Origin of the sequence: Lysobacter sp. Root494 (assembly GCF_001427225.1) — a bacterium.
Classification (GTDB): domain Bacteria; phylum Pseudomonadota; class Gammaproteobacteria; order Xanthomonadales; family Xanthomonadaceae; genus Agrilutibacter.
Genome location: NZ_LMFH01000001.1, coordinates 345,409 through 744,337 on the forward strand (window position 1 = coordinate 345,409; position 398,929 = coordinate 744,337).

At 65.8% G+C, this 398,929-nt stretch carries 349 protein-coding genes, 6 tRNA genes, 6 pseudogenes and 2 riboswitches (1 of these 363 cut by a window edge); of the genes and pseudogenes, 197 read left to right on the forward strand and 164 right to left on the reverse strand.

Annotation, left to right across the window (positions count from 1 at the left end; genetic code table 11):
• The 7 genes from ASD14_RS01405 to ASD14_RS01435 all read right to left on the reverse strand — a co-directional run.
• Nucleotides 1-467, reverse strand: the 5' portion of a protein-coding gene (locus ASD14_RS01405) for a DNA topoisomerase I (RefSeq protein WP_056127798.1). The gene continues 2,050 nt to the left of window position 1, outside the view; 467 of the gene's 2,517 nt are visible here — the first part of the coding sequence; it begins with the start codon at nucleotides 465-467; its stop codon lies beyond the left edge, outside the window.
• Nucleotides 468-672: 205 nt separating this feature from the next.
• The gene (locus ASD14_RS01410; RefSeq protein WP_056127803.1) at nucleotides 673-1,701 is read right to left on the reverse strand and encodes an RDD family protein; all 1,029 of its coding nucleotides are present in this window, start codon (nucleotides 1,699-1,701) and stop codon (nucleotides 673-675) included.
• Between the two features lie 24 nt (nucleotides 1,702-1,725).
• On the reverse strand, nucleotides 1,726-2,454 hold the full coding sequence (locus ASD14_RS16595) for a GYF domain-containing protein (protein ID WP_056127806.1): 729 nt from the start codon (nucleotides 2,452-2,454) through the stop codon (nucleotides 1,726-1,728).
• A complete protein-coding gene (locus ASD14_RS01420) occupies nucleotides 2,451-3,233 on the reverse strand; it encodes a GYF domain-containing protein (protein ID WP_056127808.1) in 783 nt (260 codons plus the stop codon). The genes ASD14_RS16595 and ASD14_RS01420 overlap by 4 nt, the downstream gene beginning before the upstream one ends.
• A gap of 77 nt (nucleotides 3,234-3,310) precedes the next feature.
• A complete protein-coding gene (locus tag ASD14_RS01425; RefSeq protein ID WP_056127810.1) occupies nucleotides 3,311-3,799 on the reverse strand; it encodes a DUF494 family protein in 489 nt (162 codons plus the stop codon).
• A 97-nt stretch (nucleotides 3,800-3,896) separates the two neighbouring features.
• Nucleotides 3,897-5,072: a DNA-processing protein DprA gene (dprA, locus tag ASD14_RS01430; protein WP_056128839.1), complete on the reverse strand. Its 1,176-nt coding sequence runs from the start codon at nucleotides 5,070-5,072 to the stop codon at nucleotides 3,897-3,899.
• Nucleotides 5,073-5,285: 213 nt separating this feature from the next.
• On the reverse strand, nucleotides 5,286-6,434 hold the full coding sequence (locus tag ASD14_RS01435) for a LysM peptidoglycan-binding domain-containing protein (RefSeq protein WP_056128841.1): 1,149 nt from the start codon (nucleotides 6,432-6,434) through the stop codon (nucleotides 5,286-5,288).
• A gap of 285 nt (nucleotides 6,435-6,719) precedes the next feature.
• Here ASD14_RS01435 and def point away from each other — a divergent pair, with 285 nt between their 5' ends.
• From def to ASD14_RS01455, 4 genes are all read left to right on the forward strand, one after another.
• Nucleotides 6,720-7,241 (forward strand): peptide deformylase, encoded by a 522-nt coding sequence (gene def / locus ASD14_RS01440; RefSeq protein WP_056127815.1) that lies wholly within the window; start codon nucleotides 6,720-6,722, stop codon nucleotides 7,239-7,241.
• A gap of 111 nt (nucleotides 7,242-7,352) precedes the next feature.
• Nucleotides 7,353-8,273, forward strand: a complete 921-nt coding sequence (gene fmt, locus ASD14_RS01445) for a methionyl-tRNA formyltransferase (RefSeq protein ID WP_056127818.1) — start codon at nucleotides 7,353-7,355, stop codon at nucleotides 8,271-8,273.
• Nucleotides 8,270-9,562: a 16S rRNA (cytosine(967)-C(5))-methyltransferase RsmB gene (gene rsmB, locus ASD14_RS01450; protein WP_056127820.1), complete on the forward strand. Its 1,293-nt coding sequence runs from the start codon at nucleotides 8,270-8,272 to the stop codon at nucleotides 9,560-9,562. The genes fmt and rsmB overlap by 4 nt, the downstream gene beginning before the upstream one ends.
• 139 nt (nucleotides 9,563-9,701) lie before the next feature.
• Nucleotides 9,702-11,372 (forward strand): glycosyltransferase family 39 protein, encoded by a 1,671-nt coding sequence (locus ASD14_RS01455; RefSeq protein WP_082538658.1) that lies wholly within the window; start codon nucleotides 9,702-9,704, stop codon nucleotides 11,370-11,372.
• A gap of 12 nt (nucleotides 11,373-11,384) precedes the next feature.
• Here ASD14_RS01455 and ASD14_RS01460 read toward each other — a convergent pair whose 3' ends face one another.
• Nucleotides 11,385-12,146, reverse strand: coding sequence for a glycosyltransferase family 2 protein (locus tag ASD14_RS01460; RefSeq protein WP_056127823.1), 762 nt, complete (start codon nucleotides 12,144-12,146; stop codon nucleotides 11,385-11,387).
• Between the two features lie 22 nt (nucleotides 12,147-12,168).
• Between ASD14_RS01460 and ASD14_RS01465 the strand changes: the two genes are divergently transcribed.
• Entirely contained in the window at nucleotides 12,169-13,221 is a 1,053-nt protein-coding gene (locus ASD14_RS01465; RefSeq protein WP_200947007.1) for a CDP-glycerol glycerophosphotransferase family protein, read from the forward strand.
• Nucleotide 13,222: 1 nt separating this feature from the next.
• Here ASD14_RS01465 and ASD14_RS01470 read toward each other — a convergent pair whose 3' ends face one another.
• The 3 genes from ASD14_RS01470 to ASD14_RS01480 are packed head-to-tail and all read right to left on the reverse strand — an operon-like array spanning nucleotide 13,223 to nucleotide 16,141.
• Nucleotides 13,223-14,731, reverse strand: a complete 1,509-nt coding sequence (locus ASD14_RS01470) for a PH domain-containing protein (RefSeq protein WP_082538659.1) — start codon at nucleotides 14,729-14,731, stop codon at nucleotides 13,223-13,225.
• Nucleotides 14,718-15,215 carry a PH domain-containing protein gene (locus ASD14_RS01475; protein ID WP_235565274.1) on the reverse strand — a complete coding sequence of 166 codons (498 nt, stop codon included), beginning with the start codon at nucleotides 15,213-15,215 and terminating at the stop codon, nucleotides 14,718-14,720. The genes ASD14_RS01470 and ASD14_RS01475 overlap by 14 nt, the downstream gene beginning before the upstream one ends.
• The gene (locus ASD14_RS01480; RefSeq protein ID WP_056127828.1) at nucleotides 15,212-16,141 is read right to left on the reverse strand and encodes a lauroyl acyltransferase; all 930 of its coding nucleotides are present in this window, start codon (nucleotides 16,139-16,141) and stop codon (nucleotides 15,212-15,214) included. The genes ASD14_RS01475 and ASD14_RS01480 overlap by 4 nt, the downstream gene beginning before the upstream one ends.
• Nucleotides 16,142-16,351: 210 nt before the next feature.
• On the opposite strand from ASD14_RS01480, the gene dtd reads away from it, so the two are divergent.
• From dtd to ASD14_RS01515, 7 genes are all read left to right on the forward strand, one after another.
• Nucleotides 16,352-16,792: a D-aminoacyl-tRNA deacylase gene (gene dtd / locus ASD14_RS01485; protein ID WP_056127831.1), complete on the forward strand. Its 441-nt coding sequence runs from the start codon at nucleotides 16,352-16,354 to the stop codon at nucleotides 16,790-16,792.
• 142 nt (nucleotides 16,793-16,934) lie between these two features.
• Complete coding sequence (gene rpoD, locus ASD14_RS01490) at nucleotides 16,935-18,791, forward strand: RNA polymerase sigma factor RpoD (protein WP_056127834.1); 1,857 nt, start codon at nucleotides 16,935-16,937, stop codon at nucleotides 18,789-18,791.
• Between the two features lie 114 nt (nucleotides 18,792-18,905).
• Nucleotides 18,906-19,286: a hypothetical protein gene (locus tag ASD14_RS01495; protein ID WP_056127837.1), complete on the forward strand. Its 381-nt coding sequence runs from the start codon at nucleotides 18,906-18,908 to the stop codon at nucleotides 19,284-19,286.
• Between the two features lies 1 nt (nucleotide 19,287).
• A complete protein-coding gene (locus ASD14_RS01500) occupies nucleotides 19,288-19,539 on the forward strand; it encodes a DUF5985 family protein (protein WP_056127840.1) in 252 nt (83 codons plus the stop codon).
• Nucleotide 19,540: 1 nt separating this feature from the next.
• Entirely contained in the window at nucleotides 19,541-19,807 is a 267-nt protein-coding gene (locus ASD14_RS01505; protein ID WP_056127841.1) for a DUF5985 family protein, read from the forward strand.
• Nucleotides 19,808-19,890: 83 nt separating this feature from the next.
• Entirely contained in the window at nucleotides 19,891-22,227 is a 2,337-nt protein-coding gene (locus ASD14_RS01510) for a GH92 family glycosyl hydrolase (RefSeq protein WP_056127844.1), read from the forward strand.
• Between the two features lie 51 nt (nucleotides 22,228-22,278).
• Nucleotides 22,279-22,354 (forward strand) — tRNA-Ile (locus tag ASD14_RS01515).
• A 222-nt stretch (nucleotides 22,355-22,576) separates the two neighbouring features.
• On the opposite strand, the gene ASD14_RS01520 is transcribed toward ASD14_RS01515, so the two are convergent.
• The 4 genes from ASD14_RS01520 to ASD14_RS01535 form a co-directional block, all read right to left on the reverse strand.
• Nucleotides 22,577-23,353, reverse strand: a complete 777-nt coding sequence (locus tag ASD14_RS01520; RefSeq protein ID WP_056127847.1) for a DeoR family transcriptional regulator — start codon at nucleotides 23,351-23,353, stop codon at nucleotides 22,577-22,579.
• A 38-nt stretch (nucleotides 23,354-23,391) separates the two neighbouring features.
• Nucleotides 23,392-24,729: a D-tagatose-bisphosphate aldolase, class II, non-catalytic subunit gene (locus tag ASD14_RS01525; protein ID WP_056127850.1), complete on the reverse strand. Its 1,338-nt coding sequence runs from the start codon at nucleotides 24,727-24,729 to the stop codon at nucleotides 23,392-23,394.
• A gap of 161 nt (nucleotides 24,730-24,890) precedes the next feature.
• A complete protein-coding gene (locus tag ASD14_RS01530) occupies nucleotides 24,891-25,850 on the reverse strand; it encodes an ROK family protein (RefSeq protein WP_056127853.1) in 960 nt (319 codons plus the stop codon).
• A 7-nt stretch (nucleotides 25,851-25,857) separates the two neighbouring features.
• Complete coding sequence (locus ASD14_RS01535; RefSeq protein WP_056127856.1) at nucleotides 25,858-27,024, reverse strand: SIS domain-containing protein; 1,167 nt, start codon at nucleotides 27,022-27,024, stop codon at nucleotides 25,858-25,860.
• A 276-nt stretch (nucleotides 27,025-27,300) separates the two neighbouring features.
• On the opposite strand from ASD14_RS01535, the gene ASD14_RS01540 reads away from it, so the two are divergent.
• Both ASD14_RS01540 and ASD14_RS01545 read left to right on the forward strand, forming a co-directional pair.
• Complete coding sequence (locus tag ASD14_RS01540; RefSeq protein WP_056127859.1) at nucleotides 27,301-30,666, forward strand: TIM-barrel domain-containing protein; 3,366 nt, start codon at nucleotides 27,301-27,303, stop codon at nucleotides 30,664-30,666.
• A gap of 124 nt (nucleotides 30,667-30,790) precedes the next feature.
• Complete coding sequence (locus ASD14_RS01545; RefSeq protein ID WP_056127861.1) at nucleotides 30,791-33,793, forward strand: TonB-dependent receptor; 3,003 nt, start codon at nucleotides 30,791-30,793, stop codon at nucleotides 33,791-33,793.
• A gap of 111 nt (nucleotides 33,794-33,904) precedes the next feature.
• Here the strand turns inward: ASD14_RS01545 and ASD14_RS01550 are convergent, their stop codons facing one another.
• From ASD14_RS01550 to ASD14_RS01575, 6 genes are all read right to left on the reverse strand, one after another.
• The gene (locus tag ASD14_RS01550) at nucleotides 33,905-35,182 is read right to left on the reverse strand and encodes a dicarboxylate/amino acid:cation symporter (protein ID WP_056127863.1); all 1,278 of its coding nucleotides are present in this window, start codon (nucleotides 35,180-35,182) and stop codon (nucleotides 33,905-33,907) included.
• Between the two features lie 355 nt (nucleotides 35,183-35,537).
• Nucleotides 35,538-36,254, reverse strand: a complete 717-nt coding sequence (locus tag ASD14_RS01555; protein ID WP_235565275.1) for a hypothetical protein — start codon at nucleotides 36,252-36,254, stop codon at nucleotides 35,538-35,540.
• A 102-nt stretch (nucleotides 36,255-36,356) separates the two neighbouring features.
• The gene (locus ASD14_RS01560) at nucleotides 36,357-37,205 is read right to left on the reverse strand and encodes a MurR/RpiR family transcriptional regulator (RefSeq protein ID WP_056127868.1); all 849 of its coding nucleotides are present in this window, start codon (nucleotides 37,203-37,205) and stop codon (nucleotides 36,357-36,359) included.
• 34 nt (nucleotides 37,206-37,239) lie between these two features.
• Complete coding sequence (locus ASD14_RS01565; RefSeq protein ID WP_056127871.1) at nucleotides 37,240-38,337, reverse strand: dipeptide epimerase; 1,098 nt, start codon at nucleotides 38,335-38,337, stop codon at nucleotides 37,240-37,242.
• 37 nt (nucleotides 38,338-38,374) lie between these two features.
• On the reverse strand, nucleotides 38,375-39,766 hold the full coding sequence (locus ASD14_RS01570; protein WP_056128852.1) for an SH3 domain-containing protein: 1,392 nt from the start codon (nucleotides 39,764-39,766) through the stop codon (nucleotides 38,375-38,377).
• Between the two features lie 10 nt (nucleotides 39,767-39,776).
• Complete coding sequence (locus ASD14_RS01575) at nucleotides 39,777-40,934, reverse strand: DUF819 family protein (protein WP_056127873.1); 1,158 nt, start codon at nucleotides 40,932-40,934, stop codon at nucleotides 39,777-39,779.
• 276 nt (nucleotides 40,935-41,210) lie between these two features.
• Here ASD14_RS01575 and ASD14_RS01580 point away from each other — a divergent pair, with 276 nt between their 5' ends.
• From ASD14_RS01580 to ASD14_RS01600, 5 genes are all read left to right on the forward strand, one after another.
• Entirely contained in the window at nucleotides 41,211-42,614 is a 1,404-nt protein-coding gene (locus tag ASD14_RS01580) for a transglutaminase-like domain-containing protein (protein ID WP_235565293.1), read from the forward strand.
• A gap of 42 nt (nucleotides 42,615-42,656) precedes the next feature.
• Nucleotides 42,657-45,650, forward strand: coding sequence for a TonB-dependent receptor (locus tag ASD14_RS01585; RefSeq protein ID WP_056127879.1), 2,994 nt, complete (start codon nucleotides 42,657-42,659; stop codon nucleotides 45,648-45,650).
• Nucleotides 45,651-45,745: 95 nt separating this feature from the next.
• The gene (lysA, locus tag ASD14_RS01590) at nucleotides 45,746-46,993 is read left to right on the forward strand and encodes a diaminopimelate decarboxylase (protein WP_235565276.1); all 1,248 of its coding nucleotides are present in this window, start codon (nucleotides 45,746-45,748) and stop codon (nucleotides 46,991-46,993) included.
• Nucleotides 46,978-48,534 (forward strand): serine hydrolase, encoded by a 1,557-nt coding sequence (locus ASD14_RS01595; RefSeq protein WP_235565277.1) that lies wholly within the window; start codon nucleotides 46,978-46,980, stop codon nucleotides 48,532-48,534. Before lysA ends, ASD14_RS01595 begins: the two co-directional genes overlap by 16 nt.
• A 227-nt stretch (nucleotides 48,535-48,761) precedes the next feature.
• Nucleotides 48,762-49,715, forward strand: coding sequence for a serine hydrolase domain-containing protein (locus ASD14_RS01600; protein WP_235565294.1), 954 nt, complete (start codon nucleotides 48,762-48,764; stop codon nucleotides 49,713-49,715).
• 111 nt (nucleotides 49,716-49,826) lie between these two features.
• Here ASD14_RS01600 and ASD14_RS01605 read toward each other — a convergent pair whose 3' ends face one another.
• The 9 genes from ASD14_RS01605 to ASD14_RS01645 form a co-directional block, all read right to left on the reverse strand.
• Nucleotides 49,827-50,567: a M15 family metallopeptidase gene (locus ASD14_RS01605; RefSeq protein ID WP_056127889.1), complete on the reverse strand. Its 741-nt coding sequence runs from the start codon at nucleotides 50,565-50,567 to the stop codon at nucleotides 49,827-49,829.
• Nucleotides 50,568-50,577: 10 nt separating this feature from the next.
• On the reverse strand, nucleotides 50,578-51,765 hold the full coding sequence (prpF, locus tag ASD14_RS01610; protein ID WP_056128858.1) for a 2-methylaconitate cis-trans isomerase PrpF: 1,188 nt from the start codon (nucleotides 51,763-51,765) through the stop codon (nucleotides 50,578-50,580).
• Nucleotides 51,766-51,809: 44 nt separating this feature from the next.
• Complete coding sequence (locus ASD14_RS01615) at nucleotides 51,810-52,256, reverse strand: VOC family protein (RefSeq protein ID WP_056127892.1); 447 nt, start codon at nucleotides 52,254-52,256, stop codon at nucleotides 51,810-51,812.
• A 19-nt stretch (nucleotides 52,257-52,275) separates the two neighbouring features.
• Nucleotides 52,276-52,737 carry an SRPBCC family protein gene (locus tag ASD14_RS01620; protein ID WP_056127896.1) on the reverse strand — a complete coding sequence of 154 codons (462 nt, stop codon included), beginning with the start codon at nucleotides 52,735-52,737 and terminating at the stop codon, nucleotides 52,276-52,278.
• A gap of 43 nt (nucleotides 52,738-52,780) precedes the next feature.
• Nucleotides 52,781-55,393, reverse strand: a complete 2,613-nt coding sequence (gene acnD / locus ASD14_RS01625) for a Fe/S-dependent 2-methylisocitrate dehydratase AcnD (protein ID WP_056128865.1) — start codon at nucleotides 55,391-55,393, stop codon at nucleotides 52,781-52,783.
• 207 nt (nucleotides 55,394-55,600) lie between these two features.
• Nucleotides 55,601-56,263, reverse strand: coding sequence for an ATP-binding cassette domain-containing protein (locus tag ASD14_RS01630; protein WP_056127898.1), 663 nt, complete (start codon nucleotides 56,261-56,263; stop codon nucleotides 55,601-55,603).
• Nucleotides 56,250-56,969, reverse strand: a complete 720-nt coding sequence (gene modB, locus ASD14_RS01635) for a molybdate ABC transporter permease subunit (protein ID WP_056127903.1) — start codon at nucleotides 56,967-56,969, stop codon at nucleotides 56,250-56,252. Before modB ends, ASD14_RS01630 begins: the two co-directional genes overlap by 14 nt.
• A gap of 4 nt (nucleotides 56,970-56,973) precedes the next feature.
• The gene (modA, locus tag ASD14_RS01640) at nucleotides 56,974-57,744 is read right to left on the reverse strand and encodes a molybdate ABC transporter substrate-binding protein (RefSeq protein WP_056127906.1); all 771 of its coding nucleotides are present in this window, start codon (nucleotides 57,742-57,744) and stop codon (nucleotides 56,974-56,976) included.
• 684 nt (nucleotides 57,745-58,428) lie between these two features.
• On the reverse strand, nucleotides 58,429-63,144 hold the full coding sequence (locus ASD14_RS01645; protein WP_235565278.1) for a DEAD/DEAH box helicase: 4,716 nt from the start codon (nucleotides 63,142-63,144) through the stop codon (nucleotides 58,429-58,431).
• 536 nt (nucleotides 63,145-63,680) lie between these two features.
• Between ASD14_RS01645 and ASD14_RS01650 the strand changes: the two genes are divergently transcribed.
• From ASD14_RS01650 to hemC, 4 genes are all read left to right on the forward strand, one after another.
• Nucleotides 63,681-64,379, forward strand: coding sequence for an alpha/beta hydrolase fold domain-containing protein (locus ASD14_RS01650; protein ID WP_056128868.1), 699 nt, complete (start codon nucleotides 63,681-63,683; stop codon nucleotides 64,377-64,379).
• A gap of 10 nt (nucleotides 64,380-64,389) precedes the next feature.
• Nucleotides 64,390-65,496, forward strand: coding sequence for a histidine kinase (locus ASD14_RS01655; RefSeq protein WP_056127910.1), 1,107 nt, complete (start codon nucleotides 64,390-64,392; stop codon nucleotides 65,494-65,496).
• A gap of 60 nt (nucleotides 65,497-65,556) precedes the next feature.
• A complete protein-coding gene (locus ASD14_RS01660) occupies nucleotides 65,557-66,294 on the forward strand; it encodes a LytTR family DNA-binding domain-containing protein (protein ID WP_056127913.1) in 738 nt (245 codons plus the stop codon).
• Between the two features lie 208 nt (nucleotides 66,295-66,502).
• A complete protein-coding gene (hemC, locus tag ASD14_RS01665) occupies nucleotides 66,503-67,426 on the forward strand; it encodes a hydroxymethylbilane synthase (protein WP_056127916.1) in 924 nt (307 codons plus the stop codon).
• A 74-nt stretch (nucleotides 67,427-67,500) separates the two neighbouring features.
• Here the strand turns inward: hemC and ASD14_RS01670 are convergent, their stop codons facing one another.
• The 7 genes from ASD14_RS01670 to ASD14_RS01700 all read right to left on the reverse strand — a co-directional run bounded on the left by ASD14_RS01670 (nucleotide 67,501) and on the right by ASD14_RS01700 (nucleotide 76,121).
• Nucleotides 67,501-68,139, reverse strand: a complete 639-nt coding sequence (locus tag ASD14_RS01670; RefSeq protein WP_056127919.1) for a DUF481 domain-containing protein — start codon at nucleotides 68,137-68,139, stop codon at nucleotides 67,501-67,503.
• A gap of 86 nt (nucleotides 68,140-68,225) precedes the next feature.
• Complete coding sequence (locus tag ASD14_RS01675; protein ID WP_056127921.1) at nucleotides 68,226-70,028, reverse strand: tetratricopeptide repeat protein; 1,803 nt, start codon at nucleotides 70,026-70,028, stop codon at nucleotides 68,226-68,228.
• A gap of 119 nt (nucleotides 70,029-70,147) precedes the next feature.
• Nucleotides 70,148-71,101, reverse strand: coding sequence for a DmsC/YnfH family molybdoenzyme membrane anchor subunit (locus ASD14_RS01680; RefSeq protein WP_056127924.1), 954 nt, complete (start codon nucleotides 71,099-71,101; stop codon nucleotides 70,148-70,150).
• 142 nt (nucleotides 71,102-71,243) lie between these two features.
• Complete coding sequence (locus ASD14_RS16390) at nucleotides 71,244-72,107, reverse strand: 4Fe-4S dicluster domain-containing protein (protein WP_056127926.1); 864 nt, start codon at nucleotides 72,105-72,107, stop codon at nucleotides 71,244-71,246.
• On the reverse strand, nucleotides 72,104-72,334 hold the full coding sequence (locus ASD14_RS16395) for a hypothetical protein (RefSeq protein WP_056127929.1): 231 nt from the start codon (nucleotides 72,332-72,334) through the stop codon (nucleotides 72,104-72,106). Before ASD14_RS16395 ends, ASD14_RS16390 begins: the two co-directional genes overlap by 4 nt.
• Nucleotides 72,331-75,225, reverse strand: a complete 2,895-nt coding sequence (locus ASD14_RS01695) for a molybdopterin oxidoreductase family protein (RefSeq protein WP_082538663.1) — start codon at nucleotides 75,223-75,225, stop codon at nucleotides 72,331-72,333. The genes ASD14_RS16395 and ASD14_RS01695 overlap by 4 nt, the downstream gene beginning before the upstream one ends.
• Nucleotides 75,226-75,440: 215 nt before the next feature.
• Nucleotides 75,441-76,121: a hypothetical protein gene (locus tag ASD14_RS01700; RefSeq protein WP_056127932.1), complete on the reverse strand. Its 681-nt coding sequence runs from the start codon at nucleotides 76,119-76,121 to the stop codon at nucleotides 75,441-75,443.
• 169 nt (nucleotides 76,122-76,290) lie between these two features.
• Between ASD14_RS01700 and ASD14_RS01705 the strand changes: the two genes are divergently transcribed.
• The 10 genes from ASD14_RS01705 (at nucleotide 76,291) to hslU (ending at nucleotide 88,410) form a co-directional block, all read left to right on the forward strand.
• Entirely contained in the window at nucleotides 76,291-77,259 is a 969-nt protein-coding gene (locus tag ASD14_RS01705; RefSeq protein ID WP_056127935.1) for a YafY family protein, read from the forward strand.
• A 278-nt stretch (nucleotides 77,260-77,537) separates the two neighbouring features.
• Entirely contained in the window at nucleotides 77,538-77,867 is a 330-nt protein-coding gene (locus ASD14_RS01710) for a hypothetical protein (protein ID WP_235565301.1), read from the forward strand.
• A 186-nt stretch (nucleotides 77,868-78,053) separates the two neighbouring features.
• A complete protein-coding gene (locus ASD14_RS01715) occupies nucleotides 78,054-80,126 on the forward strand; it encodes a prolyl oligopeptidase family serine peptidase (RefSeq protein WP_056127939.1) in 2,073 nt (690 codons plus the stop codon).
• A gap of 283 nt (nucleotides 80,127-80,409) precedes the next feature.
• On the forward strand, nucleotides 80,410-82,512 hold the full coding sequence (locus tag ASD14_RS01720; RefSeq protein ID WP_056128874.1) for a S9 family peptidase: 2,103 nt from the start codon (nucleotides 80,410-80,412) through the stop codon (nucleotides 82,510-82,512).
• A gap of 324 nt (nucleotides 82,513-82,836) precedes the next feature.
• Complete coding sequence (locus ASD14_RS16600; protein WP_056127942.1) at nucleotides 82,837-83,103, forward strand: lipoprotein; 267 nt, start codon at nucleotides 82,837-82,839, stop codon at nucleotides 83,101-83,103.
• On the forward strand, nucleotides 83,096-83,992 hold the full coding sequence (gene dapF, locus ASD14_RS01730) for a diaminopimelate epimerase (protein ID WP_056127945.1): 897 nt from the start codon (nucleotides 83,096-83,098) through the stop codon (nucleotides 83,990-83,992). The genes ASD14_RS16600 and dapF overlap by 8 nt, the downstream gene beginning before the upstream one ends.
• A complete protein-coding gene (locus ASD14_RS01735) occupies nucleotides 83,989-84,663 on the forward strand; it encodes a DUF484 family protein (protein ID WP_056127948.1) in 675 nt (224 codons plus the stop codon). The genes dapF and ASD14_RS01735 overlap by 4 nt, the downstream gene beginning before the upstream one ends.
• A gap of 271 nt (nucleotides 84,664-84,934) precedes the next feature.
• The gene (xerC, locus tag ASD14_RS01740) at nucleotides 84,935-85,810 is read left to right on the forward strand and encodes a tyrosine recombinase XerC (protein ID WP_056127951.1); all 876 of its coding nucleotides are present in this window, start codon (nucleotides 84,935-84,937) and stop codon (nucleotides 85,808-85,810) included.
• Nucleotides 85,811-86,269: 459 nt separating this feature from the next.
• Nucleotides 86,270-86,821 carry an ATP-dependent protease subunit HslV gene (gene hslV, locus ASD14_RS01745; RefSeq protein ID WP_056127955.1) on the forward strand — a complete coding sequence of 184 codons (552 nt, stop codon included), beginning with the start codon at nucleotides 86,270-86,272 and terminating at the stop codon, nucleotides 86,819-86,821.
• 191 nt (nucleotides 86,822-87,012) lie between these two features.
• Nucleotides 87,013-88,410 carry an ATP-dependent protease ATPase subunit HslU gene (hslU, locus tag ASD14_RS01750; protein ID WP_082538665.1) on the forward strand — a complete coding sequence of 466 codons (1,398 nt, stop codon included), beginning with the start codon at nucleotides 87,013-87,015 and terminating at the stop codon, nucleotides 88,408-88,410.
• Nucleotides 88,411-88,566: 156 nt separating this feature from the next.
• Here the strand turns inward: hslU and ASD14_RS01755 are convergent, their stop codons facing one another.
• Nucleotides 88,567-91,179 (reverse strand): DEAD/DEAH box helicase family protein, encoded by a 2,613-nt coding sequence (locus tag ASD14_RS01755; RefSeq protein WP_056127960.1) that lies wholly within the window; start codon nucleotides 91,177-91,179, stop codon nucleotides 88,567-88,569.
• Nucleotides 91,176-92,918, reverse strand: a complete 1,743-nt coding sequence (locus tag ASD14_RS01760) for a site-specific DNA-methyltransferase (RefSeq protein WP_082538666.1) — start codon at nucleotides 92,916-92,918, stop codon at nucleotides 91,176-91,178. The genes ASD14_RS01755 and ASD14_RS01760 overlap by 4 nt, the downstream gene beginning before the upstream one ends.
• Before the next feature lie 182 nt (nucleotides 92,919-93,100).
• Between ASD14_RS01760 and ASD14_RS16185 the strand changes: the two genes are divergently transcribed.
• From ASD14_RS16185 to ASD14_RS01810, 10 genes are all read left to right on the forward strand, one after another.
• Complete coding sequence (locus tag ASD14_RS16185; RefSeq protein ID WP_056127963.1) at nucleotides 93,101-93,496, forward strand: transcriptional regulator; 396 nt, start codon at nucleotides 93,101-93,103, stop codon at nucleotides 93,494-93,496.
• A gap of 167 nt (nucleotides 93,497-93,663) precedes the next feature.
• Entirely contained in the window at nucleotides 93,664-93,939 is a 276-nt protein-coding gene (locus tag ASD14_RS16190) for a DUF1778 domain-containing protein (RefSeq protein ID WP_162247659.1), read from the forward strand.
• A 3-nt stretch (nucleotides 93,940-93,942) separates the two neighbouring features.
• Complete coding sequence (locus tag ASD14_RS01775; protein ID WP_056127968.1) at nucleotides 93,943-94,455, forward strand: GNAT family N-acetyltransferase; 513 nt, start codon at nucleotides 93,943-93,945, stop codon at nucleotides 94,453-94,455.
• A gap of 391 nt (nucleotides 94,456-94,846) precedes the next feature.
• A complete protein-coding gene (locus ASD14_RS01780; RefSeq protein ID WP_056127971.1) occupies nucleotides 94,847-95,509 on the forward strand; it encodes a penicillin-binding protein activator LpoB in 663 nt (220 codons plus the stop codon).
• Between the two features lie 183 nt (nucleotides 95,510-95,692).
• The gene (locus ASD14_RS01785; RefSeq protein WP_056127973.1) at nucleotides 95,693-96,181 is read left to right on the forward strand and encodes a hypothetical protein; all 489 of its coding nucleotides are present in this window, start codon (nucleotides 95,693-95,695) and stop codon (nucleotides 96,179-96,181) included.
• A gap of 14 nt (nucleotides 96,182-96,195) precedes the next feature.
• Nucleotides 96,196-97,026 carry a hypothetical protein gene (locus ASD14_RS01790; RefSeq protein WP_056127976.1) on the forward strand — a complete coding sequence of 277 codons (831 nt, stop codon included), beginning with the start codon at nucleotides 96,196-96,198 and terminating at the stop codon, nucleotides 97,024-97,026.
• Nucleotides 97,023-98,312 carry a hypothetical protein gene (locus ASD14_RS01795; RefSeq protein WP_056127978.1) on the forward strand — a complete coding sequence of 430 codons (1,290 nt, stop codon included), beginning with the start codon at nucleotides 97,023-97,025 and terminating at the stop codon, nucleotides 98,310-98,312. The genes ASD14_RS01790 and ASD14_RS01795 overlap by 4 nt, the downstream gene beginning before the upstream one ends.
• A gap of 2 nt (nucleotides 98,313-98,314) precedes the next feature.
• On the forward strand, nucleotides 98,315-99,322 hold the full coding sequence (locus ASD14_RS01800; protein WP_056127981.1) for a hypothetical protein: 1,008 nt from the start codon (nucleotides 98,315-98,317) through the stop codon (nucleotides 99,320-99,322).
• Nucleotides 99,323-99,455: 133 nt separating this feature from the next.
• Nucleotides 99,456-101,201 carry a ShlB/FhaC/HecB family hemolysin secretion/activation protein gene (locus tag ASD14_RS01805; RefSeq protein WP_056127984.1) on the forward strand — a complete coding sequence of 582 codons (1,746 nt, stop codon included), beginning with the start codon at nucleotides 99,456-99,458 and terminating at the stop codon, nucleotides 101,199-101,201.
• A 10-nt stretch (nucleotides 101,202-101,211) separates the two neighbouring features.
• Nucleotides 101,212-107,121, forward strand: coding sequence for a YDG domain-containing protein (locus ASD14_RS01810; RefSeq protein WP_162247660.1), 5,910 nt, complete (start codon nucleotides 101,212-101,214; stop codon nucleotides 107,119-107,121).
• Nucleotides 107,122-107,345: 224 nt separating this feature from the next.
• On the opposite strand, the gene ASD14_RS01815 is transcribed toward ASD14_RS01810, so the two are convergent.
• The gene (locus tag ASD14_RS01815; RefSeq protein ID WP_056127990.1) at nucleotides 107,346-107,597 is read right to left on the reverse strand and encodes a hypothetical protein; all 252 of its coding nucleotides are present in this window, start codon (nucleotides 107,595-107,597) and stop codon (nucleotides 107,346-107,348) included.
• A 148-nt stretch (nucleotides 107,598-107,745) separates the two neighbouring features.
• Nucleotides 107,746-108,615, reverse strand: coding sequence for an NmrA/HSCARG family protein (locus ASD14_RS01820; RefSeq protein WP_056127992.1), 870 nt, complete (start codon nucleotides 108,613-108,615; stop codon nucleotides 107,746-107,748).
• Nucleotides 108,616-108,711: 96 nt separating this feature from the next.
• Between ASD14_RS01820 and ASD14_RS01825 the strand changes: the two genes are divergently transcribed.
• From ASD14_RS01825 to hxsC, 4 genes are all read left to right on the forward strand, one after another.
• Nucleotides 108,712-109,605 carry a LysR family transcriptional regulator gene (locus ASD14_RS01825; RefSeq protein WP_056127995.1) on the forward strand — a complete coding sequence of 298 codons (894 nt, stop codon included), beginning with the start codon at nucleotides 108,712-108,714 and terminating at the stop codon, nucleotides 109,603-109,605.
• Between the two features lie 421 nt (nucleotides 109,606-110,026).
• Nucleotides 110,027-110,329, forward strand: coding sequence for a hypothetical protein (locus ASD14_RS01830; protein ID WP_157474954.1), 303 nt, complete (start codon nucleotides 110,027-110,029; stop codon nucleotides 110,327-110,329).
• Nucleotides 110,326-111,831 (forward strand): His-Xaa-Ser system radical SAM maturase HxsB, encoded by a 1,506-nt coding sequence (hxsB, locus tag ASD14_RS01835; protein WP_056128001.1) that lies wholly within the window; start codon nucleotides 110,326-110,328, stop codon nucleotides 111,829-111,831. Before ASD14_RS01830 ends, hxsB begins: the two co-directional genes overlap by 4 nt.
• Nucleotides 111,818-112,996, forward strand: a complete 1,179-nt coding sequence (gene hxsC / locus ASD14_RS01840; protein WP_056128003.1) for a His-Xaa-Ser system radical SAM maturase HxsC — start codon at nucleotides 111,818-111,820, stop codon at nucleotides 112,994-112,996. The genes hxsB and hxsC overlap by 14 nt, the downstream gene beginning before the upstream one ends.
• Nucleotides 112,997-113,879: 883 nt before the next feature.
• On the opposite strand, the gene ASD14_RS01845 is transcribed toward hxsC, so the two are convergent.
• The 3 genes from ASD14_RS01845 to ASD14_RS01855 are packed head-to-tail and all read right to left on the reverse strand — an operon-like array spanning nucleotide 113,880 to nucleotide 115,150.
• The gene (locus tag ASD14_RS01845; protein WP_056128004.1) at nucleotides 113,880-114,377 is read right to left on the reverse strand and encodes a M48 family metallopeptidase; all 498 of its coding nucleotides are present in this window, start codon (nucleotides 114,375-114,377) and stop codon (nucleotides 113,880-113,882) included.
• 27 nt (nucleotides 114,378-114,404) lie between these two features.
• A complete protein-coding gene (locus ASD14_RS01850) occupies nucleotides 114,405-114,767 on the reverse strand; it encodes a transcriptional regulator (protein WP_056128880.1) in 363 nt (120 codons plus the stop codon).
• A gap of 20 nt (nucleotides 114,768-114,787) precedes the next feature.
• On the reverse strand, nucleotides 114,788-115,150 hold the full coding sequence (locus ASD14_RS01855; RefSeq protein WP_056128008.1) for a DUF6516 family protein: 363 nt from the start codon (nucleotides 115,148-115,150) through the stop codon (nucleotides 114,788-114,790).
• A gap of 114 nt (nucleotides 115,151-115,264) precedes the next feature.
• Between ASD14_RS01855 and ASD14_RS16405 the strand changes: the two genes are divergently transcribed.
• Complete coding sequence (locus ASD14_RS16405) at nucleotides 115,265-115,891, forward strand: cold shock and DUF1294 domain-containing protein (protein WP_056128011.1); 627 nt, start codon at nucleotides 115,265-115,267, stop codon at nucleotides 115,889-115,891.
• Between the two features lie 88 nt (nucleotides 115,892-115,979).
• On the opposite strand, the gene ASD14_RS01865 is transcribed toward ASD14_RS16405, so the two are convergent.
• The 3 genes from ASD14_RS01865 to ASD14_RS01875 all read right to left on the reverse strand — a co-directional run bounded on the left by ASD14_RS01865 (nucleotide 115,980) and on the right by ASD14_RS01875 (nucleotide 117,956).
• Nucleotides 115,980-116,780, reverse strand: coding sequence for an isocitrate lyase/phosphoenolpyruvate mutase family protein (locus ASD14_RS01865; protein WP_056128014.1), 801 nt, complete (start codon nucleotides 116,778-116,780; stop codon nucleotides 115,980-115,982).
• Between the two features lie 132 nt (nucleotides 116,781-116,912).
• Entirely contained in the window at nucleotides 116,913-117,356 is a 444-nt protein-coding gene (locus tag ASD14_RS01870; protein WP_056128017.1) for an FHA domain-containing protein, read from the reverse strand.
• A gap of 156 nt (nucleotides 117,357-117,512) precedes the next feature.
• On the reverse strand, nucleotides 117,513-117,956 hold the full coding sequence (locus ASD14_RS01875; protein ID WP_056128020.1) for a fasciclin domain-containing protein: 444 nt from the start codon (nucleotides 117,954-117,956) through the stop codon (nucleotides 117,513-117,515).
• A gap of 277 nt (nucleotides 117,957-118,233) precedes the next feature.
• On the opposite strand from ASD14_RS01875, the gene ASD14_RS01880 reads away from it, so the two are divergent.
• Nucleotides 118,234-118,446 (forward strand): hypothetical protein, encoded by a 213-nt coding sequence (locus ASD14_RS01880; protein WP_056128024.1) that lies wholly within the window; start codon nucleotides 118,234-118,236, stop codon nucleotides 118,444-118,446.
• A 328-nt stretch (nucleotides 118,447-118,774) separates the two neighbouring features.
• On the opposite strand, the gene ASD14_RS01890 is transcribed toward ASD14_RS01880, so the two are convergent.
• The 5 genes from ASD14_RS01890 to ASD14_RS01910 all read right to left on the reverse strand — a co-directional run bounded on the left by ASD14_RS01890 (nucleotide 118,775) and on the right by ASD14_RS01910 (nucleotide 123,289).
• On the reverse strand, nucleotides 118,775-119,272 hold the full coding sequence (locus tag ASD14_RS01890) for a cupin domain-containing protein (RefSeq protein WP_056128028.1): 498 nt from the start codon (nucleotides 119,270-119,272) through the stop codon (nucleotides 118,775-118,777).
• 440 nt (nucleotides 119,273-119,712) lie between these two features.
• Complete coding sequence (locus ASD14_RS01895) at nucleotides 119,713-120,801, reverse strand: hypothetical protein (protein WP_056128031.1); 1,089 nt, start codon at nucleotides 120,799-120,801, stop codon at nucleotides 119,713-119,715.
• Nucleotides 120,802-120,830: 29 nt separating this feature from the next.
• Nucleotides 120,831-121,541 (reverse strand): helix-turn-helix domain-containing protein, encoded by a 711-nt coding sequence (locus ASD14_RS01900; protein ID WP_056128034.1) that lies wholly within the window; start codon nucleotides 121,539-121,541, stop codon nucleotides 120,831-120,833.
• A 152-nt stretch (nucleotides 121,542-121,693) separates the two neighbouring features.
• Nucleotides 121,694-122,521 carry a D-hexose-6-phosphate mutarotase gene (locus ASD14_RS01905; RefSeq protein ID WP_056128036.1) on the reverse strand — a complete coding sequence of 276 codons (828 nt, stop codon included), beginning with the start codon at nucleotides 122,519-122,521 and terminating at the stop codon, nucleotides 121,694-121,696.
• Between the two features lie 312 nt (nucleotides 122,522-122,833).
• On the reverse strand, nucleotides 122,834-123,289 hold the full coding sequence (locus tag ASD14_RS01910) for a nucleoside deaminase (protein WP_056128039.1): 456 nt from the start codon (nucleotides 123,287-123,289) through the stop codon (nucleotides 122,834-122,836).
• Nucleotides 123,290-123,766: 477 nt separating this feature from the next.
• Here ASD14_RS01910 and ubiE point away from each other — a divergent pair, with 477 nt between their 5' ends.
• Nucleotides 123,767-124,528, forward strand: coding sequence for a bifunctional demethylmenaquinone methyltransferase/2-methoxy-6-polyprenyl-1,4-benzoquinol methylase UbiE (gene ubiE / locus ASD14_RS01915; RefSeq protein ID WP_056128041.1), 762 nt, complete (start codon nucleotides 123,767-123,769; stop codon nucleotides 124,526-124,528).
• Nucleotides 124,529-124,691: 163 nt separating this feature from the next.
• Nucleotides 124,692-125,567, forward strand: a complete 876-nt coding sequence (locus ASD14_RS01920; protein WP_162247661.1) for a GGDEF domain-containing protein — start codon at nucleotides 124,692-124,694, stop codon at nucleotides 125,565-125,567.
• Here ASD14_RS01920 and ASD14_RS01925 read toward each other — a convergent pair.
• Nucleotides 125,545-127,794 (reverse strand): carbohydrate binding family 9 domain-containing protein, encoded by a 2,250-nt coding sequence (locus tag ASD14_RS01925; RefSeq protein WP_082538672.1) that lies wholly within the window; start codon nucleotides 127,792-127,794, stop codon nucleotides 125,545-125,547. The genes ASD14_RS01920 and ASD14_RS01925 overlap by 23 nt on opposite strands.
• A 280-nt stretch (nucleotides 127,795-128,074) precedes the next feature.
• On the opposite strand from ASD14_RS01925, the gene ASD14_RS01930 reads away from it, so the two are divergent.
• The 5 genes from ASD14_RS01930 to ASD14_RS01950 all read left to right on the forward strand — a co-directional run bounded on the left by ASD14_RS01930 (nucleotide 128,075) and on the right by ASD14_RS01950 (nucleotide 133,377).
• The gene (locus tag ASD14_RS01930) at nucleotides 128,075-130,042 is read left to right on the forward strand and encodes a M1 family metallopeptidase (RefSeq protein WP_056128050.1); all 1,968 of its coding nucleotides are present in this window, start codon (nucleotides 128,075-128,077) and stop codon (nucleotides 130,040-130,042) included.
• A 25-nt stretch (nucleotides 130,043-130,067) separates the two neighbouring features.
• Nucleotides 130,068-131,024 carry an alpha/beta fold hydrolase gene (locus tag ASD14_RS01935; RefSeq protein ID WP_235565279.1) on the forward strand — a complete coding sequence of 319 codons (957 nt, stop codon included), beginning with the start codon at nucleotides 130,068-130,070 and terminating at the stop codon, nucleotides 131,022-131,024.
• 87 nt (nucleotides 131,025-131,111) lie between these two features.
• Complete coding sequence (locus ASD14_RS01940) at nucleotides 131,112-131,843, forward strand: hypothetical protein (protein WP_056128056.1); 732 nt, start codon at nucleotides 131,112-131,114, stop codon at nucleotides 131,841-131,843.
• A gap of 219 nt (nucleotides 131,844-132,062) precedes the next feature.
• Nucleotides 132,063-132,530, forward strand: a complete 468-nt coding sequence (locus ASD14_RS01945; RefSeq protein WP_056128059.1) for a YbaK/EbsC family protein — start codon at nucleotides 132,063-132,065, stop codon at nucleotides 132,528-132,530.
• A 112-nt stretch (nucleotides 132,531-132,642) separates the two neighbouring features.
• The gene (locus ASD14_RS01950; RefSeq protein WP_056128062.1) at nucleotides 132,643-133,377 is read left to right on the forward strand and encodes a glycoside hydrolase family 16 protein; all 735 of its coding nucleotides are present in this window, start codon (nucleotides 132,643-132,645) and stop codon (nucleotides 133,375-133,377) included.
• Nucleotides 133,378-133,702: 325 nt separating this feature from the next.
• On the opposite strand, the gene ASD14_RS01955 is transcribed toward ASD14_RS01950, so the two are convergent.
• Nucleotides 133,703-134,635 (reverse strand): carbohydrate kinase family protein, encoded by a 933-nt coding sequence (locus ASD14_RS01955; RefSeq protein ID WP_056128065.1) that lies wholly within the window; start codon nucleotides 134,633-134,635, stop codon nucleotides 133,703-133,705.
• Between the two features lie 243 nt (nucleotides 134,636-134,878).
• Between ASD14_RS01955 and ASD14_RS01960 the strand changes: the two genes are divergently transcribed.
• The 9 genes from ASD14_RS01960 (at nucleotide 134,879) to ASD14_RS02000 (ending at nucleotide 146,092) form a co-directional block, all read left to right on the forward strand.
• Entirely contained in the window at nucleotides 134,879-135,925 is a 1,047-nt protein-coding gene (locus ASD14_RS01960) for a rod shape-determining protein (RefSeq protein ID WP_056128068.1), read from the forward strand.
• A 134-nt stretch (nucleotides 135,926-136,059) separates the two neighbouring features.
• Nucleotides 136,060-137,205, forward strand: a complete 1,146-nt coding sequence (mreC, locus tag ASD14_RS01965) for a rod shape-determining protein MreC (RefSeq protein WP_056128072.1) — start codon at nucleotides 136,060-136,062, stop codon at nucleotides 137,203-137,205.
• Nucleotides 137,202-137,687: a rod shape-determining protein MreD gene (gene mreD, locus ASD14_RS01970; protein WP_056128075.1), complete on the forward strand. Its 486-nt coding sequence runs from the start codon at nucleotides 137,202-137,204 to the stop codon at nucleotides 137,685-137,687. The genes mreC and mreD overlap by 4 nt, the downstream gene beginning before the upstream one ends.
• A gap of 6 nt (nucleotides 137,688-137,693) precedes the next feature.
• The gene (gene mrdA / locus ASD14_RS01975) at nucleotides 137,694-139,895 is read left to right on the forward strand and encodes a penicillin-binding protein 2 (RefSeq protein ID WP_056128078.1); all 2,202 of its coding nucleotides are present in this window, start codon (nucleotides 137,694-137,696) and stop codon (nucleotides 139,893-139,895) included.
• Nucleotides 139,892-141,010: a rod shape-determining protein RodA gene (rodA, locus tag ASD14_RS01980; RefSeq protein ID WP_056128081.1), complete on the forward strand. Its 1,119-nt coding sequence runs from the start codon at nucleotides 139,892-139,894 to the stop codon at nucleotides 141,008-141,010. Before mrdA ends, rodA begins: the two co-directional genes overlap by 4 nt.
• 165 nt (nucleotides 141,011-141,175) lie before the next feature.
• A complete protein-coding gene (gene mltB / locus ASD14_RS01985) occupies nucleotides 141,176-142,342 on the forward strand; it encodes a lytic murein transglycosylase B (protein WP_343123452.1) in 1,167 nt (388 codons plus the stop codon).
• Nucleotides 142,339-143,598, forward strand: coding sequence for a septal ring lytic transglycosylase RlpA family protein (locus tag ASD14_RS01990; RefSeq protein ID WP_056128083.1), 1,260 nt, complete (start codon nucleotides 142,339-142,341; stop codon nucleotides 143,596-143,598). Before mltB ends, ASD14_RS01990 begins: the two co-directional genes overlap by 4 nt.
• 166 nt (nucleotides 143,599-143,764) lie before the next feature.
• Nucleotides 143,765-144,967, forward strand: coding sequence for a D-alanyl-D-alanine carboxypeptidase family protein (locus ASD14_RS01995; protein ID WP_056128085.1), 1,203 nt, complete (start codon nucleotides 143,765-143,767; stop codon nucleotides 144,965-144,967).
• Nucleotides 144,968-145,120: 153 nt separating this feature from the next.
• Nucleotides 145,121-146,092 (forward strand): CsgG/HfaB family protein, encoded by a 972-nt coding sequence (locus ASD14_RS02000; protein ID WP_056128882.1) that lies wholly within the window; start codon nucleotides 145,121-145,123, stop codon nucleotides 146,090-146,092.
• Between the two features lie 68 nt (nucleotides 146,093-146,160).
• On the opposite strand, the gene ASD14_RS02005 is transcribed toward ASD14_RS02000, so the two are convergent.
• Nucleotides 146,161-146,364 (reverse strand): hypothetical protein, encoded by a 204-nt coding sequence (locus ASD14_RS02005; protein ID WP_056128086.1) that lies wholly within the window; start codon nucleotides 146,362-146,364, stop codon nucleotides 146,161-146,163.
• Between the two features lie 76 nt (nucleotides 146,365-146,440).
• Between ASD14_RS02005 and ASD14_RS02010 the strand changes: the two genes are divergently transcribed.
• The 6 genes from ASD14_RS02010 (at nucleotide 146,441) to ASD14_RS02035 (ending at nucleotide 152,508) form a co-directional block, all read left to right on the forward strand.
• On the forward strand, nucleotides 146,441-146,719 hold the full coding sequence (locus ASD14_RS02010; RefSeq protein WP_056128089.1) for a DUF493 family protein: 279 nt from the start codon (nucleotides 146,441-146,443) through the stop codon (nucleotides 146,717-146,719).
• Between the two features lie 59 nt (nucleotides 146,720-146,778).
• Nucleotides 146,779-147,420, forward strand: coding sequence for a lipoyl(octanoyl) transferase LipB (gene lipB, locus ASD14_RS02015; protein ID WP_235565295.1), 642 nt, complete (start codon nucleotides 146,779-146,781; stop codon nucleotides 147,418-147,420).
• 25 nt (nucleotides 147,421-147,445) lie between these two features.
• Nucleotides 147,446-148,456 (forward strand): lipoyl synthase, encoded by a 1,011-nt coding sequence (gene lipA, locus ASD14_RS02020; RefSeq protein WP_056128093.1) that lies wholly within the window; start codon nucleotides 147,446-147,448, stop codon nucleotides 148,454-148,456.
• 285 nt (nucleotides 148,457-148,741) lie between these two features.
• Nucleotides 148,742-150,985 (forward strand): carboxy terminal-processing peptidase, encoded by a 2,244-nt coding sequence (locus ASD14_RS02025; RefSeq protein ID WP_082538708.1) that lies wholly within the window; start codon nucleotides 148,742-148,744, stop codon nucleotides 150,983-150,985.
• Nucleotides 150,986-151,182: 197 nt separating this feature from the next.
• Entirely contained in the window at nucleotides 151,183-152,037 is an 855-nt protein-coding gene (locus ASD14_RS02030; protein ID WP_235565281.1) for a methylated-DNA--[protein]-cysteine S-methyltransferase, read from the forward strand.
• A 123-nt stretch (nucleotides 152,038-152,160) separates the two neighbouring features.
• Nucleotides 152,161-152,508 carry a hypothetical protein gene (locus ASD14_RS02035; protein WP_056128095.1) on the forward strand — a complete coding sequence of 116 codons (348 nt, stop codon included), beginning with the start codon at nucleotides 152,161-152,163 and terminating at the stop codon, nucleotides 152,506-152,508.
• A gap of 94 nt (nucleotides 152,509-152,602) precedes the next feature.
• Here ASD14_RS02035 and ASD14_RS02040 read toward each other — a convergent pair whose 3' ends face one another.
• On the reverse strand, nucleotides 152,603-153,112 hold the full coding sequence (locus ASD14_RS02040) for an Lrp/AsnC family transcriptional regulator (protein ID WP_056128098.1): 510 nt from the start codon (nucleotides 153,110-153,112) through the stop codon (nucleotides 152,603-152,605).
• Nucleotides 153,113-153,185: 73 nt separating this feature from the next.
• On the opposite strand from ASD14_RS02040, the gene ASD14_RS02045 reads away from it, so the two are divergent.
• From ASD14_RS02045 to rarD, 4 genes are read left to right on the forward strand one after another with little or no spacing between them, the layout of a single operon-like run.
• Nucleotides 153,186-153,824: a LysE family translocator gene (locus ASD14_RS02045; RefSeq protein WP_056128100.1), complete on the forward strand. Its 639-nt coding sequence runs from the start codon at nucleotides 153,186-153,188 to the stop codon at nucleotides 153,822-153,824.
• Nucleotides 153,825-153,835: 11 nt separating this feature from the next.
• Nucleotides 153,836-154,339 carry a DinB family protein gene (locus tag ASD14_RS02050; RefSeq protein WP_056128892.1) on the forward strand — a complete coding sequence of 168 codons (504 nt, stop codon included), beginning with the start codon at nucleotides 153,836-153,838 and terminating at the stop codon, nucleotides 154,337-154,339.
• 37 nt (nucleotides 154,340-154,376) lie between these two features.
• Nucleotides 154,377-155,309 carry a drug/metabolite exporter YedA gene (yedA, locus tag ASD14_RS02055; RefSeq protein WP_056128103.1) on the forward strand — a complete coding sequence of 311 codons (933 nt, stop codon included), beginning with the start codon at nucleotides 154,377-154,379 and terminating at the stop codon, nucleotides 155,307-155,309.
• Complete coding sequence (rarD, locus tag ASD14_RS02060) at nucleotides 155,306-156,232, forward strand: EamA family transporter RarD (protein WP_056128104.1); 927 nt, start codon at nucleotides 155,306-155,308, stop codon at nucleotides 156,230-156,232. The genes yedA and rarD overlap by 4 nt, the downstream gene beginning before the upstream one ends.
• Before the next feature lie 66 nt (nucleotides 156,233-156,298).
• Here the strand turns inward: rarD and ASD14_RS02065 are convergent, their stop codons facing one another.
• From ASD14_RS02065 to ASD14_RS15870, 15 genes and pseudogenes are all read right to left on the reverse strand, one after another.
• Nucleotides 156,299-157,615 (reverse strand): ABC transporter permease, encoded by a 1,317-nt coding sequence (locus ASD14_RS02065; protein WP_056128107.1) that lies wholly within the window; start codon nucleotides 157,613-157,615, stop codon nucleotides 156,299-156,301.
• A gap of 13 nt (nucleotides 157,616-157,628) precedes the next feature.
• A complete protein-coding gene (locus ASD14_RS02070; RefSeq protein WP_056128110.1) occupies nucleotides 157,629-158,789 on the reverse strand; it encodes an ABC transporter permease in 1,161 nt (386 codons plus the stop codon).
• Nucleotides 158,790-158,807: 18 nt separating this feature from the next.
• Complete coding sequence (locus ASD14_RS02075; protein WP_056128895.1) at nucleotides 158,808-159,497, reverse strand: ABC transporter ATP-binding protein; 690 nt, start codon at nucleotides 159,495-159,497, stop codon at nucleotides 158,808-158,810.
• 226 nt (nucleotides 159,498-159,723) lie between these two features.
• Nucleotides 159,724-160,992 (reverse strand): efflux RND transporter periplasmic adaptor subunit, encoded by a 1,269-nt coding sequence (locus ASD14_RS02080; protein WP_056128111.1) that lies wholly within the window; start codon nucleotides 160,990-160,992, stop codon nucleotides 159,724-159,726.
• 292 nt (nucleotides 160,993-161,284) lie between these two features.
• Nucleotides 161,285-162,658 (reverse strand): leucyl aminopeptidase family protein, encoded by a 1,374-nt coding sequence (locus ASD14_RS02085; protein ID WP_056128113.1) that lies wholly within the window; start codon nucleotides 162,656-162,658, stop codon nucleotides 161,285-161,287.
• A complete protein-coding gene (locus ASD14_RS02090) occupies nucleotides 162,655-163,377 on the reverse strand; it encodes an HAD-IA family hydrolase (protein WP_056128896.1) in 723 nt (240 codons plus the stop codon). The genes ASD14_RS02085 and ASD14_RS02090 overlap by 4 nt, the downstream gene beginning before the upstream one ends.
• 149 nt (nucleotides 163,378-163,526) lie before the next feature.
• Nucleotides 163,527-164,537: an AI-2E family transporter gene (locus tag ASD14_RS02095; protein WP_157475011.1), complete on the reverse strand. Its 1,011-nt coding sequence runs from the start codon at nucleotides 164,535-164,537 to the stop codon at nucleotides 163,527-163,529.
• A 126-nt stretch (nucleotides 164,538-164,663) separates the two neighbouring features.
• The gene (locus tag ASD14_RS02100) at nucleotides 164,664-165,050 is read right to left on the reverse strand and encodes a hypothetical protein (protein WP_056128119.1); all 387 of its coding nucleotides are present in this window, start codon (nucleotides 165,048-165,050) and stop codon (nucleotides 164,664-164,666) included.
• A 5-nt stretch (nucleotides 165,051-165,055) separates the two neighbouring features.
• Nucleotides 165,056-165,409 (reverse strand): hypothetical protein, encoded by a 354-nt coding sequence (locus ASD14_RS02105; protein WP_157474957.1) that lies wholly within the window; start codon nucleotides 165,407-165,409, stop codon nucleotides 165,056-165,058.
• Nucleotides 165,410-165,559: 150 nt separating this feature from the next.
• Nucleotides 165,560-165,994 (reverse strand): annotated as a pseudogene (locus ASD14_RS02110) (phage holin family protein); the annotation flags it as partial.
• 140 nt (nucleotides 165,995-166,134) lie between these two features.
• A complete protein-coding gene (locus ASD14_RS02115; RefSeq protein ID WP_056128125.1) occupies nucleotides 166,135-166,497 on the reverse strand; it encodes a hypothetical protein in 363 nt (120 codons plus the stop codon).
• A gap of 38 nt (nucleotides 166,498-166,535) precedes the next feature.
• On the reverse strand, nucleotides 166,536-167,966 hold the full coding sequence (locus tag ASD14_RS02120) for a Do family serine endopeptidase (RefSeq protein WP_056128127.1): 1,431 nt from the start codon (nucleotides 167,964-167,966) through the stop codon (nucleotides 166,536-166,538).
• A gap of 177 nt (nucleotides 167,967-168,143) precedes the next feature.
• The gene (locus tag ASD14_RS02125; RefSeq protein ID WP_056128129.1) at nucleotides 168,144-168,686 is read right to left on the reverse strand and encodes a hypothetical protein; all 543 of its coding nucleotides are present in this window, start codon (nucleotides 168,684-168,686) and stop codon (nucleotides 168,144-168,146) included.
• A gap of 63 nt (nucleotides 168,687-168,749) precedes the next feature.
• Nucleotides 168,750-170,684 carry an autotransporter outer membrane beta-barrel domain-containing protein gene (locus ASD14_RS02130; protein WP_056128130.1) on the reverse strand — a complete coding sequence of 645 codons (1,935 nt, stop codon included), beginning with the start codon at nucleotides 170,682-170,684 and terminating at the stop codon, nucleotides 168,750-168,752.
• A 59-nt stretch (nucleotides 170,685-170,743) separates the two neighbouring features.
• Nucleotides 170,744-171,229, reverse strand: a complete 486-nt coding sequence (locus ASD14_RS15870) for a hypothetical protein (protein ID WP_056128132.1) — start codon at nucleotides 171,227-171,229, stop codon at nucleotides 170,744-170,746.
• Nucleotides 171,230-171,344: 115 nt separating this feature from the next.
• On the opposite strand from ASD14_RS15870, the gene ASD14_RS02140 reads away from it, so the two are divergent.
• Nucleotides 171,345-173,228: a winged helix-turn-helix domain-containing protein gene (locus tag ASD14_RS02140; RefSeq protein ID WP_056128133.1), complete on the forward strand. Its 1,884-nt coding sequence runs from the start codon at nucleotides 171,345-171,347 to the stop codon at nucleotides 173,226-173,228.
• Nucleotides 173,229-173,260: 32 nt separating this feature from the next.
• Here ASD14_RS02140 and ASD14_RS02145 read toward each other — a convergent pair whose 3' ends face one another.
• Nucleotides 173,261-175,459, reverse strand: coding sequence for a TonB-dependent receptor (locus ASD14_RS02145; protein ID WP_162247662.1), 2,199 nt, complete (start codon nucleotides 175,457-175,459; stop codon nucleotides 173,261-173,263).
• Nucleotides 175,460-176,060: 601 nt separating this feature from the next.
• On the opposite strand from ASD14_RS02145, the gene ASD14_RS02150 reads away from it, so the two are divergent.
• From ASD14_RS02150 to ASD14_RS02205, 12 genes are all read left to right on the forward strand, one after another.
• Nucleotides 176,061-178,214 (forward strand): adenosylcobalamin-dependent ribonucleoside-diphosphate reductase, encoded by a 2,154-nt coding sequence (locus tag ASD14_RS02150; RefSeq protein WP_056128141.1) that lies wholly within the window; start codon nucleotides 176,061-176,063, stop codon nucleotides 178,212-178,214.
• A gap of 281 nt (nucleotides 178,215-178,495) precedes the next feature.
• Entirely contained in the window at nucleotides 178,496-179,050 is a 555-nt protein-coding gene (locus ASD14_RS02155) for a hypothetical protein (RefSeq protein ID WP_056128143.1), read from the forward strand.
• 281 nt (nucleotides 179,051-179,331) lie between these two features.
• On the forward strand, nucleotides 179,332-180,132 hold the full coding sequence (locus ASD14_RS02160; RefSeq protein ID WP_056128146.1) for an NrdJb: 801 nt from the start codon (nucleotides 179,332-179,334) through the stop codon (nucleotides 180,130-180,132).
• A 34-nt stretch (nucleotides 180,133-180,166) separates the two neighbouring features.
• The gene (locus ASD14_RS02165; RefSeq protein WP_056128149.1) at nucleotides 180,167-180,961 is read left to right on the forward strand and encodes a hypothetical protein; all 795 of its coding nucleotides are present in this window, start codon (nucleotides 180,167-180,169) and stop codon (nucleotides 180,959-180,961) included.
• 478 nt (nucleotides 180,962-181,439) lie between these two features.
• A complete protein-coding gene (locus ASD14_RS02170) occupies nucleotides 181,440-182,189 on the forward strand; it encodes a ubiquinone/menaquinone biosynthesis methyltransferase (RefSeq protein ID WP_056128151.1) in 750 nt (249 codons plus the stop codon).
• Between the two features lie 85 nt (nucleotides 182,190-182,274).
• A complete protein-coding gene (locus tag ASD14_RS02175) occupies nucleotides 182,275-182,565 on the forward strand; it encodes a hypothetical protein (protein ID WP_157474960.1) in 291 nt (96 codons plus the stop codon).
• Between the two features lie 33 nt (nucleotides 182,566-182,598).
• Entirely contained in the window at nucleotides 182,599-183,192 is a 594-nt protein-coding gene (locus tag ASD14_RS02180) for a DUF2846 domain-containing protein (RefSeq protein ID WP_082538677.1), read from the forward strand.
• Nucleotides 183,193-183,261: 69 nt separating this feature from the next.
• Nucleotides 183,262-183,711: a DMT family transporter gene (locus tag ASD14_RS02185; RefSeq protein WP_056128161.1), complete on the forward strand. Its 450-nt coding sequence runs from the start codon at nucleotides 183,262-183,264 to the stop codon at nucleotides 183,709-183,711.
• 58 nt (nucleotides 183,712-183,769) lie between these two features.
• Nucleotides 183,770-184,465: a TonB family protein gene (locus ASD14_RS02190; protein ID WP_157474963.1), complete on the forward strand. Its 696-nt coding sequence runs from the start codon at nucleotides 183,770-183,772 to the stop codon at nucleotides 184,463-184,465.
• A 260-nt stretch (nucleotides 184,466-184,725) separates the two neighbouring features.
• Nucleotides 184,726-185,637 carry a cyclase family protein gene (locus ASD14_RS02195; RefSeq protein WP_056128900.1) on the forward strand — a complete coding sequence of 304 codons (912 nt, stop codon included), beginning with the start codon at nucleotides 184,726-184,728 and terminating at the stop codon, nucleotides 185,635-185,637.
• A gap of 180 nt (nucleotides 185,638-185,817) precedes the next feature.
• Nucleotides 185,818-186,555, forward strand: coding sequence for an energy transducer TonB (locus tag ASD14_RS02200; RefSeq protein ID WP_235565283.1), 738 nt, complete (start codon nucleotides 185,818-185,820; stop codon nucleotides 186,553-186,555).
• Nucleotides 186,556-186,858: 303 nt separating this feature from the next.
• On the forward strand, nucleotides 186,859-187,623 hold the full coding sequence (locus ASD14_RS02205) for a TerC family protein (protein WP_056128170.1): 765 nt from the start codon (nucleotides 186,859-186,861) through the stop codon (nucleotides 187,621-187,623).
• 216 nt (nucleotides 187,624-187,839) lie between these two features.
• Here the strand turns inward: ASD14_RS02205 and ASD14_RS02210 are convergent, their stop codons facing one another.
• A complete protein-coding gene (locus ASD14_RS02210) occupies nucleotides 187,840-188,223 on the reverse strand; it encodes a hypothetical protein (protein WP_056128173.1) in 384 nt (127 codons plus the stop codon).
• 267 nt (nucleotides 188,224-188,490) lie between these two features.
• Between ASD14_RS02210 and ASD14_RS02215 the strand changes: the two genes are divergently transcribed.
• Nucleotides 188,491-188,889: a hypothetical protein gene (locus ASD14_RS02215; protein WP_056128176.1), complete on the forward strand. Its 399-nt coding sequence runs from the start codon at nucleotides 188,491-188,493 to the stop codon at nucleotides 188,887-188,889.
• A gap of 5 nt (nucleotides 188,890-188,894) precedes the next feature.
• On the opposite strand, the gene ASD14_RS02220 is transcribed toward ASD14_RS02215, so the two are convergent.
• Nucleotides 188,895-189,221, reverse strand: coding sequence for a thioredoxin family protein (locus ASD14_RS02220; protein WP_056128178.1), 327 nt, complete (start codon nucleotides 189,219-189,221; stop codon nucleotides 188,895-188,897).
• 161 nt (nucleotides 189,222-189,382) lie between these two features.
• On the opposite strand from ASD14_RS02220, the gene ASD14_RS02225 reads away from it, so the two are divergent.
• The 3 genes from ASD14_RS02225 to ASD14_RS02240 all read left to right on the forward strand — a co-directional run bounded on the left by ASD14_RS02225 (nucleotide 189,383) and on the right by ASD14_RS02240 (nucleotide 193,994).
• Nucleotides 189,383-189,967: a TMEM175 family protein gene (locus ASD14_RS02225; RefSeq protein ID WP_056128181.1), complete on the forward strand. Its 585-nt coding sequence runs from the start codon at nucleotides 189,383-189,385 to the stop codon at nucleotides 189,965-189,967.
• Nucleotides 189,968-190,631: 664 nt separating this feature from the next.
• The gene (locus ASD14_RS02230) at nucleotides 190,632-192,011 is read left to right on the forward strand and encodes a S8 family serine peptidase (RefSeq protein WP_056128183.1); all 1,380 of its coding nucleotides are present in this window, start codon (nucleotides 190,632-190,634) and stop codon (nucleotides 192,009-192,011) included.
• 420 nt (nucleotides 192,012-192,431) lie between these two features.
• The gene (locus ASD14_RS02240; protein WP_056128187.1) at nucleotides 192,432-193,994 is read left to right on the forward strand and encodes a sodium/solute symporter; all 1,563 of its coding nucleotides are present in this window, start codon (nucleotides 192,432-192,434) and stop codon (nucleotides 193,992-193,994) included.
• Between the two features lie 216 nt (nucleotides 193,995-194,210).
• Here ASD14_RS02240 and ASD14_RS02245 read toward each other — a convergent pair whose 3' ends face one another.
• Nucleotides 194,211-194,855, reverse strand: coding sequence for a DNA-3-methyladenine glycosylase (locus ASD14_RS02245; RefSeq protein WP_056128189.1), 645 nt, complete (start codon nucleotides 194,853-194,855; stop codon nucleotides 194,211-194,213).
• 240 nt (nucleotides 194,856-195,095) lie between these two features.
• Here ASD14_RS02245 and ASD14_RS16195 point away from each other — a divergent pair, with 240 nt between their 5' ends.
• Entirely contained in the window at nucleotides 195,096-195,341 is a 246-nt protein-coding gene (locus ASD14_RS16195; protein ID WP_056128193.1) for a DUF2798 domain-containing protein, read from the forward strand.
• A 43-nt stretch (nucleotides 195,342-195,384) separates the two neighbouring features.
• Nucleotides 195,385-195,936 carry a nuclear transport factor 2 family protein gene (locus tag ASD14_RS02255; RefSeq protein ID WP_056128195.1) on the forward strand — a complete coding sequence of 184 codons (552 nt, stop codon included), beginning with the start codon at nucleotides 195,385-195,387 and terminating at the stop codon, nucleotides 195,934-195,936.
• 60 nt (nucleotides 195,937-195,996) lie between these two features.
• Here the strand turns inward: ASD14_RS02255 and ASD14_RS02260 are convergent, their stop codons facing one another.
• Nucleotides 195,997-196,338 (reverse strand): hypothetical protein, encoded by a 342-nt coding sequence (locus tag ASD14_RS02260; protein WP_157474969.1) that lies wholly within the window; start codon nucleotides 196,336-196,338, stop codon nucleotides 195,997-195,999.
• Nucleotides 196,339-196,556: 218 nt separating this feature from the next.
• Between ASD14_RS02260 and ASD14_RS02265 the strand changes: the two genes are divergently transcribed.
• The 4 genes from ASD14_RS02265 to ASD14_RS02280 all read left to right on the forward strand — a co-directional run bounded on the left by ASD14_RS02265 (nucleotide 196,557) and on the right by ASD14_RS02280 (nucleotide 201,887).
• The gene (locus ASD14_RS02265) at nucleotides 196,557-197,936 is read left to right on the forward strand and encodes a DUF763 domain-containing protein (protein ID WP_056128200.1); all 1,380 of its coding nucleotides are present in this window, start codon (nucleotides 196,557-196,559) and stop codon (nucleotides 197,934-197,936) included.
• A gap of 409 nt (nucleotides 197,937-198,345) precedes the next feature.
• The gene (locus ASD14_RS02270) at nucleotides 198,346-199,821 is read left to right on the forward strand and encodes a tyrosinase family protein (RefSeq protein ID WP_056128203.1); all 1,476 of its coding nucleotides are present in this window, start codon (nucleotides 198,346-198,348) and stop codon (nucleotides 199,819-199,821) included.
• A gap of 11 nt (nucleotides 199,822-199,832) precedes the next feature.
• Nucleotides 199,833-201,356, forward strand: a complete 1,524-nt coding sequence (locus tag ASD14_RS02275) for an asparagine synthase C-terminal domain-containing protein (protein WP_056128207.1) — start codon at nucleotides 199,833-199,835, stop codon at nucleotides 201,354-201,356.
• A 51-nt stretch (nucleotides 201,357-201,407) separates the two neighbouring features.
• Complete coding sequence (locus tag ASD14_RS02280; RefSeq protein WP_056128210.1) at nucleotides 201,408-201,887, forward strand: DUF305 domain-containing protein; 480 nt, start codon at nucleotides 201,408-201,410, stop codon at nucleotides 201,885-201,887.
• A 118-nt stretch (nucleotides 201,888-202,005) separates the two neighbouring features.
• Here the strand turns inward: ASD14_RS02280 and ald are convergent, their stop codons facing one another.
• Entirely contained in the window at nucleotides 202,006-203,124 is a 1,119-nt protein-coding gene (ald, locus tag ASD14_RS02285) for an alanine dehydrogenase (RefSeq protein ID WP_056128213.1), read from the reverse strand.
• A 153-nt stretch (nucleotides 203,125-203,277) separates the two neighbouring features.
• Between ald and ASD14_RS02290 the strand changes: the two genes are divergently transcribed.
• A complete protein-coding gene (locus ASD14_RS02290; RefSeq protein WP_056128217.1) occupies nucleotides 203,278-203,751 on the forward strand; it encodes an Lrp/AsnC family transcriptional regulator in 474 nt (157 codons plus the stop codon).
• A gap of 95 nt (nucleotides 203,752-203,846) precedes the next feature.
• On the opposite strand, the gene ASD14_RS02295 is transcribed toward ASD14_RS02290, so the two are convergent.
• Nucleotides 203,847-204,374, reverse strand: coding sequence for a tetratricopeptide repeat protein (locus tag ASD14_RS02295; RefSeq protein ID WP_056128220.1), 528 nt, complete (start codon nucleotides 204,372-204,374; stop codon nucleotides 203,847-203,849).
• A 189-nt stretch (nucleotides 204,375-204,563) separates the two neighbouring features.
• Here ASD14_RS02295 and ASD14_RS02300 point away from each other — a divergent pair, with 189 nt between their 5' ends.
• Together ASD14_RS02300 and ASD14_RS02305 are read left to right on the forward strand one after the other, a co-directional pair.
• Nucleotides 204,564-205,055, forward strand: a complete 492-nt coding sequence (locus ASD14_RS02300) for a hypothetical protein (RefSeq protein ID WP_056128223.1) — start codon at nucleotides 204,564-204,566, stop codon at nucleotides 205,053-205,055.
• Between the two features lie 514 nt (nucleotides 205,056-205,569).
• Nucleotides 205,570-206,196 carry a LuxR C-terminal-related transcriptional regulator gene (locus ASD14_RS02305; protein ID WP_056128228.1) on the forward strand — a complete coding sequence of 209 codons (627 nt, stop codon included), beginning with the start codon at nucleotides 205,570-205,572 and terminating at the stop codon, nucleotides 206,194-206,196.
• Between the two features lie 21 nt (nucleotides 206,197-206,217).
• Here ASD14_RS02305 and ASD14_RS02310 read toward each other — a convergent pair whose 3' ends face one another.
• The 4 genes from ASD14_RS02310 to ASD14_RS02330 form a co-directional block, all read right to left on the reverse strand.
• A complete protein-coding gene (locus ASD14_RS02310) occupies nucleotides 206,218-206,427 on the reverse strand; it encodes a dodecin (RefSeq protein ID WP_056128901.1) in 210 nt (69 codons plus the stop codon).
• A 160-nt stretch (nucleotides 206,428-206,587) separates the two neighbouring features.
• The gene (locus tag ASD14_RS02315; RefSeq protein WP_056128230.1) at nucleotides 206,588-207,409 is read right to left on the reverse strand and encodes a thiol:disulfide interchange protein DsbA/DsbL; all 822 of its coding nucleotides are present in this window, start codon (nucleotides 207,407-207,409) and stop codon (nucleotides 206,588-206,590) included.
• Between the two features lie 179 nt (nucleotides 207,410-207,588).
• A complete protein-coding gene (locus ASD14_RS15875) occupies nucleotides 207,589-208,911 on the reverse strand; it encodes a hypothetical protein (RefSeq protein WP_157474972.1) in 1,323 nt (440 codons plus the stop codon).
• Between the two features lie 167 nt (nucleotides 208,912-209,078).
• Nucleotides 209,079-209,654 (reverse strand): manganese efflux pump MntP family protein, encoded by a 576-nt coding sequence (locus ASD14_RS02330; RefSeq protein WP_056128239.1) that lies wholly within the window; start codon nucleotides 209,652-209,654, stop codon nucleotides 209,079-209,081.
• Between the two features lie 129 nt (nucleotides 209,655-209,783).
• On the opposite strand from ASD14_RS02330, the gene ASD14_RS02335 reads away from it, so the two are divergent.
• A complete protein-coding gene (locus tag ASD14_RS02335; protein WP_056128243.1) occupies nucleotides 209,784-210,233 on the forward strand; it encodes a hypothetical protein in 450 nt (149 codons plus the stop codon).
• A gap of 70 nt (nucleotides 210,234-210,303) precedes the next feature.
• Here the strand turns inward: ASD14_RS02335 and pepQ are convergent, their stop codons facing one another.
• The 8 genes from pepQ to rph form a co-directional block, all read right to left on the reverse strand.
• On the reverse strand, nucleotides 210,304-211,638 hold the full coding sequence (pepQ, locus tag ASD14_RS02340; protein ID WP_056128245.1) for a Xaa-Pro dipeptidase: 1,335 nt from the start codon (nucleotides 211,636-211,638) through the stop codon (nucleotides 210,304-210,306).
• Nucleotides 211,639-211,750: 112 nt separating this feature from the next.
• Nucleotides 211,751-212,095: a PilZ domain-containing protein gene (locus ASD14_RS02345; RefSeq protein ID WP_056128248.1), complete on the reverse strand. Its 345-nt coding sequence runs from the start codon at nucleotides 212,093-212,095 to the stop codon at nucleotides 211,751-211,753.
• Nucleotides 212,092-214,353, reverse strand: a complete 2,262-nt coding sequence (locus tag ASD14_RS02350; RefSeq protein ID WP_056128251.1) for a DUF1631 family protein — start codon at nucleotides 214,351-214,353, stop codon at nucleotides 212,092-212,094. The genes ASD14_RS02345 and ASD14_RS02350 overlap by 4 nt, the downstream gene beginning before the upstream one ends.
• Nucleotides 214,354-214,481: 128 nt before the next feature.
• The gene (gene hemW / locus ASD14_RS02355; protein ID WP_056128254.1) at nucleotides 214,482-215,636 is read right to left on the reverse strand and encodes a radical SAM family heme chaperone HemW; all 1,155 of its coding nucleotides are present in this window, start codon (nucleotides 215,634-215,636) and stop codon (nucleotides 214,482-214,484) included.
• Nucleotides 215,633-215,932 carry an antibiotic biosynthesis monooxygenase gene (locus ASD14_RS02360; protein ID WP_056128257.1) on the reverse strand — a complete coding sequence of 100 codons (300 nt, stop codon included), beginning with the start codon at nucleotides 215,930-215,932 and terminating at the stop codon, nucleotides 215,633-215,635. The genes hemW and ASD14_RS02360 overlap by 4 nt, the downstream gene beginning before the upstream one ends.
• A 3-nt stretch (nucleotides 215,933-215,935) precedes the next feature.
• Nucleotides 215,936-216,532: an RdgB/HAM1 family non-canonical purine NTP pyrophosphatase gene (gene rdgB, locus ASD14_RS02365; RefSeq protein WP_056128259.1), complete on the reverse strand. Its 597-nt coding sequence runs from the start codon at nucleotides 216,530-216,532 to the stop codon at nucleotides 215,936-215,938.
• Nucleotides 216,529-216,921: a VOC family protein gene (locus ASD14_RS02370; protein ID WP_056128262.1), complete on the reverse strand. Its 393-nt coding sequence runs from the start codon at nucleotides 216,919-216,921 to the stop codon at nucleotides 216,529-216,531. Before ASD14_RS02370 ends, rdgB begins: the two co-directional genes overlap by 4 nt.
• A gap of 132 nt (nucleotides 216,922-217,053) precedes the next feature.
• Nucleotides 217,054-217,785, reverse strand: a complete 732-nt coding sequence (gene rph / locus ASD14_RS02375) for a ribonuclease PH (RefSeq protein ID WP_056128264.1) — start codon at nucleotides 217,783-217,785, stop codon at nucleotides 217,054-217,056.
• Between the two features lie 99 nt (nucleotides 217,786-217,884).
• On the opposite strand from rph, the gene ASD14_RS02380 reads away from it, so the two are divergent.
• The 5 genes from ASD14_RS02380 to ASD14_RS02400 all read left to right on the forward strand — a co-directional run bounded on the left by ASD14_RS02380 (nucleotide 217,885) and on the right by ASD14_RS02400 (nucleotide 222,683).
• Complete coding sequence (locus tag ASD14_RS02380) at nucleotides 217,885-218,745, forward strand: YicC/YloC family endoribonuclease (RefSeq protein WP_056128267.1); 861 nt, start codon at nucleotides 217,885-217,887, stop codon at nucleotides 218,743-218,745.
• Between the two features lie 14 nt (nucleotides 218,746-218,759).
• Nucleotides 218,760-219,374, forward strand: a complete 615-nt coding sequence (gmk, locus tag ASD14_RS02385; protein WP_056128270.1) for a guanylate kinase — start codon at nucleotides 218,760-218,762, stop codon at nucleotides 219,372-219,374.
• 213 nt (nucleotides 219,375-219,587) lie between these two features.
• Entirely contained in the window at nucleotides 219,588-219,887 is a 300-nt protein-coding gene (gene rpoZ, locus ASD14_RS02390) for a DNA-directed RNA polymerase subunit omega (RefSeq protein ID WP_056128273.1), read from the forward strand.
• A 164-nt stretch (nucleotides 219,888-220,051) separates the two neighbouring features.
• Nucleotides 220,052-222,238 (forward strand): bifunctional (p)ppGpp synthetase/guanosine-3',5'-bis(diphosphate) 3'-pyrophosphohydrolase, encoded by a 2,187-nt coding sequence (locus tag ASD14_RS02395; RefSeq protein ID WP_056128275.1) that lies wholly within the window; start codon nucleotides 220,052-220,054, stop codon nucleotides 222,236-222,238.
• A gap of 61 nt (nucleotides 222,239-222,299) precedes the next feature.
• The gene (locus ASD14_RS02400; protein ID WP_056128278.1) at nucleotides 222,300-222,683 is read left to right on the forward strand and encodes a RidA family protein; all 384 of its coding nucleotides are present in this window, start codon (nucleotides 222,300-222,302) and stop codon (nucleotides 222,681-222,683) included.
• A 25-nt stretch (nucleotides 222,684-222,708) separates the two neighbouring features.
• On the opposite strand, the gene ASD14_RS02405 is transcribed toward ASD14_RS02400, so the two are convergent.
• Nucleotides 222,709-223,755, reverse strand: coding sequence for an AraC family transcriptional regulator (locus ASD14_RS02405; RefSeq protein ID WP_056128282.1), 1,047 nt, complete (start codon nucleotides 223,753-223,755; stop codon nucleotides 222,709-222,711).
• A gap of 107 nt (nucleotides 223,756-223,862) precedes the next feature.
• Between ASD14_RS02405 and ASD14_RS02410 the strand changes: the two genes are divergently transcribed.
• The 7 genes from ASD14_RS02410 (at nucleotide 223,863) to ASD14_RS02440 (ending at nucleotide 233,950) form a co-directional block, all read left to right on the forward strand.
• Complete coding sequence (locus ASD14_RS02410) at nucleotides 223,863-225,101, forward strand: parallel beta-helix domain-containing protein (RefSeq protein WP_056128285.1); 1,239 nt, start codon at nucleotides 223,863-223,865, stop codon at nucleotides 225,099-225,101.
• On the forward strand, nucleotides 225,098-226,258 hold the full coding sequence (locus tag ASD14_RS02415; RefSeq protein ID WP_056128288.1) for an SO2930 family diheme c-type cytochrome: 1,161 nt from the start codon (nucleotides 225,098-225,100) through the stop codon (nucleotides 226,256-226,258). Before ASD14_RS02410 ends, ASD14_RS02415 begins: the two co-directional genes overlap by 4 nt.
• A gap of 73 nt (nucleotides 226,259-226,331) precedes the next feature.
• Nucleotides 226,332-228,758 carry a TonB-dependent receptor gene (locus tag ASD14_RS02420; RefSeq protein WP_056128292.1) on the forward strand — a complete coding sequence of 809 codons (2,427 nt, stop codon included), beginning with the start codon at nucleotides 226,332-226,334 and terminating at the stop codon, nucleotides 228,756-228,758.
• Between the two features lie 81 nt (nucleotides 228,759-228,839).
• Nucleotides 228,840-230,957 carry an ATP-dependent DNA helicase RecG gene (gene recG, locus ASD14_RS02425; RefSeq protein WP_056128295.1) on the forward strand — a complete coding sequence of 706 codons (2,118 nt, stop codon included), beginning with the start codon at nucleotides 228,840-228,842 and terminating at the stop codon, nucleotides 230,955-230,957.
• A gap of 36 nt (nucleotides 230,958-230,993) precedes the next feature.
• The gene (locus ASD14_RS02430; RefSeq protein WP_056128299.1) at nucleotides 230,994-231,929 is read left to right on the forward strand and encodes a nucleoside hydrolase; all 936 of its coding nucleotides are present in this window, start codon (nucleotides 230,994-230,996) and stop codon (nucleotides 231,927-231,929) included.
• 80 nt (nucleotides 231,930-232,009) lie between these two features.
• Nucleotides 232,010-232,255: a type B 50S ribosomal protein L31 gene (locus ASD14_RS02435; protein ID WP_056128302.1), complete on the forward strand. Its 246-nt coding sequence runs from the start codon at nucleotides 232,010-232,012 to the stop codon at nucleotides 232,253-232,255.
• Between the two features lie 390 nt (nucleotides 232,256-232,645).
• Nucleotides 232,646-233,950, forward strand: a complete 1,305-nt coding sequence (locus ASD14_RS02440) for a citrate synthase (protein WP_056128304.1) — start codon at nucleotides 232,646-232,648, stop codon at nucleotides 233,948-233,950.
• Between the two features lie 74 nt (nucleotides 233,951-234,024).
• Here ASD14_RS02440 and ASD14_RS02445 read toward each other — a convergent pair whose 3' ends face one another.
• The 3 genes from ASD14_RS02445 to ASD14_RS02455 form a co-directional block, all read right to left on the reverse strand.
• Nucleotides 234,025-235,542 (reverse strand): M20/M25/M40 family metallo-hydrolase, encoded by a 1,518-nt coding sequence (locus ASD14_RS02445; RefSeq protein WP_200947000.1) that lies wholly within the window; start codon nucleotides 235,540-235,542, stop codon nucleotides 234,025-234,027.
• Nucleotides 235,543-235,619: 77 nt separating this feature from the next.
• On the reverse strand, nucleotides 235,620-236,279 hold the full coding sequence (locus ASD14_RS02450; protein ID WP_056128310.1) for a hypothetical protein: 660 nt from the start codon (nucleotides 236,277-236,279) through the stop codon (nucleotides 235,620-235,622).
• Nucleotides 236,280-236,471: 192 nt separating this feature from the next.
• Complete coding sequence (locus ASD14_RS02455) at nucleotides 236,472-239,006, reverse strand: penicillin-binding protein 1A (RefSeq protein ID WP_056128315.1); 2,535 nt, start codon at nucleotides 239,004-239,006, stop codon at nucleotides 236,472-236,474.
• Nucleotides 239,007-239,446: 440 nt separating this feature from the next.
• Here ASD14_RS02455 and ASD14_RS02460 point away from each other — a divergent pair, with 440 nt between their 5' ends.
• The 17 genes from ASD14_RS02460 (at nucleotide 239,447) to ASD14_RS02540 (ending at nucleotide 261,405) form a co-directional block, all read left to right on the forward strand.
• Nucleotides 239,447-240,505 (forward strand): pilus assembly protein PilM, encoded by a 1,059-nt coding sequence (locus tag ASD14_RS02460; protein ID WP_056128318.1) that lies wholly within the window; start codon nucleotides 239,447-239,449, stop codon nucleotides 240,503-240,505.
• Nucleotides 240,505-241,203: a PilN domain-containing protein gene (locus tag ASD14_RS02465; protein WP_056128320.1), complete on the forward strand. Its 699-nt coding sequence runs from the start codon at nucleotides 240,505-240,507 to the stop codon at nucleotides 241,201-241,203. The genes ASD14_RS02460 and ASD14_RS02465 overlap by 1 nt, the downstream gene beginning before the upstream one ends.
• The gene (locus ASD14_RS02470) at nucleotides 241,200-241,898 is read left to right on the forward strand and encodes a type 4a pilus biogenesis protein PilO (protein WP_056128324.1); all 699 of its coding nucleotides are present in this window, start codon (nucleotides 241,200-241,202) and stop codon (nucleotides 241,896-241,898) included. The genes ASD14_RS02465 and ASD14_RS02470 overlap by 4 nt, the downstream gene beginning before the upstream one ends.
• A 22-nt stretch (nucleotides 241,899-241,920) precedes the next feature.
• Nucleotides 241,921-242,454: a pilus assembly protein PilP gene (locus ASD14_RS02475; protein ID WP_056128326.1), complete on the forward strand. Its 534-nt coding sequence runs from the start codon at nucleotides 241,921-241,923 to the stop codon at nucleotides 242,452-242,454.
• Nucleotides 242,455-242,469: 15 nt separating this feature from the next.
• On the forward strand, nucleotides 242,470-244,413 hold the full coding sequence (locus tag ASD14_RS02480) for a type IV pilus secretin PilQ family protein (RefSeq protein WP_056128329.1): 1,944 nt from the start codon (nucleotides 242,470-242,472) through the stop codon (nucleotides 244,411-244,413).
• A 158-nt stretch (nucleotides 244,414-244,571) separates the two neighbouring features.
• On the forward strand, nucleotides 244,572-245,591 hold the full coding sequence (locus tag ASD14_RS02485; protein WP_056128333.1) for a MoxR family ATPase: 1,020 nt from the start codon (nucleotides 244,572-244,574) through the stop codon (nucleotides 245,589-245,591).
• 2 nt (nucleotides 245,592-245,593) lie between these two features.
• Complete coding sequence (locus ASD14_RS02490) at nucleotides 245,594-246,529, forward strand: DUF58 domain-containing protein (RefSeq protein WP_056128336.1); 936 nt, start codon at nucleotides 245,594-245,596, stop codon at nucleotides 246,527-246,529.
• A complete protein-coding gene (locus tag ASD14_RS02495) occupies nucleotides 246,529-246,981 on the forward strand; it encodes a DUF4381 domain-containing protein (protein ID WP_056128340.1) in 453 nt (150 codons plus the stop codon). Before ASD14_RS02490 ends, ASD14_RS02495 begins: the two co-directional genes overlap by 1 nt.
• Nucleotides 246,982-246,983: 2 nt before the next feature.
• Nucleotides 246,984-247,994: a VWA domain-containing protein gene (locus tag ASD14_RS02500; protein WP_056128904.1), complete on the forward strand. Its 1,011-nt coding sequence runs from the start codon at nucleotides 246,984-246,986 to the stop codon at nucleotides 247,992-247,994.
• The gene (locus ASD14_RS02505; RefSeq protein ID WP_056128907.1) at nucleotides 247,991-249,751 is read left to right on the forward strand and encodes a VWA domain-containing protein; all 1,761 of its coding nucleotides are present in this window, start codon (nucleotides 247,991-247,993) and stop codon (nucleotides 249,749-249,751) included. Before ASD14_RS02500 ends, ASD14_RS02505 begins: the two co-directional genes overlap by 4 nt.
• On the forward strand, nucleotides 249,748-251,424 hold the full coding sequence (locus ASD14_RS02510) for a BatD family protein (RefSeq protein WP_056128344.1): 1,677 nt from the start codon (nucleotides 249,748-249,750) through the stop codon (nucleotides 251,422-251,424). The genes ASD14_RS02505 and ASD14_RS02510 overlap by 4 nt, the downstream gene beginning before the upstream one ends.
• Nucleotides 251,425-251,494: 70 nt before the next feature.
• Nucleotides 251,495-252,826 carry a dicarboxylate/amino acid:cation symporter gene (locus ASD14_RS02515; RefSeq protein WP_056128346.1) on the forward strand — a complete coding sequence of 444 codons (1,332 nt, stop codon included), beginning with the start codon at nucleotides 251,495-251,497 and terminating at the stop codon, nucleotides 252,824-252,826.
• Nucleotides 252,827-253,061: 235 nt separating this feature from the next.
• Nucleotides 253,062-254,375: a dicarboxylate/amino acid:cation symporter gene (locus ASD14_RS02520; RefSeq protein ID WP_056128349.1), complete on the forward strand. Its 1,314-nt coding sequence runs from the start codon at nucleotides 253,062-253,064 to the stop codon at nucleotides 254,373-254,375.
• Between the two features lie 495 nt (nucleotides 254,376-254,870).
• A complete protein-coding gene (gene tkt, locus ASD14_RS02525; protein WP_056128352.1) occupies nucleotides 254,871-256,862 on the forward strand; it encodes a transketolase in 1,992 nt (663 codons plus the stop codon).
• A 348-nt stretch (nucleotides 256,863-257,210) separates the two neighbouring features.
• Entirely contained in the window at nucleotides 257,211-257,705 is a 495-nt protein-coding gene (locus ASD14_RS02530; protein ID WP_056128356.1) for a hypothetical protein, read from the forward strand.
• A gap of 311 nt (nucleotides 257,706-258,016) precedes the next feature.
• Nucleotides 258,017-259,177, forward strand: a complete 1,161-nt coding sequence (locus ASD14_RS02535; RefSeq protein ID WP_056128359.1) for a right-handed parallel beta-helix repeat-containing protein — start codon at nucleotides 258,017-258,019, stop codon at nucleotides 259,175-259,177.
• A 149-nt stretch (nucleotides 259,178-259,326) separates the two neighbouring features.
• Nucleotides 259,327-261,405, forward strand: coding sequence for an NADPH-dependent 2,4-dienoyl-CoA reductase (locus tag ASD14_RS02540; RefSeq protein WP_056128362.1), 2,079 nt, complete (start codon nucleotides 259,327-259,329; stop codon nucleotides 261,403-261,405).
• 54 nt (nucleotides 261,406-261,459) lie between these two features.
• Here the strand turns inward: ASD14_RS02540 and ASD14_RS02545 are convergent, their stop codons facing one another.
• The 4 genes from ASD14_RS02545 to ASD14_RS02560 form a co-directional block, all read right to left on the reverse strand.
• On the reverse strand, nucleotides 261,460-262,152 hold the full coding sequence (locus tag ASD14_RS02545) for a hypothetical protein (protein ID WP_056128364.1): 693 nt from the start codon (nucleotides 262,150-262,152) through the stop codon (nucleotides 261,460-261,462).
• A 190-nt stretch (nucleotides 262,153-262,342) separates the two neighbouring features.
• Nucleotides 262,343-264,274, reverse strand: coding sequence for an acetyl-CoA hydrolase/transferase C-terminal domain-containing protein (locus tag ASD14_RS02550; protein ID WP_056128367.1), 1,932 nt, complete (start codon nucleotides 264,272-264,274; stop codon nucleotides 262,343-262,345).
• A gap of 36 nt (nucleotides 264,275-264,310) precedes the next feature.
• Nucleotides 264,311-265,198: an MBL fold metallo-hydrolase gene (locus tag ASD14_RS02555; RefSeq protein ID WP_056128370.1), complete on the reverse strand. Its 888-nt coding sequence runs from the start codon at nucleotides 265,196-265,198 to the stop codon at nucleotides 264,311-264,313.
• On the reverse strand, nucleotides 265,195-266,091 hold the full coding sequence (locus ASD14_RS02560) for a S1/P1 nuclease (protein ID WP_056128375.1): 897 nt from the start codon (nucleotides 266,089-266,091) through the stop codon (nucleotides 265,195-265,197). The genes ASD14_RS02555 and ASD14_RS02560 overlap by 4 nt, the downstream gene beginning before the upstream one ends.
• A gap of 200 nt (nucleotides 266,092-266,291) precedes the next feature.
• Between ASD14_RS02560 and gap the strand changes: the two genes are divergently transcribed.
• Nucleotides 266,292-267,296, forward strand: a complete 1,005-nt coding sequence (gap, locus tag ASD14_RS02565; RefSeq protein ID WP_056128378.1) for a type I glyceraldehyde-3-phosphate dehydrogenase — start codon at nucleotides 266,292-266,294, stop codon at nucleotides 267,294-267,296.
• Between the two features lie 67 nt (nucleotides 267,297-267,363).
• Here the strand turns inward: gap and ASD14_RS02570 are convergent, their stop codons facing one another.
• Nucleotides 267,364-268,098: an FKBP-type peptidyl-prolyl cis-trans isomerase gene (locus tag ASD14_RS02570; RefSeq protein ID WP_162247663.1), complete on the reverse strand. Its 735-nt coding sequence runs from the start codon at nucleotides 268,096-268,098 to the stop codon at nucleotides 267,364-267,366.
• A gap of 312 nt (nucleotides 268,099-268,410) precedes the next feature.
• On the opposite strand from ASD14_RS02570, the gene ASD14_RS02575 reads away from it, so the two are divergent.
• The 5 genes from ASD14_RS02575 to ASD14_RS02595 all read left to right on the forward strand — a co-directional run bounded on the left by ASD14_RS02575 (nucleotide 268,411) and on the right by ASD14_RS02595 (nucleotide 275,009).
• Nucleotides 268,411-270,327, forward strand: a complete 1,917-nt coding sequence (locus tag ASD14_RS02575) for a PKD domain-containing protein (RefSeq protein ID WP_235565284.1) — start codon at nucleotides 268,411-268,413, stop codon at nucleotides 270,325-270,327.
• A 92-nt stretch (nucleotides 270,328-270,419) separates the two neighbouring features.
• Entirely contained in the window at nucleotides 270,420-271,595 is a 1,176-nt protein-coding gene (locus ASD14_RS02580) for a phosphoglycerate kinase (protein ID WP_056128387.1), read from the forward strand.
• Nucleotides 271,596-271,599: 4 nt separating this feature from the next.
• Nucleotides 271,600-272,238, forward strand: a complete 639-nt coding sequence (locus tag ASD14_RS02585; protein WP_056128389.1) for an HAD hydrolase-like protein — start codon at nucleotides 271,600-271,602, stop codon at nucleotides 272,236-272,238.
• A gap of 140 nt (nucleotides 272,239-272,378) precedes the next feature.
• A complete protein-coding gene (gene pyk, locus ASD14_RS02590) occupies nucleotides 272,379-273,845 on the forward strand; it encodes a pyruvate kinase (protein ID WP_056128392.1) in 1,467 nt (488 codons plus the stop codon).
• 153 nt (nucleotides 273,846-273,998) lie between these two features.
• On the forward strand, nucleotides 273,999-275,009 hold the full coding sequence (locus ASD14_RS02595; protein ID WP_056128393.1) for a class I fructose-bisphosphate aldolase: 1,011 nt from the start codon (nucleotides 273,999-274,001) through the stop codon (nucleotides 275,007-275,009).
• Between the two features lie 59 nt (nucleotides 275,010-275,068).
• On the opposite strand, the gene ASD14_RS02600 is transcribed toward ASD14_RS02595, so the two are convergent.
• Nucleotides 275,069-275,593, reverse strand: coding sequence for an O-acetyl-ADP-ribose deacetylase (locus ASD14_RS02600; RefSeq protein ID WP_056128397.1), 525 nt, complete (start codon nucleotides 275,591-275,593; stop codon nucleotides 275,069-275,071).
• A 222-nt stretch (nucleotides 275,594-275,815) separates the two neighbouring features.
• Between ASD14_RS02600 and ASD14_RS02605 the strand changes: the two genes are divergently transcribed.
• The 3 genes from ASD14_RS02605 (at nucleotide 275,816) to ASD14_RS02615 (ending at nucleotide 281,158) form a co-directional block, all read left to right on the forward strand.
• A complete protein-coding gene (locus ASD14_RS02605; protein WP_235565296.1) occupies nucleotides 275,816-276,829 on the forward strand; it encodes an efflux RND transporter periplasmic adaptor subunit in 1,014 nt (337 codons plus the stop codon).
• A gap of 78 nt (nucleotides 276,830-276,907) precedes the next feature.
• Nucleotides 276,908-280,033, forward strand: a complete 3,126-nt coding sequence (locus ASD14_RS02610) for an efflux RND transporter permease subunit (protein WP_056128403.1) — start codon at nucleotides 276,908-276,910, stop codon at nucleotides 280,031-280,033.
• A 147-nt stretch (nucleotides 280,034-280,180) separates the two neighbouring features.
• On the forward strand, nucleotides 280,181-281,158 hold the full coding sequence (locus ASD14_RS02615; protein WP_082538686.1) for a TrmH family RNA methyltransferase: 978 nt from the start codon (nucleotides 280,181-280,183) through the stop codon (nucleotides 281,156-281,158).
• Between the two features lie 118 nt (nucleotides 281,159-281,276).
• Here ASD14_RS02615 and ASD14_RS02620 read toward each other — a convergent pair whose 3' ends face one another.
• From ASD14_RS02620 to ASD14_RS02635, 4 genes are all read right to left on the reverse strand, one after another.
• Nucleotides 281,277-282,689 carry a M28 family peptidase gene (locus ASD14_RS02620; RefSeq protein ID WP_056128406.1) on the reverse strand — a complete coding sequence of 471 codons (1,413 nt, stop codon included), beginning with the start codon at nucleotides 282,687-282,689 and terminating at the stop codon, nucleotides 281,277-281,279.
• A gap of 142 nt (nucleotides 282,690-282,831) precedes the next feature.
• Nucleotides 282,832-283,233, reverse strand: coding sequence for a large-conductance mechanosensitive channel protein MscL (gene mscL / locus ASD14_RS02625; protein WP_056128408.1), 402 nt, complete (start codon nucleotides 283,231-283,233; stop codon nucleotides 282,832-282,834).
• 98 nt (nucleotides 283,234-283,331) lie between these two features.
• Entirely contained in the window at nucleotides 283,332-284,057 is a 726-nt protein-coding gene (locus tag ASD14_RS02630) for a fumarylacetoacetate hydrolase family protein (protein ID WP_056128411.1), read from the reverse strand.
• Nucleotides 284,058-284,060: 3 nt separating this feature from the next.
• Nucleotides 284,061-284,357 (reverse strand): hypothetical protein, encoded by a 297-nt coding sequence (locus ASD14_RS02635; protein WP_056128414.1) that lies wholly within the window; start codon nucleotides 284,355-284,357, stop codon nucleotides 284,061-284,063.
• Nucleotides 284,358-284,564: 207 nt separating this feature from the next.
• On the opposite strand from ASD14_RS02635, the gene ASD14_RS02640 reads away from it, so the two are divergent.
• Complete coding sequence (locus tag ASD14_RS02640) at nucleotides 284,565-284,903, forward strand: Rieske 2Fe-2S domain-containing protein (protein ID WP_056128912.1); 339 nt, start codon at nucleotides 284,565-284,567, stop codon at nucleotides 284,901-284,903.
• Between the two features lie 11 nt (nucleotides 284,904-284,914).
• Here the strand turns inward: ASD14_RS02640 and ASD14_RS02645 are convergent, their stop codons facing one another.
• From ASD14_RS02645 to thiS, 4 genes are all read right to left on the reverse strand, one after another.
• Nucleotides 284,915-286,759, reverse strand: coding sequence for an SLC13 family permease (locus tag ASD14_RS02645; RefSeq protein ID WP_056128418.1), 1,845 nt, complete (start codon nucleotides 286,757-286,759; stop codon nucleotides 284,915-284,917).
• 111 nt (nucleotides 286,760-286,870) lie between these two features.
• The gene (trmB, locus tag ASD14_RS02650; protein ID WP_056128422.1) at nucleotides 286,871-287,596 is read right to left on the reverse strand and encodes a tRNA (guanosine(46)-N7)-methyltransferase TrmB; all 726 of its coding nucleotides are present in this window, start codon (nucleotides 287,594-287,596) and stop codon (nucleotides 286,871-286,873) included.
• Nucleotides 287,596-288,402, reverse strand: a complete 807-nt coding sequence (locus ASD14_RS02655) for a thiazole synthase (RefSeq protein ID WP_056128424.1) — start codon at nucleotides 288,400-288,402, stop codon at nucleotides 287,596-287,598. The genes trmB and ASD14_RS02655 overlap by 1 nt, the downstream gene beginning before the upstream one ends.
• Before the next feature lie 225 nt (nucleotides 288,403-288,627).
• Nucleotides 288,628-288,716, forward strand: a riboswitch (cyclic di-GMP riboswitch).
• A gap of 435 nt (nucleotides 288,717-289,151) precedes the next feature.
• On the reverse strand, nucleotides 289,152-289,352 hold the full coding sequence (thiS, locus tag ASD14_RS02660) for a sulfur carrier protein ThiS (protein WP_056128427.1): 201 nt from the start codon (nucleotides 289,350-289,352) through the stop codon (nucleotides 289,152-289,154).
• 169 nt (nucleotides 289,353-289,521) lie between these two features.
• Here thiS and ASD14_RS02665 point away from each other — a divergent pair, with 169 nt between their 5' ends.
• From ASD14_RS02665 to ASD14_RS02690, 6 genes are all read left to right on the forward strand, one after another.
• The gene (locus ASD14_RS02665; protein ID WP_056128430.1) at nucleotides 289,522-291,348 is read left to right on the forward strand and encodes an autotransporter domain-containing protein; all 1,827 of its coding nucleotides are present in this window, start codon (nucleotides 289,522-289,524) and stop codon (nucleotides 291,346-291,348) included.
• A gap of 108 nt (nucleotides 291,349-291,456) precedes the next feature.
• Nucleotides 291,457-291,530, forward strand: a tRNA-Gly gene (locus ASD14_RS02670).
• Nucleotides 291,531-291,707: 177 nt separating this feature from the next.
• Nucleotides 291,708-292,184 (forward strand): RimK/LysX family protein, encoded by a 477-nt coding sequence (locus ASD14_RS02675; RefSeq protein WP_235565285.1) that lies wholly within the window; start codon nucleotides 291,708-291,710, stop codon nucleotides 292,182-292,184.
• Nucleotides 292,185-292,232: 48 nt separating this feature from the next.
• The gene (rimK, locus tag ASD14_RS02680; protein ID WP_056128435.1) at nucleotides 292,233-293,177 is read left to right on the forward strand and encodes a 30S ribosomal protein S6--L-glutamate ligase; all 945 of its coding nucleotides are present in this window, start codon (nucleotides 292,233-292,235) and stop codon (nucleotides 293,175-293,177) included.
• A 416-nt stretch (nucleotides 293,178-293,593) separates the two neighbouring features.
• A complete protein-coding gene (locus ASD14_RS02685; protein WP_056128437.1) occupies nucleotides 293,594-294,274 on the forward strand; it encodes a response regulator transcription factor in 681 nt (226 codons plus the stop codon).
• 104 nt (nucleotides 294,275-294,378) lie between these two features.
• Entirely contained in the window at nucleotides 294,379-295,725 is a 1,347-nt protein-coding gene (locus ASD14_RS02690) for a HAMP domain-containing sensor histidine kinase (RefSeq protein ID WP_056128439.1), read from the forward strand.
• Between the two features lie 66 nt (nucleotides 295,726-295,791).
• Here ASD14_RS02690 and ASD14_RS02695 read toward each other — a convergent pair whose 3' ends face one another.
• The 5 genes from ASD14_RS02695 to metF form a co-directional block, all read right to left on the reverse strand.
• Complete coding sequence (locus tag ASD14_RS02695) at nucleotides 295,792-296,709, reverse strand: branched-chain amino acid transaminase (protein WP_056128441.1); 918 nt, start codon at nucleotides 296,707-296,709, stop codon at nucleotides 295,792-295,794.
• A gap of 126 nt (nucleotides 296,710-296,835) precedes the next feature.
• Nucleotides 296,836-298,110: a M12 family metallo-peptidase gene (locus ASD14_RS02700; protein WP_056128443.1), complete on the reverse strand. Its 1,275-nt coding sequence runs from the start codon at nucleotides 298,108-298,110 to the stop codon at nucleotides 296,836-296,838.
• 125 nt (nucleotides 298,111-298,235) lie between these two features.
• Nucleotides 298,236-298,811: a DUF4124 domain-containing protein gene (locus tag ASD14_RS16200; protein ID WP_235565286.1), complete on the reverse strand. Its 576-nt coding sequence runs from the start codon at nucleotides 298,809-298,811 to the stop codon at nucleotides 298,236-298,238.
• 119 nt (nucleotides 298,812-298,930) lie between these two features.
• A complete protein-coding gene (locus tag ASD14_RS16205) occupies nucleotides 298,931-299,605 on the reverse strand; it encodes a hypothetical protein (protein ID WP_162247665.1) in 675 nt (224 codons plus the stop codon).
• A 118-nt stretch (nucleotides 299,606-299,723) separates the two neighbouring features.
• Nucleotides 299,724-300,548, reverse strand: coding sequence for a methylenetetrahydrofolate reductase [NAD(P)H] (gene metF, locus ASD14_RS02715; RefSeq protein WP_056128916.1), 825 nt, complete (start codon nucleotides 300,546-300,548; stop codon nucleotides 299,724-299,726).
• A 203-nt stretch (nucleotides 300,549-300,751) separates the two neighbouring features.
• Between metF and ASD14_RS02720 the strand changes: the two genes are divergently transcribed.
• From ASD14_RS02720 to ASD14_RS02735, 4 genes are all read left to right on the forward strand, one after another.
• Nucleotides 300,752-301,693: an alpha/beta hydrolase gene (locus ASD14_RS02720; protein ID WP_056128452.1), complete on the forward strand. Its 942-nt coding sequence runs from the start codon at nucleotides 300,752-300,754 to the stop codon at nucleotides 301,691-301,693.
• A 77-nt stretch (nucleotides 301,694-301,770) separates the two neighbouring features.
• Nucleotides 301,771-302,808: a histidine kinase gene (locus ASD14_RS02725; protein ID WP_235565287.1), complete on the forward strand. Its 1,038-nt coding sequence runs from the start codon at nucleotides 301,771-301,773 to the stop codon at nucleotides 302,806-302,808.
• Nucleotides 302,805-303,524: a LytTR family DNA-binding domain-containing protein gene (locus ASD14_RS02730; protein WP_056128454.1), complete on the forward strand. Its 720-nt coding sequence runs from the start codon at nucleotides 302,805-302,807 to the stop codon at nucleotides 303,522-303,524. The genes ASD14_RS02725 and ASD14_RS02730 overlap by 4 nt, the downstream gene beginning before the upstream one ends.
• Nucleotides 303,525-303,752: 228 nt before the next feature.
• On the forward strand, nucleotides 303,753-304,883 hold the full coding sequence (locus ASD14_RS02735) for a GGDEF domain-containing protein (protein WP_157474977.1): 1,131 nt from the start codon (nucleotides 303,753-303,755) through the stop codon (nucleotides 304,881-304,883).
• Nucleotides 304,884-304,942: 59 nt separating this feature from the next.
• On the opposite strand, the gene ahcY is transcribed toward ASD14_RS02735, so the two are convergent.
• Nucleotides 304,943-306,373, reverse strand: coding sequence for an adenosylhomocysteinase (ahcY, locus tag ASD14_RS02740; RefSeq protein WP_056128460.1), 1,431 nt, complete (start codon nucleotides 306,371-306,373; stop codon nucleotides 304,943-304,945).
• Nucleotides 306,374-306,411: 38 nt separating this feature from the next.
• Nucleotides 306,412-306,494, reverse strand: a riboswitch (S-adenosyl-L-homocysteine riboswitch).
• 167 nt (nucleotides 306,495-306,661) lie between these two features.
• A complete protein-coding gene (metK, locus tag ASD14_RS02745) occupies nucleotides 306,662-307,879 on the reverse strand; it encodes a methionine adenosyltransferase (RefSeq protein ID WP_056128463.1) in 1,218 nt (405 codons plus the stop codon).
• Nucleotides 307,880-308,116: 237 nt separating this feature from the next.
• Between metK and ASD14_RS02750 the strand changes: the two genes are divergently transcribed.
• From ASD14_RS02750 to ASD14_RS02760, 3 genes are all read left to right on the forward strand, one after another.
• On the forward strand, nucleotides 308,117-309,856 hold the full coding sequence (locus ASD14_RS02750) for a lysophospholipid acyltransferase family protein (protein WP_200947002.1): 1,740 nt from the start codon (nucleotides 308,117-308,119) through the stop codon (nucleotides 309,854-309,856).
• Nucleotides 309,853-310,692: a UDP-2,3-diacylglucosamine diphosphatase gene (locus ASD14_RS02755; protein ID WP_056128466.1), complete on the forward strand. Its 840-nt coding sequence runs from the start codon at nucleotides 309,853-309,855 to the stop codon at nucleotides 310,690-310,692. Before ASD14_RS02750 ends, ASD14_RS02755 begins: the two co-directional genes overlap by 4 nt.
• A 70-nt stretch (nucleotides 310,693-310,762) precedes the next feature.
• A complete protein-coding gene (locus ASD14_RS02760) occupies nucleotides 310,763-311,833 on the forward strand; it encodes a metal-dependent hydrolase (protein WP_082538688.1) in 1,071 nt (356 codons plus the stop codon).
• Here the strand turns inward: ASD14_RS02760 and ASD14_RS02765 are convergent, their stop codons facing one another.
• Nucleotides 311,834-312,160 carry a hypothetical protein gene (locus ASD14_RS02765; protein ID WP_157474979.1) on the reverse strand — a complete coding sequence of 109 codons (327 nt, stop codon included), beginning with the start codon at nucleotides 312,158-312,160 and terminating at the stop codon, nucleotides 311,834-311,836.
• Nucleotides 312,161-312,433: 273 nt separating this feature from the next.
• The gene (gene dusB, locus ASD14_RS02770; RefSeq protein WP_056128475.1) at nucleotides 312,434-313,432 is read right to left on the reverse strand and encodes a tRNA dihydrouridine synthase DusB; all 999 of its coding nucleotides are present in this window, start codon (nucleotides 313,430-313,432) and stop codon (nucleotides 312,434-312,436) included.
• A gap of 44 nt (nucleotides 313,433-313,476) precedes the next feature.
• On the opposite strand from dusB, the gene ASD14_RS02775 reads away from it, so the two are divergent.
• Nucleotides 313,477-314,784, forward strand: coding sequence for an amidohydrolase family protein (locus tag ASD14_RS02775; RefSeq protein ID WP_056128478.1), 1,308 nt, complete (start codon nucleotides 313,477-313,479; stop codon nucleotides 314,782-314,784).
• A gap of 3 nt (nucleotides 314,785-314,787) precedes the next feature.
• Here the strand turns inward: ASD14_RS02775 and ASD14_RS02780 are convergent, their stop codons facing one another.
• The 3 genes from ASD14_RS02780 to ASD14_RS02790 form a co-directional block, all read right to left on the reverse strand.
• Nucleotides 314,788-317,412 (reverse strand): N-acetylmuramidase domain-containing protein, encoded by a 2,625-nt coding sequence (locus tag ASD14_RS02780; protein ID WP_056128481.1) that lies wholly within the window; start codon nucleotides 317,410-317,412, stop codon nucleotides 314,788-314,790.
• 211 nt (nucleotides 317,413-317,623) lie between these two features.
• Entirely contained in the window at nucleotides 317,624-318,922 is a 1,299-nt protein-coding gene (locus ASD14_RS02785) for a nucleoside transporter C-terminal domain-containing protein (protein ID WP_056128484.1), read from the reverse strand.
• Nucleotides 318,923-319,059: 137 nt separating this feature from the next.
• Entirely contained in the window at nucleotides 319,060-320,196 is a 1,137-nt protein-coding gene (locus ASD14_RS02790) for a GGDEF domain-containing protein (protein WP_162247666.1), read from the reverse strand.
• Between the two features lie 254 nt (nucleotides 320,197-320,450).
• Here ASD14_RS02790 and ASD14_RS02795 point away from each other — a divergent pair, with 254 nt between their 5' ends.
• Together ASD14_RS02795 and ASD14_RS02800 are read left to right on the forward strand one after the other, a co-directional pair.
• A complete protein-coding gene (locus ASD14_RS02795) occupies nucleotides 320,451-321,422 on the forward strand; it encodes an aldo/keto reductase (RefSeq protein ID WP_056128489.1) in 972 nt (323 codons plus the stop codon).
• Between the two features lie 72 nt (nucleotides 321,423-321,494).
• The gene (locus ASD14_RS02800) at nucleotides 321,495-321,686 is read left to right on the forward strand and encodes a hemin uptake protein HemP (RefSeq protein ID WP_056128493.1); all 192 of its coding nucleotides are present in this window, start codon (nucleotides 321,495-321,497) and stop codon (nucleotides 321,684-321,686) included.
• Nucleotides 321,687-321,757: 71 nt separating this feature from the next.
• Here ASD14_RS02800 and ASD14_RS02805 read toward each other — a convergent pair whose 3' ends face one another.
• From ASD14_RS02805 to ASD14_RS02815, 3 genes are read right to left on the reverse strand one after another with little or no spacing between them, the layout of a single operon-like run.
• Nucleotides 321,758-322,927: a PDZ domain-containing protein gene (locus ASD14_RS02805; RefSeq protein WP_056128497.1), complete on the reverse strand. Its 1,170-nt coding sequence runs from the start codon at nucleotides 322,925-322,927 to the stop codon at nucleotides 321,758-321,760.
• A 41-nt stretch (nucleotides 322,928-322,968) separates the two neighbouring features.
• Complete coding sequence (locus ASD14_RS02810) at nucleotides 322,969-323,823, reverse strand: hypothetical protein (RefSeq protein ID WP_056128499.1); 855 nt, start codon at nucleotides 323,821-323,823, stop codon at nucleotides 322,969-322,971.
• The gene (locus tag ASD14_RS02815; protein ID WP_235565288.1) at nucleotides 323,816-324,463 is read right to left on the reverse strand and encodes a sigma-70 family RNA polymerase sigma factor; all 648 of its coding nucleotides are present in this window, start codon (nucleotides 324,461-324,463) and stop codon (nucleotides 323,816-323,818) included. The genes ASD14_RS02810 and ASD14_RS02815 overlap by 8 nt, the downstream gene beginning before the upstream one ends.
• A 189-nt stretch (nucleotides 324,464-324,652) precedes the next feature.
• Here ASD14_RS02815 and ASD14_RS02820 point away from each other — a divergent pair, with 189 nt between their 5' ends.
• The 6 genes from ASD14_RS02820 to ASD14_RS02840 all read left to right on the forward strand — a co-directional run bounded on the left by ASD14_RS02820 (nucleotide 324,653) and on the right by ASD14_RS02840 (nucleotide 329,345).
• Nucleotides 324,653-325,597: an SPFH domain-containing protein gene (locus ASD14_RS02820; protein WP_056128503.1), complete on the forward strand. Its 945-nt coding sequence runs from the start codon at nucleotides 324,653-324,655 to the stop codon at nucleotides 325,595-325,597.
• A gap of 3 nt (nucleotides 325,598-325,600) precedes the next feature.
• The gene (locus ASD14_RS02825; RefSeq protein ID WP_056128505.1) at nucleotides 325,601-326,035 is read left to right on the forward strand and encodes an NfeD family protein; all 435 of its coding nucleotides are present in this window, start codon (nucleotides 325,601-325,603) and stop codon (nucleotides 326,033-326,035) included.
• Nucleotides 326,036-326,200: 165 nt separating this feature from the next.
• On the forward strand, nucleotides 326,201-327,316 hold the full coding sequence (gcvT, locus tag ASD14_RS02830; RefSeq protein ID WP_056128508.1) for a glycine cleavage system aminomethyltransferase GcvT: 1,116 nt from the start codon (nucleotides 326,201-326,203) through the stop codon (nucleotides 327,314-327,316).
• A 119-nt stretch (nucleotides 327,317-327,435) separates the two neighbouring features.
• Nucleotides 327,436-327,831, forward strand: a complete 396-nt coding sequence (gene gcvH, locus ASD14_RS02835) for a glycine cleavage system protein GcvH (RefSeq protein ID WP_056128510.1) — start codon at nucleotides 327,436-327,438, stop codon at nucleotides 327,829-327,831.
• 88 nt (nucleotides 327,832-327,919) lie between these two features.
• Entirely contained in the window at nucleotides 327,920-328,321 is a 402-nt protein-coding gene (locus tag ASD14_RS15885) for a hypothetical protein (protein WP_157474984.1), read from the forward strand.
• A 592-nt stretch (nucleotides 328,322-328,913) separates the two neighbouring features.
• The gene (locus ASD14_RS02840; protein ID WP_056128512.1) at nucleotides 328,914-329,345 is read left to right on the forward strand and encodes a hypothetical protein; all 432 of its coding nucleotides are present in this window, start codon (nucleotides 328,914-328,916) and stop codon (nucleotides 329,343-329,345) included.
• A gap of 194 nt (nucleotides 329,346-329,539) precedes the next feature.
• Here the strand turns inward: ASD14_RS02840 and ASD14_RS02845 are convergent, their stop codons facing one another.
• From ASD14_RS02845 to ASD14_RS02855, 3 genes are all read right to left on the reverse strand, one after another.
• Complete coding sequence (locus ASD14_RS02845) at nucleotides 329,540-330,466, reverse strand: histone deacetylase family protein (protein WP_056128516.1); 927 nt, start codon at nucleotides 330,464-330,466, stop codon at nucleotides 329,540-329,542.
• Between the two features lie 231 nt (nucleotides 330,467-330,697).
• A complete protein-coding gene (locus ASD14_RS02850; protein ID WP_056128519.1) occupies nucleotides 330,698-331,252 on the reverse strand; it encodes a cob(I)yrinic acid a,c-diamide adenosyltransferase in 555 nt (184 codons plus the stop codon).
• A 79-nt stretch (nucleotides 331,253-331,331) separates the two neighbouring features.
• Nucleotides 331,332-331,901, reverse strand: coding sequence for a DUF6580 family putative transport protein (locus ASD14_RS02855; RefSeq protein WP_056128523.1), 570 nt, complete (start codon nucleotides 331,899-331,901; stop codon nucleotides 331,332-331,334).
• 57 nt (nucleotides 331,902-331,958) lie between these two features.
• Here ASD14_RS02855 and ubiH point away from each other — a divergent pair, with 57 nt between their 5' ends.
• Together ubiH and ASD14_RS02865 are read left to right on the forward strand one after the other, a co-directional pair.
• Nucleotides 331,959-333,242, forward strand: coding sequence for a 2-octaprenyl-6-methoxyphenyl hydroxylase (gene ubiH / locus ASD14_RS02860; RefSeq protein ID WP_056128525.1), 1,284 nt, complete (start codon nucleotides 331,959-331,961; stop codon nucleotides 333,240-333,242).
• Entirely contained in the window at nucleotides 333,239-334,441 is a 1,203-nt protein-coding gene (locus ASD14_RS02865) for an FAD-dependent oxidoreductase (protein ID WP_056128930.1), read from the forward strand. The genes ubiH and ASD14_RS02865 overlap by 4 nt, the downstream gene beginning before the upstream one ends.
• 252 nt (nucleotides 334,442-334,693) lie before the next feature.
• Here the strand turns inward: ASD14_RS02865 and ASD14_RS02870 are convergent, their stop codons facing one another.
• The 5 genes from ASD14_RS02870 to ASD14_RS02890 all read right to left on the reverse strand — a co-directional run bounded on the left by ASD14_RS02870 (nucleotide 334,694) and on the right by ASD14_RS02890 (nucleotide 339,869).
• Entirely contained in the window at nucleotides 334,694-335,554 is an 861-nt protein-coding gene (locus ASD14_RS02870) for an EF-hand domain-containing protein (protein ID WP_056128526.1), read from the reverse strand.
• Nucleotides 335,555-335,688: 134 nt separating this feature from the next.
• Nucleotides 335,689-336,762 carry a 23S rRNA (cytidine(2498)-2'-O)-methyltransferase RlmM gene (rlmM, locus tag ASD14_RS02875; RefSeq protein ID WP_056128529.1) on the reverse strand — a complete coding sequence of 358 codons (1,074 nt, stop codon included), beginning with the start codon at nucleotides 336,760-336,762 and terminating at the stop codon, nucleotides 335,689-335,691.
• A 79-nt stretch (nucleotides 336,763-336,841) separates the two neighbouring features.
• Complete coding sequence (locus ASD14_RS02880) at nucleotides 336,842-337,417, reverse strand: nucleoside deaminase (RefSeq protein WP_056128931.1); 576 nt, start codon at nucleotides 337,415-337,417, stop codon at nucleotides 336,842-336,844.
• Complete coding sequence (locus ASD14_RS02885; protein WP_056128531.1) at nucleotides 337,417-337,845, reverse strand: hypothetical protein; 429 nt, start codon at nucleotides 337,843-337,845, stop codon at nucleotides 337,417-337,419. Before ASD14_RS02885 ends, ASD14_RS02880 begins: the two co-directional genes overlap by 1 nt.
• A gap of 278 nt (nucleotides 337,846-338,123) precedes the next feature.
• Nucleotides 338,124-339,869: a glutamine--tRNA ligase/YqeY domain fusion protein gene (locus tag ASD14_RS02890; protein ID WP_056128534.1), complete on the reverse strand. Its 1,746-nt coding sequence runs from the start codon at nucleotides 339,867-339,869 to the stop codon at nucleotides 338,124-338,126.
• 441 nt (nucleotides 339,870-340,310) lie between these two features.
• On the opposite strand from ASD14_RS02890, the gene ASD14_RS02895 reads away from it, so the two are divergent.
• The 4 genes from ASD14_RS02895 to ASD14_RS02910 all read left to right on the forward strand — a co-directional run bounded on the left by ASD14_RS02895 (nucleotide 340,311) and on the right by ASD14_RS02910 (nucleotide 343,190).
• Nucleotides 340,311-340,829, forward strand: a complete 519-nt coding sequence (locus ASD14_RS02895; RefSeq protein ID WP_056128538.1) for an adenine phosphoribosyltransferase — start codon at nucleotides 340,311-340,313, stop codon at nucleotides 340,827-340,829.
• A gap of 75 nt (nucleotides 340,830-340,904) precedes the next feature.
• Nucleotides 340,905-341,168, forward strand: a complete 264-nt coding sequence (locus tag ASD14_RS02900) for a DUF2007 domain-containing protein (protein WP_056128540.1) — start codon at nucleotides 340,905-340,907, stop codon at nucleotides 341,166-341,168.
• 439 nt (nucleotides 341,169-341,607) lie between these two features.
• Nucleotides 341,608-342,282 carry a glutathione S-transferase family protein gene (locus ASD14_RS02905; protein WP_056128541.1) on the forward strand — a complete coding sequence of 225 codons (675 nt, stop codon included), beginning with the start codon at nucleotides 341,608-341,610 and terminating at the stop codon, nucleotides 342,280-342,282.
• The gene (locus ASD14_RS02910; RefSeq protein WP_056128543.1) at nucleotides 342,279-343,190 is read left to right on the forward strand and encodes a DMT family transporter; all 912 of its coding nucleotides are present in this window, start codon (nucleotides 342,279-342,281) and stop codon (nucleotides 343,188-343,190) included. The genes ASD14_RS02905 and ASD14_RS02910 overlap by 4 nt, the downstream gene beginning before the upstream one ends.
• A gap of 96 nt (nucleotides 343,191-343,286) precedes the next feature.
• On the opposite strand, the gene ASD14_RS02915 is transcribed toward ASD14_RS02910, so the two are convergent.
• The 4 genes from ASD14_RS02915 to ahpC form a co-directional block, all read right to left on the reverse strand.
• Nucleotides 343,287-343,988 carry a hypothetical protein gene (locus ASD14_RS02915; protein WP_056128545.1) on the reverse strand — a complete coding sequence of 234 codons (702 nt, stop codon included), beginning with the start codon at nucleotides 343,986-343,988 and terminating at the stop codon, nucleotides 343,287-343,289.
• The gene (locus ASD14_RS02920; protein ID WP_056128546.1) at nucleotides 343,985-344,935 is read right to left on the reverse strand and encodes a LysR substrate-binding domain-containing protein; all 951 of its coding nucleotides are present in this window, start codon (nucleotides 344,933-344,935) and stop codon (nucleotides 343,985-343,987) included. Before ASD14_RS02920 ends, ASD14_RS02915 begins: the two co-directional genes overlap by 4 nt.
• A gap of 245 nt (nucleotides 344,936-345,180) precedes the next feature.
• The gene (gene ahpF, locus ASD14_RS02925) at nucleotides 345,181-346,764 is read right to left on the reverse strand and encodes an alkyl hydroperoxide reductase subunit F (protein ID WP_056128549.1); all 1,584 of its coding nucleotides are present in this window, start codon (nucleotides 346,762-346,764) and stop codon (nucleotides 345,181-345,183) included.
• Between the two features lie 292 nt (nucleotides 346,765-347,056).
• Complete coding sequence (gene ahpC, locus ASD14_RS02930; protein WP_056128552.1) at nucleotides 347,057-347,620, reverse strand: alkyl hydroperoxide reductase subunit C; 564 nt, start codon at nucleotides 347,618-347,620, stop codon at nucleotides 347,057-347,059.
• Nucleotides 347,621-347,834: 214 nt separating this feature from the next.
• Here ahpC and prmC point away from each other — a divergent pair, with 214 nt between their 5' ends.
• Both prmC and pip read left to right on the forward strand, forming a co-directional pair.
• Nucleotides 347,835-348,680 (forward strand): peptide chain release factor N(5)-glutamine methyltransferase, encoded by an 846-nt coding sequence (gene prmC, locus ASD14_RS02935; protein ID WP_056128938.1) that lies wholly within the window; start codon nucleotides 347,835-347,837, stop codon nucleotides 348,678-348,680.
• Between the two features lie 113 nt (nucleotides 348,681-348,793).
• Entirely contained in the window at nucleotides 348,794-349,735 is a 942-nt protein-coding gene (pip, locus tag ASD14_RS02940) for a prolyl aminopeptidase (RefSeq protein WP_056128555.1), read from the forward strand.
• 240 nt (nucleotides 349,736-349,975) lie between these two features.
• Here the strand turns inward: pip and ASD14_RS02945 are convergent, their stop codons facing one another.
• From ASD14_RS02945 to ASD14_RS02955, 3 genes are all read right to left on the reverse strand, one after another.
• Entirely contained in the window at nucleotides 349,976-350,545 is a 570-nt protein-coding gene (locus ASD14_RS02945) for an NUDIX hydrolase (RefSeq protein WP_056128558.1), read from the reverse strand.
• A gap of 129 nt (nucleotides 350,546-350,674) precedes the next feature.
• Nucleotides 350,675-351,598 (reverse strand): 5'-3' exonuclease H3TH domain-containing protein, encoded by a 924-nt coding sequence (locus tag ASD14_RS02950; RefSeq protein WP_200947003.1) that lies wholly within the window; start codon nucleotides 351,596-351,598, stop codon nucleotides 350,675-350,677.
• Nucleotides 351,586-352,176, reverse strand: a complete 591-nt coding sequence (locus tag ASD14_RS02955) for a nitroreductase (RefSeq protein WP_056128561.1) — start codon at nucleotides 352,174-352,176, stop codon at nucleotides 351,586-351,588. The genes ASD14_RS02950 and ASD14_RS02955 overlap by 13 nt, the downstream gene beginning before the upstream one ends.
• 124 nt (nucleotides 352,177-352,300) lie before the next feature.
• On the opposite strand from ASD14_RS02955, the gene ASD14_RS02960 reads away from it, so the two are divergent.
• Nucleotides 352,301-354,487, forward strand: a complete 2,187-nt coding sequence (locus tag ASD14_RS02960; RefSeq protein ID WP_157474986.1) for a DUF1631 family protein — start codon at nucleotides 352,301-352,303, stop codon at nucleotides 354,485-354,487.
• A gap of 174 nt (nucleotides 354,488-354,661) precedes the next feature.
• On the forward strand, nucleotides 354,662-355,786 hold the full coding sequence (locus tag ASD14_RS02965; protein WP_056128567.1) for an NAD(P) transhydrogenase subunit alpha: 1,125 nt from the start codon (nucleotides 354,662-354,664) through the stop codon (nucleotides 355,784-355,786).
• 67 nt (nucleotides 355,787-355,853) lie between these two features.
• On the opposite strand, the gene ASD14_RS02970 is transcribed toward ASD14_RS02965, so the two are convergent.
• The 4 genes from ASD14_RS02970 to ASD14_RS02985 are packed head-to-tail and all read right to left on the reverse strand — an operon-like array spanning nucleotide 355,854 to nucleotide 357,604.
• The gene (locus ASD14_RS02970; RefSeq protein WP_056128570.1) at nucleotides 355,854-356,303 is read right to left on the reverse strand and encodes a DUF3106 domain-containing protein; all 450 of its coding nucleotides are present in this window, start codon (nucleotides 356,301-356,303) and stop codon (nucleotides 355,854-355,856) included.
• Nucleotides 356,304-356,306: 3 nt separating this feature from the next.
• Nucleotides 356,307-356,669: a hypothetical protein gene (locus ASD14_RS02975; RefSeq protein WP_056128573.1), complete on the reverse strand. Its 363-nt coding sequence runs from the start codon at nucleotides 356,667-356,669 to the stop codon at nucleotides 356,307-356,309.
• A complete protein-coding gene (locus ASD14_RS02980; protein ID WP_056128945.1) occupies nucleotides 356,666-357,220 on the reverse strand; it encodes an RNA polymerase sigma factor in 555 nt (184 codons plus the stop codon). Before ASD14_RS02980 ends, ASD14_RS02975 begins: the two co-directional genes overlap by 4 nt.
• Before the next feature lie 21 nt (nucleotides 357,221-357,241).
• On the reverse strand, nucleotides 357,242-357,604 hold the full coding sequence (locus tag ASD14_RS02985; protein WP_056128576.1) for a hypothetical protein: 363 nt from the start codon (nucleotides 357,602-357,604) through the stop codon (nucleotides 357,242-357,244).
• Between the two features lie 151 nt (nucleotides 357,605-357,755).
• Between ASD14_RS02985 and ASD14_RS02990 the strand changes: the two genes are divergently transcribed.
• From ASD14_RS02990 to ASD14_RS03000, 3 genes are read left to right on the forward strand one after another with little or no spacing between them, the layout of a single operon-like run.
• On the forward strand, nucleotides 357,756-358,058 hold the full coding sequence (locus tag ASD14_RS02990; RefSeq protein ID WP_056128955.1) for an NAD(P) transhydrogenase subunit alpha: 303 nt from the start codon (nucleotides 357,756-357,758) through the stop codon (nucleotides 358,056-358,058).
• Nucleotides 358,055-359,458, forward strand: coding sequence for an NAD(P)(+) transhydrogenase (Re/Si-specific) subunit beta (locus ASD14_RS02995; protein WP_056128579.1), 1,404 nt, complete (start codon nucleotides 358,055-358,057; stop codon nucleotides 359,456-359,458). Before ASD14_RS02990 ends, ASD14_RS02995 begins: the two co-directional genes overlap by 4 nt.
• A gap of 31 nt (nucleotides 359,459-359,489) precedes the next feature.
• Nucleotides 359,490-359,906 carry a hypothetical protein gene (locus tag ASD14_RS03000; protein ID WP_056128582.1) on the forward strand — a complete coding sequence of 139 codons (417 nt, stop codon included), beginning with the start codon at nucleotides 359,490-359,492 and terminating at the stop codon, nucleotides 359,904-359,906.
• Here the strand turns inward: ASD14_RS03000 and ASD14_RS03005 are convergent.
• The 5 genes from ASD14_RS03005 to ASD14_RS03025 form a co-directional block, all read right to left on the reverse strand.
• Nucleotides 359,833-360,768, reverse strand: coding sequence for an AraC family transcriptional regulator (locus ASD14_RS03005; protein WP_157474988.1), 936 nt, complete (start codon nucleotides 360,766-360,768; stop codon nucleotides 359,833-359,835). The genes ASD14_RS03000 and ASD14_RS03005 overlap by 74 nt on opposite strands.
• A gap of 103 nt (nucleotides 360,769-360,871) precedes the next feature.
• A complete protein-coding gene (locus ASD14_RS03010; RefSeq protein WP_056128587.1) occupies nucleotides 360,872-361,339 on the reverse strand; it encodes a hypothetical protein in 468 nt (155 codons plus the stop codon).
• A 49-nt stretch (nucleotides 361,340-361,388) separates the two neighbouring features.
• Nucleotides 361,389-361,871 carry a hypothetical protein gene (locus ASD14_RS03015; RefSeq protein ID WP_056128590.1) on the reverse strand — a complete coding sequence of 161 codons (483 nt, stop codon included), beginning with the start codon at nucleotides 361,869-361,871 and terminating at the stop codon, nucleotides 361,389-361,391.
• A gap of 155 nt (nucleotides 361,872-362,026) precedes the next feature.
• Nucleotides 362,027-362,530 (reverse strand): hypothetical protein, encoded by a 504-nt coding sequence (locus ASD14_RS03020; protein ID WP_056128592.1) that lies wholly within the window; start codon nucleotides 362,528-362,530, stop codon nucleotides 362,027-362,029.
• A 365-nt stretch (nucleotides 362,531-362,895) separates the two neighbouring features.
• The gene (locus ASD14_RS03025) at nucleotides 362,896-363,336 is read right to left on the reverse strand and encodes a hypothetical protein (RefSeq protein ID WP_157474991.1); all 441 of its coding nucleotides are present in this window, start codon (nucleotides 363,334-363,336) and stop codon (nucleotides 362,896-362,898) included.
• Between the two features lie 189 nt (nucleotides 363,337-363,525).
• Here ASD14_RS03025 and sufT point away from each other — a divergent pair, with 189 nt between their 5' ends.
• Nucleotides 363,526-364,083, forward strand: a complete 558-nt coding sequence (sufT, locus tag ASD14_RS03030) for a putative Fe-S cluster assembly protein SufT (RefSeq protein WP_056128597.1) — start codon at nucleotides 363,526-363,528, stop codon at nucleotides 364,081-364,083.
• A 241-nt stretch (nucleotides 364,084-364,324) separates the two neighbouring features.
• Here sufT and ASD14_RS03035 read toward each other — a convergent pair whose 3' ends face one another.
• Complete coding sequence (locus ASD14_RS03035; protein WP_157474993.1) at nucleotides 364,325-367,195, reverse strand: winged helix-turn-helix domain-containing protein; 2,871 nt, start codon at nucleotides 367,193-367,195, stop codon at nucleotides 364,325-364,327.
• An 801-nt stretch (nucleotides 367,196-367,996) separates the two neighbouring features.
• Between ASD14_RS03035 and ASD14_RS03040 the strand changes: the two are divergent.
• From ASD14_RS03040 to ASD14_RS16415, 4 pseudogenes are all read left to right on the forward strand, one after another.
• Nucleotides 367,997-369,724: pseudogene (locus tag ASD14_RS03040) on the forward strand (S8 family peptidase); the annotation flags it as partial.
• Nucleotides 369,725-369,856: 132 nt separating this feature from the next.
• A pseudogene (locus ASD14_RS16410) lies at nucleotides 369,857-370,087 on the forward strand (proprotein convertase P-domain-containing protein); the annotation flags it as partial.
• A gap of 541 nt (nucleotides 370,088-370,628) precedes the next feature.
• Nucleotides 370,629-372,554: pseudogene (locus ASD14_RS03045) on the forward strand (S8 family serine peptidase); the annotation flags it as partial.
• Between the two features lie 132 nt (nucleotides 372,555-372,686).
• A pseudogene (locus tag ASD14_RS16415) lies at nucleotides 372,687-372,911 on the forward strand (proprotein convertase P-domain-containing protein); the annotation flags it as partial.
• Nucleotides 372,912-373,006: 95 nt separating this feature from the next.
• Here the strand turns inward: ASD14_RS16415 and ASD14_RS15890 are convergent.
• From ASD14_RS15890 to wrbA, 4 genes are all read right to left on the reverse strand, one after another.
• Nucleotides 373,007-373,165 carry a hypothetical protein gene (locus ASD14_RS15890; protein ID WP_157474995.1) on the reverse strand — a complete coding sequence of 53 codons (159 nt, stop codon included), beginning with the start codon at nucleotides 373,163-373,165 and terminating at the stop codon, nucleotides 373,007-373,009.
• Between the two features lie 95 nt (nucleotides 373,166-373,260).
• Nucleotides 373,261-373,755: an asparaginase domain-containing protein gene (locus tag ASD14_RS03050; RefSeq protein WP_056128605.1), complete on the reverse strand. Its 495-nt coding sequence runs from the start codon at nucleotides 373,753-373,755 to the stop codon at nucleotides 373,261-373,263.
• Nucleotides 373,756-373,927: 172 nt separating this feature from the next.
• Nucleotides 373,928-374,290, reverse strand: coding sequence for a DUF2069 domain-containing protein (locus tag ASD14_RS03055; protein ID WP_056128608.1), 363 nt, complete (start codon nucleotides 374,288-374,290; stop codon nucleotides 373,928-373,930).
• On the reverse strand, nucleotides 374,287-374,877 hold the full coding sequence (wrbA, locus tag ASD14_RS03060) for an NAD(P)H:quinone oxidoreductase (protein WP_056128611.1): 591 nt from the start codon (nucleotides 374,875-374,877) through the stop codon (nucleotides 374,287-374,289). The genes ASD14_RS03055 and wrbA overlap by 4 nt, the downstream gene beginning before the upstream one ends.
• 162 nt (nucleotides 374,878-375,039) lie before the next feature.
• On the opposite strand from wrbA, the gene ASD14_RS03065 reads away from it, so the two are divergent.
• The 4 genes from ASD14_RS03065 (at nucleotide 375,040) to ASD14_RS03080 (ending at nucleotide 377,693) form a co-directional block, all read left to right on the forward strand.
• Nucleotides 375,040-376,308, forward strand: coding sequence for a YihY family inner membrane protein (locus tag ASD14_RS03065; RefSeq protein WP_056128615.1), 1,269 nt, complete (start codon nucleotides 375,040-375,042; stop codon nucleotides 376,306-376,308).
• A 4-nt stretch (nucleotides 376,309-376,312) separates the two neighbouring features.
• Nucleotides 376,313-376,939: a TlpA disulfide reductase family protein gene (locus tag ASD14_RS03070; RefSeq protein ID WP_056128617.1), complete on the forward strand. Its 627-nt coding sequence runs from the start codon at nucleotides 376,313-376,315 to the stop codon at nucleotides 376,937-376,939.
• Nucleotides 376,940-377,024: 85 nt separating this feature from the next.
• Nucleotides 377,025-377,294 carry an acylphosphatase gene (locus ASD14_RS03075; RefSeq protein ID WP_056128620.1) on the forward strand — a complete coding sequence of 90 codons (270 nt, stop codon included), beginning with the start codon at nucleotides 377,025-377,027 and terminating at the stop codon, nucleotides 377,292-377,294.
• Between the two features lie 12 nt (nucleotides 377,295-377,306).
• Nucleotides 377,307-377,693: a DUF488 family protein gene (locus ASD14_RS03080; RefSeq protein ID WP_056128623.1), complete on the forward strand. Its 387-nt coding sequence runs from the start codon at nucleotides 377,307-377,309 to the stop codon at nucleotides 377,691-377,693.
• On the opposite strand, the gene ASD14_RS03085 is transcribed toward ASD14_RS03080, so the two are convergent.
• The 12 genes and pseudogenes from ASD14_RS03085 to hemA form a co-directional block, all read right to left on the reverse strand.
• Complete coding sequence (locus ASD14_RS03085) at nucleotides 377,690-378,628, reverse strand: lysylphosphatidylglycerol synthase domain-containing protein (RefSeq protein ID WP_056128627.1); 939 nt, start codon at nucleotides 378,626-378,628, stop codon at nucleotides 377,690-377,692. The genes ASD14_RS03080 and ASD14_RS03085 overlap by 4 nt on opposite strands.
• 10 nt (nucleotides 378,629-378,638) lie before the next feature.
• Complete coding sequence (gene clsB, locus ASD14_RS03090) at nucleotides 378,639-379,865, reverse strand: cardiolipin synthase ClsB (RefSeq protein WP_056128958.1); 1,227 nt, start codon at nucleotides 379,863-379,865, stop codon at nucleotides 378,639-378,641.
• Nucleotides 379,862-380,605 (reverse strand): endonuclease/exonuclease/phosphatase family protein, encoded by a 744-nt coding sequence (locus ASD14_RS03095; RefSeq protein ID WP_056128630.1) that lies wholly within the window; start codon nucleotides 380,603-380,605, stop codon nucleotides 379,862-379,864. Before ASD14_RS03095 ends, clsB begins: the two co-directional genes overlap by 4 nt.
• A 303-nt stretch (nucleotides 380,606-380,908) precedes the next feature.
• Nucleotides 380,909-381,319, reverse strand: a complete 411-nt coding sequence (locus tag ASD14_RS16420) for a response regulator (protein ID WP_343123453.1) — start codon at nucleotides 381,317-381,319, stop codon at nucleotides 380,909-380,911.
• Nucleotides 381,296-382,399: pseudogene (locus ASD14_RS03100) on the reverse strand (PAS domain S-box protein); the annotation flags it as partial. The pseudogene ASD14_RS03100 and the gene ASD14_RS16420, both read right to left, overlap by 24 nt.
• 103 nt (nucleotides 382,400-382,502) lie before the next feature.
• Nucleotides 382,503-383,309 (reverse strand): polyphosphate kinase 2, encoded by an 807-nt coding sequence (gene ppk2, locus ASD14_RS03105; RefSeq protein WP_056128635.1) that lies wholly within the window; start codon nucleotides 383,307-383,309, stop codon nucleotides 382,503-382,505.
• Complete coding sequence (locus ASD14_RS03110) at nucleotides 383,309-383,659, reverse strand: helix-turn-helix domain-containing protein (protein WP_056128960.1); 351 nt, start codon at nucleotides 383,657-383,659, stop codon at nucleotides 383,309-383,311. Before ASD14_RS03110 ends, ppk2 begins: the two co-directional genes overlap by 1 nt.
• A gap of 13 nt (nucleotides 383,660-383,672) precedes the next feature.
• Nucleotides 383,673-384,191 carry a molybdenum cofactor biosynthesis protein B gene (gene moaB / locus ASD14_RS03115; RefSeq protein ID WP_056128639.1) on the reverse strand — a complete coding sequence of 173 codons (519 nt, stop codon included), beginning with the start codon at nucleotides 384,189-384,191 and terminating at the stop codon, nucleotides 383,673-383,675.
• Nucleotides 384,192-384,474: 283 nt separating this feature from the next.
• Nucleotides 384,475-386,157 (reverse strand): UDP-N-acetylglucosamine-peptide N-acetylglucosaminyltransferase, encoded by a 1,683-nt coding sequence (locus ASD14_RS03120; RefSeq protein ID WP_056128643.1) that lies wholly within the window; start codon nucleotides 386,155-386,157, stop codon nucleotides 384,475-384,477.
• Nucleotides 386,154-386,615 carry a GNAT family N-acetyltransferase gene (locus ASD14_RS03125; protein WP_056128646.1) on the reverse strand — a complete coding sequence of 154 codons (462 nt, stop codon included), beginning with the start codon at nucleotides 386,613-386,615 and terminating at the stop codon, nucleotides 386,154-386,156. Before ASD14_RS03125 ends, ASD14_RS03120 begins: the two co-directional genes overlap by 4 nt.
• A gap of 543 nt (nucleotides 386,616-387,158) precedes the next feature.
• Nucleotides 387,159-388,244, reverse strand: a complete 1,086-nt coding sequence (prfA, locus tag ASD14_RS03130; protein WP_056128649.1) for a peptide chain release factor 1 — start codon at nucleotides 388,242-388,244, stop codon at nucleotides 387,159-387,161.
• Nucleotides 388,245-388,401: 157 nt separating this feature from the next.
• The gene (gene hemA / locus ASD14_RS03135; RefSeq protein WP_056128652.1) at nucleotides 388,402-389,706 is read right to left on the reverse strand and encodes a glutamyl-tRNA reductase; all 1,305 of its coding nucleotides are present in this window, start codon (nucleotides 389,704-389,706) and stop codon (nucleotides 388,402-388,404) included.
• A 189-nt stretch (nucleotides 389,707-389,895) separates the two neighbouring features.
• Here hemA and ASD14_RS03140 point away from each other — a divergent pair, with 189 nt between their 5' ends.
• The 12 genes from ASD14_RS03140 to tuf all read left to right on the forward strand — a co-directional run bounded on the left by ASD14_RS03140 (nucleotide 389,896) and on the right by tuf (nucleotide 398,857).
• The gene (locus ASD14_RS03140) at nucleotides 389,896-391,518 is read left to right on the forward strand and encodes a tetratricopeptide repeat protein (protein ID WP_235565300.1); all 1,623 of its coding nucleotides are present in this window, start codon (nucleotides 389,896-389,898) and stop codon (nucleotides 391,516-391,518) included.
• Complete coding sequence (gene lolB / locus ASD14_RS03145; protein WP_056128658.1) at nucleotides 391,515-392,159, forward strand: lipoprotein insertase outer membrane protein LolB; 645 nt, start codon at nucleotides 391,515-391,517, stop codon at nucleotides 392,157-392,159. The genes ASD14_RS03140 and lolB overlap by 4 nt, the downstream gene beginning before the upstream one ends.
• A 190-nt stretch (nucleotides 392,160-392,349) precedes the next feature.
• On the forward strand, nucleotides 392,350-393,240 hold the full coding sequence (gene ispE, locus ASD14_RS03150; protein WP_056128661.1) for a 4-(cytidine 5'-diphospho)-2-C-methyl-D-erythritol kinase: 891 nt from the start codon (nucleotides 392,350-392,352) through the stop codon (nucleotides 393,238-393,240).
• A 15-nt stretch (nucleotides 393,241-393,255) separates the two neighbouring features.
• Nucleotides 393,256-393,331, forward strand: a tRNA-Gln gene (locus tag ASD14_RS03155).
• Between the two features lie 59 nt (nucleotides 393,332-393,390).
• Complete coding sequence (locus tag ASD14_RS03160) at nucleotides 393,391-394,350, forward strand: ribose-phosphate diphosphokinase (RefSeq protein ID WP_056128663.1); 960 nt, start codon at nucleotides 393,391-393,393, stop codon at nucleotides 394,348-394,350.
• 96 nt (nucleotides 394,351-394,446) lie between these two features.
• Nucleotides 394,447-395,103: a 50S ribosomal protein L25/general stress protein Ctc gene (locus ASD14_RS03165; RefSeq protein ID WP_056128962.1), complete on the forward strand. Its 657-nt coding sequence runs from the start codon at nucleotides 394,447-394,449 to the stop codon at nucleotides 395,101-395,103.
• Between the two features lie 60 nt (nucleotides 395,104-395,163).
• Entirely contained in the window at nucleotides 395,164-395,745 is a 582-nt protein-coding gene (pth, locus tag ASD14_RS03170; protein WP_056128664.1) for an aminoacyl-tRNA hydrolase, read from the forward strand.
• Between the two features lie 64 nt (nucleotides 395,746-395,809).
• Entirely contained in the window at nucleotides 395,810-396,901 is a 1,092-nt protein-coding gene (gene ychF, locus ASD14_RS03175; RefSeq protein ID WP_056128666.1) for a redox-regulated ATPase YchF, read from the forward strand.
• A 179-nt stretch (nucleotides 396,902-397,080) separates the two neighbouring features.
• A tRNA-Tyr gene (locus ASD14_RS03180) sits at nucleotides 397,081-397,166 on the forward strand.
• A 116-nt stretch (nucleotides 397,167-397,282) separates the two neighbouring features.
• Nucleotides 397,283-397,356: transfer RNA gene (locus ASD14_RS03185), tRNA-Gly, on the forward strand.
• Between the two features lie 35 nt (nucleotides 397,357-397,391).
• Nucleotides 397,392-397,467 (forward strand) — tRNA-Thr (locus tag ASD14_RS03190).
• A gap of 100 nt (nucleotides 397,468-397,567) precedes the next feature.
• Nucleotides 397,568-398,857 (forward strand): elongation factor Tu, encoded by a 1,290-nt coding sequence (gene tuf, locus ASD14_RS03195; protein ID WP_082538694.1) that lies wholly within the window; start codon nucleotides 397,568-397,570, stop codon nucleotides 398,855-398,857.
• Nucleotides 398,858-398,929 lie beyond the last annotated feature (72 nt).

Sequence of the window (398,929 nt, forward strand, 5' to 3'; positions counted from 1 at the left end):
GGCGACAGGTTGAAGCCGACGAGGTAGTCGAGAGCGCGCCGCGCCTGCTGCGCATCGACCAGGTCACTGGCGATCTTGCGCGGCTGGGTCATTGCTTCCTTGATCGCGCGCGGCGTGATCTCGGTGAAGACGACGCGGTGCAGTTCCTTGCCCTTGAGCAGGCCGCGCTCCTTCAGGATCTCGGCGATGTGCCAGCTGATGGCTTCACCCTCGCGGTCCGGGTCGGTCGCGAGGAAGAGGTTGTCGGCGGACTTGGCGGCCTTGGCGATGGCGTCGACGTGCTTCTCGTTCTTCTCGATCAGGTCGTAACGCATGGCGAAGCCGTTGTCGGGATCGACCGCGCCCTCCTTCGGCACCAGGTCGCGCACATGGCCGTACGAGGCCAGGACGGTGAAGTCCTTGCCGAGGTACTTGTTGATCGTCTTGGCCTTGGCGGGCGACTCGACGATGAGGAGGTTCTTGGCCATGGGGGTCCAGTTCCGGGCGTCCCGGGATCACGGGGGAGGAACGCCAAACGACGGCAGAGAAGGCAACGCCCGGGGCAGGGCCACGGGCGTCGAGGGCTGTTTTTCTTTTTTTAGTGGAATCACGGCGGGGCCGGGGCTGTCAAGCCGGGGCGTCCGGGGCTGCGACGGGCGGCCGGTCAGGCCGGACCTGACCGGTAGCTTGTGCTTATTGGGCGCCCGCGGCCAGACCCAGGCCGATCAGGGCGAAAATCAGCAGGAAGTAGCCGACTACCAGCACGCAGGCGATCACCGAGATCACGACTGTGAGTGTTCCGAGCTCGTGCCGCTGGCGTTCCGGATGCCCGGTGAAGGCCCACCGATCCACAACCAGTGTGCTGGCGACCATGTCGTGGAGGGCGCGCTTGCGTTCGGTGAAGCCGGCCATGATGTAGCCGATGCACAGGATCAGGCTGCTGAGGATCGTGGCGAAGAAGCGGCCGAAGCCGCGCCAGAAGGTGATGGGTTCACCATCGTCGTCGGTGACCTTGATGCCTACGGCCATCTTGCCCAGCGTGGCCTGGTGGCTGGACGAATGCATCCAGGCGAAATACGCCGCCATGCCGACGATCTCGACGATGTAGAACAGCACGAACGTGAGGCCCATGCCGCTCATGGCGGCGGCCGGGTCACGCGTGCCCGAGGCGCTTACCGCGAGGCCGACGCCCATGATCGCGCCGAGGATGCCGAACACGATGCCGAGCACGAACGTGTCGATGGTGTAGGCGGCAAACCGCTTCCAGAATCCCGCGTAGACGACTTCGCCACCGGCGACATAGTCGCTGCCGCCATGGACGGCGGCGCGCGGTGGTGCGTAAGGCGAGTGCGGTTCCGCCATCGCATACGGATTGGTGCCTGCGGACAACGTGCTCGTTGACGAGAGCGTGCCCAGAGAAGACACAGTGCTTTGGTTTGACGACGCTTGCGCCGGTGCTGCCGACTGCAAGCGTTCCGCCATCGCGTACGGGTTCACGCCAGCCGACAACGGCACGGCTTCCATCGCCGGTGATGCGACCCCCGCGGCTTCGTTCAGCGCCTGCGTCATCACTTCGCGCCACGCGCGCCACTGCGGCATGCCTTCGCGCCACACCAGCGTGTCGGGCTGCAGCTGTCCGGCGTGGTGCAGGTCGGCGAGGTCGCGCGCGGCGACGGGGCCGAGGCGGTTGCGTTCGTAATCGCTGTAGTACCAGTCGCTCATGTGGGCATGCTCGTATCGGCGTGGTCAGGTGGGTGTCGCGTTCGGGGTGGTGCGGCATTGCCGCGGCCGGTAACGGTCGGGCAGGTTGCCACCGTTGCAGGCCCAGGATTCCGCCGCTTCGTCACTGGCTTCAAACAACAGCGTGGTGCCGTTGGTTTGCGTGCCTATCGCCCGCAGCGTGATCTCGAAGGCGCAACGGCCACCCTCGAGCGTGCCGACGCGCACCGCAGCCACGCGCGGGTTCTGGCGGAGTTGCTGGAGCGGGGTGGCGATGCCCGCGCTGTCGTCGTCGGGACACGTGCTTTCGCTGGCCACGTGCGTGGCGATCGCATGCTCGAGCGACGTGGCGCCGGCAATGACTTCCATCACCTTCGCCCGCTGCACGTAATCGTTGTAGGCCGGTATCGCGATCGCGGCGAGGATGCCGACGACCGGCACCGCCAGCGCCGCACAGATGATCAGCGCGATCAGGCAGCCGGACATGCGCGGTTTCTTCGGCATCGCGCGTACCGGGGTGAATCCGGGTGGCGGCTCGTTGCCGGGAAGCGGTGGCGGTTGGCTCGGATCGGGGGCGATCGCATCGAGCCCCAGTTCGCCGGCCATGTTCGCCAGTGGTTGCCACTGCGCCATGCCGTCGCGCCAGGCCAGGCTGTCGTACCGCACTCTGCGCTGGCGGTAATGGTCGCGCAGCTCGTCCGCGGACAAGGGCCCGATGCGGTTGCGGGTGTCGTCGGCGTAGTACCACGAGGTCATGTGCGTATCCGTGCTCGGCCGCGGGAGCGGCATTCGTGGGGGCGGTCTTCTTCGGCAAGCGTTCCGCCACTGCATTCCCAGGCGAATTCGTTGCCGTCCCGATAGCCTTCGTAGCGGAGCGTCCTGCCGTCGAGCGGCGTGCCGCCTCCTGGCTTGCGGGCGTTGATGGCGACTTCGAAAGCGCAGCCGCCATCGATCGTCGCGAACCTGACGTCGGCAGAAAAGCGTTGGCGGATTTCGTTGCGCAGGTTGACCACGCGCGGATCATCGTTGCGCAGGCAGCGGCCGGTGCGCAGCGCGTAATCGCCAGCAACCTGCTTGAGCCCGTTCGCAAGCCCGTCCATCGACCCGAGCCGCGTCGCGCGCTGTGCGTAGTCGCGATAGCCCGACAGCGTCATCGAACCGAGCACGAGCAGCGCGGGTATGCCGAGCACGCCGGCGACGATCAGCACGATCGCGGTGGTCGGAAGCGTTCTTTTATCGCGCAAGGGCGCGCGTGAATACTTGCTGCGCGGGGTCGTGATCGACGCATGCGTCGGAATCGGCGCAGGTGCAGGAGTGTTCGCAGGCAGTGGCGGCGGACGCGTAGTGTCGATTTGCAGTGTTTCAAGGCCGATGTCCGGCGCCATGCGTTCGAGCGGCTGCCATTCGCGCAGGCCGTGGTGCCACACCAGCGTGTCGCGCTGGATGCGGCGGTCCTGGAAGCGTTTGCGGAGTTCTTCGGCGGACAGCGGCCCGATGCGACCCTCGCCAGGGTCATGGTAATACCAGTCGATCATCGCCTCCCCCCGAGGCTCGTCCCTGAAACCGGATCGCATCGCATCCGCCCGCAATTCCCCGGGCAGTGATGCCGCGGCTAATGTACCGGTTCGGGTTCGTCCGCGAACATCTGAGTCTCCATCCAGGCGTACGCAGCTTCGCTGCCGGGCTGGTTGAACAGCACCATCAGCACGACCCACTTGAGGTCGTCGAGGTCGAGCTGGTCCTGGTCCAGTGCCATGGCGCGGTCGAGGACGAGCTCGCGCTGGTCTGCGTCGAGAATGCCGTGTTGCTCGAGGAACAGCAGGAAGCCGCGGCATTCGACGTCGAGCTTGTCGAGCTCGGGGCCGAAGTAGACGCGGGTGGGGCCGTTGGCGCGCGGACTAGTCGTGCTGGGGCGCTGCGAAGCCAGCGCATCCAGCCACTCGAAGGCCTTGTTGATTTCGGCTGGACTGAAGCCGGCCTGGCCGAGCTCCTCGAAGAGCGGGCCGCTGCGGAGCGAATCGTGGTCGCGGACGAGGTCGGCGTCTTCGGTGAAATAGTGTTCGAACAGGTACAGCAGGACGTCCAGAATGCTCTCTTTCATTTCCCTCGGCCTGCGCCGCTGGCGGCGCGATGGGCGGGTTGGGGCTTACTTGGCTGCCGCACGAACCGTGCCCCTGCGTGGTGATCTCGGGGCGGACTCATCGACTCCGGTGGTACCGGCCGTGTTGCGTTGTCACCCGGCCGTCAAGCTCCATGAGCAGGAGCATGGAGGACAGTTCGGCAGGCGTCAATCCGGTTCGTTCCACCAATTGGTCCATACCTGTGGGGTCATGTCCAAGCGCCTTCCACAACTTCTGGTAGTCGGCATCCTGACTTGGCCCACCCGGGCCTGAAGCCCGGAAGCGATCGTCGTTGCCGCTGGTGGCAGTGGCCTGACAGGTCATACGGATCATCGAAGTGGGGTCGCCCAGCCGTCGCCGCAAGTCGCCGGCCAGTTCCCGCGCGGTCGGTGCCAGCGCCGCGATCACTTCGTCAGCGGTCTCCACCAGCGCTGCACCGTCGCGGATCAGGCGATGGCAGCCGCGCGCGAGTGGGTTGTGGATCGAGCCGGGAACCGCGAACACTTCGCGTCCGGCTTCGGCGGCCTGCCGGGCGGTGATCAGTGCGCCGGAACGCTCGGCGGCTTCGATCACCAGCGTGCCCAGCGACAGTCCGGCGAGGATGCGGTTGCGGCTGGGGAAGTGCTCAGCCCGCGCGCCCGTAGCCGGCAGGTGTTCGCTGACGACGGCGCCAGCTTCAGCGACGCGTGCATGCAGCGCGGCGTGGCCGCGCGGATAAGCCACGTCGGTGCCAGTGCCCAGCACGGCGATCGTCGACCCATTTGCGTTGAGCGCGGCTTCGTGCGCGGCGGCATCGACTCCTGCCGCGAGACCGCTGGCAACGACGAATCCGGCATTCGCGATGGCGCGTGCGAATACCGCGGCGTTGTCTCGGCCGCCGGGTGTTGCGGCGCGGCTACCCACGACCGCCACGCCCGGATGCCAGAGCAGCGCCGGATCGCCCGCGACGAAGAGCGCGAACGGCGCGTTCGGACTGCGCCGGAGCAGTGGTGGGTAGTCGGGATCGGACCAGTCGACCAGATGGTGATTGGGCTGCGCCAGCCACTGTTTGGCGTTTTCGAGCGTCACCTCATCCGGTTTGAGCAGCGCGCTGATCTGCGCATCCGAAAGCCGGCATGCGCGCCAGAGCGCGGAGCCCTCGCGCAGGGCGGAGGACGGTGAGCGTTCGTGATCGAGCAGGGCCTTGCGTGGCGCGGCGGCTCCGCCGGCCGCGACCAACCGCAGCAGCGCATCGATGTCGTCGTCGGTATGCATCTGCACAGGCTACGCAGCGCGAAATTCGCGCGCAGCCGGATTCGTCTGCGTGTCTGTGTGGGAGTTTTCCGAAATGATTGACGAGCCGCGATGTGCGCCAGCAGTCGGCAGCAGCCCGCGATAGCTATAAGTGAGGGGCTAACGGCGCGCGAGGAACCACAAAAAACAACGGCGCCCAAGGGCGCCGTTGCGGATCGCGAACCGACAGAAGGATCAGTACGGCGCGTCGGGATGCTTCAACTCGTAGCCGACGCGGGTCGGGCGGATGCTGTCCATCACCAGCGCGTAGCTGACCTTGTCGAAGGTGCGGAACACCATCATGTGGCCGGCGAATTCATCCGGCAGGCGCACCTTGTTGCCCGCGCCCACGGTGTCATAGCTGCGGTCGTCGCCGACTGCCACGCGGTCGACGGCATTGCTGCCCACGCGCCAGCTCGAGAAGACGGTGCCGTTGTCGACGCCGTCGCGCGAACCCACCGACAGCGCCACCACGTCACGCGGTCCACCGGTGCTGATCATGTCGGCGACGGCAAGCACCTTGGCCTGACCGTAGGCGAACTCCTGCTTCGGCGGATGCGGGAAAAACTGCAGGTCATACGGTTGGGCTTCGACCGGGATCAGGCGATCCCCGACGCGGACTTCGCGGCCGGTGTCGTCGACGACGAGCGTGCTGGCTTCGGCCTGGCCGACTTCGCCGCGGCTGACTGTGGCGGTGGTGACCTGCATCAGTTCGTAGCCGAGGAATTCGCCGCGGGTCGCCGGAATCTGGTGGTTCCAGAGCTGCTCGGTGCCCTTGGTCATGCGGCCGCGGAAATCGAGATCGTCCGGCTTCTGCGTGGTGACGTCGCAGCAGCGCTTCGGATTGATGCCGGTGTAGCGCATCGTCGGACGCACGATCGCGTAGCGCTGGCCGGCCTGGGCGCCGGCGAGACCGCGGACGTAGGCGACCTGGTCGAGCGAGGCGCGCAGCCGGTCTTCTTCCAGGCCGACCACGTAGGGCAGGTCTTCGAATTCGTCGACGACGCGCAGGTTCTTCAGGAACGGTTCGACCTGCGACAGCGGCACGCCGGTGACCGGGGCTTCCTCACGCGGGCCCGGAGCCACGGCCACGCGGTCGAGGTAGGCGAGCGAGATCACGTCGCCCGGATAGATGAGATGGGGATTCTTGATCTGTGGGTTGGCCTGCCAGATCTCCGGCCACAGCCACGGACGCTTCAGGAACTTGCCCGCGATGTCCCACAGGGTGTCGCCACGGCGCACGGTGTAGGTGTCGGGGTGGTCGCCCCGCATTTCCTGGGCCACACCGACGGTGGCGATGGTCAGGAGCGCAGCGGTAAGAACCGTGCGGATAGGTTTAAGCATGGCGGCCATGTATCTGATTCCCCTTGCCAGTTTTCCCCAACGGCTCGGGCACTATAGCCCAGAAGATGCGCGTGTTTGCAAGCTTTCAGCGGGCTTGCCGGGGTTACAATCCGACCTGTGTTTGACGATGTGACCGCGGCCCCCGTTTTCCCGGAAGCCGCCCTGCCGGAGCGCACAGCGCTTCAGTGACCGGTTGCTTGTTTCCCCAATCAACGCGTTACGACCGCGTCGCCCGCGCCGGCGATCCGGTTTCCCTCCGGACAGGAGGGTATAGAGATACGAATCATGGCCCTGCTCCCCATCCTTGAATTCCCCGACCCGCGACTGCGCACCAAGGCCGTCCCGGTCGATCCCGCGAAGATCGCCGATCCCGCGTTCCAGCGCCTGCTCGATGACATGTTCGAGACCATGTACGACGCGCCGGGCATCGGCCTGGCCGCGAGCCAGGTCGACGTGCACCAGACCTTCATGGTGATAGACGTGACCGAGGACAAAACCCGGCCGCTGGTCTTCATCAACCCGGTGATCACTGCGCGCGACGGCGACCAGGTGTACCAGGAAGGTTGCCTGTCGGTGCCGGGCATCTTCGCCGACGTCACCCGTTCCAACCAGATCACGGTGCAGGCGCTGGATCGCAACGGCCAGCCCTTCGAACTCGAAGCCGACGGCCTGCTCGCGGTCTGCGTGCAGCACGAGATGGATCACCTCGTCGGCAAGCTCTTCGTCGACTACCTTTCGCCGCTCAAGCGCGAGATGGTGCGCAAGAAGCTGGCGAAGCAGCGCCGTCTGGCGGACGACGCGGCGTAAACCTTCGAAGGACGCGTGCTCCGCGTTCTTCCGTCTCGTGCCCATCCGTGAAGCGCTGGCAGTGATGTCGGCGCTTCGCTTCTTTCCGCTTCCGGATAATGGTTTCGCCTGATGAGAATCGTTTTTGCCGGCACTCCCGACTTCGCCGTGCCCAGCCTGCGTGCTGCCGCGCAGCGCAACGAAGTCGTCGCGGTCTACACCCAGCCCGACCGCCCCGCCGGCCGCGGCCGCGAGCTCACGCCGTCGCCGGTGAAGCGCGAGGCGCTGCTGCGCGGAATCGAAGTCGTGCAGCCGGAGAATTTCAAGTCGGTGGTGTCGAAGGACGCACTGCGCGCATTCAAGCCGGACCTGATGATCGTCGTCGCCTACGGCTTGATCCTGCCGCAGTCGGTGCTCGACATTCCCACTTATGGTTGCTGGAACGTGCATGCCTCGCTGCTGCCGCGCTGGCGCGGAGCCGCGCCGATCCAGCGTGCGATCGAAGCAGGCGACACGCAGTCCGGCGTGTGCCTGATGCAGATGGAGAAGGGGCTCGACACCGGTCCGGTCCTGCTTTCGCAGGCGCTCGATATCGGTGAGAACGAAACCGGCGGCCAACTGCACGATCGCCTGGCCGCGCTCGGCGCGCAGGTGCTGGTCGACGGGCTCGGCCTGCTGCGCGCCGGCATCCGTCCGGTGCCGAAGGCACAACCCGGGATCGGCGTGACCTACGCGCACAAGCTCGACAAGGCCGAAGCCAAGCTCGACTGGTCGCAGCCGGCCATCGTGCTCGCCAACAAGGTGCGCGCCTTCAATCCGTGGCCGATGGCCGAAGCCGTCGTCGCGGGCGAACGCCTGCGCCTGCATGGCGCGGTGGCCGTCGATGAAGCGCACAACGTCGCGCCGGGCACCTTGCTGCGCGCCGCCCGCGATGGCCTCGACGTAGCTTGTGGCGAGGGCGTGCTGCGCATCCGCGTCCTGCAGCGCGAAGGCGGCAAGGCGATTACCGTCGCCGACTATCTCAACGGCCGTCCCGACCTGAGGATGGCGTGAGCAACGGCGCCGCATCGCGCGCCGCGGCGGCACGCGTGCTCGATGCGGTGCTGCATCGCGGCCGTTCGCTCAAAGCCGAACTCGCCGCGCAATTGCCCAGGCTCGACGACGTACGCGATCGCGCGCTGGTCGAAGCGATCTGCTTCGCGGTGCTGCGCCAGCCGTCGCGATTTGAATCCGCATTGAAGTCGTGGATTCCGCGGCCGCTCGGCCGTCGCGACGACGAATTGCGCGCGCTGCTTTATGCCGGCTTAGCCCAGCTCGATCCACTCGCGCTTCCCGCCCACGCCGCCGTCGCCGCAACGGTGGAAGCGGCGCGCTCGCTAGGGCGCGCGCACCAGGCCGGCATGGTCAACGCCTTGCTCCGTCGCGCCCAGCGCGAAGGCCTGCCGCCGGGCGATCCCGCAGCACACTGGCCGCAATGGCTGCGCGCGCGCCTCGAGCGCGACTGGCCACAGGACCATGCGCGCATTCTCGAAGCCAGCGCGCAGACGCCGCCGCTGTGGCTACGAGTGAACCGCCTGCGCCACTCGCGTGACGCCTATCTCCAGCGCCTTCGGGACGCAGGCATTGAAGCGCAGCCCGATCCCGCGGCCGCCGATGCGCTGCGCCTCGAATCCGGTATCGCCGTTGCGCAGCTTCCGGGCTTCGCCGAAGGCGACGTCTCGATACAGGACGTATCCGCACAGCGTGTCGCCGATGCACTGGCGTTGCCTTCGGGTGCGCGCGTGCTCGATGCCTGCGCGGCGCCAGGCGGAAAGTCCGCGCACCTGCTTGAGCGCGACCCCGCGTTGCGGCTGATCGCGCTCGACGTGGATGCGACGCGCGTGCAACGCGTACGCAGCACCTTCGAACGCCTGCGTGTGGGCGCAAACGCCCGCGTGCTGGCGGCCGATGCGATCCGCCTCGAACAATGGTGGGACGGCACGCTGCTCGACGCCGTGCTGATCGACGCACCGTGTTCGGCCACCGGCATCGTGCGCCGCCAGCCCGACGTGCTGATGCATCGCCGTGAATCCGATCTCGCTCCATTGCTCGCGACGCAGGCGCAGCTGCTCGATGCGCTCTGGAAGACGCTCGCGTCGGGCGGTGCGCTGGTGTACGCGACCTGCTCGGTGCTGAAGACGGAGAACGAAGCGCAGGTCGATGCCTTTCTCGCACGGACGCCGGATGCCAGTCCCGAAACGCTCGATGACAGTTTTGGCCGCGCCAGTGGCGCCGGCCGGCAGCGTTTCCCCGGCGAGCAGGGTGGCGACGGCTTCTTCTACGCGCGCTTGCGCAAGGGCTAGCGTGCGCTGTGCGCACGTAGCAACGCCATCGTGCGCTCAACGCACGTTACCGGGCGCCTTTCTCGCCCTCCCAGGCGGGAGTCGCGAGGAATAGGCGGCTCCGACACGAACGCGGCAGCGCACGGCTATCATCCGCGCCATGCTGAAGACGCCGCGCACCTTCCCGCTTAGCTCCCGCGACACTTGGCTGTTCTGGCTCATCGCCCTGCTCGTGCTCGGTGCGGGCCTCGGACTGCGCGATCCGTGGCCCGCGGACGAGCCGCGTTTCGCCCTCGTCGCGAAGCAGATGATCGAAAGCGGCGACTGGCTGTTCCCGCATCGCGGCGCGGAACTGTATTCGGACAAGCCGCCGTTGTTCATGTGGCTGCAGGCCGCGATGTACTCGGTCTTCCACAACTGGCGTGTCGCCTTCCTGCTGCCTTCGCTCCTGGCGTCGCTCGGTACCTTGTGGTGCGTGCTCGACCTGGGCAGGCGCCTGTGGACGCGCCGCGTCGGCGTATACGCGGGATATGCAGTGCTGTTCGCGCTGCAGTTCACCTGGCAGGCAAAGAAGGCGCAGATCGACCCGGTTGTGGTGTTCTGGATCACGCTGGCCAATTACGGCTTGCTGCGGCATCTGTTGCGCGGACCGGACTGGCGCATGTGGATGTTGGGCTGGTTCGCGGCAGGCCTGGGCGTGATTACCAAGGGCGTGGGCATCATCGCGCTGCTGATGCTGATTCCCGCAGGCATCGCGTCGCTGCGCGGCTGGCCGGTGCGCGTGCATGCGGATCGCGCGAAGTTCTGGCTCGGCCCGCTCGCATTCTTCGCCGCGATCGCCGTGTGGGCGGTGCCGATGATCGTCGCCGCGCTCGGCCACGGCTCGGACGATTACCGCGCCTACATGAACGACATCCTGTTGCGGCAGACGGCGAAGCGGTACGCCGCCTCGTTCGATCACGCGCAGCCCGTGTGGTACTTCCTCGAAGTCGTCGCCACGATGTGGCTGCCGACCATGCTCGCGCTGTTCTGGGCCGTGCCCGCATGGAAACGTCGATTGCAGCGCCGCGATCCGCGCTACTTGCTGCCGCTCGCGTGGTGGGGCCTGGTGCTGGTTTTCTTCTCGATTCCAGGCGGCAAGCGCGACATGTACATCCTGCCTGCGCTGCCGATGGCCTGCCTCGCGCTCGCGCCCTTGCTGCCGGGCATCCTGCGCAAGCTGTGGGCGCGCCGCGTGGTCATCGGCTTCACTGCAATCCTCGCCGGCGTAGTGCTGCTGGCGGGACTGGCAATGTGGTTCGGCGATCCCGGCTTCGAACGCCGTTTCGTCGCCGAACGCAGTCTCGAAGCTGTTGCGCAATCCCTCGCCGGTGCATTCGTGGCCATTGGTGCATGGGGTGTGGCGAGCGTGCTGTGGTTCGGGCGTCGCCGTCCGGCAGCAGCCATGGTGTCGACGTTGACGGGGTTGTGGGTGCTCGTGGGTCTCGTGGTCATGCCATTGCTCAACGATTCGTCCTCCGCACGCGGGCTGATGCGCGAAGTCGGCGAACGGATCGGACCTCGAGCCGAACTTGGCCTCGTTGCCTGGCGCGAACAGAACCTGTTGATGGCCGATCGCAAGCCCGCCGAGTTTGGCTTCAAGGTCGCCTTCGACGAGCAGATGCGGCGTGGCCTCGCATGGCAGGCGCAGCAGCCGCAATCGCGCTGGCTGCTGGTGCAGGACGAGGCGCTGGCGAAGTGTGTCGACCAAGGCCAGTCGCAGTTCCTTGGCAATGCGAACCGGCGTGGATGGTGGCTCGTGCCGGGGAGTGCGTCTATCGCGTGCAGGTGAAACCTTGCGTGCTTACGCCACCCGCTGGCCGTTCTGTAGCATCCATAGCATGATGGTCTTCTGCCGCACGTAGTTGGCGCGCACGTAGGCGTAGACGAGGCCATGCCAGCCGTCGAGGAAGCCGCCGCGCAGCACATAGCCGCGCCAGAAGCGCCACGCCGGCGACACGATCAGCTTGCCCAGCGTGGCGCGCTTGCCACGGGCAAAATCGTGCTCGGCCATCATGCGGGCGTAACGCTGCGTCTTCAGCAGTTGCTGTTCGAGCGAGCGATACGGGTAATGGATGAGGTCGCCACGCAACGTGCGCACTTCACCGTCGACGCTCGCCGCCTCATGCACTTCGCGAGTGCCACGCCAGCCGCCACGCCGCCGGTCGAACAGCCGCAGAACACGATCCGGGTAGGCATTGCCATGGCGCAGGAACTTGCCGAAGTATTCGCTCAGCCGCGCGAATCGATAGCCCGCCGCGCCCGCAAAACCGCCAGCGCGCTCGGCTTCAATCGCGGCTCGCAGCGCATCGCTGACACGCTCGTCCGCATCCAGGCACAGCACCCAGTCGTGCGTGGCCTGCTCGATCGCGAACTGCTTCTGGCTGCGGAAGCCGTCGAATGGCCGCTGCAGCACGCGCGCGCCCATCCGCTGCGCGATCTCCACGGTCGCATCGGTCGAATGCGAGTCGACGACCACGATCTCATCGCAGAACGCGAGCGAGGCGATGCAGTCGCCGATGCGGTCGGCCTCGTTGAACGTGATAATGCAAGCCGAAACCGGCACGGCCGTGGTGGGCGGGGAAGCGTTGATGGCGGATTACCTGTTGTTCGCGACCGAGCGTTACGCGCTGCCCATCCTGCAACCGCTGGCGCATGCGCTGCAAGCCGCGGGTCATGGCGTGCATGCATGGTTCGCCGATGGGGCCGCGTCCGCCGCGTTGCCTTCACCGGTACGCATGGTCGGTTTGCGTGAAGCGGTGGCGCTGAAACCGCGCGCGGTATTCAGCGCGGCGAACTGGGTGCCGACGTTCGTCTCAGGTGCGAAAGTGCAGCTGTTCCACGGCTTCAACGTCGAGAAGCGCTCCGACGAGCGTGGTCATTTCCGGGTGCGCGGCCTGTTCGACCTGTACTGCACGCAGGGGCCGGCGACGACGGCGCCGTTCCAGGCGCTCGCGCAACGCGAGCGGCACTTCGCCGTAGTCGAAACCGGCTGGCCCAAGCTGGATCCCTTGTTCAGCGCGGACGACAGCGACGCGCAGATCCTGCGCGCACCGGCGATGGGGCGGCCGGTGGTCATGTTCGCTTCGACCTTCACGGAGCGGCTCAGCGCCGCGCCGCATCTGCTCGACGCTATCGCTGCCGAAGTAGCGAGCGGCGAGCGCTACTGGCTGCTGACCCTGCATCCGAAGTGTGCGCCGGAACTATTCGCGCGCTACCGCGCACTGACGGGTCCGAACGCGGCGTTCGTAGAAACCGAGCAGCTGGTGACCGCGCAGCGCGCGGCCGATGTGCTGCTTGCGGATACGACATCGGTGGTCTCGGAATTTGTCGTGCAGCGCAAGCCGGTCGTGACGTTCCGCAATCGCGCGCCGAAGCCGCACATGATCGACTTCACCGATCCAGCGCATCTCCCCGCGATGCTGGCGCGGGCGTTCGCGCCCGACGAGCAGCTGCTTCATGCGCTCGCCGCGTATGCGGATGCCATCCATCCGTATCGCGACGGACGTTCTTCCGAGCGCGTGATCGCGGCGACGCATTCATTGCTCGCCGGCGAGCTGGGCGAGCTGTCTCGCAAGCCGCTGTCGTCCGTGTGGCGGCGCCTGCAGATCCGTCGCGACCTGGGTTACTGGGGCCGCTGAGTCACCAGCGCAACGCGCGTCGTGCCAGCGTCTCGGAGAGCCGGTCGCAGAGAGCGCGTGCTTCGGTTTCCGGCAGGAAACGAATGCGCAGCGGAGGCGCCATCGCGCTTGCGCCCGCGGTGTCGAGCCACAGCGTGGCGGTGCCGCACCGTCGGTCCAGCGGATTGCGCGTGAGATGCAGTGCTTGCAGCTTGTCGATTTCGGCGAACCGCCAGTGTCGGCGCCACCAGCCTTCGCGTACCGCGATGAGTTCGCCGTCGGCCGCATAGCCAGCGGTGCGAGCGTGGCGGCGCGCGACGTACGCATTGCATGGAACCAGTAGCAGCGCCAACAATCCCCACATGCCCAGCCACCACGTTGCGATGCTCGACATGAGCAACGAAGCGAACACGGCAGGCAGCATCAGCCGCCACCACGCGCGCGCGGATAGCGGCTTCCATTCGAGTTGAGGCCACCCGGAGCGCGGCAGTACATGCGCGATCAGCGCGTCGCAGGCATCCGGCGTGGCGACCGGCGCGAGTTCGCGCAATGCGCGTTCCTGGTTGTGTTGTTCCGCAACGGCGGTGTCGATGTCGAGACTGCGGCGCCGGAGCAGGCGATGCATCACGCCTTCGCGCAGCGTCCACGCCTGGATGCGGCGGCGCGACGCGCTCGTGCGCCAGCGTGCGAGCAGCCCGCGTTCCACCGTCAGCCGGCGCCCGGTTTCGCTCAGGCGGAAGCCGTAGTACTGCAGCAGCGCGAGCAGGATCGAGAACAGGCGCAACAAGCCGATGACCAGCAACACCAGGGTCACGCCCGCGATCGCGTAGTGCCCGGGCTGCTGCGCGCCGTTGTGCGATGCCCACCCGAGCAACCATTCGCCCCAGCGATCGACGAGATTAGGCAGGAGGCGTGGGCTCATCTGCGACAGGCCGCCGATCGCCGCACCGGCGACGATCAGCCCGCGATTGGAAACCAGCCCCAGGCGCACGATTTCGCCGGTGGCTAGAAACAACAGCTCTGAAGGCTGGTTTGCGGCCGATGTTGCTTCGGCGCTCGCGCCACGGCGGCGCACCAGTGCTTCCAGCGCGAGGGCATCGCTTAGCTTGAGCACGCGCATTTCCGCCTCGGGCTTCTGTCCGCCAGCGGACTCCAGGCGCACTTCTGCGACATCGAAGACGCGGTGCAGCAGCGACTGCTGCAATGCGACGTTGTGGATGCGCGCGAACGGAATCACCCGCACGCTGCGCTCGAGCAGGCCGCTGCGCACCACCAGCGCCTCGCCGGTGAAGCCGTAGCGATAAGTGAAGTAGCGCCACACGGCGACGACCGCGAGCACGCCGACACCAATCAGTGGCCACAGCTCATTGCGGTCACCGCCGAAGAAGAACGCTGCGATCAAGGGCACCACGAACTGGCGCAGTTGCTGCAGTAGCACGAACAGCCACGACATCGGGTGCAGCCGATGATCGGCCTGCGTTGTGTCCACGTTGCCGGGAGCGTCCGGCGGTACCGGTTCAGTCGTCGTCATCGCGATCGATCTGCCGCCCGAGCACGTCGCGCAGGCGCTCCGCGTCGTCCGCATCGAGATGCGCCAGCGTCACGGCGCTGTGGCGCGTTCCGGCGGTGTGCACGATCAACGTCGCCAGGTTGCGGCGGCGCTGCCACGGTCCTCGCTTGAGATCGAGGTGCTGCACGCGCGTGACCGGCACGCGCGTTTCGCGCTGGTACAGCCGGCCGCGGCGGATCGCGAGCCCATCGGCGTCGAGCCGCCATGCCACGTGGCGGAACTGGCGGAATCCCAGCCACAGACCGAAGCCACCGGCGAGAACGATGCCGCCGAGCAGGCCCGCAAATGCTGGCAGCCCGAAAACCCGGAACAACACGAAACCGGCGACGCCCAGGGGAATCGCCAGTCCCGTGCGCGAGATCGCAAACAACAGCCGCGCACGTTCCGGCAATGGTTGCCAATCCGGGACGCCCGCGGCATCCGGCATGGTTTCGTCGATGTTCAACGGATGCCCCGGTAGGGATTGTCGTAGCCGCTGCCGGAGGGCCGCAGCGTGAAGCGCTTGTACGTCCACTGATACTGCGAGGGGTCGCGACGCGCGATGCGTTCGACGCCCGCGTTGAGCGCGGTGACCGCGACCATCGGATCGGGGTCGGCGACGGCTTCGGGCGCGGCTTCGATGTGCAACGCGAAGGCGGGCTGCCCCTCGTGGCCGCTGTCGATGCGCTCGCACCAGGCGAACACGACCGCGGCGCCGGTGCGGTGCGCGAGCCGCCCCAGCAACGTCATCGTCAACGCGGGCACGCCGAAGAACGGGGCGAATTCGCCATCTCCCTGCTTGGGCTGCTGGTCGGGGAGGATGCCGACCACGCCGCCGTCCTTGAGGATCTTGAACAGCTGGCGCACGCCAGGCCCTTCCGCGCGGACCTGCGTGACGCGCGACGAGTTGGCGTCATCGGCGCGCACGCGGCGCAGGAAGGCGTCGCCGATGTCCGATTCCGGGGGTGCGTACAGGATCGCCAGTGGCGTGTGCGACGCGAGCCACTGGTTGAGCAATTCCCAATTGCCGTAATGCGGCGCAGCCACTATCACGCCGCGGCCGGCGGCGATGGCGGCGTCGAACAGCTCGACGCCGTGCCGTTCGCGGATCAACGCGAGGTTGTCGGTGTGCGGATGGGTCCACAGCCGCAGCGTTTCGAGCGCCTGCCGCGCAGTGGTGTGGACGATGCGCTGCTGCAGTTCGTCGCGCTGCGCGGGCAGCAGGTCCGGTTGGATCAGTTCGAGGTTGCGGCGCGCGACCCTCGCTTCGCGCGTGTTCCGGCGCAGCATCAACATTGCGATCCCGTCGGCCATTCGCAGCAGCCAGGGCCAGCGCAGGCGCGTGAGCAGGGTGGCGAGGAAGAAGAGGATGCGGGCGAGGAGGTCGGCCATCGCGGCGAGTTTAGCCGGTAGGCAGCGGATGCTTTTTGCTCCTCATTCCCGTGGGGACGAGGATCCGCGGACTTTGCTTCGTTTTTTGGCATGCCCGGCAAGGCAAATCAACGTCAGGATGACCAGCCTTCGACTGCAATGAAGTGTTTCCCGCTTTCGCGGAAATGATGCGCGAAGCAGAATCCCTCCATTCCGATTGCCGGCCTCCGCATGCTCGCCCTCATCCAACGCGTCACCGAAGCCCGTGTCACCGTCGATGGCGAAACCCTGGGCGCGATCGGTCCCGGGCTGCTCGCCCTGGTTGGCGTCGAACCCGGCGACGGCGAACCGCAGGTCGCGCGCATGAGCGAACGCCTGCTTGGCTACCGTGTCTTCGACGACGGGCAGGGCCGCATGAACCTCAGCGTCGCCGACACCGGCGGCGGGCTGCTTTTGGTCAGCCAGTTCACCCTGGCCGCGGACACGCGCAGCGGCATGCGCCCTGGCTTCTCCACCGCGGCGGCGCCGGAACTGGCTGAACCCGTCTTCAACCGGTTGCTGGCAACGTGCCGGCAAAAGCACTCGACAGGGGTGGAAACCGGGCGCTTCGGTGCCCATATGGTGGTCAGCCTGGTCAACGACGGTCCGGTGACGTTCCTGCTGAAAGCCTAGCCGGACCGCCCGCGAACCCACGGCCCGCCACGGCGCCTCTGGTTCCCGGCGCGCGGCTGCGCGTTGAACAATTCCGCAAGCCAAGCATCCCGCGGAGCGGTATAATGCTTGGTTCCCTTAGTACCCCTCTGGTGTCCACTCCATGGCCAACGAACGTCCGGCGCCCCAGTCCGACATCAAGCAGCTGATCAGCAAGGGCCTGGAACAGGGCTACCTGACCTACGCCGAAGTCAACGACCACCTGCCCGACGACATGGTCGACGCGGAGCAGATCGAAGACATCATCGGCATGATCAACGGCATGGGCATCGCGGTGCACGAAGTCGCGCCCGACGCCGAAACCCTGCTGCTCGCCGGCGAAGCCAGCCCGGGCCGCGAAGTCGATGAAACCGCTGCCGAAGAAGCCGCCGCCGCGCTGACCGCGCTCGATGGCGAAGGTGGCCGTACCACCGACCCCGTGCGCATGTACATGCGCGAGATGGGCACGGTCGAACTGCTGACCCGCGAAGGCGAAATCGCCATCGCCAAGCGCATCGAGGAAGGCCTGAACCAGATGCAGGCCGCGCTGGCCTCGTTCCCGGCCACGATCGCGCACATCCTCACCGATTACGAAACCCACAAGACCGGCAAGAAGCGCCTGGCCGAGATCGTCGTCGGTTTTCTCGACGCCGAGCCCGAACCCGAGCCGGTGCCGGTCGCGGCCGCCGAAGTGGACGCCGACGAGGAAGACGAAGACGTCGAAGTCGCCGGTGCCGACGAGGAAGCCGAGGAGGCCGGCCCGACCGGTCCGGATCCGGCCGAAGTCGCCGAGCGCCTGGGCAAGATCGCCGATGCCTACGGTCGCTTCGAGAAGGCCTACGCCAAGCACGGCCCGACGCACAAGAGCACGCTCAAGGCACGCGAGGAAATGGCGGAAGTCTTCGTCACGCTCAAGCTTCCTTTGGGCCTGACCGACACGTTGGTGAAGAACCTGCGCGACGTCGTCAACTCGGTGAAGGACCACGAGCGCCGGATCCTCGACCTGTCCACGCGCGTGGCCAAGATGCCGCGCAAGGATTTCATCCGCGCGTGGGAAGGCAACCAGACCAACCTCGGCTGGGTCGACGACGTGCTCAAGCGCAAGCAGAAGTGGTCCTCGGGCCTGCGCGACGTCAAGGACCAGATCGTCGGCGAGCAGGAAGCCACGATCGCCATCGAACAGGCGAACAGGCTGACCCTGGCCGACCTCAAGGAAATCAGCCGCGCGATGGCCTATGGCGAAGCCAAGGCGCGCAAGGCGAAGAAGGAAATGGTCGAGGCCAACCTGCGCCTCGTCATCTCCATCGCCAAGAAGTACACCAACCGCGGCCTGCAGTTCCTCGACCTCATCCAGGAAGGCAACATCGGCCTGATGAAGGCGGTCGACAAGTTCGAATATCGCCGCGGCTACAAGTTCTCGACGTATGCGACGTGGTGGATCCGCCAGGCGATCACCCGCTCGATCGCCGACCAGGCGCGCACCATCCGCATCCCGGTGCACATGATCGAGACGATCAACAAGCTCAACCGCATTTCCCGCCAGATGCTCCAGCAGTACGGCCGCGAGGCCACGCCGGAGGAGCTGGCCAAGGAAATGGACATGCCGGAAGACAAGATCCGCAAGGTCATGAAGATCGCGAAGGAACCGATCTCCATGGAGACGCCGATCGGCGACGACGAGGACTCGCATCTGGGCGACTTCATCGAGGACACCAATGTGGAGTCCCCGGTGGATGCGACGACCAACATCAACCTCTCGGAAACCGTGCGCGACGTACTCGCCGGCCTGACCCCGCGGGAAGCCAAGGTGCTGCGCATGCGCTTCGGCATCGACATGAACACCGACCACACGCTGGAAGAAGTCGGCAAGCAGTTCGACGTCACCCGCGAGCGCATTCGCCAGATAGAAGCAAAGGCGCTGCGCAAGCTACGTCATCCGTCGCGTTCGGAACAGCTGCGTTCGTTCCTCGACATCGACTGATCGCATCGCCCGGGCGCACCGCGTCCGCATTGAAAGGGCCCGCTTCGGCGGGCTTTTTCATTTTGCTTACATTTGCCATGCCAGCATGCGTGCGGGGTTCCCTTCGCCTGTGTGATGAGCGCATCCAACGTCCCCGCCGATGTCCGGCGATTCCTGTTGGCCGTAATCGAGTCCGTGCCGCATCTCGAGGCGCTGCTGTTGCTGCACTCCGATCCATTGGCGTCATGGAGTTCCGATGCCATGGCGGCGCGTTTGTATATCGACGAATCCTCTGCGTCGCGCCTGCTCGCCGACCTGCAAGGACACCATCTGGCGCGGCACGAAGCCGGCGATTGGCGTTTCGATGCGCGCGATGCGGAGATCGCCCGCATCGTGGACCGGCTGGCGGGCGTGTACGCGCGCCACGTGGTCGAAGTCGCTGAACTCATTCATTCCACCTCGGACCGGAAGGCGCAGCGCTTCGCCGATGCCTTCCGCTGGCGCAAGGAGACGTGACATGGTGGCCCTGACCTATGCCCTTTGTGCGATTACCGCCCTCGCGTGCGCAATCATGCTGTTCGTCGGTGCGCGCAGGACCGGCTCGCGAATGCTGTTCTGGAGCGGCCTGTGCTTCGCGGGGCTGTCGATCAGCAATGCGCTGATCGCAGTCGATGCCGTGACAGTGCCGGACCTGGGCCTGTTGCGGCTCGGCGTCTCGCTGGTGTCGGTCGCGCTGCTGCTGTACGGCCTGGTATTCGAGGAGAAGTGAGATGGAAACCTTCCTGCTGGGCGCCATCGCCATGGCCTGCGCGGTTGCTGCGCTGTACTTTTTCCGTTTCTGGCGCAACACCGGCGACCGCTTCTTCCTCTACTTCGGCCTCTCGTTCCTGATCGAAGCGATCAACCGCACGATCTTCGCGTTGGGCGGCGTCTACGACGAGGAAGCGGGGCTGTACTACCTCATCCGCCTCGGCTCGTACCTGCTGATCCTGTGGGCGATCTTTGCCAAGAACTTCCCGCGGCGGAAAGGCCAGTAGCCCGCGAACCGCCGAACCGCGCACTGGCAGCCGTTGCATTCAGCAGCGAACATTGCCGCGGGGCAAACCATTTGGAGTCACAGATGCGCAAGCGCACGTGGGGATTGATCGGCGGCTCCGTTTTGTGGGCCGCGCTGGCATTGCCTGCGACGGCGATCGCTTCAGACCAGGCCTATCGATCGGTGGATCCGTTCATCGGCACCGGCGGCGAAGGCCACACGTTTCCCGGCGCGACCGTGCCCTTCGGCATGATCCAGCTCAGCCCGGACACGCAGATCAAACCGCGCAGGGAAGCCTACGGTTGGGCCGCCGGCTACCGTTACGACGACAACACGATCGTAGGTTTCTCGCACACGCATTTCTCCGGGACCGGCCACTCCGATCTCGGCGACGTGCTGCTGATGCCGGTGACCGGCGAAGTGAAGCTCGAGCGCGGTGATGCCGCGCAACCCGGCAGCGGCTACACCTCGCGCTTCCAGCACGCGAATGAAACCGCCGAGCCCGGCTATTACGCGGTGACCCTCGATGACTACAGCGTCCGCGCCGAACTCACGGCCAGCGCGCGCGTAGGCGTGCATCGCTACTCGTTTCCGAAGAACAAACCGGCACACGTGCTCGTCGACCTGCGCACAAGCATGTACGACTACCCCGGCAAGGTGCTGTGGTCGCGACTGCGACTGCGTCCGGATGGCACCGTCACCGGCTTCCGCGAAACGCGCGGCTGGGCGCCGGGACGGCAGCTGTACTTCGCGATGCGCTTCTCGAAGCCGCTTACCGGCCACCAGTTCCACGACACCGAGCAGGACGTCGTCTACAAGGGTTTCCCGCCGCCGGGCGAAAAAGATCCAACGCAGCGCGCGCAGATCGAAGGACGCCAACTGGTAGCCGCGTTCGACTTCGGGGGTGCCGCCGGCAAGCAGCTGGTCGTGAAAGTGGCGATCTCGCCGGTGAGCGAAGACAACGCGATTGCCAATCTCGATGCAGAAATGCCGGGCTGGGACTTCGATCGGGTGCGCGCCGACGCGCGTGCGCAATGGACGCAGGCACTGTCCGCGGTCGAAGTGGATGCGCCGGAGGCGCAGCGCCGCAGTTTCTATACCGCGCTGTACCACACGTTCATGGGGCCGAGCCTCTTCATGGACAGCGACGGCCGCTATCGCGGTCCCGACAACGCCGTGCACCAGGCGAAGGGCTACACGAACTACTCGACGTTCTCGCTGTGGGACACCTATCGCGCGCTGCACCCGTTGCTGACGCTGGTGCAGCCCGAGCAACGCACGAACGACATCGTCAATTCGTTACTGGCCGCGCGTCGCGAGAGCCCGTATGGCGTGCTGCCGATATGGGCGTTCCACGGCCAGGAAACGTGGTGCATGATCGGGTACCACGCCGTGCCGGTAATCGCCGATGCCTACATGAAGGGCATTCGTGGCTACGACGCCGATGAAGCGCTGCAGGCGATGACCGCGAGCGCGACTTACGGTCCCTACGACGGCATCGCGCAGTACATGCAACTGGGCTACGTGCCCATCGACGAGGAAGGCGAGGCCGCCTCGAAAACGCTCGAATACGCCTTCGATGACTGGACGATCGCGCGCGTAGCGCAAACGATGGGACGCAAGGACGTTGCCGACACGTTCTTCAGGCGCGCTGCCAATTGGCGCAACGCATTCGATCCCGCCTCCGGCTTCATGCGCGCGCGCAAGCGCGATGGCAGCTTCCGCGAGCCGTTCGATCCGACCACCAGTGGTTACGGCAGTGATTACACCGAAGGCAACGCGTGGCAGTACTCGTGGTACGTGCCGCAGGACATCGCCGGCCTCGCGCAGGTGCACGGTGGCGAAGACAAACTGCTGGCGCGCCTGGATCAGGTCTTCGATGCGAAGGTCGACCCGAAGATCTTCGCGCACATGGAAGACATCACCGGCCTGATCGGCTGGTACGCGCACGGCAACGAACCCAGCCACCACGTTGCCTACCTCTACGCCGCTGCGGGCCAGCCGTGGCGCACGCAACAGCGGCTGGGCGGAATCATGAAAAGCCAGTACGCGCCGCGTCCGGACGGCCTCGCCGGCAATGATGATCTCGGTCAGATGTCTGCGTGGTATGTGTTCACGGCGCTCGGCTTCTACCCGATCACGCCGGGCAGCAACGAGTACATCATCGGCCGCCCGTTCCTGGCGCGTGCTGCGCTGAACCTGCCGAATGGCAAGCACTTCACGGTGATCGCCGAAGACCTCGACGACGCGCATCCGTACATCGGCCGCGCGCTGCTCAATGGCAAGCCACTGCAGCGCGCCTTCCTGCGCCACGACGAGATCATGGCCGGTGGCGAACTGCGCTTCACCATGCAGGCCGAACCGAACCGCGAGTGGCCGGGTCCCACAGCGGTCCGCCCCTATTCGATGTCGGTGCAGTGAGCGCCGTATCGCCGGGTGCGCGCGGCGGAGCCTGATAAAATGCCCGCGCACGGGCCTATAGCTCAATGGTTAGAGCAGAGGACTCATAATCCTTTGGTTCCAGGTTCGAGTCCTGGTGGGCCCACCACACATGTGTTCAAGGCCGGCTTTCCGCGGTAACCGGAAAGCGGCGCGAAGCCCCGTTATTTGCGGCGCTGTTTGAACGGCTGTATCCAGTCTCTTCATCGGTTGCTTCACGCTGCGCTCTGCGCAATCAACGGCTTCTGCATCTGATTGCGCTGACGGAATGGACAGTGTTGTCGCGATGCGACCGGGATGCGCGCGGCCGCAGGAACCCGCGCCGCCCGGCTTACGCCGAGGCTCCGACGACGATCGTTTCGATGTTCAACCGCTGCAGTCCATCGCGGTAATCGTCGCTGATGCCAGCGTCGGTGATCACCGCGTGGACCTGGTCGAGCCGCGCGATGCGATGCAGGCTCACACGGCCGAACTTCGAGGCATCGGTCAGCACCACGACCTTGCGTGCGCGCTCGACCATGCGATGGTTGAGGCTGGCTTCGGCTTCGTTGTGCGTAGTGAGGCCGAACTGCAGGTCGAGTCCGTCCACGCCGAGGAACAGCGTGTCGAAGCTGTAGGTGGTCAGGCTTGCTTCGGCCTGGCTGCCGTGTAGAGAGAGCGACTCCTTGCGCAGCTGGCCACCGGTCAGCAGCAGGTTCACGCCGGGCGCGTTCGCCAGTTCCCAGGCGATGTTGAGGCCATTCGTCATCACCGTGACGTCGCGATGGCCGCGCAGGTGCCGTGCGAGCGTCATCGTGGTCGAGCCCGAGTCGATGATGATGTTGTCGCCGGGCTTCACCAGTCGCGCCGCGTGCGCGCCGATCGATTCCTTCAGCGGCAGGTTGAGCGTGTCTTTCTCGTGGATGTCCTGTTCCAGCGGCGGCGTGCGCAGCAGGCTGGCGCCGCCGTGCGTGCGCGTGGCCAGGCCTTGCGATTCGATCTGCGACAGGTCGGCACGGATGGTCACCGACGACACGCCGAAACGCTCGACCAGATCGGCCACCTGCACACTGCCGTGCTGGACCAGCAGTTGCAGGATCTGTTGCCGGCGTTGGCGGGTGTTGCGCATGCGTGTCGGTCGTGGGAATGGGAAGGGCGAGCTTACCGTCACGGAAGCGTCGTGGCTGGGGCAGTGCGGTTTGCGCGCATACGGTCGCGCACGCCGGCCTGGTTGCGCGCGCAGGCGCGGGCGTATTCGGCCAGGCGGGCGGCAACCTTGTGCCGGATCAGCGCAAGCGGTTCGGGTTCGAGGCGTCCGGCGAGCACGTCGCTGTGTTGTTCTGGCAGGAACTGGCTGAGCAGGATCAGTGGTGGCGCATGTCGCCGCAGGTTTTCGACCAGCGCGCCGATGGCGGCCTGCACGTCCGGTTCACCCCAGTAGTAGCGGGAGCGATCGCTCAGAGAGTAACGGCGCAGCAGGTGCAGCTGGTGCTCGTTGCCGTGATAGTGGTTCTGCCAGTGACCTGGCCGTTCAACCATGCAGCGATCCAGCGTTGCCACGAGCTGCGAGCGCTGCAGCAGCGGAAGCAGTTCGTCCTCGATCGCCGCGAGCGCGAACAGTGCCTCGCGGAAGGCGAACGTCGCTGCCGGACCGACCTTGAGGATCGCGAAGTGGTCGCGCACCAGTGCGTGCAGCGCGCCTTCGGTCTGGTAATCGGTGGAATGCGCCTCGAACACGATGCGTGGCTGCGTTTCGACGAAATCCGACAACGCAATCGCGGCCTGCGGATCGTAGTGCTGCACATCGCTGTGGTCGAAGTCGACGCCGGGCTGCACCACCATCGCGATCACGCGCTCCCATGCGGACGCGAGGTCCGGTGCCGCGAAGGCTTCGCGGTGGATGTCCAGGGTTCTGGCCGCGGCCTGCGGGGCCGTCACCTGCACACCGCCGCCGAGCGAGCTTTCACCGCCCGGCACCGGCACCTCGGTGCCGATGACGTAGACCGGCGGAGGCAATCCCGCTTCGGCTGCGGTGTACTCGGCGATGCGCGCCAGTTCGGCCGAACGCGCCGCCACGATTTCATCCGGCAGCGGCACGGGGTCGCCCGCGCATGACATGCTGCAGTCGAGATGGATCTTGTGGAAGCCGGCGGCGACGTAGGCGCGGATGAGCTCGCGCGCATTCGCCATCGCTTCGGCGACGGGACGCTTCTGCCATGCATTCGGGCCGAGGTGGTCGCCGCCAAGGATCAGGCGTTCGACCGGGAACTGCTGCGTGCGCGCCAACTGCAACACGTAATCACGGAACTGTGTCGGGTTCATGCCGGTATAACCGCCGAACTGATCGACCTGGTTGGAAGTCGCTTCAATCAGCAGCACGGTGTCGTATTGCCGCGCGACCTGCATCGCCGCCAGCAGCACCTGTTCATTGCTGCAGCACACGCTGTACAGACCGACGTTTTCGCCACGACGATGGGCGGCAATGAGGGACTGGATGGTGGACATGCGTTGTCGTCTCTGCGCTGGCTGTGTTGGTGTTGGTGTTGGTGTTGGTGTTGAAGTTGAAGTTGAAGTTGAAGTTGGTTTTTGATTCTGGGTCGTCATTCCCGCGAAGCGCTTCATCACAGTCGAAGGCTGGTCAGCGGGAATCCAGTGTCTCGAGTCCTTCAAGGCGCGGTATCCCCGCCTTCGCGGGAATGAAGCCGATACAGGCTGCGCTGCCGCGCCAGCAACGCCGCGCCACGGGCGCCGCCGGCATCACCGAATTTCGGTGGCAGGAGCGGCGGCACGCGTACGCCCCTGAACAGATAGGGCGCGATCGCGGCGGGCAGTTCGCGATAGAGCGCCTCGCATTTCGACAGGCCGCCGCCGAGCACGATGACGTGCGGATCGAGCGCCATCACCACGCTCGCCAGTGCATGGCCGAGCAGATCGCGATGGATGACGAGCGCCCGCGATGCGACGTCGTCGCCCCGCTGCGCGAGTGCGATCACCGTCGCCGCATCGCTGACTTCGCCGCCGAGATGCCGGTGAAGAAAGGCGAGTCCGCTGCCGGATACGTAGCGCTCCACGCAGCCGCGCAGGCCGCAGGCGCAGTCGAAGATGGGCAGCGAATGCTTCGCCAGCAACGTGGCCGGCACGGTCCAGTGGCCCCATTCGCCGGCGATGCCGTTGGCCCCGGAGATCAGGCGGCCTTCGACGCAATATCCGCCGCCCGCGCCGGTGCCGAGGATGACGCCGAACATGCTTGGGTAGCCTTCCGCCGCACCGCCATGTGCTTCGGACAGGGCGAAGCACTGCAGGTCGTTGCCGATGTGCAGTGGACGCTGCAGGCGTTGCTGCAGATCGTGTCCGACGCGCTGCCCGGTCAGCGCCGGAACGTTCGCACTGAGCTGGCATCCGCTGGCCCGGTCGACCACGCCCGGCAGGCCGATGCCGATCGCATGAGCCGCGATACCCAACTCGACATCGACGGCTTCGACCAGCGCAGCCACCGCCTGCACGAACGCGGCGTAATCCTGCGTGGGCGTGTCGACGCGGCGGCGATGGCAAACCGCCAGCGTTTCATCGCAGGCGACCAGTTCGATCTTGGTGCCGCCGATATCGAGGCCGTAGCAGAGTTGCATGGCGCGCCTAGCGATGGATGGTCACGCCCTGGACGACACGGTTGACCGTGCCGTCCGGGAATGGATTGTCGGGAGTGAAGCCGAGCGCGGCCGAGCGCTGCAGCGCATAGCGTTGCGCCATGGTCAGCCACAGCGGGGCGAGCCACGGATCGGGCAGGTCAAGCGCAGCGATGGTGAAGTCGCGGGTTTCGTCCTCCTCCGGCCCTCGAAGCCCAGACAACGGTCCCACCGAGAGCACGCGTCCGGCGACGCCGTCGCGCCGGAGTTCGTCGAGCAGGTCGTGCTCGTACCGGCGCGCCAGCGGCTGCGCACTGCGCACCATCACGACCAGCGTCTCGCGATCCAGCGTGGACTTGGGACCGTGGCGGAAACCCAGCGGCGTATTCGCCAGTGCCAGGACCCGGCCTGCGGTGAGTTCGAGCAGCTTCAGCGCGCATTCGCGGGCGAGTGCTTCAAGCGGGCCGCTGCCGAGATAGATCACCCGCGCGTACGGCGCCTGGGCAAGCGTGGCAATGCGTTCATCCCATGCCGTCAGCGCCTCCTGGCCATGCATGGCGAGCGTGCGCAAACGTTGCGTGCGCTGCGGCCACGGGGCGGTTTCGAAGACGCACAGTGCCGCGAGCATCATGCAGCTCAGGCTGCTGGTCATCGCGAAGGCGCGATCACAGCTGGCTTCAGGCATCAGCAATGTGAACGTATCCGCGCGGTCGCGGCCGCGCCGCGCGAGTTCGCCGTCCGCATTGCAGGTGACGTCCAGGAAGCGCGTTGTCGTTACCTGTTCGCGCACCACGTCTACCGCGGCCGTGCTTTCCGGGCTGGAGCCGCTGCGGGCGAACGACACCAGCAGGGTGGGGCGATCGCGGTCCAGATACAGCCCGGGGTGGGTAAGCAGGCTCGTGGTATGCACCGCGCGCACTTCGGCCGGCCACTGCGCGTTGATCTGGTCGGCGACCATCTCGGCGATGAAGCCGGAACTGCCGGCGCCGGTGAGGATCACCCGGTGGGCAGGCTGCCGCAGCCAGTCGCCAAGGAATGCGTCGATCCGAGGGTGTGCCTGGTCCAGCGCTGCGGCCAACTGCTTCCAGATGACGGGCTGCTGGGCGATTTCCCTGGCGGTGTATTGCCCGCCCAGGCGCTGCCAGGCGGACGAATCGGGGAGCAGGTTGGCGGCCATTCGTGGGTTCCGTGAGTCGCCGTGCAAGATCGGCATTTTCTTTCGAAATGTCAAACTTCGAAAGATTATTGAAAGAATTCGCTTGGCTTCACGTGCACTGGATTTGCCAGATGGAATTGCTGGATTGGAGCTTTTTGGTAGGTTTACGAAAGTTGTGCTTTGCACAATCTTTCGTTTAGCATTAAATTACTTACTATTTTCTTTCAATTTCGTTGACTTTTTTCGACGCGCTGCCCTAGAGTCGGCCGGAAGTTCGGCATTCCGGGGTTGAGGCAGATGAAAACGCGCACTTGGGTCAACGCGGTGCCGCTCGTGCTGATGGGCATCGCCAGCCCGGCATGGGCCGAGCCAATCGGCAACCTGCGCGGCATCGCCGCGACGTCCACCAGCGAACATGCGCCGGCGTGGGAGCTGACCACCGATACCGGCGTCCGCATCCGCGTCGACCTGTTGCGGGACGACGTACTGCACGTGCAGGCCGGTCGCGCCGGCAAGCTGCTGCCCGCGGGCGACAAGGCCGCGCCGATCGTGGTGCCGCAAACGGCCATGCCGGTTCGTTCCAGCCTGGAAGAGGACGCCGGCGAAGTGCGCATCCGCACCGATGCCCTGGTGCTGCACGTCCAGCGCCGGCCACTGCGCTTCGCGCTCGATCGCCTCGACGCCGGCAAGGCGGTGCCGCTATGGCACGAACTGCAGTCGCTGGACATCGCGCCGGCGCAAAGCGTGCAGGTGCTTTCCAGCGAAGCCGGCGAGCGCTTCTTTGGTGGCGGCCAGCAGAACGGCCGTTTCGAGTTCAAGGGCCGCGAACTGGAAATCTCCTATTCCGGCGGCTGGGAAGAAGGCGATCGCCCGAGTCCCGCGCCGATGCTGCTCAGTTCGCGCGGCTGGGGGATGCTGCGCAACACCTGGAGCGACGGCAGCTACGACCTGCGCGAACCCGAAGCAGCAACTCTCCTGCATCGCGAAGATCGTTTCGACGCGTACTACTTCGTCGGCGCCAGCCTGCACGAGCTGCTCGACCGCTACACCGCGCTGACCGGGCGCGCTGGAATGCTGCCGCGCTGGGCGCTCTCCTACGGCGATGCCGACTGCTACAACGATGGCGACAACAGGAAGAAGCCCGGTACTGTCCCCGCAGGCTGGAGCGACGGTCCCACCGGCACCACGCCGGACGTGATCGACAGCGTCGCGAAGCAATACCGCGAACACGACATGCCCGGCGGCTGGATCCTGCCCAACGACGGTTATGGCTGCGGCTACACCGACCTGCCGAAAGTCGTGCAGGGCCTGGCGAAATACGGCTTCCGCACCGGGCTGTGGACCGAGAACGGCGTCGACAAGATCGCGTGGGAAGTCGGCACTGCCGGCACGCGGGTGCAGAAGCTCGACGTCGCCTGGACTGGCAAGGGCTACCAGTTCGCGATGGACGCGAACCAGTCCGCCTACAACGGCATCCTCAAGAATTCCGATTCGCGCCCGTTCCTGTGGACGGTGATGGGCTGGGCCGGCATCCAGCGTTACGCGGTGGCGTGGACTGGCGACCAGAGCGGCAGCTGGGACTACATCCGCTGGCACATTCCGACGCTGATCGGTTCGGGCCTGTCTGGTTATGCGTACGCGACCGGCGACGTCGACGGCATCTTCGGTGGCAGCGCGGAAACCTTCACCCGCGACCTGCAGTGGAAGAGCTTCACGCCGGTGCTGATGGGCATGTCGGGCTGGTCCGCGAATTCGCGCAAGCATCCGTGGGCGTTCGACGAACCGTACCGCAGCATCAACCGCGACTACCTCAAGCTGAAGATGCGGTTGACGCCGTACATGTACGGGCTGACGCGCGAAGCGGAGCGCACCGGCGCGCCGATCGTGCGCGGTTTGATGTGGGATTACCCGCAGGATCCGCAGGCACTCACCGAGGCGCACAAGTACCAGTTCCTGCTCGGACGCGATCTCCTCGTCGCACCGGTGTACCGCAGCCAGGCCGCGAGCCGCGGCTGGCGTCGCGACATCCACCTGCCGCCGGGCCGCTGGATCGATTACTGGGATGGCCGCGTCGTGCAGGCCGGCGCGCAGGGCCGCGATCTCGATCGCCAGGTCGAACTCGCGACGCTGCCGCTGTTCGTGCGCGCCGGTGCGATCGTGCCGATGTATCCGGCGGTGCTGTTCGACGGCGAGAAGCCGCTCGACGAAATCACCTTCGACCTGTATCCGCAGGGCGAATCGCAATACACGCTGTACGAGGACGATGGCAACACGCGCCGTTATGCGCAGGGCGAAGCGAGCGAACAGCTCGTCACGATGCGCGCGCCGGACATGCTGTCAAAGGCAGGGGGCAGTGGCGAAGTGCGCGTGCGCATCGATGCAGTAAAGGGCGAGTACAAGGGCCAACTGCCGCAACGCCGCTATGCATTGCGCGTGCTGAGCCGCAAGGCACCGCAGGCGCTGGAACTCGATGGCCGCGCGTTGCCGAAGCAGGCTGATCGCGCCGCATACGACGCCGCAACCGAAGGCTGGTATTTCGATCCGAACGAACGCCGCGGCACGCTGCACGTGCGCACCGCGCCGGTCGACATCCGCCGCGCGCTCGAATTCCGCTTCGCAATCCCCGTTTCCGCCGCTGCAGCCGACGACGCCTATCCCGCCGCGCCCGAACTGGGCCGCGCGCTGCCCGCCGACAGCCTGCTGGTCGTGAACCGTCCCGCGGAAGAACCGGGTCACCCGCTCGAAAACGCCTTCGATGACGATCCCACGACGTGGTTCCGCACCGTGCGCAACCAGGCCGTGCGCACCGGCGCGCACGAGTGGGTGATCGGTTTCGCCGAACGCAAGCTGCTCGATGGCATCGAACTGGCGCCGCGCAACGACAAGAACTGGAAGCACGGCCAGGTCCGCGACTACGAGATCTACCTGGCCGACAGCAACGGCGAATGGGGCGAACCCATCGTGCGCGGCCAGCTCAAGTTGCAGGAGACGCCGCAGCGTATCGACTTCGCGCCGCATGCCGGTCGCCTGCTTCGCTTCCGTGTGTTGAGTGCACAGAATCCGGACGGCGATGCGGCCAGCGGAACCGATCCGATGGTGGAAGCCGCAAAGGCCGGAGGCGCGCGCGCCTTCGATGTCCAGCGTCCGCGCGATGTCGGACCGATCACGTTGTCGACCTTCCGCGTACTCGAACACGTGTCCGCCGAGCGTCCCGCGCAGCAGCGTTACCTGTCGGAGCTGACGCTGCCTGCCGCACTCGGCAACGAAGTCGCGCGCGATCGCGGCTTCGGCGGCGCCAGCGACATGCGCATGAACGGCCTGCACTTCCGTCGCGGGCTCGGCGTCGATGCGGACAGCCGCATCGACTTGCGCTTGCAGGGCAACTGGCAGCTGCTGCGTGCCGACCTCGGCATCGACGATCGCTGCCGCGACGCGGGCGGCATGCAGTTCCAGGTCTGGGGCGACGACCGCCTGCTCTACGACAGCGGGCTGGTGCGTGCGCCCGCGGTGGTCAAACCCGAACTCGACATTCGCGGCCTGCAACGCCTGAGCCTGCGCACCCTCGGTGCGCAGGGCGCGAAACCCCCGCAGGTCTGCGGCAATTGGGCCAATGCGGTCCTGATCGGACAGGAGGGCGACGCGGCCACCATCGTTTCGCCCTGACGTCCCAGCTTCATTCCATACGCCGACTTCCCACTGCGGCCTGCGGGCCGCGGCACGGGCCGTGTTTTGTCCAAAAAACCTGAGCGCAGCGCCCGACGCTGCCGATCGATCGAGGAGAGAGAAGATGTCGTCCGCACGCCGCACACGCTCCATCCGCTTCACCACGCTGTCCCTCGCGCTCGGCGCCGCGCTCGCCGCCGGCCCGCTCGCCGCGCAGACCAGCGCGACGCCGGACGAAACATCCGGTGAAACGCCGGCAACTTCGGAGAGCACCAAGCCCACCGAGCTGGAGCGGGTGGAGGTCACCGGCTCCAACATCAGGCGCACCGATGTCGAAACCGCTTCGCCGCTGCAGATCATCAGCCGGCAGGACATCGAGAACATGGGCGCGCGCACGCTGCTGCAGGTGCTCGACAACCTGCCGGCCGCGCGCCCGGCGCAGCAGGATTACAAGTCGCTGTTCACCGGTTCCGACGGCGCGTCGCAGGCCAACCTGCGTGGCCTCGGCGCGCAGGGCACGCTGGTGCTGTTGAATGGCCGCCGCCTGTCGTATTACGGCGCGCCGGCGGGTTTCCAGACGCAGTTCGTCAACATCGACGCGATTCCCGCTGCCGCAATCGAGCGCATGGAAGTGCTGACCGACGGTGCGTCGGCTGTATACGGCACCGATGCGGTGGCTGGCGTGATCAACGTCATCACCAAGAAGTCGTTTGAAGGCCTCGAGCTCAGCTTCACCACCGACAAGTCGTCGCGCATCGATACCTACGGCGAGCACCAGGCCAGCATCACCGGCGGCTTTGGCGACCTCGACACGGACCGCTTCAACGTCTACGCCTCGATCAACCTGTACCGGCGCGATCCGATTCCGCTGAGCGACTGGTACGACAAGAAACCCGCGCAGTTCTACGTCAACCGCCCCAGCTACATTCCCAACTTCCGCCTCGACACGGGCAGTGCTCCCGGCGTGTTCAACCCGGGCAGCTATTTCGCTTTCGATCCGGTCACCGGCGCGCGCGTGCAGGAAGCCGCGCCCGGCTGCCAGAACGTGATCAACGAGGCTGCCGGCCCGCGCTGCGTGTGGCAGACCTGGTTGAATAACGAAATCGACGCCGGCGCGCAGTCCGATCGCTTCACCCTTTACCTCAATGGTCATTTCCTGGTCGGCGAGAACACCGAAGCGTTCGGCGAGGTGACGTACACCGACATCGACCTGCGCGCCAACGGCGGCACGCCGCGCGCGTACGGCACGACGACGGGCAACCCGACCAGCTGGTTCTCGCGCAACACCGGCACCAACGTCAACCAGTTCTTCTATCCGTACCTGGGCCCGAACAACGAGTACAACCACGCCAGTCCCGAACTGAAGGCGCTGATGGGCGGCGTGGTCGGCCTGCAATACCTGCTGCAGGACGTGGGCGACAACTATTTCGGCCAGCGCAACACCGATGAGAGTTATCGCGTCCTGGGTGGGCTGCGCGGCAGCCTCGGCGACTGGAACTGGGAAACCGCATTCGCCAGCGCCGGCACGCATTCGGTCACCTACCAGACCGTCAACGTCAACCTGGAAGGCTTCGAAAAGGCGTTCGGTCCGTTCACCGTCGATCCGGGCACCGGCCGCGTGATCATCTCCGACCATCCGGCCTACCAGTTCGGCGTGATCAACGAAGCCAACGCAGCGTTGCTGCGCGAGGCGTATCCGACCTTCGACATCCAGTCATGGACGCGGCTGCACACGCTGGACGGCAAGGTCGAAGGACCGCTGTTCACGCTGCCGGCCGGCGAAGTGCGCGCGGCCTTCGGCTTCAACCTGAGCCGCGAATCGTTCTACACGCCGGGCAACGAAGACGCCGCCAACGGCCTGATCACGCAGCAGGGCGGTTCGTGGTTCGACGGCAAGCGCACCACCTACGCGCTGTTCGCCGAAGCGGTAGCGCCGATCACGGAGAAGCTCGAACTCGACGCCGCGTTGCGCGTGGACAAGTATCCGAACTTCGGCGCCAACATCGCACCGAAGATCGGTCTCAAGTACCAGGCGCTGCCGCAACTGATGCTCCGCGGCACGTATTCCGAAGGTTTCCGCGCGCCGAGTCTGGCCGAGTCCGGTACCGGTGGCGTCTTTGCCCAGCTCGGCGGGTATCGCGACGAAACACGTTGCAACGAAACCAATGCGATCGCCGGATTGCTGCAGCAGTCCGCGCGTCCGGGCGACGTGGACCTCGGCAATTCGCTGCTCAACTCCGACTGCGGCCGTACCGTGGCGCGCATGACCCAGCCCAACCCGGACCTGGAGCCGGAGAAGGCGAAGATCGCCACGCTGGGCTTCGTCGTCGAGCCGGCCGAGTGGCTGTCGATATCGGCCGACTACTGGTTCATCTACCGCCGCAACCAGATCGTCGCGCCGGACTTCAACCGCCCGGAAGACATCGAGTCGCTGACGCGCTTCCCGATCACCGACACCGACCGCGCGAACCTCGCGGCGCTCGCGGCGATGTGCGCCGATCCGGCCAGCGGCGTCGCCTGCCCGAATCCGCTGCCGGGCTATTCGCTGGGCAACGTGGCCAGCGTCGTCGGCCAGTACAAGAACCAGGGCCGCACCCTGGTCGACGGTTTCGACATCGACGCGCGCAGCCGGTTTTCGCTCGGCGCATACGGCAACTTGAACGTGGGACTGGCCGCGACCATTGCCGGCCGCTACAAGGCCTATTACGACGACGAGACGCGCTGGTCCTACGGCGATTACATCGGCTATTACGGCAACCCGAAACTGCGCGCCACGTTGAATGCCGACTGGAGCTATCGTGAAGTGACCACCAGCTTCTTCGTCAACTATGTCGGCAAGAACAAGTGGGCGTGGGACCGCTTCGACGAGGCCGACAACAATCCGGAAACCTGCACGGCCAGTTTCGTGGCGGTGTCGCCCGGCCAATGCGGCGGCGTGCCGGCGTGGTGGACCGCCAACCTGGGCGTGGGCTGGAAGCCGAACGAACATTGGAACGTCGGCCTCACCGTCAAGAACCTGTTCAACCGGCTGCCGTTCTATGACCCGAACAGCTTCCTGGGCGACGCCAGCGATTACACCAACAACTTCGGTCGCAGCTACAGCTTCACGGTTGGCTACAGGTTCTGATCAGGGCTCGGGCCGGCCGCAGTGGCTGGTCGCGAAACACGGGAACGATCCAGTGCGCCGGTGTCGCCGGCGCACTGCGTCCGGAAGACGATCAATCTTTCGCAAGGCGGATCAATCTTCCGTTGCCAGCCGTGGCGCGACTTCGACCGCATCGTCACGTTCGGCGACATGCCGGTGAGCCACCACGCTGGTCGCGGTGAGGTCCGCGGTGACGTTGCCCACGGTCGCGAACACATCGGGAATCGTATCGAGTGCGAGCAGCACGCCGAGCGGTTCCACCGGCAGTCCCATCGCCTGCACGACCGGCATGTTCGTGGCCATGAAACTGACCTGGCCGGGCAAGCCAACCGAGCCCATGCTGATCACCACCGCAAGCGCGGCGCCGGCGACGAGTTGCGCGGCGCTCAGGTCGATGCCGTGCGCCCAGGCGATGAAGGCCGCGACCCCGACGTACTGCATCGGACTGGTGATGCGGAACAGCGACACCGCCATCGGCAGCACCAGCGAGGTCACCGGCAGCGGATAACCCAGGCGCGTGCCCGCGCTTTCGATCATCGCCGGCAATGATGCGAGCGACGACTGCGTGCTCGCCGCGATGGTCTGTGCCGGCAGGATGGCCGATGCGAAACGGCGCAGCCGCTCGCCGCCGGCGAACACCGCAACCGGATACAGCAGCAGCGTCATCGCGAGATACAGCGCGATCTGCAGGCCGATGTAGGTGCCGAACACGCCCAGCATGCCGCCGCCGACGCGCGCGCACACCGCCAACACCAGCGCAAACACGCCCAATGGCGCCACCCACAGCACCCAGCGCACGATCACGATCATCACGTCGGCGATGGCCTGCACGAGTTCGAGCAGGCGCTGGCGACGTACTGCTTCAATGCGTGCCACCGCGAAACCGAAGAACAGCGCGAACACCACGAGCGGCAGCATCGCACTCTGCGCCGCCGCAGCCAGCGCATTGCTGGGAATGATCGCGGTGAACCATTCGCCCAGCGAAGCGGGCACGCTCAGGCCTGCGGAAGCCGCATTCGCCGAATGCAGCGATGCGGCCAGGCCTTCCGGGCGCGGCAGCAGTGACAGCAGCAGCGGTGCGGCGAAGGCGGCCAGTGCCGCGCCGATCGACAGCAGCACCAGGAAGCAGACGATCGCATGGCGCGCCGTGCGGCCCGAAGCGGCGGCGTCGCGCGCGGTGTTCACGCCGAGGATCACCAGTGCCGCGACCAACGGCACCACGGTCATCTGCAGTGCGTTGAGCCAGAGCCGGCCGATTGGTTGCACCGCATCGGCGACACGCGTCGCGACGCTGGCATCCCACCACGCGAGCAGCAGGCCAATAAGGGCGCCGAGAAGAAGTCCGAGCAGTACGCGGGCGGTGGTCGACATGTTTTGGCTCTGTTTTGTTTCTTGATGAAATGTGCGGTGGATCGGTTTGCGTGGCTTCGACTTCGCCTTCGCCTTTGCTCGTCATTCCCGCGAAGGCGGGAATCCAGCGACTTTGCTTTCACCAATGCCGAAATCGCAGCAGGGGCTAGTACCGGGAAAGCACGATCTATCATCCCCGCGAAAGCGGGATCTCCGTCTGTTCCGTGGAACAGGATGAAAGAGGGTAAGGTCAAAAACAAAGTCGCTGGATGACCAGCCTTCGGCTGTGATGAAGCTCTTCCTGCTTTCGCGGGAATGACGAGCAAAAGCAAGAGCCGCGGTGCCAAGTTTCTGTGCCATCCCGGTGGGCCGATATTCACGGTCTCCGCGGCGGTATCGGCAAGTTCCAGTCCGGCGCGAGCCGCTGGTACTCCGTCACCGGCAACAATACGAACACCGGCTTTCGCCGCGGATCCAGCCAGCCCACCAGCTGTTCCATCGTCTCGTCCGCCATCGCCGTGCAGCCCGCCGTCGGCTCGCCCGGCGCCTTCCACAGGTGCGCAAAGATGCAGCTTCCCGCGCCGGGCTGGGCGTTCGGATTGTGTTCGATGACGAAGCCGAGACGGTAACGCTGGTCGCCGTTGGCGTGCAGGTCGCGGCGCATCGGTTCGGTGGAACCGGCGACGGCCTTCTCGCCGACTTCGCGCGCATCGACGATGCGGTTGTAGAGCGGCGAAGCGGGCACGTCGATGCAGTAATCGGTGCCGCTCATCGCACGATAGGGCAGTACGGTTGCGGCGCTATTCGCGTAACCAAAGGCAGTGCCCAGCGCGAACACTCCCGCCGGCGCGCGGCCATCGCCTTCACGCTTCTGCGGCCCCGAGGGCTGCGCGGGATGCAGGCCGATGCCCCATGCGCTGCCCGCGCGCCCGACCGTGACCGGTGCCGGGTCGCCTACTTCACGCCACGCTGCACCGTCGGCAACGCGTTCATAACGGCGCAGCTCGCCGCTGGGCGCATCCCAATCCGCAGTGACGACCACGATCAGCTGCTCCGCATCCGCCCACGCACGGGATTCGCCGGTCGATTGCATGTTCGCGCATCCGGCAAGCACCGACATGCAAGCAGCCACCAGCAACGGCCCGAGCGAACGAAAAAGGAAATGCGGCGTGGACATGGCAGGCGCCTCTGCGGATCAGCTGTCGAGCAGATCCTGCATGTGTTCAAGGTTGCGGTCGAGCTGGCCGCGGCGCTCGTCGCTGGATTCGCACAACAGCACGAAGATCAGGTCGAGCAGGTGCAGCAGCGCGGACTGGTACAGCAGCGGCTCGATGTGGCTGCGCTCGTCGTGCGCAGACACCAGCAGCGGCAACTCGGCGTGCGCGCGCAGCGGATTGGGCGTATGCCGGGTGACGGTGACCACATGCCCGCCGCGTTCGCGTACGCGATGGCTGATCTGGCATAGCGTGGGCTGGCGCCCATGTTCGGAGAACACCAGCAGCACGTCGCCGGCCGCCGTCGTGGAAACACCGGCCTGCATCAGCGCGGCGTCGACGTAATGCACGGTGAGCACGCCCAGCATCGACAGTCGCGTCGCGAACGCGCGAGCCGGTATGCCGTCCTCGCCGAGCCCGATGATGTAGACCTTGCCCGCGCGCTGGATGAGCCGCGCTACCGCATCGATCTGCTCGGGTGGATTGATCAGCCGCGTTGCTGCTTCCGCCTGCGCTTTCAGTTGCCACAGTGCATCGGCCAGTGCGCTGTGCGGATGGCCGTTCGCCGGCGCGGCGCTCGCGACTTCGTCGGCGCCATCACCGCGTGCGACCGCCTGCACGATCGAATACTTGAGGTCGGGATAGCCCTTGAACCCGAATTTCTGGCTGAACTTGACCACGCTCGACTGGCTGATGCCGAGCGCGCTGGCCAGCTGCTGCGAGGAATAGTCGCGCAGCAGGTGCGCGTTCTCGAGCAGGAAGTCGGCAACGCGGCGTTCGATCGCCGACATCTGGTCGCGTTCCGCGCGGATTTTCAGCAGCGGCGACATGCGCTACCCGCGAGCTGCACGGTCGTGGGCACGATCATGCCGCGATGGGCTCCAGGCCCTGGATGCTGCGGATCCCCAGCCCCGGCGCATCGGTGATCGAAATCTCCGATTCGTTGAAGATCACCCCGCCGTCGACCGGGTTGTAGGCCGACAGCGAGGGACCGTCGAGGTCGACCTTGGTGATCGCATTGGATTTCGCCACCGCGAGGTGCACCGCGGCGGCGACGCTGATGCTGGATTCGAGCATGCAGCCGATCATGCACTCCACGCCGTACAGCGCGGAGATGTCGGCGATGCGGATCGCGTTGGAGAGGCCACCGGTCTTCATCAGTTTGATGTTGATGATGTCGGCGGCGCGCATGCGGATCAGGTCGATCACTTCGGTCGGGCCGAATACGCTTTCGTCCGCCATGATCGGCGTATGCACGCGCTCGGTGACGTACTTCATGCCGTCGAGGTCCTGCGCCTTCACCGGTTGCTCGACCAGTTCCAGGCGCACGCCGGCGTCTTCGAGCATGCTGATCGCGTAGACGGCCTGCTTCGCTGTCCAGCCCTGGTTGGCGTCGAGGCGGAGCAGGGCGCGGCCTTCCACGGCGGCGTAGATCGCCTTGACCCGCTCGATGTCGACGCCGATGTCCTTGCCGACCTTGATCTTCAGCGACTCGAAGCCGCGATCCACCGCGCTGATCGAATCGGCCACCATCTTGTCGATGTAGTCGACGCTGATGGTGATGTCGGTGGTGATCACCGGGTCGCCGCCGCCGAGCATCTTGTACAGCGGCACGCCGTAGAGCTGGCCGAACAGGTCGTATACCGCGATTTCCACCGCGGCCTTGGCGCTGGTGTTTTTTTCCAGCGCGCCCTGGATGAGCTGGGTGATGTGGTTGAGGTTGGCGATTTCCTGGCCGACCACGCGCGGCGCGATGAACTTGCGGATCGCTTCGAGGATCGAGCCGTGCGTGTCGCCGGTGATCACCGCGGTCGCCGGCGCTTCGCCGTAACCGACATGGCCGGTGTCGGTATGCACTTCGACGACGATGTCTTCGATCGCTTCGACCGTGCGCAACGCGGTCTTGAAGGGTGTCTTCAGCGGGACCTTCAGCAGGCCGAAGCGGATGTCGGTGATTTTCATGCAGCCCTTGCGTGCGAAGTGGAGGCGACGGCAGCCGTCATGGACGGATGCGCTGGATGTTGGTGATGCGGTCGACGTAGCTCTGGGTGCGATTGGCCATGAGCGGCGTAAGCGGCGAGACAGTGACGCCATTGGTCTTCGCACGGTGTTCGGTGCCATCGCGGTCGTACCAGCTCAGGCCGGTGGTGTCGTGGATGACGTAGGGTTCGCCGTCGAGCTGCCCGATCACCATCATCACGTGGCCGGGAATGTAGACGAGATCGCCGACCTGGAGTTCCCGCACGAGCGCAAGGCGTTTGGCGCGATCGTCCTTTTCGCTCAGTGCAATGCGGTTGAGCGCCGGGCTGACGGCCTGGTCGCGCGTGTTGCGCGGCAGCTCCACGCCCATGCTGCGATACACCTCGGAAACGAAACCGCTGCAGTCGCGTCCGTTATAGCTGTGGCCCCAGCCGTAGCGCTCGCCGAGGAACAGGAACGCCTGGCGGATGATGTTCGCCTTCGTCAGCGGCAGGTAATCGGCGCTGCTAGATTCACGGCGCGGCAGCAGCGCGGGAGCGAAGCGCAGCGAACCATCTTCGTTGCGCACCGGCAGTTCGATCACGTGCGATGCGTAGTGGTGCTGCCCGTTGACGGCGTCCGTGGACGGCCAGTTCGCCAGCACCGGGACGCGCACGCCCATGTCGAGCTGGAGTTCGGAAACCGCGGGCTCTTCCGGCGTGAACACCGTATGCACCTCGGCGCCGGTGACGACGCGGTAGGGCGTCTTGCGCGTGTAGGCGAGTACGGCGTCTTTTTCGCCGAGGGCGACGAAGCGCTTTTCGATCCACGCCGCGTAACGCGGGCTCACCACGAACGACCACGCGCCATCGCGACTCTCGTGGGCGATCGCCACCGGATCGCCGGGGAACAGGGCGCTTTCCTGGAAACGGTCGATGTCGTGGTCGTCGGACGAGGTGAAGACGCGCTGCATCGTCGGGAAGGCGCGTAGCGCCGCGCGGTGCACGACCAGGCCGTAACGGGTGTCGCGCGCAGCCGTGATCGCATCGATATTGGCGTTGTCGACGATCGCGCCGACTGTCGCCGCCGGCACCGGCTGGCCGCGTTCGTCGAACAGCGGCTTTTTCGGCGGCACCGACAGCGAGCGGATCCATTCGGCGACCTGTTCGCGCGGCAGCGAAGCCGGCAGCGCATCGAGGTCATACAGGCTCTTGTCGAGCGCATGCAGGCGGGCGTTCTGCTTCGCGACCATCGCGGTATCGAGCACGACCTTGTCGGCATCGGCCTGGCGCGCGATCCAGTACTGCGGATCGAGTTGCGCGGTTTCGACGCCGATGACCCCGGTGGCCGCCGGTACCTGCCACTCGCGCGCCTGCAGCGGCGCGAACGCAGCCAGTACCAGCATCGCGGCAAAAATTCTTGTGAGCTTCACGACACGCACCTCAGATTCCGTACGGAGACAGCGACGACAGCAAGCCCGCCATCGATAAGCCCACGCCGGTGCCCAGTACCAGGCCGAGCGTGGCAAGCAACACCGCCGCGGGTACCAGTGCACGCGAATACGTAGCGGCGAGCACCGGCGCCGTCGCCACGCCACCGATCTGCGCGAGCGACGCGATGCCGCACAGGTAAAGATCGAAGCGGAACAGCTTCGCCAGCAGCGCGAGCAGCGCGATGTGCAGCAGCAGCACACAGAAACCGGCGGCGACGAACAACGGCGCGGTGGCGAGACCGGCGAAATTGCTTTGCGAAGCGAGCACCGCCACCAGCAACGCAAGCATCGCGCTGGCGAGCGGCGCCGGCACCGGCGAACGCGCCGCCGTCGTGCGCGCAAGCACCAGTCCGACCACCGTGGCGATCAGCACCGTCCATGCGGTCGTGGTCAGCAATCCGCTGACCGGCAACAAGACGGCGATCGCGCTTGCCGCATTGCCAACGACCAGCGCAATGCCGAGCCATAGCAACACGTTGCCGGCGCCCGCCGTTCCGACCGGATGCTCCTCCACCGAAGGCAGCGGCGGACGCGTATCCGCACGCGTCCAACGGTCGAACGCAGGCGCGAAGCGCGCCGCCGAGAACAGCACCACCACCCACACCGAATAGCACAGCGCATCGGCGAGCAGCACCGAAGGCAGCAGGTTGTCGGGCAGCCCGATCGACTGCTTCACCGCGACGAGATTGGCCGAGCCGCCGGTCCATGTCGCGCTCAGCGTGGACAGCATCATCCAGCCTTCGGCCGGCAACGCGTGGCGGAACAGCAGGAAGACGATGACGATCGCCGCGAGGATGCTCGCCATCGCGCAGGCGAAGACCGCGAGCATGCGCGGGCCCAGTTTGAGGATCGCGCGCAGGTCGCAACCGATCATCAGCAGGAACAGCAGGGCGGGCAGCAGCTGCGTGGTCAGCGTGCGCTGCGCAGTAGTGATGTCCTCGCTCGCCTGCCACGTGCCAGACACCGCCAGCGCGGTGACGAACAGGTAGGTCAGCACGATCGGCGGCAATACGGAGAACAACCGCCAGCCGTAGCGCCGTTCCAACGTGGGGAACAGGCCGGCCGCGAGCAGGAGGATGGCGACGTAGGGCCAAACCGTGTCGATCATTACGTTGCAGCTTCCCCGGGACCCGCCGTCCGACGGAGAGAATAAAAACTTCTTAATTGCGGATAGTCAAGAATAAATTATTGACCGGCCCGTCCAGCCATGTTACACAGCCGTTACTTGCACGACCCGGGCCGGCGCAACGTGGATCGTTTTTCCCTTCCTACCGAATCGACGGCACACAGCGCTCGCACCCCCATGGCGGGATGGCGCTGGTACCTGGCGACCGGCGCGATCGCCATCGCGCTGCTGTCTGCGCAGGCTGGAGCGGAGTCCTCGATGCCCCTGGACACGGTGACCGCGCAGATCGAAGCAGGCGACTTCAGGGATGCCGAAGCCGGCATCGACACTGCACTGTGCAAGCCCGCGCTCGACGCCGAAACGCGCAGCGCACTGGAATTCCAGCGCGAGCGCATGCGCCGCATCCGCCTCGATTTCCCGATCACCGAAGCACAGGTGAAGCAGCGCCTGCGCGAACGCATTCCCGATTTGCGCGACGACGAATTCGCGGCGTGGAAGGCGAGCAACCAGCTCGAACACATGGTGATCGATGGCGTGCCGTTCTATTTCACGCGCTCGGTGTCGAACCTGTTCCTGTTGAACCCGCAGGCCGCCGCGCGCCGCGCGCCGCCGATCAAGCCGCCGGTCAACGGTCCGATGGAAAGCGCCAACGCCTATCACGCCGAAGCCGTGCGCGAAGCGCGCGCGAACGGCAAGCACAGCGTCGCCCCGCGCCACGTGCGCGTGACCCAATCGTTGATCGTCAATGCTGATGCGGTGCCGGCCGGTGAAACCGTGCGCGCGTGGATCCCTCTCCCACGCGCGTTGCCGGGACAGCAGGAGGGCCTCCGTTTCCTGGTCTCGCAACCGGCCGCGCACCGCATCGCACCCGAATCCACGCTGCAACGCACCGTCTATCTCGAGCAGCCCGCGAACGCCGGCACGCCGACAAAGTTCTCGATCTCTTATGAAGTCACTGTTTTCGGGCAGGTGAATCTGCTCGATCCCGAAAAAGTGCAGCCGCTACTGGGCGACGAACTCGTCGCCAAACACCCTGAGCTTGCCGCGCACCTCGGCGAACGCGCACCGCACATCGCCTTCACCGACGACATCCGCGCGTTTTCGAAGCAGGTCGTCGGCGACGAGAAGAATCCGTATTTCATCGCGCGCAAGCTCTTCGAAGCCGTCGACCGCATCCCCTGGGCCGGCGCCCGCGAGTATTCGACGATCACCAACATCAGCGATTACGCCCTGCACGCCGGCCACGCCGACTGCGGCCAGCAGACGCTGCTGCTGATGACGCTGCTGCGCCTCAACGGCATCCCGGCGCGCTGGCAGTCGGGCATGGTTTTCTCCGACGGCGACTACGACAACCTGCACGACTGGGGCTGGTTCTACCTCGCCCCGTACGGCTGGGTGCCGATGGACGTCACCACCGGCCGGTTCAAGGACGCGCAGGACCCTGGCGTCGAGTGGTTCTACTTCGGCGGACTCGACGCCTATCGCCTGGCTTTCAACGACGACTACGGAACGCAGTTCGTTCCGCCGAAGCAGCATTTCCGATCGGAAACCGTGGATTCCCAGCGCGGCGAAGTGGAGTGGAAAGGGGGAAACCTCTACTTCGACCAGTGGGATTACACATTCGAAGCTCACGTACTGCCGGAGTCGAAGCCGGGCACCTGACGGTTGCGATTTGCGGTTCACACATCACGCGGTGGAGGGGACATGAAAGCCAAGCGGTTGTTGACGAAGCGAGTGAGGAAGTCGGCGCTGTGCGTCGCGATGGGTCTGTGTCTGTCGTCGGGCTTGTTTTGGCAGCCCGCGTTTGCGGCGAACACGGATGGTTCGCTGGTGGGCCAGACGACGCCCGGTGCGCAGGTCACGGTGCGAAATCCGCAGACGGGATTCACGCGCACCGTCAAGGCGGATGCCGAAGGTAACTACCGCTTCCCGTTCCTGCCGGTGGGTGATTACTCGGTGGAGGTGAATAAGGACGGCGCGGCTGTCGGGACGCCGAAGCAGGTTACGGTTGGACTGGGCACTGCAACGAATGCGGATATCGGTTCCGGCGACGCCACGAATCTTGCGGCGGTGCAAGTAACCGGTACGGGCGTCGTGCCGATGGTGGATGTCACGTCGACCGAATCGGCGACCAACATCACGCGCGAGCAACTGCAGCGCTTGCCAGTTGAACGCGACCCGCTGGCGGTGGCCCTGCTCGCGCCAGGGCTGGTTAAAGGCGAATTCGGCGGCGTCTCTTTCGGTGGATCTTCGGTTGCCGAAAACACGGTGTATATCAATGGGTTGAACGTCACCGACTTTTATAACCGTGTCGGCTTCTCTTCCGTGCCCTTCGCGTTCTACAAGGAATTCCAGGTCAAGACGGGCGGCTACTCCGTGGAATTCGGGCGTACTACCGGCGGTGTGTTGAATGCGGTCACCCGCTCGGGAACCAACAAATTCGAATACGGTGCCGAATTCGCATGGGAGCCGAGCTTCCTGCAGGAGGAAGGCACCGACCGCTTCGATGCAGACGGCAACCCAACTTACATCGTCAGTCATGACGAATACGATCGCAGCAGCCTGAACCTGTATGCGTCCGGCCCAATCGTGCGCGACCGCTTGTTCTTCTTCGCGATGTACGAGGCGCGTGACTACCAGCCGACCAATACGAGCAGCTCGGGTAACCTCATCAACGAGGGAGATTCCGATGATGGATTCTGGGGTGGAAAGCTGGACTGGCAGATCAACGACAGCAACCTGTTGGAGCTGCTTGCCTTCTCAGACAAGAACGAGACGGCCACCGACATCTATGACTTCGACCTCGAAGGAGGACGCGGCGAGTTTGGGAACACCCAGTTCCTGAAGAATGGCGGCAAGAACTGGTCACTGACGTATACCAGCTACCTGACCGATACCCTTTCGGCCAAAGTGCTTTACGGCGAGAACGAACGCGAGTTCTCGCAGACCAGTTTGAATGATCTCAATTGCAATCGCATCCGTGACCGTCGCGATGTGGGAGAAGGTGACATCGGCTGCACATCGAGCTCGACGGTGGCGGAACGTCTCGACAACCGCGAAGCAGCGAGAGTGGACTTTGAGTGGTCGTTGGGTGACCACCTGCTCCGCTTCGGACTGGACCACGAGGTCAACACCTCCAACCACGCTCAGTACTATCCCGGAGCCAATCGGCTCCTGTATGAAATCCAGGATACGGATCCAGGCACCACGCTCGAGAACGGCGGCGTCGTCCCGGATGGGGTCACCGCTTACGTACGTACCCGCACCAACGAAGTCGATGGCGAGTTCGAGAGCGTCAACTCGGCGTACTACATCGAGGACAACTGGTCGATCACGCCCAACTTGATCCTGAACGCGGGGTTGCGCCTGGAAGCGTTCGACAACAAGAACTCCGATGGTGACAGCTACATCAAGATCGACGACATGCTGGCTCCGCGGTTCGGGTTCTCATGGGACATGAAGGGCGATGGACGGACCAAACTGTTCGGAAACATTGGCCGCTACTTCCTGCCGGTCGCGAATGTCATCAACATCAAGCAGGCCGGTGGCTTCCGCGACGAGCGCACGTATTACGTTTTCAACGGACTCGAGGATTTCGAATACAACGGCGTCATTTACCAGCGCCCGATCCTGGGTCCGCAGATCGGTCCGGTGGACAATTCTCAGGGTGACGGAACCGTTGGCGACCTGCGCGGCGAAGTCGATGGAGACATCGATCCGGTGTACCAGGACGAGCTCATCCTCGGGTTCCAGTCGATGATCGACGAAAAGTGGTCCTGGGGCGTACGCGGCATCTATCGCAAGCTCACCAACGCGATCGACGACATGGAGCTGACCTCGAACGGCATCCTCTGTGATGGCGAGCCGGGCTATATCGGCTACATCATGGGTAATCCGGGTGAAAACGCGACGGTCTACACAGATACGAATTGTGACGGCGAAAACGACGGTTACGTCACGATCGATACCTCGAAGGCAGGGTGGGCGCTCTACGATGATGATGGCAATTACATCGGTGAGAGGGGCTATTCCAAGCCCAAGCGCCGGTACACCGCGTTGGAATTCGTGCTGGATCGCGCCTGGGACGACAAGTGGATGGTGAATGCGTCCTACACCCTGGCATGGAGCAAGGGCAACGCAGAAGGCCCGGTCAACTCCGATACGGATTTCGCCGACACTGGTCGTACCGAAAATTTCGACGATCCCTGGGTGAATTTTGGCGGTAGCGGTTACCTGCCGAACGACCGTCGCCATCAGTTGAAGCTGCGTGGCGCCTACGCGATCACGGACAACTGGGAAGTCGGCGCAACCATGGGCGCGCAATCGGGCCGTCCGGTGAATGCATTCGGCGTCGGCAATCCGTTCGACGGGACGAACTACCACAGCAACTTCATCTGCGTTGCCAACTGCACAGCTGACAATCCGTCTGAGCGCGTTTACGAGCACAGCCCGCGAGGCGCGGGTGGACGTTTGCCCTGGACTTATGACCTTGGCGCCAGCCTTACGTACCAGCGCTCGTTCGGCGAGACGGATCTGCGAGTGAAACTAGCGCTCTACAACCTGCTGAACCAGGAGCGCGTCATCGAAGTAGACGATGAGCTGGAGACCGACATTGGCTTCCGCAATCCCAGCTATCGGGAAGGCACTGGTTACCAGCGGCCACGTTATGGACAGCTGACGATCTCCCTCAACTTCTGATGCTCTTGGCGGCCCGAGAAATCGGGCCGCCTTCTTCAGGCCATAGCCGCCTTGCGGGCCATGAGGCGAATTTAGTGACGGTGCACAGCTCTTTCGTGCCATTTGGCACACTCGACGGCGTTGACCTGCATGCGCTCGCCACGCACCTGCCCACGCCCTTCTATGCGTACTCCTCGAGCGCCATCCGCGAGCGGGTCACCGTATTGCAGGCCGCGCTGAAGGACCTCGATACACGGGTGTGTTTCGCAGTTAAGGCGAATCCGAACATTGGCGTGCTGCACCTGATGGCCGGTCTCGGTGTGGGCGCGGACATCGTGTCGCTCGGTGAACTGCGGCGAGCGCTGCGCGCGCGGATTTCGCCTGCGCGCATCGTCTTTTCCGGGGTCGGCAAGTCCGACGAGGAAATCGCGGCGGCGCTGTCGGCCGGCGTATGGAAGTTCAATCTCGAATCCGCCGACGAGCTCGCGCTGCTGCAGGGCGTGGCGCACCGGCAAGGCGTGGTCGCACGCGCGGCCGTGCGCATCAATCCGGACGTGGACGCGCGCACGCACGCGAAGATTTCCACGGGCAAGGCCGAGAACAAGTTCGGCGTGAGCATCGAAGAGGCGCGAGATTGGTTCGGAGACGCGGCGAAATATCCGAACGTCCACCTCGACGGCCTGCATGCGCATATCGGTTCGCAGATACTCGAGCTGGCGCCGTTCGAGCAGGCGCTGCAGAGAATGGCGGCGTTCTGGCGCGAGCTTGAGCAGGCCGGACACCAACTCGACAGCATCGATGTCGGTGGCGGGCTTGGTGTCTGCTACCGACCGGGCGAGGACGCTCCGATTGCGGCGACCGACTATGCCGATGCGATCCGCCGTGCATTCGACGGATTCCGCGGCCGCATCGTGCTTGAGCCCGGACGCTATCTTGTGGCTGAGGCCGGTGTGCTGGTGACGCGCGTACTCCGCGTCAAGCGCGGACAGGAACGCGAGTTCCTCGTGCTCGATGCGGCGATGAACGATCTGCAGCGCCCTGCGCTGTACGACGCATGGCATGACATCGTGCCGCTGCATTCCGAACCGCGGCCGCTGCAGCCCTACGACGTGGTCGGTCCGGTATGCGAAACCGGCGACACCTTTGCGCGCGGCCGCCAGTTGCCGCGTTGCGAAGCCGGCGACCTGTTGCTCATCGCCGGCGCGGGTGCCTATGGTGCGTCCATGAGCTCGAACTACAACTCACGTCCGCTGCTCGCCGAAGTGCTGCTCGACCAGGGTCGCTACGCCATCGTGCGCCGCCGGCAGAGTTTCGAGCAGATGATCGCGACCGAACAATTGCCGCAGGCATGGCACGCCGCATGAAGAAGAACGCCTGGACAGTGTTGCTGGCGCTCTTTCTGTCGCCGTTCACGCACGCCGCCGATCCCGTTATCGATGCCGCCTTCGACGACGCGATGGCGCGCTATCGCCTGCCCGGTCTGGCGGTCGGCATCATCGAGGACGGCAGGATCGTCTACACGCGCACCTCTGGCGAACTCATAGCGGGCGAAGGCCAGAAGATCGATTCGCAGACGCTGTTCAAGATCGCGTCCAACACCAAGGCGATGACCACGGCGACGCTGGCGCGGCTGGTCGATGCCGGCAAGCTGCAGTGGAACGACCCGGTGGCGAAGTACCTGCCGCAGTTCCGCATGCACGATCCGTGGGTCGGGCGCGAGATGCAGGTGCGTGACCTGCTCATCCACAACAGCGGCCTGCGCGCGGGTGCGGGCGACCTGATGCTGTGGCCGGAGCCGAACACGTTCACCCGTGCCGACATCATCAGCGGCCTCGCGTACCTGAAGCCGCAGCACAGCTTCCGCTCGCGTTACGACTACGACAACCTGATGTACATCGTTGCGGGCGAAGTTGCCGCCGTGGCGGGCGGTGCACCGTACGAAACACTGGTGCGACGCGAAGTCTTCGAGCCGCTCGGGATGAAGCGCTGTCAGGTCGGCGACTGGCGGCCCGTTGAAGTCGGTAACGTCGCGCAACCGCACATGCGCCAGGACGGCGGCAATGTCCCGGTGCGCAGCGACGGCAACGTGATCCGTTCGAGCACGATGGAAGCGGCAGGCGGCATCCGTTGCAGCCTCGACGACATGCTCGCGTGGGTTCGCACGTGGCTGGCGCCGCAAGGTCCTTCGCAGGCATGGCTGTCTCCAGCGCAACGCGAAGCCGTGTGGACGCCGCAGATGACGATGCCGTTGTCCAAGCGCATGCGCGAATGGGACAACAGCCACTTCTCCGCCTACGGTTATGGCTGGCGTCTCGCCGACGTCGATGGCGTGTTCAAGGTCGCGCACACCGGCACGCTGATGGGCATGTATTCGGCGGTGACGATGCTGCCGGACAAGGGTGTCGGCTTCGTCATCCTCATCAACGGCGAAGGCGACGAGGCGCGCACGGTGCTGACGCAAGTGCTGGTCAAGCACTACACCAAACGCGATCCCGGCCTGACGGTTGCCCATTACGCCGGTCTGATCGCTGCGGAGGAGGCGGTACGCCCCAGTGAGCAGAAAGCGCCTGACACTTCGAAGCGGAACGTGGCCACCGTAACCGAGCTGCAGTCGCGCCTTGGCGTCTACCGCGATCCGTGGTTCGGCGAGGTGTCGTTGTGCCGCGATGGCGCAGCCGTGCGCCTGCGCGCCGCGAAGTCGCCCCTGCTGAACGGCATCGTTCAGCGCGTCGGCGATCGCTGGCTCGTGGACTGGGACGATGTCAGCGTAGACGCCGAAGCGTGGCTGAATTTCGCGAGCGGCAAGACGGAACCCGATCTGCGCATGAGCAAGGTCGATCCGCAGGCGGATTTCAGTTACGACTACGAGGATCTGGCGTTTGCACGGGTACGTGGGTGTCCGTGACTGGCACCTCACGGAAATTTTCAGGACGTCATCCCTGCGAAAGCAGGGATCCAGCGTCTTTGCTTTTGACTGCCTTAAAGACACTGGATTCCTGCTTTCGCAGGAATGACGAGCAAAAGCGTAGGCACTTTCGCCACGTCGTGATGATGGCCATTGCTGCCGCCGCACTCACGCTCGCTGCGTGCGCCACGACAGGAGCAGCATTGAACCAGCAGATCGACACCCTGATGCACGACTACACCGGCAACGTTCCCGGTGCATCGGTGCTGGTGCTTCGCGACGGCGCACTACTGGTGCATCGCAGCTACGGCATGGCCGACATGGAAGCGCATGTCGCCGCAACGCCGCTGACCAACTACCGACTCGCCTCGGTCAGCAAGCAGTTCACCGCAGCCTCGATCCTGCTGTTGGCCGAAGACGGCCGCCTGCATCTCGACGACAAGGTACGTGACTGGTTGCCCACGCTGCCGCACGTCGCCGATCCGATCACGATCCGGCACTTGCTGACCCATACCTCCGGCCTGATCGACTACGAAGACGTGATGGATCCAGCGGACGCGCGGCAGGTCCACGACGCCGACGTGCTCAAGCTGCTCGAATCGCAGGACCGCACCTACTTCGTACCGGGCACGGGTTATCGCTACAGCAACAGCGGCTACGCCTTGCTGGCGCTCATCGTGGAGCGCGCCTCGAAGCAGCGCTACGCCGACTTCCTGCGCGAACGCATCTTCCGTCCGCTCGGCATGGCGAACACCGTCGCGTATGAGGCCGGCATCTCGGAGGTCGCACGTCGCGCGTACGGCTACAGCTTCGAAAACGGTGCATGGATGCGTACCGACCAGAGCACCACCAGCGCAGTGCTGGGCGACGGTGGCATCTACTCGTCGATCGACGATCTCGCCCGCTGGGATGCCGCGCTGTACGACGAACGACTGTTGAAATCGACGTCGCTGCAACAGGCGTTTACGCCTTTCACCGCGACAGATGACCCGGATGTGCGCTACGGCTACGGCTGGCGCATCACCGGCGAGACGCTGTGGCATTCCGGCGAAACGATCGGCTTCCGCAACGTGATCGTGCGTTACCCGAAACGCCACATGACGGTGATCGTGCTGACCAACCGAGACGACCCGGAGCCGTATGTGCTCGCAAAGAAGATCGCGGAGGCCGCTTCTCCTTAGGGTCATCCTGCGAACGGGATGCAACGCAACGCGCGGAAAGCAACCAATGCCTCACGCACGCCAATTTTTCTCCCGCGCTGCGGCGCGTTGGAATGAGCCGTTACCCGCGCCTTATCGCGGCGCGATCACGAAATCGTAGAACCGCTTCGGTTCCGGCTCGGGATTAAGCGTGAAGTGCCACCACTCCATCGGATAGTTGCGGAAGCCCCCACGTTCCATCGCCGCGCGCAGCAACAAGCGGTTGGCGCGCTGTTCCGTCGTGGCCTGCGGCGAATCAGTATTCGCCAACGGATCGAAGAAATCGAAGCTCGTCCCCATGTCGAGCGGCACGCAGGCGGCGTCGTTGCCATCGCACTGCATCAGGGTGAGATCGAGCGTGGCGCCGCGACTGTGGCCGGAAGTCGGCGAGATGTAGTCGCCGAGCAGTTCGCGCTTGTCCAGGTTCGGGTAATAGCGCGGTTTGGTGCGCTGGTCGGCGGGATCGCCGGCCCACGCGACGAAGTGGCGAACGGCGCGCGCAGGCCGGTAGCAGTCATAGATCCGAAGGCGCCGGTGTTCGCGGCGTAGCGCGCTTTCGACGCGGGCGAGCGCCCTGGCCGCAGGGACCTGCAGGAAGCAGCGCGCGGCTTCGTAACCGTCCACGCGCGTGCCGACGAAGTTGTTGTCGCTCGCATAGCGCATCTCCAGATCGATGTCCGGCACCAGTGTGCGGATATCGACCATGCCGGCGGCTTCGGGAGTGGCCGCGTCGGCAACCTGCATTTCGGGGGCTGGTTGTTTCGCCAGTTGCGCCGGAGCGCAGGCGGCAAGCAGCAACGCGAGTGCAGGGGTGCCGAGCCACCGCGCCGTCATGTCCGCGTGCTCAGAACGAATCGGCCGGCACACGCACCGCGCCTTCCATCAGGACGCGCGCACTCCGGCTCATCACCGCTTTCGTGACCGTCCATTGGCCATCGACCTGCTGCGCCTGCGCGCCGACGCGCAGCGTGCCCGAGGGATGGCCGAAGCGCACTGCTTCGCGCTCGCCACCACCCGCAGCAATATTCACCAGCGTGCCGGGAATCGACGCCGCCGTGCCGATCGCAACCGCCGCGGTGCCCATCATCGCGTGGTGCAGCTTGCCCATCGACAGTGCGCGTACGAGCAGGTCGACATCGCCGGCGCCGATGCGCTTGCCGCTGGAGGCGACGTAATCCTGCGCCGATGCGACGAAGGCGACCTTCGGCGTGTGCTGGCGCGTGGCCGCCTGCCCGACCGAATCGATCAGGCCCATGCGCACAGCGCCGTGCGCGCGGATGGCTTCGAACCTGGCCAGTGCTTTCGGATCGTCGTTGATCGCGCCCTGCAGCTCGGCGCCGGTGTAACCCAGGTCCGCGGCGTTGAGGAAGATGGTCGGAATGCCGGCATTGATCAGTGTCGCCTTGAAGGTGCCGACGCCCGGCACGTCGAGGTCGTCGACGAGGTTGCCGGTCGGGAACATCGCGCCGCCGCCTTCGCCTTCGTCGGACGGATCGAGGAATTCCAGCTGGATTTCCGCCGCGGGAAACGTCACGCCATCGAGCTCGAAGTCGCCGGTTTCCTGCACCTCGCCGTTGGTGACCGGTACGTGCGCGACGATGGTCTTGCCGATGTTCGCCTGCCATATGCGCACGGTGCAGGTGCCGTTGCGAGGAATTCGCGCGGGATCGATCAGGCCATTGGCGATCGCGAAGGGACCGACCGCGGAGGAAAGATTGCCGCAGTTGCCACTCCAATCGACGAAGGCGGTTTCGATGGAGACCTGGCCGTAGAGATAGTCGACGTCGTGGTCGGGTTCGCTCGACTTCGCGATGATCACGCACTTGCTCGTGCTCGACGTAGCGCCGCCCATGCCGTCGGTGTGTTTGCCGTAGGGATCGGGCGAACCGATCACGCGCATCAGCAGCGCATCGCGCGCCTTGCCGGGGACCTGCGCGGCTTCGGGCAGGTCTTCCAGGCGGAAGAACACACCCTTGGACGTGCCGCCGCGCATGTAGGTGGCGGGAATGCGTAGTTGCGGCGCGTGGGTCATGTGTCTGCTCGGGTTGGAGTTGTTGCCGTCATCCTGCAACCAGGTCAATCTGCTGCCCGCAGATCCTGGGCGAGCCCGATGAGAATTCCTTCGGGGCCGCGGATGTAACAGAGGCGGTAGATGTTTTCGTAGTCGACGACTTCATCGACCACCGACGCACCGAGCTTCCGCAGCCGGGCGAGGGTGTCGTCGATGTCCCCGACGGCGAACATGACGCGCAGGTATCCCAGCGAATTCACCGGGGCCGTACGGTGGTCGGATGCAATGGCCGGAGCGTCGAAGCGAGAAAGCTCGAGGCGGCTGTGGCCGTCCGGGGTGCGCATCATGGCGACCTCGACGCGCTGGCCGCGCACTCCGGTGACGCGGCCCGCCCACTCCCCTTCGATGGGCATACGGCCCTCGAGGATGAGGCCGAGTTCCAGGAAGAACGCGATCGCGGCATCGAGGTCCTCGACCACGATGCCGACGTTGTCCATGCGCACGACGGTCATGATGCGTTCCCGGTGGCCATCACACGTTGTCGGGAATGTTTGGCTCAACCAGTTGCGCGAGCAATTGCAACGACTCCTGCCAGCCCAGATAACAGAACTCGACCGGAATCGCGGCGGGAATCCCGCTCTGCTCGATATGCACCTCGGTACCGGTCATCACCGGCTTCAGCGTGACCGTGGTTTCCATCACGCCGGGCAGGTTCGGGTCGTCGAAGCGGTCGTTGTAGCGGAGTTTTTCGTTCGGAATGAGTTCGAGGAAGGTGCCGCCGAACGCATGGCTGCTGCCGGTACCGAAGTTGGTGAACGACATGCGATAGACGCCGCCGACGCGTGCATCCATTTCATGCACCTTGCCGGTGAAGCCGTGCGGGGGCAGCCACTTCGCCATCGCATCGCCATCGAGGAAGGCGCGGTAGATGCGTTCGGCGGGTGCGCGCAGGACGCGGTGCAGGCGGACGGTGCCAGGGGAAGAAGCAGTCATGGTCGGTTCCTTTTTGGTGGGTTGTACCGATACGACGAACGAGTCAGGCCGCTTTCGACGTCGCCAGGAAATCCTGTGCGAACCGCTGCAGCACGCCGCCGGCTTCGTAGATCGACACTTCCTCGGCGGTGTCCAGGCGGCAGGTCACCGGCACTTCGCTGCAGCTGCCGTCCTTGCGCCGGATCACCAGCGTGAGCGTCGCGCGCGGAGTGCGTTCGCCGACCACGTCGAAGGTTTCGGTGCCGTCGATGCCCAGCGACTTGCGGTCGGTGCCGGCCTCGAACTCCAGCGGCAGCACGCCCATGCCGATCAGGTTGGTGCGATGGATGCGCTCGAAGCCTTCCGCGGCGATCGCTTCCACGCCAGCCAGGCGCACGCCCTTGGCGGCCCAGTCGCGCGAGGAACCCTGGCCGTAGTCGGCGCCGGCGATGATGATCAGCGGCTGGCGGCGCTCCATGTAGGTCTCGATCGCTTCCCACATGCGCGTGACCTTGCCTTCCGGCTCGATACGCGCGAGCGATCCCTGTACGACATTGCCCGCTTCATCGCGCACCATCTCGTTGAGCAGCTTCGGATTGGCGAAGGTCGCGCGCTGCGCGGTGAGGTGGTCGCCGCGATGGGTCGCGTAGGAATTGAAGTCTTCTTCAGGCACGCCCATCTTCGCGAGGTATTCGCCGGCGGCGCTGTCGAGCAGGATCGCGTTCGACGGCGACAGGTGGTCGGTGGTGATGTTGTCGCCGAGCACCGCGAGCGGACGCATGCCGCGCAGCGTCCGTTCGCCGGCGAGCGCGCCTTCCCAGTACGGCGGACGGCGGATGTAGGTCGACATCGGACGCCAGTCGTACAGCGGACTGACCTTGGTGCCGTGCTCGACGCGGACGTTGAACATCGGCTCGTACACGCGGCGGAAGTGTTCCGGCTTCACGAACTGCGACACGATCGCGTCGATCTCTTCATCGCTCGGCCAGATGTCCTTGAGCGTGACCGGGTTGCCCTGCGCATCGGTGCCAAGCACGTCCTTCTCGATATCGAAGCGGATCGTGCCGGCGATCGCGTACGCCACCACCAGCGGCGGCGAGGCGAGAAACGCCTGCTTCGCATACGGATGGATGCGGCCGTCGAAGTTGCGGTTGCCCGACAACACGGCAGTGGCATACAGGTCGCGTTCGATCACTTCCTTCTGGATCGCCGGATCGAGCGCGCCGCTCATGCCGTTGCAGGTGGTGCAGGCGAAGCCGACGATGCCGAAGCCGAGCTGTTCGAGTTCCGGCAGCAGCGCGGACTCTTCCAGATACAGCTGCACGGCCTTGGAACCCGGCGCGAGCGAGGTCTTCACCCACGGCTTGCGCACCAGGCCGCGCGCATTGGCATTGCGTGCGAGCAGGCCGGCGGCGACGACGTTGCGCGGGTTCGACGTATTCGTGCACGACGTGATCGCAGCGATGATCACCGCGCCGTCGGGCAACAGCCCCTGCGCTTCCTGCGCACGCGCGGCGTCGAGGTTGCCGGCGATGCCGCGCTCGGCCAGGGCCGAAGTCGGCAGGCGCTTGTGCGGATTCGAGGGGCCGGCCATGTTGCGCCCGACGCTCGACAGGTCGAACGACAGCGTGCGTTCGTACTGCGCGTTCGCCAGCGCATCGGCCCACAGGCCGGCCTGCTTCGCGTAGGTTTCGACGAGCTTCACCTGTGCATCATCGCGGCCGGTGAGGCGCAGGTAGTCGAGCGTGTTGTCGTCGATGAAGAACATCGCGGCGGTCGCGCCGTATTCGGGCGCCATGTTCGAAATCGTCGCGCGGTCGCCAACCGTCAGCGCGGCTGCGCCTTCGCCACGGAATTCGAGGTACGCCCCGACGACCTTCGATTGGCGCAGGAACTCGGTCAGCGCGAGCACGATGTCGGTCGCGGTAATGTCGGGCTGCGGCTTGCCGGTCAGCTCGACGCCGACAATCTCCGGCAGGCGCATCCACGACGCGCGGCCGAGCATCACGCTCTCGGCTTCGAGGCCGCCCACGCCTACCGCGATCACGCCCAGCGCATCGACGTGCGGCGTGTGGCTGTCGGTGCCGATGCAGGTATCGGGATAGGCAATGCCGTGATCATCGTGCACGACCGGCGACATCTTCTCCAGGTTGATCTGGTGCATGATCCCGTTGCCCGGCGGAATCACGTCGACGTTGCGGAATGCGTGCTTGGTCCACTCGATGAAGTGGAAGCGGTCCTCGTTGCGGCGCTCCTCGACGGCACGGTTTTTGGTGAATGCATCGGGGTCGTAACCACCGCATTCGACCGCGAGCGAGTGGTCGACGATCAGCTGTGTCGGCACCACCGGATTGATCTGCGCCGGATCGCCGCCCATGTCCGCGATCGCATCGCGCAGGCCGGCGAGGTCGACCAATGCGGTCTGGCCGAGGATGTCGTGGCAGACCACGCGCGCCGGGAACCACGGGAAGTCGAGATCGCGGCGGCATTCGATCAGCTGCGCGAGGTACGCATCGAGCATGGCCGGATCGGCGCGACGCACGAGGTTCTCCGCATGCACGCGCGAGGTATAGGGCAGCGCGTCCCATGCGCCCGGCCGGATCGCTTCCACGGCGGCGCGCGCATCGAAGTAGTCGAGCGAGGTGCCGGGGAGGGGTTTGCGGTATTTGCTGTTCATGGGCGGGCCTGGAGTGGCGGGCGGCGCGGGGCGCGCGGCGGGCATGAGGGAAGAACGTGATTATCCCGCAATCTGCTGCAGGGCATCAGTCCTTGAAATGGTTGCGGATATGGCGTGAGTCAAGGCCGTTCGGGCGCTTCACATGCGGAAATGCCGCTTCCTTTGCTCGTCATTCCTGCTTGAACAGCCTTCGGCTGTGGTGAAGCACTAGCTGGACGCGGTAATCCGCTCAACATCAACCAACTTGCCGCGATCCATCATCAACACCCGATCCGCAAGGAACTCCACTTCCGCCTGCGCATGGCTGACATACAGCATCGGAATCCGCGTCTCGTCCTTCACGCGCTTCAGGAACGGCAGGATCTGCTGCTTCAACCGCTCGTCCAGCGACGACAGCGGCTCATCGAGCAACAGCAATCGCGGCGAATAGAGCAGGGCGCGACCCAGCGCGACGCGCTGGCGCTCACCGCCCGACAACAATGCAGGGCGACGCTCGAGCAGATGGCCGATCTCCAGCAGTTGCAGCACGGTATCGAGCGTGAACAACCGCGACGCGGGTGCAAGGCGCTCGAAGCCGTAGAGCAGGTTGTCGCGCACGCTCAGGTGCGGAAACAGCTGCCCGTCCTGGAAGACGAGGCCGAAATGCCGCCGCCATGCCGGAACGAAGATCTTCCGTGCACGATCCACGAGCACGTCGTCGCGCATGCGCAGCTGCCCGGATTGCGGCTTCAACAGGCCCGCGAGCAACAACAGCAACGTGCTCTTGCCAGAACCCGACGGCCCGCAGATGCCGGTGACACCATTCGCGACATCGGCGCGTGCGTCCAGCTGGAAGCCGCCACGCGCATAACTGAAGTCAAAGCTCAGCATGCGCGCTCCGGTGATCTGTGAAACCGAGACGGCGCTCGGTGCGCGCACTGATCCAGTGGCTCGCCAGCAACGCCGCGACCGCGAGCGCGATCGACAGCAGCGCAAGCCGCATCGCGCCGGCTTCGCCATCGGGCGTGTGCGTGAGCGAATAGATCGCCAGCGGCAACGTGCGGGTTTCGCCGGGAATGTTGCCGACGAAGGCCATCGTCGCGCCAAACTCGCCGAGGCTGCGCGAGAAGCACAGCACGCAACCGGCGATCAGGCCGGGCGCCGCCAGCGGCAGCGTGATCGTGGAAAACACGCGCCAGGGCCGTGCGCCGAGCGTTGCCGCCGCGTGTTCGAGGCGCGCATCGATTAGGCGGAACGCGAGGCGGATCGGCTGCACCATCAGCGGGAACGCCATTACCGCGGAGGCGAGCACTGCGCCCTTCCAGTTGAAAGCCACGACGATTCCGAAACTGCGTTCCAGCCACCCGCCGAGTGGTCCCTGCGTGCCGAGCAGCAACAGCAGCAGATAGCCCGGCACCACCGGCGGCAACACCATCGGCAACTGCACCAGTGCATCGATGAGGAAGCGGCCTGGAAAGCGGCGTCGTTCCAGCCACCATGCGAGCGCGATTGCCGGCGGCAGGCAGGCCAGTGTCGCGAACAGCGCCACCTTGGCCGATAGCCAGAGCGCCTGCGCTTCTTCGGGCGAAAGCCACATGCCGTCAGTCCTCCAGCACGGTGAAGCCGTGGCGGCGGAACACCGCGGCGGCCTGTGGCGTGTGCAGATGATTCAGGAAGGCCGCCGCTTCCGGGCGTGCGTTCTTCACCAGCGCGAAGGGATACACGATCGGCGCATGGGTGTGGGCGGGGAACGCCGCAAGCACTTCGACCTTGCGGCTGATGCGCGCATCGCTCGCGTAGACGATGCCCGCACCGCATTCGCCGCGTTCGACGAACGCCAATGCGGTGCGCACGTCGTCGGCGCCGACGATGCGCGGCTGCAGCGATTGCCACCAGCCGAGTTTCTCAAGGGCTTGTTTCGCGTAGATGCCCACCGGCACGACATCGGGCTCGCCGGTGCACAACTTCCCCTTGAAGGCATCGGCGATGCGGAAGCCGGCTTGCATCTTCGCGTCGAAGCGGTGGCCCTTCGGCGCGATCAGCACCAGCGTATTGCCGAGCATCTCGACGCGTGAGTTGCGGTCGATGCGATTGCGCGCGTCGAGGTAATCCATCCACTTGCGATCGGCGGACGCGAACAGGTCTGCGGGCGCGCCGGCTTCGATCTGCTTCGCGAGCGTCGATGACGCGCCGAAGGCGAGGACGGGCCGCGGATGGCCGGCGCGTTGCCACTGCGTCGCGATCTCCTCGAGCGCGTTGGTCAGGCTGGCGGCGGCGAAGACGCGCGCCGGTGTTTCGGCCACGCGGCCGGCGGCTTGCGGCGAACCGCAGAGCAGCAGGGCGAGGAGCAGGACGAGGCGGAAGGGGGACATGAAGAAACCGCGCGGAGGTCGGTGGATTCTGCCGCAGTGCAGGGCATTGAACCCCGGGAGCGAGGCCAGGTGTGTCGTGAATGCCGTAACCCGGGGAAGCAAAGCGCACCCGGGATGCCTTTCTCTCCGGAGGGAGACGCCCCGGGTGCGCGCGATGCGCTTGTTCGGGTTACCTCGCTACCGGCAGGCTCCGCGGCCGTGCTGGGGGATGCCGACCGCATGGGGTGTGTGACCCCATCGTTAGGGTCTGAAGGTCGATCACATGGGCTCCGCGACCCCATCGTTGGGGTCCGAAAGTCGATCACATGGGCTCTGCGACCCCATCGCTGGGGTCGGAAGGTCGATCACATGGGTTCCGCGACCCCATCGTTGGGGTCCGAAGGTCGATCACATGGGTTCCGCGACCCCATCGTTGGGGTCGGAAGGTCGATCACATGGGCTCTGCGACCCCATCGTTTGGGGTCCGAAGATCGATCACATGGGCTCCGCGACCCATCGTTGGGGTCCGAAAGTCGATCACATGGGGTGCGCGACCCCATCGCTGGGGTGCGACGGTCGATCACATGGGCTCCGCGACCCCATCGTTGGGGTCGGAAAGTCGATCACATGGGGTCCGCGACCCCATCGCAGGGGTCGGAAGGTCGATCACAGGGTTCGCAATCCCGTCGTCGGACCCCGGAATGGCTACGGAAGGGGCGGATCCCGCAGCGCCGACGGCTCGGTGTCCGCCGCGACCGCCTCGGCATCCAGCCAAGCCCGCAGTTCCGCAGGGAAATCGAAGCTGGTGGCATGCAGCTCCGGTTCGCGCATCAGCACCTTGTGCGCGGCGCGCTGTTCGGTGGCGGGCAATACCACCAGCCACGCGACTTCGCCGGCGGCCAGCGTGGCGACGGGCACTCCGTCGCGCCACAGCACGCGCGCGCCGAACTGGCGCGGCACCTTGGTGCCGGCGATGACGGTGCCGACGAGATTCAATGGATCCAGTGCGGAGAGCGCGAGCCACTCGCCGTCCGGCGTGCGCTTACGCATCTGCCGCAGTGCGGCGATCGCTTCGGGCAAGGCGAACTGTTCGCCGGACAGTCCCGCGATGAAGCGGCCGCCGCGGATCTCGCCGCGGGCTTCGAGGCGGTGGTAGACGCGCAGCAGGTCGCGCCACGGCGGCAGCCACGGCGCCTCGCGTTCGAGGATGCGCCAGCACACCACGCCGTAGCGGCGCAGCAAGGTGCGGGCGATGTGGTCGAGGGTATCGGCATCGGGCTTTTGCTTTTGCCCGTCATCCCCGCGAAGGCGGGGATCCAGCGACTTTTGCGCTTTGGCCGCGGAAGCCAAAGGCACTGGATCCCCGCCTTCGCGGGGATGACGAGCTTGAGAGCGGCGCGTCAGCGTCCAGCGCCCCGCATCCTCGATGCCCATCAGCGCCGCGCGCCGGCCGCGCCGTCCGCGGCCTTCGAACGCACTGGGCCGCTTCGATTGCGGCACCAGCAACGCGCGCAGGCCCGCGTAGCTGTCGCAGGTCACGCGGCCGCGCGCGACGAGTTCGGCCAAGGCATCTTCCAGTTCGGTGTGCAACAGGTGCGCGCCCGCGACCAGCTCGTCGAAGAACGAGGCGCCGTGGTCCTTGAGGTAATCGGCGACGCGCTGCGCGCGCGACGACAGCGCAGGGCCGTCGTCGAGCGCGCCGGCGGTGAGCGGCGTCCACAACGGCAGGTGGCGGCGCGGCAGCAGCACGATGGGCGTGGCGCGCACCGGCGCGGTGCGGCCGTTGCCGGCGGCTTCGGACGATGCGCCGCGCAGGCGCGTCCAGGCGATGCGGCCTGCGGTGCACAGGTCGTCGAGCCAGGAGATCGAATAGTCGTTGACGCGCGCCGGCAGCAGTTCGCCTTCCCACGCCGCGGCGGGCGCCTCGAAGCCTTCCAGTTGCGCGAGCACGCCGGCCAGCGCTTCGGGTCCGCTTACGCGCGCCGACTTCGACACGCGCTGCCACTCGAACAGGAAGCGCATGAAGTCGCGGGGTTCGACCGGTTCGATCTCGCGGCGCAGCTTGCCGATGGTGTAGCGGTGGATGCGCGCGAGCAGGTGGCGTTCGCACCATTCCTCTTCGATGGCGTGCGGCGAAAAGCGGCCGCGCATCACGTAGCCCTCGGTTTCGAGCTTCACCAGGGCGAAATCGATGTCCGATTGCGGCAGTGCGAGCGAAGTGGCGAGTGTTGCCGCGGGCGTGGGGCCCAGACCGGTGAGCCGCGAACGCAACAGTTCGACCAGCGCGTCTTCGCGCGTCCAGGTTTCCTGCGCGAATTCGGCGGGCGCTTCGATGGCGGGCTCGCGCCTTACCTGCGGATGCACGGCGTCGGCCTGCGGCAGGCGCTCGGCGGCGAACCACAATTCCTGTAGGAGCGGCCCCGGCCGCGACTCCGCGTCGTCCAGCTGCAGCGGATTCCCTCTGTCGGCGGTCGCGTCCGAGGCCGCTCCTACGATAAGGCGCGTGGCGCGATGGTCTTTTGCCAGCCGCTGGAGCCAGTCCGTCCACGCGTGCGCCTCCGCATCCTCCTGCGTGATGCAGCCCAGACCCATGAGCGCGTCGTGCATCTCGTCGGCGTTGCGCACCTGCGGCCAGGCCTGTTCGCGCACTTCCTCGATCGCAGCCGAGTCGAGGCGGCCGAGATCGTCCGCGCTGTCGGCATCGGCGTAACGACGCGCCATCACTGCCTGCGTGCGGCGTTCTTCCAGCGGTGCGTCGTCGAGGAACGCGTACGGCCGTGCATTCAGCGCTTCCGCGGCGAACGGCGACGGCGCGGTGAGATCGCGCGCGACGACGTCGACTTCGCCGCTCTCCATCTTCCGCAACAGTTCCAGCCAGCCTTCGGTGTCCATCGCCTCGTGCAGGCAGTCGTCCAGCGTCTGCGCGACGAGCGGATGGTCGGGCACCTCGCGTTCGCCGACGATGTTTTCCTGGCACGCGACCTGATCGGGGAACACCGTCGCCAGCAGGTCCTCCGACTTCATGCGCTGCAGCTGCGGGGCGACCTTCTTGCCGCCGATGAAGCGCGGCAGCGCGAGCGCGGTGGTGGCGTTCCATCGCCAGCGCACGCCGAACAGCGGCGCGTCGAGCAGCGCCTGGATGAGGATGTCTTCAGCCGACGAGGAATGCAGGTATTTCGATACTTCGATCAGCGGGAAGCTGTGGCTGGTCGAGAGCGACAGCACGATCGCGTCTTCGGTCGCCGCGGCCTGCAATTCGAAATTGAACTTGCGGCAGAAGCGCTTGCGCAGCGCGAGGCCCCAGGCGCGATTGAGGCGGCTGCCGTAGGGCGAGTGGATGATCAGCTGGGTGCCGCCGGATTCGTCGAAGAAGCGCTCCAGGACGATGGTCTGCTGGGTGGGCATGACGCCGGTCGAGGCCTGCTGGCGGCCGAGATAGTCGGCGAGCTGCAGGGCGGCGGGGGGCGTGAGGCCGACCTCGTCCACCAGCCAGCGCGCGGCTTTTGCAATCGCCCCTTCGTTGAACAGCACGTTGGCGACCTGTGCGGCGGAAGCGGCTTCCTCCGCTTGCGCGGGCGCGCCTGTGTCGTTGTGCGAAGACGGGAGTACAGCGCTTTGCGCGGGAGCCGGGGTCACGCGCGAAGCGACTTCCTCGCGCAGGCGCGACACGCCCCGCGACAACTCATTGCTGCGTCCGGGAGCCTCGCCCAGCCAGAACGGAATACTCGGCGGCATGCCCTGTGCGTCTTCCACGCGCACGCGGCCGGGCTCCACGCGCAGGATGCGGTAGCTGGCGTTGCCGAGCTGGAAGATGTCGCCGGCGATGCTCTCGATGGCGAAGTCTTCGTTGATCGTGCCGATGTTCTGCGACTGCGGTTCGAGCACGACGCTGTAGTCGGCCATGTCGGGAATCGTGCCGCCCGACATCACCGCGGTCATGCGCCCGCCCGCGCGGCCGCGCAGGCGCTTGTGCACGGCATCGCGGTGCAGGTAACCGGCGCGCGTGCCGCGGCGCGTGGTGAAGCCATCCGCCAGCATCTTCACGACCGCATCGAAATCCTTGCGTTCGAGCTTCGCGTACGGCCAGGCGCGGCGGAACCACTCGTAGAGCGCGTCCTCTTCCCATTCGCGCGCGGCGCATTCGGCGACGATCTGCTGTGCGAGCACGTCGAGCGGCGCGGGCGGGATGATCACCGCGTCGAGTTCGCCACGGCGCACGCAGTCGAGCAGCGCGGCGCATTCGGCCAGGTCGTCGCGCGAGGACGGGAACAGCCGTCCCTTCGGCACGCCACCGACATGGTGGCCGGAACGGCCGACGCGCTGCAGGAAGGCGGCGATCGCGCGCGGCGAACCGAGCTGGCAGACGAGGTCGACGTCGCCGATGTCGATGCCCAGTTCGAGCGATGCGGTCGCGACCAGCACCTTGAGCTGGCCGCTCTTCAGGCGTTGCTCGGCGTCGAGGCGCAGCTCCTTGGCGAGGCTGCCATGGTGCGCGGCGACGTGTTCCTTGCCGAGGCGCTCGCCGAGGTGGCGCGCGGCGCGTTCGGCCATGCGCCGTGTGTTGACGAAGACGAGGGTGGTCGAGTGCTGTTCGACCAGCTCGGCCAAGCGCGTGTAGACCTGCTCCCACTGGTCGTTCGACATCACCGCTTGCAGCGGCGTCGGTGGTACTTCCAGCGCGAGGTCGCGCTGTTTCGCGTAGCCGATGTCGATGATTTCGCAGTCGGGTTGATTGTCGTTGTCGACATAGGCGCTGCCGACAAGGAAACGTGCGACTTCGTCGATCGGTTTCTGCGTCGCGGACAGGCCGACGCGCGTGAGACGGCGCCCGCACAGCGCTTCCAGACGCTCCAGCGACAATGAAAGATGGCTGCCGCGCTTGCTCGCGGCCACCGCGTGGATTTCGTCGACGATCACCGTGCGCGCCGTCGCCAGCATCGCGCGGCCGGAGTCGGAACCCAGCAGCACGTACAGCGATTCGGGCGTGGTGACCAGGATGTGCGGCGGCTTCTTGCGCAGCTGCGCGCGTTCGCCCTGCGGCGTGTCGCCGGTGCGCACGGCGGTGCGGATCTCGACGTCGGGCAGGCCCTGGCGCGCGAGTTCTTCGCGGATGCCTTCGAGCGGCGCTTCGAGGTTGAGGTGGATGTCGTTCGACAGCGCCTTCAAGGGCGAGATGTAGACGACGTGGGTTTCGTCCGACAGGCCCTGCGCCAGGCCCTCGCGTACCAGCGCGTCGATCGCGGACATGAAGGCGGTGAGCGTCTTGCCCGAGCCGGTCGGCGCGGCCACCAGGGTGTGGCGGCCGGAACGGATCGCCGGCCAGGCCAGTGCCTGCGCTTCGGTCGGGCCGGGGAAGGCGCGCTCGAACCATGCGGCGACGGCAGGATGAAAACCAGCAAGGGGGGAAGCGGACTGCGACACCTGGTCATTATCCCGCCGCCGCGCGGGCGGGGCCTGAATGGTGGGGGCGCCGCCGTCAAAGGTGAAGTTCAGGCGGATTTGGCCGTGCATCGGGTGAGGATGCGGGGGCGGTGTCTCATGTTGTGAGACGGGGTGTGTTGCAGTTGATTGGCGAACAGCCAGAGCTTCCGCGCCTGAAGGCGCGGGTCACTTTCTCTTGCTTGCCCAAGAGAAAGTAACCAAAGAGAAGGCACCCCGCATGCTCGCGCCCTCCGCTTCGCTCCGGGTCCGCGGACGGGCCGGGGTTTTTCGACAGGACATCCGTGTCCTGTCGAAAAACGCGCGGCATCCATGCCGCGCGCCCTGCGGGCCTGATCCGTCCCGCCCGCCGCTGCGCCACGGGGCCCGTGACGAACAAAGGCAAGGACAAAGGCGCTCTTGCCGCTTCGCAGTTCTTCGTGATCATTGCCGCAAAGCGTGCCGGCAAGCCCGGCACCTACGACAGATTGTCTGCCCACGCTGGCAAGCGCCGGCGTCTGGCCCCCACAATGCCTCGCATGAACGATTCCGCGACCGCCCTGCTCGAAACCGTCGAACACGCAACCGGCCCCGCGCCCGAATGGAGCGTGCTGTGGTTGCACGGCCTGGGCGCCGACGGCAACGACTTCGCCCCGATCGTGCCCGAACTGGTGCGCAATGGTTGGCCCGCGCTGCGTTTCGTCTTCCCCCACGCCCCGGTGCGCGCGGTGACGATCAACAACGGGGTGCGCATGCGCGCCTGGTACGACATCCGCGACATGAATCTCGCCAATCGCGCCGACGAAGCCGGTGTCGACGAATCCGTCGCGCAGACCGAAGCCTTGATCGTGCGCGAAGTCGAACGCGGCATTCCTGCTTCGCGCCTGCTGCTGGCCGGCTTCTCGCAGGGTGGCGCCATCGCACTGGCGACCGCGTTGCGCCGTACCGAACCGCTCGCCGGCGTGATCGCGCTGTCGACGTATCTGCCGATGGCCGAGCGCCTGGTGAAGGAGACGACGCCGGCGGCACCCACGCAGCCGCTGTTCATGGCGCACGGCCAGTTCGATCCGGTGGTGCCGTATGCCGGCGGCGACCTCAGTGCGCGCAAGTTGCGCGAACTCGGCTTCACCGTCGACTGGCACGCGTATCCGATGGCGCACCAGGTGTGCGCGGAGGAGATCCGCGATCTCGGCGACTGGATGGCGCACCGCTTCGCTTCCGCACAAACGCCTGGCTGATCACCCACCCATGGCCCCCCGCGACCCGCAGGAACCCTGGCTACCCGACCTGTGCCGGTTGCCGCGCCTCGCGGTGATGCTGGGCATGGCCGAGCTCGTGGTAGTGGTGCTCGCGCTCGCCCCGGGCGGCGTGCATTGGGACCTGGAACGCTTCGTCACTGCCAGCGGCTTTTCGCTGTGGCTCGCACTCACTGCATCGGTGTTGCTGTGCGTGTCGCGGCACCAGCTGTCGCGCCTTTCGCAGCCGGTGGGCACGGCGCTCGCATTGCTGGGCGGCGGCGCGATCGCGGCGCTGGGCGCGTCCATGGCCCACGTGATCGATACCAGCCTCGGTTACGGACTGGTGCCGCACAACGTGTCGATGCTCCGCTTCGTGTGGGGCTCGGCGGCGATGACGACGCTGATCGTCGCGGTCGTGTTGCGCTACCTGTACGTGAACGACGCCTGGGCCGCGCAGGTGCGTGCCAGCGCGCGCGCCGAAGCCGATGCATTGCAGGCGAGGATCAAGCCGCACTTCCTCTTCAACAGCATGAACACCATCGCCGGCCTGGTGCGCAGCAACCCGGCGGTGGCCGAGCGCGCGGTGCTCGACCTCTCCGACCTGTTCCGCGCCGCACTCGGTGCGGGCGAATCCGATTCCACCCTGCGCGAGGAAGTGGAGCTGTGCGAGCGCTACTTCGCCATCGAGCAGCTGCGCCTCGGGGAACGCCTGCGCGTCGTCTGGCGCCGCGCCGACCTGCTGCCGTGGCGCATGCCGATGCCGCGCCTGGTGCTGCAGCCATTGCTGGAGAACGCGGTGCTGCACGGCGTCTCGCGCCTGCCGGGTGGGGGTGAGATCGAAGTCGAACTCGCCCAGGTCGGCGACGAACTCGCGATCTGCATCCGCAATCCAGCGCCGCCGCCGCGCGAGGGCGACATCCTGCCTACCCTGGGCAACGGGTACGTGACCGATGGAGGCAGGCCCGCCGGCAACCGTCACGCGCAGCAGAGCATCGCCCAGCGGCTTCGTTACGCCTATGGCCCGCGCGCCCGGATGACCGCGGCGTGGAACGAGGGCTACTATCAGGTCGATCTTCGGCTGCCGATCATCACCGGCAGCATCGGCGCCGCCGCGTGAGTGGCAAGTCCAGGGTGGTCAAGTCATGAGTTGCAAGGACACGGGAAGCAAGAGGACCGCATGAAGGTAGTCATCGCCGACGACGAACCTCTGGCGCGCGAACGCCTGCGCGACCTGCTGGCCGAGATCAAGGGCGTGGAAGTCGTCGCTGACGCGGCCGACGGCCACGAAGCCCTGCACGCCTGCGCCACCCATCGACCGGATCTCGTGCTGCTCGACATCGCGATGCCGGGCATCGACGGACTCGAAGCGGCACGCCATCTCGCCGCGTTCGAACCGCGCCCCGCCGTGGTCTTCTGCACCGCGTACGACGCGCATGCGCTGTCCGCCTTCGAAGCCGAAGCGATCGATTACCTGGTGAAGCCGGTCCGCCCCGAGCGCCTCGCCGCCGCGATCGAACGCGTGCGCACGTTCGCCGCAGGCCGCGGACAGGCGACGGCGGCCTCGAGCACGGCTCCCGTCCAGCGCCGCACCCACCTGTGCGCGCGCCTGCGCGGCAGCCTGCGGCTGATTCCAGTGGAGGAGGTGCACTACCTCCACGCCGAGGAGAAGTACGTCATCGTCCACCATGCGCGCGGCGAGGACCTGATCGAGGAGTCGCTGAAGTCGCTGGAGGAGGAATTCGGCGAACGCTTCGTCCGCATCCACCGCAACTGCCTGGTGGCGCGCCACGAAATCGTCGAACTCAAGCGCAGCCCCGATGGCCACGTGCAGGCGATGCTGCGGCATGGCAAGCAGCCGCTGGAAGTCAGCCGCCGCTGCGTGGCGGGGTTGCGGGATACGTTGAAGCATCTTTGATCGTCGAGTAACTCTGGTCGTCGAGTAACTCGTTGGCTTTTTGCCTTTGCTCGTCATTCCCGCGAAGGCGGGAATCCAGTGACTTTGGCTTTGCTTGCGCCATCCATGTCGCGCACCGTGCGGGCCTGGTCTGTCCTACAAAAACCGATTACCTGCTCATTCCCTGCGCGGGGGCGCTGCCGCTCGGCAGGCAGGCGATAATGTCCCCATGACCCGCCTGCTCCGAATCGCCACCCGCAAGAGTCCGCTCGCCCTGTGGCAGAGCGAGCACGTCGCCGCCGCCCTGCGCGCCGCGCATTCCGGCCTCGACGTCGTGCTGGTGCCGATGAGCACGCGTGGCGACGAAGTGCTGGATCGTTCGCTTGCCGCGATCGGCGGCAAGGGCCTGTTCCTCAAGGAGCTCGAGCTGGCGATGCTGCGCGGCGAAGCCGATTGCGCGGTGCATTCGCTCAAGGACGTGCCGATGGAGCTGGAGCCTGGCTTCGCTTTGCCGGCGATCCTGCAGCGCGCCGACCACGCCGATGCGTTCGTCAGCAATCGTTACGACGACATCGACGCGCTGCCGCACGGCGCGGTCGTGGGCACGTCGTCGCTGCGCCGGCAGGCGCAGCTGCGCGCGCTGCGCCCCGACCTGCAGCTGCGCGACCTGCGCGGCAACGTCAACACGCGCCTGGCCAAGCTCGATGCCGGCGAGTACGACGCGATCGTGCTCGCATGCGCGGGATTGCAGCGCCTCGGCTTCGATGCGCGCATCCGTTCGCGCATGGATGCTCCGCAGTGGCTGCCGGCGCCCGCGCAAGGTGCCATCGCGATCGAATGCCGCGAAGACGACGCCGACACGCGCGCGTTGTGCGCAACGCTCGACCACGCCGCCACGCGCACCTGCGTCGAAGCCGAGCGCGCCATGAACCGCGCGCTGCACGGCAGCTGCCACGTGCCGGTCGCCGCCTTCGCGCGGTTGGATGGCGAACGCCTGTACTTGCACGGCCTGGTGGGTTCCGCCGCAGACGGCCGCGCGATCCGCGCTCAGGCGCAGGGCCGCGGCAACGCGCCCGAGGGCCTCGGGCTGGAGGTCGCGCAATCGCTGCAGCAGCAGGGCGCCGGCGAGTTGATCGCGGCGAGCGGGGCGTAGGACGGCGTAACGTGCGTTGTGCGCACGTAGCTTGCGTGATGCAGCGTTTGCGCGCGCAGCTGGCGCTACGAACGTCAGAACCGCCGCCGCAACCCTAGCCAGGCTTCGGCCGTATCGCTGCCGCTCGCACCCTGCGAGTCGTAGCGGATCACGTAATCGGTTTCGAGTTCCCAATCGCTGGGAAGCTCCACGTCGACGCCGAGCATCTGCTTGACGAAGCGCTCGCCGTTGCCGGTTTCGAACTGCACGCGCTGGCTCCACTGCGCGCGTTCGCCCAGGCGCTGGCCGATGCTGATGCCGCCGCGGAAAACCGGCCCCGGCAGCGACACGCCGTCGTCGTACAGCGGCGCGAAGCGGTAACCCGCGCCGAATTCGACACCCAGCTGCGTATCGCTGTCGCGTACCAGTTGCAATCCATAACGCGTGCCGATGCGCCAGTCGTTGGAGTACGCCGCGCGCGATTCGCGCGACCGCGCGGGTGCACTCAGCGGCCGTGCCGCGCGCAAGCCGGGCAGGCGCGGTCGTCGTTTCGACGATACCGGCAGCGGTTCCAGCTGGCGCTTCCACTCCTCGTCACCGCATTCCACCTGCAGGCAGTCCGGGCGAAACCAGATCGGATCGATGCTGATCGGTTCCACGGGCACGGCTTCCTGCACCGGCATCGGCGTGGTCAGGAAGGGACTGACGATGGCGAGGAACCACTGGGCGAGCATCGCGTGGGGCGGCCGGAGCGCGAGTTGGCGTCCATGATGCCGTCGCGCGTCCCTGCATGAAAGCCGGAGAGGCGATGCGCCTCACACTATGGCGAGGGCACCAGGTCGAATGCGACGGTCATACGCGGCTCGGTATCGTCGAAGGGCACGGTGCCGTGCCACATGTACGAGGGAAACAGGACCAGCCTGCCTGGTCGTGGACGGAGGACGCGACGCGGGGGCAGTCCGAGTCCCATATCGAGTGGAGGCTGTCCGAACTGGATGCAGCCCGCGGTCGAGGACTCAGCTGCCGACAGCATCGAGGGCGGCAATTTCACGTAGAACGCGGAACTGATCCATCCCTGGGAATGGATATGGTTGACGTGACGGCCTGCCGCCCGAAGCTTTACCGACCAAGAACCGGCATACCGCATGCGGGGAGATTTCCGGCGCAGGAAGGGGTGCTCGCGATCCAAGGGCAGCGTCGATAGCCAGCGCCCGACCGTGTCCTGCAACAGTCTTGCGGTCGATTCGATAACGGGGTTCGTCCGGCCGAACAGTTGTCCGGGTGTCTGTGAACCGCCGCGTACGCTTTCGGGAATCGGCTCGCGCGCGGCCAGATGCAATTCGTCGAGGGTTGCATTCAACGCGCCGAGGAATTCCTGCGTGCTCCCAAAGCCGGGAGGCGGATCGATGTCGATCGGCTGTATCAGCCGCTCGTAATCGCATAGCCAGAACTCGCGCTCGTCGCCCAGCAGGCGCCATGCGGTGGCGAGATAGGCAAGGGCCTGCTGGTTTCCGGGATCCTGTTGCAGAACGTCGCCGGCGCGTTCGGTCGCCGATATCCACTCACCGCTGACCAGCAGGTGGCGCGTGTAGGCATTGAGGAAGTCGGGGCTGCGTTCGCCGCTGTCGATCAGCGAGGCATACAGGGCGTTGGCGCTTTCGGTGCGTCCGCTCCGTGCGAGCGCATCTGCATGCATTCGCATCAACAACGGGGAGTCGCTTCGATTGCGCACATGTTCCGCGCGGGCTGCCGCCTCTTCGGCCTTGTTCGACTCGAGCAACAGGGCGAGATACGAGGTCTGCAACCCAAGATTCGAGGGTTGCGCATCCGCGGCAGCGGCGAAGAGAGCGAAGGGATCTTCCGCGACGTCCAGCGTCGGCCCGTATTCCCATAGCAGGCTGGCCAGTGTCCGGTGACCGTCTGCGAAGGCAGGGTGTTCCGCGACCAGGCGCCGGGCGCGACTCATCGCCTCCGCGATCCGGCCTGTGTCCGTGAACGCACCTACCAGTGCGTCGTGCACCTCGGGGCCGTGATAGCCCAGGGTTTGGGCATGTTCGTAACAGGGAATGGCTTCCGTCGCGCGCCCGAGCAGCCGCAAGACCGCGCCGAGATTGATGAATGCACTTGCAGAACGGGGGTCGAGCGCAATGGCGTTGCGGAAAGCGGTTTCCGCCAGCGCGAACTCGCCTTCGGCGCGTCTGGCATTGCCCAGGTAGTGCCAGGCGCGTGCCGAGGGCTGCAGCGCGAGTGCCCGCTCGAAAGCCGTTGCCGCTTTACGGTTGTGACCGATGGACAACTCGGCCGCGCCCAGATCCATCCAGGCCTGGAGGTGGCCCGGATTCGCCTCAGTCGCACGGCGCCATAACGGGATCGCTTCGTGCACGCGGCCTGCGCTCCGCAACAGGGTGGCCAGGTTGGCCAGCACATGCGGGTGGGCCGGCGCGAGCCGCAGTGCCTGCGCGAATTCACGTTCCGCTTCGTCAGCGTCGCCGGTGCGCGCCAGACAAATCGCCAGCAGTTGACGCGCCTCGACATTCATCGGGCTCGCTGCCACGAGTTGGCGCGCCAGCGCGAGTGCCTCGGGCAGCGCACCACTGCGGAGCAGCCCCATGGCGGTATTCATCCGCTGCGCCTGTGGCGAATCAGGCGTGTGCAAGGCGGCCACCAGTGGAGCGAACGCCGTTGCGCGGCGGCGCGCTGCAACACCATGCGTAAGCACTGCTCGACATCGACGCGTGCGCCTCAGTAGTACAGCGTGACCAGGTGCCGCGCTTCGGCGAAAAACAGCCAGCGTTCGACCACCGCACCGAGCAGCGCGCTAATTGCGGCCGCGGTGAGCCAGGGCCCCGTGTCGAGGTGCACGAACAGCCAAACCGGCAGCATGAGCAAAGTCGGAAGGACCGCAAACAGCGCCAAGGCGACGATCCGCAGCCGGCGCGAGTGCTTGCGGGCGACCACGAAACCCATTTCGCGGGTGAGGTAATTCGACTCGGTATGCGGGCGCTCGAACACGCTGACATCGCGGCCTGGCAGCCCGACCGCATCGGCGCGGGTCTGGGCCAGCGGCGTGGTGTCTATGTCGCGCCAGTAACGCCACTTCAGCACGGCCACGACGGTCGCTATGGCTATTCCGGCCATTGCCACCCCGTTGCCGACATAACCATCGAAGCCAATCAGTGCACTGCACAGCAGGCCGCCGGTCAGCAGCGAGAACAGCAGGTACACCGGCACCACGAATGCATGCCGCCAGGCCGGGACCGGTTTCAGCGATGCATAGATCATGGCCGTGCATACGACGGTGATGAGCGCGCACGCGACCAGCGCTAGTGCCGCGATCACACCCAGCATGTTGGCCATCACGGGTGCGCCTTCGGCATCCGGCGACAACATGCCGGGCAGGAGCATCGCGGCCACCAGCACCGCCGGCACGTAGGTTGCGATCGCCATCACGCCTTCGCGCGACAGCCACGAGGTGCGCCACTGCGAGAACGCACGCCAGGCGCGCGATGGTTTTCCCAGGTGCGCCATCGAGCTGAGCAGGCCGACGGTCACCATCATCAGTCCGAGGGCCACGCAGGCCAGCAGTGGTCGTGCGCCGGCCCAACGGAACACGGCGGCGATCGCGCTGCAGATCAGCAGGCCATAGCCGGCGCCCGAGAGTGTTGTGAAGAAGATGACGGAGAACGCGGGATGCATGTCGAAAACCGGTTGAGCTAAATCATCGTCATTCCCGCGAAGGCGGGAATCCAGCGGCTCTCTATTTTGCGGTCCATCGCGAAAGTCACTGGATTCCCGCCTTCGCGGGAATGACTAAATGGGAGTTGCATGCTACGGGCATTCATCGCGACAGCACCCGATCGAGCCAGCGCAGCACAGGCGGCAATGCCGTCGTGTCCAGCGTTTCGGTTTCCGCTACCGGATCGTTCTTCGCTGCTTCGTTGCCCGCGCGGCGCGGCCGCGGCGGCAGGTAACGATTGACCGGTGCATAGCCCAGTTCCGGCATCAGCGCGACACCGCCGCGCTCGGCCACGAGCTTCGATACTTTCGATTCCGGGTCGCCAAGATCGCCGAAATGGCGCGCGCGGGTCGGGCAGACCTGCACGCAGGCCGGTTCGCGCTCGGCCTCGGGCAGGTTCTCGTTGTAGATGCGGTCGATGCACAGCGTGCATTTCTTCATCACGCCTTCGACCGGCGAATATTCGCGTGCGCCGTACGGGCACGCCCACGAGCACAGCTTGCAGCCGATGCACTTGTCCTCGTCGACCAGCACGATGCCGTCTTCGGCGCGCTTGTAGCTCGCGCCGGTCGGGCACACGGTGACGCACGCCGGTGTCTCGCAATGCAGGCAGGAGCGCGGGAAGTGCAGGGTCATCGCCGGCTGCGCGGCGAGCTGCTGCGCGAGTGGCGTGGTCGAACTGCAGGCGGTCGAAGACGTGCTCTGCGCAAGATTGAGCGCGTTGTGTTCGCCCGGATCATGCGCGGGCGTGGTGAAGTCGGTTGCGGCGACCTCGTAGCTGTGTACGCGGTTGAACCACACGCCGCTGGGTTCCTTGCCGTAGGGCTGTTCGTCGGTGAGCGGGGCCGCGAAACCGCCGCTGTTCCATTGCTTGCAGCCAACCGCGCAGGCGTGGCAACCCACGCAGGTGTCGAGGTCGATCACCAGGCCGAGCTTCTTCGGCGAAGGCGGAGGCAGCGACGTCACTTCTTTCCCTTTCCGTTCATGCGCGCCGATTTCAGCAGCCACAGCCCGATCGCAAACAGGCCCAGCGCCATCAGCACGCTCGGCGCCAGCGCGATCAGCACCGCGCCCATCGAGGATGCCTGCGCGAGCGAAGCGCCGACCGGATCGATCACGCCGTAACCCAGCGACAGGATCAATGCGAAGCCGGCCGCGACGCAGGAGAAGCCGGCGAGCTTGCGTGCGGTCATGCCTGTTCCTCTTCGGCGCGCGCCGCGCGGGTCGATTCGTCTTTTGCTTCCGCGCGGGACGCGCGGAAGACAGCGCCATAACGTAGTGGCCGGTTGTCGGCTTCGCCCATCTTCAATGGCGCAAATTGCGGCGCGCTTTCGCTGGCGTGCTCGGCCTTCGCGATGCGCACGCGCAGGTCGAACCATGCGGCCTGTCCGGTGACCGGGTCGGCGTTGAAGTAATCCCCGCGCGGGGTGATGTCGCTGATCAGGTGGTTGAGCAGGAAACCCTGCCTGCCTTCGGGTGCATCCTTGTCGAGGCGCCACGCGCCCTTGCGCTTGCCGATCGCGTTCCAGGTCCACACGGTGTCGGGTTGCATGTTGGCGGCGAACTTTGCCTGCACGGTGATCGTGCCGTGGTGCGAGGTCACGGTGATCCAGTCCTCGTCGGCCAACCCGTACTTCGCACCGGTGGCCGGATGCAGGTAGAGATAATTGCGCGTCGCGATCTGGCGCAGCCATGCGTTCTGCGAACCCCACGCGTGGTACATGAACATCGGGCGCTGGGTGATGGCGCTGAGCGGGAACTGTTCGTCCACGCCGGCGATCTGGTCGCCTTCGAACGGCTCGTACCAGATCGGCAGCGGATCGAAATACGTCGCCACGCGCTCGCGATGCTGCAGAGGCGGCTGGTGCCCGCCGAAGCCCTGGGCGGCGAGGCGGAACTTCTGCAGCGTCTCCGAATACAGCTGCAGCGTGATCGGCGCCGTGCCGGCGAGGAAGCCCATCTTCTGCGCCCATTCGAGGTAGCCGCGGTTGGCCATCTTGTAATAGCGCGCGTCCTCGGGAATCTCGCTGCGCCAGAAACCGTCGTTCTCGATGTACCGCTGCAGTTGTTCGGGATTCGGTGCGCCCTTGGCTTCCAGTGAGCCGTCCTCGCCACGCCAGCCGGCGAGCAGGCCCACGCCTGGCGCGCGTTCGTGGCGCTGGATGTAGTCGGCGTAGTCGCGGTACTTCGGCGAACCGTCATCGTTGCACAGGCCTGGCAGGCCAAGCCGCGCGCCGAGATCGATCAGCACGCTCTGGAAGCCGCGCACGTCGCGGCCCTCGCGTTGTTTCGCCGGATCGAGCACCGGGTGGCGGATCGCGTCGATCGCGGCATCGGCATCGGAAATGGGGCGGTCGAGCAGCGAGATCGCATCGAAACGCTCGAGATAGGTCGTGTCCGGCAGGACCAGGTCGGCGTAGGCGACCATCTCGGATGCGTACGCATCGGCGTAGATGATGCGTGGAATCCGGTACTCGCCGCTTTCGTCGCGATCGGTGAGCATCGCGATCGTCTCGCGCGTGTTCATCGATGAGTTCCAGCTCATGTTCGCCATGAACATCATCAGCGTGTCGATCCTGTAGGGATCGCCGGCCCACGCGTTGCGGATCACACCATGCATCATGCCGTGGGCCGACAGCGGATACGCCCACGAATAGGCGTGGTCGATGCGTCGCGGATGGCCCTGCGCATCGACGACGAGATCCTCGGGTGAATGCACGAAACCAAGCGGCGCCGCATCGAGCACGCCATTGGGCTGGCGCGATTTGCCGGGCCGGTTCGGTGGCGCAATCGGTTTCGGGAACGGTGGCTGGTAGCGGAACGAGCCCGGCGTATCCACCGCGCCGAGCAGCAATTGCAGCAGATGGAGGGCACGACAAGTGTGGAAACCATTGCTGTGCGCGCTGATGCCGCGCATTGCATGCATGGCGACGGGACGGCCGATCATTTCGCTGTGTTCGCGTCCGTGCGCGTCCGTCCACTTCACCGGCAGCCGGATCTCGTTGTCGAACGCGGCTTCGGCCAGCTCGCGCGCGATGCGCTGGATGGTGTCGGCGGGAATGCCGCAGCGCTCGCTGACCGCATCCGGCGCGTATTGCGGGTCGAGATAGCGCTCGACGATGAGATGGAAAACGGGCACGGCGCGGCGGCCATCGGCCAGCGTTACTTCACCGACCACCGCAGGTGCGACATCGATCGAATTCGCATCGGCGGGCGCATTCGCGTGCTTGTCGAAGCACTGCGGTTTCCCTTCGGCATCGCGCACGAACAATCCGTCGTCGCTTCCACCGGGATTCCGCACCACGAGCCAATGCGCATTCGTGTAGCGCACCATATAGTCCAGATCGATGCGATCGGCCTTCAGCAATTCATGGATCAGCGCGAATGCGAACAGGCCATCGGTGCCAGGCCGGATGCCGATCCATTCGTCCGCGATCGCGCCATAACCGGTACGCACCGGATTGACCGCGACGATCTTCGCGCCATGCGCCTTGAGCTTGCCGAGGCCGAGCTTGATCGGATTGGAGTCGTGGTCTTCGGCCACGCCCCACATCATCAGGTACTTCGCGTGCTCCCAGTCGGGCTCGCCGAATTCCCAGAACGAACCGCCGAGCGTGTACAGCCCGCCCGCGGCCATGTTCACTGAGCAGAAGCCGCCGTGCGCGGCGTAATTGATGGTGCCGAACTGCTGCGCCCACCAGCCGGTGAGTGCCTGCGACTGGTCGCGGCCGGTGAAGAAGGCGAGTTCGTCAGGATTGCGCTCGCGGATCGGCGCGAGCCACGAGGTCGCGATCTCCAGCGCTTCGTTCCATTCGATCTCGCGGAACTGGGCCTTGCCGCGTTCGCCCACGCGCAGCAGCGGTTTGTCGAGCCGCGCCGGCGAGTAGTGCTGCATGATGCCGGCCGAGCCCTTCGCGCAGAGCACGCCCTTGTTGACCGGGTGCCCGGGATTGCCCTGGATGTAACGCACCTTGCCGTCGGCCAGCCACACCTTGATGCCGCAGCGACAGGCGCACATGTAGCAGGTGGTGGTCCTGAACCCGTCCCCGGGAGACGGGGACAGGTTGATGTCCGGTTCCTTCATGCTTCAGTCCGCCATGAATGGCGGACCCTCAGGCCACATGCGCGATGCCACTGGCATCGCGAAGGCATGCGGCCTTCGATGCACGGTGACGGCGAATAGTCGATCACGGGCGGTCCGGGCAGTCGCATGGGTGCGCATTGTAGGCGCGTTCGCAGCCGCTGCCTTCGAAGCCGCGCAAATCCGGCGGGATCCGCTCGGCTCGTGAATCCACCCGCTTATTGCGGCGGATCGATCCGGATCGCCGGATCGTTGAAGCGCGAGTAGCGCACGACCATGCGCACGTTCTCGTTGCCCTGGCCGGCGATTTCCATCTTCAGCGGATAGCCCTCGCCGCTGATCCAGATCGTGGATTCGCTGGGCCGCGGCTGCGTGTTGCGGATCAGGAATTTGCGCGCGCGCTGGCCGTCGATGCTGTCGCTGCCGAGCGCTTCCACGGTCATCGTCGCCTTGTTCGCCTCCAGCTGCGCCGGATCGCGGTACTGGGTGACCTGGCCCTTGGGCAGCGCCATCTTCATCGTGCGCCCGTTCATCGTCATGTACATGGTGTCGCCGATCACGTACTGCGTGCCCATCGGCGTCTTCATGCGGAAGCGGTCCGGCGCGGCGAAGTCCATGTCCATGGTCATGTCGCCCTTCGGCGTCGACGTCGTCATGTCGGCATGGAAACTCCTGACGCCGAGGAACGCCTCCATCGCCTTGCTCATCTCGTCCTTCGCGCTCAGTGGATTGATCGCTTCCACCGCATCCGCCAGCGATGAGGACGCGCTCGCCACCGGCGCCGTGGCTTCCGCCGCGGTAGGCATGTGCAAGGACGCTTCATCACGCGAGCATCCACCTGCGAAAGCCAGGCCAACGGCGGCGAGCAGCACGGAAACGGATGGACGCAGCGCGGTCATGCGGAGGCTCCGGAAAAGAAGGTGGGGACTGTCACGAAAACGGCAAAGGCACGTCCGGTCCGGCCAGCACTGAACCTGTCGCGGGTTTTTCGCCATACTGGCGGCCGCTCGCCGACCATGCCGCCCGCGCGGCCATGCGTGGCCACTCTCCCCAGGCTCGCCGACCCACATGGAACGCATCGAACGCATCCACGCCCTGCATCGCATCCTCAGCGCGGCCCGTTACCCGGTAACGGTGCAGCGGCTGCAGGAGGACCTGGAATGCTCGCGCGCGACGGTCTATCGCGACCTCGCCTACCTGCGCGACTATCTGATGGCGCCGGTGATCGGCAATGGCGAGGCGGGATTCCGCTATGACCACAACGACGCGCAGCGCTTCGAGCTGCCGGGCCTGTGGCTGAGTTCGGAAGAACTGCATGCGCTGCTCGCCGCGCAGCAGCTGCTCATGCGCAGCGGCGGCGGGATGCTCTCGAATGCGCTCGCGCCCCTGCAGCAGCGCATCGAGAAACTGCTCGACGAACACGCGGGCGGACGCCGGCTTCCGGTCGAACGCGTGCGCGTCGTCCCGCACCGCACCCGCAGGCTCGACGAAACCGCGTTCCGCGCGGTCGCCACCGCGGTGCTGGACCGCAAGCAGCTCAGCTTCGAATACCGCGCGCGCTCGACCGACGAGAAAACGCGCCGCATGGTGTCGCCGCAACGCCTGACCCACTATCGCGACAACTGGTATCTCGATGCGTGGGACCACGACCGCGACGCGCTGCGCAGCTTCTCGGTGGATCGCATCAGCGCGGCAAAGGTGCTCGAGGACGCCGCCATCGACCGTGCGGACGAGGAACTCGACCAGCACCTGGCGTCGAGCTACGGCATCTTTTCCGGCACACCCAAGGGCTGGGCGACGATCCTGTTCAGCGCCAAGGCGGCGCGCTGGGTTGCTGACGAACACTGGCACTCGCAGCAGCAGGGCCGCTACCTGCCCGACGGCCGCTACGAACTGAAGGTGCCCTACAGCGCGGGCCGCGAACTGCTGATGGACGTGATGCATTACGGCAGCGATGCGGAGATCGTCGAGCCGGCGTCACTGCGGGAGCAGGCGCGTTCGTTGCTCGGGTTGGCGCTGAGCAATTACGACCGCTGAGGGCCAGGTAGAACGTGTGGCCCCCGGGCTACACGCTTTCGCTTTTGCTCGTCGTTCCCTCGAAGCTTTTTCTCGTCATTCCGCGAATCCGGTGTCCTTGCTCTTCGGAAGTTTCGGTCATTGAACGAAAGTCGCTGGATTCCCGCCTTCGCGGGAATGACGATCGCGAGGAGTCGCTTTCGCAGGAATGACGACCGTTGTTTCCGGGGATGTCCACCCGTCGCAGCTTGTGAGACCTCCCCCCGCCACGCTGGCTCCCACACCCAAGGGAGCCCGCCATGCGCCACGATCCTGACCACGACACCGTTTCCACCGGCGGCCTTGAAGCCCGCCTCGAAGACACGCTGAAGTACGCGCTCGCGATCGGTGGCGTGCTGGTCCTGCTGCTGCCGGGCGCACGTGGTTTCAGTGAAACCCTGGGCTGGCTGCCCCTGTGGCTGCTCGGCATGCCCGCGGCCGCGTTCTGGGCGCTGAAGCGCTTCCCGCTCCCGCACCGTGCGGTGGAGGAGATGGCGGCAATGCCCGTGTCGCGCCGCCTCCGTTCCGGTCCGCAGGCGCGGCGCCGGGCCCGCGGTGTCGCGCGCCGTGTGCTTTCGCGGGCCGCATGAAGCCTTCACGGCTGCGGCCTGATCCCGCAAAGGCAACATGACCTTGGGCAGGGCGGCCGGAGCGCCGCCGCATGCTAGCGTCGGGTCCTTTCCGCCGCCCGTACGCCCATGCCCACAACATCGAAGTTTCCTGGACCGTCCGCCCTCAAGTCGGCGGCCTCCTCCGCGATCCTCTCCCTCGGCATCATGGCGGCCACGACCGCCGCCCACGCCGAGGATGCTCCGAAGATGAAAGACCCCGCCGACCCGTTCGCCTGGCTGGAAGAGGTCGAAGGCAGCCAGTCGCTGGACTGGGTCCGCGCGCAGAACGCGAAGAGCGAAGCGGCCCTCGCCGCGACGCCGCAGTTCCAGCAGCTGGAAGGCGACATCCGCGCGATTCTCGACTCGACCGCGAAGATCCCCGGCGTCGAGAAGATCGGCGCCTACTACTACAACTTCTGGAAGGACGCGCAGCACCAGCGCGGCCTGTGGCGCCGCACCACGCTCGAGGAATACCGCAAGCCGGAGCCGAAGTGGGAAACCGTGCTCGACATCGACGCGCTCAACGCCGCCGAGAACGCCAAGTGGGTCTGGCACGGCGCGCAATGCCTCAAGCCAAAGTACGAGCGTTGCCTGGTCGCGCTGTCGCCCGGCGGCTCCGATGCCGACGTCACCCGCGAATTCGACCTCACCACCAGGACCTGGGTGGAGGGCGGCTTCGAGCGCCCCGAAGCCAAGGGCGGCCTGGGCTGGATCGACCAGGATCGCGCCTACGTCTATACCGACTTCGGCAAGGGTTCGATGACGCCGTCCGGTTACCCGCGCATCGTCAAGGAATGGAAGCGTGGCACGCCGCTCAGCGCCGCGACCACCGTGTACGAAGGACAGGCCGACGACATGTACATCGCCGCCTTCCACGACGACACGCCGGGCTTCGAGCGCAACTTCGTCAGCCGCACGCTTGCCTTCTACAACGACGAGCTCTACCTGATCGGCGAGGGCGGCAAGCTCGCGAAGATCGACGCCCCCAATTCCGCCAACAAGTCCGTGCACAAGGAATGGCTGCTGCTCGAACTGCGCGACGCCTATGTGGCCGGCGGCAGGACCTTCGCCGCGGGCAGCCTGATCGCGACGAAGTTCGATGACTTCATGGCCGGCAAGCGCGAGTTCACCACGCTGTTCGCGCCGACGCAGCGCAGCTCGCTGGCGAGCTATGTGTGGACGAAGAACCATCTCGTCCTCAACGTGCTGGAAGACGTGAAGAACCGCCTCAGCGTGCTCACGCCAGCGACCAGCGGCGAGTGGAAGAGCGCGCCCTTCGCCGGCGCGCCGACCATCGGCACCGTCAGTGTCGGCGCGATCGATGCGGACGAAAGCGACGCCGTGTGGCTCACCGTCACCGACTACCTCACGCCGACCACGCTCGCGCTCGCCGATCTCGCCTCCAACGCGCAAGCGGAAGTGCTGAAGTCCAACCCGGTATTCTTCGACGCCGGCAACCGCGTCGTCGAGCAGCACTTCGCGACCAGCAAGGACGGCACCAAGGTTCCGTACTTCATGGTGAAGCCGAAGAACCTCAAGCTCGATGGCAGCGCACCGACGCTGCTATACGGCTACGGCGGCTTCGAGATCTCGCTGACGCCGGGCTATTCCGGCAGCGTCGGCAAGGGCTGGCTGGAGAAGGGCGGTGTGTATGCCGTCGCCAACATCCGCGGCGGCGGCGAATACGGTCCGCGCTGGCACCAGGCCGCGCTCAAGGCCAATCGCCACAAGGCCTACGAAGACTTCGCCGCGGTCGCGCAGGACCTGATCGCGAACAAAGTGACGTCGGCGAAGCACCTGGGCGTGCAGGGCGGCAGCAACGGCGGCCTGCTCACCGGCAACATGCTCACGCAGTATCCCGAGCTGTTCGGCGCGGTCGTCGTGCAGGTGCCGCTGCTCGACATGAAGCGCTACAGCCACCTGCTCGCGGGCGCGTCGTGGATGGCCGAATACGGCAATCCCGACACCACCGACTGGGAATTCATCCAGAGCTTCTCGCCGTACCACCTGTTCGATGCGAAGAAGAACTACCCGCCGGTCATCTTCATGACCTCGACCAAGGACGACCGCGTCCATCCGGGCCATGCCCGCAAGATGGCGGCGAAGATGCTCGAAGCCGGCAAGGACGTGACCTACTACGAGAACATCGAAGGCGGCCACGGCGGTTCGGCGAACAACGCACAGGCGGCGCACATGAGCGCGCTGGCGTATACGTTCCTGTGGGAAAAATTGAAGTAAACGCAACCCACGCCGCCATCCGCCGCAGTATTCGTGTGTTGCTCGTCATTCCTGCGAAAGCAGGAATCCAGTGCCTTGAAGATCATGAAGACGCTGGATCCCTGCTTTCGCAGGGATGACGAGCATGGGCGAATCGACTGATCCGGCGGTATCCTCGGACGGGCGCTACGGCGCCCGTCTGTCGTTCCAGCTCCCGACGGCCATTGCGCACCGCCATTCCGGACCCCATTCCATGACGACGTTCCGATCCCTGCTGGCCACGCTGTTCACGAGCACGCTGCTGATGACCACTTCGCTTTCGATTGACACCGCCCACGCCGCCGACCTTCCGCAACCGCCCGACGCCGCGAAGAAGCCGCATGCCGTCAAGGCCCCGCACGGCGCCACGCGCAACGACGACTACTACTGGCTGCGCGACGACACGCGCAAGAACCCGCAGATGCTGGCGTACCTCAACGCGGAGAACGCCTACGCCGACGCAGTGATGAAACCGCTGCGTCCGCGGCAGGACCAGATCTACCAGGAGATCGTCGCGCGCATCAAACAGGACGACAGCTCGGTTCCGTTCCGCGAACGCGGCTACTGGTATTACACGCGCTTCGAGACCGGCAAGGACTATCCGATCCACGCGCGCCGCAAGGACCTGATGACCGCGCCGGAGGAAGTGCTGCTCGACGTCAACACGATGGCCGAAGGCAAGGAATATTTCAGCGTCGGCGACTACGAGGTCAGCCAGGACAACCAGGTGATGGCCTGGGCCGAGGACGACGTCGGCCGCCGCCAGTACACGATCCGCTTCCGCAACCTCGTCACCGGCGATGTATATGACGACGTGGTCAAGGGCGTGTCGCCCAACCTCGTGTGGGCGGACGACAATCGCACGCTGTTCTACGTCGAGAACGATCCGGAAACCCTCCTCACCGTGCGCGTGAAGAAGCACGTGCTGGGCACCCCGGCCTCGCAGGACGAACTCGTCTACGAAGAGCACGACGACAGCTTCTACATGGGCGTCTCGCGCACCCGCGACGACCAGTACATCTGCATCGGCGTGAGCAGCACCGTGTCCGATGAAATGCGCTGCGCGCCCGCGGCGAACCCGGTTGATTTCGCCGTGCTCGCACCGCGCGAACGCGACGTCGAATACGACGCCGACCACCACGGCGGACGCTGGGTGATCCGCACCAATGCCCCGGATGCCAACGGCACGCCCGCCAAGAACTTCAAGATCGTCACCGCGCCGACCGGCTCGACCTCGCGCAAGGACTGGAAGGACTGGATCGCCGCGCGCGACGATGTCTACATCGACGGCTTCGAACTGTTCGACACCTTCACCGCGATCGCCGAGCGCTCCGAAGGCCTGGAGCGCGTGCGCGTGCTCAAGCCCGACGGCGCGTCCGAATTCGTCAAGGCGGACGAACCCGCGTACTCGATGGGCCTGGCGGTGAATGCAGAACCCGACACCGAGTGGCTGCGCTACAGCTACACGTCGATGACGACGCCGAACACCACCTACGAACTCAACACCAAGACCGGCGAACGCAAGCTGCTCAAGCAGGATCCGGTGCCGGGCTACGACGCGAGCCTGTACGTGACCGAGCGCCTGTGGGCCACCGCGCGCGACGGCACGAAGATCCCGGTGTCGCTGGTCTACAAGAAGGGCTTCAGGAAGGACGGCACGGCCGCGCTGCTGCAATACGGCTACGGCAGCTACGGCGCATCGATGGATCCTGGCTTCAACAACGGCGTGGTCAGCCTGCTCGATCGCGGCATGGTGTACGCCATCGCGCATATCCGCGGCGGCGAGGAAATGGGCCGCGCGTGGTACGAGAACGGCAAGCTGTTCAAGAAGCAGAACACCTTCACCGACTTCATCGACGTCACCGATTTCCTGGTGAAGGAAGGCTACGCCGCGAAGGACCGCGTCGCCGCGCACGGCGGCAGCGCCGGCGGCCTGCTGATGGGCGCCATCAGCAACATGGCGCCCGACCGCTACCACGTGATCCTCACCGAAGTGCCCTTCGTCGACGTGGTCACCACGATGCTCGATCCGAGCATCCCGCTGACCACCAACGAATACGACGAGTGGGGCAATCCGGAGAAGAAGGAGTACTACGACTACATGCTGTCGTACTCGCCCTACGACAACCTGAAGGCGCAGGCGTATCCCGCGATGTTCGTCGGCACCGGCCTGTGGGATTCGCAGGTGCAGTACTACGAGCCCGCCAAGTACGTGGCGAAGCTGCGCGACGTGGATACCTCCGGCCACACCGTGATCTTCCGCACCAACATGGACGCGGGCCACGGCGGCAAGTCGGGCCGCTTCCGCCGGCATAAGGAACGCGCGGAAATGTACGCGTTCATGCTTGACCAGCTCGGCGTGAAGTAATCCGCCGGATGCGAGCGAAGTAGTTGGGCCCTGAAGTAAGCAGTTCGTCCTGAAGTAGGCAGCGCTCCCGCTCTTCCCCCTCCCTTTCGCCGAAGGCGAAGGGGGAGGGCCGGGGAGGGGTGCTCCTAGCTCCGGCTGTTGCTGCTTCGTAACGTGCGCTGCGCGCACGAGCCACTCGTTCGCACGGGGTACGTTGAAACAGGCGTCTTCCCAACGCAGAGAGGGGACCTGGCGCGGTAAAAGGCAGGTTCCTCGCTGCGCTCGGGATGACAGCGGTAGCCGCACGCTAGCGATAGCCGCAGCGCCCCGCGCTACACTCCCCGCATGAACCAGACACTCCGTATCGCCTTCATCGCCGCCTCCCTGGCCCTGCTGGCCGGCTGCGGCAACAAGGGCCCGTTGGTACTGCCGACGCCGCCCGCACCGATCGACCCAGCCACCGTCCCGGAAACCCCGGCGGAAGCCACGCCCGCAGAAACGCCAGCCACCGAGCCCGCGGTCGAAGGCACCGAAACACCCCCGGCGGAAACGCCTGCAGAAACACCCGCCGAACCCGCGACACCGCCCGCCGATGACGACGGGAATGGCTGAAGCCGCTTCGTCGTCCGCCACGCCCGCAACGCACGGCGCGCGCGCGTTGCGCTTCAGCAAGATGCACGGCGCGGGCAACGACTTCGTCGTGATCGACCTGCGCGACGGCAACACCACGCTCGACGCCGCGCTGTGCCGCGTGCTTGGCGACCGCCACATCGGCGTGGGCTGCGACCAGATCCTCACCATCGAAGCACCGCGCAGCGCCACCGCGGTGGCGAGTTACCGCATCTGGAATTCCGATGGCTCGCTCGCGCGCCAGTGCGGCAACGGCGCTCGCTGCGTCGCCGCGTGGCTGCTGCGCGAAGGCACGGCAAAAGGCGATGCTTTCGAGGTCGACAGCCCGGTCGACACCCACCACGTCACGCGCCTGGCCGACGGAAGCTTCCACATCGCCATGGGCGTGCCGCGCTTCGCACCGCAAGACGTGCCGCTGCGCGGCTTCGCGCAAATGCAGGACGAGTACACGCTGCAAATCGGCAGCGAGAGTTTCCGCTTCGGTGCCGCCTCGATGGGCAACCCGCACGTCGTGCTCGAAGTCGCCGACATCGCCACTGCTCGCGTCGAAACCATCGGCCCGCTGCTGCAATCCCAATCCGTATTCCCCGATAGCGCCAACATCGGCTTCGCCCAGGTCGAATCGCGTGACCGCATCCGCCTGCGCGTGTACGAACGCGGCGCCGGCGAAACGCTCGCCTGCGGCAGCGGCGCCTGCGCGGCCGCCGCGGTGCTGATGAAGCGAGGCCGCGTCGATCGCGAAGTCACCATCGCCTTGCCGGGCGGCGAACTGCGCATCGCATGGCCGCGCAACGATGCGCCGATCACCATGGCCGGACCGGCCGCCTTCGTCTTCGAAGGCAACTTCCTGACAGGAGCAGTGCCCGCATGACAGACGTGACGGAAAAACTCGGCGCGCACGAAATCGCCGCGTGGCTGCGGCGCCATCCCGGTTTCCTCAAGCAGTTTCCCGACCTGGCGCTGAGCCTCGTCGTGCCGCGCGACGAGGGCCCGGCCGCGTCACTCGCCAGCTACCAGCTCGACGTACTGCGCGACAAGAACCGCGAACTCGCGCGCCGCCTGCAGGAACTGTTCGGCAACGCGCAGGAAAACGAGCGCCTCGCCGTGCGCACGCACCAGCTCACGCTCGCACTGCTGAAGCAGGACAACGCCGCCGACACCTTGCGCGCGATGGCGGCCACGCTCAGCGAAGACTTCAACGGCGACCTCGTGCGCATCGTGACGTTCGCGTCGGTGCCCGGCATGGAAGAAGCCGACTGGTTGCAGCACATTCCCGCCGATGACGCGCGCCTGCACGCCTTCCGCGACTGCATCGCCGACAGCGAACCGCTGTGCGGCCGCCTGCAACCGGAAAAGAACGCGGTGCTGTACGGCATCCGCGCCGAAGAAGTGCAGTCGAGCGCGCTGCTGCCGGTGCCGGGCGTGGGCCTGGTGGCGGTCGGCAGCCACGATGCGAACCGCTTCTTCCCCGGCATGGGCACGCTGTTCCTGCGCATGATGGGCGAGGCGCTGGGCGTGGCGTTGCAGAGGTATGTGCGTTAACGCTTTTGTTCGTCATTCCCGCGAAGGCGGGAATCCCGTCTTCGTTCTTGCTCGTCATTCCTGCGAAAGCAGGAATCCAGCGACTTTGGTTTTGATGTGTCCGCATAGAAGCAAGAGCAGAGGCACTGGATGACCAGCGCTTCGCGCTGTGGAAAAGCGCTTCCTGCTTTCGCAGGAATGACGAGCAAAAGCAACGACAAAACAGGCAAGCAAAAGCGAAAGGACGAGATTCCCGCTTTCGCGGGAATGACGAGCACAAACGGCGATCACCATGTCCGCAGTTGAAGACTTCCTCGCCTACCTCGCCGTCGAACGGCAGATGTCCCCGCACACCCTCGACGCGTACCGTCGCGATCTCACCGCCGTCGCCGCGTGGGCCGCCGACAAAGGCCATGGCGACATCGCCACCCTGCACACCGAACAGCTGCGCGGCTTCGCCGCCGACGAACACCGCCGCCAGCAATCGCCCAAGAGCATCCAGCGCCGCCTCTCCGCATGCCGCAGCTTCTACACCTGGCTGCTCAAGCACGGTCGCATTGCCGCCAATCCCGCCGCCTCGATCCGCGCACCCAAAGCGCCACGCAAGCTGCCGCAGGTGCTCGATCCCGACGAAGCCAAGGCGCTGGTCGAAGTTCCCACCGACGCACCGTTGGGCCTGCGCGATCGCGCGTTGCTGGAGCTGTTCTATTCCTCCGGCCTGCGCCTGAGCGAACTGTGCGCATTGCGCTGGCACGATCTCGATCTCGAAGACGCGCTCGTCACCGTGATCGGCAAGGGCCGCAAGCAGCGCAGCGTCCCGCTCGGATCGCACGCACGCAACGCCTTGCACGAATGGCGCGCCTTCACCGGCGCTACGAACGACTCGCACGTCTTCCCTGGCCGCAACGGCGCGATCACCCCGCGCGCGATCCAGCTGCGCGTGCGCCAGCTCGCGCAGCAGCAAGGCCTGTTCAAGCGCGTGCACCCGCACCTGCTGCGCCATTCCTTCGCCAGCCACATCCTCGAATCTTCCGGCGACCTGCGCGGCGTGCAGGAACTCCTCGGCCACGCCGACATCGCCACCACGCAGATCTACACGCACCTGGATTACCAGCACCTCGCCAAGGTGTACGACGCGGCGCATCCGCGCGCGAAGCGGAAGAAGTAGCCGCGCAGTGAAGCTGATGACCCTTCGCCCCGCTTGCGGGGAGAGGGACAGCGTTGCGCAGCAACGCAGGGTGAGGGGCGGAGCACCGCGTTGCTATGCAGAAGAAGCAACCGCAAGGGCGCCCCTCACGCTCCAAGGGTGCTTCCTCCGGCGCGTCGCCCTGCGGGCACCTTCTCCCCGCAAGCGGAGAAGGATGAGAGTTCCCCGCATCCATGTCGCCGTTTCATTTCCCCTCGCCCCGCTTGCGGGGAGAGGGACAGCGTTGCGCAGCAACGCAGGGTGAGGGGCGGTCGTGCAACCCTTCCCGCAGCCCTGCCTTGCAAACACAAGGTGAAGGAACACCCTCTCCACAACCCGTCGCGCACCATCGCGGCCATGCGCAAAAAAACGGCATGACTTCCCACCCGCTTGAACCCCAGCGCACCGCCCCCAATTCCGGTGGACCCCACGGAGAAACCCATGGATCCCAGCCGCAACCCCGATGTCTTCCACGCCACGACGATCGTGTCCGTGCGCCGCAACGGCCGCGTCGCCGTCGCCGGCGATGGCCAGGTCACGCTCGGCCACACGGTGATGAAGTCGAACGCGCGCAAGGTGCGCCGCCTCGGCCGCGACAGCCAGGTGCTCGCCGGGTTCGCCGGCGCGGCCGCCGATGCATTCACGCTGTTCGAACTGTTCGAAGCCAAGCTCGAAAAGTACGGCCAGCTCACCCGCGCTGCCGTTGAACTGGCGAAGGAATGGCGTACCGAACGCCGCCTCGGCAAGCTCGAGGCGTTGCTCATCGTCGCCGACAGGGAAACCTCGCTGATCGTCGGCGGCACCGGCGACGTGATCGAACCCGAAGACGGCATCGTCGCGATCGGCTCCGGCGGCCCTTACGCACTCTCGGCTGCACGCGCACTCGCCGCGCACACCGAACTCGATGCGAAAGCCATCGTCACCGAAGCGCTCAACATCGCCGGCGACATCTGCATCTACACCAACCGCAACATCGTGGTGGAAGAGCTATGAAGTCCGAAGTCACAGTCATTGCAGCGCAGCTGTTGTCGCGGTTGCCGTTGCTTGTCATTCCCGTGAAGGCGGGAATCCAGTGACGTTGTTCCGCCCATAAATTCCCGAAGCTCGAATCCAAAAACGCCAAGTCGCTGGATTCCCGCCTACGCGGGAATGACGAGCAAAAACTCCCGATTCCCGAGCCCACCATGTCCCCCAAACCCGATACCACCTCCTCCACGATGACCCCGCGCGAAATCGTGCAGGAGCTCGACAAGCACATCGTCGGCCAGCACGCTGCCAAGCGCGCCGTCGCCATCGCACTGCGCAACCGCTGGCGCCGCATGCAGCTCGCTCCCGAGCTGCGCGACGAGGTGATGCCCAAGAACATCCTGATGATCGGCCCCACCGGCGTCGGCAAGACCGAGATCGCGCGCCGCCTCGCCACGTTGGCGAATGCGCCGTTCGTGAAGGTCGAAGCCACGCGCTTCACCGAAGTCGGTTACGTCGGCAAGGACGTCGAGCAGATCGTGCGCGACCTCGCCGACACCGCGGTGAAGATGTACCGCGAGCAGGCCAAGCAGCGCGTGCGCACGCAGGCCGAGGAGCGCGCCGAAGACCGCATCCTCGAGGCGCTGCTGCCGCGCCGCGCGGTGACCCTGTTCGGTTTCCAGGGCGATCCGGAAGGCGTGCAGAACGACGACCCGCCGAAGGAATCCGAAGCCGACGACAAGACCCGCGCCAAGCTGCGCAGGCAACTGCGCGCGGGCGAGCTCGACGATCGCGAGATCGAGATCGACTTCGCCGTGAACGTCGGCGTCGACATCATGGCGCCGCCCGGCATGGAGGAAATGGGCCAGCAACTGCGGCAGATGTTCTCGCAGGTGGCCGGCGGCAAGACGCACAAGCGCACGCTCACGATCAGGGCCGCCCGCACCCAGCTGATCGAAGAAGAAGCCGGCAAGCTGGTGAACGAGGAAGACGTGCGCGCCGCCGCGGTGGAAGCCTGCGAACAGCACGGCATCGTCTTCATCGACGAGATCGACAAGGTCGCCCGGCGCAGCGACTCCAACATGGTCGGTGGCGACGTCAGCCGCGAAGGCGTGCAGCGCGACCTGCTGCCGCTGGTCGAAGGCTCCACCGTCAGCACCAAGTACGGCTCGGTGAAGACCGACCACATTCTTTTCATCGCCTCGGGCGCGTTCCATCTTGCCAAGCCGTCCGATCTCATTCCCGAACTGCAGGGCCGCTTCCCGATCCGCGTCGAACTCGGTGCGCTGAGCAAGGACGACTTCGTCCGCATCCTCACCGAACCCAAGGCCGCGCTGACCACGCAGTACGTCGAACTGCTCAAGACCGAAGGCGTCTCGCTCGAGTTCGCCCCCGACGCCATCGACCGCCTCGCCGAAATCGCCGCGACGGTGAACGAGCGCCAGGAAAACATCGGCGCCCGCCGCCTGCACACCGTGCTCGAACGCCTGCTCGACGTCCTCAGCTTCGAAGCCCCCGACCGTGACGGTTCATCGATAACCATCGACCGCGACTATGTCGACAAGCACCTCAACGAACTGGTGAAGGATCCGGACCTGAGCCGGTACATCCTCTGAACCCTCAGTCCACCTCCCGGCGGCTTCTCTTGCCCTTCGCCACGGGCGAAGGCAAGGGTACCCATAGTGCCGAGCACTGCTCGGCACGCTGTCGCTTCGTCATGTTCCACGGTGCCAAGCGTTGCCCGGCACAATGTGGCGATAGGTCATGTCTTCCTACAACGTCGCCAGAATTGACGCCCAGTCACGCTGCTTGGGCATGACGAAGTGGAATTTTTCTCCGGCACGTCGCGCCCACAGGGCACCGATGTGCCGCTTCTCGGCCTGGTCCTTGTCGTCGTACAAATGAGCGCCCTTGTATTCGATGACCAGGAAGTGGCCGTTTTCCATCCGCACCAGGAAGTCGGGATAGAAGCGATGTTTCGAGGTCGGCAATGAGAACGCGCCGGGCTTGCGCTCCACGTTGCGGATCCAGTCCTTCACGCCCTTCAGTTCGTTGGCGATGAAATTCGCGCACTCGAATTCCTCGCCCTGCGACTTGAGGTTGCCGATCTGTGGGAAGAAGTGCTTCGGCAAACTCACGTAGCCGTTGTACTGCCAATCCCAGGCGTAGCGCCCGGACGAGTAAACGCATTGCAGGCGTTCGTCGGCGCTCAAACGCTCCTCGTCCTGTAGCAGGGAAAGGAAGCGCTGCTTGTGCCCCGTCGCGCGCGCCGAGCCGATGCGTGCGACCAGCACGTCACGCAGGCGCCCCTTGCGGTAGGCCAACTCGTCCATTGCGAAGCCGCGCGTATCCAGCAGGTGACGCAGTGCGCCCGACAGCCATCCCGCGATCTCATCCGGATCGATGTCCGCGCGGATCACGCGCTGTTCCAGCCACCACAGCAGGTCGGCTTCGCTGGCCGACTCGCGCACGCCGAACAGGCCCATCTGCACCTGCAGCCGTTCCAGCGAATCGAGCTTCAACTTGCCGGCATCACTCATTCCCAGGCGCTTGCGCTGCAATTCCTCGAACTGGCGCGGGAAGGCGGTTTCGTCCAGTAGCGAGTCGACGTCAGCCAAGGCCAGCGTGCCTTCCAGATCCGGCGCATCGTCCAGATCGCCCAGCCAGTCGCCCTGCTTCCATGCCAGCAAGGGCAGGGCGAAGCTTTCGCCCTGCTCGGAAGGCGTTTTCTCGAGCGGCCCGGCAGGCGAGAGCAATCGGGCGAAGGCGTTCTCGGCCGCTTGTACCGCAGCCTCGGAGGGCATCGCGGCTTTCAGTGCCTTTTGCTCGGCGGGCGACCACTCTCCGCGCAAGGTCAGGCTGCCGGTTTCCGGTGAAACATCCAGCTTGTTTTCGATGCGCTTGCGCACCGTATCCAGGGCCTGGCTGAAATCAGGCAATTGCACCCGGCCTTGATTGACCGGCAACTCGATGCTGACGCTCTGCTGGCTGCGCAACAGGTCCTCTTCCTTCGGGTCCGGCGTGTGGATCAGGTCCTTGACGTCCTGCCGTTCGAAGCCCGCATGTACCAGGCCATCGCGCAGCGTGTTGGCCACGGCGAGGATGTTGGTGGAGACCGCAAACGCGTAGGCGCGGTTCAATTCGTCGTGCTGCTTACGCCGTACATTCGGCATGCGCAGCACTCGGCCGAGGATCTGTTCCAGTGCAGTTTGTGTGCTGCTTCCACGGAAGCTCAACAATACATAGGCCTCAGGCCAATCCCAGCCTTCGCGCAGCTTGTCGGCGGTGATGACGAAGCGCAGTTTGGCCGGATCGATGCCATCGAGTTCATCCACGCCGGTGGCAGAGCGCGCGATCTGTTCGGCGGGAATGCTGAAGTCGTCCAGCAAGGCCTGCCGGACCTTGTCGACCGTCATCGCATCCGGGTTGCCTTGCTGCTGGCGCTCGGCCTGCAACAGCATGATCGGACGCAGTGCTTCGCCGGTCGTTTGCTTCTCCGCATCCGCCGCTACCTGCAGGCGGTCCAGGCAGGCGATGGCCTCGCGCAGTGCGATGCGCCAGTCGCCATGCGCGGCCATGTCCACCGGCAGCTTGATCATGTCCTCGCCCTGCAGCGTAGACGCCGACACCGAATACAGCACATTGGACGGCTGGTTCAGACGATCCGGCGTGGCGGTCAGTTCCAGCACCGCGCACGGGTCCAGCCGTGCCAGCGTGTCGAAGGCCAGATCGGTACCCTGGTTGTGCGCCTCGTCGATGATCACGAAGGGCCGGCGCAGCTTCAGCGCCTCCACCAGCGACCAGCTTGGCTGCTCGACGCCACGGAAGTGTTCCATCAGCGCGCCGTTCGGCTTGTACACGGCGAGCCGCGTAGTGTCTTCCTGCTTGAACGCCTGCATGGTGGCGACGACTACCGTGTCCTGGCTGTCGAACACAGAAGGCGGCGTCGACAGGGCTTCGTCGATGTCGAGCACGGCGACGTCACCGAGTTCGGCGCGCAATTCGTCATGCAGCAGTTCGCCCGGCGTGCGCAACACGCGCAGGGTCTGCGTGCGGATGGCGTCGCTGGGAACCAGCCATAACGTCAGGCTGGTTCCCGCCGGCAGCAGCCTGCGCTTGAAGCGGGCGATGGCATGGCCGCCGATCAGGGTCTTGCCACCACCCGTGGGGATGCGCAGGCAGACCACGGGCACGTCGGCTTCGGCCAATGCGGTTGGCGCGTGATACGGAATCTTGAGCTTGAAGTGCTGCTGCGTGCATTGCTCGAAGGCGTCGCGGCTGGCGTTGCGCGTGCCGGGCGTGGCTTCATTCGCAGCCTTGTAGGCAAGCAGGAAACCTTCCCAGGCGTCGAGGACCTGGTCCTGATACTTCTTCAGCAGGCTCATGGCTTCACCCGCAGGTCGTAGGGCAGGTGCCTGAAACGGATGCCGAGCTTGCGCAGGCGTTCTTCGCCGATGGCGCAGCGGGCGGCATAGACCACGCGCGGGCCGAGGTGCGGTGGCAGTTGTTCAAGCAGCGGCGTGGTGACGACGTTGCCGCCGTCGATGGAGCGATCCTCGAGGATGCCGTTGTAGAGCAGGTATACGGCGCGGCCTTCGTGCACGCCAAGCAGGGGGCTGCCGATGTCGGCCTTGCGCTTGCTGGCGCGTTGTGGCGGCAGGCCCATGCCGGTTTCCATGAACCAGACGAAGTTGGCCAGTTCGGCGAAGCGCACGTCCTTGTCGATGTGGCCGCGCGGATCGAACAGGGCCTTGCCGAGCCTGCAGAACTGGAAGCCGCCGCCGAGGCCTTCCACGTGTTCGCCTCTTGCGTTTGTGTAGCCGTCAGCGATACGGCGAATTCGTTCTGCGGTGATGGCTTCCGCGATGCTTTGCTTCATCTCAATAGTAATAAAGCGGCGCCGCGAGCCATCAGCAGCGTTTAGCTTCAAGACCGCCGCACCTGTCGTGCCCGAACCGCCAAACGAATCCAGCACGATGTCATCGTTGTTGGTGGTGAAGCTCAGCAGCTCTTCGATCAGCTCGGTGGGCTTCGGGAAGTCGAATGGGCGTTTGTTGCCTGGGAAAATCTGCTTGATTTCGTTGGTGCCGGTACGGCCATCAAGTTCGAACAAGCTTGAAAGCTTGGATCGGTAGTCCCTGATGTAAACCTTCAATTCGATGAGCTTGGTTTCGTCCTCGCCGAAGAGGATTCGTTCTTCGGCAAGCAATCGCGCCATCGTTTCTTCTGGAAAGCGATACCCCATCATCGGTTGTACGCATGGCTTACCAGTGACCGGATGAATTACGTCATAGCGATAGCCTTCCTTGCCCGGGTTATGGACGCTTCTCATCCCAGTGTAGATGCCGCCATCGTCGATGAACTTGTAATCCTGAAATGGCCAAAGTTCATCCTTGTGCTTACGAAACCATTTCGTGTATTCGAGTTGGCGCTTTACGCCATCCGAGTATTCGAGGACAAATTCGTCGCCTATTTCGAGAAGGCGTGATTTCACCGCCAGGTTGGCGGATTTCCACTCTTTCTTGATCTTCCCCTTGTATCGCGCGTAACACAGCACGTATTCGTGCTCGATGGCGATATTCGTTGGGTTGTTATCCGTTGCGTTCTTCCAGATGATGGTCCCGACCCGGTTTGAAATCCCGAAGATTTCATCCAGCAACAGGCGCAGGCTGGCGTATTCGTTTTCGTCGATGGAAACGAAGATGACGCCGTCGTCGCGCAAGAATTGCTTCAATAGCATCAAACGCGGATACATCATGCATAGCCACTTGTCGTGGCGGGAAAGGTCTTCCGTTTCCGAGCCGACTACTTTGTTTAGCCATGCCGAAATTTCAGGGCTGTTGACGTTATCGCTGTAAATCCAGCCCGTACGGCTGCCACTTTCGTCGCGATCGTCCACGCCCGTGTTGTATGGCGGGTCGATGTAGATGCACTTCACTTGCCCCGCGTAGCGCGGCAGCAGTGCCCTTAATGCCAGCAGGTTGTCACCCTGGACGATCAGGTTCCCGGCGCCGTCTCCGTCTGGGTTGCAGGAGAGCCCAGGCACCGGCTCCAGCAGCCGATATGGCACGTCCTTGTGGTGTTTGACCACCGCAGGTTTGCCGATCCAGTCCAGTACGGGCACTTAGCGCAGCCCCATCCGCAGCTGCGCCTGCCGGTGGCCACGGGCAACGAACTTCGGCAGTTGCTCGAGGATGGACTTGGGCATGGACCCGGAGGCGAAACGACAATATGAAAGTAAAACTTTCAATCAAATGAAAGTCAAACTTCCTATTCGCGCTCGACGGGCACCTAACGTCCTGTGCCATGAAGGACGAGAAAGCGGAATTTGCGGCGCGGCTCCGCGCTGCCCTGCACGCCGCGAACATCGAGGCGAGCGCGTCGGTGCTGGAGAAGCGGTTCAACTCACGCTATGGCGGCGCGCCGGTAACCGCGCAGGCGATTTCGCAGTGGCTCAATGGCAAGGTGATCCCGCGGCAGGACAAGATCCGCGTGCTGGCCGCGATCGTCGGGATCGATCCGCATGTCCTGCAGTACGGCGGCGGCAAGTCGAAGGTCGCGGAGGTCCGGACCAGTTGGGCCGACGGCATGAGTGCGCAGGACCGGGCCATGGTCGATGCCTTCCTCGGGTTGCCTCCAAGGCAACGCAACCTGGTGCGCGAAATCGTCGCGGTGCTGGCGGATTCGGCCGGCGACCGGTGAGCAGTGCCGGCGGGATAGGGTTCCGGGCCGGAGGGGAGCGGAACGCCATTCAGCGGGTCCTGAGGGCTGAATGGAGCCAGTCGCCAAGTTGGCGAATTCAACAAAGCAATCTTGCCCAGCTCGTCAACTGTATGCACAATGTGCACACATACCGCCGAGTCCGTGCCATGACTGCTGCCACCCCAAACAGGGTCATCAATTTTCGAGCGCCGGCTGCCAAGCAGGCGCTGATCGACCATGCCGCGCGGGTTTCCGGTAAGAACCGGACGGAGTTCATCCTGGACGCCTCCTGTGAGAAGGCTCGGGAAGTCCTGGCCGACCAGACGCACTTTGCTTTGAGTCGCCAGGCGTTGCAGCGCTTTAACGAGCTGATTGAGGCACCACTGACCAATACCGATGCTTTGCGTCGCTTGTTGAGTACACCAGCACCCTGGGAGCGTTGATCCTTGGCGATCCGTCCTCCTGCGCCGCTTTCTGGCGAGCATAGGCTGGAGGACTTCCAGTGCACCTCCCCCGAGCTGGCGAAGTGGCTGGCGCATCGCGCCCGTAAGAATCACCGCGATGGGGCTTCCAGGTGCTTCGTGGTGTGCGATGACCATCAAAACGTCATCGGCTACTACGCGCTCGCAGCGGGTGCGATTTCGCACGGGATCGCACCTGGCAGCATCAAACGCAACATGCCCGATCCAGTCCCGGTGGCGGTTTTGGGGCGGCTTGCGGTGCATGTGGATTGGATGGGGCAGGGGATCGGACGCGGGTTGCTGAAAGATGCGGTCCAGCGGATCTTGCAGATTGCCGGACAGATGGGCATCCGGGCGCTGCTCTGTCATGCCATCGATGAAGAGGCGAAGGCGTTCTATCTGAAGCATGGATTTATCGAGTCGCCCATCGATCCGATGACGGTCATGCTGAGCCTTGCCCGACTGCAGGAAGCGCTACGCCAACAATCAGATAAGTAGTCCGGCGTACTACCCAAGGCTCCCTCCAATGCGCCGCTTACTGCAGGGCCACTTCCCGATCCGTGGCGAACTCGGTGCACTGGGCAAGGACGACTTCGTCCGCATCCTCACCGAACCGCCACGCAATACGTCGAACTGCTGAAGGCCCGACGGCGTCCCGCTGCAGTTCGACCCCATCGGGCATGACCCGCTCTCACGCCCGCGCTGCCACCAACCGCCGCGGCATTCAAAACCTTTCATAACTTTTCAACGATCGGGAAAAGCATTCCGCAGGCCGCTATGGCCCACTTGACCGGCGCCTAACGGCGGCGAACACCCGGGACTCCAGGCCGTGCCTGCGGGGACTGCGGTTCCATTCGCCGGCGGCGCGTTGAATCTTCAGGGGGAAAACTTGAGCACGAGACATATCAATGCCGGCCTGTGGCTGGCGTGCGGGGCGTTGCTGTTCGCAGCCGGGGCCGGTGAGGCCCGTGACCGCAAGAAGCCGGAGCTGGAAAACCGCAACGGCGTCCAGACCCGCGACCTCGACCCGAGCCAGAAGGGCATCGTCACCGGTGTCGGCATCGAAGCCCACGACATCCAGACCATGACCAACCAGATGGCGCGCGACATGTTCGCCAGCGGCTTCCTCAATGGTCTCGGGAAACCGCCGCGGATCCTCATCGACGAGCAGGAGTTCCGCAACGAAGGCTCGCAGATCATCAACCGGCGCATGATCACCCAGCGCCTCATGACCGAACTCAACCGCGCCTCGCAGGGCCGCATGACCTTCGTGAGCCAGCGCTACGCCGGCATGGTCGCCAAGCAGCGCGAACTCAAGCGCGACGGGGTCACCGACGTGGGCACCACCGGGCTCACCGGCGGACAGGCCGGCGTCGACTACTTCCTCGGCGGCGCGATCATGACCCTGGACAGCCGCGATCCGCAGAGCGGCGTGATCCAGCGTTACAACCAGATCGCGTTCGAACTTGTCGATGCCGAAACCGGCGGCGTGGTCTGGAGCGGCATGTACGAATTCCAGCGTGCCGCGGCCGACGACGTCATCTACCGCTGACCAGGCATGGCCGGGTCCACGAGCCGGTCATGCCGCAACACCATCCCCCGGCCTTGCCTGCGTGCCCACGCGGGGCGAAGGCACGGTGCATCGCGTCCGCCCGGACGACGACGCACCGATCCGCACCGCGCTGACGCTGCATCCGGCGACCGCGCACGCCAACACACCTCCGAAGGAGTTGCCATGAAATTCGCCGCATCCGCCCTCTGCACCGCCGGCCTCATCGCCCTGTCGCTCGCCGGCTGCTCCACGCCCAACACGCGCCCGCAGGCGCTGCTCAAGTGCGACTACAAGGCGCTGAAGAAGAACGCGCCCGTCGGTGGTCCCGCGCTGACCTCGGTCGCGTACGGCGCGGTCAAGGACATTCCCGCCGACGCCGTGCTGATGAGCGACTCCGTGCTCTTCCACAGCGTGATGGTCCAGCAGCTCAACACCTCGAACACCGCCGGCGGGACCGTGCAGGTCAGCGCGCGCCTGGCCAACTGCACGGGCGAAGGCATGAGCGTGCGCGCGCGCACCGCGTTCCTCGACCAGGGCATGGCCCCGGCCGAACCCGTCTCCGCATGGCGCACGGTGTTCCTGCCCGCGGGCGGCATGGCCGTCTACCAGGAGTCGTCGTTCTCCGCCGGCAAGGCCGCGCACTACTACATCGAACTGGCGCCCAACCTCTGATCCGGGAGCACGCGATGCGTATCGCACTGATGACCTGCGCCGTCGCACTGGCGCTCGCGTTTCCGCACGAAACCGCCGCGCAGATGCGCGCCGGCCAGCCGCCGGTGCTGAAACCCGCGCCGCGCCATACGCCGCAGGCAACCACGCCATGGTCCGCATTGCGCGAACGCCTCGGCGCGCGCAACCGGGTGATGCTGTTCTGGGAATCGCAGCTCGAAGACGGGCTCACCACCGGTTACCGCGAAGTCGAAACCCTGGACCGTCGCGTGCAGGGCAACGCCGCACAGGTCGCGGGCGTCGCCAGCACCTACGACGGCGCGGTCGGCGTTTCCGTCGCCGGCGCCGAAGCCAGCCTGCATCAGCGCAGCGAGAAGTTCACCGAAGGCCAGGGCCCCGCGCGCACCACGCTCTCGGCCGATGCGCGAGCGATGCAGTCGGAATTCATGGCCCAGTTGCGCCAGGGCGGCGTGCGCTTCATCGACCGCACCCTCGCCACGCGCCTGACCGGAATGGACGTCGAAGGCGAACGCCCCAACCTGCACGCGATCGAGACGCAGGCGCTGGTTGGCCACGCCGACTACCTGGCCGAAGTCACCTCGCGCATCGACGCGAGTGCCACGTCCGGCCGCCGCTTCCACGTCGCGCTGCGCGATGTCGCCAGCGGCGAAACGCTGGTCGATTTCGACACGCCCGCCGAACTGGGCGAAGCCGGTCCGCAGCCGTGGGTCGCCGGGGCGAATGGTTTCGAACGCGCCGCGCCACGCGCCGCCACCATGACCGACACCGCGCGCGTGCTCGCCGACGAAACCGGCCGCCACCTGGCCGACGCGCTGGTGCACCGGTGAGCGTGCGCGCGCTGCAGCGCTTCGCCCGCACCACCGCGTTCGCGATTGGCCTGGCCTGCACGGTGCCCGCGTTCGCGCAGGGCGCCGCTGCATCCGCGCCGGTGCCCGCCAGTCTGCAGCCGTACTACGACACGCTGCTGCAGGAAGGCGAGTGGGGCGCGGTGCTCAACCTGCAGCGCCTCGGTCTGGAAGCCATCGACCAGGGCCACCTCGACGTCGCGGCGCGCGCCTTGGATGCCGCCATCACGCGCATCGAACTGATCTACGCCAACTCCGAATCGGCGAAGAAGGCGCGCTCGATGTGGTCGTCGGAAGGCACCAAGGATTTCAAGGGCGAGCCCTACGAACGCGCCATGACCTATTACTACCGCGGCCTGCTGTTCATGGCCGACGGCGATTACGAAAACGCGCGCGCGAGTTTCCGTTCCGCCGAGTACCAGGACACGATCTCCAACGACGAAACCTACGCCGGCGACTTCGGCCTGATGTCGCTGCTGGCCGGCTGGGCCTCGACCTGCGCCGACGACCCCGGCATGGCGAGCGACCTGTACCGGCGCGCCGCCACCCAGCAACCGGAAGGACTCAAGCCCCCGCCGGCGGACCACACCACGCTGCTGCTGGTCGAGTCGGGCATGTCGCCGGTGAAGACCGCGGCCGGTGGTTACGGCGAAGCGCTCAAGCTGCAGCCGGGCGACAACCCCTTCGTCGCTGCCGTAGCCAACGACAGGGAATTGCCGGTGCTCGGCAATCTCGGCTGGCAGGCGAGCACGCTCGGCGGCCGCCAGATCGACGTGATCCTCAATGGCAAGGCGAGCTTCCGCCAAGGCGCCGACACGGTCGGCGGCATCGGCATCGAGGGCGCGTCATACGCCGGGAGCGCTGCCATCGGCGGTGCAATGCTGGTCGTCGGCGTTGCCACGGTGCTGATCAGTTCGGCGGCCAAGGCGCGCGCCGACACCCGCCACTGGGACAACCTGCCCGACCGCATCTACGGCGACTTCCTCAAGCCCGGCGCAGGCGATGCGCTGGCGATCGCGGAGAAGTCCGGTGACGGCGACCGCTACGCGATCCCGAAGCCGGTGCTCGACGCGACGGCGGGTCGCTGCCGCGTGCTGCTGTACCGCACCCGCGAACCCGGCACGCTCCGCGCGCAGGCGGTCAGCAGCCTCACCGATGGCGAGCGCAAGTCGCTGACCAGGCGCAACGAAGCGCGTGACACGCGGTTCCGCAACGAAATGAACGCTCTGTTCCTCGGGAACGGCGAATCCCTGGCTGGAGGCGAATAAGCATGAGTCCGATCCTGAAGAACGCAGGCGCGCTCGCGCTGCTGTGGCTCGCAGCGTTCAACGCGAATGCGCAGGTGCAGAGCGCTGCTGTCGAAGCCGCACCGGCGCAGGCAGCGCAGACCGAAGCGGTAGTCGCCGATCCCGCGGTATGGGGCCCGTACGCGAAGCTGGTCGGCAAGACCTTTGCCGGCGAAGACCTGGCGGGCTGGCCCGGCTACGCCAGCAAGACGCGCAGCATCCAGTGGGAAGTGCCCGGCAAGGTGATGCTGGAAACCGGCGTCCAGGCCAACGGCACCGAGTTGTCGAAGATGCGCATCAGCCCCGGCAAGCGCCCCGGCGAGTTGTACTTCGACGTCGAAAAATCGCCGAACGCCACCGCCCGCATCGTCGATGCCGACACGCTCGAGTTCGACGCGATGCTGGGTTACCGCAGCATCGTCCAGGTGACCGGACCCGATGGTTACGAGATGCGGGTGGAGAAAGGCGGCGAGGTGAAGGGCAGTGCGCGCTACCTCGACATGCAGACGGCGGCTTACAGCGCCCACACCGTGGAACTCGCCGAAAAGGCCGTCGCCGACAAGCACGCCGCCATGCTCGCCCTGCGCGCCGCCGGCGTGCCCGACGAACCGGTGACCGAACTGCCGGCCGACCGCGTCCTCGCCTACCAGGAACCGGTGCGCGGCCCATGGGGCACGTTGCGGATCACCCGCGGCAAGGCGTGGGAAGCCAGCGCGTGCTTCGCCGCCGTCTACATCAACGGCCGCTGGGCCGGACGATTCGAAGACGCCGAAACCGCGACCTTCAAGGTCCCCGCCGGCAAGGTCCAGGTCGGCGTCGGCTCGGATCCGAAGGGCCGCGGCACCTGCCGCGTCGGTGGCGACGCCCAGACCATGCACGACACCGTGCTCGCCAAGGGCGAATCGCTGCACGTGTACTTCGCGTACAACTCGGGAGCGAAGTTCAAGGAAGCACTGCTCGCGCCGGCGGCAACGCAAGCGGGTGCGCCGTGAATCGCGCGCCCGGCCTGCTCACCGCGCTGACTCGTTTATGCCTGCCCGCATGAATCGGCAGGTGACAGTTGTTGCATCCGATGGATTGGGCGACCATCGCGCCGGGCGCTGCGTCGCCCACACAGGGGAACCCATGAATTCGAAGAACAAAGCGGCCATCCGGCCGCTTGCGCATGCGTGCGCCTTGGCCGTTGCCGGCCTGATTGCATCGACACAGGCACTGGCCCAGGTCGATACCACCCAGATCCCCGGCCAGGGCCGCGAGGAAAACGATCCCGCGCTGCGGACCCCGCCGGTGCAGCCGCGCGTGATCGATCCCGCGCAACTCGCCGAGCCGGCGCCATGCCCGTTCGCAGGCAAGGGCACCGTCACTTTGAGCGGCATCGAGGTCACTGGCTCGACGCTGGTTCCGCGCGAGCGCCTCGATGCCAGCGTCGCCGACCTGATCGGCCACAGCGCGGATGCGCAGATCCTGTGCACCGCGCGCGACCGCGTCGCCGCCGTCTACGCGCGGCATGGCGAGGCACTGGCGCGCGTCGAGCTGCCCGAGCAGCGCATCAGCGATGGCGTGCTCACGCTGCGCGTCACTGAAGGACGCATCGCCGATGTGCGGATCGAGAACGCCGAAGCGCTCGGTCCGGCCGCCGGCCTCGCGGGCGATTACCTGGGCAGGACGCGAACCGAGGGCGCGACGCGTTGGCCGGATGTCGAACGCGCCTTCCTGCTCGCGCGTGAAATTCCCGGTGCCGACGTGCGCTTCGCACTGCGCCGCGCCGACGACGGCAGCGACGACGGCCTGCAGGCGATCGCCGCGTTCGGCCCACGGCGCCGCTTCGACCTCGGCGTGAGCGTGCAGAACATGGGCTCGGAAGAACTCGGTCGCACCGGCGTGTCGTTGCGCGCCGACGCCAACAGCTTCACCCGCTTCGGCGAGCGCACCAGCCTGGTGCTGTACTCGAGCCACACCGGCGCGCAGCAGGTCGTGCAGTTGATGGAGGAAGTGCGCCTCGGCGCGAGCGGCTGGCTGCTGCACGGCGATTACGCCTACGGTCGCAGCCAGCCCGAAGGCGCGCTCGAACCGCTCGAACTCGACGGCCGCTCGCGCGTCGCCCGACTCGGCGTGCGCTATCCGCTGCTGAAGTCGCGCGCTGCATCGATCGACGCCGGCATGCGCCTGGAAGGCATCGACCAGCAGAACGACCTCGGCTTCCTGCGAGGGCCCGATGGCGACGCCATCCCGCTGTTCGACGAACGCCTGCGCGTGCTCGCTCTCACTCTCGATGGCCGCTGGCAATCCACAGCGATACCGGGGCTGGCGACGATGGCCGGGATCGAGCTGCGCCAGGGCCTCGATGCACTGGGTGCCAGCGAAGCGGGCGAGCCGCTGCTCTCGCGCAGCGAGGCGCGTCCGGATTTCACCAGCGCCCGGCTCAATCTCGGCACGCGCTTCGCGTTCGCGCCGCAGTCGCGGGTGTCGCCGTACGTGCAGCTGAACGGCGTCGCGCAATGGACGCGCGACGTGCTGCCGGCGTACGAGGAATTCCAGGTCGGCAACTACACCGTCGGCCGCGGCTACGACCCGGGCGCCGCTTCGGGCGATCGCGCGCTGGGCGTGCAGGCCGAATTCGGTTTCGACATCGCGGGCAACGCGCGTCGCTACGGCGTGTTCGCCTTCGCCGACGCGGCACGGGTGTGGAACTACGACAGCCTGGGCTACGACGCCGAGCCGTGGTCGGCCGGCGCCGGCGCGCGCATGCGCTGGAGTTCGGGCCAGCTCAGCCTGGTCTGGGCCTCGCCGCAGTCGGCACCGCTGCCGGGCGCACCGACGCCGGGCGATCGCGTGCTGCTGACCTTCAACCATGCCTTCTCGATCCGCTGAGGACACCGACATGACCGCTTCCCGCAACCGCCGCAGCCCCATGCTGCGCCTGCTGTGCCTCGGCATCGCGCAGTGCCTCTACGCCGCACCCGCGCTCGCGCAGAGCCTGCCCGGCAGCATGACCGCCAACACCAACGTCAGCGCGCCCGTCACCAACGGCACCACGATGACGGTAAACGTGACCGGCCCGCGCGCCTACGCGGAGTGGAACAGCTTCAACGTCGCCGCCGGCAACACCTTCCAGATCACCAACAGCGGCGGTCCCAACAACTACATCTTCGTCAACCGCGTCACGGGCGGCACCGCCTCGGACATCAGCGGACTGGTCCAGGGCAACGGCCACTTCTGGCTACTCAATCCCAACGGCATCTCGGTGGGCAGCACCGGTGTGTTCGACGTCGGCGGCCTGTTGCTGTCGACGGCGACGACGCTCAATGGCGAAACCGAAGCCACCAACGGCGCAGCATTCCTCGCCGGCGCGACCAACACCTTCAGCTTCGGCGGCGCGACCAACAGCATCGTCGTGCAACCCGGGGCGCAGCTGACCGCCGACATCGGCGCGATCGCGCTGCTCGCCAACCAGGTGACCTTCGGCGGCACCGCGAATGCGGGCACTGGCGAGACCGCGATCATCGGCGCGCAGGCCGCGACGGTGACCTTCGACGCGGACCTCAATGCGTTCAGCACCTTGACCATCAACACCGGCAGCAACCAGGGCACGGGCGTCCGCGTCGGTGGCAACAGCCAGTTCACCGCGGCGCGCACCTTCATCAGCGCCGCGGGCATGGCCGATTCACAGGGCAACATCCTGCTGGTCGACGACAACGCGGCCGACAACATCAGCTTCGTCGGCGGCGACCTGGTGCTCTACGCCGGCCCCATAGGCAGCGTCACCGTGTTTGGCTCCGGCTCGGTACAGCCGGGTCCCGGGGCGCAGGCGGGCGCCGCCAAGCTGCTGATCCAGGGCGGCATCAACGCGCCGGGCCGGCTCGACATCGTCTCGTCCGGCGGAGTGGGACAGGGCGGAACCGACCTGAGCATCCGCGCTGCCGGCAACCTGTCGATCCGCAGCGACATCAAGGGCCGCGACGTGGCCCTGGGCGGCAACGCCATCTCGACCTGGAACATCGACGCGCAGGACGACGTCGTCATCCGCGGCATCAACGGCCTCAGTGCGCGCGCGATCCGTTCGGGACAGACCGTCGACGCGCTCGGCCCGGTGGATGTCGTCGGCAGCGCGGACGTGCTCGGCGGCGCCACGTATGCCGGCAACGACGTCGATCTTTCCGCCGGCACCGGCCTGGTGAGCTTCACCGCGCGGCCATCGGTCGCGGGCGACTACTGGATCACCGCCGGCGACTTCATGGGCTCGGAATCGCTCACGCCCGACTTCGGCCTCGGCACCACCAACGCGTTCTCGATTACCGACACCGCGGGTGGCTTCACCATGGGCTTCAGCATCACCAACCCGGGCAACTTCTCCTTCACCACGACGGGTGGCGGCAACCTCACCACCATGGCGGGCGCGAACATCACCTCCACCAATGGCAATGTCACGCTCGCCACCACGGGCGGCGGCTCGCTCTCCCTGGGTGGCAACGTCACCACCGGCGCCGGGCGATCGGTCACGCTGAATTCGAGCCGCTCGCTCAGCCAGAGCGGTGGGGTCATCACCACCGATGCTCTCGTGGCAAGCGCGCTCAACGGCATCGTCCTGAGCAACGCCGCCAACCAGTTCGCCAGCGGCACGTTCACCAACCTCGGCGGCGGCGGCATTACGGCGGTGTCCTCCGTGTCCGACCTGCTGATCGCCAATGCCACCACCGCGAGTGGCGATGTCAGGTTGACCGGCAGCAATATCCTGCGCCTGTCCAACAGCACCGTGTCCACGGGTTCGGGGCTGGTGCAGTTGAACGGCAACGTGCTCGTCGCCGGTAGCAACGTCATTAATGCCGGCGGCAGCAGTGCCTCGTTTACCGGTAGCGTCGATGCCACCAGCTCCGGCCAAGGCGATCTCACCGTTACCTCCGGTACCGGCACCACGTTCCAGGGCGCGGTGGGCGGCACTTCGATGCTCAACACCCTGACGGTCAATGGCATGTCCGTCTTCAACGGCGGCGGCGTGCGCACCGACAGCGGCATCAGCCTCGGCAGTGTCGTCGTCAATGCGAGTGCACCATCGACCTTCGCGCTGGATGCCGGCGCGGGCGCGCTGACGACCGGCTTCATCAGCGCCGACAACGCGGGGCTGGCGGCTACCGGCGCTTCGGTGAACATCGCCGGTATCGGCGCGCCGAATGCCAACGTCACGCTCACCGCCACCAACGGCAACCTCACGCTCGGCAACGGCGATATCGGCGGCAGCGCCAATCTCGCGACGACGGGTGGCGGCGGCAGCGTCACCGTGACCGGCAGCCTGCAGTCGGCCGGCACGATCACGGTGAATTCCGCGAACCACGCACGCATCGCGTCGGCGACATCCAACGGCGGCAACGTATCGGTAACGGCCGCGGGCGAAGTCACCGGCGCCAACGGCAGCGATCGCGCCAACCTGTCCGCCGCAAACGGCGTCACGGTGAATGCCGGCACGCTCGCCCAGCTGGGCAGCGCCAATGCCGGCGGCAACATCGGCGTGGTCGCTGGCAGCGTCGACATCACCAGCGCCACGGCGGGCAACTTGCTGTCGCTCACCGCCAACGCCGGCAATCTCACGCTGGGCAGCGGCAGCGGCTTCAGCAGTGTGTTGAACGCCACCGGCACGCTGAGCGTCACCGGTCCGCTCACCACCGTGGTGTTGACGGGCGGCGCTGGCGGCAGCGCGTCGCTCATCGGCGACAACCACATCAACGGGCTCTCGACCTTCAGCTCGAACGGCCTGGCGCTGCGCAATGCGGGTTCGCTGATCGTGCAGGGCGTCGTGGACGGCGGCAGCGGCGACGTCACGCTCGACGTGGTCGGCGACAACCTGCAGATCACCCCTGCCGGCCAGGTCCGAGGCCAGGACGTGGTGCTCTCCACCACGCATGCGTTCTTCAACCAGTCCGGCGCCGACGCGATCCAGACCGGCGCCGGCGGTCATTGGGTGGTGTATTCGCAGCGGCCCACCGCGGGCTCGTTCGACAATCTCGACAGCGGCAACACCGCGATCTGGAACGGCACGCTGGCGACGGTCGCGCCCGGCAGCGTCAGCGGCAACCGCTACGTGTTCGCCTTCCAGCCGACGCTGACCTTCACCACTACCAGCACCAGCAAGGTTTACGGCACCGATCTCACTTCAACAGGTGGAAATCTCTTCACCGTCTCGGGCCTGCAGGGCGGCGTCGCAGGCGCATTTCTCGGCGACACGGCTGCCACCGCGTACAGCGGCGCGCCGCTGCTCACCTCCGCCGGTTTCGCCGAACGCGCTTCGGTCGCCGGTGGTCCGTATGCGATCGGGATTGCCAACGGCAGCGTTGCCGGGCTCAACGGCTATGCAATCGCGCTCAACGGCGGCGGCCAGATCACGGTCACGCCGAAGGCGATCACCGGTACCGGCACGCCCGACAACAAGACCTATGACGGCAATACCGATGCGACCGGCAACATCGTGCTGAGCGGCGTGGTGACGGGCGACAGCGTCGGTGCGACCGGCAGCTTCGCGTTCGTCGACCCGAATGCGGGCACCGGCAAGCCAGTCGATCTCACGGGCGCCACGCTCACCGGTGCCGACGCAGGCAACTACACGCTGACGATTTCCGGCACGGCACTCGCCGACATCCTGCGCAAGGCGATCACCGGCACCGGCACCTTCGACAACAAGACCTACGACGGCACCACCGATGCGACCGGCGTCATCACGCTCACCGGCGTGATCACCGGCGACGACGTCGGTGCAACCGGCAACTACGATTTCGTGGACAGCAACGCGGGTGCGGGCAAGGTCGTCACCATCTCCGGCGCCACGCTCACCGGTGCCGACGCAGGCAACTACACGTTGGTGATTTCCGGCACCGCACTCGCCGACATCCTGCGCAAGTCGATCACTGGCACCGGCACCTTCGACAACAAGACCTACGACGGCACCACCGATGCGACCGGCGTCATCACGCTCACCGGCTTGATCACCGGCGACGACGTCGGTGCAACCGGCAGCTACGATTTCGTGGACAGCAACGCGGGTGCGGGCAAGGTCGTCACCATCTCCGGCGCCACGCTCACCGGTGCCGACGCGGGCAACTACACGCTGGTGATTTCCGGCACGGCCCTCGCCGACATCCTGCGCAAGTCGATCACCGGCACCGCGAACGTCGACGACAAGACCTACGACGGCACCACCGATGCGACCGGCATCATCACGCTCACCGGCGTGATCACCGGCGACGACGTCGGTGCAACCGGCAGCTTCGATTTCGTGGACGGCAACGCCGGCACCGGCAAGACCGTCACCATCGGCGGTGCATCGCTGACGGGAACCGATGCCGGCAACTACACGCTGGCGATTTCCGGCACGGCGCTCGCCGACATCCTGCGCAAGTCGATCACCGGTACCGGCACCGCCGCAACCAAGACGTACGACGGATCGACGACCACCACGGGCACGATTTCGCTCAGCGGCGTGATCACCGGGGACGACGTCGGCGCGACCGGCAGCTTCAACTTCACCGACCGCAATGCGGGCACCGGCAAGGTGGTCACCATTTCCGGCGCCACCCTCAGCGGCACGGATGCAGGCAACTACACGCTGGCGATTTCCGGCACCGCGCTCGCCGACATCCTGCGCAAGTCGATCACTGGCACCGGCACCGCCGCAACCAAGACGTATGACGGATCGACGACCACCACGGGCACGATTTCGCTCAGCGGCGTGATCACCGGGGACGACGTCGGCGCGACCGGCAGCTTCAACTTCGCCGATCGCAATGCGGGCACCGGCAAGGTGGTCACCATTTCCGGCGCCACTCTCAGCGGCACGGATGCGGGCAACTACACGCTGGCGATTTCCGGTACCGCACTCGCCGACATCCTGCGCAAGTCGATCACCGGCACCGGCACCGCCACCAGCAAGACGTACGACGGATCGACATCCACCACCGGCACGATTGCGCTCAACGGCGTGGTCGCCGGCGACAACGTCGGCGCGACGGGTAGCTTCAACTTCGCCGACCGCAACGCGGGCACCGGCAAGACCGTCACCATCAGCGGCGTATCGCTGACCGGCGCGGATGCAGGCAACTACACGCTGGCGATTTCCGGTACCGCACTCGCCGACATCCTGCGCAAGTCGATCACGGGCACCGGCACCGCCACCAGCAAGACGTACGACGGATCGACATCCACCACCGGCACGATCGCGCTCAACGGTGTCGTTTCCGGCGACAACGTCGGCGCGAACGGCAGCTTCAACTTCGCCGACCGCAACGCGGGCACCGGCAAGACCGTCACCATCAGCGGTGTATCGCTGACCGGCGCGGATGCCGGCAACTACACGGTGACCGTATCCGGCAGCGCGGTCGCGGACATCCTGCGCCGCGCGATCACGGTGACCGCCGACCCGGCATCGAAGCCCGAAGGCGAGGCCGATCCGGCATTCGGTTACCAGGTCACCACCGGCTCGCTGGTCGCAGGCGATTCGCTGGCCGGCGCGTTGACGCGCGCACCCGGCGAAGCACCCGGCGCCTACGCCATCGGGCAGGGCACGCTGAATGCATCGAGCAACTACCAGCTGACCTTCGTCGGATCGACGCTCACCATCACCGAAGTGCCGGTCAATCCGGTGCCGGTGATTGCCGGCCGCGATGATTTCGGCGGACTGGTGGGCTTCCTCGAAGGCATCGGCAATCGACCGGTGGAACCGCTGCAGGTCGCCGACGAGCGCGCGGCATGTGCCGCAGGTTCGAATGGACGCGAAGCGAGTGCGTGCAGGCAGGCGCGGACGCAGTAAGCAACCAGCGCTGCGGTTACCTGGAGGCCCCGCATGCGGGGCCTCCTTTTTGGTCGGTGTGTCCGCGCAAAGTTCGGTCGCGCAAGCGCTGGCGAAGTCATTGCGAAGTCGTTTCTTTCCGTCGCGGATGGACACTGCGTGCGACGCGCGCTGAAGGGACTTCCGCTTCTGTTGTTCGACACGAAAAAAATGCGCGCGTCGAGAAGGATCTTTCAGGCAACCGCTCAGCCATCCCACTCCAGCGGACCGACGCGGGCGCACACATCCATTTCCCACAGCTGTTCGCGCACCTGTTCCTTCAGCGCGTACCCCGTCGGACCACTGAAGGTCTCCAGCCGCCGCCAGACCAGTTCGCCCGGCAGCCCCACCTCGTCCTCGGCGCGCTCCTCATGGAAGATCCCGACGGCATCCATCGCCATCACGCCCGGCGTCTTCGGGGTGAGTCGCACGCTGTAGCGGACCGTGCAGTGGGGCATGCGTGAACTCTGCCGCGAGAGCGCGCACGAAAAAATGATGAACCCGCGGGACTCACCCGAATGGGGGATGCCGTCGGCGGACGAGCCTACGAGCGCCCCATACAGACAAAGCTGCGTTGATGCATTCGCGCAGCGCAGACCCCGCCGCTTATGCCACGAGCGCAAGCTCGGAAGCGAACGCGCGGTAGGAGCGCAGCGGACGACCCAGCAGCGCCGTGAGACGTTCGACATCGCCGCTCTCCGGGCGCATCCCGTCGCTCACGAAGCGCTCGCTCATCAGCCGCATGTCGTACGCCATCCAGGCCGGCATGAAGTTGCGCAGATTCCGTTCGAAGGCCGCGGGATCGTCCCCGCCGTAGGCAATCGATCGGCCCAGGACGTCGGACCAGATGCCGGAAACGTCGGTGCTCGTCAGCGTGTCGGGCCCGACGAGATTGATGACCTCCGTCGGCAGTGGCGTGGCCGACGATTCGCGGCGGATCAACTCGAGCGCGGCGATCTCACCGATGTCGCGCGCGTCGATCATGGCCAGGCCTTTGCTGCCGATCGGCATGGGGTACACGCCGTGCTGGAAGACCACGTCCTTGATCGTGACGTCGTTGTCCATGAAATAGGCCGGACGCAGGATCGTCGCGTTGAAGCCCATCTGTTGCAGCATCCGCTCGACGCCGAACTTGCCCGCGAAATGCGGGACGTTGACGTAGACGTCGCTGTGGATCACCGACAGGTAAACGATCCGCTCTATCCCGGCGTCGCGCGCCACGTTGAGGGCGACCAGCGCCTGGGTGAACTCGTCGGGCACCACGGCGTTCAGCAGGAACAGCGTCGAGACGCCGTCGAAGGCGGTACGCAGTGAGTCGACGTCGAGCAGGTCGCCCTGGACGACCGAGACACCGGTGGGGAAGTTGGCCTTGGCGGGATCACGGACGAGAGCGCGCACGTCGGCGCCGCGCTTGGTCAGCTGTTCGACGACCTGGCGGCCGACATTTCCGGTGGCGCCGGTTACGAGGATGGTCATGGGAGGACTCCGTTGGTTGGGTGGACCGATCATTGGTGATCCATAGGTGGGTCGATAGCCCTAATATCTGGACCACCTGTCTCTCTGGTGAAACACATGGACCTGCTGGCCCTCACCGACTTCAATCTCGTCGCCCGCCACGGAGGGTTTGGGCGCGCGGCCCGCGCCGCCGAGCGGCCGAAGGCGACGCTTTCGCGCCGCGTCGCCGAGCTGGAGAGCAGCCTCGGCTTGCGCCTGTTCGAACGCGGCGCGCACATGCTCAAGCTGACCGAAGAAGGACGCGCGCTTTACGAGCGAACCGCGGCCCTGCTTACCGAACTCGACGAGACGACGGCGGAGATCGCATCGGGCGGCGCCAGCCCGCGAGGGACGTTGCGCGTCAGCGCTCCATTGCTTTTCTCCCAGCTCGCAATGGGAACGCTCGCGGCCCGGTTCGCAATGCGGTTTCCGGACGTACGACTGGAGGTCACGACCGAAGACCGCGCGGTCGACATGGTCGAGGAGGGCTACGACGTCGTGATCCGCGTCAACCCCGATCCGGACGAGAACCTGGTCGGTCGCGTCTTTCTGCGCGATCGCCTGGCCGTTGTCGCAGCCCCCGGCCTGAGCCATCCGACCGAAGGCCAGAGAGTTCCAGCCGTCATGCGCAGTGGCGGCAACCGACCGGCGACGTGGACGTTCTGGGCAGAGTCGGGCGAGACAACACTCGACATCGAGCCGGTCCTGGGTTTGTCGTCGCTCATCATGGCGCGCGATGCCGTGCGTGCCGGCGTGGGGGTGGCCAAGCTGCCCGTGTCGCTCGTCACCCACGACCTGGCAGCGGGCTCCCTCGTGCAGTGGGGCGAAGTCAGGGGACCCGATATCGAACTGTGGTTGCTCTATCCATCGCGACGGCTGCTGAGCGCGCGCGTTGCGGCGTTCGTGGAGTTTTTCAGAGAGGCATTCCCCACTGGTACACCGGAGGAGCTCGCGGGATACATGAGCCGATAGGGAGCCCGCCACTGCCGCCTGACACCGGCGCGGATTAGCGTTTGAGCAATTGAGCCTGACGGGTGAGGCGACTGAGCCTCATCGGTCAGGCCATTTGCTTCATGCGAGACGCAATTTGCTGCGAGGGTCGAGGCTGGGGAACCTCAAGCGAATCTTGTTTTGCCTCGGCGCTGAGGCTTTCTGCTTCGAGGTTGAAGCCCGCGAGCCTCGGTCCTGAGGCTCTTTGAGTTAGCGATGAGGTTCCAAGCTTCGAGGTTTGAAGCAAAAAGCCTCGTCGATGAGGCTCAGGACCTCATCCGCCCAAAAACCTCCCTTCTGCCCGCTCGCAGCGCGAGAGGTGCCCAGGCGGGATGAGGAGCTGGCACTTGTTGGCGCGCCTCTACGGGGGCAGGATCGCGTCTCCGGAGACTTGGGGGAGTCCATGGACGCGATCGAGCTGGAGTTGGACCGCAAGTTCTTTAGCGACGACGTTGTCGTCCGGACCGCTCACCGATACAGCCATTCATTTGGTGTCGAAATTCGGCAGAGTGATACGACCACAATGGTCTGCCTGACGCCGTTCGACAGCCACACCAATTGCGAGCAACTGCCGGCACACTTTCGTAACGATGCGTTGGATGAGGTTCTGCGCGAACGTGTTCGCGCGCAGACCGCGGACTTACATACGACGCTGGTGCAGGCCGCGTTTCGCGAACTGCGTCCGATCCGGGCCCCAGAGGAATGAAATTCGCGGGTGCCGCGGCTTTTACCGGCAGTGTTGGTTATCGACTACTGCCCTTACGTTTCCGCCGCCTGCCCTGGGACTCCAGCAGAGTATTGGTGACGTCTTTGTCGGGCGACTGGCTCATCGTGCCGCGAGAGACACTCGACCGTGTCGTCGCGGGTGAGTTGGCGTCGAACGAACCATTGTTCGCCGATCTTGAAGCACGTCACTTGCTCATCGCCGATCCTGAGCGCAGCACGTTTTCGCCGTTGCTATCGCAGATGCGCACACGCAAGCAGTACCTGATCGATGGTCCGGCGCTTCACATCTTTGTTGTCTCCTTGCGCTGCCATCACAGCTGCGCCTACTGCCAAGTGTCTCGTCAGCCCACGACGGCAGCGACCTTCGATATGGCGGGGAGCGCCGCTGCGCATGCTGTAGATCGTCTGTTCGAATGGCCGTCGCCGGCGTTGACGGTGGAGTTCCAAGGCGGCGAGCCGCTGCTGCACTTCGATCGGGTACGCGACATAACCCAACGCATCGTCGCGCGAAATCGCACCGAGCAGCGTTCGCTACGCTTTGTGCTCGCTTCCACTCTCCATGACCTCACTGATGATCAACTCGCCTTCTTCCGCGAGCACCGGTTCCAGCTTTCAACGTCATTAGATGGGCCCGCTTGGCTGCACGACGGCAACCGGCCTCGACCTGAGCGCGACAGCCATCGTCGGACCATCGAAGGGATAGAACGAGGACGCAGGGCGCTGGGGGATGATGCCGTCTCGGCGCTGACCACGCTGACCGCACGCAGTCTGACTGCGCCTGAAGCCATCATCGATGAGTATCGACGACTGGGCTTTCGCTCCATTTTTTTGCGCCCGCTCAGTCCTTATGGATTCGCGCGGAAGACTCAGGCGCGTAACGGATACACCATTGCTGATTTCATCGCCTTCTATCGGGTTGCGCTGGACTATTTGTTGACGATAAACCGCAATGGCTACGCCATGGATGAGGTCTATGCCAGCCTGCTGATGTCCCAGCTGATGGCGCCCTTCGGTCACGGCTACGTCGACTTGCGTTCGCCGACCGGTGCCGGCTTCGGCACGGTGGTCTACGACTACGACGGACGCGCCTATCCGTCGGACGAAGCGCGGATGCTCGCTGCGATGGGTGATCATCGCTTTGCGCTGGGTCGTGTGGACGAGCCCATCGAAAACTGGTTGGCCTCATCGGCCATGCAGGAGATCGCGATAGCCAGTGTGGCCGAGGCGCTACCCACCTGTGCCGATTGCGCTTACGTACCCCTCTGTGGGGCCGACCCGATTGACCATTACGCGCGACAGGGGGATTCGGTCGGACATCGACCCAGCAGCGATTTCTGCCACCGACATATGGGCCTGTTCGATTTGCTGCTCGAACGCTGGGATCAGGGCAGCCCGGAAGATCGCTCCATCCTGGAGGGATGGGGTGTGCATCCACGAGCAGCGGCTGGCAGGCCGGAGGAGACAGTCGATGCTTGCGCTTGATGCGAAGGCAACACTGCATGGCTGGACGGGACCGACGCTCGCCAAAGTCGCGGGACTCAACGAATTTGCGTCAGGGGCACACCCGGTCGAGCGGATGATGCTCGATCTCCGGCAAGCCAACACCAATGACGATGCACTGCTCTCTTTGCCTTGGGCGGGCTTTCTGGCCGATCAGGGCGACGAGATACCGTCGGGTCGACCAGCAGTGGTACTGCACGGCTCGCAGGAAATAGCCAAGCCCGGGGATGTATTGGAAGTGTTGCCCGGAAGTTCCAAGGTGGCGGTTCGCTACAGGCGCGGCGACAACGGCAACGTCCTGTTCGCCACAGAACGCTGCAACAGCTTTTGTCTGATGTGCTCGCAGCCTCCTCGCGCTGTCGATGACGATTGGCGGGTAGCGCAGTTGTGCGACCTGGTCGAACTGATTGATCGCGATGAGCGATCGCTCGCCATCAGCGGTGGTGAGCCGACGCTCTTAGGCGAGGGCCTTGCTCGAGTTGTGCGTCATTGCTCGGCGTTCCTCCCGCGCACGCATATGCATGTGTTGTCGAATGGTCGCCGCTTTGGCGAAGGCGGGCTGGCAGAAACATTCCGCGATTTGCACCCGTCGCTGAGTTGGGGAATCCCGCTCTACGGCGACCACTACCGTCTGCACGACTATGTCGTGCAGAGCCCAGGCGCCTTCGCGCAGACGCTACGAGGCTTGTATGCGCTTCAGGCGGCCGGCCAACGCGTTGAAATACGTGTGGTCCTTGTGAAGCCGACGGTGGAGCGGCTTACCGAAGTCGCCCGCTTCCTCTACCGCAACTTGTCATTTGTCGAGCACGTGGCACTGATGGGAATCGAGCCAATCGGTTTCGCTAAGGCTAATCGAGAGGCGCTATGGATCGACCCGGTCGACATGGCGCCCGCTCTGAGCGAGAGCGTGGGCTACCTGAGCCAGCGGGGCATAGCCGTGTCGCTATACAACCTGCCGCTGTGCACGCTGCCGAGAGAATTGTGGAGATATGCCCGACGCAGCATCTCCAATTGGAAGCAAGACTATTTGCCAGCGTGCGAAGCGTGTGCGGTTCGCGCGGAATGCGGTGGCTTCTTCAGCTGGATTAAACCTGAGTGGACCAGTCGAGCTATCGGCCCGGTCAAGAAGGAGCAGGAACATGCGTAAGGTTCTAACAGTTGTGGGCGCAGGGTTGACTACTTTCCAAGGCAGCGCCAATGCCAACGTCGAGCATCCGTCCCTGCAGGCGGCGCTGACTGCGCTCGCCACCCACGATGCCGACTACGCGGTAACGCTGACTGCGCCGCTCAACGTAGGCCTAGACAACATGTATGCCGGGCACCGCTCGCATAGCAGTCACAGATCACATAGCTCCCACAGTTCGCACTATTCGGGGAGCGGTAGCCAATACACGTCGCCGCCAGCGACATACACAGCGCCGCCACCGCCGCCAGCGGCGTCTTCCTACACTTCTCCGTCTTCGAATCGGAAATCGACGCCATCATCGGCATACGACTCGACTTTTCCGCAGGCCGCTCCATCGAGTTCGCGCCCGACAGTCGATCAGTTGCAGACGATGATCATGAGGGTGCAGGCAGCATTGTTTGCTCGTGGTTACGACCCAGGAGCGATCGACGGCACTCTTAGTGCATCCACTCGCACTGCTCTGCGCCAATTTCAGGCGGCGCATGGATTGGCAGCGACGGGCACGATGACCACCGACTCCCTAAATGCGCTCGGTGTCGGCATTAGATAGATTCCCTGGCGTCGTTCAAGCGAAGCCACCCGGTGGCTCGACTAATTCGACCATAAACGCGCGTATATGGAGATCAAATGTCCTTTCCAGCAAAGGTCTATCGGATTCTGATCGGTTCCCCATCAGATGTTGCGGACGAGAGGATGCTGTGGCTCGGGATCAAGGGGGTTACGCAGGAGGCGGTGGATGCGCGGACGCTTCAGGGTGAGACAAGGGAGGCGTGAGATGTGCGTTGGTACAAAGCACGGGCAGATGTCGTTCGAAAGCTAAGGCAACGCCAGCTCGCGCGAACCGTTACGCCTGCCCAACATCCAACTGCGTCAGGTACAACCGCAGATCGAACTCCAACTGGTGGTAGTCCGACTCCATGTGCGTGCACAGCTGATAGAACGACTTGTTGTGCTCGGCTTCCTTCAGGTGCGCCAGTTCATGCACCACGATCATCTTCAGGAACGGCGCGGGCGCATCGCGGAAGACGGTGGCGATGCGGATCTCGCGGCTGGCCTTGAGCTTGCCGCCGTGCACGCGTGAGATGGCGGTGTGCGTGCCGAGCGCGTGCTTCATCACCTGCAGCTTGCTGTCGTAGAGCACCTTGCCCAGCGGCACGGATTTCTTCAGGTGCCGGTCCTTGAGCGACTGGACGTAGTCGTACAGCTGGCCGTCGCTGCGCACGGCGTGGGGCTCGCCGTACTTGTCGGCGAGCATCGCGCCCAGCCGGCCCTGCTCGATCAGCGCGTGCACGCGCGCCTGCAGGTGTGGCGGGTAGCCGGCCAGGTACTTCAAAGATTCCATCAGCGTAGGGGCAAGGACGGCAGCTGCTCAGGCAGCCACGATCCGGAACTCCGTCGCCTTCGCCACCGGCCGCACGGTGTTGTTGTTGCGCTGCATCTCGACGATGCCGTAGTGCGACATGGTCTTGAGCGTGCGCGAGAGGTTGCCGGGCTCGCGTCCGGTGGCCTGGGCCAGCATCGCGATGGACTCGGGCTGCGTGTCGCGGATCACGCGCAGCAGGGCGCGGTTGTCGTCGCTGAGTACTTCGGCCAGCGACTTCATCGAGGTGAACCAGACCTTCGGCTCGCCGGGCCTGGGCTTGATCGTCCCCTTGGCAATGGCCAATGCGCGTGCGCGGATCGCCTGCCGCGGCGCGATGCCGATGGTCAGGAACTTGGGGGTGCGTCGCATCGTCTTCCTGCTTTTGATGGTCATGGTGTTCTGCTCTTCTCCAGCACGCGGTCGGCTTCGTCGAAGAAGTCCTGCAGCAGCTGGTGCGCACTGGTGTATTCGTAAGGCACGCCCTTGTCGCGTGCGTGGCGGTACTTGTGGTCGTAGGCGAGGATGCGTCCGGCGTACTTGAACTTCTTCGGTGGTTTGACGGCGTGGGCGTTGTCGTAGCCGAGGATGCGGGTGCCGTAGGGTTCGTGCAGGGTCAGGCTGTAGGCGATGCCGTGCGGAATCCCCGGCGTGGGCTCGACCCGCCAGGCCTCGATCCTGATCCAGTAGCCCTCGCCCTGGTCGAAGATGCTGCCATTCAGGTCCAGCAGGGTCTCGACGTCCTTGTCGCGCATGGCCTATCGTATCAGCAGATGATATGAACACAACAGGTTGTGTCGGCGACGCCAGCCCATCGCGGTCGGACTTGGGTAGCATTCCGGGACATCGCCAACTACCCGAGCCCGGCCATGAGACTCGTGGGACGTATTTCAGACTGGATCGACGACAAGGGTTATGGCTTCGTCGTGCCGCACGATGGCGGGATGCGCGCGTTCGTGCACGTGAAGGCATTCCAGGGCGGATCGCGGCGGCCGGTCGAAGGGGACCTGGTTTCCTACGAGACGGCAAAGGACGCGAAGGGCCGCGTGAATGCGGTCAACGTGCGCTTCGCCGGGCAGCGCATCCAGTCGCGGCCGCTTCGCGATGAGCGACGCACGCCGTCGCGTCGCGTTCCGCGCGCGGTGATGGGCGTGCTTGCGCTGGTCGCGATCGCTGCGATGGCGGCGATGGGCCGGGTGCCGGTCGTGGTGCCGCTGGTCTACGCGTTGATGAGCCTCGCCTCGTTCCTCGTGTACTGGTGGGACAAGGACGCGGCGGGAGCGAAGCGCTGGCGCACGGCGGAAGACACGCTGCACCTGCTGGATCTGCTCGGCGGCTGGCCGGGTGCCTTGATCGCGCAACAGCAATTCCGCCACAAGACGGTGAAGGCGTCGTTCCAGGTGGGGTTCTGGATCACCGTGCTGCTCAATGTCGCCGGCGTGGCCTGGCTCGTTCGCAGCGGTGCGGTGGATGCGCTCACGCGGTGGCTGGCCTGAGCAAGCCGGGGCGTCGCGATGGCGGACTTGGAGCGGTTTCCGGTGGAGCGCGGCTGACGGATTCGCCGCCGCGCTCCTGTCGAAACAGTCAGCGCTTGAACAGCGCGTTGATCTGTCCGTAGTTGCCGCGCGGTGCGTCGCCCGCGCGTCCGTCCTGGAGGAATGCGGAGGCCAGCGTGCCGACGTGCGCGAACACCGCTTCGGCCAGGTCGGAACCCGCGCTGAGGCGGCGCACGCCGAGGGCTTCGAGTTCGGCCAGCGGCGGTAGCGCGGGGCGCAGCATCACGTTGAGCGGGAGTGGGGTGCCGCTGGCAATCGCGCGGATCGCGTCGGCTTCGGTCAGGCCGGGGACGAACAGGCCGTCGGCGCCGGCGTCGCGGTAGAGCGCGGCGCGTTCGAGGACGGCTTCGACGCGGCGTTCGGGCGGGGCGAGTCCGCGCAGGTACACGTCGGTGCGTGCGTTGATGTAGACGTCGAGTCCGCGCGCGGTCAGTGCGCGCTTGATGCGCGCGATCTTGGCGGCGAGGAGCTGCGCTTCGGCGGCGCCGTCTTCGAGGTTGATGCCGACCACGCCGAATTCGGCCAGCCGCACGACGTGGCTGGCGACGGTGTCGGGGTCGTCGGAATAGCCGCCTTCCACGTCCATGCTCAGCGGCACGCGCACGACGCGCGCGATCTCGGCAGCGACGGCGAAGAGTTGTTCGACGGGAAGCTGGTCGCCATCGGCGTAGCCGCGGCTCCAGGCGACACCGGCGCTGGTGGTCGCGATGGCCGGTGCGCCGAGGCTTTCGATCAGGCGCGCGCTGCCGGCGTCCCAGGCGTTGGCGATGCGCAGCACGCCCTGCGCGTGCAGGCGGCGGAAGTGGGCGGCGTGTTCGGCGTGGGACATGGAGGCGCTCGGTGGGCGAGGGGCGGCCAGCTTCGCAGATGCATGCGGGGCTTGCGCGCTGGTTTCGGACATCGATGTGTTGCGCCGGCCACCGCATGAAGGATCGTGAGCGGGCGTTACGCCTCGTTGCGATCAGTTCGGCCACGCCCCCGGCAACAACGCGAGGGCCGCCAATGCGCCGATCGCGGCGACAGCGAGGGTCCAGTAAATCCAGCCGCGCGACGGGCTCGCCCGCCTGCCTGCCGGTCGCGCGGCGTCCTGTTTGCCCGGAGCGGCATACACGCGGAAGCGCAACTGGTCGAAGGTGACTTCATCGCCGATGCGAGCGACGGCGATGGCGATGCGTTGCCCGTTGATAAAGCTGCCGTTGGCGGAGCGGAGGTCTTCGATCTCCAGGCCATCGCGGGTGGGGCGCAGCCGTGCGTGCCTGCGCGACAACCCGGGCACCGTGATGCTGATGTCGCATTCCGGTGCACGCCCGATCACCGTCGGCGACAGCAGCTGATAGCTGCGGCCGAAGGCTTCGCCAGCGACGCCGCGCAGCGTGTACTCCGGGTCGGGGATGACGATGGCCATTGCATGCCTTGGGTTGCGGGACGCGCATGGTCAGTGAGTGGAGCGGCGCCGTCCAGTGGGGCCTGGCTGAAGTGGGCTTCATGGCGTTTCGCACCGGGAAAGAAAAACGGCGGGGCTTGCGCCCCGCCGTTTCCGTTACGACTTACGACAACGACATTACTGCTTGGTCGGAATATTGACCTTGTCGATGCCGTGGATGACGCCGTTGCTCGAGCTGATGTCGCCCGTGGTCACCATCGCGCCGTCGATGCTGACCTTGTCGCCGGTCAGCTTGACCGGAGCCTGTTGGCCATTGACGGTCCTGGCGTTCTCCCACTTGCCGACGTCGGCGAGCGGCTTGCGGCCGTTGACGACGTGGTAGTTGAGCAGCGAGACGAGTTCTTCCTTGTTCTCGGGCTTGAGCAGGTTGTCCAGCTTGCCGGCAGGCAGCTTTTCGAAGGCGGCGTCGGTGGGCGCGAAGATGGTGAACGGCCCCACGCCGCGGAAGGTGTCGCTCAGGCCGGCGTGTTCGACGGCCTTGCCGAAGGTCTTGAATGAGCCGTTGGCGGCCGCGGCATCCATGAGGTTCTGGTTGCTGGGGACATTGGTGGTGGTGTTCATGGTTTGAATCCTTTGAGTGTCGCGCAGTGCGAAATGCGCGGACGGCCGAAGCCGGGCTCCTGCCGATGGCAGGGGCGGAGGGCTCAGTGCGGATGGGGAGTGGGTCGTACTGCGCGGCTGAGTGGCCGTTACGACATTGCGTCGTAGTGCCAGGGCACAGTGCGCGCTTCGTTGTTAGCTGAGTGTTATTCCGACTGCGTGATGCGATCACTGCACGCGTTTACCGGGCGCTGGTACACGGAGGTACAGACTCGGGGTTTCCCGAGGCTGAGCGATCATGAACGAATGGAACACTCGCAAAGGCGAGATCGAAGATGCCGACAGGCAGGTGGCTGCGACGCTGGCCGCCGCTCTCGTCGCCCGCGGTTTCAACATACCCAACACAGCCATGGCGGCCGCGCAGGCGGTGGACATCTATCGGCATGTGCTGGAGCAACTGCAGATGGCGGCGACCGGCGGGATGCGTGATCACGCGCCCGCGATTTTGTGAGCAGACGCCGTTGCGTCAGCCCGGCGTCGCGAGCGGTTCCTGCGTCGGACTGGCAAGCCGGGACGGAATGAATGCGTCACAGGCACGCGCGGCGAGAGGCCAGCCTTCGTTTTCGGCGGCGCCAAGTGCACGATCAGCGCATCCGGCGGGCCATTGGTCGAAGGGGCCGCGGCGGCTGACGTAACGATCCTGCTTCACGCACTTCATGGTGGTCTCCAACGCATCGTGCGTTGGTTGTACGCGTGTATCGGTGCCCGGGCATGAACAGCCTCTCGACCTGCCGACGGATTCGCTCTTCCACGGCGAAGCGGTCAAACCCACTGCCGCGTCATTTCGATTTCGCCGGCTCCGCCTTGCGATTGCGCGGGTCGTCCTTCGCATCGACGTAGTTGATCTGGAACGGGCCGGTGCCGTGGATTTGCACGACGGCGCCGCTGGTCGTCGAAGCTTCGTGCTGCATCTGCGCGGGGAGCAGGACGTAGTCGCCGGGCGCGAAGGTTTCGGCGTGGGCCTTGGCGGCCTCGCCCATCGAGAGCGTCAACGAGCCTTCGAGGACGGTCACGTGTTCGTCGCCGGGATGCCAGTGGCGGGCGATGCGGTAGCCGGCGGGCATCTTCAGGCGGATCACGAACAGGCTGCCGGCCTTGCCGGGATCGCCGGAGACCAGGGCGAACTGCGCGCCGCGTTCGAGGAAGGGCGGCGCGTCGCCCCAGGCGATGTCGGCCGCGCGCGCCATCACGTGGCTGGGTGCCGCGGGTGCGGTGGCGGGTTCGGCGGCGAGTGCGCCGGTGGACAGCAGGAGCAGGGGAAGCAGGGCGGATTTCATCAGCGTGTCTCCTCGTTCACGCACGCAGGCGTGGCGACGGCGGAATCGCCGTACTGGAGACAACGCAGTGGTTTGGGTGGAGCGGACTCGCGGTGGCGAACGTAGCTCGGCAATTTCGCCTTCGCCGTTGCGTCCTGTAGAGCGAAGCTTGCTCCGCTGCCTTCGCTTTTGGTGGCGCTCGATCAGGAGCAGCGCAGCAAGCTCCGCTCTGCAAGGCTGCACTCTCGTCGCGACGGCGATTGCCGCGGCTGATTGCAGCGGCGCAATTGCATTGCGCCCTACGGGGCTGCCTTCGCCTTGACGGCACTCGATCCAGAGCAGCGCAGCGAGCTCCGCTTTACAAAGTTTCACCCTCGAATCGGCGACGATTGCCGCGGTTGCAGCGGCGCAATTGCATTGCGCCCTACGGGGCCTGACTGCAGCAGCGCGTGCATTGCGCCCTACGGGGCGGCGGTCGGTTTCGATGCGGTTTGCGGCGGCGCATCGCGCATGGCCTGGCGGCGCGCGCTGTCTGCACGCAGCAGTTCAGTGGCAGCCTGCTGCAGGGCGGGCACGGACACCGTGTCCGGAGCCTGGCCCAGTTTCGTCGTGAGATCGGCGATCACGCGCGTGTTCGCGTAGGGGTGCGCCGCGTCGGGCGAACTGCCCTGTGCCGTGATGAAGCTCTGCAATCGCTTCTCGCTGAGCGCTCCGGTGGCACGGACGAGTTCCGCCAGTTTCGCGCGGTATTCCAGCTCCCAGTCGGCCATGCCGGGGAAGCGGTTCTTGTCGGCCATGTGCTGGCCTTCGTGGCCGAGGAAAACGATCTGGAAGCTCTCGCCTTCGATGCCGTCCTTGTAGCGCGGCAGCACGGCGTACAGGGCTTCTTCGGTCGCCCATCCGCCGTTGGCCACCTTGTTGCAGGAGCCGAACTGGCTCCAGCCGATCGTAGCGAAATCGTCGAGCAATTCCGCGCGCACGCGATACGGGCCGTCCAGCAGCGGCACGTCGAAGTCGCGCGTGGTCTGCGTGCGCCAGAGCATCGCGTTGTGCAGCGGCGTCACCGTGCCGAGCTGTGCGTGGTAGCCGTGCTTCTCGAGTTCGGCTTCCATGGCGTCCTCGAGCGCATCGAGATCCTTCGGCGCCGTGCCTGCGGGGCCGAGCAGCTTACGCAAACCGGTTTCGAGTTCCACTCCGAGCGCGGCGCGGTCGTCGGGGCGGCGCAGTGCCTGCCACCAGTAGTCCTGGTAGAGCTTCAGCACGTCGCGCACGAAGGGCTCGGTGATGTCGTCGCTGACGGGCGGCGGTGAGGCGCTTTCGAACCGCTCGATCATGCAGCTGCGGATGCGCGCGTCTTCGCCGGCGAATGCTTCGGCCGGGACCTTGCGCAGTTCCGCGAGCGCATCGGCGCTGTTGCCGCGCAGGATCGCGCCGCTGGCGCACACCAGGGCCTTGCTGGCATCGGGCGTGCTGACGGGTTCCGCGGCATGGGCGGTGAAAACCGCGGCCAGTCCCAGCATCAGGGCGGACGAAAGCAGGCGTGGGGTCATGGGAGAGTCCGGCAATGGCGTTGAAGCCATTACGCCGCAGCGGGCAGGCGCGCGTCTTGAACGGATTTGATCTGCCGGCGCACTTGCGATGGCGTCAGGCCGGTGATGGTGCGCGCGGTGCGGGTCAGGTGGCTCTGGTCGGCGAAGCCGGCGAGCGCCGCGACTTCGGCCAGGGTGTGTTCGCACGCGAGCAGCTCGAACGCATGGCGCCAGCGCAATTCGCGCCGCAACAACTGCGGGCTCATTCCGTGCGTGCGGGCAAGGGTTCGGCTGGCGTGCGCGGCGGAAACGCCTGCGCGGCGCGCGATGGCATCCAGGGACGCTTCGCTGCATTGCAGTTCGTGCAGGAAGTCGGACTGCCACTCCGGCAATGCAGGCGAAGGCGCGGATTGCGTGCATGCCGCGAGCAGTTCGCCGAGGCGATGTGCTCCACCACGGGTGAGTAGCGCGCGTGCTTCATCCAGGTTAGGCACCTGCACCGCGATCAATGCGCTGCCCGCGCGTGGTGCGATCAGTTCCAGGTTGAAGACGTGCGCGCCGCGGTGGCCGAAACGATCACCGTGGGCATGGAACGCCGGATGCAGCAGCAGCGTGCCCGGCGTGCATTCGACCGGGCCGTCGGCACTGCTCTCGACATAGCTGCCTTCGGTTACGAGCGAAGCGTAGGCGGCACCGTGCCGATGCGGTGCGATCCGGTCGGAGGGAGCGTGCCGGGTTTCGAACGGGGCGCTGTCGGGCATGGCCACATGATGTCGTGGTTGCACGCAAGCGCATGATGCATAAGTCACGAACGGGGTGATGCGGTGGTGTTCTTGGGGCGATGCATCTGGTGCTGCGATGGTGGCTGCGTGGTTTCGTGTCGCGCTGAATCGGCCATCAGGTGCGGGACGGATCAGCGGATCGCGCGGAGCCGCTGCGTGCCGACCCAGCGCTCGCCGGGAACCAGGACCAGCGGTTGCAGCACCGTGCCGGCTTCGATGCATACGAAGCGGCGGTAATCATCCGGGGCGAGATCACCGATGGTCGCGGCGAGCGCGGCGCCGGGGTTCCACACCACGGCATCGGTAAAGCTTTCCTGCTCGATGGACAGTTCGCCGGTGCCATCGGCCAGCGTGAGCGGCGCGACCACGTCGTTGTAGATCCGGTCGACTTCGCCGTCGAAGCGGACTTCGTAGCTCTCCTCGCGACGCAACACGCCTCCGGCAGCGCTGTCTTCGTAATCGCAGCCCTGCAAGCCGGCTACTGCGGCGCCTTCAAGCGCATCGACGCGAAGATAGGTGTGTAGCGCGGCGGTGAAGTCGAAGGTGCCGTCGCCGGTGTTCTCCACTTCCAGCGTGAGTTCGAGCGCGGTGGCGGAAAGGCTGACGAGCAGTCGCGCGATGAACGTATGCGGCCAGTGCGCGGTGCGTTCGTCATTGCGGAGCTCGAATGTCGCGTGTTCGTTTTCCACGCCGATGAAGCGCCACGACAGCACGCGCGCGAAGCCATGGCGCATGCCGGTGCCGCGTTCGGAGAACTGCGGAAAGATCACCGGCACGCCGCCGCGGATCGCCGAGTTGCCATCGAAGCGCGCGCGTTCGCTGAGGAACAGGCGTTCGCGCTGGTCGGCAGGGGTCCACGAAAGCACGTGTGCGCCGTGGAGGGCGATGAGGGTGCTGGCGCTTTCGTGGCTCAGGCGGATGCAGGGCAGGGCGTGGCAGGTAGTGGAGGTCGCTTGCATGGGCGGTGGTCTGTTACGTCATCCAGGAGCGGGAATCGAATGGCTTGGTTGCTGTTGCTGTCATTCCAGCGGAAGCGGGATGTCGTCCCTTGCCGTTGCATGGCCGGATCAGCACGGAACGCAGCACGAGCGAAGACGAGATTCCTGCCTTCGCGGGAATGACGATCGAAAGCGGAGGATGGAAGGCGGAAGCAGCAAAGCAGCAAAGCAGCAAAGCAGCAAAGCGGCAAAGCAGCAAAGCAGCAAAGCGGCAAAGCAGCAAAGCAGCAAAGCGGCAAAGCAGCAAAGCAGCAAAGCAGCAGCAAAGCGGCCTCAATCCTCGCCGATGTCCTCGTTCCACACGTCCGGATTCGCCGCGATCCAGTCGCCGAGCATCGCGATGCATTCCTCGTCGGCCAGGTCGATCACGTTCACGCCGTTCTCGCGCAGCCAGTCGATGCCGCCGTGGAAGTTCACCGATTCGCCGACGACGACCGTGCCGATGTTGAACTGCCGCACCAGCCCGCTGCAGTACCAGCACGGGGCGAGCGTGGTGACCATGATCGTGTCGCGATAGCGGCGCTGCCGGCCGGCCTTGCGGAACGCGTCGGTTTCGCCGTGCACCGAGGGGTCGCCTTCCTGCACGCGGCGGTTGTGGCCACAGCCGAGCAGTGCGCCATCGTTGCGGTAGAGCGCGGCGCCGATCGGGATGCCGCCTTCGGCGAGGCCCTGTCGCGCTTCGGCGATGGCGGTGGCGAGGAGGGCGCGGTAGTCGGGGGTGTCGATCATGGGAGCTCCTTTAGCTCGGCATGATGCCTGCTGCGGGGCGCCCAGGAGCGCTCAGGAGCGCTCAGGAGCGCTGAGGAGCGCTGAGGAGCGCTGAGGAGCGCTGAGGAACGCTGAGGCGCTGAGGAGCGCATGCAGCGCGTGGATACTCCGCGCGTCATCCCTGCGAAAGCAGGGATCCAGTGCCTCTGCTTCTGCTCGTCGTCTCCGCGAAGGTGGGCGTTGCTTCCGCTCGTCATCCCCGCGCAGGCGGGGATCCAGTGGCGTTGCTTCTCCTCGTCGTCTCAAACCTTGCCGCTGAAAGTCGCTGGATCCCCGCCTTCGCGGGGATGACGAGCAAGAGCCGAGAGCGCGAGTAAAAGGAGGGGGACGAACAGGGGCGAAAGTCGCTGGATCCCCGCTTTCGCAGGGATGACGAGCAAAGGGCAGAGCACGAAGCAGGCATCCCGGCCAAAACCCCAGCGATGCGATAATCCCCGCATGAGCGAACAGAACAACACTCCCGGCACCACCCACTTCGGCTTCCGCGACGTTCCCGTGGCCGAGAAGCAGAAACTCGTGGGCGAGGTCTTCTCCTCGGTTGCGGGCAAGTACGACCTGATGAACGACCTGATGTCGCTGGGCATCCATCGCGTGTGGAAGCGCTACTTCGTCGGGACGTGCCAGGTGAAGCGTGGCGATCGCGTGCTCGACCTCGCCGGCGGCACCGGCGACATCGCGCTGTTGTTGCGCGAGCGCGTGGGCACGACCGGGCACATCGTGCTGGGCGACATCAATGGCGAGATGCTGAAGGTTGGCCGCGACCGCATGACCGATCGCGGCGTGGTGTCGGGCATCGAGTTCGTCGAATGCAATGCGGAGTCGCTGCCGTTCCCGGACGCGAGCTTCGATCTCGTCACGATCGCCTTCGGCCTGCGTAACGTCACCAACAAGGACGCGGCGCTGCGCGAGATGCATCGCGTGCTGAAGGTCGGTGGCCAGGCGCGCGTGCTGGAGTTCTCGGAAGTAAAGGCGGAATGGTTCAAGCCGATCTACGACTTCCATTCGTTCAACATCCTGCCCAAGCTGGGCAAGCTGTTCGCCCACGATGCCGACAGCTACCAGTACCTCGCCGAGTCGATCCGCAAGCATCCGCCGCAGGACGAACTCAAGGGCATGATGGAAGTGGCCGGCTTCGCGCGCTGCAGTTACAGGAACCTGTCTGCGGGAATCGTGGCCATTCATACCGGCTACAAGGTCTGAGCATCACCCGATCGGGTGATGCGATTGGCAGCATCACCCGGCTGTGTAACGCCGCTGGTTAGTCTCGGTAAGGACATCCGATCGGTCGTACAAAGCAATGGCTGGCCTCGGCGTTTATCGCGCGCTTTCCCGGGTGTTTCCGCACTCGTTCCGGGCCAAGCTCATGGCGGTCGTGGCCGGTTGCACGCTGCTGCCGCTCAGTGTGTTCCTCGCCTGGCTGCTCCTCGCCGAATCGATCACGCCGCCGCAGCTCAAGGCCGCCGTCGCGCTCGCGGTGTCGGCGACGCTTATCGGCATCCTGGTCGCGCTGGTGCTGCTCTATCACCTGCTCACGCCGTTGCGGATGATGGCGGACGTGGTCGAAGCGTATTACCGCGAACATCGGTTGCCGCAACTGCCCGAAGACGGACGCGACGAGGTCGGCCTGCTGATGCGCGGCATCAACTGCGGCCTGCGCGAGATCGAGACCGGCATCGTCGAACTGCAACGTTCGGTGCGCGAGGATCCGTTGACCCATGCGCTGAGCCGCCGTGGCAGCGACCAGGCGCTGCTTCAGTGCGTAGAGCGCGCCGAACGCGGCATGCCGCTGGCGCTGTATGTCCTCGATGTCGACAACCTCAAGCCGGTCAATGACGAACACGGGCACGTCGCCGGCGATCGCATGCTCATCGACCTCGTCGAAAGTTCGCGGCTGTGGCTGCAGAGCGAGGACTGGATCGGCCGGTGGGGCGGCGATGAATTCCTGGTCTGCATCCACGAACCGCCCCCGGCGGCCAATGCGCGGATGCGCGAGTGGTTGTGCGCCCTCACGTCGATGGTGCGCGCCGACTCCATCCCGATCCGCATCAGCGTCGGCGGTGCGCATTACCGGCCCGGCATCGACGCGATGGAGCTGTATCGCGAAGCCGATGCGGCGATGTATTCGGCGAAGGCGCAGGGCGGCGCCAAGCTGGTGTCCGACGAGGGCATCGTCCTGTCGTCGCCCTCGTCCCGCAACGGCGCAGGCTGGCTGGGGACTACGGCTGCCAGCCGTAAGTGATCTTCAGGAACACGCTGCGCGTGTTGCCGAACAGATCCGGGTGGTCGTCGTCCATGAACGCGCCGTACGACGCCCCCGCATAGACCGCCGTGCGCGGATTGACCTTGTACGAGTAGACGAGCTGCGTCGCCCAGTCGCGCGCGGTTTCGTTGACGACCTCGGCGTACAGCGACGGATCGCGCTGCACCTCGCTGCCTTGCAGGGTGAGGCGCAGGCGCTGGCGCGGATCGAACTGCCAGCTGCCGCCGGCGTTCAGCACGGTAGCCTCGAATGCGGTGCCACCGTCCCGGCGCATGCGCTGGTGGAGGATGTCCCAGTTGAGGCTGAGGCCGCGGCCGATGCTTGCGTTGCCCCACAGTTCGACCAGTTCGCGCCGGCCGGTTTCCACCGCCAGCAGGTCGATCATGGTGCCCACGTTCGCGTATGCGCCGAGCAGCACGTTGCCGGTCGGGCGGAATTCGCCATTGATGTCGACGTAATGCTCGTCGAACAGCGTGCCTTCCCAATAGCGCTTGCGGGTCATGCCGTGCAGGCTGAAGGTGCTCTGCATCGGTCCGCGGAACTTGAGGCTCGATTCGAATTCGCGCTCGAGCAGCTGGCCATCGAAGCGGTCGGTGATGTCGAAGTCGGCATACCAGTCGATGCGGTTGATCGGCCTGTCGTCGCGGTACCAGGTGTAGCCGCCACCGACCAGCGACTTGTCGTAGCCGACCTGGCCCATGAACCCGAGGTCCGCGCGGAAGCCCGGGTCGATGTCGATGTGCCAGGTGTCGAAGTTCCAGTTGCGGTTGCTGAAGACGTATTCGGCGCGCCATGCGGTGCCCGACGGCGTCGCGTCGGCGCCGAGTTCGCCGGAATACGCATCGACGATTTCAGCCGGGTATTCGGATTCGCTGCGCAGGATCTGCGCGGTGGCGGTATGCGCGCCGTCCTGCCAGCGCGCGTCCACGCCCGCGACGTTGTTGGCGTAGTCATCGCCCTCGCGGAAGGTACCGATCACGCCGACGCTCGTGTGCTTGCTGAGGTCGTAGCGATAACGGCCGACGGCCACGTCCGCCTTCTGGTCGAGTTGCACGAAGTCGGAACCCAGCACGCCCGGCACCAGCACCAGCGTGGTGGCGTCGCGCGCCACGATCGCGCCGTAGGCACCGCTTCCGGTGCGCCCGGTCGTGCGCAGCCCGAAGTCGGGATCGGCGATCTGGCGCGTGTAGAGCACGTCGAACTGGCTGTTGAAATAGTCCGCGCCTTCCAGGAAGAACGGGCGCTTCTCCGGAAAGAACAGCGCGAAGCTGTCGTTGAAGTTCAGCTGCAGCTGGTCGGTTTCGACCTGCGAGAAATCGGGGTTGAGCGTGGCGTTGAGCGTCATGGCGGGCGAGGGCGCCCAGCTCACGTCGAGGCCCGGTTCGATCGAGGTGTCGTCGCTGCGCCATGCGGTGCCGGCGGCGTCGCGCGATTGCGTCTGGCCCACGGTGAGCGTCGGCACGATTTCCAGGTTGCGCCCCTGTTCGACGCCGGCCATGCCTTCGTACTTGGCCCAGGTGCATGGAAAGCAGTTCGAGTCGCGCGGCGACTTGTGGCTGGTCAGCTGGTGGCGCTTGTCGCGCGGCCAGTTGCGGAACAGCGAGATGCCCCAGCGCTGGTCCTGCGGTCCACCGCGGAAGCGCAGGGTGGAGAACGGAATGCGCATCTCCACGTCATAGCCTTCGGCGGTGAGCTGGCCGGCGCTGCTCCACAGGCCGTCCCAACTCGCGTCTTCCTGGTTTTCGCTGTTGGCTTCGTCGCGGATCAGGTCGCCCTGCACGCCGAGCGGATTGACGATCAGCTCGTAGCCGCGGCGCTGGTCGTCGAAGGTGTCGAGGAACACGCCCACCCAGTCGTCGCTGAAAGCCGCATCGCGATCGCGCAGGTGCGCGAGGATTTCCCCTGGTTTTTCATCCAGCGCGTGGAACGCGACGTACAGCGCATCGGCTGTGTAGCCCAGCCGCACGATGGTTCGTACCGGTGCCGGGGTGTTGTCGCCGGGCTGGATGTCGTAGGCGACTTCCTGCACCAGTGCGCCGTCCCACGCGGCTTCGTCGAGCTTGCCGTCGATCGCGATGTCGCCCTGCAACAGGGGAATGCGTCCACCGGGGACGTACTCGGCGGGCGCCATGGTCTGCGCAGCGCAGGGGGCGGAGACAGCGAGCAGGCACGCGAAGAGCAGCGGAGCAGGACGGAGCGAAGACATGCAGGGCCGGAGGTCGCGTAAGGGTTCCGTTAAAGATGCCCGATCATGCAAAAAGGTTTAGGTGCCGTCAGTCGGGCTTGACTCGGGAACCTGTCTGCGAACTACGCACATGTGGCTCATGTGGCAATGACGACTGCTGGCGTGGTGCGCTGCTGGGAAGCAGGGCATCTCCGTTCCCGGCATGAAGTTCCGGACGCATGCTCAAGCCGCCGGCCTTGGCTAGGTCCCGCTAGCGGCGGCAGCGCTACACTCCGCGCTTTCCGATCTGTAGGCCCGATCCATGCGCCATTCGATCCTGATGCTGTCCCTTGCGGCCGTGCTGGCCGTCACCGCCGGTTGCCAGCGCAATACCGCACCCGCCGCCGATGCGGGCAAGCCGGACACCGCCACTTCCGCCACCACCGCTGCCACGCAAATGATCGACGAGCATTCCTACGCCGAACCGGACAAGGTCAAGGTCAAGGACCTCGCCCTCGAACTGAAGCTCGATTTCGACAAGAGGCAGATCGACGGCAGCGCGACGCTGACACTCGATTGGCTCGACCAGAAGGCGACGAAGCTCAACCTGGATACGCGCGACCTGACGATCGGCAAGATCGTCGGCGAACGCAGCGACGGCAAGTGGGAAGACCTCAAGTACACGCTGGCACCGGCCGACAAGGTGCTCGGCAGCAAGCTCACCATCGAGACCCCGCAGCGCAACCAGCGCGTGCGCATCACCTACACCACGTCGCCCGATGCCTCCGGCCTGCAGTGGCTCACCGCGGCGATGACCGAAGGCAAGAAGACGCCCTTCATGTTCAGCCAGTCGCAACAGATCCACGCGCGTTCGTGGGTTCCGCTGCAGGACACGCCGTCGGTGCGCTTCACCTACACCGCGCACGTGCTTGCGCCGAAGGATGCGATGGTGGTGATGAGCGCCAAGATGGAGCCCGGTGCCGACAACAGCGGCGACAAGCGCGACGGCGATTACAGCTTCGCCATGCCCAATCCGATTCCGTCCTACCTGCTGGCGATCGGCGCCGGCGACCTGGTGTTCAAGCCGATCAGCAATCGCAGCGGCGTGTGGGCCGAACCTGCGGCGGTCGACAAGGCAGCGAAGGAATTCGCCGATACCGAGAAGATGATCGCGACGACCGAGAAGCTGTACGGACCGTACCGCTGGGAGCGTTACGACATGCTCCTGCTGCCGCCGTCGTTCCCGTACGGCGGCATGGAAAATCCGCGCATGACCTTCCTTACGCCGACGGTGATCGTTGGTGACAAGTCACTGGTGTCGCTGATCGCGCATGAACTCGCGCACAGCTGGTCCGGCAACCTCGTGACCTTCTCCAGCGCGCGGGATGCGTGGTTGAACGAAGGCGTCACCAGTTATGTCGAGAACCGCATCATCGAGGAGCTGTACGGCAAGGAACGCGCCGACATGGAGAACGTGATCGAGCGCAATGAGCTGGCCGCCGATTTCAAGGGGGCAATCCCGCCGCAACTGCAACCGCTCTCGATCAAGCCGGGCCTGATGGCGGATCCCGATGAGGTGGACCGGGGCGCGGTGGTCTACGCCAAGGGTGCGTGGTTCCTGCAGTTCCTCGAACAGCGTTTCGGGCGCGCCGATTTCGATGCGTTCCTGCGCGGCTACTTCGACCACTTCGCGTTCCAGTCGATCTCGACCGACCAGTTCCGCGATTACGCCAAGGCCAACCTGCTCGAAAAATATCCGGGCAAGGTCACGCAGGAAGAATTCGACGCATGGCTGTACGAGCCGGGCGTGCCGGCCACCGCGCCGCAGACCACGTCCGCGCGCTTCGACGCCGTCGATGCCGCGCGCAAGACTTGGCTCGACAACGGCACGCTGCCGGCGAAGGACGCGACCGCGAAGTGGACCACGCAGGAATGGGTGCACTTCATCGAAGGCATGCCGGAGAAGCTTTCGACCGAACAGCTCGCCGCGCTCGATGCCACGTACCACTTCACCGGCACGCCGAACGGCGAGATCGCGCAACGCTGGTATCCGCTCGCGGTGCGTAGCGGCTACACGCAGGCGAATGCGGAAATCGCGAAGTTCCTCGAGCGCGTCGGCCGGCGCAAGCTGATCATGCCGACGTACAAGGAGCTGGTGAAGACGCCGGAAGGGCTGAAGCTGGCGGAAGAAATCCTGGCGCGGGCCAAGCCGGGTTACCACCCGATCACCACCGGTTCCGTGGAAGCGGCAATCGCGGAAGGCAAGGCGGGCAAGCCCGCCACGAACTGACCGCCTGATGCGGACGCATCGTCCCTTGCGTACGGCCGCCCTCGTGGCGGCCGTATTGCTTGCGCTGCTGGTGCTTGCGGGTGCGATTGCCATCGCGCTCGATCCGTATCGGCTGGTGCGCGCCGAGTTCGCGCGTCAGCGATGGGATGCGGGACTGTCCCGCGCCAGTATCGACGTGGCCGGTCATCGCTGGGTCTACGCATACAACGACGACGCACCTCGCGACGCGCCCACCATCGTGATGGTCCACGGCTTCACCGGCAGCAAGGAGAACTGGTATCTCCTCGCGAAGCGCCTGCGCGGGCAGTACCGGCTGCTCATCCCCGACTTGCCGGGGTGGGGCGAAAGCGAACGCAAGGCTGGGGAAGATTACGGTTTCGTCGCGCAGAGCGAACGTCTCGATGCATTCGTGCGCGCAACGTCCCCGGACCGGCCCGTGGTGCTGTTGGGGCATTCGATGGGCGGCGGCATCGCGGCGCTCGCCGCGGCACGCCATCCGCGCGACATCGCGCGCGTCGGCTTGTTCGCGGCGGCGGGCGTGCGCTTCAGGGACAACCGGTTCGGCATCGACGTGCTGGCGGGGAAGAATCCGTTCGGCGTCGAAGACGAAGCATCGCTGCAGCGTTACCTGGACGTTCTCTTCCACGATGAAGCGGCAAGGCCGGTGGTGCCGTGGCCGGCTTCGTCCGGACTGATCGCGCATCGCCGCGCGGGAGCTGCCTTCGAACAATCCGTGCTCGACAGGATCGGGCGCGGGCCGGAACGCTTTCTGCCCGGCGACGGAGCGGCGAACATCCACCAGCCCGCGTTGTTGCTGTGGTGCCGGCAGGACGCCGTGATCGATCCCAGCGCGATGGCGCTGTACGCTGCGCGCATGCCGCAGCCCACGCAGGTGATGCTCGATGGTTGCGGCCACATGTCCATCATGGAACGCCCCGATGCCGTTGCCGACGCGGTAAGGACGCTGGTCGAAACACCGTAGGAGCGCCCCGTAGGCGCGACCTTGGGTGTGGCAAGGCTTCAGGCATCGCGCCCATGGGGCGCTCCTACGACAACGGGATTCTCGACAATGACTTCGACCAGGCTGCATCTCATCCTCGCCGTTTCCCTCGCGCTGTCCGCATGCAATTCGTCGGAAAAACAGAAGGCGGCCGCCGAAGCCGCGGCGGCCGCGCAGGCCGCGGCGAAGGAACAGAAGGCTCAGGAAATCGGCAAGCAGTTCGACGCGAAATACGCGGAGAAGAACTGGGTTCTGGCGGCCGCGCATGGCGAGGAACTGGTGGTGATGCACCCAGACAGCCCGGTGACCGCGCGGATCCGCGCGCAATACGAAGAGGCCAAGGCAAAGGTTGGCGAGACCCGCGAACAGCAACGCATGGCCGCGCTGTGGGAATACCAGAGCGTGCCGGTGAAAGGCGGCAACCAGCTGTCGGCCGCGATCTATTCGAAGAAGCCGATCGACACCGGCTTCGGCACGCCGTATCCGGTGCGGCTGATCTTCCGCGACCACCCGTCGTGGGGCCGCAGCAGCTACCTCGTGCTGGAGAACGGCGACTTCGACTGCTACGGCGGCTGCAAGGTGCAGGTCACGCTCGACAACAAGGCGCCCAAGGCGATGGCGGCGTCGCGGCCGAAGACCGATGAAGCGATCGCGATGTTCATCGAGGACGAGCGCGCGCTGTGGCGCATGGCGGGCAGCGCGAAGACGATGACGATCGAGTTTCCCGTGAAGATGGGCGGCAAGCGCAGCGCGCTGTTCGAAGTCGGTGGACTGGACAAGGGCAAATTGCCGAAGTGGTGATACGCCCATAGGAGCGCCCCATGGGCGCGACCACATCGCGTGCGTGCGGTCGCGCCCATGGGGCGCTCCTACGTTCACGCCACCGGTGTGCAGCGGGAGTAAGCTCGACCGCAATGGCGTGCACAGCGCGCCGGGACGGCGCAACGCAGGATGCACGCGCCGCGTCCACCAGCGGCGCCGCCGCACGGGACGAAAGGCGGATGCCTTGCGGAGGGAGTCATGCTTTCCCCACGCCTGCACAACCTGCTTGACGAGCATCACTCGGCCTACCAGACGCTGGTGCACGACCGCACCGTCACCGCGCACGAAACCGCCGCCGCTTCGCACGTACGCCAGCAGCAGTTCGCCAAGACGGTGATGCTCAAGGTCGATGGCAAGCTCGCGATGATGGTGATGCCCGCGTCCTATCGCATCGACCTGACCCGGCTCTCCCGCGCACTTGGCGGTGGCGTGGTGGAACTGGCGGGCGAAACCGAATTCAAGGACGCCTTCCCCGATTGCGAGCTCGGCGCGATGCCGCCGTTCGGGCATCTGTACGGCATGCCGGTGTATGTCGATTCGCGCCTGGCACAGCAGCCGGAGATTGCCTTCAATGCGGGCTCGCACACCGACGCGGTGCAGATGCCGTACGAGGAGTTCGAGAAACTGGCCCAGCCCGAACTGCTGTGGCTGGCCCACGTGATGTGATCGAAGCGGCCGGAGCGGAATGGCTCCGGCGTGCACAGTGGCGAGGTGCGGCGATGCCGGTTTCCGGCATCGGCCCCGCGCGCAGGCATGTATCCACTACAGGGAGCAGGTGATGGAACGTGTATACGGAAGGTGGTTGGCGGTTGCACTGGCCGGCATGGCAGGACTGGCGACAGCATCGCCATGCATGGCGAAGACGCTGGTGTTCTCGGGAATGACCTGGACCGTGCGACCGAACGGCCAGGGCGGGCCGCGCAACAACTACTGGTGCGAGAACAATGCCTTCGTCGATGCGAGCGGCGACCTGCACCTGCGCATCACCCATGCGAAGGGGAAATGGTGTGCGGTCGAGATCGTCAGCGACCTGCACCTGGGATTCGGCATCTATCAATTCCAGTTGAAGAGCCGCGTCGACCTGCTCGATCGCAACGTGGTGCTGGGGTTGTTCAACTACCCGACGGCCGACGTCGGCGCCGATGGCACCCACGAGATCGACATCGAGTTCGCGCGCTGGGGCGACGCGCGCGCCGACATGCTCAATTACACGGCGTGGCCGGTGCAGCAGTCGCTGGGGCCGTGGGGCAACACGTTTCCGCTCGCGCTCAACGGCACGCTGAGCACGCATCGCTTCACCTGGCAGCCGACGTACATCCGGTTCCAGTCCACGCACGGGCACTACGACGACAACCGCTATCCGATCGCCGACTGGACGTTCGCACCGGCGGACTACGCGAACCGGATCGCGCAGCGGGCAATGCCGGTGCACATGAACCTGTGGTTGTTGGCGGCGCCGTCGGATCGCAAGCCGGTGGAAATTGTTGTTCACCGGTTTAGTTACATGCCGTAGGGCGTGAGTCATACGCAGTGGAGCGTGTCGTCACTTCCCCTCACCCTGCCGTCGCTGCGGCGACGGCTGTCCCTCGCTCTGCCCCCGGCCCTTGCGCATAGCGCAAGGGCGTTCAGTCGGGCGTGCGCCAGTGGCGCACAAGCGCCCGCCTTCACCCCGCAAGCGGGGCGAGGGCGATTCCTTCTCCCCGCTTGCGGGGAGAAGGTGCCCGAAGGGCGGACGCCCCGGAGGAAGCACCCTTGGGATGTGAGGGGCGCTCTTGCCGGCAAAAAGAAGGCCGCCTATGAGGCGGCCTTCGATGCATCGTTGAACGACAGAGCTCAGATCAAAGCGCGTACCCAAACTGCTGCTTGAACTGCTCGGCAAACTCGTCGTAATCGAAACGCTGGTTCTGCGTGCCCGGATGCTCGACCTTCAACGCGCCCATCAGGTTGCCGATGCGGCCGATGGTCATCCAGTCGTAGCCCTTCTCGATGCCGAAGATGAGGCCCGCGCGGAACGCGTCGCCGCAGCCGGTCGGATCGGTGACACGGCGTTCGTGCGCGGGTGCCACGTCGAAAATTTCCTTCGCGGTGTGGATCTCGGCGCCCTTCGGCCCGCGCGTGCAGATGTACGCCTTCACGCGGGAGACGATGTCCTTGTCGCTCCAGCCGGTGCGTTCCTGCAGCAGGTTGGATTCGTAATCGTTGACGGTGACGTAGTCGGCGAGCTCGATGAAGTCGCGCAGTTCGGCACCGTTGAACAGCGGCATCGCCTGGCCCGGATCGAAGATGAAGGGAATGCCGGCTTCGGCGAATTCCTTCGCGTTCTGCAGCATGCCTTCGCGGCCGTCGGGACTGACGATGCCGAAGCTGACGTTGGGCACGTCCTTCACGTGGTTCTCGTACGACCGCATCATCGCGCCCGGGTGGAAGGCGGTGATCTGGTTGTTGTCGTGGTCGGTGGTGATGAAGGCCTGCGGGGTGAACAGTTCGTCGATCACCTTGATGCGATCGAGGGTAATGCCCTGCTCGCTGAACCAGTCGCGGTACGGACCGAAGTCCTGACCGACGGTCGCCATCGGAATGGGATCGCCGCCCAGTAGCTTGAGGTTGTAGGCGATATTGCCCGCGCAGCCGCCGAATTCGCGGCGCATGCGCGGCACCAGGAAGGACACGTTGAGGATGTGGACCTTGTCCGGAAGGATGTGGTTCTTGAACTGGTCCGGGAACACCATGATGGTGTCGTAGGCGAGCGAGCCGCAGATCAAGGCTGCCATCGGCAAATCGTCCTGGTCGGGAGCCCCGGCGAGGGGCGATCAAAGAAGGTGGATCGAAGTGGGGTCCCGGGATCCCCGGGCCGGCAGAACGCCGCGCGGCGCGTAGGGTAGCGGCTGGATCTTCACGGAGCCAGCGCCAGTGCACCTTTTGGGCAAAATTTCCTTGTCTGGACAAAGGGCTGGGCGTAGGCTACCGGGCTCTTCGTGCCCCATCCCCCATACGGCAAAACGGCTGATTTCCTGATGTTCAAGAAGTTCCGCGGCATGTTCTCCAATGACCTGTCCATCGACCTGGGCACGGCCAACACCCTCATCTATGTCCGCGGGCAGGGAATCGTGCTGAACGAGCCGTCCGTGGTGGCGGTGCGCCAGGACCGCCTGATCGGCGGCAACCGCTCGGTGGCGGCGGTCGGTTCGGAGGCCAAGCAGATGCTGGGCCGCACCCCGGGCCACATCAACACCATCCGGCCGATGAAGGACGGCGTGATCGCCGACTTCACCTACACCGAGGAAATGCTCAAGTACTTCATCCGCAAGGTGCACAAGTCGCGCTTCCTGCGCCCCAGCCCGCGCGTGCTGGTGTGCGTGCCCTGCGGTTCGACCCAGGTCGAGCGCCGCGCGATCAAGGAATCGGCCGAAGAGGCCGGCGCCCGCGAGGTCTACCTGATCGAGGAACCCATGGCCGCCGCCATCGGCGCCGGCATGCCGGTGACCGAGGCCCGCGGCTCCATGGTCGTCGACATCGGCGGTGGTACCACCGAAGTCGCGGTCATCGCCCTCAACGGCATCGTGTATTCGCAGTCGGTCCGCATCGGCGGCGACCGCTTCGATGAGGCGATCATCGCCTACGTCCGCCGCACCTACGGCACCCTGATCGGCGAAACCACGGCCGAGCGCATCAAGCTCGAGATCGGCTGCGCGGTGCCCCAGAAGGAGCCGCGCTCGATGGAAGTGTCCGGCCGCAACCTCGCCGAGGGCGTGCCGAAGATGGTCAAGCTCAACGCGAACGAAGTGCATGAAGCATTGCGCGAGCCGCTTGCGGGAATCGTGGCCGCGATCCGCCTGGCCCTGGAACAGACCCCGCCGGAACTGTGCGCCGACGTCGCCGAGCGCGGCATCGTGCTGACCGGCGGCGGCGCGCTGCTGCGCGACCTCGACACCCTGATCAGCGAGGAAACCGGCCTGCACGTGCAGGTGGCGGACGATCCGCTGACCTGCGTGGCACGCGGCGGTGGCCGTGCGCTGGAACTGGTCGACATGCACGGCAACGAGTTCTTCGCGCCGGAATGAGTCGGGTCCCGGAAGGCGCAGTACGGAAGCACGACCGCTTCCACATATCGCCTTCCGACTTTCAGCACAATGCAGGACCGCGTGGCGCGTCTGCCGCTTCGCCTCTTCCGACCCCTTCCTCCTGTTGATCTGACGTGCCTTCCTACGCCGGTCCTTCCGCCAGCCGCTCCGGCGACATCGCCGACACCCTGCGGCTGCTGGCGTATCTCGCGCTGGCCGTCGTCCTGATCGTGCTCGACCATCGCGGCGGCTGGCTCAGCCGCGTGCGGCAGCAGGCGCAGGCGCTGACCCAGCCGGTACGCGCCGTCGCCGGCCTGCCGGGACGCGTGGTCGAAGCTGTGTCCAACGATGCCGGCACCCTCAGCCAGCTCACCGCCGAAAACCGCCGCCTGCGCAACGAACTGCTGGTGACGCGTGCGCGCATGGCGCGGCTGGCGACCGTCAATGCCGACAACGCGCGGCTGCGCGGCCTGCTCGGTGCATCCGGGCAAGGCAGCCTCGATGTGCAGCTGGCGCCGGTGCTCGACGTCGATCTCGATCCCACCCGCCAACGCCTGGTGCTCAGCGCGGGCAGCGGCGATGGCGTGCGCATTGGCCAGACCGTGATCGATGCGGGCGGCGTGGTCGGACAGATCATCGAAGTGGGGCCCTTGCAGTCGACGGTGTTGCTGCTCACCGATCCGGACCACGCGATTCCCGTGGCGATCGCCCGCAACGGCGTGCGCCTGATCGCCTACGGCACCGGGCGCGCCGACCAGCTCGCGCTCGCCAGCGTGCCGCTGTCGAGCGACGTCAAGGTGGGCGATGTGCTGGTGACGTCGGGCCTGGGCGGCCGTTTCGCAGCGGGCTTCCCAGTCGGCACCATCACGGCACTGCGGCCGGACGAAAGCCGCGCGTTCCTCGTCGGCGACGTGAAGCCGGCGGCCGAACTCGACCGTGGCCGCGACATGCTGTTGCTGCGCACCTTGCCGCCGCGTCCGGTGATCGGGCCGCAGGCGCCGGGCGGCGCGTCGTCTGGTTCGCAGGCAGGAGGTGCGACGGGTGCGAATTCGCCGGCGACGCAACCTGCGACTTCAGCGACTGCTTCGAATGCAAGGAACACGACCGCGGCGCGCGGAGAGTCGGCGCGCGCGGCAGCACCGTCGCCGTCGATGCAGGCGCCGCAGTCCGCGCAACAAGCCAGGCCGCAACAGGCGCCGCCGCAACAGGCCACGCCGCCGGTGAACCAGACCGGCAAGCCGCAACCGATACCCGCCGCGCCCGTGCAGGAGCAACGCTGATGCGCTCGCGTTCGCCCTGGGTCCTGCCGCTGAGCCTGCTCGTCGCGCTGCTGCTCACGCTGCTGCCGATTCCGCCGGCCCTGCAACTGCTGCGGCCGTACTGGCTGGCCCTGGTGCTCGCGTACTGGGTGATGGAAGACCCGGATCGCGTCGGCCTCGGCCTGGCGTTCGTGATCGGCGTCGTCGCCGACCTGGTGGTCGGCACGCTGCTCGGTGAGCAGGCGCTGCGGCTGGTGGTGATCACCTTCATCCTGCAGCGGTTCCGCGCGCGGCTGCGCTTCTTCCCGATGTCGCAGCAGGCGCTGGCGATCGGCGCGCTGCTGCTCAATGACCGCATCGTCGCACTGGCGGTCCGGCTGACGCTGGGCGAACCGCCGCTCGCGTCGCTCGCGTGGTTCTCGCCGCTGGTCGGCATGCTGCTGTGGGTGCCGGTCTTCATGCTGCTGGACGGGATGCGCATGGGCGGCTGGGGCAGGCGCTAGACACAGATGAGCCTGCGTCCACGCCGCCGCGTACTGAAGAACACCGCGCTGGAGGCCGATCAGTTCCGGCGCCGCGCGTTCCTCGCCTTCGCCGGCGTGCTGTTCGCGCTCGGCGGCCTGGCGCTGTGGTACTTCCGCCTGCAGGTGTGGCAGCACAGCGAGTACGTCACTCGCTCGGAAGAGAACCGCATCAAGCTGCGCCCGGTGGTGCCCGCACGCGGGCTGATCTACGACCGCAAGGGCCGCATCCTCGCCGACAACGTGCCGGCGTACCGCCTCGACGTCACGCCGCAGGAAGCCGGTGACAGCAAGCAGTGGCTGCCGGAACTGCAGAAGCTGGTGTCGCTCTCGCCCGAGGACATTGCCAGCTACGAGGCGAACCGTTTCGTCGCGCGCGGTTACAAGCCGGTCACGCTGAAGCTGCGGCTTACCGAGGAAGAAGCCGCGCGCTTCGCGGTCGACCGCTGGCGCTTCCCCGGCATCGAGCTGCAGTCGTACCTCAATCGCCGTTATCTGTACGGCGAACTGCTTTCGCACGTGATCGGCTATGTCGGACGCGTCGACGTCAACGACCTGAAGTCGATGAGCGAGAGCGACAGCGCGCTCAGCCACGTCGGCAAGACCGGCCTGGAGCGCTATTACGAGCAGGACCTGCGCGGCAAGGTCGGCTACGAGAAGATCGTCACCAATGTCGATGGCCGACCGATGTATTCGGCGGGTCGCGTGCCCGCGCAGCCGGGTGCCGACCTGCGCCTGAGTATCGACCTCGACCTGCAGCAGGCGATGGTCACCGCGTTCGGCGACATGGACGGTTCGGCGGTAGCGATCGATCCGCGCACCGGCGAGATCCTCGCGATGGTGAGCCTGCCGGGGTACGACACGAATCTGTTCGTCAACGGCATCACGCACAACGATTACCGCGCGCTGATGGACAACCCGTCGCGGCCGCTGTTCAACCGCAACGTGCTCGGTGGTGGGCCGCCGGGTTCGACGGTGAAGCCGCTGATCGCGCTCGCCGGCCTCGACAGCGGCCTGCGCACGCCCGAATCCAAGGTGTTTTCGACCGGCACGTTCTACATCCCCGGCCAGCGCCGCGGCTGGCGCGACGCGCACGGCGCCGCCGGCTGGACCGACCTGCGCAAGTCGATCTCGCATTCGGTCAACTTCTACTACTACAAGCTCGCCTACGAGATGGGCATCGAGCGCTTCGCGCAGTACATGTACAAGTACGGCTTCGGTGCGAAGACGGGGATCGATCTCGCCGGCGAGAACATCGGCGTGGTGCCGTCGATCGAGTGGAAGCGTAAGCGTTCGAAGGAAGGCTGGTATCCGGGCGAGACAGTGAACGCCGGGATTGGCCAGGGTTACTGGGTCGCCACGGTGCTGCAGCTGGTGCGCGGCACCGGCGCGATCGCCAATGGCGGCTATCTGCAGCGGCTGCATCTGGTCGACGATCGTCGCGACGGCTACGACCGTCCGTGGACGCCGCTGCCGCAACCCACGCCCGCGCGCATCACCGACAACCCGAACAACCTGCGCGCGGTGCAGGAAGGGATGATCGAGACGATCCATGGCGGCGGCACCGGCGCGGCGATGGCACGCGGCGCGCCCTACATGATGGCCGGCAAGACCGGCACCGCGCAGAAGATCAGCCGCAAAGGCAACGTCAGCGTCGATCCGCACAACCTGCCGTACCACCTGCGCCACCAGGCGCTGTTCGTGGGTTACGCGCCTGCGGAGAACCCGACCATCGCGATCGCGGTGTCGGTGGAACACGGCGGTTTCGGCGGCACCGCGGCGGCGCCGATCGCGCGCAAGGTGTTCGACGCGTGGCTGCTGGGCAAGATGCCCGAGCCGGTGGAGGACGTGACGCGGTCGCCGCAGGGCGGGATGTTGATGCCGGGACGGGAGCCGCCGTCGGCGGTGCCGACGTTGCCTGCGACCGCCGAGGCTTCGAGCGGCACGCATATGCCAACGATCGCGGGTGTGGTCGCGTCAGGCGCCGTGCGCGCCGACGCGACGGCCATGCCTGCTGTTTCCGGGACGAATTCAACGGCAGCGAACGCTGCCGCCAGCGTGCACTCACCGGGTTCGATTCAAACGCCATCTGCCGCGCAGGCATCGCCGGTGGAGCGCCGCGAACCGCAGCGCGAGCGCCCAACCAGCCAGCAACCGCCTATCGAGCAGGCGCCGGAGCCGACGCGATGAGGATCATCCTGCGCTGGCTCTTCGACCTGCTGCTGCGCTTCGTGCGCACGCTCGACCTGCCTCTGCTCGGCGCCTTGCTCGCGTTGATGGCGATCGGCCTGGCTGTGCTCTACAGCGCGGGCGACGAATCGATGCGCCTCGTGTTCGCGCAGGGCGCGCGCTTCGCGGTCGGTCTGGGTTTCATGTGGCTGCTTTCGCGCATACCGCCGACACAGTTGCGCAACTGGACCCCCTGGATCTACGGACTGTCGATGGTGCCGCTGGTCGCGGTGCTGATTCCCGGCGTCGGCGCGGGCAAGCACGGCAACCACTGGATCAATCTCGGTCTTTTCTACTTCCAGCCGGCGGAACTGCTGAAGCTGAGCCTGCCGATGATGGCGGCCTGGTACCTCAATCGCCGGCCGCTGCCGCCGCGCATCGATGTCGTGTTGATCGCCGCGGTGATCATCGGCGTGCCGACCGGACTGATCCTGCTGCAGCCCGACTTCGGCACGGCGATGCTGGTCGGCATCAGTGGCGCCTTCGTGCTGTACCTGGCGGGGCTGCCGTGGTGGTGGTTCGGCGCGGCGTTCGCATCGGTGGCGGCCGTCGCGCCGGTCGCGTGGTTCTGGCTGCTGCGGCCGTACCAGAAGGACCGCATCCTCACTTTCCTCAATCCCGAATCCGATCCTCTCGGCACCGGCTGGAACATCATCCAGTCGAAGATCGCGATCGGCGCGGGCGGTTTCTTCGGCAAGGGCTGGGGCGAAGGCTCGCAGTCGCACCTCAACTACATTCCCGAGCACACCACCGACTTCATCTTCGCGGTGCTGAGCGAGGAGTTCGGCTGGCTCGGCGTCTCGCTGGTGCTGTTGCTGTACCTGTTCGTGATCGGCCGCTGCCTGTGGATCGCTGCAGGTGCGCGCGAGGGTTATTCGCGGCTGGTCGCCGGCGCGCTCGGTCTCGCGTTCTGCGTGTACGTGATCGTCAACGGCGGGATGATCGCTGGCCTGTTGCCGGTGGTGGGCGTGCCGATGCCGTTGCTCAGCTACGGTGGCACGTCGGCGGTGTCGCTGCTCGCGGGCCTGGGAGTGGTGATGGCGGTGCACGCGCATCGGCCGGTGCACGCACGCTGACGCCTTGAACGATCGCCTCGCTTCTTCACATCGGCGAAGCTGACCGCAGCGTTCATCCATCGGGAAAACAAAGGTTTTTCGATGCGGAATCGCATGCTACCCTCGGCCGCGATGACCCGATGCCCGCACCCTTCACGCGCGTGGTTCAAGGCGGTGCCGCCTGCACTGACCTCCGCGCCGGTTCTTACACTCGTACTCGCGCTTGCCGGTTGCGCCACGCAGGTGCCGCCTCCCGCAACGAAGCCGGCATCCACGCCTGCGACGCAAACGGCGACGCCCACCGCACCGGGCATGACGCCATCCGATGCGATCGCCACGCCGCTGCCGATGCCGCGTCCGCCGAGCGAGGAAGTGCGCCGGGCATTCGTGGTCGAAACGGCGACGAAGTACGGCCTCGACGAGGCCTACATCGAATCGGTGCTTGCGCATGCGCAGATCCGCGAGAGCACTGTCGCGGCGATGTCGCGTCCGGCGGAAACCAAACCCTGGCGCGATTACCGCCCGATCTTCATCACCCAGCAGCGCATCGATGGCGGCCGCGCCTTCCTCGCGGAGCATCGCGAGCAGCTCGCGCGCGTCGAAGCGCAGTACGGCGTGCCGGCCGAAGTGATCGTCGCGATCCTCGGCGTCGAAACCATGTGGGGTCGCAACACCGGCAAGACGCCGGTGCTCGATGCGCTGTACACGCTCGCCTTCAACTATCCGCGCACCAACCTGCCCGACAAGATCGCGCGCGAGAACCAGCGCGAAGCGTTCTTCCGCGACGAACTCGCGCAGCTGCTGAAGATGGGCAAGGAAACCGGCTTCGACGTCGCCACGTTGCAGGGCAGCTATGCCGGCGCGATGGGGTGGGGGCAGTTCATGCCTTCGAGCTATCGCCTGTATTCGGTCGATGGCGACAGCGATGGCACGCGCGATCTGTTCAGCGATCTAGATGACGTTTTCGCCTCGGTCGCCAACTACTTCGTGAAGAAGGGCGGCTGGCAGCGCGGGCAACCGGTGATGGTGCGCGCGTCGTACACGCCCGGGGCAATTCCGCTGGTCGACTCGAACGGCGAGCCGATCCACACGCCGGAAACCCTCGCGCAGGCCGGTTACCGGCCGCTGGAACCGGTGCTCCCTGGGCTCACCGCGGCGCCGATCAAGCTCGATGGCGAAACCGACGAGTACTGGCTGACATTCCGCAACTTCCGCGCGATCTGGAGTTACAACAACTCGATCCGCTACGCGACCGCGGTGCACCAGTTGTCGCAGTTGATCGCGGCGCCTGCGGAAAACCCCGCACCGTTGGCTGCGCCCGCCGAGCCCGCTCTGGGACAGCCGGGAACATGAGGCGGCTGCTCGCCATTTCGGTAGTCACGCTCGGCCTCGTGGCCTGCGCCGGCGCTCCGAAGAAGTCCGCACCGCCACCGTCGGCCAGGGCCGAAGCGGAAGCCTCCGACATCGCATCCACGCCCGGCCGCAGGAAATCGCCCTACGCACCGGCGCAGGAAGATCCGAACAAGCGCGGCGATTACGTCGCCGGTGGCCTGTACGCGCCGCACGTGCGCGACAGCGTGCCCGACGAGATTCCCGACGTCGACGCGATTCCCGAGCCGGAAGTCACCAACGAGCCGCGCTCGGCGGTAGGCAATCGCAAGACCTACGCGGTGCTCGGCAAGAAATACGAAGTGCTCGACGATGCGAAGGGCTATGTCGAAACCGGCGTCGCTTCGTACTACGGCAAGAAGTTCCATGGACGCCGCACGTCGAACCTCGAGGTGTACGACATGTACGCCTTCAGCGCGGCGCACAAGACGCTGCCGCTGCCGAGCTTCGCGCGAGTGACCAACCTCGACAACGGCAAGTCGGTGATCGTGCGCGTCAACGATCGCGGGCCGTTCCATTCGGGCCGCCTGATCGACCTCAGTTACGCGGCGGCGACCAAGCTGGGCTATGTCAGCCAGGGCACTGCGCGCGTCGAAGTGCGCGCACTCATGCCGGGCGAAACGCAGTCCGTGTACGCGAGCCGCAAGGACGATGCGAAGCCGCAATCGTCCGCGGCGTCGGCGAAAGCCACCGGCGCCACGCAAAGCCCGATGGATCGCCTGGTGGCCTCCGTGCCTGCGGCCGACAAGCCCGGTGCGAGCGCAACCGCCGCGGTTTCCACCGATTACCGCTTCGACATGCGCCAGGACGGCAAGGCGATGACCGCTGCCGAATTCGATGCGTGGATGAAGTCGCGGCAGTTGCGCATCGCCACGGGCAAGCCCGGCAGGCCCCTGCCGGTTGCGCGGGAAGTCGCTTCCGCCGTACCGCTGCAAGCCCCTGAAACACCAGCGCTGCCCACGCCGCCACGCGAGATCGTGAAGACCGGCGAACGCGTGGTCCTGCAGGTCGCATCCTTTGCCGCGCGTGCCAACGCCGATCGCGCGCTCGCCATCCTGCAGGGTGCCGGGATCGCCACGGCTGCGTTGACCGATGGCGACGCCAATGGCCAGAAGGTCTGGCGCCTGCGCGTGGGTCCGCTGGCCCTCGACGCCGCCCCGGAGCTCGCTACCCGCATTTCCGGCCTGGGCTTCGGTACGCCGCAACGCGTGCGGGAGTAGCATCGCCACGCAGTTCGTTCCAAGGCCCGTGCACAGGCTGCGGCGTGCGCCCGGGCATGCAGTCCACCCTGCTGCTGCATTACGATTTCCCGCGTTTTCGCGCCATCCCTGCATCTCCACGCAGTAAACAGACCGACCGCACCGGTCGTCCGGAGTAGTTCCCGCAATGAAATTCCGTTCCGCTCTCGCCACCGCCTTCCTGCTCACGTCCGCGCTTGGCCTGGCCGCGGCGCAGACACCCGCGCCGACGCCGGCGCAGCCGCCCGCCAGTGACGCGTTGCCCGTTCCCGCGCCGCCGAAAGTAACCGGCACCTCGTGGGTGCTGATGGACTACGCCAGCGGCAACGTGCTTGCGGGCGAGGGTTACGACACGCGCCTTGAGCCGGCAAGCATCACCAAGGTCATGACCAGCTACGTGATCGCCGCGGAAATCGCCGGCGGCAAGGTCAAGGCCACCGACCAGGTGATGATGAGCGAGAACGCCTGGCGCAAGGGCGGCGCCGGCACCGATGGCAGCTATAGCGGCTTCGAGGTAAACAAGACCGTGTCGCTGGAGCAGATGGAAAAGGGCATGGCGGTGCAATCCGGCAACGATGCCGCGATCGCGCTGGCCGAGCATGTCGCCGGCAGCGAAGACGCCTTCGCTTCGCTGATGAACGCCTATGCCACTCGCATCGGGATGAAGAACTCGCACTTCCTCAATGCGACCGGCCTCTCGGAACAGGGCCACTTCTCGACCGCGCGCGACCTCGCGCTGCTGGGCCGCGCCTTCATCCGCGATTACCCGCAGACCTATGCCTACAACAAGATCAAGGAATTCACGGTCGGCCCGATCACCCAGCCCAACCGCAACCTGCTGCTGTGGCGCGATCCCACCGTCGACGGCATCAAGACCGGTCACCATTCGGGCGCGGGCTACTGCCTGATGGCCTCCGCGCTGCGCGGCGACCAGCGCCTGATCAGCGTGGTGATGGGTTCGACGTCCGAGGCGCAGCGCGCCACCGATTCGCTCGCGCTGCTCAACTGGGGCTTCCGCTTCTTCGAAACCCACAAGCTCTACGACGCCGGCAAGGCGATCGCCAAGCAGAAGGTATGGAAGGGCGAGGCTGCCGAGGTGAACCTCGGCGTGGCCGAGCCGATGCTGGTCACCGTGCCGCGCGGCCGCTACGCGCAGCTGAAGCCGTCGATGGACGTGCCCAAGAGCCTGGTCGCGCCGATCAAGAAGGGCCAGAAGATCGGTACGGTGAAGGTCTCGCTTGATGGCAAGGTGATCGCGCAGCGTCCGCTCGTCGCGATCAATGCGGTGGAAGAGGGCGGTTTCTTCAAGCGCCTGTGGGACGAGTTCTGGATGTGGTGGGAATCCGACTGAGTCCTTCCGCGCGAATCTGTCCTGTAGTCGACGGAATTCGCGTATTGCCAGCTTGAAGCCGTGGCCGGCTCGCGCCGCTAGCGCAGCCGGCCATTGCGTTTCTGGAGAACGCTTGCGGCGTTCGTGGCTGGCAATCAACGAGTGGACATCGAAATGAACAACGGCATCACCCATCGCGCACTGCAGCGCGCCTGCCTGTCGGGCCTCGCGCTGCTACTGGCGGCCTCGCCCGCGATCGCGCAACGCCAGAGCGCACAGGACCTGCGCAAGGAACAGATGCAGCAGATCCCGGTCTGCGTGAAGAAGCTGGGCACGATCTCGGTGCTCGAGCCCGAGGATTCGACCAACTGGTGGAGCGGCCAGCAGCTGCCGGCGCCGTCGAAGCTGATCAAGGTCTTCGTCAACAAGTCGAAGTGCTTCACCCTCGTTGATCGTGGCGCCGGCATGGACGCGGCGATGCGCGAACGCGACCTGGCTTCCAGTGGCGAACTGCGCGGTCGCTCCAACATCGGCAAGGGCCAGGTCAAGGCCGCCGACTACGTGATGGTTCCGGACCTGATCTCGCAGAACAGCAATGCCGGTGGCAGTGGCGTCGGCGCGCTGGTGGGTGGACTGCTCGGAGGCAGCCGCGGCGCGGCACTGGGCGGCGCGGTGAACTTCAAGAAGAAGACCGCGGACGTGGTCCTCACCGTGACCGACGTGCGCTCGTCGGAACAGGTCGCGATGTCCGAAGGCAGCGCGAAGAAGACCGACATCGGTTTCGGCGTGGGTGGCGGCCTGTTCGGCGGCAGCGGCCTGGGTGGTGCGAATGTCGGCGGCTATGCGAATACCGAAGTCGGCCAGGTGATCACCATGGCGTACCTGCAGGCGTATATCGACATCGTCAGCCAACTCGGTGGCCTGCCGGAAAATGCTTCCGCCGCCAATGCACAGCAGGCGGTGACCGTGACCAAGCCGGCACGCCTGTTCGCTGCGGCCGACGGCAGGAAAGTATTGCGTCCGCTCGACGTGGGAATGATGCTGTATCCCACCGGCACCAAGAATGGCGTGATGTGGGAAGTCGAGGACGAGCTGGGCAACAAGGGCTGGGTATCGTCGACCTTGCTCGAGTTGTCGAGGAACTGAGCCGCGCAGGTGTCGGCGAAACAAAAAGGGTTGCCACGGCAGCCCTTTTCATTGCGGGGTATCAAGCGCTACAACCGCACGAAGTACGGCAGCGCCATCAGCGCCCCGCCTACCAGTACCAGCGTCCACGGGCCGGAAACGAAGTAGGGAAAGACCATCAGTACGATCCCGCACACCAGCGGCACGGGCGCCTGCTGGCGCTTGCCGTAGATGAAGTAGCCAAGGCCGATCGAACTGAACAGCAGTCCCCAGAACAGTGCGGCGACGTCCACGAGATTGGTCCCTCGGCGTGATTGGGGGCATCCTACGCTCCCTTGGGTTATCCGCCCCCGACCCCATTTCCCGGCGATGGAAATCAAGTCTGAAAACCCCGAACACGGCTTCCAGTTTCCGGGCACCTTCGAGTTGTCGGCCATGGGCACGGCGGAAAAGGATCTGGAAACTACGCTGCCGACCCTGCTGCTCGATGCCGGCATCGAAGTCGTGCACGAATCGGTGACGTGGAAGCATTCCTCCAATGGACGCTATGTTTCCGTTCGCATCAGCTTCCGCGCCGAGAATCGCGAGCAGTACGACCGCGCGCACGAAGTCCTGCGCGAACATCCGGAAGTGAAGTGGACGCTCTAGCCGACGTTGCGTGCAGCGAGCCCCAGGCGCCGCGTGAAACCGCTGCGGCGGCGTGCGCCCTGGTCCGCGATCTCGGCCSCCAGCCGTATGAACCGGTGTGGCGCGCGATGCAGCGTTTCACCGACACCCGCACCGACGACATGCCCGACGAGCTGTGGCTGGTCGAGCACGATCCTGTCTTCACCCTCGGCCAGGCGGGCAAGGACGAACACGTGCTGTTTCCCGGCGACATCCCGGTGCTGCACGTCGATCGCGGCGGCCAGGTGACCTACCACGGTCCCGGGCAGATCGTGCTGTATCCGCTGCTCGACCTGAAGCGGTTGAAGGTCGGCGTGAAGGACTACGTCTGCCGCATCGAGCAGGCGATGATCGACACGCTAGCCGACTGGAACATCCACGCCCGGCGCCGCGAAGGCGCGCCGGGCGTCTATGTCAACGACGCGAAGATCGGCGCGCTCGGCATCCGCGTGCGCCGCGGCTGCACCTTCCATGGACTCGCCTTCAACATCGCGATGGACCTGGAGCCGTTCCGCCGCATCAATCCCTGTGGTTACCAGGGGCTCGAAGTGACCTCGATGCTAGACTTGGGCGGCCCGTCCAGCCTGGACGCGGTCAAGCCGGTGCTGGTTGCGCATGTGGCCCGCCTGTTCGGATTTGACGTCGAATCCGCCGCTCCGCAGCTGCCCGCTTTCACTGCCTGATCCCGATTCCCTGCGACCCCACGCCATGACCGAGCCTGCCTCCAAGACCATTCCGCTCGCGGTGGTGAACGCCAACGCGCCCGCGTCGCTGCAGCCGGGGGTGAAGCAGGTCGCCGGCGACAAGATCAGCCGCTCGCCGGTGCAGTTCGCTGAGGCGCCAGTGCTGCGCAAGCCGTCGTGGATCCGTGTGCGAATTCCCAGCGACAACTCGGTGGCGCGCCTCAAGGCCAAGCTGCGCGAGAACCGCCTGGTCACGGTATGCGAGGAAGCCAGCTGCCCGAACATCCACGAGTGCTTCAGCCACGGCACCGCGACCTTCATGATCCTTGGCGAGGTGTGCACGCGCCGCTGCAGCTTCTGCGACGTCGCCCATGGCCGCCCGAAGCCGCCGGACCCGAATGAACCGCTGAGCCTGGCGACGACCGTCGCCGACATGGGCCTGAAGTACGTCGTCGTCACCAGCGTGGACCGCGACGACCTGCGCGACGGTGGTGCCCAGCACTTCGTCGACTGCATCCGCGCGATCCGCGAGCACAGCCCGAAGACCAAGATCGAAACGCTCACACCCGACTTCCGCGGCAAGGGCCGCATGGAACGCGCGCTGGAAATCTTCCGCGCCGATCCGCCGGACGTGTTCAACCACAACATCGAAACCGTGCCGGACCTGTACACCAACGTGCGTCCCGGCGCCGACTATCAGTGGTCGCTGACCCTGCTGCAGAAGTTCAAGGCGCAGCATCCGGAGGTCGCGAGCAAGAGCGGCATCATGCTCGGGCTGGGCGAAACCATGGAGCAGGTGCAGGCCACGCTGCGCGACCTGCGCGCGCACGACGTCGACATGGTCACCATCGGCCAGTACCTGCAGCCGTCCCCGCATCACCATCCGGTGATGCGTTACTGGACGCCGGACGAGTTCAAGCAGCTGGAAACCTACGGCTACGGACTCGGCTTCACCCACGTCGCCTCGGGCCCATTGGTGCGTTCCTCGTATCACGCCGACCGCTCGGCGATCGAAGCGGGCTTCGCGGAAGCCTGATTCGCCTCCATACCCGCATACCTGCGGTTGCCGCGCCGATTCATGAAATCCGTGTGGCGCCGCCGCGGCGCGCACCATCTCCGGACGGCTCGTGAGGCGACAGTCACCAAACTGAACCTTCCCCGCACTGGCCTCGCCAATGAAGCGAAAAGGCCGTTAATTGGGATGCTTTGGCGCGCTGCGCGCAGTCGACAGGGACTGCAACTTCCGGCACTGTGGACCGGTCGAATCCCGCGACATCCTTGACCTCGGGCCATGCCGGTCCGCGAAGACTCCGCGATGAAAATGCTTCCCCGCGTCACCACACTGCTGGTCGCCTCCCTGCTCACCGCTCCGGTCGCACTGCTCGCTGCAGACGGCAACAAGACCGCGCAACTGCCCACGCCGCCGCAAAGCGACAAGGCCCTGCTGAAGTCGGTCGATGCGAAGACGCTGCCGAACGCGCCGACCACCGACCAGACCACCGCGGCCAAGCTCGTCTACGGCCTGCTGTCGGACAGCCGTTATGCCTATCGTCCGCGTGCGCTCGACGACACGCTGTCGGCCGACATGTACAAGCGCTATCTCGAATCGCTCGACGGCGGCAAGCAGTTCTTCAGCGCGCAGGACATCGCGAAGTTCGATGCGTACAAGCTGAAGTTCGACGACGCCATCAAGTCGGGCGATCTGTCGCCGGCGTACGCGATGTTCGCGACCTACCGCCAGCGCTTCGACGCGCGCGTCGCGTACGCGCGCAACCTGCTCAAGCAGGACATCTTCGACTTTACCGGCAGCGACCGCTTCGAATACGACCGCGAGGACGCGCCGTGGGTCGCCGATGAAGCCGCCCTCGATGCATTGTGGAAGCAGACCGTGCGCAACGACTGGCTGCGCCTCAAGCTCGCCGGCAAAAAGCCTGACGACATCCGCAAGACGCTCGACAAGCGTTACCTCAACATGGCCAAGGGCGTGGCCGAGCTGAAGGGCGAGGATGTGTTCCAGACCTTCCTCAACAGCTACGCCAACGCGATCGATCCGCACACCGATTACTTCACCCCGCGCACGGCCGACAACTTCAACATGACGATGTCGCTCTCGCTCGAGGGCATCGGTGCCGTGTTGCAGAAGCAGGACGACGTGGTTGCGATCCGCGAGATCGTGCCCGGCGGTCCCGCCGGCAAGTCGCAGAAGCTCAAGCCCGGCGATCGCATCGTCGCCGTGGGCCAGGGCGATAGCGGACTGATGGAAGACGTGATCGGCTGGCGCATCGATGATGTCGTCGCCAAGATCCGCGGCGCGAAGGGCACCAAGGTCCGCCTCGACGTGATTCCGGCCGAAGCCGGTCTCGACAGCGCGCCCAAGCGCCTCGTGCTCGTGCGCGACAAGGTGCGCCTGGAAGACCAGGCGGCGAAGTCGGAAATCATTACCCTGCCCGGCGTGAACGGCGCACCGGCGCGCCGCGTCGGCGTGATCAAGCTGCCTGGCTTCTACCAGGACTTCGAAGGCCGCCGCCGCAACGATGGCGACTACGCTTCGGCCACGCGCGACGTCGCGAAATTGCTGACCAAGCTGCGCGGCGAGAAGGTGGAAGGGGTTGTGCTTGACCTGCGCAACAACGGCGGCGGTTCCCTCGATGAAGCCATCGATCTCACCGGCCTATTCATCGATCGTGGCCCGGTCGTGCAACAGCGCGAATCTGGCGGCCGCGTGCAGGTGTACGGCGACGAGGATTCAGGCATCGCTTGGGACGGCCCGCTCGCGGTGCTGATCAACCGTGGTTCGGCTTCGGCGTCGGAAATCTTTGCCGGCGCGATCCAGGACTACGGCCGCGGTCTCGTCATCGGCGAAACCACCTTCGGCAAGGGCACGGTGCAGAACCTGGTTGACCTCGACCGCTGGCCGGCGAACGAAACCGCGCGTTTCGGACAGGTGAAGCTGACCATCGCGCAGTTCTTCCGCGTCAGCGGCGGCAGCACGCAGAACAAGGGCGTGGTGCCGGACATCGCGTTCCCGGTGTCGGTGGACGCGACCGAGTTCGGTGAGAGCACCTACGACAACGCGCTGCCGTGGACCCGTATTGCCGCCGTGCAACACACGCGCTACGGCAACTTCGCGCCGCTGCTGCCTAAGCTGCAGTCGATGCACCTCGCGCGCATCGCCAAGGACAAGGAATTCCAGTGGTGGAGTGAAGACGTCGCCGAGTTCCGCGAGGAGCGCGCCAAGAAGTCGGTGTCCTTGAACGAAGCGGAACGCCGTGCCGAACGCGCGCACGACGAAGCCAAATTCAAGCAGCGCCAGGAAGAACGCAAGGCGCTGGGCCTGGCCCTTGATCCGCTGGCGGAAGAACGTACCGACGACGGCCTGGCTTCGAGCGAACGCGACATCGCCAAGGACGCCGCGCGCGAGAAGCTGGCCGAGCAGAGTCCCGATGCACTGCTGCGTGAATCGGCCGCGATCCTCGCCGACGCGGTGCAACTGCTCAACGCCGACAAGAAGCTGTCCGCGCAGGTGTTGCCGCAGGCAGCGACACCGGGCCATTGGGCGGATTGATCGCGCATGGCATGCACGGGCTGCCCTTCCCAGCCCCCTGAGTCAGGGGGCGACTCGCGCCGCAGGCGCGAATGGGGGTGCGGCAGCGCGTGGCGCGGCCCGAAGTTTGCGCAGCAAACTTTGGGGTTTCCCAGGCGCAGCCTGGGGAACAAGAATCGGATAGCGGGCACCTTCGGGTGCCCGTTACGCTTCGGGCCATGAACGCCATGGTCAAGAAAATTCCAACGCCAGCCAACGAATCGCATGACAGGCTCGAGCGCGCACGCGCGCTGCTCGACGCGGGCGAGCCATCGCTCAGCGAGCTGGCGGCGATCGTGAAGCTGAGTCCGTCGCACCTGCAGCGCAGTTTCACCGCGCGCTTCGGCATCAGCCCGGCCGAGTACCTCGCACAACGCAAGCTCGGCACGTTGAAGTCGGCCCTGCGGGAAGGCCGCGACGTCAGCGCCGCGCTGTACGACGCCGGTTACGGTTCGCCTTCGCGTGTGTACGAACAGGGCGCGGCGAAGCTGGGCATGACTCCCGCGCGTTATCGTGCCGGCGGCGAAGGCGAGCAGATCCGCTGGAGCCTGCTCGACACCGCGCTCGGCACGGCGCTGGTGGCGACCACGCAGCGCGGCATCTGCATGATCGAGCTCGGCGACGATGCGACGGCGCTGGAATCGAAGCTGCGCAACGAATTTCCGCGCGCGACGCTAGAACGCGTCGACGCCGGCCGCGACGAGTTCCTCGCGCCGCGTCTGCATGCCGTTGCCGAAGCACTGGCGGGCCGGCAGTCGCAGGTCGATATCGACCTGCTCGGCACAGCGTTCCAGAGGAAGGTGTGGGATGCGTTGATGCGGATTCCCGCAGGTGAAACCCGCAGTTACGCGGAGATCGCCGCGCAGCTCGGCGCACCTCGTGCGGCACGCGCCGTGGCGAGCGCCTGCGCGCACAACCGGGTCGCGATCGTGGTGCCGTGCCATCGCGTCGTGCGCGGCGATGGTTCGCTCGGCGGTTACCGCTGGGGCCTGCCGCTAAAGCAGCAGGTGCTGCAGCGTGAACGCGCGGCTTGAGCTGCGTCGGGGCGACCCGCGAATGAATCGCCCACCGATGTCGATTTCCAGCTCCCTGGTTCGTCTTGAAGATAGAAGCGCGCAATCCGCCGCGCATCTGCTTCAAACACAAGGAGACACCCGATGAAGAAGTACATGGCCGTTTTTACCGGCAGTCCCGACGCAATGGCCGGATGGCAGGCACTGGATGCAACCGAACGCCAGCGGCGCGAAGCCGAGGGCATGCAGGCGTGGAAGCGCTGGGTTGAGGACAACGCCCAAGCGATCGTCGACAACGGCGCTCCGTTGGGCAAGACCAAGCGCGTCACGAAGGACGGCATCGGCGATGCGCGCAATAACCTCGCGGCTTACACAGTGGTGCAGGCCGCGTCGCAGGAAGCGGCGGCGCGCCTGTTTGAAGGCCACCCGCATTTCACGATCTTCCCGGGCGATGGCGTCGAGATCATGGAGTGCTTGCCGATGCCGCAGTAACAGAGGCGAACGCGGTAGCGTTGCCCCGCGCGGTGCAAACGTGCAGGAGCCCCGCACCGCGCAGGCGCGGCGCTACGAAACGATTTGGAAGCCACTAGCGCTTGCGTCGCCCCGGTGGCCTGGTAGGCAAGGCAAGCCCCTGCTTCACCGGCTCGAACACCATCCGCGTCTCATAGCGCTTGAGGTTGTCGTCGCCACCGAACAGCCGCTCGGCGACTTCGCGCGTGTGGGCGAGGCCCGTGGTAGCGAGGATGACCAGGTAATCCCATTCACCGGCCAACACGTAGCACTGCTGCACTTCGGGCGCCGCGCGCAGCCGCGCGTGCAGCGCGACATGGTGGCGCGCGGATTCGCGTTCCAGCGCGACCAGCACGGTGGCGAGGGTGACGTTGCCCAGCTGCGAGGGATTGAGCACTGCGACGGTGCGCATCAATCCACTTTCGCGGTAGCGCTTGATCCGTCGCTGCACGGCGCTGGCCGACAGGCCGACGGCTTCCCCCAACGCGGTCAGCGTGGTCGCGGCGTCGCGCTGCAGGAGATCGAGCAGGCGATGGTCGAATTCGTCGAGGGCGAGCGCAGTGGCCACGCAAAAATATTGCGCCATGGCGCACGTATTTTCAAACGCGATGCTTGCCGGGCCGATACGCTGGTTCGCATCCCACGTTGGCCTGCCACCCATGATCCCGATCGAGCAACTGCTGTTGTTCGCCGCCACCGCGTTGGTGATGGTGCTGACGCCCGGGCCGAACATGATCTACCTGGTCTCGCGTTCGGTCAGCCAGGGCCCGCGCGCGGGCGTGGTGTCGCTGCTCGGCGTGGTGTGCGCGTTCCTGGTGCACATGACCGCGGCGGCGGCCGGCCTCACCGCCTTGTTCGTGGCGGTGCCGCTGGCGTACGACGCGCTGAAGATCGCCGGCGCCGCGTACCTGCTGTATCTCGCATGGCAGGCGGTGAAGCCGGGCGCGCGGTCGCCACTGCAACCGGCGCTGCTGCCGCCGGATTCACCGGCGAAGCTGTTCCGCATGGGCTTTCTGACCTGCCTGCTGAATCCGAAGGCCGCAGTGCTCTATCTCTCGATCCTGCCGCAGTTCGTCGATCCGCACCGCGGCTCCGTGTTCGTACAGAGTGTTCTGCTGGGTACCCTGCAAATCGCGATCAGCTTCACCTTCAATCTGCTGATCGCGTTGTCGGCCGCCGGCCTCGCCGCCTGGTTCGCGCGCAAGCCGGCGTGGCTCGTGGCGCAGCGCTACCTGATGGGCACCGTGCTTGGCGGACTGGCCGTGCACATGGTGCTCGAACCACGCCGCCTGGCCTGATGGAGAAGGCGATGAACGAAGCAACCTTCCAGGCACTCGCCAACTTCCCGCAGCAGCTGGAAGCGCATTACGCCGCCGTGCCTGCAGGCTACGAACACTGGATGCCGGCGTCGTGGGACGGCGTGCCGAGCGAACGCTTCACCGCCATCGAACAGGTGCTGCATGTCCGCGACATCGAGACCGAGGGCTACCACGTCCGCTTCCACCGCAGCCTGCACGAGGACAATGCGCTGCTCGCCGACATCGACAGCTACGCGCTGGCGCGCGAGCGCGGTTATGCCGAAGCGACCGACGCACGAGCCGCATTGGCCGACTTCCGCAACGCACGCGCACGCACGGTGGAACTGCTGTCGTCGCTGCAGCCGCATGATTTCGCGCGCACTGCGGCGTTCGACGGCTATGGTCCGGTCACCGTGCGCGGCCTGATGCATTACCTGTGCAGCCATGACCAGCAGCATCTCGCCGGACTCCAATGGTTGCTGGGCAAGATCGAAGCCGCGCGATCGTCGCCATGAACTACCAACGTCTCCCATCCTTCCAGGTTGTCCTCCCATGAATGCCGTCGCGCCCTCCGCTTCCCGTGAAATACCTGCGCTGGCCGTGGCGCTGGCCCTGGCCGCGGTGTACCTCATCTGGGGTTCTACTTACCTGGCGATCCGGTTCGCGCTGGAAGGCGGACTGCCGCCGCTGCTGATGGCGGGCTCGCGCTTCGTCATTGCCGGCGGGCTGATGTTCGTCGTGCTGCGCCTGCGCGGAGAAGGCGCGCCCACGCGCACGCAATGGCGCAACGCCGCGGTGATGGGTGCGTTGCTGCTCGGCCTGGGCAACGGCCTGGTGACGATCGCGCAGCAGTGGGTGTCGTCCGGACTGGCGGCGGTGGCCGTGGCTTCCGCGCCGCTGTGGATGGGATTGTTCGCGATGATGCGCGGCCAGCATCCCAACCGGCTCGAGTGGATTGGCTTGGCGATCGGTTTCGTCGGCGTGCTCTGGCTCAACGCGGGCGGCACGCTTGGGGGGCAGCCGATGGGACTGGTGGCGTTACTGATCGCGGCGGTGGCGTGGTCGTTCGGTTCGATCTGGAGCCGTGGGCGCGATCTGCCATCGCCTTTCATGACCGCTGCGGCGCAGATGCTGTGCGGCGGCGTGCTGATGCTGGCCGTCGGCTTCGCGCTGGGCGAACGCTTCGAAACCTGGCCGACGACCAAGGGCCTGGCCGCCGTCGCCTACCTGATCGTGTTCGGATCCATCATCGGCTTCTCCGCCTATATCTGGCTGTTGCACCACGTGCGCCCGGCGCTTGCCGGCAGCTACGCCTACGTCAATCCCGCGATCGCGGTGATGCTCGGTGGCTGGCTGGCCGGCGAGCACTTCAGCACTACCGATATCGCGGCGATGGCCGTGATCCTCGCCGGCGTCGTGGCCATCACCCTGGCCAAGGCGCGTGCTTCGAACAAGCCCGCGCCGGCGAAGGAATCGCAGGCATGAATCCGATGCCGTCCGCCGAGCGTCGTGGCCTGTGGGTCGCGATCGCCTCGTTCGTGCTGTGGGGCTTGATGCCGTTGTACTGGCATCTGCTGAAGACAGTGCCGTCGCTGCAGATCGTCGCCCACCGCGTGGTGTGGAGCACGCTGCTCGTCGTCGCATGGCTGCTGTGGAAGAACGGCCGCGGCTGGCTGCGTGCGGCCCTCGCGCGCCCGCGCGCGGCGTGGATGCTCGCGTTGAGCGGCGCGCTGATCGGCTTCAACTGGAGCCTGTACATCTGGGCGGTGAATGCCGGCCACGTGGTCGAAAGCAGCCTGGGCTACTTCATCAATCCGCTGTTGAACGTGGTGCTCGGCGTCGTCTTCCTGCACGAGCGCCTGAGCCGGGTGAAGTGGCTCGCGGTTGCGTTTGCGGCGGCGGGTGTGGCGTGGCTCACGGTGCAGTTCGGCCAGCCGCCGTGGATCGCGATCTGCCTGGCGCTGTCGTTCGCGTTGTACGGACTGCTGCGCAAGCTGCTCGCCATCGATGCAGTCGCAGGTCTCGGTGTCGAAAGCGTGTACCTCTTCCTGCCGGCAATTGCCGTGGTCGCGTGGGGCGAGCTGCACGGGCAGGGCGGATTCCTGCCCCTGAACGGAGTGGATGCGTGGGGCGCGGGGGCGGATGCGCTGTTGATCTTCGGCGGCGCGCTCACCGCATTGCCGCTGATCGGCTTCGCCTTCGCCGTGCGACGCGTGCCGCTTTCCGTGGTCGGCCTGCTGCAGTACATCGCGCCGACGCTGCAGTTCCTCACCGGCGTGTTCGTGTTCCATGAAGCGTTCGACCAGCAGCGGCTGGTCGGATTCGTCTTCATCTGGGTCGGACTGGCGATCTTCGCCAGCGAGAGCGTGTGGCGCGCGCGGCGCCAGGCGGCGTTGTCGGCCGCATAGGTATTCCCGACAAAAAACAAAACGGGCGGTTTTCCGCCCGTTCTGCTATGCGCGAACAACACCTGCTTACGCCGCGCGCAACGCCTCGGTCACCGGCAGGCGTGCAGCACGCAGTGCGGGAAACAGCCCGCCGACCAGGCCGATGCCCAGCGCCCACTTCAATCCCGTCCACAACAGCGCGGGCGAAACGCGGAACTGGAACACGACCTGGCTGAAGTTGTTGCCCAGCGTCGACACGGTGTGGCCGTTGAACATCAGCCACGCGAGCAATGCACCAAGCGCGCCACCGACCAGCGCGAGCAGCATGGTCTCCAGCATCACCGCGGTCACCACCGGCAGGCCGCGGAACCCGATCGCGCGCATCGTCGCGATTTCGCGCGCGCGTCCGGCGACGGCGGCGTACATCGAGTTGAGTGCGCCGAATACTGCGCCGATCGCCATGATCGCGCCGATGATCGAACCCAATGCCTTGATCAGCTTCGTCAGGCCTTCGGACTGCTTGGCGTAGTAGTCGTGCGTGGTCGACACATCGAGCTTTAGCCGCGGATCGGCGGCGAGCGCCGCCTTCAGGCGCTTGAAGCCGTCCTTGCCGTCGAGCTTCACCGTCACCGACTGGTAGGCCTGCCGTTGGTAGGCAGGACCGAGCACGTCGACATCGGCCCACAGTTCCGAATCATGCGAATCGCCGGATTCGAACACACCGACCACGGTCCACATCTGGCTGGCGAGCTTGAGCTGCCTGCCGACCTCGAGCCCGCGGAACTGCCGTTGCGCACCGCGTCCAACGACGATCTCGCGCAGGCCAGCGCCGAACTTGCGGCCTTCGACGATCTTGAGATTGGGTCTCAGCGCCCACGCCGCGGGACCGACACCGCGGAATTGCACGTTCGAATCGGTGCCGTCGGCCATGCTCGGCAGGTTCACCACCTGCGACAGTTCGGGCGAGATCACCGGGCGTCCGTCTTCGCCGCGCGCGATGCCGGCGAGCGCCGAAATCAGCGGTGCCTGGTCGCGGGTGATCACCGAATTGGTTTCCGCCTGCGAACCGCCGCGCAGGATGATCGCGGTGTCGTCGCCACCGGTGCTGTCGAGCGTGGCCTTGAAGCCTTCACCCATCGCCAGCATCGCGACCAATACACCGACCACGCCGGCGATGCCGATCACGATCACCGACGAGGCGCCCCAGCGTTGCGGCAATCCAGCAATGCCGATACGCGTGGCGGTAAGGGCGAGGCGGCCGCTGCGGGTAAAGGCGAGCCATAGCGCAACGATGACGGCGATGGCGAGCACGCCGGTCCACGGCAGCATCATCCAGGCCACCAGGCCTGCGATCAGCAACAGGATCACGCCGAGGTTGCCGAAGAAGCGTTTGATGCGATTCATGTCATGTCCTCGGTCAGCGTCCGGCCAGTGCATCGACGATGTTCAGCCGCATCGCGCGCAGCGCGGGCAGCGCCCCGGCGAGCACGCCGAAGGCGAGCATCAGCACCAGGCCGGTGATCCAGCTTTCGGGCGGCAGGTTCGACGGCAACTGGATGAAGCCGCCGCTCATCTTCGTCGCCGCGGTCATCGCGATCGGCGCCAGCAGCAATCCGAGCAATCCGCCGATCACGACCAGCAGCACCGCTTCGCCCAGCACCAGGCCGAGCACACTGCGGTTGGAGAAGCCGATCGTCTTCAGCACCGCGAGTTCCGGAATGCGTTCGCGCACCGCCTGCGCCATCGTGTTGCCGGTGAGCAGCAGCAGGGTGAAGAACACCGCACCCATGATCGCAGTGACGATCAGGCCGATGTCGCCGATCTGCTTGGCGAAGGACTGGTTGAACGCCTCTTCGGTCTGGGTCTTGGTCTCGTGATCCGAGTTGGCGGAGAGCGCATCGATCGCCTTCGCGACGCGGTCGGCGGAACCCGCATTGTCGAGCTGGATGATGTACCAGCCGACGCGTCCCTTGACGTAGTCGTTGGCCTCGTCGAAATAGTTCCAGTGGAACAGCAGCATCTGCTCCTGGCCTTTCCGCTTTTCGTCGTCGATGCGGAAGATGCCGTCGAGCTTGTAGGTCCAGTCGTTGCTGCCCTTGGTCGGGAAGATCGTCGCCTGCAGCGGGATCGTGTCGCCGACCTTCCAGCCGAACTTCTTCGCCAGCGATTCGCCGACGATCGCGCCCTGGCGATCGGCCTCCCATGCCTTGCGCTGCGCGTCCGGCAGCTTGAATTCCGGGTACAGGTCGAGATAGCCCGGGCCGACGGAGAAGTTCGGGAAGAAGTTCTTCGGGTCCTGGTAGATGCCGCCGAACCAGGCCGCGTACGAGGAGCGTTTCACGCCACCGATCGATGCGATCTGCGGCGACAGGCTGTACGGCAGCATCTGCGTGATCGACAGGCGCGAGGCCACGACCATGCGGTTGGCGCCGGTGACGTCGCCGCCGGAATTGAAGGCGACACGAACCGAGTCGAGCATGCCGAACAGGAAGAACGCGGCGGTCACCGACAGCAGCGTCAGCAACGTGCGCGTCTTGCTGCGGAACAGTGCGGCCCAGATGAGGTGCAGGTATTTCATGGTCTGCTCCTGTGTGGATTACGCGTACGCGGTCTGTTCGACGAGCGTGCCCTTGTCGAGATGCAAGGTGTGCGTGGCGTATTCGGCGGCCTTCGGATCATGCGTGACCATCACGATGGTCTTGCCGTGCGCGCGATTGAGCGTCTGCAGCAAGGTGAGGATTTCCTCCGCCGACTGGCGGTCGAGGTCGCCGGTGGGCTCGTCGCAGATCAGCAGCGTCGGGTCGGACACGATCGCGCGCGCGATCGCGACGCGCTGTTGCTGTCCGCCCGAAAGTTCGGAGGGGCGATGCTTGCCACGATCCTTCAGGCCGACCAGTTCCAGCGCGATTTCCGCGTTGCGCTTGCGCTGAGCGGAAGAAAGCTTGGTCAGCAGCAGCGGCAGCTCGACGTTCTTCTGCGCGTTGAGTGTCGGCATCAGGTTGTAGAACTGGAACACGAAGCCGACGTTGTTGCTGCGCCAGTGCGACAGCTGGCCCGAACCCAGCGTGTCGATACGCTGGCCTGCCACTTCGATCTCGCCGCTGCTGGGCGAATCGAGGCCGCCGATGAGGTTGAGCAGGGTGGTCTTGCCCGAGCCGGACGGTCCCATCAGCGCGACGAAATCGCCGCGCTCGATGTCGAGGTCGATGCCGTGCAGTACGTCGACCTTTTCCGGGCCGCGCTGGTAGGTCTTGTGCAGGTTGCGGATGCTGACGAGGGTGGACATGCGGGGCTCCGTGGGTCGGTTGTGCGTTTGCTTGTCGCAGTGGTACTGGCGTACTGGCTCATGTTCCACGCTCGTCATTCCCGCGAAGGCGGGAATCCAGCGACTTTGCTTCTACTCGTTGTGTTCTCGCCCGTCATTCCCGCCCAGGCGTAAATCCAGTGACTTTGTCTTCAACGCGAACAGCGAAAGTCACTGGATCCCTGCTTTCGCAGGGATGACGAACAAACTACTTGTTGTTCTCGCTATCGTCCGACTCCTCGCGCGCCACCTGCACGCGCGCGCCATCGGCCAGCTTCGCCGGCGGCTCGACCACCACGGTCTCGCCACCGCCCAAACCTTCCAGCACTTCGCGGTCGTCGCCCAACGTCCGCCCGAGCCTGAGTTCGCGCTGCCGCGCAAGACCCCCGCCGTCCTTCAGGTCGGCGACGACGAACGCCACGTCCTTGCCGTCACGCTGCACGATCGCATCGGATGGCGCCAGCACGCCAGGCCGTGTCGCCGCGACGGGCTTGGCTGCTTCGAGGAAACTTACCCGCACGCCCATGTCGGGAACGATGCGCGGATCCTTCTGCTTCAGCGCGACGCGCACCTTCACGGTGGCCTTGCCGCGATCGGCGGCGGGAATGATCGCGATCACTTCGGCCGGGATCTTCCAGTCCGGATACGCGTTGAGCGTCGCTTCCACCGGCATCTTCGGCTGCACGCGCCCGATGAAGGCTTCGCCGACCTCGACTTCGACTTCCAGCGAATCCATGTCGACGATCGTGCCGATGCCGGTGCGGGTGAAGCCGCCGCCCGCGGACAGCGGCGACACGATCTCGCCTGGCTGCGCCGCCTTGGCGATCACCACGCCGGCGAAGGGCGCGCGCACGATCGTGTTGTCCACGCCCTGCGCGGCGATCCGCAGGCCGCCGCTGGCCACCTGGGCGTTGCGCTGCGCGGTGGAGAGCTGCGCGCGCAATGCGTCGCGCTGCGCGATCGCCTGGTCGTACTGCGCTTTCGATACCAGCTGCTGCTGCGCGAGGCCGGCTAGGCGCACGGCATTCGCCTCGGCTTCCTTGAGTTGCGCCTGCACGCTGCCGATCTGGCTGCGCGCGGCGGCGAGCTGCGACGCGGCGAGGTCGCGTTGCGCGTCGGCATCGATCGGGTCGAGCGTGGCCATCACCTGGCCGGCTTCAACGCGTTGGCCTTCCTCGATCAGCACTTCGCGCACCTTGCCGGTGATCTTCGCGGACACCGTGGCCATGCGGCGAGCAACGACATAGCCGGTCGCATCGAGCACCGAGGCATTGCCGCCGCCGTTGCCGATCGCGGTGACTTCCGCGGTGCGCACTTCGATGCCCTTGTCGCGTCCAAACAGTGCCCAGCCCGCGACAGCGAGCACGAACACGATGGCGGCCGCGGCCAAGCCGATCCACAGCGTGCGGCGCGGGGCCGGCGGTGGCGGCGCGCTGCGGTCGATGCGGAGTTCCCTGAGCAGGTCCGACTGGTTCATCCGTAACTTCATCCTGAAATCTGCGCGGCCCATGCGGCCGCATGTCGATACGACGAACGGGCAGGAGCGGTTTCGACCGATCCTGCAAAGCGGCGACAGTGTGAGTGACGGCGCCACTGGCGCCAACCTGCCGGAAGTCAGTTTCTTCGGTCGGCCAGGGATGGGGCCCGCCAGTGTGGCGCGTTGCCCACGGCGCCGCCAGCTCACGCAAGGCGAGGTTTTGCCGGCCGGTGCCGTCCATTCCCCGTGCTGAAACGGAGGCGGGCATCGCCCGCCCTCGTGGCTGCTGCGCTCAGCCGGCGCGCGCCTTCAACATCGCGTACGCGGCGCGCAGGCCTTGTGCTTCGCCGCCGGCGGGCTTGCCGGGACGATCGCTGTCGTTCCAGGAATAAACGTCCAGGTGCGCCCACTTCTGCTGCTGCGGAACGAAGCGTTCGAGGTACAGCGCCGCGGTGATGCTGCCAGCCATCTTCGAGGGCCCGCCGTTGGCGATGTCGGCGATCGTGCTCGTGAGGTAGCGCCAGTACGGGCGCCACAACGGCATGCGCCACAACGGGTCGCGCAGCTGCACGCCGGCTTCGAGCCATGCGCCAGCGACAGCTTCATCGTTGGCGTACAGCGCGGGGAGGTCGGGACCGAGCGCGACGCGCGCGGCGCCGGTGAGCGTGGCGAAATCGAGCAGCAGTTCGGGCTTCTGCTCGGCGGCGAAGGTGAGCGCGTCGCACAGCACGACGCGGCCTTCGGCATCGGTGTTGTCGATCTCGACGCTGAGCCCGGCACGCGTGTCGATGACCTCGCCCGGGCGGAACGCGTTCGGGCCGATCGAATTTTCGACCGCGGGAATGTACAGGCTGATGCGCAGCGGCAGCTCGCGCGACATGATCAGTTCGGCGAGCGCGATCGCGTGCGCGGCGCCGCCCATGTCCTTCTTCATGTTGCGCATGCCGTCGGCGGGCTTCAGGTCGAGGCCGCCGGTGTCGAAGCACACGCCCTTGCCGCAGATCGCGATGTGCGGATGCGCGTCGCTGCCCCAGGTGAGCGTGATCAGGCGGGGGGCACGGTGGGAGGCGCGGCCGACGGCATGGATCGCGGGGAAGTTCCTGGTGAGCAGGTCGTCGCCACTGACGACTTCGATGTGCGCGCCGAAGCGCTCGGCAATTTCGCAGCACACCTGTTCGAGCTGGTCGGGGCCCATGTGCTCGGTGGGCGTGTTCACCAGGTCGCGCACGCGGATGCACGCGGCGAGTTCGGCGAGCACGTCGTCGGCGTCGCCTTCGATCAGCAGCGAGCCCGGCACGCGCAGCGGTGGCCGGTAACGGCTGAAGCGATAGCTGCCCAGGCCCCACCCGAGTTGCAATGCGGCGGTTTCGGCCGGGTCGAGCGTGTCGACGAGGCGCCACGTACGCGCGGGCAACGCCAGCGACGCATGGCCGTAAGCGGCGGGGTCGAGGCGGTCGCCGACGCCGATGACGCCGGCGGCGATGCTGCCGTCGGTATCGGGCACCAGGATCGCGGTGTAGGCACTGCCATCGAAACCCTGCGCATCGAGCCACGTGCCGACCGCCGCAGGCTGTGCGCCGCGCCATTCGGCATAGTCCGGGCGCGTGACGACATGCAGCGGCAAGGCGTTGGTGGAGTCGCGGGTGAGTCCGGCGGGCAGGGTCATGCGGCGGCTTCTTCTTGTGCGTTGGACGACTGCGCATCCAGCCAGTCGGCCAGTGCGGTGAGGGAGGTGACATGCAGGTCGGGATGCACGTCGGCATGCGGCCATGTCGCGCCCTCGCGATTGAGCCAGCACGTGCGCAGGCCGGCGCGCGCGGCACCGACGACGTCCATTCCGATGTCGTCGCCAACGTGCAGCACTTCGCGCGGCGGCACGCCGAGGCGTTCGCAGGCGGCGTGGAAGATGCTTGCGGCGGGCTTCGCCGCGCCGTGTTCGCGTGCACCCAGCTGGAAGCGGAAATGCGCGTCGATGCCGATCGCGGCAAGATCGGCGTTGCCATTGCTCACCGCGGCGACGGGCACGCGCGCGGCGATGCGGCGCAGGGCATCGGGCGCATCGGGATAGAAGTCGACGCGGGTGCGCTCGGTGAAGAAGATCGCGTACGCGGCTTCGGCGAGCGCGACGTCGCCGCCGCTGTCGCGCAACGCGCGCTCGATGGTGAGGCGGCGCAGCAGGCTCAGGTCGTGCGCGTGCTGCGGGTATTCGGCAACCACGCATTCACGCAGCGCGCGCATCGCCTCGATCGGGAAGCGCTGCGCCGTCTGCGGGCTGTGCATTTCCATCCATGCGTGCAGCTTGCGTTCGATCCGCGCCCCGATCGGCGGGAAGGGCCAGAGGGTGTCGTCGAGATCGAGGGTGATGGCGCGGACGGGGAAGTTCACCCGCGCATTGTAGCGGTCCGGCGTATGCGCCAAATCAGTACGCGAGTCGCCGCTTCGAAGGGGGCATGTAGCGCCGCGCCTGCGCGGTGCGAACGTCCTGCGACGCGATGTTTCCCGGCGTTCGGTACCGCGCAGGCGCGGCGCTCCCGTCACTCCAGCAGCCGCGCCCAGCCGTCCATGCCCTCGGTGCGCTCCAGGATCAGCTTCACGCACACCAGCAGCGGCACGGCGAGCAGCAGGCCGATGATGCCCCACAACGAACCGAAGACCATCAGCCCGAGGATCAGCACCAGGGGCGACAGCCGCATGCGCCGGCCCAGCACGATCGGCGTCACCAGCTGGCCTTCCAGCGTGTGCAGCAGCAGGTAGATGCCCGCGGGAAGCAGCGCTTTCGCGCCGTCGAATTCGGTCATGCCGATCAGCAGCATCACCGCGATGCCAATCAGCGGGCCGACATACGGCGCGTAGTTGAGCAGCGCGGCCATCGTGCCCCACAGCAACGCTTCCGGAAGCGACAGGCCGAGGTACTGCAGCGCTCCGGCGAACACCAGTCCGACAATCACGTTGATCACGCTGATGGTCAGCACGTAGCGCGAGAGCTCATCCTCGATCGACTGCAGGATCTCGACCGTGAGCTTCTTCTGCTGCCGGCTGTGCAACAGCGCGATCGCGTTGCGCTGCAGGTTCTCGCCATAGACCATGAAGAAGAACGTCAGCAGCACCACGGCGAGCACCGAGGCAAGCATGCGCGGCGTCGTGGTCAATGCCTTGTACGGCTCGTTGACTTCGGTGAAGACGATCTGCGGCGGCCTGGATTCGCCACCGGCGGCGCGCGCGAAACTTTCCGCGGCGCGGTTCGCTTCCTGCACGGGCTTGGTCATCGCGCGCAGTTTCGGCGCGAGTTCCTTCAGTTCCTTCGGCGCCTGCTTCATCCATTCGCCGGCGGGTTCGACCAGCTGGTTGCCGAGCGCGCCGGCGAGGAACAGCCCGCCGACGATCACCAGCAGAGCACCGAGGAAACGCGGAATCCACAGGCGCCGCAACACGCGGATGATCGGGTTGCCGATCAATGCGAAGAACATCGACAGCAGCACCGGCAGGATCAGTCCCTGCGCGAGCCACAGCACGGCGCCGACCGCGATCGTCGCGAGCACGACCATCGCAACGGACGAACGCGGCCGCGGCGTGGAGGGCGGGGCGTTGGGAATCTCGTCGGCCGGAGTCGCGCCTGCCGGATCGGATTCGGACGACTCGGATTCGGACGCGGATGCGGGAAGCGACACGGCTCAGGGCCCGGTGGTGGAGGAAACATCCTGCGGTGGCGCAGCTTGCGATGAAGCCGCTTCCGGCGCCACTGCTTCGGCGACGTTTTCCGCGGTATCGGCGGCGTGCCCGGCTTCTTCCGCCGCGACCTTGGCGGTGCCGCCAGCAAACAGTCCCGACAGCATCGTCACCAGTTGCATGAACTGCCCGCTGCGCGCGACCGTGCGCAAGGGCTGCGCGCGGCCGACCAGGAAGCCGCTGACCAGGCCCGCGATGATGATGCGTGCCGGCGTCCACGTTTCCTTCCATGTGCGCTTGAGATGCCGCCAGTCGTCGGCGACGAGGCGCTCGCGCGTTTCCAGCGCGGCTTCGGCCTGCTGCACCTTGGTGAGGAGTTGCCTGAAGCCCATGTCGGCTACGTTGCCATGCCGAAGGCGGCGCTGGGTGAGGTGAGCATGTCGTCGTGCAGGCCGAACACGTCGTTGTCGTCGACGCCCGGATCGCCGAGTGCGTACAACGTGCCGAACACTGCTTCGTACGCGGTGAGCTGCGTGATCAGGCACAGGTCGCCCGGCGAGACACCGGCGGCTAGCACGCGTTCGATCGCCGGTCCTGCGGCCGCGAAGCCCTCGTCCGGCGCGCGCCGACAGTTGGCGATCACGTTGTCCATCCAGCGCGGATCGCGTAGCGGATTGATGACCGTCTGCCAGAGATGTTCGACCAGTTTTTCCCGTGTTCCCACGCCGTCCTCCCGTGTTCGCCGTGCCATGCATGGAGCGTCGCGCACTCAGGGCGGCGTGACGTCGACACCCATGCCCTTCTTCACCGGCGTGTCTTCGGTCGCCTCGGCCACGCGCTCGGCTGCGTTGCGCGTGGACTCGCTCGATGCGGGATCGGGCATGAAGTCGGCCAGTTCGCCGATGCCCAGCCGTGCCAGTTGCCGGCGCGTCGCCTGCATGCGCGTGTGTTCGAAGTAATGGATCGCGCGCCACACGCCCAGGCCGGTGACGATCAGGCTCAGCAGCGCGCACACGCCGAGCGACAACGTCCATGACCAGTCGAGCGCGTCATGCAGCACCGCGGTGAGCGCAGCCATCAGCAGCATCCACGCCGAACCGCCGAAGGCGATTGCAACAGCGGTGAACGCCAGCGCTCGCCCGAACGCGCTGCGCGCCAGCGAGAGGTCCGCACTGATGAGGATGCGGAGCGCCTTGGCCGCCTCGCCGGCGGCGCCCAGGCCGGCACGTCCCGCGGCGCCGATCTGGCGCAGGGATTCGGCCAGGTCTGGTGCCGAAGCCGCGTCCGGTTTGCCGGCATCGGGAGAGGAGTTCGTATCGGTGCGCGGTTCGTCCATCGCGTGCCCGCCGGTGCCTGTCGGCTGTGCAGTGAGAGTAGCCCGGCAGGTCGGTTCGCCGAAGTGGCTCCTGCGAGAAATGCCCGGCAACGCTTCGGCAGCACGCCGCCAGCCGGTCGGTGGCTACATTCGCCGGATGCCTACTTGTCGCCGCTGCGCGCGAGCTTGGCGATGATCCATCCGGCGGCGAACGCGACGCCGAACGAAGCCAGGGGCCGCTCGCGGATCAGTTCCGCCGCGCTGTCGATCAGGTCGCGGCCCTTGTCCATCAGCACGTCCATCTGTTCCTTCGCCGCGCCTCCGGCCTGCTCGGCCGCGGTGAGGCCCGCGAAGGCGCCGTCGGCGAGATCGGCCTTCACGTTGGCCTTGCCCAGCCGCAGTTCGTCGGCCGCCGCGCCCGCGGCATTGCGCAGTGCGTCGCCGGTATCGACTGCAGCCTGCTTGAGGTGGCTGCCGGCTTCGCCGAGATGGGACTTCATGCCGTCGGTGTTGGTGGGGGACATGGGCGTTCTCCTGAGTGGGCGAAGCAGTGGCGAAACGCTTACAGCACCTCGATGGGTCCGCGCGCACCGCCACGGAAGACATTGAAGATCAACCTTGCCGGGGCCCGCGTGAAGCTGGCGCGGAAACCGGGCAGGTCGTCGAACTCGCCCGTGGTGGCGCCGGTGATGATGTCACCCTTCTGCAGCCCGCTGCGCGCCGCACGACTGCCGCGCTCGACGCTCTCGACCAGCACACCGCCGGCACCGGACTGGCGCAGCGAAGCTGGCAGTTCGGCGAAGGTGACGCCGCTCAGGCGCGGATCGAGCTCGGCGCCCGCCACCGCGCGCGGCTGTTCGCGCAGGCTGGCGCTGAGCTGCAGCGGCTTGCCGTCGCGGAGCACGTCGAGGGTGACCCGGCTTCCCACCGATTGCAGGCCTTCGAAGTTGCGCAGCGAGTTGCGGTCGTCGATGTGTTGACCGTTGGCGCCGACGATCACATCGCCCGCCTTCAGCCCGGCCGCCGCCGCCGCGGAGTTCGGGAACACGCGCGTGACCACCGCGCCGCGTGTTTCGTTCAGGCCCAGCGCCTGTGCAATGCGCGCATCGACATCCTGCACTTCCAGCCCCAGCGTGCCGCGGCGCACTTCGCCGGTGGCCACCAGCTGGTTCATCACACTGCGCGCGATGCTGGTGGGAATCGCGAAGCCCAGGCCGATGTTGCCCGCCATCGAGCCGCGCGGATTGAAGCTCGCGGTGTTGATGCCGACCAGCTCGCCATTGAGATTGACGAGCGCGCCGCCGGAATTGCCCGGATTGATCGAAGCGTCGGTCTGGATGAAGTTCTGGTAGCCCAGCCCGCGCAGGCCGCTGCGCCCTACCGCGGAGACGATGCCGGAGGTGACCGTCTGGCCGATGCCGAACGGATTGCCCACTGCGACGACGAAGTCGCCGACCTTCAGCTGGCTCGAATCCGCCAGCGGCACGGCCTGCAGGTTGGACGCCTTGATCCGCATCACCGCGACGTCGGTGTCCGGATCGGAGCCGACGAATTCGGCGGCGAACGTGCGGCCGTCGTCCAACGTCACCGAGACTTCGTCCGCGCCTTCGATCACGTGGTGGTTGGTGACGATGAGCCCGCGCGCGGCATCGACGATCACCCCCGAACCCAGCGACTCGGCGATCCGCTCCTGGGTGAGTTGCGGAAACATGCGCCGGAACATCGGATCGTCGCCGAACGGGCTCACCTGCACGCGCTGCTTGGTGTGCACGCTGACCACCGCGGGCGTGACCCGGGCAAGCATCGGCGCGAGCGAGGGCAGCGGCGTGGTGCCGACGGCGGCGGGCAGGGCGGCGGCGGTGGGCACGGCCGGCAACGCGGCGGGCGCGGCCAGTGCCGGAACTTCGATCGCATCGCGCATCGCGGTCGCGGCGAAGCCGCCGAAAGCCGCGGCGGCGGTAAGGGCGAGCAGGGTCTTGCTGGAGGTCTTCATGCGGAAAGCAGCGCCTGGGAACCGAATGGGTTCAGTTTCGGTGCAAATCGTGCAATCGATCCTGAAGGCGATCAATGCATCGAGGGGCCACGAAGGCCCGCAACGGGCCGGATTTGCGCCGTTCCGCTGCGGATGCGGGCGATCACCGGCGGTTTCAACCGCGGTCCCGAATGGATTTCAGGGAATCGTCCGCGCCCGGCCCGGGCTCTTCATCACGTCGGTCCTGCCCGGATCCTTGCAGGCGCCGGCGCCCCCGTTGAGGCAAGCCAACACCATCCATCTCACGGGCTTGCCGTCGGGTAGCGGCCTGGCTGCCACGACCGGCAACCGCTGCATGCGGTCCAGCGGCACCGGAGTTGTCGGCGACAGGTGGCAGTGGGTCACCTGGCTCCCCGGCCGTATCCAGCAGGCCTTGGCTTCATCGCTTCGCGCCGGGCGCAGGCAGTAGCCGTAGCTTCCGGGGAAATGAGTATCGCCGGAGCAGTCGCTGTCCGCAGTGCAGCCTTGGCCACCGATGCCGCTCGCGCGCAGATCGGCGACCAGGCAGGCGCCGCCGGTGCCGATGGATTCGATTCCATCGGCCGACTTCCTGACCTTGAACGTGCCGGTGACGCTATCGGCGTGTTTCGTCACCGGATAGGCGACGATTTCGAGCCGGTGCTGCGCATGCGCGATTGGCACAGCGCAGGCCAGCGCGATTGCGGCCAGGAACCTGTTCATGGCAACTCCTTTGTCGACGGCAGCTTCAACGTCAAAGGGCGGGTCGCTGCGGACGCGACCTGCTCAGAAATCGCGGCGCAGGCCGACGAACACATCGGTGCCTGCGAGACTGCGGCCGAGCCGCCGTTCGTAGTCGAGCGTCCACAACCAGTTGCGATGGAAGCCTCCGCTGAGGCCGAGCGCCATGGTTGCCGATGCGGGTGGCTGCCATGCGCCGACGTCGAAAGTCACGTCCGGCGTGCCCGCGAACGCCGCCTGCATCGCGCCATTCGCGCCGTCGATGCGCCTGCGGTATCGCGCGTCCAGGTCCAGGCGCAGCCATCCGCCATCGCCGAAGTTCCAGTCCTGCGCGAAGCGCAAGCCCATCGACGCCGACAGCTGCGACTGGTTCGACGATTGCGCGATCAGTTCCAGCCCGGTGACGCCCCGCTCGAGGAATCGTCCGCCATGGCGTTGTTCGTACGCGACGCCGATGAAGGGCCTGAATTCACCCTGGCCGAAATCCGCGCGCCGTCCGATTTCGCCTTCGACACGCGCCTGCGAGAGGTGCCGCAGCGATTGCGCTTCGTGCACGCCCGCCGAACCGAGATCGATCGGTCGCCGCATCTGCAGCGTGGTGCTCGCGGCACCGACCACGCCCGTCGCATACCAGTCCGCTGCGCGGCGATGCGCGTAGGCGTAGGCCGCCGGTGTCCGTGCGCTTGCCTGGCCGCCTGCGCGATCCAGCTGCATCGTCGAGCGGCTGCTGGCGATCGCGCCACCCACGAGCAGGCCGGGCGAGATCCATTTGTCGTAGCCGGTGGCGATGCCGTCGCTCGCGTACGTGCCGTGCTGACGACCCGTGTCGGTGAAGCTTTCCGTCCACGAAAGGCCATCGGTTGCCGCAGTGCGTGCACCGACGCGATCGCGCAGCCGCATGGCGCCGGCGGCGAACTGTTCGTCCACCATCTGCGACGCGGATGCATGCGCCTGTCCGCCGAGACTGTCGAGCGTGCGTTCCGCCTGTGCGAGGTCGCCGATGTGCTGGATCGATGCCGCCGATGCGAGGAATGCGCGTTGCGGATCGCTGAGGGTTTCCGGCGATTGCAATGCGAAACCATCCGCATCCTCGAACGCGCGGTCCAGCCGCCCGGCGACGTCGAGGCTCTGCGCAGTGATCGCGGCAGATTGCGCCATGGCGGCGTGCAAAGAGATTCGCGTGGCATCCAGGTAAACGTCGTTGGGCGCGTAGCGCAAAGCACCCTCAACGAAAACGCCCATGCCGGTCCAGTTACGGAAGGTCCCGGAGACTCCGCCACCGGCATGCAGGATATGCAGCGATGTATTCGTTGAGGGCAGCAGGTATTGCATGCCCGCAAGGCGTTGCGCATACAGCTGTAGCGTGCCATCCAGGCCCGCACGGCCGGTGATTTCCAGGGTCCACCCGAGGACCGCATTCATCGTCGCGAAGCTGCCCTGCTGGTAATCGCCTTCGATGCGCGCGCGCATGTCGGGATTGCAGGCCCCTCCTGGAGAGCACGCCGTTTCCCAGGAAAACACCCCGTTGTTGATCACGTCGCCGCGCACCGTGCCAATCAGCCACAGCTTGCCGCCGGCTGAAAAGGAGGTGTCGTAGATTTCGACGTCCGATTCGAGCGTGTCCCACACGATGAGGTTGCCCGCCACGATGGTGCCGTCGCCGAACCGGTAAGTGCCATTGCGGAGATTGAGCCATCCGCGACCGTCTCCCGTGACGACGAGTTTGTGATCGCTCTGCCGTCCGCCTTCCATGCCGATTTCATCGTAGGTCAGCGTGTACGGCGGATCGATCCAGCAATCGACAGTCACCGGTTCCGGACACAGGACTACCTGCGCAGGGGGAGGTGGCGGCGGCGGCGGAGGTGGCACGGCCGCGGGCGCAATGCTTTCGCGCACGCCACCACCGCCCGCGCATGCGGACAACAACAGCAGCGTTCCGATGCAGGCAGCCAATGCCGAGATTTTCGGAAGTGTGTTCATGGGAAGTCCTCGAGGCGGCTGCGCCCGCAGCCACCTCCATGGGAATGCATGGGAATGTCCTAGCGACGCACTGCGGTGACTTCGCCGCACACGGCGAACAGCAGGTTGTCGTTGACGCCATAGAAGCTCGCCTGGACCGGTCCATGGGTGCTCTCGCCGTCCGCGCTCACGATGAAGTCGCGGTCGACCAGCGTGCGCCCGGCGTAGCTGCCGTCGCTGTTGAACCGGTAGAACTCCAGGTGTTGCCGGTGCTGGCTCGTGGGGGGATCGTAGGACCAGGTTCCGAGGCCAATGGTGCGGGCGATCGTCGGGGTGCGCGGGTTCTCGACCAGGGTGCCGCCGGGCTGGAACACGACCGTGGCGACCACCTGGATGGTCGGGCCCGGGCCGCCGTTGCATGGGGTGAGGGTGCCGCTGGATTCCCACATTCCCACGACGCGGTTGGCGGGCACGGACAGCGCGCCGGTGGTTTCCGGCCCGGCTTGGACGGCGCCCGCTACGGCCAGCAATAGGGCGGGTACGATGCAGGGTGTCTTCAGTTTCATGGCGAATCTCCGGTTGGGTGGGGGCCCGACTGGACCCGCGGCCAACCTTCGGCTCGCCTGTCCGGAAATTCCTTCGTATTTCGCTGAAACAATCTGAAAACAACTGAAGAAAACCATGGCCAGCGCCCGGCACTACCGCTTCGGCAGCTTCAGGCTCGATACGCAAACCCGCGAGTTGCGCGACGGCGACGGCCCGCCGATCGCGCTGACCGCGAAGGCGTTCGATACGCTGTGCACGCTGATCGCCCATCGCGACCGCATCGTCACCAAGGACGAACTGCTGGAAGCAGTCTGGGCCGGGCGCGTGGTCGAGGAAAACAACCTCACCCAGGCCGTCGCCGCGCTGCGGCGCGCGCTGGGCACCAACGCGGGCGAGCACCGCTACATCCTCACCGTGCCCGGGCACGGCTATCGCTTCGTTGCCGAAGTGCGCGACGACGCCGAAGCCGTGCCGCCGGCCGCCCAGGCAACACGGCCGGCCCGGCCCGGTGCGATCGTGTTCGGCGCGATGTTGTTTGCGCTGGCACTCGCCGGCGTTGCCGCCTGGCAACTGCGCAAACCGGCGCCCGCTCCCGCGCACGCGCAGGCTGCCGCGCTCGCCGTGCTGCCGTTCCGTCCGCTCTCGACGGGTCCACGCGACGAGCTGCTCGAGCTCGGCATGGCCGACACGCTCATCACGCGCATCAGCAGCTCCACCCACCTGCGCGTGCGCTCGCTGGCGTCCAGCCAGCAGTTCGCCGGCTTGAAGCAGGATCCGCTGGAAGCCGGCCGCGATCTTGGCGCGGATTACATCGTCGAAGGCACGATCCAGCGCAACGGTGGGCGGGTGCGCATCACCTCGCGGCTGTTGTCGGTGCGCGACGGCATGGCGCTGTGGTCCGGTACCTTCGACGAAACGCCGGACAGGATCTTCACCCTCCAGGACAGCATCGCCGAGTCGATGACGAAAGCGTTGCAGCTCAACGCGAACATGCGCGCCAGCCGTGCCAGCCCCTGCGACGGTGCCGACGCCGAGGCCTATCGCGCCTACCTGGCCGGGCGCTACCAACTCGATCGTCCTTCGCGCTCGCGCATGCGCGCATCGATCGCCGCTTTCCAGCGCGCGATCGACCGTGATCCGACCTGCGCGCGCGCGTACGCCGGCATGGCATACGCCTATCGCGCGCTGGCGATTACCGGCGATGAGGCGCCGCGCAAAGCTTTTCCGCTCGCGAAGGCCGCGGTGCAGCGCGCGCTGGCGATCGACCCCGAACTGGCCGAAGCCCACTCGTCGCTAGGCTTCATCCGCTTCTGGTACGACTGGGACTGGGCTGGTTCGGAAGCATCGTTCAAGCGCGCCATCGAGCTCAATCCGAGCCTCGCCGAGGCGCGAATCGGCTACGCCCACCTGCTCTACAACATCGGCCGCGACGATGAAGCAGCACGGCAGGCGAGGCAGGCCATGGCCCTGGATCCGTTGTCGCCGCTGATCAACACGCTGGGATCGAGCTTCATCGCCGCCGCTGGCCAGGTCGAGGAAGCCCGGCAGGCGCTGGAAAAGGCATTCGAGGTCGAGCCGGACTTCTGGGTCGCGCTGCTCGGCCGTGCCATTGGCAAGCTGCAACACAAGGATTCCAAGGGCGCAATCGCGGACCTGGAACGCGCGCGCGTGCTGTCCGAAAACAGCAGCCAGATCCTCGCGGTCCTCGGGATGGCGTACGCCCGCGCCGGCGACCGTGCCGCAGCCGAACAGATCCTGCGTGACATGGAGGACCTGCGCGCACGCAGCGGCTACATGCCGGGAACGAGCCTGGCGAAGGTGGCATTGGCACTCGGCGATACCGAAGGCGCGATGGACCTGCTCGAGCGTGCCTACGAGGATCGCGACATCCGGCTCACGTTTTTGCAGGTGGACACCGCCTGGGAGAAGCTGCGTTCGCACCCGGGATTCCAGGCATTGATGGAGCGCATGCATTTCCCGGCGAATCCAGCCGCCGGGCGCCCTGCGACATCGCAATGAGCCGTTGACACGAAGTACGCGCACTCCCGCTTTCAGAAGTCACGACCCACTGTCACTGCCACCGTGCGCGGCGGCCCGTAGTAGCCGGTCAGGACGCCCAGCGTCGGAAAACTGAAGCCCGTCGTGCGATACGCCTTGTCGCCGAGGTTCTGCCCAACCAGCGCCACGTCCCAGCGCCTGCCGGGCGAGTGCCACGCGAGCGACGCATTCCAGAGCGAATACCCGGCCTGCGCGATGGTTTCGTTGAGGTCCGTGGTCGGATACACCTTGCTCTGGTAGCGGCCATCCACGCGTGCCGTGAGGCTGGCGCCGGAGGCGAACGGAACGTCGGCGATGACACTGGCGCCGCCGGTCCACCGCGGTGCGTTCGCGAAGCGCTTGCGGTCGGCGACGTCCACGCCGCGGTCGATGTACCGGTCGTAGCGCGCATCGAGGTAACCCGCATTGCCGGTCCAGCGCAGCCATCGGCCGGTGCGCGCCGCGAACTCGATCTCGCCACCGCGGATGGTGCCTTCGCCGGCGTTGCGGAAATCGCCGAAGAGCGCGTCATCCACCCCGTCGCCGTTGGAGTCGTAGGTCGTGAAGACGCTGAGCTGGATATCCCGGTAATCGTTCCGGAATACCGCCGCCTCCAGCGTGAGCCGTCCATCGAACCATTGCGTCTTCGCGCCGGCCTCGTAGGAGGTGACCGATTCGTCCCGCAACGGCAATGCGGATTCCGGTACCACCGCAGGCACCGCGCGGATGTTGTAGCTGCCGCTCTTGAAGCCGCGGCTACCCTGGACGTACAGGAGCATTTCGTCGTTCGGTCGCCACGACACATTGAGACGCGGTGACAGTGCGTTGAAGGTCGTCGCGTCGCCGAAGTCGGCACTCACCTGTCCCGTGGGTGTCGTGTAGGTGCGATCCGTGTAGCTGCGGTTGAAGACGTCCACGCCCTTGCGTTCGCGCGTGTAGCGCAGCCCGGCCTCGATGCTCCAGCGGTCGTCGAACGCGTGCGTCACGTCGCCGTATGCCGCGGCGCTGCGCGTGTCGATCGCGCCTTCGGTCTTGCCGAACGCCTGGTTGAAGCTGTTGTTGTAGCCAGCCCCGCCGGCTTCGCCATCGAACCAGTACAGCCCCACGACCGCATGGTCGTTTCGCCCGCTCCAGTGCAGCTGGAATTCCTGCGTCGCCTGCGAATCGTGGAACACGCGGGTCAGCGTGTTGATGGTCACCGGAAGCATGTCGAAGTCGGTGTAGCCGATCGAATCGCCCTTCCGGTACGCCGTGATCGACTTGAAGCGCCAGTGTTCGTTCAACTCCCAGTCGACGGTAGCCGAGCCGCCCTGCGCATCCACTTCGTCGATATCGGGAGCATCGCTGCGCACGTCGAAATTGCCCGGATCGGGTGGTGTGCGCTGCGGATCGAAGGGGTTGACCGCGAGACGCTTCGCTCCACGCACGCCGGAGCGGTCGCGGATGCGATCCCAGGACAGGGTGACGTCGAGGTAATCGCTGGGCAGCCACTGCGCCGTGAAGCGCGCCACGCCGACGTCCCTGACGGACACGTCTTCACCCGTCACCAGGTTCCGGCCGAAGCCGTCGCGGCTGAAGCTGCCGATCGCCATGCGCGTGCGGAAACGCTCGCCCAGCGGCATGTTGAGCACCGCCTTCGCATCGCGCCGCGAATACGTGCCGGCGGTCAGCGCCACCCGGCCGGCAAAGGCGTCACCGGGCCGGCGACTCACGAACTTGATCGCACCGCCGATCGTGTTCTTGCCGTACAGCGTGCCCTGCGGTCCGCGCAGCACTTCGACGCGTTCGACATCGAGGATTTCCAGCAGCGCGCCCTGTGGCCGCGCCAGGTACACGTCGTCGACGTACACGGCTACGCCCGGCTCCACGCCCCACACCGGATCCGCCTGGCCGACGCCGCGGATGTACGCGGTGAGCGTGCCGGTGAATGCACGCGCCGGGTAGAGGGTCAGGTTGGGCGTCGTTCCGCCCAGGTCACCCAGGTCCTGGGCGCCGCGGCTTTCCAGTTCGTCCGCATCCAGCGCGGTAACCGACAGCGGCACGTCGCGGGCGGCTTCCTCGCGTCGGCGCGCCGTAACGATCACGTCCGGCACCTGCACCGGACTTCTCTCCTCCGTTTTTCCCGATGCGGGCTTTTCCCCGGCCGCCGCCGCAGGCGCGAGCGATGCCGACGCGCAAAGCAGCAGGGTCACCGTGGCCGTGCGATTCCGCATTTCGATCCCCGGTGTGCTGGCGTTGTCAGGAGGCCGCCCCTGGCAGGTCGCGGCAGTGAAGCAAACGGATACGGACCCCTGCCGAGGCCGTCCGGGTCGTGAGCACGCCCGACTGTCGCATGCCGCGCGCCGCATGCTGGAGCCTTTGCCGTGCAACGAAAGCAAGCCTTGCCGCGTCTGTCCGCATGGGCCGCGGTGAGTGTTTTTCCCTGAGCGCAGTCATGAAAAAACGGTTGACTTGGCCTAGGGGCAGGTTTAGGTTTGATCCCCGTTCGGCCACTACATCTTGTGGTTGGCCTGGCGGAAGGAGCCCAAGCTTAGGGGTGAGCTTGGAAGGCAACGCTAAGGCCGGAAGACGCGGGGGAGCGGCGGACGGCAGGAGCAAAACAGGGTCTGCGCCGGCTTCGGGCGCAGCCCAGACGACCCACAAACCAACGGCAACGCGGCGCTTACCTGCAATCTCCATCGGAGTAGTCAGTCATGCGATCGCGCGCCACGCCGTCGGCGTTCCGGGTCAATGTGACGCGCAACACACAACCATAAGAACAGCATGGGCGGCCGGCCCCGACCTGCCACCCGATAGAAAGGAGACAGGACAGGCATGAGCACGGTGCGCCTCGAAGCGGTCAAAACGAAGATGGCCGACAAGGAAATCCCCATGCAGCCCGCGTCCCAGGACATCTGGGACAAGAAGTACCGGCTGAAGACCAAGACGGGCGAGGCGGTGGACGCGGACATCGACGCGACCTACCAGCGCGTCGCCAAGGCCCTGGCGGAAGCCGAGCCCAATTCCGAGAAGCAGGCCTACTGGTACGAGCGTTTCGTCTGGGCGCTGCGCCGCGGTGCGATCCCCGCCGGCCGCATCACCTCGAACGCCGGCGCGCTGGAACACAAGCCCGCGACCTCGACGATCAACTGCACCGTGTCTGGCACCATCGAGGACTCGATGGACGGCATCCTCGAAAAGGTCCACGAAGCGGGCCTGACCCTGAAGGCCGGCTGCGGCATCGGCTACGAGTTCTCGACCCTGCGTCCGCGCGGCGCGTTCGTCGCCGGCGCCGGCGCGTACACGTCGGGCCCGATGTCCTTCATGGATATCTACGACAAGATGTGCTTCACCGTGTCCTCGGCCGGTGGCCGCCGTGGCGCGCAGATGGGCACCTTCGACGTGTCGCATCCGGACGTGAAGGACTTCATCCGCGCCAAGCGCGAAGACGGCCGCCTGCGCCAGTTCAACCTCTCGCTGCTGATCACCGACGGCTTCATGGACGCGGTGAACGGCGACAAGGACTGGCCGCTCGTCTTCCCGATCAACATCAAGGAAGCTGGCGACGTCGACGTGAACAACGCCGCTGACGTCGTCTGGCGCGAATGGCCGACCCACAAGAACTACATCGTCCGCGACGACGGCCTGGTCGCCTGCAAGATCTACGGCCACATCCGCGCGCGGCACCTGTGGGACATGATCATGGTCTCGACGTACGACTACGCCGAGCCGGGCTTCATCCTGATCGATCGCGTCAACGAGATGAACAACAACTGGTGGTGCGAGAACATCCGCGCGACCAATCCCTGCGGCGAGCAGCCGCTGCCCGCTTATGGCGCCTGCCTGCTGGGCTCGGTCAACCTCACCAAGTTCGTGCGCAAGCCGTTCACCGATGAAGCGAGCTTCGACTGGGACGAATACAAGGAAGTCGTGCGCGTCTTCACCCGCATGCTCGACAACGTCGTCGAAGTGAACGGCCTGCCGCTGCCGCAACAGCGCGCCGAGATCATGCGCAAGCGCCGCCACGGCATGGGCTTCCTCGGCCTGGGTTCGACCGTGACCATGCTGCAGATGAAGTACGGCTCGAAGGAGTCGTGCGAATTCACCGAGCGCATCGCCCGCGAAATGGCCGTGGCCGGCTGGGAAATGGGCCTCGCCCTCGCCAAGGAAAAGGGCGCCGCCCCGATCATGGAAGAGCGTTTCCCGGTCACCGCCGAGATGCTGCGCAAGCGCCCGGAAATGGTGAAGGACGGCTGGAAGATCGGCCAGGAGATCGAAGGCAAGACCCTGCACGCGCGCTACTCGCGCTACATGCAGCGCGTCGCCTCGGTCGCGCCGGAACTGGTGGATGAACTCGCCGAAGTCGGTGCGCGCTTCACCCACCACAGCTCGATCGCCCCCACCGGCACCATCTCGCTGTCGCTGGCCAACAACGCCTCCAACGGCATCGAGCCGTCGTTCGCGCACCACTACAGCCGCAACGTGATCCGCGAAGGCAAGAAGTCGAAGGAAAAGGTCGATGTCTGGTCGTTCGAACTGCTCGCCTACCGCGAGCTGGTCAATGCCAAGGCGATGCCGTTCAGTGAAGAAGCCGAAGCGAAGCTGCCCGACTACTTCATCTCCGCCGACGACATCTCCCCGAAGGAACACGTCGACGTCCAGGCCGCCGCGCAGAAATGGGTCGATTCGTCGATCTCCAAGACCGCGAACGTCCCGACCGACTATCCGTACGAGGACTTCAAGGACATCTACCGCTACGCCCACCAGCAGGGCCTCAAGGGCTGCACCACGTTCCGCTTCAACCCTGCCGCCTTCCAGGGCGTGCTGGTGAAGGAAGCCGACCTGGAGAACACCACCTACCGCTTCGAGCTTGAAGATGGCAGCGTGGTCGAGGTCAAGGGCAACGAGCAGATCGAATACGACGGCGAGATGCACACCGCCGCGAACCTCTTCGACGCGCTCAAAGAGGGTTACTACGGGAAGTTCTGACGATCTCCCCGCCGCCCATGCGGTTTCTTTCTCCCCGCAAAGCGGGGAGAAGGTGCCCGAAGGGCGGATGAGGGGCGCGCCGCAGGCGCGAGATGCTTTACCGCCAAACCTGAAAAACGATTCAGCCTTCGCCCCACCCAATCACGATGCTTTCGAAGCCGCACGGGTATAGCATCGAATCGCAACATGTTTTCCAGTTGCATGCTTCCACTTGCAGTACCAGTTCCAATTGTTTGTCCCCGATAAAAACCAGCAAGGCATAGCGCCCGCGAGGAGGGCACATGAGCAACGGGAATGGAGTGACGGCGACCTTGTCGCAGGCTGCCGAGACGGTGAAGGAAACCGCGTCCAACGTCGGCACCGCCATCGCCAGCACGGCGGAAGGTGCGGTCAAGGCGGTGAAGAAGCGCGCGACCAAGGCGAGGAAGGCAGCAGGCAAGGCGGTGACCAAGGCGAAGAAGACGCTGGCATCCGCTTCGGCCGCCGCGAAGAAGGAAGCCACGGCGCTTAGGGCCAAGGTCACCGGCAAGAAGAAGACGGCGAAGAAGGCAGCCAAGAAAGCGACGAAGAAGGTCGCGAAGAAAGCCGCCGGCGCCAGGAAGGCGGTCCGCAAGGTAGCGAAGAAGGCCACCAGGAAAACCACCAAGAAGACCGCACGCAAGGCGACGAAGAAGGCCGCCACGCGCAAGTCACCCGCCAGGAAGGCGGCGAAGAAGACCGTCCGCAAGGCGGCGCCCAGGAAGGCAGCTGCAAAGAAGGCCGCTGCAAAGAAGGCCACCAGGAAGACGGCACGCCGACCGGCCAAGAAGGCCGCGAAGAAGACCGCTCGCAGGTAACAAGTTGAGAGTGAACCGTCCTGGGCGTAGCGGCGAAGCCGCGAAGTCGAAGGACCATGCAAGACAGGCCATAAGCAACAACCAAGAACAGAAAGCCCCGATTGGTCACCGCGCCCCACGCGGGCGCGGTGACCGCACTAAACCCAGATTCCCGCTCGTCTTGGGGCAACGCGCCAAAGCGCGAAGCCGAAGGACCCGCAGAGCACCACTTCCACCCCGCTGGTCCGCGCACCGCCACAGGCGCGAAGCCGACTGACCAGCAGCAACACCAGGACAGCACGATGACCGTCAAGATCAACAAGAAAATCAAGGGCTACACCGTCGTCAGCGCCGACGACAAGGCCCGCGAAGCCATCAAGGCCGAGTCCGTCTCGCGCGCCGCCGCCGAAGCCGAGCTGCCCAAGAGCGCCGACGTCATCCAGATGCACGAGCGCGTCGAGCGCCCCGAAGTGCTGATCGGCTCCACCTACAAGATCAAGACGCCGCTGGTCGAGCACGCCATGTACGTGACGATCAACGACATCGTCCTCAACCCGGGCACCGAGCACGAACTGCGCCGCCCGTTCGAGGTCTTCATCAACTCCAAGAACATGGACCACTTCCAGTGGATCGTGGCCCTGACCCGCATCATGTCCGCCGTGTTCCGCAAGGGCGGCGACGTCACCTTCCTGGTCGACGAGATGAAGGCCGTGTTCGACCCCAAGGGCGGCTACTTCAAGGCCGGCGGCGTGTACATGCCCTCGCTGGTCGCCGAGATCGGCGCCGTCGTCGAGGAACACCTCAAGTCCATCGGCCTGATGCACGACCCCGAGATGAGCGACGCCACCCGCGCCCTCATCGCCGAGAAGCGCAAGGCGTTCGAAGAACGCTCAAAAAAAAACACTGAAGTAAGCACCGCCGGTGAAATGGGCGGCGCGATGAGCGACGTCGACGCCCGCACCGAAGAAGTCATCGAAGTCACCGGCGAAGGCGCGTCCTTCCCGCCGTCCGCGACCATGTGCCACAAGTGCAACACCAAGGCCGTGGTGATCATGGACGGGTGTGCGACTTGTTTGAATTGTGGGTATAGCAAATGCGGTTAGACGTCTGAAATTTGACATTAAGAATGTAATCTCGATGGCCGCTCCGTATGGAGTGGTCATTGCCGTCCTGTACTTAAAGGGCTACTGGGATACATTCGATGTCAATGCATTGCAGTATGTGAGTCTTAGTGACTTGCTCAGTGCTGCCATTTTTCCCATGGTTGTGTTTGTTGCCCTGATGCCACTGGCAGCGTTGATTGGGACTGCCGCAGGCGGGTGGTTGCGTTCGCTTCACAAGACAAGCGACGCCGTAGGTACTAGTAGTACTGCTAATGCAGAAAGGGAGCCAAAAAATGTGCGCAACGGGCGCCTAATCGCTGTCTGTTCGGCGCCGTGCGTTCTGTTGGCGTTTTTCTTTATCCCCGCGCCTATCAAATGGGCATTCATTGCACTTTTTTCGGCGATGGCCGTCGCGCCAATCGTCAATAACGCGCTGTTCGAAAGGCTTGTGCCGAATACGCATGTTCGTTTGGTCTTGCTGCTGCTCACGGTTAGTACTCCTATCTTGGTTTATTACCGAGGGAGTATCGATGCAACGAGAAGTACCGAAGCTAAGCGAGAGCGTGTTGTAGACGTGGCTCGTTCGAAGCTGCCCGTTTCCACTCACGGCAAGGTGCTTTACCTTGGCCTTCTGGGTGATACCCATTTCTTGCTGGAGCGGGACAGTGGGTCGGTCATCCTTCTGGCTAAGTCGGATGATCAGTTGATTGTTTTCACCCCTTCCAAGGCTCCCAATCCGATTGTTGGCTTGCCGTTTCGAGGGAAGGGAGGGGCGCATATACCGACGGCGCCTGTGCCTCAACACGAGGACAAAGGGAGCAGTAAATAAGACCCCCGTAGGGTGCGAAGGGCATCGCGCCGTTATCCATCCGGAGACGGCAAGAGATCAGCCAGCGTAGCCCGGGTGAGCGCAGCGCACCCGGGTGCTCTTCGTGATGCGGCGAGATTCTCCCAGGTGCGGTCTTCGGCTTGCCCGGCTACATGAGAGCTGTCTGGAGATTACCGAAGCCATGTTTTTCACAATGCGCCACTTGGCGGCAAGTGCACGGTCATGGTCCTGGCTTGTTGCAGCCAAACACAATCCGCATAAGGCGGGCTTGAGCCCGCCCTACGATCTGTGATCACTGTGGACGCGTAGGGTGGGCCCTGGCCCACCGATGCCCAGATCTCGTAGGGCGCAATAACATTGCGCCGACTGTGCTTCCGGCGCATTAGCCTTCGGCTAATGCGCCCTACTGACTACCACGGTGAGCGGTTGTAGTAGACCTTGGTTCAATCTCGTTTTGCGGGATCTACACGGCTCAAGCATGCAAACGAACACGCGGCAGTCCCCATCGACCTCCGATAACGCGGCTGATTTCGTCTGGCAGCACGACGACGTCTTCGGTCGAGTCGCATCACGTTATGACCTGCTTTGTGATGTCTTCAGCCTCGGCATTCATCGGCTTTGGAAGCGCCGGGTCGCGCGTCGCATCGCAAGCGAGAAGTGGTCTGTGCTGCTCGACGGAGCAACCGGTACTGGCGATATCGTTTTGCGGGTGTTGGAACACGACGCTACTGACGGACGGACCGTCATCGCCGCCGATATCAGCGAGAAGATGCTGGCGGTCGCCAGGCGCCGCCTTGGCGCGCGAGCGGAGAACGTGCATTTGCGGCACATGGACGCCGAAGCGATGCCAACGATTCCGGATGCGAGCGTGGACGCCTATTCGATGTCGCTCGTCATGAAGATTTGCGACCGGCGGCGTGCGCTGGATGAAGCATTCCGGATCCTGCGGCCAGGTGGGCGCCTGGTAATCCTCGAGGCGTCGAACATCCGTTGGGTTCTTTTGCACCGGCTGTATCTCGCATACATGGCGACCTGCATGCCTGTACTCGGCTGGCTGGCAACGGGTGGCGACACGTCGGCGTACAAGTACTTGTTGCATGGCATACATGGATTTCCCTCCGCCGAGTCTTTCGCCGATGAGCTCATGACCCACGGTTTCGAGGACGTGGCCTTCGAACGGCTCTCGCTTGGCATCGTCGCGATCCACACCGCCCGTAGGCCGGGGTAAAGAGAGCAACTTGCCGGCGAACCTCCGGGCCTCGTATCGTGCGCCTGGGCCAATCGGGCTCAGGGAAAAGGACGAAGGGGGAACAATGGATGCAATCAAAACAGTCGCAGCACTCTCGCTATTGTTGCTGTCAGCGTGCACAGGCACGGCTGGCTCCGACTCTCGCGACGTGACCGCCGAAGAATGCCGCGCATATTACGAATACACGTACCGTCTCGATGGAATGGATGCGCGCCAGGTCCTCGGCGAGGAACAGCTTGCGAAGGATTCGGCCACGTGTGCCGATACCGGCATGGTGACGAGACGCCACTACGATTGCGCCATGGCAGCCCAGTCGGTTGATGCGTTGCAGGCCTGTGGTTTGCCGAATACCTGATAGATCTCGTAGGGCGCAATAACATTGCGCCGCATGCGCTGGCGCATTACGCCTGCGGCTAATGCGCCCTACGTGCTGGGGCCGTGCAGGAAGTCTTTGAGTCGACGTATTTCCGTCGGCAAGGTGTTCAAGCTGGTAGGCGTGGTTCTGCTTTTCTCATTCGGGGGAGAGTTCATGAAGGGGATGTTGTTTCGATATCTGTCGGTCGTTACCTTGCTTGTCGGTTTGGGAGGGTGCGCTTCGGGGCTGGAATACGCCGAGGTGCCGGCTCCAGTCGTCACGGACAAGGCGACCGTAGTGGTCTATCGCGTCTTCTCCATGCAGGGCGCGGCCTGGACGCATGGTGTCTTCGTGGATGGACGCCACATTGCCAATCTCAGGAACGATGGCTTTACACGATTCCTGGTGAGGCCTGGCCTTCATAAGGTCAGCGTCGGTACGAAATCCAAGCTGACCCGACATGCGGAGCCGGTGGAGATGGCAGCCGGAGAAACCTATTACTTCGGTGAACCTCCGAGCATGATGCCGTACGCGCCTATCGATTTCGTGCGCGTAGAAGAGGACAAGGCGCAGAAGTGGTTGCGCGGCAAGAAGTACCAGCCGCCTTTGATCGCAGACGTCGAGTAAATGTCGGGGCCGTAGTCTGGGTCGGGAAAACGGTGTCAGAGTGCCATCGGGTGTCAGAAAAGAGGACGCATGAATCCAACCCTCGTACTCACCGCCCTCCTTGTCCTTCTCGCGGGGGGAATGATCGCGCTGCAGGCGCCGACCAATGTCATGCTGGCCAAAGCGGGCGGCTCGCCCGTGCTTGCTGCGCTCATTTCCTTCGCCGTCGGCACCGCTGTGCTGTTCGCCGTCTGGCTGGCGAGCGGGAATCGGCCGGGCGTGGCGCCGTTCGGCGCATTGCCCTGGTATGCATGGGTCGGCGGTGTCTACGGTGCGGTGTATGTCGCCATCGCCGCTTATGCCGCACCGCGGCTCGGGCTCGCGTCGTTGATCACGATCGGCATCGCAGGGCAGATCCTGATGGCGCTATGGCTCGATCACATCGGCGCACTCGGATTGATGCGTCAGCCTGTCAGCGCCATGCGCGTGGTTGGCGCGTTGCTCGTGGTGGCGGGTGTCGTTCTGGTGCGTCGGGGCTGATCGGATCCAAGACCTCGTAGCCTCGTATGGCTCAAGGTCCATTATCGGGAGGCAGGATATGTGGAAGTCCGCATTCTTTCTGATCGCGTCATCGGCTTCGTCATTCGCGTTCGCGGCAGATGACGGGGCCAAGGCGGTGTTCTTCACCGCTCGCGTATCAGTCGCAGCCGATGGCCATGCGACAGTGAGTGATCTCGTCGGCCCCAAGGGAGCGCTTGCACAGGTTGTGGTGAGCCGGCTCGCCAAAATCCGGTTCGTTCCGGCCAGGCGGAACGGCATGCCTGTCGCGGCAGAGGCCCCACTCCACGGGCGCATTGTCCTCACGCCTGTCGGCACGGACGACTTCGATGTTTCCGTGCGAGACGTGACTACCCGGCCCGTCTGGGAAAAAGCGCAGCCGCCCAACTATCCTCCCGATCGAATCAGGGTGGGCCAGCCAGGTGCGGTGGAGATGCGGGTCCGGATCGATGCGCAAGGGCGTGTCAGCGATGCCGTCATGTTGTCGAGCACCGACGCATCGTTCGAACACGCTGTTCGTCGCGTTGCCACCCAATGGCGCTTTGCCCCACAACTCGTTGAAACCACGGTTGTGGTCCCCGTCGTCTTCAGGGACCAATCTAAGGCGGCTGCCGCCTTCAAGCCCCAGTTCCTGTGCCTGCCCGACGAGACACGGCCGAATGTGGAAGGCGATACCGGATGCACAGATCGTCTCGAGGTTTTCGGGGCACGGGTAAGGCGCGAGGTCACGATTTAAGTGTGTAGGCTGGCTTGGCTCATCAACCCAGCCTGCAGATCTCGTGCGGCGAAATAGCATCGCGCCGCACCATAGGACACGGCGCAGCACGTCCGGCGCACCATTGGACTCAGGCGCAGAACACTGCCCTATCGGATCGGGAATGGAAAATCCCGTGTGCTGTCGTATGTTCCTGATCGTGCCCAGGAATGAGCATCGATCTGCTGGCACGCACCGACACCGTTGCGCGGGCAATGACACCCAAACGGGATGCGAGAGCAATGACCGACAGACGTGCCTGTTTCGACTTCGAGGTCGACTTTTCCAATGGAGGAGGCATCCAGGGCCAGGGATTCCGCCTGGACATCGACGGCGACGATATCGGTGACGATGCGCTGGCGGCCTACATCATCCAGGACCTGCGCCTGTTGATGGTCGGCGAGGTGCGCATCCTCAACAAACGGATCGTCGAGGAGCGACACAAGCGGGCAACCAGCGTCGCCGACGCCGATGAAGCCAGCGATCACGCCGAGCTGATCGACCTGAGCCACACGATCGAAGACGGCATGATCACCTACAAGGGCTTGCCCGCCCCGCTGATCTGCGATCACCTTTCGCGCGAAAAATCCCGCACGGTCTATGCGGAGGGCACCGAGTTCCAGATCGGGCGCATCAACATGGTCGCCAACACCGGCACCTATATCGACACGCCGTTCCACCGCTACGCGCATGGCCATGACCTGGCCGGCCTGCCACTGGTGAAAGCGTCAGATCTGCCCGGCGTCGTAGTGCGGCTCGAGGGATTCGAGGGACGCGCAATCGACTGGCACGCGTTCGCGGCGACCGACGTCAAGGGCAAGGCCGTGCTCGTGCAGACCGGATGGGACCGTCACTGGCGCACCGATGCCTACTTCGAAGGACACCCCTTCCTCACGGAGAAGGCAGCACTGCATCTACGGGACAATGGCGCGGAACTGGTGGGCATCGATTCCTTCAACATCGATGACGTTTCCGGTGGCGAGCGTCCGGTGCATTCGGTGCTGCTGGGCGCCGGCATCCCGATCGTCGAACACATGACCGGGTTATCGAGGCTGCCAGTTCACGGGTTCCGCTTCTGGGCCGTTCCGCCGAAGGTCGTCGGCATGGGCACGTTTCCGGTGCGTGCGCATGTGAGGATCAGCAAAAGTAAGTAAGGACCGTACCCTGGTTTGATTCCATCAGCTCCGTCTGTGCTGTACCACCGGCGGCGCGTGTCGTGCGTTATCCACCGCGGACGTCGCGGCACCATCCTCCAGGGAAAGTGAATCTTGAACTGGATGCAGTCTCACCTTGCCGCAGCTACGATGTTTCTCGGATCAAGGGGAGGGGCGGGAATGAGGGCAGTTGTTGTTTTTCTGATGCTGGCGGGGTTTGTTTGGAGTGCATCCGCGGAAGCGCCTGAAAAATCGCCGGAGGACGCGGTGGTCCGGCTTACGGCGGCGGTCGACATCGATACAGATGGCAACGTAGCGGCACTCAAGTGGCTAAATGAAAAGCCGGCGCTGAAGATCTTCACAAACGCCGTGACATCTGAAGTCACGCAATGGAAGTTCGAGCCCGGCACGCTAAACGGCGCACCGGCAGCTACGCGCACCTACCTTGCGCTCGCGATACTGGCCAGGCCGAACGAGGCTGGTGGAATTTCGCTCACCGTAAAAGCTGCGTCCACGGGGATGAACCTGAGCAACCCCGTCGTGCCAAGCTATCCGACGGCTGGAGTCGTCAACGGCGTCAATGCAACGGTCAGGGCGATAGTCGACTTCGACGTGAACGGCAAAGGCACCATCAGGTCCACGGAATACACAGCCAGTCGCAGTCGGTACGACAAGCATTTCCTGAAAGCGGTGGCTGCAGCCGTCGACGCATGGCGTGTCGAGCCCGAGACAGTTGGAGGCCGTCCGGTTGCGGGCACGATAAGCATTCCCTTCGTTTTCTGCGTGCAGGTCGAGTGGTGTGCAAAGCGCCGCGCCGGGGCCAAGGGCGAAGACAACACCACACCGGTGGCTCTGGGCAGTGCCACCAAGTTGCGTAGCGAGGTCGAAGGACTGTCGATCGGCAGCATCGCTTCCTAGGGGTGGCTCACCGTTCTGTCGGTGAATTGGAGCGGATAGGAAATCAGGTTCAGTTCCATCGACGGTGATCGATGCCGCAGCCACCGCGTGTTAGCATCGACGTCGAAGGGGAGTAGCTCCCGATCGCTGTTGCCGTCAATACGAGCGTTTGCTCCGGTGCAGTGGCAGGTCCAGAGGCCTGCGAGCAAGACCTTCGCCGATCCACGGCGAAGATGCGTCCATTCGATGCTTCCTGGCCATGGTCCCGCCCCGGCGCCGTTGTGGCGCGCGGACTTTCTGCAGCCTTATCGAAGAGACACCACCATGGACGTCCTAGCGAATCCCGAAATCTGGATCGCCCTTGCCACGTTGACCGCACTGGAACTCGTGCTGGGCATCGACAACATCATTTTCATCTCGATCCTCGCGGGCAAGTTGCCCCCGGAGCAGCGCGATCGCGCCCGCAAGACGGGCATTGCGCTCGCGGCGATTACGCGGCTTGCGTTATTGCTCGCGATCGCCTGGATCATCGGCCTGACCGCGCCGCTGTTCTCCGTAGCCGGCCATGCGTTTTCCTGGCGCGACCTCATCCTGATCGGCGGCGGCCTGTTCCTGATCGGCAAGGCGACGCATGAGATCCACCAGAAGCTGGAGGGCGCGACGCAGCAGGTCACGGTCGGCACGGCGGCGGCCACGTTCGGCAGCGTCATCGTCCAGATCATGCTGCTCGACATCGTGTTCTCGCTCGACTCGATCATCACTGCCGTGGGCATGGTCGACGAACGCTGGGTCATGGTCACCGCGATCGTGGTGTCGATCGGTTTCATGCTGCTGTTCGCCAGGCCGATCGGCGATTTCGTCGAGCGCCATCCCACGGTCAAGGTGCTCGCCCTGAGCTTCCTGATCATGATCGGCCTGGTCCTGGTCGCCGACGGCTTCGGCCAGCACATTCCGAAGGGCTATATCTACACGGCGATGGCGTTCTCGGTGTTCGTGGAACTGATCAACCTGTGGATCCGCAAGCGATCGAAGACGCAGGTCGCGCCGGTGGCGTTGCACGAGAAGTACTCGGACGACGGATCCGCATGATCGGAACGAGAGGTGATCGCGAGGAGTGGTTGACCGCGTAGACGACATCCGGTCCGCATCCCTCGTCACGCGCAATGGAATTGCGTCGTATGCGAAGCCAGCGCATTGCCCCATGCGCTGCGCTTCTTTCTCGCCCTCTGCGCCGCAAGGTTCGGCAAGACCGCAAAGAAGAAGGCCCGCTTGCGCGGACCTTCTGCATGCGTGCACGAAGCCGGACTACTTCTTCTCGACTTCTTCAGCGGACTTGTCGGCCTTGTCCGCGACGTTTTCGGCGGCATCGGCGGTCTTCTGCGCCGCGGTAGCGGTGGCGTCCGCCGCTTTCGCCGAGGCCTCGGCAGCCGCAGCCCTGGCGGATTCGGTCGCCTGATCGATCGCGGCACCTGCCTCGGTCGCCGCTTCACCCGTCGCGGCCGCCGCGGCTTCGACGCCCTGTTGCGCGGCCTGGCCGGTGGCCTGCGCCGCTTCGGTCGCTGCCTGGCCCGCCTGGTCGGCGGCGGTTCGCGCTTCCGCGGCTTCGTTCTGGGCTGTCGGAGTTTCGTTCTGACAGGCCGACAGGACCAGGACGGCCGTCGCGAGGAACACGGCGAGCTTGGTGTTCATGGGTCATCTCCAGAAGGAGGGAGCCTGAACATAGCGCTCTTCGTGCAAACGCCGGATCAATTGCATCAGGCAACGCCGGACTGCAGGTGCCTGGCCATTTTCGTAGCGTTGCGAAACCGCATCCGTGCGCGGCGAACGAGTGCGCGCGTTCAAACGCGGCATCAGTTCGCAGCGCGTCATGTCCACGAAAACGAGTCAGGTAAATGAATCCTGCCTTGGCACGACGGCCTTCGCGAAAGCGATCCGCCAAGGCGACATTCCTGTCCTATGATCAAGCCGAGCTCTTGCCAGGAGGCCGGCATGATTCGAGACATCCGAGTCTTTCCGGAAGCGCGGCGACTGGAAATGAAGTTCATGGGCGGCGTCAGCATCCAGGATCGCCTGGATACGCTGGCCCTGGTGGCGCCTCTGATCGCAGACCAGAAACTCAACCGGATCCTGGTGAACTTCAGCGCGGCCTGGCATGAACCGCCCCTGGAAACAGGCGGCGTTCCGTTCGAGGAAACGTTGCAACAGTCTGGCGGGTACGCCGGTACCCGCATCGCATTCGTCAGCCGGCCCCACAGCTTTGTCCCGCCGGAGGGCGACGCCGCTCCGGCGCTGGGGTTCGAGTTCCGCTGCTTTACCGGACGCCATGCCGCATCCATCTGGCTGGACGGCCCATAACGTTCTCAGCCGAACGCCATAGCCAACGATTGCAAGTCGCGCAACCCGCGCGGGCGAACGACGCGGGCGATCTCGCGACCATCGCGCAGCAGCACCAGCGTTGGCCAGAGTTTGACGCGGTAGGTGCGGCCAAGCTTGCGGCCGGGACCGTCTTCCACGCGCACGAGATCGACGTCGGCATGCGCGTCGAGCCACGCATCCACCGGTCCGCGCGCCGTGGTGCAGTGCCCGCACCAGTTGGTGCCGAAGTCGAGCAGGACCAGGCCCGTCATCGCCTCGATCTCCGCAGGATCCGGGGCGTGGATCTGATAGGTCGCGTCGCGTCGGGTCATGGCGATCCGTGAGTGGCGAAGCCAGCGCGCCCACCCTGCGCCGCAGGCTGTCCATGCGGCGTCGAAGCCGCAGCAAGGCTGCAGCACGACCGGACCGGCCCGGAAGCATTCGCTGCACGCCGCTACACTGCCTTCGTCAGCAGCGTTTTCGCGGAGTGCACATGGGCAAGAGCCGGCTTGAGGCCTTCAGCGATGGCGTGATCGCCATCATCATCACCATCATGGTGCTCGAGATGAAGGTGCCGCATGGCGAATCGCCGGAATCGCTGCGCCCGTTGTTGCCGGTGTTCCTGAGCTACGTGCTCAGTTTCGTCTACGTCGGCATCTACTGGAACAACCATCACCACATGTTGCATGTCTCCAGGCAGGTATCCGGGCGCGTGCTGTGGGCGAACCTGCACCTGCTGTTCTGGCTGTCGCTGTTTCCCTTCGCCACGGGATGGATGGGCGAGAACCATTTCGCGGCGTGGCCGAGCGCGTTGTATGGCGGTGTCCTGTTGATGGCGGCCATCGCTTACTGGTTGCTGCAGCAGGCCATCATCGCCGCGGAGGGTTCCGATTCCCTGCTCAAGGTGGCTCTCGGCAGGGACTGGAAGGGCCGGATTTCGCCGCTGCTTTATCTGCTCGGCATCGCATCGAGCTTCTGGCTGCCGTGGGCCGCGATGCTGGTCTACGTGGTGGTCGCGCTGATGTGGCTGGTGCCGGATCGGCGCATCGAGCACGTCGTGCACGACGGCGGGCACTGACGCGCAAGGCAGGCTTCGGAATTTCGCGGGCTGCGCAGATCCCTAACGCGCAATAAGCGAAACGCATCGCGCCGGCTTCCCGATGCCGTGAAGGCGATCGCATCGGTGAAGCAAGCTGGCTTTGTAAGACACCGCGTCCGCGAGTGCCCGGAACGGTATCGACGACGCTGGTCGCCGTGACCAGAACCGATTGCCCGCAAGCAGATTCCGGTCGTGCACGACCGCAGCGCGGTTGCGTTCAACCGGAAAACGCTCGATCGCAGGCAGAAACCGGTTGTCCACGACTGCAAAACGGTTGTCTAACGAGCGGAGAACGGTCGCCCAAGACCGCCCGACGCCCGACTGCGACCACAAACCGATCGTGCGCAACCGCAAAACGGTCGGCGGCGAGCAGACAATGCTCGCGGACAACCGCGAATCAGTCGTGCGCCGCGCGAAACCGGCTGCCGGCGACCGCCGCCGAATCCCAACCGTTCAGCCCCGCCAGTCCCTCCGCTCACGCCGGCCGAACAACCGCGCGCGCATCGTCGGCGGCCCGGAAAAAACACCATGGCAAGGGCATTCCGCGAACCGATCCGGCCGGCCCGGGATTCGAATGGCGTTGGCTTCGGAGCAACACAGCCTTTCCGCGCCCGCCCGGCGGGCTCATCCCAGGAGGTCTCCCGTGATCAAGAGTGCTTTGAGCGTCCTCGCCGTTGCATGCCTGCTTCCCGCCGTTGCGCAAGCCGCCCCCGGTTCGCGCACCGTCGGCGTCAACGTGCTGCTCAATACCGATCCCTCGCCGTCAATCCTCGCGCAGCTGGGTGCCCACGGCACCGTGCGCGACGTGCTGGTGGAAATCGATGCCGTGGCTTTGCGCACGACGGAGAGCGAGCTGGCCGCGATCCGCGCGCTGCCCTTCGTCGTGGCCGCGAATCCGGATGCGGCGCGCAACGGCTCGCCGGTGGATACCGTGGCCGCCACCAGCTTCGCCAACGGCATCAGCACCTGGGACCAGGACGCCGTCGATGTCACGAGCCGCGAAACCGCCGGGCGCACCGTGGCCCAGGACGGCAACGGCATCTATGTTGCGGTGCTCGACACCGGGCTGCTGGACACGTGGCGCCAGTACTTCCCGCAGGAACGCATCGCCACGCAGTTCGCCAAGGCCTTCAACGGCGGCGGCGGCGAGCAGGGCAACGTGTCCGAGCCCACCAACAAGTGGGAGCACGACCAGAACTCGCACGGCAGCCACGTGACCAGCACGATCCTGGGTTACAGCCTGGGAGGTGTGCCCATCAACGGCACCGCGCCGAAGGCGACCGTCATTCCCGTCAAGGTGCTGAACCAGAACGGTTCGGGCTGGTCGTCGGTGGTCGCGGCCGGCATCGTCTATGTGGCCGACCTCAAGGCCAGCGGCGCGCTCGGCGATGCGCCGGTGGTGATCAACATGAGCCTGGGCGGATCGCAGCTGGATGCGATGGAGAAGGCCGCGATCGATTACGCGATCGGCGAGGGCGTGGTGATCGTCGCTTCGGCCGGCAACGAGGGCGAGGATGGCATGGGCTATCCCGGCGCCTACGCACCGGTCATTTCCGTTGCGGCGACCGGATGGAACAACCAGTGGAAGCCCGGCGGCGACGGCAATCCCAACAATTGGTGGAACGCCGACAACGTGGCCGAACCCACTTCGGCGGCGGATTTCCACATTGCCGATTTCTCCAGCCGCGAGCTGGCCGGGCAGGATCTCGACGTCGCGGCTCCGGGCTCGTGGGTCGTCGGTCCTTACCAGACGCAGAGCGGCAAGACTTCGTTCTTCTATCTCAGCGGCACCTCGATGGCATCGCCGCACGTCGCGGGCATCGCCGCGCTGATGCTGCAGAAGAACCCGACCCTGCAACAGGCCGACGTGGAAGACATCCTCGAAACCGCCGCGCTGCCGATGGGCGCGGGCTGCGCGATGCTGTCGCAACCGTCGGGTCCGGCGCAGCAGACCTGCTGGGGCGCCGACGCGACCGGCTCGGGAATCATCACGGCGGCGAATGCGTTGGCCGCAACGCCGTAACGCGAAACCGGAAGGCAATGCACTTGGAAACCGCCGGTTATTACCGGCGGTTTCTTTTTGCCCGCCAGGAAGCGGGCGCTCCAACGGGATGCCCTACGCCGATGGGGCGTTTTCGTGAACGATGCAATTCGACGGCGACGTTGCGGACGACTGCACGGTTACACCCGAAGCGATCGCGGGCGACAGGCCGTCCGCGATCATTGAGCGCGGCCAGAACCGCGAACCAGTACGCCGTTGTTCCCGCCGGCGGCACCGTCCCGGTGCACGCCAGGCCCGCGCCGCTTCCGTAGCGGGGCCGGAAGCAGGTACCTTGCCGAAGCTGGCGGGGACCGGCGCGTATCGCCTGTTCGCCTTTGCCGCTGCGTTCGACCTCTCGCAATCAGACAACCGGCAATACCGCTTGCCGTTCCGGGGAAAATCATGAAGCTCGCAGCACTGGACCTCACCATCCTGTTCGTCTACCTGGCGGGCATCTTCATCCTCGCGCAGTGGGTCTCGCGCGAGAAAGCCGGCCACCAGAAGTCCGCGAGCGACTACTTCCTCGCCAGCAAGGCGCTGCCGTGGTGGGCGATCGGCGCGTCGCTGATCGCGGCGAACATCTCGGCCGAACAGATCATCGGCATGTCGGGTTCCGGCTATGCGATCGGCCTGGCCATCGCGTCGTACGAATGGATGGCGGCGGCGACCTTGCTGATCGTCGGCAAGTTCTTCCTGCCGGTGTTCCTGCGCAACCGCATCTACACGATGCCGCAGTTCCTCGAGGAGCGTTACGGGCATCGCATCCGCACATTGATGGCGGTGTTCTGGCTCGGCCTCTACATCTTCGTGAACCTCACCTCGATCCTGTGGCTCGGTTCGATCGCGGTGGCGCAGGTCGCCGGCATCGACCAGATGCTCGCGCTGATCCTGCTGGGCGTCTTCGCGCTGGCCTACCAGCTGTACGGTGGCCTCAAGGCGGTGGCCCTGACCGACATCGTGCAGGTCACGCTGTTGGTGCTGGGTGGCCTGCTGGTCACCGCACTGACGCTGTCGAAAATCGGCGACGGCAGCGTCATCGCCGGTTACCGCACGCTGCTCGACGCGCACCCGGGCCACTTCGACATGATCCTTGGCAAGGACAATCCCTTCTACAAGGACCTGCCGGGCATCAGCGTGCTGATCGGCGGCATGTGGATCATGAATGTCAGCTACTGGGGCTTCAACCAGTACATCATCCAGCGCGCGCTGGCGGCGAAGGATCTCGGCGAGGCGCAGAAGGGCGTGATCTTCGCGGCCTTCCTCAAGCTGCTGATGCCGCTGGTCGTGGTGGTGCCGGGCATCGCCGCGGTGATGCTCGCGCCGGAACTCGCGCGTCCGGACCAGGCGTATCCGACCATGATGGCGTTGCTGCCGAGCGGCATCCTCGGCCTCGTGTTCGCGGCACTGGTCGCGGCGATCGTTGCGTCGCTCGCATCGAAGATCAATTCGATCGCCACCATCTTCACCCTCGACTTCTATGCGAAGGGCAAGGCGGAAGGCCGTGACCAGGCGCATCTCGTGCGCGTCGGCCGCATTGCCGCCGCTGCGGCGGTTGCGCTCGCGATCCTCACCGCGCGGCCGCTGCTGGGCAGCTTCGACCAGGCCTTCCAGTACATCCAGGAATACACCGGCTTCTTCACCCCGGGCATCGTGGTGATCTTCGTGCTCGGCCTGTTCTGGAAGCGCGCCAACGAAGCCGGCGCGCTCGCCGCGGCGATCGGTTCGTTCGTGCTGTCGATCGCGCTGAAGCTGGCATGGCCGGCATTGCCGTTCATCGATCGCGTCGGCCTGGTGTTCCTGCTGGCGCTCGCGCTGGCGGTGGCGGTGTCGTTGCTCACACCGTCCGGCGCGGGTCGCGACCGCATCCGCACGGATGATGTGGGCTACGGAACGCCGCTGTCGTTCAACGTGGCGGCACTGGCGGTGGCGGCGATTCTCACCGCGCTGTACGCGGCGTACTGGTGATCCGGCGCTGCGGATAAACCGGTGCTCGCATGCGCAGGTTGCGCATGCGCTCCCACCTTGCATCGCGTTCCGTTCGCTCGCCATCGAAGCGCCCCGCTGGCAGCCGTGGGCTGGGTTGGCTTCACCAACCCAGCGCTCCACGGGATGGACATCACCAGGCAGCAGCTTTCGTGAGGGCGGATGCCGGGTTAATGGAGCCAACCCGGCCCACGTTCCCTACGTTCTGCGCGCTTTCGCCGGTGGCGGGCCGGGCCGCGTCTTCGACACATGCACGTGTTCGGGAACGTGCCAGCGCCACAGGTGTTCGATGCCGTGGCGTATGCCGATGCGCGACGTCGCGATCGCATCCGCCGGTGGTGGCGTGCCATCGGAAACGATGCGCATGCCACGGTCGCCGGTGACGAGGTCCGCGCCATCGATCTCACGCGTGATGCCGAAGGCCTGCCCGAGACGGCCGGGACCGCTGCCGAGATCGCGCTCCCGCGCCGGATGACCGCGCGCTGCGCGCATCAGTTCGACGCCGGCGACGGGTTCGATCGCGCGCAGCAACACGCCGTAGCCTTCGCCGACTTCGCCGCACACCGCATTCGCGCACCAGTGCATGCCGTAGGTGAAGTAGACATACAGATGTCCCGCGGGACCGAACATCGTCGCGTTGCGTGCGGTCCTGCCGCGGAACGAATGCGCGGCAGGGTCCTCCGATCCGGCGTATGCCTCGACTTCGACGATGCGACCGGCGCGGCCGTCGTCGCGCACGAGCAGCTTGTTCAGGAGTTCGGGCGCGACTACGCGCGGGTCGCGCCGGTAGAACGCGCGGGGAAGCGTTTTCCAGCGTTTGACGGTTGATGCCGGAGTGCTCAATGCGGAACCCGGCAATCGCCCGGACGCCCGGTCGCGTGCAGCGCGAGCGAAGAGAGCGGGGTGGGCACGAGCAAGGGCATGGCCGGATTCTGCCATCGCGCCCGATGCCGGGCCGTGTACGTGCGCCAACCTTCACGAACGCCGCGAGGTCCAGGCCGTCGTGCATGCGGCGAATGGTGCGTGGCCTGCGGGAGGGTTAGGCTTCGGGACACATTGTCCAGCAGCGTTTCTCGAACACCGATGCAATCGATCGATCCCATCCAGCGGCGCGCACAGACCTGGCTGCCGGCGTTTCTCGCCGTCAGCATGTCGGCCTTTGTCGCCGCCGTCGTCACCGTCATCAACACCGGCATCGACGGTGGCCTTCCGTCGCGATGGCTGCTTGCCTGGAGCATCGCGTGCCCGGCGGCGATCGTCGCCGCGTATCTGTTCCGCCCGCTGGCATGGCGCGCGGCGTGCCTGGTGTCACGGATGACGTTGCGTTGAGCTGGGACCGCGGTTTGTCCGCGACCATTCGAGGGTGATCCGGATGAAGAGCCGACTGTTTCCGATCCTTCTCCTGGTGCCGTTCGCCACCGCGCTCGCCGCACCACCCGACGCCGAACCGCCGCAGGCCCCGATCAACCTCACGCCTGGCGCGGCCACGACGCCGGAGATGGTGAAGGCGCTGGAGGAGAAAGATCGCGCGCTGTTCGACGCGGTATTCGGCTGCAAGCCGGACCTGCTCGTGCCGATGGTGGCCGACGACTTCGAGTTCCTTCACGACAAGCATGGGATGACCGCGACCTCCGGCGCGCAGTTCATCGCATCGATCCGTGACATGTGCGAAGGACAGAAGACCGGGCGTAACTTCCGCGCGCGCCGCGAACTGGTACCGGGCACGATGACCACGCACGCGCTGAACAACTATGGCGCGATGCAGACGGGGACGCATCGCTTCTACGCGCTGCAACCGGGAAAGCCCGACCAGCTCACCGAAACGGGGCGCTTCATCGACGTGTGGAAGCTGGAGGATGGCGCGTGGAAGCTGGCACGCGTGATCAGTTACGACCACGTGCTGGCGCGGGATGAAGCGAAGTAACACGGTGCCTGGAATGGGTCATTCGAACGCGCAACCGGATGCGGCGCATTTCGCCAGCGATCAGCAGTTCCCTGCGCGTTCCCACGCGCTGCCGACCTTGCGGTAACGCACGCCGCCTATGCAACGCTCGTTGGCCTCGAGGGCTTGCGCCTTGTTCCGCTCCGCACGGATGCGTTTCATCTCGGCACGGTAGTGGTCGTAGCCGGCCGGTTCGCGCGTCGGCCCGGTGTTGGCTTTCGTGCCTGGCAGTACAGCAGTTGCGGTCGCGACCGGGGCCGCTGGCGCCGCAATGGCGGCAGGCGTGGCGGGCAACGACGCGGGCGGCGTGCGCAGCAGCAGCGCGGCCGCTGCCACGCACGCAAGAACCAGAACGACAATGGCTGGCCAGAACCTGCTGATCATGAACACGCCCTCCGTGAACCTCATTATGGCCTGCTGACGGGGGCGTCACCGGCACCGATCGCCAACCGGGTCGCATCGATGATGCGGCGCCCGTTCCATCGCCGCGCATCCGGATCCGAACGGCCGCAGCGTGAACAATTCATCCGCCCGTTGCGCAGTCGCACGGCGCGAGATGGATCGACGCGATCATTCTGTGCGATGAACTACGGACGACGCCCATGACCCGCCGCTCCGGCAGCGCCGACCTCCCATTGCACGGCGGCCGCGTGCCGCGCTGGCTCGCCGATCGCATGACCCGGCTCGGCGCGGTGATAGTGGAAGCCATCGTGCTCGAATACGGACGCGACGAACTGCTGCGGCGGCTGGCGCATCCGTTCTGGTTCCAGTCCTTCGGCGCGGTGATGGGCATGGACTGGCATTCCTCGGGCATCACCACCAGTGTGATCGGCGCGCTCAAGCGCGGGCTCACGCCGCTGTCGCGCGAACTCGGCATCCATGTGTGCGGCGGACGCGGCAAGCATTCGCGCGCGACGCCGGGCGAGCTGGCCACGATCGGCGAACGCGTCGGCTTCGACGGCAACGCGCTCGCACAGGCGAGCCGCATGGTGGCGAAGGTCGACAGCGCGGCGGTGCAGGACGGTTTCGATCTCTACCTGCACGGCTTCATCGTCACCGACGACGGCAAGTGGGTCGTCGTGCAGCAAGGCATGAACGGCGAACGCAAACAGGCGCGCCGCTATCACTGGCTGTCGGAAGGCCTGTCGAGTTTCCTCGACGATCCGCATGCGGCGGTGGATGGTCCGGGGCAGGGATGCATCATCAATCTTGCCGATGCGCGCGCGGCGAGGTCGCGTGCGGCGCAGGTCGCGATGCTGGCGGAGCTGTCGCCGGAAGCGATTGCGAAGGAATTCGTTCGCATCGAACGAAGCAAGGTCGCAGGCGCACCGGCCCCTCATCCGCCTTCGGCCCCTTCTCCTCGCAAGCGGGGAGAAGGGGAGCAGCGCGCGGATGCGATTGCGTCCGGCAGTGGCGTGCAGATGGAGCTGCTTCCCGCCGGGCCGCTGCCGCATCTCATCCTGCCCGATCACCACGACGTGCGCGCGAGCGACGTCATTGCACGCCGCCTGCACGGTGCGCTCGCGGCCGCCGCCGAATGCGGGCCGAAGGACTTCGCCGAGCTGCTGCAGGTGCCCGGCGTCGGCGCTCGCACGGTGCGCTCGCTCGCGCTGGTGGCGGAAGTGCTGCATGGCACGCCGTGCCGCTTCACCGATCCCGCGCGGTTCTCCCTCGCGCATGGCGGCAAGGACCGGCATCCGTTTCCGGTGCCGACGAAAGTGATGGACCACACCATCGGCGTACTCAAGTCCGCCGTGCGCAACGCGAAGCTGGGACGCGAGGAAGAACTCGCCGCGTTGCGCCGGCTCGACACACAGGCGCGCCGCCTGGAAAGCACCGCCGTCGGACCTTCCGTCGACGACTACATCGCCGACGAACGCCGGCATTCGCATGCATACGGCGGCCGCAGCATCTTCGGCTGGGAGCCGCCACCGGCCGAAGCGGCGCAGGACACCACCAGCAGGCGCCGGGCTCCCGGCTGACGACGCACTTCCTGTGCGCTGCGCATTGGCGCCATCTGAGTGCGTAGAGCGCCTTCACCTCCCGCATGCATGCATGAAGGGTTAAGAACAGTCGTGTTCGCATAGGGGCGCCATACAGCTCGGCAGCAAGCGCCAGTTTTGTGCACGCGACGTTCACGCGCGCGAGCCGCAGACAGGCCTGTCCCGTCAAAAGCTGCAGTCAGCGGGATGAAAAGGCCGCGTGTACGTAGCGCAAGAAATTCATGAGCGGCCGGCAACGCGGTTTTCGTATTTGCTCATGCAGGCGTAACGAAAAATTTTGACCGTCCTGTGACACCCGTCGCGTTGTTCTATGCACTTGGGCGCGATCGGAAGCATGCGTCCCACGTGCACGGCTGGATGCCTGCCCTTCCCAAGTGAGGCTAGAGCCATGACATCCCTGTCCCGTCGCAACTTCGTCCGTGGCCTGGCGATCATGCCGTTCAGCGTCTGGCTGGCGAGCAATGTCCGGGCGGATACCCCGTACATCCGCTATGACATCGCCACGCCCGAGGGTCAGGCGATGCTTGCCGTCTTCGCCGATGGCTTCAGGCGGCTGCGGGCGCGTAGCGAGAAGGACCAGCGGAGCTGGCGCTGGCAGTGGTACACGCATTTCGTCAGTGGCGCGACCACCAAGTCGAACGAGATCACCCGGATGTTCGGCACGACGGTGAGCGACCAGAGCACGCTCGCCAACGACATGTGGAACACGTGCCAGGCGCATGCGGGGCAGAACGTCAACAACTTCCTGCCGTGGCATCGCATGTTCGTGTTTTATCTCGAACAGATCGTGCGGCAGACCACCGGACGCATCGACTTCACGCTGCCGTACTGGAACTACACGTCCTTCGATCCCGCAAAGCGCGGTGTCGTTCCGCAGCAGTTCCGCATGTCGTCGGATCCCGTGTTCGGCCCGTTGTATCGCCCGGATCGCACCATCCTGGCGAATTCGGGACAGCCCATCCACAAGAACCAGCCGGGCGATGCGATGGAAATAGCCACCGCCATGGCGAAGACGAGTTACGTCAGCGTGTCGGGTGTGCAGGGCTTCTGCCGCGCGATCGATTCGGGCATCCACAGTCGCATCCATGTGCTGACCGGTACCGCGAAGAACATGGGTGCGGTGCCGTATGCGGGCCAGGACGCGCTGTTCTGGGTGCATCACTCCAATATCGATCGCCTGTGGGCGAGCTGGAACCGCAACGGCGGTACCAACCCGGCGACGATCTCGTGGCTGAACACGAGCTTCGTCTTCGTCGACGGAACCGGCCAGCGCGTCAGCGCACGGATCGGGGATTTCCTCGACGCGTCATTGCTCGGCTATGGCTATGACACCTATGTCGGCCCCGATGGGCAGGAAATCATGACGACCAGCCCGGCAAGACTGCTCGCCGGTTCGGGCGCAACCGTCGGCACCGTGGCCGAGCGCATCGGCGACGCCGCTTCGGTGGAACTGGGCGAACGTCCGATCCGGACGAGCCTGAAACTCGGCGTCGGCAAGCCGCTCACCGCGCTGGACCCGAGCGGCCAGCGTCACACCTATCTCGTCGTCAAGGACCTGCACACCTGGTCGCAGCCGGAAGTGCTGTACCACCTGTATCTCACGCCGCGCGGCGGCGGGCCGAACCCCAAGACGTACATCGGCACCATCAACTTCTTCGACGCCGAGTTCCACGACCACGGCAACGGAGCGAAGGGCGATGTGCTGGGTGAGAACTTCTACAGCTTCGACGTTACCGAAGTGCTCAGGCGGCTGGTGCGCAGCGGCACCAGGCCGGGTGCGCTCGAAGTCACCTTCGTCCCAGGCGGACGGCCTACGCCAGGCGCGAAGCCGCTGGTCGGTTCGATCCAGCTGGTATGGCAGTAGATTTCGCGCGGATGACGACCCGTCACGCCGGCGAAGCCAACGCTGCCGTCCCGCCCATGGAGCGGACGCAGTTGCTGGTTTCGCCGTTCTACGGCACGCCCGATGTCTCGCATCTGCAGGTGCACAGTCCGTCGCTGGACGAAACATCGCTGGCTGATCTTTTGCGCAATGGCTTCGTCTATCCACCGTATTCGATCTACGAAAACGTGCGGTTGTTCAGTTGCGGCTTCGACCCGAGCCAGGACCTGTTCGAACAGGCGCATTACCAGCCGATCTTCCGCGACAGCCGGCATTCGCATGAGCATGCCGACGACCGCCACCACGACTGGGTTGGCGAATACCACGAGCGGCTGTGCGCGTCGCTGAGAACCGCAACCGAAAACATGCGCGCGCCGTGGCTGCTGCAAAGCGGCGGCAAGGATTCGACCTCGCTTGCGATTGCAGCGAGCGATGCGCGTCCCGACACGGCGTGCCTTACGTACCTGGGCGGACAGGAGGAGAACGAAGTCGATTCGGCGCGCCAGGTCGCCACGCAACTCGGCCTTCGCCACGAGGCGCTGGTCTGCGACGTCGACCGCGCGTACGACCGCTATCTCGCGCTCGTGCCGCGGATGAAACTGCTGACCGCCGACTTCGCGCTGCTTTCGTACGCGGACCTGGCGACGGAAATCTCGCGCTGCGGTGGCGATGGCATCCTCGACGGCATGGGCTCGGACGTCTACCTGGGCGTGCCCGCGAACTGGGCCAAGCGCGCGCTGCGCATGCTCGCGATGAGCGTGCACCTGCCGGACTTCCTGCACGAGGCGGAATGGCTGGGTTCCAACTTCAAGCTCGCCTACCTGATCTCGACGCTGCAGATGAATCCGTTCGAGCGTGGCTTCCCCGGCTCGCGCTTCACCGACGCGGAGGTGGATGCGCTGTTCGGGCGCGAGATCGCCGGGCGTTCGAAGGAACGGCTGTCGCGCTTCATTCCTGCGTTCGCGCAGGCGTCCAATCTCGAGGAGCAGTTGTCGATCACGCTCGACATCATGTCGTGCGCCGGTGGCATGGCGAAGGGCCTGTACACGTCGGCAGCGCTTTCGTTGCCCGTGCGTTACCCGTATTGCGACCAGCCATTGCGCGACTGGCTGGCGTGGAAAGTGCCGCCGGAGCTGCGCATGGACACGCGCAAGGGCATCAGCAAGGTGCTGGTACGCGAACACATCGGGCGGCGTTTCGCGAGCCTGCCGTATGTGCAGGCCAAGGGCAGCTTCCGCTTCAACCTGCGCGAGCTCGCGCGCCGTCGCTTCGAACACGTGTACGACTATTCGCTGCGCCTGCGCGACGTGCTGCCCGGTGCCCCGGCGTGGCTCGAGCGCCATCGCCAGCGGCTGGACAACAAGTACGACGCATCGAAGTTCTACCTGCTCGCGGTCGTGCTGCCGTGGCTCGATCACCATTCCGCGCTGGCCGTTTCCATACGTGAGGAGCGAGTGGCAGCACAAGGCGGCGCGGGTTTTGTCGCCGACCCCGAGCGACAGGTGGCCGCCCGTTGAGCCAATCCCCTATGCCGGCGATCATCGGCGCACGAGAGGGTTGCAAAACACATGGAACATCCAGGCAATGCGTCCACGCATTCACAGCCGGCCGGTCTCGGGCCCTACCGGGCGCTGCTGGGAATGACCGTGCTGTCGTACATCGCGATGTACCTGCTGATGTACGCCATGGTCGATCGCTGGAACAACGTGTTCAACAACGTCAACCAGCTCTACATGGCGGGCCTGATGGCGTCGCCGATGGCGTTGATCGAGCTCGTGCTCATGCGCGGCATGTATCGCAACCGCCTGCTCAATGCCGCGATAGCGATCACCGCGCTGCTGTTGATGCTGCTGTGCTGGATCGGGATACGGACGCAGGCGGCAGTCACCGACCAGCAATTCGTGCGCTCGATGATTCCGCATCACGCCGGCGCCATCCTGATGTGCGGGAAGAACCGGCTGCGCGATCCTGACCTGCAGCAGCTTTGTCGCGAGATCGTGCAGTCGCAGCAGGCGGAGATCGAACGGATGGAGGCGGAGCTGCGATAGCCCTGCTGGCGGTTCCGCGCGCCCGTGGACAGCGTGACCGCGAATGCACGCACAAATAAAAAGGGACGAAGCCATGGCTTCGTCCCTTTCGTGTTGCGCTGTAGCCGCGTGTGTTGGCTTACAGCCCGATCGCCTTCTCCGCCGGCACGTACGGCAGGTTGTGCGCCTGCGCGACGGGTTCGCAGGTGATCTGGCCTTCCGACACATTGAGGCCGTTGCGCAGGTGCACGTCCTGCGCCAGCGCCTTCTTCCAGCCGTTGTTGGCCAGCGCGAGGGTGAAGGGCAGGGTGACGCTGTTGAGCGCGAAGGTGGACGTGCGCGCAACCGCGCCCGGCATGTTCGCCACGCAGTAGTGCACGACGCCATCGACGACGTACGTCGGGTCGGCATGCGTGGTGGCGTGCGAGGTTTCCACGCAGCCGCCCTGGTCGATGGCGACGTCGACGATCACCGAGCCCGGCTTCATCGTGCGCACCATGTCGTGGGTCACCAGCTTCGGCGCGGCGGCGCCCGGGACCAGCACGGTGCCGATCAGCAGGTCGGCGCGGCGGACGAGTTCCTCGATCGCCGAGCGGGTGGAGAACACGGTCGAGATCGACGTGCCGAACTGCGCAGCCAGGCGCTTGAGTGCATCGGCCGAACGGTCGACGACCGTGACCTGCGCACCCATGCCCACGGCAATCGTGGCTGCATGCGTGCCGGACACGCCGCCGCCGAGGATCACGACTTCGGCAGCCGGTACGCCGGGAACGCCGCCCAGGAGGACGCCGCGGCCGCCCTGGGCCTTCTCCAGCGCGTGCGCACCGACCTGCGGGGCGAGGCGGCCGGCGACTTCGGACATCGGGGTGAGCAGCGGCAGCGAGCCGTTCGGCGCCGTGACGGTTTCGTACGCAATGCAGATGGCGCCCGAATCGATCAGGTCGCGCGTCTGCGGCGCGTCGGGGGCGAGGTGCAGGTAGGTGAAGAGGATCTGGCCCTGGCGCAGCTTCCTGCGCTCCTCGGCCTGGGGTTCCTTCACCTTCACGACCATGTCGGCCTCGGCGAAGATCTGGTCGGCACTGTCGACCATCTTCGCGCCGGCAGCGACGTAGTCGGCGTCGGTCAGGCCCGCGCCGAGGCCGGCGCCGGTCTGGACCAGCACTTCATGGCCGTGGTGCACGAGTTCGAGCACGGACGACGGCACCAGGCCGACGCGGTACTCGTGGATCTTGATTTCCTTCGGTACGCCGATACGCATTGCTGGTTCTCCCCGGATGGTTGGCGTCGGCTTCCCGACGTTGTTCGGTGGGGCAGTATGGTTGAGGGATTGCGCACTTTGGCGCGAATTTTGTTGATGTGAAGGGCTGAATGTCGCATTGTTGTTCGCGTTTCAAGCCAATGACAGAACAAAATGCGACTCTTGGATCCGGCCATCGACGATCGCGACCGCGCCATCCTCCGCCTGCTCCAGCAGGACGGACGCCTGACCAACATGGAGCTGGCGCAGCGGATCAACTTATCGCCCTCGGCCTGTCTGCGCCGGGTCAAGCTGCTCGAGGAGCGCGGCCTGATTTCGCGCTACGTGATGCTGCTCGACGAGAAGGCGGCGGGGCTGCCGGGCACGGCCTTCGTGCTGGTCACGCTGGACCAGCAGGGGCGCGCGGCGCTGGATGCGTTCGAAGCCGAGATCCAGCGCCATCCGGAAGTGACCGAGTGCTGCCTGCTCGCCGGCACCGCCGACTACATGGTGCGGGTGGCGTACGCGGACTCGGCCGACTTCGAGCGCATCCACACCGAGATCCTGACCCAGCTGCCCGGCGTGGTCCGCGTGCAGTCGACGCTGGCGCTGCGCACGGTGAAGAAGACGACGGCGTTGCCGGTGTGAGTCGATGACGCCCCGGTGCCGTTGCGGGTTTGGAAAATGAAAAGGGCCGGCCTTCGCAGGCCAGCCCTTTGCGACGTGGCTCGTTAGCCGCGCCGTTACTTCATCGGCTGCACGCCCAGGTAGGCGCCGGCGATGCGTTCGGTGGTCCAGGGATCGTCACGCTCGATCTCGAACGCGCGATCGAACAGCTTTTCCGCTGTCGCGCGATCGCCGCGGAGCAGGTAATAACTGCCGACTTCGGCGAAGTCCTTGCCTTCTCCCGGATTCGCGGCGAGGTAGCGGTCGAACAGCGGCCTGGCCTTGTCCCACTCGCCCGCTTCTTCGTAGATGCGCGCGATGCGGTAGATGTCGCTGTCTTCCGGTTTGCCGGACAGCACCGCATCGAAGATCGCCTGGCCTTCGGCCTTGAAGCCGCCGAGGTAATACACGCGGCCGGCGCCGATGCGTTCCCAGCTGCCATTCTTTCCGGCCTGCACCAGTGCGGCCTGCAATAGTCCCTGCGCGGCTTCCTTTGCGTCCTTGCCGCGATACATCGCGGACGAAGGTTGCATCTTCGCGGAATAGCCGGCGCCAATGCCCGCAACGAACAGGATCGCGGCGCCTGCCGCGATTTGAATCTTCATCGATGACTCTCCCTTTGGCATGCCCGACCGGATCTGCGCAACGCTCCCCATGCATGCGTGGCTTTTTCAGCCTGTGCGCGTGGTCGTGAAATGAGCCTAGCACGGGCTCTGGGGCGCCCTCATCCATGACGGGATGTGCACGGAAACATCGTCGTATGCTTCGCCCTCCCCGTAGCGAAAGGACATGTCATGCGCAAGCTGATACTGGTGGCTTCGATGGTTGTGTTGTCTGCGTGCAAGCCCGCGCCTTCAACGACAGAACTGGCGACGGAATCCGCACCTTCCGCGACTTCGCCTGCTGCGGCTGAGCCCACGGCTTCACCTGCGCCTGCGCCTGCGCCCGCGCCCGCAGGCGATGCGGCGGAAGCTGCCAAGCCCGAGTTCGCAGGCAAGGTCTGGCGCGTGCAATCGTCTACTGCAGGCGAGCCCGGCAGCACGTACGCGTTTCTTGCCGACGGCACGCTCGTGATCGATTCGCCGCACGGTACGCCGATGTATGGGAAGTGGAGCTACGACGACGGCAAGCTGGTGATGACGGAAGAAGGCGTGGCCTATCCGACCGACATCGTCGCGCTCGATGCCGGCAGCTTCCAGATCCGCAGCCACAACCCGGGTGGCGTGGTCGACATCACCCTGGTGCCGGCACCGGATGCGCCATTGCCCAACGCGCCGGCGAAGTGAGCTGGCGAAGTGAGCTGATCTGACGCGCCGTATTCGTGCGGCGCGTACCTCAACGCTGAGCGGACCTGCGCGCTGCGATGCAAGCACGCAGCGCTTCGGCCCTGAAGAAAAAGTGAAGGCAACGCAGCAGCGAAACGTTCGTCGGCATCACGCTTACGACTGTCCGCAATGCGGCATTCGCATCACGTCCGTATCACTGTCTTGCGGATTACATCTCCCTCCGGGTGGATCCGTGCCCACGGACGTGGGCGAAAGGCAGAGGACATGAAACGTGCATTCCAGGCGCTGACCTTGGCAGCGGTGTGTGTGTTCGTGTTGGGTGGTTGCCCCAGGAAGCAGTGGGGTGGTGGAAGCAGGCCAAGCGCGCCGGGTTGTCCGGCGAATCCCTTGGGCTGACAGGTTCTTTCTCGCAACATCGGCTCGATTGCAGCGGGCACACCGCTGCAATCGGTGGTGCTTCGCGCGTACTGCTCCGGGTAGGGAAATTCGGCCCTGCCGGCGGTAAGGTGCGCGCGTGACGAAACCACGCGGCCGCCCCCGTTCCGACGACCTGCTCACGCCGGCCGAATGGCGCGTGCTCGAAGGCGTTCGTCACGGAATGACCAATCCCGAGATCGCCCGACGCCAGGACGTGAGCGTCGATGCGGTGAAGTACCACGTCGCCAACGCACTGCAGAAGCTCGGGCTGTCCAACCGCGGCGAACTGCGCGTGTGGAATGGCGTCCGCCGCGACAGCGCCCTGCACAGAAAGGCTCCCGCCATGAACAACGACATCACCCTGGGCCCGATCGGGCAGATATCGCGCACCGTGAAGGACATCGCCGCCGCGCGTTCGTGGTACGCGGACACGCTGGGACTCCATCACCTGTATTCGTTCGGCAATCTCGCGTTCTTCGATTGCGGTGGTTTGCGCCTGTTCCTGTCGGAAGGCGAAGGAGCTGCGGCGGATTCGATCCTCTACTTCCGCGTCGACGATATCCGCATCGCGCATGGCGCGCTTTCCGCGCGCGGCGTCGAGTTCACCCACGCCCCGCACCGCATCCACACCCATGCCGACGGCACGGAAGAGTGGATGGCGTTCTTCAAGGACAACGAAGGGCGCCCGTTGGCGCTGATGTCGCAGGTCGCGCCGCAGGGCTGACCAGAGCACGTTCGCGCAGGGTCACTCGTCGAGAGTGAATCCCACCTTCAGCGTCACCTGCCAGTAGGCGACCTTGGCGTTCTCGACATGGCCGCGCGTGGAGAGGACTTCGAACCACCGGATGTTGCGCATCGAAACGGAAGCGCGCTCGATGGCAGTGCGGATGGCGTCGTCGCTGCTGGTCTTCGACGAGCCGGTCAGTTCGAGGGACTTGTAGACATGGTCGGTCATGGCGGCGCTCCGTGGCAGGCACTTCAGCGAACGCGGTGTGTATTGCGTTCCGGTCATATTCCGGCATGGCCTGCGCTATGCCGGAATGAAATTCGCCGCCCATGCCACGGCTCGCCCATGAAAGCTCGCGCCCGTCGACGGTGCGCGAGCTCCTGCGCGATCAGCCGCCGGTCGTAGCCTTCGCGCGTTCCATCGCGATCAGGTGATCGGCGATGCGAACCTTGTCCTCCCAGCCCTTGCCGCCGGTGACGCGGTACTTGCCGTCGATCACGAGCGTGGGCGTGCTGGAGACCCCGCTGCGCATCATGAACTGCTTGCCACGATTCACCTTCGAGGCGACCGCGAAGCTGTTCATCGCGGCAAGGAATTGCGCGGCATTCGCCCCATAGCCGGCGTAGAAGTTCGCGATCTTCTGCTCGTCGGGCTTGTCGCCTTCGCCGGGCATGGCGTGGGTCACGTGGATCGCGTTGATGAGTGCGTCATGCGTGCGCTTGACCAGCCCCATCGACTCGGCGACGTAGTAGCTCTTGGCGTACGGATTCCATTCCGGGCCGAACGGCGCCGGCACGTAGGTGAAGCGCACGTCGGCCGGCAGCTTCTTTTCCCAGTCGCTCACGACCGGATGGAAGCTGGCGCAGGCGGGGCACACGTAACCGAACACTTCCACCACCTCGATCTTGCCGTCGAGCGGCTGGTACGGCTGGCCACCGGCGATTTCCTCGTAGTCGGTACCCGCGACCGGGGCGGGGCCTTGCGGCGGGACGATCGGATTGTTGTTGGGGGCCTCGGGTTCTGCAGTTACTGGAGCAGTGGCGGGTGCGGCCTCCGTGGCTGGCGCGGCAGCGGCGGTGCTGGCAGGAGCCGGCGTCGGGGTCGTGGCAGCTGGCGCAGCGGCGGGAGCTGCGGCTTCGGGAGCCTGTTGTTGCGAGCAGGCGGCCAGAGTCAGCAAAGCGAGAAGCAGTGAAGTCAGGCGCAAGTTCATCGGGCGAAGTCTCTGCGGAGGAAGTGTGCGGCGCGATGCGCCGCGTGGACGGCAAGGATAGCCGCCGCGTTCGCGCCCCGGAAATGCATTCGTCTGGCGGGGCCCGCCGCCTGGACGAAAAGAAAACGCCCGGCGGATGCCGGGCGATGCGATCAATGCGTACTTGGCAGTGCGCTGCTTCAGTACGGACGCAGGTTGAGGATCGCCTGCAGCACCGAAGCGAGGATCACGTAGCTGCCGTCGTCGTAGCGGCCATAGCGGTAGCCGCGTCCGTAACCGTCTTCGTAACCGCGCTGGAAGCCCTGGCGGAAGTAGTAGTTGTATTCGCCCTGGTTTACGTAATAGCCGTAGTAACCGTAATTCGCGTCCATGTAGGCAAAGTTGTTGCGGTAATCGTTGCGCCAGCCGTCGTAACGGTCGGCTTCACCGGCGCGGTAGCCCTGCTCGTAACCCTGCTGGACGGCCTGGCGCAGCAGGTCCGCCGCGTAGCGGTTCACTTCGTAATAGCGGCCGCCGCGCAGATAGCGATAGCTCGCCGGCGTGTAGTAGTACGGATCGTTGTAGTAGCTGTAGTTGCGCGAGTACCAGCGCTGCTGCAGTTCGCGCTGGCGCTGCCAGTAATGCTGCTGGTACTGGTACTGGCGCATGCGGCGATCGTGCTGCAGGGCAAGGATGCGCTGATGCTCCGCCGACCGGCGTGCGGCGGTTTCGCGCCGGTATTGCTCGGCACGCCGTTGCTGGATCGCGATGCGGCGCTGGCGCTCCTGCTCGGAGAGGCGCGCGCGATTTTCGCGGGCCTGCTCGACACGGGCTTGCTCGCGCCGATCATCATCGCGAAGCTCGTTGCGACGCCGGTCATCGAAACGGCGTGCCTGTTCGCGGCGCGCGTCGGCCTGCTGTTCGCGAGCGCGGCGTTGCACCGCTTCCATCGCGTTGCTGCGATCGCGGTTGCGGTCGAGATCGCGACGCTCGTCTTCGTGGCGGGCCATTTGGCGCTGTTCGATCACGCGACGCTGCTGGTTCTCGCGCCATGCCTGTTCGCTGCGTTCGCGATCGCCGCGAACCTGGCGCTCGCGCGCGGCTTCGCGCATGCGCTCCCGCTGCGCGCGCTGTTCGGATGCGCGCTGCATGGCCGCGTGGCGCTGCTCCGAGGCACGCGCCTGCGCGGCTTCGCTTTCGTTCCTGGCGCGATCGATCTGCGCACGCTGTTGTTGCTGGCGCTCGGCGTTTCGCGCCTGCACATCCTCGCGCTCGCGAACCTGCATTGCGCGGGCGTCGGGACGGGCCGGCGCGAAGCTCTCGTTGCGACGCTCGGGTGCGGCGCGTTGTGTTTCGTCGCGGGCCTTGCGCGCCTTGGCGCGGCCCTCGTCCTGGTGCTCCTGTTCGGTCTTGCGGTCGTGCTCGCGGGCAAACGCGGGGCTCGCCGTTCCGAGCGCCATCACCACGGCCATTGCGCTGCCCAGGACGCGTGTGCCCGGCAGCAGCCTCTTCATCGTCTTCATTGCTTCCCACCTGCGGGTGCGACCCAACTGTCGCTGTGGGCAGTTAGCGACCGCGGCGCTTAATCCTTTCTGAGAATTCCGGGCGCGTGACGGGTGCGTTCAGCTGGGATAGGGCATGTCGCTCCGTGGTCGATCTCGACCTCGTACAGGCGCTGAAGCCGGATCGATCAGGCAGCGCCGCTCAGGTGTTCGTACAGGATCACGCTGCCGACCACGATCAGGATCACGCCGCCGGCGATTTCCGCGCGCTTGCCGATGACCACGCCGAGCGCGCGGCCCAACATGATGCCGAGTGTCACCATGGTGAAGGTGCACAGGCCGATCACGATCGCGACGACCGCGATGTGCACGTCGGCGAAGGCGAGGCCCACGCCGACCGCCATCGCATCGATGCTGGTGGCCAGCCCGGCGAGGGCGAGCTTGAACACGCTGGCGTTTCCATCGCCGGCTTCGATCGCGTCAGCGTCTGCAGGCTGCAACGCCTGGTGAATCATGTGCAGCCCCAAGGCCACGAGCAGGCCGAAGGCGAGCCAGTGATCCCACGTTTCGATGAAGCGCGACGCCGCACTGCCCAGCAACCAGCCGATCACCGGCGTGATCGCTTCGACCACGCCGAAAATAAGCCCCGCCCGGAGTGCCTGTGGCAGGCGCGGGCGCGTCATGGCCGCACCCTTGCCCACGGCGGCAGCGAAGGCGTCGGTCGACATGGCCAGACCGATGAGCAGGATCGAAAGCGGATTCATCAAGGCGCAACGGGAGCAAAAGGGCGGCCATGATCGCGCAGTGGCCGCATCGGCGCGATGACCGACTCGGGCGGCAAGCCCGGGGAACCCGGAGCCGCTAGGATGTGCGCCCCACGACGAGCCGCTGCCATGTCACGAAACTCCAAAGCCCGCCGCGACGCGCGCAAGAAAAAGCAACCCAAGCGCCCGATCCGCCGCCTCGGTTCGCCGATCCAGCCGCATGCACAGCTCGAACTTGCCGACGGCAACACCGTCGGTGGCGCCGGCTGGCGCGATGGCGAATGGCTCACCGTGCCGGGCAGCCAGGTGGTTGCGCGTACGCAGAGCGCGGCGATGACGCTGGCGGTGCTCCGCCACATCGTCGCGTTGCAGGAGCGGGCCGGGCACGCGGTCAAGCTGACCTATTCGCCGGCGATGGAAACCGTCGCCACGCGTGAAGCCGAAGCGGCCGGGAAATCGCTCGAGGAGTACTTGCTAATGCTCGAGCAGGAACGTGCCCAGCGCGCCGCGCTCGACGACGAAGCCGGTGACGAAGACATGCCGGCGGAAACGGAAGATCTGCCCGCAGATCGCGAGTGATTGTTTCGATTTGCAGCACTGAATAAAAAAAGCCGCCGGCAGCACCGACGGCTTTTTTGTGCGCCCGGGATCAGACCGCCGCGAATTGCTCACGCGTGAGATTGATCGGATCGCCGTCGGTGCAGACCACGTCGTCCTCGATGCGGATTCCGCCGAAGGGCTTGAACGCGGCGACACGGTCCCAGTTGACGCTCGGGCCCAGTCCCTTGTCCTTGAGTTCCTCGAGCAGCATGTCGATGAAGTAGAGGCCCGGTTCAATGGTGACTGCCATGCCGGGTTCGAGCACGCGGGTCAGGCGCAGGTAGGGATGTCCGGCCGGCTTGGGAAGCGTGCCGCCACGATCGCTTTCGGCGAAGCCGGCAACGTCATGCACCTGCAAGCCGATGCCGTGGCCGATGCCGTGCGGGAAGAACGCACTGCTCACGCCGGTTTCCACCGCGACTTCCGGCGTGACATTGATCAGCCGGAAGTCGTGGAGGATGCGCGCGATTGCCAGGTGCGCGTCGAGGTGCAGCTGCCTGTAATCGAAGCCCGCGCGCACCTGCGCGCACATCGCCTGCTGCGCGTTGTCGACGGCATTGATCAGCGCCTGGAACTCGCCGTTGCGGTTGAAGGCATAGGTGCGGGTGATGTCGCTGGCGTAACCGTTGAAGCTGGCGCCGGCGTCGATCAGGAAGCTGCGCGTTTCCTTCGGCGGCAGGCGGTCACGGTTCATGTAGTGCAGTACTGCGCCGTGTTCATTTAGCGCCACGATGTTGCCGTAAGGAAGATCGTTGGCGTCCTGCAGCGCCGCCTGGCAATACACCAGGTGGATGCCGAACTCGCTGGCGCCGCCACGGAACGCGCGTTCCGCGGCGCGGTGCGCACGCGCGCCGATCCGCGACGCTTCGCGCATCAGCGCGATTTCGTACGGCGTCTTGAAGGCGCGGTGATATTCGAGATACGAGATGACGGTCGGAGGATTATTTGGCGCGAACTCGCCGATACCGCTCTGCGGTTCGCCCAGGATCGCGCAGCGCGCGACGTCGCCCGGAAGGTGTTGCTGCGCTTCATCCGGCGTGCGGATCACCACGATGTCGAAGTGTTCGGTCCAGTATCCGTTCGGTTCCTCGGGCACGACGTGCCAGTAGTCGAACGGCTGCAGGTAGATGAGCGTCGGGCGCCGGCCCGGCGTGACCACCAGCCAGCTGCCGGGATTGCGGATCAGCGGCGCCCAGTGCTTGAACTGCGGGTTCACCGCGTACGGATAGTCGCGATCGTCGAAGAATTGATAGTGCAGCGTGCCACTGGGAACGACCAGGTGATCGAAGCCGCCGCGCTGCAGCGCTTCGGCAGTGCGCTGCTGCAGGATCTCGAGGTGTTGCGGATACAGTGCAGCCAGGGCGCTCTTGCTGATCGAACTCATCGCGGTCAACCGTGTGGGATCGGCGCATTCTAGAACGGACGTGTTCGCGCGCGCGTGCAGAACAGGCGCGGCGCGGGAGGCGGCAGGTTGTGCCGATCCTGTCGGAGAGCCTTCAGGCGTACTGGCTGCCAGGCGCGTCGATCCAGCGCCGCAGCTGTTCCATCTGCTCGTCGCTCATAGTGATGAAGCGGAAGCCGGTCCATGCCTGGCCCGGCGCGCTGGCCTGGTCGCGCCACAGCAGATGCGCGCCGACTTCGAACGGCAGCCGCACCGGGCCATCGGGAAGCCCGAAGCGCAGCTGATAGAGCGCGTCCGCGACCAGCGGCGCGTTCGACATCACCAGCATGCCGGTCTCCGATATGTTGCCGATATGGCCGACCACCATGTCGGTCATGGTGTCGGTGACCTGGACGGTTTCCGCAAGCTGGCGGCGGCGACTGCGGCGGAACTCCTTCATGCCTGCGGCTCTCCCGTGCTTTCCTTGCCGCCCACGAATCCGCGCAGCGCACCCAGTGCGCTATGCCAGGCGCGATCGACCAGGCTGCTGTGGTCCGCAGTGACGATGCGCGCCTGTCCACTGGCGACCGCGCGGGCGAGGCTGTCGAGCGATTGTTCCCCGACCCGCTGCCCCCGCTGGTTCACGAACAACGCGTGATCGGTCATCGGGCTGTACCAGGACAGACGCTGGCGCCTCACGTCGCCCTGCTGGTTCAGGACGAATTCGAACCATGCGCCGAACGGCAACGAACGCAGCATCTCGTAGGCCGCCTGTTCGCGTTCGTCGCGTGGTGCAAGGTGGGGCTTTGGCGGCGAGGCATCCTGGCCGAGCCGGCCGCGGGCCTTCAGCCGCATGGCAAGTTCCGTGCGCGACGCCGGATCGTTCTCGTCATCGTCGGCATGGGCGGTGAGCCGCCGCGCGATGTCGGTCGCTTCGCTGGCGTGGTAACCGACCAGGGTCAATGCATGTTCAATGTGCGCCGCGAGATCGGCGGGCGCGGATGCCGGATGGTTGAGCGAAGTCGCGCTCACGATCGCCGACGTCATCTCGACATGTTGCGGCCATTCGTCGGAGTCCTCGCCGTTGCGCAACTGCACCAGGGTGAGCACGTCGGCCCACGAGTTGGCGAGCAGCGTCTGGACGAAGCGCGGCAGCTTGTGGCCCTGCGACGCCTCGGCAATCACTTCGCCGGCACGGCGCTTGGCCAGTTCGAGTTTTTCCTTGCCCCTCGCGGCGTCGACATGGCGGCGTTCTGCGACTTCCGCGCGGCGCGCCATGGACTGGAGATGGTGTTGCACGCGCTGGTTCGCGGCTTCGAAGACACCGGGGTCGCCTTCGTAGTGGGATACGACATCGTCCACTGCGTGGGAGAGCTGATCGTTGAGATGCGGATCGACCTCGTCTTCCGATACCCACGTGGCACTGGATTCGGCCACCGCGTTGAGCAGCTGCCGGGCCGGATGGCTCTGCTGGACGAAGAAACCGCGGTCCTTCAGCACGAGTCGCAGCAACGGCACCATCAGGCGATGCACGAGGCGGTTGCCAGGTGCGTCCTGGCGCAGGTCGCGCTGGATCTCCGACAGCAGGATGGCAAGCAGTTCGAAGGCGTCGTTGTCGTCGCGCGACAACGACGCGGTGCGCCCGTGCGTTTTCCCGCCCTGGGAGAGTAGTGCCTGGCGCACTTCCTGCACGCTGCGCGGCGGGTGCTCGGTCGCATCGGCCACGGGCTCACGCGCGCTGTTTTGCATCCGCGCGAGTGCCTGCATGACGTCATCGGTGCTCAACTGCGAGCGTGAGGCCGCTTCGTTATTGCCCGGCGTGAGCTTGCTCAGCAGGTCCCGCCGCGACGCCAGCATTTCCTGCAATAGCGTGAAGTCCTCCGAGCCCTCGTGCTCGCTTTCCTCGCCGCCGAACCAGCCGGTGTAGGGCTGTTCGCCGCGACTTGCCTGTGTCCGCGCGCGCTCGCGGCGTTCGCGGCCGGCTTCCCCGCTGAGTTCGGACGCCAGGGTCGGCCGGATGCGCACCGGCACGTACGCCAGGTGCGGCAGGATGTTCTCGCGCGCCAGCGTGGCATTGACCGCTTCGACCAGCTGCGCGTAACCGTTCAGCGCGTAATGATCGAAGCAGTGGAACAGTTCAAGTCGCGGCTGCAGGTCGATCTGCAGCACGCGGCTGGCCTTGGCGAAGATGTTGCTCAGGCGCTGCGGGCCGATCGGCAGGCGTTCGGCCTCGTAGGCCGGCGCGCCCGCGAGAACGCCGAAGCGCTGCCCGAGCAGATGGAGCGGCAGGCTCGTCCGCGATTCATGGCGCGACGCGATTGCGCGCAGCACGCTGCCCTCGTCGAGCTCGTGATCCTCGATCAGGCGCAGGTCGTTGAAGGTCAGGCGCCGCGGCGCCATGTCCGCCGCGGGTGAAGGATCGCGGATGCCGGCAAGCGCGGCTTCGAGCCCGCCGAGGTATTCCGGAATCAGGTCGGCACGGTTCTGGCGCAGTAAACGCAGGGTGTCGAAGTGCGCCTGCTGCAATCCGGGACTGGCCGCCTGGTCGGCGTGGCGGAACTGTTGTTGCTCGAATTCCGCCAGCATCCGCTCCAGCGCATGCGCCATTTCATCGGCGACGAGGTTGTAGACCTGCTCCAGTGCACGGCGCACGCGGCGCGGCAGCTGCGCTGAAGCGAGGGTGGGGTGCAGGACTGAGTGTTCGTAGGTCACCGACATGCGTCCTTTCCCGGACCCCCGGTGTGGAGACCGCGATCTTAATCACGGTATGGCTTGACTGCCAGCGGGGCCCCAACTACCCAACGGCGAACCGCGCGGACTCAGGCCAGCGTCCGGACAGAACGCTGTCAGAGAAACAGCGAGACCAGGTCGTTGTTGAAGCGGCGACCGGCATCGGTGGGCTGAGCGTGGCCGTCCTCGATCGCGAGCCAGCCCTTGCTTTCTGCCTGCTGCAACTGCGTTGCGATGGTGTCGAGCGCGAGCCCGGTGCGTGCACTGAACAGCTTCAGGTCGAAACCGCCGGCCAGCCGCAGCGCATTGAGCATGAATTCGAACGCCCGGCGCTCCGGTTCGATGCGGTCGTCGCCGCCGAGGCCTTCGGCCTTGCCGGCATTGGCGAGATAGGCCGCCGGATGCTTGTGCTTCCAGCGGCGCAGGATGCTTTCGTCGTGGCCCAGCGTGAGCTTCCCGTGCGCGCCCGCGCCGATGCCGAGGTAATCGCCGTAGCGCCAGTAATTGAGGTTGTGCGCGCATTGCCGGCCGGGTTGCGCGTACGCACTGACTTCGTACTGCGCGTAACCGTTCGCGGCGAGCAGCGCCTGGCAATGCTCCTGCATGTCCCAGCTGGCGTCATCGTCGGGAATGCCCCGCGGTGGCTTCGCAGCGAAGATCGTGTTCGGCTCGAGCGTCAGCTGGTAATGGCTGATGTGCGCGGGTTGCAGGGCGAAGGCCCGTTCGAGGTCGCGTTCGGCCATCGCCAGCGTCTGTTCCGGCAGCGCGTACATGAGGTCGAGGTTGATGTTGTCGAAGCCGGCGTCCTGCGCGAGCTTCACGGCGGACTCGGCTTCGCCGCTGTCGTGGATGCGTCCGAGCCGCTGCAGGCAACCGTCGTCGAAACTCTGGATGCCGAAGCTGAGCCGGTTCACGCCGGCGTTGCGATACAGCTCGAAACGGCCGTGCTCGGCGGTGCCGGGATTGGTTTCCAGGGTGATCTCGCAACCCGGCGCGAAGCGCAGGCGACTGCTCGCGCCCTGCAGGAAGCGGTCGATGTATTCGGGCGGGAACAGGCTCGGCGTTCCACCACCGAAGAACACCGTCTGCACGGTGCGGCCCCAGACCAGCGGCAGGTCGTAGTCGAGGTCGGCGAGCAACGCATCCACGTAAGCGTCGAACGGCAATGCACCGCGGCCTTCGTGCGAGTTGAAGTCGCAGTACGGGCACTTCCGCACGCACCAGGGCAGGTGCACGTAGAGCGACAAAGGTGGCGGCGTGAGCGTGGTCATGCGGCTTCGAAGCGGCCGACGCAGCGCTCGTCGACGGTAAGGGCATCGCCGAGCGCATCGATGTCGGCGTAACCTGGTTTCGCGGCTACGAGGAAGGCGTCGTACACGGTCTGCGAGGTCCAGCGGTCGATGGTGACGAATCGCTGCGGCTGCGTGGCGTCGCGCAGCAATTCGGTGTTGATGTAACCGGCATATTCGCGGAACAACGCCACCCATGCGCCTTCGCCGCCGTACAGCGCGGCGAACTCGCCTTCGCGTCCGGCGTGCACTTCGTATTCCCAGATCACGGCGAACATGGCCTACAGCGCCGTGTCGGCGAGTTTCTGCCGCAGCATCGCCAGTGCGCGGCCCCGATGGCTGAGGCGGTTCTTGATCGCAGGATCGAATTCGGCGGCCGAGAGATTGTTTTCCGGATCGAGGAACACCGGGTCATAACCGAAGCCGCGATCGCCGCGCGGCGCATCGAGGATCAGCCCCGACCAGCGGCCTTCGGCGATGACAGGCTGCGGATCCTCGGCGTGCCGCAGCAGCACGATCACCGCGATGAAGTGCGCGGTGCGGTGTGCGCGCGGCACGTCCTTCATCGCTCCGAGCAGCCTGGCGATATTGGCCTGCGCGTTGCCGTGCTCACCGGCATAGCGCGCCGAATACAGGCCGGGTGCACCACCGAGCGCATCGACGCACAGCCCCGAATCGTCGGCGAGCGCCGGCAGGCCGGTAATCCGCGCGGCATGGCGCGCCTTGAGCAGCGCGTTCTCGACGAAGGTCAGTCCGGTTTCCTCCGCGTCGCTGACGTCGAGTTCACCCTGGGTGACGAATTCGTATCCGGCTTCGCCCAGCAAGTCGCGGAATTCCGCCAGCTTGCCGGCGTTGCTGCTCGCGACGACCAGCTTCATTTCAGTTCGACCAGATCCCAGCGATTGCCGTACAGGTCGACGAACACCGCCACGGTGCCGTACGGCTCATGGCGCGGTTCTTCGGCGAAACGCACGCCGCGTTCGCTCATCGCGGCGTGGTCGCGGGCGAAGTCATCGGTGTGCAGGAAGAAGCCGACTCGGCCGCCGACCTGGTCGCCGATGCGCGTGCGCTGTGCCTCGGTGTTGGCCTGCGCGAGCAGCAGTGCGGTGCCGCCGTTCGAGCCGGGTGGCGCAACCCGCACCCAGCGCTTGCCATCGCCCATGTCGATGTCCTGCAGCAGGGTGAAGCCGAGTACCTGCGTATACCAGGCGATGGCTTCGTCGTAATCGGCGACGACGAGGGCGATGTTTGCGAGGTGTTGCGTCATGGAATTCCTTGGACGGTGGCACGCCGTGATTGCTGCCTGCAGACAATCGGCAGGCAATCGTGGCAGATGAAGGTGAAGCACGGCGCCGGATGCGATCCTGCCGCGATCCGGGCCAGCCCACGTGAACAGGGCTCAGAGCGTCAGCGCCTCGCGCTGTTTGGCGATCAGCGCGGCGACGCCGGCTTCCGCGAGACCGAGGAGTTCGGTCAGTTCGTCGCGCCGGAAGGCATGGCCTTCGGCCGTGCCCTGCAGTTCGATGAAGCCGCCGCCGTCGTTCATCACAACGTTCATGTCGGTGTCGCAGTTGCTGTCTTCGGCGTAATCGAGATCCAGCACCGGCACGCCGCGATACACGCCGACCGACACTGCCGCGACGGCGCCGACCACGGGATGGGTGTTGATCATCCGCTTGGCCTGCATCCAGCGCATGGCGTCGACGAGTGCGACGTAAGCACCGGTGATCGCCGCGGTGCGCGTGCCGCCATCGGCCTGCAGCACATCACAGTCGAGGGTGATGGTGCGTTCGCCCAGCGCCTTGCGATCGACGCAGGCGCGCAGCGCGCGGCCGATCAGGCGCTGGATCTCCAGCGTGCGCCCGCCCTGCTTGCCGCGCGCGGCTTCGCGATCGTTGCGGGTGTTGGTGGAGCGCGGGAGCATGCCGTATTCGGCAGTCACCCAGCCCTCGCCCTTGCCGCGCAGGAAGCCGGGCACCTTGTCATCGACGCTGGCGGTGCACAGCACCCGGGTGTCGCCGAAGCTGACGAGCACGGAACCTTCGGCGTGGCGGGTGAAGCCGCGTTCGATGCGCACTTCGCGCAACTGGTCGGCGGCGCGGCCACTGGGGCGGATCAGGGGGGTATTCATTGCACGCAGTTTAGCAGTGCGGATTCGCCGCTCCCGCACTCGTTCAGGCATGCCGCCCGTCGGTGGCATACTGCGCGCCCGAAACCTCCGGAGCGCCGCATGATCCGCAGCATGACCGCCTTCGCCAGTGGCGAACGCGCCACGCCCTGGGGCACGCTCGGCTGCGAACTGCGCTCGGTCAATCACCGCTTCCTCGAAGTCGGCGTCCGTCTTCACGACGAACTGCGTTCGCTCGAACCCATGCTTCGCGAACGCATCGCCAGCCGCATCGCCCGGGGCAAGCTCGATCTCACCCTGCGCCTGCGGTCGCCGGAAGGCACCAACGGACTGCAACTCGACCCGACGCGCCTGCGCGAACTGAGCGAGCTGGCCATCGACATGGCCGCGCGTTTCCCGGGCCTGCATACCGATTTCACCCAGTTGCTGCAGTTCCCCGGCGTATTGCAGGCGCAAACCACCGATGCGGCGGCGCTGCAGGAACAGGCGCTGGTCTTGCTCGATGAAGTGCTGGACGAATTCGTCGCGTCGCGCGAACGCGAGGGTGGCAAGCTCGCGACCGTGATCATCGAGCGCGTCGACGCCATCGCGCGCATCGCGACGGAAGTGCGCGCGCTGATGCCAACGATCCGCACCGGCCAGCGCCTGAAGCTGGAAACCCGCCTGTCCGAACTCTCGCAGCCGATCGAACCGGGGCGCCTGGAGCAGGAACTCGTGCTGTGGCTGCAAAAGCTCGATGTCGAAGAGGAACTCGATCGCCTCGAATCGCACGTCAGCGAAGCGCGGCGTGTGCTGAAGCTGAAGGAGGCGGTGGGCCGCCGCCTCGACTTCCTGCTGCAGGAGTTCAATCGCGAAGCCAACACCCTGGGCTCCAAGTCCGTCGATGCGCGCAGTTCCGCCGCTGCCGTGGAACTGAAGGTGCTCATCGACCAGGTCCGCGAGCAGATCCAGAACATCGAATAGGCCGACGTCAGCCCATGCGCGGAACCCTCTACATCGTCGCGGCGCCTTCGGGTGCCGGCAAATCCAGCATCGTCAACGCCGTGCTGGCCCGTGATCCGAACATCTGCCTGTCGATCTCGTTCACCTCGCGCCAGCCGCGGCCGGGCGAGCGCCATGCCGAGCACTACCACTTCGTGAGTGCCGCGGAATTCGAGGCGATGGTCGAAGCCGGCGACTTCTTCGAGCACGCACTCGTGCACGGCGACTGGAAGGGCACCGCGCGGCAATCGGTGGAGCCGCAGCTCGCTTCGGGCAAGGACGTGCTGCTGGAAATCGACTGGCAGGGCGCACGGCAGGTGCGCAAGCAGGTTCCGGACTCGGTGAGCGTGTTCATCCTGCCGCCGTCGCGTGAGGCGCTCGAGCAGCGCATGCGCGTGCGCGCGCAGGACAGCGAGGAAGTGATCCGCCAGCGGCTGGATGCCGCGCGCGAGGAGATGTCGCACTACATCGAATTCGACTACGTGATCGTCAACGAGCACTTCAATACGGCCGTCGACGAAATGTGCGCGATCTTCGTTGCCAGCCGGCTGCGGCGCGAAGCCCAGGTCGCCCGCCACCAGCGCCTGATCACCCAGTTGCTGGTGGACTAGGCGTTTGTAGCGCGCGCTGTCGCGCGATCGAGGTCCCGGGTGCCGCCATGTGCAGACAGCGCGCTACTGTCCCAGTTGTGGTCCGTGCCGGCGGGTCTTTCAAGCGTAACTGACTGATTTGCAAGGCAAGGCTTGCTTTCGGGCCGGCCCGCCGCCTACAATCCACGCCCCCTCAAAGCCTGATGGACGGCCGCTCGGCCGCCCGGGAGTCCCATGGCCCGCATCACCGTAGAAGATTGCCTGGAAGTGGTCGATAACCGCTTCGAACTCGTCATGATGGCCGCCAAGCGTGCGCGCCAGCTGGCCAACGGCGTCGAGCCGCTTATCGACAACAGCGAAGCCCAGGACAAGCCGACCGTGCTGGCGCTGCGTGAAATCGCCGCGCGCCGCATCGACACCGGCTACATCGACGCCGTTGAGAAGGCCGAGCGCGAGCGCAAGGAACGCGAGGCGCTGGAATGGGCCGCCGCCGAAGTGGTCGCCGACGACGACATGTCCAAGGGCGACGACTGATCGCAGCAGCGACGTCGCCACCGGTTGTTCGACGGCCCCGCTTCGGCGGGGTCGTCTGTTTTTGGATCATTGATCCACGCTGTGTATTCCAGGCCGTGTACTCCAGGCCCTGTATTCAGCGGACTTCCATTGCGCCTTCCCCGGCGCGCCCTTAGATTCAGGCCATGACGTCCGCTACGCCCGCATTGACCCCGACTACGCCCGCTTCCAGCGAAGCGGACCTGCCGGACTACGTGCGTGAGCTGGACCGGGCCGCGCATTACCTGCCGCTGGCGCAGCGCGAGCAACTGCACCGGGCCTGGAGCATCGGCGCCGCCGCGCACGCGGGGCAGAACCGCAAGTCGGGCGAGCCCTACATCACCCACCCGGTCGCGGTGGCGAAGGTGCTCGCGGACCAGGGACTCGATGTGGAAACCCTGGTTGCCGCAATCCTGCACGACACGCTGGAAGACACCCCGCTCACTCCCGATTCGATCACCACCGAATTTGGCGCCACCGTCACCGAACTGGTCGATGGCGTCACCAAGCTCGACAAGCTGCAGTTCCGCGATCGCCAGGAAGCCAACGCGGAAAGCTTCCGCAAGATGCTGCTGGCGATGTCGCGCGACCTGCGCGTGATCCTGATCAAGCTCGCAGACCGCCTGCACAACATGCGCACGCTCGGTGCCCAGAGCGATGAAGCGCGTCGCCGCATCGCCACCGAGACGCTGGAGATCTACGCCCCCATCGCGCAGCGCCTGGGCATGAACCTGATCAAGGCCGAGCTGCAGGACCTCGGCTTTCGCGCGTTGCATCCATGGCGCCATGCCGTGCTGGAAAAACGCATCCGCACCCAGCCGGTAATGCGGCGCGAAGCGATGGTGCAGATCGAGGCGCAGCTCGCGCAGAAGCTGGCGAAGGAGAAGCTCCAGCATCGCCTGATCAGCCGGGTGAAGTCGCCCTGGAGCATCTATACGAAGATGCGTTCGGAGCACAAAAGCTTCACCCAGGTGATGGACGTATTCGGCTTCCGGATAGTGGTAGGCACGGTCGCCGATTGCTATCACGCGCTGGGTGTCGTGCACGCCGCGTACAAACCACTGGATGCGCGCTTCCGCGACTTCATCGCGATTCCCAAGGCCAACGGTTACCAGTCGCTGCACACGGTGCTGTTTGGTCCCTACGGCTCGCCGATCGAAGTGCAGATCCGCACTGAAGACATGGACCTGATCGCCGAACGCGGCATCGCCGCGCACTGGTCGTACAAGCACGGCGGCCGCGACATGCCGTCGAGCGCGCAGAGTCGCGCGCAGGGCTGGATCACCAGCCTGGTCGAATCGCAGCGCGCCACCGGCTCGTCGCTGGAATTCCTCGAAAACGTCAAGGTCGACCTCTTTCCCGACGAGGTCTACCTGTTCACGCCGAAGGGCGACATCCTGTCGCTGCCGCGCAACGCCACCACGCTCGACTTCGCCTACGCGGTACATACCGACGTCGGTAACCATGCCGTCGCCGCGCGCGTGGACGGCAAGCTGGTGCCGTTGCGCAGCAAGCTTGCGAGCGGCCAGCGCGTCGAAATCATCACTGCGAAGTCGTCCGCGCCGAAGCCGCAGTGGCTCGAATTCGTGGTGTCCGGCAAGGCCCGCACCTCGATCCGCCAGCAGCTCAAGCAGCTGGAGCACGAGGACGCGGTTTCGCTCGGTCATCGCATGCTCGATCGCGCGCTAGAGGCGCAGTCGACCTCGCTGGAACGCGTGCCGTCGAAGCGTGTCGATGCCTTCCTCGCCGAACACCGTTACCCGCGTCTTGAAGCGCTGCTCGCCGACATCGCACTCGGCAACCGAATGCCACAGCAGGTCGCGCAGGCGCTGGTGCGCGAGGCTTCGGAAAAGAAGACGCGCAAGGTCGCCGCCGCGCCAATGCCGCGCAGCGAGGACAAGATCCTGATCACGGGTGCCGAACGCGGCGTGATCAGCTTCGCCCAGTGCTGCCTGCCGATTCCGGGTGACGAGATCATGGGGTATCACACCACCGGCAAGGGCATCGTCGTGCACCGGCTGGATTGCCCGAATGTCGCCGACTACCGCAAGTCACCGGATCGTTGGGTGTCGATCGGCTGGGATCGCGAAGTCAGCGGCGATTTCCCCACCGCGATGCGCATCGAACTCGACAACCGGCCCGGCGCGCTGGCCCAGGTCGCGGCCGCGATCGCCGAAGCCGAGTCGAACATCGATCGCCTCGAATACATGGAACGCGACACGAACATCTCCGCGATCCGCTTCCAGATCGAAGTGCGTGATCGCAAGCACCTGGCCGAAGTGATGCGACGCGTACACCGGCTCAAGGTCGTGCTCGGCGTGCAGCGGATCTGAGAGAGCGGCTTCCGGGAGCTAGCTCCGGTAAGCTTTGCGCAGCTTCCGACCGGAGAATTCCATGTCCCGCGACATCGTCCACACCGACCGCGCGCCCGCCGCCATCGGCCCCTATTCGCAAGCCGTGCGCGTCGGCGACACCGTTTACCTGTCGGGCCAGATTCCGCTGGATCCGAATACCGGCCTGGTCGTCGAAGGCGACATCGAAGCGCAGGCGCGCCGCGCCTTCGAGAACCTCCGCGCAGTGTGCGAAGCCGCGGGCGGTTCGCTCGACCAGATCGTGCGCGCCGGCCTGTTCCTCACCAACCTGGCCGACTTCGCCAAGGTCAACGCGGTGATGGCCGAATACTTCAACACACCGTTCCCGGCGCGCTCGACAGTGCAGGTGTCGGCGCTGCCGCGCGGAGTGCAGTTCGAGGTCGACGCGATCATGGTGCTCGACTGAGCGCGGGACGCCCTTGCGTACGCGACTAGGCACGCAGGCTGTGCGGAGTGACTCCTGACCATCGCTTGAACGCGCGCCGGAATTCACGCGCATCGCGGAATCCCACGGCCAGGCCGATCTGCGCGATGCCCAGGCGCGACTCGACCAGCAGGCGTCGCGCGGATTCGCTGCGAATGCGGTCATGCAGCGCGGTGAAGCTGGTCTGCGCCGCCTGCAACTGGCGGCGCAGGGTCCGCTCGGTCATGTGCAGGTCGGCGGCGATGTCCACCAGCCGCGGATTGTCGGCCAGTCGTGACAACAGCAGGCGTTCGACGATGGCCACGATCTCGCTGGTGGCACTGTCTCCCGGCATCTGCGCATCGCACAGCGCCAGCACCTGCTGCGCGCTTACCGGGTTGTGCGCTGGCATGGGCGATGTGAGCCATGCCGCATCGATGAGCACGCGGTTGCGATCGCAGCCGAACGCCACCTCGCAATCGAACGCCGCGATGTAATCGTCTGCATAGGTCGGGGCTGGATAAGCGAGTTCGACGCAGCGCGGGCGGAATCCCGGGCCGAGCAGTCCGCGACACAGATGCAGCGAGCTGACGAACAATTCCTCGCACAGGAAAGCCTCGAGCTCGCGATCTGCGCTGTCGCGCGTGCGGGCGATCACGGCGATCCCCCCGCGCACGTCCTCCAGCGCCAGCTGCACCATCGCACCGGTAATCGGGGCGTAGTGGACACCCAGTCGCAGCGCGCGGTCGAAGTCGGGGGCGGTGAGCATCGCCAGGCCCAGCAGGCCAAAGCTGCCGATGTCCTGCCTTTCCCCCAGCGTGAGGCCATGCCCGTGCCCAGGCAGGCTGCGCAACGCGCGACGAATGACCTGGGCCGCCTGCCGGTACGACAGATAAGGCAAGCCTTCGACGGAAAATTGCGCCGGTCCCAGGCGCAGGCCGGCGAACCAGGATTCGCTCGCAATGCCGCGCTCGCGCGCAAGCGCCACGAGCCCGGCAACGATCGTGCTCTTGATGTTGGCGACATTCAGTCGCGCGTCCCCGCTGTCGAGGACAGCGCCGTCAGGTTCCTGCATACCCCGCCGTACCTTGTCCGTTTTGCCCCCCGGAGTATGCCGCGTTTGCCCTCCACGGGAGGCCGGGCCTCGTCCCAGACTCCCGTGACCACTCGGGGATACCGCGAATGAAGCGAATCGTGATGTGCATGGCGGTAGCCGCCGCCCTGACCGGCTGCCAACGGCAGGAAGAAACCTCCCGCATCGCTGACCGCGACTACCAGAAGGTTTTGATCGAGCGACTGCTCGATGCGAAGCCCGGCGATGTGATCGACATTCCCGCCGGTACCTACGCGTTCGACCGGAGCCTCAACCTGCGTGTGGATGGCGTAACGCTACGCGGCGCCGGCAAGGACAGGACCATTCTCAGCTTCAAGGGCCAGAAGGCCGGCGCCGAGGGCCTGCTGGTCAATGCCGGCAACTTCACCATCGAGAACCTCGCCATCGAGGACAGCAAGGGCGACGGCCTGAAGGTCAACGAAGGCGAGAACATCGTCATCCGCGGCGTGCGCGTGGAATGGACGCGCGGGCCGCATGTCGACAACGGCGCCTATGGCCTGTACCCGGTTCAGACGAAGAACGTGCTGATCGAGGACTGCATGGTGATCGGCGCGTCCGACGCCGGGTTGTACGTCGGGCAGTCCGACAACATCATCGTCCGGCGCAACCGCGTGGAAAACAACGTCGCCGGCATCGAGATCGAAAACAGCAAGAACGCTGATGTCTACGAGAATGTCGCCACGCACAACACCGGCGGCATCCTGGTGTTCGACATGCCCAACCTGCCACGCCGCGGTCACAGTACGCGCGTTTTCCGCAACCAGGTGGTCGACAACAACACCGACAATTTCGCCCGCAAGGGCGCAGCCGTGGCGAGCGTACCGGCCGGCTCCGGCGTGGTGCTCAATTCTGCCGACAAGGTGGAGATCTTCGACAATGACATCGGCGGCAACCAGACGGCGAACGTGATCATCTCCAGCTACTGGTCCACCGGCTATATGAACAAGTACGGCATCTCCAAGGATTACGACCCGTATCCCGAAGAGGTGTACGTACATGGCAACCGCTTCAAGGGCGGCGGCGAGTCGCCGGACGGCCTGGATCTGAAGGCACTGAAGGTCGCCATGTTCGGCTTGCGTGGCCGCTTGCCGGACGTGCTGTGGGATGGGTACGCGAACGCCAAGCGTGCGCAGGGCCCGCAAATCTGCGTGCAGGGTGCTTCCGGAGTGCTCAATGCCGACGGGCCCAACAAGTACAAGAATCCGGCTCTGATGGACGCCAACACGATCAACTGCGCCTTGCCGGGTCTGCCAGCGATCGTGCTGCCGGGCGTGGCTTCGACGGTCAAGGCGACGCCTTCTGCATGAAGTGGACGCTGCTGCTCATCACGACGTTGTTCGCCGGCGCATGCAGTCGTGCGGGCGATCCTCCCGTCTCCTTCCATGCACAGGGCCAGCCCGAAAAACTCAGCGACTGGCATGTCGTGATGGCCGACGGAAAACGCCTCCGCCTCAACGCGGGCGTCGAGCCGTACGCGCTCAACACCGCGCTGTTCAGCGATTACGCGCACAAGCTGCGCACCCTGTGGCTGCCGCCTGGGGCCCGGGCGAAGTACAGCGGCGATGCCGCGTTCCAGTTTCCCGTTGGCACCATCATCAGCAAGACCTTCTACTACCCGCGTGCGACAGATGGCGCGAAAAACGCCGTGCTGCGGATCGCGGAACAGAAGGACGAAAGTCGCGATGGCCTCGACCTGGCCAAGATGCGCATGATCGAAACCCGGTTGCTGGTGCGCCGAAAGGAGGGCTGGGTCGCGTTCCCCTACGTGTGGAACGAAGAGCAGACCGAAGCCGTCCTGGCGCGTGGGGGCGATATCGTTCCACTCGCCCTGCATGAGCCCAAGGCTCGCGGGATTGTCCTGCAGATCGACTACATGGTTCCCGACGAGAACCAGTGCGCCGGTTGCCATGCCACCGACAATACGTCGCGGTTGATCGAGCCGATCGGCCCGCGCGCCCGTCATCTCAATCGGGATGATCCATGGCATCCCGGCGAGAACCAGCTGACGCGCATGGCCGCGACAGGCCGGCTTGAAGGTTTGCCGTTAAATGGCGTCCCGCGCAATGCGCGCTTCGACGATGCGAACGAAGCTCTCGATGCCCGCGCACGCGCGTATCTCGACATCAATTGCGGCCACTGCCATAGCGCAAAGGGGCCAGCCGACACATCCGGCCTGTGGCTCGATGCCGCCACGCGCGATCCGATCCGTCTTGGCGAATGCAAGCCGCCGGTGGCCGCGGGGCAGGGCACTGGCGATCACATGTTCGACGTGGTGCCGGGACAACCGGACGACTCGATCCTGGTGTATCGCATGAGCAGTCTGGACCCCGGCGCGATGATGCCGGAGGTCGGCCGGACGACCGTGCATGCGGAAGGGGTCGCGCTGGTCCGTGACTGGATCAAGGCGTGGCTGGGGACGTGCAGCAGTTCTGCATCCGCACGAAGCGCAGCAGTATCGAATTGAAGGCCCTGCGATTCCCGTCGCAGGGCACTCAAACCGCTGTTTCATCCACGGAAGAGTTTTGGGGGTAATTCCGATGTCGCCACGAAAGAACCAGCTCACTGTTTCGCTGACCTATGCGCTGTTCGGCTGCGCGGCGCTGTTCGCAGCGCCATCGGTAAAGGCGCAGGACCCTGCCACGCCCGAAACGTTGCAGCAGAAAGCCACGGATCTCGACGCGATCACCGTCACCGCGCAGAGCCGCGAGCAGGAGCTCCAGGACGTACCGATCGCCCTGCAGGTAGTGGATGAACAACTGCTCGATGACGTCGCCGCGGAAGACCTGGGCGACATCGACAGCTACGTGCCCGGCTTCAAGGTCAACAGCCTGCAGCCGACACAACCGAGCTTCGAACTGCGCGGCATCAGCACCGACGACTTCGGCATCGGCACCGATCCGGCGGTCGGCGTGTACGTCGATGGCGTCTATGCGGGCCGGGGCGGCGGTGTGTTGTTGCCGTTCACCGACGTGCAGCGCATCGAAGTGCTCAAGGGCCCGCAAGGCACGCTGTTCGGGCGGAATACTGCCGCCGGCGCGATTTCCATCATCACGCACCGGCCTGAGAACGAAACCCACGCCAGCGGCAAGCTGCGCCTGGGCAACGACAACAAGACCTACCTCGAAGGCATGGCCAACGTCGCGGTCAGCGAGGACTCCGCGTTCCGTTTCAACGGGCTGTTCAACCACAGCGACGGCTGGTTGCATGATTCGGTCAGCGGCGAAGAGCTCAATCCGGAGAACAACTGGGCGACGCGAGCGGCATTCCAGACACGCTTCGGCGACAACACGCGCGCCTGGATCACCTGGGACCACGAAAGCCTCGATCAGCGCGGCCAGGCCACCACCGGTGTCGTGTCCATACCGGCATTACCCGCCTTGCCCGGTGCGCCCGCCGATCAGGATGCCTTCCTTGACCCGCTCGATGTCGCGACCGCCAGCGACGCGGCGAACGGCGAAACGCGCGAGTTCGACGGCATGACCCTGATCGTCGACCACAGCATGAGCTGGGGCAGCCTTACCTCGACCACCGCGTGGCATCAGTACGATTCGCTGAATCGTGTCGAAGAGGACGGCACCAACCTCAGCTACCTCTATGTCGACTCCACCAATACCGAGAGCAACGAGAACTTCTACCAGGAGTTCAAGTTCAGCGGCAGCACCGATCGCCTCGACTGGATCGCGGGCGCCAGCTACTTCCAGGAGGACGCCGACCAGACCAGCGAAGTGAACGTACTCACCGATTCGGTGGACACGCTGGCGCAGAACCTGGGCCTCGCGCCCCCGGGTGGCCTGTTCGGGCCGATCAGCGACGCCGCGAACATGTTCGGCATCCCGGTGAACCTGCGCGGGTTGCCCTGGAACGAGAAATTCGTCAACACGCTCGACACCAAGGCCTACGCGGCCTTTGGCGATGTGATCTGGCACGTGAGCGACAGATTCAACCTGACCGCCGGTCTGCGCTACACGCGGGACGAGAAGGACTTCACCTGGTTCAACGACCTGCGCAGCGCGCCGGAGCTCGACGCGCAACTGGATCTGCTCGAGGCCATCGGGTTCCTGGACGCGATTGGTATTCCCAAGGAAGCGCTGGTCTTCGACGTAGCCTTCGTCGATCCGCCGGCGGTGTTGAACAAGGGCGTCCTCAACCGCGCGAAAAAGTCGTGGGACGACTGGAGCCCGCGATTCGTGGCGGACTACCACTTCACCGACAACCTGATGGGCTACGCGTCGCTGGCCAAGGGCTACAAGGCCGGTGGATTCAACGCGTTGCAGATCGGGAGCGAGTTCGAGAACGAGGAAGTGTGGAATTTCGAAACCGGCATCAAGCATGCGCTGCCGGACTATCGCCTGTCCTACAACGCGTCCCTCTTCTATTACGCGTACGACAACCGCCAGGCGGTCACCCTGGACATGTCGACCGAGATCCCGCGCTTTGTCGTCAACACTTCCGACCAGGAAGCATGGGGCCTGGACTTCGACATGCGCTGGCAGGCCACTGACGGGCTCGGCTTCGATTTCAACGCCGAGTACCTGGACGCGACATACAAGAACTACGTCAATCCGCAGGAGATCGACCTGGACGGCCAGTCGACGGGCACGCCGCACTGGTCGTTCGCTGCGGGCGCCAGCTATCTGTGGCGGCTGGCCAACAAGGGCGATGTTCGCGCTGCGCTGCGCTATTCGTACATTGGCGAGTGTCGCAGCAACGGCGAATCCGATATCCAGCTGGGTTGCGGCCGCTACGGCGCGCTCGAAGTCGGCGAGGCCCAGGAGCAGGTCAACGCGCGCGTGGGTTGGACATCCCCGAACGGATACTGGGGTTGGGCGATCTACGGCAACAACCTGCTCGACAACCAGTACGTGAACACGCTGGGCACCTATGGCCGGACGGTGCTGGGGACCGTTGGTGCGCGCGTAACCGAACCCCGGACGTACGGCGTGGAAATCAGCGTGAAGTACTGACGCCTGGTTCGGGCGTCGATTTCCGACCCGGCGCGCTGCGCCGGGTTTTTTTTTGGCAGGCAATCCCGTCATGCTGTAGCGATGCCGACGCGCAAGAACGGGGTCGCGTTCGACCTCCAGAAGCAACCGATCACTGCCCTCGCCGGGGTTGGCCCGCGCGTGGCCGAAAAGCTCGCAACGCGAGGCCTGTCAGCCTTGCAGGACCTGTGGCTGCACCTGCCGCGCCAGTACGAAGATCGGACGACGCTGACGCCGATTCGCGCCTTGCAACCCGGTGTTGCCGCACAGGTCGAGGGAACGGTCGAAGCGGTGGAACGAGGCTTCCGCTACCGGCCGATGCTGCGCGTGGCCATTGGCGACGATTCGCACGCCACACTGGTGCTGCGCTTCTTCCATTTTCGCGCCGCCCAGGTGGCGCAGTTCGCGCCCGGCGCGCGCGTGCGCTGCTATGGCACGCCGCGTCCCGGCCAGCACGGCCTGGAAATCGTGCATCCCAGCTATCGCTTGCTGGGCGACGATGCAGAAGCCGGGCTCGGCAGCGCGCTCGACCCGGTCTATCCGGCCATCGAAGGCGTAGGTCCCGCATCGCTGCGCAAACTGATCGGACTGGCGCTCGATCGATTGCCGCAGGACGACTCGCTGGAGCTGCTTCCGCCGTCGATCCGCGACGCACTGCAACTGCCATCGCTGCGCGAGGCTTTGCTTACGGTGCACCGGCCGCAGGCGGGCGAGGACGTCGCTGCGTTGCTTGCCGGCCGGCATCCGGCGCAGCGTCGCCTCGCGCTGGAGGAATTGCTCGCGCACCATCTGAGCCTGCGCCGACAACGCCTCGCGCAGCAGGCGCATGCCGCGCCGGCGTTGCGCAAGTCGAGCCTGGCCCTGAAGTTGCAAAAGCGGTTGCCATTCCAGCTCACCGGCGCACAGCAGCGTGTCTTCGCGGAAATCCAGGCGGACCTGGCGAAGCCAACACCGATGCTCCGGCTCGTGCAGGGCGACGTCGGCAGCGGCAAGACGGTGGTTGCCGCGCTTGCCGCGATGCACGCCGTGGATGCCGGCAAGCAAGCCGCGCTGATGGCGCCCACCGAACTCCTCGCCGAGCAGCACCTCTCCAACCTGCGTGGCTGGCTCGAGCCGCTCGACATCCGCGTCGCATGGCTTGCGGGCAAGGTCACCGGCAAGGCGCGCAGCAAGGTGCTGGAGGACGTGGCGTCCGGTGAAGCGCAGGTCGTGGTTGGCACGCATGCACTGATGCAGGCAGGCGTGGCCTTTCGCGACCTCGCCCTGGCCATCGTCGACGAGCAGCACCGCTTTGGCGTGCACCAGCGGCTGGCGCTGCGCGACAAGGGCACTGGTGGCGGAGGCAACGGAAACAGCATCGTGCCGCATCAACTGGTGATGACCGCCACGCCGATTCCGCGCACGCTCGCGATGGCGGCGTATGCGGACCTCGATGTCTCCGCGATCGATGAACTGCCCCCTGGGCGCACGCCGGTGCAGACGGTTGCGCTCAGCGCGGAGCGTCGTCCCGAACTCGTCGAGCGCATCCGCTCGGCGTGCGCCGAAGGCCGGCAGGCGTACTGGGTCTGTACGCTGATCGACGACAGCGACGAAGTCGTCGCGCAGGCCGCGCAGACCACGTTCGAGGATCTGTCGAAGCAGTTGTCGAAGTTGCGTGTCGGCCTGGTGCACGGCCGCATGAAAACGACGGAGAAGCAGGCGACGATGCGCGCCTTCAAGGAAGGTGCGATCGACCTGCTCGTCGCCACCACGGTCATCGAAGTCGGCGTCGATGTACCCAATGCGTCGCTGATGATCATCGAAAACGCCGAGCGCCTCGGGCTCGCGCAACTGCACCAGCTCCGCGGCCGGGTGGGGCGTGGCAGCGCGGCCTCGAGCTGCGTGCTGCTGTACCGGTCGCCGCTTTCGCAGCTCGCGAAGCAGCGCCTGGAAACGATGCGGCAGACGCACGATGGTTTCGTGATCGCCGAGAAGGACCTGGAATTGCGCGGTCCGGGTGAACTGCTGGGCACGCGACAGACCGGGTTGGCGGGCTTCCGGGTCGCCGATCTCGCACGCGACGCCGATCTGCTGCCACAGGTCCACCAGCTCGGAACGCACCTGCTCGAACGTGCTCCGGACGTTGCCGAACGCATCATCGCGCGCTGGGTCGGTGGGGCCGCGCGGTACGCGGCGGCCTGATCCGGATCATCGGATGATGTCGGTCATAATGGCCGCATGACCAACCGCATCCCGCTGCTGATCGATACCGATCCGGGTGTCGACGACGCCCTTGCCATCCTCATGGCCTTCAACGACCCGCGCCATGAAGTCGTGGGGCTCACCATCGCCGCCGGCAACGTCGGCCTGCAACACACGGTCGCGAATGCATTGAAGCTGTGCGAAGTCGTGGGCGCAGACGTGCCGGTATATCCGGGTAGTGCGGAACCGTTGCTGCACCCTGCGCGTGACGCGGCGTATGTGCACGGGCGCGACGGCTTTGGTGATACCGGCTACGAACTCGCTTCGCGCGGGCCCGAAGTGGAGCACGCAGCGCTCGCGATCCTCCGGCTCTCGCACCAGTACGCCGGCCGCCTGTTGCTCGTCGCCCTGGGGCCGCTGACCAACCTGGCGCTTGCGCTCAAGCTCGATCCCACCTTGCCGTCACGCGTCGCGCGCTGCGTGGTCATGGGCGGCGCGGTGACCGGTCACGGCAACATCACGCCGGCCGCCGAGTTCAACATCGCCTTTGATCCGGAAGCCGCGCACATCGTCTTCAGCGCTTTCCCCCACGTCGACCTCAGCGACTGGGAGGCCACGCTGGACCACGGCCTGCTCGACACGGACGTGGATCGCTGGTTGACCGCGGCTTCGCCGCGGGCGCGCTTCTATGACGCGATCTCTCGCCAGACCCGCGCCTGGGCCGGCGAGCGCCGTGGCAACCGCTGGGCGTCCGCCGACGCGCTGGCCATGGCCTTCGCCTTGTCCCCGGAAGGGGCAGTGGACACAGCCGAGCGACCCCTGGCCGTGGAGATGGAGGGCCGCCAGGCCCGTGGCGCCACCATCATCGACTGGCGTCGTGAAAGCGGGCGTCCCGACAACGTGCGGATCCTCCAGCGCTACGAACAGGGCCGGTTCGAGGCACTGATCGAAGCGGCCCTCGCGGCAGATTGAGGCGCGTTCCCGGGCTTGCCACGAGCCGAAAGCTCCCGCTATACTGCTGAGCTCTTTCCCGAACCTATTGGTGCGTTGCCATGAAGACCGGCATCCATCCCGACTACCGTGAAGTCGTTTTCCAGGACGTGACCAGTGATTTCGCGTTCCTGACCCGCTCGACCCTTGCCAGCAAGGAGACGATCAAGTGGGAAGACGGCAACGAATATCCGCTCGTCAAGCTCGATATCACGTCGGCCTCGCACCCGTTCTACACGGGCAAGCACAAGATCATCGACACCGGCGGCCGCGTCGACAAGTTCCGTAAGCGCTACGCACAGAAGTGATCTGACTGCGCGTCTTCGCGCAGTTCGACATCACTGGTTCGGATCAGGTTCGAACGGTTTCAGCGAAGCCCGCCCAGGCGGGCTTCGTGCTTTCCGTATGTGCCGGTTGCGATGCGGATGAGTTCGCCATGTGCCATGCCAGGCAGCGATGTTCGGCGCCATAACCGGCACAAAAAGCCCGCCTCTCCGGCGGGCTTTTTCATGTCTGCGGCAGCCATGTTTTTTTGAGCAGCGGCTCTATTCCAAGGCTGCGCATGCGACTTTGGTACGACCCTTCGCCAGCGAATGCTTATGCGATAATTCGTTGTCGCGGCGAGCCGCGTGCATCACTTTCTGTTTTCCTCCACCCGCCGCGGCGACCCCTGTGGCGTGCAGATATAGGAGCGTTGCGTGTCCGAGTCCTCCAAGTCCGGCCTCGATCAGGTCACCCTGACCGCGGGCGACAAGAGCGTCACCCTGCCGGTGCACCATCCGACCCTGGGTGCTCCCTGCATCGACATCGCCAAGCTGCCCAAGGAAACCGGCTGCTTCACCTACGACAACGGATTCACGGCCACGGCCAGCTGCCGTTCGGCGATCACGTACATCGATGGCGATGCGGGCGTGCTGCTGTATCGCGGCTATCCGATCGAACAGCTTGCAGAAAAGTCGAACTTCCTGGAAGTCGCCTACCTGCTGATGAATGGCGAACTGCCGACCAGCAGCGAGTTCGAGAAGTTCGAACACGAGGTCACGCATCACACGATGATGCACGAGGCCTTCCGCACGTTCCTGTTCGGCTTCCGCCATGACGCGCATCCGATGGCGATGCTCACCGGCATGCTGGGTTCGCTGGCGAGCTTCTACCACAACGATCTCGACCTGGAAGACCCGGAGCAGCGCCGACTTACCGCGATCCGGCTGATCGCCAAGGTGCCGACGATTGCGGCTGCGTGCTATCGCTATTCGATCGGCTGGCCGATCCGCTATCCGCGCAACAACCTCGAGTACACCACGCGCTTCCTGCACATGATGAAGGAAGTGCCAAGCGAGCCGCTGGAACTCAATCCGGTTGCGGCGCGCGCGATGGACCTGCTTTTCATCCTGCACGCCGACCACGAACAGAACGCGTCGACCTCGACCGTTCGCCTCGTCGGCTCGACCGGCGCCAATCCGTACGTAAGCGTCGCGGCTGGCGTGGCCGCGCTGTGGGGCCCGGCGCACGGCGGTGCAAACGAAGCCGTGTTGAAGATGCTCGCCGAGATCGGCAAGCCGGAGAACGTCGGTGCCGCTGTCGCGAAAGCGAAGGACAAGGAGTCCGGCTTCCGCCTGATGGGCTTCGGCCACCGCGTGTACAAGAACTACGACCCGCGCGCGGCGCTGGTGCGCAAGATGACGCATGAAGTGCTGGCTGCGCTGAACATCAACGATCCGCTGCTCGAGGTCGCCATGCGCCTGGAAGAAGCGGCGCTGAAGGACGAGTACTTCATCCAGCGCAAGCTCTATCCGAACGTCGATTTCTACTCCGGCATCATCTACAAGGCACTGGGCATCCCGACCGAGATGTTCACCGTGATGTTCGCCATCGCGCGCACCGCCGGCTGGGTGTCGCACTGGTTGGAGCAGCAGAACGATCCCGAAAACAAGATCGGCCGCCCGCGCCAGATCTACACCGGTGCGGCCACGCGCGACTACACCGGGATGGACAAGCGCTGATCCGCGAGTCGACGCAAGGCAAAATGAAAACGCCCCGATGGTTCGGGGCGTTTTTGTATCCGCAATCGCAAAAGTTACTTCGACAGTTCGTACAGGTACTCGACGAACGACATCACCGCACCATCGATGCCCTGGACCTGCGGATTGGCCGATTCGATGAGGTAATACTCGTCAGGGCCATGCGCGCCGCTGCCATGCCCCAGTCCGAAATGGCCGGAGGCGAGCTTCAGTGGTTCGCCGGTGAAGACATAGCCCGGATACGAACCGGCATTGCGCGGCCACAGCAACGGATCGATGCCGGCCTTCTTCAGCGTGGCGACCTGCGCCTGGATCAAGGGCGCATCGGCTGACGTGCTCGTCGGGTCGTAGCCGCCCGATACGTTCACTTCGATATCGCCGAAACCGCGCTTGGCCAGATGCGCCTTGAGCGCCGCGACCGCGGCATCCTTCGTCATGTCCGGCACCAGGCGAAGGTCCAGCTTCGCGACCGCACGATGGGGCAGGATGGTTTTGCCGCCCACGCCGGTGTAACCACCGACGAGTCCTTCGATATTGACCGTCGGCTGCGACTCGAGCCGTTCATTGGCCTGCTGCCACGGCAGGTCGTCGATCCAATGCTGCACGCCGAGCTGCTGTTTGGTCTGCGTTTCGCTGCGGCGTTTTGAAGCTGCCGCGATCATCGCGCGCTCCGCGTCGCTCAAGGGACGCGGCTTGGGATAGCCATCGATGGCGATGGTGTTGCCGTCGTCGGAAACGAGCGTGTCGAGGGCCTTGACCAGCCGCCAGGCCGGGCTGTCCACCATGGCCTTCAGCGACGAATGGATGTCCTTGCCCGGGCCGCGCCCCCACTTTTCGCCGCTGGCCACGAGCTCCAGCTCGACGACGCCCTTCGAGCCGAGATTGACGGTGACCACGCCATCGATACCCTGCATCGCGGCAGGCATGAACACGCCGACGGTCTTGCCCAGCGCGGCCTGAACTTCGGGACGATGGACAATCTGCCCGATATGGGGTGAACCGATTTCCTCTTCGCCCTCCGCGACCAGCACGAGATTCACCGGCGGCTTCCTGCCTGCACCGCGGATCGCATGCAATGCGGCGAGGAACGCGGCTTCGGGGCCTTTCTGGTTGACCGAACCGCGACCGATCATCACTTTGCCGAGCCCCGGCTTGTCGACCAGCTTCGCTTCGAGCGGTGGCGAGGACCATTCGGCCGGATCGAATTGTTTGACGTCGTACATGAAGTACAGGCCGACCGTCTTCGGCGCACCGGCATCGAGTGTCGCGAACACGCCGGGCTTGCCGTCCGTCTTTACGATCGACACTTGCTGGAAGCCGGCGTCGCGCGCCAACTGCGCCATGTATTCCGCTCCCACCGGAAAGCCGCGGTCTTCGGCTGCGATCGCGGGTTGCGCGATCCATTCCTGCAGGCGTTTGACTGTCTCATCGTGGCGACGGGTGACTTCGGCGCCGATGGCGGACAGGTCGGCATCCTGGGCTCGCACGGGCGGAGCGATAGTGGCGAGGACGACGATCGCGCTGGCAAGCGCAGCGATACCCCTGCCGCGCAAGGAATCGAGCATTACATACATGCATTCACTCCCTCTGGTTGTGCAAATCCTTCGCGGCGAAGCGCCTCGCCCACGGCGATGCGTCGCAATCGCGATGGTCAATTGTCACCGTGCTCGTAACCGGCAATTTCCTCATCGGCCAGAAGCTGCCGCAACTGGCTGGCCGAAGCGCGCTTCATCGGCTTTTCGTCGATGCTCGACAGCGGCGCCTGGCGCAACACGTCGCGCGGCAAGACGGTCAGGTCGAAGCCCAGCCCTTCGGCGCTGAACAGCCATACGGGAAAGTCGTCGCTGCGTTCGCGATCGAGGCGGATGCGGCGATTACGGGATTCAGCGGGAATGCGGTGCAGATCCAGATGGCGATGCACGGCTTCGGGATCGTCGCTGTGCAGATGCAGGCTCACTGCAGTGCGTGCATCGGCCGTGCCATCGAGGACGGGGCCGACCAGGCGCGGTTCGAACTCGGTAAAGAATTCGAGCGCGCGCAGTGCCGCTTCGCGCCGGTTGCGCAGTTCGGCGACGTTGTCGCGCTGGAACAGACGCTGGTATTCGCGCAAGGCGTCTTCGATCTCGCGGTTACGTGGCAGCGACGCGTCGTCGAAGATGCCCAACCGCTCCGCCGCCTTGAGCTTGGCCTGGTGATAGTCGCGGATGCCGCCTTCGGCCATCAGCCGCGCGGCTTCGTGCGCGAGACTGCGGCGGCGCTCGTGCGTGCGCGTCTGGGCATGTTGGTAAGCGTGCTGTCGGGCGTGGCGCATGACGTCCTCCGCGGCTGGCACTGCAACGGCGAGAGCTCGCCGCGGCCGGCAGGCGCCGGCAGCGGAAACCTACCACGGTCCCCGTGAATCAGGAATCGGCTGGTGGTAGCTGTCGAGTTCGAAAACCGTCGATCCAGGAGGCAAAAAAGAAGCGGGCCGAAGCCCGCTTCTTGCACGCATTCGGAACCGTGATCAGAAGATGTCGAAGGATTCTTCCGCGGGAACGGCGTCCTGCGGACCGTAATCGACGTAGGTTTCCATGCGGTCGAGATCTTCGGCTTTCACCCACTCGACCACGCCGCCGCTTCCTTCCGGCATCAATGCGCCGTTGGCGGCGACCGACACCTTCACCATGCCATCAGGTGGCTCGTTGGATGCAAGCGGCTGGTCCTTCAGTGCAACGCGCATGTAGTCGATCCAGATCGGCAGCGCGGCCTTGCCGCCGTATTCGCGATAACCAAGCGATTTGTAATCATCGCGGCCCACCCAGACCGTCGTGGCGTACGGCCCGCCGATGCCGGAGAACCATGCGTCCCGGTGGTCGTTCGTGGATCCGGTTTTGCCGCCGATGTCCTCGCGGCCGAGCACCTTCGCCGGCGTGCCGGTACCGCGCTGCACGACATCGCGCAACATCGAGACGATCTGGTACGCGATGCGGCCATCCATCGCGCGCGGCGCGACGATCATGTCTGCAGGTGGCGTCTTGACCGTCTTCGGTTTGCTCCTGTCGGCTTCCTTCACCTCGGGCTTGGCGCCACCTGCCGGACCGAAGTCGAAGCCATCCACCACTGTCGAACTGGCCGTACTGGACGCCATGGCCTTGCCAGCAGTACCGATGCCACATTCGGGGCAGGCGGTCGCCGGCTTCTCCTTGAAAAGCACGGCACCATTGCTGTCGCGCACTTCATCGATGAACCACGGGGTGATCAGGAAACCCCCGTTCGCGAACGCGGAGAAGCCACGGGCAACCGAAAGCGGGGTCAGCGAAGCGGTGCCGAGCGACATCGACAGGTTTGGCGGCAGTTCCTTTTCATCGAAGCCGAGGTGGCTGATGTACTTGCGGGCGTAATCCACGCCGATCGCATCGAGCAGGCGCACCGACACCAGGTTGCGCGATTGCACCATCGCTTCGCGCAGGCGCATCGGGCCGGCGAAGTTGCCGGTGTCATTCTGCGGACGCCACAGGTGGCCGCGGCGATCCTTGAAGACCACGGGCGCATCGAGTACTACCGAAGCCGGGTTGAACCCACGTTCGAATGCGGCGGCATACACGAACGGCTTGAAACTCGAACCGGGCTGGCGACGTGCCTGCGTGGCGCGATTGAACTTGTTGCCGGAGTAGCTGTAGCCGCCCGACAGCGCGCGCAGCGCGCCGTTGGAAGGTTCGAGGGATACCAGCGCCGACTGCGCGCGGGGCAGCTGCCCCAGCGTGTAGAGGATGCGCTTGGCTGCTGGCTTGTCGTCGGCGCTGGATTCGCCGGCCGGCTTCATGCCTGCCGTCCCGGATGCAATCTCGGTGCGAAGCACGCGCACCAGGTCGCCGCGCTTGACCAGCTTGCCCGGGGGCTGCCCGTTCCAACCCTGGCTGGGGCCGAGTTCGAGCCGGATGCCATTGCCCAGCAGCACGTCTGCCTTGCCATCGTTCACGCCGAGCACCATCGCGGAGAGCAGGTCGGCCTGCGGCGGGATGGAACGCATCCGGGCGAGGGTGGTCGCTTCGTCCTCGTTGTCGGCCAGATCGAAATGCTGCTCGACACCGTGCCAGCCGTGGCGCAGGTCGTAGGTGCGCAGCCCCTCGCGCAGCGCCTTGTCGGCGGCGACCTGCAGCACCGGATCGATGGTGGTGGTGACGTGGTAGCCCTTGGTCAGCGCTTCGGCGCCGTATCGGGCCACCATTTCCTGGCGCACCATTTCCGCCACGTACGGAGCGCTGACTTCGACCGTGCGTTCGTGCGGTTTTGCATGCATCGGCACGGACTTGGCGGCGTCGGCTTCGCCCTGGCCGATGTAGCCCAACTGCGCCATGCGTTGCAGGATGTAGACGTCGCGACGCTCCTTGGCGCGGGCCGGGTTGCTCAGCGGGTTCGCGGTGGACGGGAACTTCGGAATGGCGGCCAGCGACGCCATTTCATCGAGCGACAGCTCGTTCAACTTTTTCCCGTAGTAAAACTCGGATGCCGCGCCCACGCCGTACGAGCGATGGCCGAAGAAGCTCTTGTTGAGATAGAGCTCGAAGATCTCGTCCTTGCTCAGCTCGTTCTCGATGCGCATCGCGAGCATCATCTCGGCGAGCTTGCGCTTGTAGCTGTATTCCTGGCTCAGGAAGAACTGGCGGGCCACCTGCTGGGTAATGGTCGAGCCACCCGGAACGCGGCGGTCGTCGGTGGTGGCGAGCAGCCACACGGCCCGGGCGATGCCCTTGTAGTCGAGGCCATGGTGCTTGTAGAAGCGGGCGTCCTCGGCGGCGAGGAACGCCTGCTTCAGGCGCTGCGGCACATCCTCGATGTTGACCGGGTAGCGCCGCGTCTCGCCGAACAGCGCCATCAGCTTGCCGTCGCGGGAGTAGACGTACATCGGCTCCTGCAGCTCGACGTTTCGGAGCGTTTCCACGTCCGGGAGCTTGGGGGCGATGAGGAAGTAGAGGACGCCAAGCGCGATGGCGCCCAGCAGGACCACGCTGGCGGCCGCAATCAGCGTCCAGCGCAGCAAGCGACGAAAACGGGGCATTTAAGCGGAATTCCTTGCGGAGACGATTGCGGGTGTTGTGGCCGAGGAGTATAGAGGACGCGACTTGCAGCGCTGTCCGAGAGGAGTTTTCAACAGCAATCCGCGACCACGGCCGCAATCCGGTTTGCGCAGATGCGCTGCCGATCGCGTTCCCGGGGGCTCGGACGGGACAGCGCGTTCACTTCCGGGCGATCATGGCCGGAAGGGGAAGATCTTCGACACCGGACGGCACCGATTGGGGTGGTGACCGCGGGGCAGGGGATCTTGTAGGGGTCGGGCGAGTGCCACGGCCGTTCCGGTTCTGGTTCGGCGTTCAGAGGGAAAAGCGGTCTGGTTGGCAGTTCCCGAAACGGGGGAGTTGCCAGCCCGGGGAAAGTCCGATATTTAAGGCAGGGCCACACGAAGTGCGCGTAAGCGCTTGTGGCATGGGGAGAAAAATCGTGGGGATCGTCACAAAAGGCCAGCCGACGCTCGTCGGCGTGGACATCAGTTCGACCGCGGTCAAGCTGTTGCAGCTCTCAAGGGCCGGCGACCGCTACCGCGTCGAGCACTATGCGGTCGAGCCGCTGCCGCCGAACGCCGTGGTCGAAAAGAACATCGTCGAAGTCGAGGCGGTGGGCGAGGCGATCAAGCGCGCGGTCAACCGCTCCGGCACCAAGGTGAAATACGCCGCTGCCGCGGTCGCGGGCTCGTCGGTGATCACCAAGGTGATCCCGATGCCGGCCGACCTGGACGAAGACGATCTCGAATCCCAGGTGGAACTCGAAGCCGTCAACTACGTCCCGTACCCGATCGAGGAAGTGAATCTCGATTTCGAGGTCCTCGGGCCGATGCCGAACAACCCCGGAACGCTGCAGGTGCTGCTCGCAGCTTCGCGTTCCGAGAACGTCGAACTTCGTTCGTCAGCGCTGGAAATCGGCGGCCTGACTCCGAAGGTTATGGACGTCGAAGCCTTCGCGATCGAAAACGCCTTCGCGCTGCTCGCCAACCAGCTGAGCGGCCCGCGTGACGGTCTCACCGCGCTGATCGACTCGGGCGCGACGATGACCACGCTCAACGTGCTGCGGAATGGCCGCAGCCTCTACAGTCGCGAACAGGTGTTCGGCGGAAAGCAGCTCACCGACGAAGTGATGCGCCGCTATGGCCTCAGCTACGAGGAAGCCGGCTTGGCCAAGCGCCAGGGTGGGCTGCCGGAAAGCTACCAGGCCGAAGTACTCGAACCCTTCAAGGAAGCGATGGTCCAGCAGGTCAGCCGACTGCTGCAGTTCTTCTACGCCGGCAGCGAATTCAACCGCGTCGACCAGATCGTCCTTGCCGGCGGCAATGCCGCGATCCCGGGCATTGCGCAAATGGTCGAGGAGCAACTCGGTGTTCCGACCCTGGTCGCGAACCCGCTCGCCCACATGACGCTCGGCCCACGCGTACAGGCCCATGCCCTCGCGCAGGACGCCCCCGCGCTGATGATCGCCTGCGGCCTGGCCCTGAGGAGCTTCGACTGATGGCACGGATCAACCTCCTCCCGTGGCGCGCCGAACGGCGCAAGCAGCGCCAGAAGGAATTCAGCATCCTGCTCGGCCTTTCTGCCTTGGGCGCGGTGCTGTTGTCGTTCCTGATGGTCGGCTACTACAAGGCGCAGATCAGCGGCCAGAACGAGCGCAACCAGTATCTGACCGACCAGATCTCGCAGGTCCAGAAACAGATCGACGAAATCAAGCTGCTCGACGAAAAGAAGGCCAAGCTGCTCGCCCGCAAGGAAATCATCGAGAAGCTGCAGGCCAACCGTTCGCAGATGGTGCATCTGTTCGATTCGCTGGTACGCACGATCCCGGACGGCGTGATCCTGACCTCGATCAAGCAGGACGAAGACACGCTCACGCTTGAAGGGCGTGCCCAGTCGAATGCGCGCGTGAGTACCTACATGCGCAACCTCGAGGGCTCGGGCTGGATGACCAAGCCGGACTTGTCGATCATCGAGGCGAAGGGCGAGGACAAGGCGCTGCCCAACATGTTCAAGCTGTCGGTGAAGCTCTCCAACCCGAACGCACCGAAAGACGAGGACGGCGATGGTGTTCCGGATGCTCCCGCGGCTGCTCCTGCCGGCGTTGCGCCCGCAGGTAGTGCACCTGCGGCGGCCCCTGCCACTCCGACCGACACCGCCCCGGCTGCAGCCCCAGTGAAACAAGGAGCCGCCTCGTGAGCGCCAAGAAATTCTCACTGCGCGAACTCGATTTCAACAACATGGGCTCCTGGCCGCAGCAGGCCAAGGTCGGCTTCTGCGTGATCATCGCCCTGCTGATCGTCTTCCTGAGCTGGTGGCTGTTCGTTCGCGACAAGCTGGGCGAGCTGGAAGGTCTTGAGAGGCAGGAGACCGAGCTGCGCCAGGAATTCGAAACCAAGCAGGGCCGCGCCGCCAATCTCGAGCCGCTCAAGCAGCAGCTCGCGCAGATGGAAGAACAGCTGAAGCAGATGTTGCGCCAGCTGCCGAGCAAGACCGAAATGCCTGACCTGATCGTCGACATCTCGCAAACTGCGCTGGCAACTGGCATCACCAACGAACTATTCCAGCCTGGTCCGGAAATCCCGAAAGAGTTCTACGCAGAGAAGCCGATCGCGCTGCGCATGGTTGGCACCTATCACCAGTTCGGCGGCTTCGTGAGCGGCGTTGCGACGCTGCCGCGAGTGGTGATCATGACCATGCACGACATCTCGCTGAAGCCCCGCGACAAGGACAAGAATGGCAAGCCCGTGGGAATCACGGCAAATATGCCGCTCGAACTTGCCGGTACGGTGAAGACCTATCGCTATCTTGATGAGGAAGAGGTGGCCGAGCAGGAAAAGGCGGCCCAGACAGCGCAAGGTGGCAGTGCGGCCGGTACGCAGGGGGGAACCTGAGATGCTCGGACACTCTGACCGCATGACTACCGTCCGCAAGCGCATCCTGCTTGGCGCAGTGCTGGTCCTCGCGCTGGTGGGCTGCACTCGCGGCATTACCAGCACGCCAGGCGAGGCCCCCAACCTTGAGAAGTGGGTGGCGGAAGTCAAGGCGCGCCCGGCGCCGCCCCTGGATCCCCTTCCGGTGATGCAGCAGTTCGAAACATTCGAATACGCTGCCTATGCATTGCGCGATCCCTTCAGCACCGCCTTCACCGATGCCGACAACGGCTCGGGCCCGCGTCCTGATCGCCAGCGGCGCAGGCAGACGCTCGAGCAATTCCCGCTGGATAGCCTGGATATGGTCGGCACGTTGGGCCGCGGTGCGGGGGTGATCGCACTCGTAATGGCCCCGGACAAGGTGACCTATCGCGTGCGCCCGGGGGACTACATGGGCCAGAACGATGGGCGGGTGACCGGTGTGTTTGAAGACCGCATCGAGTTGGTGGAACTGGTGCCGGATGGCGCGGGTGGCTGGCTGGAACGTCCAGCGTCGGTCGCATTAGAAGATCAATGATTGGGGGATGACACGATGACCGTTTTCAACGCCAACCGCTCCATGCGCGCCGGCCCCGCTCGTGTTGGTCTAGGCCTCGCGATCGGGCTGCTTGCAGGAATGAGCGCCGTGCACGCCGCCACACCGGTATCGCACGGCACTTTCACCCCGACTTTCGTCGCGCAGCTGGCACCCGCTGCCGCGCCGGCACCGAGCAACGATCCGGCGAAACAACTGCCGGGTGCGATCTCCGTGTCCAACATCGACTTCAAGCGCGGCGACGGCGGCGCGGGCAAGTTGATCCTGCGCTTCACAGGCGACGGTGCTGCCCCGGATCTGCGCAGCACCGGGTCGACCATCACGATCAACGTAGGCAATGCGCAGCTGCCGGCCAACCTGCAGAAGCCACTGAATGTCACCGATTTCGCGACGCCGGTGCAGTCGATCGATGCGCGCTCGGCAGGCACGGGTACCCAACTCGTACTCAACACGGCCGGTGCTTATGAGTCGATGGCTTACCAGACCGGTCGCGACTACATCGTCGAGATCATTCCGCGCGCAGCAGGCACCAAGCAGCGTGCAGTGGGCGCAGCTGCGACTACTGGCACGACCGGCGCGCGTGCGTACAGCGGTCGCCCGGTGACGTTCAACTTCCAAGATGTGCCGGTTCGCACGGTTCTACAGCTGATCGCGGAAGAGTCGGGGCTGAACGTTGTCGCCGCCGACACCGTCCAGGGCAATGTCACCCTGCGGTTGGTCAATGTGCCGTGGGATCAGGCGTTGGACATCGTCCTGCAGGCCAAGGGCCTTGATAAGCGTCGCAGCGGCAACGTCGTCTGGATTGCCCCGCAGGCAGAAATTGCCAAATACGAACAGGACAAGGAAGACGCGCGCATCGCCTTGGACAACCGTGTCGATCTCGTCACCGAGTACATCCAGATCAACTACCACAATGCCGGCGCCATCTATAAGGCATTGACGGAAGCCAAGGGGATCGGCGGGAACAGTGGACAAGGCGGCGGGGGTGGCAACAACCAAAACGATAATGGCTTCCTGTCGCAACGTGGACGGCTGGTCGCGGACGATCGCACCAACACCCTGATGGTCAGTGATATCCCGAAAAAAGTCGTCCAGATCCGCGAATTGGTGCGGGTGATCGACCGTCCGGTGGACCAAGTCATCATCGAGGCCCGTATCGTGATTGCGACCGAAACCTTCGCGCGTGAGGTGGGCGCCAAGTTCGGTATCAACGGCGCCACTGGCAAGGATGGTGATCGCAGCTCGCTCGGCTTTGGTGGCAGCGATACAGCGTCGTCTGGCAATGCGGTTACGCGTGGCAACAATCCCAACACGCGCGGTGCGATTACCCGCAACCTGAACGTAGACCTTGGTGTGCAGAATCCGGCAGGAGCATTGGCACTCTCGATTCTCAATGCCGGTTATCTGCTCGACGTCGAACTTTCGGCGATGCAGGAAGAAGGCCGCGGCGAAGTCATCTCCAATCCGCGCGTAGTCACCAGCAACCAGCGCGAAGCCGTGATCCGCCAAGGCCAGGAAGTCGGCTACGTAACGGTGACGCAGGGTGCCGGCGCAGGTGGCAACGTCGCCCAGCAGACCGTGCAGTTCAAGGACGTCCTGCTCGAAATGAAGGTGACCCCGACCATCACCAATGACGGCCGCGTCTTCCTCAACATGAACGTCAAGAAGGATGAAGTCGAAGATTTCGTCGAAGCCTCCATCGGCAGCGTTCCGCTGATCAACAAGCGCGAAGTCAACACGGCGGTGCTGATCGAAGACGGTCAGACCGTCGTCATCGGCGGCGTGTATGAATTCCGCGACCGCAGCGACATCCAGAAGGTCCCCTTCCTTGGCGACATTCCCTTCCTGGGCAACCTGTTCAAGAAGAAGGGCAAGAACAAGGAAAAGGCGGAACTGCTGATCTTCGTCACGCCGAAGGTATTGCAGGTTTCCCAGCGCTGATCCGCGCTGATCGAAGCCAACTACGGGAGCCGCAAGGCTCCCGTTTTCGTTTTGCTCGACGCGGAATGCAACTGTCGCCCAACTGAACCCTGACCCGGTGCGTGAACCCGCTGCGCCTTCTTCGGTCAAAATGGGTCCGATCCGCCAACGAGTGCCCGATGGACAGCAGTATTCCCCCGATTCCGGCCGCCCCGCGACATGAAGCGGGAGGGCAGCTGCATGAGGCCTTTAGCGATCTGCGCGCCGCGTTGTCGGCCGAGATCGTCGGCCAGGCGGCCCTGATCGAACGCCTGCTGATCGCACTGCTCGCCGACGGCCACCTGCTGGTTGAAGGTGCGCCCGGCCTCGCCAAGACGAGCGCCATCCGCGCCTTGGCCGCGCGGCTCGATGCCGATTTCGCCCGCGTCCAGTTCACGCCGGATCTGTTGCCTGCGGACCTGACCGGTACGGAAGTCTGGCGGCCCCAGGATGGGCGTTTCGAATTCCAGGCCGGGCCGATCTTCCACCCGTTGCTGCTCGCCGACGAAATCAACCGCGCGCCCGCCAAGGTGCAATCCGCGCTGTTGGAAGCCATGGGTGAGCGTCAGGTGACGGTCGGCCGGCAGACCTATGCGCTGCCGCCTTTGTTTCTGGTGATGGCGACGCAGAATCCCATCGAGCAGGAAGGCACGTTCCCGTTGCCCGAAGCGCAACTCGATCGCTTCCTGATGCACGTCCGCATCGGTTATCCGGAAGCGGCGACCGAAACAGAAATCCTCCGCCTGGCGCGCGAACGCGCACGCGCGACCGTCACCTCGATGCCCGCGGCGATTACCCGCATATCGCAGGCCGACGTATTCGCTGCGCGTGCTGCAGTCCTCGATCTGCATGTGGCGCCAGCGGTCGAGCGCTACCTGATCGAACTCGTCCTGGCCTCACGCGATGCGCAGCGCTATGACAACGCGCTCGCACGACGGATTGCCTGGGGTGCGAGTCCCCGCGGCTCGATCGCACTGGAACGTTGCGCGCGCGCGCATGCGTGGCTGGCCGGGCGCGACTTCGTTACGCCCGACGACGTGCGCGCGATTGCGCCTGACGTACTGCGTCATCGCATCCTGCCCAGTTACGAAGCTACCGCCGAAGGCTGGGATGGCGATCGCCTCGTGGCAGAACTGCTGCGGCAGGTACCGTTGCCCTGAGCATGGACGGGCGGGCCGTTCCAGCAAAACCGGTGAGCGGATCCGACAACGGCATCCGGCCTTCGCTATCCGAACTGGTAGCGCTGCGCGGCAGCGTGAGCGGGCGCCGGAATGCAAAGCTCGGACGGCAGGGCGTGACCGGGCACTCGCTCTCGCCCCTGCGCGGACGCGGCATGGAATATGCCGAATCGCGCGACTATGTTGCTGGTGATGATGCGCGGCACATCGACTGGCGCCTCACCGCGAGAACCGGTCGCGCCCATACCAAACTGTTCCAGGCTGAACGCGAGCGCCTGACGCTGATCGTCGCGGACACCGCCCCGTCGCTGTATTTCGGCACGCGCGTCCGCTTCAAGTCCGTGCAGGCCGCGCGTGCGGGTGCGGTGGCCGCGTGGGCGGCTGCACGTGACGGCGATCGCATCGCGGCGCTCCGTGGCAGCGTGCGTGAAGCGCCCGTCACGCCGGCTTCGGGCGCGCGCGGCGCACTGCGTGTTCTCGATGCGCTCGTGCGCTGGTATTCGCAAGCGCCTGAAGAAGACGCGGGGCTCAACGTCGCGCTCGATCACGCACAACGATTGCTGCGTCCTGGATCGCGCGTGGTGTTGCTGGCTGATCCGCGCAGCATCGCTGACATTCCGGAACGGCGTTGGCCCGCATTGGCGCAACACCACGAAGTGATCGTCCTGTTGCTGACTGATCCACTGGAAACGGCGCCGCCGAAATCCGCGGTGCCGTTCAGCACCGACGGCCATCGCGTCGAGATCGATCTTGCTTCGGCCGCGCAACGCCAGCGTTGGCTGCGCGAGTTCGCCGCGCCTGTCGAAGCCGCCATCGCCTCGCTGCCGTCACGCGGCGTGCGCGTGCAGGCGTTGCCGGGCGACGCGCCGAGTGAATCCTGGTTGCCGCTGCTGGGCCGGACGCGGCCGATGGTGGCGTGATGCAGGACGCATCGCTGGTCCTCCGCGATATCCACCAACCCGTCGCCCCTGCGTGGTGGCCGCCTGCGCCCGGGTGGTGGGTTGTAACCGCCATTGTGCTCGTCGCAGCACTGGGCTTCGTGCTGTGGCGGCGACGCCGTCGCGAACGGCAGCGCCGCATCGCCGGGATATTCGACGACACGATCCGGTCCGCAGACGGCGCGCCCGCACAGATCGCCGCCATGTCCGAACTGCTGCGCCGCGCCGCGCGCCGCCACAATTCGCAAGCCGACAAGCTGCAGGGCAGCGCGTGGCTCGAATATCTGGATGCGGATGACAAGCGCCATCCGTTTACCAGAGGCATCGGAAGACTGCTGCTCGAAGGCGGCTTCCGCCGTGATGCCCATCCGGAAGACGTGTCCGCGCTGCACGCACTAACACGCGAACGCTTCATCGAGTGGATGGCGAAGTGACCATGCCATCGATGCCGTCCATCGAAGCCTTGACCGAACTGTTTGCCTGGCCCTGGTTGCTCGCCGCGCTGCCGTTGCCGCTGCTCGCGCGCTGGCTGTTGCCAGCATCGCGTGCGAGCGGCGCCGCGCTTCGCGTGCCGTACGGCCCGCGCCTGGATGCCATCGCGCAGGGCGGTGGTGGGCATGCACTGCGGGGCGGCGTGCATCCCCTGCTGGTGCTTGCGTGGATCCTGCTCTGCGTCGCCGCCGCGCGTCCTCAGCAGCTCGGTGACGCCGTGCAGCCACCACAGGTCGGTCGCGACCTGATGCTTGCGCTGGACCTGTCCGGCAGCATGGGCGAACCCGACATGGAACTCGGTGGCCGCCCCGTCGATCGCCTTACGGCTGCGAAAGCCGTGCTCGCCGACTTCCTCGAACGGCGCGCGGGCGACCGCATCGGCCTGCTCGTGTTCGGCCGACGCGCGTATGCGCTGACTCCGCTTACGCTCGATCGCGATTCCGTGCGCGAGCAGCTCGGCGACAGCGTGGTAGGGCTCGCCGGCCAGGAAACCGCGATCGGCGACGCGATCGGCCTCGCTGTGAAGCGCCTGCGCGCGCAACCGGCGGAGCAGCGCGTGCTGATCCTGCTGACCGATGGCGTCAACACCGCCGGCGCACTCGACCCCCGCAAGGCCACCGAGCTCGCGCGCAGCGAACACGTGCGCGTGCACACGATCGCGTTCGGCGGCGACGGCTCGCTGTCGGTTTTCGGCTTCAAGCTGCCGATGCCGGGTGCGGGCGACGAAGTCGACGAGTCCACGCTGCGCGCGATCGCCGAGCAGACCGGCGGCCGCTTCTTCCGCGCACGCGATACAGCGCAGCTCGTCGACATCTATGCGGAAATCGATCGGCTCGAACCGATCCGCCGCCCCGGCAAGGCCGTGCGCCCGAAACTGGAGCGTTATGCGTGGCCACTTGCAGGCGCATTCGTGTGTGCGTTGTTGGCCTTGGCGTGGCCGCGGAGACGCGCATGAATCCGGCCGCATTGCTTCAGGATTTCGCGGCGTTGCATTTCCTGCGTCCGTGGTGGCTGTGCGCTCTCGTGCTCCTGCCAGTGCTCGCGTGGTGGTGGCGCAGGCGGCAGCGCGAAAGCAGCGCGTGGCACGCCTTCGTCGATCCGCACCTGCTTCCGCAGCTGCTGGAATCCCGCGGTGATCGCAGGAGCCGTGTCGCGCCGTGGCTTGCCGCGCTGGGCTACCTGCTCGCGGTGCTCGCGCTGGCAGGTCCGAGCTGGCGCCGTTCCGAACAACCGTTGTGGCAGAGCCAGACCCCGCTGGTCGTGGCGCTGGATCTCTCCAGCGCATCGCTCGCCGCCGACCTTCCGCCCTCGCGCCTCGCGCAGGCACGCGCCAAGCTCGCCACGCTGCTGCGCGAACGCAACGGCGGGCAGATCGGCCTCGTAGCATTCGCCGGCGACGCTTTCACCGTGGCGCCACTGACCGATGATGCGGCGAATGTCGCGCTCTACCTCGATGCGCTCCAGCCCGATGTCATGCCGCGCGATGGCCAGCGGGCGAGTGAAGCGATCGAATGGTCGGCGCGGCTGCTGAAGCGCGCCGGTGCGCGCAGCGGCGACATCGTCGTGCTGACCGACCACGCCGACGATGCCGCCATCAACGCAGCCTCGGAAGCGGTGGCGGGCGGTTACCCCGTGTCGGCATTGGGACTGGGTACAGAAGCCGGAACCGTCTACCGCCGCGTCGACGGAAGCATCGCCAACGCGCGCCTCGATTCGGCTTCGCTTCGCAAGCTCGCGGCCAACGGTAATGGCGGCTACGCGGCGCTCTCGGGCGATGATTCCGATCTGCACGCGCTGGGCGTGCTGGAGCCGCGCACTTCCGATGAAGTCGGCGGAACCGGAAGCGGCTTCACCTGGCGCGACGAAGGCTTCTGGCTGCTGCCGCCGCTGATGCTGCTGGCGTTGTTTGCTTTCCGCCGTCGCACCGGCGGCACATTGGTGCTCGTGCTGTTGTGCGCCGGGTTTCCGCTGCACAGCGCGCACGCGCAGGGCGTGTGGCGCCGACCCGACCAGACCGAATACGCGCGCATCCAGCGCGGCAATGAGGCTTACCGCAAAGGCGATTTCAAGGCGGCGGCGCAGCAGTACGACGATGCCGACACCGCCACCGCGCATTACAACCGCGGCAATGCACTGGCGAAAGCCGGCCAGTACCAGCAGGCGATCGATGCGTACAACGAAGCGTTGCGCCGGCAGCCGGGCATGGCCGATGCCATCGCGAACAAGCGCGCAGTCGAAGCGGCAATGAAGCGGAAACAGTCGCAGTCCAGCCAGGGCAACCAGCAGCAGAAATCGCAGGGCGATCAGGACGGTCAATCGCAGCCGCAATCCGGGCAGCCGTCGCAGTCGCGCAATCCCCAGCCAAACGACCAACAGCAGCAGTCCTCGAAGCAGGACGTCCAGCAACAGAAGAACCAGCAGCAACAGGCCCAGGACACACAGGCCAAACCGCAGGACGCAAAAGCGCAGCAACAAGCCGACCAGGCCCAACGCGAACGCATGCAGCGCGCACTGGAACAGGCACGCAAGCAGGACGGCAAACAGCCAACGCAGGAGGCCGCGCGCGCAAGGGAAACCCCCGAGCAACGCGAACGCCGCCTGGCCAACGAAGCCTGGCTGAAGCGCGTGCCGGACGATCCGGGCGGGCTGCTGCGGGCGAAGTTCCGCCTCGAATACGAACGCCGCGTGTCGCAGGGCAGGGCAGAAGAATGAAGCCGTACGCAACCATCGCGCATCGCGCGCTCGTATTCCTTCTGCTGGCGCTGTGCGCGTTGCCGGCCTTGGCGCAGACGCGCGCGTGGCTCGATCGCGATCGCATCAACGCGAACGAAACCGTCACCCTCAACATCCGCACCACCGGCATGACGCGACCCGATTACGACCCGCTGCTTGCCGATTTCATCGTAAGCGGGCGCAGCAGTCGCACCGAAATGGACAACACCGGCGTGCACAGCCTGTACGCCGTCGCGCTGCAACCGCGCCGCGCAGGCCGCATTACGATTCCAGCGCTGCGCGTCGGCAACGAACGCACGCAACCGCTGACGCTGCAGGTGGAAGGCGCCAGCGCTCCCGCTCCATCGCATGCGGGCGATGACGTCTTCATCGAAAGCGAACCCGACGACGCCACGCCCTACGTGCAGCAGGCCGTCGGCTGGATCGTGCGCCTGTATTCGGCGGCGCCGCTGATCTCGGGGCAGCTCGATCAACCCGCGCCCGATGGCGCTTCGTTGCAACAGGTCGGCGAAGACGCCCGCTACGTGCGTCAGATCGCCGGTCGCCGTTACGAAGTCGTCGAGCGCCGCTATCAGCTGATTCCCGAACGCAGTGGCGCGGTGACCGTGCCCGGTGCAGTCTTCGAAGGCCGTGGCACCGGTGGCTTCTTCGACGAGCTGTTTGGCGATCGTGGCGGCGCACTCACTGCGCAGGCCGCGCCGCGCACGTTGCAGGTGCAGCCCGCGCCCGCGAACGCGCCACAGCCGTGGCTGCCGCTGCGCGACCTGCAACTGCGCTACGCCACGACGCCAAGCGGACTGCGCGCGGGCAGCGCCGGAAGTCTCGTGATCGAGGCCACCGCCGATGGCGCGACGGCCGCGCAGATGCCGGAGCTCGAATTGCCGCCCATCGATGGCGTGCAGGTGTTCGCCGAGCCGGTGCAGGCCGACGAAACCTTCCGCGAAGGCCGCCCGCGGGTGAAGCTGACGCGCCGCTTCTCGCTGGTGCCATCGCGCGCCGGTGCGACGCAGTTGTCAGGGCTCCGTATCGACTGGTGGGATGTAGACGAAGGCGCGCGGCGCACGGCGGCGCTGCCACCGATCCCATTGGCTGTCGCTGCGGCCGATGGCTCCGCCGCGCCGCCGGCTGCAGTGCCGCAAGGCGCTGCAGCGACAGACGCCAACGCAGCGCCAACTACTTCGACGAATCGCGGCTGGATCATGGCGACGCTGTTGTTCGCCGCGCTGTGGCTGGCGACGCTCGTGTGGGCCATGCACCAGCGTTCGCATCCCGCTCCGGCTTCACGCAGGCGCGTGCCTGGCGAATCCACCGGATCGCCACCGCAGCCAGCCCGCTCGACCGCCGAGCTGAAGCGCGCACTCGACACCGGCGACCTCGGCGAGGTGGCCGACGCGCTCTGCGCGATGGCCGTGCCGCCTGTGCTCGACATTGAGGACGTGCGCAGCCGGCTCGCCGACGCCGCGCAGTGCGAAGCCGTCGACGCCCTGCAACGCGCCCGCTGGGGTGGCGGCGACGGCGCGACCGCGCGCCAGCGCCTGCGCCAGGCGTTCGCCACCGGCCCGAAGTGGCAAAAGGAAACGACGCCCGCACCGACGCTGCTGCCGCCGCTGTATCCGGACACGGTTGGCGAAAAGCGCAATCGGGCAGGCTGAACGCCATAGCCGCAAGGACGTCCGGAACGGCTGGTGTACTCTGCGCCGTCGAAAAATCACCGGAGTCCGCATGAGCCACGTCCACCTGCCCCCTGCCGCAGCCACCCGCGGCATGCCCCTGCACGTGAAGGTGCTGATCGGCTTCGTGCTCGGCGCGGTGCTGGGGCTCGCGGCGCACTGGTTCGGTGGCGCGGACGTGCCATTCATCGCGGGCCTCGTCGAATTCGTGGCCAAGCCCGCCGGACAGGTCTTCCTCAACCTGCTTTTCATGCTGGTGCTGCCGCTGATGTTCTCGGCGCTGGTGCTCGGCGTGGGCGAACTCGGCGACATCGCCAGCCTCGGCCGTCTCGGCTGGCGCACGCTGACCTACACCGCGGTCGTCACCGGCGCGGCCGTCGCGATCGGCCTGCTGATGGTCAATGTGATCCAGCCCGGCACGCACATGGATCCGGCGCTGGTGCAGCAGGCGATGGCGAGCAACGCGGGCAAGGTCGGCGACATCGTCGCCAGCGGCCAGCAGCTGCGCTTCTTCGACCTGCTGGTCAACATCGTTCCACACAACGTCATTACCGCGGCGGGCGACGACAAGCAGAAGCTGGGCATCGTCTTCTTCGCGCTGATGATCGGCATCGGCCTGGTGCTCACGCCTTCGCCGGCGACGCAAGCGTTCAAGCACGCGCTGCAGGGCTTGTTCGAGATCAGCATGCGGCTGATCGGATTGTTCATCCGCCTCGCGCCGTATGCCGTGGCGTGCTTCATGTTCAGCCTGTGCGCGCAGCTCGGCTGGGACGTCCTGGCGGGACTCGCCTACTTCGTGATCACCGTGGTGCTGGCGCTCGCGCTGCACATGTTCGTCGTGCTGCCGCTGTGGGTGAAGTTCATGGGCGGGATGTCGCCGCGCGCGTTCTTCCGCGGCAGCCAGGAAGCCACGCTCACCGCGTTCGCCACCGCATCGTCCACTGCAACGCTGCCCGTTACGCTACGCGTGGCCGAGGAAAACCTGCGCCTGCCACGCAAGGTGAGCCGCTTCGTGCTGACCGTGGGCGCATCGGCCAACCATCACGGCACGGCGTTGTTCGAAGGCGTGACGGTGTTGTTCCTCGCGCAGGTGTTCGGCCTGCACCTGCCGCTCGTCGACCAGTTGCTCGTGCTCGCGTTGTGCATCCTCGGCGGCATCGGTACTGCGGGCATTCCATCCGGCTCGTTGCCGGTGATCGCGATGATCTGCGGCATCATCGGCCTCAATCCGGCCGGCATCGGCATCATCCTCGGCGTCAACAGCTTCCTCGACATGTGCCGTACCTCGCTCAACGTCACGGGCGATCTCGCGACCGCGGTCGTGGTGTCGGCGCGAAGTGGTGAAGTGGCGGAGTCCGAGTTGCCGGTGACGGAAACCGTTTGACGTAGCGACGCACTGTCGTCGTCATTCCCGCGAAGGCGGGAATCCATGGACGTCGGTTTTTTATCCAGAGATGCCCGCCAGTCGCCTGTGCGGGCATCTTTTTGCCTGCCCGTCCGGTCTTTTGAAGGTCACGCCCAGGGATTGCCGCCTTCGCGGGAATGACGAGCAACGCCTTGACGAGCGCAGATAGAACAGGTTGCTAAGCTCGGGACACTTCCGCCGCCGGAGCCGCACCATGAGCGAAGCCATTCGCACCAGGACGAAGCTTCCGCTGCACTGGAAGATGCTGATCGGTTTCCTCGCCGGCCTCGCTGCCGGCCTGGTGGTGCACTACACGGTCGGCGCCGACGTGGCATGGGTGCAGATGCTCACCACCTACGTCACGCAACCCGCGGCGACGATCTTCCTGCGCCTGATCTTCATGCTCGTCATTCCGTTGCTGTTCGCGGCGCTGGTGATCGGCGTGTCGGAGATGGGCGACATGCGCGCGTTCGGCCGCGTTGGCTGGCGCACGCTGCTCTACACGGTGGTGATGTCGGGCCTCGCCGTCGTGCTCGGGCTGGTGCTGGTGAATCTCTTCAAGCCCGGCGCCGGCGTGGACGAAGCGCAGGCGCTGAAGCTGCTGAGCGACAACGCCGAGCGCGCGCGCGGCATCATCAGCGAGGCCGGCGAGCAGCCCAAGGGCCTGGACATGCTGCTGTCGATCGTGCCCGACAACATCGTCGCCGCCGCATCGAGCAACAACACGATCCTCTCGGTGATGTTCTTCGCGCTGATGCTGGGCATCGGCCTGGTGATCGCGCGCAACGAAGCGACCGAAACGCTCAAGCGCGGCATCCAGGGCCTGTTCGACGTGTCGATGACGCTGATCGGCATGGTCATCCGCCTCGCGCCGTACGCGGTGGCGGCGCTGATGTTCAACATGACGGTCGTATTCGGTTGGGACCTGCTCGGCAAGCTCGCTGAATACGTACTGGTAGTGGTGCTCGCGCTCGCGCTGCACCTGTTCGTCACTTATTCGATCGCGCTGAAGCTGCTCGCCGGCTGGTCGCCGCTGAAGTTCTTCAAGGGCGTGCAGGAAGCGATGCTGCTGGCGTTCTCCACCGCGTCGAGCAACGCGACGCTGCCGACCTCGCTGCGCGTCGCCGACGAGAAGCTTGGCCTGCCGCCGCGCATCTCGCGCTTCGTGCTCACGGTCGGGGCGACCGCCAACCAGAATGGCACTGCGCTGTTCGAAGGCGTCACCGTGATCTTCCTTGCGCAGTTCTTCGGCGTCGAGCTGTCGCTGGCGCAGCAGGTGACGGTGATGTTGGTGTGCATCCTCGGAGGCATCGGTACCGCGGGCGTGCCGTCGGGTTCGCTGCCGGTGGTGGCGCTGATCTGTTCGATGGTGGGGGTGAAGCCGGAGGGCATCGGCCTGATCCTGGGCGTGAACCATTTCCTGGATATGTGCCGGACCACGCTGAACGTCACCGGCGATCTTGCGATCGCGGCGATGGTGTCGAAAGGGGAAACGGAAGCGGTGGTGGAAGCAACGGAAACCGCGTAAGTCGCAACTTGCGAGGTTTTTTCCGTTCTCCCTTCGGTCGCCGACGGCAGAGGGCTCACAGCCCCCAACGATGGGGTCAGGGACCCCATGTGATCGATCCTCAGGCTCCAACGATGAGGTCGCACCCCATGTGATCGATCTTCCAACCCCAACAATGGGGTCGCAGACCTCATGTGATCGATCTTCCGACCCCATCGATGGACTCGCGCACCCCATGCGATCGATCTTCCGACCCCAACGATGGGGTGGCGGACCCCTGCGACCGATCTCCGGACCACAACCAGATGGGGTCGCGGACCCATGTGATCGATCTTCCAACCCCAACGATGGGGTCGCCAACCCCGCGCGCGCTATCCGGAACCCCACGCGTCGCATCCACGTCGCCAACCGCGACATCCCGAACCCGGCCCGCGCCCCGTGCTGTGGGACAATGGCGCCCTTCGCCGGGGCGGCCGCCCGCCCTGAGTCCGCCGCTTCCCAATCCCAGCCGAGCCCATGACGACGCCGACCCGCCGCGATCTCGCCAACGCCATCCGTTTCCTTGCCGCCGACGCGGTCCAGGCCGCCAACTCTGGCCATCCCGGCATGCCCATGGGCATGGCCGACATCGCCGAGGTGCTCTGGAACGACTACCTGCGGCATAACCCGAAGAACCCGACGTGGTTCAACCGCGACCGCTTCATCCTCTCCAACGGCCACGGCTCGATGCTGCAGTACGCGTTGCTGCACCTCGCCGGTTACGACCTGTCGATCGAGGACCTGAAGAAGTTCCGCCAGCTCGAATCGAAGACCCCCGGCCACCCGGAAAACTTCATGACGCCGGGCGTGGAAACCACCACCGGCCCGCTCGGCCAGGGCTTCGCCAATGCCGTCGGCATGGCGCTCGCCGAGAAGCTGCTGGCGCAGCGCTTCAATAAACCCGAGTACGACATCGTCGACCACCACACCTGGGTGTTCATGGGCGACGGCTGCCTGATGGAAGGCATCTCGCACGAAGCCGCATCGCTCGCCGGCACCTGGGGCCTCAACAAGCTCGTCGCGTTCTGGGACGACAACAAGATCTCGATCGACGGCAACACCGACGGCTGGTTCACCGACAACACGCCGGCGCGCTTCGAGGCCTATGGCTGGAACGTCGTGCGCGGCGTCAACGGCCACGATGCCGACGAGATCAGGACCGCGATCGAGACCGCGCTGAAGTCGACCGACAAGCCGACGCTGATCTGCTGCCGCACCACGATTGGTTTCGGTTCGCCCGCGAAGGCCGGCAAGGAATCCAGCCACGGCGCGCCGCTGGGCAAGGACGAAATCGCCGCGACGCGCGAAGCGCTGAAGTGGCCGCACGCGCCGTTCGAGATCCCGCAGGAAATCTACGACGGCTGGCGCGCGGGCAACACGGGCCTGGTGCGCGAGGACCAGTGGAACACGCTCTTCGACCGCTACGCGCAGCAGTTCCCGGAACTCGCCGCCGAACTCACCCGCCGTTCGCGCAACGAACTGCCGGAAGGCTTCATCGAAGCCGCTGACGCCTACATCGCCAAGCTGCAGGCGGAAGGTCCGGTCGTCGCCTCGCGCAAGGCGTCGCAGATGGCGATCGAAGCTTTCGCGCCGCTGCTGCCGGAACTCGTCGGCGGCTCGGCCGACCTCGCGCATTCCAACCTCACGTTGTGGAAGGGCAGCAAGTCGGTCGCGACCAGCGATCCGAACGCCAACTACATCTATTACGGCGTGCGCGAATTCGCGATGACCGCGATCAGCAACGGGCTCGGTTTGCACGAGTGCTTCATCCCGTACGACGCCACCTTCCTCGTCTTCAGCGACTACGCGCGCAACGCCGTGCGCATGAGCGCGCTGATGGGCGCGCACGCGATCCACGTGTACACGCATGATTCGATCGGCCTCGGCGAAGACGGTCCGACCCACCAGCCGATCGAACACCTCGCCTCCCTGCGCTACATCCCGGGCAACGACGTGTGGCGCCCGTGCGACGCGGTGGAATCGGCGGTGTGCTGGAAGAAGGCGATCGAACGCTACAACGGCCCGAGCTGCCTGGTCTTCTCGCGCCAGAACCTGCCGCACCAGCCGCGCACCGCGCAGCAGGTGAAGGACATCGAGCGCGGCGGTTACGTGCTGAAGGATTCGGCCGGCCAGCCCGAGATGATCCTCATGGCGACGGGTTCCGAAGTGGGCCTCGCGATGCAGGCTGCCGAACAGCTCGGCGACAAGGTGCGCGTGGTGTCGATGCCGTCGACCGACGTCTTCGACCGCCAGGATGACCAGTACCGCGAAAGCGTGCTGCCGAAGGCCTGTCGCAGGCGCATCGCGATCGAGGCAGCCACCAGCGATTTCTGGCGCAAGTACGTCGGCCTCGACGGCGCGGTGATCGGCATGGAGCGTTTTGGCGCGAGCGCACCGATCGAGCAGCTGCTGCCGCATTTCGGTTTCACCGTCGAGAACGTGATGGCGGCGGCGAAGGCGCTGGGTTGATGCGCCGCGCGTGAGATCGCGACATTGCTGAAGCATGCAGACGGCGCTTTCGGCGCCGTTTGTGTTTGAGTGCCGGTTCGCCGCGCATTCCCTTCTCCCCGCATGCGGGGAGAAGGTGCCCGAAGGGCGGATGAGGGGCGGCGAGCGCAGCGAGCTGCTCCTGCTTCTTCGGCGAAAAGGCAAAGCACCGCTCGCTACGCTCGCGGCTCCTCACCCGCCCGTTGGGCACCCCTCTCCCCCGCACGCGGGAGAGGGGGTAAAGCCGCGCGCGCGCGTGCGGCTTCCGTCTCCATTACGTCTGCCACAATCGCCCAGCCGCCGACTCCCATCCATGCAAAGGAGCTGCACATGAGCGACGAACCCGTTTCCCTCACCCTGCCGCGCACCCAGCTGGTCGCGATCGACAACGCGCTCGACCTGGTCGAGTCGCAGCTCGAGCGGCTGCTCACCCTCGATGAGGAATACGACGAGGACGACGAGTTGCCGGAGCGGCCGACGCAGCGGCCGTTCAAGCCCGTCGAAGAAACGCGGCTCGGCCCGGAGCAGGAACGCTTCTGCCGCGAGACGCTGATGCGCCTGCTGCTCAATCCGCAGCTCGACGTGTCCGACATCCCGCACGCGAACGAGGCCCTGCGCGCGCTCGACCAGCTGCGCCCACGGCTCGTGCGCCTGCAACGGCTGGGCGAACGCGCGTCGCACGCGCACTCGGTACTGAGCGAGCACGTGATGCTCTGCGCGCTGATCGGCTACGGCACCCTGCGGAACGCGGACCAGCATCATGGGCTGGAGCCGCTGCGCGAGGCGACGCGGGCACGACGCAGGCGCGGGAGTTCGTCGCCCTAGTCGTAGTCGCATGAAGTGCGGGCAGCCCGTATTCGCCTGCACCCGCGCAGACAGCCAACTGAACAGGCGCGGCGCCGATGGCAGCGCGGCCGCTCTTGCGCAATCGCGCCGTTGCCTTGGATTCATGCCAGCCGCAAGCGGCGCTCAACCCTATTCAGTTCTTCGCGACTTTGAAGGCGCGCACAAAACGGAACTTCCAATCGCAAATTCTTTCACGGCGTCTCTACATTCCCAACCGGCCCGAAGGCCCCGTGCATCGCTTGCCAGGGAAGAACGACTTAAGCCGAAGGCAGCCGGCACCCGGGAAATACATGAATCTTGCAGACGAACAGACCCTGCGCCTGCCGGAAACGGCGCGCCGCGATTTTTTGAAGAAGTCCTCCGCGGTCGCCGTATCCGTGGTCTTCGGCAGCGTCGCGCTGCCGGCGCTCGCCGCCTACGTTCCGCCGACCCGCTCGCGCGGCACCACGACGCGCAACGTGCGCAACTATGGTGCGGTAGGCGATGGCGTGCATGACGATACCGCCGCGATCCAGGCCGCGATCAATTCGCTGCCATCCACGGGCGGCGTCGTGTCCATTCCGGCTGGTACCTATCTGGTCGACACGACCAAGCGCATCAGCCTGCGCAGCCTGATGCTGCTCTCGCTGGCTCCGGGCGCCGTGCTGAAGGCGAAGACGTCTTCGGTACGCCGTGCCTACCTGCTCAACGTCAACAACGTGAGCGATGTGGAAATCGCGGGCGGCCAGATCGTCGGCGACCGCGACACCCACCGGTACGTCACCGGCTACACCGACGAATGGAACCACGGTGTCGCCATCAACGGTTCCAAGCGCGTGACCCTGCGCGACATCCGCGTCAGCAAGTGCACCGGCGACGGCGTCTGCATCGGCGGTTCGTCGAGCGACGTGGTGATCGCGAACATCGTCTCCACGCAGTGCCGCCGCCAGGGCCTGTCGATCACCCAGTCGACCAACGTCAAGGTCTACGACTCGGAGTTCAGCTACACGCAGGGCACCAAGCCCGAGTGCGGCATCGATATCGAACCGGATGAGCCGTACTCGGTGTCCAACGTGGTGATCGAGAACTGCTGGATCCACCACAACAAGGCCAACGGCGTGCAGATCTACAAGCGCACCAGTGCGGTGACGCTGCGCGCCAACAAGATCGAATACAACACCGGCTTCGGCGTGCTTGCGATCGGCGCGGGCGGCGGATCGATCGTCTCGAACCAGATTCTGCACAACCGCCTCTACGGCATCGGCCTGCGCGCGGCGAGCCACGGGTTCTCGGTGAGCGGCAACACGTTCCGCAACAACAAGACGATGTTCTTCGGGGTGAAGACCTCCACCGCCACGCCGATCAGGGTCACGGGCACCAGCACCTCGACCAGTCCGAAGACGACGTGGCACATGGAGATCACCTCCGACTGCTACAGCAACTCGATCGGGACCAACTACTACGCCCAGTAACGGCGTCGTCGTTCCCAATCACCGCAAACAAGAGCTGCCGCGCATCCACGCGGCGGCTCTTTTTGCTTGCGGCGTCCGGATCGCCGTGCCCCTTGTGAACCTACCGCTTTCCCGGCATCGTGCGCGTTCCATACGCGACCGTACTGCGAATGACCGCCCAGCTGGTTTCCGATCCGAAGTCCGCCCCGCCACGCCCGGCCTTCCCGCACCTGTTCGCGCCGCTCGACCTCGGCTTCTGCACGCTGCCCAACCGCGTGCTGATGGGGTCAATGCACACGGGACTGGAGGACAAGGCGCGCGATTTTCCGAAGCTCGCCGCGTACTTCGCCGAGCGCGCGGAAGGCGGCGTCGGCCTGATGGTCACCGGCGGCTTCTCGCCGAACATCGAAGGCTGGCTCAAACCCTTTGGCGGCACGCTGCGCTGGCCCTGGGACGCGCGCAAGCACCGGCAGGTGACGCAGGCGGTGCATGCGCACGGCAGCCGCATCTGCCTGCAGATCCTGCATGCGGGCCGTTACGGCTACCACCCGCTGCAGGTCGCGCCTTCGAAGCTGAAGGCGCCGATCAATCCCTTCACCCCGCGCGCGTTGTCGGCCGGTGGCGTCGAGCGCCAGATCCGCGCCTTCGTGCGCACCGCGAAGCTCGCGCGCGACGGCGGCTACGACGGCGTCGAGGTGATGGGTTCGGAAGGCTATCTGCTCAACCAGTTCACCGTGCCGCGGACCAACAAGCGCAACGACGCATGGGGCGGCGACGCGGCCAGGCGCATGCGCTTCGCGGTGGAAATCGTGCGCCGCATCCGCGAAGCCTGCGGGCCGGACTTCATCATCATCTATCGCCTGTCGATGCTCGACCTGGTCGACGGTGGCAGCGAGTGGGAGGACGTCGTTGCGCAGGCAAAGGCCGTGGAAGCCGCGGGCGCGACGCTGATCAACACCGGCATCGGCTGGCACGAAGCACGCGTGCCGACGATCGCGACGTCCGTGCCGCGCGCGGCCTTCACCGGAATCACGGCGCGGCTGAAGCCCCACGTGCAGGTGCCGCTGATCACCACCAACCGCATCAACATGCCCGACGTCGCCGAGCGCATCCTCGCCAACGGCGAAGCCGACATGGTGTCGATGGCGCGTCCGCTGCTGGCCGATCCGCAATGGGTGAACAAGGCGCGTACACGCCGCGTCGACGAGATCAACACCTGCATCGCCTGCAACCAGGCGTGCCTCGACCATGTCTTCCAGAACCAGAACGCGAGTTGCCTGGTGAATCCGCGCGCGTGCGCGGAAACCGAACTCGTGTATCGCGCGACGACTGCGCCGAAGAGGGTTGCCGTCGTCGGTGCTGGACCTGCGGGACTTGCCGCTGCAACGGTGGCGGCGGGGCGCGGTCATCAGGTCACCCTGTTCGACGCTGCAGCGGAAATCGGCGGCCAGTTCAACCTGGCCAAGCGGATTCCGGGCAAGGAAGAGTTTTACGAAACCCTGCGCTACTTCCGGCGCAGGCTGGAGCTGACCAAGGTCGACGTGCGCCTCAACACGCGCGCCGACACGACGACGCTGGCGACTTCGTTCGATGAAGTCGTGCTTGCCAGCGGTATCCAGCCGCGCAGGGTCGATTTCCCCGGTTCAACGCATCCGAAGGTGGTCAGTTACGTCGACGTGCTCACCGGTCGCGTCGTGCCCGGACAAAAGGTCGCGATCATCGGTGCAGGCGGCATCGGTTTCGATGTCGCCGAATTCCTCGTGCACCGGCACGAGCCCGGCAACGGCGACATGCCCTCGCCCGATCCGAAGCGCTGGCGCGCCGAGTGGGGCGTGGACCTCGACTACAACGGCAACCGCGGCGGCCTGCGGGACGCAGCACCCGAACCGGCCGCCCGCGCCGTATGGCTGCTGCAGCGCAGCCCGGGCAAGCCCGGCGCGAAACTCGGCAGGACCACCGGCTGGATCCACCGCGCCACGCTCAAGGCGAAGCAGGTGCGCATGCTCGGCGGCGTGGAATACATCGGCGTCGACGACGAAGGCTTCCACATCCGCATCGACGGCGCGCAGCAGACGCTGCCCGTCGACCATGTCGTCGTGTGCGCCGGCCAGGAGCCCTACCGCCCGCTTGCCGACGACCTGCGCGCTGCCGGTGTCACGGTGCACGTTATCGGCGGTGCGGATGTCGCCGCCGAGCTCGACGCCAAGCGCGCGATCGACCAGGGCAGCCGGGTAGCGGCGGGGCTATGACTGTCGGATTGCGGCCGCAGGACGGCTCCGCTGCTTTGCTCCGCCAGCTGCGCGTCAACGCGCCGGGCGCGGAGTGTCGTAGCGCTTGAAGTAGCGGTGGTGCTGCAGGTGGTCGTGCTGCTGCCCCACGGCGAAGTACGCCTTGCCACCACGACGCCCGGGCTGCAGGCAAGGCAGTTCGTACTGGGCCTCGGGATTGTTGGTGTAGTAGTGCGGGATCTTGTCGATGAAACGCCCAAGCATGTCGGGGCCGCATTCGATCTCGCCATATTTATCGAAACCGAAACGCGGATTGCCGATGTTGAAGTCATCGACGCAAACCACGCCATTCTCGATCAACCCGAGTTCGCGCTCGAGCGGCCATGCCTCGTACCAGTGCGCGTCGAGGTAGAACAGCGGGCAACGGAACTTGTCGCGGAACTTCGCGATCAGTTCGGGCGAGTCGATCTTTTCAACATGCGTGTGCGGCATGAAGCCGACCCGGCGCTTCACCAGGTCGACGTACTTGTCCACGACATCGCAGGTCACGATGGTCAGGTTCGGATAGGTTCGCGCCAGGTAGTCGGTCGTATCACCTGCATTGCAGCCGGTCTCGATGACCGCGTCGCACTGGTAGCGTTCGATCAGATAGTCGAATTCGAGCGCCGTAGTAATGTCGAAACCGAACGGCCCACCGCCGTCACTCAGCTCGGCTGCGCCGAGACGAAGGGTGCGGTAGAAGTGCTTGTAGACGTTTTCGGCAGACATTCGGTTCCCCTCGGCTTGGCCGGGGAAGCTAATACGTTTTGCACAAATTCGGCAAATTCCAGCCTGCGGCCCCTGGCCTCCCGGCATGGAACCGGGTGTTCGAATGCCTGTTGCCGCCGTTCTGCCTGCCGTGAGCCTCGTCGCCACTGCGGCTCCGTGCGGGTTGGAACTTGAAGCGGGCGGGCACCATTCAGCGCCGTGTTGCGCGCAACGCAAGTGACAGCAGGCGGGACTCGATCCATTCGCCGATACCAGCGGGCTCGCCCAGCCCCATCCGGTCTGCCGCTTCAGCGTCGCTGATGCTGCCGGCGGTCAGCGCCCGCAGCAGCGTACGCAGCTTGGCACTGCGCGTCGGCGTATGGGCCTTGAGCCAACCCAGTGCGGTTACGAGACGTTGCTCCACGGGAGTGAAATCGCTGCCCAAGGGATAGTCGGGCAGAGTGCCGTCGGCACGGAAGGGTGACAGCGCGGAGTGGAGTTGTTCGGGTGTATTGCGACGCGCTGCGGCCGGCGTGGTGAAGTCCGCACGAAGCTTTCCATTGGCCTTCGCGGTGGCGAGGAGTCCGCCCTGGAAGCGTGCATCGGCAATCGCCGCCATCGCGATCACGCAGTCTTCGTCGGCGCGCCCGCGCACGTCGGCGACGCCGTATTCGGTGATGTAGAGGTCGCGTAGATGGCGCGGGATGGTCGCGTGGGGGTAATTCCACGGAATGCCCGATCGCACATGCCCACCGGCTTCGCGGCTGGCGCGCAGCATCAGGATCGATCGCGCATCCGGCAGCGCGTGCGCCATGGCGACGAAGTTGTATTGGCCGCCGACGCCGGACACCACGCGCCCGTCGCCCAAAGCATCCGATACCGCCGCGCCCAGTGCCGTCGCCATCATGCAGGTGTTGAAGAAGCGGGCATCGCGGCGCTGCAGGCGCTCGAGTTCCTCGTGGCCGCCGTAGAGTTCGTTGACTTCGCTGACCCGCTTCATGCCGATCGCGCGGCGCTGTTCACCGGGCATCGTGCGGAACCACTCATAGAAGTCGGGCGAGCCGAGGTAGAACGCGCCGTGCAGGTATTCGCCTTCGCGTTCCAGTCTCGCGTGGTCTTCGGGGCTCGCTTCGCCGCCCGCCAGCCGCTGCATCAAGCCCAGGTCGTCGACGACCTTGCGCCGGATCACACCCGCTTCGACGAGACGGCGGAAGCCTTCGTTGATCATCTCGCTGCAGCCATAGAGCCCTTCGGCGAAGGGGGCGAGCGCCGTGTCGTTCGCGCCCGGTGATCCGAGTGCGCGCAGTACGCGCCGGTACGCCGCGTTGTCGAGATGGCGCAGCACCAGCGCATGGCACAAGGCATCGGCTAGGGCACCGATGCCGATCTGCAGCGTGCCGCCATCCACCACCAGCGTGCTGGCGTGGAAGCCGATCGCGTAGTCGGTATCGTTCACCGGTTGGCGCGGCAGGCCGAAGAGTTTCGGATAGGGTCCCGGCGGCGCAACCACGATGTCGAAAAAGCCGACGGGCACGCAGGCGCTGCCATCGAGCCACGGCAGTTCCGGATCGACTTCCGCCACCAGCAGCGGACGCGGCAGGCCGCGCGCGGTGATGGCCTCGATCGCATCGGCGGTCAGGTCGGTATTGCACGACAGCGAAAGCCGGCCGTCTGTCGAGCGCGCCACCTTCTGCACGATCACGTTGAGGCCGCGATCGGCGAGCGCCCGCGCGACATGCGTGTAGTTGAGGCTCGCGTAGCGCCGCTGTGCCTGTTTCGAGTGCAGCAACGCGCCCGATTGCAGGTAGAACTCCTCGACCTCGATGTGCGCAGGCAGTGCATCGCGTCGCAGCGCCTGCACGTACGAAAGGCGCGGGAAGTCATTGCCGAAGTGGCGTTCGACGAACGGTTGCAGGAAGCGCGCCTCCAGTCCCTTGCCGCCAGACGGCGGGTCGAGCGACAGCGCGGTGTACAGGTGCAGGGGACGCGCAGGATCGCGTTCGATCCGTGCATACAGCGCGTTGAGCAGGCGATGCGGCTTGCCGAGACCAAGCGGTGCGCCGACGTGGAGCGCGCCATCGATGCGCGCAAGCATCGCGTCGATGGCGTCGTCGATCGATTCGAGCTGGAGGGGCGCCGTCATTGCGGCAGTATGCAATGGCGCGGAGTGGCGGCGGGGTTAGAACTGGTCCAGCGGGATGCGCAGGTAGCGGATGCCGTTGGGGGCCGCGACCGGGAGCGCACCCGCGCGCAGGTTGACCTGTAGCGAAGGGATGATCAGCGCCGGTGCGGCGAGGATCGCATCGCGCGCTTCGCGCAGGGCGATGAATTCAGCTTCGCTCGTGTGTTCGCGCACGTGGATGTTGTTGCGCTTCTGTTCGCCGATGGTGGTTTCGCAGGCGGGCTCGCGGCCTTTGCCGTCGCTCGCGGGCTTCCCGTAGTCGTGGCACACGAATACGCGCGTCGACTCCGGCAGTTCGTACAGGCGCTGGATCGAGCGGAACAGCATCGCCGCGTCGCCGCCGGGAAAATCGCAGCGCGCGGTGCCGGCATCGGGCATGAACAGCGAATCGCCGGTGAACAGCGCGTCGCCCACCAGGTAGGCCAGGCTGTCGCGCGTGTGGCCCGGCACGGGAATGGCGACAGCACGCGCCATGCCGACGGCGAACTCGTCGTCGTCGTTGAACAGGCAATCGAAACTGTCCGCCGCGGTTTCCGGATCCAGCTCGAATACGGGTGCGAACGTGCGCTGTACCTCGCGGATGCCGTGGCCGATGGCGATCAGTGCATCGGGAAGCCGCGCCCCCAGCCACTGGGCCGCGGTGAGGTGATCGGCATGGGCGTGGGTCTCGAGCAGCCAGCGCACCTGCAGCTGCTGCTCATTGACGCAATCGAGCAGCTTCTGCGCGAAGGCATGCGAGATGCGTCCGCCCCTGGCATCGAAATCCAGCACGGGATCGATGATCGCCGCCTGCCGGGTGGCGGAATCCGCGACCACGTAGCTCCACGTGCCGGTGTCGGCGTGGTGGAACGGATGCACCTGCACTGTCGCGGCCGGCGTAGTCATTGCCGGGGCGCCAGCGTCTCGTTGAGCAGCGTCGCCAGGCGCCAGGCGGCGATGCGGATGCGTTGTTCGGCCAGCGCGCGATGTTTTTCGGAATAGCCGCGGTCGAGCTTGTGCAGGTCCTTGCCGTCCGGCGTCTTCGGATACAGCTGGCGCAGGTCGGTGAGCGCGCAGGATTCGCTGGCCCACGAAGCGGGCGTCAGTGCGTTGCGATCCATTGTCGGCGGCCACGGCTCGTGGTCGAGGCGGTCGGCGTATGCGTCCAGGCCCAGGCCGCGTTCGGCGAGCACGTAGAAGTCCCACACCGAATGCAGGTTCGTGCCCATCACGCCGCCAACGTAGCGGTCGCGCGCGTAGGCTTCGGGTTCGATGTCAGTGCGCAGGCTGATCTGGTACTTGTTGCCGCCCTGGTCGTCATGCGCGTTCGCATGCATGGGCTGGTGGATGTCGCCGACGAAGTGGACGATGAACTTCAGCGCGTCGCGTCGCTTTTCGATCGGCTGGCTGCGGTCGGCGAGGATCGCGCGCTGCGCGTCGATCGCGGCGATGACGCATTGGCCATCCTTGCAATCGCGTTCGGGCCGGTAACTGCATTTGTCGCTGGAGAGATTGACGTAGTGCCAGCGCGAGGTCTGTTTGAAGCGATCCGGATCGCTGTCGCGCAGCGTGTCGGCCCAGGTGGCGACGCCCGCGAGTGTCGGGTCGGCTTCGCCTTGCAACAGTCGTGCGACTTCGGCGTTCGCGGTCTTCGTGAGATGGCGCTGTGCGAGTTCACCGACCAGCTTGTGGCCCAGCGCGCTCCAGGCGACGACCGGGGCGGCGATGACGAGGGCCAGTGCCGCGGCCAGCCAGGCCAGGCGGCGAAGGGAAGGGGTTCGGGAGTGGTGGGCGTTCATGCCATCCACTGTACCGGAGCCGGCCACGGCTTCGATGGCAGCGGACCGGCCGTTTCCGTGCACGCCGCTTGCCGGAGCGGGCCTTGCGACGCCCCGTCTGCCTGTGCCACCGCGCCGGGCCGCCTGGCCGGGCGCGACTGCTAAAATGCGCTTCCCCTTCCATTCCGCCGCGTGCACCGCGGCCGCAGGAGCTTGCAGCAATGACGATCAAGGTAGGCATCAACGGCTTCGGCCGCATCGGGCGCAATGTCCTGCGCGCCGCCGTGCAGAATTTCGGCAACGACATCGAGATCGTCGCCATCAACGACCTGCTCGAGCCCGACTACCTCGCCTACATGTTGCGCTACGACTCCGTGCACGGCCGCTTCAAGGGCGACGTCTCGGTCGAAGGCAATACCCTGGTCGTCAACGGCAGGAAGATCCGCCTGACCCAGGAACGCGATCCGGCCAACCTCAAGTGGGGTGAGGTCGGCGCCGACGTCGTGATCGAATCCACCGGTCTGTTCCTCGACAAGGCCACCGCGCAGAAGCACCTCGATGCGGGCGCGAAGAAGGTCGTGCTGTCGGCGCCGTCGAAGGACGACACGCCGATGTTCGTCTACGGCGTCAACGACAAGAGCTACAAGGGCGAGGCGATCATCTCCAATGCCTCGTGCACCACCAACTGCCTGGCGCCGATCGCCAAGGTCATCAACGACAAGTGGGGCATCAAGCGCGGCCTGATGACCACCGTGCACGCCACCACCGCCACGCAGAAGACCGTCGACGGCCCGTCCAACAAGGACTGGCGCGGCGGGCGCGGCATCCTCGAGAACATCATCCCGTCGAGCACCGGTGCGGCCAAGGCCGTCGGCGTGGTGATCCCGGAACTCAACAAGAAGCTCACCGGCATGTCGTTCCGCGTCCCGACCTCGGACGTGTCGGTCGTCGATCTCACCGTCGAGCTCGACAAGCCTGCCACCTACGCCGAGATCTGCGCCGAGATGAAGTCGCAGTCGGAAGGCGCGCTGAAGGGCATCCTCGGCTACACCGAGGACAAGGTCGTCGCCACCGATTTCCGCGGCGACGCGCGCACCTCGATCTTCGACGCCGAAGCCGGCATCGCGCTCGATGGCACCTTCGTCAAGCTCGTCAGCTGGTACGACAATGAGTGGGGCTACTCGAACAAGTGCCTGGAAATGGTCAAGGTCGTCGCCGGCAAGTAAGCGGCCACGAATGTGTTGCAAAAAAGCCTCGCATTGCGGGGCTTTTTTGTGGGCTCGTGCGGGTCAATCACTCCCTATCCCCGCCAGCGGATTCGAGCAGCTCGATATCGAAGACCAGCGTTGCATTGGGCTCGATGTCGCCGGCGCGTCCGGCTTCGCCATAGGCGAGCGGACCGGGAATCCAGAAGCGATAGCGGCTACCGGGCGTCATCAGCGTCATCGCTTCGGCCAGGCCCGGCATCACGCGCGGCAGCGGAAGGGTTTCGGGATGCTGCGCGGCGTAAGTATTGGAGAATTCGCGGCCTTCGAGCGTGCGGCCGATGTAATGGATGCTCACGGTGGCGGACGCACCGGGATGTGGACCGCTGCCAGGCCGGAGGATCTGGTACTGCAGTCCGGATGGCGTGGTGACAACACCGGGCTTTCCGGCATTCGCGACAAGGAACGCCTCGCCCGTCCTGCGGTTGCGTTCGGCGACCTCGCGCGCCTGTCGCGCACGCTTCTCGCGAAGCTGTGCGGTGAACTCGCGGCGCACCTGGTCGAGTTGCTTCGCGTCGAGTTGCGGCTTCTGTCCCGATAGCGTCGCACGCATGGATTGCTGCACGATCTCGAGGTCGATGTCGTCGCGGATCGGACGCAGGTCGTTCGCGACATCGACGCCAACCATGTAGCTCGCGCGCGCCCGGTCGGTGGCGAGATCGATTTTCCGGGTGGCATCACTGCCGTCCTGCGCGGGGTGATCGCGGGCGGTGCAGGCCGTGAGGAGCAGCATCGCGAGCAGCAGGAGAACGATCGGTTTCATGGGCTTCGCCGGCAACGCCGGCATCGGTCGGCGCGGAGGTCGCCATCCAGCGGGCGTCGTGAAGGAATGTCGCACTGTGCAGTCAGGAATGTATCGAAGCTGTAAACATGGCTTCGTCCATTGCTTTTCCAGTTCAGATCACTCGCCCGGGCGAGTGAGGAATCGTCGACACGTTGAGGCGTATACACGCGCTTACGGCGTGTCCGTTGCGGACGGAGTGCCGCGTTGGAATGAACATCGGCACACGCTTCGCAACATGGGATGCCCTCTATGAGCAGGCAATGCATCGCTGGTTTGGTTTGGGCCATCGCGATGTTGCTTGCCATCGTGAGTCCCGCGTGGGGGGCTTCCCGGGTTCCACAACTCGCGGAAGATGGCGCCACAACGCGTTATCTCCCGGCAACTTCCAGGCTGGCTGTGCCGGCCACGCAGGTGTGCGGGAAGAATGCGAAATGGGTCCGCATCGGCTTCAGCGAACTCACGCTGGGCGCGTACGACTCGCTCGTGCTGGAGAGCGACGGTGGCGATCGCTACGTTTTCGAAGGCAACCACTGGAAGGGCCGCGCGTTCTACTCGCGAGCCTTGCGCGGGAACTGCGTCGACATCCACCCCTCCTTCGGTCATTCCGACAGCCGCTATACGGTGGAGAGCTACCAGTTTGGAACCGCCGCACTCGAAGGCTCGCCCGTGGTGGCGGCCGGCGCGGGCGACATCTGCGACAGCACCCCTGCCGATTGCGGCAGGACATCGGACCTGATCGTCGCGATCAATCCGACGGTCGTATTCACCACGGGGGACAACGCGTACAACAGCGGCACGCTGGCCGAGTTCAACACGCGTTACGCGCCGCGATGGGGGCGTTTCAAGGAGCTGACCAATCCCACCCCCGGCAACCATGACTACCTGACCGCCGGTGCCAGCGGCTACTTCGATTACTTCAACGGCGTCGGCCGGCAGACCGGTCCCGCGGGCGATCGCAGCAGGGGCTATTACAGCTTCGATGTCGGCGAATGGCACTTCATCGCGCTCAACAGCATGTCGAGCGGAACGGTTTCATCGACGCAGCTGGCGTGGCTCGATTCCGATCTCGCCGCGAATACGAAGCCATGCACGGCGGCCTTCTTCCACCATCCGATGGTGAGCCGGGGTGTGTACAACGGGTCGGCGTCGATGAAGCCGGCATACGACCGCCTGTATGCGGCCGGGGTCGATCTGGTGCTGGTCGGCCACGACCACAACTACCAGCGCTACGCGAAGATGACGCCGTCGCAGGTCGCATCGAGCGATGGCCTGCGACAGGTCATCGTCGGCACCGGCGGTCGCGATCTCTATGCGCTCAATGGCACGCATCCGCTGCTGCAAGCCGCACAGGCAGACACGTGGGGCGTGCTCAAGCTGGAACTGACTGCCGATGGATACACGGGCGAGTTCGTGCCGGTCGTCGGCAAAAACTGGACCGACAGCTTCAGCGGTACCTGCAACAACGCTGCTTCGGAGAACGCACCGCCGTTGGCCGACTTCTCGTTTGCCGCGCAGGGGCTGTCGGTCGACTTCACCGACGACTCGACCGATGCGGATGGAACCATTGCCTCGCGAAGCTGGAATTTCGGCGACGGCCAGAGTGCGACCAGCACCAATCCCAACCATGCCTACGCGACAGCAGGAACCTACACGGTCACGCTGACCGTCACCGATGACGAAGGTGCGACAGACAGCGTGAGCCGCTCGGTAACGGTAAGCAGTCCGGCCGCGAACACGCCTCCGACCGCGTCGTTCGGCTATTGGGTGCGCGGGCGGCAGGTCGTGTTCAAGAATTACTCGACCGACAGCGACGGCACCCTCGTCACCCATGCCTGGGACTTCGGCGATGGCACCTCATCCACCAGCGCCACGCCCAGTCACACCTACGCGACCCTAGGCCTGTGGACTGTGCGACTGACCGTCACGGACGACGACGGCGCACAGCGCAGCGTGACCCGAAACGTGCCAACGCTCAATCTGACCGGCACCGTCGACGAGAGCACTGGAACGGTGAACGTCGACCTGCGCTGGGTGGGCGCGCAGACCAGTTCGGTCGACATCTTCCGCAACAACACGCGCGCCACGGTTACCGCCAACGACGGCGCCTACCTGGATGCCACCGGCCTGAGCGGCTCAGGCACGCTCACCTACCGGGTGTGCGAAGCCAGCCGCGCGGTATGCACGCAGACGATCACGCTGACCTACTGAAGCCGTCGCGCGCCGTGCCGCGGGCGATTTGAAAGGCATCCGCGCAGAACGGACAATGTGCGCCCCTGTTTGCGCCATCTGCCCGGAGCCCCATGTCCATCGTCCGCATGACCGACCTTGACCTCGCTGGCAAGCGCGTGCTGATCCGCCAGGATCTCAACGTGCCCGTCGCGGACGGCAACGTCACCTCTGACCAGCGCCTTACGGCTTCCATTCCCACGTTGAAGCTGGCGCTGGAAAAAGGCGCCGCGGTGATGGTGATGTCGCACCTGGGCCGCCCGAAGGAAGGCGTGTGGTCGCCGGAAGATTCGCTCGAGCCGGTCGCGAAACGTCTTGGTGAACTGCTGGGCCGCGACGTGCCGCTGGTGCGCGACTGGCTCAGCGCCGACTTCGCGGTGAAGGCGGGCGACATCGTGCTGCTCGAGAACTGCCGCATGAATGTCGGCGAGGGCAAGGACGACGAAACCCTGTCGAAGAAGTACGCGGAGCTGTGCGACGTCTTCGTCATGGACGCATTCGGTACCGCGCATCGCGCGCAGGCCTCGACGCATGGCGTGATCCGTTTCGCGAAGGTCGCCGCCGGTGGCCCGCTGCTGATGGCCGAACTCGATGCACTCGCCAAGGCGCTCGAACATCCCGCGCGCCCGCTGCTCGCGATCGTCGCCGGTTCCAAGGTGAGCACCAAGCTCGAACTGCTGTCGTCGCTGGTGGGCAAGGTCGACCAGCTGATCGTCGGCGGCGGCATCGCCAACACCTTCATCGCGGCGATGGGTCATGGCGTCGGCAAGTCGCTGGTCGAGATGGACCTGCTCGATACCGCGAAGCAGATCATGGCCGACGCGAAGGAGCGGGGCGCGGACATCCCGATCCCGAGCGATGTCGTCGTCGCGCCTGCCTTCGCCGCTGATGCACCCGCGACCGTGAAGGCCGTCGATGCGGTCGGCGCCGAAGACATGATCCTGGACATCGGCCCGCGGACCGCCGCGCGTTATGCGGAACTGATCCAGGGCGCCGGCACCGTCGTGTGGAACGGCCCGGTCGGCGTGTTCGAATTCGACGCATTCGGCAAAGGCACCGAAACCCTGGCGCGTGCCATCGCCGCATCGAAGGCGTTCTCGATCGCCGGCGGCGGCGACACGCTCGCCGCCGTCGACAAATACGGCATCGAACAGGACGTGTCCTACATCTCGACCGGCGGCGGTGCGTTCCTGGAATTCCTGGAAGGCAAGGAACTGCCGGCGGTTGCAGCATTGAACGCGCGCGGCTGAACCCATGGCCACGCTCTTCTTCGACATGGACGGCACGCTGATCAATTCGGAGGTCGGGATCACCCGCTGCGTCGCGCACGCGCTGACGCAGATGGGGCTGGAAGTGCCGCCTGAGGCGGAGCTGCGCCGTTGGATCGGTCCTTCGCTGCGTACCAGCTTCGCGCCCTTATTGCGCGATGACGGGAAGGTCGAACAGGCGGTGCTGCACTATCGCGACCGCTTCGAATCGCACGGTTGGGCCGAGCACGAGGTTTACGCAGGCATCGGCGAGGCCGTGGAGGCTCTGCATGCAGTCGGGCATCGTCTCGCCGTGGTCACGGCGAAAAACGAACCGCACGCGCGCAAGATCGCGGCCCACCTGCCATTCGGCCATCGTTTCGTCGACATCATCGGTGCGACCATCGACGGCAGCCGCAGCCACAAGCCGGAGCTGATCGCCGAAGCCCTGCAGCGGCTCGAGGTTTTGCCGGACGAGTGCTGGATGATCGGCGACCGCCGCATGGACATCGAAGGCGCGCTCCACCACGGCATGCGCCACGTGGGCGTGCTCTGGGGTTTTGGCGGTGAAGACGAGCTGCGCGCGGCCGGTGCCCGGCGGCTGGCCGCGCATCCCGACGAGTTGCCACTGCTGCTCGCGGCCTGACAGCGGCCGTGCGAACGCGGATGCTGGCCACACGCCCGGTGAGCCCGCGCATCTGAACTCGATTTCATAACCCTTGTCGGACCAGTGTGCGGCGGGCTGTGCTAGTTTCGGGGGCTCAGTCATCACCGCATCCACGCACAGTGTCCATCGTCCGCCGCCGCACCAAGATCCTCGCCACCCTCGGTCCCGCCACCGATGCACCGGGCGTCCTGGACGCCCTCCTCAATGCCGGCGTCGACGTGGTTCGCCTCAACTTCTCGCACGGCGATCCGTCGGGGCAGGTCGCGCGTGCCAATGCGGTGCGCGAAGCGGCGCATCGCGTGGGCCGCGAAGTCGGCATCCTCGCCGATCTCCCCGGCCCGAAGATCCGCATCGAGCGCTTCGCCGAAGGCCGCGTGCTGCTGAAGGCGGGCGACCGTTTCGATCTCGTCGCCAGCACCACTGCGCCGCCCGGCACCATCCACGAAGTCGGCGTGAGCTACCTCGGCCTGCCGGGCGACGTGATCCCCGGCGACGTGCTGCTGCTGGACGACGGCATGCTGCAATTGCGCGTCGAACGGATCGAAGGCGAGCGCATCGTCAGCACTGTGCTCAACGACGGCGCCCTGTCCGACCGCAAGGGCCTCAACAAGCAGGGCGGCGGTCTCTCGCTCGGCGCGCTGACCGAACGCGACCGCGAACTGATCAAGGTCGCCGCCGAACTCGGGGCCGATTTCATCGCCGTGTCGTTCTGCCGCAATGCCGAAGACATGGAGGAAGCGCGCCGCATCGCGCGCGCCGCCGGCAGCGATGCCGCGCTGGTGTCGAAGATCGAACGCGCCGAAGCGATCGAGAACCTGCGCGAAATCGTGCTCGCCAGCGACGTGGTGATGGTGGCGCGTGGCGACCTCGGCGTGGAGATCGGCGATGCCGAACTGCCGGGCCTGCAGAAGAAGATCATCCGCGAATCGCTCGAATGCGGGCGCGTCGTGATCACCGCGACGCAGATGCTGCAGTCGATGGTCGACAGTCCGATCCCGACGCGCGCGGAAGTGCTCGACGTCGCCAACGCCGTCATCGACGGCACCGATGCGGTGATGCTTTCGCAGGAATCGGCGGCCGGCAAATATCCGGTGCGCGCGGTGGAAGCGATGGCGCGCATCTGCCTCGGCGCCGAACGCCAGTTCGAATCCGACACCGACTTCGAGGATGCACCGCGCAATCTCGAGCGCGCCGACCAGGCGATCGCGATGGCGGCCATGTTCCTGTCCGAGCACATCGGCGTGCGCGCGATCCTGGCCGCGACCGAATCCGGCGGCACCGCGCGCTTCCTCTCGCGCTTCCGCTCGTCCGTGCCGATCTACGGACTCTCGCGCCATGACGGCGCGCGCCGGCGCATGGCGATGATGCGCGACGTCTTCCCGATCGACTTCGACAGCCGCGGGCTGGCCTCGCGCGATGCGGCGCGGCGCTCGATCAAGCAGCTGTTCGACGCGGGCTACCTCGACGTGGGCGAGCGCGTGATCTTCACCAGTGGCGACCACATGGAACACCACGGCGCGACCAACACGCTGCGCCTGCTGCAGGTGGGCGAGGACGGGAAGGCCGAGGGGCTCGGCGAGTTGTAGAGGGCATCGCCGCGGATCGGCGGGAGCCTGCGACTGGTATTGGATTCGCGGGTGTGTGGTCTGCAAGTGGTTGATTCTGCGTCGCCGCAACGACGCGGTGGTGACCCTCAGCCGCTATAATCCGCGGCTTCCCACCGCTCCCGCAGGACACCCATGAGCATCGAACAGCTTGCCGAAACCGCCTTGGCCATGGTGGCCCCGGGCAAGGGCATCATCGCGATCGACGAATCCACCGGCACCTGCGCCAAGCGCTTCGCCGGCGTGGGCATCGAGAACACCGAAGAGAACCGTCGCCGCTACCGCGAGCTGCTGCTCACGACGCCCAAGCTGAGCGACTACATCTCCGGCGCGATCCTGTTCGACGAGACCATCCGCCAGTCCACCAGCGACGGCGTGCCGTTCGCGAAGTACATGATGGACCACGGCATGATCCCCGGTATCAAGGTCGACAAGGGCACGCACAACCTCGCCGGCTGCCCGGGCGAAGTCGTCACCGAGGGCCTCGACGGCCTGCGCGATCGTCTCGCCGAGTACTACAAGCTCGGCGCCCGCTTCGCCAAGTGGCGCGCGGTGATCAACATCGGCGATGACATTCCGTCGGGTACCTGCATCGACGCCAATACCCACGCGCTGGCGCGTTATGCCGCGCTGTGCCAGGAGCAGGGCCTGGTGCCGATGGTCGAGCCGGAAGTGATCATGGACGGTAGCCACGACATCGACGAATGCTTCCAGGTCACCGAAGTGACGCTGCGTTCGCTGTTCAACTCGCTCGTCGAGCACAACGTCGTGCTGGAAGGCACGATCCTGAAGGCTTCGATGGTCGTGCCGGGCACCACCAGCGGCGAGAAGGTGAGTGTCGAGGAAGTCGCCGCCGCCACGCTGCAGTGCCTGAAGTCGACCGTGCCGGCGATCCTGCCGGGCATCGTGTTCCTCTCGGGCGGCCAGTCCGACGAAGACGCGACCGCGCACCTCGACGCGATGAACCGCATGGGCCCGAACCCGTGGCCGCTGTCGTTCTCCTACGGCCGCGCCATGCAGGCCGCTGCGCTGAAGCTGTGGTCGCAGGACCTGGTGAACAACTTCGCCGCCGCGCAGCAGACGGTCTACGCGCGTGCGAAGGACAACGGCCTGGCGGCGCTGGGCCAGTGGCAGAAGGCTGCGTAAAGCGCTGCACGATGGATAGCAAGAACGCCGGCTTCGTGCCGGCGTTTTTGTTTATTGCCTCAGGTCGTGCCGAGCGCGTGCCGGAACACCGACGCCATCCCGGCGCTGAAACAACAAAGCAGCACATCGGCCGGCAGCGCGTGCGCATCCAGCCATTCGCGTATCGATGCGATTGCTACCGGCGCCGCGAGCTCCGGCGGATAACCGAAGACGCCGCAACTGATTGCGGGGAATGCAATCGTCCGTACCCCGTGTTCCGTCGCCAGCCGCAGCGATTCGCGATGGCAACTCGTCAGCAGGGCCGGTTCGTCCTGATCTCCGCCATGCCAGACCGGCCCCACCGTGTGGATCACATGGCGTGCCGGCAGTGCGAAACCTGCCGTGATGCGGGCTTCGCCAGTGGGGCATCGCACATGCGGCCGCACGAACGGGATTGCCCTGCATGCCTCGTGCAGTTCCGGTCCCGCGGCGCGATGGATGGCGCCGTCCACGCCACCGCCGCCCGACAGGGCCTCGTTGGCGGCGTTGACGATGGCGTCTACCGGCAGGCGGGTGATGTCGCCCTGGATGACCTCGATCGGCATGGCTGGATCCGGAGCCTGTTTTTCAGGGGATTTTGCCGTATCAGGGGACAACCATTGGCCCATACGTCGGGTCCACCCATTCCGTAGAATCGATCGCTGCCGGTTTCCGGAACGATTGCTGCAGGGCAATCGCCCCAGGCTATCCCTAGAATCGGCCCTCGCCCGTTGTCTTCCCCGGAGTCATGCTTGACCAGGACACTGCTTGCCCTCGCGTTCACCTGCCTGCTTGTCGCCTGCGGCAAGGACGTGGCATCGCAGGGCGACGGGAAAGGCGACCGGCCAGTGACCGTGACCACGCAGGTCGTGCGGCCGCAATCGTGGAGCGACAGTGTCCAGGCGCTGGGAACGGTGCATGCGCGCGAATCGGTCACGGTAACCGCCAAGGTGAGCGAAACCGTGCAGCAGGTGCATTTCCAGAGCGGAGATATCGTGGCCAAGGGCGCGCCGCTGGTCACGCTGAGCGGGCAGGCGCAGCAGGCCGCGCTGGTGGAAGCAAAGGCGGAAGCGGAAGAAGCCGATCGCCTCTATCGCCGCCAGAACGAACTCGCCGCGCAGCAACTCATCGCGCGTTCCGCGCTCGATACGCAGCGCGCAGCGCGCGATACCGCCAACGCGCGCGTCGCCCAGATTCGCGCGCAGCTCGGCGATCGCGTGATCCGCGCGCCGTTCGCCGGCGTCCTCGGCATCCGCCGGGTGAGTCCCGGTTCGCTGGTGACGCCGGGCACGGCCATCGCCACGCTCGACGACACCGCGCGCGTGTACGTCGATTTCCCCGTGCCCGAAACCATGCTCGCGCAGCTCGCGCCCGGTCTGCGCGTGAGCGGGCACAGCGAGGCCTATCCCGATCGCCGCTTCGACGGCGTGGTCAGCACGATCGATGCGCGTATCGACGAGGCGACGCGTTCGGTCACGGTGCGTGCCGATTTCCCCAATCCCGATCGCGCGCTGCGCCCGGGCATGCTGCTGGAGATCGCGTTGCAGCGCCCGGAACGGCAGGCATTGCTCGTGCCGGAAATCGCGATCGTGCAGGTCGGCACCGATTCGTTCGTGTATCGCGTCACCAGCGAGGGCACCGCCGAGCGCGCCGACGTGGATGTCGGAGCGCGCCGCGATGGCCTGGCCGAGATCACACGTGGCGTGAAAGCGGGCGAACGCATCGTCGTCGACGGCACGGTGAAGCTGCGGCCGGGCAGCAAGGTTGTCGATAGTGGCGCGAAGGGTGCTGCTGCGAAGTAATCCCATCGATCCTGGCGCCACGCGCCGGACGGTTACTCCCTCGCTTGTGCGCCGCGCAGTGCAGGGTTGAGGCAAGGCATGAAACTCTCCGACATCTCGATCAAGCGCCCCGTCTTCGCCACCGTGATCAGCCTGCTGCTGATCGTGCTCGGCGTGATGGCGTTCTCGCGGCTGACGCTGCGCGAACTGCCGGCGATCGATCCGCCCGTGGTGTCGGTGGAAGTGACGTATCCGGGCGCCTCGGCCGCGGTCGTGGAAACGCGGGTCACCCAGATCCTCGAGGACGCGCTGGCTGGCATCGAAGGCATCAACACCATCGAGTCGCGCAGCAGCAGCGGCCGCTCCAACATCAGCATCGAGTTCAACCTCACCCGCGACATCGAGGATGCCGCCAACGACGTGCGTTCCGCGGTCAGCCGGGTGATGGACCGCCTCCCGGAGGAAGCCGACCCGCCGCAGGTGGCGAAGGTCGAAGCCGACGCCGACGTGATCGTGTGGCTCAACATGAGCAGCACGAACATGGACACGCTGCAGCTGTCCGACTACGCCGAACGCTACGTCGTCGACCGGCTGTCGAGCATCGACGGCGTCGCGCAGGTGCGCATCGGCGGCCAGCAGCGCTACGCGATGCGCATCTGGCTCGATCGCGATGCGATGGCCGCGCGCGGCATCACCGCGGCCGACATCGAAACCGCATTGCGCGCGCAGAACGTCGAACTGCCCGCCGGCCGCATCGAATCGGAAACCCGCGACTTCACCTTGCGCGTGGCGCGCAGCTTCGAGAAGCCCACCGACTTCGCGCAGATTCCGCTGGGCAAGGGCAAAGACGGCTACGTGGTGCGCCTGGGCGATGTCGCCAAGGTCGAACTCGCCTCGGCCGAGCGCCGCAGCTATTACCGCAGCAACGGCGAGCAGAACGTCGGCCTCGGCATCATCAAGACGTCCACCGCCAACAGCCTCGATGTCGCCCGCGCCGCGCGTGCCGAGGCCGAGCGCATCCAGGCGTCGCTGCCCAAGGGCACCAGCATCTTCGTCGCCTTCGACACCACCACCTTCATCGACGCTGCGGTCGAGCGCGTGTACCACACGCTTGCCGAAGCGATCATCCTCGTGCTGATCGTGATCTGGCTCTTCCTCGGCAGCGCGCGCGCCGCGCTGATCCCGGCGGTGACAGTTCCGGTGTGCCTGATCGCCGCCTTCATGCCGCTGTACCTGTTCGGCTACTCGATCAACCTGCTGACCCTGTTGGCGCTGGTGCTGTGCATCGGCCTGGTTGTCGACGACGCGATCGTGGTGCTGGAGAACATCCAGCGCCGCGCCGACCTCGGCGAACCGCGCCTCGTCGCCGCGCGCCGCGGCACCCAGCAGGTGGCGTTCGCGGTGATCGCTACGACTGCGGTGCTGGTGTCGGTGTTCCTGCCGATCGGCTTCATGGAAGGCAATACCGGGCGCCTGTTCCGCGAGCTGTCGGTGGCGCTCGCGGGTGCCGTCGCGATTTCCGCCTTCGTTGCGCTGACGCTCACGCCGATGATGTCGTCGAAGCTGGTGAAGCCGCACAAGGAAGAAAAATCCAATCCGGTCACGCGCTGGGTCAATGCGCGGCTCGAGGCGGTGAGCGCGCGTTACCGCCGCCTGCTGGAGCGCAGCGTCGAGCGACCGTGGTTTTTCGGCGTGCTGATGCTCGTGGCGCTCGGCTTGAGCTACGGAATGCTGAAGGTAGTGCCGTCCGAACTCGCCCCTGCGGAAGACCGCGGCGTGTTCTTCCTGATGTTCAACGGACCGGAAGGCGCGGGTTTCGACTACACGGTCAAGCAGGTCGCGGCCGCCGAGAAGATCATGCTCAAGCACGTCGGCGAGGACGGCCCGATCGAGCGCGCGAGTTCGCGCGTGCCCGGCGGCTTCGGCGCGACGGAAGACATGCAGAGCGGCCGCATCAGCGTGTTCCTGCGCGACTGGCGCCAGCGCGAGGAAGAGACGGCCGTAGTCGCGCAGAACATGCAGAAGGAACTGAGCCAGCTGCCCGGCGTGCGCGTGTCCTCGCAGGTGACCGGCGGGCTGGTGCGCACGCGCGGGCAGCCGGTGCAGATCGTGCTCGGCGGCCCCGACTACGCGCAGCTGGCCGAATGGCGCGATCGCCTGATGGCACGGATCGAACAGAACCCGGGCCTGGTCGGCGCGGATTCGGACTACAAGGAAACACGACCGCAGATGCGCGTGCAGATCGACCACCAGCGCGCCGCCGACCTCGGCGTGAGCGTCGGCGACATCGGCAGCACGCTGGAATCGATGATGGGTTCGCGCCGCGTCACCACCTTCGTGCGCGGTGGCGAGGAATACGACGTGATCGTGCAGGCCAGCAAGGCGCTGCGCGCGTCGCCCGCCGACCTCGCCGCGATCCAGGTGCGCACGCGCAGCGGCGATCTCGTGCCGCTGTCCAACCTGGTCACGCTGAAGGAAATCGCCGAGCCCGGCAGCTTCAACCGCTTCAACCGCCTGCGTGCGATCACCATCAGCATGGGACTCGCGCCGGGTTACCGCATGGGTGATGCCATCACCTGGATGCAGCAGACGGTTCGCGAGGAGCTGCCGCAGCAGGCGCAGATCGACTGGAAGGGCGAGTCGCGCGAATACCAGGCCGCCGGCGGTGCGGTGCTGCTTACGTTCGCGCTGGCGCTGCTGGTCGTGTACCTCGTGCTCGCCGCGCAATTCGAGAGCTTCATCCATCCGTTCGTGATCATGCTGACGGTGCCGCTGGGTGTGCTCGGTGCATTGCTGGGCCTATGGCTGTTCGGCGGCACGCTCAACCTGTTCTCGCAGATCGGCATCGTGATGCTCGTCGGCCTGGCGGCGAAGAACGGCATCCTGATCGTCGAATTCGCCAACCAGCTGCGCGATGAAGGCCGCAGCATCCACGAAGCGATCGTCGAGTCCTGCGCGGTGCGCCTGCGTCCGATCCTGATGACCTCGATCGCGACGGTGGTCGGCGCGATTCCGCTGGTGATCGCGGGCGGCCCGGGCTCGGCGAGCCGCGCGACGATCGGCGTGGTGGTGATCTTCGGTGTGTCCTTCTCGACGCTGCTGTCGTTGTTCGTGGTGCCGGCGTTCTACGCACTGCTGGCGAAGTACACGCATTCGCCGGAAGCCGTCGCGCACGAGCTGGAGAAGCTGGAGGCGGTCACGCCGCAGGCGGGCGGGCACGCGTAAGGCGTTGCGCTCGCATCTGCTCGTCGCCGGCTTTCGCTGGGATGACGCATCCATAGGCCCGCTTTCATGGCGTGAAAACAATGCAAGCTTTCGCGTCCTTCACGTGGATGACGCGCCACGCACTGCCCGTGGGCGTAAGCTTCCCGCATGTCCGATCACACGCCCCGACCGCCGCGCCGTCCGCCCGGTGCCAGTCCCTGGAAGTCCGCGTCCTCGTCACCCACGCGCGAGCGCTCGCCCTCCCACGACGAGTCCCCGCGTCCGCCACGCGCTCATGAAGAGCGTGCCCGTGCACCGCGCACGCGCGACGAGCCGCGCTCGCCGCAACGCATGCGCGACACCGCGTGGCCGCCGGCACAGCCCGAAGAACACGCCGCGCATCCCGCACGCGCGCGCCGCGACGCCGAGCTGCGCGTGTACGGCCTGAACGCAGTGCATGCCGTGTTCGCCCGCAGGCCGCAGGCGATCCGCAAGCTGTATCTCGCCGAAGCCCGCATTCCCGCCGTGCAGCCGCTGCTGAAGTGGTGCGTGGCCAACCGCGTCGGCTATCGCGTCGTAGATGAGGAAGATCTCGGCCGTCTCGCTTCGAGCACGCACCACGAAGGCGTCATCGCCGACGTGATGCGCGAAGAGCCCTTGTCGCTGTCGGCGTGGCTGCGCGACCTTCCGGCCGGTCCGCAATGCGCGCTCTGGCTCGACGGTGTCGGCAACCCGCACAACTTCGGCGCGATCCTGCGTTCGGCCGCGCACTTCGGCGTCAGCGCGATCCTGTTGCCGAAGCATTCGCCACTCGCGCTCTCCGGCGCCGCCGCGCGCGTGGCCGAAGGCGGCGCCGAAGCGGTGCCGATGGTGCGCCTGGGCCGGCAGGACAACGCGATCGCGCAACTGCGCAGCGCGGGCTTCGCGCTGGCGGCCACGGTGGTGCAGGGCGGCAAGGATGTGTTCGACGCCACGCTGCAGCAGCGGCTCGTGTTCGTGCTCGGCAGTGAAGGCGAGGGCATGGATCGCGAACTCGCCGCGGCCTGCGACGTGCGCGTTTCGATTCCCGGAACCGGCGCGGTGGAAAGCCTTAATGTCGCGGCCGCGACGGCGGTGCTGCTGGCGGCGTGGCGCTCGCGGTTGTGATAGCGGAGTTCGTTATTCCGGCGAGGCGGAGATTCGGGATTATTCGGACACAAGCAGTTAGATGACGGACATAAAAAAGCCCGGGAATCCCCGGGCTTTTTTCATCCGAAGCGAGGCGTCATTCCGACGGCGGCTTCACAACCTTCGCCTCGCTGCCGAAATCGCCCTCCGCGCTCGCCGCGAGATAGCCGAACACCGCATACGCCGCGACGTTCTGCGCCAGCGCCTTCGGGTCGATCTTGTCGAGCGTGTCATCGGGCGTGTGGTGGTAATCAAAGTAATCGGTGCCGTCCTGGCGCAACGACGCCCAGGCAAGGCCCTGCGCCGCGAATGGGCTGACGTCCGGACCCGGTCCGCCTTCTTCCGGCGTGTAAGCGATGCCCAGTGGCGCCAGCGCGTCGGCGATCTGCTTCGCCGCGCCCTGCGCGTAGTCGGGCGCGCTCGTCCGGAAAGCGTAGATGCGGCCGGCGCCGAAGTCGCTCTCCGCGCCGATCTGGTGCTTGCGGATGTCGCCGATGTGCTTCGCCGCGTACGCCTTGCCGCCGTACAGACCTTGCTCCTCGTTGGCGAATGCAACGACGCGGATCGTGCGCGACGGGCGCTGCTTCATCTTTCCGATCAGCGCGCCGGCGGCCATGGTCAAGCCCACGCCCGCCCCGTCATCGATCGCGCCCGTGCCCGGATCCCACGAATCCAGATGCCCGCCGATCAGCACGACTTCGTCGGACTTGCCCTTGCCGCGAATCTCGCCGACGACGTTGTACGAAGTCGCCTCGCCATCCCAACCGCAGTCGAGCGCCATGCGCACGCGCACCGGTCCGCGCGCGAGCAGGCGCGTGAGCTGGTCGGCATCGGGCGAGCCGAGCGCGGCCGACGGAATCGGCGTCAGGCCTTCATCGAAGCGGGTGATACCGGTGTGCGGATTGCGGTGCGAATCGGTGCCCGCCGAACGCATCAGGTAGCCCGACGCGCCGGCGCGGATCGCCGCGGAGGGACCCGCACCGCGCACCTTGCCGCCCATGCCGTAACCGGCACCGTCGCGCGCGCGTTCCATGCGGTAGTCGATGAAGGCGATCTTGCCGGCGAGCGAGCCGGCCGGCGCCGCTTCGAGGGACGCGAGATCGGCGAAGCGCACGATCTCGGCTTCCACGGTGCCGCCCGGGCTGCCGCCGAGCGCGATCAGCGACAACGGCTGTGTGCTCGCCCCGATCACGGCGCCATGTTCACTGCGCCGTTCCCACTTCGGGAAATGCACTTCTTCCAGCCAGACCTTGTCGTAGCCGAGTGCCTTGAACTTCGCCTGGGCCCACTTCACTGCGCGTGCATCGGCTTCGCTGCCGGCCAGTCGCGGGCCGACTTCGGTAGTCAGCGATTCGGTGATCTCGAAACCGAGATTGCTGGCAAGCGCCTGCTCGCGCAGCTGCACGGCATTGTCGATCGCCTTCTGCGGAATGATGGTGGTCCGCGGTGCGGCGTGGAGCGCACCTGCGGCGAGCAGGGAAGTAGCGAGAAACAACGGCACGACGCGCATCACGGCCCCTTTGGAGATCGGATAAAAAAGAAGCCGCGAGCTTAACCGCCCGCGGCTTCGTTCCGGTGTGCTCCATGCCAAAACAGGCGTGAGAGTTTTTGGCGGCAGCCGCGAGCGAGGCTCACGGCTGCCGATGCAGCCTTCAGCGCTTGAGCGAATCGCGGATCTCGCGCAGGAGCAGCACTTCTTCCGCGGTGGCAGGCGCGTCGGCCGGCTTGCGCATGCGGTTGTAAGCCTTCAGGAACACGAAGATGACCAGCGCGATGAGCAGGAAGTCGATGATCGTCTGGAAGAACATGCCGTACTTGATCGCGACTTCGGCGGCAACTTCCTTCCCGGCCGCGTCCAGCTGCGCAGGAGTGATCACGTGCTTCCAGTCGGAAACGCTCACGCCGCCGGTAAGCATGCTGATGATCGGCATCACGATGCCATCCACCAGTGCGGCGACGATCTTGCCGAACGCCGCGCCGATCACGACACCGACGGCGAGGTCGACCACGTTGCCGCGGGCGACAAACTCTTTGAATTCCGCAATGAGACCCATCTTTTCCTCCGGGAGTGGAATCGGCAAGGAATGCCGGGTCCGACTATACCGGGCAGCTTCCCGCCGGAACGATGGGTGAAATCCCCATGCCGGCGCGGCTACCTCGCAGGCAGGATGCTGCCGCGCAGCACGATGGCGTCGTCGAGCGTGGCCTCGAATGCATCTCCCGGCTGCAAGGGCCCGACGCCGGCGGGCGTGCCCATGAAGACCAGGTCGCCCGCGCGCAGGTCGTAAAGTTCCGACAGCTCCTGGAGGATGTCGGCGATGTTCCAGATCAGGTCGCTGAGCGGGCCCTGCTGGCGCACGGTGCCGTTGACTCGCAGCGTCAGCGTGCGTGCGTAGACATCGCCGATTTCGCCCGCGGGAACAATCGCGCTGATCGGCGCGGCGTGCTCGAACGATTTGCCGGTATCCCACGGCAGGCTTTTGGCTTTCGCCGCCGCCTGGAGATCGCGGCGCGTGAGGTCGAGGCCGACCGCATAGCCATACACGAGCGACATCGCTTCGTCCGCGGAGAAGCTGCCGCGTGGCGCATCGCGACCCAGTGCGACCACGAGCTCGACCTCATGGTGCAGGTCGCGGGTACCGCGCGGGTACCTCACTGCCCCATCGATGACGATCGAGTCGGATGGCTTGAGGAAGAACGTCGGCACGCCGCGTTCGGCACGCGAGGCCGGAGCCGCGGCTCCCATCTCGCGCGCGTGGTCGGCGAAGTTGCGGCCGACGCAGTAGATGCGGTGAACGGGGAAGCTGCTCCCGGCGGGTACGCCGGTGCCCTGCACCGGAACGCGGGGTTGCGGCGGTGCGGCGACGACGTCTTGCATGGGTCAACGCGGCAGCGTGACGGAATCGACGACGCGGAACTCGCCATCGAGCACGCGCGAATCGCGCGCGCTGCCATTCGCGAGCGGCTTGCCGCGCTGCTTCCACAGCTTGAACAGCAGGCCAGTCGCGATCATCGCCGCACCCACGAACAGTCCGAACATCACCAGCACTGCCAGCACGGCTACGCCGACGAGACCGAGCACCACGCGCAGCACGCGATGGCGTGGCTTGCGTGGGGCCGAGAAGGTGTTGCGCATGCGCGCATTGAACTGGTCGAAACGGAAGGCGTGGGCAAACATGGCTACATCCCCTTGTGGTTGCCGAAGGACGCGCCTCCGTGGCGTCTTGCGGAACCGGTGCATTGCGGCTCGCGGTGGCGATTTTCAATCGCCCGGGTTGCGGTGACACAATCCGGTCACGACGACCGGGCGCGCAGTATCGAACGCGACTCCCGGCCGAGTGTGAGAACTCCGTTAAACAACGAGACCGTGGACACATCCAGCCAAATCCGGCGCACTGCGCTGATCGCACTTGACAGCATTGCCGATGGTGGTTTCGCCGAAACCGAAGCCGCGATCGACGGCGATGCCGAATCGGTGATCCTGTACAGGCAAGGGCACGAAGTGCGGGCGTGGCTGAACATCTGCCCGCATGCCGGACGCCGCCTCGATTGGGCGCCGGGGCAGTTCCTCAAGAGCCGGGAAGGCCTGCTGGTGTGCGCCGCGCACGGAGCGAGCTTCGAACTCGCGCAAGGCGAATGCGTTGGCGGTCCCTGCCGGGGAGAGGCATTGCGCGCAGTGGCGGTGGAAGTTCGCGACGGACAGGTGTGGCTCGCGTCGGCGTAAAGCGGTCCCGATCAGAACAACAGTTCGACCATCACGACGATCACGCCTGTGTACAACAGCGAAAGCGGCGCGCCAATGCGCCACAGGTCCTTGCCGGTGTAGCCCGCAGGGCCACTGATCATCGAGATCACCGGGTTCGAGGCAGTCATGAAGTTGTTGGACGCCGAAAGCGCGACGATCAGCGCGAACGCGCTCGGGTTGCCTTCAGCCGCAAGTGCGAGATTGATCGCCAAAGGCACCACCACGATCGTGGCTCCGACATGGCTGATCACCAGCGAGAACGCGGTCGTCAGTACGCCCACCAGCAGTTCCAGTACCCACACCGGCGTGCCGCCTGGCAGCTGTTCCAGCGAATGCCCCGCGACCCACGCCGCCGCACCGCTGGAATCCATCGCCCAGCCCAGCGGAATCAGGCACGCCATCAGGAAGACGGTGCGCCAGTTGATCGCCGCATACGCTTCTTCGATATGCAGCACGCCGGCGATCAGCATTCCGGCCACGCCGGTCATCAACGCGATCGAAACGGGAAGCCGCGAGGACAGGGCCAACAGCATCGACACCGCGAAGATGACGAGCGCGATCTTGAGCTTGTGCGGGCGCTGCTCGCCTTTCGGGTAGTCAGTGACGACGACCAGGTCCTTGCTCTCCGCGGCTTCGGCGAGGTCGGTCCAGATGCTATGCAGCACCAGCATGTCGCCGGCGCGCAGGGTGACGTTGCGCAGGTCTTCGCGCAGCACCTGCTTGTCGCGGTTCACCGCGAGCAGGCTCAGGCCGAGGTTCTTCCGCAATCCGAGATCGCCGGCGTTCTTGCCGAGGAACTTCGAAGTCGGCGGCACCACCGCTTCGGAGATGCCTGCGCGGCTCGGATTGAAGAGGTCGGCGAAGTTGCGCAGGCGCGTGCTCATGCGCAGGAAGTTGTTCTGCGCGAAGTCGCTCACCGCCTGCTTGTCGCCCATCGCGCCGAGCACGCTGCCGACCCAGATGCGCGCATCGGCGGGCGGCGCCAGGCGCGAGTCGTCGCCTGTCTTCAATGCGAGCAGCAGGGGCGCGCCGTGCAGTGCCTCGGCTTCGCCGACCGACATGCCCACGAGTGGACTGTCGGCGCTCACGATCAGCTCGTAAACGTCGCCTTCGATGCCATAGGTCTTGGCGAAATAACTCTGCGTTCGCGCGGGCGTGACCCCGCCGCCGGCTTCTTCCTTCTCGCGCAGGCGCTTGTCGCCGAAGAAGTGGAAGTAGGCGAGTGATGTCGCGAGCAGTGCGAGGCCGATCGGCAGCGGCGTGAACATCTTCAGCGGCTCGATCGTGGCCGCGCCGGAGGGTAGGTTCGCGTTGGCGGCGACCAGCAGGTCGTTGAGTAGCATCAGCGGCGAGTTGCCGACCATCGTCAGCGCGCCGCCCATCACGATTGCCGCGGCGATCGGCAACAGCAGGCGCGGCAGCGACAGGCCCGTGCGCGAGGAAAGGCGCGAGGCGACGGGCATGTACAGCGCCATCACCGACGGGTTCTGCATGAAGGACGAATTCAGGCCGGCAATCGCAGTGGTGAGCAGCAACAGTCGCTGCTCGATGCCGTTCGCGCGCCTGAGCAGCCAGCCCGCGAGACGATTGAGTGCGCCGGTGCGATCGAGACCCGCGCCGAGGATCATCGTCGCGACGATGCTGATGACGGCGTTACCGGAGAAGCCGTTGAACAGGAGTTCCGGCTCGACCAGGCCCGAGAGCCCGAGCAGCACGAGCACGACCAGCGCGACCACATCCGCGCGGATCCGCTCGAACAGGAACATCACCATCGTGAACACCACGAGCCCGAGAACGAGCTTCATGTCCGTGGTGAGCGGGAGGGCGGTATCCATCGATGTGCGGCTGCTCTGTTCGGTAGAGCGGAGCTTGCTCCGCTGCTTTCAACATGGATCCCGAAAAGCGAAGCGGAGCAAGCTCCGCCCTACAAGGCGGTGCCTTGCGCCCTAGGGCTTGTCGTACAACAAATCCCACACTCCATGGCCGAGTTTCTGGCCGCGGGTCTCGAAATGCGTCTGCGGCCGCCACTCCGGTCGCGGCACCGTCCCACGCTCCCCGGCGCGATTGACGATGCCCGGCGTGGCGTCGAGCACATCCCACATCTGCTCGGCATAGTCGTGCCAATCGGTGGCGAGGTGCAAGCGCCCGCCGCTCGCGAGTTTGCCCACGATCAGCTTTGCGAATTCCGGTTGCACGAGGCGGCGCTTGTTGTGCCGCTTCTTGTGCCAGGGATCGGGGAAATAGATGCGGACTTCGTCCAGCGATCCGTCGGCGATTTCGTTGCTCAGCACTTCCACCGCATCGTGGTGGTACAGGCGGACGTGACCGCTGTTGTCGTGCGCAAGCGCATTGAGCAGGCGGCCCACGCCGGGCGCGTGCACTTCGATGCCGATGTAGTCGCGTTCGCGATCGTGCTGCGCGGCAAAGCGCAGCGCCTCGCCATTGCCGAAGCCGATCTCGGCGACACGCTTCGCCTTGCGGCCGAACACGGCTTCGAAGTCGCGCAGCCGGCCGGTGTATTCGAGGCCGAAGCGCGGCCACAGCTCATCGAACGCGCGCTGTTGCGCCGGCGTGAAGCGGCCCTGGCGCAGGACAAAGCTGCGGACCTTGCGATGGCCTTCTTCGATGGTGAAGGGCTTGGGCGGCGCTTTCTTGGAATCCTGCTCCGCCATTACCCGATGAGCCCGTCCACCGGTGATGAAGCACTCGCATAACGCTTCCGCGGAATACGCCCGGCCTTGAACGCGGCACGCCCCGCTTCGACCGCAAGCTTCATTGCGTGCGCCATGAGCACCGGATCCTTCGCGCCGGCGATCGCGGTATTCATCAGCACGCCGTCGCACCCGAGCTCCATCGCGATCGACGCGTCCGAAGCCGTGCCGACGCCTGCGTCGACGATGATCGGCACTTTCGCGTTTTCGATGATCTCGATCAGGTTGTAGCGGTTCTGCACGCCGAGGCCCGAGCCGATCGGTGCGGCCAGCGGCATCACCGCGACGCAGCCGATTTCCTCCAGGCGCCTGCACAGGATCGGATCGTCGCTGGTGTAGACCATCACGTCGAAGCCGTCCTTCACCAGTGTTTCGGCGGCGGCGAGCGTCTGCACCACGTCGGGGTACAGCGTCTTCTGGTCGCCGAGCACTTCGAGCTTCACGAGCTTGTGGCCATCGAGCAGTTCGCGCGCGAGACGGCATGTGCGCACTGCGTCATCGGCGGTGTAGCAACCGGCGGTGTTGGGCAAGATGGTGTAGCGATCCGGAGGCAGCACGTCGAGCAGGTTGGGTTCGCCCGGGTTCTGGCCGATGTTCGTTCGACGGATGGCGACGGTGACGATCCGCGCGCCCGCGGCATCGGTCGCGCGGCGAGTTTCGTCGAGATCCTTGAATTTCCCGGTGCCGGTGAGCAGCCGGGAAGCGTATGTCCTGCCCGCGATGACCAGCGGGTCGGCGGGCGGCGTGAAGAAGGCGGGGAGCGTCATGCGGCAATTTTAGCAGTGGCATGCGGCTGTCCGGTTCCATCCCGGAGGCGGATGGCGTCGCGCCATCACCCATTTGGGGGAGGCGAGAAAACGCATTCGGCTGACCGCTCCGGCCGCCACGATGCGTTGATTCGTGCAGCAGGAAGGATCCGGCCCGGCACCAGAGCGTCCCCTGCGCTTCTCCCGGCGAAGTTTTTTCCTGCTGCGCGCGGTCAGCACCGTGCGGTACGTCAAGAGCACACCCGGCGCGAGCCGGGGCCGCAAAGCCCACGGATCCAGGCGACTCCCTCCGCCTGGATGGCCGGGTTCCAGTACCGCCGGTGTTTACCGCGCGTGATATGTGGCCGGCCGATCCCGCCGCGAGCTATGGCGCTATTCGCGTGGCTACGAGGGAATCCGGATCCTCTCGTATGACGATCCACCTTTACCCGTCTGGTCAGTCGGGTGATTGCCAGGCCGATCCGATCGCCAGCGGCGACCATGTGGCTACTGCCTGCGCACCGACGAGCCCTCCACCTGCGCTCAGGCGACGGCTACGACGTCCAGTTCATGTGGATCTTCCAGTCGCCCTGCGTGCAGGTGCAGCCGGAGACGTCGCGCAGCTTGCTGACATTGACTGACGACACTTCGTCCTGGCGTCACGCATTGCTCGAGAGATTTGCTGCACTCCCAAGGGGTTCCTTTTTCCCGTCACTTCCACCTTTGCGGGAAGCAGGGCAGCCATGCCAACTCGATAACGTCGAAGTCCTTCAACCGCCGCCCAGCGCATGCACGATTTCGACGCGGTCGCCTGGCTGCAATGGGTGCTCGCCATGATGGCTGCGCGGAATGATTTCGCCGTTGACTTCGACGGCGACACGGCGATCGCCCAGCCCTTCGCCGTGAAGCAGCTCAAGCACGGTCAGGGAATGTGTCAGCGAGCGCGGCTCGCCATTCAGAACGATATCCATGCGCCCATTGTCCTAGCAGCGGCACGTCGGAGCCAGTCACGAGGTGTCCGTTGCCGCACTGCCGCTTGTGCGGCGCGTCATGGCATGGTTCGATGCGGCGCCATGCGTAGGCGTATTGCGCCGACGCGGGGCCAACCATAAGAAATCTTATTTTTTCGGGGAGAGAACAATGAAGAAGCCTGTCCGCCGTCTGCTTGCTGCCGCCTTGGCGTTGGCTGCGGCGCCTGCCTTTGCGGGAACCTTTTCCAGCACCGTCTTTTTTGGCGACAGCCTCACGGACTCCGGCTTCTACCGGCCATTTCTGGTCCAGAACGCCGGGCCGGGCGCGGCGCTTGTGGGCCGCTTCACGACCAACCCGGGACTGGTGTGGTCAGAGTACCTTGCGGGCTACTACGGGACCGATGCGTCGCCCGCCTGGGGGCTCACCAACACAGGCATCGTCGCCGACGACGGGAGCAACTATGCAGCCGGTGGCGCGACGATCGTTCCTGGCCCGGGATTTCCTCCCACACCACCCACGCAGTTCGCGCCGTCGCTGACCGCGCAGGTCGGCGCATACCTCAGCCGCAATGGCGGACAGGCCGACCCCGATGCGCTGTACACGCTATGGGGCGGCGCAAACGACCTGTTCTTCACTCTCAACGGGGCGACGACGCCGCAGCAGTTCCTTGCGTCGGCGCAGGCGCAGGTTGGTCTTGTCGGCACCCTGACCAATGCGGGCGCGCGATACATCCTGGTCCCCACCATGCCGGACGTCGGCCTGACTCCTTTCGGCCTGTCGCAGGGCGCCGCAGGTTCTGCCGGCATCACTGCACTGGTGAATGGCTACAACCAGACGTTGTTCGGCGGTCTTGCCCAGCAGGGGCTGCGAGTGATTCCGCTCGATACCTACACCCTGCTGCACGAGATCAGCGCAAATCCATCCGTGTACGGCTTCAACAGCGCGACGATTCCCGCGTGCGCCGGCACTTCGCTGACTTGCGTGAGCACAGGTAGCGGACGTGCCTTCGCCGATGGCGTGCATCCGAGCACCGAGGCGCACGCCATCCTGGCGGACTACGCGGTCTCCGTGATCGAGGCCCCGCGCCAGATCGCGTTGCTGCCGAATTCGGCCTCGATGGTCGGCCGCTCGCGGGCTGAACGCATCGGCGCACACGCCGGTGCTCCGGAAGCCGACGGCATGAAGTGGTGGAGCGACGTGCGCGGCGACTTCCAGCGTTATGGCGACGGCAACGTGTACGACGGTGCTGGTCCCTCGCTGACCTTCGGCGTCGACTGGAGCAGTGGCAACCTCGTCTATGGCGCATTCGCCGGTTACGGCCGCCAGGCGCAGGACTTCGGCCGCAACGGTGGCAGCTTCGACCAGACCGATCTCGGCCTGGGCGGCTTCATCGGCTGGTATGGCGACAACGGCGCATGGGTGAATGGCCAGGTGAGCTGGAACCAGCTCGACTTCGACATCGACCGCCAGGTCGTCCTCGGCCCGACCATGCGCAAGCACAGCGGTTCGACCGACGGCGAGAACCTGACTGCCGCCATCGGCGCGGGCTGGGAATTCGGCGAAGGTGCGCTGCGCCATGGCCCGGTGCTGAGCGTGATCGCGCAGCGCATCGACATCGACGGCTTCGCCGAAGACCAGCCGGCGCTCGCAACGTCGCTGGCCTATCCGGACCAGAGCTTCGATTCGATGATCGGCAGCGTCGGCTGGCAGGCGAGCTACGCGATCAACGATCACCTGAAGCCGTATGCACGGCTCACCGTCGATCGTGAGTTCGAAGACCAGGCCGCGGAAGCCTGGGCGCAGCTGCAGTCGATGCCGGGTACCGATGCCTATGCCGTGCCGGGCGTGAAGTTCGACCAGGACTACAGCACGCTGACGTTCGGCGCGAAGACCAAGGTCTTCGGCCTCGACGCCAACATCGGCACCGCCCTGACCGTCGGCCAGAAGAACGCGAACCACGCGACGGTGTTCGCCACGGTCAGCGCCGGTTTCTGACCGCGGCAACGCGAAGGCAGGACGGCAAAGGGCCCTGCGGGGCCCTTTGCTTGAGGCGTGTCCTGCGTTGCCAACACTCCGAACCGCGGCATAGACTGCGCGGGTCACGCGGGTGTAGTTCAATGGTAGAACTGCAGCTTCCCAAGCTGCTAGCGTGGGTTCGATTCCCATCACCCGCTCCATATCGGAACGCTGGCGAAACAGGTTTCCTTCGATCGTTCCGCAGCGGCTTCACAGCAACACAAACGTAACGGCAGCCGCGTCACAGTGGCTGCCGTTTTTCCTTTCAAGGTGACGACGTGGCGCGACTGGGTTCACCTGGACCGGCTTCGCGAGAGCGGGCTTCACGAGAGTTGGTCGTGTTGGGCTGGCGCGAGTGGGCCGGCCTGCCGTGCCTTGGGTTGCCTGCCGTGCGCTGCAAGATCGACAGCGGTGCGCGCAGTTCGGCGCTGCACGTGGATCGCTGCTGGCGATTCAGCGAACGCGGCGCGCCGTGGGTCGGCTTCAGCCTCAGCAATGACGGACATGGCGAAGCGACGTTGCAAGCAGTAGCGCCGATTTTCGACGAGCGCGAAGTCATCGATTCGGGCGGTCATCGGACCCGCCGCATCTTCCTGCGCACGACACTGGCGCTTGCCGGCGTGGAACGCGAAATTGAAATCAACCTGACCGATCGTCGGGGCATGCTGTTTCCCATGCTGCTGGGACGCACCGCGATGGCGGGGTGGTTCACGGTGGATCCGTCACGCTCCTTCCTGCATGGCCGGCGGCCGCTGGCGGTGCCGGTTTTTCCGGAAACACTCGGCGAACTCCGCCTCGCAGCTCCGCACCGGTGACCCACCGGCCCCAGGGCTCCTGTTCACTCTCCCTCCGAATTCCTTCCCATGAAACTCGCGATCCTCTCGCGCAACAGCAAGCTCTATTCAACCCGCCGCCTGGTGGAAGCCGCGCGCGAACGTGGCCACAGCGTGCGCGTGCTCGATCCGCTGCGCTGCTACATGCGCATCGCCAGCGACGGCTTCGCCATGCGCTACAAGGGCAGGCCGATCGCGGGCTATGACGCGGTGATCCCGCGCGTGGGCGCGTCGATCACGCGTTACGGTTCGGCAGTACTACGGCAGTTCGAGCTGATGGGCTGCTACACACCCAATCCATCCGACGCGATCCTCAAGGCGCGCGACAAGCTGCGCTGCCACCAGCTGCTCGCCGCGCAGGGGATCGGCCTGCCGGCGACGGTGTTCGGCGATAACCCGGACGACACGCAGGACCTGCTCGCGATGCTCGGCCCGCCGCCGCATGTGATCAAGCTCAACGAAGGCACGCAGGGCGCCGGCGTCATGCTCACGGAGAAACCGTCCGCATCGCGCAGCGTGATCGAGGCGTTGCGCGGCCTCTATGCGAATTTCCTCGTGCAGGAATTCGTGGAAGAAGCCAAGGGCGCGGACCTGCGTTGCTTCGTCGTCGGCGATCGCGTGGTCGCGGCGATGAAGCGGCAGGCGCCGAAGGGCGACTTCCGCTCCAACCTGCACCGCGGCGGCAGCGCAAAAGGCATCCGTCCGAGCGCAACCGAACAGGACGTCGCGATTCGCGCAGCACACGCATTGGGATTGGGTGTGGCAGGTGTCGATCTGATTCGTTCGAAGCGCGGTCCACTCGTGCTCGAGGTGAATGCATCGCCTGGATTGGAGGGCATCGAAGCGGCCAGCGAGGTGGACGTGGCAGGCGCCGTGATCGACTTCGTCGGAGGCCGGTTCAGGCCCCGGGCGAGCCGCCCAATCGGGGCCTCACGAACTCTTAACGAAAAAACTGCGACCGAAAATTACTTTTGATAATCAGAAGCTTATTTGTTAAATGCTGCTTCTGGACAGGCCTCGGTCACTCGAAATAACGAATTTTTACATGGCCCTTTTAACGGACTTTTAGTCCCGGCAGGCGTAGCCTGAGCACACCGGAATCCCGCTGCTTCCTCGTCAATAGTCGGTCGCAGGATGACGGTAATCGGGGCAACACCCTTTTTGACCCGGATGCGGCGGCCCCGCATTCCGGGTCTTTCTTTGCCCGTCGGTTTTTCACGAATTCGCGTGTCCGAATCGCGCATTTCGCACATTCATCCGGGCGCCAAGCGACAGTCACGAGATCGTTTCGGCTGAATTTGTTAATTTCGCCCGATGCTCCGGTCGCTTAAGCGCTCCGGAACCCGGCAGCGGCCGCATGGTCGAAGCCCTACCCTCATACGGACGGTCCCATGCGCATCCTTGTCATCGAAGACAACCAGGACATTGCCGCCAATCTCGGCGACTTCCTCGAGGACCGCGGCCACACCGTGGATTTCGCGGCCGACGGCATCACCGGACTGCACCTCGCGGTGGTCCACGACTTCGACGCGATCGTGCTCGACCTGAACCTGCCGGGCCTCGATGGCCTCGAAGTCTGCCGCAAGCTGCGCAACGAAGCGCGCAAGCAGACGCCGGTGCTGGTGCTGACCGCGCGCGATTCGCTCGACAACAAGCTGGCCGGCTTCGACTCCGGCGCCGACGATTACCTGATCAAGCCGTTTGCCCTGCAGGAAGTCGAGGTCCGCCTGAATGCGCTCGCCCGGCGCGGCCGCGGCGTGCAGACCCGCGTGCTCAATACCGCCGACCTCGAATACAACCTCGACACGCTGGAAGTGCGCCGCCAGGGCAAGCTGCTGCAGCTCAACCCGACCGCGCTGAAGATCCTGCAGGCGCTGATGGAAGCCTCGCCAGCGGTGGTGACGCGCCAGGAACTCGAAACCCGCGTATGGGGTGAGGAACTGCCGGATTCGGATTCCCTGCGCGTGCATATCCACGGCCTGCGCGCCGTAGTCGACAAGCCGTTCGAAGTGCCGCTGATCCAGACGCGCCACGGCATCGGTTACCGCATCGCGCCGCCTGAAAACGGTTGAGGCGTGCCGCGACAACGACAGGGGCGGGGACGTGAGTGCTGAAATCGAACCGGTGGCGCCATCGGCATGTCGCGCGCGCGCTGCGCGACCAACCGGTAACTGACATGGCCAGTGATTCTGGCCCCGCTCCCGTCGCCAAGCCGAAGACGCGGTTTCGGCGGCAGCTGCGCAGCCGCATCATCCTGTCGTTCGTGCTGCTGGGTTTCGGGCTGACGGCGCTGTTCGCCTACGCGACCAACCTGACGCGTTCGCGCGTGGAGAACGCGCTGGTCGAAGACGTGATGAACCGCAACATCAGCGCGTTCGCCGAACAGTTCGCGCGGGATCCGAAGAATCCGCAATTCGCGGTCGACCAGATCCGCGCCTTCGTGTACACGCCGGACAAGTTCGAGTCGGTGCGCATCAATCGTCCTGAATGGTACGAATTGAAGGACGGCATCCACGGCATCACGGGCACGGACGAACAGGGGCGCCCGCTCAGTTACAAACTTGCCGTGCGCAAGACGCCCAACGCATGGTTCTTCCTCGCCTACGACATGAGCCAGACCATGCGCGGCGAGGAGCAGTTCAATCGCGCGATCTATCTGGCCGTGGTGGTGTTCACGCTGCTGTCGCTCGTGGTTGGCTGGTGGGCGGCGTCCCGCGTGATGAGCCCGGTGATCGAACTCGCCAACCTGCTGCAGCAGTCCGGAGGCAGCACCGCGCCGGAATCGCTGGCCGCCCATTTCCCCACGGACGAAGTGGGCCAGCTTGCCGAAGCGCTCGACGATTACGCCGAACGGCTGACCCATGTAGTCCAGCGCGATCGCGAATTCAATGCCGACGTCAGCCACGAATTGCGCACGCCACTGGCCGTGATCCGGGGCGCCGTCGAGCTGTTGCTGTCTCGTCCCGATGTCGACGAGAAGACGCGCGCCCGCCTGCAGCGCATCCAGCGCGCGGAACAGCAATGCACCGATCTGATCAGCGCGCTGCTGCTGCTGTCGCGCAACGAGCGTGGCCATGGCGCAACCGATGTGGCGAAGGTGGCCGAACAACTGCTCGATGCCCACCGCGCGCAGCTGGGCGGCAAGCCGCTGGAACTCCTGCTGGAAGGCGAGCGTGGTCTCGTCGTCGACGCGCCCGAAGCCGCGGTGTCGGTCGCGCTCGGCAACCTGATCGGCAACGCGGTGAAATACACGACGCAGGGCGACGTCATCGTGCGCATGCATCCGAAGGCGGTGGAAGTGATCGACTCGGGACCGGGCCTCAGCGCCGAGGACGCCGCGCGCCTGTTCGAACGCGGCTATCGGGGTACGCACGCCGGTCATTCGCAGGGTGGCGGCATCGGCCTGTCGATCGTGCGCCGCTTGTGCGAGCTCTACGGCTGGGATGTGCGCGTGTTGCCTGGCCCCGAAAAAGGGGTGGTTGCAATCCTGACGTTCGGCCGCGACGACACGTCGCTTCTCTAGATCGCACCTGCGGATACAAAAGAGCCGGGTCGCCCGGCTCTTTCTATTCATGCGCGAAGGCGGAAATTACAGCGGTTCCAGCCAGCCGTACTTGTCCGCGGTATTGCCGTCGAACAGGCCGAAGAACAACTCCTGGATGCGACGCGTCACGGCGCCCGGCTTGCCGGTGCCGACCTGGCGGCCGTCGACCGAACGGATCGGCGTGATTTCCGCCGCGGTGCCGCACATGAACAGCTCGTCGCACAGATACAGGTATTCGCGCGGCAGGTCGCGTTCGATCACTTCGATGCCGTTGTCGCGGGCGAGCGTGATGATCGTGTTGCGGGTCAGGCCGTTGAGCAGTGCGGCGCTCACGGGCGAGGTGTGCAGCGCGCCGTCGAAGACGAGGAACAGGTTTTCGCCCGCGCCTTCGCTGAGCAGCCCGGTCGATGCCAGCGCGATGCCTTCGCCGAAACCGAGCCGCCGTGCCTCGCGTGCGACCAGCTGGCCCGACAGGTAATTGCCGCCGGCCTTCGCGCCTGCGGGGAGCGTGTTCGGCGCGAAGCGCTGCCAGCTCGACACGCAGGCGTCGATGCCTTGTTCGACGACGCTGGCGCCGAGGTACTGGCCCATCTTCCACGTCGCGACCGCGACTTCGACCGGTGTGTCGGCCGAGAGGCCGAAACCACCCAGCCCGCGATACGCGACCGGGCGCAGGTAATCGGTGCTGTTCTCGTTCGCCTTGAGGGCTTCGCGGCAGGCCGCGTTGATCTGCTCCAGCGAATAAGGAATCGCCATGTCGTAGATCTTGGCCGACGCGAACAGACGCTTGTTGTGGTCGGTGAGGCGGAAGATCACCGGACCGTTGGGCGTCTGGTAGCTGCGGATACCTTCGAACACCGACGAGCCGTAATGCACGACATGCGCCATCACGTGGGTGGTGGCTTCGGCCCAGCGCTTGATCGCGCCGTTGTGCCAGATCCATTCGGGGTATTGCATGGCCATGCGAGGTCTCGACGGGGTGCGGGGCCAGCTAGTTTAGCGTTCCGCTGCTGCAGCCGCTTTTCGGCCGGCACATGAAAAACGCCGCGCGGTTGCCCGCGCGGCGTCGAGGCGTTCATCGCGACGCGATCAGCGGAAGCCGGCCACCGTGGCCTTGGTTTCCACCAGCACGCGCTGGTTGTGGCTCTTGTCGTAGGTGCCCATTGGTACGCCGCCGTAGGTGACGGACGGATTCGACCAGTAGTTGATGCGCGGGCAGCCGGCGCCGGTGCAGTTGTAGGCCATCACCGTGCGCCAGGCATTGCTGGGTTCGCGGTAGCCGTGGCCGTACGGATACGGATTGGTCGTGGAGTCCGTTGCGGGATCATGACGCGCCGACTGCAGGTGCCCGATTTCGTGGGCGAAGCTGTAGTAACCGGCGATGCAGTCCCAATAAGCCGTCGCGAACGCGGTCGCGGCGGTGGAACCAATGCCCGAAGCAAGCCCGCAGGCCGATGCATCGTTCGCCACGAGCATGCCCACGTCAGCCGTGCTGCTGTCGCGAACGGCGTGGATGCCATCCATGTAGCCGTCGCTGGTGCCACGGAAACGCGAGAGGTCGGTACTCATGCCGGCCGTGGCATACGTCGTGGTCGAGTAGTTCGCCAGCACCATGTTGATGCCGATGTTGGAGTTGACGTAGCCCTGGTTGGACTCGGCCACCGCCAGTTCGACCAGCGCCTGCATGTCGCCGCCGTAAGCGGCGATCGCATCGTTGGTGGCGACCACCATCACGCGGATCGTCTGGGTCGGGCCTGGATCGACCGGCGTGCCGCCGCCACCGCAACCGGTACGGCAGGGCTTGCCCTGGGCGGTGACCTTCCTGTCGCGCACCGCGGCTTCGAAGATCGCGCGGTACGCGTCTTCGGGGTGGTCGGCGGGCATGCCATTCTCGTCGACCTGGACCACCGCGGTCGCGCCGCTGGGCAGGGGACGGATGCGATAGAGCTGGCCGTCGACACGCACGCTGCCGGTGATCTGGTTGCCATGGCGCACCAGCACGACATCGTTGAGCGGGTCGGCGGAAGTCTCGCGCGGCGCGTAACCCGCGTTTCTCGCGTGCTGCACGCGGCCGTACCACACGTCGCTGCCCGTGGCGGTGCGCTCGGCTCGTGAACGGTTCACCGTGAGCTGGCGTCCGCCGACGGACAGTTCGATCTGCGCGCCGTCGCTCGCGCTCGCGTCGACGTTGACGATACTGACGTCGCGCGTGCTGGGATTGCCGAGCAGGCGTTCGAGCACGCGATCATTGCGTGCATCGGCGTTGGCGTTGCCGGACACGAACAGCGGTTTGCCAGCCGCGGTAGCGGAGCCCGCGAGCAGCAGGCCGGCAGCACCGGCCGCGAAAACAAGCGATCGAACCATTGGTAGTTCCCTCTTCGAGTTGGCTGCGGCCCATGCAGTGGACGCGACGCGTCCGCAAGCAGCTTAGGGGAGGGTGGCGTCGATGCAACGCGGCAACGCAGCAGTACGGTAATGCCGCACCACGCTCAGAAGCGGATCCACCAGCATCCGAAGTAGTGCGTAAGTCCGAACACGGTGCGCGCAGGCGTGGCGCCATTTGCCAGCGTCTGCTCCACCCGCAATGCCACGGGGTTACGCCGGATGGCGGTCTGCGGATACAGCTCCGGATCGACCGGCGGATCCACGCGCGCCGTTTCGCTCGCGTCGTTGCGGGTGCTTCCTGCATCGGGCGTTGGCTCCGGCGAAGGCCGGCTCGCCGGTGTCACCGGCACGATATCGACCAATGGGCGGTTTGCGATGGCATCCAGCCGCGTCCAGATCCGGTAGCCCGATTCCGCCGATGTTCCGGGCCAGTGATAGACGGCGGCAAGGCGGTTCGCGTCCCGGCCGTCGATCGCGCTGGTCATCTCGAAGACGAGATCCTGCAGCGTGCGTGCGCAGCCACCGGCGCGACGCAGCGCCGCGCCGTATGGGGCCTCGGCGCGCGGCAGGCGTTCGACTGCATCCACTTCGGCGCATTTGCGATCGGTGAATATCGTCTGGCCGCTCGCGGTCACGCAGCGACGCACATCCGCCTGCGCTGCCGGCGGCCACAGTGTCATCAATGCGCAGGCGAGGGCGAAAAGCAGATGCGGGGCGAAAAGCATGCGGCAGCCTAGCCCTGCCGCATGGAACGGAAAAGTGCAGCCCGGCCCAGATCGCGATGCCGTGCCAGCTCCCGTCACGAGGCGATGAAGTAGCACCCGGAATAGCGCCGTACCTCGAAGTCGATGATCCGCCCGCCATCGGCGAACACCAGCTGCATGAGTCCGGCGTCTGTCGGAATCCGCGTCGCCGCCACTTCGCCCGAGCCGATCCATGCCGAAAGGAAGCGCGCGTCTGCCAGTGGTTGCGCGGACAGGCGTTCGAGCTGCTTCATCACCGGCAATGCCTGGCGCTGGCTCATGCCGGCCCAGTGATAACTCTCGGCGACGCGATTCACGTCGTGCAGCGCGAAGGCGCCGACCAGATCGCGCGACAGCTGTTGTGGTGAACGCGCGCAGCCTGCCGACAGGGAACGTCGTCCGGGCAACGTTGCGCGCAGCGGTTCCGACGCGTCGCGGTAAGCGCCGAACGACACGGGTTGTGAAGCGATGTCGCCGCGCCGGGTTTCCGCTTCCGCCATGGCCAGCCGGATGCCGAGATCGTCCGACAATCGCGAAGGCCGGGCGCGGAACGCGCCGCAGGGTTTGTCCGTATAGATGGCGTTGCCATCGGGTGCTTCGCAGCGCTGGATGACCGAGGCGCTTGCCGCGCGAGCTGCATGCTGCGGGATCGCGGGCGCTGCCGCGAACACGAACAACGCAATCGGGAGCGCCGGGAACTTCACGCTGGGCCATTGATGCCGAACACGCATCGATGGTCGATTTCCGAACATCAACGGCGCGTCACAAGCCCCGCAGTCAGGCTGAACCCTGGCTGTTGTTGCAACTGCGATTCAGCGATGTCGAACTGCAGTGATCGACCGGCGGCAATCAGCCCAGGCGCGACAGCACACCCAGCGTCGGCTTCGAAAGATTGAGCGTGTAGAAGTGCAGGCCGGGCGCGCCGCCATCGATAAGCCGCTGGCATAAACCGGCAACGAAATCGGAAGCGAATTCGCGCACGCTGTCGACGTCGTCGCCGAACGCCTGCATCCGCTTTCCGATCCAGCGCGGGATCTCGGCCCCGCACGCTTCGGAGAAGCGGCGCAGCTGGGTGAAGTTGGAGATCGGCATGATGCCCGGCACGATCGGAATATCCATGCCGAGGCTGCGCACATCGTCGACGAAACGGAAATACGCGTCGGCGTTGTAGAAGTACTGGGTGATTGCGCCGTTCGCGCCGGCGTCGACCTTGCGCCTGAAATGGCGCAGGTCGGCGAGCGCATCGTCTGCCTGCGGGTGGCACTCGGGATACGCCGCGACTTCGATGTGGAAGAAGCCGTCGTATTCGGTGCGAATGAATTCGACGAGATCCGACGCATAACGGAAGTCGCCCGACTGGCCCATGCCCGAGGGAAGGTCGCCGCGCAGCGCGACGATGCGGCGACAGCCCATCGCCTTGTAGCGCAGCAGCAGTTCGCCCAACTCCGCGCGCGTGCCGCCGACGCAGGACAGATGCGGCGCGGCCTCCAGGCCGTGGTGCGCTTGCAGGCGCTCGATCGTCTCGGGCGTGTACGACAAGGTCGAACCGCCCGCGCCGAACGTGCACGAGACGTACTGCGGCTTGCGTGATTTGAGTTTCGCCGCGGTCTTGTCCAGCTGCGCGCGCTGTTCGTCGGTCTTGGGCGGATAGAACTCGAAGCTGATCGCGGGCAGGGGCATACGGCGGTCCGGGACGATTTCGGGAAACTATATCGCTTCATCGCGATGGAGTGAATCGAAAATTTGCCGGGCTGCGGGCCTGCCGCTCGTCCCGGCTCGCAGCCGCCGGCCGCGCTCGGGAGCCACTCGTCATTTATTCCCGGCGATCTCGCTACCTGGCCGCGAACCTGTCGGCACACCAACGCAAGGAGCCCGCCATGCAATCGTTCGTCCAGTCCAAGTTCCGCCGCGCCTTCCGCATCTTCGCCGCCAGCTTTGCGCTGTCCTTCGCCGCCTGGAATGTGGCGCATGCCGCCACACCGGAGTCGTTCCAGGGCTTGAAGATCGAAGTCGTCGGCAAGGGCCGTCCGGTCCTGATGATTCCCGGCCTCAACAGTGCGGGCGAAACCTGGGGCGAAACCTGTGCCGCGCTCCAGGCGGACCATGTGCAATGCCACATCGTCACATTGCCCGGCTTTGCCGGCCTGGCCCCTGTCGCGGATGCCAGCAAGGACGCGTGGCTCGCCGACATGCGCGACCGCCTGCTGGCGTATGTGGAGTCGCGCAAGCTCAGGCATCCGGTGGTGATGGGTCACAGCCTGGGCGGCTTCCTCGCCCTGCAGATGGCGATCAGGCAACCCGCCGCGTTCGAACGCCTGGTGATCGTGGATTCGCTTGCCTTCCTGGGTGCCGTGCAGAATCCCGCCGCCACCGCCGAATCGGTGAAGCCGATGGCCGAAGCGATGCGCTCGCGCATGCGAGCGCAGGACGATGCGAGCTATCGCGCCGGCGTGTCGGCCACGTTGAAGGGGTTGGTGCACGATCCGGCCCGCGTCGAGTTGTTGACGGCATGGGGCAACGCAAGCGATCGGGCGATCACGTCCGAGGCGATGTACGAAATGATGACCATCGACCTGCGCGACCAGCTCGATCGCGTCCGGGTGCCGACGCTGGTGCTCGGTGCATGGGCTGCCTATGCGCCGTACGGTTCCACGAAGGAGTCGACCGCCGCGATCTACCGGGCGCAGTACGCCAGGCTCGCCGGAGTGCGCATCGAGATGAGCGAAGGCGGCTACCATTTCCTGATGTGGGACGACCCGCAGTGGCTACAGTCGCAGGTACGCGGCTTCCTGGACGCCACGCCTGTTACCGCGAAGTAAGCCGTTTTCCCCTGCTTCGACCGGCGCCGCATGCCGGTCGAAGCTCCTGAATGGAAGCGCCAGGAACAATGCCCGCCATGACCCGTGACGACGTGCGCTTCGTGCTGTTGAACACCCTGTTCGGCGTCGCATACGCCGCGTTCAACCTGCTGTTCTTCTCGATCTTCATGCGCCTCAACGTGGTGGCGTGGGTGATTGCGGTCGGTCTCGGCATCGGCGTATGGCTGGGCAGCAGCGTGTTGCGGATCGCGGCGATGCGCGGGCGGTGGATCGAGCAGGGTGGCGCCCGTTTCGCACTGAAGCTCGCCATCGGCGTGCTCCTCGGCGCGACAGCCACGATGCTGCTGGTGAATGTCATGGCACGCGCGGCGCTGTCGCTGGGTTGGGTGGCCTCCGGTGAGTTGGGACGCAGCAGCCTGGGCCAGCTGTTCGGTTACTGGACGAACATTGCCGTGGTGCTCGGCATGTGGACGGCGCTGTGGGCCGGCTGGCAGGCATTGCGCCGTTACCGGCAGGGCGAGATGGCGCGATTGCGCGCCGAGTCGCAGCGCAGCGCGCTCGAACTCGATGCGTTGCGCGCCCGTCTCAATCCGCACTTCGTCTTCAACGCGCTCAACAACGTGCGTGCGCTGATCAACGAGGAACCGGCGCGTGCGCGGGAAGTCGTCACGCAGCTGTCGAACATACTTCGCCACGCACTGGAACACAGCCAGCGCGAATCCGCGTCGCTCGGCGAGGAGCTGGCCGTCGTGGACGACTATCTGGCCGTGGAAAGCGTGCATTACGAGGAGCGGCTGCGCGTGCACCGCGATATCGCCCGCGATGCGCTGGATGCGCAACTGCCGCCGATGCTGTTGCAGTTGCTGGTGGAAAACGCGATCAAGCACGGCATCGCGCGCACTCCGGGAGGCGGCGAACTCTCGGTGTCGGCGTGGCGGCAGGACGGCAAGCTCGCCGTCGAAGTGAGCAATCCCGGACGCATGGACGGAAACGAAGGCGGGCACGGCGTCGGCCTGGCTTACCTACGCGCACGGCTTGCCCGCGAGCCCGGCCATCACTTCGAACTGCGGCAGAACGGCCCGCGCGTGCTGGCGCACCTGGAGATCTCGCAATGATGCGCGTGCTGATCGTCGACGACACCCGCCTGGCGCGACAGGAGCTGCGCACTCTGCTCGCCGTGCTTCCCGGCGTGGAGTGCATCGGCGAAGCCGACGACGTGCCCGCCGCGCAGCAGGCGATAGCGAAGCTGCGGCCGGATTTGGTGTTGCTCGACATCCAGATGCCATCGGGAACGGGTTTCGATGTGCTCGACGGACTCGACAGCGCGCCAATGGTCGTCTTCACCACCGCTTACGATCACTACGCCGTGCGCGCGTTCGAGGCGAACGCGCTCGACTACCTGGTGAAGCCGGTGGTGCCGGAACGACTGGCCGCGGCCATCGCTCGTGCGCGGGAGCGCCAGGTGGCAATCGCTGTGGAAGCACCGCGTGAAATGCTGGGGCCGGAAGACCAGGTATTCCTGCGCGATGGCGAACGCTGCTGGTTCGTGGCGCTGCACGAGATCAGCCGGGTAGTGGTGGACGGCAACTACGCGCGGGTCTGGTTCCGCGAGGAGAAGGCGATGCTGGCACGCAGCCTGAGCGCACTGGAAGCGCGCCTGGATCCGGCGATGTTCTTCCGCGCCAACCGCAACACGCTGGTGAACCTGCGGATGGTGAAGAACATCGATCTTGCCGTCGGAGACGGCTACGACCTCACCTTGAAGGATGGCAGCGTGATCGAAGTGTCGCGGCGGCAGGCGCGGGAATTGCGCGAGCGATTGGCGCTGTAGGTCCGCGAGGCTTCAACGTTGAAGCCGGTCCCCCATCGTTTTCAGCAATCGGCCCGGATCGGCGGGTGTCGCGGCTTAACTCGTTCTGCAAGTACCGCGCGAAGGGCCCGCGGCAGCGATACGCGTCATCTATCCAGGTCTTCATGCGGGTAAACGAATCAAGCTGGCATACGGACACCCTTGACCTCGCTCCAACCGGAAAGGCATGGTGCGTCAGGGGGAATACACGTGAACACAGTGAATCGCATCGCGAGCGCGGCTGCGCCGCGGTTGTTGCAGGAACTGGGCGAGACCCGGCAACGCCTGCGACTGGGCGGACCGTTCTATGTCCTGCTCTGGATCCTTGCAGGTACCGCGAGCGGAATCTGGGACCGCGCACGCTGGCCATTCGTGTTGGTGGGTGTGGGATTCATCCTGCTCACCGTCGCCCGCTTCCGGGTGCGCGACCCGGTTGATTCGAGCGATTCCGCGGTGCGAGCGCGGCTCGACTACATCTGGTTGCTGCTGCTGGTCAACGCGGCACTCTGGGGCTGCGCGATCGCATGGCTGCTGTGGGTAACCCCGAACGAGAGTGCACGCACCGTGGCGGCGATCAGTTCGTATGCATTCGCCACCGCCTTCGCGCACAACTTTCCGATGCGCCTGCGCCATGCCTTTCTTGCCGTCGGACTGATCTTCGTGCCGACCCTGGGTGCGTTCATCGTCAGCGGGGCCCGCTTTGAACTCATCGCGGTCGGGTGCCTTTACCTGCTGTACGTGTCGCTCGCCTTGCGGCGTAGCCACGGCGAATACCGGCAACGCCTCGACCTGGAGGACGAGTTGCGCGAGCAGCGCGACCTGTTCGAGCAGCAGAGCCGGCGCGACGGATTGACCGGGCTGGCCAATCGCCGGCGCTTCTCGGCCACGCTCGACGAATGGATATCGGAGGCGCGTGCGAGCGGAAGGCCGCTCGCACTGCTGATCCTCGACCTGGACCATTTCAAGGCCGTCAACGACCGCCATGGCCACGCGGTTGGCGACGCCTGCCTACGTGCCTTCGCCGGCCAGTTGGAGCAGGCCTTCGGATCGCCGGATGAGCTGGTGGCGCGCCTGGGAGGCGAGGAGTTTGGAGTGCTCCTGCGCGGGTGCACCATCGACGCCGCCGTAGCGCGCGCGGAGGCGTTCCGGACCAGGCTGGCTGCCACGCCGCTGGGATTGGACGACGTGGGTGCGCTGACCTTGGGCGTGAGCATCGGCGTGGCCGCCTACGACCCGGCGCGATTCGCCGATGGCGATGCCTTCTATCACGCGTCGGACGTGGCGCTGTACCGCGCCAAGGCGGGCGGACGCAATACGGTGCGGATGGCGGAGACCGCTTGAACTGTCGCAAACGAAACGGGCGCCCCAGGGCGCCCGTTTCGGTTCCGATGGGCGGAATATCAGTACCGGTAATGATCCGGCTTGTACGGACCTTCGACCGGAACGCCGAGGTAGTCGGCCTGTTCCTGCGTCAGCTTCGTCAGCTTCACGCCGATCTTCTCGAGGTGCAGGCGCGCGACTTCCTCGTCGAGCTTCTTCGGCAGGATGTACACGCCGACTTCGTAGTTGTCCTTGTTCGCCCACAGGTCCATCTGCGCGAGGGTCTGGTTGGAGAACGAGTTCGACATCACGAAGCTCGGGTGGCCCGTGGCACAGCCCAGGTTCACCAGGCGGCCTTCGGCCAGCAGGAAGATCGCGCGGCCGTCCTTGAAGGTGTACTTGTCGACCTGCGGCTTGATGTTGGTGTGCACCGCGCCCGACGCGTACAGCCTGTCGACCTGGATCTCGTTGTCGAAGTGGCCGATGTTGCAGACGATGGCCTGGTCCTTCATCTGCTGCATGTGCTCGAGCGTGATCACGTCCTTGTTGCCGGTCGTGGTGACGTAGATGTCGCCGCGGCCGAGCGTGCTCTCGATCGTGTTGACCTCGAAGCCTTCCATCGCGGCCTGCAGGGCGTTGATCGGATCGATCTCGGTGACGACCACGCGCGCGCCGTAGGCACGCAGCGAGTGCGCCGAACCCTTGCCGACGTCGCCGTAACCGCAGACGACCGCGACCTTGCCGGCCAGCATCACGTCCATCGCGCGCTTGAGGCCATCGGCCAGCGATTCGCGGCAGCCGTAGAGGTTGTCGAACTTCGACTTGGTGACCGAGTCGTTGACGTTGATCGCCGGCACCAGCAGCTTGCCTTCCTGCGCGAGCTGGTAGAGGCGGTGCACGCCGGTAGTAGTTTCTTCGGAGACGCCCTTCCAGTGCTTCACGACTTCGGCGAAATAACCAGGACGCTCGGCATGCACGCGCTTGAGCAGGTTCTTGATGACCTGTTCTTCGTGGTTCGACGACGGGGTGTTGACCCAGTCCGAACCGTTTTCGAGCTCGAAGCCCTTGTGGATCAGCAGGGTCACGTCACCGCCGTCGTCAACGACGAGTTCGGGACCCTTGTTACCCGGGAAGGTCAGCGCATCGAGCGTGCAATCCCAGTATTCCTCCAGCGACTCGCCCTTCCACGCGAACACCGGCGTGCCCGACTTCGCGATCGCCGCAGCGGCGTGGTCCTGCGTCGAGAAGATGTTGCACGAAGCCCAGCGCACGTCGGCACCGAGGTCCTTCAGCGTCTCGATCAGCACGGCGGTCTGGATGGTCATGTGCAGCGAACCGGTGACGCGCACGCCATTGAGCGGCCTGGCCGGCGCGTACTTCTTGCGGATCGACATCAGACCCGGCATTTCCTGCTCGGCGATCTCGATTTCCTTGCGGCCCCAGTCGGCCAGCGAGATGTCGGCAACCTTGTAGTCGCCTTCGGTGGAGAAGGTCTTCTGTACGGCGTTCATGTGTAGCTCCGTTGTTTGGAAGTCCATGCGTGGACTTGCATTAACGGGCGCCGTTGTTGCGTGGAACCTCGCCGAGCCTGGCCGCAGGTGACTTCATGCGGTCGCAGCGCCCCTCGGCGGGGCAGGGGCGGGATTCTACCGCGCCCGTGTTTCGCGGTTGTAATGATTGATGAGCCACGCAAGACAAACGGCCGCGTTGCGGCCGTTGTCAAAGACGCTGGATCCCCGCCTTCGCGGGGATGACGATCTGGCAAAGCCGCGCGCCCCTGGTGCGCGCGGGCCAGATCGTCACTTCTTCAGGCCGGCATCCCTGCGCAGCGCGTCGGCGCGATCGGTCTTTTCCCACGAGAAGGCCGTGGCCTTCTGCTTCTTGCCGGCGCCGTCGGTGTAGCTGACTTCCTTGGGTTTGCGGCCGAAGTGGCCATAGCTGGCGGTCGCCTGGTAGATCGGATGTTCCAGGTCCAGCATCTTGGTGATGCCGTACGGACGCAGGTCGAAGTGCTTGCGGATCAGCTTCTCGATCTTGTCGTCGCTGATATGGCCGGTGCCGAACGTGGTGACGGAAATCGATGTCGGATCGGCGACGCCGATCGCGTAGGAGACCTGCACTTCGCACTTGTCGGCCAGGCCGGCAGCGACGATGTTCTTCGCCACGTAACGCGCGGCGTAAGCGGCCGAACGGTCGACCTTCGACGGATCCTTGCCCGAGAACGCACCGCCGCCGTGACGGGCCATGCCGCCGTAGCTGTCGACGATGATCTTGCGGCCGGTCAGGCCGCAGTCGCCCACCGGGCCACCGATCACGAACTTGCCGGTCGGATTGATGTGCACCTTGTTCTTCGCCAGCGCGTCGAGCCATTTCTTCGGCAGCACCGGCACCAGGATTTCCGAACGCACGGCTTCGACCAGGTCCTTCTGCTTGATGTCCGGGTCGTGCTGCGTGGAGAGCACGACGGCATCAAGGCCGAGGATCTTGTTGCCGTCATAGCGCAGGGTGACCTGCGACTTCGCGTCCGGGCGCAACCACTTCAGCTTGCCGTTCTTGCGCACCTTGGCCTGCTGTTCGACCAGGCGGTGCGAGTAGTACAGCGGCGCCGGCATGAATTCCGGAGCCTCGTTGCAGGCGTAGCCGAACATCAGGCCCTGGTCGCCCGCGCCCTGTTCTTCCGGCTTCTTGCGGTCGACGCCCTGGTTGATGTCGGGCGACTGCTTGCCGAGCATGTTGATGATCGCGCAGGTGTGGCCGTCGAAGCCGACGTCGGAATTGTCGTAACCGATGTCGTTGATGACCTTGCGCGCCAGCGCTTCGATGTCGACCCACGCCGAGGTGGTGACTTCACCCGCGACGATCGCGGCGCCCGTCTTCACCATCGTTTCGCACGCCACGCGTGCGCGCTTGTCCTGCGCGAGGATCGCGTCGAGGACGGCGTCGGAGATCTGGTCGGCGATCTTGTCGGGATGGCCTTCGGAGACCGATTCGGACGTGAAGAGATAGCTGGTGGACATCGGGGCTCCTGGGGTCATATCCCTTCATGGGGATGAAAAGATGGCCGCGCATGATACAGGCTCAGGCGGGCCGATGCATGAGCCGCATTGTGCGCCGGTTTAGGGACGCCGGGCAGGCTGTGGAAGTGCCGATCCGCCTGCATGAGCACATGCCGGATTGTCACGCGGCCGTCGTACGGCCGCAGCGTCGCTGTCGCATCCCTCCGTCAGGCTGCCCGGCGAAAGGGGGCGCCGGCGATGCAAAAGTTCGAGCAGCAGCTGCAACAACGATTCCCGCACTGGTTCCGCGGCCGCCGCGCGACGCTGGCGAGGCCGCTGCTGCGCGCGATCGGGCGTTGGTCGAAGTTCGATGCGATCAGCGGGCACCTGGAAGCGAACGGCCACCTGCGCGACTTCGAATTCGTCCGCTCGTCGCTGGAGTTCCTGCAGGCACGCTATGCCGCGGACGTGGCCGAGCTGCGCCGCATTCCCGCCAGCGGCCGCCTGCTGATCGTCGCCAACCATCCCTCCGGCGCGCTCGACGCGCTGGCGCTGCTCGACGCGGTGGGGCAGGTCCGTCGCGACGTGAAGATCATCGCGAACGACCTGCTGTCGGCGCTCGAGCCGCTCTCCGGCCTGTTGCTGCCGATCCGCATCGTCGGCGGCAAGCCAGGCTCGGACAGCCTGCGCGCGATCGAGGACGCGCTGCGCGAGGAGCGCTGCGTGATCATTTTCCCGGCAGGCGAAGTTGCGCGCCTGGGCTTTCGCGGGGTCAGCGATGGGCGCTGGCGGCGCGGCTTCCTCCGCTTCGCGCGCTCGACGAAGACGCCGGTGCTGCCGGTGCGCATCGAAGCCCGGAACTCCGCGCTGTTCTATGGCGCGTCCGCGTTGTTCAAGCCGGTCGGCACCGCGTTGCTCGCGCGCGAGATGTTCGCTCGTGGCGCGCGCCGGATCGCGCTGCGCATCGGGCATCCACTGCAACTGCCGGAAGGCGGCAAGCCGACCGAAATGCTGCGCCAGGTGCGTCGTGAACTGCACGCGATCGGCACGCGACACGAGCGTCCTGCACCGATCGGGCCTGAAGCGCTGATCGATGCGGTTGATCCGGCGCTGGTTTCGGCGGGCGTCGCAGCAATGGAATCGCTCGGCCAGACCTTTGACGGCAAGCAGATCCGGGTCGGCAGGCTTGCCGCGGGTTCGCCGCTGCTGCGGGAAATCGGTCGCCTGCGCGAACTCACGTTCCGCGCGGTAGGCGAGGGCACGGGCCATCGGCTCGACGTCGACCTGTACGACAGCTGGTACGAGCACATCGTCCTGTGGGACGCCGCGGCTTCGAGGATCGCGGGTGCGTACCGGTTGGCGCGCGGCGCCGTCCTGCTGCCGGAACGGGGGCTCGCCGGTTTCTACACCGCTTCCCTGTTCGACTACGCCGATGACGCGCTGCCACGCATGCAGCAGGGCATGGAACTGGGCCGCAGCTTCGTCGCTCCCGAATACTGGGGCAGCCGCAGCATCGATTACCTGTGGCAGGGCATCGGTGCCTTTCTCGCGCGGCATCCGGATGTGCGCTATCTGTTCGGGCCGGTGTCGATCAGTGCCGCGTTGCCGGTCGAAGCACGCGAACAGATCGTTTCGTACTACGCGCGTTACTTCGGGACGCAGGAGCATTGCGCGGCGTCGAAGCGGCCGTTCGCGTATCGAGCGGCGCCTCCGCAGTTCGGCGAGGAACTCGATGCGCAGACCGCGTTCCGCGTGCTCAAGAACAATCTCGATGCGCTCGGCGCGACGCTGCCCATGCTTTACAAGCAGTACACCGACTTGTGTGATCCCGGTGGCGCACGATTCCACGCCTTCGGTGTCGATCCGGATTTCAGCGATTCGGTGGATGGCCTGATCGAAGTCGACCTGCATCGCCTGCGGGCGAAGAAGCGCGAGCGGTATCTCACGCCACAGGAAGCGGTAAAGGGCGAAGCCCGCGTCGCCGAGGTAATGGAATGACGACCGTGGCATCGACGCCGGTCGCGTCGTTGCCACCCCGGCGCCGCGCCGTTTTCATCTCCGACATCCACCTCGGGTCCAAGCACTGCCATGCGGCCGAACTTGCCGACTTCCTCTGCGGACTGCGTTGCGACCGCCTGTACCTGGTCGGCGACATCGTCGACCTGTGGTGGATGGCGTCGCGCCGCGCGACGTGGAAGGAGGCGCACAACCGCGTCGTGGAAGCGCTGCACGCCCTGCGTCGCGCGGGGACCGAAATCGTCTACGTGCCCGGCAACCACGATCGGCCGATCCGCCGCTTCTGCGGACTGGTGTTGCCGCGCATGGCGATCCGTCGCCGCACCATCCACGTGACGGCAGATGGACGCCGCCTGCTGGTCGTGCACGGTGACGACTACGACAACGCCACCCACTTCGGCAGCCTTCAGGAAAAGCTCGGCGACTGGCTGTATTACCGCATCCTCACCGGCAACCGCCTGCTCAACTTCGTGCGCCAGCGCTACGGTCTGCGCTACTGGTCGCTCGCTGAGTTCCTCAAGCGCCAGAGCGGTGCGGCGGAACGCTACATCGCCCGTTTCGCGCAGGCGGGCTTCGAGGATGCGAAGCGACGCGGACTGGACGGCATTGTCTGCGGCCACATCCACCGCGCCGCATTGTTCGAGCGCGAAGGCTGCGTGTATGCGAACGACGGCGATTGGGTCGAAAGCCTTACCGCGCTCGCCGAGGAACCGGACGGAACCCTGCGGCTTCTGTCGCATACCGGCGACACACTCGCGGTGATGCCGCCGCGCCTTCGCCTGACTTCGCAGGTCCCGGAGCTCTCCCGCGCGGCCTGAAGGATTGCCGTAAGGATCGATTCGAAAGTAGCGCGTGTGAGCCCCGGCGCGGCGCCTGTACGATCCGCACATGGACTCGATCACCCATCTTTTCGTCGGCGGCGCCATCGCGGCCGCCCTTGCACCTGCCTCGCAGCGCCGGGCCGCGCTGCTGGCCGGTGCTGCACTGAACAGTCTGCCGGACATCGACGTATTGCCGCTGATGCTCAGCGACGATCCGGTCACCCGCATGGTCTGCCATCGCGGCATGACGCATTCGCTGCTGGTGCTGCCGTTCGTGGCATGGGCGTTATGGGCGTGGTTCCGTAGCCGCGGCGGGCGCGTATCAGCCGCCCCGGGACGCTGGTTCTGGATATGCCAATGCACGTTGCTCGCGCATCCGTTGCTGGACGCGTTCACCGTCTACGGCACGCAGTTGTTCTGGCCGTTGCAGGCGCCACCGGCGATGTGGTCGAGTCTCTTCATCATCGATCCGGTCTTCAGTCTCTGCCTGGCCGTGCCGTGCGTGATTGCATGGTTTGCGCTGAAGGGTTCGCTGGCGCAGCGTTCGCTGAAGGCCGGCCTCGCCTTGTCGCTGGTATATCTCGGGATGTCGCAGGCGGCGAAGTGGCAGGTCGAACGTGAAGCCGAACGCTCGCTGGCACGGATCGGACTCCAGGACGCGCCGCGCTTCTCGGTGCCGATGCCGTTCAACATCCTCTTGTGGCGCGTGGTGGCGATGACGCCGGACGGCTTCGTTGAAGCCGAGCGCTCGCTCGTTGCGGATCGCGGCCCGATGCAGTTCCACCGGTATGGCAGCGACGTGGATGCGCTCGAAGCCGTGCGCGATTACGCGTCCGTGCAGCGGCTACGCTGGTTCAACCACGGCTTCATGAAGGCGCAGCGGCGCGGTGAACTGCTGGTGCTGTCAGACCTGCGCATGGGTTCGGAACCGGATTACTCGTTCCGTTTCGCGGTTGCCAGGCGCGATGGCGTGCGTTGGCAGGAAATGGCACCCCAGCAATTGCGATGGCCGTGGGAAGCCAGTCGCCGGCTGGATGCGATGTGGCGGCGGATCTGGCGTGCACCTCCAGAATCCTCGCCACCGACATCGCAGTCCACTTCGACGGATGCTCCGGCATACCGCCAGAGGCAAGGTTGACTATGGGGTGCGGGCGTTGCGGCGGTTTTCATCCAGGGCGGCAAGCAGGGCGACGGCCTTGGTATCCACGGATGCGGCAATCAGGTTGCCTTTGTTCATGAGCTGGTCGTAGCGGCTTTCACCGATCGCCCTGCGAAGCGTCGCGACGCTGCGTTCGTAGGTGTACGGATATTCCGCGAATGACGTGCGGTTGCCGAGGACCATGTTGATCTTGCGTTCGCTGAGTCCGGTTTCGCGGGCCAGCTGGTTGCAAGGATTGTCGCCGGCGAATGCCGGAGCGGACATGGCAGCCAAGGTGGCCGCGAGTAGTACGAGCCTGATGTTCACTGTTGTCTCCTGTCGGTGTCGACTTCGGAATGCATCGGGCGGGGGCTCGTTGAACACATTCCGTGGTGACAGTTTCGGAGAATGCTCGCAGCAATTACATCACCCATTGGACGGTGTGACTTTCGTCATCGCTCACGCAACGCATCATCGTTGCGGCAACGCGTGCACAGTCAGCAAGCAAGAACAATCAAAGCGACGCCCGCGTTTGTGCAAGTGAGTACGGAAAAATTTTCAGTCGCTACCTTTGCCACCCGGTCGGGGGCAAGGAACACATCACGCGGCGACGGGCAGGTCCGGCACCACGCCAGCCACCAGCGCATCGAAGTAATCGCGTGTCAGCCGAAGCTGCATGTCCGCGGTTTCCGCACGGTTCACTACCGCGCGAAATGCCGAATTTTCAGGGCGATCCTTCGCATACCAGCCCAGGTGCTTGCGCGCGATGCGCACGCCGGATTGCTCGCCGTAGAACGCGTGGAGGTGTTGCAGGTGCGACAGCAGGATGTCGCGGATTTCCGCCAGCGATGGCTCGGGTAATGCCCCGCCTGTCGCGAGGTGATGGGCGATTTCGCGGAAGATCCACGGCCGCCCCTGTGCCGCTCGCCCGATCATCACCGCGTCGACACCCGTGCGGGTGAGCACGGAAGCGGCCTTTTGCGGCGAGTCGATATCGCCGTTGGCAATCACGGGAATCGACAGCTGCGACTTGATCTCGGCGATGGTGTCGTACTCGGCGACGCCGGTGTACTGCTGGTCGCGCGTGCGGCCGTGAACGGCGAGCGCAGCGATACCGGCCGCTTCGGCGATACGCGCGATCGTCACCGCGTTGCGTTGGCCGGCGGCCCAGCCGGTGCGGATCTTCAGCGTGACCGGCACGTCGACGGCCCCGGCCACGGCTTCGAGGATGCGCGCGACGAGTGCTTCATCGCGCATCAGCGCGGAACCGGCCCAGGCATTGCAGACTTTTTTCGCCGGACAACCCATGTTGATGTCGATGATCTGCGCGCCGTGATCGACGTTGTAACGCGCGGCATCGGCCATCACGGCCGGCACGGTGCCCGCGATCTGCACGCTGATCGGCGCGGGCTCGCCCGCGTGGTCCATGCGATGGCGCGATTTCGCCGTGTCCCAGAAGCGCGGATCCGACGTTGTCATCTCCGACGCGCACAACCCCGCGCCGAGGCGCTTGCACAGCACCCGGAAGGGCTTGTCGGTGACGCCCGCCATTGGGGCGAGGATCACCTTGGGCGTGATGTCGAAGGGGCCGATGCGCATGCAATTATTGTAGTCGCCGCCACGCTGGCGGTCTCGGAGGAAACATGCGTAGTCCTCTGCTTTGCCTCGTTTTCCTGCTGCTCCTGGCCCCGGCGGCAACCCGTGCGGCCGAATACCTGGAGTTGACCGATTTCCAGCTGATCGACGGCACCGGAGCCCCGGCGCGCAGTACCCATCGGCTGGTCGCCCGCGACGGCGTGATCGTCTTGATCGATGACCAGGGCGAGATGCCGACGCCAGAGCCTGACGCGCGCTGGTTGCGCATCGGGCTCAACGGCGCCTGGGTCATGCCCGGACTGATCGACACCCACGTCCACGTCGCACGGTTTCCCGACGCCAGTACGCAGGCGAAGATGATCCTTCAACGTGCGGCGCGTGGCGGCGTGACATCGGTGCGCGATCTCGCCGGTGATGCGCGTGCGCTCGCCGACATCGAGCGGGCGACCAGCAATGGCGAATTCATTGGCCCGCGTGTGGTGTACAGCGCCCTGTTCGGCGGCCCCGACATCTTCCGCAGCGGACCCACGAGCGAAATGGCCGCGGGTCGCCCCGCAGGAGCCGCCCCCTGGACGCGTGCGATCACCGCGAACACCGACCTGCGGCAGGCCGTTGCTGAAGCCAGGGGAACGGGTGCTACCAACATCAAGTTGTACGGTGATCTCGACCCGCGCGTTTCGAAGCGGATCATTCGCGAAGCCACTCGCCAGGGACTGCTGACGACGGCGCACGCCACCGTGTTTCCTGCGGGCCCCGGCGATCTTGTCGAAGCAGGCGTGGGTACGTTGTCGCACGCTCCCTATCTGGTCTGGGAAGGAGCGGATCGCATCCCGGCCGACTATCGCATGCGTACCCAAGGCCCTTGGGAGAGTATTCCGCCCGATCATCCACGTCTGCTCGCGCTCTACCAGCGCATGGCCGAACGCGGCGTCTTTCTCGATGCAACGCTCTATGTCTACAAGGCGATGCGCAACTACTCCCCGCAGGTGGACGCGAGCTGGACCGGTGCGGCATTCGCGTGGGCGGCGAAGGCCACGCGGCTCGCGCACGCGGCAGGCGTACGCGTGACGACGGGTACGGACTGGTTCGAGCCCCGCGACGATGCCGACCTGCCGCACACCCACGAAGAACTCGCGCTGCTCGTCGAAGCCGCCGGGTTCACGCCCATGCAGGCGATCCAGGCTGCGACGCGCGACGGTGCCGCCGCGCTGGGCATGGAACAGTCGCGCGGTACCGTGGAACTCGGGAAGATCGCGGATCTGCTCGTGCTGGAAGCCGATCCGCTCAAGGACATCCGCAACACCACGCGCATCCGCATGACCGTCATTCGAGGAAAGCCGGTCACTCCCGAGTGAAGCTCACGCCGATTTGATGAACGAAGCGACCGCCGCGCGCACCGCATCGTCGTTGTCCAGTCCGCCATGGTTCGTCGCGCGCGTCGCGGCTTCACCCGGGCGCCAGCTGAATCCCGGGCAGCGCAGCTGCTGCACCTGCGCGCCCCATCCGTGCGTCGGCAAGGCGGGAATCAGGTGTTTTTCCATGCCGAGGATCGGCGTTTCCTTGTGCCCTTCGAACGAGCGCGCAACCAGATAGAGCAAGGAGTGGCCATACGGCTTGCAGGTGTCGTCGGCACGTTCGGCGGCATCGGTGAGATTGGCAAGCAGCACCGGAATCCGTCGCTGCGCGATGGCCGTGCCCAACTGCCGATCGAATTCGTCGAGCCGCACCGCCGCCGCCATCAGGCTGATCGAGGCAACATCGAAGCCCTGCTTCAACGCGACGGCGCCCAGGTGCGACTGCACGATCGAACCGGCGGAATGCCCGACCAGGTGAAGCCGGATCGGCGGCAGCGCTGCCCGCACCGCAGGTTTCCGCAGCAGTCCGAGCAGCTGCACCGCGCCGGCACCGCGCGCACCGGAGATGTCGCGCGCGTTGTCCTTCATCTCGTTCCACAGCGTGCGGCCTGGCAGGCGTGCGAGGCCTTCGAGCCGCTCGTTCCACCATTCGCGCAACTCGTCCTTGAAGCGGCTCCAGCGTTCGCCGCCGGTCTTCTCCGCTTCGCCGCGCACCGCGTCTTCGAAGATGTTGCCGAGCGTCTGGAAGGCACCGGTTTCCCACATCAGGAAGATCGGGAAGATCCGATGTGAGTACAGATGCGGAATCCATGCGCGTGCGGTTTCGGCTGCGGCGTCTTCGCTGGTCAGGCCGCCGTGCGCGTAGATCGCGACATCGATGTGCCCCGTGCGTTTCGCGTCCCACAGATTCGCCGCGTGCGGCAGGTGGTGTTCGACCAGCAGGCGCAGGTCGTCGGGGCCGGTGCGGAAGCGGCCGCGCTGGCTCAGCTGGCCTTCGTTTTCCATGTCGATCACGAACGGTGCGATCTCGTGGAAGGCGAGGGTGGGATCGCGAGAAACAATCGCCTTGCCCGCCGGATCGGTGCGCAGCGAAGGCGCGCGTGCCACGCGTTCGTGCTCGGCAGTAACGACGCCCAACTGCACGACCCAGCAATCCATTGCGTTCGCCAGCCAGTCCTCGTAAGGCAGCACCGCGAAGCCGCCGCGGCCCCAACTCCGGCCCCACGAGTTCTGCACGATGAAGCCGTCGCGCGTGTAACCGACGATCGCGAAAGCATGGCCCTGGTCGCGCGCACCGCTGCCGGCCGGCAGTACCGGAATGTCGTCGATGGAAGTCGGTGCCGGCGATCCCTTGGACGCCAGCAGCGTGTCCCAGCCTGTGTGCGTGTACGCGCTGGCATAGATCGCGCCGACTTCGGTGAGCGCCACGTGCATGTCGCGAATGTTCTTCGGATCGATGCGGTAGTACGCGCCCATCGGCCGCTTCACCGCATCCAGCCACCAGTCGCTTTCACCGACATCGCATTTCGGCATCTGCAACGTGCGCCAGAGCCGTTCGGCGCTCGCGCCATGGCGTGACCAGCCCTTGAGTGCTCCGCGCAGCGAGGAACCGCTGTCGCTCTCGTCGCCTTCCTCCGCCCATTCGTCATAGCGGCGCGCCATGCTGTAAAGCATGTAGCCGGACATGGTTTCGACCGGGCGCTGGCTGCGATCGAGCAGGTATTCGATCACCGTCGCCAGCGCAAAGCCGGTGCAGGCATTGCTCTGGCCCTGCTGCTTGGTCGATGCCGGATCGTTGGGTATGAGCCGCGCGTCCGGCGCGATTGCGATGTTCGGCCGGTATTCCCAGTCGCGCAGATCGACGGCATCCGGGCGCACATTGCGACGGCGCGGGTTCTCGCGGCGGATCTCGGCAACCGCGGCGAAGCTCTCGCGGCCCGGCGGCAATGTGGAGGTGGATTCGGCAGCGCGTCGTTGCGTAGCGGATGCCTTGCCAGTGCGCGAAGGTGACCGCGTCCAGCGCCCGTAGGCCGCCGCCAGTTTGCCGTCGTAATGGTTCGTAGCGAAACCGGGCCCGTTGTAGGCCCGCGCGAACGCTTTCCAGTTGCGCGTACGCAGCGCAGGCAGCAACGGCGGCCGCGAAACGAACTTCACGAACAGGGCGAGTTGCTGCGCCGCACTTTCGTACTGCTTCGCGACGAAGGTTTCCACGTCTTCGCAGCCGCAGTACGGGTAGTTGAATCCCATGATCTGGAACAGGCCCCAGCTCGCCGACTGCAGTGCGGCGGTGCGATCGAGCCGGCATGCCGCATCGAGCCGGCGCCACTCGCCCGCGAGCGAGCCCGAGTACCTGCGCCGGCTCCATTTGGGATGGCTGATGTCCGGATGTTCCGAGCTGTAGCGGCCGCCGGTGAGCCGATGGAAGGCGTGGCCTTCGAACAGGACCTTCGGTTTGCCGGAGGGCGCGGGCAAAAAACCGCTGCCAGTGGATTCGACTTCGGCCACGGCGCGCAACGTGGCTTCCTCGATCTCCAGCGCCTGAGCGAAGTCGCGCCAGTCGCTGGCGGCAATGATGCGGTTGTTGGCCGCTGCGGATTCGTGGTTTCGCGGCTGGGTCGCAGTGCTCATGTGCGTCTCCTTGCTCCGGTCCGTGGGTATCCTCGGTGCGGGGTGGATCAGGCATCTGTCCTGCAGCGCGCAGAATGCCACTGCAGCGGGGATGGCGCCGGATCTGAATGTGAAGACTGTACGCAAGAGGCCGGCGGGATTGAGACGCCGGTGCTGAAACGAAAACGGGCCGCGATGCGGCCCGTTTTCTTCACTTCGCTGAAGGCTGGAGTCAGCCAGCGAAACTGGTCAGCACGCCGGCAATCGTGGCGGTCATGAATGTGGCGATCGAGCCGCCGAGCACCGCCTTCAGGCCGAGACGGGCGAGGTCATGGCGACGCTCCGGTGCCAGTCCGCCGATGCCGCCGATCTGTATCGCGATCGAACTGAAGTTGGCGAAGCCGCACAGTGCATATGTCGCGATCAGCTTGCCCTGTTCGCTCAGCACGACGCCCGGCGTCTTGCCATTGATGATGTCCGACAGCTGCAGGTAGGCGATGAATTCGTTGAGCACGATCTTCTGGCCGATGAGGCCGCCGACAGTGGTCGCGTCCTGCCACGGAACGCCGATCACCCAGGCAATTGGCGAGAGCACGTAGCCGAGCAGGGTGCCGAGGTCGGTCGGCTTGCCGAGCGCAGCCGCCATGCCGGTGGCTTCGCCGAGTTCGCGCAGCGGCCAGTTGATCAGCGCGATCAGTGCAGTGAAGGCGAGTAGCATCGCGCCGACGTTCAGTGCGAGGCGCAGGCCGTCGCTGGCGCCCGCAGCCGCCGCGTCGATGACGTTCGCGGTGCTCTTCTCGACTTCCATCTTCACCTTGCCGCGGGTGAGCGGCTCGCCCACTTCCGGCATGAGGACCTTGGAGATCACCAGCGTCGCCGGCGCGGCCATGATCGATGCGGTGAGCAGGTGCTTGGCGTAGTACGCGCCCTGCACCGGATCGCCGCCGCTGAGCATGCCTACGTAGGCTGCCAGCACGCCGCCCGCGATGTGCGCCATGCCGCCGACCATGATCGTCAGCAGTTCCGATTGCGTCATGCGGCCGATGTAGGGTCGGATCGTCAGTGGCGCTTCGGTCTGGCCGATGAAGACGCTGGCGCACACGCTGGTGGTTTCGGCACCCGAAACCCGCATCAGCTTGGTGATCGCCCAGGCCATGCCGCGCACGATCCACTGCATCACGCCGAGGTGGTAGAGCATGCCCATCAGTGCAGCGAAGAAGATGATCGTCGGCAGCACCTGGAAGGCGAAGATGAAGCCGAACTTCGCGCTCTGCGACAAGTCGCCGAAGATCAGCTGGGTGCCGACGCCGGTGAACTCGAGCAGCTTCACGAAGCCGCGGCCGAGCGCGTCGAAGACATCCTTGCCCCCTGGCACCAGCAGCACGAGGGCCGCAAACGCGATCTGCAGGCTGACACCCACGCCGACCAGCTTCCAATCCACCGATTTCTTGTTGGCCGAGAACAACCAGGCCAGTCCGATCAGGACGGCCAGGCCAAACAGGCCGAAGGCGACGCGTGCCAGTGCTTCCACTCAGTTCCCCTGTGCCGGTGACGGCGTAAATTCGCCGCAGCGTAGCGGTGAGGGGCTGGTGCGGGCAACCGAAGTGAGCCGAATCTTCGGGAATCGCAGCCTGCGCTCTATCGGGAGAGGGAAATCCGCTGTGTGGTTCAGGTATCGCGCGCGACGACCCGGTTGCGCCCTTCGCGCTTGGCCTCCTGCAGGCGCTGGTCGGCACGGCGCAGCAGGCGCGAGAGGTCGGCGCCTTCCTGCGGATAGGTCGCGAGGCCGGCGCTGAGGCTCAGGCGGAACGGTTCGCCGCCGCGTTCGGGTTCGAAAGGTCGCTGCAGCAACTGGCGGCGCAATGCGTCGACGCGTTCCCACGCGCTGCCGATCGGTTTGCGCATCAGCAGCACGAATTCCTGGCCGCCGATGCGCACCAGGCTTTCGCCGGGTTCCGCACCCTCGCGCAACACGGTGACCACATGCTTGAGTGCGCGATCGCCGGCGCGATGGCCGGCTTCGTCGTTCACGCGCTTGAAGTTGTCGATGTCGATCAGCGCCAGCGACAGGCTGCTGCCGTCGCGTTGCACGGCGTCCATCGCGCGCGGCGCGCGGTGCAGCAGCCAGACGCGATTGGGCAGGCCGGTGAGGCCGTCGGTTCCCGACATCTCCACCACGCGCTGCATGCGGAACGTCACCATCGCGGTCATGAGCGTGGTAATGGTCAGCAGGACCAGCCGTTGTACCTGCGTGCCTACGGTGACCGCGCCATAGTCGGCTGAAATCAGCTGTTCCGGCGAGGTCGCGGAGTCGAAGGCTACGATCACGAGCAGCGCGTATTCCGCCAGCGCCAGACCGCCCGCAAACAGGGTGACGCGGACGTCGCCGCGCAGCGCGGTCAAAAGGATCGCGAGCAGGTAGCCGCACCAAACCACCATGCTGTTGAGCGCGGATGGCAGGTGATTGAAGGCCAGCACCACCAGTACCAGCGTCGCGGCCGTGACGTCGAAGGCGCTGGTTGCGAACGGCAGCCAGCGATGCGCACGCCGGCTGCGGGCAAGCGACAGCCAGACCTGGGCGAAGACGTTCACGAAGACCGCTCCGCCGAGCCCGATCATGGTTTCGCGCACGCTGCCACCGCTGGCCGCGTTGATCAGCGGCAGCAGCAACAGCAGCAATGCGATGACGGCACGCAGGCGGGCGACGATGAGCTCGCCTCCCGAGCCGACTTCGAGCATCACTTCGTCAGGCTGCGCGAGCAGCAGGGGAAGCATGTCGCGGATGTGGCGGACGAAAACCTGCACGTAGCTTCTCCACGCAGTCGGGGCGGCCGGCGGTAGCATGCACGCCAACGCGAACGATTTCACGGAGCAGGGTCTGCCAATGCGTGGGCAGCGGATCGCGTTGTCCTGAAGGGCAACCCTTCGGGCTGGCGCCGGGGCGACGCTGGGCGGCGTCATCACTCGGGCGTGTATCGACATACACTTCCTCGCTCTTCCTTGCCCAGCGTCGCCCCGGCGCCAGCGCGACCCACTTCCCACACATCGGCAGACCCTCCATGCACTACCGCCGTCTCGGTTCGTCCGGCCTGCAGCTGTCGGCCCTTTCCTTTGGCGCCTGGCTGACATTTGGCGCGCAGATCGGACGCGGCGTGTCGCGCGACCTGGTCGCGGCGGCCTGGGACCATGGCATCAACTTCTTCGACAACGCCGAGGGTTACGCGAACGGCAACGCGGAAACGGTGATGGGCGACGTGATTGCCGATCTGCGGCTGCCCCGCGATGGCTACTGCGTGTCGAGCAAGGTGCTGTTCGGCTCGGCGGTCGATCCGAAACCGACGCAGAAAGGTCTCTCGCGCAAGCACGTCACCGACGCGTGCCATGCCGCGCTGAAGCGCCTTCGCGTCGACTATCTCGATCTCTATTACTGCCATCGCCCCGATCCGGACACGCCGGTGGAAGAAACGGTATGGGCGATGGATGCGCTGATCCGCCAGGGCAAGGTGCTGTACTGGGGAACGTCCGAATGGCCTGCTTCGCTCATTCGCGAAGCGCACAGGATCGCGCGCGCATCGCACCTGCACGCACCGACGATGGAACAGCCGCAGTACAACCTGCTGCACCGCGAGCGCGTGGAAATGGAATATGCACCGCTGTATGCGGAGCTCGGCCTCGGCACCACGACCTTTTCGCCCTTGGCCTCCGGATTGCTGACCGGCAAGTACGCGGCCGGCATGACCGACGATGCGCGACTCGGACGCGAAGGCATGGGCTGGCTACAGCGCATCGTGGTCGGCGACAGCGATGCGCATCGCATGGAGCGGTCCGCGCGCTTTGCCGCGACCGCGAAAGAAATGGGGCATGCGCCAGCGACGATGGCCATCGCTTGGTGCCTGCGTAACCCGCACGTGTCGAGCGTGATCCTGGGCGCGAGCCGGGTCGAGCAGCTGGTGCAGAACCTGCAGGCGCTGGAGCTTTACCTAAGCCTCGGCGAAGACGAGTGGGCGCGCATCGAGGCAGCCGCTGCCTGAAGGTCCGGCACGGTGTTGCAAATCAAATGAGAATGATTATCATCTGAGAAACACCCGAACGAGACATCCGCCATGGCCCAGCGTCCCGTCCTGCATCTGGTGCATCGCCCGGTCCGCGCGGACTTCCCGCGCTCATCGCCGGTGTCGCCGGCGGTCGAAAGCGATGCCTTGCTGCGCGGTACGCGCGAAGTGCTGATCCGGCACGGCAATGAGGTCTATCGCCTGCGGCACACGCGCAACGACAAGCTGATCCTCACGAAATAACGTTCTGCTTCTCTCTCCCCCCGCAGAAGCTTGAAGCCCAGTCCGCTCGGACTGGGCTTCTTTTTTGTTGCCTACAACAGCGTCAGCGGCTCCGGCGGCGGAGGAGGAACCGGAGCTTCCGGCGCTGCTGGTGGTGAAGGCGGCGCGGGCGCCGCAAACGGTGCAGGCGCTGCGTTCGCGTGCGGAGCGGAACGTGGCGCCGGAGGAGCCGGAGGAGCCGGAGGCGCGGGTGGCGCAGGCGGTGGCGGCGGCGGCAGGCGCAGGACCGCGCGTTCGGGCAGTGTCACCTTTGTGCTCAGCACCTTGCGATCGCGCAGGTATTCGACCGGCACGGCGTTGCCGGGTGCGCGCGCGTGCGCGGCCGCCATCACTTCGCGCGGCGTGTTCACGACCTTGCCGTCGACTTTCTGCAGCACGTCGCCAGGCTGCAACCCGCCCATGCCTTCGGGAATGCTGAGCACCAGCACGCCGCGATCGGTGCCGAAGTAATGGCCGAGGTTCCTGTCGACCGATGCGAGATTCAGTCCGTTCCAGCGGAAGGCTTCCGCCAGCAGCGGCATCCGGCAGTCGGCGTCGTCATCGCAGAGTTCCTCGCGGATGATCTCGCGACGGATCTGCGGAGCGACTCCGCCAGGTGCGAATTGGACGACGCGCGCTTCACCGCTGAACTCTCCATCCGGACCGATGTGCATGCCCGGTGCACCACTGAACTCGAAATCGCCGTCGCTGTTGTGCAGCATGATCAGGTGGTCGCCGGTGCCCGGCGTCACCTTGACGCTGGCATTGCGCCCATCGCGCACATAGCCCAGCGCGACCGGCGTTTTTGTGTCGAGCGCGCGCAGGCGCGCGCGGGCATCGGCCAGGCGCGCGTTGGCATCGGAACCCGCAAGCGGCTTGCCTTCAATCGCGGTGATGCGATCGCCGCTGCGCAGGCCGGCTTTCGCAGCGCCACCCTCCGGCGTCACAGCCGCGATGCGCACGCCCGCGCCGTCATCGGGTTCGAGAATGACGCCCAGCACCGGACGTTGCAGCAGTCGTCGTTCGACGACCATGTCGCGCGGACCGGCATGGTCGCGGGAAAGTTCGGCAACGCGTCGCGCGGCGCGATGCAGTTCCTCGCGGGCGGCGGCGAGTTCCTTGTCCTTCGCGGCGTCAGGCGCGGCTTGCGCGAAGGCACCGAAGGCCAGTGCGAGCGCGACGGCTGACGCGAGTGCGGTGGTGAGGGGAGTGAGGCGCTTCATGGACATCTCCACTGATGAATCGGCTGAAGTTCGTTGGTCGATCAATAGACGCTGACCAGCGCGGTGTCATTGGACGCGCCCTGGGCCGCGAGCCAGCGCGAAGTCGCTTCGACCCCGGCAAGCTGCTGCAGCAGGTCCACGCGTTGCTGCCAGAGTTCCTGTTTTCGCGCATCGGCAAGGTCCGGCTGCGCCAGCGCCGCATCGACGGCAGCGATGCCGGAATCGAGTTCGCTGCTCAACAGTTCGCTGCTCGCATTCGCCACGCGTTCGTCGCGGGCGAGGATGACGAGTGCTTCGAGCTGGGCGGATTGGGTTTTCAGTTTCTGCAACGGGTCCACTGCTGCTTCCGTCGTCGTTGAAGCGGTAAGCGGAGCCGTATCCGGTTGCACCTTTTCCGAAGTTGCGGCCAGCATGGGAAGAGTCGATTCCTCGTGCGGCCGCTTCGCTGCAACCCGCGTAGTGCGAGCCGGCTTGCGGTGCGTGGACTTCGGGGCACGCGTGGAAACCTCGGAAGACGCAACACGGATGTCTTCGGCAGCCGGCTTGGTGGCCGGCGCCGTGGAGATTGTTTCACTGCGCAGCGGCGCCGCCGGTCCGCGCAGTCCAGGCGCTTCCGCTGTGGCCATGGTGGGCCGCGTCGTTTCAATGCCGCCCTGCAGCCGGAGCGACAGTGGCGACCAGGCCACTGCCGTCAACACAGCGGCGCTCGCCAACCCGATCATCCAGCTCATGCGGCGTTCGCGCTGCATCGCACCGCGACGTGATGCCGGAGCGTCGAGCGCGCGCGTGATTCGGGTCCAGGCATCCGCAGGCGGCGTTTCCATGGGCAGCGCCGCGAATGCCTCGCTCCATCCATTCGGAGCACTTTCCATGCGGTCGTTGAAGAAGTCAGGCATGACGCACCTCTAATGTTGCAGCCGGTGTGGGAACGTCACTGGCGTTCGTTAGCGCGGTGTTCGATTCCGCACCGGAACCTTCGAGCAGCTGGCGCAGGCGGCGTCCGCCGCGCGCAAGTTGCGATTTGGAGAAGCTCGTGGTGCGTTGCATCAGCACCGCGATTTCTTCATGTGTGTAACCCTCGGCGTGATACAGCCACAACACGCTACGGGTGATGGCGGGAAGTTGCGCGAGCGCGCGCTGCAGCTGCGCGGCGTCGGCAGCCGCCGGGGGCGGTGGCGCGTGGTCTTCCAGCGCGTATTCGTCCTCGATCGCCACTTCATGGCCGTGGCTGCGGCGGTTGCGCAGACGCATCAGCGCCTCGTTCACCGCGATCTGCCGCAACCATGCCCAGAACGGACTGCCTTCGCCACCGCTCCCGGCGCCGCGGAATTCCGACACCCGCTTCAATACTTTCAGCATCGTGTCCTGCAGCACCTCGGCAGCCTCTTCGCGGTCGCCGCACATGCGCATGGCCAGGGTGAACACCGGCCGTTCGAACCAGCGATACAGCTGCTCGAACGCGGCCCGCTCCCCGGTCCGCGCGCGGGTCAGCAGGGTGTCGGGTACGTCGATCGCGAAGGAGGAATTCGGCGGCATCCAACGGTAAGGATGCGCCCGGATGCGGAAAGGTCGCATCCGGTTCAAAAAAATGTTCTCGCAGCCGCCGAAACCGGCGCGGAGACCATTCGGGAGAGGCGTTCAGGGTTATCCGCGGCCGCCGCGAAGCGACGGCCGACCGCCGCAAGCTGCGCCTATACTCCGAGCAACTTCAGGGAGGGGATCGACATGACGCTGGGTTCGTTGTTGGCCGTGGTCGTGGTGTTCGCGGGCGTGATCGTGCTGTCCAAGGCCGTCCGCATGGTGCCGCAGGGTTACGAATGGACGGTGGAAGCCTTCGGCAAGTACACGCACACGTTGACGCCGGGCTTGCATTTTCTGGTGCCGATCTACCAGGGCGTGGGTCGGAAGATCAACATGATGGAACAGGTGCTCGAAGTCCCGAGCCAGGACGTCATCACCAAGGACAACGCGGTGGTGAAGGTCGACGGCATCGTTTTCTTCTCGGTGCTGGATGCGGCCAAGGCCGCCTATGAAGTCGCGCAGCTGGAAGTGGCGGTCCTCAACCTGGTGATGACCAACATCCGCACCTCGATCGGTTCGCTCGACCTGGACGAATCGCTGTCCAAGCGCGACGAGATCAACGCCAAGGTGCTGCTGGCCGTGGACGCCGCGACGCACCCGTGGGGCCTCAAGGTCAACCGCATCGAACTCAAGGATATCCAGCCGCCGCGCGACCTGGTCGATTCGATGGCGCGGCAGATGAAGGCCGAACGCGAGAAGCGCGCCAACATCCTCGAGGCCGAGGGTTTCCGCCAGGCAGCGATCCTCAAGGCCGAAGGCGAGAAGCAGTCGGTGATCCTGGAAGCCGAAGGCAGCAAGGAAGCCGCATTCCGCGCCGCCGAGGCGCGCGAGCGCCTGGCCGAAGCCGAAGCCAAGGCCACGCAGCTCGTTTCCGACGCGATCGCCGGTGGCAACGTGCAGGCGATCAACTACTTTGTCGCGCAGAAATACATCGAGGCGTTCAAGGCGCTGGCCGAAGCGCCAAACCAGAAGTTCGTGATGATGCCGATGGAATCGGCAGGCGTGATCGGCTCGCTCGCCGGTATCGCCGAGCTGGCGAAGGACGCGATGGCGAAGACGCCGCCGGCGATGCCGGGCCGCGGGAGCTGAGCCATGCGTTGGGACTGGCAGGTAGTGGCGTGGGCGGCGGCGGCGCTGGTTCTGTTCGCACTGGAAACGATGGCGCCTGGCGCTTTCATGCTGTGGCTGGGTTTCGCCGCGGCGGCGCTGTTCGTCGTGGTGTTGCTGTTCGACATTCCGGTGCTGGCGCAGGTCACGCTCTTCGTCGTGCTCAGCTTCATCTCGATCCAGGTGTACCGGCACTGGTTCCGCGGCCGTGAACGCGTGAGCGATCGACCGACGCTCAATCGCCGCACCGATGCGCTGGTCGGACGCGTGGTTCCGCTGGAGAGCGCGATCGCCAGCGGCCGTGGCCGCGTGCAGATCGCCGATGCGTACTGGGAAGTGACCGGCCCCGACCTGCCGGCGGGCACGGCGGTACGCATCATCGGCGCCGATGGCATGACATTGCGGGTGGAAGCGGCGTAAGGGAGCGGGCCCTGCAGCTGGCGTGTGCGGCGGGCGCCAGCCCCTTCAGGCCACTGCGCCGCGCCAACATACGCTGGCGTCAACAAGGTTTCTGCGAATGGCCGGCACGTCCCCCGGCGCGCCTCTGCAATAATTACGGACTTCCTCGCGCCCGCAGAGTCCGCAATGACCCAGAAGACCATCCTCAACGACACCCATCGTGCCCTCGGCGCCAAGATGGTCGACTTCGGCGGCTGGGACATGCCGATCCACTACGGCTCGCAGATCGACGAGCACCACCTGGTGCGCGGCGACGCGGGCATGTTCGACGTCTCGCACATGACGGTCGTCGACCTGCGCGGCGCGAAGGTGCGCGATTTCCTGCGCCACCTCGTCGCGAACTCCGTCGACAAGCTCAAGACGCCGGGCAAGGCGCTGTATACCTGCATGCTCAACGAGCAGGGCGGCGTGATCGACGACCTGATCGTGTACTACCGCGCCGAGGATTTCTTCCGCCTGGTCGTGAATGCCGCCACGCGCGAGAAGGACCTGGCATGGATCAACCGGCAGGCGAAGGCCTTTGACGTCACCGTCACCGAGCGGCCTGACTTCGGCATGATCGCCGTGCAGGGACCGAACGCGCGCGAGAAGGTGCTGGGCCTGCTGCGCGAGGAAGATCGCGCGGCAATCGCCAGGCTAGGCAAGTTCGCCGCGGGTGAAGCGAAGACCGCCGACGGCATCGATGTGTTCGTCGCCCGTACCGGTTACACGGGCGAGGACGGTTTCGAGATCGTGGTGCCTGAAGCGGACACGGTCGCTTTCTGGAATGCACTGCTCGCCGCGGGCGTGAAGCCGGCCGGACTCGGTGCGCGCGACACGCTGCGCCTGGAAGCAGGCATGAATCTCTACGGCCAGGACATGGACGACACCGTTTCTCCGTACGAAGCCGCACTGGCGTGGACCGTCGCACTGGACGACCAGCCCGGCGGAAAGCCGCGCGACTTCATCGGCCGCGGCGCGCTCGAAGCGCAGAAAGCAAGTGGCGTGCCGAGGCAGATGATCGGCCTGGTGATGGACGAGAAGGGCGTGCTGCGCCACGGCCAGAAGGTGCTCACCGACAATGGTGAAGGCGAGATCCTGTCCGGTACGTTTTCGCCGACGCTGGGCAAGGCGATCGCGTTCGCACGGGTTCCTGCGGGCACGGCTGGGAACGTCCGCGTCGACATCCGCGGCAGGGAAGTGCCGGTGCGCATCGTGAAGTTCCCGTTCGTGCGCGAAGGCAAGCCGCAGGAAGGAATCTGACCGCGCACGGGTGCGCTTGATCCGGCACGCCCGCGCTTCGCTACACTACGACGGCGCGCTTTCGGGTGCGCACTCCACCATTCCCCCAAGACACATTCGACGCATCCACGGAGCACCCCATGAGCGAGATCCCCGGCGACCTCAAGTTCCTCAAGTCCCATGAGTGGGCCCGCGTCGAAGGCGACGGCAAGGTCACCGTAGGCATTTCCGATCACGCGCAGGGCCTGCTCGGCGACCTGGTGTACGTCGAGCTGCCGAACATCGGCGATCGCGTCGAGGCCGGTAATGCCTGCGCCGTCGTCGAATCGGTGAAGGCCGCTTCCGACGTGTACGCGCCGGTCACCGGCACGGTTACCGCCATCAACAACGCGCTGACCGACAAGCCGGAAACGATCAACGAGGACGCCTACGGCGAAGGTTGGCTGTTCACGCTGGAAGTCGACGACGCCGAGCAGCTCAACGAACTGCTCGGCCCGGACGACTACGCCGAGCTGCTGGAAGACGAAGCGCATTGATCCCGGGGCGGTTCCGCCCGGAAGCGATTGCCAAGCAACAACACGCGATGCCGGCCGGATTGCTCCACGCCGGCATCGTTGTTTCTGCATGGACGATCGGCGCGCGCACTTCGGTAACCGGGTGGTGCTTGAAGACATGCAGCCGATCCCAGGCCTGCCTGGCGGCGGCGCTCCGCTCGCGATGCTCGTCGCCTGTTCGCGCCGGTTCGCAACTATGCGAACCACGCCTGCACGCATCCCGATTGGCGACTGTCGACACGCGATCGGATGCGCCACGAGCATCCGCGACGCAGTGCGCGGGCGGAAAAAGTTCGCGCAGTTTCTGCGCAAATCGGGTTGTGCGATGCCGGATCGGGCTGCCGATCGTCGGCGGCTTGTGAACACCGGAACAGTGGCTGACCGACCAGCTCCACATCATTGCCACGCGCCGTTGCGCAACGGCACTGCGCGCGATGCGCAAACGCTTCGCGAAAAAAACGCCTTTATTTAAGTGCTCTGCGAAAACGCATTGCGCGTGTGCATTGCATTCGAAGCGCAGCGGTTGTGGATCGGCGGCGCCGATGCCTGCGGTTACCGCCGGACGCCCGGGAAGTGCGCCGGAAAAAAATTTACGCGGGATTGTTGACATGCCGAAAAACCGTGATTAGGTTTCGCCCAGCAGACGTTTCCTGCGGAACAATGTGAGTAGAGCGATCGCGACAACGCGCAGTAAAAAACGGACCTCCGCCCGCAACATGAAGACGGTGGACGTTGGCGTTCTGTCCTTTGCGAAAACGCAGCTCACCTACGCGCAAACGAGTGACCGCCTCCAACCCGGTTCGCCCACAGCGGATCGGGTTTTTGTTTGCGGCACGTTCGGGGAATCGTTTGGAACCGACCTGGCACGCGCTTCCGGGCGTGGCGCCGGGTCAACCCGTCGGGCAGGTGGCCGGCCTGCGATGGGTGATGGATTCGCTTTGGTGCGCCTGGCGCACCGGCGTTTGGTCGTGGGTTCGCCCACGGCAGGTTTTGTACTGGGCTGTTGTTAACCCGAAAGACCGACGCCCTCATGGGCACGTTTCACAACTGACGAGGATTCAACCATGGCTATGAAGAAAGCTGCGAAGAAAAAGCCCGCCGCCAAGAAGGCTGCGAAGAAGGTCGCCAAGAAGACTGGCGCCAAGAAGGCCGCCAAGAAGACCGCGAAGAAGGCAGTGAAGAAGGCTGCCAAGAAGACCGCGAAGAAGGCCACCAAGAAGGTAGCCAAGCGTCCGGCCAAGAAGGCTGCCAAGAAGACCGCGAAGAAGGCTGCCAAGAAGACCGCTAAGCGTCCTGCCAAGAAGGCTGCCAAGAAGACCGCGAAGAAGGCCGCCAAGAAGACCGCTAAGCGTCCTGCCAAGAAGGCTGCCAAGAAGACCGCGAAGAAGGCCGCCAAGAAGGCTGCCAAGCGTCCTGCGAAGAAGGCCAGCAAGAAGCGCGCTTCGAAGAAGTCCGCTGCTGCTGCCATGCCGGCCACCCCGGCGCCGATGATCTGAGTCATCGACTAAGAACAGAAAGTCCCGATTGCCGTAACACCCGCTCTCTCCCCGCAGCCCAGGCGGGGGGAGAGTTTTTTTATGGGGCGCCGGAAAAATCGCGTTTGCCCGGAACGATTGCCGCTCGGCGCGGGAGAGTGCGAGGGCGCGCAGACCCGATCGACCTCCGGAGCCGTATTGCGGTAACTGAATGCTCAGGCCATCAGGGCGCGTACGTGCGCCACGCTGCACTCCCGCAATGCGGTGAGGTCGTAGCCTCCCTCCAGCATCGATACGAGGCGGCCACGCGCGTGCTTGTTGGCCAGGGTCACCAGCTCGGCGGTGAGCCATGCGTAATCGTCGGCTTCGAGCTGCAGTTGCGCCAGTGGATCCAGCCGGTGCGCGTCGAAGCCGGCCGATACCAACAGCAACTGGGGCCGGAAGGCATCGATCACCGGCAGCAGGATCTGCGACCAGGCCGCGCGGAACGCCTCGCCACCGGCGCCCGGACGCAGCGGCGCATTGACGATGTTGCCAACGCCGCGTTCGTTGGCGTAACCGGTGTCCGGATACAGCGGCATCTGGTGCGAGCTGAGGTAGAGCACGCGCTGGTCGCCCTCGAAGGCGGCCTGCGTGCCGTTGCCGTGGTGTACGTCGAAGTCGACGATCGCCACGCGCGCCAGGCCATGCGCATCCAGCGCGTGCGCCGCGGCCACCGCAATGTTGTTGAAGAGGCAGAACCCCATCGCGACCGAGGGCGTGGCGTGGTGGCCCGGCGGCCGTACGGCGCAGAACACGCGCGGTGGTTCCGCGTCATGGTGTCCGGCATCGATCACGGCATCGACCGCGGCGACACCCGCACCCGCGGCGCGCAGCGCGGCTTCGGCGGAGCCCTTCGACAGCACGGTGTCGGGATCGAGCGCGATGCTGTCCGAGACCGGCGTATCCAGCACCAGACGCAACAGTGCGTCGTCGTGCACGCGCAGCAGCTGTCCGCGGGTCGCGCGCGGTGCATCGGACCAGGACACTCGCGGGAAGGCCTCGCGCAGCGCGGAAGTCACCGCTTCAAGGCGCGCCGGACGCTCGGCGTGGGCAGGACCGGTGTCGTGCTGGAGGCAGGCGGAGTGGGTGTAGAAGTGCAAGGACGTCAGCCGTGACGGTGGCGCGTTGAGCGTAGCGAGTAGGTCGTGGCGGCGCGTGTGAAGCCGTGTTGCGGAAGAAGTGAAGCGTTGTTCTCGCACGCCTGTTGCGACGGCGCGTTGCGACGCGGCTAAAGAACCGCGCTCCTGCTTCCCTGGCGGTCTACCGGGCCGTCGGCATAGACGGACGGGCGTTCGTCGGGGCGCGAGCCAGTGGCTCGCGAGCGCCCCTCCTCATCCTTTTCGGCGTTCGTGGTTCCACAGCACCTCGCCGTGCCCGCTCGCACGCGCCAGCACGCGGGCCAGGACGAACAGCAGGTCGGAAAGGCGGTTGAGATAGCGGATGGCTTCCGGCCGCACCGCGTCATGGCGGGACAGCGTGACGGTCTCGCGTTCGGCGCGGCGCACGACGGTGCGGGCGACATGGCAGCGGGCCGCGGCTTCGCCGCCACCGGGGAGGATGAAATCCTTCAGCGGCGGCAGCGGGTCGTTGAAGGCGTCGAGGTGCTGTTCCAGGCGCTCGATGTCGGCATCGAAGATCGCCGCGTGCCCGGGAATGCACAGCTCGCCGCCGAGATCGAACATCTGGTGCTGCACCGACACGAGCAGCGAACGCACGTCGTCCGGAATCTCTGCCGCCAGCACCAGGCCGATGCACGAATTGGCTTCGTCGACCGTGCCATACGCAGCGACGCGGGCCGAATCCTTGGCGACGCGGCTGCCATCACCCAGGCCGGTGGTGCCGTCGTCGCCGGTCTTCGTATAGATCTTGGAAAGACGGTTGCCCATGCTTCGCCCTGTCCGGGTAGGAGCGGCCCATGGCCGCGATCGCTTTCGCGGTTGTGCAGGTCGCGCCCGCGGGGCGCTCCTACACCGTCTGCGCGCGCAGCGCCGGCATCCGGTGGCGCAGCAGGCTGAAGCCGCCGAACAGCAGCGCCGAGAAGAACAGCGTGCCCAGCAGCGTGCCCTGGAAGAACGGAATGCCGGCGATGTACGAAGCGAGCAGGCCGGCCGCGTTCTGCGGATACATCGACGAACCGATCCATGCCGCGAAGTTGGTGATGAGGAAGAAGAGCACCGAGCCCATCAGCGAATAACCGAGCACGCGCACGCCGTTCACCTTGCCGCGCAGGCCGAAGCCGAGCACCGAGGACAGCGCGATGCAGGCGTACACCAGCCAGAAGCTGGTACTGCCGAAGTAGGTGGCGTAGGTGCCGCCGTGGATGCCGGACAGCGCGAGGTCGGAGGCGAACATCGCCACCAGGGGGACCAAGATCGCCAGCGAGCGCGATCCGAAATACGCACCGCCGAACAGCGCGATCGCTTCGACCGGCGAGAAGTTCCACGGATGCGGCATCACCCGCGTCAGCGCAGCGGCGAGGATCATGGCGCCCAGGATCAGCGGGCCGGGAGCGAAGGAGACGTTCGGACGATTCATGGGCGGTATTCGTGGCGTTCATGGCCGGTGGCGGCCGCAGACCGTTAGCATAACGCAATGCCCCAGACCGACCTGTCACCGGCCTCCACGCATGTCGCGAGCGAAGGCGCCCTGCACGACGTGCTGATCATCGGCGGCGGGCTGGTCGGCGCGAGCCTCGCCATCGCACTCGACCGGCTGGGCCTCGCCGTCGGCCTGGTCGAAGCCGCGCCGCCGGGCGCAGTGCCGCCCGTATTCGACGAACGCAACCTCAGCTTCGCCGAGGCCACCGTCAACGCACTCACCGCGCTCGGCGTGATGCGGAAGCTGCGTGCGCCAACCGGCGCGATCGAGCGCATCCACGTCAGCCGCAGCGGCGACTTCGGCCGTACCCTGCTCGACGCCGCCAGGCACGGGCGCAGCGAATTCGGACGCGTGGTGATTGCGCGCGACTTCGGCGAAGCGCTGGAAGCGCGACTGGGCGAGCTCCAGCACCTGCGCCGTTATCGTCCCATGCGTTTCCTCGGACTGGAGGAAGACAACCCGGATGCGCGCGTGGTGCGCGTCGCCGGCGAAACTGGCGAACACCGGCTGCGCACGCGCCTGCTGGTCGGCGCGGACGGCACCCGCAGCGGCGTTCGCGACGCGCTGGGCATCGGCGCCGACGAGCACGACTATGCGCAGACACTGTTCGTCACCCGCCTGCGCGCCGAGCGCACTCCCGACGGCACCGCTTACGAACGCTTCGGCAACGATGGTCCGACCGCGCTGTTGCCACGCGGCGATCGCCACTTCGGACTGATCCACGGCGTGGCGCGCGGGGAGGCCGACGCGGTCGCCGCCATGGACGAGGCCGCGTTTCTCGCGCGCGTGCAGGAGGCCTTCGGCTGGCGCGCCGGCCGCTTCCTGTCGTGCGGCGCGCGCAGCGCCTATCCGGTCACGCGCATGATGGCGCAGGCATTGGCCGCGCCGCGCGCAGTGCTGGTCGGCAATGCGGCACAGACGATCCACCCGATCGGCGCGCAGGGATTCAACCTCGGCCTGCGCGATGCGCTCACGCTCGCGGAGCTGATCGAAGACGCGCGACGCGGCGATCCCGGTTTCGATTGCGGCGATGCGGCGCTGCTCGCGCGCCATGCGCAACGGCGCCAGGACGATCGCGGGCGGACCATGGCGTTTTCCGATGGCCTCGCCCGCTTCACGTCGAATGATTCGGAACTGCTGCGCCCGCTGCGCAGCCTCGGTCTGTTCGCGGCCGATCGCCTGCCGTCCGCACAGGCGTTCCTGGTCGGCGCGGCGATGGGCTACCGCGGCGACGTACCCGCGCTGTGTCGCACGCCCGCGACCGCGGGGGCCGCATGAGCCGCCGCGACCTGGTTGACGTCGCCATCGTCGGTGCTGGTGTGGTCGGCGCCGCCGCCGCGCTCGCACTCGCGCGTGATGGCTGGCAGGTGACCCTGGTCGAAGCGCGCGAACCCCCACGCTGGCGCGTGGAGCAGCCGGACCTGCGCGTCTACGCGTTCGCTTCCGACAATGCGGCGCTGCTGGACGATCTCGGCGTCTGGCCGTCGATTGCCGGCGCTCGCGTGCAGCCGTACCGCGGCATGCGCGTGTGGGACGCGGCGGGCGGCGGCGAGCTGCGCTTCGATGCGGACAGTTTTGGCCGTCGCGAACTCGGCTGGATCGTCGAGAACGCATTGCTCGTCGACCGCCTTTGGGCCGCATTGCCGGCCGCCGGCGTGCGCGTGTTGTGTCCGGTGCAACTGGTTGCGCTCGAGCAGGGCGAGGACCACGCCACGCTCGACCTCGACGATGGCACGCGTCTGCGCGCGCGGCTCGTGCTCGCGGCGGACGGCGGCGATTCGAAGCTGCGCTCGCTCGCCGGCATCGACACCTATACCCACGACTACGGGCAGAACGGCCTCGTCGCTTTCGTCGACCACGAACGCCCGCACGATGCGACCTGCTGGCAACGGTTCCTGCCGACCGGCCCACTCGCCTTCCTGCCGTTCGTGGACGAGCGCGACACCGGCGAAGGCGGCCACCGCAGTTCGATCGTATGGACGCTGCCCGAAGGCGAAGCCCTGCGCCTGCTTCACGCTGAGGATAAAAACTTCCTGCGCGAACTGGACAACGCCTTCGCCGGCACGCTCGGTGCATTGACTGCAGTATCGAAGCGCGCCGCGTTCCCGCTGAAGCGCCAGCTCGCCCAGGCGCACGTCGCTGGGCGTGTCGCGGTGATCGGCGATGCCGCGCACGTGGTGCATCCGCTCGCGGGCCAGGGCGTGAACCTGGGCCTGCGCGACGTCGCCGCGTTGCGGGCGATGCTGCAACGGCAGCGCGCAGCGGGTCGCGATCCGGGCGCCTCGGCCTCGCTGGCGCGGTGGGCACGGGAACGTCGCAGCGAGAATGCGATCGCCGCGTATTCGTTCGACACGCTCAACCGCCTGTTCTCCAACGACCACGTGCTCGCGACGCTGGCGCGCGGGCCGCTGCTCGGGCTCGCGGGAAAGTTGCCGCCGCTGCGGCATGCGTTGTGGAAGCATGCGGCGGGGTTGTAGGGCTCGCGCTGACGGCCCCTCACCCTGCGTTTCTTCGCGACGCTGTCCCTCTCCCCGCAAGCGGGGCGAGGAGGGAACGAGTACTTCCCTCTATGCTTGCAAGGGCAAGGAGATGAATATTTCCTTCTCCCCGCATGCGGGGAGAAGGTGCCCGCAGGGCGGATGAGGGGCAGTTTTTCGCGGCGAAAACCGGAAACAAAAAACGCCCCGCCGAAGCGGGGCGTTCTGCTCCTGCACGCACTCCCTTGTGCGTCAGTCCGTCCAGCCCTTCATTTCGTCCTTCGACAGGCGGCCGTTGTGGTTGATGTCCACCGCAACGAATTCGCGCGTCAGGTCGGCATTGCCGCTGGCATTCACTTCGCCATGCGAGAGGTTGCCGTCGCTGTTCTTGTCGAGCGAAGCAAAATCGACGTGGTAGTTGTTGGAAATCGAATCACCCGGGCGCGAGCTGACGACGACGCCCGACGGCAGCGTCGCCGTGGTCACGCCGGCGCCCGTCGCCGTCGCAGCTGTCGCCGAAGTCGCGGCGCCGGTGGACTGCATCGCGGCGGAGGCGTCATTCGATGTCGTCGTGCCCGTGCTGCTGGAAGCATCGTTCGACGTCGTTGCGCTGGTGCTTGCAGCCGCATCGTTCGACGTGGTCGTGCCGGTCGCCGCCGAAGCATCGTTCGACGTATTACCGGAGTCGGTGTTCTGGCCCGCGGCGGTCATTTCCTGCGTCGAGCCCACGGCGGTCGCGTCGCTGCGGGTCGTGGTGTCGGTGCCGGTGGCTTCCTTCGCCGACTTGCGTGCCTTCGGATCCAGCGAGCCAGCCTGGTCGCTTGTGTCATTGCTGGTCGTGCTCTGGGTCATGGTCTGGTCTGTCGACGTGGAAGCATCGTTGCTGGTCGTCTGGTCCATCGCAGCCGAAGCGTCATTGCTGGTCGTCGTCGTATCCGAACTCGTGGCCGGTGGCGGCGTCTGCTGTGGTTCGTTCTCGGCCTCGGTCTGGGCCTGCGTGTCGGTGGACTGCGTCGTCGTCGTGGCGGGCGGCGCATCCTGCGCGAATGCAGGGGCGGCCAGGAACGAGGCGAGGACGGCCAACAGGGCTGTGTTCAATAGCGTCTTGTTCATGAGCAACCTCACGCGGGGGGAAAAGACTCATCAGAACCTAGACCCCGGCGCATCAAACGCGCGTAAAACCGCGCAATGCCCGCTGAACAATATGAATCCGCGGCGCGCGATGTGCACGGCGCGTGACGCCGTCCTTACCGGTGTGAAGCAACCGTTGCAAAAACGGTAATTTCCTCGCGGTCGTGGTAGAGCTGGCGCGCGCGCACCAGCAGGGGCTTGCGCGCCTGCTGTTCGAACAGGTCCAGGCACAGCCGTGTTTCATCCCAGCGCTTCTTCATCGGCAGTTTGAGGTTGAAGACCGCGTGCCGGCACCAGCCCTCGCGCAGCCAGGTGGCCATGCGCTCGGCGACGCGGCGCGGCTGTTCGACCATGTCGCAGACCATCCAGTCCAGCGGTGACTTCGGCTGCCAGGTGAATCCGTCCGCGCGCAGGTGGTCGACGCGGCCGCTGTCCAGCAACTGCTGGCGCAACGGGCCGTTGTCGATCGACGTGACATGCAGGCCGTTGCGCACCAGCACCCAGGTCCACCCACCCGGCGCCGCACCAAGATCCGCGCCGCGCATGCCGTCGCGCAGCAGGCGCTGGCGTTCGTCGTCGGTGAGCAGGGTGATCAGCGCTTCCTCGAGCTTGAGCGCGGAGCGGCTCGGCGCATCGGCATGCATGCGCAGCCGCGGAATGCCGAGCGGCCATGGCGCGCTGTCGCGGGGCTCGCTCGTCGCAAGCACCACGTGGTCGCCGGCGAGGAAGACGACATGCAGGCGCGGCTTGCGCGCATCCTCTTCGCGCGTGAGCCTGCCGGCCTTGCGCAGCGCCGGGCGAAGCGCGTTGCCGAAGCTGCGTGCAAGGCCCGCGAGCGGTTTGCACTCGTCGGAGTCGGGATGCTCGACCCACAGATCGCCGAACGCTGGGCCTTCAGCCGCAGCGTTGGTTTCACCGAGCGCCGCGATGATCGGCGCGATGCGATCTTTCGGATCGATGCCACGCAGGTCGGCGAGCCGCAGCAGTTTCTGCCGCGCGAAGATCAGCTTCGCGAAGGGCAGGGCGCGCGACAGTGCCGGCGCGTCCTCGCTGATGAATTCGACGAAGCCGCTGTTGCGCTCGGTGCGCGCATAGCCGGCGAAACCCGCGTGCGCGGCACGCTCGGTCAGTTCAGCGGCGAGTTCGGGCTCGAAGCCGGCGCGGCAGTAACAGAACAGGGCGTCCGTCATGCGGAAGGGCCTGCAACCAGCGAATCGTCGTTCCCGCGAATGACGAACGTTGGCAGCTGCGATTGTTGAGGCATTTCCATCAATACCGCTCGCCGCCTGCTTCGCCATACGCACGCAGCACCGCGCGTGCCGCTTCACGCTGCACGTCGCGGGTGACTGCAATGCCACGACGCTCCAGTTCGCCGATCCAGTCCGCCGGCAACGGACCCTCGTCGAACTCGGTGAGCGATTCCACGTCCTCGCTGCGCGCGCCGATCAGCAGGCGGTCGATGCCCGCCCATACGGTCGCGCCATAGCACTGGCAGCACGGCTGCGACGACGTCGCCAGCGTGATCGGGCCGAGCGGCGCGTCGTTGTCATCGCGGTTGAGGCGACGCCGCTGCGTGCGCTGCTGCGCGAGCATGTACGCCATCATCTCGGCGTGCGCGACCGAGCAGGTGTGCGGCACGACGCGGTTCACGCCGATGGCGATCACGCGGTCATCGGGACCGAACACCGCCGCGCCGAACGGGCCGCCGCTGCGCGCTTCGACATTGCGCCGCGACAGCTCGATCGCCAGCGCGACCTTCTCGTCATCGCCGGCCCACACGCGGGTGAGGTCGACGGCCTCGTGCACCCACGCCGGCAGGGTGAGATGGACCTGCGCGTACAGCATCATTGCAGCGCCTGCGCCGGACCGGCTTCGCACTGGCCCTGCTTGCAGCTGCAGGACGAGATGTCCTGGAAGCCGCACACCGACATCATTCCGTTCTTCGCGCATTCGGCCTGCACGCCCTTCGGATCGGTCGGACTGTTGACGTTGACGCACGCGGGGTAATAGCCGCAGCAGTTGCCTACGTTCTTCACCGCGCAGTCCGCGTCGGTCTTGCAGGAATGGTCGAGCGTGACGGCGCCACTGGGCGAAGTCGCCAGAGGCTGTCCGGCAGCTGTGGCGGGTCCGGTGGGCGAAGCCGGAGCTGGCTGCACGGACGGTCCGGAAGAAGGAGCGGGCTGCGCCGATGAATCCGGACTCGTCGGTGCGGGCGCTGCACAGGCGGCCAGCGTGAGCAGCAGGGCGGCGATCAGGGCGGATGGCAGGCGCATGGGCTTTGCTCCGGAAATGGGGGCGCCGGGGGATTGTCCTTCTCCCCGCGTGCGGGGAGAAGGTGCCCGAAGGGCGGGTGAGGGCCGACGAAGCCGGCGTGTTGAGGCGAGGGCGAATTCGAGCGCGGGTTACGCGCACTCGAGATCGCCGGTTGCGGAAGGCGTCGGCTCGGGTCCGCCCCTAATCCGGCTCGCCACCTCTCTCCGCAGGCGGGGAGAGGGATTCACGTGAGCGGGGGTTGTCAGTCCGCGTCAGCGTGGAGAGTGAGGAGTCGCGGTCAAGCCTTCCCCGACCACGTATCCCGCAACGTCACGCTGCGGTTGAACACCGGCTTCGCGGCTGCATGGTCGTAGCGGTCGGCGACGAAATAACCGATGCGCTCGAACTGGAACGACTGCTCCGGCGCGGCCTGCGCAGCGGCCGGTTCGACGTAGCCGGTGACGACGCGGCGCGAATCGGGATTCATGTAGTCGCGGTAGGTCTTGCCGCCTTCCTCGCTGTCGGGATCCGCGACAGCGAACAGGCGATCGTACAAACGGATCTCCGCGGCGACCGCATGCTTCGCACTGACCCAGTGGATCGTGCCCTTGACCTTGCGGTTGGCGCCTTCCATGCCGGGGCGCGATTCCGGATCCAGCGTGCAGCGCAGTTCGATCACGCGGCCCGCATCGTCCTTCACCACTTCGTCGCAACGGATGATGCCGGCGCCGCGCAGGCGCACGTCGCCACCGACGGTGAGGCGCTTGAAGCCCGGCGGCGGCACTTCCTCGAAATCCTCGCGCTCGATCCACAGCTCGCGCGAGAACGGCACCTGGCGTTCGCCCTGCGACGCGTCCTTGGGATGGTTGGAGAACGTCAGCGATTCGGCGTGGTCGTCCGGAAGATTCGTCAGCACCAGCTTCAGCGGATCGATGACCGCCATCCGGCGCGGCGCATGCGCGTCGAGATCGTCGCGCAACGCGCCCTCCAGGATCGAGATGTCGAGCAGCGAGTTCTGCTTGCTGATGCCGACGCGATCCACCATCAGGCGCAGCGCGCTCGGCGTGTAGCCGCGGCGGCGGATGCCCTGCAGCGTTGGCATGCGCGGATCGTCCCAGCCGTCGACGAGGCCCTCGGTCACCATCGCCAGCAGCTTGCGCTTGCTCATGACGAGGTAGTTGAAGTTGAGGCGCGAGAACTCGATCTGGCGCGGCTTGCTCGCTTCGAACGGCAGGCCCTTGCCGGTCAGCGGCGCGACGAGTTCCGGCGAATGGGCGAGATCGACCTTGTCCACGCACCAGTCGTACAGCGGGCGGTGGTCCTCGAACTCCAGCGTGCACAGCGAATGAGTGATGCCTTCCACCGCGTCGCTCAGCGAGTGCGCGAAGTCGTACATCGGATAGATCGGCCACGCGTTGCCGGTGTTCTGGTGCTCGACGTGCTTGATCCGGTACAGCGCGGGGTCGCGCAAATTCATGTTGCCGCTGGCCATGTCGATCTTCGCGCGCAGCGTGCGCGCGCCATCGGGGAACTCGCCCGCGCGCATGCGCCGGAACAGGTCGAGGTTCTCCTCGACGCTGCGATCGCGGAACGGCGAATTGCGGCCCGGCTCGGTCAGCGTGCCGCGGTATTCGCGCACCTGCTCGGCGCTGAGGTCGCAGACGAAGGCGTCGCCCTGGCGGATCAGCTTTTCGCCGGCGAGGTACAGCACGTCGAAGTAGTCGGAGGCGTGGCGCAGGTCGTGCCATTCGAAGCCGAGCCAGTGCACGTCGTCCTGGATCGCACGGACGTATTCGGGGTCTTCCTTGGCCGGGTTGGTGTCGTCCAGGCGCAGGTTGCAGTCGCCGCCGAATTCCGCGGCCACACCGAAGTCCAGGCAGATCGCCTTGGCGTGGCCGATGTGCAGGTAGCCGTTCGGCTCGGGCGGAAAGCGGGTGCGGATCGCCGAGTGCTTGCCGCTGGCGAGGTCCTCGCGAACGATCTGCCGGATGAAGTCGTTCTTCTCCGGGGGGGCGGGGACGGCATTTGCGGGCGTGGCGGACATTCGGGACTGCGAAGGCGAGGGAGAACGCGAAGTTTAGCTGGTGGGGGCGTCGGTCGCGGTCAGGAGACCAGGACACGACGTGCGGAGGGCTCCGGGTGGCATCCGGAAAGCGGTCGCGAACGAGCGGAAGGCGGTTGCGGTTGTCCGGAAAGTGGTTGTCGATGACCGGAAAGCGATTGCGAGCAACCAGAAAACGGTGGTGGTTGTCCAAAAAACGGTTGCCGGCAACCGGAAAACGGCTGCGGCCGGGCGGGGAACGGTGGTGTGCAACCGGAAAGCGGCGGCTGCCATCCACGGAACGGTCGTCGCCAACCGGAAAGCGGTTGCGATCCTCCGCAAGATGGTTACCGGCGACCACGAAGGTGGTTGTGGCTGGGCGGACGGTGTCGGCTCGCACCGATGGAAGGACCCGCAAACAACGCGTCCCGTAAGCTGCCGGCCATGACGACTTTCCACACCCTGATCCGCGACGTCCCCGACTTCCCCAAGCCCGGGGTCGTCTTCAAGGACATCGGCCCGCTGCTGGCCGATCCGGCCGGTTTCGCGGCCTGCATCGACGCACTCGTGGCGCAGTGGCACGGCACCGCGGTGGATGCCGTCTGCGGCATCGAGTCGCGCGGCTTCATCTTCGGCGCCGCGATGGCGCAGGCGATGAAGACCGGCTTCGTCCCGCTGCGCAAGGTTGGCAAGCTGCCGCCGCCGACGCTCGGCATCGATTACGACCTCGAATACGGCAGTGCGCGGCTGGAAATCGGCGCGGAAGGGTTCGCGCCGGGTACGCGCGTGCTGCTCGTCGACGATGTGCTGGCCACCGGCGGCACCTTCGACGCGGCGCGCCGGCTGCTGGAACAGGCGGGCGCGACGGTCGTCGGAGCGGGAGTGGTGATCGAGATCGACGCACTGCGCGGCCGTACGCGCTGGCCCGGGGCGATTCCAATGCACGCGTTGCTGCATTGTTGAGGTCAGCGGCGGCAAGGCCCGCCTCGCGCGGTGAGGCGTATGCTCGGACTGCCGCTTGAGCGCAGGAGCCGTGCGATGAAAGTCGTTTACGAAGCCGCCAACCTGATCGACGCCCACCTGGTCCGGCATGCGCTGGAAGCAGTGGAGATCCCGGTATTCCTGCGTGGCGAGCAGTTGCTGGGCGGGATGGGTGAGCTGCCGCTGTTCGGCGTGATCGCGGTGTGCGTGCCGGACATGGCGTGGCCGGAAGCGCGGGACGTGGTGGATGCGCTGGCCCTGGGTGAGACGCCGGGCGAAAGCAGCGAGTCCGACGAGGATTTCGGGTGGTTGCCGGCGTAGATGTCGCGCTGCACTGATTCGATTTCGTGCACGCCCCTCGCCCTGCGTTGCTTCGCAACGCTGTCCCTCTCCCCGCAAGCGGGGCGAGGGATGATCCGCGCTAACGCATGTGGGGCAACGCTTTCCTTCTCCCGTCAAGCGGGGAGAAGGTGAATGCAACCCCTCGCCCTGCATTGCTTCGCAACGTTGCCTCTCTCCGCAAGCGGGGCGAGCGAGGCGTTCGTCCCGTGAACTGTCATCGTTGCCCTTCTCCCCGCGCGCGGGGAGAAGGTCGAAACGGCCGACAGGCCGTTGAGGGAAGGGCGGATGAGGGGCGCTTTTGCTTCGCTCCTGCACGAGGAACCGCACCCACCTGCCCCGACTCCGTTCCATCACCCGTCGCCAACACCCCATCGCTACGCGCGACAATGCGCCATCGATTGATGCCAAGGAAAGACACATGCCCCTGCTCGTGATCGGCAACAAGAACTACTCCTCCTGGTCGTTGCGTCCATGGCTGCTGCTGCGCCATTTCGGCGTCGCCTTCGACGAATTGCGCCTGAGGCTCGACACGCCCGAATTCCACGCCGAAATCGACAAGTGGTCGCCGACGCGCACGGTGCCCGTGCTGCACGACGAAGGCCTCGTGGTACCCGATTCGCTGGCGATCTGCGAATACGCCAACGAGCGCTGGCTCGATGGCCGCGGCTGGCCCGCGGACCTGCGCACCCGCGCGAAGGCACGCGCCGCCGCGGCGGAAATGCATTCCGGCTTCCGCGCGTTGCGCACGCAACTGCCGATGAATTGCCGGCGCAAGCCCGACAACTACCGCTGGGACGCAAGCGCGCAGGCCGACATGGACCGCATCCAGCAGCTGTGGCGCGAGCTGCGCGGTGAACATGCGGATCAAGGCGCGCTCCAGGAAGGTGAGTTCCTCTGCGGCGGCTTCGGCATCGTCGATGCGATGTACGCGCCAGTGGTGATGCGCTTCGTCGGCTACGGCGTCGGGCTCGACGACAACGCGAAGCGCTACGTGGAGGCGATCACCGCACTGCCGGCGATGCGCGAATGGTTCGCGGCGGCCGACGCCGAAGGCGAGCGCATCGAAGCCACCGACAACCTGGTGCAGGCGTGACAACGACGCATTACCGCGGCGCGCTCGCCGCGATGGCGCTGGGCGCGGTGCTGATCAGCACTTCGGCGGTGTTCGTGAAGTGGGTGAGCGTGGGTCCGACCGCGTCCGCGTTCTGGCGCACGGGGCTGGCCGCGCTGCTGCTGCTCGCCTGGCTGGCGAAACCGTCGGTGCGCAGTGGCTGGAAGCCCGACCGTCGCGTGTTCGGCCTGCTGATGCTGGCCGCGCTGTTCTTCGCCATCGACCTGTGGATGTGGCACCGGAGCATCCTCTACGTCGGCGTGGGCCTGGCGACGCTGCTGGGCAACTTCCAGGTGTTCGCGCTCGCCGGCTACGGCGCGCTGGTGCTGGACGAACGTGGCGGCTGGCGGCTCTGGGCCGGGTTGTTGATGGCGGTGGCCGGCCTCGCGTTGCTGCTCGCGCCGGGATGGGAGACGTTCGATGCGCGGTTCCGTGTCGGTATTGCGTTCGGCCTGGGTACCGCGGTTGCGTATGGCGGCTTCCTGATCGCGTTCCGTGCCGCGCAGGCGCAACGCGCGCACGTGTCGAACGAGGCATCGCTGTGGTGGTTATGCGTCTTCACCACCGTCCTGCTGCTGGTGATGACGGTGCTGAGCGGCGAGGCATGGCAGCCGCAGGGCGCGCGCGACTGGAGTGCGCTGCTGGCGTATGCGTTGATTGCGCAGGTATTCGGCTGGCTGGTGATCGGCAAGGTGATGCCGAAACTGCCCGCCGGCGTGTTGGGCCTGTGCCTGTTGCTGCAGCCACTGTTGTCCTACGTGTGGGACGCGCTGCTGTTCGGCACGCGGCTGGGGCCCGTCGAAATGCTGGGTCTGGCGTTGTCGCTGGCCGGCATCTTCCTTGGCTTGGTGCGCGGGCAGGACAAGGCAAAACTTGCCGAAGCGACATAGGGCGCGTTTTGTAGCGCCGGGGCTACGCGGTGCGCTTTTGCCGCGGCGCCGCGCAGGCGCGGCGCTACAGGTTGGGCGTACGCGTCGAGCCAGGCTTCACAATCGTGTGATGGCGCAGACGTAAACGACTTCGCACGCGCCCTGGCCGGTGTCGTCGCGCGTCATCGAACTGCGCCAGCGCCAGCCGTCGGGCGCCTGCGCTTCGACCAGCCAGCCGTCGATGCGCACGCGCTGCCCGGCTTCGACTTCGTCGAGTGCGGCGGCAATTTCACGGCTGCCCGGAATCATGTGCATGTTGGCCGCGGAACGGTCGATCTCGGACGGCGGAATCGGTGGCGTCCGGCCATAGCGATACCGATACCAGCGCCCGGATTGGGTGATGTCCAGTTGCGACAGCACCGCGTCGTCGCGCATGCGGCCCCAGCCGAGGGCGAGATCAATCGGCGACAACTCGGCCTCGCGATCGGAACGGTAATCGCGACGCGATAGCACGCGCGCATCGATGCTGAAGCCGGCGAGTGGCGTGAGCGTCGCGGCTTTCAGTCGGAACGGTACGAAGGAAGGCGGCAATGGTGACTGCCGTGGCGGATCCAAGGGCGGCACGAGGGGCGGCAACTGGCACGCGATCACCGGCGCCAGTGCATTGCGGGATTCCACCCGAGGGGCGGTTTGCGTCGCAGCGTCCGTCGCGGCTTCGACGCGTTCATAGCCCGCCGCCTTGCGCGGCGAGACCGGCGAATACCACCAGCCTGTCGCCGCGACCAGCACCAGCAATGCCAGCCACGCGCGGCTACTCACGCCTTCGCCCTTGCGTTCTTCTTCTTCACCGGCAAGGCCGGCGCGGGAGGCGTTAGCAGTGACGCGGGCAGCTTGCGCAGCTCCGCCGCCATCTGCTTCAGGAAGTCGCCCATCGCCGAACTGCGCCGCCACACCATCGCGATCTCGCGATGCGGCGGCTCGCCGCGGAAGGTCAGCAAGCGGATGTCGGGCGAGGCAGGCACCGGCGGTTGCACGGCGAGCATCGGCAGCAGGGTGATGCCCACGCCAGCGGCGACCATCTGCCGCAGTGTTTCCAGCGAGGTCGCACGGAAGCCATCGCGTTCGTCGGCGCCGGCCATGCGGCAGACATCGAGCGCCTGGTCGCGCAGGCAATGGCCTTCCTCGAGCAGGAGCAGGTGCTGGTGGTCGAGGTCGCCCATGTCGAGTGCGGAATACGCGGCCAGCGAATGCTGTTGCGGCACGGCGAGCACGAAGGGTTCGTCGAACAGCGGCTCGACATGCAGCTGGTCGTCGTGGATCGGCAACGCAAGCAGCCCCGCATCGAGGCGGCCGTCGCGCAGACGCGCGAGGATCTGGTCGGTCTTTTCTTCGACCAGCAGCAGCTCCAGTCGCGGGAAACGCTTGCGCAGGTTCGGCACGACATGCGGCAACAGATACGGCCCGAGCGTCGGGAACAGGCCCAGCCGAACCGTACCGGCTTCGGGGTCCTGGCTGCGGCGCGCGATCTGCGTCATCTGGTCGACGTCGCTGATCACCTTGCGTGCGCGTTCGGCGATCTCGCGCCCGACCGGCGTCAGCATCACCTTGCGCGGTGCGCGTTCCACCAGGGCGACGCCGAGTTCGTCCTCGAGCTTGCGGATCTGCGTGGACAGCGTCGGCTGGCTGACGAAGCTCGCCGCGGCCGCGCGGCCGAAGTGCTTGTGGTCGGCGAGGGCGACGAGGTATTTGAGGTCGCGCAGGTTCATGCGGGGATGGTAGCGGGAAACTTCCCTCGCCCCGCTTGCGGGAGAGGGTGCCCGAAGGGCGGGTGAGGGGAGGCGAGCGCAGCGAGTTGCTTTTGCGGTTGTTGCACGTCGCAGAAGCTAAAGCAGCTCGCTGCGCTCGCTCCCCTCACACCCCAAGAGTGCTTCCTTCGGGCGTCTGCCCTTCGGGCATCTTCTCCCCGCAAGCGGGGAGAAGAGGGCGTCCATGTGAGTAGAGAAGAAGTTGGCTACGCCGCCTGCTGCTGCTCTTCCGGCGCACTCGTGCGAATCAGGAAATCGAACGCACTCAGCGCCGCTGCGCATCCCGCGCCCATCGCGATCACGATCTGCTTGTACGGCACCGTCGTGGCGTCGCCCGCCGCGAACACGCCAGGGACCGACGTCCCGCCGCGCTCGTCGATGACGATCTCGCCGCGCGGCGACAGCTCCAGCGAACCCTTGAGCCACTCGGTATTCGGCAGCAGGCCGATCTGCACGAAGATGCCTTCGAGTTCGATCGTGCGCGATTCGCCGCTGTTGCGATCCTTGTAGACCAGGCCGGTAACGCGGTTGCCGTCGCCAAGCACTTCGGTGGTCTGTCCGCTGACAACGACGTCGACGTTAGGCAGGCTGCGCAGCTTGCGTTGCAGGACTTCGTCGGCGCGCAGCTTGCTGTCGAACTCGATCAGGGTGACGTGGGAAACGATGCCGGCGAGGTCGATCGCGGCTTCCACGCCGGAGTTGCCGCCGCCGATCACCGCCACGCGCTTGCCCTTGAACAGCGGGCCATCGCAGTGCGGGCAGTAGGCCACGCCCTTGTTGCGGTACTGGTCTTCGCCCGGCACGTTCATCTGCCGCCAGCGCGCGCCGGTACTCAGCACGACCGACTTCGCCTTGAGCGATGCGCCGCCTTCCAGCTGCACTTCGATCAGGTCGCCGGGCTGCTTGCCGGGCACGAGCTTGCTCGCGCGCTGCAGGTTCATCACGTCGACTTCGTATTCGCGCACATGCTGCTCCAGCGCCACCGCAAGCTTCGGGCCCTCGGTATAGGCGACGGAAACGAAGTTCTCGATCGCCATCGTGTCGAGCACCTGGCCACCGAAACGCTCGGACGCGACGCCGGTGCGGATGCCCTTGCGCGCGGCGTAGATCGCCGCCGCGGCGCCGGCGGGGCCACCGCCGACCACGAGCACGTCGAACACGTCCTTCTTCGCGATCTGTTCGGCAGCGCGCGCGGCGGCGCCGGTGTCGAGCTTCGCGACGATCTGCTCGACGCTCATGCGGCCGACCTCGAACAGCTCGCCATTGAGGAGCACGGTCGGCACCGACATGATCTCGCGCGCCTGCACTTCGTCCTGGTACATCGCGCCGTCGATGGCGACGTGGGTGATGTTCGGATTGAGCACGCTCATCAGGTTGAGCGCCTGCACGGTGTCCGGGCAGCTCTGGCAGGAGAGCGACATGAAGGTTTCGAACCTGAAATCGCCTTCGAGATCACGCACCTGGTTGGCGACGTCTTCCTCGATCTTCGGCGGATGGCCGCCGACCTGCAGCAGCGCGAGCACCAGCGAGGTGAATTCGTGGCCGAGCGGAATGCCGGCGAAACGCACTTCGATGTCGGTGCCGCGGCGCGCGATGGCGAACGACGGCTTGCGTGCGTCGTCGTCGGCACGGCGGTAACTGATCTTGTCGGACATCGAGGCGATGTCGTGCAGCAGCGCTTCGAGTTCGCGCGAGTTCTCGCTGTCGTCCAGCGAGGCGACGAGTTCGATCGGCTGCTGCAGGCGGGTCAGGTAGGCCTGCAGTTGGGTTTTCAGGTCGGCGTCGAGCATGGGAACCCCACGAAAATGCGAAAAGGAAGGAAGGCGGTGCGGATCGTCGATCGACGCACGCCAGCGCGGCGCTGCATGCGCGGCATCGGGCAGATGCTTGCAGGAGCGGCCGCGTCGCGACGGAAGAGCCCGGGGGAGGGAGGTCAGCTTCCCTGGCGCGCTGCGGCGCGTTCGACGCCGCCGCACGCCAGATCAATCGCGGCGCAGCCGCTGATGCAAGCATCCGCGGGCCGTCGCGGTGCACGGCCCGGGGAGTGCGGAGCCTTCTACGAAGAAGGCTCCGCGGTGACGCTCAGATCTTGCCGACCAGGTCCAGCGACGGCTTGATGCTCTTCTCGCCTTCGTGCCACTTGGCCGGGCAGACCTCGCCCGGATGCGAAGCGACGAACTGGGCGGCCTTCAGCTTGCGCAGCGTCTCGCTGACGTCGCGGGCGATGGCGTTGTCGTGGATTTCCAGCGTCTTGATCACGCCGTCCGGATTGATGATGAAGGTGCCGCGCAGCGCAAGGCCTTCCTCATCGATGTGCACGTCGAACGCGCGGGTCAGCTGGTGGGTCGGGTCGCCGACCAGCGGGAACTGCGCCTTGCCGACGGCCGGCGAGGTTTCGTGCCACACCTTGTGCGAGAAGTGCGTGTCGGTGGTGACGATGTAGACCTCGGCGCCGGCCTTCTGGAACTCGGCGTAGTTGTTCGCCGCGTCTTCCACTTCGGTCGGGCAATTGAAGGTGAAGGCGGCGGGCATGAAGATCACCACCGACCACTTGCCCTTCAGGGTGGCGTCGGTCACTTCGATGAACTTGCCGTTGTGGAAAGCCTGGGTCTTGAACGGCTTGACTTGGGTGTTGATCAGGGACATTGCGTTTTTCGTCCGTGGTTGAGGATGGGTGGAAACCTTGAAAGGGGATGCTATGCCCGCCAATCGAATTGATCAATTCGATTGATGTTATTGATGCAATAGCGATTGCCTATCGCTGGCGATCGCGGTCGGACGCCGGGGTGATTGTCCGGATCCATCGTTTCGCGGGCGTGTGCGGCCGGGTTTGGCACGGGTGGGCCGCTACCATTCGCCGATGGAATCCCAGACCGCCCGCGCTCGACGCCTCGATGACCTGCTGCAGGACGCGCGCAAGCGGATCGAGGCGATCGATGCCGAGTTCCTGCTCGTGCATGTGCTGCGGAAGCCGCGCAGCTGGTTGTTCGCGCACCGCGACGACCTTGCTCCGGACGAAGCGGCCGCTGCTTTCCGCGCCCTCGTCAGCAGGCGGGCGGCGGGAGAACCGGTGGCCTATCTCACCGGCCAGCGTGGCTTCTGGCGCTTCGACCTGGCGGTGTCGCCGGCGACCCTGATTCCGCGCCCGGAGACCGAACTGCTGGTCGAGCTCGCCTTGGAGCGGCTGGCGGGCGACCGGCCGCTGCGCATCGCCGACCTCGGCACTGGCAGCGGCGCGATCGGGCTGGCGCTTGCCTTCGAACGCCCGCTTGCGCAGGTGGTCGCGACCGACGCGAGTGCCGCCGCGCTCGACGTCGCGCGCGCGAATGCCGCCGCGCTGCAGTTGCGCAACGTGGAATTCCGCGAAGGCGACTGGTTCGCGCCGCTGGCCGGCGAACGCTTCGACCTGATCGCGAGCAACCCGCCTTACGTCGCGCTCGGCGATCCGCACCTGGACGAAGGCGACCTGCGCTTCGAACCTGCTTCGGCACTGTCGTCCGGCGCCGATGGCTTCGATGCGCTGCGCGCCATCACCAGCCGCGCGCCCGCTCACCTCGGCGAGGACGGCTGGTTGCTGGTCGAGCATGGCTGGGACCAGGGAGCGACCGTGCGCGACCTCTTCGCCGCGGTCGGGTTCATTGAGGTGGAAACCGCGCGCGATCTCGAAGGACGCGACCGCGTCACGCTCGGTTGCTGGCCGGGGTGATGCGATCGCCGCGATGACAGCCTTCAGTCTCTTCCGCTAAATCGGCCATCGGCCGCAGGTTCGCCGGGCGAGGCCCGCCCTACAATTTCCACTTCATCGCACGAGTGAATCCCATGCGCACGCTCTTCCCCGAGATCCAGCCGTTCGACAGCGGCACGTTGAAGGTCGACGACCGCCACACGCTCTACTACGAGCAGTGCGGCAATCCGAACGGCAAGCCGGTGGTGATGCTGCATGGCGGACCGGGCGCGGGCTGCAGCGACAAGATGCGCCGCTTCCACGATCCGGCGAAGTACCGCATCGTCCTGTTCGACCAGCGCGGCAGTGGTCGCTCGACGCCGCACGCGGACCTCGTCGGCAATACGACGTGGGATCTGGTCGCCGACATCGAGAAGCTGCGCGCGAAGCTGGGCATCGAACGCTGGCAGGTGTTTGGCGGTTCGTGGGGCTCGACGCTCGCACTGGCGTACGCGGAAACGCACCCGGAGCGCGTGACCGAGCTGTTGCTGCGCGGCATCTTCATGCTGCGCCGCTGGGAACTGGAATGGTTCTACCAGGAAGGCGCATCGCGCCTGTTCCCCGATGCCTGGGAGCACTACATCGCCGCGATCCCGCCGGTGGAACGCCACGACCTGATCTCCGCCTTTGGGCGCCGGCTCACGTCCAGCGACGAAGCCACGCGCCTGGCTGCCGCGCGGGCATGGAGCGTGTGGGAGGGCGCGACCAGCTTCCTGCATGTCGACCCGGATTTCGTCTCGGGCCACGAGGACGCAGCCTTTGCGCTCGCCTTCGCGCGCATCGAGAACCACTACTTCGTCAATGGCGGTTTCTTCGAAGTCGAGGACCAGCTGCTGCGCGACGCACACCGCATCGCCGATATCCCCGGCGTGATCGTGCACGGCCGTTACGACGTGGTCTGCCCGATCCAGAACGCGTGGGACCTGCACAAGGCGTGGCCGAAGGCGGATCTCGTCATCTCGCCGGCGGCGGGACATTCGGCGTTCGAGGCCGAGAACATCGACGCGCTGGTGGCAGCGACGGAACGGTTTGGCTGAGGTTGTGTGCGCTTGCGCGCCGGGCGGGCGTGTGCAGACGCGACGCCGCCCATGCTCCGCTCTTGTTTTTTGCTCGTCATTCCCGCGAAGGCGGGAATCCAGTGACTTTCGTGAATTAGCGGAAGATCTGGCGCAGGAAGCCAGAGCCAAAGTCACTGGATTCCCGCTTTCGCGGGAATGACGAGCGGGACAAAAAGAAGGCGAAAGGCCCGGAAACCGGAAAACGAAACGAAAGCGGGCTCACGTTTCCGCCGGCGACCCATCCGGATTCCGCTCCAGCATCCACAGTCCCGCCCACAGCTTCATGTCGAGCTCGTAGCCCTCGCGCTGCTTCTGCACCAGCCACGCCGGTGCCTGCGTGCGCGGCACTTCGTGCACGGTGATGCCTTCGCCGTCGACACCGCCGCCGTTGCCGACGCGCCGGAGCTGCGTGGCGCGGACGAAGGCGATGCGTTCGTTGCTCATGCCGGCCGACGTTGGGCCGGTGAGGAGTACTTCGACCTTGCCGGCTTCCCAGCCGGTTTCCTCGATCAGTTCGCGCGCGGCGGCCGATTCGAAGGTGTCGTGCGAGTGGTGGTCGCCGACCAGGCCGGCGGGCATTTCGATCGTGCGTTGGCCCAGCGGCACGCGGTACTGCTCGACGAAGAGGACGTTGTCCTCGGGCGTGGCGGCGATGATGATCACCGCCATGCCGTTGCCGTGCGCGCGCTCGGCGAATTCCCAGCGGCCGCGGCGTTTGAGCCGCATCCATTCGCCGTCGTAGAGGGTTTCGATAGGCTGGTCTTCGGCTTCGTGGCGTTCTTGCGTCATGCCGCGATGCTACCGCGCCGCGATCAATTTTCCGCGACGATGGAGTGAGCGCGCCGCAGCGCGGGGGGAAACTCGCCGGCCAGGGACCACGTGCCCAGGTCGCAATGCGGCGACCAGGCAACACGGGCCCTATGCCGTCGCGTATTCCAGCCCTGCCGCGGCATGCAGGCGCCGTCGCGTCATCGGGCCGAAGCGCAGCACTTCGCACAGGGTGGCAAGCATCGCCGCATCGGCATTGCCGCGTACGAAATGGCCATCGTCGAGCGGCGCGTTCAGCGCGATCGTCGTGAGCTGGCGCCACAGCAACGCCTGCTCGCGATGTTCGCGCAGCTTCACGGCTATCCCCGCCGCGCCACGCAGGCGCAGATACGGGACTTCATCGATGCGCGCGAGCAATGCATCCAGCGTGCCGAAGTGCGCGAGCAACACCGCCGCTGTCTTCGCGCCCACGCCAGGCACGCCGGGGATGTTGTCGACCGCATCGCCGGTGAGCGCGAGGTAGTCGGCGATCTGGTGTGCGTGCACGCCGTGGCGGTCCTTCACGCCGCTGGCGGTCCAGCGCTGGTCTCGCGCGTAGTCCCATTGTTCGTCGCCTTCGATGAGCAACTGCGAGAGATCCTTGTCGGCCGACACGATCACGCCCCGGAAGCCATGCGCACGTTGCCGCGCCAGCGCCGAACCGATCAGGTCGTCGGCTTCGTAATCGTTGTGCGCGAGCACCGCGAAACCGAGCGCAATGCACAACGCCTTGCAGTGCGCGAACTGGCGCTTGAGCTCGTCGGGCGCCGGATCGCGATTGGCCTTGTAGGCCGGATACAGCGCGTTGCGGAAGCAGGAATCCAGGGCCTCGTCGAACGCGATCGCGATGTGCTGCGGCTTCGTGCGATCCAGCAGTTCGAGCAGGAAGCGGGCGAAGCCATGGACGGCATTGGCGGGCCAGCCGTCGGCGTCGCGGAATTCGTCCGGCATCGAATGCCAGGCACGGAAGACGTACATGCTGGCGTCGACGAGGTGGAGTGGACGCACCGAGGTCTCCGCCGTCATGGCGCCCATACCGTGAACAGGTCGTGCGGATCGGGTCGCTCGCGTTCGGGCGCTTCCAGTTTCGGCGTGCCGATGTGGATGAAGCCGGTGACGTGTTCGTGTTCGCCCAATCCGAGCCAGCGCTTCACTTCGCTGTCGTACGCGGGCCAGCCGGTGAGCCATTGGGCGCCGAAGCCGAATGCCTGCGCGGCCTGCAGCAAGGCGAAGCAGACGCAGCCGGCGCTGAGCAGGCGTTCCTGTTCGGGAATCTTCGCGTGCGGGCCGAGTTGCGCGATCACCGCGATCACGAGTGGGGCATGCGAGAAGCGCATGCGGTCCTTTTCCACCGCGGCTTCCCCCGCCCCAGGGTCGCGTTCGAGGCCGCGCGCAGCCAGCCGGTCGCCGAGCAGCTGGCGTGCATCGCCCCGGATCGCGAGGAAGCGCCACGGCGTGAGCTTGCCGTGGTCGGGCACGCGCACCGCGGATTCCAGCATCCGCATCAGCGTCGCCTCATCCGGTGCCGGTTCCCCCAGCTGCTTGGCGGGAACCGACCGGCGGGCATCGAGCAGCCTGAGGACGGAAGCGGAGTCAAAAGGGTTATGAGACATCAGTCACAGATCGGAAAGTAAGGGCAGAAGCTGACACATCCCGACACTATGCTGCGGAAAAGGTCGCAAAGTGTCGCCGGCGTCGGTTCCCGGCGGCATCGGCAAATCGGGGAAGGGCGAACACATGTCTGATTATCCTCCTGGCTTGGGCAAGGGAGCACCCGTTGCTTCGGACTCGGCGACTGCGGGCCGCGGCGATCCCGCGCGCGTACTCGAAGAAATCAAGCGTATCTCCGTCGAGCTGCTCGGCTCGGTGCCAAACGGACTCTATTCACCGGTGGAATTCTCGCTGCAGGACTCGGCCGCGCGCGGCGGCGCTGCCCGCCACGTTGAAATGCAGGCGCTGGTGAAGCTGCGCCAGCAATCCGCCGCGCTGGTCATGCGTTTCCGCCAGCAGATCGCCCAGGGCTTCGACGATTTCCGTTCACTGCGCATCCGCAACCGCGGCGACCTGCCGCTGTCGCTGGTCGCCGAGAACCAGCTCGCCTTCCACCTCGCGGGGCAGCAACTCGCGGATTCGATCGAAAACCGCTTCGCCCCCGCACTGGAAACCATGAGCGCCCGGCTCGACAAGCTCGCCGATGCTTTGCAGATGCAGCCGGGTTCCAATCCGATCGGTGCGGGCCGGCTTGCCGGTGCCTTCATCGAGACCTTCCGCGACGCGCAGATGCCCAACGACCTGCAGCCGCTGATGTTCCGTGCCTACGAGCAGGAACTGTCGCGCGTGCTCGGTGACCTCTACACCCGCGTCAACCAGTTGCTGGCGTCGGCCGGCTTTGGAGTGGCGACGCAGGGGCCGCGCCCGCTGCCGCCGAAGGATGTCGAGGTGGCGCGGCACGACCAGGAATTCGAGACGGTCCAGCCCATCCGCCGCCAGCGCGCAGCCGATCCCGCGATTGCCGCGCAGTTCGCCCAGTTGCGTTCCGAGCTGCATGCGTGGCGCCAGCAGCTGCCCGGGAATGCGCAGGCCGAAGCCTTGAACGCATTGCCGCGTCGCGAGCTGCGCACGGAGGAAGTCGCCAGCGTCGCTTCGCTGCTGCAGACGGAGTCGCCCGACATCTTCGTGCGTGCGCTGAGCGGCCAACCGGGCCAGCTCGCGCACGCGATCCGTGCACAGCTGGTCGATGGCGCACGCCGCCTCGGCCACAGCCCGGACTACACGCGCATGAGCGCGGACCAGGACGACGCGATCGACCTGGTCGGCATGCTGTTCGAATCGCTGTTCCAGAGCTACGCGCTGCTCGACCACGCACGCCGCCTGTATGGCCGCATGGTGATGCCGTACGTGAAGGTCGCGATGTCCGACAACGGCCTGTTCGTCCAGCGCGAACATCCCGCGCGCAAGCTGCTCGATGCGATCACCGAAGCCTGCGAAGGCAACGCCGCCGCGACGCCGCAGGACCGCGAGCTGATCGAGCGCTGCGCCGCGATCTCGCAGCGCATCGTCGCCGACTACAACGAGGACCTCGCGGTATTCGAGATGGCGCATGCCGAACTCGAAGCGCTGCTTGAACAGCACCGTCGCCGCGTCGAGCTGCAGGAAGCGCGCGCCGCGAAGGCCACGTTCGGCCGCGAGCGCCTTGGCGAAGCGCGCACACAGGCCGATCAGGTCCTGCATTACCTGTTCCATGAGCCGATGACCGGGCCGGTGGGCGAGTTCCTCGCGCAGCCGTGGCGCCATCACCTCGTCCAGACCTTGCTGCGCGATGGCGCCGGTTCACCGCGGCACACCGAGACGCTGGCGCTGGGCGACGCACTGCTCGACGCCGACCGCATCGCCCGCGCCGGCAACGAGGGCCGTCGTCTGGCCGATCGGCTGCTGTCATTGCAGGAATCAATCACGCAGTGCCTGGCCAGTTCGGGCCTGGACGAAGATGCCGCCACGCAGCAGCTCGCCGAATTGATCCGCGCACTGGCGTTGCCGGACGTGCCGCGCAACCTGCAACCTGTACCCGCGCCGGTCGTCGACGAGGAAGCGGCAAGCGAAGACGCGTCGTTGTGGCTCGCCGGCGGCACCGACACGATCAGCCACGATCCGGAGCTGGCCGCGCGCATGCGCCGCCTGTTGCCCGGCGAATGGCTGCGCCTGATGGATCCCGCCGGCCAGGCCGTTGCGGTGAAGGTGGCCTGGATCAGCCCGATGACGGGGCGCTTCCTGCTGGTGAACCGTCGCGGCCTGCGCGTGCTGGTGGCTTCGGCGACCGAGCTCGCGGCATTGGCGCAGGCCGGACGCCTGCACGTCGGCGCCGAGCGTGCGCCGACCGACGAAGCGATGCGCGTGCTTCGCGACCGCCTGGCTCGCGCTGCGTAAGCAAGCGGTGCGATGGTTACGAGGGAGGCGGCTTCGTGCCGCTTCTTTCGTTTCAGGGATGCCGACGCCGCACACGACGTGAGATTGCCAACGCACGGCGAGGCGTTGCGCAGTCCGCTGCACGGTGTGCGACCTTTGGTTACGATGCCATGACTATCTGGCGCGGAGCGCGGCATGACGGCAGGGCAGGGAATCACCGTTGCAGTGGCGAGCGAAACCGCAAGCGGCGAACGCCGCGTCGCGATCACGCCGGAAACGTGCAGGAAGCTCGTCGCGCTCGGAGCGCAGGTGCGCGTGCAGCGCGGCGCAGGCTTCCCGGCGGGCTTCACCGATGACGCGTATGCCACGGCGGGCGCGCAGCTCACCAGTGATGCGGCTTCGACACTGGACGATGCCGACCTGGTGCTATGCGTGCAGCCGCCTCCCGCTACGACACTGGCGCAGCTGAAGACCGGCGCCGCACTCGTCGGCATGCTCGCCCCACAAGCCGACCCGGCGCGCAGCGAGGCCATTACGTCGCGCCAGTTGCATGCGTTTCCGCTGGAGCGCCTGCCGCGCACGACGCGTGCGCAGGCGATGGACATCCTCAGCTCGCAGGCCGGCATGGCCGGTTACAAGGCGACGCTGATCGCTGCGCAGCTGGCGCCGCGTTTCTTCCCGATGCTGACGACCGCAGCGGGCACGATCCGTCCGTCGAAAGTGCTGATCGTCGGTGCCGGTGTCGCCGGCCTGCAGGCGATCGCCACCGCCAGGCGCCTGGGCGCGCAGGTGGAAGGCTTCGACGTGCGCCCGGAAACGCGCGAACAGATCGAATCGCTGGGCGGCAAGTTCCTTGACCTCGGCGTGAGCGCGGCGGGCGAGGGTGGTTATGCGCGCCAGCTCACCGATGAAGAGCGCGCGCTGCAGCAGCAGCGCCTCGCCGATCACCTGAAGACGATCGACGTCATGGTGTGCACCGCCGCGGTGCCGGGACGGCCGGCGCCGAAGATCATCAGTGCCGCGATGGTCGCGGGCATGAAACCGGGCAGCGTGATCGTCGACCTCGCCGCGGAAACCGGCGGCAACTGCGAACTCACTCGTCCGGGCGAAACGATTTCCAGCGAGAACGGCGTGACGATCGCCGGCCCCCTCAACCTCGCCAGCATGGGCGCCGTGCACGCAAGCGAGATGTACGCGCGCAACCTGCTGAACTTCGTCAGCCTGTTCGTGAAGGATGGAACGATCGCGTTCGACTGGAACGACGAGCTGCTGGCGAAGACGGTTTTCCCGGCCCGCGGGGAGTCCGCCGGACCCTCTTGAGCGTGCCGGTCAGGAACGACAAAGGGCGGGGATAACCCGCCCTTCGCTTTTGCAGCAGTCGCGACAATCAGCGCTGCGGAGCCGGGTGCGCCTTGATCCAGGCTTCACGCTCGGCCGGCGTCATCGCCTTCCACTTTGCGCGCAGCTCCTGGCGTTGCTCCGGGGTCAACTTGCGCATCTCGCCGAAGAGGGCGCGGGTCTGCGTGCGCTGTTCCGGGGACATATGACCCCAGCGCTTCATGCCGCGGTGTGCGCGCTGGCGCTGCTCGGGCGTCATCGTCTGCCAGCGCTGGGCGTGTTCCATCATTCGCGCGCGCGCTTCGGGATTGCTGTTCCAGCGTTCGCGCACGGGAGCGACCAGCATTTCGCGCTCGGCGACGCTCAGCTGCTCCCACGCGGGATAAGAACGGGCCGGAGTCGACGTAGCATGCTTTGCCGGCGCGGCTGGTGCGTTCTGCGCGAAGGCGGGCGCGCTGCACAGCAGGGAAAACGCGAGAACAGAGGTGAACAGTTTCATGGGTTACTCCGTTACGAGTTCGGTGTCATTGGATGCGAGCCACATGTAGAGCTCGGGCGATTCATCGAGGGCGGCGTAGACGTCGCCCGGTTCGTTGTTGTCGGTCGCGGTGACGATGGCGGGCTCCACCGGCGCGTCCTGCATGGGCTGGCGAAGGAAAACACCGCCGGCGACAAGTGCGATCGCACAGGTAGCGGCCAGCGGCCAGGCCTGCAGGCGCGGCTTCGCGGGCGACGTGCGTGGCGAAGGCTGCGGACGCAGTTGCACGAAGGTGCGCGGCGAAACGTGCTCGACGGCCTGCGCGTGTATCCGGCGCAGCTTCGCGTCGAAGTCGTTGCGTTCGTCGTGGTCGTGGCCGGTGTTCATCGGAAATCCTCCAGTTGCTTCTGCAGCGCTTCGCGCGCCCGCGAGAGATGCGTTTTCACCGCTCCCTCGCTGCAGCCCATGGCGCGTGCGGTGGTGGCGACGTCCAGTTCTTCGAAGATGCGCAGGCCGAAGGCTTCGCGCTGGCGCCGCGGCAACCGCCGCAGCGCGGCGACGATGTGTTGCCACGCTTCCTGGCCTTCGTGGCTGCGCGATGGATCGGCGCCCGGATCGGTCCAGTCGACGCTCTGCTGCTCGTCGCCATGCGGCGACAGCCAGCGCAGCCGCAGCACGCCACGGCGCTGCGCATCGACGATGCGGCTGCGCAGGATGCTCCAGAACAGCGGCGTCCATTCGGACGCCGGCCGGTCGCGGTAGGCGAGCATCTTCGTCATCGCGTCCTGCACCACGTCGCGCGCGTCTTCCCGATGGCGCAGGCCGGTTTCCGCGAAGCGGAACGCGCGCGTCGCGATGCCGGAGAGGAAGCCCTCCAGCGTCGCCGCCTCTCCCGTTCCAACGGAAGAGGCGTTCGGCGATTCCATCGTGGAGGTCATGGGCACCAGCATGCATCGACCTCAGTGTCTGCCGTCCGAACGGCGGTCCCAGCGGCGGTCGAAGCGATGGCCCCGGCGATCCCAGCGCGCGTCGGCGACGTGGCCGCGATGGTCCAGGCGCGCATCGATGCGGTCGCCCTTGCGGTCGAGGCGATATGCCTTCCGGTAATGACCATTCGACGCGGCATGCGCGGCGCGGTGGTCGAGGCGCGTGTCGATGCGGTCGCCCCTGTTGTCGAGGCGGTGCTCGATGCGATCGCCCTTGCGGTCCATGCGGTGTTCGACGCGGTCGCCGAAATCATGGGCGCCGGCCACCGTGCTTGCGGTCAGCAGGCCCAGGCCAAGAGCGGCCTTCAAGGAAGCGTGTACCAGCCATGCCTTCATGTGCGTTCTCCCGGCAGGCTGGGGCGCGGAGTGCGCCGTGGATGTCGGCCTGCATGAGGGGAAACGTGTGACGCCGATGGCGGTTGACACGGCATCCGCTGCGTTCACGGATCGTTATGATGGGGACAACGCGACCCTGGGGAAGACACGCATGACGGACGGTCTGGTAGCGCTGTACATCTTCATGCTGGCGGCCATCGCCGGCCACGTGATCATCTCGCGGGTGCCGGTGATCCTGCACACGCCGCTGATGTCGGGCTCCAACTTCATCCACGGCATCGTGCTGATCGGCGCGATGGTGGTGCTGGGGCATGCGGATACGACGTTGGAGAAGGTGATCGGTTTCGTCGCCGTACTGCTCGGCGCCGGTAATGCGGCCGGCGGTTACGTGGTGACCGAACGCATGCTGGAGATGTTCAAGCCTTCGCAGAAGAAGAGCGGGGGCAAGGCATGAGCGGCTTCTCGACGGCAGCGACATGGATTGCGGCCGCGAGTTACTTCGTGGCGGCGACCTTGTTCCTGCTGGGCCTGCAACGCATGGCATCGCCGATTACCGCGCGCAGCGGCATCCGCTGGGCGGGACTGGGCATGGTGATCGCCACGGTCGCGACGTTCCTGCTGCCTGGCCTGCACAATATGGCGTTGATCGTCACTGCGCTGGCGATCGGCACGTTGCTGGCGTGGGTGTCGGGCAAGAAGGTCGCGATCACCGACATGCCGCAGATGGTTGCGCTCTACAACGGCATGGGCGGCGGTTCGGCGGCGGCGATCGGCGCGGTTGAATTGCTGCGTTTTTCTGCCGAAGGGCGGCCGCCATCGACGATCACGCTGGTGCTTGGCGTCACCGGTGCGTTGATCGGCGCGGTGTCGCTGTCGGGTTCGGTCATCGCGTGGGCCAAGCTCGATGGCCGCATGGACAAGCGCTACACTTTTCCCGGGCAGCAGCTGTTCAACGCGGCAGTGGCAATTGCCGCGGTGGTGCTCGGTGGCATCGTGATCCATTCGCTCGGCGTGCCCGCGATCATCGCGTTCTTCATCGCCGCGCTCGCGCTGGGCGTGCTGATGACGCTGCCGATCGGCGGTGCCGACATGCCGGTCGTGATCTCGCTGTACAACGCACTGACCGGCCTCGCGGTCGCGTTCGAAGGCTACGTGCTCGGCAACCAGGCGCTGATCATCGCCGGCATGATGGTCGGCGCGGCGGGCATGCTGTTGACGCGACTGATGGCGAAGGCGATGAATCGGCCGATCCGCGGCGTGCTGTTCTCCAATTTCGGCGGCGGCGGCCAGATGCAGGAAATCGGCGGCTCGCAGAAGCCCATCGAAGCCGGCGACGTTGCCGCGATGATGGCCTTCGCCGAACGCGTGGTGATCGTTCCCGGCTATGGCCTCGCCGTCGCGCAGGCCCAGCACAAAGTGTGGGAGCTGGCACAGAAACTGATCGACCGTGGGGTCAAGGTGAAGTTCGCCATCCACCCGGTTGCGGGTCGCATGCCCGGCCACATGAACGTGCTCCTGGCCGAGGCGGGCGTCCCTTACGACCTGATCGCCGACATGGACGACATCAATCCCGAATTCGCCAACACCGATGTCGCGCTGGTTATCGGCGCGAACGACGTGGTGAATCCGGTGGCGAAAACCGATCCGGCTTCGCCGATCTACGGCATGCCGATCCTCGACGTGGTCAATTCGAAGAACACCATCGTCATCAAGCGCGGCAAGGGCACGGGTTTCGCGGGCATCGAGAATGCGCTGTTCTACGCGGACAACACGCGCATGCTGTTCGGCGACGGCGCCAGCATGGTCGCCGCGCTGGTGAGCGAACTGAAGGCACTGGACGGCGGTGGACACTGAATCAATGCCATCGGCTCACGGAGGGCAGGGCATGAAAACGGATTTCCTGCGCACGGATTTGATGCGTAACGTCCGGCTCGTGGCGTCGACCACGTTGTTGTCGGTTTGGGGCTACTCGCACCTCGCCGCGACGCCCGTGCTGGGCGACACGATCCTGCCGCTGCTGGTGGCGTTGTTCATCGCGCCTGGCGCGAACTGGTTCGAGCGTCGCGGCGGCGGTTACAAGCCTTGGCTGTTCGCGCTGCTCGCGTTGGTTGCGCTGACCGGATTGATGTTCTGGGCCGGGACGGAAGAGACGCTCGGCGCATTCGCGCACAGTCCCTGGTTCGTGTTGCCCGTGTGGACGCTGGCGTTGTACGGAGTGGTCCGCAACGCTACCGGTGCCGAGCGCTCGGCAGCGGCGGCGCGTGCTGCGTCCGCGGCCGCGCATGCGTCGGACGTGGGCTGATCTGGCGTAGGGCCGTCGCAGGCAGGCGACGCGCCTGCGTGGTGGTCAGGCCGTAGGCGCTCTTGAAGGCGCGGCAAAACGCGCTCTGGCTTTCGAAACCGAGCCGTTCGGTGATCTCGCAGACGGGCATTTCGCTCTCGCGCACCATCGACCACGCGCGTGCAAGACGCAGTCGCGCGGCATGTTCACTGGGTGTTTCGCCGAAAGCGTCGCGGTACATGCGGATCAGGTGCCACGGCGAATAGCTGGCGACGCGGGCCAACCGCGCAAGGCTGAAGTGATTGTCGCTGTCGTGTTCGATCAGGTGGTGCACGCGTAGCAGCCGCTGCAAGGTGAGATAACGCCGCTGCGGGGTGCGGCCGTTGCAGCGGTTCGTCAGCGGTTGCAGGGCGCATTGTTGCTCCATGAGCATCGTGCAGAGCGCCAGCGTCGCGGCTTCGCACGCGTCGGGCTCGCGATCGTCGCGCAACAGGCGCGCCAGGCGGACGAATGCGCGAAGCACCTTGCGCTCGCACGGCGCCTGCATCGGTAACCAACCCGGTGGCGGCGACGGGATCGTGCGCATCACGGTGTTCCATGCATTCTGCGGACCCGCCAACACCAGCCATGTACCGGGCCCTTCCGCATGCCCCTGCATTGCATCGCGCGTGATCAGGAGATGGCGTCGCGGCAATCGCCAACGACTGCAGGCGGATTCCATGTGCAGATCGTGGCGAAGAGGCAGCCATAGCGACCATGTGCCGGCAGGCACTTCCAGCCGCGCACCCGGTCCGGCAGCGCGGATGAGTTGCAGGCGATCGCCGGAAGCCAGGCCGGGGTCGAACGCCGTATCGCTTCTGAGCGGATGAAGGTCCGTTGCCACGGACACCTCCGGAATGTGCGCGGATTGCGTACAGCTCAGGCTAGGCGGGCGTGTGGACGGCGCACAGCACCAGTTGCTGGCGTTTCGATGGGGCCAATTGCGCTCAGCGGCGCAGCCCGTGGGCGCGGCGCGAGAACCCTGCGCAGATCACGCCGAACAGCAGGTGCATGAGAAAGTTGGTCACAAAGGCGAGCATCACCGGCTTCGCCGACGTTTGCGCCTGCGACAGCGGAACGACGACGTAGGTCATCACTCCCCACAACAGCAGTCCGTACGGCAATCCGTAACGCACCGGGTATTGCACGAGCGCGCGATAGCGGCGGCTGGCCAGGTAATAGGCCAGGACCATGATGGTTGCGATGAAGTAGTGGAATCCCGCGCCGAGGAGTGCAGTGCCGATGCCGCCGTCGAACGCTGCTTCGCCGAGTGCGCCCGATGCGATGTATTGCAACAGCCGCATCGGCGACACGTGGCGCAACCATGCCCAGAACGAGCAGGCATAGATGAGATCCAGCGTGGCCAGGGTGAACCCGCCGGCCACCACATAAAACGCGGCTGGCCGCGAGTGCATTGTTCCTGACGTGGACATCGGCCGTGACCTGTGCGGGGAGGGGCCGCCTTCAGCCGTACTGACGTGCGCGGCGCGCGAACCATGCACAGATCACGCCGAAGAGGGCGTGCATGATGATGCTTGCCACCGTCCACGACGGATAGACCTTTGTTGGCTGCGGCGCGTTCGACAGCGGCACCACGACGTACGTCATCGCCGCGTACAGCAGCAGGCCATACGGCAGTCCGTACAGCACTACTCGTTCGGCCAGCGCGGCCCACCGGGTGCTGGCCAGGTGATAGGCCAGCACCATCATCGTTGCGATCAGGTAATGGCAGGCGGCGCCGAGCGCGGCACTGGCGATGCCCCCTTCGAACGCAGCCTTGCCCTGCACGCCGGCGGCAATGGACTGCAGGATGCGTTCGGGCGCCACGTCGCGCAGCACACCCCAGAACGTACAGGCGAACAGCAGATCGAGCGTGCCGAGCGTGATGCCGCCCAGAACGATCCAGTACCAAGGGGAGTGGCGCGAGGCCGGGAAGGTTGTCGTCATGGGAGCGCCAGGAGAAGAGCGTGGAGTGGGGGGCATCAGGGAGAAGGAGAAGCGCAGTGATGCACGTCTACTTCCTTGCGCAGGGGGGAGCAGGCCAGGTCGCCGCGTTGTGACCGCGCCTGGCAGGCGCGATCTTCGGAAGGAGATCAGCCCCGTCAGCGCGCACGTACGGCGCGCCGTGCATACACCGCGGCAATGACACCAAACACCGCGAACATCGGCACGTTCGCGAGCGTCCAGGCGATGTTCGGGTGCGCCGGCTGTGGCGCGGCCGACAGCGGTACCACCACGTTGGTCATGACCAGGTACAGCAGCATTCCGTACGCGATGCCATAGCGGCGCGGATGTGCGCGCAGCAGCTCGACTCGCCGCGAAACGAGCGCGTATGCGAGCACGTAGCCGAAGCCGATCAGCCACTGGAAACCGGCACCGAGCAGTGCGGTCGCGATGCCACCGTGGAAGCTCGCGCGACCGAGTGCACCGGCCGCGATGCCCTGCAGGATCCGCGTTGGACTGACGCCCTGTGGCGCCCAGAACAGCACGCAATAGACCAGGTCGGTCGCGGCGATCGCCAGGCCGCCGGCCATGACCAGCGGCCATGCGATGCGGCCGGCGCCGCTACGAACGACTGCGTCGAAATACGAAGTGTTGGCATTCATCGGCTTCTCCTCTCCGGGCCGCACTGCGGGCAGTTTCAGCTTGATGTTCGCAATCCTGGGCCGGGAAAGTGTCGCCGGCGAGCACCAATCCATTCCGATTCGAGGGGGCCAATTCCGTGCGGACCGCGATGATGAACGGCACGGCGATGTTCTTGAGCTCGATGGCCACGGCTTGCGCCGTCCCGCACAGACCCTTGCGCGGGCCGGCATGGTTGCGTGGTTTAGATGAGGAGCACCTGCAGGCCCCGATCACCGCGGCTCATGGGATTGCTGATGGTCTGCTCACGCCGAAAGCGATCGGCGTGGCGATGGTTCGTTTGGGGAAGCCTCTCGCGACGTTCGAGCGCGCGTCGCGACCCCGTAATTCAGCGCGAAGCGATCGCCGCGAGCAGCAGGCCAAGGCCGATCATCGTCACTTCGAAACCGCCGTTGGCCAATTGCGCCAGCGTCCACGCGTGCTGTAGCCCGAGGCGCAGCGCCGATCCGAACGGATCGAGCCCCATCACTTCGCCCAGGTGCACGGCGATGATGAACCAGTTGGCCAGCAGCACGATGCCGGCGGTGGCGATGACGCCAATGGCCGCGCGGCGCGTGCCGGCCGGCCAGCCGGACAGGCGCAGGATCCAGGCGACATCCAGTGCCGCCAGCAGTGCCATCCAGCCGCACTGGCTGTTCTTGGACCAGGCCAGGACAACCCATACCACGACGAAGCCGATGCACGCGCCGGACAGCATCAGCAGCCGTAATGCGCGCGTCGGCCAGCGGGTGGCATTAGGAGGAAGGGTGTCCGGGGAGGCGGGAGGCATGAAGGTGGCAAGGATAGCGGTTGCGCGATTGGCGATGCGTGGGCCGATGGTGGGATTCGCGGTCGCGGGCGTGCCGCGAGTGGAACCGAGCGTCGCGCGGCCACATGAAGCCGGAACCGGCGTTGGACCGCCGCAACCCGTAAAATCCACGGCCTTGCGCCTGTGCGGCGCCGCCCCGATCTTTCCCACATGTATTCCCGTAGCAGCGAACCCGTCCGTTTCGAGCGCGATTGCGCCGCCGTCCTCGTGCCGCAGGGCGAAAAGGTCACGTTGCCCGCCGGCAGCGTCGGCTACATCACCCAGGCGCTCGGCGGGAGCTGGACGGTGTTCGTGGAAGGCAACCTGTTCCGCATCGCCGGTATCGACGCCGACGCGATCGGCAAGGAACCGCCGGAGCCGCTGGAGCTCCCCGATGACGCCGGCGATGAAGCCGTCGAACAACTGGTGTGGAGGCAGCTGCGCACCTGTTTCGATCCGGAAATCCCCATCAACGTCGTCGACCTTGGCCTGGTCTACGAAGCCAATGTGAAACCGCATCCGGACAAGCCCGGCCAGCGCCTGGTCGAGATCCGCATGACGCTCACGGCGCCCGCGTGCGGCATGGGCGACATCCTCGTTGCCGACGTGCGCGACAAGCTCGAGATGATTCCCACCGTGGCCGAAGCCGATGTCGAACTCGTGTTCGATCCGCCGTGGAACCGCAACATGATGTCGGAAGTCGCGCGGCTGGAAACGGGGATGCTCTGACGGCCGGGTTGTAGTTTCCGCTTGCGGGTGGATTTGTCGTCCACGCACTTATGTTTGCTCGTCACCCCTGCGAAGTGCTTCACCGCAGCCACGGCTGGTCAAGCAGGAATCCAGCGACTTGACGCTCTTTCATGCACTGGACCTGCATTACCAGCCTTGGGCTGTGGTGAAGCACTTCGCAGGAATGACAAGCAGATAACCACCGCGGCAACGATTACGGGCCTGTCGCCGCCCGCAACTGTCAGCGAATGCTCTGCCCCAGCAACGTCTTCGCATCCACTTTCGCCGGCACGACCAGCCAGTCGAGCGTCGCACCACGCAGCCCACTACTCGCAACCAGCGCCGACTGGCAACGCTCGTTGCATTCGCCGATCGCCATGCCGGGCGGAAGCAGGCTCTGCACTTCCAGCTGGGTGACGACATCGCCGTTGCGGACGGCCTGCGCGTGCACGCTGGCGAGCAGCTGCAGGGCCCGCCTGCTGTCGCCATCGTTGAGCGCGGCAATGGCATCGAGCACGCTGATGCGGTTGCTCAGCGTCCAGATATCGCCCAGGCCGATCTTGCGGGCGGTGGCAAGGTGCTCGCGTACCGCCTTCCAGTCGCCGCGCGTCGCGGCCGTTTCAGCCAGGCCCGTTTCGGTGATGGCGATGATCCATTCGTACTGGGTGGCGCGTGCCAATGGCAGGATGCGCCGGAACGTATGTTCGGCGGTAGTGATGTCGCCGGCGCGCGCCAGCCCGTTCGCGATCCACAACTCCGTGGTCCAGCGATCGGGGCCGTCGGGCATCTGTTCGACCTGTTTGCGGGTGTCGAGTAGTTGCTTCCGTGAAGCGGCGCGGTCGCCCGCGGCGAGGTCGATCATGGCGTTGCCGATGGCAGCCTGCAGCCGCGACGACGGCGATTCGGACGCGCTGCAAGCCTTCCAGCCCGCGCGCGCGCCCGGGATGTCGCCGCGGACAAGGCGCAGGTCCGCACGCACGCAGCCGACGCGCGATACCGCCGCCGAGGAGGACTGCTCGCCCGGGTTGGCCTGGCTATAGGTCTTCCCGGCTTCGTCCAGCACCTTTTCGCTCAGCGCGAAGCGGCCACGGTTGGCGAGGATGATGGCTTCGAACGACGACAGCCAAGACGCGTCGTCGCCCTGCAGCCCCGCCTTCGCAAGGCGCATGACGCGGCGTTCGGCGGAGTCGAACTGTCCGCGCAGGAAATCCTCGTTGAGCAGGTCGAGTTCGAGCAGGTGCTGCTCGTTCGTATCGCCGGACGTGAGCGCGGTCGCGAGTGCCTGTTCCAGGCGCGCGCGATACGCCGGCATGTTGCCGCGTTCGTAATGGCGGAACGCGACCATGCGCAGCATCGCGATTTCCAGGCTGCGATAGCCGCGCTCCCGCGCCTGCGCGAGCAGCACGTCGAGGCCGCTTTCGGGCGGCGTGTCGCCGCGATTGCTTTCGGCGAGGAAGCGCGCGTACAGCGCATTCATGCCGTCGCCGGCGAGTTCGAACTGTTTGGCGGCTTCCTCGAAACGCGACAGGTCGGCCTTGCGCTCGTACTGGAACACGTCGGTCTGCGCCGTGAGCAGCAGGGCGCTGCCGAGTTCGTGTTCCCAGCCCTGGCCGGCGGCCGCCGCGATGCGTTCGGCCGCGAGCGCGTGCTCGCGCGCATGCTGGGGATCGCCCAACTGCAGGTAGGCCGCGGCGAGATTCAGGCGCTGGCGCAGGCGGATACCGGCCGATTCCCTGTCCCACTCGGGCCGGTTGAGGAGGGCCAAGGCTTCCTTCGGCTGGTTGGACGCGTTGAGCTTGGAGGCCTGCTCGAGCGTGTAGGCGCGCTTTTCCGGATGCTTCGCCGCGAGCGCCGCCCATGCCTTCGCCGCTTCGCCGAACTGTTGCGGGTTGCGCGACAGGCGTTCGGCGTTGAGCACTTCGGCGACATCGTCCGGTACGGGCTGGAGCAGCCGGATCGCGGCTTCGGTCTGTTCGATCGCCGGCGCGGCGCGCGACAGCCGCGACAGTGCATAACCCAACTGCAGGCGCGGGAGGCCGAACTCCGGCGCGAGGCGGGTGACGTCCTGCAGGATTTCGGCGGACTTGACCCAGTCGCGGCGATCGATGGCGTCGATCGCCTGGGCATAGCGGCGCGCGGCATGGGTATCGATCGTCAGCACGGGCCACCGCTCCTTCGCGCGTGCGGGCACGAGGACGACGAGCAGTTCGCGCGAGAGTGCATCCGCCATCGCCGGCAACTCTGCGCGTGTGCCCCGCTTCTCGATGCGCTGTTCGACGCCGCCCTGGTCGAAGCGGGCAAGCAGATGGATGCGGTTCGGATTGGCGCTGTCCACGCCCGAACTGAGGAACACGATGCGCGGCGAACGTCCGGCGGCATCCGCGGCGAGGTGCGCCTCGGTAAGCAGGGTCACCTCGGGCAGGCTGTCGAGTTTCCATTCCAGCCAGGTGTGCAGCAGCGTCACCGGCCACCGCGCGTCCTGCGGCGCGGCCTTGTCTTCCACGTCGATCAGGGCGATGGCCAGTTGCGGCGGGAGGGGTGGCGTGTTGGTCTCCTCTCGCTGCATCCACCAGAAAGCCGCACCGATCAGCACCGCTGCGAGCGCCGCGACGGCAACCCAGCGCCATCGGTCACGGCGCGGCGCGGCGGGCGGCAAAAGGGGCCCGGGTGAAGGCGCGTCACCCGCCGGGGCAGCGACCTCGTCGGCTGGCCGCGGCGATTCCTTATTAATAGCCTCGGCGGGGGGCGCGGACGGCGATTCGTCGAGCGCTTCCACCGGCGAGGGCGGTTCGAACACGTACCCGCTCTTGGCCACCGTGCGGATCCAGTGCTTGCGCGACTCGCCCAGGGCCTTGCGCAGCATCCAGACGCTCTGCGAGAGGTTGGCGTCCTCGACGATCACGCCCGGCCACACCCGCGCGAACAGCTCGGAGCGGTTGTGCAGGACCTGCGGTTCGGCCAGGAATACCAGCAGCAGCTCGAACATGCGCTGGGGCAGTTCGGCTTCCTGGTCAGGGCGAATCACCCGGCGATAACGCAGGTCGATCTGGACGTCGTGCACCCGCAGGCGCCGCGTTCCGGCGGGCCACGGATGCTGTGTCGGGTCAGCCAAGACGCGTGCTCTCCAGCTGCGGGAGCCGAATCCTAGCCTCACATCGGCGCCATCCTTTGCTGCATTGCAGCGAGGAATGGTTCAAAGCTGTCGCCAAGAGATGCAAAGCGCATTCCCGGCGAGGCATGGGCATCCCCGTGACACCACTTTGGTTACGGCTGCAACCGCCGATTTCGCCCGGGAACGGGCAAATAGCGGGACCCCGGCCACAGTTCGAGGTGGATTTGAGAAGTTTTTGATCTTCCGGACGAGGTCTCTATGACCTTTGGCACCCTTTCATCGGGGTGTCGAACGGAGGCCCACCGATCGGCAAGAGCCCTCTGCCCCGGGCACACGTCCGGGGCAGAGGGGCAGTACCAGGCCGGCGAATGCGCTGGCGCACATACGAGTGAAGCCGTCGCGGATGGGGTCCGATCCGGCTTCACCCAGTCTACGGAGCCGCGCGAGCGGAGCGGGAACCGGAGGTCCCCGCGCTTGGAAGCCCAGGTCCCAGGAAGGGACCGCCGCCCCGGCGTCAGCCGGGGCCTTATCGCAGTCTGCTGCCGGGGATGCAGGGACTCGAGGATCGTGCGAGTGGCGACAAGCGATTCCGTCGTCAGGCGTGGTCGCGGACAGCGACATGCCAGGGGCCCCGCGATCGAATGCAGTGGAGTACGGCTGGTCCTTCGCCGGGGGGCGAAGTGTTCGGGCTGTCGTGAGCGCGCGCGAGGGGGCGGGCGCAACCGCAGCCGTTGTCTGTCAGCGCCATCCCAGGATGGTCCAAGCAACCAAGCAAGCCACCGAGAGAGAGGGAATCACCTGATGTCTGCACCGAGCCGCTCCAACCGCATGCGCCTGCATGCGCTCGCCGCCGCCACCGCGGTCGCTGTTTCCACCCTGGCCGCTCCGGCCTTCGCCGCCGAACGCCTGAACCTGTCGGGCCTCGATGCGGGCCAGCAGTACGACCGCTTCATCGTGAAGTACCGCGACGGCACCGCCGAAAGCGCGGACACCGGCAAGGCCAAGGCCGCGCTGATGCGCGCCACCAAGGCCGGCGTCGCCGGCAAGGCCCTCGCCCTTGGCCACGTGCGCCGCATGGCGCTGGGTGCCGACGTGGTGAAGTCGGACCGCAAGCTCGATCGCGTCGAGGCCGAAAGCCTGATGCGCGAGATCGCCGCCGACCCGAACGTGCAGTACGTCGAAGTCGACAAGCTCAACAAGCCCTACCTCACCCCGAACGACACCCGTTACAGCGAGCAGTGGGGCTACTCGGGCACCTACGGCATCAAGGCCAACCAGGCGTGGGACGTGACCAACGGCGCGGGTAGCGTCGTCGCCGTGCTCGACACCGGCATCACCAGCCACAGCGACCTGAGCGCCAACATCCTTCCGGGCTACGACTTCATCGTCGACACCACCGTGTCGAACGACGGCAACGGCCGCGACAGCGATCCGAGCGATCCGGGCGACTGGGTCACCGCCAACCAGTGCGGCGGTACGCATGCCGCGCAGAACTCCAGCTGGCACGGCACGCACGTGGCCGGCACGATCGCCGCCGTCACCAACAACGCCAAGGGCGTAGCCGGCGTCGCCTACGGCGCCAGGATCGTCCCGGCGCGCGTGCTCGGTACCTGCGGCGGTTACGACTCCGACATCGCCGACGCGATGATCTGGGCCTCGGGCGGCACCGTCAGCGGCGTGCCCGCCAATGCCAATCCGGCCGAAGTGATCAACCTCAGCCTCGGCGGCTCCGGCGCCTGCAGCACCACCACGCAGAACGCGATCAACAGCGCGGTCGGCCGTGGCACCACGCTGGTCATCGCCGCCGGCAACGACAACACCAACGTGTCGAACGCTTCGCCGGCGAACTGCAACAACGTCATCGCCGTCGCCTCGATCACCAGCACCGGCGCGCGTTCGTCGTTCTCCAACTACGGCTCGCTGATCGACATCGCCGCGCCGGGTTCGAACATCCTGTCGACGCTCAACGCCGGCACCACCACGCCGGGCGCCGAAACCTATGCGTCGTACAACGGCACCTCGATGGCGACGCCGCACGTCGCCGGCGTCGTCGCGCTGATCCAGTCGGTCGCCACCACGCCGAAGACGCCGGCGCAGGTCGAAGCCCTGATCAAGGGCAACGTCACTGCGTTCCCGTCGACGCCGTCGCAGCCGATCGGCCCTGGCATCCTCAACGCGAAGGCCGTCGTCGACGCCACCAACGGCACCACGCCGCCGCCGACCGGCGGCACGCTGACCAAGGGCGTGGCCGCGACCAACCTGTCGGCCTCGACCGGTGGCTACGTGAAGTACACGATGGTGGTGCCGGCCGGCGCGACCAACCTGACCTTCAAGACCTCCGGCGGCACCGGCGATGCGGACATGTACGTGAAGTTCGGCAGCGAGCCTACCGACACGGTGTACGACTGCCGTCCGTACGTGTCGGGCAACACCGAAACCTGCACGATCGCGGCTCCGCAGGCCGGCACGTACTACGTGAACCTGAAGGCGTACTCGACGTTCTCGGGCGTGAGCCTGGTCGGCGACTACACCGCCGGTGGCGGCGGTGGCGCGCAGACCTACAGCAACACCAGCGACTACACGATCAGCGACAACGCGACCGTGGATTCGCCGATCACGGTGTCGGGCCGCACGGGCAATGCACCGAGCAACGCGTCGGTGACGGTGGCGATCGTGCACACCTACATCGGTGACCTGAAGGTCGACCTCGTCGCGCCGGACGGTTCGCTGTACAACATCCACAACCACACCGGTACCAGCACCGACAACATCAACAAGACGGTGACGCTGAACCTCTCGACCGAAGTCCTGAACGGCACGTGGAAGCTGCGCGTCAACGACAACGCCGCGGGCGACACCGGTTACATCAACAGCTGGAGCGTCACGTTCTGAGTTCCGCGCCGTCCGCAGTCCGGACGGAGATGTGAAACACCCGACCCCGGCTTCGGCCGGGGTTTTTTGGCCAGTGAAACGCGGCCCGGCAAGTTGAGTCCTTCCTGCGCGCGAACACGGTTGCGATGCACCGCCTGAGTTCCGCGCCGTCCGCAGTCCGGACGGAGATGTGAAAACCCAACCCCGGCTTCGGCCGGGGTTTTTTTTGGGCAGTGAAACATGGCGCTACCAGCAGCGCTGCGCCCTTCTGCGGGCAAACGCGGTTCGATGCACCGCTAAAGGCGTTGCAATCCGGTTCACGCCCTGGCCGGCCCGACGGACGGCGCTCGTTCTTCATCCGGCCGTGAGTCCCGCAGGACTAGCGTCGCCCGGTCGCCGCGTGCTGGGTCCACGCTCGCGACCATCCGTATCGGGCCAGTGCCGTCTTCGGGCGGGATTGTTCCGGTTTGACCGGGGCGGATGCACAACCGGAAGTGCGCGGCCGCGCTTGGCGGCCATCCATCACTGCTTGGGGGTATCTCCCGTGAACAATTGTGTACGCATCCACGCGCTGGCGGCGGCGACGCTGCTCGCGCTCGGCACCGGTTCGGCATTCGCCGCCGGACGGCTCGAACTCAGCGGCCTGCAGTCGGCCGACACCCATCAGCAATTCATCGTGAAGTACCGCGAGGGCAGTCCGGCGCGCGCAAGCGCAGCCGCACTGCAGCGCAAGCTGGACGTGGCCGCGCGCGGCACCGGGCCGAATGCATCGGGCCTGCTTTACATGCGGCGGCTCGCTGTCGGCGCCGACGTGGTCCGTGCGGAGCGCGCGCTCGACCGCGCCGAAGCCGAGCGCCTGATGCGGCAACTTGCCGCCGATCCCGACGTCGAGTACGTCGAAGTCGACCGCCTGCTCCAGGCGGTGCTCACGCCGAACGATCCGCAATACCCGCAGCAGTGGGGCTACCAGGATGCCGACGCGGGCATCCGTGCGAACGAAGCCTGGGACACGGCCACGGGCAGTGGCGTCGTGGTGGCGGTGCTGGACACCGGCATCACCAACCACAGCGAGCTCAACGCGAATGTCATCGCCGGCTACGACTTCGTCAGCGATGCAACCGCGGCACGCGACGGCAACGGCCGCGATTCCAATCCCGCCGACCAGGGCGACTGGTATGCAGCGGGCGAGTGCGGCCAGATCTCCGGTGCCAACTCCAGCTGGCATGGCACCCACGTCGCCGGCACCGTCGCCGCGCTGACCAACAACGGCGTCGGTGTAGCCGGCACCGCGTTCAACGCGAAGGTGCAGCCGGTGCGCGTGCTCGGGAAGTGCGGCGGCAGCATCTCCGACATCGCCGACGCCATCATCTGGGCATCCGGCGGCACGGTGAGCGGGATTCCGGCCAACGCGACATCGGCCGAAGTGATCAACCTCAGCCTCGGCGGCAGCGGCGCCTGCAGTGCCACCATGCAGTCGGCGATCAACGGTGCCGTTTCGCGCGGCACTACGCTGGCGATCGCGGCCGGCAACAGCAACGCGAACACCTCGAACTTCACCCCGGCCAACTGCAACAACGTGATCGCAGTGGCCTCGGTGACCAGTACCGGGCAGCGTTCGAGCTTCTCCAACTACGGCGCGCTGATCGACATCGCGGCGCCGGGCTCGTCGATCGTGTCCACGCTCAACGCCGGCACGACTACGCCCGGCGCGGAGAGTTACGCCACTTACAGCGGTACCTCGATGGCCACGCCGCACGTCGCCGGCGTCATCGCGTTGCTGCAATCGGTGGCACCGGCACCGAAGACGCCGTCCGAAGTCGAAACCATCATCAAGAACAATTTCCGTCCATTCCCCGTCACGCCGACGCAGACCATCGGTCCCGGCATCCTCGACGCGAAGAAGGTGGTCGACGCCGCCGGTGGGGGCGGGGGCAACGTCGCTCCCACGGCGAACTTCAGCTTCACCACCAGCGGGCTGACCGCGAACTTCACCGACGCATCCAGCGACAGCGACGGCACCATTGCTGCGCGCAGCTGGAACTTCGGCGACGGCACGACGTCGACCGCGACCAACCCAAGCAAGACCTACGCGGCGGCGGGCACCTATTCGGTCGCACTCACGGTCACCGACGACGACGGTGCGACCAACACGCGCACGCAATCAGTCACGGTCGGCACTTCGGGCAACGTGCTGCAGAACGGCGTGCCGGTGAGCAACATCAGTGGCGCTTCGGGCAGCCAGCAGTTCTGGACGATGAACGTTCCGGCAGGCGCGAGCAGCCTGAAGTTCACGATCGCCGGGGGAACCGGCGACGCGGACATGTACGTGCGTTTCGGTTCCGCGCCGACCACCAGCACCTACGACTGCCGGCCGTACCTCAGCGGCAACAACGAGACCTGCAACATCGCGACAGCGCAGGCCGGCACCTACCACGTGATGCTGCGCGGCTATACCGCGTATTCGGGCGTCGCCCTGACCGGCAGCTACAGCGCGGGCGGTGGCGGGCAGACGTACAGCAACGGCACCGACTACACGATCAGCGACAACGCCACGGTGGAAAGTCCGATCACGGTGTCGGGTCGCACGGGCAACGCGCCGAGCAGCACGCCGGTGGCGGTGAATATCGTGCACACCTACATCGGCGACCTGAAGGTCGACCTGGTCGCGCCGGATGGTTCGGTGTACACGCTGCACAACCGTGCGGGCGGCAGCGCCGACAACATCAACCAGACCTACAACGTGAACCTGTCGAGCGAAGCGCTCAACGGAACCTGGCGCCTGCGCGTGAACGACAACGCAAATGCGGACACCGGTTACATCAACAGCTGGAGCATCACGTTCTGATGGCCGCATTGATCAGGGTGTTCTGATCGCAAAGCCATGAAGGCAAGGACCCCGGCCTTGGCCGGGGTCTTTTTTTGCAGGAATGCCTTGCGATCTCAGGAGTGCGCCGACGCGCGCCGCGAATGCGAAAACGCCCGCTGCCCATACTGAAAGCAGGCCTTGGCCAGTCGCACCATGCCATACAACGCGAGCAGCAACGACGACATCGCGAAGAGGAACACCGGGCTACTGGAGAGCATCGAATTCAGGATCATCGGATCAGCTCCTGCACTGGGCCAAGCATACGCCGGGGCTGCTGGGTGCGCATCTGGCGTCCGGCATCGCCGGCGCCAGCCGCGCAGCACATCGGCTACTGCGGATCAATCGCCTCGAAGCGATTCGCCGCCACGTTCTTGCGCACCTTCTGCGGATCCCACACGCGGCCATTCATCGCGATGTAGACACCCGGCGGCAACGACTGCACTGCGCCCACCGCGCAGCCGACGTTGAATTCCGCATCCGAACCGCGGAAACGGGCCGGGCTGAGCGCGCCGGTGAGCACGATGGTCTTGTCGACGAGCGAAGCGAGCACTTTCGCCGTTTCGACCATCGTGTCGGTGCCGTGCGTGACCAGCACGTGCTTCGCTGGCTGCGCGGCGATGGCAGCGCGGATCAGTTCGCGATCATCGGCGGTGATGTGCAGCGAATCCTTGCGGATGATCGGGATCACGCTGAATTCGAAAGCGACGCCGAGCTCGCGCAGGATGCTGCCGATCTGCGGCTCGCCGATCTGGTAGTCGGACTTGTCGTCGAAATAGATCTTGTCGATCGTGCCGCCGGTGGTGATGACGCAGAGCTGGTCCATGGTGCGAATGCGATGCGGAGCGGGACGTCATTGTAGGCCTTGGGCCACCCCTCGACCCCGCGCCGCGCAGTTTGTAGAGCCGGGCCTGCCCGGCTGCTTTCGCCGGTCCGCTGATGCGTTGGAAGCAAAGGCGGCCGGGCAAATCCGGCTCTACAAGGACCAAGCCCCGCGCTCACGATCCGGCTGGCGGCGTCCGCTTCGAAAACCGCGCCTTCATCCCCGGAATGCTCGCGGCGAACACCACCACCAGCGCAAGCACGATTTCCGCCGTGGCGAACAAGCGTTCCGGCGCCCGCGTGTACGCGACCATGACCCCGTGGCTGAACCAGCCGAGCGCGAACACGCCCGCCCAGAAGCCAGCCGCGCGCCAGCCGCGCAACACGGCCATCGCCAGCGCCGCGGCGGGAACCGCGAAGACGAACACGGCCGCCCACGGCGATGGCATGCCGCCGAACCACAGCAGGTACAGGCCGGTGAGTGCGACCAATGCGCACACCAGCACGCGTCGCCACGCATTGCCGGTGAGCACGCTCATGCCAGCTTCCCCGCGATTACCGCGAGGCGGCGGCCCAGTGCGCGCGCCAGGGCAGCTTCGTCGTCGCTCGGTTGCGGATCATCCTGCAGTCCGGCGACGTGGCTCGCGCCGTACGGCGTGCCGCCGGTGCGCGTCGTATTGAGTGCGGCTTCGGTGTAGGGAATGCCAACGAGCACGCAGCCGTGGTGCAGCAGCGGTACCTGCATCGACAGCAGCGTGGATTCGTTGCCGCCGTGCATCGTCGAAGTCGAGGTGAACACCGCGGCAGGCTTGCCGACCAGCGTTCCGCTCGCCCATTCGCCGCCAAGGCCATCGATGAAGTGCTTCATCGGCGCGGCCATGTTGCCGAAGCGCGTCGGGCTGCCGATGGCGAGTCCCGCGCATTCGACGAGATCCTGCTTTTCGACGTATGGAGCCCCTTCGTCGGGCACCGGCGGCGCGCTCTGCTGGGTCACGGCCGCGACTGGCGGCACGCTGCGCAGGCGTGCGCGCATGCCGTCCACTTCTTCGATGCCGCGCGCGATCAGGCGAGCCAGCCGCGCGACCGAACCACCGCGGCTGTAATAGAGGACAAGGATTTCGGGCATGCACGTATCGCCGTGGGTGTTGCGGGGAAGTGTAGTCGTGATGGGTTATTCGAGGGCTGCCGTTGCCTGTGCTCGTCATCCGGCATTAGCGGGATGGCTCGCCGCAACTGCATCTGCGCAGACTCATGCCCAGCCGCCATGCCATCGGTTACCCTGCGACGGATGGAGCCCCTGGATTCCCTCTATCGCTGGACCGACCGCATGCGCGATCGCGCGCGGGCGAAGACGTTCTTCCGCTTCCTCGGCAAGCGCTTCCTCGATGATCGCCTGTTCCAGGCCGCCGGCGCGCTGTCGTACACCACGGTATTCGCGCTGGTGCCGCTGTCGATGGTGGTGTTCGGCGTGCTGTCGGCGTTTCCCGTCTTCAACCTGTGGAGCGATCGCCTCAGCGATTACATCTTCGCCAACTTCGTGCCTTCGGCCGCGCGTTCGGTCGAGACGTATCTGCGACAGTTTTCGGAGAACGCCGGCCAGCTCACCGCGGCCGGCGTGATCGCGCTGGTGGTGTCGCTGCTGATCACGCTCAACGGCATCGAGACGGCTCTCAACCGCATCTGGCGGGTGAAGTCGGCGCGACCGAAGGTCGGCCGGTTCCTCGTCTACTGGACGGTGCTTACGCTGGGCGCGCTGATGGCCGCGGCAAGCCTGGCGATTTCGGCGAAGTTCTTCGCGATGTCGGTATTCCAGACCACCGCGGGAACGCTGTTGCAGGGCTTCCTGCTGCGGCTGGCGCCGATGACGATCGAACTGGCCGCGATCGCGACGATCTACAAGGTGGTGCCGCATCGCACGATCAAGTGGCGGCATGCCGTCGCGGGAGCGTTGCTGGCGACCGTGGCATTCGAACTCGTGAAGTGGGGCCTCGGCCTGTATCTGTCCAACTTCAGTTCGTATTCGAAGATCTACGGCGCGCTGGCCGCCGCACCGATCATGCTTCTCTGGATCTACCTGAGCTGGGTATCGGTGCTGCTCGGCGCGTCGCTGGCGTCCTCGATGTCTGCCTTCCGCTATCAGCCGGCGGCGATGCGTTTGCCGATCGGCTACGAGATGTACGGCATCATCCGCCTCCTCGCGCGTTTCAACGAGGCCCGCAAACAGGGGCGCGGCCTGCATAGCGACCAGATCCAGATGCTCGAACCGATGCTCACCGACAGCCTGGTGCAGCAGATGCTCGCGCAGCTGTGCGACATCAACGTGGTGCGCCGCGCCGAAGACGGCGAGTGGCTGCTGGCCCGCGACCTCGACGAACTCACCATGGCCGAGCTCTACGAAGCCTGCCAGCTGCGCATCCCGATCGCGGAAGCGCACCTGCCATGCCGCGACGATGCGCTTGGCCACGCCGCCGTCGCTGCAATCGACGAGCTGCGACTGCCGTTGCGCGATCTGCTCAAGCGCCGCGTTTCCACCATCAACGCCGATCACGAGGATTGATCCGATGCGCCTGCACCATGCCGCCCTGCTGTCGATCCCGTTCGCGCTGGCGCTCGCCGCGTGCAAGCCCACGGCAGAGGCCCCCAAGCCGCAACAAGCCGCGCAACCTGCCACAGGCGCTCCCGCTACCGGACCTGCGACAGCATCGAATCCAGCTCCGCAACCGGCGGGCGAGGCAGCGAAGCCCGCCGAAACGATGGACGCCGAATTCCCGACGCTGCAGCTCGCCACCCTCGACGGCACGCCGTACGACCTCGCGCAGCATCGCGGCAAGTGGGTGGTGGTGAATTTCTGGGCGACCTGGTGCAAGCCGTGCGTCAAGGAAATGCCGGAGCTGTCCGCGCTCGACGCGATGCGCGAGCACATCGAAGTGATCGGCCTGGCTTACGACGACTCCGACCCGAAGGACATCCAGGCGTTCCTCCGGCAGCATCCGGTCGCGTATCCGGTCGCGATCGTCGATACCTACGATCCGCCCAGGTCCTTCGCCACGCCGCGCGGCCTGCCGACCACGTACCTGATCGGTCCCGACGGCAAGGTCGTGAAGAAGTTCATGGGTCCGGTCACTGCAGGCGACATCGAGAGCGTCATTGCCGCGTCTGGTGGACCGAAGCCGCCCGCGGCAGGTTGAACAATGCAACGTTGAACAAGACCGGTTCGACGCAACTGGTTTGAAGCAAGCGGTTTGAGCAACTGGTTTGAAGCAGGAGGCAGCGATGAAGTCGGTTCGCTTTCTCGTCGGTGGCAAGGTGCAGGACGTGTTCTTCCGCGCCAGCACGCGCGAACGCGCGCAGGCGCTGAAGCTGCGCGGCTTCGCGCGCAACCTCCCGGACGGCCGCGTCGAAGTGCTGGCGATCGGCGAAGACGACGCAGTCGAGGACCTCGCGCAGTGGCTGCATTACGGGCCTTCGCAGGCGCGGGTTGATGAGCTCGAGCGGATCGAAGGCGAGGATGACCCAGCGATCCGCGACTTCGAAATCCGGTAGCCATTGACCACCATGCCCATCCGCATCGTCCGCCTCGGCACGCCACGCGCGAAGAACGAAGGCCTGCGCATCGGCACGGTGCGGCGCCCGCCGCGCGGGGTGCCGAAGGAAAAATTCGCTTCGGAGAACTGGTACGACGTCTGGTTCCCAAACCTCGCGCCGAGCCTGGAAACGATGAAGCAGGCGCAGACCGCCGAAACACCCGCGCAATGGAATGCGTTCGTGCGCAAATACCGCGCAGAAATGGCGACGCCCGAGAACAGCCACACCATCGCCCTGCTCGCGGCTTTGTCGCAGCAGGCGGATTTTTCAATGGGCTGCTATTGCGAAGACGAATCGCACTGCCACCGATCGATCCTGCGCGAGCTGCTCGCCGCGCAGGGCGCGACGTTCGCCTAGGCCCGCGCCGCCGAAGGCGCCCGCGTTTCCAGCAGCAAGTAGGCGATGAAGGCCAGGACCAGCGGCGCGAGGTAATACAGCGCGCGATAGCCGAGCAGCGCGGCGAGCACCTGCGTCGCATCGATGCGTTGCGCGAAGGTCGCCACGAAGACCGCTTCCAGCACGCCCAGTCCGCCCGGCACGTGCAGCAACGAAGCGGCGACCGCGGTGAAGAGGCTCGCGCCCAGCACCGTCGGATAGTCGGCCGGCGCGGGCAGCAGCACGAAGATGATCGCCGCCATCAGCGACCAGTTCACCATCGCCAGCGTGAACTGCACCAGCGCCAGCGGCACGGAGGGAAGGCGGAAGTGATGCCCGCGCACATGGAAGATGCGTCCATGCAGGCGGTGGCAGGCGAATACGTACACCAGCGCCGCCATCACCATCGCCGCGCCCAGCCACGGCAGCGAGCCGGCCGCCCTGGCGAACCGCGCGGGCACCTCGACGGTTCCGCTTGCGAACAGCACGCCTGCGAGCAGCAGGTAACCCAGCCAGTTGGTGCTCGCGCTGAAGGCGACGATGCGGCTGATCGTCACCATGCCGAGCCCCGCGCGCGAATACATGCGGAAGCGGAATCCGGTGCCGCCGATCAGCGCGCCAATGTTCAGTGCGAGCGCGTACGCGATTGCGGTGATCAGCATGACCCGTCCGGTCGACAGGTCGTGTCCAGCGTAGCGACGCGCCGCGAGGTCATAACCGCAGTACACGATGTAGCTCGCCACGGTGAGCAGGGCCGCGATCGCCAGCGTCGCCGCGCTGTAGCTCGCGATCGCCTGGCCCACCTGCACCCAGTCGACCGCGCGCGCCGCACGTGCCAACAGCGCGAGCACGGCCACCGGAAACAACCAGAACGCGACGCGCCACAAGCGATGCAACAGCGGATGGCGCGTCTTCATTGCAGCAGGTTCATTGCAACAGGCTTCCTGGCGAATCGGCGGTGGGTGGTTTCGCCAGCGCCATCTTCGGCGTGTGCGCGGGCAGCCAGCCGGCCCAGTCGGGGAAGCGGCGCAGGCAGTGGAACACAAGCGGCCGCGTCGTGCCTTCCCAGAAGCGGCTGCGCGGCACCGTTGCGGGATCCACCGCCTGGCAGTGGTGTTCCAGCAGGTTGTACATGTGACTGCGCAACTCGGCCACGAACTCCGGATCGCGGATGAAGACGTTGGCTTCGAGGTTCAACGAGAGGCTCAGTGGATCGAGGTTGCTCGATCCTACGGTGGCCCAGCCGTCGTCGACCAGCGCGACCTTGCCGTGGAACGGCCGCTCGCAGTATTCGTGGATGTGCACGCCCGCATCGACGAGGTACGCATACAGCGTGCGCGCGGCGGCCAGTGCCACCTGCATGTCCGGCTCGCCCTGGAAGATCAGCGACACCTTCACCCCGCGCCGCGCCGCATGGCGCAACTCGCGCAGGAAGCCGTATCCCGGGAAGAAGTAGGCATTCGCGATGAGCACCTCGCGACGCGCCGAGCGGATCGCGCGACGGTATTCGCGCTCGATGCTGTCCTGCCGCCGATGGTTGTCGCGCGGCACGAACATCACGCCGGCCTTGCCCACGTGCGGCATGGTCGAAGCGATACGCGGGGGCTGCCACGACTCGCCGGTGCCGCGCGTATCCAGCGCTTCGCGCATGAAGCCGTGGACGTCGGCGACGACGGGGCCTTCGATTTCCACCGCGTAGTCCTGCTTCGCCTCGGGTCCGAAGTCGAGCACATGGTCGGCGGAGAAATTGATGCCGCCCACCAGCGCGACGCGCCCGTCGGCGACCAGCAGCTTGCGGTGCATGCGGCGGAACATGTGCAGGCGCACGCCCAGCCAGCGTGGGTGCGGATCGAAGATGCGCAGCCGCACACCGGCGTCAACGAGACTGGCCAGGAATCCATCCGAGAAATGCGGCGATCCGTACCCGTCCACGGTCACTTCCACGCGCACCCCGCGCGCAGCGGCGTCGACGAGGTGGCGATGCAGTTCCTTGCCGATCTTGTCCTCGAACAGGATGAAGCTCTCGATCAGCACCTCGCTGCTCGCGGCATCGATGGCGGCGTAGGCGCGGGCGAAGAATTCCTCGCCGTTCTCGAGCAACGCCACGCGGTTGCCGGCGCGCCAGGGAAACGGGCTCTCCGGATAGCCCCTCACCACTCGATCCTTGTCAGCAACGGCGCATGATCGGACAGGTGCGACCAAGGACGCGCCGAAAGTACCCGCGGTTCGACGCCGCGCGCATTGCGCACGTAGATGCGATCCACCGGGAGCAGCGGCCAGCGCGCAGGAAACGTCTTCGCCAGCGCGCCGTCGTGCTGCATGAAGACCTCCTGCATCCCGCAGCGCGCGAGCAGCGGATGCCCGCGCCGGCGCCAGTCGTTGAAGTCGCCGGCGACGATCAGCGGCGCATGGGCCGGCACCTGCGCATCGATGATGTCGCACAGCAACGTGAACTGCTGGCGACGGTGCGATTCGAGCAGGCCCAGGTGCACGCAGATCGTGTGCACTTCAACACCGCTCTCCGGCATGGCGAGCACGCAATGCAGCAGGCCGCGTTCCTCGCTGCCGTGGATGGAGATGTCTCGGTTCTCGTGGCTGAGGATCGGGAATTTCGAGAGCACCGCATTGCCGTGGTGGCCGTGTGGATAGACCGCGTTCTGCCCGTAGGCGAACTGCGGCCACAGCGTGTTCGCGAGGAATTCGTATTGCGGGCCTTCGGGCCAGTTGAGATGCTTCTCCGCATGGCGCGCGTGTTCGCCGAGTACTTCCTGCAGGAACACGATGTCCGCGGAGACCGAGCGGATCGCTTCGCGCAGTTCCGGCAGCACGAAGCGGCGGTTGAGCAGGTTGAAACCCATGTGGGCGTTCAGGGTGAGTACGTTGAACGCAGGCACGGGGTGGATTCTCCAATGGGCCGTGGGGTGCCGTGGGTTGGCGAACAGTGGTTCACCGTCATTGGCYGCSGSCGCGGCGCATYGGCAGCGGCTGCTTGAAGTATGTGGCGGGCCGGTTGAAACCCATGTGGGCGTTCAGGGTGAATACGTTGAACGCAGGCATGGAGTGGATTCTCCAATGGGCCGTCGGGTGCCGTGGGTTGGCGAACAGCGACGGTTCACCGTCATTGGCYGCSGSCGSGGCGCATMGGCAGCGGCTGCTTGAAGTATGTGGCGGGCCGGTCGTGCGCGGGTGAACCGTGTTCACCGCACCGGGGGGCCGCTCCGCGCGCGCAGCAGTTCGAGTATCTGCATGGCGCGATAGGGCTTGGCCACGAAGTCGATGCCGGGCGGCACGTTGTCCAGCCAGCCTTCCGAATAACCCGAAGCAAGCAGCACGCGCAGCGCTGGCCGCAGCTCCAGCGCCTTCTGCGCCAGTTCGACGCCGGACATGCCGGGCATCACCACGTCGGAGAACAGCACGTCGATGGCCGGATCCTGCTGCAGCAACTGCAGTGCCTGCGCGCCGTTGGACGCGGTGAGCACGTCGTGCCCGGCATCGCGCAGGACGTCGCTGACGATGCCGACGATGTTGGAGTCGTCGTCGACCATCAGCACGCGCGGCGCGATCGATAGGTCCGGTCCCGTTTCTTCCTGCAACGCCGGCAGCGACATCGTCACGCTGGTGCCGATGCCGGGTTCGCTGGTGATGGCGACGCGGCCTTCCGACTGCGTGACGAAGCCATGCACCTGGCTCAGGCCGAGCCCGCTGCCCTTGCCGACTTCCTTCGTCGTGAAGAAGGGCTCGGCGGCGCGCGCCACCACCTCCGCGGGCATGCCTTCGCCGTTGTCGCCGACGGTGATCGCGACCCGGTCCGGCTTGCCGGCTTCCCGCACCTGGCGCGTCTGGATGACGATGCGGCCTTGCCGTCCCGGCGGTATCGCATCGCGCGCATTGACGACGAGGTTGAGCAGCGCCGCTTCGAACTGCGCCCCGTCGACGGAGACGCGCGCCAGCCCGGGCGCCAGTTCGAAGTCCACCTGCACCGATGAGTCGCAGGCGCGGCGCAGGATCTCGCCGGAGTTGCTGATGAGCTCGTTGATGTCGTGCGGTTTTGGCCGCAGCCACTGGCCACGGGAGAACGCGAGCAGCTGGCGCGTGAGCAGGGCCCCGCGGTCGGCGGCGCGTTGCGCGGTGATGATCGAGCGGCGCCTGCGTTCCGGGTCGTTGTCCTGGGCGGACAGGGTGTCGAGGCTGTTGGTGATCACGGTGAGCAGGTTGTTGAAGTCGTGCGCCAGCCCGTAGGTGAGCTTGCCGATCGCCTCCATCTTCTGCGCCTGCAGCATCGCGCGGTGGGCTTCCTCGACGGCGAGCCGCGCCTTGCGTTGTTCGGTGACGTCGCGGGTGACCTTGGCGAAGCCGATCAGCTCACCGTCGCGCAGCACGGGATCGATCACCACGCTGGCCCAGAAGCGGGTGCCGTCCTTGCGCATGCGCCAGCCTTCGGACTCGAATGTGCCTTCCTCGGCCGCGGTGCGCAGGGCCAGCTCCGGTACGCCGGCGGCAGCGTCCTCGGGCGTGTAGAACAGGGAGAAATGCCGGCCGATCACTTCTTCGGCGCGGTAACCCTTGATGCGCTCGCCACCGGGATTCCAGCTGGCGATGTGGCCTTCGCGATCGAGCATGTAGATCGCGTAGTCGACGACGCTATTCACCAGCAGCTGGAACTGCCGCGCGTCGTCGAGCAATGTCATCGAGCCGCTGGGGTGCTTGCCGTTTGTCGCAGTTGAGGAGCCGGAGGCCATGGGAGAGTTCCGGGCAATCGGACGATCAGCTTGGGCAGGCTAGCGTGAAGACCTATTTCACCTGCCGTGAGCGTTTTTTACCTGCCGCGGACGCTGCCGGGATGGGTTTGAGCGTGCCGTAGCGCTCCTTCTTCGGCTTTGCCGGCAGTGGCGGGAAGTCCAGCTTCGCCGGCGGAACGTTGGTGTCGGGCAACCGCTTGAGCAGGTCGCGGATCAGGCTCAGGCGGCCTTGCTTCTGGTCGTTGAAATCGACCAGCGTCCACGGCGCGTGCGGCGTGTGCGTCGCCTTGAGCATGGCTTCGCGTGCGCGGGTGTAATCGTCGTAGTGCTTGCGTGCGTCGACATCGATGGGCGAGAGTTTCCAGCGCTTGAGCGGATCCTTCAGCCGCTCGGCGAAGCGCTCTTCCTGTTTTTCCTGGTCGCAGCACAGCCAGTACTTGAACAGCAGGATGCCGTCGTCCGCCAGCAGCTTCTCGAACGCGGGCGCCTGCTTCAGGAACGCCTTGACCTGCGCATCGGTCGCGAAGCCCATGACCTTCTCGACGCCGGCGCGGTTGTACCAGCTGCGGTCGAACAGCACGATCTCGCCGGCCGCGGGCAGGTGCGCGACGTAGCGCTGGAAATACCACTGCGAGCTCTCGCGCTCGGTCGGTTTCGGCAATGCCACGACGCGGCACTGGCGCGGATTCATGTGGTCGGCGATCGCGTTGATCACGCCGCCCTTGCCGGCGGTGTCGCGGCCTTCCAGCAGCACGATCACGCGCCTGTTGGTCGCCTGCAGCCAGCGCGCCATCGCGACGAGTTCGTGCTGGAGGCGTTCGATCTGTTCTTCGTAGTCCTTGCGCTTGAGCCTGGCCATCACTTCTTCCTGCGGGTGGAAGCCTTTGCCGGCGACGGATGCATGCTGCGCGCGACTTCGAGCAGTGCGCCCTGTTGCTTGCTGTTGAGCCCGCGATAGGCGGCGAGCAGGTCGTGCTCGCCCTTCGTGCGAGCCGGATCGAACGTGCTCGCCAGTTCGCTCAGCAGTGCGCCCGCGGGCACGCCGAAGGTGCGGGCGAGGGCGTCGAGCTGTTCGCGCCCGGGCAGTTTCTCGCCCTGCAGCCAGGCACTGACGGTGGCGGCACCCGCGCGCGGAATGGCTGTGGCGATGTCGGCGGCACTGAGTCCGCGCGCCTTGGCGAGCAGGCGCAAAGTGGTTGCGAGCGGCATGTCGATCACTCCGTTATTCCTTGAGGCGCGGACGCAGCGTGGCGAGGTTGCAGGGCTTGGTCCGTGCATCCAGTTGCGCGCCGATGATCTTTTCCCACGCAGCGCGGCAGGCCGAAGTGGAGCCCGGCAGCGCAAACAGGAACGTGCCGTTGGCCAGCCCCGCGAACGCGCGCGACTGCAGCGTGCTGGTACCGATTTCCTCGAAGCTCAGCGCGCGGAACAGCTCGCCGAAGCCGGGCATCTGCTTGTCCAGCAACGGCAACAGTGCCTCAGGCGTGGAATCGCGCCCGGTGAAGCCGGTGCCACCAGTGACGAGGATGCCATCGACGCCGTCGTCGGCAATCCACTGCGACACCTTCGCGCGCAGCTGGTAGCGGTCGTCGCGCAACAGCGCGCGGTCGGCGAGCTGGTGGCCGGCTTCGGTGAGTGCGGTCACCAGGTAATCGCCCGAACTGTCTTCGGCAAGCGTGCGCGTGTCGGAGACGGTGAGCACGCACAGGCGGAGCGGGATGAAGTTGCGTTCTGCAGTCATGGGGGGAGTGTAGGGCGGGCACATGCTTGCTGCGAGCAGGCAACCTTTCACGTCCCTCTCCCCGCCGGCGGGGAGAGGGCGTCCGAAGGGCGGGTGAGGGGTGGCGAGCACAGCGAGCTGCTTTTGCTTTGCTGTTCGATGAAGCAGGCAGAGCGAAAAGCAACTCGCTGCGCTCGCTCCCCCTCATCCGCCCTGCGCGTCCCTTCTCCCCGCACGTGGGGAGAAGGGACGCGCAGGGGGGCGCGCATGCGGAGAAGGGATGCAGTGCAGTGGGGCGGGCGACTTATGCCAACGCCATCCCGCGCACGGCTTCAACGAAATCGCGCGCGAATCCCTGCATGTCGAACAACCCGCTGTCGCGTCGCCGTACGGCCAGTTCTTCGCGCAGCACCGCCAACGCCCGCGTATCGCGCCCCAGCTCCACCGCGCGCGCGACGAACGCCGCATCGCTGTCGACATTCATCGACGCCATGCCGAGATGATGGTTGAGGCTCCCTGCCACCCGCGCCGCGAACGTCTCACCCGGTCGCGTCAGCACCGGGCATCCCGCCCAGAGCGCATCCGACGCCGTGGTGTGCGCGTTGTATGGCTCGGTGTCGAGGAACAGGTCGGCGTGCTGCAACCGCGCCATGTATTCGGCATGCGGCTGCTTGGGCATGAACACCAGCCGTTGCGGATCCACGTCCTGCGCGCGGGCGAAGTCGCGCAGGCGTTCGTCGGCTCGTCCGGGACCCGACAGCAGCCACAGCACGCTGCCGGGCACTTCGCGCAACACCGCCAGCGCACGTCGCATGCTGCGCGGATTGAGCTTGTAGCTGTTGTTGAAACAGCAGAACACCGTGCCGCCCTCGGCGCTCCGTTCCGGCAGGCCACATTCCGCTCGCGAAGGCGCAGGCGGAATCCCGCGTGCGGTGTCGCTCGGCTGGAAGCAGCGTGGCATCCGCACCACGCGTTCGCTGTAGTGCGGCGCCAGTGCATCGGGAAGGACGAAGTCGTCGGCCAGGACGTAATCGATCCACGGCGCGCCCGAGGTACCCGGATACGCAAGCCAGTTCACCTGCACCGGTGCCGGCCGCATCGCCAGCACTTCCGGCGCGCCGCCGCCGCCCCAGCCGCGCAGGTCGACGAGCACATCGATGCCGGCCGCGCGGATTCGCTGCGCGACCTGCGCATGCGCAAGTCCCGCGACGTCGTGCCATCGTGCGGCGGCTCGCAGGCGTTGCGCGACCAGGCTTTCTTCATCGCGGTTCAGGGCGAACAGATGCGTGTCCAACGCATCGCTCGTGCGCAGGGCTTCGAACAGTGCAACTGTCAGCAATCCGGTGGGATGCGCGCCGAAACCGTTGGAGAGAAAGCCGACCCGCAACCGCTCGCCGCGCGCATGCGTCGCCGGCGGCAACGGACGGACCGAACGCGCGATCGTCGACGCACGGATGCGCGCGCACTGCAGTTGTTCGGCCGCGGTCGAATCCTCGCTCAAGAACGCGAATGGTTCGACCATCGCCCGGCCGGTGCGCACCGCTTCGCGCACCTGCGCGGCGAGCGCATCAAGGTCGCGCCAGTCGCACAGCCTGCGCCGCCATGCGAGCAGGTAGGCCGCGATCTGCGGTTCGCCGGGTGCGAGCGCGTAAGCGCGCGCGTAGGCATCGGCGGCCGCCTCCGCGTCGCCGATGTCTTCGAGCACGTGCCCGAGCCATACCGTGATACCCGGGTGGTGCGGGGCATTCGCGGCGGCGGCGCGCAGGCTCACGGCGGCCTCCTCGCGGCGGTGCTGCATCCACTGCGCACGACCGAGGCGCGCGAGTGCTTCGGGATGTCCGGGCGCGAGTGCGAGCGCGCGTCTGGCCGCAGCCTCACCCGCGCGTGCATCGCCGGCGTCGAGTTCGTCCTCGCTCAGCAGGATCCACGCGAGCGCGTTGTCCGGCTCGTGCCGGACCCGCGCGCGGGACTGCTCGCGTTCGCTCACTGCGCGGCGCCCGGAGTGAACGACAGGCTGTACCACTGCGTGGCGTCCTCGTTCCAACCCGCGGCGCGATACAGCGCGCGCGCGGCATCGTTGTCGCGCGTGGTTTCGAGCATCAGGCCGGCGGCGCCGTGTTCCCTCGCGAACTGCGCCGCGGCATCGAGCAGCGCCTTGCCGGCCCCGTGGCGGCGCGCGCTTTCGTCGATGTAGAGATCGTTGAGGACCCAGATCCTTGCGGTGCGCACCGAGGAAAACATCGGATAGAGCTGGGTGAAGCCGGCAGCGCGGCCGTCGAGTTCGGCGAGCAGGATCGCGGATTCGCCGCGCTGCAGGCGTTCGTGCAGGAAGTCGCGGGCGCGCTGCAGGTCGCCCGGCTGCGCGTAGAAGCGGCGGTAGGCGTCGAAGAGCGGCGTGATGGTGTCGAGGTCTTCGAGGTCAGCGTGGCGAGTGGTGACGGGCATGGGCGGCGGCTGCGGGGGTGGATGCGCATCGTAACGGGCGCGGCTTTGCTCCCTCCCTTTCGCCGAAGGCGAAGAGGAGGGAGAAGAGCAACAACGGTCACATGGGGTCACAGCCTCATTGTTGGGCCGGGGATCGATCACTTGGGGTCGGCAACCCATCGATGGGGTCGGAAGATCGATCACATCGACTCAGCCACCCATCGCCGGGGTCGGAATATCGACCTCCGCAATCCCATCGTTGGGGTCGGAAGATCGATCACATCGACTCAGCCACCCCATCGTTGGGGTCGGAATATCGATCACATGGGCTCCGCGACCCCATCGTTGGGGTCGGAAGATCGATCACATCGACTCAGCCACCCCATCGCCGGGGTCGGAAGATCGATCACATGGGGTCCGCAACCCCATCGTTGGGGTCGGAAGATCGATCACATCGACTCAGCCACCCCATCGCCGGGGTCGGAATATCGACCACATGGGCTCCGCAACCCCATCGTTGGGGTCGGAAGATCGATCACCTGGGGTCCCCAACCCCATCGCCGCTCACGCCCCCTGCGTCAGCCGCGCCAGCTCGTCCGCCTGGTGTTCCTGCTGCAGCCGGTCGACCAACCCGTCGAGGTTGCCTTCGATCACGTTGGGCAGGTCGTACAGGGTCAGCCCCTCGACCCGATGGTCGGTGATCCGCCCCTGCGGGAAATTGTAGGTGCGGATGCGCTGGCTGCGGTCGCCGCTGCCGACCTGCAGCTTGCGGGTCTCGGCCTGCGCGGCGGCGGCCTTGGCTGCCTGGGCCTCGGCGATGATCGCGGCCAGGCGTTTCATCGCCTTGTCGCGGTTGGCGTGCTGGCTGCGCTCGGTCTGGCTTTCCACCACGATCCCCGTGGGCACGTGGGTGATGCGGATCGCGGACTCGGTCTTGTTGACGTGCTGGCCGCCGGCGCCGCTGGAACGGAAGGTGTCGACCCTGAGGTCCGCGGGATTGATCTCGACCGGCTCGCCTTCGACTTCGACCGGGATGATCGCCACCGTCGCGGCAGAGGTATGGATGCGGCCCTGCGATTCGGTTTCCGGAACGCGCTGCACGCGGTGGGTGCCGGATTCGAACTTCAGCCGCGAATATGCGCCGCGGCCTTCGACGCGCGCGATCACTTCCTTGAAGCCGCCGTGTTCGCCGGGGCTCGCGGATTCGATCTCGACCTTCCAGCCCTGCCGTTCGGCGTAGCGCGAATACATGCGGAACAGGTCGCCGGCGAAGATCGCCGCCTCGTCACCGCCGGTACCGGCGCGCACTTCGAGGTAGATGTCGCCTTCGTCGCGCGCGTCCTTCGGGATCAGGTGCGCGAGCAGTTCGGCGTCGAGCTGATCGAGGCGAGCGGTGGCGGCGGCGATTTCCTCTTCGGCCAGCTCGCGCAGTTCCGGGTCGTTGCGCATTGCTTCGGCGGAGGCGAGGTCGGCCTTGGCCTGCGTTTCGGCCTGCAGCGCAATCGCGACCGGTTCGAGCTGGGCGAATTCGCGCGAGAGCCTACGGAACTGGTCGTTGTCGCCGATGACGGCGGGCTCGCCGAGCAGGCGTTCGAGCTCCTCGCGGCGTTCGGCGAGGGCTTCGAGTTTGCGGCGCAGGGTTGGGGTCATTGAATGATATTGATCGAGGCCAGCGACATTTTTTGCTCGTCATTCCTGCGAAAGCAGGAATCCAGCGTCTTTGATCTCTTGCCGGGAAGGAAGTAAAGCGAAAGTCACTAGATTCCTGCTTTCGCAGGAAAATGACGAGCGAAGGAGGCGAGCGTCGCTAGCCGTGTTGTCGCTTCGAATTGGGGTCGGTCGTAGCTTCAGCATCGCTGCCCGTGGCATCAACCGCCGGAAACAGCTTGTCCGCCGCCCGCGCCAGTTCCGCATTGCCACTGATCGCCGCCTCGCGCAACGCAATCGTCGGCGCATGCAACAGCTTGTTGGTCAGCGTATGCGCAAGCATGTCGAGCACCGCCTGCGGATCGCCACCCGCGGCGAGTTGCTGCCGGGCCTTCGCCAGCGCATCGGCCTTCGCGGCCTCGCCATGCGCGCGCAGGCGCTTGAGCGGCTCGGTGCGCGTGCTGGCGCCGAGTGTTTCGATGTAGCGCGAGACCTGCAGTTCGACGATCGCTTCGGCTTCCTCCGCGGCTTCGCGGCGGCTGCGGCGGTTTTCCTCGATCGCGCGCTCGAGGTCGTCGACGGTGTAGAGGAAAACGTCCTTCAGCTCGGCGACGTCGCCGGCGATGTCGCGCGGCACGGCGAGGTCGAGCAGCAGCATCGGGCGATGCCTGCGCGCGGTGAGCGCGGCGGCGAGTTGCGGCTTGTGCAGGATCGGATCGCGCGCGGCGGTCGCCGAGATCACCACGTCGGCTTCGGCGAGATGGCGGTCGAGTTCGCCCAGCGCGAGTGCGTAACCGCCGTGGCGCGTCGCCAGGTCCTGCGCATGGGCGAGGGTGCGGTTGGCGATCAGCAGCCGCCTGGTCTTCGCCTGTACGAGGTGGCGCGCGGCGAGTTCGATGGTTTCGCCGGCGCCGATCAGCAGCACGGTGGAGTCTTCGAGCCGGGCGAAGGATTCCTGGGCGAGGCGCACGGCGGTGGAGGCGACCGAAACGGGATTGGCGCCGATGCGCGTGTCGGTGCGGGCGCGCTTCGCCGTCGCGAATGCCTGCTGGAACAGGCGGTCGAGCTGGTTGCCGAGGCTGCCGGCGTTGCGTGCGGTCGCCCAGGCGTCTTTCACCTGGCCGAGGATCTGCGGCTCGCCGAGCACCAGCGAATCCAGTCCGGTCGCAACGCGGAAGAGATGGCGCACCGCGTCGGCGTTCGCGTGCCGATAGAGATAGGCGTGGAGATCGCCGGCATCATCGGGATGCGAAGCGAGCCAGTCCGCGAGTGCATCGCCGTTGTCGTCGGCGACCGCATACAGCTCGGTGCGGTTGCAGGTCGAGAGCAACGCGACTTCATGCACCGACGGCAACGCGCGCAGGGCATCGAGCGCCGCGGGCACCGCGTCGCCGGAAAACGCCACCCGTTCGCGCAGGCTCACGGGCGCGGTCTGGTGGTTGATGCCTAGGACGAAAAGACTCATTGCGGATTCGGTCCGTGGAAGCACAGGACCGTTCAGGGGCTTGCGTTAAGCTGGCTCGCGAAGGCCGCCATTCTACCGGCCGAAGCTTCCACGGGTCCCGCCTTGCCGTATTCATTGCGTTCGAATCAGCGTTCCGTTCACGCGATTGCCGCTCCTGCGGTAGCCCTGCTGCTCGGGGCTGCGCTGGCACTGCCGGCCTGGGCCGCGAAACCGGGCAAGGCCGCCGCCGGTGACGATGTCGTGCGCGCGCTCGAACCGACCCTGGCGGGTGAATTTGCCCTGCAGGCCGGCAAGCTGGATGAAGCAGCCAAGGCGTATTTCGACGCCGCGCGTGCCGGCAACGATGCGACGCTGGCCGAACGCGCGACCCGCATCGCCCTGCTTGCGAAGGACGACAAGCGTGCAACGCAATCGCTGGCGCTGTGGCGCAAGCTCGGTGGCGATGCGCGCTCGCAGTCGGCGGCCGAGGCGACCCTCGCCCTGCGCCGCGGTGACGAACGCACCGCGCGCAAGCAGCTGAACGGACTACTGGCTGCAGAGGACGACGGCTGGCAGCAGGTGCTCGGCGTGCTGGGCGTGGGCGCGCGCGATCCCGAGCAGTCCGCGCGCCTGCTCGGGCAGCTGGTGGATGACGGAAAGATTCCCGACCAGCTGCAGGCGTGGCTCGCCTTCGGCGGCCTGGCGCAGAAGCTCGATCAACAGGCGCTGGCGCAGCGCATCGTCGATGAAGTCGTGCAGCGTTTTCCCGGCGAGCCGCGCGTCGCCCTGCTACGCGCCAGCCAGCTGCGCCAGAACGGCAAGCCCGACGATGCGCGCAAGGTGCTGGCAATGCTGGATCCGGCAATGCTGCTGGTGCCCGAATTGCGCATGGCCGTGGCCGCCGAATACGACGAACTCGGCGATTACGCCACCGCGGCTGCGACTCTCGCGAAGGGACCGCAGGACGACCAGACCTACGCGCTGCGCGCCTCGCTGCTGGCGCGAGCGGAAGACAAGACCGCACTGATCGCCCTCTACGAAGAGCTGCGCCGCGAGGCCGCCAGGCCCGAACCGAGCCGGCGGCTGTTGCTGGGACGCATGGCGGAATTCCTCGAGCGTTTCGACGAAGCGCTGGGGTGGTACCACGGTGTTCCCGGAGGCAACGAACGATGGGCCGCGCGGCTTCGCGCTGCCAATGTGCTGCATGAACTCAAGCGCGCGCCGGAAGCCTACCAGGCGCTGCGCGACCTGCAGTCCGACGCCGCCGCGCCGGAAGAAGCGCGACGCGATGCCTACATCCTCGAAGCGGATCTGTCGCAGCGCGACAAGAACGATGCCGGCGAACTCGATGCACTGGCGCGCGGTCTCGCCGCCTTCCCCGACGATCCCGACATCCTTTATGCGCGTGCACTGGGCTGGGAGCGCCGCGACAACATCGCGCGTGCCGAAGCCGACTTCCGCAAGATCCTCGTCGCCGATCCGGACAGCACCGCCGCGCTGAACGCTCTCGGCTACACCCTGGCGGACCGCACCACGCGTTACCAGGAAGCGCTGGAGCTGATCGATCGCGCGCGCACCGCCGAGCCCGACAACGCCGCAATCATCGACAGCTATGGCTGGGTCCTGTATCGCCTCGGCCGCAAGGACGACGCACTGACCGAGTTGCGGCGCGCCTTCGCCCTGCAGAAGGATCCGGAAATCGGCGCGCACGTGGGCGAAGTGCTGTGGGATCTCGGCAGGAAGGAGGAAGCACGCAAATACTTCGAGGAAGCGCGCAAGCTCGACCCCGGGAACCGCGCCCTGCAGCGCGTGCTGAAGAAGATCGGCGAATGATGCGGCGTGTGTTGCGTTCGCTGGTCGCGGGTTTGTCGCTGTGCGTCATGCTGTCCGCGTGCGTCGCGCCGCAAACGCGCCAAGTCTTGCCCGCTGATCCCGTCCAGGCGCGCGCGAACGATGCGCGGCGTGGTGCGTTGGCCGAATGGAATCTGTCGGGCCGGATTGCGGTTTCCACTGGCAATCGCGGCGGCAGCGGGCGCATCGACTGGCAACAGGAAGCGGGCGGTTACACGATTTCGCTGAGTGCGCCGGTCACGCGGCAAAGCTGGCAGCTGAGCGGCAACGATCGCGGCGCGCGCCTGGAAGGCATCGCCGGCGGACCGCGCGAGGATGCGGACGTCGAGCAACTGCTGCTGTCGGCGACCGGCTGGAATATTCCGGTGCGCGCGCTGCAGGACTGGGTGCGTGGCATTCCGGCGCCGGCGCAGGAATTCGGCCCCGAAAAACATGTGTACAGCGGCAGCCTGCCGGCAAGCCTGGAGCAGGCGGGCTGGACGATCGAATACCAGGAATGGCTTCCGGCCGGCACGGATCGGCCGCAGTTGCCGCGGCGCATCGTGGCCCGCAGCGGCGATGCCAGCGTCAAGCTGGTGATCGACGAATGGAGTCTGGATTCGCTCCAGGAAGCCTCTGAATAACTGCACTTGCTCGTCATTCCTGCGAAAGCAGGAAGCGCTTCATCACAGCCCAAGGCTGGTCATCCAGTGCCCTTGATTTGACGGCTTGAAGTTGCTGGATCCCTGCTTTCGCAGGGATGACGTTCCTGGTTTCGAAGTCGCGTCCCGAACTGCTTTACCCTTCAGCGCCCCGATCTCCGCGTTTGACCGGATGACCCTCCCCCAAGCCACTTCCGGATGGACCGTTTGGCCCGCGCCGGCCAAGCTGAATCTGTTCCTGCGCATCACCGGGCGGCGGCCGGATGGGTACCACGAGCTGCAGACAGTATTCCGGCTGCTGGATTGGGGCGACACGCTGCGGCTGCGGCTTCGTGGCGATGGTCTGGTCGTCCGCCACGGCCCGTCCATTGCCGGAGTTGCGGAAGCCGACGATCTGACGGTACGGGCAGCGAAGTTGCTGCAAACGGAAGCGAACGTCCGGCAAGGTGTGGATATCGGCATTGAAAAGCGCATCCCGGCGGGCGGTGGCTTCGGCGGTGGCTCGTCGGACGCGGCAACCGTGCTGGTCGCGCTTAACAGGCTATGGGGCGTCGGGTTCAAGACCGAAACACTGGCGGCCTTGGGGTTGCAGCTGGGCGCCGACATCCCCGTCTTCCTCCGGGGTGAGAACGCCTGGGCCGAAGGCATCGGCGAGCGCCTGCAGCCCGTCGAACTTCCGTCCGCCTGGTACCTGCTGGCCGATCCCGGGGTCCATGCCCCGACCGCCGGACTTTTCCAAGCCCCTGATTTGACGCGGAATGCAGCGCCCGCGACAATATCGGACTTCGTTTCGGGAACTGAGCTCGGGAACGCATTCGAGCCGGTCCTGCGCGCGCGCGAGCCGGCTGTCGAGGCGGTATTCGGGGCGCTGTCGCTGGTCGGCACGCCGCGATTGACCGGGTCTGGCAGTGGTTGCTTCGTCGAATTCGCCACCCGCGAATCGGCCGAAGCGGCGCTGGCAGCGCTGCCGCCGGGCATCAAGGCCTGGGTGGCGGCGGGTGCGGCAAGGTCGCCGCTGCTGGATGCGCTCGACGCGAGGGCCGACGGGTCGCCAGGACCGTAGCCGAGGTTTCAGCGCAGGGGCGTCGCCAAGTGGTTAAGGCACCGGGTTTTGATCCCGGCATTCGTAGGTTCGAATCCTTCCGCCCCTGCCAACTCATCGTTGTTACACCGTCCCTTTCACCGCCAGAGTCAGAGCGAAGCGGAGCCCCACGTGCAGAACGATCGCAACCTGCTGGTATTCAGTGGCAACGCCAACCGCCCGCTCGCCGATGCCGTGTGCAAGGAACTCGGCATCCGCATGGGCAAAGCGCTGATCGGTCGGTTTTCCGATGGTGAAGTCCAGGTCGAGATCGAGGAGAACGTGCGCCGCCAGGAAGTGTTCGTCATCCAGCCGACGAACGCGCCCAGCGCGGAAAACCTGGTGGAGCTGCTGGTCCTGATCGACGCGCTCAAGCGCGCATCGGTGTCCAGCATCACCGCGGTGGTGCCGTACTTTGGTTATGCGCGCCAGGATCGTCGTCCGCGTTCGGCCCGCGTGCCGATCACGGCGAAGGTAGTCGCGAAGATGTTCTCGACGGTCGGCGCGGACCGGGTGCTGACGGTCGACCTGCACGCTGACCAGATCCAGGGTTTCTTCGACATCCCGGTCGACAACGTATATGCATCGCCGCTGCTGCTCGCCGACATCTGGCGCGCGCACGGTACGGACAACCTGATCGTGGTGTCGCCGGACGTCGGTGGCGTGGTGCGTGCGCGAGCGATCGCGAAGCGCCTCGACGACGCCGACCTCGCGATCATCGACAAGCGCCGCCCACGCGCCAACGTCGCCACGGTGATGAACATCATCGGTGACGTCGAAGGCAAGACCTGCGTGATGGTCGACGACATCGTCGACACCGCCGGCACGTTGTGCGCTGCTGCGGCTGCCCTCAAGGCGCGCGGCGCGCTCAAGGTCGTCGCCTACTGCACCCATCCGGTGCTGTCGGGCGCGGCTATCGACAACATCATGAAGTCGCAGCTCGACGAGCTGGTGGTAACCGACACCATCCCGCTCGGCGAAGCCGCGAAGGCCTGCAGCCGCATCCGCCAGCTCAGCGTCGCCGAGCTGCTCGCGGAAACGATCCGCCGCATTGCATTCGGTGAATCCGTCAGCTCGCTGTACGTGGATTGACGGGGCGCCGCACAAGATCCAACTCACCTGGTCGCGGGTGAGTTTTCCAAGCCGCCGCGAGGCGGACCAACGTTGTAAACAGTGAGTAAGAACATCATGGCAACCGAACACAAGATCTCGGCCACTGGCCGCGAAGCCGCAGGGAAGGGTGCGAGCCGCCGCCTGCGTCGCGCCGCCAGCATCCCGGCCATCGTCTACGGCGGCAACGCCGCTCCCCAGAGCATCCAGCTCGAACACGAGAAGACCTGGCTCGCCAGCCAGAACGAGTGGTTCTACTCGTCGATCCTCGACCTCGACCTCGACGGCAAGGTGCAGAAGGTGCTGTTGCGTGACATCCAGCGCCATCCGTACAAGCAGATCATCATGCACCTCGACTTCCAGCGCGTGGACGAAAACCAGGCACTGCGCGCCAAGGTGCCGCTGCACTTCCTCAACCAGGAAAAGTCGCCGGCCGGCAAGACCGCGGGCGTCGTGGTTACCCACGAACTCAACGAAGTCGAAGTCAGCTGCCTGCCGAAGGACCTGCCGGAGTTCATCGAGATCGACCTGGTCGACCTGCAGATCGGCGGCATCGTCCACCTGTCGGAGCTGAAGCTGCCGAAGGGCGTCGAGCTGCCGGAACTGAAGCTGGGCAAGGAACACGACGTCGCCGTCGTGATCGCCAAGCACGGCAGGGAAGAGACCGAGGAAGCTGCTCCGGAAGCCGCCGCCGAAGTGCCGGCTGCCAAGGTCGCGAAGAAGGAAGAGAAGTAATCGTGCCTGCACCGGCGCGCCGAAACGCGCGCCGGGCAGTGCGGTCTACTCGCTTCATCGATGGCAGGCTTGCGCCTCATCGTCGGGCTGGGCAACCCCGGACCCGAACACACCCGGACCCGGCACAACGCCGGGTTCTGGTTTGTGGACGCCCTTGCGGAAAAATCCGGCGTTCGCTTCGGGCTGGAATCCAAGCTGTTCGGCGAAACCGCCAAGGTCGAGATCGCCGGCCAGAACGTGTGGCTGCTGAAGCCGGCCACCTTCATGAATCTTTCCGGCAAGTCGGTTACCGCCGCGCTGCGTTACTGGAAGATCGAGCCGGAAGAAATGCTGGTCGCGCACGACGAGCTCGACCTGCCGGCCGGTACGCCGCGGTTGAAGTTCGATGGTGGCGCCGGTGGCCAGAACGGCCTGCGCGACATCATGCGTTTGCTGGGGCACGGGAAATTCGCGCGCCTGCGCGTGGGCATCGGCCACCCCGGGCACAAGGATCGCGTCACGCCGTGGGTGCTTGGAAAGCCTGGCAAGGACGATGAAGCCGCGATCCTGCGCGCGATCGACGACGCGATCGACGTGCTGCCGCTGGCAGTGAGCGGCGATTTCAACGAAGCGATGAAGCGGCTCAATACCGCCAAGTCGTGATTGGTGATTGGTGATTCGAAGGAATCACCAGCCACGAATCACGAATCCCGGATTTAAGAAAGTTATGGGCATCAAATGCGGCATCGTCGGCCTGCCCAACGTCGGCAAGTCGACCCTCTTCAACGCGCTCACCAAGGCGGGCATCGCCGCGGCCAATTTTCCGTTCTGCACGATCGAGCCGAACGTTGGCGTCGTACCGGTGCCGGATCCGCGTCTCAACGCATTGAGCGAAATCGTCAAGCCGCAACGCGTGCTGCCGACCGCAGTGGAATTCGTCGACATCGCCGGCCTCGTCGCCGGCGCGGCAAGCGGCGAGGGCCTCGGCAACAAGTTCCTCGCGCACATCCGCGAAGTCGATGCGATCACCCATGTCGTGCGCTGCTTCGAGCACTCCGACATTATCCACGTCAACAACAAGGTCGATCCGATCGCCGATATCGAGACGATCGATACCGAACTTGCGCTCGCCGACCTGGAATCAGTCGACAAAGCCCTGCAACGCGCCGAACGCACCGCCAAGACCGGCGACAAGGACGCGAAGATCCGCGTTGAAGTCCTGGCGCGCATCCGTGCAGCCCTCGATACCGGCAAACCAGCGCGCGCGCTGGGGCTGTCCGAAGACGACAAGGCGCAGGTCCGCGATCTGTTCCTGCTTACGCTGAAGCCGGTGATGTACATCGCGAACGTGCTCGAGGACGGATTCGAAAACAATCCGCACCTCGATGCCGTGCGCGCGCACGCGGTGGGCGAGGGCGCTGAGGTCGTGCCGGTCTCGGCTGCCATCGAGGAAGAGTTGAGCCAGCTCGACGACGAAGACCGCGATGTGTTCCTCAAGGATCTCGGGCTGGATGAGCCGGGCCTCAATCGCGTGATCCGCGCCGCCTACAAGTTGCTCGGCCTGCAGACCTACTTCACCGCGGGCGTGAAGGAAGTCCGTGCCTGGACAGTAAAGGCGGGTTCCACCGCGCCGCAGGCGGCGGGCGTGATTCACACCGATTTCGAGAAGGGCTTCATCCGCGCCGAAACGATCGCCTACGACGACTTCATCAAATACAAGGGCGAAGCCGGTGCTCGCGATGCCGGGCGCCTGCGCCTGGAAGGCAAGGAATACCGGGTCCAGGAAGGCGACGTTCTGCATTTTCGTTTCAACGTCTGATCGCGTTGCGATAGCACTGGCCTGCGGTGCCGATGAACGCGCCGCAGCGCATGGCGCGGGAGTTCTGCGCTTTGCCGTGCAGCGACCAAGGTTGGCCATCGCGGCTCCGGCTATAAAAAAGAATTTGCCGGAAATGCGTTGACTTCCTCCAAGGTGCTCACCAAAATAGCGGGCTCTTTGGAGGGATACCCAAGCGGCCAACGGGGGCAGACTGTAAATCTGCTGGCTTACGCCTTCGGTGGTTCGAATCCACCTCCCTCCACCACCTTCCCGTTCACCGGAAGGCGGCGGAAGTAACATGTAACACCCGGGTGCCTTACCAGCAGCCGGTGCTTCAAGGGCAGTACGTTCCAACCCGGTTGTGGAAATGTTTCATCCGGCGCGGGAGTAGTTCAATGGTAGAACTGTAGCCTTCCAAGCTACTAGCGCGGGTTCGATTCCCGTCTCCCGCTCCATTGCAACAACCCGGTTCGTACAGTCCGTAACAACTGCTCACGTAGCTCAGTCGGTAGAGCACCTCCTTGGTAAGGAGGAGGTCGATGGTTCGATTCCATTCGTGAGCACCATCTTCAAGAATCCCGCTTCGGTGGGGTTCACGGCCCGAACCCCGCCCATGCGGGGTTTCGTCACGTCCCCATCCAAGCAGCACAACGAGAAGCGACAGCCATGGCAAAGGGTAAGTTCGAGCGCACCAAGCCCCACGTAAACGTCGGCACGATCGGCCACGTGGACCACGGCAAGACCACGCTGACGGCAGCGCTGCCCATGGCAAAGGGTAAGTTCGAGCGCACCAAGCCCCACGTAAACGTCGGCACGATCGGCCACGTGGACCACGGCAAGACCACGCTGACGGCAGCGCTGACGAAGGTGGGCGCGGARCGTTTCGGCGGCGAGTTCAAGGCCTATGACGCGATCGACGCGGCGCCGGAAGAGAAGGCGCGCGGCATCACGATCTCGACGGCGCACGTCGAGTACGAAAGCCCGAACCGCCAYTACGCGCACGTGGACTGCCCGGGCCACGCCGACTACGTGAAGAACATGATCACSGGTGCGGCGCAGATGGACGGCGCGATCCTGGTGTGCTCGGCCGCGGACGGYCCGATGCCGCAGACGCGCGARCACATCCTGCTGTCGCGCCAGGTCGGCGTGCCGTACATCGTCGTGTACCTGAACAAGGCCGACATGGTGGACGACGCCGAGCTGCTGGAGCTGGTGGAGATGGAAGTGCGTGARCTTCTGTCGAAGTACGAGTTCCCGGGCGACGACACCCCGATCATCCACGGCTCGGCCCGCCTGGCGCTGGAAGGCGACCAGTCGGAGATCGGCGTGCCGTCGATCATCAAGCTGGTGGAGGCGCTGGACACCTTCATCCCGCAGCCGGAGCGCGCGATCGACAAGGCGTTCCTGATGCCGGTGGAAGACGTGTTCTCGATCTCGGGCCGCGGCACCGTGGTGACCGGCCGTATCGAGCGCGGCGTCATCAAGGTGGGCGAGGAAATCGAAATCGTCGGCATCCGCCCGACCCAGAAGACCACGGTCACGGGCGTGGAAATGTTCCGCAAGCTGCTGGACCAGGGCCAGGCGGGCGACAACGCSGGYCTGCTGCTGCGCGGCACCAAGCGTGACGACGTGGAGCGCGGCCAGGTGCTGTGCAAGCCGGGTTCGATCACCCCGCACACGCAGTTCGAGGGCGAGGTGTACGTGCTGTCGAAGGACGAAGGCGGCCGCCACACGCCGTTCTTCAAGGGCTACCGCCCGCAGTTCTACTTCCGCACGACCGACATCACGGGCGCCGTGACCCTGCCGGAAGGCGTGGAAATGGTCATGCCGGGCGACAACATCAAGATGGTGGTGGAGCTGATCCACCCGGTGGCGATGGACGAAGGCCTGCGTTTCGCGATCCGCGAAGGCGGCCGCACGGTCGGCGCCGGCGTGGTGTCGAAGATCCTGAAGTGACGAACTGACCCAGGCGCGCCTTGCGCGCCCRGGTTRTCGGTTCGTCATCCCCGCGGCTATGAGTGGGGATCT

Coding starts and splice junctions, on each gene's coding strand:
- ASD14_RS01410 (WP_056127803.1), bottom strand. CDS start 1,701: ATGAGCGACTGGTACTACAGCGATTACGAACGCAACCGCCTCGGCCCC.
- ASD14_RS16595 (WP_056127806.1), bottom strand. CDS start 2,454: ATGACCTCGTGGTACTACGCCGACGACACCCGCAACCGCATCGGGCCC.
- ASD14_RS01420 (WP_056127808.1), bottom strand. CDS start 3,233: ATGATCGACTGGTATTACCATGACCCTGGCGAGGGTCGCATCGGGCCG.
- ASD14_RS01425 (WP_056127810.1), bottom strand. CDS start 3,799: ATGAAAGAGAGCATTCTGGACGTCCTGCTGTACCTGTTCGAACACTAT.
- dprA (WP_056128839.1), bottom strand. CDS start 5,072: ATGCATACCGACGACGACATCGATGCGCTGCTGCGGTTGGTCGCGGCC.
- ASD14_RS01435 (WP_056128841.1), bottom strand. CDS start 6,434: ATGCTTAAACCTATCCGCACGGTTCTTACCGCTGCGCTCCTGACCATC.
- def (WP_056127815.1), top strand. CDS start 6,720: ATGGCCCTGCTCCCCATCCTTGAATTCCCCGACCCGCGACTGCGCACC.
- fmt (WP_056127818.1), top strand. CDS start 7,353: ATGAGAATCGTTTTTGCCGGCACTCCCGACTTCGCCGTGCCCAGCCTG.
- ASD14_RS01455 (WP_082538658.1), top strand. CDS start 9,702: ATGCTGAAGACGCCGCGCACCTTCCCGCTTAGCTCCCGCGACACTTGG.
- ASD14_RS01470 (WP_082538659.1), bottom strand. CDS start 14,731: ATGACGACGACTGAACCGGTACCGCCGGACGCTCCCGGCAACGTGGAC.
- ASD14_RS01480 (WP_056127828.1), bottom strand. CDS start 16,141: ATGGCCGACCTCCTCGCCCGCATCCTCTTCTTCCTCGCCACCCTGCTC.
- dtd (WP_056127831.1), top strand. CDS start 16,352: ATGCTCGCCCTCATCCAACGCGTCACCGAAGCCCGTGTCACCGTCGAT.
- rpoD (WP_056127834.1), top strand. CDS start 16,935: ATGGCCAACGAACGTCCGGCGCCCCAGTCCGACATCAAGCAGCTGATC.
- ASD14_RS01495 (WP_056127837.1), top strand. CDS start 18,906: ATGAGCGCATCCAACGTCCCCGCCGATGTCCGGCGATTCCTGTTGGCC.
- ASD14_RS01500 (WP_056127840.1), top strand. CDS start 19,288: ATGGTGGCCCTGACCTATGCCCTTTGTGCGATTACCGCCCTCGCGTGC.
- ASD14_RS01505 (WP_056127841.1), top strand. CDS start 19,541: ATGGAAACCTTCCTGCTGGGCGCCATCGCCATGGCCTGCGCGGTTGCT.
- ASD14_RS01510 (WP_056127844.1), top strand. CDS start 19,891: ATGCGCAAGCGCACGTGGGGATTGATCGGCGGCTCCGTTTTGTGGGCC.
- ASD14_RS01520 (WP_056127847.1), bottom strand. CDS start 23,353: ATGCGCAACACCCGCCAACGCCGGCAACAGATCCTGCAACTGCTGGTC.
- ASD14_RS01525 (WP_056127850.1), bottom strand. CDS start 24,729: ATGTCCACCATCCAGTCCCTCATTGCCGCCCATCGTCGTGGCGAAAAC.
- ASD14_RS01530 (WP_056127853.1), bottom strand. CDS start 25,850: ATGCAACTCTGCTACGGCCTCGATATCGGCGGCACCAAGATCGAACTG.
- ASD14_RS01535 (WP_056127856.1), bottom strand. CDS start 27,024: ATGGCCGCCAACCTGCTCCCCGATTCGTCCGCCTGGCAGCGCCTGGGC.
- ASD14_RS01540 (WP_056127859.1), top strand. CDS start 27,301: ATGAAAACGCGCACTTGGGTCAACGCGGTGCCGCTCGTGCTGATGGGC.
- ASD14_RS01545 (WP_056127861.1), top strand. CDS start 30,791: ATGTCGTCCGCACGCCGCACACGCTCCATCCGCTTCACCACGCTGTCC.
- ASD14_RS01550 (WP_056127863.1), bottom strand. CDS start 35,182: ATGTCGACCACCGCCCGCGTACTGCTCGGACTTCTTCTCGGCGCCCTT.
- ASD14_RS01555 (WP_235565275.1), bottom strand. CDS start 36,254: ATGCAATCGACCGGCGAATCCCGTGCGTGGGCGGATGCGGAGCAGCTG.
- ASD14_RS01560 (WP_056127868.1), bottom strand. CDS start 37,205: ATGTCGCCGCTGCTGAAAATCCGCGCGGAACGCGACCAGATGTCGGCG.
- ASD14_RS01565 (WP_056127871.1), bottom strand. CDS start 38,337: ATGAAAATCACCGACATCCGCTTCGGCCTGCTGAAGGTCCCGCTGAAG.
- ASD14_RS01575 (WP_056127873.1), bottom strand. CDS start 40,934: ATGATCGACACGGTTTGGCCCTACGTCGCCATCCTCCTGCTCGCGGCC.
- ASD14_RS01580 (WP_235565293.1), top strand. CDS start 41,211: ATGCCCCTGGACACGGTGACCGCGCAGATCGAAGCAGGCGACTTCAGG.
- ASD14_RS01585 (WP_056127879.1), top strand. CDS start 42,657: ATGAAAGCCAAGCGGTTGTTGACGAAGCGAGTGAGGAAGTCGGCGCTG.
- ASD14_RS01595 (WP_235565277.1), top strand. CDS start 46,978: ATGGCACGCCGCATGAAGAAGAACGCCTGGACAGTGTTGCTGGCGCTC.
- ASD14_RS01600 (WP_235565294.1), top strand. CDS start 48,762: ATGCACGACTACACCGGCAACGTTCCCGGTGCATCGGTGCTGGTGCTT.
- ASD14_RS01605 (WP_056127889.1), bottom strand. CDS start 50,567: ATGACGGCGCGGTGGCTCGGCACCCCTGCACTCGCGTTGCTGCTTGCC.
- prpF (WP_056128858.1), bottom strand. CDS start 51,765: ATGACCCACGCGCCGCAACTACGCATTCCCGCCACCTACATGCGCGGC.
- ASD14_RS01615 (WP_056127892.1), bottom strand. CDS start 52,256: ATGACCGTCGTGCGCATGGACAACGTCGGCATCGTGGTCGAGGACCTC.
- ASD14_RS01620 (WP_056127896.1), bottom strand. CDS start 52,737: ATGACTGCTTCTTCCCCTGGCACCGTCCGCCTGCACCGCGTCCTGCGC.
- acnD (WP_056128865.1), bottom strand. CDS start 55,393: ATGAACAGCAAATACCGCAAACCCCTCCCCGGCACCTCGCTCGACTAC.
- ASD14_RS01630 (WP_056127898.1), bottom strand. CDS start 56,263: ATGCTGAGCTTTGACTTCAGTTATGCGCGTGGCGGCTTCCAGCTGGAC.
- modB (WP_056127903.1), bottom strand. CDS start 56,969: ATGTGGCTTTCGCCCGAAGAAGCGCAGGCGCTCTGGCTATCGGCCAAG.
- modA (WP_056127906.1), bottom strand. CDS start 57,744: ATGTCCCCCTTCCGCCTCGTCCTGCTCCTCGCCCTGCTGCTCTGCGGT.
- ASD14_RS01650 (WP_056128868.1), top strand. CDS start 63,681: ATGAACGATTCCGCGACCGCCCTGCTCGAAACCGTCGAACACGCAACC.
- ASD14_RS01655 (WP_056127910.1), top strand. CDS start 64,390: ATGGCCCCCCGCGACCCGCAGGAACCCTGGCTACCCGACCTGTGCCGG.
- ASD14_RS01660 (WP_056127913.1), top strand. CDS start 65,557: ATGAAGGTAGTCATCGCCGACGACGAACCTCTGGCGCGCGAACGCCTG.
- hemC (WP_056127916.1), top strand. CDS start 66,503: ATGACCCGCCTGCTCCGAATCGCCACCCGCAAGAGTCCGCTCGCCCTG.
- ASD14_RS01670 (WP_056127919.1), bottom strand. CDS start 68,139: ATGCTCGCCCAGTGGTTCCTCGCCATCGTCAGTCCCTTCCTGACCACG.
- ASD14_RS01675 (WP_056127921.1), bottom strand. CDS start 70,028: ATGAATACCGCCATGGGGCTGCTCCGCAGTGGTGCGCTGCCCGAGGCA.
- ASD14_RS01680 (WP_056127924.1), bottom strand. CDS start 71,101: ATGCATCCCGCGTTCTCCGTCATCTTCTTCACAACACTCTCGGGCGCC.
- ASD14_RS16395 (WP_056127929.1), bottom strand. CDS start 72,334: ATGACCGCACGCAAGCTCGCCGGCTTCTCCTGCGTCGCGGCCGGCTTC.
- ASD14_RS01695 (WP_082538663.1), bottom strand. CDS start 75,225: ATGAAGGAACCGGACATCAACCTGTCCCCGTCTCCCGGGGACGGGTTC.
- ASD14_RS01700 (WP_056127932.1), bottom strand. CDS start 76,121: ATGACCGCGCTGCGTCCATCCGTTTCCGTGCTGCTCGCCGCCGTTGGC.
- ASD14_RS01705 (WP_056127935.1), top strand. CDS start 76,291: ATGGAACGCATCGAACGCATCCACGCCCTGCATCGCATCCTCAGCGCG.
- ASD14_RS01710 (WP_235565301.1), top strand. CDS start 77,538: ATGCGCCACGATCCTGACCACGACACCGTTTCCACCGGCGGCCTTGAA.
- ASD14_RS01715 (WP_056127939.1), top strand. CDS start 78,054: ATGGCGGCCACGACCGCCGCCCACGCCGAGGATGCTCCGAAGATGAAA.
- ASD14_RS01720 (WP_056128874.1), top strand. CDS start 80,410: ATGACCACTTCGCTTTCGATTGACACCGCCCACGCCGCCGACCTTCCG.
- ASD14_RS16600 (WP_056127942.1), top strand. CDS start 82,837: ATGAACCAGACACTCCGTATCGCCTTCATCGCCGCCTCCCTGGCCCTG.
- dapF (WP_056127945.1), top strand. CDS start 83,096: ATGGCTGAAGCCGCTTCGTCGTCCGCCACGCCCGCAACGCACGGCGCG.
- ASD14_RS01735 (WP_056127948.1), top strand. CDS start 83,989: ATGACAGACGTGACGGAAAAACTCGGCGCGCACGAAATCGCCGCGTGG.
- xerC (WP_056127951.1), top strand. CDS start 84,935: ATGTCCGCAGTTGAAGACTTCCTCGCCTACCTCGCCGTCGAACGGCAG.
- hslV (WP_056127955.1), top strand. CDS start 86,270: ATGGATCCCAGCCGCAACCCCGATGTCTTCCACGCCACGACGATCGTG.
- hslU (WP_082538665.1), top strand. CDS start 87,013: ATGTCCCCCAAACCCGATACCACCTCCTCCACGATGACCCCGCGCGAA.
- ASD14_RS01755 (WP_056127960.1), bottom strand. CDS start 91,179: ATGAGCCTGCTGAAGAAGTATCAGGACCAGGTCCTCGACGCCTGGGAA.
- ASD14_RS16185 (WP_056127963.1), top strand. CDS start 93,101: ATGAAGGACGAGAAAGCGGAATTTGCGGCGCGGCTCCGCGCTGCCCTG.
- ASD14_RS16190 (WP_162247659.1), top strand. CDS start 93,664: ATGACTGCTGCCACCCCAAACAGGGTCATCAATTTTCGAGCGCCGGCT.
- ASD14_RS01785 (WP_056127973.1), top strand. CDS start 95,693: ATGAAATTCGCCGCATCCGCCCTCTGCACCGCCGGCCTCATCGCCCTG.
- ASD14_RS01790 (WP_056127976.1), top strand. CDS start 96,196: ATGCGTATCGCACTGATGACCTGCGCCGTCGCACTGGCGCTCGCGTTT.
- ASD14_RS01800 (WP_056127981.1), top strand. CDS start 98,315: ATGAGTCCGATCCTGAAGAACGCAGGCGCGCTCGCGCTGCTGTGGCTC.
- ASD14_RS01805 (WP_056127984.1), top strand. CDS start 99,456: ATGAATTCGAAGAACAAAGCGGCCATCCGGCCGCTTGCGCATGCGTGC.
- ASD14_RS01810 (WP_162247660.1), top strand. CDS start 101,212: ATGACCGCTTCCCGCAACCGCCGCAGCCCCATGCTGCGCCTGCTGTGC.
- ASD14_RS01815 (WP_056127990.1), bottom strand. CDS start 107,597: ATGCCCCACTGCACGGTCCGCTACAGCGTGCGACTCACCCCGAAGACG.
- ASD14_RS01820 (WP_056127992.1), bottom strand. CDS start 108,615: ATGACCATCCTCGTAACCGGCGCCACCGGAAATGTCGGCCGCCAGGTC.
- ASD14_RS01825 (WP_056127995.1), top strand. CDS start 108,712: ATGGACCTGCTGGCCCTCACCGACTTCAATCTCGTCGCCCGCCACGGA.
- ASD14_RS01830 (WP_157474954.1), top strand. CDS start 110,027: ATGGACGCGATCGAGCTGGAGTTGGACCGCAAGTTCTTTAGCGACGAC.
- hxsB (WP_056128001.1), top strand. CDS start 110,326: ATGAAATTCGCGGGTGCCGCGGCTTTTACCGGCAGTGTTGGTTATCGA.
- hxsC (WP_056128003.1), top strand. CDS start 111,818: ATGCTTGCGCTTGATGCGAAGGCAACACTGCATGGCTGGACGGGACCG.
- ASD14_RS01845 (WP_056128004.1), bottom strand. CDS start 114,377: ATGGAATCTTTGAAGTACCTGGCCGGCTACCCGCCACACCTGCAGGCG.
- ASD14_RS01850 (WP_056128880.1), bottom strand. CDS start 114,767: ATGCGACGCACCCCCAAGTTCCTGACCATCGGCATCGCGCCGCGGCAG.
- ASD14_RS01855 (WP_056128008.1), bottom strand. CDS start 115,150: ATGCGCGACAAGGACGTCGAGACCCTGCTGGACCTGAATGGCAGCATC.
- ASD14_RS16405 (WP_056128011.1), top strand. CDS start 115,265: ATGAGACTCGTGGGACGTATTTCAGACTGGATCGACGACAAGGGTTAT.
- ASD14_RS01865 (WP_056128014.1), bottom strand. CDS start 116,780: ATGTCCCACGCCGAACACGCCGCCCACTTCCGCCGCCTGCACGCGCAG.
- ASD14_RS01870 (WP_056128017.1), bottom strand. CDS start 117,356: ATGGCCATCGTCATCCCCGACCCGGAGTACACGCTGCGCGGCGTCGCT.
- ASD14_RS01875 (WP_056128020.1), bottom strand. CDS start 117,956: ATGAACACCACCACCAATGTCCCCAGCAACCAGAACCTCATGGATGCC.
- ASD14_RS01880 (WP_056128024.1), top strand. CDS start 118,234: ATGAACGAATGGAACACTCGCAAAGGCGAGATCGAAGATGCCGACAGG.
- ASD14_RS01890 (WP_056128028.1), bottom strand. CDS start 119,272: ATGAAATCCGCCCTGCTTCCCCTGCTCCTGCTGTCCACCGGCGCACTC.
- ASD14_RS01895 (WP_056128031.1), bottom strand. CDS start 120,801: ATGACCCCACGCCTGCTTTCGTCCGCCCTGATGCTGGGACTGGCCGCG.
- ASD14_RS01900 (WP_056128034.1), bottom strand. CDS start 121,541: ATGCCCGACAGCGCCCCGTTCGAAACCCGGCACGCTCCCTCCGACCGG.
- ASD14_RS01905 (WP_056128036.1), bottom strand. CDS start 122,521: ATGCAAGCGACCTCCACTACCTGCCACGCCCTGCCCTGCATCCGCCTG.
- ASD14_RS01910 (WP_056128039.1), bottom strand. CDS start 123,289: ATGATCGACACCCCCGACTACCGCGCCCTCCTCGCCACCGCCATCGCC.
- ubiE (WP_056128041.1), top strand. CDS start 123,767: ATGAGCGAACAGAACAACACTCCCGGCACCACCCACTTCGGCTTCCGC.
- ASD14_RS01920 (WP_162247661.1), top strand. CDS start 124,692: ATGGCGGTCGTGGCCGGTTGCACGCTGCTGCCGCTCAGTGTGTTCCTC.
- ASD14_RS01925 (WP_082538672.1), bottom strand. CDS start 127,794: ATGTCTTCGCTCCGTCCTGCTCCGCTGCTCTTCGCGTGCCTGCTCGCT.
- ASD14_RS01930 (WP_056128050.1), top strand. CDS start 128,075: ATGCGCCATTCGATCCTGATGCTGTCCCTTGCGGCCGTGCTGGCCGTC.
- ASD14_RS01940 (WP_056128056.1), top strand. CDS start 131,112: ATGACTTCGACCAGGCTGCATCTCATCCTCGCCGTTTCCCTCGCGCTG.
- ASD14_RS01945 (WP_056128059.1), top strand. CDS start 132,063: ATGCTTTCCCCACGCCTGCACAACCTGCTTGACGAGCATCACTCGGCC.
- ASD14_RS01950 (WP_056128062.1), top strand. CDS start 132,643: ATGGAACGTGTATACGGAAGGTGGTTGGCGGTTGCACTGGCCGGCATG.
- ASD14_RS01955 (WP_056128065.1), bottom strand. CDS start 134,635: ATGGCAGCCTTGATCTGCGGCTCGCTCGCCTACGACACCATCATGGTG.
- ASD14_RS01960 (WP_056128068.1), top strand. CDS start 134,879: ATGTTCAAGAAGTTCCGCGGCATGTTCTCCAATGACCTGTCCATCGAC.
- mrdA (WP_056128078.1), top strand. CDS start 137,694: ATGAGCCTGCGTCCACGCCGCCGCGTACTGAAGAACACCGCGCTGGAG.
- rodA (WP_056128081.1), top strand. CDS start 139,892: ATGAGGATCATCCTGCGCTGGCTCTTCGACCTGCTGCTGCGCTTCGTG.
- ASD14_RS01990 (WP_056128083.1), top strand. CDS start 142,339: ATGAGGCGGCTGCTCGCCATTTCGGTAGTCACGCTCGGCCTCGTGGCC.
- ASD14_RS01995 (WP_056128085.1), top strand. CDS start 143,765: ATGAAATTCCGTTCCGCTCTCGCCACCGCCTTCCTGCTCACGTCCGCG.
- ASD14_RS02000 (WP_056128882.1), top strand. CDS start 145,121: ATGAACAACGGCATCACCCATCGCGCACTGCAGCGCGCCTGCCTGTCG.
- ASD14_RS02010 (WP_056128089.1), top strand. CDS start 146,441: ATGGAAATCAAGTCTGAAAACCCCGAACACGGCTTCCAGTTTCCGGGC.
- lipA (WP_056128093.1), top strand. CDS start 147,446: ATGACCGAGCCTGCCTCCAAGACCATTCCGCTCGCGGTGGTGAACGCC.
- ASD14_RS02025 (WP_082538708.1), top strand. CDS start 148,742: ATGCTTCCCCGCGTCACCACACTGCTGGTCGCCTCCCTGCTCACCGCT.
- ASD14_RS02030 (WP_235565281.1), top strand. CDS start 151,183: ATGAACGCCATGGTCAAGAAAATTCCAACGCCAGCCAACGAATCGCAT.
- ASD14_RS02035 (WP_056128095.1), top strand. CDS start 152,161: ATGAAGAAGTACATGGCCGTTTTTACCGGCAGTCCCGACGCAATGGCC.
- ASD14_RS02040 (WP_056128098.1), bottom strand. CDS start 153,112: ATGGCGCAATATTTTTGCGTGGCCACTGCGCTCGCCCTCGACGAATTC.
- ASD14_RS02045 (WP_056128100.1), top strand. CDS start 153,186: ATGATCCCGATCGAGCAACTGCTGTTGTTCGCCGCCACCGCGTTGGTG.
- ASD14_RS02050 (WP_056128892.1), top strand. CDS start 153,836: ATGAACGAAGCAACCTTCCAGGCACTCGCCAACTTCCCGCAGCAGCTG.
- yedA (WP_056128103.1), top strand. CDS start 154,377: ATGAATGCCGTCGCGCCCTCCGCTTCCCGTGAAATACCTGCGCTGGCC.
- rarD (WP_056128104.1), top strand. CDS start 155,306: ATGAATCCGATGCCGTCCGCCGAGCGTCGTGGCCTGTGGGTCGCGATC.
- ASD14_RS02065 (WP_056128107.1), bottom strand. CDS start 157,615: ATGAATCGCATCAAACGCTTCTTCGGCAACCTCGGCGTGATCCTGTTG.
- ASD14_RS02070 (WP_056128110.1), bottom strand. CDS start 158,789: ATGAAATACCTGCACCTCATCTGGGCCGCACTGTTCCGCAGCAAGACG.
- ASD14_RS02075 (WP_056128895.1), bottom strand. CDS start 159,497: ATGTCCACCCTCGTCAGCATCCGCAACCTGCACAAGACCTACCAGCGC.
- ASD14_RS02080 (WP_056128111.1), bottom strand. CDS start 160,992: ATGAACCAGTCGGACCTGCTCAGGGAACTCCGCATCGACCGCAGCGCG.
- ASD14_RS02085 (WP_056128113.1), bottom strand. CDS start 162,658: ATGACCCTGCCCGCCGGACTCACCCGCGACTCCACCAACGCCTTGCCG.
- ASD14_RS02095 (WP_157475011.1), bottom strand. CDS start 164,537: ATGGTCGTGCTCGCGACGATCGCGGTCGGCGCCGTGCTGTGGCTCGCG.
- ASD14_RS02100 (WP_056128119.1), bottom strand. CDS start 165,050: ATGGGCTTCAGGCAACTCCTCACCAAGGTGCAGCAGGCCGAAGCCGCG.
- ASD14_RS02105 (WP_157474957.1), bottom strand. CDS start 165,409: ATGGCACGGCGAACACGGGAGGACGGCGTGGGAACACGGGAAAAACTG.
- ASD14_RS02115 (WP_056128125.1), bottom strand. CDS start 166,497: ATGTCCCCCACCAACACCGACGGCATGAAGTCCCATCTCGGCGAAGCC.
- ASD14_RS02120 (WP_056128127.1), bottom strand. CDS start 167,966: ATGAAGACCTCCAGCAAGACCCTGCTCGCCCTTACCGCCGCCGCGGCT.
- ASD14_RS02125 (WP_056128129.1), bottom strand. CDS start 168,686: ATGAACAGGTTCCTGGCCGCAATCGCGCTGGCCTGCGCTGTGCCAATC.
- ASD14_RS02130 (WP_056128130.1), bottom strand. CDS start 170,684: ATGAACACACTTCCGAAAATCTCGGCATTGGCTGCCTGCATCGGAACG.
- ASD14_RS15870 (WP_056128132.1), bottom strand. CDS start 171,229: ATGAAACTGAAGACACCCTGCATCGTACCCGCCCTATTGCTGGCCGTA.
- ASD14_RS02140 (WP_056128133.1), top strand. CDS start 171,345: ATGGCCAGCGCCCGGCACTACCGCTTCGGCAGCTTCAGGCTCGATACG.
- ASD14_RS02145 (WP_162247662.1), bottom strand. CDS start 175,459: ATGCGGAATCGCACGGCCACGGTGACCCTGCTGCTTTGCGCGTCGGCA.
- ASD14_RS02150 (WP_056128141.1), top strand. CDS start 176,061: ATGAGCACGGTGCGCCTCGAAGCGGTCAAAACGAAGATGGCCGACAAG.
- ASD14_RS02155 (WP_056128143.1), top strand. CDS start 178,496: ATGAGCAACGGGAATGGAGTGACGGCGACCTTGTCGCAGGCTGCCGAG.
- ASD14_RS02160 (WP_056128146.1), top strand. CDS start 179,332: ATGACCGTCAAGATCAACAAGAAAATCAAGGGCTACACCGTCGTCAGC.
- ASD14_RS02165 (WP_056128149.1), top strand. CDS start 180,167: ATGGCCGCTCCGTATGGAGTGGTCATTGCCGTCCTGTACTTAAAGGGC.
- ASD14_RS02170 (WP_056128151.1), top strand. CDS start 181,440: ATGCAAACGAACACGCGGCAGTCCCCATCGACCTCCGATAACGCGGCT.
- ASD14_RS02175 (WP_157474960.1), top strand. CDS start 182,275: ATGGATGCAATCAAAACAGTCGCAGCACTCTCGCTATTGTTGCTGTCA.
- ASD14_RS02180 (WP_082538677.1), top strand. CDS start 182,599: ATGCGCTGGCGCATTACGCCTGCGGCTAATGCGCCCTACGTGCTGGGG.
- ASD14_RS02185 (WP_056128161.1), top strand. CDS start 183,262: ATGAATCCAACCCTCGTACTCACCGCCCTCCTTGTCCTTCTCGCGGGG.
- ASD14_RS02190 (WP_157474963.1), top strand. CDS start 183,770: ATGTGGAAGTCCGCATTCTTTCTGATCGCGTCATCGGCTTCGTCATTC.
- ASD14_RS02195 (WP_056128900.1), top strand. CDS start 184,726: ATGACCGACAGACGTGCCTGTTTCGACTTCGAGGTCGACTTTTCCAAT.
- ASD14_RS02200 (WP_235565283.1), top strand. CDS start 185,818: ATGAGGGCAGTTGTTGTTTTTCTGATGCTGGCGGGGTTTGTTTGGAGT.
- ASD14_RS02205 (WP_056128170.1), top strand. CDS start 186,859: ATGGACGTCCTAGCGAATCCCGAAATCTGGATCGCCCTTGCCACGTTG.
- ASD14_RS02210 (WP_056128173.1), bottom strand. CDS start 188,223: ATGAACACCAAGCTCGCCGTGTTCCTCGCGACGGCCGTCCTGGTCCTG.
- ASD14_RS02215 (WP_056128176.1), top strand. CDS start 188,491: ATGATCAAGCCGAGCTCTTGCCAGGAGGCCGGCATGATTCGAGACATC.
- ASD14_RS02220 (WP_056128178.1), bottom strand. CDS start 189,221: ATGACCCGACGCGACGCGACCTATCAGATCCACGCCCCGGATCCTGCG.
- ASD14_RS02225 (WP_056128181.1), top strand. CDS start 189,383: ATGGGCAAGAGCCGGCTTGAGGCCTTCAGCGATGGCGTGATCGCCATC.
- ASD14_RS02240 (WP_056128187.1), top strand. CDS start 192,432: ATGAAGCTCGCAGCACTGGACCTCACCATCCTGTTCGTCTACCTGGCG.
- ASD14_RS16195 (WP_056128193.1), top strand. CDS start 195,096: ATGCAATCGATCGATCCCATCCAGCGGCGCGCACAGACCTGGCTGCCG.
- ASD14_RS02255 (WP_056128195.1), top strand. CDS start 195,385: ATGAAGAGCCGACTGTTTCCGATCCTTCTCCTGGTGCCGTTCGCCACC.
- ASD14_RS02260 (WP_157474969.1), bottom strand. CDS start 196,338: ATGATCAGCAGGTTCTGGCCAGCCATTGTCGTTCTGGTTCTTGCGTGC.
- ASD14_RS02265 (WP_056128200.1), top strand. CDS start 196,557: ATGACCCGCCGCTCCGGCAGCGCCGACCTCCCATTGCACGGCGGCCGC.
- ASD14_RS02270 (WP_056128203.1), top strand. CDS start 198,346: ATGACATCCCTGTCCCGTCGCAACTTCGTCCGTGGCCTGGCGATCATG.
- ASD14_RS02275 (WP_056128207.1), top strand. CDS start 199,833: ATGACGACCCGTCACGCCGGCGAAGCCAACGCTGCCGTCCCGCCCATG.
- ASD14_RS02280 (WP_056128210.1), top strand. CDS start 201,408: ATGGAACATCCAGGCAATGCGTCCACGCATTCACAGCCGGCCGGTCTC.
- ald (WP_056128213.1), bottom strand. CDS start 203,124: ATGCGTATCGGCGTACCGAAGGAAATCAAGATCCACGAGTACCGCGTC.
- ASD14_RS02290 (WP_056128217.1), top strand. CDS start 203,278: ATGCGACTCTTGGATCCGGCCATCGACGATCGCGACCGCGCCATCCTC.
- ASD14_RS02295 (WP_056128220.1), bottom strand. CDS start 204,374: ATGAAGATTCAAATCGCGGCAGGCGCCGCGATCCTGTTCGTTGCGGGC.
- ASD14_RS02300 (WP_056128223.1), top strand. CDS start 204,564: ATGCGCAAGCTGATACTGGTGGCTTCGATGGTTGTGTTGTCTGCGTGC.
- ASD14_RS02310 (WP_056128901.1), bottom strand. CDS start 206,427: ATGACCGACCATGTCTACAAGTCCCTCGAACTGACCGGCTCGTCGAAG.
- ASD14_RS02315 (WP_056128230.1), bottom strand. CDS start 207,409: ATGAACTTGCGCCTGACTTCACTGCTTCTCGCTTTGCTGACTCTGGCC.
- ASD14_RS15875 (WP_157474972.1), bottom strand. CDS start 208,911: ATGAAGACGATGAAGAGGCTGCTGCCGGGCACACGCGTCCTGGGCAGC.
- ASD14_RS02330 (WP_056128239.1), bottom strand. CDS start 209,654: ATGAATCCGCTTTCGATCCTGCTCATCGGTCTGGCCATGTCGACCGAC.
- ASD14_RS02335 (WP_056128243.1), top strand. CDS start 209,784: ATGTCACGAAACTCCAAAGCCCGCCGCGACGCGCGCAAGAAAAAGCAA.
- pepQ (WP_056128245.1), bottom strand. CDS start 211,638: ATGAGTTCGATCAGCAAGAGCGCCCTGGCTGCACTGTATCCGCAACAC.
- ASD14_RS02345 (WP_056128248.1), bottom strand. CDS start 212,095: ATGAAGGAGTTCCGCCGCAGTCGCCGCCGCCAGCTTGCGGAAACCGTC.
- ASD14_RS02350 (WP_056128251.1), bottom strand. CDS start 214,353: ATGTCGGTGACCTACGAACACTCAGTCCTGCACCCCACCCTCGCTTCA.
- hemW (WP_056128254.1), bottom strand. CDS start 215,636: ATGACCACGCTCACGCCGCCACCTTTGTCGCTCTACGTGCACCTGCCC.
- ASD14_RS02360 (WP_056128257.1), bottom strand. CDS start 215,932: ATGTTCGCCGTGATCTGGGAATACGAAGTGCACGCCGGACGCGAAGGC.
- rdgB (WP_056128259.1), bottom strand. CDS start 216,532: ATGAAGCTGGTCGTCGCGAGCAGCAACGCCGGCAAGCTGGCGGAATTC.
- ASD14_RS02370 (WP_056128262.1), bottom strand. CDS start 216,921: ATGACGCAACACCTCGCAAACATCGCCCTCGTCGTCGCCGATTACGAC.
- rph (WP_056128264.1), bottom strand. CDS start 217,785: ATGAATACCCCCCTGATCCGCCCCAGTGGCCGCGCCGCCGACCAGTTG.
- ASD14_RS02380 (WP_056128267.1), top strand. CDS start 217,885: ATGATCCGCAGCATGACCGCCTTCGCCAGTGGCGAACGCGCCACGCCC.
- gmk (WP_056128270.1), top strand. CDS start 218,760: ATGCGCGGAACCCTCTACATCGTCGCGGCGCCTTCGGGTGCCGGCAAA.
- rpoZ (WP_056128273.1), top strand. CDS start 219,588: ATGGCCCGCATCACCGTAGAAGATTGCCTGGAAGTGGTCGATAACCGC.
- ASD14_RS02395 (WP_056128275.1), top strand. CDS start 220,052: ATGACGTCCGCTACGCCCGCATTGACCCCGACTACGCCCGCTTCCAGC.
- ASD14_RS02400 (WP_056128278.1), top strand. CDS start 222,300: ATGTCCCGCGACATCGTCCACACCGACCGCGCGCCCGCCGCCATCGGC.
- ASD14_RS02405 (WP_056128282.1), bottom strand. CDS start 223,755: ATGCAGGAACCTGACGGCGCTGTCCTCGACAGCGGGGACGCGCGACTG.
- ASD14_RS02410 (WP_056128285.1), top strand. CDS start 223,863: ATGAAGCGAATCGTGATGTGCATGGCGGTAGCCGCCGCCCTGACCGGC.
- ASD14_RS02415 (WP_056128288.1), top strand. CDS start 225,098: ATGAAGTGGACGCTGCTGCTCATCACGACGTTGTTCGCCGGCGCATGC.
- ASD14_RS02420 (WP_056128292.1), top strand. CDS start 226,332: ATGTCGCCACGAAAGAACCAGCTCACTGTTTCGCTGACCTATGCGCTG.
- recG (WP_056128295.1), top strand. CDS start 228,840: ATGCCGACGCGCAAGAACGGGGTCGCGTTCGACCTCCAGAAGCAACCG.
- ASD14_RS02430 (WP_056128299.1), top strand. CDS start 230,994: ATGACCAACCGCATCCCGCTGCTGATCGATACCGATCCGGGTGTCGAC.
- ASD14_RS02435 (WP_056128302.1), top strand. CDS start 232,010: ATGAAGACCGGCATCCATCCCGACTACCGTGAAGTCGTTTTCCAGGAC.
- ASD14_RS02445 (WP_200947000.1), bottom strand. CDS start 235,542: ATGTATGTAATGCTCGATTCCTTGCGCGGCAGGGGTATCGCTGCGCTT.
- ASD14_RS02450 (WP_056128310.1), bottom strand. CDS start 236,279: ATGCGCCACGCCCGACAGCACGCTTACCAACATGCCCAGACGCGCACG.
- ASD14_RS02455 (WP_056128315.1), bottom strand. CDS start 239,006: ATGCCCCGTTTTCGTCGCTTGCTGCGCTGGACGCTGATTGCGGCCGCC.
- ASD14_RS02465 (WP_056128320.1), top strand. CDS start 240,505: ATGGCACGGATCAACCTCCTCCCGTGGCGCGCCGAACGGCGCAAGCAG.
- ASD14_RS02475 (WP_056128326.1), top strand. CDS start 241,921: ATGACTACCGTCCGCAAGCGCATCCTGCTTGGCGCAGTGCTGGTCCTC.
- ASD14_RS02480 (WP_056128329.1), top strand. CDS start 242,470: ATGACCGTTTTCAACGCCAACCGCTCCATGCGCGCCGGCCCCGCTCGT.
- ASD14_RS02485 (WP_056128333.1), top strand. CDS start 244,572: ATGGACAGCAGTATTCCCCCGATTCCGGCCGCCCCGCGACATGAAGCG.
- ASD14_RS02490 (WP_056128336.1), top strand. CDS start 245,594: ATGGACGGGCGGGCCGTTCCAGCAAAACCGGTGAGCGGATCCGACAAC.
- ASD14_RS02495 (WP_056128340.1), top strand. CDS start 246,529: ATGCAGGACGCATCGCTGGTCCTCCGCGATATCCACCAACCCGTCGCC.
- ASD14_RS02500 (WP_056128904.1), top strand. CDS start 246,984: ATGCCATCGATGCCGTCCATCGAAGCCTTGACCGAACTGTTTGCCTGG.
- ASD14_RS02505 (WP_056128907.1), top strand. CDS start 247,991: ATGAATCCGGCCGCATTGCTTCAGGATTTCGCGGCGTTGCATTTCCTG.
- ASD14_RS02510 (WP_056128344.1), top strand. CDS start 249,748: ATGAAGCCGTACGCAACCATCGCGCATCGCGCGCTCGTATTCCTTCTG.
- ASD14_RS02515 (WP_056128346.1), top strand. CDS start 251,495: ATGAGCCACGTCCACCTGCCCCCTGCCGCAGCCACCCGCGGCATGCCC.
- ASD14_RS02520 (WP_056128349.1), top strand. CDS start 253,062: ATGAGCGAAGCCATTCGCACCAGGACGAAGCTTCCGCTGCACTGGAAG.
- tkt (WP_056128352.1), top strand. CDS start 254,871: ATGACGACGCCGACCCGCCGCGATCTCGCCAACGCCATCCGTTTCCTT.
- ASD14_RS02530 (WP_056128356.1), top strand. CDS start 257,211: ATGAGCGACGAACCCGTTTCCCTCACCCTGCCGCGCACCCAGCTGGTC.
- ASD14_RS02535 (WP_056128359.1), top strand. CDS start 258,017: ATGAATCTTGCAGACGAACAGACCCTGCGCCTGCCGGAAACGGCGCGC.
- ASD14_RS02540 (WP_056128362.1), top strand. CDS start 259,327: ATGACCGCCCAGCTGGTTTCCGATCCGAAGTCCGCCCCGCCACGCCCG.
- ASD14_RS02545 (WP_056128364.1), bottom strand. CDS start 262,152: ATGTCTGCCGAAAACGTCTACAAGCACTTCTACCGCACCCTTCGTCTC.
- ASD14_RS02550 (WP_056128367.1), bottom strand. CDS start 264,274: ATGACGGCGCCCCTCCAGCTCGAATCGATCGACGACGCCATCGACGCG.
- ASD14_RS02555 (WP_056128370.1), bottom strand. CDS start 265,198: ATGACTACGCCGGCCGCGACAGTGCAGGTGCATCCGTTCCACCACGCC.
- ASD14_RS02560 (WP_056128375.1), bottom strand. CDS start 266,091: ATGAACGCCCACCACTCCCGAACCCCTTCCCTTCGCCGCCTGGCCTGG.
- gap (WP_056128378.1), top strand. CDS start 266,292: ATGACGATCAAGGTAGGCATCAACGGCTTCGGCCGCATCGGGCGCAAT.
- ASD14_RS02570 (WP_162247663.1), bottom strand. CDS start 268,098: ATGAAACCGATCGTTCTCCTGCTGCTCGCGATGCTGCTCCTCACGGCC.
- ASD14_RS02575 (WP_235565284.1), top strand. CDS start 268,411: ATGTTGCTTGCCATCGTGAGTCCCGCGTGGGGGGCTTCCCGGGTTCCA.
- ASD14_RS02580 (WP_056128387.1), top strand. CDS start 270,420: ATGTCCATCGTCCGCATGACCGACCTTGACCTCGCTGGCAAGCGCGTG.
- ASD14_RS02585 (WP_056128389.1), top strand. CDS start 271,600: ATGGCCACGCTCTTCTTCGACATGGACGGCACGCTGATCAATTCGGAG.
- ASD14_RS02595 (WP_056128393.1), top strand. CDS start 273,999: ATGAGCATCGAACAGCTTGCCGAAACCGCCTTGGCCATGGTGGCCCCG.
- ASD14_RS02600 (WP_056128397.1), bottom strand. CDS start 275,593: ATGCCGATCGAGGTCATCCAGGGCGACATCACCCGCCTGCCGGTAGAC.
- ASD14_RS02610 (WP_056128403.1), top strand. CDS start 276,908: ATGAAACTCTCCGACATCTCGATCAAGCGCCCCGTCTTCGCCACCGTG.
- ASD14_RS02615 (WP_082538686.1), top strand. CDS start 280,181: ATGTCCGATCACACGCCCCGACCGCCGCGCCGTCCGCCCGGTGCCAGT.
- ASD14_RS02620 (WP_056128406.1), bottom strand. CDS start 282,689: ATGCGCGTCGTGCCGTTGTTTCTCGCTACTTCCCTGCTCGCCGCAGGT.
- mscL (WP_056128408.1), bottom strand. CDS start 283,233: ATGGGTCTCATTGCGGAATTCAAAGAGTTTGTCGCCCGCGGCAACGTG.
- ASD14_RS02630 (WP_056128411.1), bottom strand. CDS start 284,057: ATGCAAGACGTCGTCGCCGCACCGCCGCAACCCCGCGTTCCGGTGCAG.
- ASD14_RS02635 (WP_056128414.1), bottom strand. CDS start 284,357: ATGTTTGCCCACGCCTTCCGTTTCGACCAGTTCAATGCGCGCATGCGC.
- ASD14_RS02645 (WP_056128418.1), bottom strand. CDS start 286,759: ATGGATACCGCCCTCCCGCTCACCACGGACATGAAGCTCGTTCTCGGG.
- trmB (WP_056128422.1), bottom strand. CDS start 287,596: ATGGCGGAGCAGGATTCCAAGAAAGCGCCGCCCAAGCCCTTCACCATC.
- ASD14_RS02655 (WP_056128424.1), bottom strand. CDS start 288,402: ATGACGCTCCCCGCCTTCTTCACGCCGCCCGCCGACCCGCTGGTCATC.
- thiS (WP_056128427.1), bottom strand. CDS start 289,352: ATGGATATCGTTCTGAATGGCGAGCCGCGCTCGCTGACACATTCCCTG.
- ASD14_RS02665 (WP_056128430.1), top strand. CDS start 289,522: ATGAAGAAGCCTGTCCGCCGTCTGCTTGCTGCCGCCTTGGCGTTGGCT.
- rimK (WP_056128435.1), top strand. CDS start 292,233: ATGAAACTCGCGATCCTCTCGCGCAACAGCAAGCTCTATTCAACCCGC.
- ASD14_RS02685 (WP_056128437.1), top strand. CDS start 293,594: ATGCGCATCCTTGTCATCGAAGACAACCAGGACATTGCCGCCAATCTC.
- ASD14_RS02690 (WP_056128439.1), top strand. CDS start 294,379: ATGGCCAGTGATTCTGGCCCCGCTCCCGTCGCCAAGCCGAAGACGCGG.
- ASD14_RS02695 (WP_056128441.1), bottom strand. CDS start 296,709: ATGGCCATGCAATACCCCGAATGGATCTGGCACAACGGCGCGATCAAG.
- ASD14_RS02700 (WP_056128443.1), bottom strand. CDS start 298,110: ATGGTTCGATCGCTTGTTTTCGCGGCCGGTGCTGCCGGCCTGCTGCTC.
- ASD14_RS16200 (WP_235565286.1), bottom strand. CDS start 298,811: ATGACACTGTGGCCGCCGGCAGCGCAGGCGGATGTGCGTCGCTGCGTG.
- ASD14_RS16205 (WP_162247665.1), bottom strand. CDS start 299,605: ATGCGTGTTCGGCATCAATGGCCCAGCGTGAAGTTCCCGGCGCTCCCG.
- ASD14_RS02720 (WP_056128452.1), top strand. CDS start 300,752: ATGCAATCGTTCGTCCAGTCCAAGTTCCGCCGCGCCTTCCGCATCTTC.
- ASD14_RS02725 (WP_235565287.1), top strand. CDS start 301,771: ATGACCCGTGACGACGTGCGCTTCGTGCTGTTGAACACCCTGTTCGGC.
- ASD14_RS02730 (WP_056128454.1), top strand. CDS start 302,805: ATGATGCGCGTGCTGATCGTCGACGACACCCGCCTGGCGCGACAGGAG.
- ahcY (WP_056128460.1), bottom strand. CDS start 306,373: ATGAACGCCGTACAGAAGACCTTCTCCACCGAAGGCGACTACAAGGTT.
- metK (WP_056128463.1), bottom strand. CDS start 307,879: ATGTCCACCAGCTATCTCTTCACGTCCGAATCGGTCTCCGAAGGCCAT.
- ASD14_RS02750 (WP_200947002.1), top strand. CDS start 308,117: ATGCAAAAGTTCGAGCAGCAGCTGCAACAACGATTCCCGCACTGGTTC.
- ASD14_RS02755 (WP_056128466.1), top strand. CDS start 309,853: ATGACGACCGTGGCATCGACGCCGGTCGCGTCGTTGCCACCCCGGCGC.
- ASD14_RS02760 (WP_082538688.1), top strand. CDS start 310,763: ATGGACTCGATCACCCATCTTTTCGTCGGCGGCGCCATCGCGGCCGCC.
- dusB (WP_056128475.1), bottom strand. CDS start 313,432: ATGCGCATCGGCCCCTTCGACATCACGCCCAAGGTGATCCTCGCCCCA.
- ASD14_RS02775 (WP_056128478.1), top strand. CDS start 313,477: ATGCGTAGTCCTCTGCTTTGCCTCGTTTTCCTGCTGCTCCTGGCCCCG.
- ASD14_RS02780 (WP_056128481.1), bottom strand. CDS start 317,412: ATGAGCACTGCGACCCAGCCGCGAAACCACGAATCCGCAGCGGCCAAC.
- ASD14_RS02795 (WP_056128489.1), top strand. CDS start 320,451: ATGCACTACCGCCGTCTCGGTTCGTCCGGCCTGCAGCTGTCGGCCCTT.
- ASD14_RS02800 (WP_056128493.1), top strand. CDS start 321,495: ATGGCCCAGCGTCCCGTCCTGCATCTGGTGCATCGCCCGGTCCGCGCG.
- ASD14_RS02805 (WP_056128497.1), bottom strand. CDS start 322,927: ATGAAGCGCCTCACTCCCCTCACCACCGCACTCGCGTCAGCCGTCGCG.
- ASD14_RS02810 (WP_056128499.1), bottom strand. CDS start 323,823: ATGCCTGACTTCTTCAACGACCGCATGGAAAGTGCTCCGAATGGATGG.
- ASD14_RS02815 (WP_235565288.1), bottom strand. CDS start 324,463: ATGCCGCCGAATTCCTCCTTCGCGATCGACGTACCCGACACCCTGCTG.
- ASD14_RS02820 (WP_056128503.1), top strand. CDS start 324,653: ATGACGCTGGGTTCGTTGTTGGCCGTGGTCGTGGTGTTCGCGGGCGTG.
- ASD14_RS02825 (WP_056128505.1), top strand. CDS start 325,601: ATGCGTTGGGACTGGCAGGTAGTGGCGTGGGCGGCGGCGGCGCTGGTT.
- gcvT (WP_056128508.1), top strand. CDS start 326,201: ATGACCCAGAAGACCATCCTCAACGACACCCATCGTGCCCTCGGCGCC.
- gcvH (WP_056128510.1), top strand. CDS start 327,436: ATGAGCGAGATCCCCGGCGACCTCAAGTTCCTCAAGTCCCATGAGTGG.
- ASD14_RS15885 (WP_157474984.1), top strand. CDS start 327,920: ATGGACGATCGGCGCGCGCACTTCGGTAACCGGGTGGTGCTTGAAGAC.
- ASD14_RS02840 (WP_056128512.1), top strand. CDS start 328,914: ATGGCTATGAAGAAAGCTGCGAAGAAAAAGCCCGCCGCCAAGAAGGCT.
- ASD14_RS02850 (WP_056128519.1), bottom strand. CDS start 331,252: ATGGGCAACCGTCTTTCCAAGATCTATACGAAGACCGGCGACGACGGC.
- ASD14_RS02855 (WP_056128523.1), bottom strand. CDS start 331,901: ATGAATCGTCCGAACGTCTCCTTCGCTCCCGGCCCGCTGATCCTGGGC.
- ubiH (WP_056128525.1), top strand. CDS start 331,959: ATGCCCCAGACCGACCTGTCACCGGCCTCCACGCATGTCGCGAGCGAA.
- ASD14_RS02865 (WP_056128930.1), top strand. CDS start 333,239: ATGAGCCGCCGCGACCTGGTTGACGTCGCCATCGTCGGTGCTGGTGTG.
- ASD14_RS02870 (WP_056128526.1), bottom strand. CDS start 335,554: ATGAACAAGACGCTATTGAACACAGCCCTGTTGGCCGTCCTCGCCTCG.
- rlmM (WP_056128529.1), bottom strand. CDS start 336,762: ATGACGGACGCCCTGTTCTGTTACTGCCGCGCCGGCTTCGAGCCCGAA.
- ASD14_RS02880 (WP_056128931.1), bottom strand. CDS start 337,417: ATGCTGTACGCGCAGGTCCATCTCACCCTGCCGGCGTGGGTGCACGAG.
- ASD14_RS02885 (WP_056128531.1), bottom strand. CDS start 337,845: ATGCGCCTGCCATCCGCCCTGATCGCCGCCCTGCTGCTCACGCTGGCC.
- ASD14_RS02890 (WP_056128534.1), bottom strand. CDS start 339,869: ATGTCCGCCACGCCCGCAAATGCCGTCCCCGCCCCCCCGGAGAAGAAC.
- ASD14_RS02895 (WP_056128538.1), top strand. CDS start 340,311: ATGACGACTTTCCACACCCTGATCCGCGACGTCCCCGACTTCCCCAAG.
- ASD14_RS02900 (WP_056128540.1), top strand. CDS start 340,905: ATGAAAGTCGTTTACGAAGCCGCCAACCTGATCGACGCCCACCTGGTC.
- ASD14_RS02905 (WP_056128541.1), top strand. CDS start 341,608: ATGCCCCTGCTCGTGATCGGCAACAAGAACTACTCCTCCTGGTCGTTG.
- ASD14_RS02920 (WP_056128546.1), bottom strand. CDS start 344,935: ATGAACCTGCGCGACCTCAAATACCTCGTCGCCCTCGCCGACCACAAG.
- ahpF (WP_056128549.1), bottom strand. CDS start 346,764: ATGCTCGACGCCGACCTGAAAACCCAACTGCAGGCCTACCTGACCCGC.
- ahpC (WP_056128552.1), bottom strand. CDS start 347,620: ATGTCCCTGATCAACACCCAAGTCAAGCCGTTCAAGACCCAGGCTTTC.
- prmC (WP_056128938.1), top strand. CDS start 347,835: ATGGAATCCCAGACCGCCCGCGCTCGACGCCTCGATGACCTGCTGCAG.
- pip (WP_056128555.1), top strand. CDS start 348,794: ATGCGCACGCTCTTCCCCGAGATCCAGCCGTTCGACAGCGGCACGTTG.
- ASD14_RS02945 (WP_056128558.1), bottom strand. CDS start 350,545: ATGACGCAAGAACGCCACGAAGCCGAAGACCAGCCTATCGAAACCCTC.
- ASD14_RS02950 (WP_200947003.1), bottom strand. CDS start 351,598: ATGGGCGCCATGACGGCGGAGACCTCGGTGCGTCCACTCCACCTCGTC.
- ASD14_RS02955 (WP_056128561.1), bottom strand. CDS start 352,176: ATGTCTCATAACCCTTTTGACTCCGCTTCCGTCCTCAGGCTGCTCGAT.
- ASD14_RS02960 (WP_157474986.1), top strand. CDS start 352,301: ATGTCTGATTATCCTCCTGGCTTGGGCAAGGGAGCACCCGTTGCTTCG.
- ASD14_RS02965 (WP_056128567.1), top strand. CDS start 354,662: ATGACGGCAGGGCAGGGAATCACCGTTGCAGTGGCGAGCGAAACCGCA.
- ASD14_RS02970 (WP_056128570.1), bottom strand. CDS start 356,303: ATGAAACTGTTCACCTCTGTTCTCGCGTTTTCCCTGCTGTGCAGCGCG.
- ASD14_RS02975 (WP_056128573.1), bottom strand. CDS start 356,669: ATGAACACCGGCCACGACCACGACGAACGCAACGACTTCGACGCGAAG.
- ASD14_RS02980 (WP_056128945.1), bottom strand. CDS start 357,220: ATGACCTCCACGATGGAATCGCCGAACGCCTCTTCCGTTGGAACGGGA.
- ASD14_RS02985 (WP_056128576.1), bottom strand. CDS start 357,604: ATGAAGGCATGGCTGGTACACGCTTCCTTGAAGGCCGCTCTTGGCCTG.
- ASD14_RS02990 (WP_056128955.1), top strand. CDS start 357,756: ATGACGGACGGTCTGGTAGCGCTGTACATCTTCATGCTGGCGGCCATC.
- ASD14_RS02995 (WP_056128579.1), top strand. CDS start 358,055: ATGAGCGGCTTCTCGACGGCAGCGACATGGATTGCGGCCGCGAGTTAC.
- ASD14_RS03000 (WP_056128582.1), top strand. CDS start 359,490: ATGAAAACGGATTTCCTGCGCACGGATTTGATGCGTAACGTCCGGCTC.
- ASD14_RS03010 (WP_056128587.1), bottom strand. CDS start 361,339: ATGCACTCGCGGCCAGCCGCGTTTTATGTGGTGGCCGGCGGGTTCACC.
- ASD14_RS03015 (WP_056128590.1), bottom strand. CDS start 361,871: ATGACGACAACCTTCCCGGCCTCGCGCCACTCCCCTTGGTACTGGATC.
- ASD14_RS03020 (WP_056128592.1), bottom strand. CDS start 362,530: ATGAATGCCAACACTTCGTATTTCGACGCAGTCGTTCGTAGCGGCGCC.
- ASD14_RS03025 (WP_157474991.1), bottom strand. CDS start 363,336: ATGCCTCCCGCCTCCCCGGACACCCTTCCTCCTAATGCCACCCGCTGG.
- sufT (WP_056128597.1), top strand. CDS start 363,526: ATGTATTCCCGTAGCAGCGAACCCGTCCGTTTCGAGCGCGATTGCGCC.
- ASD14_RS15890 (WP_157474995.1), bottom strand. CDS start 373,165: ATGATCCTGAATTCGATGCTCTCCAGTAGCCCGGTGTTCCTCTTCGCG.
- ASD14_RS03050 (WP_056128605.1), bottom strand. CDS start 373,755: ATGGACCAGCTCTGCGTCATCACCACCGGCGGCACGATCGACAAGATC.
- ASD14_RS03055 (WP_056128608.1), bottom strand. CDS start 374,290: ATGAGCGTGCTCACCGGCAATGCGTGGCGACGCGTGCTGGTGTGCGCA.
- wrbA (WP_056128611.1), bottom strand. CDS start 374,877: ATGCCCGAAATCCTTGTCCTCTATTACAGCCGCGGTGGTTCGGTCGCG.
- ASD14_RS03065 (WP_056128615.1), top strand. CDS start 375,040: ATGGAGCCCCTGGATTCCCTCTATCGCTGGACCGACCGCATGCGCGAT.
- ASD14_RS03070 (WP_056128617.1), top strand. CDS start 376,313: ATGCGCCTGCACCATGCCGCCCTGCTGTCGATCCCGTTCGCGCTGGCG.
- ASD14_RS03075 (WP_056128620.1), top strand. CDS start 377,025: ATGAAGTCGGTTCGCTTTCTCGTCGGTGGCAAGGTGCAGGACGTGTTC.
- ASD14_RS03080 (WP_056128623.1), top strand. CDS start 377,307: ATGCCCATCCGCATCGTCCGCCTCGGCACGCCACGCGCGAAGAACGAA.
- ASD14_RS03085 (WP_056128627.1), bottom strand. CDS start 378,628: ATGAAGACGCGCCATCCGCTGTTGCATCGCTTGTGGCGCGTCGCGTTC.
- ASD14_RS16420 (WP_343123453.1), bottom strand. CDS start 381,319: ATGTCGCTGCCGGCGTTGCAGGAAGAAACGGGACCGGACCTATCGATC.
- ppk2 (WP_056128635.1), bottom strand. CDS start 383,309: ATGGCCAGGCTCAAGCGCAAGGACTACGAAGAACAGATCGAACGCCTC.
- ASD14_RS03110 (WP_056128960.1), bottom strand. CDS start 383,659: ATGCCGCTCGCAACCACTTTGCGCCTGCTCGCCAAGGCGCGCGGACTC.
- moaB (WP_056128639.1), bottom strand. CDS start 384,191: ATGACTGCAGAACGCAACTTCATCCCGCTCCGCCTGTGCGTGCTCACC.
- ASD14_RS03125 (WP_056128646.1), bottom strand. CDS start 386,615: ATGCCCGTCACCACTCGCCACGCTGACCTCGAAGACCTCGACACCATC.
- prfA (WP_056128649.1), bottom strand. CDS start 388,244: ATGACCCCAACCCTGCGCCGCAAACTCGAAGCCCTCGCCGAACGCCGC.
- hemA (WP_056128652.1), bottom strand. CDS start 389,706: ATGAGTCTTTTCGTCCTAGGCATCAACCACCAGACCGCGCCCGTGAGC.
- lolB (WP_056128658.1), top strand. CDS start 391,515: ATGATGCGGCGTGTGTTGCGTTCGCTGGTCGCGGGTTTGTCGCTGTGC.
- ispE (WP_056128661.1), top strand. CDS start 392,350: ATGACCCTCCCCCAAGCCACTTCCGGATGGACCGTTTGGCCCGCGCCG.
- ASD14_RS03165 (WP_056128962.1), top strand. CDS start 394,447: ATGGCAACCGAACACAAGATCTCGGCCACTGGCCGCGAAGCCGCAGGG.
- pth (WP_056128664.1), top strand. CDS start 395,164: ATGGCAGGCTTGCGCCTCATCGTCGGGCTGGGCAACCCCGGACCCGAA.
- ychF (WP_056128666.1), top strand. CDS start 395,810: ATGGGCATCAAATGCGGCATCGTCGGCCTGCCCAACGTCGGCAAGTCG.